The sequence below is a fragment of the Oceanobacillus sp. FSL K6-3682 genome, assembly GCF_037976165.1.
Taxonomy (GTDB): Bacteria; Bacillota; Bacilli; order Bacillales; family Amphibacillaceae; genus Oceanobacillus; species Oceanobacillus sojae.
Genome location: NZ_CP150263.1, coordinates 575,094 through 1,036,466 on the forward strand (window position 1 = coordinate 575,094; position 461,373 = coordinate 1,036,466).

444 protein-coding genes, 1 tRNA gene, 7 pseudogenes, 1 CRISPR repeat array, 7 riboswitches and 4 other annotated features (2 of these 464 running past the window's edge) are annotated in these 461,373 nt (G+C 38.2%); of the genes and pseudogenes, 281 read left to right on the plus strand and 171 right to left on the minus strand.

The window, feature by feature from the left end; translation table 11 throughout:
- From MHH51_RS03035 to MHH51_RS03065, 7 genes are all read left to right on the plus strand, one after another.
- Positions 1-804, plus strand: partial view of a helix-turn-helix transcriptional regulator gene (locus MHH51_RS03035; protein ID WP_186813558.1) — the 3' portion only. The gene continues 426 nt to the left of window position 1, outside the view; only the last 804 of its 1,230 coding nucleotides appear in the window; the start codon falls outside the window, past its left edge; the stop codon is at positions 802-804.
- Positions 804-932, plus strand: a complete 129-nt coding sequence (locus MHH51_RS03040) for a hypothetical protein (RefSeq protein ID WP_339284404.1) — start codon at positions 804-806, stop codon at positions 930-932. The genes MHH51_RS03035 and MHH51_RS03040 overlap by 1 nt, the downstream gene beginning before the upstream one ends.
- 253 nt (positions 933-1,185) lie before the next feature.
- A complete protein-coding gene (locus MHH51_RS03045; protein WP_147209171.1) occupies positions 1,186-1,545 on the plus strand; it encodes a hypothetical protein in 360 nt (119 codons plus the stop codon).
- Between the two features lie 159 nt (positions 1,546-1,704).
- Entirely contained in the window at positions 1,705-2,865 is a 1,161-nt protein-coding gene (locus tag MHH51_RS03050; protein ID WP_339284406.1) for an FAD/NAD(P)-binding protein, read from the plus strand.
- Between the two features lie 117 nt (positions 2,866-2,982).
- Positions 2,983-3,805: a CRISPR direct-repeat array (repeat unit 32 nt; unit sequence ATTTCAATCCACGCACCCACATAAGATGCGAA).
- A gap of 641 nt (positions 3,806-4,446) precedes the next feature.
- A complete protein-coding gene (locus tag MHH51_RS03055; RefSeq protein ID WP_339284408.1) occupies positions 4,447-5,115 on the plus strand; it encodes a response regulator transcription factor in 669 nt (222 codons plus the stop codon).
- Entirely contained in the window at positions 5,112-6,476 is a 1,365-nt protein-coding gene (locus tag MHH51_RS03060; protein ID WP_339284410.1) for a HAMP domain-containing sensor histidine kinase, read from the plus strand. Before MHH51_RS03055 ends, MHH51_RS03060 begins: the two co-directional genes overlap by 4 nt.
- A gap of 45 nt (positions 6,477-6,521) precedes the next feature.
- The gene (locus MHH51_RS03065) at positions 6,522-7,013 is read left to right on the plus strand and encodes an NUDIX domain-containing protein (protein WP_339284412.1); all 492 of its coding nucleotides are present in this window, start codon (positions 6,522-6,524) and stop codon (positions 7,011-7,013) included.
- A gap of 107 nt (positions 7,014-7,120) precedes the next feature.
- Here MHH51_RS03065 and MHH51_RS03070 read toward each other — a convergent pair whose 3' ends face one another.
- Both MHH51_RS03070 and MHH51_RS03075 read right to left on the minus strand, forming a co-directional pair.
- Positions 7,121-8,191 carry a DUF4179 domain-containing protein gene (locus tag MHH51_RS03070; RefSeq protein WP_147209181.1) on the minus strand — a complete coding sequence of 357 codons (1,071 nt, stop codon included), beginning with the start codon at positions 8,189-8,191 and terminating at the stop codon, positions 7,121-7,123.
- The gene (locus MHH51_RS03075; protein WP_246145050.1) at positions 8,175-8,717 is read right to left on the minus strand and encodes a sigma-70 family RNA polymerase sigma factor; all 543 of its coding nucleotides are present in this window, start codon (positions 8,715-8,717) and stop codon (positions 8,175-8,177) included. The genes MHH51_RS03070 and MHH51_RS03075 overlap by 17 nt, the downstream gene beginning before the upstream one ends.
- 177 nt (positions 8,718-8,894) lie before the next feature.
- Here MHH51_RS03075 and MHH51_RS03080 point away from each other — a divergent pair, with 177 nt between their 5' ends.
- The 15 genes from MHH51_RS03080 to MHH51_RS03150 all read left to right on the plus strand — a co-directional run bounded on the left by MHH51_RS03080 (position 8,895) and on the right by MHH51_RS03150 (position 23,461).
- Positions 8,895-9,806, plus strand: coding sequence for an ABC transporter ATP-binding protein (locus MHH51_RS03080; protein ID WP_147209185.1), 912 nt, complete (start codon positions 8,895-8,897; stop codon positions 9,804-9,806).
- On the plus strand, positions 9,803-10,513 hold the full coding sequence (locus MHH51_RS03085; protein WP_339284413.1) for an ABC transporter permease: 711 nt from the start codon (positions 9,803-9,805) through the stop codon (positions 10,511-10,513). The genes MHH51_RS03080 and MHH51_RS03085 overlap by 4 nt, the downstream gene beginning before the upstream one ends.
- Positions 10,514-11,242 (plus strand): ABC transporter permease, encoded by a 729-nt coding sequence (locus tag MHH51_RS03090; RefSeq protein WP_339284415.1) that lies wholly within the window; start codon positions 10,514-10,516, stop codon positions 11,240-11,242.
- A 108-nt stretch (positions 11,243-11,350) separates the two neighbouring features.
- Positions 11,351-12,331, plus strand: a complete 981-nt coding sequence (locus tag MHH51_RS03095; RefSeq protein ID WP_339284417.1) for a zinc-dependent alcohol dehydrogenase family protein — start codon at positions 11,351-11,353, stop codon at positions 12,329-12,331.
- Between the two features lie 91 nt (positions 12,332-12,422).
- Positions 12,423-13,316: an AraC family transcriptional regulator gene (locus MHH51_RS03100; protein WP_339284419.1), complete on the plus strand. Its 894-nt coding sequence runs from the start codon at positions 12,423-12,425 to the stop codon at positions 13,314-13,316.
- A 549-nt stretch (positions 13,317-13,865) separates the two neighbouring features.
- Positions 13,866-14,165 (plus strand): Dabb family protein, encoded by a 300-nt coding sequence (locus tag MHH51_RS03105; RefSeq protein WP_339284420.1) that lies wholly within the window; start codon positions 13,866-13,868, stop codon positions 14,163-14,165.
- Positions 14,166-14,267: 102 nt separating this feature from the next.
- The gene (locus MHH51_RS03110; protein WP_339284421.1) at positions 14,268-14,885 is read left to right on the plus strand and encodes an NUDIX hydrolase; all 618 of its coding nucleotides are present in this window, start codon (positions 14,268-14,270) and stop codon (positions 14,883-14,885) included.
- A gap of 206 nt (positions 14,886-15,091) precedes the next feature.
- Positions 15,092-15,862: a hypothetical protein gene (locus tag MHH51_RS03115; RefSeq protein ID WP_339284422.1), complete on the plus strand. Its 771-nt coding sequence runs from the start codon at positions 15,092-15,094 to the stop codon at positions 15,860-15,862.
- Between the two features lie 88 nt (positions 15,863-15,950).
- Positions 15,951-16,439, plus strand: a complete 489-nt coding sequence (locus MHH51_RS03120) for a nucleoside 2-deoxyribosyltransferase (RefSeq protein ID WP_147209201.1) — start codon at positions 15,951-15,953, stop codon at positions 16,437-16,439.
- Positions 16,440-16,615: 176 nt separating this feature from the next.
- Positions 16,616-17,095 carry a GNAT family N-acetyltransferase gene (locus MHH51_RS03125; protein WP_147209203.1) on the plus strand — a complete coding sequence of 160 codons (480 nt, stop codon included), beginning with the start codon at positions 16,616-16,618 and terminating at the stop codon, positions 17,093-17,095.
- A 16-nt stretch (positions 17,096-17,111) separates the two neighbouring features.
- Positions 17,112-17,564 carry a DinB family protein gene (locus tag MHH51_RS03130; protein ID WP_339284426.1) on the plus strand — a complete coding sequence of 151 codons (453 nt, stop codon included), beginning with the start codon at positions 17,112-17,114 and terminating at the stop codon, positions 17,562-17,564.
- Between the two features lie 156 nt (positions 17,565-17,720).
- Positions 17,721-18,713: a LacI family DNA-binding transcriptional regulator gene (locus tag MHH51_RS03135; RefSeq protein ID WP_339284427.1), complete on the plus strand. Its 993-nt coding sequence runs from the start codon at positions 17,721-17,723 to the stop codon at positions 18,711-18,713.
- 101 nt (positions 18,714-18,814) lie between these two features.
- Positions 18,815-20,470, plus strand: coding sequence for an alpha-glucosidase (locus MHH51_RS03140; protein ID WP_339284429.1), 1,656 nt, complete (start codon positions 18,815-18,817; stop codon positions 20,468-20,470).
- A gap of 16 nt (positions 20,471-20,486) precedes the next feature.
- Positions 20,487-21,932, plus strand: coding sequence for a PTS transporter subunit EIIC (locus MHH51_RS03145; RefSeq protein ID WP_147209209.1), 1,446 nt, complete (start codon positions 20,487-20,489; stop codon positions 21,930-21,932).
- 53 nt (positions 21,933-21,985) lie between these two features.
- The gene (locus MHH51_RS03150) at positions 21,986-23,461 is read left to right on the plus strand and encodes a sucrose-6-phosphate hydrolase (protein ID WP_339284431.1); all 1,476 of its coding nucleotides are present in this window, start codon (positions 21,986-21,988) and stop codon (positions 23,459-23,461) included.
- An 89-nt stretch (positions 23,462-23,550) separates the two neighbouring features.
- Here MHH51_RS03150 and MHH51_RS03155 read toward each other — a convergent pair whose 3' ends face one another.
- The 3 genes from MHH51_RS03155 to MHH51_RS03165 all read right to left on the minus strand — a co-directional run bounded on the left by MHH51_RS03155 (position 23,551) and on the right by MHH51_RS03165 (position 25,881).
- Positions 23,551-23,904 carry an NIPSNAP family protein gene (locus MHH51_RS03155; protein WP_339284433.1) on the minus strand — a complete coding sequence of 118 codons (354 nt, stop codon included), beginning with the start codon at positions 23,902-23,904 and terminating at the stop codon, positions 23,551-23,553.
- Between the two features lie 92 nt (positions 23,905-23,996).
- The gene (locus MHH51_RS03160; RefSeq protein ID WP_339284435.1) at positions 23,997-24,800 is read right to left on the minus strand and encodes a GNAT family N-acetyltransferase; all 804 of its coding nucleotides are present in this window, start codon (positions 24,798-24,800) and stop codon (positions 23,997-23,999) included.
- 106 nt (positions 24,801-24,906) lie between these two features.
- A complete protein-coding gene (locus MHH51_RS03165) occupies positions 24,907-25,881 on the minus strand; it encodes a glycine betaine ABC transporter substrate-binding protein (protein ID WP_339284436.1) in 975 nt (324 codons plus the stop codon).
- Positions 25,882-26,233: 352 nt separating this feature from the next.
- Between MHH51_RS03165 and copZ the strand changes: the two genes are divergently transcribed.
- The 3 genes from copZ to MHH51_RS03180 all read left to right on the plus strand — a co-directional run bounded on the left by copZ (position 26,234) and on the right by MHH51_RS03180 (position 29,161).
- A complete protein-coding gene (copZ, locus tag MHH51_RS03170; RefSeq protein ID WP_147209215.1) occupies positions 26,234-26,440 on the plus strand; it encodes a copper chaperone CopZ in 207 nt (68 codons plus the stop codon).
- Between the two features lie 123 nt (positions 26,441-26,563).
- Positions 26,564-28,990, plus strand: a complete 2,427-nt coding sequence (locus tag MHH51_RS03175; RefSeq protein ID WP_147209217.1) for a heavy metal translocating P-type ATPase — start codon at positions 26,564-26,566, stop codon at positions 28,988-28,990.
- 3 nt (positions 28,991-28,993) lie between these two features.
- Positions 28,994-29,161, plus strand: coding sequence for a hypothetical protein (locus MHH51_RS03180; RefSeq protein ID WP_186813561.1), 168 nt, complete (start codon positions 28,994-28,996; stop codon positions 29,159-29,161).
- A 56-nt stretch (positions 29,162-29,217) separates the two neighbouring features.
- Here MHH51_RS03180 and MHH51_RS03185 read toward each other — a convergent pair whose 3' ends face one another.
- Complete coding sequence (locus MHH51_RS03185; RefSeq protein ID WP_156985824.1) at positions 29,218-30,084, minus strand: SDR family oxidoreductase; 867 nt, start codon at positions 30,082-30,084, stop codon at positions 29,218-29,220.
- A gap of 273 nt (positions 30,085-30,357) precedes the next feature.
- Between MHH51_RS03185 and MHH51_RS03190 the strand changes: the two genes are divergently transcribed.
- The 3 genes from MHH51_RS03190 to MHH51_RS03200 all read left to right on the plus strand — a co-directional run bounded on the left by MHH51_RS03190 (position 30,358) and on the right by MHH51_RS03200 (position 33,374).
- The gene (locus MHH51_RS03190) at positions 30,358-30,798 is read left to right on the plus strand and encodes a hypothetical protein (RefSeq protein ID WP_339284439.1); all 441 of its coding nucleotides are present in this window, start codon (positions 30,358-30,360) and stop codon (positions 30,796-30,798) included.
- Positions 30,799-31,087: 289 nt separating this feature from the next.
- Positions 31,088-32,131 (plus strand): metalloregulator ArsR/SmtB family transcription factor, encoded by a 1,044-nt coding sequence (locus MHH51_RS03195; protein WP_147209222.1) that lies wholly within the window; start codon positions 31,088-31,090, stop codon positions 32,129-32,131.
- A gap of 13 nt (positions 32,132-32,144) precedes the next feature.
- Entirely contained in the window at positions 32,145-33,374 is a 1,230-nt protein-coding gene (locus MHH51_RS03200; RefSeq protein WP_339284441.1) for an MFS transporter, read from the plus strand.
- 106 nt (positions 33,375-33,480) lie between these two features.
- Here MHH51_RS03200 and MHH51_RS03205 read toward each other — a convergent pair whose 3' ends face one another.
- Positions 33,481-34,632: an acyl-CoA dehydrogenase family protein gene (locus MHH51_RS03205; protein WP_147209226.1), complete on the minus strand. Its 1,152-nt coding sequence runs from the start codon at positions 34,630-34,632 to the stop codon at positions 33,481-33,483.
- 177 nt (positions 34,633-34,809) lie between these two features.
- Here MHH51_RS03205 and MHH51_RS03210 point away from each other — a divergent pair, with 177 nt between their 5' ends.
- The 7 genes from MHH51_RS03210 to glnA all read left to right on the plus strand — a co-directional run bounded on the left by MHH51_RS03210 (position 34,810) and on the right by glnA (position 45,276).
- Positions 34,810-35,406 carry a DNA-3-methyladenine glycosylase gene (locus MHH51_RS03210; protein ID WP_147209228.1) on the plus strand — a complete coding sequence of 199 codons (597 nt, stop codon included), beginning with the start codon at positions 34,810-34,812 and terminating at the stop codon, positions 35,404-35,406.
- Positions 35,407-35,627: 221 nt separating this feature from the next.
- A complete protein-coding gene (locus MHH51_RS03215) occupies positions 35,628-36,893 on the plus strand; it encodes a beta-ketoacyl-[acyl-carrier-protein] synthase family protein (RefSeq protein WP_339284443.1) in 1,266 nt (421 codons plus the stop codon).
- A gap of 48 nt (positions 36,894-36,941) precedes the next feature.
- Entirely contained in the window at positions 36,942-38,666 is a 1,725-nt protein-coding gene (locus MHH51_RS03220; protein WP_339284445.1) for a class I adenylate-forming enzyme family protein, read from the plus strand.
- A gap of 359 nt (positions 38,667-39,025) precedes the next feature.
- Entirely contained in the window at positions 39,026-40,570 is a 1,545-nt protein-coding gene (gene gntK / locus MHH51_RS03225) for a gluconokinase (RefSeq protein WP_339286241.1), read from the plus strand.
- A gap of 18 nt (positions 40,571-40,588) precedes the next feature.
- Positions 40,589-41,947 carry a gluconate:H+ symporter gene (locus MHH51_RS03230; RefSeq protein WP_339284447.1) on the plus strand — a complete coding sequence of 453 codons (1,359 nt, stop codon included), beginning with the start codon at positions 40,589-40,591 and terminating at the stop codon, positions 41,945-41,947.
- Between the two features lie 179 nt (positions 41,948-42,126).
- Positions 42,127-43,524 (plus strand): decarboxylating NADP(+)-dependent phosphogluconate dehydrogenase, encoded by a 1,398-nt coding sequence (gene gnd / locus MHH51_RS03235; protein WP_339284449.1) that lies wholly within the window; start codon positions 42,127-42,129, stop codon positions 43,522-43,524.
- A 414-nt stretch (positions 43,525-43,938) separates the two neighbouring features.
- Complete coding sequence (gene glnA, locus MHH51_RS03240; RefSeq protein WP_339284451.1) at positions 43,939-45,276, plus strand: type I glutamate--ammonia ligase; 1,338 nt, start codon at positions 43,939-43,941, stop codon at positions 45,274-45,276.
- Between the two features lie 69 nt (positions 45,277-45,345).
- Here glnA and MHH51_RS03245 read toward each other — a convergent pair.
- Positions 45,346-45,537 (minus strand): annotated as a pseudogene (locus tag MHH51_RS03245) (PLP-dependent transferase); the annotation flags it as partial.
- Between the two features lie 48 nt (positions 45,538-45,585).
- Here MHH51_RS03245 and MHH51_RS03250 point away from each other — a divergent pair.
- A pseudogene (locus MHH51_RS03250) lies at positions 45,586-45,955 on the plus strand (AAA family ATPase); the annotation flags it as partial.
- Between the two features lie 63 nt (positions 45,956-46,018).
- On the opposite strand, the gene MHH51_RS03255 reads toward MHH51_RS03250, so the two are convergent.
- The gene (locus MHH51_RS03255; protein WP_339284453.1) at positions 46,019-47,176 is read right to left on the minus strand and encodes a CapA family protein; all 1,158 of its coding nucleotides are present in this window, start codon (positions 47,174-47,176) and stop codon (positions 46,019-46,021) included.
- 288 nt (positions 47,177-47,464) lie between these two features.
- Here MHH51_RS03255 and MHH51_RS03260 point away from each other — a divergent pair, with 288 nt between their 5' ends.
- Positions 47,465-48,505 carry a YdcF family protein gene (locus MHH51_RS03260; RefSeq protein ID WP_339284455.1) on the plus strand — a complete coding sequence of 347 codons (1,041 nt, stop codon included), beginning with the start codon at positions 47,465-47,467 and terminating at the stop codon, positions 48,503-48,505.
- Between the two features lie 78 nt (positions 48,506-48,583).
- On the opposite strand, the gene chbG is transcribed toward MHH51_RS03260, so the two are convergent.
- Both chbG and MHH51_RS03270 read right to left on the minus strand, forming a co-directional pair.
- Complete coding sequence (gene chbG / locus MHH51_RS03265; RefSeq protein WP_339284457.1) at positions 48,584-49,276, minus strand: chitin disaccharide deacetylase; 693 nt, start codon at positions 49,274-49,276, stop codon at positions 48,584-48,586.
- Positions 49,277-49,432: 156 nt separating this feature from the next.
- Positions 49,433-50,170: a GntR family transcriptional regulator gene (locus MHH51_RS03270; RefSeq protein ID WP_147209244.1), complete on the minus strand. Its 738-nt coding sequence runs from the start codon at positions 50,168-50,170 to the stop codon at positions 49,433-49,435.
- Positions 50,171-50,481: 311 nt separating this feature from the next.
- Here MHH51_RS03270 and MHH51_RS03275 point away from each other — a divergent pair, with 311 nt between their 5' ends.
- The 6 genes from MHH51_RS03275 (at position 50,482) to MHH51_RS03300 (ending at position 56,293) form a co-directional block, all read left to right on the plus strand.
- Complete coding sequence (locus tag MHH51_RS03275; RefSeq protein ID WP_339284459.1) at positions 50,482-51,792, plus strand: 6-phospho-beta-glucosidase; 1,311 nt, start codon at positions 50,482-50,484, stop codon at positions 51,790-51,792.
- Between the two features lie 11 nt (positions 51,793-51,803).
- Positions 51,804-53,093, plus strand: a complete 1,290-nt coding sequence (locus tag MHH51_RS03280) for a PTS sugar transporter subunit IIC (protein ID WP_339284461.1) — start codon at positions 51,804-51,806, stop codon at positions 53,091-53,093.
- A gap of 2 nt (positions 53,094-53,095) precedes the next feature.
- Entirely contained in the window at positions 53,096-53,431 is a 336-nt protein-coding gene (locus MHH51_RS03285) for a PTS lactose/cellobiose transporter subunit IIA (RefSeq protein WP_147209248.1), read from the plus strand.
- Position 53,432: 1 nt separating this feature from the next.
- Complete coding sequence (locus MHH51_RS03290; RefSeq protein WP_147209250.1) at positions 53,433-53,741, plus strand: PTS sugar transporter subunit IIB; 309 nt, start codon at positions 53,433-53,435, stop codon at positions 53,739-53,741.
- A gap of 312 nt (positions 53,742-54,053) precedes the next feature.
- Entirely contained in the window at positions 54,054-55,106 is a 1,053-nt protein-coding gene (locus MHH51_RS03295; RefSeq protein WP_339284463.1) for a 2,3-butanediol dehydrogenase, read from the plus strand.
- Positions 55,107-55,273: 167 nt separating this feature from the next.
- On the plus strand, positions 55,274-56,293 hold the full coding sequence (locus MHH51_RS03300; RefSeq protein ID WP_339284464.1) for an N-acetylmuramoyl-L-alanine amidase: 1,020 nt from the start codon (positions 55,274-55,276) through the stop codon (positions 56,291-56,293).
- 52 nt (positions 56,294-56,345) lie between these two features.
- On the opposite strand, the gene gpmA is transcribed toward MHH51_RS03300, so the two are convergent.
- Both gpmA and MHH51_RS03310 read right to left on the minus strand, forming a co-directional pair.
- Entirely contained in the window at positions 56,346-57,041 is a 696-nt protein-coding gene (gene gpmA, locus MHH51_RS03305) for a 2,3-diphosphoglycerate-dependent phosphoglycerate mutase (protein ID WP_147209255.1), read from the minus strand.
- 103 nt (positions 57,042-57,144) lie between these two features.
- The gene (locus MHH51_RS03310; RefSeq protein WP_339284466.1) at positions 57,145-57,288 is read right to left on the minus strand and encodes a hypothetical protein; all 144 of its coding nucleotides are present in this window, start codon (positions 57,286-57,288) and stop codon (positions 57,145-57,147) included.
- A 157-nt stretch (positions 57,289-57,445) separates the two neighbouring features.
- Between MHH51_RS03310 and mmuM the strand changes: the two genes are divergently transcribed.
- The 6 genes from mmuM to MHH51_RS03340 all read left to right on the plus strand — a co-directional run bounded on the left by mmuM (position 57,446) and on the right by MHH51_RS03340 (position 65,064).
- Complete coding sequence (mmuM, locus tag MHH51_RS03315) at positions 57,446-58,402, plus strand: homocysteine S-methyltransferase (RefSeq protein WP_339286242.1); 957 nt, start codon at positions 57,446-57,448, stop codon at positions 58,400-58,402.
- A gap of 255 nt (positions 58,403-58,657) precedes the next feature.
- Positions 58,658-59,683 carry an extracellular solute-binding protein gene (locus MHH51_RS03320; RefSeq protein ID WP_339284468.1) on the plus strand — a complete coding sequence of 342 codons (1,026 nt, stop codon included), beginning with the start codon at positions 58,658-58,660 and terminating at the stop codon, positions 59,681-59,683.
- A gap of 88 nt (positions 59,684-59,771) precedes the next feature.
- Positions 59,772-60,884 carry an ABC transporter ATP-binding protein gene (locus MHH51_RS03325; protein WP_339284470.1) on the plus strand — a complete coding sequence of 371 codons (1,113 nt, stop codon included), beginning with the start codon at positions 59,772-59,774 and terminating at the stop codon, positions 60,882-60,884.
- On the plus strand, positions 60,871-62,526 hold the full coding sequence (locus MHH51_RS03330; protein ID WP_339284472.1) for an iron ABC transporter permease: 1,656 nt from the start codon (positions 60,871-60,873) through the stop codon (positions 62,524-62,526). The genes MHH51_RS03325 and MHH51_RS03330 overlap by 14 nt, the downstream gene beginning before the upstream one ends.
- Positions 62,527-62,609: 83 nt before the next feature.
- Complete coding sequence (locus tag MHH51_RS03335; protein WP_339284474.1) at positions 62,610-64,301, plus strand: histidine kinase; 1,692 nt, start codon at positions 62,610-62,612, stop codon at positions 64,299-64,301.
- 4 nt (positions 64,302-64,305) lie between these two features.
- The gene (locus tag MHH51_RS03340; RefSeq protein ID WP_339286244.1) at positions 64,306-65,064 is read left to right on the plus strand and encodes a response regulator; all 759 of its coding nucleotides are present in this window, start codon (positions 64,306-64,308) and stop codon (positions 65,062-65,064) included.
- Between the two features lie 97 nt (positions 65,065-65,161).
- On the opposite strand, the gene MHH51_RS03345 is transcribed toward MHH51_RS03340, so the two are convergent.
- Complete coding sequence (locus MHH51_RS03345) at positions 65,162-66,382, minus strand: amidohydrolase (RefSeq protein WP_339284476.1); 1,221 nt, start codon at positions 66,380-66,382, stop codon at positions 65,162-65,164.
- Between the two features lie 29 nt (positions 66,383-66,411).
- Positions 66,412-67,641, minus strand: coding sequence for an amidohydrolase (locus MHH51_RS03350; protein ID WP_339284478.1), 1,230 nt, complete (start codon positions 67,639-67,641; stop codon positions 66,412-66,414).
- Positions 67,642-67,846: 205 nt separating this feature from the next.
- Between MHH51_RS03350 and MHH51_RS03355 the strand changes: the two genes are divergently transcribed.
- Positions 67,847-68,251, plus strand: coding sequence for a MarR family transcriptional regulator (locus tag MHH51_RS03355; protein WP_147209268.1), 405 nt, complete (start codon positions 67,847-67,849; stop codon positions 68,249-68,251).
- A 19-nt stretch (positions 68,252-68,270) separates the two neighbouring features.
- A complete protein-coding gene (locus MHH51_RS03360) occupies positions 68,271-69,479 on the plus strand; it encodes an MFS transporter (RefSeq protein WP_339284480.1) in 1,209 nt (402 codons plus the stop codon).
- Positions 69,480-69,550: 71 nt separating this feature from the next.
- Here MHH51_RS03360 and MHH51_RS03365 read toward each other — a convergent pair whose 3' ends face one another.
- Positions 69,551-70,099: a hypothetical protein gene (locus MHH51_RS03365; protein ID WP_147209272.1), complete on the minus strand. Its 549-nt coding sequence runs from the start codon at positions 70,097-70,099 to the stop codon at positions 69,551-69,553.
- A 573-nt stretch (positions 70,100-70,672) separates the two neighbouring features.
- Between MHH51_RS03365 and MHH51_RS03370 the strand changes: the two genes are divergently transcribed.
- The 7 genes from MHH51_RS03370 (at position 70,673) to MHH51_RS03400 (ending at position 82,691) form a co-directional block, all read left to right on the plus strand.
- A complete protein-coding gene (locus MHH51_RS03370) occupies positions 70,673-72,406 on the plus strand; it encodes a phospho-sugar mutase (protein ID WP_339284482.1) in 1,734 nt (577 codons plus the stop codon).
- 44 nt (positions 72,407-72,450) lie between these two features.
- Positions 72,451-74,379 carry a 1,4-alpha-glucan branching protein GlgB gene (gene glgB, locus MHH51_RS03375; protein ID WP_339284483.1) on the plus strand — a complete coding sequence of 643 codons (1,929 nt, stop codon included), beginning with the start codon at positions 72,451-72,453 and terminating at the stop codon, positions 74,377-74,379.
- Positions 74,380-74,481: 102 nt separating this feature from the next.
- Entirely contained in the window at positions 74,482-75,624 is a 1,143-nt protein-coding gene (locus tag MHH51_RS03380) for a glucose-1-phosphate adenylyltransferase (RefSeq protein ID WP_147209278.1), read from the plus strand.
- Positions 75,614-76,786, plus strand: coding sequence for a glucose-1-phosphate adenylyltransferase subunit GlgD (gene glgD / locus MHH51_RS03385; RefSeq protein ID WP_147209280.1), 1,173 nt, complete (start codon positions 75,614-75,616; stop codon positions 76,784-76,786). The genes MHH51_RS03380 and glgD overlap by 11 nt, the downstream gene beginning before the upstream one ends.
- Before the next feature lie 14 nt (positions 76,787-76,800).
- The gene (gene glgA, locus MHH51_RS03390; RefSeq protein ID WP_147209282.1) at positions 76,801-78,234 is read left to right on the plus strand and encodes a glycogen synthase GlgA; all 1,434 of its coding nucleotides are present in this window, start codon (positions 76,801-76,803) and stop codon (positions 78,232-78,234) included.
- Between the two features lie 202 nt (positions 78,235-78,436).
- Positions 78,437-80,857: a glycogen/starch/alpha-glucan phosphorylase gene (locus MHH51_RS03395; protein WP_339284486.1), complete on the plus strand. Its 2,421-nt coding sequence runs from the start codon at positions 78,437-78,439 to the stop codon at positions 80,855-80,857.
- 4 nt (positions 80,858-80,861) lie between these two features.
- Positions 80,862-82,691: a glycoside hydrolase family 13 protein gene (locus tag MHH51_RS03400; protein WP_339284487.1), complete on the plus strand. Its 1,830-nt coding sequence runs from the start codon at positions 80,862-80,864 to the stop codon at positions 82,689-82,691.
- Positions 82,692-82,745: 54 nt separating this feature from the next.
- Here MHH51_RS03400 and MHH51_RS03405 read toward each other — a convergent pair whose 3' ends face one another.
- Both MHH51_RS03405 and MHH51_RS03410 read right to left on the minus strand, forming a co-directional pair.
- On the minus strand, positions 82,746-83,210 hold the full coding sequence (locus tag MHH51_RS03405; protein ID WP_147209288.1) for a DUF1307 domain-containing protein: 465 nt from the start codon (positions 83,208-83,210) through the stop codon (positions 82,746-82,748).
- A 197-nt stretch (positions 83,211-83,407) separates the two neighbouring features.
- Entirely contained in the window at positions 83,408-83,881 is a 474-nt protein-coding gene (locus tag MHH51_RS03410; RefSeq protein WP_339284489.1) for a DUF1307 domain-containing protein, read from the minus strand.
- A 385-nt stretch (positions 83,882-84,266) separates the two neighbouring features.
- On the opposite strand from MHH51_RS03410, the gene MHH51_RS03415 reads away from it, so the two are divergent.
- The 7 genes from MHH51_RS03415 to MHH51_RS03445 all read left to right on the plus strand — a co-directional run bounded on the left by MHH51_RS03415 (position 84,267) and on the right by MHH51_RS03445 (position 90,900).
- Positions 84,267-84,659, plus strand: a complete 393-nt coding sequence (locus MHH51_RS03415) for a hypothetical protein (protein WP_147209291.1) — start codon at positions 84,267-84,269, stop codon at positions 84,657-84,659.
- A 243-nt stretch (positions 84,660-84,902) separates the two neighbouring features.
- Complete coding sequence (locus tag MHH51_RS03420) at positions 84,903-86,018, plus strand: ABC transporter ATP-binding protein (RefSeq protein WP_147209293.1); 1,116 nt, start codon at positions 84,903-84,905, stop codon at positions 86,016-86,018.
- The gene (locus MHH51_RS03425; protein WP_147209294.1) at positions 86,015-86,953 is read left to right on the plus strand and encodes a sugar ABC transporter permease; all 939 of its coding nucleotides are present in this window, start codon (positions 86,015-86,017) and stop codon (positions 86,951-86,953) included. Before MHH51_RS03420 ends, MHH51_RS03425 begins: the two co-directional genes overlap by 4 nt.
- Complete coding sequence (locus tag MHH51_RS03430; protein ID WP_339284493.1) at positions 86,950-87,765, plus strand: carbohydrate ABC transporter permease; 816 nt, start codon at positions 86,950-86,952, stop codon at positions 87,763-87,765. Before MHH51_RS03425 ends, MHH51_RS03430 begins: the two co-directional genes overlap by 4 nt.
- Entirely contained in the window at positions 87,766-89,130 is a 1,365-nt protein-coding gene (locus MHH51_RS03435) for an ABC transporter substrate-binding protein (RefSeq protein WP_339284495.1), read from the plus strand.
- A 137-nt stretch (positions 89,131-89,267) separates the two neighbouring features.
- The gene (locus tag MHH51_RS03440; protein WP_246145055.1) at positions 89,268-90,029 is read left to right on the plus strand and encodes a glycerophosphodiester phosphodiesterase family protein; all 762 of its coding nucleotides are present in this window, start codon (positions 89,268-89,270) and stop codon (positions 90,027-90,029) included.
- Positions 90,016-90,900 carry a glycerophosphodiester phosphodiesterase family protein gene (locus MHH51_RS03445; protein ID WP_147209296.1) on the plus strand — a complete coding sequence of 295 codons (885 nt, stop codon included), beginning with the start codon at positions 90,016-90,018 and terminating at the stop codon, positions 90,898-90,900. Before MHH51_RS03440 ends, MHH51_RS03445 begins: the two co-directional genes overlap by 14 nt.
- Before the next feature lie 167 nt (positions 90,901-91,067).
- Here MHH51_RS03445 and MHH51_RS03450 read toward each other — a convergent pair whose 3' ends face one another.
- Both MHH51_RS03450 and MHH51_RS03455 read right to left on the minus strand, forming a co-directional pair.
- Positions 91,068-91,919, minus strand: coding sequence for an AraC family transcriptional regulator (locus tag MHH51_RS03450; RefSeq protein ID WP_339284498.1), 852 nt, complete (start codon positions 91,917-91,919; stop codon positions 91,068-91,070).
- Positions 91,920-92,016: 97 nt separating this feature from the next.
- Positions 92,017-92,550, minus strand: a complete 534-nt coding sequence (locus MHH51_RS03455) for an N-acetyltransferase (RefSeq protein WP_339284500.1) — start codon at positions 92,548-92,550, stop codon at positions 92,017-92,019.
- A gap of 103 nt (positions 92,551-92,653) precedes the next feature.
- On the opposite strand from MHH51_RS03455, the gene MHH51_RS03460 reads away from it, so the two are divergent.
- The gene (locus MHH51_RS03460) at positions 92,654-93,439 is read left to right on the plus strand and encodes an aminoglycoside adenylyltransferase domain-containing protein (RefSeq protein ID WP_198048605.1); all 786 of its coding nucleotides are present in this window, start codon (positions 92,654-92,656) and stop codon (positions 93,437-93,439) included.
- Between the two features lie 117 nt (positions 93,440-93,556).
- Positions 93,557-94,288: an alpha/beta fold hydrolase gene (locus MHH51_RS03465; RefSeq protein WP_156985808.1), complete on the plus strand. Its 732-nt coding sequence runs from the start codon at positions 93,557-93,559 to the stop codon at positions 94,286-94,288.
- A 172-nt stretch (positions 94,289-94,460) separates the two neighbouring features.
- On the opposite strand, the gene MHH51_RS03470 is transcribed toward MHH51_RS03465, so the two are convergent.
- Positions 94,461-94,709 carry a hypothetical protein gene (locus MHH51_RS03470; RefSeq protein ID WP_156985807.1) on the minus strand — a complete coding sequence of 83 codons (249 nt, stop codon included), beginning with the start codon at positions 94,707-94,709 and terminating at the stop codon, positions 94,461-94,463.
- 262 nt (positions 94,710-94,971) lie between these two features.
- Here MHH51_RS03470 and MHH51_RS03475 point away from each other — a divergent pair.
- Positions 94,972-95,484: pseudogene (locus MHH51_RS03475) on the plus strand (Rpn family recombination-promoting nuclease/putative transposase).
- A gap of 48 nt (positions 95,485-95,532) precedes the next feature.
- Positions 95,533-96,006 (plus strand): hypothetical protein, encoded by a 474-nt coding sequence (locus MHH51_RS03480; protein ID WP_339284503.1) that lies wholly within the window; start codon positions 95,533-95,535, stop codon positions 96,004-96,006.
- Positions 96,007-96,189: 183 nt separating this feature from the next.
- On the opposite strand, the gene MHH51_RS03485 is transcribed toward MHH51_RS03480, so the two are convergent.
- Entirely contained in the window at positions 96,190-97,437 is a 1,248-nt protein-coding gene (locus tag MHH51_RS03485) for a YeeE/YedE family protein (RefSeq protein ID WP_156985803.1), read from the minus strand.
- A 614-nt stretch (positions 97,438-98,051) separates the two neighbouring features.
- Here MHH51_RS03485 and MHH51_RS03490 point away from each other — a divergent pair.
- Complete coding sequence (locus tag MHH51_RS03490) at positions 98,052-98,777, plus strand: alpha/beta fold hydrolase (RefSeq protein ID WP_339284504.1); 726 nt, start codon at positions 98,052-98,054, stop codon at positions 98,775-98,777.
- Between the two features lie 149 nt (positions 98,778-98,926).
- Here the strand turns inward: MHH51_RS03490 and MHH51_RS03495 are convergent, their stop codons facing one another.
- Complete coding sequence (locus MHH51_RS03495) at positions 98,927-99,577, minus strand: hypothetical protein (protein ID WP_156985801.1); 651 nt, start codon at positions 99,575-99,577, stop codon at positions 98,927-98,929.
- A 420-nt stretch (positions 99,578-99,997) separates the two neighbouring features.
- Here MHH51_RS03495 and MHH51_RS03500 point away from each other — a divergent pair, with 420 nt between their 5' ends.
- From MHH51_RS03500 to MHH51_RS03535, 8 genes are all read left to right on the plus strand, one after another.
- A complete protein-coding gene (locus tag MHH51_RS03500) occupies positions 99,998-102,055 on the plus strand; it encodes a BglG family transcription antiterminator (RefSeq protein ID WP_339284506.1) in 2,058 nt (685 codons plus the stop codon).
- 1 nt (position 102,056) lies between these two features.
- Positions 102,057-102,524, plus strand: a complete 468-nt coding sequence (locus tag MHH51_RS03505) for a PTS sugar transporter subunit IIA (RefSeq protein WP_156985799.1) — start codon at positions 102,057-102,059, stop codon at positions 102,522-102,524.
- A gap of 17 nt (positions 102,525-102,541) precedes the next feature.
- Positions 102,542-102,823, plus strand: a complete 282-nt coding sequence (locus MHH51_RS03510) for a PTS sugar transporter subunit IIB (protein ID WP_147209328.1) — start codon at positions 102,542-102,544, stop codon at positions 102,821-102,823.
- A gap of 187 nt (positions 102,824-103,010) precedes the next feature.
- A complete protein-coding gene (locus MHH51_RS03515) occupies positions 103,011-104,378 on the plus strand; it encodes a PTS transporter subunit IIC (RefSeq protein ID WP_147209330.1) in 1,368 nt (455 codons plus the stop codon).
- 49 nt (positions 104,379-104,427) lie between these two features.
- A complete protein-coding gene (locus tag MHH51_RS03520) occupies positions 104,428-105,456 on the plus strand; it encodes an alcohol dehydrogenase catalytic domain-containing protein (RefSeq protein ID WP_156985797.1) in 1,029 nt (342 codons plus the stop codon).
- A 14-nt stretch (positions 105,457-105,470) separates the two neighbouring features.
- A complete protein-coding gene (locus tag MHH51_RS03525; RefSeq protein WP_246145056.1) occupies positions 105,471-106,304 on the plus strand; it encodes a class II aldolase in 834 nt (277 codons plus the stop codon).
- Positions 106,305-106,306: 2 nt separating this feature from the next.
- A complete protein-coding gene (locus tag MHH51_RS03530; protein WP_339284513.1) occupies positions 106,307-107,803 on the plus strand; it encodes an FGGY family carbohydrate kinase in 1,497 nt (498 codons plus the stop codon).
- 4 nt (positions 107,804-107,807) lie between these two features.
- Complete coding sequence (locus MHH51_RS03535; RefSeq protein ID WP_147209336.1) at positions 107,808-108,860, plus strand: galactitol-1-phosphate 5-dehydrogenase; 1,053 nt, start codon at positions 107,808-107,810, stop codon at positions 108,858-108,860.
- Positions 108,861-109,211: 351 nt separating this feature from the next.
- On the opposite strand, the gene MHH51_RS03540 is transcribed toward MHH51_RS03535, so the two are convergent.
- The 6 genes from MHH51_RS03540 to MHH51_RS03565 form a co-directional block, all read right to left on the minus strand.
- Complete coding sequence (locus MHH51_RS03540) at positions 109,212-110,036, minus strand: Cof-type HAD-IIB family hydrolase (RefSeq protein ID WP_339284515.1); 825 nt, start codon at positions 110,034-110,036, stop codon at positions 109,212-109,214.
- Between the two features lie 324 nt (positions 110,037-110,360).
- Positions 110,361-111,953: a bifunctional UDP-sugar hydrolase/5'-nucleotidase gene (locus MHH51_RS03545; protein WP_339284517.1), complete on the minus strand. Its 1,593-nt coding sequence runs from the start codon at positions 111,951-111,953 to the stop codon at positions 110,361-110,363.
- A gap of 104 nt (positions 111,954-112,057) precedes the next feature.
- Complete coding sequence (phnE, locus tag MHH51_RS03550; RefSeq protein WP_147209339.1) at positions 112,058-112,861, minus strand: phosphonate ABC transporter, permease protein PhnE; 804 nt, start codon at positions 112,859-112,861, stop codon at positions 112,058-112,060.
- Complete coding sequence (gene phnE / locus MHH51_RS03555; protein ID WP_139344923.1) at positions 112,858-113,649, minus strand: phosphonate ABC transporter, permease protein PhnE; 792 nt, start codon at positions 113,647-113,649, stop codon at positions 112,858-112,860. The genes phnE (MHH51_RS03550) and phnE (MHH51_RS03555) overlap by 4 nt, the downstream gene beginning before the upstream one ends.
- Complete coding sequence (gene phnC / locus MHH51_RS03560) at positions 113,649-114,422, minus strand: phosphonate ABC transporter ATP-binding protein (RefSeq protein ID WP_077604718.1); 774 nt, start codon at positions 114,420-114,422, stop codon at positions 113,649-113,651. The genes phnE (MHH51_RS03555) and phnC overlap by 1 nt, the downstream gene beginning before the upstream one ends.
- Positions 114,423-114,711: 289 nt before the next feature.
- Entirely contained in the window at positions 114,712-115,650 is a 939-nt protein-coding gene (locus MHH51_RS03565; protein ID WP_339284519.1) for a phosphate/phosphite/phosphonate ABC transporter substrate-binding protein, read from the minus strand.
- A 254-nt stretch (positions 115,651-115,904) separates the two neighbouring features.
- Here MHH51_RS03565 and MHH51_RS03570 point away from each other — a divergent pair, with 254 nt between their 5' ends.
- Together MHH51_RS03570 and MHH51_RS03575 are read left to right on the plus strand one after the other, a co-directional pair.
- Positions 115,905-117,497, plus strand: a complete 1,593-nt coding sequence (locus MHH51_RS03570) for a DNA-binding protein (RefSeq protein ID WP_339284521.1) — start codon at positions 115,905-115,907, stop codon at positions 117,495-117,497.
- 267 nt (positions 117,498-117,764) lie between these two features.
- Positions 117,765-118,571, plus strand: coding sequence for a histidinol-phosphatase (locus MHH51_RS03575; RefSeq protein ID WP_339286246.1), 807 nt, complete (start codon positions 117,765-117,767; stop codon positions 118,569-118,571).
- 117 nt (positions 118,572-118,688) lie between these two features.
- Here MHH51_RS03575 and galT read toward each other — a convergent pair whose 3' ends face one another.
- Genes galT through MHH51_RS03590 form a run of 3 tightly spaced genes read right to left on the minus strand, consistent with a single transcriptional unit; the run spans position 118,689 to position 122,349 of the window.
- Positions 118,689-120,173, minus strand: coding sequence for a UDP-glucose--hexose-1-phosphate uridylyltransferase (gene galT, locus MHH51_RS03580; protein WP_339284522.1), 1,485 nt, complete (start codon positions 120,171-120,173; stop codon positions 118,689-118,691).
- The gene (galE, locus tag MHH51_RS03585) at positions 120,170-121,174 is read right to left on the minus strand and encodes a UDP-glucose 4-epimerase GalE (RefSeq protein WP_147209345.1); all 1,005 of its coding nucleotides are present in this window, start codon (positions 121,172-121,174) and stop codon (positions 120,170-120,172) included. Before galE ends, galT begins: the two co-directional genes overlap by 4 nt.
- The gene (locus tag MHH51_RS03590; RefSeq protein ID WP_339284523.1) at positions 121,171-122,349 is read right to left on the minus strand and encodes a galactokinase; all 1,179 of its coding nucleotides are present in this window, start codon (positions 122,347-122,349) and stop codon (positions 121,171-121,173) included. The genes galE and MHH51_RS03590 overlap by 4 nt, the downstream gene beginning before the upstream one ends.
- A 379-nt stretch (positions 122,350-122,728) precedes the next feature.
- Here MHH51_RS03590 and MHH51_RS03595 point away from each other — a divergent pair, with 379 nt between their 5' ends.
- From MHH51_RS03595 to mdh, 20 genes and pseudogenes are all read left to right on the plus strand, one after another.
- Positions 122,729-123,610 (plus strand): aldose 1-epimerase family protein, encoded by an 882-nt coding sequence (locus MHH51_RS03595; protein WP_339284524.1) that lies wholly within the window; start codon positions 122,729-122,731, stop codon positions 123,608-123,610.
- A 100-nt stretch (positions 123,611-123,710) separates the two neighbouring features.
- Positions 123,711-125,642: a fructose-1,6-bisphosphatase gene (locus MHH51_RS03600; RefSeq protein ID WP_147209349.1), complete on the plus strand. Its 1,932-nt coding sequence runs from the start codon at positions 123,711-123,713 to the stop codon at positions 125,640-125,642.
- A 109-nt stretch (positions 125,643-125,751) separates the two neighbouring features.
- Positions 125,752-125,938, plus strand: a riboswitch (cobalamin riboswitch).
- A gap of 492 nt (positions 125,939-126,430) precedes the next feature.
- Complete coding sequence (locus tag MHH51_RS03605) at positions 126,431-127,561, plus strand: 1-propanol dehydrogenase PduQ (protein ID WP_147209351.1); 1,131 nt, start codon at positions 126,431-126,433, stop codon at positions 127,559-127,561.
- A 251-nt stretch (positions 127,562-127,812) separates the two neighbouring features.
- Complete coding sequence (locus MHH51_RS03610) at positions 127,813-128,385, plus strand: response regulator (protein ID WP_147209352.1); 573 nt, start codon at positions 127,813-127,815, stop codon at positions 128,383-128,385.
- Positions 128,378-129,763, plus strand: coding sequence for a histidine kinase N-terminal domain-containing protein (locus MHH51_RS03615; RefSeq protein ID WP_147209354.1), 1,386 nt, complete (start codon positions 128,378-128,380; stop codon positions 129,761-129,763). Before MHH51_RS03610 ends, MHH51_RS03615 begins: the two co-directional genes overlap by 8 nt.
- A 121-nt stretch (positions 129,764-129,884) precedes the next feature.
- On the plus strand, positions 129,885-131,312 hold the full coding sequence (eutA, locus tag MHH51_RS03620) for an ethanolamine ammonia-lyase reactivating factor EutA (protein WP_156985786.1): 1,428 nt from the start codon (positions 129,885-129,887) through the stop codon (positions 131,310-131,312).
- 32 nt (positions 131,313-131,344) lie between these two features.
- Positions 131,345-132,712, plus strand: a complete 1,368-nt coding sequence (locus MHH51_RS03625) for an ethanolamine ammonia-lyase subunit EutB (RefSeq protein WP_147209357.1) — start codon at positions 131,345-131,347, stop codon at positions 132,710-132,712.
- Positions 132,713-132,724: 12 nt separating this feature from the next.
- A complete protein-coding gene (eutC, locus tag MHH51_RS03630; protein ID WP_339284529.1) occupies positions 132,725-133,618 on the plus strand; it encodes an ethanolamine ammonia-lyase subunit EutC in 894 nt (297 codons plus the stop codon).
- A gap of 63 nt (positions 133,619-133,681) precedes the next feature.
- Positions 133,682-134,335: an ethanolamine utilization microcompartment protein EutL gene (eutL, locus tag MHH51_RS03635; protein ID WP_339284531.1), complete on the plus strand. Its 654-nt coding sequence runs from the start codon at positions 133,682-133,684 to the stop codon at positions 134,333-134,335.
- A gap of 9 nt (positions 134,336-134,344) precedes the next feature.
- On the plus strand, positions 134,345-134,887 hold the full coding sequence (locus MHH51_RS03640) for a BMC domain-containing protein (RefSeq protein WP_339284533.1): 543 nt from the start codon (positions 134,345-134,347) through the stop codon (positions 134,885-134,887).
- A 27-nt stretch (positions 134,888-134,914) separates the two neighbouring features.
- Positions 134,915-135,205 (plus strand): propanediol utilization microcompartment protein PduA, encoded by a 291-nt coding sequence (gene pduA / locus MHH51_RS03645; RefSeq protein WP_077604702.1) that lies wholly within the window; start codon positions 134,915-134,917, stop codon positions 135,203-135,205.
- Between the two features lie 40 nt (positions 135,206-135,245).
- A pseudogene (eutD, locus tag MHH51_RS03650) lies at positions 135,246-135,884 on the plus strand (ethanolamine utilization phosphate acetyltransferase EutD); the annotation flags it as partial.
- Between the two features lie 230 nt (positions 135,885-136,114).
- Complete coding sequence (locus MHH51_RS03655; RefSeq protein ID WP_077604700.1) at positions 136,115-136,384, plus strand: EutN/CcmL family microcompartment protein; 270 nt, start codon at positions 136,115-136,117, stop codon at positions 136,382-136,384.
- A gap of 29 nt (positions 136,385-136,413) precedes the next feature.
- Positions 136,414-137,532, plus strand: a complete 1,119-nt coding sequence (gene eutH, locus MHH51_RS03660; protein WP_339284534.1) for an ethanolamine utilization protein EutH — start codon at positions 136,414-136,416, stop codon at positions 137,530-137,532.
- Between the two features lie 65 nt (positions 137,533-137,597).
- Positions 137,598-137,936: a BMC domain-containing protein gene (locus tag MHH51_RS03665; protein WP_077605184.1), complete on the plus strand. Its 339-nt coding sequence runs from the start codon at positions 137,598-137,600 to the stop codon at positions 137,934-137,936.
- 16 nt (positions 137,937-137,952) lie between these two features.
- Positions 137,953-138,501 (plus strand): EutP/PduV family microcompartment system protein, encoded by a 549-nt coding sequence (locus tag MHH51_RS03670; RefSeq protein WP_156985782.1) that lies wholly within the window; start codon positions 137,953-137,955, stop codon positions 138,499-138,501.
- A gap of 1 nt (position 138,502) precedes the next feature.
- Positions 138,503-138,709 carry a hypothetical protein gene (locus MHH51_RS03675; protein WP_339284537.1) on the plus strand — a complete coding sequence of 69 codons (207 nt, stop codon included), beginning with the start codon at positions 138,503-138,505 and terminating at the stop codon, positions 138,707-138,709.
- A gap of 20 nt (positions 138,710-138,729) precedes the next feature.
- A complete protein-coding gene (locus tag MHH51_RS03680; RefSeq protein WP_339284539.1) occupies positions 138,730-140,250 on the plus strand; it encodes an acetaldehyde dehydrogenase (acetylating) in 1,521 nt (506 codons plus the stop codon).
- A 308-nt stretch (positions 140,251-140,558) separates the two neighbouring features.
- Complete coding sequence (locus tag MHH51_RS03685; RefSeq protein WP_077604696.1) at positions 140,559-140,837, plus strand: BMC domain-containing protein; 279 nt, start codon at positions 140,559-140,561, stop codon at positions 140,835-140,837.
- A gap of 135 nt (positions 140,838-140,972) precedes the next feature.
- Positions 140,973-141,920, plus strand: coding sequence for a malate dehydrogenase (gene mdh, locus MHH51_RS03690; protein WP_339284541.1), 948 nt, complete (start codon positions 140,973-140,975; stop codon positions 141,918-141,920).
- Positions 141,921-141,952: 32 nt separating this feature from the next.
- On the opposite strand, the gene MHH51_RS03695 is transcribed toward mdh, so the two are convergent.
- Positions 141,953-143,221, minus strand: a complete 1,269-nt coding sequence (locus MHH51_RS03695) for an MFS transporter (RefSeq protein ID WP_339284543.1) — start codon at positions 143,219-143,221, stop codon at positions 141,953-141,955.
- 98 nt (positions 143,222-143,319) lie between these two features.
- Positions 143,320-143,796 (minus strand): DinB family protein, encoded by a 477-nt coding sequence (locus MHH51_RS03700; protein ID WP_339284545.1) that lies wholly within the window; start codon positions 143,794-143,796, stop codon positions 143,320-143,322.
- 233 nt (positions 143,797-144,029) lie between these two features.
- On the opposite strand from MHH51_RS03700, the gene aac(6') reads away from it, so the two are divergent.
- Together aac(6') and MHH51_RS03710 are read left to right on the plus strand one after the other, a co-directional pair.
- Positions 144,030-144,464 (plus strand): aminoglycoside 6'-N-acetyltransferase, encoded by a 435-nt coding sequence (gene aac(6') / locus MHH51_RS03705; protein ID WP_339284547.1) that lies wholly within the window; start codon positions 144,030-144,032, stop codon positions 144,462-144,464.
- 349 nt (positions 144,465-144,813) lie between these two features.
- Entirely contained in the window at positions 144,814-145,335 is a 522-nt protein-coding gene (locus MHH51_RS03710; protein WP_198048598.1) for a GNAT family N-acetyltransferase, read from the plus strand.
- Positions 145,336-145,543: 208 nt separating this feature from the next.
- Here the strand turns inward: MHH51_RS03710 and MHH51_RS03715 are convergent, their stop codons facing one another.
- From MHH51_RS03715 to MHH51_RS03745, 7 genes are read right to left on the minus strand one after another with little or no spacing between them, the layout of a single operon-like run.
- Complete coding sequence (locus MHH51_RS03715) at positions 145,544-146,383, minus strand: class II fructose-bisphosphate aldolase (protein ID WP_339284549.1); 840 nt, start codon at positions 146,381-146,383, stop codon at positions 145,544-145,546.
- A gap of 14 nt (positions 146,384-146,397) precedes the next feature.
- The gene (locus MHH51_RS03720; RefSeq protein ID WP_339284551.1) at positions 146,398-146,781 is read right to left on the minus strand and encodes a hypothetical protein; all 384 of its coding nucleotides are present in this window, start codon (positions 146,779-146,781) and stop codon (positions 146,398-146,400) included.
- A gap of 15 nt (positions 146,782-146,796) precedes the next feature.
- On the minus strand, positions 146,797-148,080 hold the full coding sequence (locus MHH51_RS03725) for a PTS sugar transporter subunit IIC (protein ID WP_339284552.1): 1,284 nt from the start codon (positions 148,078-148,080) through the stop codon (positions 146,797-146,799).
- Between the two features lie 16 nt (positions 148,081-148,096).
- Entirely contained in the window at positions 148,097-148,387 is a 291-nt protein-coding gene (locus MHH51_RS03730) for a PTS sugar transporter subunit IIB (RefSeq protein ID WP_156985772.1), read from the minus strand.
- 13 nt (positions 148,388-148,400) lie between these two features.
- Complete coding sequence (locus tag MHH51_RS03735; protein ID WP_156985771.1) at positions 148,401-149,393, minus strand: 6-phosphofructokinase; 993 nt, start codon at positions 149,391-149,393, stop codon at positions 148,401-148,403.
- Positions 149,393-149,833, minus strand: coding sequence for a PTS sugar transporter subunit IIA (locus tag MHH51_RS03740; RefSeq protein ID WP_339284555.1), 441 nt, complete (start codon positions 149,831-149,833; stop codon positions 149,393-149,395). Before MHH51_RS03740 ends, MHH51_RS03735 begins: the two co-directional genes overlap by 1 nt.
- Positions 149,830-151,782 carry a BglG family transcription antiterminator gene (locus MHH51_RS03745; RefSeq protein ID WP_339284556.1) on the minus strand — a complete coding sequence of 651 codons (1,953 nt, stop codon included), beginning with the start codon at positions 151,780-151,782 and terminating at the stop codon, positions 149,830-149,832. Before MHH51_RS03745 ends, MHH51_RS03740 begins: the two co-directional genes overlap by 4 nt.
- 135 nt (positions 151,783-151,917) lie before the next feature.
- Between MHH51_RS03745 and MHH51_RS03750 the strand changes: the two genes are divergently transcribed.
- From MHH51_RS03750 to MHH51_RS03760, 3 genes are all read left to right on the plus strand, one after another.
- Complete coding sequence (locus MHH51_RS03750; RefSeq protein ID WP_339284557.1) at positions 151,918-152,565, plus strand: AAA family ATPase; 648 nt, start codon at positions 151,918-151,920, stop codon at positions 152,563-152,565.
- Between the two features lie 35 nt (positions 152,566-152,600).
- Positions 152,601-153,026: a GNAT family N-acetyltransferase gene (locus MHH51_RS03755; protein ID WP_339284558.1), complete on the plus strand. Its 426-nt coding sequence runs from the start codon at positions 152,601-152,603 to the stop codon at positions 153,024-153,026.
- A gap of 480 nt (positions 153,027-153,506) precedes the next feature.
- Positions 153,507-154,367, plus strand: coding sequence for a YitT family protein (locus tag MHH51_RS03760; RefSeq protein ID WP_147212754.1), 861 nt, complete (start codon positions 153,507-153,509; stop codon positions 154,365-154,367).
- A gap of 44 nt (positions 154,368-154,411) precedes the next feature.
- Here the strand turns inward: MHH51_RS03760 and MHH51_RS03765 are convergent.
- Together MHH51_RS03765 and MHH51_RS03770 are read right to left on the minus strand one after the other, a co-directional pair.
- Positions 154,412-156,014 (minus strand): annotated as a pseudogene (locus tag MHH51_RS03765) (IS1182 family transposase).
- A gap of 381 nt (positions 156,015-156,395) precedes the next feature.
- Complete coding sequence (locus tag MHH51_RS03770; RefSeq protein ID WP_156985767.1) at positions 156,396-156,701, minus strand: hypothetical protein; 306 nt, start codon at positions 156,699-156,701, stop codon at positions 156,396-156,398.
- Between the two features lie 401 nt (positions 156,702-157,102).
- Positions 157,103-157,204: riboswitch (SAM riboswitch) on the plus strand.
- A gap of 121 nt (positions 157,205-157,325) precedes the next feature.
- Here MHH51_RS03770 and MHH51_RS03775 point away from each other — a divergent pair.
- The 5 genes from MHH51_RS03775 (at position 157,326) to MHH51_RS03795 (ending at position 161,503) form a co-directional block, all read left to right on the plus strand.
- Complete coding sequence (locus MHH51_RS03775) at positions 157,326-158,378, plus strand: homocysteine S-methyltransferase family protein (RefSeq protein ID WP_339284560.1); 1,053 nt, start codon at positions 157,326-157,328, stop codon at positions 158,376-158,378.
- 22 nt (positions 158,379-158,400) lie between these two features.
- Positions 158,401-159,153: a cyclase family protein gene (locus MHH51_RS03780; RefSeq protein ID WP_147212763.1), complete on the plus strand. Its 753-nt coding sequence runs from the start codon at positions 158,401-158,403 to the stop codon at positions 159,151-159,153.
- 43 nt (positions 159,154-159,196) lie between these two features.
- The gene (locus MHH51_RS03785; RefSeq protein WP_339284562.1) at positions 159,197-160,303 is read left to right on the plus strand and encodes a 5-methyltetrahydropteroyltriglutamate--homocysteine S-methyltransferase; all 1,107 of its coding nucleotides are present in this window, start codon (positions 159,197-159,199) and stop codon (positions 160,301-160,303) included.
- 209 nt (positions 160,304-160,512) lie between these two features.
- Complete coding sequence (locus MHH51_RS03790) at positions 160,513-161,103, plus strand: histidine phosphatase family protein (protein ID WP_339284564.1); 591 nt, start codon at positions 160,513-160,515, stop codon at positions 161,101-161,103.
- Positions 161,104-161,179: 76 nt separating this feature from the next.
- Complete coding sequence (locus MHH51_RS03795; RefSeq protein ID WP_156985763.1) at positions 161,180-161,503, plus strand: cytochrome C biogenesis protein; 324 nt, start codon at positions 161,180-161,182, stop codon at positions 161,501-161,503.
- A 64-nt stretch (positions 161,504-161,567) separates the two neighbouring features.
- Here the strand turns inward: MHH51_RS03795 and rsgA are convergent, their stop codons facing one another.
- Together rsgA and MHH51_RS03805 are read right to left on the minus strand one after the other, a co-directional pair.
- On the minus strand, positions 161,568-162,614 hold the full coding sequence (rsgA, locus tag MHH51_RS03800) for a ribosome small subunit-dependent GTPase A (RefSeq protein ID WP_339284565.1): 1,047 nt from the start codon (positions 162,612-162,614) through the stop codon (positions 161,568-161,570).
- Positions 162,615-162,940: 326 nt separating this feature from the next.
- Entirely contained in the window at positions 162,941-163,714 is a 774-nt protein-coding gene (locus tag MHH51_RS03805; protein WP_147212761.1) for an acetoin reductase, read from the minus strand.
- A 342-nt stretch (positions 163,715-164,056) separates the two neighbouring features.
- Between MHH51_RS03805 and MHH51_RS03810 the strand changes: the two genes are divergently transcribed.
- A complete protein-coding gene (locus MHH51_RS03810; protein ID WP_339284567.1) occupies positions 164,057-164,827 on the plus strand; it encodes an SDR family NAD(P)-dependent oxidoreductase in 771 nt (256 codons plus the stop codon).
- Between the two features lie 173 nt (positions 164,828-165,000).
- Here MHH51_RS03810 and MHH51_RS03815 read toward each other — a convergent pair whose 3' ends face one another.
- Entirely contained in the window at positions 165,001-165,912 is a 912-nt protein-coding gene (locus MHH51_RS03815) for an Rpn family recombination-promoting nuclease/putative transposase (protein ID WP_339284569.1), read from the minus strand.
- 655 nt (positions 165,913-166,567) lie between these two features.
- Here MHH51_RS03815 and MHH51_RS03820 point away from each other — a divergent pair.
- Positions 166,568-166,777, plus strand: a complete 210-nt coding sequence (locus MHH51_RS03820) for a hypothetical protein (protein WP_147210720.1) — start codon at positions 166,568-166,570, stop codon at positions 166,775-166,777.
- A gap of 237 nt (positions 166,778-167,014) precedes the next feature.
- Here MHH51_RS03820 and MHH51_RS03825 read toward each other — a convergent pair whose 3' ends face one another.
- A complete protein-coding gene (locus tag MHH51_RS03825; RefSeq protein WP_339284571.1) occupies positions 167,015-167,569 on the minus strand; it encodes a TetR-like C-terminal domain-containing protein in 555 nt (184 codons plus the stop codon).
- Positions 167,570-167,739: 170 nt separating this feature from the next.
- Here MHH51_RS03825 and MHH51_RS03830 point away from each other — a divergent pair, with 170 nt between their 5' ends.
- The 5 genes and pseudogenes from MHH51_RS03830 (at position 167,740) to MHH51_RS03850 (ending at position 173,904) form a co-directional block, all read left to right on the plus strand.
- Positions 167,740-169,815 (plus strand): MMPL family transporter, encoded by a 2,076-nt coding sequence (locus MHH51_RS03830; protein WP_339284573.1) that lies wholly within the window; start codon positions 167,740-167,742, stop codon positions 169,813-169,815.
- Positions 169,799-171,604, plus strand: a complete 1,806-nt coding sequence (locus MHH51_RS03835) for a YhgE/Pip domain-containing protein (protein ID WP_339284575.1) — start codon at positions 169,799-169,801, stop codon at positions 171,602-171,604. Before MHH51_RS03830 ends, MHH51_RS03835 begins: the two co-directional genes overlap by 17 nt.
- A 149-nt stretch (positions 171,605-171,753) precedes the next feature.
- Positions 171,754-172,218, plus strand: coding sequence for a hypothetical protein (locus tag MHH51_RS03840; protein WP_147210724.1), 465 nt, complete (start codon positions 171,754-171,756; stop codon positions 172,216-172,218).
- Positions 172,190-173,203, plus strand: a pseudogene (locus MHH51_RS03845) (LutB/LldF family L-lactate oxidation iron-sulfur protein); the annotation flags it as partial. The gene MHH51_RS03840 and the pseudogene MHH51_RS03845, both read left to right, overlap by 29 nt.
- Entirely contained in the window at positions 173,203-173,904 is a 702-nt protein-coding gene (locus MHH51_RS03850) for a lactate utilization protein C (protein WP_339284577.1), read from the plus strand. The pseudogene MHH51_RS03845 and the gene MHH51_RS03850, both read left to right, overlap by 1 nt.
- A 66-nt stretch (positions 173,905-173,970) precedes the next feature.
- Here the strand turns inward: MHH51_RS03850 and MHH51_RS03855 are convergent, their stop codons facing one another.
- Positions 173,971-174,750, minus strand: a complete 780-nt coding sequence (locus MHH51_RS03855) for a ChbG/HpnK family deacetylase (protein WP_147210896.1) — start codon at positions 174,748-174,750, stop codon at positions 173,971-173,973.
- 367 nt (positions 174,751-175,117) lie between these two features.
- Here MHH51_RS03855 and MHH51_RS03860 point away from each other — a divergent pair, with 367 nt between their 5' ends.
- The 14 genes from MHH51_RS03860 (at position 175,118) to MHH51_RS03925 (ending at position 187,551) form a co-directional block, all read left to right on the plus strand.
- Positions 175,118-175,780 carry a PilZ domain-containing protein gene (locus MHH51_RS03860; RefSeq protein WP_339284579.1) on the plus strand — a complete coding sequence of 221 codons (663 nt, stop codon included), beginning with the start codon at positions 175,118-175,120 and terminating at the stop codon, positions 175,778-175,780.
- Positions 175,781-175,902: 122 nt separating this feature from the next.
- A complete protein-coding gene (locus tag MHH51_RS03865) occupies positions 175,903-176,421 on the plus strand; it encodes a GNAT family N-acetyltransferase (protein ID WP_147210727.1) in 519 nt (172 codons plus the stop codon).
- A 259-nt stretch (positions 176,422-176,680) separates the two neighbouring features.
- Complete coding sequence (locus MHH51_RS03870) at positions 176,681-177,427, plus strand: class I SAM-dependent methyltransferase (protein ID WP_339284581.1); 747 nt, start codon at positions 176,681-176,683, stop codon at positions 177,425-177,427.
- Positions 177,428-177,775: 348 nt separating this feature from the next.
- Positions 177,776-177,879: riboswitch (SAM riboswitch) on the plus strand.
- Positions 177,880-178,071: 192 nt separating this feature from the next.
- Positions 178,072-178,227, plus strand: a complete 156-nt coding sequence (locus MHH51_RS03875) for a YezD family protein (RefSeq protein ID WP_246145154.1) — start codon at positions 178,072-178,074, stop codon at positions 178,225-178,227.
- Positions 178,228-178,422: 195 nt separating this feature from the next.
- Positions 178,423-178,971 (plus strand): NADPH-dependent FMN reductase, encoded by a 549-nt coding sequence (gene ssuE / locus MHH51_RS03880; protein WP_147210729.1) that lies wholly within the window; start codon positions 178,423-178,425, stop codon positions 178,969-178,971.
- 55 nt (positions 178,972-179,026) lie between these two features.
- Complete coding sequence (locus MHH51_RS03885; protein WP_147210730.1) at positions 179,027-180,355, plus strand: O-acetylhomoserine aminocarboxypropyltransferase/cysteine synthase family protein; 1,329 nt, start codon at positions 179,027-179,029, stop codon at positions 180,353-180,355.
- A gap of 16 nt (positions 180,356-180,371) precedes the next feature.
- On the plus strand, positions 180,372-180,734 hold the full coding sequence (locus MHH51_RS03890) for a hypothetical protein (RefSeq protein WP_147210731.1): 363 nt from the start codon (positions 180,372-180,374) through the stop codon (positions 180,732-180,734).
- 27 nt (positions 180,735-180,761) lie between these two features.
- Entirely contained in the window at positions 180,762-181,541 is a 780-nt protein-coding gene (locus MHH51_RS03895; RefSeq protein ID WP_147210732.1) for an ATP-binding cassette domain-containing protein, read from the plus strand.
- A 56-nt stretch (positions 181,542-181,597) separates the two neighbouring features.
- Complete coding sequence (locus tag MHH51_RS03900) at positions 181,598-182,722, plus strand: LLM class flavin-dependent oxidoreductase (RefSeq protein WP_147210733.1); 1,125 nt, start codon at positions 181,598-181,600, stop codon at positions 182,720-182,722.
- 17 nt (positions 182,723-182,739) lie between these two features.
- A complete protein-coding gene (locus MHH51_RS03905; protein WP_339284586.1) occupies positions 182,740-183,702 on the plus strand; it encodes an aliphatic sulfonate ABC transporter substrate-binding protein in 963 nt (320 codons plus the stop codon).
- Between the two features lie 38 nt (positions 183,703-183,740).
- Positions 183,741-184,529 carry an ABC transporter permease subunit gene (locus tag MHH51_RS03910; protein ID WP_147210734.1) on the plus strand — a complete coding sequence of 263 codons (789 nt, stop codon included), beginning with the start codon at positions 183,741-183,743 and terminating at the stop codon, positions 184,527-184,529.
- A gap of 18 nt (positions 184,530-184,547) precedes the next feature.
- The gene (locus tag MHH51_RS03915) at positions 184,548-185,876 is read left to right on the plus strand and encodes an LLM class flavin-dependent oxidoreductase (RefSeq protein WP_339284588.1); all 1,329 of its coding nucleotides are present in this window, start codon (positions 184,548-184,550) and stop codon (positions 185,874-185,876) included.
- A 211-nt stretch (positions 185,877-186,087) separates the two neighbouring features.
- Complete coding sequence (locus MHH51_RS03920) at positions 186,088-186,978, plus strand: cupin domain-containing protein (protein ID WP_339284590.1); 891 nt, start codon at positions 186,088-186,090, stop codon at positions 186,976-186,978.
- Between the two features lie 204 nt (positions 186,979-187,182).
- Entirely contained in the window at positions 187,183-187,551 is a 369-nt protein-coding gene (locus tag MHH51_RS03925) for a hypothetical protein (RefSeq protein WP_147210736.1), read from the plus strand.
- A gap of 63 nt (positions 187,552-187,614) precedes the next feature.
- Here MHH51_RS03925 and MHH51_RS03930 read toward each other — a convergent pair whose 3' ends face one another.
- A complete protein-coding gene (locus MHH51_RS03930) occupies positions 187,615-188,553 on the minus strand; it encodes an AEC family transporter (protein WP_339284592.1) in 939 nt (312 codons plus the stop codon).
- A 116-nt stretch (positions 188,554-188,669) separates the two neighbouring features.
- Between MHH51_RS03930 and MHH51_RS03935 the strand changes: the two genes are divergently transcribed.
- Positions 188,670-189,122 carry a GNAT family N-acetyltransferase gene (locus MHH51_RS03935; RefSeq protein WP_147210738.1) on the plus strand — a complete coding sequence of 151 codons (453 nt, stop codon included), beginning with the start codon at positions 188,670-188,672 and terminating at the stop codon, positions 189,120-189,122.
- Positions 189,123-189,172: 50 nt separating this feature from the next.
- Here the strand turns inward: MHH51_RS03935 and MHH51_RS03940 are convergent, their stop codons facing one another.
- Positions 189,173-190,486 (minus strand): SidA/IucD/PvdA family monooxygenase, encoded by a 1,314-nt coding sequence (locus tag MHH51_RS03940; protein WP_339284594.1) that lies wholly within the window; start codon positions 190,484-190,486, stop codon positions 189,173-189,175.
- A 249-nt stretch (positions 190,487-190,735) separates the two neighbouring features.
- Between MHH51_RS03940 and MHH51_RS03945 the strand changes: the two genes are divergently transcribed.
- The 5 genes from MHH51_RS03945 to nadE all read left to right on the plus strand — a co-directional run bounded on the left by MHH51_RS03945 (position 190,736) and on the right by nadE (position 195,365).
- Complete coding sequence (locus MHH51_RS03945) at positions 190,736-191,074, plus strand: hypothetical protein (protein ID WP_339284596.1); 339 nt, start codon at positions 190,736-190,738, stop codon at positions 191,072-191,074.
- A 121-nt stretch (positions 191,075-191,195) separates the two neighbouring features.
- Positions 191,196-191,957, plus strand: coding sequence for a MerR family transcriptional regulator (locus MHH51_RS03950; protein WP_339284598.1), 762 nt, complete (start codon positions 191,196-191,198; stop codon positions 191,955-191,957).
- Positions 191,958-192,099: 142 nt separating this feature from the next.
- The gene (locus MHH51_RS03955; RefSeq protein WP_147210742.1) at positions 192,100-192,876 is read left to right on the plus strand and encodes an NUDIX domain-containing protein; all 777 of its coding nucleotides are present in this window, start codon (positions 192,100-192,102) and stop codon (positions 192,874-192,876) included.
- A gap of 40 nt (positions 192,877-192,916) precedes the next feature.
- A complete protein-coding gene (locus MHH51_RS03960) occupies positions 192,917-194,377 on the plus strand; it encodes a nicotinate phosphoribosyltransferase (protein WP_147210743.1) in 1,461 nt (486 codons plus the stop codon).
- Between the two features lie 160 nt (positions 194,378-194,537).
- Positions 194,538-195,365 carry an ammonia-dependent NAD(+) synthetase gene (gene nadE / locus MHH51_RS03965; protein ID WP_147210744.1) on the plus strand — a complete coding sequence of 276 codons (828 nt, stop codon included), beginning with the start codon at positions 194,538-194,540 and terminating at the stop codon, positions 195,363-195,365.
- 89 nt (positions 195,366-195,454) lie between these two features.
- Here nadE and MHH51_RS03970 read toward each other — a convergent pair whose 3' ends face one another.
- From MHH51_RS03970 to MHH51_RS03980, 3 genes are all read right to left on the minus strand, one after another.
- Positions 195,455-196,396 carry an AEC family transporter gene (locus MHH51_RS03970; protein ID WP_147210745.1) on the minus strand — a complete coding sequence of 314 codons (942 nt, stop codon included), beginning with the start codon at positions 196,394-196,396 and terminating at the stop codon, positions 195,455-195,457.
- A 69-nt stretch (positions 196,397-196,465) separates the two neighbouring features.
- Positions 196,466-197,977, minus strand: coding sequence for a xylulokinase (xylB, locus tag MHH51_RS03975; protein ID WP_339284602.1), 1,512 nt, complete (start codon positions 197,975-197,977; stop codon positions 196,466-196,468).
- Positions 197,978-198,234: 257 nt separating this feature from the next.
- The gene (locus MHH51_RS03980) at positions 198,235-199,440 is read right to left on the minus strand and encodes an ROK family transcriptional regulator (protein WP_339284603.1); all 1,206 of its coding nucleotides are present in this window, start codon (positions 199,438-199,440) and stop codon (positions 198,235-198,237) included.
- 565 nt (positions 199,441-200,005) lie between these two features.
- Between MHH51_RS03980 and MHH51_RS03985 the strand changes: the two genes are divergently transcribed.
- The 4 genes from MHH51_RS03985 (at position 200,006) to MHH51_RS04000 (ending at position 203,934) form a co-directional block, all read left to right on the plus strand.
- On the plus strand, positions 200,006-200,836 hold the full coding sequence (locus tag MHH51_RS03985; RefSeq protein ID WP_339284605.1) for a TIM barrel protein: 831 nt from the start codon (positions 200,006-200,008) through the stop codon (positions 200,834-200,836).
- Positions 200,833-201,735, plus strand: a complete 903-nt coding sequence (locus MHH51_RS03990; RefSeq protein ID WP_147210749.1) for a sugar phosphate isomerase/epimerase family protein — start codon at positions 200,833-200,835, stop codon at positions 201,733-201,735. Before MHH51_RS03985 ends, MHH51_RS03990 begins: the two co-directional genes overlap by 4 nt.
- A 71-nt stretch (positions 201,736-201,806) precedes the next feature.
- Positions 201,807-202,814: a 2-keto-3-deoxygluconate permease gene (locus MHH51_RS03995; RefSeq protein ID WP_339284607.1), complete on the plus strand. Its 1,008-nt coding sequence runs from the start codon at positions 201,807-201,809 to the stop codon at positions 202,812-202,814.
- A gap of 73 nt (positions 202,815-202,887) precedes the next feature.
- Positions 202,888-203,934, plus strand: a complete 1,047-nt coding sequence (locus MHH51_RS04000) for an Ldh family oxidoreductase (protein WP_339284609.1) — start codon at positions 202,888-202,890, stop codon at positions 203,932-203,934.
- Positions 203,935-204,205: 271 nt separating this feature from the next.
- On the opposite strand, the gene MHH51_RS04005 is transcribed toward MHH51_RS04000, so the two are convergent.
- From MHH51_RS04005 to MHH51_RS04025, 5 genes are all read right to left on the minus strand, one after another.
- A complete protein-coding gene (locus MHH51_RS04005; protein ID WP_147210752.1) occupies positions 204,206-205,048 on the minus strand; it encodes an aldo/keto reductase in 843 nt (280 codons plus the stop codon).
- A gap of 381 nt (positions 205,049-205,429) precedes the next feature.
- Complete coding sequence (locus tag MHH51_RS04010; protein ID WP_339284611.1) at positions 205,430-205,561, minus strand: hypothetical protein; 132 nt, start codon at positions 205,559-205,561, stop codon at positions 205,430-205,432.
- A gap of 258 nt (positions 205,562-205,819) precedes the next feature.
- On the minus strand, positions 205,820-206,251 hold the full coding sequence (locus MHH51_RS04015; RefSeq protein WP_147210753.1) for a VOC family protein: 432 nt from the start codon (positions 206,249-206,251) through the stop codon (positions 205,820-205,822).
- Positions 206,252-206,264: 13 nt separating this feature from the next.
- On the minus strand, positions 206,265-206,621 hold the full coding sequence (locus MHH51_RS04020) for a nuclear transport factor 2 family protein (RefSeq protein ID WP_147210754.1): 357 nt from the start codon (positions 206,619-206,621) through the stop codon (positions 206,265-206,267).
- A gap of 83 nt (positions 206,622-206,704) precedes the next feature.
- Positions 206,705-207,490 carry a helix-turn-helix transcriptional regulator gene (locus tag MHH51_RS04025; protein WP_339284614.1) on the minus strand — a complete coding sequence of 262 codons (786 nt, stop codon included), beginning with the start codon at positions 207,488-207,490 and terminating at the stop codon, positions 206,705-206,707.
- A 212-nt stretch (positions 207,491-207,702) separates the two neighbouring features.
- On the opposite strand from MHH51_RS04025, the gene MHH51_RS04030 reads away from it, so the two are divergent.
- The 12 genes from MHH51_RS04030 to MHH51_RS04085 all read left to right on the plus strand — a co-directional run bounded on the left by MHH51_RS04030 (position 207,703) and on the right by MHH51_RS04085 (position 221,498).
- A complete protein-coding gene (locus MHH51_RS04030; RefSeq protein WP_156985745.1) occupies positions 207,703-207,858 on the plus strand; it encodes an RAxF-45 family protein in 156 nt (51 codons plus the stop codon).
- Between the two features lie 115 nt (positions 207,859-207,973).
- Entirely contained in the window at positions 207,974-209,875 is a 1,902-nt protein-coding gene (abc-f, locus tag MHH51_RS04035) for an ABC-F type ribosomal protection protein (protein WP_339284615.1), read from the plus strand.
- A gap of 213 nt (positions 209,876-210,088) precedes the next feature.
- Complete coding sequence (locus MHH51_RS04040) at positions 210,089-211,261, plus strand: AI-2E family transporter (RefSeq protein ID WP_147210757.1); 1,173 nt, start codon at positions 210,089-210,091, stop codon at positions 211,259-211,261.
- A 356-nt stretch (positions 211,262-211,617) separates the two neighbouring features.
- Positions 211,618-212,427 carry an MIP/aquaporin family protein gene (locus MHH51_RS04045; RefSeq protein ID WP_339284617.1) on the plus strand — a complete coding sequence of 270 codons (810 nt, stop codon included), beginning with the start codon at positions 211,618-211,620 and terminating at the stop codon, positions 212,425-212,427.
- A 312-nt stretch (positions 212,428-212,739) separates the two neighbouring features.
- Entirely contained in the window at positions 212,740-214,242 is a 1,503-nt protein-coding gene (gene glpK, locus MHH51_RS04050; protein ID WP_147210759.1) for a glycerol kinase GlpK, read from the plus strand.
- Positions 214,243-214,338: 96 nt separating this feature from the next.
- Positions 214,339-214,606: a binding site (T-box leader), on the plus strand.
- Positions 214,607-214,862: 256 nt separating this feature from the next.
- Positions 214,863-216,509 (plus strand): methionine--tRNA ligase, encoded by a 1,647-nt coding sequence (metG, locus tag MHH51_RS04055; RefSeq protein WP_339284619.1) that lies wholly within the window; start codon positions 214,863-214,865, stop codon positions 216,507-216,509.
- 755 nt (positions 216,510-217,264) lie between these two features.
- Positions 217,265-217,636: a GntR family transcriptional regulator gene (locus tag MHH51_RS04060; RefSeq protein WP_339284621.1), complete on the plus strand. Its 372-nt coding sequence runs from the start codon at positions 217,265-217,267 to the stop codon at positions 217,634-217,636.
- A 5-nt stretch (positions 217,637-217,641) separates the two neighbouring features.
- Complete coding sequence (locus MHH51_RS04065; RefSeq protein WP_147210762.1) at positions 217,642-218,511, plus strand: ABC transporter ATP-binding protein; 870 nt, start codon at positions 217,642-217,644, stop codon at positions 218,509-218,511.
- Complete coding sequence (locus MHH51_RS04070) at positions 218,504-219,115, plus strand: ABC-2 transporter permease (protein ID WP_147210763.1); 612 nt, start codon at positions 218,504-218,506, stop codon at positions 219,113-219,115. The genes MHH51_RS04065 and MHH51_RS04070 overlap by 8 nt, the downstream gene beginning before the upstream one ends.
- 195 nt (positions 219,116-219,310) lie before the next feature.
- The gene (locus MHH51_RS04075) at positions 219,311-220,180 is read left to right on the plus strand and encodes an ABC transporter ATP-binding protein (RefSeq protein ID WP_147210764.1); all 870 of its coding nucleotides are present in this window, start codon (positions 219,311-219,313) and stop codon (positions 220,178-220,180) included.
- The gene (locus MHH51_RS04080; RefSeq protein WP_147210765.1) at positions 220,173-220,784 is read left to right on the plus strand and encodes an ABC-2 transporter permease; all 612 of its coding nucleotides are present in this window, start codon (positions 220,173-220,175) and stop codon (positions 220,782-220,784) included. Before MHH51_RS04075 ends, MHH51_RS04080 begins: the two co-directional genes overlap by 8 nt.
- Positions 220,785-220,826: 42 nt before the next feature.
- On the plus strand, positions 220,827-221,498 hold the full coding sequence (locus MHH51_RS04085) for a GPP34 family phosphoprotein (RefSeq protein ID WP_339284623.1): 672 nt from the start codon (positions 220,827-220,829) through the stop codon (positions 221,496-221,498).
- 60 nt (positions 221,499-221,558) lie between these two features.
- On the opposite strand, the gene MHH51_RS04090 is transcribed toward MHH51_RS04085, so the two are convergent.
- The 3 genes from MHH51_RS04090 to MHH51_RS04100 all read right to left on the minus strand — a co-directional run bounded on the left by MHH51_RS04090 (position 221,559) and on the right by MHH51_RS04100 (position 223,691).
- A complete protein-coding gene (locus MHH51_RS04090) occupies positions 221,559-222,209 on the minus strand; it encodes a PepSY domain-containing protein (protein ID WP_339284625.1) in 651 nt (216 codons plus the stop codon).
- Between the two features lie 242 nt (positions 222,210-222,451).
- Complete coding sequence (locus MHH51_RS04095) at positions 222,452-223,348, minus strand: permease prefix domain 1-containing protein (protein ID WP_147210768.1); 897 nt, start codon at positions 223,346-223,348, stop codon at positions 222,452-222,454.
- Position 223,349: 1 nt separating this feature from the next.
- On the minus strand, positions 223,350-223,691 hold the full coding sequence (locus tag MHH51_RS04100) for a PadR family transcriptional regulator (protein WP_147210769.1): 342 nt from the start codon (positions 223,689-223,691) through the stop codon (positions 223,350-223,352).
- Positions 223,692-224,069: 378 nt separating this feature from the next.
- Between MHH51_RS04100 and MHH51_RS04105 the strand changes: the two genes are divergently transcribed.
- From MHH51_RS04105 to MHH51_RS04140, 8 genes are all read left to right on the plus strand, one after another.
- Positions 224,070-225,104, plus strand: a complete 1,035-nt coding sequence (locus MHH51_RS04105) for an AbrB family transcriptional regulator (RefSeq protein ID WP_339284626.1) — start codon at positions 224,070-224,072, stop codon at positions 225,102-225,104.
- A 20-nt stretch (positions 225,105-225,124) separates the two neighbouring features.
- On the plus strand, positions 225,125-225,976 hold the full coding sequence (locus tag MHH51_RS04110) for a DUF72 domain-containing protein (protein WP_339284628.1): 852 nt from the start codon (positions 225,125-225,127) through the stop codon (positions 225,974-225,976).
- Between the two features lie 652 nt (positions 225,977-226,628).
- Positions 226,629-228,647 (plus strand): BglG family transcription antiterminator, encoded by a 2,019-nt coding sequence (locus MHH51_RS04115; protein ID WP_339284630.1) that lies wholly within the window; start codon positions 226,629-226,631, stop codon positions 228,645-228,647.
- A gap of 23 nt (positions 228,648-228,670) precedes the next feature.
- Entirely contained in the window at positions 228,671-230,122 is a 1,452-nt protein-coding gene (locus MHH51_RS04120) for a fructose-specific PTS transporter subunit EIIC (protein WP_147210773.1), read from the plus strand.
- Positions 230,112-230,573: a PTS sugar transporter subunit IIA gene (locus MHH51_RS04125; RefSeq protein WP_339284632.1), complete on the plus strand. Its 462-nt coding sequence runs from the start codon at positions 230,112-230,114 to the stop codon at positions 230,571-230,573. The genes MHH51_RS04120 and MHH51_RS04125 overlap by 11 nt, the downstream gene beginning before the upstream one ends.
- A gap of 378 nt (positions 230,574-230,951) precedes the next feature.
- A complete protein-coding gene (locus MHH51_RS04130; RefSeq protein WP_147210775.1) occupies positions 230,952-231,734 on the plus strand; it encodes a hypothetical protein in 783 nt (260 codons plus the stop codon).
- Positions 231,735-231,752: 18 nt separating this feature from the next.
- Positions 231,753-232,667, plus strand: coding sequence for a cupin domain-containing protein (locus MHH51_RS04135; protein ID WP_339284634.1), 915 nt, complete (start codon positions 231,753-231,755; stop codon positions 232,665-232,667).
- A gap of 260 nt (positions 232,668-232,927) precedes the next feature.
- On the plus strand, positions 232,928-233,950 hold the full coding sequence (locus MHH51_RS04140; RefSeq protein WP_339284636.1) for a serine hydrolase: 1,023 nt from the start codon (positions 232,928-232,930) through the stop codon (positions 233,948-233,950).
- A gap of 24 nt (positions 233,951-233,974) precedes the next feature.
- Here the strand turns inward: MHH51_RS04140 and MHH51_RS04145 are convergent, their stop codons facing one another.
- The 3 genes from MHH51_RS04145 to MHH51_RS04155 form a co-directional block, all read right to left on the minus strand.
- A complete protein-coding gene (locus tag MHH51_RS04145) occupies positions 233,975-235,636 on the minus strand; it encodes an IS1182 family transposase (RefSeq protein WP_339282580.1) in 1,662 nt (553 codons plus the stop codon).
- Positions 235,637-235,806: 170 nt separating this feature from the next.
- Positions 235,807-236,163 (minus strand): DUF1992 domain-containing protein, encoded by a 357-nt coding sequence (locus MHH51_RS04150; RefSeq protein WP_339284638.1) that lies wholly within the window; start codon positions 236,161-236,163, stop codon positions 235,807-235,809.
- A gap of 70 nt (positions 236,164-236,233) precedes the next feature.
- Positions 236,234-236,581, minus strand: coding sequence for a YugN family protein (locus tag MHH51_RS04155; RefSeq protein WP_339284640.1), 348 nt, complete (start codon positions 236,579-236,581; stop codon positions 236,234-236,236).
- 213 nt (positions 236,582-236,794) lie between these two features.
- Between MHH51_RS04155 and MHH51_RS04160 the strand changes: the two genes are divergently transcribed.
- A complete protein-coding gene (locus MHH51_RS04160; RefSeq protein WP_339284641.1) occupies positions 236,795-237,097 on the plus strand; it encodes a PD-(D/E)XK nuclease family transposase in 303 nt (100 codons plus the stop codon).
- Positions 237,075-238,004 (plus strand): annotated as a pseudogene (locus tag MHH51_RS04165) (Rpn family recombination-promoting nuclease/putative transposase). Before MHH51_RS04160 ends, MHH51_RS04165 begins: the two are co-directional and overlap by 23 nt.
- A 74-nt stretch (positions 238,005-238,078) precedes the next feature.
- Here the strand turns inward: MHH51_RS04165 and MHH51_RS04170 are convergent.
- The 7 genes from MHH51_RS04170 to MHH51_RS04200 all read right to left on the minus strand — a co-directional run bounded on the left by MHH51_RS04170 (position 238,079) and on the right by MHH51_RS04200 (position 244,938).
- Positions 238,079-238,738: a DUF6320 domain-containing protein gene (locus MHH51_RS04170; protein WP_339284642.1), complete on the minus strand. Its 660-nt coding sequence runs from the start codon at positions 238,736-238,738 to the stop codon at positions 238,079-238,081.
- 5 nt (positions 238,739-238,743) lie between these two features.
- Positions 238,744-240,000, minus strand: coding sequence for an acyltransferase (locus tag MHH51_RS04175; protein ID WP_156985731.1), 1,257 nt, complete (start codon positions 239,998-240,000; stop codon positions 238,744-238,746).
- Positions 240,001-240,254: 254 nt separating this feature from the next.
- Positions 240,255-240,470: a hypothetical protein gene (locus MHH51_RS04180; protein ID WP_339284644.1), complete on the minus strand. Its 216-nt coding sequence runs from the start codon at positions 240,468-240,470 to the stop codon at positions 240,255-240,257.
- Between the two features lie 77 nt (positions 240,471-240,547).
- Complete coding sequence (locus MHH51_RS04185; protein WP_339284645.1) at positions 240,548-241,690, minus strand: alpha-hydroxy-acid oxidizing protein; 1,143 nt, start codon at positions 241,688-241,690, stop codon at positions 240,548-240,550.
- 15 nt (positions 241,691-241,705) lie between these two features.
- Entirely contained in the window at positions 241,706-242,368 is a 663-nt protein-coding gene (locus MHH51_RS04190; RefSeq protein WP_339284647.1) for a methionine ABC transporter permease, read from the minus strand.
- Between the two features lies 1 nt (position 242,369).
- The gene (locus MHH51_RS04195; RefSeq protein ID WP_147210786.1) at positions 242,370-243,389 is read right to left on the minus strand and encodes an ATP-binding cassette domain-containing protein; all 1,020 of its coding nucleotides are present in this window, start codon (positions 243,387-243,389) and stop codon (positions 242,370-242,372) included.
- Between the two features lie 134 nt (positions 243,390-243,523).
- Positions 243,524-243,619: riboswitch (SAM riboswitch) on the minus strand.
- A 143-nt stretch (positions 243,620-243,762) separates the two neighbouring features.
- Complete coding sequence (locus MHH51_RS04200) at positions 243,763-244,938, minus strand: pyridoxal phosphate-dependent aminotransferase (protein ID WP_339284649.1); 1,176 nt, start codon at positions 244,936-244,938, stop codon at positions 243,763-243,765.
- 305 nt (positions 244,939-245,243) lie between these two features.
- Between MHH51_RS04200 and brnQ the strand changes: the two genes are divergently transcribed.
- Positions 245,244-246,581, plus strand: a complete 1,338-nt coding sequence (brnQ, locus tag MHH51_RS04205) for a branched-chain amino acid transport system II carrier protein (protein WP_156985727.1) — start codon at positions 245,244-245,246, stop codon at positions 246,579-246,581.
- 36 nt (positions 246,582-246,617) lie between these two features.
- Here brnQ and MHH51_RS04210 read toward each other — a convergent pair whose 3' ends face one another.
- Positions 246,618-247,217 carry a TetR/AcrR family transcriptional regulator gene (locus MHH51_RS04210; protein ID WP_339284651.1) on the minus strand — a complete coding sequence of 200 codons (600 nt, stop codon included), beginning with the start codon at positions 247,215-247,217 and terminating at the stop codon, positions 246,618-246,620.
- A gap of 148 nt (positions 247,218-247,365) precedes the next feature.
- Here MHH51_RS04210 and MHH51_RS04215 point away from each other — a divergent pair, with 148 nt between their 5' ends.
- The 9 genes from MHH51_RS04215 to MHH51_RS04255 all read left to right on the plus strand — a co-directional run bounded on the left by MHH51_RS04215 (position 247,366) and on the right by MHH51_RS04255 (position 259,413).
- Positions 247,366-248,265, plus strand: a complete 900-nt coding sequence (locus MHH51_RS04215) for an ABC transporter ATP-binding protein (RefSeq protein WP_339284652.1) — start codon at positions 247,366-247,368, stop codon at positions 248,263-248,265.
- Positions 248,265-249,857, plus strand: a complete 1,593-nt coding sequence (locus tag MHH51_RS04220) for an ABC transporter permease (RefSeq protein ID WP_339284653.1) — start codon at positions 248,265-248,267, stop codon at positions 249,855-249,857. The genes MHH51_RS04215 and MHH51_RS04220 overlap by 1 nt, the downstream gene beginning before the upstream one ends.
- Positions 249,858-250,366: 509 nt before the next feature.
- On the plus strand, positions 250,367-252,022 hold the full coding sequence (locus MHH51_RS04225) for a sensor histidine kinase (protein ID WP_339284655.1): 1,656 nt from the start codon (positions 250,367-250,369) through the stop codon (positions 252,020-252,022).
- Complete coding sequence (locus tag MHH51_RS04230; protein WP_147210792.1) at positions 252,015-252,743, plus strand: response regulator; 729 nt, start codon at positions 252,015-252,017, stop codon at positions 252,741-252,743. Before MHH51_RS04225 ends, MHH51_RS04230 begins: the two co-directional genes overlap by 8 nt.
- A 158-nt stretch (positions 252,744-252,901) precedes the next feature.
- Positions 252,902-254,239 carry a CitMHS family transporter gene (locus tag MHH51_RS04235; protein ID WP_147210793.1) on the plus strand — a complete coding sequence of 446 codons (1,338 nt, stop codon included), beginning with the start codon at positions 252,902-252,904 and terminating at the stop codon, positions 254,237-254,239.
- A 367-nt stretch (positions 254,240-254,606) separates the two neighbouring features.
- On the plus strand, positions 254,607-256,292 hold the full coding sequence (gene ilvD, locus MHH51_RS04240) for a dihydroxy-acid dehydratase (RefSeq protein WP_281289845.1): 1,686 nt from the start codon (positions 254,607-254,609) through the stop codon (positions 256,290-256,292).
- A 133-nt stretch (positions 256,293-256,425) separates the two neighbouring features.
- On the plus strand, positions 256,426-256,674 hold the full coding sequence (locus MHH51_RS04245; RefSeq protein WP_147210794.1) for a hypothetical protein: 249 nt from the start codon (positions 256,426-256,428) through the stop codon (positions 256,672-256,674).
- A 384-nt stretch (positions 256,675-257,058) separates the two neighbouring features.
- Entirely contained in the window at positions 257,059-257,988 is a 930-nt protein-coding gene (locus MHH51_RS04250) for a prenyltransferase (RefSeq protein ID WP_147210795.1), read from the plus strand.
- A 213-nt stretch (positions 257,989-258,201) separates the two neighbouring features.
- Positions 258,202-259,413 (plus strand): MFS transporter, encoded by a 1,212-nt coding sequence (locus MHH51_RS04255; protein ID WP_339284658.1) that lies wholly within the window; start codon positions 258,202-258,204, stop codon positions 259,411-259,413.
- Positions 259,414-259,537: 124 nt separating this feature from the next.
- Here the strand turns inward: MHH51_RS04255 and MHH51_RS04260 are convergent, their stop codons facing one another.
- The 4 genes from MHH51_RS04260 to MHH51_RS04275 form a co-directional block, all read right to left on the minus strand.
- Positions 259,538-261,199, minus strand: a complete 1,662-nt coding sequence (locus MHH51_RS04260; protein ID WP_156985725.1) for an SLC13 family permease — start codon at positions 261,197-261,199, stop codon at positions 259,538-259,540.
- A gap of 295 nt (positions 261,200-261,494) precedes the next feature.
- A complete protein-coding gene (locus MHH51_RS04265; RefSeq protein ID WP_147210798.1) occupies positions 261,495-262,280 on the minus strand; it encodes a hypothetical protein in 786 nt (261 codons plus the stop codon).
- On the minus strand, positions 262,280-263,197 hold the full coding sequence (locus MHH51_RS04270) for an ATP-binding cassette domain-containing protein (protein ID WP_147210799.1): 918 nt from the start codon (positions 263,195-263,197) through the stop codon (positions 262,280-262,282). Before MHH51_RS04270 ends, MHH51_RS04265 begins: the two co-directional genes overlap by 1 nt.
- Positions 263,194-263,400: a hypothetical protein gene (locus MHH51_RS04275; protein ID WP_339284660.1), complete on the minus strand. Its 207-nt coding sequence runs from the start codon at positions 263,398-263,400 to the stop codon at positions 263,194-263,196. Before MHH51_RS04275 ends, MHH51_RS04270 begins: the two co-directional genes overlap by 4 nt.
- A gap of 249 nt (positions 263,401-263,649) precedes the next feature.
- Here MHH51_RS04275 and MHH51_RS04280 point away from each other — a divergent pair, with 249 nt between their 5' ends.
- Positions 263,650-265,170, plus strand: a complete 1,521-nt coding sequence (locus MHH51_RS04280) for an ABC transporter ATP-binding protein (protein ID WP_339284661.1) — start codon at positions 263,650-263,652, stop codon at positions 265,168-265,170.
- Positions 265,171-265,221: 51 nt separating this feature from the next.
- Here the strand turns inward: MHH51_RS04280 and MHH51_RS04285 are convergent, their stop codons facing one another.
- The 5 genes from MHH51_RS04285 to MHH51_RS04305 are packed head-to-tail and all read right to left on the minus strand — an operon-like array spanning position 265,222 to position 268,782.
- Positions 265,222-265,929 carry a hypothetical protein gene (locus MHH51_RS04285; protein WP_339284663.1) on the minus strand — a complete coding sequence of 236 codons (708 nt, stop codon included), beginning with the start codon at positions 265,927-265,929 and terminating at the stop codon, positions 265,222-265,224.
- A complete protein-coding gene (locus MHH51_RS04290) occupies positions 265,926-266,807 on the minus strand; it encodes an ABC transporter ATP-binding protein (RefSeq protein ID WP_339284665.1) in 882 nt (293 codons plus the stop codon). Before MHH51_RS04290 ends, MHH51_RS04285 begins: the two co-directional genes overlap by 4 nt.
- Complete coding sequence (locus tag MHH51_RS04295) at positions 266,804-267,181, minus strand: GntR family transcriptional regulator (RefSeq protein ID WP_339284666.1); 378 nt, start codon at positions 267,179-267,181, stop codon at positions 266,804-266,806. Before MHH51_RS04295 ends, MHH51_RS04290 begins: the two co-directional genes overlap by 4 nt.
- Before the next feature lie 30 nt (positions 267,182-267,211).
- On the minus strand, positions 267,212-267,907 hold the full coding sequence (locus MHH51_RS04300; RefSeq protein WP_339284667.1) for a hypothetical protein: 696 nt from the start codon (positions 267,905-267,907) through the stop codon (positions 267,212-267,214).
- Positions 267,904-268,782, minus strand: a complete 879-nt coding sequence (locus tag MHH51_RS04305; protein WP_147210807.1) for an ABC transporter ATP-binding protein — start codon at positions 268,780-268,782, stop codon at positions 267,904-267,906. The genes MHH51_RS04300 and MHH51_RS04305 overlap by 4 nt, the downstream gene beginning before the upstream one ends.
- A gap of 351 nt (positions 268,783-269,133) precedes the next feature.
- Between MHH51_RS04305 and MHH51_RS04310 the strand changes: the two genes are divergently transcribed.
- The 3 genes from MHH51_RS04310 to MHH51_RS04320 all read left to right on the plus strand — a co-directional run bounded on the left by MHH51_RS04310 (position 269,134) and on the right by MHH51_RS04320 (position 271,539).
- Positions 269,134-270,357, plus strand: coding sequence for an MFS transporter (locus MHH51_RS04310; RefSeq protein ID WP_339284668.1), 1,224 nt, complete (start codon positions 269,134-269,136; stop codon positions 270,355-270,357).
- Between the two features lie 53 nt (positions 270,358-270,410).
- On the plus strand, positions 270,411-271,181 hold the full coding sequence (gene aroD, locus MHH51_RS04315) for a type I 3-dehydroquinate dehydratase (protein WP_339284669.1): 771 nt from the start codon (positions 270,411-270,413) through the stop codon (positions 271,179-271,181).
- A gap of 208 nt (positions 271,182-271,389) precedes the next feature.
- Positions 271,390-271,539 carry a hypothetical protein gene (locus tag MHH51_RS04320; RefSeq protein WP_339284671.1) on the plus strand — a complete coding sequence of 50 codons (150 nt, stop codon included), beginning with the start codon at positions 271,390-271,392 and terminating at the stop codon, positions 271,537-271,539.
- Positions 271,540-271,764: 225 nt separating this feature from the next.
- Here MHH51_RS04320 and MHH51_RS04325 read toward each other — a convergent pair whose 3' ends face one another.
- Positions 271,765-273,471 carry an FAD-dependent oxidoreductase gene (locus MHH51_RS04325; RefSeq protein WP_339284673.1) on the minus strand — a complete coding sequence of 569 codons (1,707 nt, stop codon included), beginning with the start codon at positions 273,469-273,471 and terminating at the stop codon, positions 271,765-271,767.
- Between the two features lie 170 nt (positions 273,472-273,641).
- Here MHH51_RS04325 and MHH51_RS04330 point away from each other — a divergent pair, with 170 nt between their 5' ends.
- Positions 273,642-274,247, plus strand: a complete 606-nt coding sequence (locus MHH51_RS04330; RefSeq protein ID WP_339284675.1) for a TetR/AcrR family transcriptional regulator — start codon at positions 273,642-273,644, stop codon at positions 274,245-274,247.
- A gap of 107 nt (positions 274,248-274,354) precedes the next feature.
- Entirely contained in the window at positions 274,355-274,849 is a 495-nt protein-coding gene (locus tag MHH51_RS04335) for an SRPBCC family protein (RefSeq protein WP_339284676.1), read from the plus strand.
- A 46-nt stretch (positions 274,850-274,895) separates the two neighbouring features.
- Here the strand turns inward: MHH51_RS04335 and MHH51_RS04340 are convergent, their stop codons facing one another.
- Together MHH51_RS04340 and MHH51_RS04345 are read right to left on the minus strand one after the other, a co-directional pair.
- Positions 274,896-276,494 carry a catalase gene (locus tag MHH51_RS04340; protein ID WP_147210814.1) on the minus strand — a complete coding sequence of 533 codons (1,599 nt, stop codon included), beginning with the start codon at positions 276,492-276,494 and terminating at the stop codon, positions 274,896-274,898.
- Between the two features lie 261 nt (positions 276,495-276,755).
- Complete coding sequence (locus MHH51_RS04345; protein ID WP_339284677.1) at positions 276,756-277,517, minus strand: SDR family oxidoreductase; 762 nt, start codon at positions 277,515-277,517, stop codon at positions 276,756-276,758.
- A 152-nt stretch (positions 277,518-277,669) separates the two neighbouring features.
- Between MHH51_RS04345 and MHH51_RS04350 the strand changes: the two genes are divergently transcribed.
- A complete protein-coding gene (locus tag MHH51_RS04350; RefSeq protein WP_339284679.1) occupies positions 277,670-278,269 on the plus strand; it encodes a TetR/AcrR family transcriptional regulator in 600 nt (199 codons plus the stop codon).
- Between the two features lie 149 nt (positions 278,270-278,418).
- On the plus strand, positions 278,419-279,330 hold the full coding sequence (gene metA / locus MHH51_RS04355; RefSeq protein ID WP_147210817.1) for a homoserine O-succinyltransferase: 912 nt from the start codon (positions 278,419-278,421) through the stop codon (positions 279,328-279,330).
- Between the two features lie 107 nt (positions 279,331-279,437).
- Here metA and MHH51_RS04360 read toward each other — a convergent pair whose 3' ends face one another.
- Together MHH51_RS04360 and MHH51_RS04365 are read right to left on the minus strand one after the other, a co-directional pair.
- On the minus strand, positions 279,438-280,205 hold the full coding sequence (locus MHH51_RS04360) for a DUF3891 family protein (protein ID WP_339284682.1): 768 nt from the start codon (positions 280,203-280,205) through the stop codon (positions 279,438-279,440).
- A gap of 148 nt (positions 280,206-280,353) precedes the next feature.
- Positions 280,354-280,836 carry a QueT transporter family protein gene (locus tag MHH51_RS04365; RefSeq protein ID WP_147210819.1) on the minus strand — a complete coding sequence of 161 codons (483 nt, stop codon included), beginning with the start codon at positions 280,834-280,836 and terminating at the stop codon, positions 280,354-280,356.
- A gap of 8 nt (positions 280,837-280,844) precedes the next feature.
- A riboswitch (PreQ1 riboswitch) is annotated at positions 280,845-280,889 on the minus strand.
- Between the two features lie 392 nt (positions 280,890-281,281).
- On the opposite strand from MHH51_RS04365, the gene MHH51_RS04370 reads away from it, so the two are divergent.
- Together MHH51_RS04370 and MHH51_RS04375 are read left to right on the plus strand one after the other, a co-directional pair.
- A complete protein-coding gene (locus MHH51_RS04370; protein WP_339284684.1) occupies positions 281,282-282,139 on the plus strand; it encodes a VOC family protein in 858 nt (285 codons plus the stop codon).
- Between the two features lie 88 nt (positions 282,140-282,227).
- Positions 282,228-283,178 (plus strand): calcium/sodium antiporter, encoded by a 951-nt coding sequence (locus tag MHH51_RS04375; RefSeq protein ID WP_339284685.1) that lies wholly within the window; start codon positions 282,228-282,230, stop codon positions 283,176-283,178.
- A 28-nt stretch (positions 283,179-283,206) separates the two neighbouring features.
- On the opposite strand, the gene MHH51_RS04380 is transcribed toward MHH51_RS04375, so the two are convergent.
- The 6 genes from MHH51_RS04380 to MHH51_RS04405 all read right to left on the minus strand — a co-directional run bounded on the left by MHH51_RS04380 (position 283,207) and on the right by MHH51_RS04405 (position 289,165).
- Complete coding sequence (locus MHH51_RS04380; protein WP_339284687.1) at positions 283,207-283,806, minus strand: alpha/beta hydrolase; 600 nt, start codon at positions 283,804-283,806, stop codon at positions 283,207-283,209.
- A 23-nt stretch (positions 283,807-283,829) separates the two neighbouring features.
- Positions 283,830-284,264 carry a MarR family transcriptional regulator gene (locus MHH51_RS04385; RefSeq protein WP_339284688.1) on the minus strand — a complete coding sequence of 145 codons (435 nt, stop codon included), beginning with the start codon at positions 284,262-284,264 and terminating at the stop codon, positions 283,830-283,832.
- A gap of 402 nt (positions 284,265-284,666) precedes the next feature.
- A complete protein-coding gene (gene fetB, locus MHH51_RS04390) occupies positions 284,667-285,434 on the minus strand; it encodes an iron export ABC transporter permease subunit FetB (RefSeq protein WP_339284690.1) in 768 nt (255 codons plus the stop codon).
- Positions 285,431-286,174, minus strand: a complete 744-nt coding sequence (locus tag MHH51_RS04395) for a phosphate ABC transporter ATP-binding protein (protein ID WP_339284691.1) — start codon at positions 286,172-286,174, stop codon at positions 285,431-285,433. Before MHH51_RS04395 ends, fetB begins: the two co-directional genes overlap by 4 nt.
- Before the next feature lie 138 nt (positions 286,175-286,312).
- Positions 286,313-287,905 (minus strand): ABC-F type ribosomal protection protein, encoded by a 1,593-nt coding sequence (abc-f, locus tag MHH51_RS04400; protein ID WP_339284693.1) that lies wholly within the window; start codon positions 287,903-287,905, stop codon positions 286,313-286,315.
- Positions 287,906-288,319: 414 nt separating this feature from the next.
- Positions 288,320-289,165: an ABC transporter ATP-binding protein gene (locus MHH51_RS04405; RefSeq protein WP_147210827.1), complete on the minus strand. Its 846-nt coding sequence runs from the start codon at positions 289,163-289,165 to the stop codon at positions 288,320-288,322.
- Positions 289,166-289,492: 327 nt separating this feature from the next.
- On the opposite strand from MHH51_RS04405, the gene MHH51_RS04410 reads away from it, so the two are divergent.
- On the plus strand, positions 289,493-289,933 hold the full coding sequence (locus tag MHH51_RS04410) for a hypothetical protein (RefSeq protein WP_339284694.1): 441 nt from the start codon (positions 289,493-289,495) through the stop codon (positions 289,931-289,933).
- Positions 289,934-290,024: 91 nt separating this feature from the next.
- Here MHH51_RS04410 and MHH51_RS04415 read toward each other — a convergent pair whose 3' ends face one another.
- A complete protein-coding gene (locus MHH51_RS04415; RefSeq protein ID WP_339284695.1) occupies positions 290,025-290,987 on the minus strand; it encodes an iron-hydroxamate ABC transporter substrate-binding protein in 963 nt (320 codons plus the stop codon).
- Between the two features lie 169 nt (positions 290,988-291,156).
- Between MHH51_RS04415 and MHH51_RS04420 the strand changes: the two genes are divergently transcribed.
- From MHH51_RS04420 to MHH51_RS04430, 3 genes are read left to right on the plus strand one after another with little or no spacing between them, the layout of a single operon-like run.
- On the plus strand, positions 291,157-292,173 hold the full coding sequence (locus MHH51_RS04420; RefSeq protein ID WP_339284696.1) for an iron ABC transporter permease: 1,017 nt from the start codon (positions 291,157-291,159) through the stop codon (positions 292,171-292,173).
- On the plus strand, positions 292,170-293,192 hold the full coding sequence (locus MHH51_RS04425) for an iron ABC transporter permease (RefSeq protein ID WP_339284697.1): 1,023 nt from the start codon (positions 292,170-292,172) through the stop codon (positions 293,190-293,192). Before MHH51_RS04420 ends, MHH51_RS04425 begins: the two co-directional genes overlap by 4 nt.
- A 24-nt stretch (positions 293,193-293,216) precedes the next feature.
- Positions 293,217-294,227 (plus strand): NAD(P)/FAD-dependent oxidoreductase, encoded by a 1,011-nt coding sequence (locus MHH51_RS04430; RefSeq protein WP_339284699.1) that lies wholly within the window; start codon positions 293,217-293,219, stop codon positions 294,225-294,227.
- Between the two features lie 73 nt (positions 294,228-294,300).
- Here MHH51_RS04430 and MHH51_RS04435 read toward each other — a convergent pair whose 3' ends face one another.
- Positions 294,301-294,747, minus strand: a complete 447-nt coding sequence (locus MHH51_RS04435; RefSeq protein WP_339284700.1) for a YaiI/YqxD family protein — start codon at positions 294,745-294,747, stop codon at positions 294,301-294,303.
- Between the two features lie 138 nt (positions 294,748-294,885).
- Here MHH51_RS04435 and MHH51_RS04440 point away from each other — a divergent pair, with 138 nt between their 5' ends.
- From MHH51_RS04440 to argF, 5 genes are all read left to right on the plus strand, one after another.
- Positions 294,886-295,395 (plus strand): GNAT family N-acetyltransferase, encoded by a 510-nt coding sequence (locus tag MHH51_RS04440; protein ID WP_147210834.1) that lies wholly within the window; start codon positions 294,886-294,888, stop codon positions 295,393-295,395.
- 14 nt (positions 295,396-295,409) lie between these two features.
- A complete protein-coding gene (locus MHH51_RS04445) occupies positions 295,410-295,682 on the plus strand; it encodes a DUF3219 family protein (protein WP_147210835.1) in 273 nt (90 codons plus the stop codon).
- A 31-nt stretch (positions 295,683-295,713) separates the two neighbouring features.
- Positions 295,714-296,286 carry a GNAT family protein gene (locus MHH51_RS04450; RefSeq protein ID WP_147210836.1) on the plus strand — a complete coding sequence of 191 codons (573 nt, stop codon included), beginning with the start codon at positions 295,714-295,716 and terminating at the stop codon, positions 296,284-296,286.
- Positions 296,287-296,302: 16 nt separating this feature from the next.
- Positions 296,303-297,487, plus strand: a complete 1,185-nt coding sequence (locus MHH51_RS04455; protein ID WP_186813665.1) for a class I SAM-dependent rRNA methyltransferase — start codon at positions 296,303-296,305, stop codon at positions 297,485-297,487.
- A 392-nt stretch (positions 297,488-297,879) separates the two neighbouring features.
- Complete coding sequence (gene argF, locus MHH51_RS04460; RefSeq protein WP_147210838.1) at positions 297,880-298,839, plus strand: ornithine carbamoyltransferase; 960 nt, start codon at positions 297,880-297,882, stop codon at positions 298,837-298,839.
- Between the two features lie 66 nt (positions 298,840-298,905).
- Here the strand turns inward: argF and MHH51_RS04465 are convergent, their stop codons facing one another.
- Positions 298,906-300,033: an amidohydrolase gene (locus MHH51_RS04465; RefSeq protein WP_147210839.1), complete on the minus strand. Its 1,128-nt coding sequence runs from the start codon at positions 300,031-300,033 to the stop codon at positions 298,906-298,908.
- A gap of 172 nt (positions 300,034-300,205) precedes the next feature.
- Here MHH51_RS04465 and MHH51_RS04470 point away from each other — a divergent pair, with 172 nt between their 5' ends.
- From MHH51_RS04470 to MHH51_RS04485, 4 genes are all read left to right on the plus strand, one after another.
- Positions 300,206-301,996 carry a S9 family peptidase gene (locus MHH51_RS04470; RefSeq protein WP_339284701.1) on the plus strand — a complete coding sequence of 597 codons (1,791 nt, stop codon included), beginning with the start codon at positions 300,206-300,208 and terminating at the stop codon, positions 301,994-301,996.
- Positions 301,997-302,088: 92 nt separating this feature from the next.
- Entirely contained in the window at positions 302,089-303,681 is a 1,593-nt protein-coding gene (locus tag MHH51_RS04475) for a glutathione ABC transporter substrate-binding protein (protein ID WP_339284702.1), read from the plus strand.
- Between the two features lie 127 nt (positions 303,682-303,808).
- Positions 303,809-305,404, plus strand: coding sequence for a glutathione ABC transporter substrate-binding protein (locus MHH51_RS04480; RefSeq protein WP_147210842.1), 1,596 nt, complete (start codon positions 303,809-303,811; stop codon positions 305,402-305,404).
- A gap of 177 nt (positions 305,405-305,581) precedes the next feature.
- The gene (locus MHH51_RS04485) at positions 305,582-305,989 is read left to right on the plus strand and encodes a hypothetical protein (protein ID WP_339284704.1); all 408 of its coding nucleotides are present in this window, start codon (positions 305,582-305,584) and stop codon (positions 305,987-305,989) included.
- A gap of 54 nt (positions 305,990-306,043) precedes the next feature.
- Here MHH51_RS04485 and thrB read toward each other — a convergent pair whose 3' ends face one another.
- The 3 genes from thrB to MHH51_RS04500 are packed head-to-tail and all read right to left on the minus strand — an operon-like array spanning position 306,044 to position 309,274.
- Positions 306,044-306,919 (minus strand): homoserine kinase, encoded by an 876-nt coding sequence (gene thrB, locus MHH51_RS04490; RefSeq protein ID WP_147210844.1) that lies wholly within the window; start codon positions 306,917-306,919, stop codon positions 306,044-306,046.
- Positions 306,916-307,977, minus strand: coding sequence for a threonine synthase (thrC, locus tag MHH51_RS04495; protein ID WP_339284706.1), 1,062 nt, complete (start codon positions 307,975-307,977; stop codon positions 306,916-306,918). The genes thrB and thrC overlap by 4 nt, the downstream gene beginning before the upstream one ends.
- A 1-nt stretch (position 307,978) precedes the next feature.
- Positions 307,979-309,274, minus strand: coding sequence for a homoserine dehydrogenase (locus MHH51_RS04500; RefSeq protein ID WP_147210846.1), 1,296 nt, complete (start codon positions 309,272-309,274; stop codon positions 307,979-307,981).
- A 261-nt stretch (positions 309,275-309,535) separates the two neighbouring features.
- On the opposite strand from MHH51_RS04500, the gene MHH51_RS04505 reads away from it, so the two are divergent.
- Positions 309,536-309,736 carry a hypothetical protein gene (locus MHH51_RS04505; protein WP_339284708.1) on the plus strand — a complete coding sequence of 67 codons (201 nt, stop codon included), beginning with the start codon at positions 309,536-309,538 and terminating at the stop codon, positions 309,734-309,736.
- A gap of 73 nt (positions 309,737-309,809) precedes the next feature.
- Here MHH51_RS04505 and MHH51_RS04510 read toward each other — a convergent pair whose 3' ends face one another.
- A complete protein-coding gene (locus MHH51_RS04510; RefSeq protein ID WP_147210848.1) occupies positions 309,810-310,973 on the minus strand; it encodes an MFS transporter in 1,164 nt (387 codons plus the stop codon).
- A 198-nt stretch (positions 310,974-311,171) separates the two neighbouring features.
- On the opposite strand from MHH51_RS04510, the gene MHH51_RS04515 reads away from it, so the two are divergent.
- Both MHH51_RS04515 and MHH51_RS04520 read left to right on the plus strand, forming a co-directional pair.
- On the plus strand, positions 311,172-311,993 hold the full coding sequence (locus tag MHH51_RS04515; protein WP_147210849.1) for a phytoene/squalene synthase family protein: 822 nt from the start codon (positions 311,172-311,174) through the stop codon (positions 311,991-311,993).
- Positions 311,994-312,316: 323 nt separating this feature from the next.
- Entirely contained in the window at positions 312,317-313,873 is a 1,557-nt protein-coding gene (locus tag MHH51_RS04520) for a BCCT family transporter (protein WP_147210850.1), read from the plus strand.
- Positions 313,874-313,954: 81 nt separating this feature from the next.
- On the opposite strand, the gene MHH51_RS04525 is transcribed toward MHH51_RS04520, so the two are convergent.
- From MHH51_RS04525 to thiW, 5 genes are all read right to left on the minus strand, one after another.
- Positions 313,955-314,695 (minus strand): hypothetical protein, encoded by a 741-nt coding sequence (locus MHH51_RS04525; RefSeq protein ID WP_147210851.1) that lies wholly within the window; start codon positions 314,693-314,695, stop codon positions 313,955-313,957.
- Between the two features lie 129 nt (positions 314,696-314,824).
- Positions 314,825-315,445 carry a thiamine phosphate synthase gene (gene thiE, locus MHH51_RS04530; protein WP_339284711.1) on the minus strand — a complete coding sequence of 207 codons (621 nt, stop codon included), beginning with the start codon at positions 315,443-315,445 and terminating at the stop codon, positions 314,825-314,827.
- The gene (gene thiM / locus MHH51_RS04535) at positions 315,435-316,220 is read right to left on the minus strand and encodes a hydroxyethylthiazole kinase (RefSeq protein ID WP_147210853.1); all 786 of its coding nucleotides are present in this window, start codon (positions 316,218-316,220) and stop codon (positions 315,435-315,437) included. The genes thiE and thiM overlap by 11 nt, the downstream gene beginning before the upstream one ends.
- Positions 316,210-317,031, minus strand: coding sequence for a bifunctional hydroxymethylpyrimidine kinase/phosphomethylpyrimidine kinase (thiD, locus tag MHH51_RS04540; protein WP_339284713.1), 822 nt, complete (start codon positions 317,029-317,031; stop codon positions 316,210-316,212). Before thiD ends, thiM begins: the two co-directional genes overlap by 11 nt.
- Before the next feature lie 31 nt (positions 317,032-317,062).
- Positions 317,063-317,554, minus strand: a complete 492-nt coding sequence (gene thiW, locus MHH51_RS04545) for an energy coupling factor transporter S component ThiW (RefSeq protein WP_339284715.1) — start codon at positions 317,552-317,554, stop codon at positions 317,063-317,065.
- 413 nt (positions 317,555-317,967) lie between these two features.
- Positions 317,968-318,081: riboswitch (TPP riboswitch) on the minus strand.
- Between the two features lie 124 nt (positions 318,082-318,205).
- Between thiW and MHH51_RS04550 the strand changes: the two genes are divergently transcribed.
- The 11 genes from MHH51_RS04550 to MHH51_RS04600 all read left to right on the plus strand — a co-directional run bounded on the left by MHH51_RS04550 (position 318,206) and on the right by MHH51_RS04600 (position 327,083).
- On the plus strand, positions 318,206-319,258 hold the full coding sequence (locus tag MHH51_RS04550; RefSeq protein ID WP_147210855.1) for a LytTR family transcriptional regulator DNA-binding domain-containing protein: 1,053 nt from the start codon (positions 318,206-318,208) through the stop codon (positions 319,256-319,258).
- 110 nt (positions 319,259-319,368) lie between these two features.
- Positions 319,369-320,217: an ABC transporter ATP-binding protein gene (locus MHH51_RS04555; RefSeq protein ID WP_339284717.1), complete on the plus strand. Its 849-nt coding sequence runs from the start codon at positions 319,369-319,371 to the stop codon at positions 320,215-320,217.
- The gene (locus MHH51_RS04560) at positions 320,214-320,921 is read left to right on the plus strand and encodes an ABC transporter permease (RefSeq protein WP_156985709.1); all 708 of its coding nucleotides are present in this window, start codon (positions 320,214-320,216) and stop codon (positions 320,919-320,921) included. The genes MHH51_RS04555 and MHH51_RS04560 overlap by 4 nt, the downstream gene beginning before the upstream one ends.
- A gap of 297 nt (positions 320,922-321,218) precedes the next feature.
- Positions 321,219-321,416: a helix-turn-helix transcriptional regulator gene (locus tag MHH51_RS04565; RefSeq protein WP_156985708.1), complete on the plus strand. Its 198-nt coding sequence runs from the start codon at positions 321,219-321,221 to the stop codon at positions 321,414-321,416.
- Positions 321,416-321,868, plus strand: coding sequence for a hypothetical protein (locus MHH51_RS04570; RefSeq protein ID WP_339284721.1), 453 nt, complete (start codon positions 321,416-321,418; stop codon positions 321,866-321,868). Before MHH51_RS04565 ends, MHH51_RS04570 begins: the two co-directional genes overlap by 1 nt.
- Positions 321,869-322,057: 189 nt before the next feature.
- Positions 322,058-322,186: a hypothetical protein gene (locus MHH51_RS04575; protein ID WP_281289848.1), complete on the plus strand. Its 129-nt coding sequence runs from the start codon at positions 322,058-322,060 to the stop codon at positions 322,184-322,186.
- Between the two features lie 803 nt (positions 322,187-322,989).
- The gene (locus MHH51_RS04580) at positions 322,990-323,643 is read left to right on the plus strand and encodes an ABC transporter permease (RefSeq protein WP_147210859.1); all 654 of its coding nucleotides are present in this window, start codon (positions 322,990-322,992) and stop codon (positions 323,641-323,643) included.
- Positions 323,644-323,664: 21 nt separating this feature from the next.
- Positions 323,665-324,672 (plus strand): ABC transporter ATP-binding protein, encoded by a 1,008-nt coding sequence (locus tag MHH51_RS04585; protein WP_156985706.1) that lies wholly within the window; start codon positions 323,665-323,667, stop codon positions 324,670-324,672.
- The gene (locus MHH51_RS04590) at positions 324,669-325,418 is read left to right on the plus strand and encodes an ABC transporter permease (protein WP_147210861.1); all 750 of its coding nucleotides are present in this window, start codon (positions 324,669-324,671) and stop codon (positions 325,416-325,418) included. Before MHH51_RS04585 ends, MHH51_RS04590 begins: the two co-directional genes overlap by 4 nt.
- A 15-nt stretch (positions 325,419-325,433) precedes the next feature.
- Positions 325,434-326,339, plus strand: coding sequence for a glycine betaine ABC transporter substrate-binding protein (locus tag MHH51_RS04595; RefSeq protein ID WP_339284723.1), 906 nt, complete (start codon positions 325,434-325,436; stop codon positions 326,337-326,339).
- 225 nt (positions 326,340-326,564) lie between these two features.
- Positions 326,565-327,083, plus strand: coding sequence for a GNAT family protein (locus MHH51_RS04600; protein ID WP_339284724.1), 519 nt, complete (start codon positions 326,565-326,567; stop codon positions 327,081-327,083).
- 102 nt (positions 327,084-327,185) lie between these two features.
- Here the strand turns inward: MHH51_RS04600 and MHH51_RS04605 are convergent, their stop codons facing one another.
- Positions 327,186-328,916 (minus strand): ABC transporter substrate-binding protein, encoded by a 1,731-nt coding sequence (locus MHH51_RS04605; protein ID WP_339284726.1) that lies wholly within the window; start codon positions 328,914-328,916, stop codon positions 327,186-327,188.
- A 122-nt stretch (positions 328,917-329,038) separates the two neighbouring features.
- Between MHH51_RS04605 and MHH51_RS04610 the strand changes: the two genes are divergently transcribed.
- The 5 genes from MHH51_RS04610 (at position 329,039) to MHH51_RS04630 (ending at position 333,112) form a co-directional block, all read left to right on the plus strand.
- The gene (locus tag MHH51_RS04610) at positions 329,039-330,274 is read left to right on the plus strand and encodes an MFS transporter (protein ID WP_339284728.1); all 1,236 of its coding nucleotides are present in this window, start codon (positions 329,039-329,041) and stop codon (positions 330,272-330,274) included.
- 201 nt (positions 330,275-330,475) lie between these two features.
- Entirely contained in the window at positions 330,476-330,733 is a 258-nt protein-coding gene (locus tag MHH51_RS04615; RefSeq protein WP_339284730.1) for a hypothetical protein, read from the plus strand.
- Complete coding sequence (locus MHH51_RS04620) at positions 330,733-330,882, plus strand: DUF2569 family protein (RefSeq protein WP_339286249.1); 150 nt, start codon at positions 330,733-330,735, stop codon at positions 330,880-330,882. Before MHH51_RS04615 ends, MHH51_RS04620 begins: the two co-directional genes overlap by 1 nt.
- Before the next feature lie 73 nt (positions 330,883-330,955).
- Positions 330,956-331,876, plus strand: a complete 921-nt coding sequence (locus MHH51_RS04625) for a LysR family transcriptional regulator (protein ID WP_077604529.1) — start codon at positions 330,956-330,958, stop codon at positions 331,874-331,876.
- A 99-nt stretch (positions 331,877-331,975) separates the two neighbouring features.
- On the plus strand, positions 331,976-333,112 hold the full coding sequence (locus tag MHH51_RS04630; protein ID WP_339284732.1) for a 5-methyltetrahydropteroyltriglutamate--homocysteine S-methyltransferase: 1,137 nt from the start codon (positions 331,976-331,978) through the stop codon (positions 333,110-333,112).
- Positions 333,113-333,280: 168 nt separating this feature from the next.
- On the opposite strand, the gene MHH51_RS04635 is transcribed toward MHH51_RS04630, so the two are convergent.
- Positions 333,281-333,478 (minus strand): DUF2188 domain-containing protein, encoded by a 198-nt coding sequence (locus tag MHH51_RS04635; protein ID WP_147210868.1) that lies wholly within the window; start codon positions 333,476-333,478, stop codon positions 333,281-333,283.
- A 720-nt stretch (positions 333,479-334,198) separates the two neighbouring features.
- On the opposite strand from MHH51_RS04635, the gene MHH51_RS04640 reads away from it, so the two are divergent.
- The 4 genes from MHH51_RS04640 to MHH51_RS04655 all read left to right on the plus strand — a co-directional run bounded on the left by MHH51_RS04640 (position 334,199) and on the right by MHH51_RS04655 (position 337,667).
- Positions 334,199-335,620 (plus strand): DHA2 family efflux MFS transporter permease subunit, encoded by a 1,422-nt coding sequence (locus tag MHH51_RS04640; protein ID WP_156985699.1) that lies wholly within the window; start codon positions 334,199-334,201, stop codon positions 335,618-335,620.
- A gap of 68 nt (positions 335,621-335,688) precedes the next feature.
- Positions 335,689-336,606 (plus strand): aminoglycoside phosphotransferase family protein, encoded by a 918-nt coding sequence (locus tag MHH51_RS04645; RefSeq protein ID WP_339284735.1) that lies wholly within the window; start codon positions 335,689-335,691, stop codon positions 336,604-336,606.
- 33 nt (positions 336,607-336,639) lie between these two features.
- Positions 336,640-337,062 (plus strand): NUDIX hydrolase, encoded by a 423-nt coding sequence (locus MHH51_RS04650; RefSeq protein WP_339284736.1) that lies wholly within the window; start codon positions 336,640-336,642, stop codon positions 337,060-337,062.
- Positions 337,063-337,223: 161 nt separating this feature from the next.
- On the plus strand, positions 337,224-337,667 hold the full coding sequence (locus MHH51_RS04655; protein WP_339284738.1) for an NUDIX hydrolase: 444 nt from the start codon (positions 337,224-337,226) through the stop codon (positions 337,665-337,667).
- Positions 337,668-338,509: 842 nt separating this feature from the next.
- On the opposite strand, the gene MHH51_RS04660 is transcribed toward MHH51_RS04655, so the two are convergent.
- The 4 genes from MHH51_RS04660 to MHH51_RS04675 form a co-directional block, all read right to left on the minus strand.
- Positions 338,510-339,451 (minus strand): FAD:protein FMN transferase, encoded by a 942-nt coding sequence (locus MHH51_RS04660; protein ID WP_339284739.1) that lies wholly within the window; start codon positions 339,449-339,451, stop codon positions 338,510-338,512.
- A 126-nt stretch (positions 339,452-339,577) separates the two neighbouring features.
- Positions 339,578-340,765: an NAD(P)H-dependent oxidoreductase gene (locus MHH51_RS04665; RefSeq protein WP_156985696.1), complete on the minus strand. Its 1,188-nt coding sequence runs from the start codon at positions 340,763-340,765 to the stop codon at positions 339,578-339,580.
- An 18-nt stretch (positions 340,766-340,783) separates the two neighbouring features.
- On the minus strand, positions 340,784-341,392 hold the full coding sequence (locus MHH51_RS04670) for an NADPH-dependent FMN reductase (protein WP_156985695.1): 609 nt from the start codon (positions 341,390-341,392) through the stop codon (positions 340,784-340,786).
- A 614-nt stretch (positions 341,393-342,006) separates the two neighbouring features.
- Complete coding sequence (locus tag MHH51_RS04675) at positions 342,007-342,924, minus strand: AEC family transporter (RefSeq protein WP_339284743.1); 918 nt, start codon at positions 342,922-342,924, stop codon at positions 342,007-342,009.
- 310 nt (positions 342,925-343,234) lie between these two features.
- On the opposite strand from MHH51_RS04675, the gene MHH51_RS04680 reads away from it, so the two are divergent.
- Both MHH51_RS04680 and MHH51_RS04685 read left to right on the plus strand, forming a co-directional pair.
- Positions 343,235-343,408, plus strand: a complete 174-nt coding sequence (locus tag MHH51_RS04680) for a DUF6440 family protein (RefSeq protein WP_339284745.1) — start codon at positions 343,235-343,237, stop codon at positions 343,406-343,408.
- A gap of 207 nt (positions 343,409-343,615) precedes the next feature.
- The gene (locus MHH51_RS04685) at positions 343,616-344,086 is read left to right on the plus strand and encodes a peptide-methionine (S)-S-oxide reductase (protein ID WP_147210876.1); all 471 of its coding nucleotides are present in this window, start codon (positions 343,616-343,618) and stop codon (positions 344,084-344,086) included.
- Positions 344,087-344,529: 443 nt separating this feature from the next.
- Here the strand turns inward: MHH51_RS04685 and MHH51_RS04690 are convergent.
- Positions 344,530-344,600: transfer RNA gene (locus MHH51_RS04690), tRNA-Ala, on the minus strand.
- A gap of 365 nt (positions 344,601-344,965) precedes the next feature.
- On the opposite strand from MHH51_RS04690, the gene MHH51_RS04695 reads away from it, so the two are divergent.
- The 5 genes from MHH51_RS04695 to MHH51_RS04715 all read left to right on the plus strand — a co-directional run bounded on the left by MHH51_RS04695 (position 344,966) and on the right by MHH51_RS04715 (position 349,210).
- The gene (locus MHH51_RS04695; protein ID WP_147210877.1) at positions 344,966-346,153 is read left to right on the plus strand and encodes a DUF4317 domain-containing protein; all 1,188 of its coding nucleotides are present in this window, start codon (positions 344,966-344,968) and stop codon (positions 346,151-346,153) included.
- 176 nt (positions 346,154-346,329) lie between these two features.
- Positions 346,330-346,764 (plus strand): GNAT family N-acetyltransferase, encoded by a 435-nt coding sequence (locus MHH51_RS04700; protein WP_339284747.1) that lies wholly within the window; start codon positions 346,330-346,332, stop codon positions 346,762-346,764.
- A 42-nt stretch (positions 346,765-346,806) separates the two neighbouring features.
- The gene (locus MHH51_RS04705) at positions 346,807-348,183 is read left to right on the plus strand and encodes an MFS transporter (protein ID WP_339284749.1); all 1,377 of its coding nucleotides are present in this window, start codon (positions 346,807-346,809) and stop codon (positions 348,181-348,183) included.
- A 63-nt stretch (positions 348,184-348,246) separates the two neighbouring features.
- On the plus strand, positions 348,247-348,438 hold the full coding sequence (locus MHH51_RS04710) for an FMN-binding protein (protein WP_147210880.1): 192 nt from the start codon (positions 348,247-348,249) through the stop codon (positions 348,436-348,438).
- A gap of 322 nt (positions 348,439-348,760) precedes the next feature.
- Positions 348,761-349,210 carry a hypothetical protein gene (locus tag MHH51_RS04715; protein ID WP_339284751.1) on the plus strand — a complete coding sequence of 150 codons (450 nt, stop codon included), beginning with the start codon at positions 348,761-348,763 and terminating at the stop codon, positions 349,208-349,210.
- 99 nt (positions 349,211-349,309) lie between these two features.
- On the opposite strand, the gene MHH51_RS04720 is transcribed toward MHH51_RS04715, so the two are convergent.
- The 3 genes from MHH51_RS04720 to MHH51_RS04730 all read right to left on the minus strand — a co-directional run bounded on the left by MHH51_RS04720 (position 349,310) and on the right by MHH51_RS04730 (position 351,081).
- Positions 349,310-350,218, minus strand: coding sequence for a hypothetical protein (locus tag MHH51_RS04720; RefSeq protein ID WP_156985690.1), 909 nt, complete (start codon positions 350,216-350,218; stop codon positions 349,310-349,312).
- A 12-nt stretch (positions 350,219-350,230) separates the two neighbouring features.
- Complete coding sequence (locus MHH51_RS04725; RefSeq protein WP_156985689.1) at positions 350,231-350,587, minus strand: hypothetical protein; 357 nt, start codon at positions 350,585-350,587, stop codon at positions 350,231-350,233.
- A gap of 299 nt (positions 350,588-350,886) precedes the next feature.
- Entirely contained in the window at positions 350,887-351,081 is a 195-nt protein-coding gene (locus MHH51_RS04730; protein ID WP_147210883.1) for a hypothetical protein, read from the minus strand.
- Positions 351,082-351,342: 261 nt separating this feature from the next.
- Between MHH51_RS04730 and MHH51_RS04735 the strand changes: the two genes are divergently transcribed.
- The 7 genes from MHH51_RS04735 (at position 351,343) to MHH51_RS04765 (ending at position 356,497) form a co-directional block, all read left to right on the plus strand.
- On the plus strand, positions 351,343-352,191 hold the full coding sequence (locus tag MHH51_RS04735; protein WP_339286251.1) for a helix-turn-helix domain-containing protein: 849 nt from the start codon (positions 351,343-351,345) through the stop codon (positions 352,189-352,191).
- 102 nt (positions 352,192-352,293) lie between these two features.
- Entirely contained in the window at positions 352,294-352,884 is a 591-nt protein-coding gene (locus MHH51_RS04740) for a hypothetical protein (protein ID WP_339284753.1), read from the plus strand.
- A 135-nt stretch (positions 352,885-353,019) separates the two neighbouring features.
- Positions 353,020-353,289 carry a YhdT family protein gene (locus MHH51_RS04745; RefSeq protein ID WP_147210885.1) on the plus strand — a complete coding sequence of 90 codons (270 nt, stop codon included), beginning with the start codon at positions 353,020-353,022 and terminating at the stop codon, positions 353,287-353,289.
- A gap of 41 nt (positions 353,290-353,330) precedes the next feature.
- On the plus strand, positions 353,331-354,764 hold the full coding sequence (gene panF / locus MHH51_RS04750; protein WP_339284754.1) for a sodium/pantothenate symporter: 1,434 nt from the start codon (positions 353,331-353,333) through the stop codon (positions 354,762-354,764).
- Between the two features lie 102 nt (positions 354,765-354,866).
- Positions 354,867-355,331 (plus strand): hemerythrin domain-containing protein, encoded by a 465-nt coding sequence (locus MHH51_RS04755; RefSeq protein WP_339284756.1) that lies wholly within the window; start codon positions 354,867-354,869, stop codon positions 355,329-355,331.
- A gap of 217 nt (positions 355,332-355,548) precedes the next feature.
- Positions 355,549-355,884 (plus strand): DUF5362 family protein, encoded by a 336-nt coding sequence (locus MHH51_RS04760; RefSeq protein ID WP_147210887.1) that lies wholly within the window; start codon positions 355,549-355,551, stop codon positions 355,882-355,884.
- Between the two features lie 124 nt (positions 355,885-356,008).
- Positions 356,009-356,497, plus strand: a complete 489-nt coding sequence (locus MHH51_RS04765) for a GNAT family N-acetyltransferase (RefSeq protein WP_339284758.1) — start codon at positions 356,009-356,011, stop codon at positions 356,495-356,497.
- Between the two features lie 20 nt (positions 356,498-356,517).
- Here the strand turns inward: MHH51_RS04765 and MHH51_RS04770 are convergent, their stop codons facing one another.
- From MHH51_RS04770 to MHH51_RS04790, 5 genes are all read right to left on the minus strand, one after another.
- Positions 356,518-358,491, minus strand: a complete 1,974-nt coding sequence (locus MHH51_RS04770; protein WP_339284760.1) for an acetoacetate--CoA ligase — start codon at positions 358,489-358,491, stop codon at positions 356,518-356,520.
- A gap of 296 nt (positions 358,492-358,787) precedes the next feature.
- Positions 358,788-359,954, minus strand: coding sequence for a conserved virulence factor C family protein (locus MHH51_RS04775; protein ID WP_339284762.1), 1,167 nt, complete (start codon positions 359,952-359,954; stop codon positions 358,788-358,790).
- Positions 359,955-360,194: 240 nt separating this feature from the next.
- Positions 360,195-360,725, minus strand: a complete 531-nt coding sequence (locus MHH51_RS04780; RefSeq protein WP_156985684.1) for a type 1 glutamine amidotransferase domain-containing protein — start codon at positions 360,723-360,725, stop codon at positions 360,195-360,197.
- A 156-nt stretch (positions 360,726-360,881) separates the two neighbouring features.
- Positions 360,882-361,994: an alanine dehydrogenase gene (ald, locus tag MHH51_RS04785; protein WP_339284764.1), complete on the minus strand. Its 1,113-nt coding sequence runs from the start codon at positions 361,992-361,994 to the stop codon at positions 360,882-360,884.
- A 121-nt stretch (positions 361,995-362,115) separates the two neighbouring features.
- Positions 362,116-363,363, minus strand: a complete 1,248-nt coding sequence (locus tag MHH51_RS04790; protein ID WP_339284765.1) for a PucR family transcriptional regulator — start codon at positions 363,361-363,363, stop codon at positions 362,116-362,118.
- 234 nt (positions 363,364-363,597) lie between these two features.
- Here MHH51_RS04790 and MHH51_RS04795 point away from each other — a divergent pair, with 234 nt between their 5' ends.
- Entirely contained in the window at positions 363,598-364,701 is a 1,104-nt protein-coding gene (locus tag MHH51_RS04795; protein ID WP_147210893.1) for a hypothetical protein, read from the plus strand.
- A gap of 148 nt (positions 364,702-364,849) precedes the next feature.
- Here the strand turns inward: MHH51_RS04795 and MHH51_RS04800 are convergent, their stop codons facing one another.
- Positions 364,850-365,314 carry a YueI family protein gene (locus tag MHH51_RS04800; protein ID WP_147210894.1) on the minus strand — a complete coding sequence of 155 codons (465 nt, stop codon included), beginning with the start codon at positions 365,312-365,314 and terminating at the stop codon, positions 364,850-364,852.
- A gap of 693 nt (positions 365,315-366,007) precedes the next feature.
- Between MHH51_RS04800 and MHH51_RS04805 the strand changes: the two genes are divergently transcribed.
- Positions 366,008-366,949: an MBL fold metallo-hydrolase gene (locus tag MHH51_RS04805; protein WP_339286253.1), complete on the plus strand. Its 942-nt coding sequence runs from the start codon at positions 366,008-366,010 to the stop codon at positions 366,947-366,949.
- 276 nt (positions 366,950-367,225) lie between these two features.
- On the opposite strand, the gene MHH51_RS04810 is transcribed toward MHH51_RS04805, so the two are convergent.
- On the minus strand, positions 367,226-367,990 hold the full coding sequence (locus tag MHH51_RS04810; protein ID WP_156985681.1) for an exodeoxyribonuclease III: 765 nt from the start codon (positions 367,988-367,990) through the stop codon (positions 367,226-367,228).
- A 1,188-nt stretch (positions 367,991-369,178) separates the two neighbouring features.
- On the opposite strand from MHH51_RS04810, the gene MHH51_RS04815 reads away from it, so the two are divergent.
- The 5 genes from MHH51_RS04815 to MHH51_RS04835 all read left to right on the plus strand — a co-directional run bounded on the left by MHH51_RS04815 (position 369,179) and on the right by MHH51_RS04835 (position 372,937).
- A complete protein-coding gene (locus tag MHH51_RS04815) occupies positions 369,179-369,571 on the plus strand; it encodes a GntR family transcriptional regulator (protein WP_147211278.1) in 393 nt (130 codons plus the stop codon).
- Positions 369,564-370,253, plus strand: coding sequence for an ABC transporter ATP-binding protein (locus tag MHH51_RS04820; protein ID WP_339284767.1), 690 nt, complete (start codon positions 369,564-369,566; stop codon positions 370,251-370,253). The genes MHH51_RS04815 and MHH51_RS04820 overlap by 8 nt, the downstream gene beginning before the upstream one ends.
- A complete protein-coding gene (locus MHH51_RS04825; RefSeq protein ID WP_156985679.1) occupies positions 370,250-371,080 on the plus strand; it encodes a hypothetical protein in 831 nt (276 codons plus the stop codon). The genes MHH51_RS04820 and MHH51_RS04825 overlap by 4 nt, the downstream gene beginning before the upstream one ends.
- A gap of 5 nt (positions 371,081-371,085) precedes the next feature.
- Entirely contained in the window at positions 371,086-372,333 is a 1,248-nt protein-coding gene (locus tag MHH51_RS04830) for a hypothetical protein (protein WP_339284769.1), read from the plus strand.
- A 217-nt stretch (positions 372,334-372,550) separates the two neighbouring features.
- A complete protein-coding gene (locus MHH51_RS04835) occupies positions 372,551-372,937 on the plus strand; it encodes a VanZ family protein (RefSeq protein ID WP_339286255.1) in 387 nt (128 codons plus the stop codon).
- 75 nt (positions 372,938-373,012) lie between these two features.
- Here the strand turns inward: MHH51_RS04835 and MHH51_RS04840 are convergent, their stop codons facing one another.
- From MHH51_RS04840 to MHH51_RS04900, 13 genes are all read right to left on the minus strand, one after another.
- On the minus strand, positions 373,013-373,138 hold the full coding sequence (locus tag MHH51_RS04840) for a hypothetical protein (RefSeq protein ID WP_255473818.1): 126 nt from the start codon (positions 373,136-373,138) through the stop codon (positions 373,013-373,015).
- Between the two features lie 76 nt (positions 373,139-373,214).
- On the minus strand, positions 373,215-373,817 hold the full coding sequence (locus tag MHH51_RS04845; RefSeq protein WP_339284771.1) for a TetR/AcrR family transcriptional regulator: 603 nt from the start codon (positions 373,815-373,817) through the stop codon (positions 373,215-373,217).
- Between the two features lie 410 nt (positions 373,818-374,227).
- Positions 374,228-375,004 (minus strand): tryptophan synthase subunit alpha, encoded by a 777-nt coding sequence (gene trpA, locus MHH51_RS04850; protein WP_156985675.1) that lies wholly within the window; start codon positions 375,002-375,004, stop codon positions 374,228-374,230.
- Positions 374,991-376,202, minus strand: coding sequence for a tryptophan synthase subunit beta (gene trpB / locus MHH51_RS04855; protein WP_339284773.1), 1,212 nt, complete (start codon positions 376,200-376,202; stop codon positions 374,991-374,993). Before trpB ends, trpA begins: the two co-directional genes overlap by 14 nt.
- A gap of 1 nt (position 376,203) precedes the next feature.
- On the minus strand, positions 376,204-376,824 hold the full coding sequence (locus tag MHH51_RS04860; protein ID WP_339284775.1) for a phosphoribosylanthranilate isomerase: 621 nt from the start codon (positions 376,822-376,824) through the stop codon (positions 376,204-376,206).
- A 1-nt stretch (position 376,825) separates the two neighbouring features.
- Entirely contained in the window at positions 376,826-377,617 is a 792-nt protein-coding gene (gene trpC / locus MHH51_RS04865) for an indole-3-glycerol phosphate synthase TrpC (RefSeq protein WP_339284777.1), read from the minus strand.
- A complete protein-coding gene (gene trpD / locus MHH51_RS04870) occupies positions 377,618-378,643 on the minus strand; it encodes an anthranilate phosphoribosyltransferase (RefSeq protein WP_156985671.1) in 1,026 nt (341 codons plus the stop codon).
- Positions 378,640-379,236, minus strand: a complete 597-nt coding sequence (locus MHH51_RS04875) for an aminodeoxychorismate/anthranilate synthase component II (protein ID WP_339284779.1) — start codon at positions 379,234-379,236, stop codon at positions 378,640-378,642. The genes trpD and MHH51_RS04875 overlap by 4 nt, the downstream gene beginning before the upstream one ends.
- Entirely contained in the window at positions 379,220-380,620 is a 1,401-nt protein-coding gene (trpE, locus tag MHH51_RS04880) for an anthranilate synthase component I (RefSeq protein WP_339284781.1), read from the minus strand. The genes MHH51_RS04875 and trpE overlap by 17 nt, the downstream gene beginning before the upstream one ends.
- A gap of 83 nt (positions 380,621-380,703) precedes the next feature.
- Positions 380,704-380,961: a binding site (T-box leader), on the minus strand.
- A 259-nt stretch (positions 380,962-381,220) separates the two neighbouring features.
- Positions 381,221-381,458 (minus strand) — a binding site (T-box leader).
- 227 nt (positions 381,459-381,685) lie between these two features.
- A complete protein-coding gene (locus MHH51_RS04885) occupies positions 381,686-382,252 on the minus strand; it encodes a nitroreductase (protein WP_147211265.1) in 567 nt (188 codons plus the stop codon).
- 419 nt (positions 382,253-382,671) lie between these two features.
- Entirely contained in the window at positions 382,672-383,763 is a 1,092-nt protein-coding gene (locus tag MHH51_RS04890) for an endospore germination permease (protein WP_339284784.1), read from the minus strand.
- 18 nt (positions 383,764-383,781) lie between these two features.
- Entirely contained in the window at positions 383,782-385,008 is a 1,227-nt protein-coding gene (locus MHH51_RS04895) for a Ger(x)C family spore germination protein (protein WP_147211263.1), read from the minus strand.
- A complete protein-coding gene (locus MHH51_RS04900) occupies positions 384,998-386,611 on the minus strand; it encodes a spore germination protein (protein ID WP_339284786.1) in 1,614 nt (537 codons plus the stop codon). The genes MHH51_RS04895 and MHH51_RS04900 overlap by 11 nt, the downstream gene beginning before the upstream one ends.
- 301 nt (positions 386,612-386,912) lie before the next feature.
- On the opposite strand from MHH51_RS04900, the gene MHH51_RS04905 reads away from it, so the two are divergent.
- Positions 386,913-387,416 (plus strand): LURP-one-related family protein, encoded by a 504-nt coding sequence (locus MHH51_RS04905; RefSeq protein WP_147211261.1) that lies wholly within the window; start codon positions 386,913-386,915, stop codon positions 387,414-387,416.
- A gap of 84 nt (positions 387,417-387,500) precedes the next feature.
- Here MHH51_RS04905 and mnmH read toward each other — a convergent pair whose 3' ends face one another.
- The 6 genes from mnmH to MHH51_RS04935 all read right to left on the minus strand — a co-directional run bounded on the left by mnmH (position 387,501) and on the right by MHH51_RS04935 (position 393,129).
- A complete protein-coding gene (gene mnmH / locus MHH51_RS04910) occupies positions 387,501-388,553 on the minus strand; it encodes a tRNA 2-selenouridine(34) synthase MnmH (protein WP_339284789.1) in 1,053 nt (350 codons plus the stop codon).
- A gap of 23 nt (positions 388,554-388,576) precedes the next feature.
- Positions 388,577-389,629 (minus strand): selenide, water dikinase SelD, encoded by a 1,053-nt coding sequence (gene selD / locus MHH51_RS04915; protein WP_147211259.1) that lies wholly within the window; start codon positions 389,627-389,629, stop codon positions 388,577-388,579.
- Positions 389,630-389,776: 147 nt separating this feature from the next.
- A complete protein-coding gene (locus MHH51_RS04920; protein WP_156985668.1) occupies positions 389,777-390,805 on the minus strand; it encodes a D-alanyl-D-alanine carboxypeptidase family protein in 1,029 nt (342 codons plus the stop codon).
- A 249-nt stretch (positions 390,806-391,054) separates the two neighbouring features.
- Positions 391,055-392,284, minus strand: a complete 1,230-nt coding sequence (gene pepT / locus MHH51_RS04925) for a peptidase T (protein WP_147211257.1) — start codon at positions 392,282-392,284, stop codon at positions 391,055-391,057.
- Positions 392,285-392,440: 156 nt separating this feature from the next.
- Entirely contained in the window at positions 392,441-392,773 is a 333-nt protein-coding gene (locus tag MHH51_RS04930; RefSeq protein ID WP_339286256.1) for a Fic family protein, read from the minus strand.
- 44 nt (positions 392,774-392,817) lie between these two features.
- Complete coding sequence (locus MHH51_RS04935) at positions 392,818-393,129, minus strand: hypothetical protein (RefSeq protein ID WP_339284793.1); 312 nt, start codon at positions 393,127-393,129, stop codon at positions 392,818-392,820.
- Positions 393,130-393,352: 223 nt separating this feature from the next.
- Here MHH51_RS04935 and MHH51_RS04940 point away from each other — a divergent pair, with 223 nt between their 5' ends.
- The 3 genes from MHH51_RS04940 (at position 393,353) to MHH51_RS04950 (ending at position 395,750) form a co-directional block, all read left to right on the plus strand.
- Positions 393,353-394,195: a sulfurtransferase gene (locus tag MHH51_RS04940; protein ID WP_339284795.1), complete on the plus strand. Its 843-nt coding sequence runs from the start codon at positions 393,353-393,355 to the stop codon at positions 394,193-394,195.
- Positions 394,188-394,754: a DNA-3-methyladenine glycosylase I gene (locus MHH51_RS04945; RefSeq protein ID WP_339284797.1), complete on the plus strand. Its 567-nt coding sequence runs from the start codon at positions 394,188-394,190 to the stop codon at positions 394,752-394,754. Before MHH51_RS04940 ends, MHH51_RS04945 begins: the two co-directional genes overlap by 8 nt.
- Before the next feature lie 171 nt (positions 394,755-394,925).
- Positions 394,926-395,750, plus strand: a complete 825-nt coding sequence (locus MHH51_RS04950; protein WP_339284799.1) for an aldo/keto reductase — start codon at positions 394,926-394,928, stop codon at positions 395,748-395,750.
- A 258-nt stretch (positions 395,751-396,008) separates the two neighbouring features.
- Here MHH51_RS04950 and MHH51_RS04955 read toward each other — a convergent pair whose 3' ends face one another.
- On the minus strand, positions 396,009-396,551 hold the full coding sequence (locus MHH51_RS04955; RefSeq protein ID WP_147211251.1) for an HD domain-containing protein: 543 nt from the start codon (positions 396,549-396,551) through the stop codon (positions 396,009-396,011).
- Between the two features lie 216 nt (positions 396,552-396,767).
- Here MHH51_RS04955 and fni point away from each other — a divergent pair, with 216 nt between their 5' ends.
- From fni to MHH51_RS04995, 8 genes are all read left to right on the plus strand, one after another.
- Complete coding sequence (gene fni / locus MHH51_RS04960; protein ID WP_339284801.1) at positions 396,768-397,817, plus strand: type 2 isopentenyl-diphosphate Delta-isomerase; 1,050 nt, start codon at positions 396,768-396,770, stop codon at positions 397,815-397,817.
- A gap of 454 nt (positions 397,818-398,271) precedes the next feature.
- The gene (locus tag MHH51_RS04965; RefSeq protein ID WP_339284803.1) at positions 398,272-398,721 is read left to right on the plus strand and encodes a DUF2188 domain-containing protein; all 450 of its coding nucleotides are present in this window, start codon (positions 398,272-398,274) and stop codon (positions 398,719-398,721) included.
- A gap of 124 nt (positions 398,722-398,845) precedes the next feature.
- On the plus strand, positions 398,846-399,562 hold the full coding sequence (locus MHH51_RS04970) for a DsbA family oxidoreductase (protein ID WP_339284804.1): 717 nt from the start codon (positions 398,846-398,848) through the stop codon (positions 399,560-399,562).
- A gap of 417 nt (positions 399,563-399,979) precedes the next feature.
- Entirely contained in the window at positions 399,980-400,750 is a 771-nt protein-coding gene (locus MHH51_RS04975; RefSeq protein ID WP_147211247.1) for an ATP-binding cassette domain-containing protein, read from the plus strand.
- Between the two features lie 480 nt (positions 400,751-401,230).
- Positions 401,231-402,286, plus strand: a complete 1,056-nt coding sequence (locus MHH51_RS04980) for a siderophore ABC transporter substrate-binding protein (protein ID WP_339284807.1) — start codon at positions 401,231-401,233, stop codon at positions 402,284-402,286.
- Positions 402,287-402,330: 44 nt separating this feature from the next.
- On the plus strand, positions 402,331-403,320 hold the full coding sequence (locus MHH51_RS04985) for an iron chelate uptake ABC transporter family permease subunit (protein WP_147211288.1): 990 nt from the start codon (positions 402,331-402,333) through the stop codon (positions 403,318-403,320).
- 34 nt (positions 403,321-403,354) lie between these two features.
- A complete protein-coding gene (locus MHH51_RS04990; protein WP_147211287.1) occupies positions 403,355-404,380 on the plus strand; it encodes an iron chelate uptake ABC transporter family permease subunit in 1,026 nt (341 codons plus the stop codon).
- A gap of 359 nt (positions 404,381-404,739) precedes the next feature.
- Positions 404,740-405,486, plus strand: coding sequence for a SurA N-terminal domain-containing protein (locus tag MHH51_RS04995; protein ID WP_147211244.1), 747 nt, complete (start codon positions 404,740-404,742; stop codon positions 405,484-405,486).
- A 65-nt stretch (positions 405,487-405,551) separates the two neighbouring features.
- On the opposite strand, the gene MHH51_RS05000 is transcribed toward MHH51_RS04995, so the two are convergent.
- The 11 genes from MHH51_RS05000 to hisZ all read right to left on the minus strand — a co-directional run bounded on the left by MHH51_RS05000 (position 405,552) and on the right by hisZ (position 415,935).
- Positions 405,552-406,772, minus strand: coding sequence for an Nramp family divalent metal transporter (locus MHH51_RS05000; protein ID WP_339284808.1), 1,221 nt, complete (start codon positions 406,770-406,772; stop codon positions 405,552-405,554).
- Positions 406,773-406,942: 170 nt separating this feature from the next.
- Complete coding sequence (locus MHH51_RS05005; RefSeq protein WP_147211241.1) at positions 406,943-407,881, minus strand: agmatinase family protein; 939 nt, start codon at positions 407,879-407,881, stop codon at positions 406,943-406,945.
- A 538-nt stretch (positions 407,882-408,419) separates the two neighbouring features.
- Positions 408,420-409,478 (minus strand): histidinol-phosphate transaminase, encoded by a 1,059-nt coding sequence (gene hisC / locus MHH51_RS05010; RefSeq protein WP_339284809.1) that lies wholly within the window; start codon positions 409,476-409,478, stop codon positions 408,420-408,422.
- Positions 409,471-410,103, minus strand: a complete 633-nt coding sequence (gene hisIE, locus MHH51_RS05015; protein ID WP_246145178.1) for a bifunctional phosphoribosyl-AMP cyclohydrolase/phosphoribosyl-ATP diphosphatase HisIE — start codon at positions 410,101-410,103, stop codon at positions 409,471-409,473. Before hisIE ends, hisC begins: the two co-directional genes overlap by 8 nt.
- Positions 410,103-410,864, minus strand: coding sequence for an imidazole glycerol phosphate synthase subunit HisF (gene hisF / locus MHH51_RS05020; protein ID WP_339284811.1), 762 nt, complete (start codon positions 410,862-410,864; stop codon positions 410,103-410,105). Before hisF ends, hisIE begins: the two co-directional genes overlap by 1 nt.
- Entirely contained in the window at positions 410,854-411,576 is a 723-nt protein-coding gene (gene hisA, locus MHH51_RS05025; RefSeq protein ID WP_147211234.1) for a 1-(5-phosphoribosyl)-5-[(5-phosphoribosylamino)methylideneamino]imidazole-4-carboxamide isomerase, read from the minus strand. Before hisA ends, hisF begins: the two co-directional genes overlap by 11 nt.
- The gene (gene hisH / locus MHH51_RS05030) at positions 411,573-412,181 is read right to left on the minus strand and encodes an imidazole glycerol phosphate synthase subunit HisH (RefSeq protein ID WP_147211231.1); all 609 of its coding nucleotides are present in this window, start codon (positions 412,179-412,181) and stop codon (positions 411,573-411,575) included. The genes hisA and hisH overlap by 4 nt, the downstream gene beginning before the upstream one ends.
- A 36-nt stretch (positions 412,182-412,217) precedes the next feature.
- The gene (hisB, locus tag MHH51_RS05035) at positions 412,218-412,802 is read right to left on the minus strand and encodes an imidazoleglycerol-phosphate dehydratase HisB (protein WP_339284814.1); all 585 of its coding nucleotides are present in this window, start codon (positions 412,800-412,802) and stop codon (positions 412,218-412,220) included.
- Positions 412,789-414,093: a histidinol dehydrogenase gene (hisD, locus tag MHH51_RS05040; RefSeq protein ID WP_339284816.1), complete on the minus strand. Its 1,305-nt coding sequence runs from the start codon at positions 414,091-414,093 to the stop codon at positions 412,789-412,791. Before hisD ends, hisB begins: the two co-directional genes overlap by 14 nt.
- Positions 414,074-414,727 (minus strand): ATP phosphoribosyltransferase, encoded by a 654-nt coding sequence (hisG, locus tag MHH51_RS05045; protein WP_339284818.1) that lies wholly within the window; start codon positions 414,725-414,727, stop codon positions 414,074-414,076. Before hisG ends, hisD begins: the two co-directional genes overlap by 20 nt.
- The gene (hisZ, locus tag MHH51_RS05050; RefSeq protein ID WP_339284820.1) at positions 414,724-415,935 is read right to left on the minus strand and encodes an ATP phosphoribosyltransferase regulatory subunit; all 1,212 of its coding nucleotides are present in this window, start codon (positions 415,933-415,935) and stop codon (positions 414,724-414,726) included. The genes hisG and hisZ overlap by 4 nt, the downstream gene beginning before the upstream one ends.
- 275 nt (positions 415,936-416,210) lie before the next feature.
- Between hisZ and MHH51_RS05055 the strand changes: the two genes are divergently transcribed.
- Together MHH51_RS05055 and MHH51_RS05060 are read left to right on the plus strand one after the other, a co-directional pair.
- On the plus strand, positions 416,211-416,999 hold the full coding sequence (locus tag MHH51_RS05055; RefSeq protein WP_147211226.1) for a histidinol-phosphatase HisJ family protein: 789 nt from the start codon (positions 416,211-416,213) through the stop codon (positions 416,997-416,999).
- A gap of 95 nt (positions 417,000-417,094) precedes the next feature.
- A complete protein-coding gene (locus tag MHH51_RS05060) occupies positions 417,095-417,529 on the plus strand; it encodes a universal stress protein (protein WP_339284821.1) in 435 nt (144 codons plus the stop codon).
- A gap of 79 nt (positions 417,530-417,608) precedes the next feature.
- Here MHH51_RS05060 and MHH51_RS05065 read toward each other — a convergent pair whose 3' ends face one another.
- Genes MHH51_RS05065 through MHH51_RS05075 form a run of 3 tightly spaced genes read right to left on the minus strand, consistent with a single transcriptional unit; the run spans position 417,609 to position 420,095 of the window.
- Positions 417,609-418,379 (minus strand): ABC transporter permease, encoded by a 771-nt coding sequence (locus MHH51_RS05065; protein WP_339284823.1) that lies wholly within the window; start codon positions 418,377-418,379, stop codon positions 417,609-417,611.
- Complete coding sequence (locus MHH51_RS05070) at positions 418,376-419,311, minus strand: ATP-binding cassette domain-containing protein (RefSeq protein ID WP_339284825.1); 936 nt, start codon at positions 419,309-419,311, stop codon at positions 418,376-418,378. The genes MHH51_RS05065 and MHH51_RS05070 overlap by 4 nt, the downstream gene beginning before the upstream one ends.
- Positions 419,304-420,095 (minus strand): MerR family transcriptional regulator, encoded by a 792-nt coding sequence (locus MHH51_RS05075; RefSeq protein ID WP_186813671.1) that lies wholly within the window; start codon positions 420,093-420,095, stop codon positions 419,304-419,306. Before MHH51_RS05075 ends, MHH51_RS05070 begins: the two co-directional genes overlap by 8 nt.
- A gap of 239 nt (positions 420,096-420,334) precedes the next feature.
- Between MHH51_RS05075 and MHH51_RS05080 the strand changes: the two genes are divergently transcribed.
- The 5 genes from MHH51_RS05080 (at position 420,335) to MHH51_RS05100 (ending at position 424,966) form a co-directional block, all read left to right on the plus strand.
- Positions 420,335-421,384: a metal-binding protein ZinT gene (locus MHH51_RS05080; RefSeq protein WP_339284828.1), complete on the plus strand. Its 1,050-nt coding sequence runs from the start codon at positions 420,335-420,337 to the stop codon at positions 421,382-421,384.
- 266 nt (positions 421,385-421,650) lie between these two features.
- Entirely contained in the window at positions 421,651-422,457 is an 807-nt protein-coding gene (locus MHH51_RS05085; RefSeq protein WP_147211216.1) for an alpha/beta fold hydrolase, read from the plus strand.
- Between the two features lie 166 nt (positions 422,458-422,623).
- Positions 422,624-423,547, plus strand: coding sequence for a UDP-N-acetylmuramate dehydrogenase (murB, locus tag MHH51_RS05090; RefSeq protein ID WP_339284831.1), 924 nt, complete (start codon positions 422,624-422,626; stop codon positions 423,545-423,547).
- A 114-nt stretch (positions 423,548-423,661) separates the two neighbouring features.
- Positions 423,662-423,708, plus strand: a riboswitch (PreQ1 riboswitch).
- A gap of 77 nt (positions 423,709-423,785) precedes the next feature.
- Positions 423,786-424,283, plus strand: coding sequence for a preQ(1) synthase (queF, locus tag MHH51_RS05095; RefSeq protein ID WP_339284833.1), 498 nt, complete (start codon positions 423,786-423,788; stop codon positions 424,281-424,283).
- Between the two features lie 47 nt (positions 424,284-424,330).
- A complete protein-coding gene (locus MHH51_RS05100; protein WP_147211211.1) occupies positions 424,331-424,966 on the plus strand; it encodes a queuosine precursor transporter in 636 nt (211 codons plus the stop codon).
- A 121-nt stretch (positions 424,967-425,087) separates the two neighbouring features.
- Here the strand turns inward: MHH51_RS05100 and ehuA are convergent, their stop codons facing one another.
- The 4 genes from ehuA to ehuB all read right to left on the minus strand — a co-directional run bounded on the left by ehuA (position 425,088) and on the right by ehuB (position 428,229).
- Positions 425,088-425,858: an ectoine/hydroxyectoine ABC transporter ATP-binding protein EhuA gene (ehuA, locus tag MHH51_RS05105; protein WP_147211210.1), complete on the minus strand. Its 771-nt coding sequence runs from the start codon at positions 425,856-425,858 to the stop codon at positions 425,088-425,090.
- Positions 425,858-426,571 (minus strand): ectoine/hydroxyectoine ABC transporter permease subunit EhuD, encoded by a 714-nt coding sequence (gene ehuD, locus MHH51_RS05110; protein ID WP_147211208.1) that lies wholly within the window; start codon positions 426,569-426,571, stop codon positions 425,858-425,860. The genes ehuA and ehuD overlap by 1 nt, the downstream gene beginning before the upstream one ends.
- A complete protein-coding gene (locus tag MHH51_RS05115) occupies positions 426,571-427,230 on the minus strand; it encodes an amino acid ABC transporter permease (RefSeq protein WP_147211206.1) in 660 nt (219 codons plus the stop codon). Before MHH51_RS05115 ends, ehuD begins: the two co-directional genes overlap by 1 nt.
- A 138-nt stretch (positions 427,231-427,368) precedes the next feature.
- On the minus strand, positions 427,369-428,229 hold the full coding sequence (gene ehuB, locus MHH51_RS05120; RefSeq protein WP_147211205.1) for an ectoine/hydroxyectoine ABC transporter substrate-binding protein EhuB: 861 nt from the start codon (positions 428,227-428,229) through the stop codon (positions 427,369-427,371).
- Positions 428,230-428,572: 343 nt separating this feature from the next.
- Here ehuB and ytzI point away from each other — a divergent pair, with 343 nt between their 5' ends.
- The 4 genes from ytzI (at position 428,573) to MHH51_RS05140 (ending at position 431,215) form a co-directional block, all read left to right on the plus strand.
- On the plus strand, positions 428,573-428,737 hold the full coding sequence (gene ytzI / locus MHH51_RS05125) for a YtzI protein (protein ID WP_147211203.1): 165 nt from the start codon (positions 428,573-428,575) through the stop codon (positions 428,735-428,737).
- Positions 428,738-428,774: 37 nt separating this feature from the next.
- Positions 428,775-430,112 carry a right-handed parallel beta-helix repeat-containing protein gene (locus tag MHH51_RS05130; protein WP_339284837.1) on the plus strand — a complete coding sequence of 446 codons (1,338 nt, stop codon included), beginning with the start codon at positions 428,775-428,777 and terminating at the stop codon, positions 430,110-430,112.
- Between the two features lie 69 nt (positions 430,113-430,181).
- Positions 430,182-430,637 (plus strand): hypothetical protein, encoded by a 456-nt coding sequence (locus tag MHH51_RS05135; RefSeq protein ID WP_339284839.1) that lies wholly within the window; start codon positions 430,182-430,184, stop codon positions 430,635-430,637.
- 269 nt (positions 430,638-430,906) lie between these two features.
- Positions 430,907-431,215, plus strand: a complete 309-nt coding sequence (locus tag MHH51_RS05140; RefSeq protein WP_339284841.1) for a hypothetical protein — start codon at positions 430,907-430,909, stop codon at positions 431,213-431,215.
- A 108-nt stretch (positions 431,216-431,323) separates the two neighbouring features.
- Here the strand turns inward: MHH51_RS05140 and MHH51_RS05145 are convergent, their stop codons facing one another.
- The gene (locus MHH51_RS05145) at positions 431,324-431,881 is read right to left on the minus strand and encodes a M15 family metallopeptidase (RefSeq protein WP_339284843.1); all 558 of its coding nucleotides are present in this window, start codon (positions 431,879-431,881) and stop codon (positions 431,324-431,326) included.
- Positions 431,882-432,050: 169 nt separating this feature from the next.
- Here MHH51_RS05145 and MHH51_RS05150 point away from each other — a divergent pair, with 169 nt between their 5' ends.
- The 8 genes from MHH51_RS05150 (at position 432,051) to MHH51_RS05185 (ending at position 438,858) form a co-directional block, all read left to right on the plus strand.
- A complete protein-coding gene (locus tag MHH51_RS05150; RefSeq protein WP_156985653.1) occupies positions 432,051-432,671 on the plus strand; it encodes a glycerol-3-phosphate acyltransferase in 621 nt (206 codons plus the stop codon).
- Between the two features lie 73 nt (positions 432,672-432,744).
- Positions 432,745-433,227 (plus strand): DUF456 domain-containing protein, encoded by a 483-nt coding sequence (locus tag MHH51_RS05155; protein WP_339284846.1) that lies wholly within the window; start codon positions 432,745-432,747, stop codon positions 433,225-433,227.
- A gap of 93 nt (positions 433,228-433,320) precedes the next feature.
- Positions 433,321-433,576: a binding site (T-box leader), on the plus strand.
- A gap of 78 nt (positions 433,577-433,654) precedes the next feature.
- Positions 433,655-435,091 carry a proline--tRNA ligase gene (gene proS, locus MHH51_RS05160; RefSeq protein WP_339284848.1) on the plus strand — a complete coding sequence of 479 codons (1,437 nt, stop codon included), beginning with the start codon at positions 433,655-433,657 and terminating at the stop codon, positions 435,089-435,091.
- Positions 435,092-435,216: 125 nt separating this feature from the next.
- Positions 435,217-435,324, plus strand: a complete 108-nt coding sequence (locus tag MHH51_RS05165) for a DUF3916 domain-containing protein (protein ID WP_339286258.1) — start codon at positions 435,217-435,219, stop codon at positions 435,322-435,324.
- Positions 435,325-435,503: 179 nt separating this feature from the next.
- Positions 435,504-436,679, plus strand: a complete 1,176-nt coding sequence (locus MHH51_RS05170) for a M20 family metallopeptidase (RefSeq protein WP_339284850.1) — start codon at positions 435,504-435,506, stop codon at positions 436,677-436,679.
- The gene (locus MHH51_RS05175) at positions 436,679-437,452 is read left to right on the plus strand and encodes a transporter substrate-binding domain-containing protein (RefSeq protein ID WP_147211193.1); all 774 of its coding nucleotides are present in this window, start codon (positions 436,679-436,681) and stop codon (positions 437,450-437,452) included. Before MHH51_RS05170 ends, MHH51_RS05175 begins: the two co-directional genes overlap by 1 nt.
- Before the next feature lie 31 nt (positions 437,453-437,483).
- The gene (locus MHH51_RS05180) at positions 437,484-438,143 is read left to right on the plus strand and encodes an amino acid ABC transporter permease (RefSeq protein ID WP_147211191.1); all 660 of its coding nucleotides are present in this window, start codon (positions 437,484-437,486) and stop codon (positions 438,141-438,143) included.
- Positions 438,136-438,858 carry an amino acid ABC transporter ATP-binding protein gene (locus MHH51_RS05185; protein ID WP_339284852.1) on the plus strand — a complete coding sequence of 241 codons (723 nt, stop codon included), beginning with the start codon at positions 438,136-438,138 and terminating at the stop codon, positions 438,856-438,858. The genes MHH51_RS05180 and MHH51_RS05185 overlap by 8 nt, the downstream gene beginning before the upstream one ends.
- A gap of 78 nt (positions 438,859-438,936) precedes the next feature.
- Here the strand turns inward: MHH51_RS05185 and MHH51_RS05190 are convergent, their stop codons facing one another.
- Complete coding sequence (locus MHH51_RS05190) at positions 438,937-439,419, minus strand: glutathione peroxidase (RefSeq protein WP_147211187.1); 483 nt, start codon at positions 439,417-439,419, stop codon at positions 438,937-438,939.
- Between the two features lie 196 nt (positions 439,420-439,615).
- Between MHH51_RS05190 and MHH51_RS05195 the strand changes: the two genes are divergently transcribed.
- A complete protein-coding gene (locus MHH51_RS05195; protein WP_339284854.1) occupies positions 439,616-440,305 on the plus strand; it encodes a hypothetical protein in 690 nt (229 codons plus the stop codon).
- 46 nt (positions 440,306-440,351) lie between these two features.
- On the opposite strand, the gene MHH51_RS05200 is transcribed toward MHH51_RS05195, so the two are convergent.
- Complete coding sequence (locus tag MHH51_RS05200; protein ID WP_156985650.1) at positions 440,352-441,329, minus strand: rhodanese-related sulfurtransferase; 978 nt, start codon at positions 441,327-441,329, stop codon at positions 440,352-440,354.
- Positions 441,330-441,559: 230 nt separating this feature from the next.
- Here MHH51_RS05200 and MHH51_RS05205 point away from each other — a divergent pair, with 230 nt between their 5' ends.
- From MHH51_RS05205 to MHH51_RS05220, 4 genes are all read left to right on the plus strand, one after another.
- Positions 441,560-441,772 (plus strand): spore coat protein, encoded by a 213-nt coding sequence (locus MHH51_RS05205; protein WP_147211184.1) that lies wholly within the window; start codon positions 441,560-441,562, stop codon positions 441,770-441,772.
- Positions 441,773-442,029: 257 nt separating this feature from the next.
- On the plus strand, positions 442,030-442,563 hold the full coding sequence (locus MHH51_RS05210) for a spore coat protein (protein ID WP_147211183.1): 534 nt from the start codon (positions 442,030-442,032) through the stop codon (positions 442,561-442,563).
- A gap of 34 nt (positions 442,564-442,597) precedes the next feature.
- Positions 442,598-443,029 (plus strand): spore coat protein, encoded by a 432-nt coding sequence (locus MHH51_RS05215; RefSeq protein WP_147211182.1) that lies wholly within the window; start codon positions 442,598-442,600, stop codon positions 443,027-443,029.
- A 447-nt stretch (positions 443,030-443,476) separates the two neighbouring features.
- Complete coding sequence (locus tag MHH51_RS05220) at positions 443,477-443,677, plus strand: cold-shock protein (protein WP_198048619.1); 201 nt, start codon at positions 443,477-443,479, stop codon at positions 443,675-443,677.
- A 100-nt stretch (positions 443,678-443,777) separates the two neighbouring features.
- On the opposite strand, the gene MHH51_RS05225 is transcribed toward MHH51_RS05220, so the two are convergent.
- Positions 443,778-444,674 (minus strand): NAD(P)-dependent oxidoreductase, encoded by an 897-nt coding sequence (locus tag MHH51_RS05225; RefSeq protein WP_339284857.1) that lies wholly within the window; start codon positions 444,672-444,674, stop codon positions 443,778-443,780.
- A 224-nt stretch (positions 444,675-444,898) separates the two neighbouring features.
- On the opposite strand from MHH51_RS05225, the gene MHH51_RS05230 reads away from it, so the two are divergent.
- Positions 444,899-445,510, plus strand: a complete 612-nt coding sequence (locus MHH51_RS05230) for a TraR/DksA C4-type zinc finger protein (protein WP_147211179.1) — start codon at positions 444,899-444,901, stop codon at positions 445,508-445,510.
- A gap of 131 nt (positions 445,511-445,641) precedes the next feature.
- On the opposite strand, the gene MHH51_RS05235 is transcribed toward MHH51_RS05230, so the two are convergent.
- Positions 445,642-446,517 carry a hypothetical protein gene (locus MHH51_RS05235; RefSeq protein ID WP_339284859.1) on the minus strand — a complete coding sequence of 292 codons (876 nt, stop codon included), beginning with the start codon at positions 446,515-446,517 and terminating at the stop codon, positions 445,642-445,644.
- A gap of 627 nt (positions 446,518-447,144) precedes the next feature.
- Positions 447,145-448,497, minus strand: a complete 1,353-nt coding sequence (locus tag MHH51_RS05240; protein ID WP_147211176.1) for a trypsin-like peptidase domain-containing protein — start codon at positions 448,495-448,497, stop codon at positions 447,145-447,147.
- A 260-nt stretch (positions 448,498-448,757) separates the two neighbouring features.
- Here MHH51_RS05240 and MHH51_RS05245 point away from each other — a divergent pair, with 260 nt between their 5' ends.
- Together MHH51_RS05245 and MHH51_RS05250 are read left to right on the plus strand one after the other, a co-directional pair.
- The gene (locus MHH51_RS05245) at positions 448,758-449,447 is read left to right on the plus strand and encodes a response regulator transcription factor (protein WP_147211175.1); all 690 of its coding nucleotides are present in this window, start codon (positions 448,758-448,760) and stop codon (positions 449,445-449,447) included.
- 2 nt (positions 449,448-449,449) lie between these two features.
- Positions 449,450-450,817, plus strand: coding sequence for a HAMP domain-containing sensor histidine kinase (locus MHH51_RS05250; RefSeq protein ID WP_147211173.1), 1,368 nt, complete (start codon positions 449,450-449,452; stop codon positions 450,815-450,817).
- 84 nt (positions 450,818-450,901) lie between these two features.
- Here MHH51_RS05250 and MHH51_RS05255 read toward each other — a convergent pair whose 3' ends face one another.
- Positions 450,902-451,213, minus strand: coding sequence for a hypothetical protein (locus MHH51_RS05255; RefSeq protein WP_339284862.1), 312 nt, complete (start codon positions 451,211-451,213; stop codon positions 450,902-450,904).
- Between the two features lie 172 nt (positions 451,214-451,385).
- Between MHH51_RS05255 and typA the strand changes: the two genes are divergently transcribed.
- Positions 451,386-453,206: a translational GTPase TypA gene (typA, locus tag MHH51_RS05260; protein WP_147211171.1), complete on the plus strand. Its 1,821-nt coding sequence runs from the start codon at positions 451,386-451,388 to the stop codon at positions 453,204-453,206.
- Between the two features lie 93 nt (positions 453,207-453,299).
- On the opposite strand, the gene MHH51_RS05265 is transcribed toward typA, so the two are convergent.
- The 3 genes from MHH51_RS05265 to MHH51_RS05275 form a co-directional block, all read right to left on the minus strand.
- Positions 453,300-453,986 (minus strand): LrgB family protein, encoded by a 687-nt coding sequence (locus tag MHH51_RS05265; RefSeq protein WP_147211169.1) that lies wholly within the window; start codon positions 453,984-453,986, stop codon positions 453,300-453,302.
- Positions 453,979-454,347, minus strand: a complete 369-nt coding sequence (locus tag MHH51_RS05270) for a CidA/LrgA family holin-like protein (RefSeq protein ID WP_147211168.1) — start codon at positions 454,345-454,347, stop codon at positions 453,979-453,981. The genes MHH51_RS05265 and MHH51_RS05270 overlap by 8 nt, the downstream gene beginning before the upstream one ends.
- Positions 454,348-454,532: 185 nt before the next feature.
- Positions 454,533-457,742, minus strand: a complete 3,210-nt coding sequence (locus MHH51_RS05275) for a YhgE/Pip domain-containing protein (RefSeq protein ID WP_339284865.1) — start codon at positions 457,740-457,742, stop codon at positions 454,533-454,535.
- A 400-nt stretch (positions 457,743-458,142) separates the two neighbouring features.
- On the opposite strand from MHH51_RS05275, the gene MHH51_RS05280 reads away from it, so the two are divergent.
- Positions 458,143-458,739, plus strand: a complete 597-nt coding sequence (locus MHH51_RS05280) for a TetR family transcriptional regulator (RefSeq protein WP_186813670.1) — start codon at positions 458,143-458,145, stop codon at positions 458,737-458,739.
- Positions 458,740-458,816: 77 nt separating this feature from the next.
- On the opposite strand, the gene mqo is transcribed toward MHH51_RS05280, so the two are convergent.
- Positions 458,817-460,322 carry a malate dehydrogenase (quinone) gene (mqo, locus tag MHH51_RS05285; RefSeq protein ID WP_147211283.1) on the minus strand — a complete coding sequence of 502 codons (1,506 nt, stop codon included), beginning with the start codon at positions 460,320-460,322 and terminating at the stop codon, positions 458,817-458,819.
- A gap of 288 nt (positions 460,323-460,610) precedes the next feature.
- Positions 460,611-461,373: the 3' portion of an arginine deiminase family protein gene (locus MHH51_RS05290; RefSeq protein WP_246145174.1), read on the minus strand. It continues 98 nt past the right edge of the window; 763 of the gene's 861 nt are visible here — the last part of the coding sequence; its start codon lies beyond the right edge, outside the window; its stop codon occupies positions 460,611-460,613.

Sequence of the window (461,373 nt, forward strand, 5' to 3'; positions counted from 1 at the left end):
GGTAATCTGAAAATCATGCCGTTATTTAATAGAGTTTGTGGCTTATACCATTATGTATCCGGCAATTATGACGTAGCGCTTGAGCTATATCTGGGATTGGCAAATTCGCTGAATTATCCTTATAAAGCAGATATTCATTATGAACTCTCCCTGGTTTACAACAGGAAGGGCAACATATACAAATCGATTCAGCATTTAGAAACCGCTTTAAATAAATACTTACAGGAAATGAACTATAACCAATGTACAGTTTGTTATTTTTTGTTAGGTATTAACTACTATCAAATGAAAAATTTTGATGAAGCAATCGACTATTATTACCGTATAGAGAAGGTCGTAAAAGATGATACAAACCTGCTTCGCAAAGTTTATCATAATATGGGACTTGCATTTGAAGATAAGAAGGATATCGAAAAAGCAATTGTTTACTATCAGAGAAGTCTCTCTGTCTCTAAAGATGAGCAATATAATATAAATACGATAGAGGCATTAGCCGATTTATATCTAAATATAAAGGATAAAGAAAAAGCAGCACAGTATATTTCCAAAGGAGAAACGATTGCCGATAAGTCTGATTTGAAGGAGCATGTTATTAAGTTTCAAGTGCTTCGATTACAATTGGAAGAAGAGGATATAAAAGAATATTTGGAAACTGTTGCTATTCCATTTTTTGAGAAGAGAAATGATACAGAAATTCTCATTCGATATAATGTATTACTATCAAATTATTATTCTCAAAATAAGCAGTATAAACAAGCTTATTTTAAGATAAAAAACGCTCTGGATATGAAAGGAGGGATTTGATGAAGAAATTATTAATTGCTGTATTAGTAGTTTTCTCACTTTTCAGCGTAACAATGACTGTAAGTGCAGGCGGTAGTGTTGAGTATCCTGATTCAACGCATAGTTTTAATCCTAATGATGATTTTTAAGTTCTGTTTATTGTAAATGAAGAAAAAGCTATCTGGGGCTATTAAATTAGCGTATGATAGCTTTTTTGTATTGTAAAATAAAATTTGATTCATTTTATGGAAGTAGGATAAAATAAAAATGTTTAAAGTTCATAACTAATTATAAAAGAATATGTTGTCTTTATTTATATTTCGTGGTAAAGTAATAATATTTCCGTTACAAATCGTAATTATTACGTTTTGTAACGAGTTGGTTTTCAGTGAGGTGCTTAAAATGGATAATTACTTAGATAAAAAGCTTTTGGAAAAGGTGATTAGCCGCTTCCTCTCAAAAGAGGAACGATTATTATATGGGAAAGTTATAAATATGGAAAATGTAATTTCTGAGAGAGCTTTGACACCGGAACATTTTGTTGATTTACTCCGGGCTGAAACGCCACACAAGCAAGTAGCTGTAGAATTTAACTTATCCTTACCTGAACTTTTAGAAGTATTAAAAGAGATTGAAGAGAAAATAGAGAACAGAATAGAAAAGGTAAACACAGAAACGCGTTGGATTGACTGTACAAACGCTGTTTCAGATGCTTTTGAGACAAATGAAAACAGGAAATATTTTTATACAGAAGGATTGTAAACAAAAAGAGACAGTGAAATGAGAGCTTAGAAAGAAAAATAGACATTTAGCGGCTGACAGAATAATTGATTAAGTATGTATGCCATACTAAAAAATTTTAATTATCAAATCGTAATGATTACGTTTATGGTTAGTGTGAAAAGGAAGAGAGGGATAGGCATGTATAAATGGGTAGTAATTGGTGGAGGAATTCAAGGAAGCTGCGTAGCTTCCCGTCTGCTTGAGGAGAAAAAAGCAGAGAGAAAAGATTTATTAATTATCGATTCTCATAAACAGCCGCTGGAAAGATGGAGAACAGTTACAGATAAGATTGAAATGGAATATTTACGCTCCCCTTTAGTTCATCATTTACATACCGATCCATACAGTTTAAAAAAATATTCTTCCGTAAACAATTATGCCTCGGGCTTTAAGGGGCGGTATCAGCGGCCGCGTTTAGACATGTTTAATCAGCATTGCCTAGATTTACTGGAAGAAACAGGTGTGATGGAATGTTGGCTGCAGGGAGAGGTAAATGGACTTAAATGGACAGAGCAGGGGTGGAAAGTTGGTATTAAGGATGGACGTTGTTTCTTTAGTGAGAGGGTGGTGCTCGCTATAGGTGTTAACCATACGCCGCATTATCCATCATGGGCTGAGAAGTATAGAGATAATAAAGCGCTGGAGCATATATTTGAAATGAACAGCAGGCTCCCGGATACAGGAGATGTAATTGTTATTGGCGGCGGCATGACTGCAGGACACCTTGCTTATGCACTTACTCAAAAAGAATCCATTCATTCTGTTACCATGGTGAAACGGCATCCGTTACGTATTCATCATTTTGACAGCGATCCTGGCTGGCTTGGACCTAAATATTTGAATAAGTACCATAAACTGACCAGCTATAAAGAAAGACGGAAAACTATACAAAAAGCAAGGAACAGTGGTTCTATCACCAGGGATTTATATTTAAAACTGTTGAAGCAGGAGAGATTGGGAAGACTAGATATTCATACAGGCTGTATTGAGGACATAAGAGAAGATACTGACGGGAAAATGCAGCTTTTTATGGAAAATCAAGAAAAGCTGAAGGGAAGCTCTATTATGCTGGCAACGGGTCCAGAAATCGCAATGCCAGGCAAGGAATGGCTAGATCCAATAATTAAGCAAATGGGATTGCCTTGCGCGCCATGCGGATTTCCGGTTGTTCCTAAGTCACTTGAATGGAAAAATGGACTTTTTGTAGCTGGAGCATTAGCCGAGCTGGAGATTGGGCCGGTTTCTAGAAATATTGCTGGTGCAAGAAAGGCTGCAGAGCGGATATTGCGTTATGGTTAGGAAAAAAGAATAAAAATATTAAGTCCATCCTCATTATTAGTTTATTGTATGAGGATGGTTTTTTAATGGAATTATTTTATCTTGAGTTGGAAGTTTTGATTGTGTTATATAGGGTGTATTTCAATTTATGCACTTACACAAAGTGCTAAGAAATATTCTCTATCTCTATGTCATGCGCTTTTATTTCAATCCACGCACCCACATAAGATGCGAATTACTATAATCATCTTCATTATCAAACCATGGTGATTTCAATCCACGCACCCACATAAGATGCGAACCACAGCTTTAAAAGCAAATATGATCGCTTTTATATTTCAATCCACGCACCCACATAAGATGCGAAATAGCTCGTTATTATCCCAACGAAATAAATTAAAATTTCAATCCACGCACCCACATAAGATGCGAAAAGGAAGAGTGATGGAATGGAAACAAGCAAAGTAATTTCAATCCACGCACCCACATAAGATGCGAAAAGTTTGTAGGTCCTGTATATCACGATGTATCAGATTTCAATCCACGCACCCACATAAGATGCGAAGTGTTCGGTTTCTTCATCAAAAACATTATGATAAATTTCAATCCACGCACCCACATAAGATGCGAATCCTCTTGAGAAAACATCATAGATTGCCATTTTTATTTCAATCCACGCACCCACATAAGATGCGAACCGCAGCAAACGAGCTAACAGATGGTGTTAAATCAATTTCAATCCACGCACCCACATAAGATGCGAAAAGACGAACGAAACCAACTAATCGATCAATATATATTTCAATCCACGCACCCACATAAGATGCGAAAATGATTCCGTTGTATTCGGGTCAAAACATGATATTTCAATCCACGCACCCACATAAGATGCGAAGTGTATTTTCTAGTTGTTATATATTTTTTCTCAAATTTCAATCCACGCACCCACATAAGATGCGAAAGCGTACATAATAAAGCTATGTACAGCAAGTCTTTATAAACAATAAAGTGCTAACCAGAATCTAACTTCCCGCCTTTTGATTCATTTTTATTTGAAACCTCATGAAATCCTTATAAATTAAGAGGTGCTAACCTCCCTAGTAATTCATGTTTGCTTCAGGTTAGCACCTCTTAAAGAATAATTTGCTTAAAATATATTCATAAAATGTTTTTCTCTATTTTGATAAGTTCTGCATAACCAATTAATATAATTCTACTTTATCATAAATACAAATGATAATCATAACTAATTACCCCACATACATACCTTGAACGACTTACCAATTTTATTTCCATCTACGCATCTATGTAGAATTTGAAAGCATATTAACTGCTTAAAAAATAAGATACCATCATACATTTTTGTCCATTTAAAGTAAGAAAGGTCATTGCAGAGAAAGAAGAATAAAGTATAGACAAGCTAAGTGTATTATTTAAATTTTGTTTAAAAATGAAGGATTTTCGTCCGCTTCCTAATAACTCTTGTTATGATTATTAAATAGGGATTACAACACTTTATGAAATTCTTTTAAAATAATCCAGCAAACAAATGAAATAGAAGCAATAATACTAATAAAAATTAGAGGCCAATGGGGTGGGAAAATGGCAAAAATCCTATACATCGAAGACGAAAAAGAAATCGGACAATGGGTGACAGAAGATTTAACAGGAAGAGGTCATGATGTAACTTGGCTAACATCCGGAAACCAATTAGAACAATATTTAAATAATATAGACCTTGCTATTTTAGATATTATGCTGCCGGGACTTGATGGTTTCTCAATCGGAAAACGGATCAAAAAAGCAAACCAGGATACGCCAATAGTGATGTTATCCGCACGCTCTGCAGTGGAGGACAAACTGGAGGGGTTAAGCTTTGCGGATGATTATGTTACAAAACCATTCCATCCCGACGAATTGGCTGCACGTGTGGATGCCTTGCTCCGCCGTTTTCAAAAAGAAGAAGGTATTCTCGAAATTAGACATCTGCAAATAGATACGAAATCGTTGATTATTATCAATAAGCAGACAGAGAAAGAAATTTTACTGACCGGGAAGCAGTATCAGCTATTTCAATACTTCCTTCGTCATCTGAATCAGATTTTAACGAAGGAACAGCTTTATGAAGGTGTATGGGGAGAGCGTTTTATGGAAGGGGATAAAACATTGATGGTGCATATCCGCTATTTGCGTGAGAAAATTGAAGGAAATCCAGCGAAACCGACTATTATTGAAACCATTCGCGGGATTGGTTATCGGGTGAAAAAATGAAACGGTTTTTGAAGTCCTTATTAGCGAAATATATATTGATTATTCTCATTGCACTTTTTTTATTTCAAGCCGCCTATATTACTATTGTTATTGTTTTCTTTAATCTGATGGGAGATCCGGATTCGCCCGGAAATGGCCAGGAGTCGTATGACGAAATAGAAGAAAACTGGCATCAGGAAGCCAGTCAAATAATATCAGAAGATACCATTGCTCATGTATTTGAGGAATGGCAGGAAGTGTATCCGAATGCTTCTATGTTTTGGGTAGATGGAGACGGAGTTTTGAATCTACAAAGCAATCTTCAGGAAAATTTACCGGATGAATGGAACGTTACCTATACCGCACAATTTTTAAAAAATCATTATGATGAAGATCCATTTACTGTCGTTGCTTTTGTAGGAGGCCATGAGGAAGAGGGGTTTATTGTTTTCCAGCTGCCTCGGGACATGCTTAAGTCCGAGGGGCAACGACTGAACGAAGAATATGGATGGACAATTGTTATATTGACAATTGGCGTTGTATTTTTATTTATATTTCTTTCCTTATGGTTTTTCAGAGGGATCCGTAAACGTCTTGTCCATCTGCAAGAAGCAATGGAAATTCGGGATACGGATGGACTGCCGATTCTTATTGAAGAGAAGCAGGATGAGATTGGTGATTTGGAGAAGTCCTTTAATCGAATGGTGCAGGAATTAAGAGAAAGCAGGGAGCGCGAACAGGAGGAGGAGCAGCTGCGTAAAGAGCTGATAGCCAACTTATCGCATGATTTACGTACACCTTTAACCAAAATAAACGCACAGGCCTACACATTGCAGAAAATGGATTTACCAACAGAAGCAAAGCGTTCTCTTAAGCTGACGTCCACATCTATTGAAGACGTGGATAGATTAATCGAAAATCTAATGTCTTATACATTGCTGATGGCGAGTAAGTATAGGAAGGATTTAAAAGAAATAAATATTATCCGATTTCTCCGTCAATACCTGGCAGCCTGGTATCCAGTTTTTGAAAAGGAAGAATTTGAAGTTGATATTGACATAGAAGCCTTTGAACAGAATAAATGGGAAATTGATCCATTATGGTTCAGCCGGATTTTGGATAATCTCCTGCAAAATGTTCTTCGTCATGCAACAGATGGAAAATATATTGCTGTGTGGACAGAATCAACAGAACATTATGATGCCATTGTGATTACAGATAAAGGGAAGGGTATGCAGGTGGATACAGAGCAAAAAGGAGCAGGAATCGGTCTTTCCATTGTTGATATGATGGTAAAGGGTATGCATCTGGATTGGGAAATTGATTCGACAGAAAAAGGAACAACGATAAAGATTATCAGGATGAAAAGAGCAGGCAATTAGTCTTTTTATTTTCAGCTAAAAAAATTAAGGAAGGGAGGAATCTCGGTGACAAGTATTTACACCTATTGGGGAGATGGTGAAGTAAAACTAACCTGGATACAAGATAACAATATGCCTGAAAGTAAGCTTATAACAAGTGTACATGGTTTATGCTTCAAAAACGATAAGCTGCTCCTTGTAAATTTAAATGATAGAGGCTGGGATATACCCGGGGGACATAGTGAAAAGAGAGAGGCACCTGAAGCGTGTTTTAAACGTGAAGCATATGAAGAAGGCTATATTACAGGGAGTTGTTCTCTCTTAGGATATATCGAAGTAAATCATACCGAAAATATCGAATGGAATTCGGATAGACCATATCCGAAAGTCGGTTATCAGGTGTTTTACTGTATGGATGTTCAGCGAGTTTATGAGTTTAAGGGTGCTTATGAATCAGGAAAAAGAATCTGGATAGATCCGGGAGAAGTAGAAAATTACAATAATAATTGGAGTACGTTGCATCAAAATATTTTAGATAAAGCCACACAAAGTAATTAATATACGATTCTTTTACAATAGAATAGTAAAAAGCAGTGAAATCCTTACAAGGTGGAGGTCACCGCTTTTTACTGTTTAAAGTATTCAGATATATTTCCAATAATAGTCTATTTTGGTATTTCAATTATAATAGGTTCAAATTCAACATCTTTAAAAGAATCTTTTTTTTCTATTTTAATCTCTTCCCCGTTTTTATCAAACTCCACGCCTCTAAATAAGTAAGGAATAATTGTCAACTCTGTAACATTGGAATCAATTGGACCAAACAGTTCAATATTTTTAAATCCCGGATTATTATCAAAAAACCAGCTTTCTCCACTTCCGGAAAAGGACGTAATTTCATTGCCATCCTGATCAAACAAATTTATTCCAATACGACCTACCCGGTTAATACCAAAATTTGTTTTTTCATCAAGGCTTTCATAAGATATGCTGACGCCTAGTTCGCTGAGAGACAGATCTGTAATAGTAAGGTTAATTCCGTCAGCACTTTGGGAATGCTGGACAGGAATGGTTTGAATGTTCTCCATTTTTTCTACAGGAGTTGAAAAATTCCAAGCTTCTTCATTCTCCCCATGTAAAATCACTCCCAGTTCAAATTTATCCGGCATTTCTTCTGTTACCTTTATTTCCTGAACTGCTGTCCGGGTTGTTGCTGATTGACTAGATTCCATATACATTAATGAACCCATACTTGGTGATTCTCCATTAATGGTAAACTCCATACCAGCACTAGTATAATTCTCTTCAAGTGGTTTTTTTGATTCAATAATATAACTAACGCTAATATTATTCTGGTCATACAAGACTTCATCGAGTGTTACAGAGATTCCGTTAACGGTCTGGGTTTCGCCAATTTGGCTGGTTAATCCCTGCTTATGGGCTTTTTCGAGGTTAGCTAGGTTCGAATTTTCAAATACAGAACCGATAATAGGAATCTGAGACAGGCTGCTTGCCAGCGCTGGTGAATAGTATGATGAACCAACTAATATGACAAAAATAACTGCCACACTGCCAAAAGCATAGAATATTTTTCGTTTAATCTTGTTTCTTCGGCGCTGCTGAGGATTCACTGTCCCTTTCCTGCGTTGTTTTTCTGCTTGTTCTATACCCATTTGAATAGCTGAACGTACTTGCTCTTTAGGGAAAGGTTCTAATTGCTTATGTCGATTGTTCATTTAACTTATAACTCCTTTCTATTTCGATTCTTAATTTTTTCTTTGCTCTGCGTAAATATGTTTTTATTGTTCCTGCAGGCTTCTCCATAACCTCTGCAATATCCTGAATCGACAGGTTGTGGTAATAAAATAAGATAATAGAAGTCTGATAGGATGCTTTCAGCTTGGATAACGCTTCACTCAGATGAAATGATTCTATTTCTTGCTCCTGCTTGCTCTCTAATCGAAATAACAATTCATTTTCTTCAAAAGGAATAATTTGATTCCGTTCTTTTAAAAGCTGGTAACACTCGCGTATCAGGATGCGGAATAGCCATGTTGAAAAATATTCCGGATTTCGTAATTGACCAATGGATAGAAATGCTTTACAGGATGTTTCCTGAATAGCGTCCAAAGCATCCTGTTTATTGTTAACGTAAGAGAGCGCTTTGTAATACAGCATTTGTTCTTCCAGGAAGAGCAGTTCTTCAAAAGCCGCAGCATCTCCATTAATAGCTTTTTTCACGGTATGTATATTGTGCTTCACTGTATAATTCCTCCCCTCATTCATTAGAGTCATTTAGGGATATAAAAAGTTTCACTTTCTTTATTTTCTTGAAATATTTTTTGTCTTATAGTACCCGGCTTTTTAACCAAACTTTAAACAAAGTCCATACTTCATTTTAACCTTGCACCCCTATCCTTGAAAGTAGAGGTGATAAGGATGGAATATATCGTAGAAACGAAGCATTTAACAAAATCATTTGGAAAAGAAAAAGCAGTATCAAATTTGGAAATGAAGATACCTAAGGGAGAGATATATGGATTTCTTGGTCCAAATGGAGCTGGAAAAACAACAACCATCCGCATGCTGTTGGGACTAATGCGTCCGACTTCCGGATCTGTACAGCTATTTGGAAAAGATATGAAAAACAATCGGATAGAAATTTTGAAAAATGTCGGCTCGCTGGTAGAAAATCCTTCCTACTACCCGCATTTAACTGCCAAGGAAAATTTAGAAGCAAGCAGAAAAATTCTTAACGTGCCAAAGAAGAGAATTGATGAAGTACTTCAACAGGTTCGCCTGCATGAGGTTGCCAATAAAAAAGTAAAAGGATTTTCGCTTGGAATGAAGCAGCGACTCGGGATTGCCGCTGCCATGCTGCACCAGCCGGAGCTGTTGATTTTGGATGAACCTACAAATGGTTTAGACCCGTCTGGCATTATTGAAATGAGGCAGCTGATTCAGAGTCTTCCGGAAGAATATGGTATGACAGTGCTGATATCCAGTCATCTACTGTCTGAGATTGATCAGATGGCTACCAGAGTAGGTGTTGTATCTAAGGGGAAAATGATCTTTCAGGACTCGATCGAGACCATGCGTAAATTTGCTCAAGCTTCTATCCAGGTGAAGGTGAATGATAACGAAGCAGCGTGGCGTTCTTTGCTTGCCAATGGACAAAAAGCGGATTTAGAGAAAGAAAGTGTGACCTTGCAGGCGGAAGATGATGAGCAGGTAGCAGCTTCCATTCGCTATCTTGTTCAGCTGGGGTTCTCTATTTATAGGGTACAGGAGGAAAAAAGGTCTCTGGAGAATATATTCTTAGAGATGACAAAGGAGGAGCAGGCAGGATGATCCTTTCACTGGTAAAGGCGGATTTTTTAAAGATAAAGCGTAAAGGAATGTGGCTGTTGTGTCTGATTGGTCCTTTTGGTGTTGTAGCTTTACAGATGGTCAATTACGGCGTGAGAAAGGATTATTTGTTTGATCAGATGGATGATCGCTGGCTGTATTATATTTTGAACATCAATTCATTTACGCCGCTTGCAATTGTTTTAGGAATTGTGATTTTGACATCCTTTATGGCAAGCATTGAAGATGAAACAAACGCCTGGAAGCAGTTAGTTGCTTTACCTGTTTCCAAACGGGAGGTGTATTTATCTAAATTTACGGTAGTCAGCTGTGTCTTATTTTTATCCTCTGTTCTCTTATTCCTTTTTATGTCCGGTTATGGACTGACGCTGGGGCTAGGGGCTGATATACCATACTTGCGGTTAATGGAGTATAGCTTCTTGCCTTTCTTTGCTGCATTTCCCGTATTGGGACTGCAGCTTTGGGTGGCTACTGTCAGTAAGAATCAGGCTATCCCTGTCACACTAGGGGTAGCAGGAGTGATTTTAGCATATTCTGCCCCGTTGTTACCTGATTGGGTGATTTGGAAATGGCCGGCACTATCTAATGATTGGGATCATTCATATATCAATGCCCTGTTAGGAACCGGCTTTGGATTGGTACTGTATTTGCTGGGGATGATTGATTTTAAAAGAAGGGACGTTAAATAAATGTTTTCCGTGATAAATTCTGAGTGGTATAAGCTGCGAAAATCAAAAGTACTATTTCTTCTATTAGTCGCTCCGCTGATTGGATTATTTATTGGGTTAGCCAATTCCTCCATCGAAATAGAAGAAATCAATGCTTGGCATGAAAAGCTGGTTATGATGAATTTTACTTATGCTATCTTATTCCTGCCCTTGATTTCAGGTGTCTTAGCCAGTGTGATTTGCAAGTACGAGCATCAGGAAGGAGGCTGGAAACAGCTGATGGCGCTGCCGGTAACGAGGGGGAAGGTCTTTCTTTCTAAATACCTGTTGCTGATTCTTCTGATGCTTGCTATGCAATTAATGTACTTGGTTTCTATTTATTTAGTGGGTGTGATAGAAGGGATTACAGATCCTTTTCCAATGGATATTGTTTGGAAGTCTATTTTCGGAGGCTGGGTGGCAACCTTGCCGTTAATTGCTTTACAGTTATGGGTTTCGATTGCATTCAAAAGCTTTGCCGCACCATTTGCGATAAATGTTATTTTTACATTACCAACGATTTTAGTCATTAATTCGGAGCGGTTTGGGCCATATTATCCATGGGGACAGCCATTTTTAATGATGAATATTGGCGGAAGTACAGAGGATGTATTTTTTGTACCTTGGGATCAGATTCTAACCGTTGTTGGCAGCAGTTTTCTAATATTTTTTATTGGAGGCTATCTATACTTCCAGAAAAAGGCTATTTGATAGTGAAATATTTAATAATTGTATTTGAAAAAAGGAATGGCACTCACGCTGTTATTCCTTTTTTCGTTATAATAAAAGAAAAAGTCATACAGGAGAGGACATTTTAAAGTGCGAAACAGGTATATTTATTGTGATAAATTTGGTAATCCTAATGAAGTATTAGAGATGGGAGAAAAAGAAATTTGCCCGCCAAAAGGAGATGAAGTGCTGGTTAGGATGTTAGCCAGACCAATTAATCCATCCGATTTAATCCCGGTAAGAGGAAGCTATTCACACAGAATTTCTCTTCCATATATACCTGGTTATGAAGGTGTTGGAATTGTAGAGGATGTTGGAGCTTCAGTAAGTACAGATCTCACTGGAAAACGAGTTCTGTCGTTACGAGGCGAGGGGACATGGCAGGATTTTGTCATAGCTCCGGCAAGGTTTGTTGTATCTGTGCCAGAATCTATGGATAATATAATTGCTGCACAGCTGTATATTAACCCTGTTACCGCATGGGTTACACTGACAGAAATATTGAAATTACAGCCTGATAGTGTACTGCTCGTTAATGCTTGCGGATCAGCGATAGGGCACTTGTATGCGCAGTTTGCCAGAATTTTAGATTTACATTTGATTGCAGTTACGAGAAATAATAAACATACACGGAGACTTTTAAATCTTGGTGCTTTTGAAGTGGTGGATACATCCAGTCAATCGCTTTATGAGGCTGTGATGAAAAAAACAAATGGAAAAGGAGCAGATGCAGCGATTGATTCGCTGGGCGGAAAAGCAGGAACGGATTTAGCCGGCTGTTTGCGGAGTCAGGGACAATTCTTAAGTATCGGCTTGTTGTCTGGGGAGCAAATGAATTGGGGAGCTTTTGCAGATAAGGTGAAAATGAATATTTTTCATTTAAGGCACTGGAACAAGAAGGCAGGTCACGATGAATGGCAGAGAACCTTCCAGCAAATCATAAACCTTGTGGAGAAGCAAGAGCTGTTGCTTAGCTTTGAAAAAGCAAAATATGAATTAGCAGATATAAAACAGGCTGTTGATGCAGCTGCTGATGGCAGAAAAGGAAAAGTGATTTTATCCGGAAGCTGATGCTTCGTAACCGATAAAACTCGTTCCTTTTTTATCGAGTGATTTATGCAAGCAGCCTCTATACTTGAATTAATGGAAGGAGGAGAAGGAAATGCAAAGCAGAATGAATGAGGCGTTACAGTATATTGAGGAGAACCTGGATGTGGAAATCGACGAGAAAGAAATTGAGAAAATTACCGGTACATCGATTTACCACTTCCGGCGAATGTTTTCTTTTTTAGCAGGGATGACATTGACTGCTTATATCCGTAACCGAAAGCTTTCCAATGCAATGTTTGATTTGTTACGGGATGATGTTAATGTGACAGATACTGCTTTTAAATATGGATATAATTCTGTTGACGGTTTTTCTAGGGCATTTCGCGAATGGGCTGGATTTAACCCTTCTGAAGTGAAAAATCAGCAAAAAAAGCGTCTTAAAGCCTTTCCGAAGCTCACCTTTCAATTAACGATTCAAGGAGGAGCAGAAATGAATTATCGAATTGTTGAAAAAGAAGCATTTAAAATTATTGGTATAAGTAAAAAGGTGCCCATGCAGTTTGAAGGAGTTAATCCGGAAATTGAAAAACTGGCGAATAGTATTACAAATCAGCAGAAAGAAAAGATGCATCAATACGCTAATATAGAGCCTAAGCAAGTAATTAATGCTTCTTATAATTATGATGAAGGCAGCAGATTACGTGAGGGCAAAGAAGTGCATGAGAAAGGCTATTTAGAGCATATGATTGGCGTATTGACAGATGAAGAAGGACCCTTTGAAGGGCTGGATGTGCTGGAAGTGCCTAATCATATTTGGGTCATTTTCTCATCACAAGGGCCATTCCCTGAAACAATGCAGCAAACATGGGCGAAAATTGCTTCAGAATGGCTTCCTTCCTCGGATTATCAGTTAGTTGATGCGCCGGGAATTTCTTTTGTAGAAGATTATAGCGATCTAGAGAATGTATATAGTGAGATTTGGATGGCTGTGCAGAAAAAAGGTTAGCAGCGCCTCTAACATGAAAAGACGAGATACCTTGGCACCTCATCATTTTATGTTGGAGGTGCTGGGTCATGAGCATCTATATAAGATGCGACTACATGGTGTACCTATTTTATAAGCACTACGAAATTTCAATCCACGCATCCATATAAGATGCGACATCGCCGTCAGCATTATTTTCGCGTACATTTTCAATTTCAATCCACGCATCCATATAAGATGCGACAGCACACATAAAACACCTTAATACAGCAAGGCCTAAAGACGAAAAAAATGCTAACCTAATCAAAGTTTGAAATTATTTCCTTTTATTATTAGGGTATTTCTCTAAACCCCTTGCTATAAAAAGGGTGCTAACCTCCTTAGTAAGCTATGTTCGCTTAAGGTTAGCAACCAATGTTAATTTTAAATTCCTTACTTATACCTTATCATTCTAAAAAAATCATATCAAATGATTTTAAAAATTAGAGAAATATATAAATAAGTTATCTATGTGAAGGAAGCAAGACTATGATAAACTTTAACTATAAAATGAACAGGGAGCTGTAAGCCATGATAAAACATATTGTACAATGGAATCATCGTGACAATTTCAGTGAAGCAGAGAAAAAAGTAAATGCAGAGAAAATCAAAAATGAATTAGAAAGTTTAAAAGATAAGATAGATGGTGTTGCTTCTATCAACGTCATTATTAATCCTTTGGCGACAAGCGATCGTGATATTATTCTGGATAGCGAGTTTGAGACGGAGGAGGCATTACAACAATATCAAATACATCCAGAGCATGTGCGTGTGTCAAGCTTTGTGAAAGAGTGTGTGAAGGATCGTGTCTGTGTTGATTACCAGCTATAATCATAGATAAAAGCAGTATAGAAAGTTGTTCTATACTGTTTTTTTACATAGAAATATAGTGTTATTTACAATCAATTAATTAAAAGAAAGGATGCATTTCAAATGAGTGATAAGTGGTTAGAATGGACGAAGCAAATCCAGGCTATTTCTCAGGCGGGATTGACTTTTACAAATGATATGTATGACAGAGAACGGTATGAACAGCTGCGTACGTTAAGCATTGAAATTATGAATGAATATACGGGATTAGATTTCGAGTCCATTCGTGATTTATTTGCTAATGAGGTAGGCTATCAGACTCCTAAAGTCGATGTGCGGGGTGTTGTTTTTAAAGATAATCGTATTTTAATGGTCCGTGAAAAGCATGATAGTGCCTGGGCGTTACCGGGTGGCTTTTGTGATATTGGTGAATCTCCAAAAGAAAATGTTACCAAAGAAATTCAGGAAGAAGCAGGCTTTCACGTACAGCCAATGAAGCTGCTGGCAGTTTTTGATACAAATAAACATCCACACCCGCCACAGCCTTATCAGTATTATAAATTGTTTATCCAATGCGAGATTATGAGCGGGGAAGCCAAATTGGGAATGGAAACAAAAGGAATTGATTTTTTTGCTGAGGATAACCTGCCTGATCTCTCGTTAAATCGGAATACAGAAACACAAATCAAATGTTTGTTTGAATTTTTGAGAGATCCGGAGAAGCCGACCTTGTTTGATTAATATCGTACTGTCTTAAAAATTACTTCTTCAAGTGAGGAGTAATTTTTTTCTGTCCGAATTTCTTGTAAAACAAGGTGAAGTCCTTTAAAATGAGGATGTTTTGTAGGAGATATCTGCTTAGCCAGAGGAAAATAATACAATTTAAAATCTAAATAAGTGATTTTAAAATATCAATGCGTTGATAGATCATAGAAGGGGGCATTGAAATGGACCGGACGAAATTAAGCTCGGAAAGTAATCGATTTATAGAAAAGCTGCGGCTGTATTTATTTTCTCAGGGCATAGAACAATCTGATATTGAGGAAGCTGCAGATAATTTAGCGCAGAAGCTTTATGAGATGGAACAAAATAATGAGTCTATTAAACAAATTACCGACAAATCCCCGCAGGAATATTTAGATGAGCTGAAAGAAGAAGTGAATAAAAAGAAGAACACATCTGTATCCTGGCTGATTCCATATATCCTTATAGGTGCGATTATTTTTATGGTATTTGGTGACGTTTTACGAGGTGTATTATACGGAGAAATTGTAGCATACAGCCTTTTTAGAATCCTAAGTACAATTGTAATTGGACTTTTATTTATTATTGGCTCTGTTTTTGCGGTAAGATACACCTCTAAAACGCAGTTATCTGTATCTAAAGAATATATAATTCTGGCGATTCCAGCAGTTATTGGTATGCTTTTATTTGTAGCAGCTTATTTTATGGATGGTTATGTGGAAACCTCCCTTGTTACAATTCAATTCTTAGGAAATATGATTTTATTGGGGATAGTGACAGCTGCAGCAGTACTAATGTCTGTTTGGGCGAAAACATGGATATTACCTGTTATCTTAATTGCCTGGAATTTTCCGCCGATGATTTTGGAGAATACGCCGCTTGGAGTTGATATGCAGGCTTTCCTGAGTATTATCCTGACCTTTTTAATTGTTGGAGTTTATATCTATTTGGAGTTTCAGAAAGAGCAGCAGTGATAACCAGGCAAGGATAATTCTGTTAAAATATGAAGGAATGAACGTAAGAAATAAGTAAAAGAACTAGACTGGATAAGAGGTGCTTGAAATGAAAGGTTATTTAGCAAATGGATTATTTTCAATAGGTGACCGTTATGTAAATGAACAGCTGGCAAAAGCGATTCGTGAGGCTGTTCCGGAAATAGACTTATATGTACCGCAGGAAAATGCGGCAATTAATGATAAGACTGCATATGCAAATAGTGAGATCATTGCAGAAGCAGATTTATCTAAGCTGGAAGAAAGTGATTTTTTAATTGCAGTACTGGATGGCGTAGAAGTAGATTCTGGTGTAGCGGCTGAAATTGGAGCTTTTTCAATGCTTAAACGCCCAATTGTCGGGGTATTTACCGATACCCGCCAGCAGGGAAGAGATAATCAGAAAAAGATTGACGCGCTTATAGAAGATGGTTTAGAAAATCAATTTGTGTATCGTAATTTATTTTTGGTAGGGTTAATAAAAAGAAATGGCGAGATTACCTCTTCCTTGGAGGAAGCAGTGGAAGCTGTTTTAGAGATAAAGAATAAACGTATATAATGATTGTAAGAGAAAATCTAAATTGTCATTCAGAGCTTTATATGGAGTATGGTAGGTTTTCTCTTTTTTTATATACACATCATGAAAATATTTCAAAAATTCTAAATTGCATAGACCTAAAATAACAAAAAGATGTTAAACTGAAAACTAAGTTACATTTAATAAGGAGAATACATATGGAAAAGACAGAAGCAATAACGTTAAAGCTCCTAACAAAAACGTACATAGATGATTTGAATCAATTCGAGCTTCCGGAAGAGCAGCATCAATTTACTGCACTGCCTCACGAGATTTCAGACCTGACGGAAGGTCAATATGGTGTCATGATTATGAATGGAGAAGAACCGGTAGGTTTTTTCCTGCTGCATCAGACGGATCGTGTAAAAGAATATTCTGCGAATCATAAAGCTATTCTTTTAACTGCTTTATCTATCAATCAGGTTCATCAGCGGAAGGGTTATGCCAGAAAAGGAATGACATTACTTAAGGATTTTATACAAGATGTATTTCCTGAATGTGATGAGATTATATTAGCTGTCAATCATAAAAATATACCAGCACAAAAGCTTTATCATAATGTCGGTTTTGCAGATACGGGTAAGCGGAAGGAAGGTCCAAAGGGCGAGCAATTTATTATGGCTTTACAAGTATTCTAATTTAAGGAGAGGTTCTATGAGCAAAGTATTTACGGAGTACAGGAAGACAATTGATGAGGTTTCCAAGCTAAAAGAAGCGGATGAACAAATACTGATCACACCGATTAAAGAAAATGCCTGGTCGATAAGAGAAATTATTGGTCATATGTATTATTGGGATGATTACAATCTTCAAAACATGGTATCTCAGATGCATCATAGAGCAAATCTGCCGGCATTTCCGGATCATGATGCTCAGAATGAAAAGGCTATTCAATCTCTCGAAGGCCAATCTGTTTACCAAATAGTAGATTTATTTATAAAGCGGAGAGAAGAATTTTTAGATGCAGTAAAAAAAGTAGATAAGCAGGACAGGTTTACTATTGGAACCGGGAAAAGAGCTTTTTCGGCTGAAAGCTTTGTGAAAATATTTGTGAAGCATGATGCACATCACTTAAAGCAAATAGAGAATTTTTTAGCTGTTGGTTGATAGAACATATGAGGAACTTTCTGGAGATGGAGAGTTCTTTTTTACGAAAAAGTATAAGAAGTACTGGTTACAGAACAATTCGTGAAAATAATATGGCAATGGAGTATAATATCTTTATAATAGATGATTATTCAAGGTTGAAAGGACAGACATTCAATGGCTACAATTCGTGATATTTCTGAAAAAGCTGGAGTGGCAAAAAGTACGGTATCCAGATATTTAAATAATGGTTATGTCAGTCAAGCGACAAGAGAAAAAATTGAAAAAACAATTGAAGAATTGGAATACGTTCCGAATTCATACGCACAAAATTTGCGTTTAGAGAGTAATCCGACAATTGGTGTGATTATTCCCAGATTTGACTCTTATTCGGTAATAACGACACTGCAGGGAATTGATAAGGAATTAAAGCAGCTGCAGTATAATATTTTAATTGAAAATACAGACAGAAGTCCTGAAAGAGAAATTGAATATTTAAAGCGTCTGGCAAAGATGAAAGTTTCAGGAATTATATTTCTGGCGACAAAATTAACAGAGGAGCATATTCATACGATTGAATCCATTGAAGTACCTGTTATTGTGATTGGTCAAGAGGATAGACGTCTGAATTGTATTGTTTATAAGGACTATGAGGCAGCTTTTGAGCTGGCAGAGTATTTAACTGCTTACGATTTTAATAAAATTGCTTACCTTGGAGTAGATGAAGAAGATGAAGCAGTTGGTGTTTTAAGGAAAAAGGGATTTGTCGAATGTTTTATGAAAGAGGGGCAGGAAAGGCTCTCTATTTATTATACTGACTTTTCCATCGAGAAATCAGTTCATAAAACAAGGGAGTTATTAAACGAAATCAAGCCGGATTTATTGATTTGCGCAACGGATAATATTGCGATCGGCGCAATGAAATCCATTTATGAAAAAAAACTTCGTATTCCTGAAGATATTTCTGTGACTGGTTTTGGAGATTATCAGATCTCCAGTTATTTAACGCCTGCATTAACAACGGTTCATTATGATTATAATAAAGCCGGACATATCGCTGCAAAAAGTATTGTCAGAATGAAAGGACAGAAATTTCATCCCACAACAACATACGTGGATTATCAGGTATTGCCAAAAAACAGTATTGACAAAGCGAAAAGAAAGCGATAAACTTTCTCCATAACATATATTAAATTTAATCAATGTGGAACCGATTCCCTATAAAGCATGTGGAACCGGTTCCATAAATGAAAATAAGGAGGACTTTCCTCATGGAAACAAAATGGTGGCAGGATGAGGTAGTTTATCAAATTTATCCAAAGGGCTTTTATGATTCTAATGGCGATGGTATCGGAGATTTGAAAGGGATTACAGAAAAATTGGATTACTTGAAAGAGTTAGGGATTACAATGATTTGGATATGTCCGATTTTTTCATCTCCTATGGTTGATAACGGATATGATATCTCTGATTTTGAGGGGATTAACCCAGAGTTTGGAACAATGGATGATTTCAATCAGCTCTTAGAAGAAGCGAAGAAACGCAATATTAAAATTATATTGGATCTTGTAATTAATCATACTTCGGATGAGCACCCATGGTTCCAGGAAGCACTAAAAAATCCAGCCAGCAAGTATAGAGATTACTATATTTTTAAAACAGGTGCAGAAGGCAGCCCGCCGAACAACTGGCGTTCTATTTTCGGAGGATCGGTTTGGGAGAAGCTCCCTGAAGAAGATCTCTATTACTTGCATGTTTTTGATAAAAAACAGCCAGATCTTAATTGGGAAAACAAAGAAATGCGTGAAGAATTATATGGGATGATTAATCGCTGGCTCGATAAAGGTGTAGCAGGATTCCGAATTGATTCTATCACTTTTATTAAAAAGGACAGTGACTATGCAAGTCTTCCGGCAGACGGAGCGGACGGTCTTGTTTCCTGCAAGCATAAAACAAGAAATCGTCCAGGGATCGAAAACTTTCTAAACGAATTGAAAGCGAATACGTTTGAAAAGTATGATGCTGTTACTGTTGGTGAAGCTCCAGGAGTGAAGTATGAAGATTTTAATCAGTTTATAGGGGAAGATGGTTACTTCTCCATGATTTTTGATTTCCATTATGCCGATATTGATGTGGAATCAGGATCAGATTGGTTTAAGCGTACAAATTGGACTGTTCCAGAATTTAAAGAGCTATTATTCAGATCTCAATCCGCACTCCAGGAAGCTGGATGGGGAGCAAACTTCCTGGAAAATCATGATCAGCCGCGTGTGCTGTCCAAGATGGTAAGAGAAGAAGAATGGCAAACACCTGAAACCGCAAAAACATTTGGAATGCTATATTTCTTTTTGCGGGGAACACCATTTATCTACCAGGGACAGGAGCTTGGAATGAAAAACTTTCACCGTTCAACGATAAAGGCTTTTAATGATATTTCCAGCATTGATAATTATCACCGTTCTATGCAGGAGGGATTTTCAGAAGAGGAAGCACTTCAATTTGTTAACCTGCGGAGCCGTGATAATACAAGGACACCATTTCCTTGGAACAACGAGGTGTATGGCGGATTTACTACTGGAAAACCGTGGCTGGACATGACAGAAGAATACCCGGAAATTAATGCAGTAAATAATTCTGTTTATACATTTTATCAGCAGATGATTCAGTTAAGACAGGATAGTGAATTAAGCGGTATATTAACTTTTGGGAATATTAAAGAAGTAAAGGATGTACCGGAGGAAGTAATTGCCTATGAGCGTGTCCATAAAGATAAAAGATTGACGGTACTGGTTAATCTAAGCACAGAGAAGAAAAAAGTTCTATTAGACCGTCCAATGGTGGATATCATTTTATATAGCCAGACGAAGCCTTCGATAACGGGGAATGAAGTTGTTTTAGAACCTTATCAGGGAATCGCCGTCAGCTGAGAAGGAGTGAAATAGCATGTCTAATGATAAATATAAACAAACAGGCGAAAAAATTATAGAGATTATTGGTAAAGATAATATTGAATCCATGACGCATTGTGCAACGAGATTGCGCTTTAGCGTCAAAGATAAGGATTCTATCGATAAAGAAGCAATTGAAGACATTGAAATGGTAAAGGGTGTTTTCTATAATTCAGGACAATTTCAAGTCATTCTTGGGACAGGAATTGTTAATAAAGTGTATAAAGCCGTTGCTGGTGACTCTAATGAAGAAGAAAAACAGTCAGATAGTCAAAATGCGGAAGGTCAGAAACCAAAAAAAGGAAAAATACAGCGTGGAGTAAGAACTCTGGCGGATGTATTTATTCCAATTATTCCGGGGATTGTGGCAACAGGACTATTTCTTGGATTAAAAGGTGTATTGTTGAATGAATCTGTTTTAGGATTCTTTGGAACAACACCGGATGCTATTCCGGAATCAGTATTAGCGCTGATTACTGTGCTGACAGATACTGTATTTGCTTTTCTGCCGGCATTAATCTGCTGGTCGGCCTTTAAGAAGTTTGGCGGAACCCCGATCATAGGATTTGTTATTGGTCTGATGCTTGTTTCGCCTGCTTTGCCGAATGCTTATGCAGTGGCAGATGCAACATCCAATGTAGAGCCCTTGATGGCATTCGGGTTTATTCCGATTGTCGGTTATCAGGGGAGTGTTCTGACCGCACTTGTTGTCGGTATTGTAGCTTCAAAAGTAGAAATAAAACTTAGAGCAAAAATGCCAGATTCACTGGACTTAATGTTTACACCATTCTTCGTTATTATCGTTGGCGTTTTAGGTGGACTATTGGTACTTGGGCCAGTACTTCACATTGTAGAAAATGGTCTTGTTTATGTGGTAACTGGATTAATTCACGTACCATTTGGAATTGGCGGATTTATTATTGGATTAATTTATCCGTTAGCCGTTATTACAGGAATGCACCATCTGTTCTTAATGATTGAAACAACTTTACTTGCTTCTACCGGCTTTAATCCGCTTATTACATTATGTGCAATGTATGGGTTTGCCAATGCAGCGGTTTGTTTTGCTATCAGTTTCAGAAGTAAGAAAAAGAATATGAAAGTAATGGGCACCAGTGCGGGGATTACCCAGCTCTTAGGCGTCAGCGAGCCGGCTCTTTTCGGGGTCATCATCCGCTACGGAACCCGGCCGTTAACAATTATGCTGCTCTCTTCCGCATTAGGGGGAATGGTATTATCCATCCTGGGTGTACAGGCTAATGCATATGGTTTGGCTGTTATTCTGTCACCATTAATGTATATTTACAGCGGGTATCAATTTGTAACGTATATTATTGTCGGGATAGCTACCTTTATTTTAGCGTTTGTCCTTGCTTATCTATTTGCTGTTCCAAAAGAGCTGTTAAAGCCGGATGAAAATACAGCAATAAATCATTCATGAGAGATTTAAAACAGCCTGGATAAAGGATTTGGAAGGGAGCATTTGAGAATAATATGGATTGGACAAGAGAAATGAGGTATCGTCATTACCGTGAAATGACGGATGCAGAGGAAAAAGAATTACTGGAAAAAGTGAACAGCAGCATCTGGAGGCAGCAGTTTCATGTACAGCCTCCTTATGGGCTGTTAAATGATCCGAATGGCTTTGCTTACTATCAGGGAAAGTATCACTTATTCTATCAATGGTTTCCATTTGGGCCTGTTCATGGCATGAAGCATTGGTATCATGTAGAATCAGATGATTTGGTCAATTGGAAAGATAATGGGCTGGCGCTGGCTCCAGAATATGATTATGAGAGTCATGGAATCTTTTCAGGTACAGGTATTGTTAAGGATGAACTATTATATTTATTCTATACAGCGAACAAACGTGATGAGAACTGGAATCGAGAATCTTCCCAAGGCCTAGCTGTTATGGACAAGAATGGCAGGATTGTAAAAAAGGAGAAGCCGGTAATTTCGGCACAGCCGGCAGGATATACAGCTAATTTTCGGGATCCAAAGGTATGGCAGGACAAAGATAGCGGTAAATTTAATATGATTGTCGGTGCAGAAAGAGAGAATCATACAGGCTGCGCGCTGCTCTATAAATCGGATAATTTGTTGAACTGGAGCTTTCAAGGAGAATTAAAAATGGATTTTGAACAGTTTGGTTATATGTGGGAATGTCCGGATATCTTTCAGATTGAAGGAAATGATGTGCTGATACTATCTCCTCAAGGGCTTGAACCAGAAGGAGATTCCTATCATAATGTGCATAATTCCGGATGCTTTATTGGTTATTTTGATAAAGAAAAAGATTATTTTCAAAGTGATGCTTTTCAGGAACTGGATGCAGGATTTGATTTTTATGCGCCACAGACAACGCAGATACAGGATGGACGTCAGATTTTAATTGGCTGGATGGGACTTCCTGATACAGCTTATCCTTCTGATAAAGATATGTGGGCCAATTGCTTAACGATTCCGAGAGAACTGCAAATAAAAAATAATAAAATCTATCAGGTTCCAGTGAGGGAAATGATTAAAAAAAGAGGTTCTCTGACAGCATGGCAGGGAAATCTGATTGACGAAGAAATAACGATGGATGACTTTTCAGGCACTGTTTACGAGTTGAACTGTGATATGAGAACAGAAGACGGTAATGCAGGATTAAAGCTGCGTACTGGAAAAGAAGAAGAAACCTTGCTTTATCTGGATACAAAGCGTCAAAAAATAGTACTTGATCGTACAGCTGCAGGAGTTCCGGCAGCTGTGGATTATGGTACTGTTCGTCAGACTTCCTGTACAGATAATAAAATTTCTTTACGTATTTTTATGGATACGTCTTCCATCGAGGTGTTCGTTAATGAAGGTGAAGTTGTATTTACCGCAAGAATTTTTCCACAGGAAGAAAGCAATGGGATCAAGCTGTTTGCTGAGGATACGACAGCCTCTTTTGATTTGAAAAAATGGGGTTATACTTCTTAATTATAAGTGCAAAGGTTACAGGAGAATAAACTGAAAGAGCTTCAGTGAGCATGCCGGGCCGGTATTGCTCACTGGAGCTTTTTTATAAGCTATGACTGCTTTTGTTCATCAAGCGTAGATTGCAGCATTTCATTTTTAACTTCTAAAATATAATTCTTCAAAACATAATCCTTTCCACCATACTGGTCATACCACTCCCGGACTCGTATTACATGCTCCTTGTCTGCCCGGATAGCCGTTTCAATTCGTAAATAGTCATCGTAGCTGTCATATTCCCAGATAGCAAAAATTTCTGAGATATTGTCTTCATTTTCTATCATCCAGCGTCCAATCAGACGGGATCCATGCTTTAACTGGTTAGGGAGATTTGTTTTCTTGAAATGTGCATTTAGTATTTCTGCGAATTCAGATTTTACCAGGTAGTATTTTCGTCTGTAAAACATTGCTTCAGCTCCTTTGAATCTGTCCTTATGAAAATAAACTTTTGAATGAAGTATACCATCTTGAAAAATCCTAAATCATCTTTTTACCTGGCCTATTCAAAGTTCACAAATACCTTCAACATATCAATCGTATTAAATCCAAGTTTCCGGTAGATATTTTCAGCTTCAGGAGATGCTTGTAAAGTGCAGTACGCTGCACCTTCTTCCTTTGCTGTGCTTAGCAGATGATTCGTTAATTTTGTTCCAAGGCCATTACCTCTTTCACTCTCTAAGGTGGCAATATCGTATAAGCCTGCAATACCGTCTGAAAAGAGTATGGAGCCTATCGCTGCAGGTCTGCCTTGATGATAGCCGATAATATGCTGGAAATTATTAACCTCTAAAAGAGAAGAATGAGCAGCTTTTTCAAAATAGGTTTGAAGTTGTTTTTCTTCATTGGTGCCTGTATATAAACTGGAGAGAATATTACCGAAAGTAACGAATTGTTCAGGACTTGCGGCTTTTTCAAAATGAAAGTCTGCAACTGCATTGGAAACAACGGGCTGGAAGTCTTCAAGATCTGCAATCATACCTAAATAATCTGTTCCATAGTCGTTTAAGCCCGCTTCTCTAAATAAAGAAATAACATCTGTCTGCTGCTCCCAGCACCATACGTTTATGGGGTATTTTCTGCTGTTAAAATAATCAATGATTTCTTTAAAAGTACTATGATTTAGGGGATAACCGGTTTCCGGGAGTGTGACGACATTGAAATTATAGGATGAAAGATGCGCGTCTGTATAAGTAAAACCGTCTTCTGTTTCATGGATTTTTGCTTCCTTTAGGATAGCTGCTCTTGCTTTTATTTTTGCATTCAGGTTGTTGATCATAACTTGCTTTTGTTCAGATTGATTCATGCTTTCTGCTCCCTTATCTTGGAATAAAATGCCACAGTCTTGGATGAATTTCATCTCAACTACTGTGGCATCGGCCAAACTTATTTTTATTAAAATGATGTGATGTTTACTCTAAAGCTTCTTTTACTTTTTCCTCTGCTTCATCTGTCACCCATTCTGTCCAAAGATCTTCATGCTCTCTCAGGAATCTTTCAGCAGCTTCTTCTGCATTCGCATCTTCCTCCTGAATATATTGCAGTGCATCACTGGCAATTTCACTGGAGGTTTCGTAGTGACTTAAAAACTCTACAACTTCTGGTGCCCAATCCTCTAAATCATTGCTTACAGTAATATCAATATCTTGCGCGCCCATTTCAGAAAATGGTCCTTCCGGGTCTTCTTCCAAAATTGGTGTCATATCGTACATGCCCATGACCCAATTGGGTTCATAGTTATACCCAATCCATGGATCTCCACTTTCATAAGCATCTAACAAAGAAATATTAATTGCTGATTCTGAACCAGGGCGGAAGTAGTTATAATATTCATCTAAACCGTATTCATCAATTCCATCTGAGAGCATTTTATCGACTTCCCAGCCGGATATAGCACCGACAATTCGTCCTTTACTGCTATCATCAGGATCTTGGAAAACCTCCCAATATTCTGCTAAATCCGTAACGTATTCCAAGTCTGGTGTCATCGGTTCAATGCCGCGTTCCGGATCACCTTCAATCATATAAGTAGGAACATACAGACCTTGAAAGTTATCGTCAAAATTGACAGAAACCTTTTGATAATCACCATTTTCCAACCCTTCAGCGTAAGATTCTCCAAGATTTTGAGTCCATACTTCCATATGTATATTAATTTCCTGATCCTTCATGCCGGTCATTAATGCAGCTGCTGATCCCGTCATTGTTTCTGTATCATAACCATATCCATTGGAAATAATAAAGCCGGCGACTTCATTATGGAATCTTAAACTGTCCCAGCCTTCGTCGGCTAAAACAATTGCCCCTCCTTCATTTGTCTTTTCCCCACATGCGGCAAGCAGAATGAAGGAAAATCCGATGAGCAAATAGCTTAATTTCTTTTTCATAATAAAATTTCTCCTCACTTCTCTATAACTATAATAAAAAATCTTGCGGTAAATAGACCTATCTTTAAGAATAACGGGAACATAGAGGAGGAGCAACCGGACAAGGACCTTTATATAGGTTATAAAATGCCGTTAAGCTGCGAATAAACGAGATTTCTTTTAGATAATCATATAATACAGGTATATTTGTCGGAATATCGTGAATTATAAGGGATTTATGTATTCATCAAAGGATTCGCTTGGTACATCATCTTCAAATCAGGTATAGGATAATTTAAAAAATAAAATTTCTTGACAATACCTATGAGGGGTATGTTAAGATAGATATATAAGTTAAGAGGAGGTTAATAAAATGACTAATGAAACAATTCAAGTTCAAGGTATGTCATGTGGTCACTGTGTCAGCTCTGTTGAAGGAGCAGTTGGTGGATTAGATGGTGTAGATACAGTAAATGTTCATCTTCAGGAAGGAAAAGTGGATGTTTCCTTTGATGAAGGGAAAGTAAAGCTGGACGAAATTACAGAAGCAATTGAAGATCAGGGATATGACGTTGTATAAATAATAAAATATCTCGTTTCGAAAGCTTTTTAGATAAACAATAAAGGATCGTGCAATATATTTTTTGCACGATCTCCTTTTTAAATGATTACATACCCTGTATAGGTATGGGAGGTGGTTCGAATGGAAGCTAAAAAAGAAGTCACATTGCCTATTGAAGGGATGACATGTGCAGCCTGTGCAACCCGGATTGAAAAAGGTTTAAAACGGGTAAAAGGGGTTGAAGATGCTAATGTCAATTTCGCGATTGAAAAATCAACAATTCACTATAATCCGGAACAAACATCAGTAGAAGCGTTTGAGAAGAAAATTGAGCAGCTGGGCTATCATGTTCAGCATGAAAAACAGACCTTTGATGTAGCAGGAATGACATGTGCAGCCTGTGCCAACCGGATTGAGAAACGTTTAAATAAAATGGATGGTGTAAGTGAAGCCAATGTCAATTTCGCATTGGAGAACGTTGCAGTTGAATATAATGAAAATCAAGTAACTGTGCAGGATATGATGGAGGTTGTCAAAAAGCTTGGCTATGCGCTTAAACCTCAAGTATCCAAGGAAGAGACAACAAACCGGAAGGAAGAGGAGATTCGTCATCAGACCGGAAAATTTATCTTCTCTGCTATTTTAACACTTCCATTATTATGGACGATGGTGACGCATTTTTCCTTTACCTCATTTATTTATTCACCGGATATGCTGATGAATCCATGGGTACAGCTAGCACTGGCAACACCTGTGCAGTTTATCGCAGGGAAGCAGTTCTATGTAGGAGCTTATAAGGCGCTGAGAAATAAAAGTGCAAATATGGATGTTCTCGTCGCATTGGGAACCTCAGTAGCCTATCTCTATAGTATTTTTCTCGGAATAGAATGGCAAATAAACGGTGCGGTTGGTATGCCTGAGCTTTACTTTGAGGCTGCTGCGGTGATTATTACGTTAGTCCTGCTTGGCAAATTATTTGAAGTTCGTGCGAAAGGCCGTACTGGTCAGGCGATAAAAAAATTGCTGGATATGCAGGCAAAAACTGCCCGTGTTATCCGTGACGGCGAAGAGTTGGAAATAGCTATTGAAGAAGTAGCTGTCGGCGATCATATTATTGTTCGACCAGGAGAAAAAATACCCGTTGATGGAGCAATTATAAAAGGAAAATCAGCTGTTGATGAATCAATGATTACCGGAGAAAGTATTCCCGTTGATAAAAATATCGGAGATACAGCAATTGGCTCAACCATCAATAAAAATGGCATGCTGACCATCGAAGCAACCAAGATTGGAAAAGATACAGCGCTTGCCCAGATTGTGAAGGTAGTGGAAGAAGCACAGGGGAGCAAGGCTGATATTCAGCGTGTAGCAGACCGAGTATCTGGAATCTTTGTTCCTGTTGTTGTCGGGCTGGCTGTCATAACATTCCTTGCCTGGTATATCTTTGTTGCACCGGGTGATTTACGTGCAGCTTTAGTTCCTGCCATTACCGTTTTGGTTATTGCCTGTCCTTGTGCGCTTGGCTTAGCAACACCGACCTCTGTAATGGCCGGTTCAGGCAGAGCTGCAGAATTAGGCGTCTTGTTTAAAGGTGGGGAGTATTTAGAAAATACACGATTAATTGAAACAATTGTATTAGATAAAACGGGAACAGTAACGAAAGGTGAGCCTGGACTGACTGATGTCGTTCCTCAAGGCGATGTTACAGAGGAAGACTTATTAAGAATGGCAGCCTCCGCTGAGAAGCATTCAGAGCATCCGCTTGCTGAAGCAATTGTTAAAGGTGCAGAAGAACAAAATATTTCATTAATCGAAACAACAGATTTTCAATCTATACCCGGCGCTGGTATTCAAGTGACCTGGGAGGGAGAACCTCTCTTTATCGGAACAAGAAAATTAATGAAACAGCAAAATATTGATATCAGTATTATGGAAGAAAAAATGATAGAAATGGAAGCTGACGGAAAGACAGCAATGCTCGTTGGTTTTCAAGGAATGCTTATAGGAATGATTGCTGTTGCTGATACTGTAAAAGAAACTTCGAAGGCAGCTATTGAGCGTTTGCATGAACAAGGACTGGAAGTGATTTTGCTTACGGGAGATAATGAACGGACAGCGCAGGCGATTGCGAAAGAAGTCGGAGTAGATCGTGTTATTGCAGAAGTCTTACCAGAGCAAAAAGCAGATGAAATCAAACGGCTCCAGCAGGAAGGTAAAAAAGTTGCTATGGTAGGTGACGGCATTAATGATGCTCCTGCCTTAGCCATTGCAGATATTGGAATGGCGATTGGTACAGGAACAGATGTAGCGATAGAGGCAGCCGATGTAACGCTGATGCGCGGCGATTTACACAGTGTAGCTGACAGTATTGAGCTGAGTGCTAAAACGATGCGGAACATTAAACAAAATCTATTTTTCGCCTTTGCCTATAATTCTGCCTCCATTCCAATTGCTGCGATTGGATTATTGGCTCCTTGGGTTGCCGGCGCAGCGATGGCATGCAGCTCTGTATCTGTTGTTCTTAACGCTTTAAGACTGCAACGCTTGAAGCTGAAAAGGGAGGTATAATCCATGTCGATAAAAAAATGGGCGAGTATCGGGATTATCTATGTATGTGTTGTTGTTATTGCATACGGGACGATTGCAGGAAAGAATCCATTTGAAAGTAAGGATATAGAGCCTCATGATCATGCGGCAGTGCAAATCTTAGAAGTGAACCAGGGTGATTATTTCATATAGAAATAGGAAATAGCCGGTATTCTCTCGTCAGAATACCGGCTATTTTTGCAGGATGCTTAAGACGATGTCCAGCTTCCTCCATTAATATGGATAGCTTGTCCAGTCATATAAGAAGCTTCTTTGGAGGCAAGCATCACATAAGGCCAGGCATGCTCTGAAGGCTGTCCAGGCCGTCCCATTAAGGAATCCTGTCCAAATTTCTCAACCTCAGCTTCATCAAATGAAGATGGGATTAACGGAGTCCAGACAGGTCCAGGAGCAACCGTGTTTGCCCGGATGCCTTTTTTAGCAAGGCTTTGCGCGATACTTCTTGTGAATGAGGTAATCGCCCCTTTTGTTGCAGAATAATCCATTAATGTGGCATGCCCCTTATACGAATTAATAGAAGAAGTACTAATGATGGAATCTCCCTCACTCATATGGGGAACAGCTGCTTTTGTCAGATAGAACTGTGAAAAGAAATTCACACGGAATACTTCTTCAAACTGTTCAGAAGGAATATCCTCTACATTCTCCTGAACAAATTGGATAGCAGCATTATTAACCAGAATATTGATACCGCCAAATGCTTGTACGGTTTTTTCGACTAAATCAATACAATGGGATTCTTTTTTTATATCTCCAGGGAGAAGAAGGCATTGAACTCCTTCAGCTTCCACAGATTTCTTCGTATCCTCCGCATCTTCATGCTCGTCCAAATAGGAGATTGCTACGTTTGCTCCTTCTTTTGCGTATAAAATGGCTACAGCCCGGCCAATACCGCTGTCACCGCCAGTAATCAACGCATTTTTCCCTCGTAATTTATCCGTTCCTTGATAATCATATGGCTGATGCGGGAGCGGATTCATTTTTGATTCGAGTCCCGGCTGTTTGTCTTGTTTCTGTCTAGGAGTACCATTCTTCTGCATCTCTGTTGGTTCCATTAATGTGTTCCTCCTTTTATTCATTTTCTCATGTACTTAGCAACATTTTTCCACGTATTGGTGTTTTATAAACATTTTTATTGGAAAAGAAGTGAAAGCAAATGCTTCGAATTCGAACCATGCGGATAAAAAAGATGAACTTTTCCCTCTATTTGTATGCTTCTTGTTTTTTCAGTGCAATTTAGGGAAAGGATTTTTAAGAGCCACACTGATAGATACTCAGACAATAAGATTATTCTCCTCATAACAAGGTTAAGGAGTTGAACGAAGGATATGAAATCATCTTGGAAGAAAATAAAAAGACAGTTAACACTACCTTTTTTTACACCGACAATTGACAGCTTTATCACATTAGGGTTTGCGATTGCCGGTGCTATTGCGGGGAGTTTTATGCGGGGGATTATCCCTTTGTGGCAGCTGTTGCTGTATGCTGTTATTTTCTTAATCATTATCACGCCGATTCTTAGAAATATAGGAAATAAATGGAGGGAGAAAAAAGGAATTGAAGAAAAGGATTTGAAGCCTAATAAGCTGGTAGATCGCGTCGTGCTCAATGTTCTTCTTGGTTTTTCGATTGTTTGTTTTGTGATCGCGCTGATTATAAATTTATTAGTGGAATCTTTTAACTGGGCATGGTTAGGTTTTCATGTGGTTGTTATTTTAGTTGTTTATTTTGCCCGCTTTATACATTTCAAACGGCTGGAAAAGAGCTGATTATCAATTATTGTTATAGGTTCGTGTTGATGGGTGCTTATTTTCGCACTTTCAGGGACTACTGTCTTATAATAAGTACTTTCTTTTCTGTTAAGAGAGTGCTTTTTTATAAATTAAATACTCTTTATAAGAGGATATCCCGTATTAATAATGTATGTCCTGTAAAGTGCTGCAAAATGAGACGTAAGAAAGAATCAGGCAAAATAATTCTATAAATGTGAAATGTTATGTTCTATATTTGTAGAATAAATGATACGATAAAGTTAATAAAATACAAAGGAGTGATAACATGGATGTTTTGCAATTAACAAGCAGAGAAAGGGAGAGCTATGGGATCCAATTGACTTATTCTATATTATGGGAGTGTGCTTTAGGAATCGCAGCAATAACAAACATAAGATTGCTGGATACGTTGGAGAAGCCAAAAGAATATTGGATACAGACAAGAGAATCTGTTTCAGCAGAGTTATCGGAGGAATTGGAGTATGTTGAACAAAATAATACATGGAAGGCATTGCTCCAAATACTCCACCAGCAGGAATTTTCCAGTCTGGATGCATTTCAGCAATATGTACAGCATTTAACAGATATAGAATTGAAATTTATTTGTCTGCCATTTGTTGGAAATCAGCATCAGGCAGATCGTGAGCAGGCTGCGCAAGGGGAGAAAAAAGCAATCAAAGAGCTGATGCGCATTACGAATAATAATCCCTTTTTTCCTGCCTATATTGAATTTATCAGCAGTTGTGAAGCAGAGTCTTTAAAAAAGCATCTGATAAAGGTCATGAACAGCTGGTACCAAGAAATAGTGAGAAAGAGTGAGCAGGAAACAAAGGTCATTTTGGAAAAGGATTATCAGTCAAAGAAAGAGAAGCAGCAGAAAGTATCTTCGGAGGAATTAGTGCAATGGGCTACCGGCGGAGTTACCTACACACCTGAACCAAGTGTACATACCGTCTTATTAATCCCTCAATATATTTATCGTCCGTGGAATATTGAGGCTGATATTGAGGGAACAAAAGTATTTTATTATCCTGTTTCCAATGAAAGTGTGTCTCCAAGTGACCGTTATATGCCAGATTATTTTTTGGTTCAAAAATATAAGGCATTGGGTGATGAGGTGCGTCTGAAAATGGTTAAAATGCTGTTTGAGCATCCCAGGACATTACAGGATATGACGGAAAAACTGGATATAGGGAAGTCAACCATCCATCATCATTTGAAAATATTAAGAGCAGCGAAATTAGTAGAGATAATTGATTCAAAGTATTGCTTAAAAAATAATGTATTTACTCTGTTAGCAAAGGAATTTGACTGGTATCTGGAAAAATGAAAGGAGGAAGCGGATGGACACACCGATTTTCAGAAATAGATCTTTTCTTTCCATATGGATTGGCAATGGGATTTCAGAACTGGGCGGTGCTTTCGGAACCTTTTGCAATTCCATTTTAATCTATCAATTAACAGGCTCGAAACTAGCATTAGGCAGCATGTGGCTGTTATATTTTATTCCCTCTTTAGTGCTCCAGTTATTTATCGGTCCCTTTATTGACCGGTGGAGCCGAAAATGGATATTGATTTTCTGCCAGATAGCAAGAGGTTTTATCTTTCTTGTACCGCTGTTTGCCTTATTGACAGAAACGCTTTTGCCATGGCACATCTACCTGGTGCAGATAATTGTTGGATTAATTACCCCGCTCTATGTTCCGGCAAATCAGGCAATAACTCCTTCCATCGTGGCAAAGGGGCAATTGGAAGAAGCAAATGCTTATTTGGAAGGTACAGCGCGGTTAATGACTTTTACTGCTCCTTTTTTAGGCGGAGTTGTGATTGAGTATGTCGGTGTTATGCCCACAATGGCTTTAGTAAGTACACTGCTTTTATTAAGCGGTTTCACATTATTTTTTATCCAGGAGACCAGAATCCCGCAAAATAAGAGAGCGTCATGGTTAAAGGAATTTACAGAAGGAATGACTTACTTTTTAAAAAAGCGTGTCATTGTCTGGCTGGGGATATTTCTGGGATTTGTCCAGTTTGGTGTTGGTGTGACAATGGTTACCACACTTCCTTACATTACAGAAGAATTATCGGGAAGCTATGCTGAATACGGCTATTTTATGGCAGGTTTTCCGGTCGGGTTTATTTTAGGTTCAATCCTGGTCGGTAAAATAAAATATAAAAGTCGCAGAAGATTAATGCTGGGGGCCTTATTTATTGGCGGACTTACCTTTGTTTTCTTATTTATCAACACAAGTGTTATATTAGGAATTTTGGCAGAAGCAGCAGGAGGAATTGCCATGGCAGTTTTTGGGATACATAATACGACAATCTGTCAAAAAATCATACCTCACCACTTAATGGGAAAAATATTCTCTGTCCGGTTGTTAATTATCCGGTGTATGATGCCATTAGGTGTATTGGCGGGCGGATTTTTAAGCGAAATATGGGGAGTCCGGCCATTGTATTTATTGATAGGAATGGTGATAAGTACAACCTCTTTATTGGGAATACTGCTTCCGTATTTTAAGTTTATGGATGAGGAGATAGAAAAGAAAAAAGAACAGAAGATGGCTTGAAAAAATAAGCTATATGAAATCAGATTTTCATATAGCTTATTTTCATTAAAAGTGCTTCATTTATTATCATTCGTTTAATACCTTCAAAAACGCGAAATCAAAGGCCTTACAGCTCCCGTATCGACTTATCGGCTAACTGCATGATCGTCATATCATCCATTGGCGGATTATGCAGACCGGCCCGGACATCGCGGTAATAGCGTTCAAAATTATTTCTCAGCTTAAGGCTTTGTGCGCCGACAACACGCATGGCAAGATCTACACCTTGCACGGCTTTATTGGTGACAGACAGCTTCACAGCTCCTAATTCAGGGCCCATGCTATTTCTAATTTCTTCATCACTATTATCCCACTTTTCAGCAACTGCATGAAGAAAGTATTGTGATTCCAGCAAAAGAAGCTCCAGGTCACCAAGTTTTTGTTTCACATTAGGCAGTTCCGAAATAGTTCCCTTGATGCTGTTAGGTGAATAGCTTGTTGCAAAGGCAACTGCATCCTTCTGGGCAGCCTGCGCGATACCGAGATAGCATGCTGGAATATGCAATAACCAGCCTGTTGTTTTTCTTTTCTGATTCGATGTAATTTCAACAAGATCCTCTTTATCTAAACGAACCTCTTCTAAAACGAGATCATGACTGCCAGAACCGCGCATTGCGATAGAATCCCATGTTTCTTCCACATTGACACCTTCCAAATCATGCTTTACAAGGAAATTACCAACATCATCCGTTCCGTCAATAGACGCACTGACCACAAAATAAGTTAAGATTGGTGACAATGTCGTAAAGGTTTTCCGTCCGGTAATTATCCAGCCGCCATCTGTTTTTACTGCTGTTGTTTCCGGCTTCCCGCCGCGGGTTGGACTACCTGTTGCCGGTTCGGTTGCGGCATTGTTTAATAATGCACCATTTTCGATAACGTCCTTGATAACCTTTGTATAAACATTTTCGCTCCAAGGCCTGCTTTCGCCTAAATGCTTCATAATCCCCATATGCCAGCCGATAGACAATGCAGTTGAGCCGTCTGCCTGAGCGATGATCTGCTGATAGGTAAGCAATTCATCAAGTGAAATACCAGCGCCGCCATCCTCTTTTGGCACAGTGAGTGCAGGGTAGCCGATTTCTTGCAGGTCTTTAAAGTTTTCATAAGGAAAAGCACCGTCTGGAAGCTGACGGACACGTTCTCCAAAGGGTTTAATTGTTTTGGATAAAAGTTGGATTCGCTCTTCTTTTGTTTGTAAGTCTACTAAACTACTCATACTGTATTCCTCCTTGTAAAAGACAAAGTATGTTAATCAGATTTGTTTTATTTATATTATTTCATTGTTGGAGAAATAGTTCAATTAACATGTAACGCATTTTTTTGTATAATCTAATGATCGATATACTATAAAATAGGGTAGACTAGAGTAGAGAGAATGTAAGGAGTGTATACATTGAATCAGGACCTGAATTTAACCCCTTTACCAGAAACTTTTTACCAATATCCCACTTTACAATTAGCAGAAGAACTGCTTGGGTGCGTTTTAGTAAAGCAAACGGAGGAGGGGACGAGCTCTGGATTTATTGTGGAAACAGAAGCATATCTGGGAAGTGCTGACAGAGCAGCACATGGATTTGGAAACCGGCGGACAAAAAGAACGGAGATTTTATATGCTAAGGCGGGGATGACATATACCCATCTCATCCATAATCATTGTTTGATTAATGTCGTCAGCGCGGAGAAGGAAGTACCGGAAAGTGTATTAATCCGGGCAGTAGAGCCTTATACAGGCGTTGATCAGATGCTTGCCCGCCGTCCGGTGAAAAAATTTCAAAACCTGACAAGCGGCCCAGGCAAACTGTCGCAGGCTTTGGATATTAATATGGGTGATTATGGACGGTCTCTTATGGAGCCGCCGTTATTTATTGCTGAAGGAAAGAAGCCTGAGAAAATCAGCAGCGGTCCACGGATTGGTATTGATAATTCTGGTGAGGCAAGGGATTATCCATATCGGTTTTGGGTTGCCGGTAATAAGTTTGTTTCTAAATAAGACCTGAGATCCTCGTTATCATTTGTTGGATAACGAGGATTTTTTCATCTGGAAATGCGAATATTGATTTGGATAGTTTGAGGAAAATATACACTTACTTTATAATGATACTGAGAATTAAAAACTATATGACAGCTTTGAAATTATAGCTGATTATGTTCATAATAAAGACAGAATGCAGGGGAAGATATTGTCTAAAAATATGCAGAGGAGCATGAATGATGAAGCAGATAGAGATTGCAGTAACAGGGATGGGAGCTGTCTCTCCATTCGGTATGGGGGTATCAACTTTTTGGGATAATTTAATTGCGAATCGTTCTGCAGTAAGGGAAATAACAGATGATAATGTAAGCAAATGGACAAAGGTGGGTGCGCGCGTGCCTGAATTTGCGGCTGTCGATTTTCTTCCTAAAAAGATAATCAGAAATACTGATTATTTTACCCAACTGGCACTAATTGCAGCAGATGAAGCATTAAAGGACGCCGGATTGTTCAAAAGTGATGGAGAAACCTTTAGAGATGGTATAGACCGGAATCGCTTTGGAACAGCAATCGGAACAGCATTTGGGGGCATTCAATCCTTGGAACAGGCTTCTGAAAAATTGACGACGGGACGGGCAAAAAGAGTAGGTCCGCGAATGATCTCCAAATCAATTCCGAATGCAGCAGCAAGTACCATTTCTATACAGTACGGATTCCGTGGGCCATCTAATACATATGTAACAGCTTGTGCAGCTTCGGCGAATGCTATTGGTGAATCAGCTTACTGGTTTTTCCGCGATGATGTTGATTATATTCTTGCTGGGGGTGTAGACAGCCTGTGGTCTAATGTTTTTTTATCTGGGTTAGGAGATGCGGGTGCATTGGCAGCAAAAGGACCGGAGGATTTTTCAACGTGGTCCCGTCCGTTTGATGCTGCCCGGACAGGGATGGTAATGGGAGAAGGAGCAGGTTTATTTGTTCTTGAGCCGCTAGAGCGTGCCAAAGCAAGGGGGGCACATATCTATGCAACCTTAAAAGGATACGGAGCCTCCAATGATGCTTATCATGATACATCACCGGACCCAGAAGGAACAAGTGCTGCATTGGCAATCGAGCGGGCGCTCCGTTCAGCACAGCTGGACCCGGCAGATATTGATTATATTAATGCGCATGCAACATCTACACCGGCTGGTGATATTGCTGAAACTAAGGCATTAAAAATGATATTTAGAGAGAGGCTGGATGATATGCCGGTCAGCTCGATCAAAGGCAGTGTCGGACATCTATTGGGAGCTGCCGGAGCGATCGAAAGTATTGCATGCATTAAGGCTATAGAGACAGGAATTTTACCAGCAACACTTCATTCGGAAACACGGGATGAAGAGGCTCCAAAGGATATTGTTCCAAATACAAGCCGGAAGCAGCAAATTAAGACAGCGATGAGTAACTCCTTTGGCTTCGGTGGTCAAAACGGAATTGTGATTTGGCAGGCACCGGAGGCTTAATTTCACGAAGAAAAAAGATGGAATGAATAATGAAATGGAGAGATAACAATGCTTGGAGAACAACAAGCTCATATAAGTGTGGCAGATAGACAAGCTGTACTGGAAAAGATGTATCCGAGTTGGGAAAAGCGGACAATTGCGGCACATTTTTATAAGCAATGTCAGCAATATGGCGAATCCCCATTGATTATGATGCCGGATAAGGTCGTGACCTATGGAGAAATGTGGGAAATGGCATATGATTATGCAAAAGCGATGCTTCATTTAGGGGTTGCGCCGGGGGAGCATATAGCTATCTTAATGGAAAATGAACCAGAATATGTTGCTTTATTTATTGCTTCCTCAATAGTTGGAGCAATTGTGGTTCCTTTGAATACACAGCTTCAAAAAGAAGAGTTAACCTACATGCTTCGTCAATCCGATACAAATTGGCTGATTACCCATCAATTTGCCAGTAAACAGAATCATGCCGAAGCTTTAAAAGATGTTGTTTATGAACTTCAGGAGGATGCAAAGAGTCCTTTTAAAAAGGCAGTTTGTATACCGAATAAAGATACAGAGATTCCGTCTGTTTATATGCAATGGGACGTATTTTTACAGGGGGCGGAAGCAGTAGAAGAATCCAGTTTAAACAATCGCTGGAAGGAAACCGATGCCCCGGATACTTGTGCGGCAATTATTTATACATCTGGATCAACCGGCTTGCCAAAAGGAGTTATGCTGACAGATGATATGCTGCTCCGTTCTGGTTTTGCGACATGTCTGACTAGAGGATATGAAGCGGGAAGGCGGATTTATGCACCGTTGCCAATGTACCATGTTTATTTTCTGCAGGAAGGATTATTTGCTGCTTCCTTTGTAGGAGGAGGTATGGTGACATGTCACGCTTTTCAGCCGCTGCAATCGCTGCAGCTGATGGAAAAATACCATGTACATGATTTTCTTGCTGTACCATCGATGCTTGTTGCCTTATTGAATCGCCCGGAGGTTAAAAGTATAAACTTAGATCATCTTTATGCGCTATTATGCTGTGCAGCACCCTCTCCAGTCCCGCTATGGAAAAGAGCAGTAGACGAGCTGGGAGTGACGGAGATTGGAACGGGCTGTGGAGCAACAGAAGCAGGCTCTACGACAATGCTTACTGAAATTGGTGACCCTTTGGAAATTATCTCGACAACAGTAGGGAAGGTGAAAACGGCAGGTATTGCGGGCTATCCTGAATTTGGAGATAAAAGCGTCACCTACAAAATTATTGATCCAGATACGAGGGAAACATTGCCCGACGGGTCTGTCGGTGAGCTTGCAGTACGGGGAAATGTTGTCACGGAGGGCTATTATAAAAAGCCGGAGGAAACAGCTTTTGCAAAGGATAAGGAAGGCTATATCCGCAGCGGAGACTTAGGAATGATTGATGAGCAAGGATATATCCGATTATTAGGCAGAAGTAAAGACCTTTATAAAGTATCTGGAGAAACAGTAGCTCCGAAAGAAGTGGAGGATGTTATTTCCATACATCCGGCAGTGAATCAGGTCTATATTGTCGGTGTACCGGATCAATTAACAACAGAAACAGGTGCCGCATTTATCGAATTAAAACAAGGTGAAACCTGTACAAAACAGGAAATTAGACAACTGTGCCGTGAGCATGTGGCGCGTTTCAAAATACCGCGTTATATCTGGTTTGTGGAAGCGAAGGATTGGCCGCTTACAGGAACAGGTAAGATTCAGAAATTTAAACTGCAGGATATAGCACGGGAAAAATTGAAGAAGTAATAGATGAACCCCTCCTGTCGAGTGAGATAAATCTTGCTTGGCAGGAGGGTTTTTACTCAGGTGGAATAAGGATATATTTGTAAGTTTGGGATAGATTGAAATATTTCATTTAGCTTGTTAAAAGCTCCCAATTGGATTTTTTATGAAAAAATATAATAAAAGCGTTTACAAAGAAAAAAATACATGATAGTATACCTGTATACAAGTATTCATAAAAAACATATATGTCTTGAAAGCCCTTTATTATAATAAAATAGAGAAATGCAAGTACATTCGATAACTGATAGAAATATATCTTCAAGGAACAAACAGGTTCCGAAAAAAGATTGTGAGGGATAAAAGTGAATCAAAATAAATTTATGCTCGGCGTGGATATTGGTACAACAAGCACAAAAGCAGTACTTTACCGGGAAACTGGCGAAATAATTGCGCAGAGCAACCAGGGCTATGATCTAAATACACCAGATGTTCGAACAGCTGAGCAGAATCCGGAAGAAATTTATCAGGCAGTACTTTATGTCATCCGGCAAACAATCAAGGACTCAGAGATAGATAAAGAGGATCTTTCCTTTATTTCCTTTAGCAGCGCCATGCACAGCTTAATTGCAATGGACGAAAATAATAAAGCAATTACACCCTGTATCACCTGGGCAGATAACCGCAGCTTAAATTGGGCAAATAAAATCAAGGATGAATGGAACGGTAATGACGTTTACATGCGGACAGGTACACCGATTCATCCTATGTCTCCACTTAGTAAAATTACATGGCTGGAGCAGGAGCATCCGGAATTAGCTGGAAAGACAAAGAAATACATTGGCATTAAAGAATACGTTTTCAATCAATTATTCGGTGAGTATGTGATGGATTATTCTCTTGGCTCAGCTACAGGGATGATGAATCTGGAAGAGCTTGCCTGGGATAAAGGAGCTCTTGAGATTACAGGTATTTCAGAGAGTAAACTGCCAAGGCTGGTTCCTACTACAGAAATTTTTTCTGATTGCCGCTCTGAAATTGCGGCGGATTTAGGGATTGCTCCAGATACTAAATTTGTTATTGGAGCAAGTGACGGGGTGCTTTCTAATATTGGAGTGAATGCAATTAAAGAAGGAGACGTTGCAATTACAATCGGTACAAGCGGGGCAATCCGCACCGTTATTCCCAAACCCCGCACGGATCAAAAAGGACGTATCTTTTGTTATGCGTTAACAGAAGATCATTGGGTAATTGGCGGACCGGTAAATAACGGCGGCATGGTGCTGCGCTGGATTCGTGATGAGCTTGCTGCAAGTGAAGTAGAAACAGCGAAACGCTTAAATATTGATGCTTATGAAGTATTAACTGCTATTGCGAAACAGGTAGAGCCGGGGTCAAATGGATTGTTATTCCATCCATTTTTAGCCGGTGAACGTGCTCCACTTTGGAATGCCAATGTCCGCGGGTCATTTATTGGCTTAACTTTAAATCATAAAAAAGAACATATGGTTCGCTCTGCTTTAGAAGGAGTTATTTTTAACCTATACACAGTGTTCTTAGCATTGGTAGAGGTAATGGATGTTCCAGTGAGGTCTATCAAGGCAACAGGAGGTTTCTCAAAATCAGAGCTTTGGCGTCAAATGATGGCTGATATTTTTGATCAGAATGTTATTGTTCCAAAAAGCTATGAATCTTCTTGCCTGGGAGCTTGTTTACTCGGACTGTACGCAGAAGGAAAAATTGATTCCTTCGATGTTGTGGAAGAATTGATTGGGTTTACGCATCAGCACGAACCAAATCCAGAGCATATTCAGGCTTATCGGGAATTAATGCCAATCTTTATTAATATTTCACGTTCACTCGAACAGGAATATGAACAGATTGCAGCTTATCAAGAAAGAAAATCATTAGAAAATAAAAAGAAATAGAACGGGAGATGAAGAAAGATGGAAAATATTTTTCCGCTTATCATTGTTGCGTTAGCAGTAACTGCATTGCTGCTGCTTATCATGAAGTGGAACCTGAATACGTTCATTTCATTGATTGTCGTTGCTTTTCTGACTGCATTAGCATTAGGAATGTCTCTTGGAGAAATAGTTGATACGGTTAAATCGGGATTAGGGGGAACATTAGGCGATATTGCACTCATTTTCGTTTTTGGTGCAATGTTAGGTAAATTAGTTGCTGATGCCGGGGGAGCACAGCGTATCGCTTTAACGCTGATTAATGCATTCGGTAAAAAACGTATCCAATGGGCGGTAGTAATTGCTTCCTTTATTATTGGTGTTGCGTTGTTCTTTGAGGTAGGACTGGTACTATTAATTCCGATTGTTTATCAGATTGCGAAAGAAATTAAATTGCCATTATTATACCTTGGTTTACCAATGACAGCTGCATTATCTGTAACGCACGGATTCTTGCCGCCTCATCCGGGACCAACAGTTATTGCAGAGCAATATGGGGCAAATATTGGTGTAGTACTGCTAATTGGTATCGTTATTGCGGTTCCGACAGTTATTCTTGCAGGGCCGTTGTTTACAAAGGTTGCTCAAAAATTAGTGCCGGACGCTTTTTCAAGAATCGGCAATATTGGATCTCTTGGTAACACTAAAACATTTAAAGAAGAAGAAACACCTGGATTTGGTATCAGTGCCTTGACTGCGCTTTCTCCAGTGATTTTGATGGCGGTTACAACGATAGTGCAGCTGTTTCAGGAAATTGGCGGTATTGCGGATAATCTGTTCTTTGAAATAGTGCGTACGATTGGTGATCCAACCACGGCTCTCCTGCTTTCTCTGTTATTTGCTATTTACACAATGGGAATAGCGCGCAAGATTCCAGTGAAGACATTAATGAGTTCAGCAGAGGAATCAGTTCGCGGGATTAGTATTATTCTGCTGGTTACTGCGGGCGGTGGTGCTTTGAAGCAGGTATTAATCGACGGTGGTGTCGGTGATGCAGTAGCTAATATTTTTTCCGGCACGAGTATGTCTCCCATTTTTCTTGCCTGGTTAATCGCAGCTATTCTCAGAGTTGCATTAGGATCGGCAACAGTAGCGGCATTGACAACTGCCGGAATGGTTATCCCATTAGTAGAAGGATCTGATGTGAATTTGGCATTGATGGTATTAGCTACAGGTGCCGGAAGTCTGATTGCTTCACACGTAAACGATACAGGATTTTGGATTTTTAAGGAATATTTTAATTTATCTATGAAAGAAACATTTGCAACATGGACGTTGCTGGAAACAATAATTTCTGTATCGGGTCTTGTATTTACTCTATTATTCAGCTTATTTATTTAAAGAAACAATCTGTGAAAAATTGTAAGATTATCAGACAGGTACCGAATTTATTTGTCAGAGCGAAAAAAGCTGCTAAAATCTTATATTTTCATATAGTGTACAGTATGTGTTCAAATTCCTGCAATGTAATTTTTACAGTGAGAATTTGAACACCTTTTTAAAGGAAGGGAATGAAGAAAATGAATTCAATTGGTGTCTTTGGACTAGGTGTTATGGGAGCAAACCTTGCTATGAATATGGCGAACAAGAATGGAAAAGTAGCTATTTATAATTATACATCTGATTTAACAGATTCATTTCAAGCAAAGCATCAAAATAAGAATATTGAAGCGCATTATCAGTTGGACAGTTTTATAAATTCTTTGGAAAAACCAAGAAAAATCTTTCTTATGGTTACAGCGGGACAAGTTGTGGATTCGGTTATAGCCAGTCTCCTGCCATTATTAGATCAAGGCGATATTATAATGGATGGAGGAAACTCTAATTTTCTGGATTCTAACAGGAGGTATGGATACTTAAAGAAAAAAGGACTCCATTTTATTAGTGTTGGTGTTTCAGGTGGAGAAAAAGGTGCTTTGAATGGGCCAGCGTTAATGCCAAGCGGAGATAAAGAGGCCTATCAGCAGGTCGCTCCAATTTTAGAAAAAATTGCCGCGCAGGTAGATGGCAAGCCATGCTGTTCGTATCTTGGCAAAGAAGGCTCGGGACACTATGTGAAAATGGTGCATAATGGAATTGAATATGCAGATATGCAGCTTATAACAGAAGCCTATCAATTCTTACGGGAGAGATTAGAGCTTGATGTCAATCAGATTGCTGCTATTTTTGAAGAATGGAATAATGGGGAGCTGGAAAGCTATTTGATGGAAATCACGTCTGCTATATTAACCCATGTTGATGAGGAGACAAATCTTCCTATGGTTGATGTGATTTTAGACAAATCAGCTCAAAAGGGAACCGGTAAATGGACAAGCCAAAATGCATTGGATATCGGTGTATCCTTATCTATTATTACAGAATCCGTATTTATGCGCTTTTTATCAACTGTAAAGGAAGAGCGTATGATTGCGGAACAAGAGCTGAACGGCCCTAATCCATTTATGGGGGCGGTTAATAAAAAAGAGTGGATTGAACTGGTGCGTGAGGCATTATTTATGGGAAAAATCTGTACCTACGCGCAAGGATTCTACCAATATAAACAGGCTTCTGAGCAATATAACTGGGAACTGCAGCTGGATGAAATTGCTTTGATTTTCCGTGGAGGATGTATTATTCGCGCAGGTATCCTAAATGAAATCAGTAATGCATTTAAGGAAAATAAGGAGCTGCCAAATCTTTTTCTTTCTCCATACTTCAAAGACAAGCTTAATAATTATCAAGAGGCTATTCGTAAAGTAGTGATAAAAGGGATGGAGACAGGGCTGGCGCTGCCATGCTTCAACGCTTCATTGATATATTATGATGGCTATCGTTCTGCAAAAAGCGGTGCAAATATGATTCAGGCACAGCGCGATTATTTTGGAGCTCATACGTATCAGCGTGTGGACAAAGAAGGCGATTTTCATACAATCTGGTAAAACAAGTTTTGACTTTAGTTAATTCAGGTAATACAGTAGCGGTTTCCTTTTTGTATAATTTTATCATTTCCCCATCTAAAAATAACATAATAAAAAATACCCTTTCAATTAGGTGGTTACCTTAATCGGAAAGGGTATTTTTATTGTCAATAAAAGGTATAAATTTTATTTGTAATAAAACCTAACATTTTATTGACAATAAACCTAACACTAGTGTAATATAAAAAAAATCAAAGAAAACATTAAAAGCTAATCTATCTATAAAAGTTTAAAGAAAGCAAGTATAAGATAAGGGAATTTAGTATGTTTCTTTGCGAACACTGATTTCAGGTTAAAAAAGAGTTATCGCTGTAAAAAAATGCAGTGGAAGCTTTCTTTTCATAATTATCAAAGATATTTTTAGGAGGGGAACAAATGGCAGAAAAATTAACAAAAGAAAAAATTTTAAAGCAGATTAAAGAAGAGAATGTGCGTTTTATCCGTCTTCAGTTTACTGATATGCTGGGCACAATTAAAAACGTTGAAATTCCTTTAAGTCAATTAGATAAGGCGCTGGATAATAAAATGGCTTTTGATGGTTCCAGTATAGAGGGGTTTGTACGTATTGAAGAATCAGATATGCTTCTATATCCTGATTTAGATACATTCGTTATTTTCCCATGGACCTCTGAAAAAGGTAAGGTGGCACGTTTTATCTGTGATATTTATAGCCCTGATGGTACTCCTTTCGAAGGCTGTCCGCGTTATAATCTGAAGCGTAATCTGAAAAAAATGGAGGAATTAGGTTTTGATGCCTTTAATATTGGTACAGAGCCGGAGTTCTTCTTATTCAAATTAGATGAAAAAGGAGCGCCGACATTAGAATTAAACGACCAGGGCGGATATTTTGATTTAGCACCGACAGATTTAGGTGAAAATTGCCGTCGTGATATTGTGCTGGAGCTTGAAGAAATGGGCTTTGAAATTGAAGCATCACATCACGAGGTGGCGCCGGGACAGCATGAAATTGATTTTAAATACTCCGATGCATTAAAGCATGCGGATGATATTCAAACATTTAAATTGGTAGTAAAAACAATCGCCAGAAAGCATAACCTGCACGCTACATTTATGCCGAAGCCTTTATTTGGCGTAAATGGTTCCGGGATGCATACAAATATGTCTCTGTTTAAAGGGAAGGAAAATGTGTTTTTTGATGAGAGTGCAGAGCTGCAATTAAGTAAAATTGCATATCAATTTACTGCTGGTATTCTTGACCATGCCACAAACTTCACAGCGGTAACAAACCCGACAGTAAATTCTTATAAGCGTCTCGTTCCCGGCTATGAAGCACCTTGTTATGTAGCTTGGTCTGCTTCAAACCGCAGTCCTTTAGTTCGTGTTCCATCTTCCCGCGGACTAAGTACACGTATTGAGGTGCGCAGTGTTGACCCGTCTGCTAATCCGTACATGGCTTTAACAGTTCTATTAGCTGCAGGCTTAGATGGTATCAAAAGAGAATTGAAAATACCAGAATCGGTCGATCGTAATATTTATGTGATGAATAAAAAAGAACGGGAAGAAAATGGGGTAAAAGACCTTCCAGCTACTCTGAAAGAAGCGATGAGCAAATTTGAAGAAGATGAAGTGCTCGTAGAATCTTTGGGTGAGCATTTATTTGAACATTTTATGGAAGCGAAGGATATTGAATGGGATATGTTCCGCACTTCTGTTCATCCTTGGGAACGGGAGCAATATCTGACAAATTATTAAAGCTGGTTTATATAAAAAAAGGTATTGCGGCGCTTATTAGTCAACTGCAATACCTTTCCTTTTATACTATTATAATGCTCTGTCTAAATCCTCAATTAAATTATCTGCATCCTCTATTCCAACTGAAATTCGAAGTAATGCTTTGGATATCCCCAATTCCTGCTGCCTGTCTTCCGGGATAGTTGCATGTGTCATTTTTGCTGGCACGGATATAAGGCTTTCGACCGCTCCTAAGCTGACAGCTAATTGGAAAATCTGAAGCCAGTAAAAAAGATGCCAAAGAAAGAAGCGTTAAGCATTGGTGAACGGCTGCTGGACAGAGTGGGGTTACTTGCTCATAAAAATCATTATCCAGTACAGCTTTCAGGAGGGCAGGAGCATTACCTTTGGATCCATCGCCCGTTCATTGGCGATGGATCCAAAGGTAATGCTCTTCGACGAACCGACCTCAGCACTTGATCCGGAGCTTGTCAGTGAAGTTTTAAAAGTTATGCGTGATTTGGCAAATGAAGGAATGACAATGGTTGTTGTTACGCATGAAATGAAATTTGCCGAGGAAGTGGCAGACGAGGTTATTTTTATTGATGATGGGTTTATTGTTGAAAAGGGAGAACCGGCACAAATCTTCAGGGAACCTGCCAAAGAAAGAACACAACGATTCTTAAGCCTGATTCGATAGGTTTGATTTAGTGTATATAAAAGGGAGGATTTCTTGTAAAAAGAACCCTCCCTTTTATGTTAGTCAGCCGGATAATCCGATCCATTCCAGCTCAGGCATCCTTTGTGTCATATGGGATTTTATTTCAGACATAACTTCATCCAAATCCTCAATTTGTTCCTCAGATGCTTTTTCTAATGGAACTACTTGGATATTTGACATTGTATCTCCATCTTCCTCAAACTCTACAAAGGTTGGCAGAAAACGTGGGGCCTTGACACGCACCTTATCTTCCTCCTTTACCAAATCAAATTCAAAAATCCCGCCAATACGATTGTAAAATTGATATTGACCTGACAGGAAGTTTCCTAAAGAATAAGCTACTAATGTTTTATTTCCTTCTTTTCCTTCCAGCCATTCGACTGGCTGAAGAACATGTGGATGATTACCGATCACGACGTCAACGCCAAGATCAGCAGCGTATTGCGCTAAATCCGCCTGATCCTGATTAGGCGTTCTCTCTTCTTCTACGCCAAAATGTAAGCTGACAATGGTTACATCGGCAAGCTCATTTGCTTTTTCGACTTCTTCTTTTATCTGCTCACGGTCAATCAAATTAACGAGATAAGGTTTGCCATCAGGTATGGGCATGCCGTTTGTTCCGTATGTGTAGCTCAAAAAAGCAACAGAAATATCCTGGTCTGTTTCTAATACTCTAATTTCAGACTGGTCCTCTTTACTTTGGAAGCTCCCAGTGTAAGGCATGCCGATTTCTTTATAATAGGCAATAGCATTTTGAATTGCTTCTTCTCCTCTATCTAAAGTATGGTTATTTGCCATTGTTACGATATCAACACCTGCATCCTGCAGGTCAACTCCAATTTCAAAGGGACTGTTAAAATTAGGATATCCAGATAAACCGATAGATTCGCCGCCCATAATGGTTTCCTGGTTGGCAACAGTGATTTCGGGTTCTTTTAAATAATCTGCAACCTTAGCAAGCATCGGTTTGAAATCATATTTTTCTCCATCCCACGCATCGTCATAGACACGGTCATGAATTAATATATCTCCAATTGCGGCAACAGTAACTTTAGGGTCAATCTCATCCGTTTCTTTAATTGTCTGGGAGTTCTCTCTCATGGAATGAGAGGTGCCTGTATTATTATCGGGAGATGGAGTGCAGGCTGTTAAAAGAAAGAAAAACATTAAAAAAGATATGAAAAATTTAAATTTATACATGAAAAATCCTCCGGTACGTATTTGTTTCGGCTGAGCATGCCCGTTTATTCTAACAGATAGGAAGGATGCTCCAGCTGTAATGGAGCATCTACTTTTGTTACTCTGAAAAAATTGTTTAATTAACTTGGAATAATAACATTGATTTTAGAATGTCTTTTAGATATCCTACCATAAAAAACACATTAGACAAATAGTGATTTCATCAGCATAAAAGCTTATAATGAAAGAATCTTCTTCATTTCAGATGAGAGGGCTAACCAACCTGGAGATTAAAAGAGGTGAATTGATTTGTTATACTTTATTGCTTCGATACCCCTGTTATTTTTAATTCTTTTTCTAATCAGTTATTTGCAGGATCCCCGTAAACTGATTAATGGACTTTTGTTTAATGGATTTTTAATCACATTCTTTTTCTTCTGTGCATTCTTTTATATATACATCGATGGTCCTTATCAATATCTGGTATTAGCTTTTCCGTTAATACTATTAATTGTTCTGATACCGTTTGGTGTGCTCGCATTAATTGCCGGCTTATTTTATAATGCAAAAGTGCTGAGAGAGAAGGAAGGAAAAAGATTCAGGAATTCTTTAACCTTAATGATGGCCATCGTCATACTTACTTTAATTATTATTAATATCGTTAATCCGGAACAGTTTTTCCCGGAGTATTTACAGCCGCTTTTTGGGGGAGCTGGGTTGGTCGTTGTTTATGTGTTATTACATATGTTTAATTTTTTGACAGCCTATGGATTGAATCAATGGAATCGGCCGAAACGGGATCAGGATTTCATTATTGTATTAGGAAGCGGATTAATCAATGATCGCGTTCCGCCATTATTGGCAAGCAGAATTGATAAAGCGATTGATTTTTATCATCGGCAGAAAGAAGTCTCAGCTCCTCCTAAAATTATTTTTTCCGGAGGACAGGGGCCTGATGAGGGTATTTCTGAGGCAGAAGCAATGCAAAGCTATGCAGTGGAAAAAGGGATACCAATCGAAGACACTATTCAGGAGAACAAATCTGTCAGCACATATGAAAATATGAGATTTTCCAAAAAAATAATGGATAACATGAATGGAGAAGGAAATTATCATAGCATTTTTGCGACAAATAATTTTCATCTGTTCCGTGCCGGGATTTATGCAAGAAAAGCAGGTTTAGACAGTCAGGGAATTGGTTCAAAAACAGCATTTTATTATTGGCCGAACGCAATGGTCAGAGAATATATTGCTGTGGTTGTCATGGGGCGCCGGCGCCATTTTCTGATCGTAAGCTGTATCATGGGCTTTTCTTTGCTACTGGCAATCATCAGCTATTTGTTCACATAAGAAATCATCCAAATAAAAAAGAAATCCAAACACGTCAAATTCTAATGGAAGAATGCTGATAAATGTTTGGATTTCTTTTTAATTTACCCAATCAGGAATTTCTATTCTGTTAAGAATTTCTATTTCCTTCTCGCGGTCATCTGTATACGAGCTGACCTTTCTTAAATCGTCATCCGCCCGTCCCGGGTGCGTCATCACTTCGATTGATTGTACATTTTCTTTTTGAAGAACGTCGAATAAATTATCGGTGACACCTTCTTTGTAAAAGCCTGTCCACAATGTATCCGTCCAGCATATTTCCGGGTGGTCTGATAAAGAATCAACATATCGTACAGGGACATTATATTCTTTAGCAAGCTTGATAACTAGATTTTTTAAAGGAGGCCAGCCATGAACATGATGGTGGCTGTCGATATGATTCAGTGCTAAACCTGTAGCTGTATAAGCATCCAATTGTGCACGCCATTCCGATTCAATCTCGGAAAGGTTCGGAGTCTCCATATTACGAAAACTGCTGGTGAATTTAAAGGTTCCATCTGATTTCACAAGATTTGGAACAGAGGGATGAAGGGGAAATCCCCAAGTTAACACAAGATGAATCCCAACTTTTAAATTAGGATTTTCTTTTGCTTTTTCTACAGCATAGCCGGTGGCAAGTCCATTCATCATTAATGTTGTTGATGTGACACAGCCGTTTTGATGTGCTTGGATGATTCCATCTGTAACACCTTTTGTCAGTCCAAAATCATCTGCATTAATTTCTATTCTCATATTAAAAACACTCCTGATAGATTTGTAGTTAAATAAGAAAAATAGTTTTATGATTAAATTCTTATTCAGAGATAACTATGTCCACCTTTAAACGCCGAACGTTACACCACTCCCAAATAGCGTGAATTCAGGAATATACATCTCGAAACGGGTTTATTACGCTTTTGGTTCTTCCTTGTTATAGGAACGTTCAATAGAAAAGTTAGTCTTATCTCCCCGAAAGAAGGATCTGGAAAATTCGACTTTATTCCCTTGTTCATCCTCAGCCGATGTTTCAATATAAAAGCAGGGAAGCCCTTGTTCACATTCTAAAAATTTGCATATCTGCTCATCTGCAAAGACTATTTCAATATTTTCTGAGGTTTTTGCAATCCACACATCAAAGAACTCATCTAATGATTTGTATAAAGAATTACCAGCATGTTCTATTGTAATTCCAGGAGCAACAGACCAGGGAACATAAGCTACTTCGTACTGTGTCGGCTCTCCATTGGCTTTGCGGACACGTTCGATACGCTGAATTGGATCCTGCAGATTTACGTTTAGTTGATTAGATAATAATTCATTTGCGGCAACGACAGAAATGTCTGATACCTCAATTTCCGGATGTTTACCCTGATCGGCTAATTGATCACTATACCGTCTGATGGTTTGTGATAATGCCTGGTTTACTTTCTTGTCAGCCACAAAAGTACCCCGTCCTTGCTGACGTAATAAATATCCCTCTAATGTAAGCTGATTTAATGCAGTACGAACGGTGGTACGGCTTACATTAAAACTTTTACATAATTCCAATTCAGGAGGAATTTTTTCACCAGGCTGGTATTGGTTTGTTTTAATACGATGTAACAATTCTTCCTTGATATATGTGTGTAATGATTGGTTTCTCTCCATAGGTTCCGTACTCCTTTAACGACACTTTTAAAAAATCATACCCTTTTAAGTGTAAAAGTACAAGGGATAAAACATTGAATAGGAATAAAGGCTCATTAAAGATGCCATGTCCTTCTGGTTATTGGTTAAAACAGTAAATAATAGTTTCTGTTATAAAGATAGTTTACAAGATAATAAATAAAAAAACAATTGTTATAACAAATTTATTTTATTTTGTGTAGACAAATAAAAATTTGTATGATACATTTAAATCGAATTAATTCAAAAACAATTAAAGCGATTACAAAATAGCAATAAAGGAGTAATAAATCATGTCTTTAAAAGTAGTAATTATCGGTGGAGGATCCAGTTATACTCCAGAAATTTTAGAAGGACTTATTCAAAGGCAACCTACATTTCCAGTCTCAGAAATTGTTCTGGTTGATGTTGAAGAAGGAGTGGAAAAGGTAGAGACAATTTGCCAACTGGGAAACAGAATGATTAAAGAAGCCAAAGTAAATATTAAATTAACCTGGACTTTGGATAGGAGAGCAGCTTTACAAGGAGCGGATTTTGTTTCCACACAGATTCGGGTTGGCGGATTAGCTGCTAGAGCTCAAGATGAACGCATTCCTCTGAAACATGGTTTGATTGGTCAGGAGACAAATGGTGCTGGCGGGATAATGAAAGCGTTTCGAACGATTCCGGTCTTAATGGAGGTGGCTGAGGAAGTACATGAAATCTGTCCGGATGCCTGGATGATTAACTTTACAAATCCGGCAGGTATGGTTACAGAAGCACTGCTAAACCACTCAGCACATAAAAAGGTTATTGGTGTCTGTAATATACCATTTAATATGCGTCATTCTACAGCGGAGTTATTACAAGTGCCTCCAGAGGATGTATTAATTCGATTTATCGGGTTAAATCATTTTGTATTTGGAGATCGTGTCTATGTCGGCGGAGAGGATCGAACAGAGGATGTATTCCAGAAGCTGATTCAAAAAGAGTTTGATTACAGCCCGGCGAATATTATGCCATTAGATTGGTCAGAAACATTTATTAAATCCACCAAGCTGTTGCCAAATCCATATCATCAATACTATTTCCAATCAGAAACCGTATTGGAGAAGGATTTAAAAGCTTATGAAGAAAATGGTACACGTGCTGAAATTGTTCAAGAATTAGAAGCATCCCTTTTCGAACTGTACAAGCAGGAGAGTCTTCGGAAAAAACCGGAAGAATTAGAAAAGCGGGGCGGTGCTTTTTACAGTCAGGTTGCCTGCAGTTTGATGGATTCCATATATAATAATAAAGAAGATATCCAAACGGTAAATACATGGAATCACGGCACCATCCCTGAATTACCTTATGATGCAGTAATTGAAGCAAATTGTGTCATTACAAAGAATGGTCCAAAACCAATCACAATTGGTGAAATTCCTGCACCGATGCGAGGAATGATCCAGAATATGAAAGCAATGGAAGAACTGGTTATTAAAGCGAGTATTTCAGGGGAGTATGAGGATGCTTATAATGCATTTTTAGTAAATCCGTTGATTCAGGATGAGAAAAAAGCAAAAATTGTTTTAGATGAACTTATAGAAGCACATAAAGATTATTTACCACAATTTAACCGGTAGGGGGAAGAAAGATGAATAATAAATTTATGCAAAAATTTATTGAAATTGCTGGTCGTATTGGTTCACAACGTCATTTAGTCGCTATTCGTGATGGTTTTGTAGCAACAATGCCTTTAATTATTATTGGGTCATTAGCTGTTTTAATTAATAATTTTCCTGCGTTTGGCAGCTTTAGTATTGTGGATATTTTAAACAATATTTTTGGAGAAGGGAACTGGCAGACAGTTGGGGGAAGCATTTGGAATGCCACGTTCGCAGTTATTGGACTACTCATTTCGTTTACGATAGCTTATAATTTAGCTAAGTCCTATGAAGTAGATGGATTATCTGCCGGTTTAATATCGATAGCTTCATATATTATGCTCGTACCGGTTACAGAGGATTTTGGTCTAAATATGAACTGGCTGGGAACACAAGGGCTTTTTGTAGCAATTATTGTGGCGCTTATTGTAACAGAATTATTTCGTCTGCTTATTCAGGCAAACATTACAATTAAAATGCCTGAAGGAGTACCTGAGGGTGTAACCCGCTCGTTTGCTGCGTTAATTCCAGCGATGATTATTCTTGCATTTGTAGGTTTATTCCAGGCAATTGTAAGCGCATTTGTAGAAATAAGTGTTTTTGAAGTTATTTTTAACCTTATTCAAGAGCCATTACAGGGGCTTGGAAATACACTGCCGGCAGCGTTAGTTGTTGCATTCTTAAATCATTTACTATGGTTCTTTGGTCTGCATGGTACAAATATTATCGGATCTGTTATTGAGCCGGTTTATCTGCCGCTTATTGAACAAAATGCAAATCTGTTCCAGCAGGGGATGTCCGCATTCGATGTCCCGAATGTTGTTACAAAACCATTCTTGGATTCCTTTGTCTTCATGGGTGGATCAGGAACTACACTGGCATTATTAATAGCAATATTTATTGTGATTCGCCGGGAAAAGAATCATCCGTATCGTGAGGTAGCGAAATTATCTGCACCTGCAGGGATATTTAACATCAATGAGCCAGTAATTTTTGGTTTACCAATTGTACTAAATCCAGTATTCTTAATCCCGTTTATTATCGTTCCTGTTACCCTTACTATTATTTCGTACTTTGCCTTATCTTGGGGACTCGTACCAAAAACAGTAGCAATTGTTCCATGGAATATCCCGCCGATATTGAGTGGCTACTTAGTAACTGGCGGAAGTGTTAAAGGAATTATCCTTCAGCTGGTCAACTTAACAGTCGCCATACTGCTATACGTTCCATTTGTAATGGCAGGTGTACGTGCGATGAAAGAAAAAATGGGAGGGCAATAAGTATGACAATGACAAAAGAAGAAGTACAAATGCTTTCGTTTCAAATTATCTTACATGCCGGGAATGCGAAATCAGACGCAATGGAGGCTTTGATTCTGGCTAAAAAAGGAAAATATGAAGAAGCAGCTAAAAAGATGGAATCAGCAGATGAGGCATTTGCAGAGGCTCATCATATGCAAACAGATCTTTTACATGATGAGGCAAATGGAAAAACAACGGAGCTTTCCGTGATTCTGATTCATGCGCAGGATCACTTAATGAATGCTTTAACGGTAAAAGATTTAGCCGTTGAAATGATAGATATGCATAAAAAAATAAATCGTCTGGAGGAGAAGTAATATGAAGATACGTTTAGTTTGTTCAGCGGGAATGTCTACGTCAATGCTTGTGAAAAAGATGAAGGAAGCTGCAGAAAAACAGGACTTTGAAGCAGATATTGAAGCAGTTGCAGAGTCACAGCTGAAGAATCATCTCGAATCCTTACAGGTTGTTCTTATTGGCCCGCAAGTCCGTTATCTGGAAGGTAAAATCAAAGAAAGCCTGGAGCCGCAGGGTGTAAAGGTTGCTGTAATTGATCAGATGGCTTATGGAATGATGCAGGGTGATAAAGTTCTGAAGCAGGCAATTGATTTAAATGAAGGAAACTAAAATAAACATGAAAAACTCGTATCTGCGGATACGAGTTTTTTAGTCTAAAGATATTTTCTGTAGAAATCTTTCAGCTTCTCAACTGCTTTTTTTGCTGGTTCGTTCTGATCATATAAATCATAATGAGATACTATTCTATAGGGGATGGTGCTTTTTAAATGCATCCATACTGGCCGGGTAGTATAATAGAATCGTAGACAGAGTATATTCGCCAGAAGGATCAGGTAAATAAGGACTAGTAAGACCCTTCCGTTTAGAGAAAGCAAACTCTGCCTTTCATAATTTAATTGTAGAATGGGAGAGATATTTTTTATGAAAGCAGCAAGAATTTACGCTGAAAAAGATGTCCGGGTGGAGGATGTCGAAGTAAAAGAAGTCGGGGCAAAAGATGTGAAAGTAGAAGTAGCCTGGACAGGAATTTGTGGTTCAGACTTACATGCTTATTCTCATTTTATTGGTATTCCAACAGAAGAGCATCCAATATCAAAAAGACAAGCTCCGCTGACACTGGGCCATGAGTTCAGTGGAACAGTAACGGAAGTAGGCAGCGATGTAACAGCATTAAAACCGGGTGACCGTGTTTGTATCGAACCGAATCTTCGCTGTGGAGAATGTAAGGAATGTCGTGAAGGAAATTATCATTTATGCAGAAACAGCAATGCAGCCTTTATCGGGCTTGCCGATGATGGTGGATTTGCAGAATACTGCGTCATGGATGAACAGTATTGTCACCAAATCCCGGATAACATGACATTAGAGCAGGCAGCACTTGTCGAACCGACGGCTGTAACCTATCATGGTGTAGATTTAGCAGGTGTGAAAGCCGGTGATGCTGTACTGGTTACCGGTGCAGGCCCAATTGGTCTATTAACAGTTCTCTCAGCTCGTGCAGCTGGAGCAAGTAAAGTATTCGTCAGTGATGTTTCGAAAGAACGTTTAGCGTTAGCAGAGTCTTTTGGATTTGTAAAAGCATTAAATCCAATGGAAGATGATGTGATTGGTACCATTATGGAAGATACAAATGGTGATGGTGTTGACGTGGCATTAGAATGTGCAGGCGTTCAGCCGACATTTGATACATGTTTGGAAGCTATCAAACGTACAGGTACCGTTTGTGTGGTTGCCATTTTTGGACAAAATCCAGAAATCAATGCATTTGCTTCTACAGTTAAAGAAGCAAACATTAAATTCTCTCTGGCCTATTCTAATATTTATGATCGTGTGATCAATCTGATTGCCAGTGGACAAATCCCTGCTGAAAAAGTAGTGACTAATAAAATTAAATTAGATAATGTTGTAGAAGAAGGATTTGAATTATTGCTTAGTGACAAGAGCCAATCTAAAATTCTTGTCAGTGCGAAATAAAGATTATTATCCAATTTTTGAAAGCCTGCAGACAGTTCTGCAGGCTTTTTCTATAAAAATAGAGGTAAAACGCCTTTATTATTAAAAAATCAGCAAATATCGTAAGGAGCATGTCTATACGGGCAAGCTCTTTTTTCAATATTTTAAAATAGAGAGGGTGTGTTTTTATGGTGAAGATTTATTTGGATCCCGGACATGGAGGAAGTGATACAGGAGCTGTAGGACAAGGATTGCAGGAAAAGCATGTAACACTAGCGTTTGCTTTAAAAATACGAAATATCTTGAACAATCGTTATCAAGGGCATCAAATTCGGATGAGCCGTTCGACAGATAGTACTGTATCGCTGGCAGCGCGAACGAATGATGCGAACCAGTGGGGCGCAGATTATTTTATTTCTATTCACATTAACGCCGGAGGAGGAGCAGGCTACGAGGATTATATTCATTCGAACCTTTCTAATCAAGGAACCACAGGAAAATACCGGAAAATCATGCATGAAGAAATAATAAAGCAGGCGAACCTTCAAAATCGCGGCAGAAAGCAAGCTAATTCTCACGTGCTGCGGGAATCATCCATGCCAGCTATTTTAACAGAAAATGGTTTTATTGATCATGCAGCAGATGCGGCAAAACTGAAATCAGATACAATTCTGGAGCAAATTGCTTTAGGACATGCAAGAGGGATTGCGAGAGTATTTCAATTATCTGCTAAAAGCAGCCCGGGGTCTTCGAGCAGCCTCAATAGCTCTAACAATCAAGGAAAAACATCTATATCTAAAAAACAAATCCATTCCGTTGTGGACTATTTGAAATCAATTGGAGAAGATTCCAGCTTTACGAATCGTGCCAGATTAGCAAGATCTTATGGTATTTCAAATTATACAGGGACAGCTGCACAAAATACACGTCTGCTAAAAGCAGTCAAATCTGGAAACCCTTCGAATAATTCCTCTAAACTAGCAGCAAGGCGTATTCATTTGCCAGCATCTGCGTCTACATGGCGCACATATCCATTAAACGTTACACCAGTAAAGAAAAATAGCGATTGGAGTCTTACTCCTGCAGCTTTTGGCGGCTTAACCTATGATATTTTAGCAGAGCCATACCCGAATGTCGTGACAATCCAAACAGGGAGAGGAAGACGTAATATCTATGTTGGACCAGATACCAGCGCACGCAGATTGTAATTAAAAACTTCATTCAGCAGAGATACCTCTACTGCTGAATGAAGTTTTTAATTTATTCTTCCTGATCTATAAAATATTTTGAAACAGGCACTAAATTATCATCTAATTCATAAACAAGCGGAACTCCAGTAGGAATGGATACATTTACAATATCCTCATCACTAATATCTTCAAGGTATTTCATTAAGCCTCTTAAACTGTTTCCGTGTGCTGCAATAATTACACTTTTTCCTGCTTTCACAGCCGGTTTAATTTCTTCCTCCCAATAAGGAATAACGCGTTCAATGGTTGTTTCCAGGCTTTCACCAAGAGGAATTTTCTCCTCAGGTATTTCCTTATACTTTTCTTCATGTCCGGGATAACGTTCATCTTCTTTTTCTAAAAAGGGTGGAGCTACATCGAAGCTGCGGCGCCAGATATGTACCTGGTCGGCTCCGTATTTTTCAGCAACTTCCTGTTTATTCAATCCCTGTAATGCACCATAATGTCTTTCGTTCAGCTTCCAGGATTTATGTACAGGAACCCATAAACTGTCTGTCTCCTCCAATACATAATTGAGTGTTTTAATGGCTCTTTTTAAATAAGATGTATAAGCTACATCGAAATGGAATCCATGCTGCTTCAATGCCTGTCCTGCATGCTTTGCATCCGCAGCACCATGGTCTGTTAAGTCTACATCTGTCCATCCGGTAAAAAGATTGGCCAGATTCCATTCACTCTGACCATGTCTAATCAGTACAAGCTTCATATATAATCCCTCACTATCTTTTTATTTATAACATACCACTCTGAGGAATGATTTACACGTAATGCGCAGTTGTATTTTCTAAAAAGACAGGAAGGGAGGGAATTTATTTTATAAACTTCCGTAATAATTTTTTCGCCGTTCTGCTGGTCGCATGCTTACTGACTTGCTTTTTAAGCTTTTGTTTCTGATGAGGTTCCATGTCATTCCATTTTTTTAATCCTTTATCAATAAATGATTTAATTTTCATCCACTTCTCCTCCTTTTAGATATTTTATCAGAAAGCTGATGCAACGTATCATTTAAAGTATTTAAAAAATAACCCGCTGGCCGAATAAATTTGCAGGAGTAATAAAATACGGTAAGCTAGTATATAAAATGAACGGAGGCTGCAGAGAATGACAAAAATAAATCCAATTGAGTCATTGCTGAATCAATTTGAAACGTTGATTTTAGACGGAGCATTGGCAACAGAATTAGAAAAACTTGATTGTAATCTGGATGATCCTTTATGGTCTGCCCGTGTTTTGCTGGATGAGGCTGAAAAAATTAAAAAGGTCCATTATGCTTATTTTGCTGCTGGTGCGGATATTGCTATCACAGCAAGCTATCAGGCCAGTATAGATGGATTTAGAAAGCATGGTCTAAACGAAGCGGAAGCAAAAGCATTAATCAGGAAAACAGTAGAGCTGGCACAGCAGGCGAGGAAGGATTATTGGCAGGAAAAAATGGAATCAGTACGACCTTATCCATTAGTTGCCGGATCTGTTGGACCATATGGAGCTTATCTGGCTGACGGTTCAGAGTATGTCGGTAATTATGGCGTAAGTGATCAGCTTTTACATGATTTTCACAAGCCTCGTATAGAAGCCTTGGTTGAAGCAGGAGCAGATTTATTAGCAATTGAGACGATTCCATCTCTTCAGGAAGCCAAAGTTATCTGCGATTTACTAAAAGAATTCCCAAATATATCAGCATGGATGACATTTACGCTGAAGGATGCTGTACATATCAGTGAAGGAACAGCATTAAGAGAGTGTGCAGAGTTTTTAAATACATGCAATAAGATTGCTGCTATTGGCGTAAATTGTGTAACAACAGAATTTGTCAGTGATGCTGTCCAGGAATTAAAGACCTGCACGAACAAGTCTATTATCATTTATCCGAATTCTGGTGAAAATTACGATCCAGAGACAAAAACATGGTATGGAGATAATCATATGCATGTAGACAAGGCTGCTGCAGACTGGGCTGAAAAAGGAGCAAGAATTATCGGAGGCTGCTGCCGGACGGGACCTGAGGATATCAGAGGAATCAGCAGGGTATTGAGAGGAGTAAATGATAACCATATATCTGATAAATGAAAGTAGTTTAGAAGCCATGTTTTTATCTTAAGCAAATGTTTATATGGAGAACAAGATGAATATTTCAGAATGATGTTTTCTATTTTTACCACAGCTCTTTAGCAGCTGTGGTATTTTAGGTGGAATCATTTTCCTTATAAAAGTACGGTTTTTATAAGGAATAAATTTTAGGATGTTTTTTAGTTTTTTTAGGATTCAATTATAAAATAACATCGCTTAAGATAAAGTTGAAAATACATTACAGGAGGTAAATTAATGAAAGCGCTTAAAACGATGACTTTATTTACAGTTATAAGTTTTTTATTATTAGGTTGTTCAAATAATAGCTCGGGAAATGGAGAGGAATTAGTTGTTTATACAGCAAGAAGCGAAAGCTTAAATGAATTAGTTATCCCAAGTTTTGAAAATGAAACAGGTATTAAAGTAAAAACCGTTACAGCAGGTACCGGGGAGCTGGTGACAAGAGTCGAATCTGAAAGAAACAATCCCCAAGGAGATATCTTATGGGCTGCAGATGTAACAATGCTACATGATAAAACAGACTTATTTGCAGAATATGTGTCTCCTGAAGATGAGAATATGATGGAGGAATTCAGAAATGAAACAGGGCACTTTTCTCCGGCTTTTGCAGATCCAACTGTTTTTATAGTCAATACAGATTTAACTGGAGGGGAAGGGCAGATTACTAGCTTTGAAGATTTGCTGGATCCTGAATTAAAAGGAAAAATAGCATTTGGAGATCCCGTTAATTCCAGCTCTGCTTTTCAATCTTTAATGGCGATGCTATATGCAGCAGGTGACGGAGATCCTTTATCTGATGAAGCATGGGATTTCGTTGAAAAATTTATAGCCAATTTGGATGGGAAAATTCAAGGAAGCTCTGGTCAGGTTCATAAAGGTGTTGCAGATGGAGAATACGTTGTTGGATTAACATGGGAAGATCCAGTAGTCCATTATATTAGAAATGGAGAATCAGTTGAGGTTGTTTTCCCGGAAGAAGGGGCTATTTTCCCTGGGCAGGCAGTCCAGATTATAGAAGGAGCAGAAAACATGGAGAATGCCCAAAAATTTGTAGATTATCTTCTCTCTGAAGAAATTCAGACGCAGGCAGGTCAGGAATTAACGGTAAGACCTTTAAGGGAAGATATTGAACTGGCGGATTATATGGTACCTCAGGATGAAATCAACTTATTTGAAGAATATGATGAAATGTGGGTTATCGAGAATACAGATGAGATAACTGCAAGATATGTTGATTTACTTGAAAAATCACTAGACTAGGCTAAACAAACATATTTAGGGAGTAACTTGTGGTGTCGGCAGATTATCACAAGTTACCGTTCATGCTTTTAAGGGAGGTAATTATGAAGTGAGTGTTTCCGTTAATATAGATAAAGTCGTAAAAAAATTTGGAGAGGATAAAGTTATTGATAAGCTTTCTTTGGATATTCAAAAAGGGGAGCTTTTTACTTTACTGGGGCCATCTGGCTGCGGAAAGACAACTTTATTACGAATGATCATAGGGTTTCATTCTATTGATGATGGTCAAATTAAAATTGATGACAAAGTAATTAACCACATTCCAGTGAATAAAAGAAAAATGGGAATGGTTTTTCAGAACTATGCTATCTTTCCACATATGACGGTAGAAGAAAATATTGCTTTTGGGTTAAAAGTCAATAAAATTGGGAAAGGGGAAATGGCTGAAAGAATTAATGATATTTTAAAAACAGTTCGAATCGAGGAGCATAAAACGAAAAAACCTGAAAACTTATCAGGTGGTCAACAGCAAAGGATTGCATTAGCAAGAGCGCTTGTTATCCATCCTAAAGTATTGTTAATGGATGAGCCATTATCTAATTTAGATGCAAAATTAAGAATTGAAATGCGGAATGCTATTAAAAATATACAACAAGAGGTTGGAATAACGACTGTGTATGTTACACATGATCAAGAAGAAGCGCTGGCTATTTCTGATAGAATCGCAGTAATGAATAAAGGCATTATTCAGCAAATAGGAAAACCTGAAGAAATCTACAGCCGCCCTGCTAACGTATTTGTGTCTCAATTTATAGGTACTTCTAATATAATAAAAGGTATAATTAAGAAGAAAGAGGATGGTTTATACGTCCATTTAAATGATATGTATGCAGTAAAAATGAATAACTTGAAGCAGGATGAAATAGTGGACAAACAAGAGGTATTAGTATCTGTAAGACCTCAGGAGTTTATCATTGCCAATGAAGAAAGCGGTATCAAAGGTAAAATTGACAGTACCATGTTTCTTGGACTAAATACGCATTACTTTGTAAATCTTGATTCAGGAGAGCGGGTTGAGGTTATTCAAGATAGTGAAGAAGAAGAAATTTTACCAGAAGGAAAAGATATTAACTTAAACATAAAAAGTAAAAAAATTAATATCTACCATGCCGATACGAAGGAAACGTTAATCAAGGCAGGTGGTCATGATGAACAAAAATAAATTTAATTTATGGAATATCAGCTCTGTTATTATCCTTCTGCTAATGTTAACCTTTATCATTTATCCTCTTTTTTTAATATTAGGTAAAGGTATATTTAATAGTGAAACAGGAGCGTTTACGCTTAGTCATTTTATCCATTTCTTTGAGAGGAAATTTTATTATATAACGATTTTAAACAGTTTTAAAGTTACGATTGTAAGTACCATACTGGCAGTTATAATTGGACTGCCATTAGCCTATATGTTAAGAAAGATAAAAATATTCGGCAGTAAATTTATTCAGATTATCGTTATTGTATCTTATATATCACCGCCGTTTATTGGAGCCTACGCTTGGATTCAACTGTTGGGAAGAAGTGGGGTTATCACCAAGTTTATCAATGATACATTTCAGTTGAATTTTGATGGGATTTATGGTTTTGCAGGAATTGTTCTTGTACTGACATTACAATCATTTCCTCTTGTGTTTATTTATATCATGGGAGCATTAAAAAATCTTGACAATTCTTTAGTTGAAGCAGCAGAAAGTCTTGGGTATTCAAATTTTCAAAGAATGACAAAAATTATAATTCCATTAATTATGCCAACAATTTTAGCAAGTTCATTACTTGTATTTATGCGTGTTATCGCAGATTTTGGAACACCAATGTTAATTGGTGAAGGGTACCGGACCATGCCAGTATTAATTTATCAGCAATTCTTAAGTGAGGTTGGCGGTGATGCTGGTTTTGCTGCTGCAATTGCAACTATTTTTGTAATAATTACAGTCACTTTATTTTTATTACAAAGGATTCTGTCCAGACAGTATTCGTATTCTATGTCAGCACTAAAGCCGATGCAGGCAGAACCTCTTTCGGGAACCAAAAATATTTTAAGCCATATCGTTGTTTATTTTATTACCTTTATCGGGATATTACCTCAGCTGGTGGTCATCTTTACATCATTTTTAGAGACATCGGGTGGTCAGGTCTATACAGGCAGGCTCTCAATTGAAAACTATAAAAATATTCTTTTTGACAGGGACTTAAATGCGATTATAAATACTTACAAAATGGGTCTTTATGCGATTATAATCATTATTGTTATCGGGATTTTTATTTCTTATTTAACAGTTCGAAAGCGGAATTTAATGAATTCTGTTATAGATACATTATCAATGTTCCCGTTTGTCATTCCGGGATCTGTACTAGGTATAGCTTTAGTTTTTGCATTTAGTGATGAACCGATATTTATTACGGGAACAATTTTAATTATGGTTATTGCATTTGTCATTAGAAGAATGCCGTACACGATTCGTTCCAGTACTGCTATCATCAGCCAAATTAGCCCCAGCATTGAAGAAGCAGCTGTCAGTCTCGGAGCATCTGAAACAAAAACATTTTATCGAATAATTGTTCCAATGATGCTGCCAGGGGTACTGGCCGGTGCAATTATGAGCTGGGTTACCATACTTGGAGAATTGAGTGCCTCTATTATTTTATATTCAACGGAGACACAAACTTTGGCTGTGTCTATTTATACAGAAGTAATAAGAGGGAATTTTGGCAATGCTTCTGCATATTCGGCTGTTTTAACCGTTACTTCTATTTTATCTCTGTTAATATTCTTTAAGCTCACTGGAAAAAAGGAAGTAGATTTATAGAAATGATATATAAGGGTTGTTCCAATTTTCCAATTATTGGAGCAATCTTTATATCTAATCATGATTAGCAGGAGTTATTAACCATGAAACAGAGTAAATCGATAAAGGACTATTTGAAAAAAACATTTTTAAAATATACAGTGATTATTATTCTCTTATTATTATTCGTATTTTTAATCTCGCTGTATGTTGTCTTTAATTATTCGGTTATGAAGGTTAACAGAGAAGCAGGAAAAGCGTTAAAGAATGAATTAATAGAGGAATTTGAAGGATATAGGGAAGGTATTAAAGAACTGTCGTTAAATAAGAAGATTGTTAAAGCGCTGGAAAACAACGAGGTAGATTCGCATGTGAATAAATTGTTATATGAATTTAAAAACAGCCGAAATATCTCATCGAATTTTGTTTTGATAAATGGTAATGAAGAAATCGTGTCAACAAGCTTTCATCAGGATGATGAAGAAATTCTTTCCGGTCATGTATTTCTTAGATTACTGGCGAATGAATTAAATCAAATACATTATAAGGAGCAGACGATTCATAACCGGATTTTCGGCGAATCAAGAAGCTATTCCTATTATTTTTCAACTGCTATATCAAACGGCAGTGAGAATATAGGCTATATTATCTTTTTCATAGATGATTTTATTGATAGCAGTGTTGATAATCAACTGGTTTATATAACAGACCAATACGATAATGTTATTGCTAAAACGAACAATTATCATATTGATTCGCTCGGCAAATTCTTTGTGGATAATAATCAAAGACTGGTAAAAATAGATGAAAATTACTTCTATATGAATAAACAGCCTGCAATGAATAATCAGCTAAATATCATCACCTTATCTATTATCAATGTATATAGAAATATCTTGATATTTGGTATGGCAACCATGTTAATTAGCAGCTTTATTATCTTTTTGATAGCCAGAGTGATTATACCTAAAATATTTAAAAAGACTTTACAGCCATTGAATGCCTTAATCACTATTATTTCTAACGGAAATCATAAAGATATATTTAATAAATCAACTGAGGTAGTCGAGTTAAATGTGATTTATAAGGAGTATACAAGCAAAATAGAGAAAATAAGAGATCTCATTCAAAAAAATGAAGAAATAACCGAAAAGAAAAGGATATTGGAAATTAAACATTTAGAAGCTAAGTTTAATCCGCATTTTTTATATAACGCATTGGAAATGATTAAATATGAAATTACATTAAATCCTGAGAATGCATCGGATATTGTTGTTAAAATAGCCAAGCTTATGAGATATAATACAAATTTCGGGAATACGTTAGTCCCGTTAAAGGTAGATCTAGAATATCTTATAAATTATTGTGAAATACAAAAGCTGCGTTATGGAAATAGATTAGAGTTTGAGATTAATATTCATGACGATTTATTAGACATACCTATTCCCAAGCTTATTTTACAGCCTTTAATAGAGAATGCGATAAAACATAATATCGATTATAAAAACAGTTTGAAAATATCATTAACTGCCCAGAAGTTAAGTGATCATCTAGTTATAAATGTGATTGATAATGGCTTAGGTATCAAAGAAATGGAATTAGAAAATCTAAAAAAGAAAATTTATGATAAAGCCGAAGATGTAGAAGAAGTCAGGCAAATTGGTTTGAAAAGTACTCAGAGTATACTTCGACTGCTGTATGGAGAAAATTATGGACTAAAAATTGAAAGCTCCTACAATAAAGGCAGTGTATTTTCTTTAGACATTCCATTAAAAGGGGTGAATAATTTTGAATAGGGTATTGTTAGTTGAAGATGAACCTATTATTCAAAAGGGTCTCCAATATAAAATGAACTGGTTACAATTAAATTGTGTAGTAGTGGGATGTGCAGATAATGGAGAAATAGGAAAGGAAATGATAGATAAATTAAAACCAGATATAGTCATAACCGATATAAGAATGCCTTTTAAAGATGGTATAGAAATGTTGAAGGAAACAGTAGAAAATAATAAATTTGAAGCTATTATATTGACTGGTTATGATGAATTTAATTATGCGAAGCAGGCAATCAGACTGGGTGTCCATGATTATTTATTAAAACCGGTAGATATGGAGGAACTGGGAGAGGTAATTAAAAATCTTATTTTTAAAATTGAGGAGAAAAAAGCGAAGGATAATTATAAAGTTAATTCATTATTATATAAAGAACTGCTGAATATTAATCTTAATGTTGCTGAAACCTCAAGTTATGTGATAGACACAATTGATTTTATTAAAAAAAATTATGCAACTAAGATAAACTTTAAAGATTTATGTGATAATTTAGGGGTTTCAAATGTATTTTTAAGCGCCAAATTTAAAAGTGAAACAAACTATAGTCTAAATGATTTTTTAAATAGATACAGGCTGCTGAAAGCTGTTGAATTGCTTCAAAATGATAAGGTTTTAGTTTATGAGGTAGCAGAAGAGGTAGGCTTTAGTGAATATAAATACTTCAGTCAGGTATTCAAAAAGTATATTGGAATGCCGCCAAAGCAGTTTTTACATCAAGAGTTTTAGAAAAGGTATTTAAAAAAGAGACATTACATTAGGAGAGATACCCACCCCCCCTTTGATGTTATGTCTCTTTTAAAATGTTATTTATCCAGTTCCATGATCACAATTCACCAGCAGCAATATTTCCCTTAAACATCGTTGCTACACGCTCGGAACGTCGTGCAACAGCTTCTGCTGAACAGGAAGCCTTAATAAATACAATATTTGCTTCATCACCGACTTTTGGCCAGGATTTCTTTCCATCTTCCGTTAATGTTGTTATTCCACCGGCAATGTAGCCTAATGACTGAGTCAGTGAAGGCTGATCAACCCAACGGTATATTTCTGCTAACTGGCCTAAACGTTCTAAAATATCTCCATTTCCAAAAGGAGACCAGACATCAAAGATATTGTCACAGCCGACTGCTGTCTCAACTCCTTTATTTTTTAACAGTTCGAGCGGAGGAAACTTTCGGTTGTTTGGAACACTGCTGATAATGCCGACACCGGCATCAGCAAGAATCTCTGCTAACTCCTCTGCCTGATTCAGAGAAACATCACCAAGGCCGAATGCATGGCTGATGAATACTTTTCCTTGTAATCCAGCTTCCATGGTCAACTCTGCCAATCGTTTCATGGTAAAGGTTCCTAAATGATCTGCATCATGTAAATGTAAGTCAATGCCGGCCCCTGCTTCCACAGCCAGTTCAATCATTGTTTGCAAGGAAGCTTCAATATCTCCGTCTACATTTGCGGGGTCAACACCACCGACATAGCCGGCTCCTTGCCTGAGAGCTTCTTTTACAAGATGCTTAGAATCGGAACGCAGTAATCCATGCTGTGGAAAAGCGACTATTTCTGAAGCCAGCCTGTTTTCAAAGCTGTGCAGAGCTTTTTTTACCTCTTCCAAGTTCTTCAATCCTACTTCTGGATACAGATCGACATGTGTCCGGACTTTTGTTACACCGGCGTGAGAATAAATATTCAGCAATTTTTCCGCTCTTTCCCGAGTTGTTGTTGCCAATGTAGGCAGTACTTTTTTCTCTACTTCGAAACGTTCGAAAATATTTTTGGTTGGAATCACAGGCCGCCATTCATCACCTAATAAAGTTTTATCTAAATGGCAATGCTTTTCGGTGAAAGAAGGGAGAGCCAATAGCCCTTTTGCGTTTATTTGCGGGATATTGTCGGTAATTACTTGATCAGCAGAAATAAACTGCTCAATTTTCCCGTTCTTTATGAGAAGATGGGTTAATTCTGTTTCTGTTCCAGTAATATATCCATCTTCTTCTTTATAGTTTTTTTCTATTTTTACATTTTTTATCCATTGGCTTGTTTGCATTCGATTCATTTCCTCCCATGATAAGTTTTTTATGGGTGCAAATTCCCTGTAACCTGCTTTCCTTGATAAAACACTGATTTTCTTTGTGCTCTTCTGGCTACGGCTTCTGCAGAGCAGCTTGCATCTGCCAAAACAAAGTTTGCAGCATCTCCTGGTTTCGGCCACAACTGATCACCGTCTTTGCCAAGAGGTGTAATACCGCCAGTAATATATTGAAGGGTTTGTCCAAGAGAGCGTTCATCGCTTAAGCCAAAACGTTCTGCAAGCAGACCCGTCTTTTCTAAGCTGTCACCTTTCCCAAATGGCGACCAATGATCGATAATACTATCATCACCTAAGAACACCTCGACACCTTTTTGATGTAAGAAAGGGATAGGAATCGTTTTTGATAATGAAACAGAAGAAGCAATAGAGATGCCTTGCTGTGCAAGGATTTCTGCCATTTCATCAAGTTCATTTCCGTGAATATCGGCCAGTGCAAATGCGTGACTGAGTGTTACTCGTCCCTGCCAGCCGGCCTCCTCTGTCAGCGCCGCTAATCGTTTCATTGTAAAAATACCTAATTGTCCAGCTTCATGCAGATGAATATCAATTTTCGCGTTTCCTTCTACAGCAAGTTCCATAACTGTTTGTAAGGATTTTTCTACATCACCGTCAATGCTGGCAGGATCAACGCCTCCTACATAACCGGCACCGTTTCGTAATGCGTCCCGGATCAAGCTGGCTGCATTGCTTCTGAGCATGCCTTGTTGCGGGAAAGCGACAATTTCTACAAAAGCTTTATCTTGATAGTCCTCTGAGGCGCACAGAAGGGTTTCTAAATTATGCAGTCCTTCGATTGGCCCGACATTACAGTGAGAACGAATATGTGTTGTGCCCGCAGATAGAAGTAAATCTATTAATTTCTTTGCTCTGTCAGCAGCTTGAGACTGTAATTCCGGGATCAGCTTCTCCTCCTCCTGCAGCCTTGTCCAAATACCATTTTCAGGAATAGTGGGAGCCTTCCACTTCCCGCCATAATAGGTTTTATCCAGATGGATATGCATATCCCTGAATGATGGGAGCATCAGATATTGCTTTGCATCATATTTAGGCAGATCAGATGTAATTGATACTTTAGCTGGTAAAATTTCTTTTATTTTCCCATTCTCAATCTGGATATGAAATGTATCTGTCTGTGTACCGGAAATTACTCCATGCTGCAGCTGATATCCTGTTTCCAGTGTAGCATTTGTTAACCAATAAGCTTTAGCACTCAATAGGAAACCCTCCTTTATTCTTTAAAAGAAGAAATTATTCTCTTTCTTACCTTATGCTATCATAGGCATCTGTAAAGAAGAAGAAAATAGGTGTTTTCAATGTGTGCGTTTACATAAAAAGAAGGTCTTGACAAACAAAAAAATAAGTTGTATAGTTACCTAGGTTAATAGTTACCCTAGTTAATTATTTTTCGGAGGGAAGTAAATGGAAGGCTTATTCCGGCAATATATAAGAATTTACCGGCCGTTAATGAAAAGTCTGAACGAGCTGCTGGAAAAATATCAGCTCTCTTATTCATTATGGCAGGTTATTGTGTACTTAAAAGATGAAGGAACCTCCACACTGGTTGATATCTCTAATTATTACCAAGTAGAAAAGCCAAGTATTACAAGACGTGTTCACCGATTACAGGAGCTGGGTTTGATTGACGAAGTGCCGAGTGCCAATCGGAGAGAGAAAATCATGGAATTGACTACTGAAGGAAAACGGATTTATCAAATATGCAGAGAAGAGATTACAGCTTTGGAGCATCATATTTCTAAGGGGCTATCGGAAGAAGAGCAGCAGACTGCTTTTCAATTTTTAATGAAGATTCAAGATAATATATAAAGTAAAGAAGGGTTTTGTAGTGAGTAACAAATCGAAGTTATGGACAAAAGATTTTATTATTGTGTCTGCAGTTAATTTTTTATTGACACTTGTTTTTTATCTTCTTGTTGTTGTGATGGGAGTTTACGCAGCAGAGGAATTTAATGCATCCGCAAGTGAGTCTGGATTAGTGGTTGGTATATTTATTGTCGGCGCACTGATTGGGCGTCTTTTTATTGGCCGTTATATTGAAAAATTTGGTCAGAAAACAACATTGTTTATCGGGGTTATTATATTTATTTTGGCTACTGCTTTATATTTCTTTAATTTTGGTATCGGCTTTTTACTTCTTAACCGGTTTATCCATGGTATTGGGCTTGGTTTTGCAAGCACAGCGACTGGTACTATTGTAGCTCAAATCATTCCGGCTGAACGGAAGGGAGAGGGGATTGGCTACTACAGTATGAGTGCCACCCTGTCCACTGCTTTAGGACCGTTCGTAGGTTTATATATGAGCCAGCACACCAGTATGCAAGGAATATTTGGTCTTTGCTTAACAATAGGTGTTATCAGTTTCTTAACAGTCTTTTTTGTGAGAATACCAGTTATTAAGGAAACAGAGGAGGAAAAAGCGATAGAAAAAGAGGAAGAAGGGCATTTTATTGCTCAATTTGTAGAGCCAAGAGCTGTGCCGATTGCAATCATCACACTTATTTTAGCGCTTTGCTATTCCAGTGTGCTATCCTTCCTTAATTCCTATGCGATAGAACTGGATCTTGTAAGTACAGCAAGTGTATTTTTCCTTGTTTATTCCATTGCTGTATTACTTTCACGTCCATTTACCGGGCGTTTAATAGATTTAAAAGGATCAAACATTGTTATGTATCCTGCATTTGTTCTGTTTACAATCGGTATGATTGTACTAGGCTCTGCACATAGCGGATTTACACTATTACTGGCGGGTGTATTAATTGGGCTTGGCTTTGGTAATATGCAATCCTGTACACAGGCTATTGCAGTCAAACTGACACCGCCGCATCGTATGGGGCTGGCAACATCCACCTTCTTTATCTTCTTAGACGGAGGATTGGGCTTTGGACCATATTTGCTTGGGTTTATTGCACCAGTCATTGGGTACAGCACGCTTTATATCGTGTTAGGTATCGTTGTTCTGGCAACAGCAGGATTATACACTGTTTTGCACGGCAAAAAAGCTACCTCCGCACAATCACAAGCGTTGGCACAGTAAAAGAAGAAACCTGTATTTTCTGTATTTCGCACAGAGAATGCAGGTTTCTTTTATTTAAATTTTTAACTATCTTATAACGATAGATAATAATGTATTTTATTTTTCACTGGTCCCGGTAAAGGTTGTTTCAATGCTTTCATTAGCAAATCAGGATGGGCAATTCTTTTTTCATTAAAGTGCTGTTCAATGAGATCGACCTTTTCTTTTCTGTTTGGCATTAAACTATATAGTACATACCAGTCTTCTAAGGATGACAAGTATATGGTTTTCCCATTAAAGCTTGTGCTATCTACAATATTATTTTTCTCAAACTCAAGTTTATAAATTCCTTCCTCATGTATGATAGAAAAACCGCCCATTAAATCAACAGAAGTATTTCCTATCGTATACTTAGCAAAGAACGCTGTTTTAAAAGGTGCAGAACGAACAGCTTCTTTTCTTTCCCCCAGATTATCCAGCACTTTGCCGGCAAGAGTAGCATGATTTTCCGAAACTAAGAGATCAATATCATTTGGATTATCTATTATTCCGTGCATATGAAGCATTAATGAGCCGCCAAGTCCCCAGACTATATTATTATCGTTTAATATATCGGCTGTCTTTGCTAGAGAAGATAACAATATGTTAATCTCCTTTCTTTCTGTTATTTATTTTCATCATAACATTCATTAGAGAAGATTTAATGAAATAATAATGGAGATTATCTGCATTCTATTTAAATAGTAAACCATTTTAAAATAAGCTAATTGAAATTGATATGAATAAATTATGAAATTAATCTCTTTTTCTTAAATTCAATGTATAAATCTGTAAGGATTTATAGTATAATGAACTCAAATAACCTTCTTGCTGTTATATAGAAATGAGTACTATCTGGCTAGGCAGGAAATTTGTCTATATCTTCAGATTTTAGAATATTTTGTTATTTAAACTGGATTCTTTTAGAAAGTTTAAACACCGGCCGGAGAGCAAAATAGAATATATTTCAAGGGAATATTTTTAAACAAAACGTAAACATCGCAGTCATGTTATCATGTATAACATAGAACCATTCCATATATTAACAATATATAATAATGGGGGAAAGCGATGTTTTTTTGTACCAATTTCTAGTATTTTCTGGAAAATATAAAGCTATTTCTAAATAGCAGTGAGAGAAGTGCATTGTTTTTAATGTTGAAGGGGGAATGTTTATGTCATATCAAAGCACCTATGAACAATGGAAGAATGAAGAAGCTCTTGATAGAGAGCTCAAAACAGAGTTAGAAAGTCTCTTAAAAAATGAAACAGAATTAGAAGATGCTTTCTCACATCCCTTAGAATTTGGTACTGCCGGCATGCGTGGAATATTAGGCCCGGGAATTAATCGAATGAACATTTATACGGTGAGACAGGCGACAGAAGGTCTGGCCCGATTTATGGAAAGTCAGACAGAAGAGAATAAATCCAGAGGAGTAGCGATTGCCTACGATTCCAGACATAAATCTCCTGAATTTGCTCTGGAAGCCGCAAGGACACTTGCGCGTCATGGAATTCCGTCCTATGTATTTGAATCACTGCGCCCAACTCCTGAATTATCCTTTGCTGTAAGGCATTTAAATACATTTACTGGAATTATGATTACTGCATCACATAATCCTGCAAATTATAATGGTTATAAAATCTATGGGGAAAGCGGAGGACAAATGCCTCCAAAAGATGCAGATGCGCTAACAGAATATGTCCGCTCTGTAGAGAATCCTCTGCAAATAGAAGTGTTATCTGAAGAAGAGGCAAAAGAGAAAGGCCTTCTGAAAATAATTGGTAAAGAGGTGGATAATGCTTATTTGCAGGAAGTAGATACGGTAACAATTGACAGAGAATTGGTATCAAGAGAAGGGAAGGATTTAAAGCTTGTCTTTACACCGCTGCATGGCGCAGGGAAAATGCTTGGAGAAAAAGCATTAGAGCAAGCTGGATTTAAAGGGTTTTCGCTTGTTCCTGAACAAAGTGTCGCTGATCCTGACTTTACTACTGTCAAATCACCTAATCCGGAGGAGCATTCAGCGTTCGAATATGCTATTTCTTTAGGTGAAAAAGAAGGTGCAGATTTGCTGGTGGCAACCGATCCGGATGCCGACCGTCTGGGTGTCGCTGTTAAGCTTCCGGACGAAACGTATAAAGTGTTAAGCGGTAACCAAATTGGAGCGCTGATGCTGGATTATATTTTGAAAGCACGGAAAGAGGCAAATACACTTCCGGAAAATGCTGTGGTATTAAAATCGATTGTTTCGAGTGAGCTCTCTACAGCAATTGCTGAAAAATATCAAACTAAAATGGTCAATGTGCTTACAGGCTTTAAATTTATCGCTGAAAAAATTCAGCAATATCAGGAGGATGGATCGCAGACATTTATGTTTGGGTTCGAAGAGAGCTACGGCTATCTGGTAAAACCATTTGTCAGGGATAAAGATGCCATTCAGGCGCTTGTATTGATTGCTGAAGTTGCTACCTACTACAAGCAGAAAGATGAAAACTTATACGATGCATTGCAGGAAATCTTTGCTGAGTATGGCTGCTATCAGGAAAAAACAATTTCTATTACAATGAGCGGTTTAGAAGGATCAGCGAAAATAGCTTCTTTAATGAGGCAGCTACGGGAAGAATCTCCGGAATCTTTCGGAGGAATAAAGGTTGTCAGTACAGAAGATTATAAAACACAGGAAAAAGTACACGCTGATGGTTCAGTAACCTCATTGAACACACCGGCTTCAGATGTATTGAAATACTTTTTGGAGGATGAGAGCTGGATAGCGGCACGGCCTTCCGGGACAGAGCCTAAAATCAAGTTCTATATCGGTGTGAAAGCAGGAAGTGAAGAGGCTGCAGAGGAAAAAATAAAAGCTTTTTCAGCAGCTATTTCGGAAGTAACCAATGTAACCAGCTGAAAGTCTCCTCAAGAATAAGCTTTAATGAGTGGCGGGGTGAAGAAATGCATACAAATGAGTGTTTGGAATTGGAAACAGAAGATGCAATAAAAAGGTTTCACACTGGCGAAAATTTTTATAGTCAGCATGTTTTCGGTTATCACCAGGAAGAGCGGGACGGGGAGACAGGCTTTGTTTTCCGTGTCTGGGCTCCTAACGCACAACAGATATGGCTGGTAGGAACATTTAATAATTGGGATGAGTCCTTGCCGATGCAGAAAAATGAAGAATATGGTTATTGGGAGGTATTCACTACAAAGCCTGCAGAAAATGATTTATATAAATATAAGGTGCGCCAGGAAGATGGCAGAGAGGTTTATAAAATTGATCCATTTGCCTTTGTTTTTGAGAAACGTCCGGACAATGCTGCTGTCATTCATCATGTTCCGCAGAAAAAATGGAAGGACGGCTTATGGTATGGCAGAAAGAAGCGTTCTAATTTCTTTAGACGGCCCATAAATATCTATGAGGTACATGCCAGCTCCTGGAAGCATCATGAAGATGGCACCCCTTATTCTTTTGCAGATTTAAAGGAAGAATTAATTCCTTATGCAAAAGAAATGGGGTATACCCATATTGAATTCATGCCATTAATGGAGCATCCATTAGGTGCATCATGGGGATACCAGCTGATAGGCTACTTTGCTTTAAGCTCTTATTATGGTAAACCTGAGGAGTTTCAGGATTTTGTAGAGGAGTGCCATCGGAATAATATAGGCGTTTTTGTGGATTGGGTACCTGGTCATTTCTGTGTCAATGATGATGCTCTTGCTAAGTATGACGGCACCCCTCAATTTGAATATCAGGACCCGGACCGGGCAGCGAATGTCCGCTGGGGCTCTATCAATTTTGATTTAGGCAGGCCGGAGGTACAGTCATTCCTTATTTCAAGTGCGCTATTTTGGCTGGAAATGTACCATATTGACGGGATTCGTGTTGATGCAGTTTCCAGTATGCTTTATTTAGATTATGATGATGGACCATGGAAGACAAATCATGAAGGTGGAAATAGAAACTTCGAAGGGTATTATTTCCTGCAAAAGCTCAACGCAGTTGTTAAACTTGCGCATCCGGAAGTTATTATGGTTGCGGAGGAAAGTTCATCTGATACGCAAGTTACAGGGTTAATTGAGACGGGAGCACTCGGCTTTGATTATAAATGGAATATGGGCTGGATGAACGATGTGCTTAAATTTTATAAGATGGATCCTGCCTTTAGAAAGGACCATTTTAACTTAATCACCTTTTCCTTTATGTATATGATGCAGGAAAACTATATTCTGCCGCTTTCTCATGACGAGGTTGTTCATGGAAAGAAGAGTCTGATGCATAAAATGTGGGGAGATAGATATAAACAATTTGCTCAATTACGTAATATGTATACGTATATGATGACCCATCCTGGAAAAAAACTCTTATTTATGGGAAGTGAATGGGGACAATTTTTAGAGTGGAAGTATGATGAAGGATTGGAATGGCAGGATTTAAATGATGCTTTCAACAAAAATATGCAGTATTTTACTTCCAGTCTGAACCAATTCTATAAAGAACAGCCGGCACTTTGGGAGCTGGAAGAGAGCTACGATACAATTTCAATTATCGATGCAGATAATCATAACGATTCTGTGCTTAGTTTTATTCGGAAAAGTAAGAAGAAAAAAGATTTTCTGATTATTGTTTTAAATATGACCCCTGTAGAGCGTCAGGATTTTCATATCGGCGTTCCCTATCAAGGAAGCTACAAAGAAATATGGAATACGGAAATGAAAGAATTTGGCGGTACATGGGAAGAGCATAACCCTGATCAATTGACAGAGGACGTTCCTTTTAAGGAGTACCCTTACCGCATAAAAACTGTTGTACCCGCGCTGGGAGCGTTAATTCTGCGTCCTGAGAGTATTAAAGTATCAAGAAAACCACCAGCGGCTAAGTGATTTTCCAATATATATAAGCTGAGTTACATGCTTCATTTTTTACAACAAATTTAGAAAAGTAGTTGAAAGGGGGACAGGTGAAAGGCTGCTTTCACCGCGTATATGAAAAATGAGATGCTAGCAATGATTCTTGCAGGAGGAAAAGGGTCACGATTGGGGAAATTAACAAAAAATATTGCTAAACCTGCTGTTCCGTTTGGAGGAAGGTATCGTATAATTGATTTCACTCTAAGTAATTGCGCTAATTCTGGGATAAAAAATGTAGGTGTTGTGACACAGTACCAGCCGTTGGCATTAAATAACCACGTAGATAATGGGACAAGCTGGGGACTTGATGGAATTAATTCCGGTGTGACAATTCTTCAGCCTTACGCCGGTTCAGAGGGCGGTAAATGGTTTGAAGGTACAGCTCATGCTATTTATCAGAATATTGCTTATATCGATGAGATGAATCCTGAATATCTGCTTGTGTTATCTGGAGATCATATTTATAAGATGGATTATGAAGAGATGCTGGAAACGCATAAAGCGAATGAGGCTTCATTAACTGTTGCAGTACTGGAAGTCCCTGAAAAAGAAGCTTCCCGTTTTGGAATCATGAACACAGATGAAAACGACCGTATTATTGAGTTTGAAGAAAAACCCGAGAATCCAAAAAGTAACCTCGCATCAATGGGAATCTATATTTTTGATTGGAGCAGATTAAGAGAAGTTCTATTAAGCAGTTATTCCAAAGACGATCACATGCTGGATTTTGGAAAGCATGTTATTCCTTCTTACTTGGAAAGTGGTGAGAACGTATTTGTTTACCGCTTTGATGGTTATTGGAAGGACGTTGGAACAATTGACTCCCTGTGGGAAGCAAATATGGAATTTATTAATCCTGAGATGAATCTTAATATCCGGGATAAATCATGGCGCGTATATTCTAGAAATACAATTTCACCTCCAAACTTTTTAACAGACACTGCGTCCGTGACAGATTCTTTAATTGTTGATGGGTGCTATGTTGCAGGAAGTATTAAAAATAGTATTCTATCAAATGATGTGCAGGTAAAAGAAGGATCGCAAATTACAGACAGCTTTATTATGCCGGGAGCAAGTATTGGCAGAAATGTAAGTATTCACCGGGCAATTATCGGAGAAGATGCAGTTGTCGGAGATAATACAGTAATCGATGGAACGGAAGATATAGGAGTAGTAGGTTATTCTGAAGTGATTGGAGTGACGATGGATGAGGACTAATAAAATTTGTGCTGTTTTAGGGAATATTCAACGCTATAACGCTTTACTTCCTTTAACCAATGAGAGACCGTTAGCAACATTACCATTTGCTTGTAAATACAGACTGATTGATTTCCCGCTTTCCAGTATTGTTAATGCAAATATAAATACAGTTTATATGATTTTTAATGAAGGTGAAACACAATCTGTATTCGATCATATCGGCGGGGGAAAAGAATGGAATTTAGATGGCGTGCATAACCGTTTCTTTATTCATCTTTACCAGGACTTCTTGAAATTAAAAGCACATAATCAAAGCTATTACCGTCCACTGATTGATTATCTGGAAAAATCTAAATCAGAGTATACCGTTTATATGAGCAGTAAAATGATTTGTAATATTGACCTGCGTGCCGTTTTAAAAATTCACCAGCAGCAAAACAATGAAATGACAGTTGTTTATAAAAAAGTTGAATCTGAAAAAATATGCCAGACAGATGCAGTATTATCCTTGACTGAAAATGGTCAGATTACCGAAGTGCGTCCGTATATGGAGCATTTGCAGACTGCAGATCAGGAGAATCTCTGCATGGATATTTATATTGTTCAGACAAATTGGCTGATCCGGCAATTGAAAGAAGGCCAACAGGAGGGAACTCCGGCCGACATCCAAGATTTTCTTCGCAAAAAAATTCATACTGTAAAAAGCTCAACTTATGAACACACGGGTTATCTAAGTAATATCTTTGACATCAACTCGTACTATAATGCATCGCTTGATATGCTTAACCAACAAAAATTCAGTTCTCTTCTCTACTCTAATCAAAAAATATATACCAAATTAAAAAATGAAGTTCCAACATATTATTCAGACTCATCAGAAGTAAATAACAGCCAGTTTGCAACAGGATGCATTATTGAAGGTAAGGTAGAAGGATCCTCCATATCCCGTGGAACAGTGTTGGATAAAGGAACGGAAGTCATCGACTCTATCATTATGCCGAGTGCAAAAATATGTGCTGGCGCCAGGGTCCAAAATGCCATTCTGGATAAAGAAGTGGTAGTGGACCCGGGGGTACAGATAATCGGAACGAGAGAAAATCCGGTTGTTATTGAAAAATATCAGCATGTAACCAATGATATCCTCGCAAATGGAGTAGCAGTCAGCGATATAGAGAGATAGGGGGAAAAATATATATGAAATTATTATTTGCTAGTGCGGAATGTGCACCGTTTTTCAAAACAGGCGGTCTCGGAGATGTAATTGGTGCGCTACCAAAGGAATTAGCAAAGAAAGATATAGAAGTGGCAGTTGTGCTGCCACTTCACAAAAAGATGCCGGCAGCATTCAGAGAACGCTGTGAGCATGTAGGCTCTTTATCCATAGATGTAGGCTGGAGAAATCAATATTGTGGTATTGAACGTTTAGACATGGACAATGTCACCTATTATTTTATTGATAACCTGTATTATTTTAACCGGGATGATTTATATGGTTTTTATGATGATGGAGAACGCTTTGCTTTCTTTCAGCTTGCACTGATTGAGATGATGGAAGCAGTCGATTATATTCCTGATATTATCCATGTAAATGACTTCCATACAGCCATGGTACCATTTCTCCTGAAAGAAAAATATCACTGGGTGGAAGCATATCAATCTATTCGAACAGTGTTGACGATTCATAATATAGAATTTCAGGGGCGATACAACCCGGAAGTGCTATCTGATTTGTTTGGAGTCGGTGACAGAAAGTATCATGATGGAACAATTCGTTTTGAAAATGACATTAACTTTTTGAAATCAGGTATTGTGTATGCAGATAAGGTGAATACTGTCAGCCATTCCTATGCAAGAGAAATCCAAACCTCTGAATTCGGTAATGGCTTAGAGGGAATTCTCAGGCAGGAGCAAGGAAAACTGTCCGGCATTGTGAATGGAATAGATTATGAGATTAATAATCCGGAAACAGATCCGGCGTTGAAATCTAACTATTCTTTAACCAGCTTACAAGGCAAAAAAGATTGCAAGAAAGAATTGCAGGAATTAATGGAGCTGCCTGTACGGGAAGATGTTCCGCTAATTGCAGTTGTCAGCCGTCTGACACATCAGAAAGGCTTTCATCTTGTTCTGGAAGAATTAGAGAATCTATTGCAATATGATGTTCAGTTTGTTCTGCTGGGAACAGGAGATCCGTCATTTGAACATCATTTTCGATTAATTTCGGAATGGTACCCGAATAAGTGTGCAGTAAATATTACATTTGATGTGACACTTGCGCAAAAGATTTATGCCGGATCTGATATGTTTCTGATGCCATCTAAATTTGAACCATGTGGATTATCACAGCTGATTTCTATGCGTTATGGAACCCTGCCGGTAGTCCATGAAATAGGTGGACTCAAGGATACAGTAGAACCATATAATCCTGTTGAAAAAACAGGCACAGGGTTTGGTTTTTCCTTATTTACACCATACTACATGATGGAAGCATTGAAAAAAGCAGTGCATGTTTATCAGGACGAGCAGGATGTATGGAAAAACCTTATGCATAGAGCAATGTCACAGGATTTCAGCTGGGAAACATCCAGTGGGCAGTATTACTCGCTTTACCAAGAAATATATGGATAGAGTGTATTCAAAAAGTTCAGTGTGTATTATATCTTGAGCTTTTTGAACACCTTCTTATAGATTAGGATGAACACATAACAGCATTAGTTTAAGTGGAATAAGCAGCTTTTTTAAGAAAAAAGTGAAATGCTGGTTTGAATTTTGATTTCTTAAAAGAAATGCTTGCAGCTGAACTTAGATATGCAGAAAAGAGGCTTAATACATGGCTTTAGATAAGGAAGTTTTCAAAGAAGAATTGAAGCAGAGGCTGAGAGAGAACTATGCAATGGAGCTGGAGGATGCAAGCAAGCAGGAAATTTTCTATGCATTGGGAGCGTTGGTAAAAGCACGTTACTCGGATGCTTGGAGAGATACATGGAAGTATTATGTGGATAAACATAAAAAGCAGGTATACTATTTTTCAATTGAATTTTTACCTGGCCGGATGTTGAAAAGTAATCTATTGAACTTGGGATTGCTGGATACAGCGAGAGAAGCTTTAACAGATCTCGGTATTGAATTAGACAGCCTGGCAGAAGTGGAAAAGGATATGGCTTTAGGAAACGGTGGTCTTGGACGATTAGCATCCTGTTTTATGGATTCGATTGCTTCTTGTGGTCTTCCGGGAAATGGGAATGGAATACGCTATGATTACGGACTTTTTAAGCAGCGTTTCGTGGACGGCTATCAGGTCGAGCTTCCGGATGAGTGGCTGCAAAGCGGGAATATATGGGAGATACGTAGAGAAAGTAAAGCTGTCGATGTTCGCGTCGGCGGGCGTGTGTACTTAGCAGAAACAATAGAAGGAAAATTAAAACCGGTATACGAGAATGAACGAATTCTTCGGGCAGTTCCTTATGATACAGGAATGGTGGGCTATGAGAATAATGTGGTGAATACACTGCGGCTATGGTCTGTGGAAATTCCTGATTCCGAAGAGGATAAATACCAAAGTATCCAGGGACGAAGAGAGTTGGAGGATTTAACAGCTGTTCTTTATCCGGATGATTCCAATGAACATGGGCGTTTAATCCGTCTTACACAGGAATATTTCTTTGTATCAGCAGGAATCCAGAGTATAATTCGCCACTATAAGAAACGGGTTCAAAAGCCAATTTCTAATCTCAGCGAATATATCTCTATTCATATTAATGATACCCATCCTGCACTATGTGTGCCGGAAATGATGCGTATCTTGGTTGATGAAGAAGATTTATCCTGGGAGCAGGCCTGGGATATTACAGGGAAAGTGATGAGTTATACAAATCATACGATTATGGCGGAAGCATTGGAAAAATGGTCGATTGATTTAATGCAGCGCACATTGCCGCGTATGTATCAAATTATTGAAGAGATTGATGCACGTTATGTACAGACGATGCGGGAGCTGCATCCGCATGATTTGGTAGAGCGCACCCGGATTATTCGTAATGGACAGGTTCATATGGCGCATTTGTCTATTATTGGCAGTCATAGCACTAATGGTGTGGCAAAATTGCACTCGGATTTATTAAAATCTGTTGTTTTGCATGATTTTTATATTATTTATCCAGACCGTTTTAATAATAAGACGAATGGAATTGCGCAGCGCAGATGGTCACAGATTGTGAATGAACCAATGTCAAACGTATTAGATGAGACGATTGGAAAGACATGGAGAAAGGATTCTGGAGATCTAAAGTTGCTGATGAACTATCAATCGGATCAAGCCGTTTTAGAAAAATTAGCTGAAGCAAAGAAAATAAACAAACAGGTGCTTGCTGATTATATTTTGGAAACAACGGAAATTGAAGTTTCTGCTGATGCTATTTTTGATGTGCAAATTAAAAGACTGCATGCATATAAACGCCAGCTGTTAAATCTATTGCATATTATCAAGCTTTATCAGGATATAAAAGAAAATCCGGATTTAGATATGCAAAAGCGTGTATTTATTTTTGGAGCAAAGGCAGCACCAAGCTATCATTATGCAAAAGTAATCATTAAGTGTATTAACGAAGCAGCTAATTTAATTAATAATGATTCTGATATCAAAGATCGTATTAAGATTGTTTTCTTACCAAATTACAATGTCAGCCTAGCGGAGAAGATTATCCCGGCAGCAGATGTCAGTGAACAAATTTCTCTTGCATCTAAAGAAGCTTCCGGCACAAGTAATATGAAGCTGATGCTGAATGGCGCTATTACACTTGCTACGCTGGATGGTGCCAATGTAGAAATCAGAGATGCAGTCGGTGATGATAATATTTATATCTTCGGTCTCACAGAGAAAGAGGTCTATGAATATTATGAGAATCAGGAGTATTCTGCGCATCAGCTGTATGATGAAAATCCAATTATCCGCCGTGTTTTAAATGCATTTATTGATGGAACCATACCAAATATCGTTTATGAAGGACGGGAAATTTTTGATTCACTCATTAAGTATAATGATGAATATTTCTTACTGCGTGATTTTGATTCCTATGTAAAGGCACAGGAGGAAATTGATAAAGCTTATGGAGATCAGACCTTCTGGCAGAAAATGAGCTTAATCAATATTGCTAATGGAGGCAGATTTTCGTCCGATGAGACAGTGCGCCGTTATGCTGAGGATATTTGGAAAATAGAACCGAAAGATTCATTTGTTACTGAGAAAGGATAGTATTATGCCGCATGTTTATTATAATTCGTGGATAAGTGATTATAAAAATCCATTTGGAGCTGTACAGCCCGAAGAAAAGGTTACGTTTCAGATGGATATCCATGAAAATCAAGTGATAGAAGCACAATTTATTATTCGAAAAGAAAATGGAAGTCAAGACGAAGAAAAATATCAGATGAAGGATACAGGAGACAATCGGTTCTCCTGTATCTACACACCTCATGAAGGAAAGGGTCTGTATTTTTATTATTTTTCTGTGAAGTGGAAGGATGATCATGGCGGAGAATTAACGGCATATTGGGGAGTGTCAGCTGTCAAGGGAGAGGGCCGGCTATACCAGGAACAGCACGAGGTTATCCCCTACCAATTAACCTGTTTTGAAAAGGAAGAACAGACGCCGGATTGGTATCGAGAAGCTGTATTTTATCAGATTTTCCCGGACCGTTTTTATAACGGAAATCAAGACGGGAAGGTAAATAAACCGAAGCGGAACAGTTTTATCTATGGTGATACGCGTGATACTCCGATGTATGTACGCGGGTCTAAGGGTGAAATTCTGCGCTGGGATTTTTATGGCGGGAATTTAGAAGGAATCAGACAGAAGATACCGTATCTGAAGGATTTAGGTATCAATGCAATTTATCTGAATCCGATTTTTCAGGCAGCAAGTAATCATCGCTATGATACAGCGGATTATATGAAGGTGGATCCGATGCTCGGTGATGAAGCGTTATTCCGGGAAATCATGGAAGATCTTCATGAAGAAGGTATCCATGTTATTTTAGATGGTGTATTCAGCCATGTTGGAAGAAACAGTATCTATTTCAACTATGACGGTACTTATGGAGAAGACAAGGGAGCATACCGGAATCTGGACAGTCCGTATTATCCATGGTTCAGCTTCAGTGAATATCCTGATAAGTATGCATCCTGGTGGGGAATTGATGATCTCCCGGAAGTAGATAAGTCAAACAAAGAATTTCAAAATTATATTTACCAGGATGACAACAGTGTCATTGATAAATGGAGTAAGCTGGGTGTAGATGGATGGCGTTTGGATGTTGCGGATGAGCTTCCGGATGAATTTATTTCAGGTATTCGTCATAAGCTGGACCAATATCCGGAAAAAGTACTTATCGGCGAAGTCTGGGAGGACGCTTCGAATAAAATTGCCTATGAAAAGCGGCGACAGTATATTTTAGGAAATCATCTGCATGGCGTGATGAATTATCCATTTCGGAATATAGTGTTAGACCTGCTGCAATTGGAAAAGTCTCCACAGGAGCTTTGCCAAAGGCTGACGCAGCTTCATGAAAATTATCCAAAGGATGTTCTTTTTAATAATCTAAATAATATTGGTACACATGATACGAAACGAATTTATACATTTCTGGGAGAAGATAAGGAAAGACTGAAGCTTGCATTGAGCTTTTTATTAATTGCCCCGGGGATTCCTTGTATTTATTATGGAGACGAAGCTGGTCTCACAGGAGAACAGGATCCAGATAATCGCAAATTCTTCCCTTGGGAGGATATGGATACAGATATTTTTAAGCATTGCCAAAAATGGATAGCTGAAAGAAAACAGAATAACACATTAAAATATGGTGATTTTGTTCTTTTCCATACGGATGATGTATTGGGAATGCTTCGTTTTACAGATGATGAATATACCATCTATATTATCAATCCCCATGATGCAGAAAAATCCTGCCATTTTGATAATCTGCAATTCTTGCGCGAGGTGCCATTAACGGATGAAGTAATAAAGGGTATTTTCAATAATTTAACAGTCCATGGCAAAAGTGATTTTTTTGTAACAGGAAAAATATAGATGAGCAAAAAAGCAGAGTGCATGGAGACGTATCGATGCATTCTGCTTTAAAGTTTATTCTTCTATCTTTTTAAAGCCCTGTTCTTCCAAGGATTCTATGGCATCTTCCAAATTTAAATTACCTTCTTCATTTTCCAAAAGCTCATTAAGTCCCGACAGCTCGGATGTGTCTACGGTAGAGAAATCAATTTTAATCGTTTCAATAAAATGATTATCCTGAAAATCGAGGTTATATTCCAAACCGTCAATTCCTTGTAAAGGTTCTGCGGTAGGGATAATTAGAGCTTCTGCATCTTCTTTTGTTTCTATGCCCCTGATACTTTCATAAGAGGTTTTGCTCATACTAGACTGCTCAACGATTTCTTCATCCTTGGTAACCAAAGTTACTTCAATAGAGTTAGCCCCTTCCTCTAATTTATACGTTACTGTTTCTTGATTTGATCCGCATGCAGCTAAAGTTATAAAGGAAATAAGCAAGAGAACAAATCCAGTCATTTTGAAGGTTTTTTTATTTCCCATTTTCGCTTCTCCTGTTCTTATGTAATTAAGCTAATCGTATCGGATTAAAACTGGAAAGTCAAAAGAGCTTTCTGTAGGTAATAGAAGGATGGTGTTAGAGCATTATTGGAAGAAAAATATAAAATATTTTTTATTGGAGTACAGAAAATAGATTGAAAGCAAAATAAAACCGTGCCACTAGGCACGGTTCAATTATATTATTCTTCTACTACTTCCAGTCCTGCATCTTCTAATTCTTTAACAGTTTCTTCTAAGCTGATATACTCATCATCTTCAATTGCTGGAAGGCTAGCACCAGGGACGCTGTTTAGCTCCTCCATATCAACAGTTGTCAAGTCAACAGAAATAGTTTGTGTAAGTTGATCTTCTCCATATTCAATCTTTATTTTGATGCCTTCTATATCTTCAAATGGCTCGAGTTCTGCACGAATTTCTTCATCCATCTTTTCAGCTTCTTCTTTTGATTCAAGCATCATAGTAGTATAAGGTATGTCTGTTTTGACAGTTTGATGTGTTACTTCATCATCTTTAGCATCGAGTGTAACTTCCATGCTCATTCCCATTTGATCCCCTTTAAGGGTAACTGTTTCTTCAGATCCACAAGCTGCCAATCCTAAAGTAGCAATCAATAAAAATAATAGTCCACTAATTCTAAAAGCTGTTTTTTTCATTATAGTCTTTTCTCCTATCCGTCTTTTACTATAGTTAGCTTATCGAATTAAACGAGCAAAGTCAAAGTGAAATTGAGAAAAAATAAAGAATTGGACTATTATCCTGCGTTGGAAGTAGCGGTTATTTGCTTTTTTTGGATGTTTGTTATGAAATTCGGGGTATTTTGAATATTATTTAGTGTAAGGTTTACAATATAGCTTATCCGTATGGCATTTAAGCATATTGGTAATCAATATGTTAAAATAGGGAAGAGTATTTCTCTATTATTCTGTTGTGAAACAGTGTGCTGCAGCACGAAGGTATTCATATTCATCAGGACGTAATTGCTGGAAATTGCAGCTACATCATATTTTGATTCTGCAAAAAAAGAAAAGAGGTACAATAATGGAAGCAAAAGAACGCAGAGAACAAATTAAGCAATATTGTCAGGAGTACGACAGCATTTATGCAAAGCTTGTGGAACCAATTAATGATATGTTAATGGACGTTGACGCTGGTATATCAGAGGAAACAACAAATAAAATACTAGAAAACTTAAAGCTTTCCAGTGAAGGTAAGAAAGAGGTCTTTGACTGTCATTTAGATGAAAGCAATAATTTCCTTAGAGACGGTATAGAGGATTTGAAAAATGGAAATCTTGGGGATGGTGCTTTACAGATATTCGGAGCAGGGCTTAATTTTGCCAGTTATGCGGCGAAGGCTTCTCAAACACAGGAAACTAATGCTCATGAAATGCTGGATGAACGGTTTAAGAAGTTAAAAACAACATTAAAATAGACAAATAATTTATTGGAATAGAGATTTTCAGGGCAGAGATAAATGCTCCCCTGAAAATCTCTATTTTTATTTTCCATTTATACAAAAATGATTTTTCTCCTTTCGATTTTTAATAAATGTGAATTTTATTAAGTTATTGTAAGTTATTTGAATGGTAGACGAAGTATCGGTGTGGATTTGGTAAATTTCTCAGTTTTACAAAAAATTTATGCTTTAATGAATTTGAATGAAGGGAGGAAGAGAATGAGCTATATCGAGTTAACAGATATTACAAAGTCTTATCATGCAGGGAAGAACATATTGGAGAAAATTAACTTCACCATAGAGAAGGGTGAATTCTTTGTCTTAGTTGGCCCTTCCGGATCAGGAAAAAGTACATTACTGCGGATGATTGCGGGACTGGAGAATGTGACAGATGGTATCTTAAAAATGAATCAAAAGATAGTCAATCATCTGCCGCCTAAAGACAGAAATCTTTCGATGGTATTTCAAAATTATGCGCTGTATCCGCATTTATCAGTGGAACAGAATATCCTGTTTGGTTTACAGGCAAAAAAGGTTTCCAAAAAAGAGCAGAAAAAAAGACTGAAAGAAACAGCTGAAATGATGGGACTATCAGACTTTTTAGATCGAAAGCCGCGCCAGCTTTCAGGCGGACAGCGTCAACGTGTTGCGTTAGCGAGAGCTGTTGTAAGTGAAGCACCGCTTTGCTTGATGGATGAGCCGTTATCCAATTTAGATGCAAAATTACGTGCGCAGATGCGTGTAGAGATTAGAAGGCTGCAAAAGCAGCTGGGATTAACACTTATTTATGTAACGCATGACCAAGTAGAGGCAATGACTATGGGGGATCGGATTATGGTCTTGAATGATGGGGAAATTCAACAAGTCGGGAAGCCTATCACGCTCTATAATGAGCCGGCAAATCTATTTGTAGCGTCCTTTATTGGCTCTCCTAAAATGAATATTGGCAAAGCAGAGGTAAAGAACACATCCTGTTTTCTTATAAATAATACATTGTCATTCCCCGTAGGACCGATACTCCAGGAGGCTTTGAAGGAGCATAAGGATATTGTAGTTGGAATCAGACCGGAGCATATTCAGCCGACAACGCATCATGAAGCAACACATTCTCTGGAAGTGGTCAATGTAGAGCAATTAGGAAATGAGACAACTCTTGCTTTTGATGTTGATGGGGAATTATGGACGGCGAAATGGCCAGGTCAGTGGGATATTATGGCAGGTCATCAGCTAAAGGTCTATATATCTGAGGAGCACCTCAGCTTCTTTGATGCACAAACGAAACAATTAGTCCGCCCGGCCAGCTTCAATAGTCAGGAGGAGGTTCAGGCTATATGACGGAGGCAGCTGCTACATTATCACAAGAGGATTATATTTTATTTGAGCAGACGAAACGGAAACATCGCTACAAGCAATTTATCAAGGGTATGCTTTTTCTCTTACCGTCTATCGTGCTCTTCTCTGTATTTTTATTCTATCCGTTACTTCGAACTATTTATTTGAGCTTCTTTCTAACAGACGCGAGCGGGGCCCCAACCGTATTTATTGGATGGGATAATTTTGTAACACTGTTTCAATCAAGTATTTTCCAGCAAAGTATAAAGTCTACATTTCTGTTTGTGCTTTATACTGTTCCGTTGACCATTGTTGTCAGTCTGTTTTTGGCAATTATTGCGAATGAGAAGCTGAGAGGAATTGGTTTTTTTCGGACGATATTTTCCTCTGGAATGGGAATCTCTGTAGCAGCGGCATCTGTATTTTGGCTGTACTTATTTCATCCGACAATCGGCTTTTTAAATATTATTCTGGATACATTTAGATTGGAGAAAATCAGCTGGCTGACAGATCCTTCCTGGGCATTGATTGCAATATCTGTGACAACGATATGGATGAATATTGGCTTTACCTTTTTGATATTGCTGGGAGGATTGCAGTCAATGGATAAATATCTATATGAAAGTGCAGATGTGGACGGTGCCGGGTATTTTTATAAATTAAGAAGAATTACCATTCCAATGCTTTCGCCTACCTTGTTTTTTGTTGTAACGGTAACGATTATTAATGCTTTTCAAACGTTTGGTCAGGTGGATATTTTAACACAGGGCGGTCCGCAAAATGCAACGAATTTTATTGTTTACTCTATTTATCGGGAGGCTTTTACAAATTATCAATTTGGTTCTGCCAGTGCGCAGGCGATTATTCTGTTCATTATTATCCTGATTATGACGATTATTCAATTTAAACTAGGAGAAAGGAAGGTTCATTACCAGTGAGAATTCCTTTAGGACGAAAAATCGTGACCTATTTTTTATTAAGTACGGCAGCTCTTCTTGTTTTTATGCCGACGCTGATGGCAGTGGTGATGAGCTTTATGACGAATCAGGATATTATGACAGGGAGCTTTCCCTCTGCTTTTTCACTTGATAATTATCGTCGGGCATTTGAACAGTTCTCGCTGATGCATTATGTAATAAACAGCTTATTTGTTTCAATTATTATCATGATTGGTCAGCTGGTTTTATCCAGCTTGGCAGCCTATGCTTTTGTCTTTTTAGAATTTAAAGGCCGGGACTTCCTGTTCTATCTTTTTATTGCAACCATGATGGTACCGTTTGAGGCTTCGATTATTCCAAACTTCCATACAATTCGCGACCTTGGCTGGATTGATCAATATACCGGACTGACGGTTCCGTTCTTTGCAATGGCTTTTGGAACATTCTTATTACGGCAGAATTTCAAACAGATTCCCAAGGAACTGCGTGAAGCTAGTCAGATTGCCGGAATGGGAGAGGTGAAGTTTTATTTAACAGTTGTCCTGCCGGTAGCGAAAACAAGCTTGATAACACTGGGAGTATATGGTTTCTTAACCTCCTGGAATATGTATTTATGGCCATTGTTAGCCACGACTAATGATAGTGTGAGAACCGTACAAATCGGTCTAAGGCAATTACAATCGCAAGAACAGATGAATGATTGGGGGATGATTATGGCAGGGGCTGTCATCGTTATTATTCCAACTCTGATTCTTTTATTTTCAGGTCAAAAAAAGCTCCAGCGTGGTTTAACAGAAGGAGCATTAAAATAGATGAATTTAATAAAGGAGTCGATTTTTTTGAAGAGAATTTTATTTTTTGTAATCCTTAGTTTGACGATGTTTATGGCTGCATGTGGTTCCAAAAATGCAGAGGGATCCGATCAAGAAACGAAAACGGAAGACGGCAAGCAGATCGTTACATTCTGGCATGCTATGAGCGGTGCATCACAAGAAGCTTTAGACAGGATTGTTGCTTCTTATAACGAATCCCAGGACGAAGTTGAGGTACGTGCTGAATTTCAAGGAACGTATGATGAAGCACTGACAAAGTTTCACAGCGTTGCAGGGACAGACAGCGCGCCGACAATGATTCAGGTCTTCGAAATAGGTACGATGTCGATGGTAAACAGTGGTCATATTGAACCGATTCAGAAATTTATTGATGAGGATGGCTATGATATGGGGCATTTAGAAGAGAATATTGTTAATTATTATAAGATAGATAACCAATTCTATTCGATGCCATTTAATTCATCTACACCAGTAATGTTCTTTAATAAAGATGCTTTTGAAGAAGCTGGGTTAGATCCAGAGAGTCCACCGCAAACATATGAAGAGGTGGAAGAAGCAAGTAAGGCTATTGTTGAGTCAAATCCTGATATGAAAGGCTTTGCGCTTCAGGCGTATGGCTGGTTATTTGAACAATTACTGGCAAGCCAAGGGGCATTATTATTGAATGAAAATAATGGACGTTCAGGAACAGCTACAGAAATTGGTTTTACAGAGGAACAGGGCAAATCTATTTTTGAATGGGTTGAGCGGATGAATGAAGACGGAACATTTGCGAACTATGGTATTAATGGCGATAATATGCTGGCCGGTTTTCTGGCAGAAGATGTATCTATGTTCCTGCAATCCTCTGCAAATTCCCGCGATTTAATTGATAATGCACCATTTGAGGTTGGTGTAGCGTTTTTACCACATCCGGAAAACACAGAGTGGGAGGGCGTTGTCATTGGCGGAGCAAGTCTTTGGATGAGTGCCGGCAAGGAGGAAGCAGAGCAAAATGCAGCATGGGATTTCATGAAGTATCTGCAATCTCCAGAAATTCAGGCGCAATGGCATACAGACACAGGGTATTTTGCTATTAACCCGGCTGCTTATGAGGAAGATTTAGTAGTAGAAATGCATGAAGAAAATCCGCAATTAAAGGTTACGGTAGAACAGCTTCAGGCAACGAAACCATCCTATGCGACACAAGGTGCTCTGATGGATATGATACCAGAAGAACGAAAAATTATTGAAATTGCATTGGAAACCGTATTTAATGGCGAAGATGTAGATAAAGCCTATAGTGCAGCGATGGAACAATTGAATAGAGCAATTGAAACAGCAAATAAAGCTCGTGGAGAATAAATGATAGAAAGTAAGATTACGTACAAAGAAAGAAGTTTTGTTTGGTGAGAGGCATTTAATTTAAATAGTTAGCAGCAGGAGTCCTGTTGAATGAATCTATATTCTATTATATCAACTCTATTTCAGGAGGGATAATTTTGACAAAAGTATATGGTCACCGAGGCATGATGGGTGTATACCCGGAAAATACATTGCTTAGTTTTGAAAAAGCACTCGAAGCTGGTGTGGATGGCTTAGAAATAGATGTACACATGACAGTGGACGGTGAATTTGCTGTGATGCATGATGCTACACTAAATCGGACAACGAATGGATTTGGAGCCATAACAGAGTATACCTTTTCAGAAATTCGGGAATTACAATGGAATCATCCCTATCTTTCATCGTTCCAGAGGTATGATAAGAGCTGGGAGGAAGAAAAAATTCCCTCATTAGCAGAAGTGCTTCAGCTGGTTAGTACGTATCCAGATGTTGCATTGAATATTGAATTAAAAACGTATGAAAATTTATATGAAAATATTGAAGAAAAATTGCTGGATTATGTTGCTAAATATCCTGATGTAAAGAATCGTGTCATCTACTCCAGCTTTCATCTGCCCACGCTGATTCGTTTACGTCATTATGATCGGGACGCCCGTCTGGCATGGATTATTAACCAGCCAATTTCTCACCCGGAGGATTATATTGATATTCTTGGGCTGGAAGCACTGCATATTGGAGTGGATACATTTTTACAGCATATTTATCATTGGAGCAAGTGGAGGAGACTACTGCGAGTATGGACTGTAAATGATAAAGATACATTAAAGCAATTACTGGATATAAAAGTAAAAGGAATCATTACAGATTATCCGGATCGTGCCATCTTTTACAGGTGTGAGCGCTATGCCATGGCGTAGAATATTACTCATTTTTGTAATTGCAATATTTATTATCTCCGGTTTTTTTGAAGCAACACCCGCTGTACCTCAGGCAACAGTCTCGTATAAGGGAGAGACATTGTATGCAAGTGCAGCGGTTAACCCTAAAGCACCTTCCGGAGAGTTAGAAATTATCGCTCACCGTGGAGCGAATAATATGTTCAATGAACATACGCTGACAGCTTATAAACTAGCTTCAGACGCTAATGCAGATTCGCTGGAGATAGACTTACGTATGACAAAGGATAATGAACTAATTGCACTTCATGATGCAACTTTAGACCGAACAACTACAGGATCAGGTGCTCCTGAAGAGTTGACGCTTAACGAAATCAAGCAATTGGACACTATAGCGGTGTTTGGACAGGAAACCTATAAGGAAGCTGTTCCCGCTTTTGAAGAAATACTGATGACATTTGAGCAGGATCAGCATTATTATATCGAAACCCGGCTGGTAGGTGGTGAGGCAAAAATGGAAGAGCCATTAATCGACTTGCTTCAGGAGTATGATTTATTAGATTCAAAATATGTCACCTTCCAATCATTCTCAAAGAAAAGTCTTCAAAAAATGCAGGGATTTGCACCAGAAATCCGTTCAACACTTTTATATGGAACAGATAAATTTGATTTAAAGGATGCATTGAAAGCAAATGTGGATGTTATTGGAATAGAATCAAGAAATGTTACGAGGGATATTGTTGATGAACTCCATCAGCAAGGAAAAGAAATTCATGTGTTTTTTACGGATGAGCGCACGCAGCTCATTGAACAGCAGCGTGTCATGATGTATGGAGTGGATGGCATCTTTACGGATGATATTGATTTTACAAAGCGGGTTATCATGCAGTAAAAGATGTCATTACTTATATATATATATCCTCACAGAGTTGCCCCCCTGACTTTGTGGGGATTTTTTAATAAATATATATGAGAAAAGATAAAAATTTGCTAAAACAGCCATAAGCCGCAGGATAGGAAAAAGCGGTTTTAATGGCTGTTTTATTCATATGAAATACATTATCTTTTTCGTACAGGAATCCAAATTTCTGTTTTTGTATCATCAATACTTTTTACAATTTCCGGAGCTTCTGTAAGTTCGTAACCTGAGGTTGGAAACCAGTCTGTGTAGATTCTGCTCCACGTATTCGTTAAAGCATCAGGCATTTTTCCTTCAGCATCAAATACAGCCCATAGATGTTTGGATATTTCTAATGCAGCAAGATCATTTGGAGCAGGTTGATTTGTGACAACAGCAATATAGTATTCCAGAGCTTCTTCGCTCTTCTCTGGACCATGGCATGTGTTGACAGTAATATTCAGCACACCGCTTAAGTCAGTATCCTCTCTTTCAAGTGTTTGAAGCTTTCTATAATCTGCATCAGTGAGCGTATTCCAAAGGGTTGGATTAAAATCTCCATTCTCTGGATGCATAATTTCCTTGTACCCTACAGCTTTGAAAGCATTTTTTTCCACAAAACGATATTTCATCTCAACATCTCCCTTAATCGAAAGTTGGAAGGTTATCCGTGGGTAGGCTTTGAGAGTAACTCTTGCATGCTTGACTGTACTAGGCAAGGTATGATGCAGCTCCTGAAAAGCTCTGGAGAAGGAGTCAGGGGACTGGTAACCATATTTTAAAGCTACATCAATAACCTTCTTGTTATGATCCCGTAATTCCAATGCAGCTAATGTTAACCTTCGCCTGCGTACATATTCAGATAAAGGAACGCCGGAAAGAAAGGAAAACATCCGTTTGAAATGATGTTCTGAAAAGCAGGCAATCTGGGCTGCCTGCTGATAATCCAATTCTTTATCTAAATGTTCCTCGATATAGTCGATAGCAGCATTCATTGAATCAAGCGTATCCATATCATAACCTCCCTGTATTATTAAGGATAGCAAGTAGGGGCGGCAGTTACCCGACAATATATGTTCTATTTTGTCGGAGAGTCTGTTAAGCCGGTTATTACTCAGAAAATGCTTCAGAGTATTGAACGACACCACTTACCTTTTTTAACGCATCTTTTTCTAATTCCAGCGCCATAAAAGCTTCATCCGGAACATCGAATGGAGCTTCGATTCCCCACAAGCTCGCTGGTTTAAAACCAAAACGGGGGTAGTAATCTGCATGTCCAAGTACAATGACAGAATGATATCCTGCTTCTTTTGCTTTCTCCAACCCCTTTTTCACGAGCATAGACCCGATGCCATGTTTTTGATAATCTGGATGTACAGATACTGGTGCAAGAGCAAGCGATTCTATTGCTTGTTCTTTATTTTCAATCCTTATTTTTGAAAAAAGGATTTGACCAATAATTTCATCCTGCTGGTTAACTGCAACAACAGATAACTCAGGAATGAAGGCATTAGAACTGCGGATACGCTGCACTAGAAAATGCTCTTGCTGGTCACTCATTTTTTCGTTTCGAAAAGACTGTTCAATAAGTGCTTCTGTTTTTAGGTAATCCTTTGGTTGTTCTTGACGATAGATTATATTCAAATAAACTCCTCTTTCTTATATGTCACATTTTTGCTGGCGGCTTTTGAATCTATTGTACTAAATAAGAGGAAAATAATAAATAATGGAAAGGAGCCAGCCTGAAGTGAAGAATGAAAATCCATTTAATGAGTCTGTTCAACCTTTTTTAGATAATCTCCTATATGAAATAAAGCAAATTACAGGTAATCAATTCGTCGGCTGCTACCTGCACGGCTCCTTAGCAATGGGAAGCTTTCAGCCTGCAAATAGTGATATTGATTTACTGGTGGTTTTGAATAAAACATTGCGCAAACAGCAAAAACAGGAGCTGGCTGTATTATTTCTATGTCAATCCAAACAACCTTATCCGATTGAAATCAGCTTTTTATTAGAAAGCCACTTAAAGAAATGGGAGCATCCCTTTCCATATATTTTCCACTATAGCGAATTCTGGAGAGAGCATATGGAAATGAGTAAAGAGCAAGTGATAGAGGAGAGTGGGGGGAAGGATGCAGATTTGGCTGCACATATTGCAGTTCTCTTGGATAGGGGAATTACTCTGGAAGGTTCACCAGCCGTTAGTGTATTTCCTGCAATTCCAAAAGCGGATTATATTTCATCAATACAGTCAGATTATGAAGAATGTCTTGCTGCTTATTTGGATAAACCTGTTTATGCGCTGCTAAATATGCTGCGTTTCTATTGGTATTTAAAAGAGGGCTGTATTTTATCGAAGGAGGAAGCAGGAGAAAGAGCGCTTGAGGATTGTCCGGAGAACATGCTTCCAATCATAAAAAAACTGCTGCATAATTATCAGGTGAAAGAGGCGGATAAGCAGACAATAAATAAACAGGAATTAACAGCTTTAAAAAATTTGATTGATAAAGAAATAACAGAGCTTTTGAAGTAATTCAAGCTTTTTTATTAAAAAGAAAGCGCTATCACTTGTGGAATTATCTAATTCGTTCTATTCTAAAAATATGTAACAGCAAGAATAAAAAATCAGTTTCAGGAGGAGGAAAAATAAATGAACGAGCAGTATCCGGTTTTAAAAGATGCAGAGCCATTTTACTTTGAAGGAAAGCGCATAGGAGTTCTCGTTTCCCATGGTTTTACAGGCACAACACAAAGTATGTATCCAATAGGAAAAGCCTTTGCGGATGCAGGTTATACTGTTTATGGTCCAAGATTACAAGGTCATGGAACAGCTCCTGAAGATATGGAAAAATGTACGTATCAAGATTGGGTAAACTCTATTGAAGAAGCATATTCCTGGCTTGAAGAAAGATGTGATACGATTTTTATGTGCGGTTTATCAATGGGTGGAACATTAACACTCAATACAGCTGCAAAATATCCTTTGTCAGGGATTATTTTAATCAACGCAGCTGTAGATATTCCATCGATGGAAGCAGATCAAAAAGTACGATTTATTGACGCAATCGGTTCAGATATTAAAAAAGCAGGTGTAGTGGAGTTAGCTTATGATAAAACACCGGTAAAATCAATTGGAGAGATAAAGAAACTGATGAAGGAAACCAAAGCAAACTTAGGGAAAGTAACCTGTCCTGCGCTTATTTTTGTCTCGGAGGAAGATCATGTTGTTCCTCCGGATAATGCTCAAATGATATTGGAAGGAATAGCTTCTGAGCAGAAAGAAATTATTTCTATGAAAGAGAGCTACCATGTAGCGACATTGGATAATGATCAAGGAATGATAATTGAAAAATCTCTAAGTACATTACAATCCTGGGTGTAACAGATAAATGAAGCCATACTGTTTCCTGGCACCTGAAGCTGGGTTGGCAGCTGTTGAATAAGTAAGAAATCATTACAAATTATATATTTTACTAACTATTAAAAAAGGGATGATTCCAAAGTGGACCATCCCTTTTTGGCATCATAAAAGCTAATGCTTCTGCATTCTCACTTTATGATGATTGTGTTTGATTCTGTCCTCCACTATTACCTTGATTCATTGCTTGATCACCGCCAGAAAGCATATCCTGGATTGGTTTTGCAATATCCTGCATTGTGGAGCTATTCATGGAATTGGAAAGCTTTTGTGACATGTTTTGAAATGATCCATTTTGCATACCCATGCTTATTCCATAGGCTGCAGCGCCTGCTACACCTGCAGCAATCAGTGACGTGGTCATTCCTTTTTTATTATTCATCATTAATTATCATCCCTATCCATTTAGAATGTGAATCAACAACGATACTTAGTTTGGGGTTAAATTTGAAAAATATACAGTGGATTTAATTATTTATCGAGATTTCTATTATAGTTTTTGTTAATAAAATGGAATTATAATGGTGAATGATATAGAAAAACATGAAATTAGAACATTTATTCCCTTTATGGGAATGTGATAATATAAAACAGAGCTACTATTCATATCAATCTTCACATTTAAATAGTGAAAGGACTTGATAAACTTGCAGATCCAAAATCCGCATGACAAAATTTTTAAAGAAACCTTTTCAAATGTGGATGTTGCGAAAGATTTTATCGAACATTTTTTATCGCCTTCTAATCGCGAAACCATTGATGTAACATCCATACAACCCCAAAAAGGCAGCTTTGTCAGTCATGACCTTCAAGAATATTTCTCCGATTTATTATTCCAGACAAAAATTCACCAAAAACCCGCTTACATATATTTTCTATTCGAGCATAAAAGCTATCATGATTACTATACCTATCTTCAATTACTGCGATATATGGTTGAGATATGAGAAACCAAACGAGATAATAAAGATGAGAAGAAGCTGCCACTCATTATGCCGATTGTTCTGTATCATGGCAATACGCATTGGTATGCTGGAGGTTCATTTAGTAATCTTTTGGAAGGGTATCAGGATTTCCCACAGGAACTGCAGAAATACGCCCCTGATTATGAATTCTTCTGTACGACGTATCTGATTACGAAGATGAGGATACGCAATTGAATGTGTTCCTGCGAATCATACTGATGGTGATTCGGGATATCCGTGAAAGTGATGTTCAAGTTTCAAGTCGTATTGAATATCATTTATCGAGCTGTTGATTATCTGCAGCAATTACAGGATCAAAAAACGGCAACAGAGTACCTTGAAACGTTGTTTTATTATATTTTCCGTGTCCATCGCCATCTAACCAAAAACCAATATTATGATATAATCAACCATATAGGAAATACTTATCAAGAAGGGAGCGAATTGGCAATGACTTTAGCAGAGATTTTTCGGAATGAAGGTAAAGCAGAAGGTAAAGCAGAAGGTAGAGCAGAGGGCAAAGAAGAAGGCAGAGTGGAAGGGCAAACAGATGCATTATCTAATACTGCCATTCGATTAATCACAAAATTTGCAGCTCCACTTTCAGAAGGTATAAAGACAAAAATATGCGAACAGGAAATAAGTACACTGGAAACCATAATGGATCATATAGATGAATTTGAAACAATAGAAGATTTCAAGCAATACTTGAAATAGAAAAACACGGGAATGGTGGTTACCTCTGAAAGTTAGATTTTCCACTTTAACTTTCAGAGGTGGTACCGATTCTCGTGTTTCTTATTTTATCTATAAAGAAGCAAGTTTCCTGCCACTCATGAAGTTTGCTGGTTTCACTTGTTGAAATCAGGAAAGGATTATGCCTGCATAATCCCAGTTCTATCAGCAAAATGAATCCCTGGGTCTCGGTACCGAAAGACCGAATAATGGACGCAAATATAAAGCGAGGAAGGTACCTGCAAGTGCCATCACGCCCCATATATAACCGTGGGCACTGAAGGAAGCAATACCGCTGAAATAAGCACCGACATTACAACCAAACGCAAGCCGTGCACCATAACCCATTAAAAGACCGCCAATAATGGAAGCAGCAGTATTTCCTTTCGTGATTTTCGTAAAACGGAATAGCCCTCCTGCTGCTGAAGCAATAAAAGCTCCCAAGATGACACCGAAATTAAGAGCAGTAGTTGTATCAGCGAAAATGGAAGCGTGAAGAGCTTCGGTATTTCCTGCCCAGTAGCCCCAGCTTTCTACATTAAAGCCGAGCCCCTCTGCCACTTTTGATCCCCATAGCGTAAATGCTGCCGTAACGCCCCATGGACTGTCACGAGTAAGCAGTGTAAGAGCGTTTAAAACAGCCAATGCTGCAGCGGCTGCGAAAAGAGGCCAGGAGCCCCTGAAAATTCGTTTCCATCCTTTTTCAGAAGGGAGGACTGCCATTTTAGGAGGCTTCCGCTTTTTCTCAATTAAAATAGTTATTCCAGCAACGATGGCAAAAATCATCAGGGAAACTGCCCACGCTCCACCGTAGCCAAGCCCCGTTGAGGTTGCAAGAGAAAAAGGTTCTGCCGCTGGTAAATCTTCCATCCAGAACGTGGAATGAGCAGCACCAATGGTCGAACCGACGATAAAAAACAACAGGGTAATAAACATAACGGTCCTACCGCCGCCCACTGCATAAAGTGTACCGGAAGCACAGCCGCCACCAAGCTGCATACCGATGCCAAACATAAATGCTCCAACAATCAGACTGATACCGATTGGCGAAATATTACCGGCAGGTGTTCCTCCGAAAAAGGAATAGCCAAAAGCCAGAATAGGTGCAAATAATGTACATGCAATCGCCAGCATAAACATATGTGCCCGGAGAGACTGGCCATTACCTACTGAAGCAAGTCTCCGGAAAGCAGAAGTGAAGCCGAATCGTGCATGAAATAATGTATATCCAAGCAGCACACCAATCAATAATAACATCGGCTGAACGATATGTTGTGTGGCCGCTAAATAAATAGTCAGAATAAATGTAGCAAGGATTCCGCCTGTAACCAGTTTTTTCTGAGGCGGATTCAGTTTTGGCGCTTCTTTTGCTGCTGCTGATTGTTTGGGAACTGATTGTGCCAATGTAGACATCTCTAACACCTCTAATTCCTATCAGTTTAGTTTGTTATGGTTTTTTAGTTTATGCTTATTTTGAAAAAATGTCAATTGTAAAAGGGGGGTTTGAATAAAAAAGATACATTAACAAAAATAATGATAGAAGTTAAATTTTTCCGAAAATGTGAGAATGTACTATTTTCTCTTTTTGAACTTTAAACAAAAAATAGCGAAGTATTATAATTAGTTTGGATATGTGAAGAGATTGAAGTGCTCTCATCTAGACGAATATTGAAGAAAGAATTCGCCCCTAGTAACCCAATTTAAATAAATAATAATATATCAATGTCAATAATATAGAGCAATAGTAAGTGTACCTAATAAAGAACTTTATGAGAAGTTAGTAACAGAACAAATAGAATAAGGACAGCATACACTACTACACTAGCCAGGAATACTGTAATAAAGTAGAAAATCTCACGTCATATATCAAGATTATAAGAATGAAACTTAGAAATAGCTGAATAATTAACAACAGATACATATGGAATAATATACGTAACGATAATGTGATATGATTTACAAGGAATTGTATTGAATTACAAATGTTAACTATTATAATACAAGAGTTAAAACGAAGGAGTTTTTCCATGAAAATGTTCAAAAGAACCGTGTTAATCGTTGGAGGGTTAGTTGCTCTAGCAGCTATATGTTTTCTTATCTGGTCACAAATCACATATAAGCCTACCAATGAACTTAAAGAGCTTGTTGATCTTTCCGAGGTAACTGATAATAAGGAAGGCTCTACATATGTTTTCACACCGGATGAATCATCCGAGGTTGGAATTATTTTATATCCCGGTGCTAAAGTAGAAACACTGGCATATAGCTATCTCGCTGAACAAATAGCAAACGAAGGCTATAATGTGTTCATTCCATCAATGCCATTAAATTTTGCTGTATTCGGGGTTAATAGAGCGGGTGATGTCATGCAACTTGATGAATCAATTACAACCTGGTATATTGGCGGACATTCATTAGGTGGATCAATGGCAGCGGCTTATACAAAAAAACATCCTGACAAAGTTGATGGATTATTTTTTCTGGGATCGTATACAACCGATAGCAATAATTTATCAGAGCTGACTATTCCTTCTCTTTCTATCTATGCAGAATTTGATGGTCTAAGTACCTTGGATAAAATCGAAAAGAATCGTATCTATAATCCGAAATCTACTAAATACGTTGAAATTAAAGGTGGAAATCATGCGCAATTTGGTATGTATGGTGAACAAAAAAATGATTTAGAGGCATCTATATCTCCAAAGAAACAGCAGGATTTGATTATTGAAGAAATTATTAATTGGCTGGAGTAGTTACGATTTTTAATTTGGCTTAATGAAGAAGAAGGCAGCACACCGTTTATTTGTAAAGAGTTGTTGCTGCCATCCTTCTTTAAAAATGCTTCCAATAATTTAAGAGCATGTTTATAAAACAGGCCTTAATAAAAGCTTTTCGCATTGATTTAAGTTTTCTTCTGAAAATAAGCTGTTCCAAGTAATGAAATGATTAATATCAGCTCAAAAAGATTGGTAATAGCAGCGCTCTTTACAGGCCATTGAATAACACTTCCAATTATCATTAATAAGGAGCCGATAAAAAACCAGACCCATTTCTGCTTAATCCATATGAAGATGGAAGCTGCAATTAATACGAGCGAGACAATCAATATCATGAATGGGGGACTGCTCGAAGGCTCCATGCTTTTATAACTTAACACTCCAAATTCCCATTTGGCTTCGATGTTAAGACTAAATACTTCAGTAAATAATTCAAAAAGTATGAGTAATACGGTTAAGCCTATAGCAGAAATCTGGACAGAAATCATTCTTGTCCATTTCATGTTTGCTTGCTCAAGTGTTTTCCATGCGAATAGTACAAGAAAAGGCGTAAAGAAAGCATGTATCCAATACTTTGCAATATTTAGTTTTTCTAAAAAATCTCCTTCTCCAATGAAACCGCCTATAGTAAGTAGGGTATTATCATAGAATAGACCTGCGATAACAGGTAATAAGTATATGGTACTTCGAGCATAAGGACTCCTCAATAACCTTATGGCTAATAGGAGCAATATGAAATAAACGATCGAAAAAATAGCAAAGAAAATAGTATCCATTGGGTTCTCCTTTTGTTCCTATGTTCTGTAGCCAGTATATCTTTTATTCATATTCACTATATCTCTTTATAGTAAACAAACTGACATATTTATTTTAATAGCATATGTAAAAATGATTAAAATAATTCTTTTATTATTATTATTTGTATTTCCCGCTTGATTGATGTGTGGGAATTATTGTGTATGGGAACCGGTAGTATAAGAACGTAAAAGGAACAAAGTAGGTGAAGCATAACTGCCCCAGCTTTCATAGTTATAAAAGAGGAACGCATATATTAGTCTATATACTTCAATGAATGGGCAATATAAAAACACTAAATCACCATGTGAAACAATGAGCATAATAAAGGTTGGGCTGAAATTGAATTTACTTTGAGGTTGGTGCAATCTAAAATGATATGTAACAGGAGGCGAGCAATAATGCATATCGATGAAAGAAGCAATCAATTGCTGCAGGAATTAATTAACAATCCGAATGCAACATTAAAGTCACTTGAAGCTAAGATGGGTATTAACCAACGGCAAATAAAATATAGTCTTGAAAAAATTAATAGTCATTTAATGGATATTCACCATGTGCAGATTGAGCGTACTCCTAAAGGGCAATTTATCATACCAGGGAAAATTACAGAAATGTTTTCAGAAACTAAAGGTGGTCATTCCTATGTTTTATCAGAAAACGAGAGGGTTGATATCCTATTAATTATCATTTTAAACCGATCACAGGATTTGTCACTTACCCATTTAACGGAGTTATTGGATTTCAGCAGAAACACAATAACAAAAGTTATCAAGCAAGCCAAAAAAAAGCTTAAGCCTTATCAAATTGAATTAAATTATTCGAGAATAGAGGGCTATCAACTTTTAGGAGGTGAGTATGAAAAAAGGAAGTTATTATTTGATATTATCCAACAGTACGTGAAAAACAGGAAAGACAGAGAACTGTTAGAGAAGTATGGAGATATAGAGTCGGAAGATTTGAAAGGATTTTACTACAAATTGGAACAATGTGAAAAAACACTTGGTTACACTTTTTCGGACAATATGATTACTACAGTAGCATATTGCTTAGCAGTTTGGCAAAATCGGGTAAGGCAAGGAAAGACAGTGGAAGAAAACGAAATGAGTAAGTTTGATTTGGCAGATAAAAAAGAATATTATACGGTAAAAAAAGTATTTCATGAACTTCGTTTTATTAACGAAAGTGAATTACATTACGTAACATTGCAGTTGATGATTATGAACGTATTTTCTACCAAGAATTTTTATACCAGTGAATCAATGAATAACATCAAAAAGGCATTGCAGGAAATGCTTGATAGATTTGAAAGAGTAAGTGTCATTGATATCCCTCAAAAGGAATTATTAGTAGAAAAATTATACATTCATATGAAGCCTGCGTATTACCGGATTAAATTTGACCTTATTGATAATTCATCATTAGCTTTAAAATTTGATCAAAAACTTACCAACCTTCATCGGGTAATTAAATTAATTGTAGAACCGATTGAAAACGCTTTAAATAAAAAAGTACCGGAAAGTGAACTAGTCTATATAACTATTATTATTGGTGGTTGGCTGAGACAGCATGGTATTGACTTTAACAAAAAGATACTGGCAGCAGTAGTGTGTCCGAACGGTCACTCTGTATCCGTTATGATTCATGTGACTTTAACATCGATATTTAAAGAGTTTTTATTTTTAAATCCTATGTCGATTCGAGAATTCTCTAATTATGAAGGGGAAGTAGATATTGTCTTTACAACGGATAAATTGGATACCGATGTAAAACAATTCCTGGTCGAACCAATTATGAGTGAGATTGATATTAGAAAATTACAATCAACTGTTTTTACTGAGCTGTATGGTTTTTCTTTTTCAAGTATTGATATGGATTCGATAATGAGCATTATTGAAGAACATGCGGATATAAAAAATCGAATGAAGCTGATGGACAGTTTAAATAAATATTTACTGGATCAAAATCCAGCTGCTGCCCGAAACAATCCATATGACATGGAAAGGACATTGAATGATTTTTTAACCAACGATACCATCCAATTGATGGACAGGGTGAAAAATTGGGAAGAAGCGATCAGAAGAGCTGCTCAGCCTCTGTTGGACAGGAGACATATAAAAGAATCCTATGTGGACGCAGTCATGGAGAACTGTAGAAGAAATTCAGATTATATTATGTTAGGAAACCGGATAGCAATCCCCCATGCAAAACCTGAAGAGGGGGTATTGAAGCTCGGAATGAGCCTGTTAAATCTGAAAGAGCCTGTAGAATTTCCCAATGGTCAGCGTATGAATTTGATTTGTTTTATTGCAGCAGAGGATAAGGAAAAACATATTAATCCATTACTTCAACTTAGAAGACTTGCAGAAGATGAAAGTACGGTTAATCAAATTAAAAAAGCAGGCTCTGAAGAAGATGTGGAAGGGATTATTAACCATTTTGTAAACGAGGTGATTTAGTTTGACAAAAAAAATAACGATATCAGAGAATGCTGTTTTTACAGAATTAGAAGCTTCCAACAAGGAAGAAGCCCTAAAAAAGATGTCTGAGGCTTTTTCAGAAAACGGATTTGTAAATGAGGGATACTATGAGAGTATTCTGGATAGAGAAAAGAAAGCTCCTACAGGGATAGAAGCCTATGATTACGGGATTGCAATTCCACATACAGACCCAAAATTTGTGAATAAGGATTCTTTAGGCATTGCTGTTTTAAAAGAACCTGTCATTTTTAATAACATGGTCAATGCAAAGGAAACAATTGAAGTCAAAGTAATATTTTTATTAGGGTTGTCAGAGAGTACGAAACATTTAAATATTCTGCGTCAAATCATGGAACTGATTAAAGAGCAGGGTGTACTGAAAAAAATGGTCGCAATGGATCAAAATGAGCTTTATTACTATTTACAAAAACATTTAAAATCAGAATAAAATTGGAGGAAATTAAAATGAAAAAAAATATTGTTTTTGCGTGTTCAAGTGGAATTGCAACATCTACGGTGGTAGCAGAAAAAGTAAGAGAACATTGTGAGCAGCATGGGATTAATGTTGACTCTCGGCAAGCGACAGTGGGTGAATTATCCGGATTAGATGATTCCGTTGATTTGTTTGTTGTTACTTCAGACGTTGGAGGCGGTTATAATACACCAGTTGTGAATGCTTTACCTATCCTTACTGGAATTGGGGAACAAGAGGTGTTAGATCAAATTGTTTCTCTTTTAAAAGGATAAAAGAGGGTTAACACTAAAAATCTATGGTTGGAATCAATACAAAAATACTGTTTTGTCAGTCATAGATTTTGGTGAGTACCTAAAATAAGCTTTTATTGATTATAGTTTTGTTGCTTTGATCTGAAAATTCAGTAATAAATAAAGGAATTATAAGTAAAACACAGTTTAAAAGAAGGAGATGAAAATAATGGGACAAACAATAGTAGATGCTTTTCAATACATTCTCAGCTTCGGGCCTGAAGTTATGCTGCCAATTATTATATTCATCATGGCTATCGCTTTTCGGGTAAGTTTCAGTAAAGCATTAAAGTCTGCTTTAACTATTGGATTTGGTTTTGTAGGTATATTTTTAGTACTCGATTTACTGACAGGAAGTCTTGGCCCTGCAATTGAAGCGATGATAGACAACTCAGGAGTAAACCTCCCTGTTATGGATACAGGCTGGCCGCCGCTTGCAGCAATTGCATTTGCGTCACCAATTGCTCCTATTGTAATCATACTGACTATCGTTATCAATATAGTCATGTTGGTATTTAAATGGACAAAAACAGTAGATGTTGATTTGTGGAACTATTGGCACTTTGCATTTGCCGGTTCGTTAGTCTATATAGCTACAGGAAGCATCATTTTTGGATTACTTGGTGCCGCAATTGCTACAGTTATAACTTTTAAACTAGCTGACTGGTCTGCTCCATATATTCATAAAAGAATGGGCTTACCTGGGATTTCTCTGCCGACATTATCATCAGTTATATATTTCCCTGTTGGAATTTTAGGAGATAAAATCATAAATTTAATTCCTGGCCTTAACAAATTGAATGCCGATCCAGAATCAATAAAAAAGCGTTTCGGTGTCTTTGGGGAACCGATGATGATTGGAGTAATTTTAGGTATTATTATTGGAATTATTGCCAGGTTTGAAATTAGAAATATTATTGAACTGGGAATTTCTTTAGGGGCAGTTATGTTTATTATGCCGCGGATGGTTAAAATTCTTATGGAAGGTTTAATTCCTTTATCCGATGCCATACGTAACTTTTTACAGAAAAGGTTCCCTGATCGTAAAGATTTAAATATTGGACTTGATATAGCAGTAATTATTGGTAATCCTGCTGTTGTTTCTACAGCACTTCTGCTTGTGCCGATTACGATATTATTAGCTGTTGTTCTTCCAGGTGTCATTATCATGCCATTAGGAGATTTACCATTCATTGTGGTTCCATTAGCAATGGTTCTGGTTGCTACCAACAAGAATATTGTGCGGTCAGCGATTATTGGCATCCCGATGATTATAGTGTCGCTATACCTGGCATCGAATTTAGCGCCACTTGTTACGAACGTAGCAGAAAGTATTCAATATGAATTTCCGGAGGGTGCAACATCAATGATAAACAGCTTTTTAGATGGAGGAAACCCAGTAAGATACTGGCTTGTTATGTTAGCACAAGGAAATTGGATTGCTATTACAGCTATTCCTGTTGTCTTAATTGCTGTTTGGTATATTTATAAACTTAGCAGAAGAGATTTTGATGAAAACGGCCAGCTAAAAGAATAAAAACTTATTATTATCATCAATATAATCAGATAAAAAGGAGTGTTATTCATTGAAAGCGTCTGTTTTTTATGGGAAAAATGATATCCGTTTTGAAGAAGTTGATAAACCGGATATAAGTGATAAAGAAATATTAATTCAGATGAAAGCATGTGGTCTTTGCGGAACAGATATTCATAAAATAACGGAAGAATTAGTCCCTGCGGGTTCTGTACTTGGCCATGAATATGCAGGAGAAGTTGTTGCAGTCGGAAAAGAAGTTTCGGAGTTCAGGCCAGGAGACAGGGTTACAGGCGGTATTCATGTTCCATGTTTCACATGTGAGCAGTGTTCAAGAGGGCATTATACCTTATGTCCAGAATTCAAAAAGACGAATATTCATCCAGGCGGGTTTGCAGAATATATTAAGCTCCCGGAAGAACATGTGAAGCATTTACTTTATAAGATTCCGGATGGAATGAGCTATTCCAAAGCTTCACTCGCAGAGCCTGTTGCCTGCTGCATCCATGGTCAGAAGGCAGTCGGTATTCATGCAGGAGATCGAGTGCTTGTGATGGGTGCCGGACCAATTGGCTTGATTCACTCTCAACTTCTAAAAAACAAATTAGTGAAAGAAGTTGTCATAACAGATGTGTCTGATCATCGCTTGAATCATGCACATGAGTTTGGCGCTGATGTAACCATTAATGCAGCAGAAAAAAATCTGGAAACATATTTAGAGGAGCAAAATCATCCAGGATTTAATGTCATCATTATTGCTGCAGGTGTATCGGCGCTACTGCCTCAGGCAATGAATGTTCTAAAAAGAGGCGGGACAGTGATTTGCTTCTCACCATTTACGATGAAACCATCCGTGGAAATTGATGCAAGTATGTTTTTCCATGATGAGAAATCTATCGTTGGAACATACAGTGTTTCTCCATACGAGTTTGAAGAAGCTATCCTGGCAATTCAAAAGGGTGTGATTAATACAGAAGCATTAATCACACATGAAATGCCTTTATCTAATTTAGGTAAAGCAATTGAATTAACACAAGAGAAAACAGAGAATGTCTTAAAAATTGTTTTGAAGAATGAATAGAAAGGGGAATTTATATGACATATAAAGCGATGGATGGCTTTTTAGAAGCATTAGAGGAAGGAAATTATGTTGCACCGGCAATGAACACGACCAATTTAGAGATGACAATCGCGATTGTAGAAGCAGCGGAAGAAACAGGCTTTCCGGTAATAGTTCAGATTGCCCCAACTAATGTAAAACTATCAGGTTATGACTATATTGCAGAAATTGTCAAAAAAGCTGCAGAGAAAGTATCGGTTCCAGTTACTTTACATCTGGATCATGGTATGAGTTTTGAGGATGTCAAGAAAGCTGTAGACGCTGGATTTGCTTCTGTCATGATCGATGCTTCTACTTTAGACTATGAAGAAAATATTAAACTGACAAAAGAAGTTGTGGAATATTGTCATCAACGGGGTGTTTTTGTAGAAGCTGAATTAGGAGAGCTGAGCGGGAAAGAAGACGACCATGTGGCAGAAGATGCAGCCCAAACAGATGCCTCATTATGTAAAGACTTTGTGAATCGAACCGGTATAGATTTATTGGCTGTTTCCATTGGAAATATTCATGGTATTGATCATGCTCCAGACCTGAATTTTGATCTTCTTCAAGAGATAAATGAAAAAGTAGATGTTCCATTGGTTATTCATGGCGGTTCGGGCATACCGGATGAAGCATTGGCAAAGCTGAAGGATTATGGAGTAAGAAAAGTCAATTTAGCAAGTGACTTAAGAAAAGCATTTATTACAGCTGTCGGAAAGCGTTATGAAAAGAATCCGAATGAATATAATCTGATTTCTGTATTATTAGAGGCGCAAACAGCAGTAAAGGAAACTGCTATAACTAAATTTGAGGCATTGAACCGTTAAAAATGTATATCATCAGCATCGATGCCGGTACTACAAATACAAAGGTATGCTTATATCAGCTGCCAGATTTTCAATTAGCAGAAGTAGTCAAATTTGCGACACCTCAATTGGTTAAGGGTACAGAAACAGATATAGATGCAGAGCGGCTTTGGGGGAATATTCTTAGAGCATTACAGAAATTAAGTGTTGCTGTAGAAGACACACAGCAAATAAAGCAGATTACTGTTTCAAGCTTTGGACAGGCGATTGTGCTCCAGGACAGTCAGGAGAAGGTTATTCCTCCGACCATTGCCTGGTTTGATCCAAGAACGAAAACAGAAGCTCAGGAAGCAAAAGAGATTTTAGGAGAAGAAAGACTATATGAGGTAACTGGAATCAACTCTCACTCAAATCATAGTTTAACAAAGCTGCTATGGCTGAAGCGGCATGAAAATACAGCATTTAATAGGATGCATACATGGACCTGTATGTCAGGCTTTATTGCTTCCCGCTTAACAGGTGTTTTTGCTACGGATTGGAGCTTAGCAGCCCGGACAATGTTATTTGATATAACAAAGAAAACATGGGATAACAAATTCATTGAGACCTTTGAACTGGATGTGGAAACATTTCCTCATGTTGTAGAATCAGGAGCGAGGATTGCCAATATCAAAGAATCTATTTCTAAGAAGACAGGGCTGCCCAATCATGTCACCGTCTCTATAGCAGGACACGATCATATGGCTGGCTCCATCAGTACAGGATTACAAAAGAAAACAGAGATATTAAACTCAACAGGAACAACAGAAGGGCTATTATTAATAGCAGATAATCCTAATTTATCAAATGAGTTCAGAAAATTCTTAATATCCAATGGCTGTTATGTCCTGGAATCGACGTACAGTATTTATGGGTCTATGCCGACAGCCGGGAAAAGCTTTAGCTGGATATCTAAAATATTTAATAAGGATATTACAGAGGTCGGGCGATTATGCGATGAAATCTATCAGGAATACACAGCTGATTTCCATCCTATCCTGGAAAGAATGCAAGTGTTTATTCCACATTTAAGAGGAAGCGGGCCGCCAATTCGCAGCACTTCTTCTAAAGTAATGATTTATGGGCTGACGGATCAATCAACGGATAATGATATTCTTGTTTCGATGATTGCAGGACTCTGCTTTGAATTAAAGCAGTTAAAAGGTGTCTATGAACAGTATCTGAATGCTAAAATCAACAGAATAAAAGTTATTGGTCCGGCAGTAAAAAATCCGCTTTGGCTGCAGTTGAAAGCAGATATTCTTCAAGCAGAAATCATAGCTTACGAGGAGGAAGAAGCGGTGGCCAAGGGAGCAGCTATGTTAAGTGGCTGGAAACAAGGCTTGGTGGAAACACTTCCAGAAGCGGAAATAAAAACATATACACCTAAAGCAGAAAGTGTAAAAATACTTCAGGATTTTTATCAAACATTTTATTTGCCTGTTTACAATTTAAAAAATCATTTGGAAGGTAAAGGATGATTAGATGGAAGCTTTAGCTTTTTATGGAATTGGTGATATTCGTTATGAACAAAAGGAAAGACCCAGGTTAGAAAAAGATGATGAAGTGATTATTAGGGTGAAGTATGCGGGAATCTGTGGTTCTGATTTATCCAGATATAAAAAACTCGGACCTCTGACACCAGGAAATATTTTTGGACACGAATGTTCAGGAGTTGTTGAAGAAGCAGGAAGCAGGGTGACAAATGTTCAAGTTGGTAACCGCATTGCAGTATGTCCGCAACTAAAATGCGGGGAGTGTGAAGCCTGTAAGTCTGGATTTTTTGCTGCATGTCCGAATTTATTAGTAATCGGAGCAAAAGAGCCAGGGGGGTTTGCTTCTTATACAAAGGTTCCAGCAGAAAATGTATTGAAATTACCAGACAATGTTAGTTTTCAGGAAGCAGCGTTAATAGAACCATCCTCTGTTGTCCTGCATGGACTTTTTCAGACAAAGCTTCAGCCGGGAAAAACAGTGGCAGTATATGGTTGTGGAACCATTGGTTTACTTGCTTGTCAGTGGGCTAAATTATTTGGAGCAGAAAAAGTTGTAGCTATTGATATTGATTCGGAAAAGCTCCAATTAGCCAAAGAGCTAGGAGCAGATGAAATAATAAAACCAGAAAAAAGTGTGTCCACCTATTCGAAATTAATGGAACTGACAGATGATAATGGAGTGGACTTAGCTATTGAAGCTGCTGGTTCCATTCAGACATCAGAGGAAGTATTTGCAGCTCCCAAAAAAGGTGGAGAGGTCTTATTTCTGGGAATTCCATATAGCGATATTACTTTAAAAAGATTTTATTTTGAGAGAATCGTCAGACAGGAATTAACTGTACGGGGATCATGGAATGCGGTATCTGCTCCATTCCCGGGCAGAGAGTTTACGACAACACTGCAATTTCTTAAAGAAGGAAAGCTAAGAACGAAGCCGATGATCTCTCATTACTTACCTTTAAAAGAAGGTCCAAATATATTTCAAAAAATAACCAGTGGTAAAGAGAAAGCAATGAAGGTTTTGTTTGAAGTAGGGAAGTAAGTGAAAAAATTTTATAAAAGAAAAGTAGTGGGATAGAAAAGTTAAAATTAAATTTCCGTTTCACTACTTTTTTAATTTGTAGGAATCATATCTATTTTTCATACTTACCCCACTATTAAAAGCACTATCGAACATTTACAAATTCAGTTTCTTTAAAGCAAAAAAACATATCTTTAAACTGGATTTCTAAAGGAAAGGTGATTTGATGTTTGAAGGCCTTTGCTTCTCTATATGATTTTTAATATATTATCCATCTTATGAAAGAAAAATCTGTGCTGAAGCAGCTTCTTTTTTCACTTTAAATAGACAAATCATCTCTGTTCTCCATTAGTTCAACTTATCTAGCTTCATTTAAGGTTTTTCTATAGGTGAATCGTACTTATGATTTTCAAATGATGGCTCAATAAGTTCTAAGTGCTGTAATCCATATAAAATCCCATTTTGGTCACAATCTGTTGTGATATAAGAAGCTACGTCCTTTAATTCACTGACTGCATTTCCCATGGCAACCCCGTTCCTCACTAGTGACAACATTTCTATATCATTTTTGCCATCTCCAAAAGCATAAACGTGTTCAAGGTCTATACCTGCATACTCAATAAATTTTTGAATACCTAGAGCTTTTGAAGATCCTGAAGGCAGTACATCTGCCCCAAAGTCTCCCCAGCGAACAAACGTATAATCTGTGTATTTTTCTTTATAGATAACCTCCTCTTGCTCTGTACAGAATAAATTCAACTGGTTTACTATATGCTTTCTGTAATAATTGGGATCAACTGCAGGATAGTCTAATTTTAAATGCAAAAAATTATCTTTTACAAGTGGGTGATTAGCATGTGTAATCATAAAGCCTTTTTTGTTTCCAAAACCAATTGCATGATTATATTGATTAGCATATGCAGTAATATCATCTACAAATTCGGAATCTAATGTTTCCGAATGAACCTCGAAACCGTCACATACCACCAGCTGTCCATTGAAAGCTACATAAGAGGAAATATTTAATTCTTTTTGGATATGATGAAACATGCTGGGACCTCTTCCAGTAGCTATCACAGTATAATGGCCTTTCTCCTGCAGGTACTGGATGGATTTTTTTGTGCTTTCCGGAATAATCTTATCTTCTGTCACTAATGTCCCATCAATATCAAAAAAGATGATTTTTTTATTTTTCATTTTTTTATCGCTCCTTTTAACGTAAATCATAATGTATGAAATGCATTTCATGTCAACAATTGAATTTTGCTTTAAAAGGAGAAAAACTAAATATGCTAAGGATACTATCATGTAAACTCATATAATATGGTTTATCGTCGTGTGATTGGCTGGGACTGGGGCTGAGACTGCGATTACTCTCCCCATCGAAAACCATTGCGATTACTTGCCTCATTGAAGGGCTTTTGTAAGGCTTTTACTTCAAGAAATGGAGGAAATATAGTATTAAAAATGCCGGTTGTTTCTGCAAATAGAAACAACCGGCATTTTTAATACAAAACTACTTTACTTCAATACCTTCCAATTTTGATTGGTTGTCGGAATAAACTCCTCTGTATTTTCCAGTTCCTCAATCAGCATTTCCGTTACGCCAAATGGAAATTCTTTAATAATTTTATCCTCGCCAAACATATCATAGCCGCCTGTACCACTTGCACGGTAACTGCTTGTCGCTACGCGGTATTTTTTGTTTGGATCCAGTGCTTCTCCGTTAAATGTAAGAGAAGTAATCCGTTCACCTTTTGGCTTACGTAGATTAACAGTATACTGAATTCCTTCCCACATATCATAGTTATAGCTGAGTAAACGCGGATATTTCCAAGACTCACTTATCGCAGGAAGGCCGTCTGCGTCCAATGTTAGAAAGGATGCGCTGAACTCAAGAGAGGACCGGATTTCTTCTCCGGCTGCCTCCATCACGACTAATGTATTGGCAAACGGATAGAATGCATGTATATCTCTTCTGGTAAGTGTATTGCTGAATGTCATACCCTGTGTGAGGAAAAAGGCTGTTGAGGCCATTTCCGCTCCAGTGATTTTCAAAAAGGTTTTATTGACCCATTCAATCATAGGATGTTCCTTGACCCATACATCCTTCAGCGGATCCTCAATTTGCATCGTAGACGGGTCAGATATAGTTGTTAATGTTTCATCGAGCCAATCGTCTACTTCATTTTCGATCTCTTTAATATCTGATAAAATCTTCTCATCTGCTGCGGCATCTTCAACTGGAATAAGCGATGTTTCCTGGTCTGCTATTGTATAAGGCTCTTCTTGCTGTTTCTTTTCAAGGTCCAGATCGATGCGGCCGACGAATTCTCCCTTTGTTCCAGATTGAACAACTGCTATGCCAGATTCTGTGACGGCTTGATAAATCAAATGCTGATGGCCGGTAATTAATACATCCAGATCAGGAAGGCATGCCAGTAACTCATTCCCTTGATTTTCACCATTGCTGACAGCAAGATATTGTCCGGTTACAGGATCATGCTCAAAACCGCCGTGGTAGGCAATAACGACAACATCTGCCTGCTCCTCATCCTTTAAATAGCTTATCCATTTTTTTGCAGTTTCCACCGGATCCAAAAAATCAAAACAATCAATATGGCGGTCCGGTTCCCAAACAGGAATATTCTTGGTTGTTAATCCAAGGATACCAACAGTCAGATCATCGAATTTTTTAATCATATATGGTGTACCAAAATAAGGATCTGTTGTTCCTTTTTTTACAATATTAGCGGATAACCATGGGAAGCTCGAATCGTTCACGGCTTTTTCCAGCTTCTCCCGGCCATAATTGAATTCATGATTACCGATAACAGCCGCATCATATTGAATGGTATTACAGGCAGAAATTACCGGATGAATTTGACTGTTATCCTCTTTCTCTGCAAGCATGTAATGCGAAAGCGGCGTGCCCTGCAGCATATCTCCATTATCAATGACAATTACATTTTCTTCTTCTTTTCTTACAGTATTTATGACAGAGGATACTTTGGCATAACCTTTGCCATCATAGCTTTTGTCCTGGCTGTTATATGGTGAAATTTTGCCGTGGACATCACTTGTAAATAAAATAACGATTTTTTTCTTTTTCAAAAAAATACACGCTCCTTTCGTCCTTGAATAAGGCTGGTATAAGAAGTCTCCTCCCATAAATCTACTTACGTATGATCTATGGGAGGAGGTTAATTAAATCGTTCTTAAGTAATTCTCTTTCTCAATGCACTGGAAAGCAGGTCGACGATTAATACGACTACAACAATTCCGATGAGAATGATACCAACACGGTCCCAGCTCCTGCCCTGGATGGCAAAAATTAATGCTGTACCGACTCCACCGGCACCAATGAGCCCTAATGTAGCTGCAGAACGCATATTGATTTCAAAACGATAGAGTGTTGCGGAAATAAAACCTGGCAATACTTGAGGAATGACTCCAAAAGCAAGCTGCTGCAATTTATTCCCTCCAACAGCCGCAATCGATTCAACAGGTCCCGGATCCATAGCTTCTACTTCCTCTGCATATAATTTACCCAGCATCCCCATCGCTCCAATACCAAGTGCCAGCATCCCTGCAAATGCACCAGGTCCGACTACCTTGATAAAAAGAAGGGCGAGAATGATATCCGGAAGTGTACGGAAAAAGCTCAATACCCCTTTTCCACTTTGGGAAGTGATAAAGCTTTTACTTAAATTTTTGGCTGCCCAAAGCCCGACAGGAACCGCAAGAATAATAGACAGGAAAATACCGGCAATGGCAATAGCCAAGGTTTCCAGCAGTCCCCGGATTAAATCTTCACCGTCAGGACTATATACATAGCTCCAATCCGGAGAAATAAAGCCTTTTAATATATTTTTCGTAACAGGTCCCGCTGTTTCTTGAATACCTCTGAACTCAATTCCGGAGATTGCCCAGACGTATATAGCAATCAGGCCGATAAGAATAATTGCGATTTTTCCTCTTTTCCTGGCGCGTGCTTTTTTTAGTTGATCACGTTGACTCATAGCAGTTTCTCCCTTATCTTCAAACTAATTAAATCAATGATAATAACAACGACTAAGGTGTACAGAATCAGCGCCAGAACCTGATCGTAGGCGAAAAAACCAAGTGCGCGGTCATAGAAGACCCCAATACCGCCAGCTCCGACCAAACCAAGAATTGCTGCAGCACGGATATTAATTTCAAACGTATAAAGCACATAGGAAACAAAATGCGGCAGTATTTGCGGGACAACGCCGAAAGCAATCCATTGCAGTTTATTTGCGCCTACCGCAGTCATTGATTCCAATGGTCCGTTATCAATATTTTCAATTGCTTCAAAGGATAGCTTTGCAATAATACCAATCGAAAAAATAGATAACGCGACAATCCCTGCGAGAGGAGAGAACCCGAGAATTGCTGCAAAAATAGCAGCTAAAAGCAGATCAGGAATGGTACGTAAAATGTTTAAACCAATTCGTGATAATTCCACCAGCCAACGAAGCCCAAAAATATTACGTGCACACAGGAACATAATAGGAATGGAAAAAATCATCCCGATAGTTGTTCCTAAGAGAGCCATACGGATTGTCTCCAGCATGGCTGGCGTTGTTGTTGCTATATACGACCAGGCAGGCGGAAACATTCTGACAAATAAATCAACCATATTGTCGCTGTTCTGGATAAAAGTAAGCGGATTTGCTCCAATATAAATGGCACTAATTAACACAATTGCAAACAGACCAATGAGAAAAAAGTAAAATGGCCACCTTGATGGCTTTGCTGGGAGGGGTCCATTCAGTTTTGTGTCCATCATAGGTTTTCCTCCCCGAGCAATTCATCCTCTTTCAGTGAGCGGCCGTAAATTTCTTCAAAAACCTCTGGAGTAGCTTCTTCCGGCGTGCCATCGAAGACAACCTTTCCTGCCTGAAGGCCAACTATCCTTGTGGAATATTCTTTTGCCAGGTCGACAAAATGCAGGTTGATAATTACTGTAACATCATCTTCTGTATTGATTTTCTTCAGATCATCCATTACCTGTTTGGTGGTTACTGGATCAAGTGATGCTGTCGGCTCGTCAGCCAGAATTATTTTTGCTTCCTGAGCCAGCGTACGGGCAATGGAAACACGCTGCTGCTGTCCACCGGATAGTTCACTGGATCTTGTATAGGCTTTATCCAATATATTTACTCTTTCTAACGCTTTCAGGGCCAGGTCAACATCCTTTTGCGGGAATAGATTTAAAAGTGTCCGCAAAGTATTATTGTAAGCAACACGTCCGGAGAGAACATTGCGCAGCACACTGGAACGCTTTACAAGATTGAAGCTTTGAAAAATCATTCCGATGTCTCTGCGGATCAGGCGCAGCTGCTTTTCCGATGCAGATGTGATAGATTTTTCATCTATTTTTATATCACCGGAAGAAATATCAATGAGACGGTTTATCGAGCGGAGCAGTGTAGATTTACCCGCGCCTGATAAACCGACAATCGATACAAATTCACCTTTATTAATTTTTAGATTAACGTCGTCTAATCCTTTTACACCATTCGAGTAGACTTTTGAAACGTCATTTAATTCAATCATATTTACCCAACTTTCTTATCAGAGATAGCCGCCATAGGCTGACTGTGTGCAGATTCCCATATACACAAGATGCGGGAAAATGTTAAAAAATGCTGACAAATTTTAAAAAGGATGAATAAAAAGGATTTACCCTTTTAGACATCCTTTCAGGAATGATACTATAAAGCTTTAATCAGCTTGATAATCAATTACGTTATAACTGCATGTAGAAGTTACGTCTGTTAATCATATCTTACATGAAGCTTTTTTTATAAAGCTAAAGGTTTTCTATAGGAACAGTAAGTTGTTTCTACTGTTCTTGAATACGCTCTGAATATTCACGGACGATATCAAAATTGGAATCCTGAGATTCAACATAGCCTTCGTGTGTGTAAATGTCACGAACAATTTCCCGGCCTTCTTCGGACTCACCGACGTTGATAAATGCCTGCTTGATTTTTTCTTTCCATTCCTCATCCATGTTTGTTTGGACAGCAATTGTATCGTTTGGAATAAGTTCTGTATGAGCAATAACTTTTGTATCTTCAAATACATCAGGGAAATCAGATAAAACAACATTACGCGCATCCTGGAAAATGGCCGCAGCATCTGCTTCTCCATTAAGTACTGCCGTAACAGCGGCATCGTGACCCTGAAGAGTTAGCGGTTTCACATCTGTTAAAGGATCAATTCCTTCATCCATCAAAGCAGCAGCAGGCCAAACATAACCAGCTGAAGAAGTGATGTCCTGGAACGCAATGGTTTTACCTTTCAAGTCAGCTATGCTGTCAATATCGGAATCAGATTTTGCAATAAACATAGAGTAATAAGAGTCTACAAGTTCATCTGTGTTTGTACCGTCGTCATTTACACCGTAACGCTGAGACTGCAGTATTACATCTGCTGCACCGTATTCGTCATGTGCCTGCACATATGCATTCGGCGGCAGGAATCCTACATCAATTTGCTCGGAAGCCAATGCTTCGACAACAGAGTTATAATTTGTTGAAACACTTACAGTAACATCAATATCCAGCTCATTCTCCAGTAAATCTTCTAAAGGTTTTGCTTTTGCCTCTAAAGTTTCCGCATTTTGAGAAGGAACAAATTGTACTGTCAGTGAATCGGGTACGTATGTATCGCCATCTGATGAGTTATCGCCGTCAGCCGAATCATCTGAACTACCGCATGCAGCTAAAAATAATAAGGATACGACAAACAGAAAAATGCCTGTTTTCTTCCACGTCATTGATAAAACCTCCTAGTAAAAAATATGGGTAATAGATTCGATTACCTATTATTTCGAAATTCTACATAATTATAACATGGAATATGTCAAATAATACATATAATTTTGCTAAAAAAAAGTAAATTATGACATAATGTTTGTTTTAAATGTAAAATATTAAAGTTTTGTAAAAGTAATGTTATTTTTTGACTATTTTGTTATAATAGAACATTATAGAAAGCGTTTTCAAAAATTAATTGGGAGGTATGTGTAGAATGAAGTATGCCTTGAGATGGACGATGTCAGCCTTGTCTTTTGTGTTGTTATTAACATTTGGAAGTATTGCTGCGGCAGAAGGTCCCAATGATCCAGCTCCTGTACTGAATCCTGAAGAGCCGAATGGGATGAAAGTTCTGTTTGACAATAGTCATGGTCAAACTGCAGGGCAATCTGACTGGGTAATTGATGGAGCATTTTCTGATTTTGCTGACGCATTGGTTGAAGAAGGATACGTTGTTCAGGAGCATCGAAGTACAGAACCTTTATCACTGGAAAATTTGGAAGATTTCAATGTACTTGTTATTCCAGAAGCACAAATTCCTTTTAAGACGTCTGAACAAGATGCGATTGCAGCATTTGCTGATAATGGTGGAGGTGTCTTCTTTATAGCCGATCATTATAATGCTGATCGAAATTTCAATCGCTGGGACTCGAATGAAATCATGAATGGCTGGCGGCGAGGAGCATATGAAGATCCGACAAAGGGAATGAACATCGGAGAGCAGGAAGCAATGAATGGAGTGGAGAGCACCGATTGGCTGAGTGAAGAATTCGGAGTCCGCTTCCGGTTTAATGCAATTGATAATACGATAGGAGACGACATCGTTCCTTCATCGGAGGCTTTTGGCATAACAGAAGGTATCGGTGAAGTAACTATTCATGCAGGGTCTACGCTGGCTGTAACGAATCCTGAAATTGCCAAAGGTATTGTGTATTTGCCTGAAGGTTTAACAGAAGGTGAAAATAAATGGAACAATGCTGTCGATCAGGGTGTTTATTTTGGCGGTGGAACAGATGAAGGTCCGTTTACAGCTATAGGAAAAAAAGGAGATGGAAAGTCTGCGTTTATTGGAGATTCTTCTCCAGTAGAGGACAGTACACCGAAGTATCGGAACGAAGAGCATGGAGAGACGAAGCGTACCTATGATGGATTTACGGATGCAGATAATGGTCTGTTACTGGTCAATATCGTGAATTGGCTGGCGGATCAAGAGGATTATCAGGCTTTTTCTGAGGTGGATATTCCTTTAGATGAGCCGTCTCCAATTTTAGATATGGAGACACCAGAAAATTCTTCGGAGCCTGAAAATGAACCATGGAGAAAGCCTGCGGAGGGCTACTTATGGTATGAACCGTCGACATTTGCTGATGGTGCTTTTGGATCTGAAGTGAGTCCGCCGAAAGATATCATATATAATATTGAGACACAGGAGGAAGTTCCTGTTGATGGTACGCCATTTGAAGCAACGATAACATTAACGGATATGGAACCTGGTCAAGTTATCGAAAATGCGGAAATGCAAATTTATCTTGACGGCGGGAAAGCTGTTTCACAAATACAGAATGAAGATGGAAGCTGGCCGGGCAACAGCTATGGCTACCAAAGCATTGGTATTTTAGAAGCGGATGAATCGGGAGAAGCTGAGGTCACAGTGACTATGCGGGTCGGTAATGGTGCATCAGAAGGTAACGCAAATATCCGTCTTCGTCTGGGGGCTGGAAATAATGTTTATACGAAGACAATTATGCTTGGCGCTCAGAGTGTTTCTTTAGAATACAGCGAGGTAATCTATCCGATTGCAGGTTAGTCAGACAGATAAACGGATCAGATATTCCGATTCAATAAAGAGGTAGACAGAAAATCATATAACTTACAGTTTGAAAAACGGTAATTTACGAAGAACTATCATCTGTTATGCGGATGGTAGTTTTTTGTTGTGAAATTTTTTTGAAGGCGAAGAAAAAAAGATAAAGCACACTAGTAGCTTAATTGAAATGAATATAACAAAGGAAAGTATTAATAGGATATAATTAAATGAAAAGTATGGAAAGGGAGAGCAAACTATATGACAAATATTATCTTTGATTTACATTCACATCATGACCGCTGTGGACATGCAGAAGGAAAAATAGAAGATTATATTCAAGCAGCTATCGATCGAGGGCTTCATTACATAGGCATTTCTGATCATTCTCCATATTTTTATGCAGATGAAGATCAGCTTCATCCCGGAATAGCTATGGCCAAGAGTGAACTGAACAACTATGTAAAGGAAATATTGTCACTAAAGGAAAAATATCAGGATAAAATTCATGTGCTATTAGGAATGGAAAGTGATTATTTTCCGGAGTATGAAGCGTTGTATAAAGAAAAATATAAGCAGTATCCTTTTGACTATATTATTGGCTCTGTACATTTTGTTCATGGTAAAAGTATTTTTCAAAGAGGCAGATGGGATAATTTATCGAAACAAGAACGTCTGGAGGAAAAAGAATCTTACTACCGTTTGATACAGCAATCTGCAAAGAGCGGTATGTTTCAGGTTCTGGGTCATATTGATGCAATGAAGGGATTTCTATTAGATTTTCATGATGAAAAGACACCAATTATAGATGAGACATTGAAGGTGATTGCTGATGAAGGAGTTGCCATTGAAGTAAATACATCTGGTAAAAATAAAGATTGTGGCGGCTGGTACCCATCTCATGAAATATTGGAAAGAGCCCATCATTATGGAGTAGATATTTCCTTTGGCTCAGACTCACATGTTCCTTCCAGGATTGGCGATGATTATAAAGAGGTACAAGAAACATTAAGACAAATTGGCTTTAAGGAAATGGTTTATTTCGTAAATAAGAAAAGACATACTGTATTATTATAATTTTGAAGGCAGGAATGATTAGCTTTCATGGTGAAAAGTGGACGACGCATATAAGCTTCGTCCACTTTTTACAATATTATCCCTCTTTCAACATTTCCCGGGAAATAACGACAGTATTCAACTAGGGGTATTTAATACTTTAATAAACCTTTTAAATGCTTCTTTCTCTTTAAAAACTCCTGCGTCTTCCAATACCTTTGTAAATTTCTGGCCGAGTTCCCTTTGTATAATCATACCTGCCTGTTCAAAATTTGAGCAGATACCATAATTCTGTCTAATCTGCTCTGCCCATTCTTGATGATAGGCCTCTATATTAGATGCCTCTCCACATAAAAAATGCTGGATTTCGATAAGCTCATCTTTTAAACGCGGAGGTAATACGGCAAGACCCATCACTTCAATTAAACCTATATTTTCCTTCTTAATATGATGAACATCTTTATGAGGATGAAAAATGCCCAGAGGGTGCTCGTCTGAAGTCCGGTTATTACGCAGAACAAGATCAAGCTCATAGCTGTTATCCCGCATTCTTGCAATTGGTGTAATGGTGTTATGAGGTATGTCCTCAGAAAAAGCTCGAATGCCGGCTTGTTTATCATCATAATATTTCCATGTTTGCAGGATGTGATTTGCCAGAGACAGCAGAGCTTTTTTATTTTTGCTATGCAGACGGATAACGGACAATGGCCAGTTTAAAATGGATGCAGTTACATCAGAATAACGCTGCAGATCAATAGAAAAGGCAGTCTCGGCATTTGTCATGGTAAATTCATAATTTCCCGCCTGATAATGATCATGGCTTAGAATCGAACCGCCAACAATCGGTAAATCAGCATTGGAGCCAATAAAATAATGTGGGAACTTTTCTGTGAAAGTAACAAGCCTTTCAAATGTATCCTGATTAATTTTCATATCCCGGTGCTTTTCAGATAATACGATACTATGCTCATTGTAATAAACATAGGGGGAGTATTGAAAATACCAGTTTTCATCGCCTAAAGGAACCTTCACTAAACGGTGATTAGCCCGGGCAGGATAACCGACTCTGCCCTTGTAGCCTTCATTTTCCACACATAATAAACATTTTGGATAAGAAATGGATTGCTTCATTTGCCTTTCCCGTTTTAATTGTTCAGGGTCTTTTTCCGGTTTGGACAAATTAATGGTTATATCGAGCTTGCCGTAAGCTGTTTCTGCTTTAAAGTGGATATTTTTCTTAATCCGGTTCATCTGTATATAATTACTGTTCTTACTTAAGTTGTAAAAATAATCGGTTGCTGCTTTCGGAGATGCTTCATATTTTTTATAAAAGGCTGCTTGTATTTCAGAAGGACGGGCAACGAAGCAATTCATTATATTTGCAGCAAATATCTCTTTTTCATCAAAAATGTCTTCAATCAGCTGCTGTTCTACAGCGTAGGCTAGGACTTCTTCTAATAGATTAGGGATAGTATCCTGTAACGCTTCTGGCATTTCTTCGGGTATGGATTCTAGATTTAATAAAGCAATAACCTGATTACGCACATAAATTTGATCAGCGGATTCGATTAACCCATTTTTTGTGGATTGCTGGATAAGCCCTTCGATGATGGAGTAAATCATTTTATATTTCCTCTTCCACTGTATCCATGTGGATTTGCACTATGCCAATTCCATGCATCCCGTATCATTTTTTCAATAGATGTGCGGGATGGATTCCATTCGAGTATGCTTTTTGCTTTTTCAGAGCTGGCAATAAGCATGGCAGGATCACCTGCCCGGCGTCCACTCATTTTTTCAGTGATATCGATCCCTGTGACAGATCTTGCTGCGGCAATCACTTCTTTTACTGAAAATCCTTGACTGCTCCCTAAGTTAAAGATATCGCTCTTTTCATGATTGTCTAAGTACTCCAAGGCTAGCAAATGCGCCTCGATAAGGTCCTCCACATGGATATAATCTCGGATACATGTACCATCCGCTGTTTCATAATCATCACCAAAAATAGAAATATGTTCTCTCTGCCCCAGAGCCGTTTGTAAAATAATAGGTATCAAATGTGTCTCTGGAGTATGGTCCTCACCAATCTCAGCTGTTTCTCTGGCGCCGGCAACATTAAAATAGCGAAGAGAAATATAATTTAAATCATGCGCCTGTGCTGTCCACTTCATGAGCTTCTCCATGATGAGCTTAGTTTCACCGTAGGTATTTGCAGGAAGACAGTCCATTTCTTCTGTAATTGGCATGGATGCTGCTTCACCGTAGGTTGCAGCACTGGAAGAGAAGACGATTTTTTTCACGTTATGCTCTATCATCACCTTCAATAAGATTTGTGTACCGTACACATTATTATCAAAATACTTTAGCGGATTTTCCATCGATTCTCCAACTAAGGAGTTTGCAGCAAAATGAAGGACAGCATCAATCGATTCCTTGGTAAATACTTCACGAAGAAAAGAGATATTACGTATATCTCCCTGATAAAAGATAGCCTTTGGGTGAATAGCTTCTGGATGACCGGTTTCCAAGTTATCGACAACAACAACCTGTTGTCCTTGGTCAATTAACTGATACACCGCATGAGAACCAATATAACCAGCTCCGCCTAAAACTAAAATACTCATAGGATTTCTCCTTCCATAATTTCTTTCGCTCCATCTGCAATGGAAGCTAGATAGAATGTAGCGTCATAGCCAATGATATTTTGATAGATTTGATTAACATTCAGCTTAAAATTATCAACAAAGTCCTGATGGATAATAGCAATAGCACAGCCGCCAAAACCTGCCCCTGTCATACGGGCACCGATAACACCTTCCTGCTCCCAGGCAGCATGCAAAATTGTATCCAGTTCAAGACCAGTCACTTCATAATCATTCTGCAGAGAACGATGTGATTCATTCATCAAAGCTCCAAAAGCGGTCAAATTACCTTTATGCAGCTCTTCGAAAGCCCGCAGTGTACGTGCGTTTTCATAGACAGCATGCCTGGCGCGTTTTTGATGGATTTTATTCGTAATAGCGTGTTTGTTATCTTCAAACTGTTTTGTTGATAATTCACCGAGACTCTGGATAGGGAGACTTTTTTGAAGCTCTGCTAATGCTTCTTTGCACTCAGTGAATCGTTCATTATATTTAGAACCTGCCAGGGTCCGCTGTTTATTCGTATTAATAATGATAATAATATGGTCCTGTAACGCGATAGGCGCGTACTGATAATTCAGTGTCTGACAGTCTAACAATATTGCGTTATCTTTTTTTCCCATTCCAATAGCAAATTGATCCATGATTCCGCTGTTGACACCAATGTATTTATTTTCGACTTTCTGGCCGATTTGAATCATTTCTATGCGGTTAATCTCTAAATGAAAAAGTCCTTCTAATAAAACACCGGTTGCTAATTCAATAGATGCTGAAGAGGAGAGGCCTGCACCATTGGGGATATTGCCATAAAATAAAATATCCGCACCAGAGTCTAACGCATACCCTTGATCCACTATATATTGAATCATCCCCTTAGGATAATTAGCCCAAGCATGCTTCTGTTGAAAAGAAAGCTCATCCAGTGTACATTCAATGATACCATTTTCAGAGAAATTTAATGAATAAAATCGAAATGTATTATCTGTACGTTTTCTCCCGAGAGCATACGTACCAAGTGAGATAGATGCTGGAAAAACATGCCCGCCATTGTAATCAGTATGCTCACCAATAAGATTGATACGTCCTGGAGCAAAGAATTTTCTCGGTACATCCGATGTATTAAAAGTTTTTTGGAATAGTTTTGTTAAATTTACCATCGGGACCTCCTTATTATTTAAAGTAAGCAGTTTATATCCATACATATTTTTGACGTTGTGCAATTATCAAACTTTTGCTATAAACATTCGCATTTTACGGATTTGAACACAATGGATATAAATAGCTACAAAATTCTAAAAATAAATTATGTTATTTTATTAATTTAATTAATTAAGTTTTATTTTACAATTGATTGATTAAATCTGCAAGAGGATTTTGTTAAAACAGGCTGGTGATAACTATAATGATGGAAATAAGAAATATACTCAATCAAATAATAACGTAAAGTCAGACTAGACAGCCTATATTCCGCAGATTAAGATGAAGGATAGAGATACTTTTCTATCAAGTCTTTATAATTAGAAGGGATGAAGTAAAGTGAAGCAAATAATCGAAAATGATTGGTTAAAAGTTGAAATAGACAGTAATGGCGCGGAAATACAGGCTGTAGAGCATAAGAAAAATAAAATTAATTATATGTGGACAGGAGACAGCGCATATTGGGGACGCGTGTCACCAGTACTATTTCCGATCGTCGGCCGTTTGAAAGAGGATCAATATCAGCTTGAAGGGAAAACATATGAGATGTCGCAGCACGGATTTTTAAGAGATATTGATTTTGAGCTGAGCACACACTCTGGGGAGAATGCTTCATTTGAAATGGCTTCTAATGGGCGTTTTAAAGATATCTATCCATATGAATTTAAAGCGGTTATCACCTATACGCTGAATCAGAATTCTCTTTCCGTTGATTGGAAAATTGAAAACCAAAATAGTGGAGAGATGTATTTTTCAATTGGCGCACATCCTGCTTTCCGAATTCCGCTTATAGAAAATGAAGGGTTAGAGGACTACCACTTAAAATTTACACCTGCTCCAAATAAAGAAGTCATGGAATATGAATTGGAAAATGCACTGATTCAAGAGAAAGGAGTCCGTACTAATTTGTCGGATACCCGGGTGCAACCGGAGCTGTTTGCAAAGGATGCGATGATATACAGTCATATAGATCAAATTGAACTTGTTTCTGCAAAATCAAATCATGGTATAGAGGTAGGGTTTACTGACTTTCCTTTTGTTGGAATCTGGTCTAAATATAATAAAGAAAAAAATAGCATAGCTCCATTTCTATGTATTGAACCATGGTACGGTGTTGCAGATACACATGATACAACAGGAGATTTAAAAGAAAAGTTTGGAATTAATCAATTAGAAGCAGGCGGTGTTTTTCAGAAGGCGTATACAATGATATTTAAATGATTATGATGGAGGGCGCTCTTCTGATAATTACTGCAATTCTCGTTCGAAAGTGTTATACTATTTAGAAATAATATGGCATAATTAAAGGGGGATTTGGGAATTGAATACAAAATACCTTGATTTATTAGCGGAGAAATATGATAGCGAAGAGAAGGTAGTTACAGAGATTATCAATTTAGAGTCAATTTTAGATTTGCCAAAGGGGACGGAGCATTTTGTAAGTGATTTACACGGGGAATATCAAGCTTTTCAACATGTGCTCCGGAACGGTTCCGGTAAAGTAAGAGAGAAGATAAATGATATTTTTAAAGATACCTTATCAGAGGAAGATATTAATGATTTTGCTGCGCTGGTTTATTACCCGGAAGATAAACTGAAGCTTATTAAACATCAATTTAATTCAAAGCAGGCGTTAGACGAATGGTATGCAGAGAAAATTCATCATATGATTCATTTAATTTCCTATGCTTCCTCCAAATATACACGTTCAAAGCTGCGTAAGGCATTGCCGGAGCAATTTGTCTATATTATTGAAGAGCTTTTGTATAAGACGGATGAATATACAAATAAGAAGCCATATTATGAGAAGATTGTTCAAAAAATTATCTCGCTTGGTCAGGCAGAGAAGCTGATTATTGGCTTATCCTATACAACGCAGCGTCTTGTCGTAGATCACCTGCATGTTGTTGGAGATATCTATGATCGTGGACCAGAGCCCGATAAAATTATGGAAACACTGATTGGATACCATTCGATTGATATCCAATGGGGCAATCATGATGTGCTTTGGATTGGCGCATATGCAGGCTCTAAGGTTTGTCTGGCCAATATTATTCGAATCTGTGCCCGTTATGATAATTTAGATATCATAGAGGATGCTTATGGTATTAACTTACGCCCATTACTTAACCTGGCGGAAAAGTATTATGGAGATAATCCAGCTTTCCGTCCTAAAAAACATTCAGATCAGAATATTACGGATCAGGAAAAATTACAGATTACGAAGATTCACCAAGCAATTGCCATGATCCAGTTTAAGCTGGAAAGCCCGATTATTAAACGTCGTTCTTTCTTTAATATGGAAGAAAGGCTGGTATTAGAAAAAACGGATTACGAGAAACAGGAAATCACGGTATATGGGAAGACTTATCCGCTGGAAAACACATGTTTTTCTACCATTGACCCGTCTGATCCTGCCAAGCTGTTACCAGAGGAAGAGGAAGTCATTGATAAGCTTCTGCTCTCGGTACAGCAATCAGAGAAGCTGAAAAGGCATATGAACTTCCTGATGAAAAAAGGAAGTCTGTATCTGAAATATAATGGAAACCTATTAATTCATGGCTGTATTCCTGTTGATGAAAATGGAAATATGGAGCAGATGGAGATTGAGGGAAAAGCATACAAGGGAAGAGAATTGCTGGATAAATTTGAGTCTTATTTGCGCCATGCTTTTGCACATAAAGAATTGACAGATGATTTAGCGACGGATATGGTGTGGTATTTATGGACAGGAGAATATTCTTCACTCTTCGGTAAACGGGCTATGACCACTTTTGAACGTTACTTTATTTCGGATAAGGTATCTCATAAAGAAGAAAAAAATCCATACTATTATTTACGTGAGAATGTGGAAATGTGCCGTAAGATGCTGGAAGAATTTGAACTGGACCCAAGTCAGGGGCATATTATTAATGGACATACACCAGTAAAAGAAATAGATGGCGAGAATCCAATTAAAGCAAACGGGAAAATGATTGTTATCGACGGCGGGTTCTCAAAAGCCTATCAATCTACGACAGGTATCGCCGGCTATACTTTACTATATAATTCATTTGGAATGCAGCTCGTTGCCCATCAGCATTTTAATTCAAAAGAAGATGTTGTATTAAATGGTGCTGATGTTTTATCTGTCCGGCGGGTGGTAGACAAAGAGCTGGAACGGAAAAAGGTCAGGGAAACCAATATCGGAGCTAAGCTGCAAGAAGAAATTGAAATGCTGAATCAGCTGATGGCATATCGTTATATTAATTAAATAGGGTTAAGACCAGGCATTTAGAATGCCTGGTCTTTGTGTTGAAAAGAGCCGGGATAACTTTTCCTTTGAAAAAGTATGAAACTGATATATAATAAATCTAACAAACTTATATGGAATTTATTTTGGTTCATTTACAATGCTGTAAATGATTAAAAAGGAATCAGGTGAAAATCCTGAACGGTCCGGCCACTGTAAATGGTAGGTTCACTCTATATTGCCACTGGATACTTCCGGGAAGGCGGAGTGGATGACAGCCATGAGTCAGGAGACTTGCCAAAGTAATATGCACAGCTGCCTTCTGGGAAAAGGAGATGCATACTGGTAATTCAATGAATACAAATTGAATTCTATTTGCTGCTCTCAACTTAAGACAGGTGAGGGTTTTTTTAATGTGTATAGAGCGAGAAGTGCTATGTACAGCATTTATTGCCGCTACTTACTTTGGTTTGTGCGAAACCAAAAGTTTGTTAAGCATTCGGGAGCCTTGCAATGCAGCAGGCTGAAAAAGCCTTACATGGATCGTGGGGCTGCATCGTTACGCAGAAGTAACCAGCTCGGACAGAGGTAATTACAAAGAGGTAATACCTTCCATGCTGGAAGATTCGCTCCAAAGAAGTGGTGAACCTTCCAGCTTCTAAATTAAAATTGACAAGGTTAACAGATTAATAGTACACTACAGGTAACACAAAGACGTGTAGTTTTAAAAGCAGAGGAGCTTTGCAGAATGATAAATTCTGTAGAGCTCCTCTGCCTTTTTTTATGCCAAAAAATGAGGAGGAGTTTTCTTGAAAAAGGTGGCTTTTCAAACGGATATTTACTACGGGAAGAACGCTTTGGATTATTTGAAAACAGTTAGTGCTAAACGGATTTTCATTGTTGTGGATCCCTTTTTAAAAGAAACAGAGATTTTGGAGAAAATAGAAGGGTATCTTTCAGAAGGAGATAATGTGTGGCGGTTATTTACGGATGTTGTGCCTGATCCGCCGATAGAGAATGTTGCTGCCGGTGTAGAGGCAATGAAGGATTTTGAGCCTGATTTTGTCATTGCCATTGGCGGAGGATCGGCAATGGATGCGGCAAAAGCGATGAAGGATATCGCCAGGAAGGTATATTCTATTGACCAGCTCCCGCTTCTTGCTATTCCAACAACAAGCGGCACAGGGTCGGAAGTAACCTCCTATTCTGTTATAACGGATCAAAATAAAGGAGTAAAGTACCCGTTAACAGCAGATTCTCTTATTCCGGAGACGACTATTTTAGATGTAGAGCTTGTGAAAACTGTCCCTAAACCGATTGTGGCTGATACAGGGATGGATGCCTTAACACATGCTGTAGAGGCTTATGTTGCGAAAAATGCCAATGATTTTTCAGATGCCATGGCGGAGAAGGCCATTCGTCTGTTGTTTGATTATTTGCCAAAATCCTATCAAAATGAACAGGACGAAGAAGCAAAGGAAAAAGTTCATCATGCTTCTACATTGGCTGGTTTTGCATTTAATACGGCCGGTTTAGGGATCAATCATAGTATTGCTCATGCCAGCGGGGCAAGGTTTCATGTTCCACATGGCCGTCTGAATGCTATTTTACTCCCGCACGTCATTGCTTTTAATGCAGGTATCCATCAAAATCACCATCAGTATATAACTCCGGCAGCAGAAAGATATGCAATGCTTGCCCGGTTATTGAATCTTCCTGCAGCAAATCATGCCAGCGGAGTAAGAAGCCTTATTAAAGAAATAGAGAAGCTCCGGAAAAAGTTAGACATTGCTGCCAATTTAAAAGAATATCAATTGGAATACAATGATGAGATAGAAAGAGAAATTGCAGAGGCTTCATTAAACGACAGCTGCACAAATATGAACCCTGTTAAACCGGCCCCTCAGGATATCACAGCTATTTTAAAAAAGATAAGATAATTATGCGGATTGACTTCAGTGTAAAAGAGGCTTGCAAGAAAGTGCTTTCAAATATATAATGGTTGTAGAAGCACAATGGCGTGCATAAGTAATCAAATGAATGCAGTTAGTTGATGATAAAAGCAAAGGGGCTTTGGAAAAGAATGTATCTTTTTCATGCCCCTTTTTTGCATTTTTTACGGCTGAAGTCTTATTAAATTCTTCAATAATCAATAATCAACAATGAATTATACTGTTTAAGGAGTATGGATATGAATGAAAAAATTGTGATAGTCGATGATGAACCTATTACAAAGATGGATTTGCAGGAGCTTTTGGAAGAAGCCGGGTACAATGTAGTAGGACAGGCTTCCGACGGATTTGAAGCAATTGATGTTTGTCAGGAACAACGTCCAGATCTCGTTATCATGGATATAAAAATGCCTGTACTGGATGGACTCAAGGCCAGTAAGAAGATCATGTATGACAAGATTGCCGGAGGTATATTGCTGCTTACTGCTTTTTACGATGAAGCATTTGTGAAAAAAGCAAGAGAAATTGGGGCTCTTGGATATTTAGTGAAGCCGCTGGATGAAAAATCATTTATTCCGACAGTGGAAATGTGCTTATCACGGGCAGAAAAGATCCAGTCCCTGGAAAAGCAGGTGCAGGAAGTATCTCAAAAGCTGGAAGACCGGAAGATTATTGATATAGCTAAGGGTTTATTAATGAAAGAGAGAAATCTGGATGAGCAGGAGGCTTATAAGCTTCTCCGGAAAATGAGTATGGATGGAAGGAAGTCCATCAGTGAAGTTGCAAGGACGATAGCTATTGTTTATGAATAAACAAATAGATAAAATTATGGAATTATGCAAGAAGTATACAGAAATGACAGATAAAGAGATTGAAATTATTTATCAGAAAGCGCATGCTCTGGATGAACTGGCAACTATTTTTGATTGTGATATTTTTATAGATGTTCCTCTGAAGAACAGTACTGCCTCCATCGTTATTTATCATGTTCTTCCTGTATCGAAGGAATCACTCTATGAGCAATCTCCTGTAGGCCAGCCGGCAATGAAGATGAATGAACCGGGGGTCTGGAAGGTTTCACGGGCTGGTGGAAAGCTGAAAGGATATAAAGCGTTCACACAGGAAAATGTGTTTATCCGGCAAAATATATATGCCATTGAATATCAGGACAAGATTCTTGGAACATATATTATGGAAACGCCTTTTCATGAAGTGCAGAAGGATGGAACAGAAGAACAAAATGATTATATGGTTATGACTGCCCGATTAAACAACTATATTGATGATGCTATCTATTTTTTTGACTCATCCAGCAGGCTGATTTTTCAAAATGAGAAAGCAGATAGTATTTTAAAAGACAGTTTACAGGAGGAAGTTTATTATAATCAATTGTTTGGCAATCAAATTCCTTATAGTGATCTGGTCTTAAATGATAAAAAAGCATTTATGAAGGAAATTGAGCTCGATGATAAATTTTATATGATGAAGCGGATTATTCTCGAGGATGATAAGCTGGAATTTGCGATTATTCTAAGGGATATTACGCAATTGAAAAACAAAGAAGCTGAAATTATTTCCAAGACAGAGGCAATTCGGGAAACGCATCACCGCATAAAAAATAATTTGCAGACAATGGCTTCTCTTTTGCGGATGGAGAAAAGAAGAAGTGAGAATGAAGAAATTAAGCATATTTTATCAGACAATATGAATCGGGTAATGTCGATTGCTGCTACGCACGATATTTTAGCAAGACAGCTCGGTGATAAAGTAGAGTTAAGCGAAGTAATTAAATTTATTGTGAATAATATGCATCGGAGCTATATGCTTTTAAACAACCTTGAATTAAGTCTTGATGCAGAGGAATCTATTATTGTCAGAAGTGAAATCGCCACATCTGTTTCTCTTATTGTGAATGAACTCGTACAAAACAGTTATAACCATGCTTTCATAGGGAAAAGCAATGGGAAGCTGAAGGTTTCTTTGAAAAAACAAGATGACACAGTATTTATCACCGTTGCAGATAATGGTATAGGCTTTTCAATCGATGAAATTAAAAAGAATAGCCTGGGGTTAGTTATCGTTCAAAATTATGTGAAAGACAAGTTGAAAGGAACGATTCAATTTAATCGCCAGAAAAAGGGTATGGAAGTTACCTTTCAATTTAAACAGACACTGTACAATGATGTATAAGTGAATCCGAAAGCAAAGAAGCTTAAGGTATAAATGGGATTGCTATGTGCAATTTTTTATACTTTAAGCTTCTTTGCTTTTTTATATCCTTTAAAAGCTTAACAGAAGGGAGGAGGAGAAAATGGCTGAAAATGTTTTAAGTGTCGGGATTGATATTGGGACTTCGACCACACAGCTTGTATTCTCGCATCTGAAGATTGAGAACACAGCTTCTGCTTTTAATGTCCCGCGCATTGTGATTGTTGATAAGAAGGTTGTATATAAGAGTGACATTATCGATACCCCGCTTTTGGAAGGAAAGCGGATTGATCAATCCCGCATCGAGCAGTTTGTAGCGAGTGAGTATCAAAAAGCAGGTATTGCCAAAGAAAGCATTCAAACGGGCGCTGTCATTATTACTGGAGAGACTGCCAGAAAAGAAAATGCAGAAGAGGTTTTACAGGGCTTGAGCGGATATGCTGGAGATTTTGTTGTTGCAACTGCCGGGCCGGACTTAGAAAGTGTTATTGCAGCGAAAGGAGCCGGACTTCACCGGTATTCCAAAGAACACGCCGGGAAGCTCGTCAATCTGGATGTTGGCGGCGGAACAAGCAATATGGCTGTGATGCAACGGGGAGAAATAGTAGAAACCGGCTGCTTAGATATCGGTGGCAGACTTGTCAAGGTAAATAAGGAAACAAAAAAAATTGAATATATTTCAGAAAAAATCCAGGCCTTAATTAAAGAAAATGGATGGCCCATTTATGTAGGAGAAAAAGCAACAGAAAATTTATTTAAACCGCTGATTGAGCGTATGGTACATCTGTTGGAGGAGAGCGTAGGCATCCGGCCGCAGACAGAGGCCTTTAGCAAAATAGTGACACATAGAGGAATTCAATACAAAGAGGATATTTCACATATTTCATTTACGGGAGGTGTTGCAGAGGCAATCTATTGGCCGGTTGAAGGCGATGTGTTCAAGTTTGGGGATATTGGCATTTTACTGGGAGCAGCAATCAGTGAATCTGCATTAACGAAGCGCTTAACGCTGGTAGAACCAAAAGAATTAATTCGGGCAACAGTTGTTGGAGCTGGATCACATACGACAGAAATTAGCGGAAGCACTATTCATTATTCTCAAAACCAATTTCCGATTAAAAATATCCCGGTTGTAAAAATTCCTGATAAAGAGATGGCCCAATTTCATTCCATCGCAGCTTATACAGATGAAAACTTAAGCAGATTCCAATTGGAGGAAGAGAAACAGCGTGTGGCAATATCTTTTTCAGGCAGGGAAATATCGAGTTTTAAAAATATCACAAGAGTGGCAGAAGAAATTATAAAGGGTTCCAGAAGTTATCTGAATTTAGGACTTCCGCTCATTGTTATTGTAGAGAAGGATATTGGAAAAGTGCTTGGCCAGACGCTCTATACAATGCTTGGGCAAGATATTGAAATCATTTGTATTGATAGTGTTTTTGTAGAAGATGGCGATTATATTGACATTGGCCATCCGCTTGCAGAAGGGAGTGTATTGCCGGTAGTAATTAAAACACTCGTATTTAATTAAGCTATTTTGCAAATTTCGAGAGGAGGATATGCATGATTTTGAGTACAGTATTATTCGGAAGAACCTATCAATTTAAATCAATCAACGAAGTAATGGCGAAAGCAAACGAAGAAAAATCAGGGGATGTGATGGCCGGGATTGCAGCAGAATCCGCAGAAGAGCGTGTCGCTGCCAAAGTCGTTTTAGCAAATTTAACATTGGAGGATTTGCGGAACAACCCTGCTATCCCTTATGAGCAGGATGAGGTTACAAGGATTATTCAAGATAGTTTGAATGAGAAAATCTATGATTCTATTAAGCGTTGGACTGTACAGGAGCTCCGTGAGAAAATTCTTGATTATAATACATCAGGAAATGATATCAGGAGAATTTCAAGAGGGCTGACCTCAGAAATGGTGGCAGCAGTAACCAAGCTGATGTCCAATTTAGATTTGATTACAGCAGGAAATAAAATAACTGTTACAGCACATTGTAATACGACAATTGGATTAGAAGGAACCTTATCAGCGAGATTACAGCCAAACCATCCATCTGATAATGAAGACGGAATTGTCGCATCCATTTTAGAAGGTCTTGCATATGGATCTGGCGACGCTGTGGTTGGATTGAATCCGGTCGATGATACGCTTGAAAGTGTGAAGCGGATGTTCCATCGTCTGGAAGAAGTGAAAAATAAGTATGCAATTCCTACTCAGAATAGTGTGCTTGCCCATGTAACAACACAGATGCAGGCTATTCGGGAGGGCGCACCTGCTGATTTAATCTTCCAATCTATTGCCGGCTCTGAAAAAGGAAATACAGCTTTTGGAATAAGCGGCGAACTAATTGCGGAGGCAAGAGAGCTTGCTTTGCGTGAAGGAACAGCAGCCGGACCAAATGTCATGTATTTTGAAACTGGACAGGGAGCTGAACTATCCTCTAACGCCCACCATGGTGTGGACCAGCTCACTTTGGAAGCCAGATGCTATGGGTTTGGCAAAACCTATGAGCCTTTCCTGGTGAATACAGTTGTAGGATTCATTGGGCCGGAATATTTATACGATTCTAAGCAGGTTATCCGGGCTGGATTAGAGGACCATTTTATGGGTAAGCTTTCCGGGCTTCCGATGGGCGTGGATGTTTGTTATACCAACCATATGAAAGCAGATCAGGATGATATGGAGATTTTAAGTACACTGCTTGCCCAGGCTGGAGTTAATTTCTTAATCACTGCTCCTCATGGCGATGATGTCATGTTGAACTATCAAAGTCTTGGCTATCATGAAATTCAGACATTGCGGGAATTGCTGCAGCTGAAACCAATTAAGGAATTTGAAGAGTGGCTTCGAAAAATGGATGTTATTGATTTATCCGGCAGATTAACGAAGCAGGCAGGAGACGCATCATTATTCTTAGTGTAAGGAGGAGAAAGGATGGTTACAGATCCAGAATTAAAAACGCTGATTGAAAAGATTGTCCTGGAAATGGCGGGAGAAAGCAAAGCTTCTGAGGAGCATACACCAAAATCAAAGCAAACCGATATTACAAATCATGCTGTCAGTGAGGAAGTGCTGCCTGATATATCAGAAATACTGATTAAGAAAGAACTTCTTGTACCGAATCCGGCAGATGAAGAAGGATATTTGGATATGAAGGATAAAACGCCTGCACGATTGGGAGTATGGCGGAGCGGCGCACGCTATATGACCTCCAGCGCATTAAGATTTAAAGCAGATCACGCTGCTGCTCAGGATGCTGTGTTCTCTTATGTCAGTGAGGATTTTGTCAAAGAAAATAATCTATTTCCTGTTGCAACTGTCTGTCAGGATAAGGATGAGTACGTAACCCGGCCTGACTTAGGAAGGCAATTCTCTGATGAGGAGAAAGAAAAAATAAAAGCGCATTGCGGTAACCCTAAAGTACAAATTGTTGTAGGAGACGGCTTGAGCTCGGCTTCCATCGAAGCAAATCTGGAAAATACTTTGCCAGCTATCAAACAGGGCCTGAATCTGCATGGTATTGACGCCACGAATGATTTATTTATAAAGCATTGCCGTGTGCCGGCGATGGATGTCATTGGTGAATTAACAGGAGCTGACGTTGTCTGTCTGCTTGTCGGTGAGCGTCCCGGTCTGGTTACAGCAGAATCAATGAGTGCTTACATCGCATATAAACCGACTGTCGACATGCCGGAAGCAAGACGTACTGTTATATCGAATATCCACGAGGGCGGTACACCTCCAGTTGAAGCGGGAGCACATATCGCGGAATTAATTAAAAAAATGATTGATAAAAAGGCTTCAGGTCTTGATTTGAATAAGGTCTAAGAGATTTTAAAGAAATAATGAATATGTTGCTGGACGATAAAGCTTAGAAAGGGAGGGTTTACCATGAAGGATGATGCAATTTATGCACAGGTTCTGGGCGTGAAGCTGATTTCAAATGTGGATGCGCATTTAGCAGAAGAATTAAAACTACTGCCCAACCAGCGGAGCATCGGGATTCTGACAGGAGATATTGATGATGTTGTCTACACAGCATTAGATGAAGCGACAAAGAAAGCAGATGTAGAGGTGGTTTATGCAGAATCAATGTATGCCGGTGCGGACAATGCAACCACAAAATTAACCGGAGAGGTTATTGGTATTCTGGCAGGCTATAATCCGGAAGAAGTAAGAAGCGGATTAGATGCAGCAATTTCCTATATTGAGAATGATGCCTATTTTGTCAGCGCCAATGAGGATGATTCTATTCCTTATTTTGCGCACTTAGTATCAAGGACTGGAACATTTCTTTCCAAGCAGGCAAATATAACGGAAGGGGAAGCAATCGCTTATTTAATTGCTCCGCCATTGGAAGCTGTTTATGCGTTGGATATGGCGTTGAAGTCAGCAGATGTGAGGCTGGCTGCATTCTTTGGTCCACCATCTGAAACAAACTTTGGAGGGGCCTTACTAACCGGAAGTCAATCTGCCTGTCATGCTGCCTGTGAAGCATTTGCACGCGCAGTAAATGATGTGGCAGATAATCCAAAAGGATATTAGGTGAGATAAATGGAAGCATTAGGATTAATTGAAACGAGAGGATTATTGAGCTCTATTGTAGCAGCAGACGCAGCGGTAAAGGCGGCAAATGTGAAGCTCCTGGATGCAGAAATTATCAAGGGCGGGCTTGTTACAGTTCAGCTGCTTGGAGATGTTGCGGCTGTTCAGGCGGCAGTGGAAGCTGGTGAAAATGCAATTACATCACTTCAAACATTGATTTCCGTCCATGTTATTCCGAGAATGCATCATGAAACCAGCGCTTTGCTAAAAAAGCTTCCATTACAGGAAGCAGCCCCTGCCAAGCTGGAAGTTGAGATACAGCCCAGCCCTGAAGCTGAAAACAAACCAGGTATAGATACAAAACCTGATTATTCCACCCCGGGATGGAAACTGGAAAATCTGGAAAAAATGACAGTGCTTCAATTAAGACAGCTGGCCAGAGCAAATGATATCACCCTGCTGGATCAAGCAAAAAATATAAAATATGCAAGAAAGAGTGAGTTAGTCCAGGCAATACTTGCAAAAGACAGTAATGAAAAGAAAGAAAAATAGGTTAATTACTTAAAGGAGGAATTTATAATGCAAAATGCAAATGCGTTAGGAATGGTAGAAACAAAAGGATTAGTCGGGGCTATTGAAGCAGCTGATGCAATGGTAAAGGCAGCAAATGTTACGTTAGTTGGCAAAGAACAGATTGGTGCAGGGCTGGTAACTGTACTTGTCAGAGGAGATGTGGGAGCAGTAAAAGCAGCAACAGATGCTGGAGCAGCAGCTGCTGACCGTGTAGGGGAGTTATTATCCGTCCATGTTATTCCACGTCCGCATACTGAGGTTAGTGCAATCCTTCCAAAGCAATTTGATGAAGCTTAAAATCTGGAAGTAGCGGAGCTTTAGAATTGAGGTGATTGATTTGGACGAGCTACTTGTAAAAACGATCGAAGAAGCAGTAAAGAAGGAAATGCTGAACCAGTCTTTAGTTGAAATAGAAGCCTCTGGCAGGCATGTACATTTAAGCAGAGAAGCTGTCGATTATTTATTTGGTGCAGACTATCAATTAACAAAGGCTAAAGAATTATCACAGCCGGGTCAGTACGCATGTAAGGAAAGAATTACAATCAAAGGACCTAAGGGAAATCTTGAAAATGTAGTGATTTTAGGACCTGAAAGAAGCTCCTCCCAGGTTGAAGTGTCTAAAACAGATGCAGTTGTTTTAGGAGGGAATATCCCGGTGAGAGAAAGCGGGGATATTGACGGAACACCAGGGGTAACACTTGTCTATGGAGATAAGGAATTGCAGCTGGATAAAGGACTTATCGTCGCTAAACGGCATATTCATGTAGCTTTGCATGATGCTGCGAAACTCCAGGTAGAGCATAAAGAAATCGTACAGGTAAAGGTGTTTGGGGAACGGTCACTTATATTTGATGATGTTGTTATACGTGTTCATCCCAACTATCAGACTTATATGCATATTGATTTTGATGAAGCAAATTCCTGTGGGTTCCAGCAGGGAGCACTCGGCAAGATTATTAAAAAGAATGCGGAGGAAGCATCTTCAAATATAGAAAAGGCTGATAAACCTCTAGAAAGCTGTCATGCATCTGGAAATGACACGGAATTTATAGAGAAGCGGGTCATTACAGAAAGAGATTTACAAAAGCTGCTGATGCAGAAAAAGAAGAAGGTTCTGATTCCGCAAAATAGTATTGCTACGCCGCTGGCTATGGACTACGCAAAAAAGCATAAATTAGAAATTCAACGATGTGAGGAGAATGAGGAATGATCATCGGCGATGTGATGGGCTCTGTATGGGCAACACGAAAAGATGAAAAGCTGAACGGGCTGAAGCTGTTAATTGTCAAACCAACATATAATGATGATTTATCCTCTACCTTTGTTGCTGCGGATTTAGCGGGTGCTGGTGTTGGAGATACCGTATTAGTAACGAGAGGAAGCAGTGCGAGGTCTGCTTTTGGAAAAGAAAGACTGCCCATCGATTCCGTAATTGTAGGCGTGGTTGATTCAATTGATATGGTTCAAAAAGAATAGAAAATCACATGAGTTGAGGGGGAAGAGGTATGGGCATAAATGAGATTGTAATTTATATTATGGTCATTTTCATGGTAGTCGGTGCCATAGATAAGATATTTAAAAATAAACTCGGACTCGGAGATAAATTTGATGAGGGTATTATGGCAATGGGTGCCTTGGCACTTGCGATGGTCGGTATTATTGTCATGGCTCCTGTCCTTGCGAATGTGCTGAGCCCTGTTATTGTTCCAATTTATACGGCGCTTGGTGCAGATCCGGCTATGTTTGCCGGAAGTTTATTAGCTATTGATATGGGAGGCCTGCAGTTGGCTCAAGAGCTGGGACAGAGTCAGGATGCAGCTATGTTCTCTGGTATTATTCTTGGAGCAATGATGGGGGCGACAATTGTATTCTCTATCCCTGTATCCTTAGGAATTATTAAAAAGGAAGATCAGCGTTATCTTGCTACCGGTATGCTGGCAGGCTTTATTGCAATTCCTTTTGGAGCAATTGTTGGTGGATTAGTAGCAGGGTATTCCTTTTCCATGGTTATTATGAATTTAATTCCTATCTTTATCCTGGCAGCCCTCGTTATTTTGGGACTTTGGAAAATACCAAATCAGATGATTAAAGGCTTTACGATTTTTGGTTATGGCGTGGTAGTAGTTGCAACAGCAGGCTTGGCAATCGGTATTATTGATGTTCTGACAGGTTTTACCGTTATACCTGGAATTGCTCCTTTAGGAGAAGGGATAGAGGTAGTTGGAAGTATTGCGATTGTGCTGGCCGGAGCCTTTGTTATGGTAGAAGTAATCACCCGTGTGTTTAAGAAGCCGCTGATGAACATGGGAAAAATGCTCGGTATGAATGATGTTGCTGCAGCTGGTATGGTTGCAACACTGGCTAATAATATTGCCATGTTTAATTTGATGAAGGATATGGATAATCGTGGAAAAGTAATTAACGTAGCATTCTCTGTACCAGCAGCCTTCGTACTCGGAGACCATCTGGGATTTGCTGCAGGAGTAGCACGAGAAATGATTTTTCCAATGATTATTGGAAAGTTCGCCGGAGGGATTATCGCAATTGTAATCGCAATTGTGATTGCAAATGCTATTTTAGGAAAAAGCGAAGAGAAAGAAACCAAGCTTACAAAAGCTACCTGAGAAATATGAAAAGCAGCTTTCCTATTCCGGGAAATGTAAAAAAGGGAAGGAAAGAAGGAGTGCATATGGAAGAGAAAAAAAGGTTTATTCAAGAATTTGTACCTGGAAAACAAGTAACTCTGAGCCATTTAATAGCTAATCCTGTTGAGGATATGTTCGATAAATTAGGCGTGCAGCAGGCTGGAGCATTAGGGATACTAACGCTGACACCGAGCGAGACAGTTATTATAGCCGGCGATCGTGCCACGAAAGCTGCAAATGTGGATATCGGGTTTCTTGACCGGTTTACTGGGAGCCTAGTGATTGTAGGCAGTGTTTCCGAGGTGGAGACAGCACTGCATGATGTAAATCAATTTTTGGCAGATATTTTAAGCTACACACCTGCAGAAATTACTAAATCTTAAAAAGGGAGGGGGGTAAATGCCATTGAAAAATCGAGCCATGATTCTTGGCGGAATAGATGCTGGAAAGACGACGTTAAAGGAAGTGCTTTTTGGTAGAGAGAGACAGCCGAAAAAAATAAAAACACAGTCTTTGATTTATGAGGATTGGATTGTCGATACTCCCGGGGAATATACAGAAAACCCCTTGCATTACCGGAGTATTATGGCAACCTCCCTTGAGATTACACATGTGTTATTTGTGCAGGATGCAACCAATGAAAAAACAATTTTTGCACCCGGGTTCAGTCTAGGAATTAATAAACTGCCGATCGGTGTTGTTACAAAAGCAGATGCAAGTGAAGCCAATATAGAACAAGCAATCAGCTTATTAAAAAAGGCAATTGTCAAAGGGCCGATTGTTATCACATCTGCCTATACAGGGGAAGGTATAGATATCATTCCTGCTCTTGTCAGATGTCAGTCATTGGACGAAATGAAAGCATATGCTGCCAGCCATCAATCTGAGAATCTTATCTTCCATGAAAATGCTAAAGTCCGGAGACAGCAGAGCAGGAAGGAGGAATGAGATGGATAGAGAGCTTGTAGAAAGAGTAACGAAAATGGTTATCACCGTTTTAGAAGAAATGAAGGAAGAGGATGTCAGCAAGAATACAACTATTAAAATATGGCCTCATGAAAGTCCGCTTCCAGATCCTGTTGAACAGCAGGCTGAGGTGGTGGATCAAAAGATAGGTGAGGTAATTACTCTCAAACCATATACAAAAGGAAATTAGGCAGGGAAGGAGTGTTACTGTTGACACTAGATAAGGATTTATCCTCTATTCAAGAAATGCGGGATGCAGTAAAGAAGGCCAAAAAAGCACAGCAGGAATTTATGCAATTCTCGCAGTGGAAAATTGATTCCATTGTAAAAGCAATCGCTGCAGCAGCCTTCAACCAATCAAAAGAATTAGCACGAATGGCTGTAGAAGAAACAGGAATGGGTGTTGTAGAGCATAAACTTATAAAAAACCAAGTAGGTTCAAGAGATGTCTATGAATCTATTAAAGATGAGAAAACCATCGGGGTTATTCATGAAGATACAGAAAATAAAGTAACAGAAATTGCTTATCCATATGGTGTGATAGCTGCCATTATCCCGACAACCAATCCTACTTCTACAGCAATGTTTAAAACAATAGCAGCTCTGAAGTCAGGAAACGCGATTGTAGTCAGCCCACATCCGCGAGCTAAAAAATGCACCGTAGAAACACTGAAAATCTGCATGGAGGCTGCGCTGGAAGAAGGGGCACCAGAAGGATTAATTGGCTGGATTTCGGAGCCCGGTATGGAAGCAACCAATCAATTAATGACTCACCCAGACGTGAATTTAATTCTTTCCACTGGCGGTGGAGGCCTTGTTAAAGCGGCCTATAGTTCAGGAAAGCCTGCGTATGGGGTAGGCCCTGGAAACGTGCCGGTGTATATTGAAAAATCAGCCGATATTGAGAAAAGTGTAAAAATGATTGTTGATAGTAAAACCTTTGATAACGGTACAATTTGCGCTACAGAGCAAGCGATTGTTGTAGATAAGGCTATTCAAGAACAAGTGAAAAGAGAGCTCGAAAAAAACGGTTCTTACTTTTGTAACCCAGAAGAGAAAAAGAAAATGGAAGAAATTATATCGATTGGACCTGGTAAGGTCAATCCGGATATTGTCGGGAAGTCAGCTCTGAAAATTGCAGAATTAGCAGGTATAAACGTTCCAAGTAATACCAGACTTTTAATAGCAGAAGAAGATCAGGTAGGCAAGCATATTCCTTTTTCTCTGGAAAAGCTGGCTCCCGTGTTTGCATTATATACAGCAAAAAATTCTAATGAAGCAAAAGAAAGATGCTTAGAGCTGCTGAATTTAGGGGGAAGAGGTCATTCCTTCTCTATTCATACCATGGATGATCACCTGGTCCGCGAGTTTGGAAAGGCAATGCCGGTATCCAGAGTGCTGGTAAACACACTGTCATCCATAGGGGCAGTAGGAGCAACAACCGCACTAGCTCCTTCTCTAACTTTGGGATGTGGTGCATATGGCGGGAATATCAGCTCCGATAATATTACTGCACGTCACCTTTATAATGTAAAACGCATTGCTTACGGCTTGAAGGAAGCAGATATTCCACAGCCTGGAGAAAGTAAATCAGAAGCAGTATCAAGTAAACAAGTAGAGCACTTAATGAAGGAAGCAGTTGAAAAATCCAGTGCAGCAAGTGAAGAAATTGATAAAGTGAAAATAGAGGAGCTTGTGAGGCAGGTTTTAAAGGAATATCAAAATCAATAATATTTTAAGGAGGTTCAAAAAGGCCAATAAAAATGACACGGCGATGAGAGGATCTTCTGCTAAGAACGCCCACGTCGTGTGGGCAACGTAGAAGCCACCGCATCCTGCGGAAGTACGTTGACGAGCTTTTTACGATACTCACGTATTATAAAGTATAGAGGAACTTCTGTTAAAGTCGTCCACGTCCTGTGGACAACACAGAAGTCATCACATCCTGTGAAAGTCCGTTCGTAAAAAGCTAGTCGCCTTGAACTTCTTGGTCCTATTTATCGGCCTTTTTGAACACATATTTTAAGGAGGAATTTAAAATGGGTAAAGTAAATGGAGCTTTAGGAATGGTGGAAACAAAAGGATTAGTAGGGGCAATTGAAGCGGCGGACGCAATGGTAAAGGCAGCAAATGTACATTTAATCGGGAAAGAACAAATCGGCGCGGGCTTAGTAACTGTACTTGTAAGCGGAGACGTAGGGGCTGTAAAAGCAGCTACAGATGCAGGGAGCGAAGCAGCAAGCCGTGTTGGAGAATTATTATCTGTTCATGTAATCCCTCGTCCGCATAACGAGTTATCTGATATTCTTCCAGATTAATAGAGAAAATAGGTGCTCTTATTTTGGAGCACCTATCTCTTTTAATACATAAAAGAGATATTCTTTGAAAATGCTGGAAGACTGGATGAAACTTATTAGAAATAGTGATGTTAAGCAATAAAGGAGTGATTTACATTGACATTTAAACGAAGGAAATTTGCAGTGATCGGAGCTGGGTTTACTGGAGCAACAACCGCTTTTTTACTTGCTCAAAAGGAGCTTGGAGATGTTGTTTTAGTAGATATTCCTGATCAGGAGAATCCGACAAAAGGAAAAGCTCTGGATATGCTGGAATCGGGACCTGTAGAAAAGTTTAATGGAAAAGTAACCGGTACATCAGATTATGAACAAATTAAAGATGCAGATATGGTTATTATTACTGCAGGAATTGCAAGAAAACCGGGGATGAGCCGGGATGATCTTGTTGCGATCAACGCAGATATTATGATTGACATCTCAAAGAAAATTGCTCACTATGCACCAGAAAGCTACATTCTTGTTTTAAGCAATCCAGTAGATGCTATGACCTACACCTGCTTTAAAACAACCGGTTTTTCAAAGAATCGGGTAATCGGTCAATCTGGAGTTTTAGATACCGCACGTTTTAATACTTTTGTTGCGGAAGCACTGGAACTTTCTGTGGAGGATGTGACTGGATTTGTACTTGGCGGCCATGGAGACAGCATGGTTCCATTAATACGCTACTCCAATGTAGGAGGTATACCAATCAGTAATCTGCTTCCAAAAGACAAGCTGGAGGCAATTGTAGAGCGGACAAGAAAAGGCGGAGGAGAAATTGTAAATCTTCTTGGCAATGGCAGTGCCTATTACGCACCTGCTGCATCCCTTGTTGAAATGGCAGAAGCAATTGTGAAGGATAAAAAACGTATATTACCATCGATTGCATACCTTGAGGGAGAGTACGGCTATCATGATATTTATTTAGGGGTACCGACAGTTCTGGGAGGAAAAGGAATTGAAAGTGTTATCGAACTGCCGTTGACAAAAGAAGAAAAACAGCAGCTAAATCAGTCTGCAGATGATGTGAAGAAGGTTATTTCTTCACTGCCGTTAGATAAATAAAAATAAGGCTGGGAAACTCTCCGGCCTTATTTTTATTTTGCTGCTGATTCTTCTGTCGATTCAAAGGAAATCTTTTGATTTTTACCCGCAATTGTCCCGAGGAAGGCAATACATAATGCTACAGCCATTAAAATAATAAATGGAACGGTCCAGCCTCCTGCCATTTCTGAGATTGTTCCAAGAAAAAGAGGACCGGTAGAAGCAACGATATACCCAATCGATTGAGCCATGCTGGATAATTGCGCTGATTCTATAACCGTATTGGTACGGAGAACAAAGAACATCATCGCTAAACTGAATGCAGTTCCTGCTCCAACACCGGTTAATATAAGAAAGATAATAATCAAATGCGATGAAGTAAAAGCAACTCCCAACAGACCGAGGAAAAATAATAATCCTGAGCTGCAGCCGATCAGACGCTGGCTTTTCATTCTTCCCGCAAGGATTGGAGCGATAAATGTTGTTGGAATAAGCCCGAGTTGATAAATGGCAATTAACCATCCGGCTTCACTTTCATCAAATCCTTTTGTGATTAAAATATCAGGCAGCCAAGTAAATAAACTGTAGGGTATAAGTGATTGCAGCCCCATAAAAAATGTAACAGCCCAGGCAATTTTTGATTTGAAGATAGCTCTGGATGGCTGGCTTTTTACATTCATAAACACTTTTTTTCCGCCTGAACGCGTAACTGGAAGTCGCAGTAATAAAACAATGACAGCTGCTAAAGAGATTATGCTCCAAATTTGCATAGCATTCCGCCAATCGAACGCATCTATGGAAGCAATCGGTACGGAAATACCGGAGGCAATCGCGCCGAATAAATTCATCGAGACAGAATAAAGCCCTGTCATCAGCCCAATCCGATAAGGAAAGGTTGATTTAATTAATCCCGGCATCAGGATATTACCGACAGCAATAGCCATTCCAGTCAGGAGTGTACCGAATAATAACAGCTCTATTCCTCCGCTCGCCCGGATAAATACACCAATAGATAGAAAAACCATAGCAATCAGCAGAGTAAATTCCATTCCAAATTTGCTGGATAGTCTCGGTACAAACGGAGAGAATAAGCCGAAAGCAAGCAATGGAAGTGTGTTGACTAATCCAATCATAGCATTGGAGGCTTCTAATTCTCCCCGAAAAAAAGGAATAAGCGGCCCGACAGATGAAATTGGAGAACGGAGTGTTGCTGCAATAAGTAAAATAGCTAAAAGTAATAGAACGATATAATATCTATTTAAAAAATCTTTCTTTGAGAAGTACATAAAAACAATTCCTTTACAACGTATTTTTAAATACACAAGAAATCATTCTATCAAAGAAGACATGGGAATGTAAAGCTATTTTTAATATCAAAGTAAATCAAGCAGTTCTAATGCGGGATTTAAATTTGATAGTTTTAAGTAAACTGTTTTTTCATTTTTCTTATATAAACAATTTGTCCAATATGATAGGCATTATGTGTTGCTGCATTACTGATTAAATTCCACCATTCAGCTTCTACGGGAAATCCGGGAACGATGGAGTCCAACTTTTGATTACTATTAATAAGCTTTTGCCAATTTAAAATGGTGTTTAATAAGTCGTTTTTTAAATCAGAAAATGACCGTCCACTAGAGACTTGGAAGGTATCTGCGTTATCTTCTATTGCTTTAACAGCTTGAACATCAGATTGTTCATATCTGGTTTGCCATACTCTATTCCAATAAATGAGATGGTATGTAATTTCGGCAATACAGTGGCTGTCTTTATCAGGTTTCCAAAATGCTTCTTTCTCTGTAACTCCTTCAACAGCCTGCTCAAAAGAAAGATACCAGCTTTGGTCATTCGCATTTGCTAACAACTGGTCCAGTAAAACACTTTTAGCATGAGTCATTGATATCAAATCCCTTCGTTTGTATTAAATAACATTTCTATATATACATTCAAAGCCTTTAAATCTGACACTATATTTTATACAAAGTAATAGATAAAGATAAATAAAATTCCACATAAAAAATTTAGAAATATTTGTTATAATTATATATTAACTTAGAATGACTTAATAATAAATGTGTGTTATTTATGATGTTGAATTGAATGAAACCATTTTAAATAAGGAGTGAAAAAATGCTGAGAGAAGCGAACAGAGAAGATATAGATCATGTTGCCTGTTTAGCAAAAATGTTATGGTCAAAAAATGAGCTTGGCACATTAAAAGAGGAATTCAAGAGTCATTTAGACGATAAACATGCATGTATTTTGTTAGCTTTTGATAAGGAGAAGGCTATCGGGTTCGCGCAATGCCAGCTGAGATTTGATTATGTCGAAGGAACAAAAACATCACCAGTCGGCTATTTAGAAGGAATTTTCGTCAAGGAATCACATAGAAATAATGGATATGCAAGAGAATTAGTAAAGGCTTGTGAGCGCTGGGCAGAAGAGCAGGGCTGCATTGAATTTGCAAGTGATTGTTCCATAGATAATGAAGAAAGCCTCGCCATGCACCTCCGTCTTGGTTTTATGGAAGCCGGGAGAATAATTTGTTTTAAGAAATCATTATAAAGTGAAACTTGATTTAACGGGCGATTTTTCCCGTTAAATCGTAGTTGAACCAATCAGGAGATGAAGCCTCCGTTTTTCTCCATGCTACACTCTAATTACTCCCCAATTTCAGCAGGAGAAATTACGGAGGGTCATGCTGTGATAAAGTGAAACTTGATTTAACGGGCGATTTTTCCCGTTAAATCGTAGTTGAACCAATCAGGAGATGAAGCCTCCGTTTTTCTCCATGTTACATGCTAATTACTCCCCAATTTCAGCAGGAGAAATTACGGAGGGTCATGCTGTGATAAAGTGAAGCTTGATTTAACGGGCGATTTTTCCCGATAAATCTTGAAAGGAGCAGATGCAGATGGTTTTAATTAGAGAAGCGAGAACCTCCGATGCCGGTGGAATGGGGAAAGTGAATGTGGAAAGCTGGCAAACCAGTTACCAGGGGATTATAGATAATCGATTTTTACAGCAGCTTTCTGTAGAAGATAAAAAGCAGAAATGGAAAAACATTATTCAAGCTGGTGATAGTATTATATTAGTTGCTGTGGATACGGATGATAAAGTTGTTGGGTATATAACTATTTCTACTAAGGAATCCGAAGCTTCTGCCGGAACTGATCAAGTAACAGCTCTTTATCTATTGGAAGACTGGCAGGGAAAGGGCATAGGCAAGGCTTTGTTGTTGGAAGGTTTTAAACGTTTTTTAGACCTATCCGTTCACACTGTTCAAGTAGAAGTTTTGGCGGAAAACCGCAGCCGTTTGTTTTATGAACGGTTAGGAGCGGAGCTTGTTGAAAAGAAGGAAATTCAGATTGCTGGTGATGTGCTGGATCTGCTTGTGTATGAATGGAAGGATATCAGCAAAATTGTTTCAGTTTAAAATGAAAAGACCTCTTTTTTGACAGAAGCTTGTGCGAAAATTAATTTTAAGAAGAAAGAATGGAAAGTTTCACAAAAATAATCGTCCAAACGATTTACGCTTCATCGTTTGGACGAAAGAATTTAACTTGATTCAAGCTTTAAGTAGAATGAGTAACCACAGTCTTGCTGTAGAGAAGGGTGATAACTCCTGTGAAATGAATCTCTTTTTATACTAATTGAAAAAGCTCACTTTTCTCTTTAACAATTTCTTTAATATGCTGATTTGCAGGAATAAATAGCTTACGAAGTGATGTTAAAGGTGTTGCTTGAGAAAAAGCACTATTTATATTATCTATATAAGATTTGTTTAACTCTGTCCCTACATTTACCTTCTTCATGCCAAGAGCTACACATTTTCTCATATCCGGCTCGGACACTCCTGTACCGCCATGCAATACCAAGCCTGCACTGGTCAGATTCTTTGCCAGTTCCCCCAGTAGCTCAAAATTCAACTTAGCTTTTGATTTATACAACCCATGTGTTGTACCAATAGCTACTGCGATAGCATCAACATTCGTTTCCTGGACAAATTGATAAGCGTCCTTGGGATCTGTATAAATAGCATCTTCTTCACTGACAACAACACCGTCTTCAGCGCCTCCTATGGAACCGACTTCTCCTTCAACAGAGACATTTCTTTCTTTGGCATAAGCAACTACTTCTTTTGTGTTCTTGATGTTTTCTTCTAATGGCAGACTTGACCCGTCATACATTACGGAAGTATAACCGGTATCAATAGCCTGTTTGATTACATCAATATCCGTGCAATGGTCCATGTGCAGACAAACATCTACGTTATTTCTCTCACTCAACGTCTGGATAGAAGAAACAAGTAAGTCTAATCCAATATATTCCGCTGTTCCGGGTGATGTTTGAATAATAATAGGTACATTTAATTCTTTTGCACCTTCAATCATTGCCGGAAGCATCTCCAAACAATGGACATTAAAGGAGCCGATCGCTCTTTTTCCTTCATTCTCTTTAAATAATTCCGTCAGGTTTTTCATTATAAATCTCCTCCTTACATATTTCCCCGAATAGTATCTTTGGTCAGTTGCATTAATTCATCTGATTTGGCAAGGTAATACTGTACTTTTTCTTTATCATTTTGTTCAGAAGCCTCTTTGCGTTTAATATTGTAAAGCTTTGTCAGGTCAGTAAATGCTTTTCCCATTTCCTGTTTTTCAGAAATACTGGTTTCGTAATAAGTGATTGCTTGGTCATAATCTTCTATTTCTAAATAAAGACTTCCAATTTGATTTAAATATGAAATTTTATCTTCAGCGTCAGCTTCTTCAAGCCCTTGCTTTGCCTGCTCAATTTTTGTAAGAATTTCTTCCTTATTTATCATTCTTTCTTCTTTTTGGGGAGCAGCTTTCTTCTTTTTTCTTTTGAAGAACGCCATTGTATTTCCTCCTTTCTAGTTGAATATATTTATAATTGGTTCAACAAACCATTTAATAAGTAAACCGGCAGAAACGGTATCAACATCAGTTGCAGTTGCATTGATGAAGCCTAGATCATTAAAATACGGTACGAGCAGTGCAGGCAACAGAGTAATGAATATCCCGTGAGCAATACCGCCTATGAGTACACCTCTCCGGCCGCCGACTGCGTTCATAAATATTCCTGCTGTACCACCTGCGAAGAAGTTAGTCAGCATTCCTGGAAGAATCATAGCTAACCCGAACAGCGGCAGTATGAACATGGCGATTACTGTACCGATAGTGGTAGTAACAAAACCAGCTGTGACAGCATTAGGTGCATATGGGAATAGTACTGGGCAATCTAATGCCGGTTTTGCATTTGGAACAATTTTTAATGCAATTCCCCGGAAAGCTGGAACAATTTCTGCCAGCAGTAAACGGACTCCGGAAAGCAGTACATAAACACCAACAACAAACTGAACCGCTTGCAAAAATGCATGAACAATAAAGTTGACATCACCAGATAATTGAGAAGCAAATTCTGCTCCCGCAAAAGCTGCAGTAATAACGTAAAGTGGGACCATTACAAAAGCAACAGACAGATACGTGTCAGATAGAAAACTCAGTCCTTTAGGGAATTTGATATCTTCTATAGACTTAGAGCCTTTTCCTATTAATTTTGCAACTCCTGCTCCAAAAAGGTAACCTATAGTACAAAAGTGACCTAATGCAATATCGTCTGATCCAGTAATTTTACGGACAATCGGCTGAGCAATAGCAGGCATCGCTACTGCGAAGATACCACCAATCAATCCCCCGAATAAAATGAGTGTAATTCCGGAGAACCCGGCGGCACTCCCGAAAATAATCGTCATCGTAGCCATCCATAAAATGGCTTGTCCTGTCAGGAATATATATTTCCATTTTGTAATCCTTGCAATAATAATATTGAAGATAAAAATCGCCAGGAACGTTAATGCTATTTGGTTCCCGAGCCCAAGATTACTCATGGCCTGCCCATTAATTGCTTCGATGGAAGGTACAATTCCCTGCATACCGAATGCTTCCGTGAAAATTTCACCAAAATAGGACAGAGAATCTACAATAATGGCAGATCCGGCTGATAGAACCATAAATCCAAGCATTGTTTTAAAGCTGCCAGACATTACTTCGCCAAACTGTTTGCGTTGCAGCAATAGTCCGATAAATGCAATTAATCCTATTGTGATAGCTGCTTGTGTGAGAATACTTTCGATTATAAAGTTAAGAACGGACATCTTAGCTCATCCCTTTCTATAATTCTCCTTTTTCTTGTAAAACTGGTGTTAATTTCGCTTTAATTTCTTCTTTATCTACTAATCTTTCAAGAAAAATAAGGTCCTGTGTTAAATCATATCTGGAGAATTGCTCCTCAAAATTTTTCCCTGAAATAATAATATCTGCACTTGTACCGGCTGCGGAGGCAATGTCGGAATGATCCACCTTAGCCTCGACATTTAAATCCTTCAATACAGTCTCTACACTCATCTGACAGGCAAAGCTGCTTCCTAATCCAGCGCCGCATACGACTAAAATTTGTAACATAACATAACACTCCTTATGAATTTAATAAGTTTAAATTTTTTGCTATTGTTAAAAGCTCTTGTTTCGTTGTGCTGGCTGAGAAATCCAAATCATTATAATCAACTGTAGTTACAGCGCCGTTATTCATAGCTATCATTTTTCCGAAGTCTTCATTTAAAATAGCAGCTGCAGTAAAATAACCAAACTTGGAAGCAATTATTGCGTCCTGATTAGAGGGATGCCCAGCGCGGATGTAAAAACCAACCACCGTTTTTCGTACGCGGACACCAGTTAACTGTTCAATGGACTCTGCTATAGAAAAGGAAACTCCCTGATCTCCTGCTTTGTAGTTTTTACTGTCATAAGCTGATTCCGAGCAGGTGATAATTAAAGATTGTTTTTCAGCCAGCTTGGCTTGTACTTTTTTGGCAATTTCCTCTCTGTCTGTGGAATATTCAGGTATGATAGCTAAATCACATCCTCCTGCTAATGCACTTTCTAAAGCGAGATTCCCTACATTTCCACCCAAAACCTCTATCATAAACATCCTTCCAGGCATATTTGCAGCTGTACTTTGAGTATTTGCGATGATATTTAATATTTGATTGAGTGCTGTATCATAGCCGATTGTATAGTCTGTTCCAATCACATCGTTATCGACGGTCATAGGAATAAACAGTGTATTCATCCCTTCTTCATGAATTTGTTTTGCGGCAATTTGAGATCCGCTACCGCCGCATATGACAAGACATTCAAAATCCTGCTCAAGGAGGGTTTGAATAATTTGTTGTCTGCCATTTTTTGTGTAGGGCAGCTTACTGCGTGCAGTTCTTAGAAAATGTGTGCCGTCTAAGGAATGATTTTCACAATTTGCCTGTGTTAAATGAATAGGCTGATTTGCCAGAATACCGTCATAGCCATCATGAAAACCGTATAAATCAATTTCTTTGTTTCTGGAAAGCATTTCAATCATAGAATTAATACCTGCACCATCACCGCCGCTGGTAATTAAAGCAACTCGACGCATTATTTATCACCTCCGATTAAATCGTTCAATTTCTGAATAGATGATATATCAGCTATTTCTTGGATCAGCCCATCTTCAATAATTTTTACAATTAATTTAATGATATTTAGATGTTGATTATTATCTTGAGCAGAAAAACTGATAAGCACCCGTACCGGAGTTTCTACGTTATGAAAACGCACAGGCTGTTTTAATGTTATAATACTGACTCCAATACCAATGGCTCCGTCTTCCGGTCTGGCATGCGGAATAGCAATTCCTGGAGATATAACAATATAAGGTCCATATTCATCAATATTGCGGATAATATGGGACGCATATTTATCTGTAACCAGCCCATTGTGTTCAAGTAAGGCAACTCCCTGATGTATGGCATCCTTCCAATCATCTGCCTGAACATTTAAGCGGACATTTTCTTTTGTAAATTTGATTTCTTTCATAAATGAAACTCCTCATATTGATACAATTTTCTGATGAAATCGTCATAATTGTAATCAGAAATAAGTTTTGTAATCCCGTAATCTTCAATTAAAAAATGGTATAATTTTTTAAAAATAATTTCCCATTGCTCTTGCTGATGTTTAGGAATACATAGTATTACTACAACTTGAACCTGTTCTTTTCCCCATGAAATCGGTTTGGTAAGGATACCTACTGCAATGCATGCACGCCCATCCGTATAGACAAGGGGATGTGGAATAGCCAGCAGGTTACATAGCTCTGAGGAAGCCATTTTTTCTCTTTCAAAAATAGATTCAATTGTAGTGTTATTAATGTAATTGTTGTCTTTCATTTGTTTTGTTAAATAATGTAATACCTCGTCTTTTGTTTGTAAGTCCAGGTTCTTTATGAACAGGTCTTTTTTAAATAAATTTTGATATGTTTCTATACTAAAAGTTTGATTTGCTGTATTTATTTTTTTTCGTATAGTGAATAAATCTTGATTGTTAATGATAGGGTTTACTTTTAATAGCTTCTGTGAATCAATATTTGGAATATCTATTGTAGTGATAATGAGATCGACATTGTCTGCCTTGTCTTTTTTGAATTCAGATAAACTCATTGTATTAACGATATTTACCTGATCTCCGTAAGACCGTAATATTTTTTCTTTAATTAAAGCAGCGGTTGCCATTCCTGAACCACAAACAATAAGTATATTCTTCATCGTCGCCTGATTTAGCCCTTTTCTTTCCAGTGCCACTCCAAAGTGAATGGCGATATATCCAATTTCATCTTCATGAATATTTAATTTCATTGATTTGGTTAGATAATTACTCGTTTTCATAGCAAGCTGAAATGCTAAAGGGTAATTATTTTTTATGCTGTTTAATGCATCATTTCGAATATTCATTTGGTAGACAATGCGTTTGAATGCAACAATAAGATGCGTAATTAATCCGTTAATCAGCTGCTGGTCTTCTGTTAAATCAATCGCCGTAGCATCTTTTATTTCGTGCAGTGCTTCGATGAGTATTTGTTTTATCTGGTCGTAATCCTTTGTGTCAATATTCTGACTGGATAATCTGCTGCTGGCACTTAAATGCTGCGTCAGATAGTAAACCTCATCTTTTAGATTAATTCCCATTTTTTTATAAATGGTTTCAATGATATCAGCAGCTGCTGCAAATTCCTTTGTATGCTCCATTGCTGATTGCATCTCTTTACTTACAATAGATTCCTGATGGTTTTGTATTCTCCAGATTGTAATGACTATGTGAATGATGATATTTTTAATAGCATCATCTGTAAGACGTAATTGATGCTGCATTAGAAAGTCCAGGATGATATCTTTTAAATTGTCTACATCAAGAAATTTATTCGGAAATAAATCATCCAGCAATTCAAATTTTTCATTTTGAAATAGAAAGTCAGATATACAAAACCGGATTTTTTCCTCCTTTCCTTGAATGACAAATCCTTTCCGCTTGTCAGACACTAAGGTAAGATTGTATTCCTTGAAAGCAGAGCGAACGAGTGGAAGATATTTCTTTAGAGAAGTGGTACTGATAAATAGACTCTCAGCGAGTTCTTCCTGAAAAATAACTTCTCCGTGCAGACAGTTCATCAGTATTTTTCTAATAATTTCTTCAACATACTGTTTATTTTCTGAATCCCCAGCATGTCCACGGCTCACTGCATACTCAGATTTTGGTAACAGCTCCCGAAATTTATTTTCTTCCCTGATAATTAATTCGTATCCTCTTCCTTTTTGAGAAATAATTTCTGCACGGTATTTAGGCAATAATACATTTAAGTTTTTAATATCATTACGAACAGTTCTTGATGATACATTAAGAAGTAATGCTATTTCTTGACCTGTATGCATTTCCTTGCTATTCGAGAGAAGGTGAAGTATTTTTATTTCCCGTTTATTTAGTAATTCCACTGTTCAACGATCTCCTTTCTGATTCTATATTACGAAAACGCATTCATTGTATTAAGACAGGCTTTTTCCTCTCCGTAGGAAATAGACTTCTATTTTGTTACCCGGTTAAGATATAATAGTTGCGGAGGTGGTCCTATGGATAGTATCATACAGGATTTAAAAAAATGGATAAATGCACAAAAAAAGCATATTATTATTGGAATTACTGGACATGGTGGAGCCGGAAAAACAACATTTGCCAAACGTTTGAAGCAGGCTTTGAACCAAGAGGTAAATTTAATTTGTACCGATCCATATATCGTCAAATCTGCATTAAGGAACAACACGGAAATTACATATACTTATCAAAACGAACTCCGTACTGCTCAAATGACTGCTTGTCATCCTTTAGCTCATTATGTGGAAGCTTTGGAGCGTGATATTCAAATGACTCAAGTGGGTATGGCATGGAATACAATTGATACAGATTATTTACCAAGTGAAAGGGTAGAACCTGATAAAAAAATTACTATTGTGGAAGGAATGAGTGTTGCATTTATAAACCCCGATTATTTGGATTTACAAATTTATCTTTATACAGATGGTGAGACAGAATTAAATCGGCGTTCCAGTCGGGATACCGTTGAACGAAATCGGAATCTGGAAAATATACAGAGATCACACCATGAAAGAAGAATTCAATATAGACATTTTATGAGCCCGTATAAATGTAAGGCAGATATTATTCTTTTTACAGATGAGAAAGGACTGCATATTGAGAAATTGCAATTATGGAGAAATTAGGGCCAGTCTGTCTGTTCAGAAAGGAAGGATAATCCATGAAAATAAAAGAATTAACAACAGAAAAAGAGTGGCAGGAAGCTTATAAGGTAATGTGCCAGCTGCGCACACATCTTGACGAAGCTGCTTATATAGATTTGGTAAAAGAAGCGGTGAAGGTAGAGCGTTATCATTTAATCGCTATATATAAAGAGGGAGAAATTGTTGCTGTGGCAGGATTTAAGCCAATGATTACCTTGTACTATGGCAGATTTGTCTGGGTGTGTGATTTAGTGACTGATAAACAAAAACGCTCAAAGGGGTATGGAGAACATCTTTTATCTTATATCCATCAGTGGGCAGAGAGGTATCAGTTTGAATCTGTTGCATTATCATCAGGTTTGCAGCGCTATAGTGCTCATCGATTCTATGAAGAAAAAATGGATTACACTAAAGTAAGCTTTGTTTTTAGGAAAGAAATTTGATTTAGGATATATGTTGAGCAGAGTTATCCATTTTTTTACTTCAAATCATTTGTGTTTGAAGTGGAGAAGCGTATAATAAATAATGTCGAAAAATCAATTTATTTGGCAGTATAAGATAGTAAAAAGTATCTTGCTGCACAAATGGGGCGGTTTTATGGGATAGGTGGTAAACCTGGCGTAAGTAATTACAAAAGCTCTGCAGTGGGGCGAGTAATCACCACTCTAGTCCCTGCATAGGCTCCAATTCGGGCTAACATCTGAAAGTTTGATAACAACCAGGTTCTATAATGGTTATTTTGTGTGAAATAAGGAATCCTAAGCTAAGAAAGGATATTAATCAGAACATTTAATCGAAATATCAAGTTACGCAATTTTCTGTTTTATTCAAACAGTGGAATAAGGGCTAAACTGACACAAATTAAAAGCAGGGTATGTTGTTTCATGCGCCGTTAAGAATAAATATAAAGAAAGGAAAGTTGGATGAGCAAAGCACAAACGAAAAAATCAAGAAAAGCCATGTTTTTTGCAAGAGGATTAATTATTATTATTGGCGGATTTATTACAGCGTATGGATTGGAAGCAGTATTGATACCGAATAGTGTTTCTGATGGCGGGGTAACTGGGTTAAGTATCGTAGGGTCAGAGTGGACCGGTTTACCATTGGGACTTTTAATTGCTGTTATAAATATTCCGTTTATTTACTTAGGGTATAAACAAATCGGCAAGAATTTTGCAATCCTCTCTACTTTAGGAATTGCTTCACTTGCAATAAGTACAAGCCTGATGCATCATATTCCAACTATTATTGAAATTGAAGGAGATACATTGCTGGTCACCGCTGTCGGCGGGATAATTATTGGAACTGGCATGGGGCTGGCGCTTCGTAATGGGGGTGCGCTGGACGGGATTGACATGCTGGCTGTATTATTATCCCGTAAGCTGCCATTTGGAACAAGTGACTTAATTTTATTCTTGAATTTATTTGTATTTATCGTAGTATCCACTGTGTTTGGAATCAAAGGGGCGTTAATGTCTGGTATTGCTTATTACATTGCTTCAAAGGTCATTCACATTATTGAAGAAGGATTAAGCAGTACAAAAGCAGTTTATATTATTACGGAGCATGCTGATGAAATGATGAAAGAAATCAGCGACCGGCTTGAACGCGGCTGTACTTTGCAGCATGTTGAAGGCGGCTACTCTAAAAAGAAATTTAAGCAAATTAAATGTGTTATTACCCGTCTGGAAGAAAGTAAAATGAAAGAAACGATTCAAGATGTTGACCCAACGGCATTTGTAACTGTCTACGATGTAACAGAAGTACGTGGAGGGAATTTTTAATAAAGTATAAATAATTTAGATCAAAAAAAGAGGCTGGGACATAACTAGCCAAAAATAATGAAAAGATGGATTTCACATTGGGTTTTGATGTGAAATCCATCTTTTTTGAAATCATTTATAAGTAGATACATAAAAAAGCAGCTAGAGGCAGTGTATCTTCTCAGATTCACTGCCATTAAGGCGAATCCCAATTCATTATCCACTTTGGATTTTCCTCGTACAGAGAAACGAGTGAAACCCAAATTAGCCTTCAAAAATCCAAAGAAAGGCTCCACATCTATCTTACGTTTTCCGTAAAGCTTGCCCATTTCTTCATCTGAAAGCTGTTCTCGTATCATTTTCTTTTGTGCTTCCCATTTTTCATTATAAAATATTTTCCGATGGTTACCTTCCTTTGCCTTGGTACATTGCTCTCGCAAAGGACAGCCTGTACAATCTTCACATTCATAGACCTTAAATTGTCGCTGGTAACCATACTTGTCTGTGCGTTTGGAGTTATAGCGATAAGTAACAGCTTGACCATTTGGACAAGTAAAGGCATCTATTTCGGCATCATAATCCCAGTTAGCGGTGTTAAAGGGATTATTTTTATATTTTTTCTTCTTCTCTTTGCGGTACATACTATAGGTAATCAAGGCAGTTCGTAACCGGTTCAGGGTGACATCTTCTATATTCTGTTCACTTCCATAAGCCGCATCAGCTACGAGGACATCAGGCAACGCAAAATAATCCTTTTCAATACGATCTAAAAAAGGAATCAGCGTTCGTGTATCGGTAGGGTTCGGAAAAATATCATAGGCTAATGCGTAACGTCCTTCTGTTGCCAATTGCACATTATAAGCAGCTTTCAACTGTCCGTTCTTCATATGGTCATCTTTCAATCGCATAAAGGTTGCGTCGTGATCCGTCTTGGAATAGCTGTTACGTTCTTCTAAAATCTCCAAGGCTTCTTCATATTTTTCTTGACGACAGATGAAATCGTGCACCTGTTTTAAGGCTTGTTTTGGCTGCTTTCGTTCCGAACGCAGGGCTTTTCGGTCTTGTGCTTTTTCAATCGATTCGATTTGTTTCGTATACGTTTGGACTGACTTATCCAAATTCGCTGCCATCTGTTGAAGTTCTTGCGTCGATAGAGCTTCCGGGTTTTCCCGGTTGATTTCTGGAATAATTTCTTTTTCCACTAATTCTTCATAGAGGGCATGGGACTTCTCTACAAGTTTCGTTTGATAACGCTCGATCGATTTTCGCCAGACAAAGGTGAATTTATTGGCATTGGCTTCAATTTTGGTCCCGTCAATAAAGATAGCCTCCGCATCGATCAACTCTTTTTCCACCAGCTGACAACGAAATTGGACGGTAACTCGGCTCATATCCTTGCGCAAGCCACATCATTCGCACACTATCTTTTAATAATGCTTCGATTTTTCGGCCAGAGAACACCGACTGGGTATAAGCACATAAAATAATTTTCATCATCATACGCGGGTGATAGGCGGGACAGCCTGTTTGACGGGTAAAACCGGTGAAAGCTTCTTCTGGAATCTGTTCGATAAATTCATGGATGGTATAAGCAATATCATTTTCTTGTAATTTCATCTCGAAATCTAATGGCAAAACGACTTGATTTACGTTATAATATTTAAACATAAGGATACCTCGATTCTGTTTTTGTAGTGGTACTTTAACTTTATCAGAAGGTATCCTTTTTTTGTACGTTTATTTCATTTTTTAATCAAATTAAAAAAGTGACTTCCTACTTAAAATCATAGTAGAAAGTCACTTTTTCTATTTTTACTGGCTTTTGTCCCAGCCTCTTTTTTGTATCATGGGATGAAAAACCTTTACCGTATAAATGGTTACAATTTATGATCTTGCTCTGAATATATCGGCAACTGCATGAAACACCTCAACACCTTGATAAGTGAATACAGACAATGCAGTCAATGAAAAGAATCCGATAACGATTAATCTAAAAATCATCATTTTATTAGCCTCCTCTTTTGATTTTATATTTTGCTCAAAAGAGGATTAAACAACGAAATTGGATTGATAGAAAACAGGGTTCAGCAGCTGTTTTGTACGGACAGCTCTGACAACTGTTGTAAATAAACATTGACTGCCCAATAAGAATAAGGTAATGACTAAAGCTGGATTTGTTATAAATGATTTATCCGGCTGATCGCTTCCGCTGCCCAATCCTAAGTCATGTGAAGCCTGATGGTCAACCAGTATATCCTGTTCGGCGAGAACGTAGCTGTGATGTGCGTCTATGAATAAGTGTGTCATTGGCAAACTGACAATCATTAAAGCGATAATCAAATATCTATTCAACATCTACGCCCCCCTTCCATATATTATATTTATAGATTTGAATTTTTTGAAGTGAAAAATTTAATTATACCAATATTGATAAGAAAATTCAATATGATTTATAATTTTTTTAAGAACTAATGTGTATTATATGCTTATTTTCCAAACGTGTCTATACTTTTTGAACAATTTATGAATTTTTTTGTATAAAAATAATATACCCCTTTTATTAATAAGGTTAAACATATACTTTGATCTAAATAGAAAACCGAATGTGTATGAAATGTGTCTATCCAGTATATGAAGTATTCAATAGAATAATTCAACGCAAGGGTAAAACCTGCTGAAATATTTTAAAAATTTCTTATTGACATGGAATTCGAATACATATATAGTTATTTACAACAAATAAATAGCAATACATTTTCTTATCCAGAGAGGTGGAGGGACTGGCCCTTTGAAGCCTCGGCAACAGACTTATAAAAGAACTGTGCCAATTCCAGTAGCATTTAGCTAGCAGATAAGAGGAGACATTGATGACGTACTCAAAAACCTCTTCTTACTGATAAGAAGAGGTTTTTTTCGATTCAATAACAGCTTATCGGCAGTTAAATAATACAAGTAAATAAGTTTAGGAGGAATTTAAAGATGACGAAAAGAAGTTTGGAAGAACGTTTAAAGCAGGGAACAGTAATTGCAGGGGAGGGATATTTATTTGAATTAGAGCGTAGAGGATACCTGCAGGCTGGATCTTTTGTGCCGGAGGTAGCACTGGATAATCCAGAGACATTAAAAGCAGTCTACCGTGATTACATGAAAGCAGGATCTGATGTGGTGCTGGCATTTACATATAACGCGCATCGTGAAAAAATGCGTATCATTGGTAAAGAAGATCTGCTGGAGCCTTTAAACAGAAATGCGATTAAATTAGCGAAGGAAGTGGCAAAAGAGCATCCGGTTGAAGAAGCTCTGGTTGCTGGAAATATCTCTAATACAAATATCTTTAATCCAGAGGATCAGGAATCAAAGGATAAAGTGAGAGCGATGTTTAATGAAATGGTTTCATGGTGTAAGGATGAAGATGTTGACTATATTAACGGGGAGACCTTTTACTATCATGAAGAAGCACTGATTGCTTTAGAGGAAATAAAAAAATATGATTTACCGGCAGTAATTACACTAGGATTAATGGGTGAAAATATTTTACGTGACGGTTACACAGTTGAAGAGTCATGTAAAATTTTAGAAGATAACGGAGCACTGGTTGTCGGAATGAACTGTTTCCGCGGACCGGATACCATGCAGCCATATTTAGAGAAAATCCGTGAAAGTGTGGATGGATATGTAGGAGCACTGCCAATTCCTTATCGGACAACAGAAGAAAATCCTACTTTCTTTAACCTGCCGGACGGAGGATGCAGCTGCCATTTACCGACAGAAACAACATTCCCGACTTCTCTGGACCCGCTTTATCATAATCGTTATGAACTGGCAGAATGGGCAAAAAAAGCCCATAGCACCGGTGTTAGTTATATTGGATTATGCTGTGGAGCTTCCCCGGCAATGCTGCGTGCTGTTGCAGAGGCTGTAGGAATAGAAACTATTAATTCGAAATATTCTCCAGATATGCATAAGCATTTCTTATTTGGAGAAGACGAAACGTTGCAGGAGCATATTACAGAATATAAAACAAAAGCTTAAAATATGTTTTTGGGGGTTGGTTATAGTGACGGTGATAAAAGAAAATGAATTATTGCAGGCATTAGAAATACTTAAATCCAAAAAATGGGTGGATTTAACACATACATTTGGTCCTGAATCTCCTCATTTTTCAGCATTTAAAGATGCTGAGTTTGAAACATTATATACACACGATGATGGGTTTTTGGCACAACAGTTCAGTTTTTCAGGACAATATGGCACGCATATTGATGCACCAATTCATTTTGTCCGTGATCAGCGCTTTTTAGAGGAATTGGAACTGAAAGAGGTTGTTCTTTCGCTAGTTGTAATTGATAAGTCAGAAGCAGCTTTGGAAAACCATGATTATATTTTGACAGTGGAAGATATTTTAGAATTTGAAGAGCTCCATGGGAAAATTGAAGAAGGTACTTTTGTAGCATTGCGGACAGATTGGAGTAAACGCTGGCCCGACAAAAAGGCTTTCGAGAATAAGGATGAACACGGAAATAATCACTTGCCCGGATGGGGGCTGGATGCTTTAAAATTCTTATTTGAGGAAAGGAAGATTAAAGCAGTAGGTCATGAAACATTTGATACCGATGCGGCAATTGATGCCCAGAAAAATGGCTCTTTAATCGGTGAGTATTATGTGCTGGAGCAGGATACCTTTCAGGTCGAGCTGTTAACAAATCTGGATCAATTGCCTGCAAAGGGAGCGGTGATTTTTAATATTAGTCCGAAACCTGAAAAAGCAAGCGGTTTTCCAGTCCGCGCCTTTGCAATTTTGCCATAATAAATAATAATATATGAAAAAGTAAAAAAGGAGAAGAGATAAAATGACAAAAACAGCAGTAAAAGCACCATTTCGCGCAGATCATGTAGGAAGTTTATTACGCCCGGAGCGTATCCATCAGGCAAGAAAGAATTTTCAAGAAGGAACTGTTTCTAAAGAAGAGCTTCATCAAATTGAAACGGAAGAAATCAAGCGTATAGTTGATAAACAGATTGAAGTCGGTTTACAGGCTGTTACGGATGGGGAATTCAGACGCCGCTTCTGGCATACAGATTTCCAGGAGCATTTAAATGGGGTTGAAGGATATGTGCCAGAGACGGGATTTAAATTTGTTGGAGAGGAAACAGAACGCTATAATGTGCGTGTAACAGGAAAGGTTTCCTTTAACCCAGATCATCCACATGTGAAGGAATTTGTGGAATTTAAAGAAATCGTCGGTGATCGCTCTATTGCTAAACAAACGATTCCAAGCCCGAATCAATTATTTGGAAAAGGAATACTAAATCCAGAAGTTTATCCTAACTTGGCAGAATATGCAGAAGATGTGATTCAAACTTACCGTGATGCAATAAAAGCTTTTTATGATGCAGGCTGCCGCTATCTGCAGCTGGACGATGTTTATATTGCAGGATTAAATGTAGAGAACTTCCCGACAACGGAAGACGGGAAGGATCGTCAGTATTTTATTGATTTAGCTCTGTATGTATTAAACAGTGTACTGGAGGATAAACCGGAAGACTTAACAATTACAACACATTTATGCCGCGGAAACTATCGTTCGAAATGGGCGTTTGAAGGAAGCTATGCGAAAATAGCTCCAACCTTATTTGCAAAAGAAAAAGTAGATGGATTCTTCTTAGAATATGACGATGACCGTTCAGGCGGCTTTGAGCCGCTTGATTACATTCCAAATGGGGGACCTCGCGTAGTGCTGGGTGTGTTTACTTCCAAGCATGGTGAGCTGGAGAATAAAGAAAATATTAAAGCAAGAGTAGAAGAAGCATCCAAATATGTTCCGTTTAATCAATTATGCATCAGTCCTCAATGCGGATTTGCTTCGACCCATCATGGGAATCTTTTAACGGAGGAAGAGCAGTGGAACAAACTGAAATATATCGTGGATGTGGCAAAAGAGATTTGGGGAGAATAAACAAACGTATAGAAAATGAACAGCAGGAGTTATCACATTGTATGGAAAAATAGATGAAATTGGAAAAAGGCCGAGGGAGATTGGAACCCTTGAGCCTTTTTCTTTGTGAAGAAGAAAGACCTGTCTGAAGTGAATACATGTTAATAGATATAAAGATAGAAATAGTGCTAGAATAAGTACAAGAAGAAAAATAGTTCGAAAGTGGGGAAATGGATTTGACGGAGATTTGTATGATACGGCATGGAGAAACAAATTGGAATAAAGAGAAAAGAATTCAGGGAAAGACAGATATCCCTTTAAATGAAACTGGGAAATTACAAGCTGGAGTTTGCTGCACGGCTGCAAAACTATTTGAACCGACAGTATTAATTACCAGTCCTTTAGCGCGTGCAAAGGTAACAGCAGAAATCATTAATCAGGAATTGCAGCTTCCCCTGCATGAAATGAAGGCTTTTGTTGAGCGCGCTTATGGAGATGCCGAGGGCATGACAATAGAGGACAGAAACCGTTACTTCCCTAATCGTGATCATATTCCGAATGTCGAGTCTTTTGAACATTTAAAGGCCAGAGGAATGAAGGGATTAGAGGAGGTTTGCGAGAGCTATCCGGATGAGCGTGTTTTAATTGTTTCTCATGGTGCATTAATCAATAGCCTCTTAGCTGTGATTTCAGAAGGAAAGCTGGGCACAGGGATTACATTTCTGAAGAATACATCAGTCACAAAATTTTCCTGTGAAAACGGCAAATGGTGTGTTATTGACTATAATAATACAGACCATCTGGCCACAGTTAATGAGTAATTATATAAATGACGTGCAAGCTCCATATGAAACGTTTTAAAGATAAACAGAATTTGAACAAAGGGGGGTGTTATGGATGAAGCTTAATTATGTAAAGGTAGAGGTGTTGATTGCAGAGGAATATATCAGCAGTTTGCGGGAGCAGCTCCATGAGCATGGATTCCTGCACCACGGTAATCAGGATAATGTTCTTTCATATACAAAATGCAGACATTATTCCCGGCCATTGGAATTTGCTCCATTGGAAATGTCGCTACAGCCGGAAAATGTATTCCTGCAAACGGATTGTAAGGTGGAATTCCGATGTATGATTCACCAAATTGAGAAAGTGAAGAAAATCATCCATGATATCCACCCAAGTAATCATCCTGTCATGTATTTTATTCCTTTACTTGATTAAATAAAAGCAGCCGTGTTTCGTTGGACACGACTGCTTTTTAGCAGTATAGCATATAGACAATTATTTACTTCATACGATGCTGCATTGTAGCTTTTTTCCATTTCTTTTTCTCTTCTGCAGCAAGCCGTGCATTTTGTCTGCGTTCCAGGTAAGCGAGCTCCTTTTGCAATTTAACATAGCTGTCCCAGCGTTCTTTTTCTAATTCACCGGCTGCCAGTGCTTCTTTCACCGCACAATCTGGCTCGGTATCATGCAGGCAATCATTGAAGCGGCATTTCTCAATCAGCATTTGAATATCAGAAAAGGTATGCGATAAGCCGGATTCTTCCCCAGCCCAAAGCAAAAAACTTCGCATCCCGGGAGTATCAATAATCACACCGCCCTCCGGCAACCTGAACAGTTCCCGGTGCGTTGTTGTATGTCTGCCGCGTTTATCCGAATCGCGAACAGCTTGGGTTTTAAGCATTTCTTTGCCTAACAAATGGTTGATCAAGGTTGATTTTCCAACACCGGAGTTCCCTATTAATACAATCGTATCATCTACATGGATAGTATTCCTGATTTCTTCCTTTCCAATTTTATTAACAGCATCCCAAGCCAATACAGGGATACCGAGGGCAACCTGATCAATTTTTTGTTTGGTTGCTTCCAAATCTTCCACTAAATCAGCTTTTGAAAGAATAATAATTGGACTGGCGCCGCTTTCCCACACAGTTACTAAAAACCGCTCCAGCTTCCGCTCATTAATTTTTTCCTCCAGGCTCAGAACAATAAATACTTTGGTAACATTACTGGCGAGAATTTGTGCATTTGTTTCTAATTCATCTGCTTTACGGACAATACTGCTGAAACGGGGAAGCAGTTCGTCAATGATAAGAACATCATGAGGATTATTTTGTTTTAGAACGACCCAGTCCCCAACAGATGGAAAATCTTCTCTGGATGAAGCATCATGTCGGAGCTTGCCTTTTACAACTGCCGGGCGTGCCCCGTAGATGGTTTGAACGGTATATCTTTCCTTTTGTTCATTGATGACACGGGCTAACAGCTTGATAGAACCTCGATAATTTATTTCTGGACGATAAGCATAGGTTTTTTGAAATTCGTGCAAGTGGATTTCCTCCTAATATTTTTGAATAAAAAAAACGGATTGGTACAAACCAACCCGGACACGTCAAAAATATAGGAGCTCTTTTAGAAGTCCAAATAATTATATATCACGTATGGGAAGGTGAGTACCTGTGAAAAATAGCTGCCGACATGTTTACATATACTTTTTTCATAAGACATCACCTTCTCCCTTTTTTGTAATTGCTTACATCATAACGGATTATTGACAGAAAGTAAATAGGCAAAAAATAAATAAGCATCTAAACCTGATATTTAAGATCCAGATGCTTATATTGTTAAACAGGTGCTCCATCAGCCTTACCGCTATTATCTGTACACGATTCCGCCATCTGTGATGATAGCTTGTCCGGTAATATAATCAGAATCATCAGAAGCCAGGAAGGAGACTAGGTTTGCAACATCCTCAGGTTCTTGAGAACGACCCAGTGAGATACCTTCAACAAATTGTTTATAAGCATCTCCGCGTTCCATATCATCATAATATTTTACCATTTCTTCATCAATACGATCCCACATCGCTGTTCCTGCAACACCAGGGCAATATGCGTTAACACGGATTTTATATGGTGCCAGCTCCTTAGACGCAGAGTGGGTGAAAGAACGGACAGCATGTTTGGTAGCAGAGTAAGTACCCAGCATTTCAAAGGATTCATGCCCTGCGATACTGCAAGCATTAATGACCTTGCCTTTTGTATCCTGTTTAATAAATTGTTCAGCAGCTGCCTGTGTACCGAACACTGTACCATTTACGTTTACTGCAAATGTTTTATTTAATTGATTTTCATCAATATCAAGGAATGGGGAAACAACGTCGATTCCGGCGTTGTTTACAAATACATCTAATTGCCCAAAGGCATCAACCGCTTCTTTAACAAGATTAAACTGATCTTCACGTTTAGATACATCACCAACAACGGCAACGGAATCAACACCAGCATCTTTAAACTCTTTTAAGGTATTGTCCAGCATTTCTTTATTTATGTCGTGCAGTACGATTTTGAAGCCGTCTTTACCTAGACGTTTCGCAATACCTTTTCCTAAACCGCCTGCAGAACCTGTAATAATTGCTACTTTTGACATGAAAAAGACCTCCAAATATTTTAATGTAAATAATTAGATGTAGTATTTGCATCTCTTTTGTAATATTCCTCTTTTCAAGGAAAGCAAAACATCAATATTAGAAAAAGTTTATCAAGGTTTTTTCTTTCATTTTATAATCTAGGTCCTGAAAGCTGCCCATAATAAAAGTTTGTGCAATGTAAATACTTTGTATGCAGGTTTTCCATATTTTCGAGGATATGTTGTTCAGTAATTGCTCATCCTTATAAATATGGTACACATTGACTGTGAAGAGTTACAACTTTTGACATCGATAAAAATAAAAGCGTATGCTTTAGATAGTAGAAAAAGGAGGAAATAAAAATGGCAGCATTAGAAGGTAAAGTTGCAATTGTAACAGGAGGAGCTTCAGGGATTGGTTATGCTGTGGTACAGAATTTACTGGAAGCTGGAGCGAAAGTAGGCGTCGCAGATTTAAACGAAGAAAAATTGAAAGAGCTGGAACAGCAGCATAAAGGGAATTTGCTGGGTGTCGTAACAAATGTAACCAAAGAGGATGATATTAAAAATCTTGTTAAGAAAACGACAGAAGCATTTGGCGGATTAGATATTGCCTTTAATGTGGCTGGTGCATCTAAATCGGGAGCAATCATCGATCAGCCGGAAGAAGATTGGGACTTCACCGTTGATTTATGTTTAAAAGGAGTTTTCCTATCTTTAAAACATGAAGCCAAATACATGAAAGAGCATGGTGGAGGAGCAATTGTCAACGTTGCTTCCTTAAATGCGCATGTTCCAATGCATTACGGAGCAGCATATTCTTCAGCAAAAGCGGGGGTGGAGATGCTTACAAAAAATGCAGCGCTTGAAATGGCTAAGTATGATATTCGGGTCAATGCCATCTTGCCAGGACTTGTCTCAACACCGCTAACTTCCAGCTTAACAGATGTCGATGCCATTAATGATGCGTATCTGGAGCGTATTCCAATGGAGAGAGCCGGAGATCCAAAAGAGATAGCAGGACCGGCATTATTCCTTGTCAGCGATGAAGCGTCCTATGTTAATGGAGTCAGCCTGATTGTAGATGGTGGATGGGCAGTAACAGGTTATCCAGATTTAAGTAAGTTCATGTAACATTTTTTAATAAGGGATTATTTAAAAAAATTAGCTGGCGCTGGCCTTTAGTTAGGAATTCCAGATGACACCTGTGATGAGCCGGTATATTAAAACTGTTGCACTTATGCAGGAAGAAATTTGAATTTTCTTCCTGCATAAAAAACGGGAAGATTTACTCCTTGCTTCAGATATTAATTTTTAAATGATTTTCGAAGCATGCTTACTTCTTCAGGTTCGAAGCGGGTTAATCCAAATATTTCTTCGTCTGTATAATTCTTGTCTAAAAGCTTTTTCACAAAATTCCGTTCTGCTTCTTTCATTCCTTGCTCGATGCCTTTCTTTATCCCTTTCTCCATCCCTCTTTTGGTCGCTTCTTCCTCGATCTCTCTAAACAATCTTCCAAACGTCGGGGTGTCTCTTAACTTTTCCATTCCCATTATTTTTCCTTCCTCCTTTTCGTTTTGTGCGATTGGTAATGATTCATACAGTTTTTCCTGAAATTCCGGTGGTATCTGCAGAATATAATCGATAAAGTACAACAAGGCTGAAAGATAGGTCCCGCGATGTGAATATTTTTCGAATGCCAGCCTGATGAGTTTCTGCTTAAAGTGGAACTTTTCTTCATTATCTTTATCTGTCTTTCCATTGTTTTTACTGTTATAGATTCCCGCGAGAACAGCTAAAGCGAATGGGTTATCAGATCTTTTCAGCTCTTCCTCATCTTTTCCATAAAATCGATAGGTACTATAGGCATAGGTCAACTCTGTGCCGTAAAAAGAATAATGAAACGTATCTTCATGGTGCTGATGCCTGGCATCAGTCAAAAGGGCGATAGAATAAATCGGATGATTGTATTTATCATAGATGCGGTAAAAATATTTAAACATGCGTTCAACAAAGATTTCTTCTCCAATAGCCTGCACTTCGATATGGACGAAGACGTATTTTTCTTCTCCGTTCTTCAGCAGCACTTTGACTAATTTATCCGTATAGTTTCTCCCTTTTTTTGAATCAATAACAAACTGAAAAAGTTCCAGATTCAAGAAGTCTGCTCCTTTTTCAAAATCAATTTCCGGATATAAATCCTGTGCAAAATATTCCATAAATTCTTGAAATAACTCTTCAATTAAATTTTTCCAAAGCCCATCGTAATCCGTATTTTTTCACGATAAGTTTTTTTATTTTCTTTTACGGTTGTCAGCATTATTTTACCACATCCCCAAGTAATAATAAATTTGTTTTAATCGTATAGACTTTGTGGGGAAAAAGCAAAATGGCAAAATAGTATTTCTATTGTGAAATTACCAGTATAAATGAAAATTTAGCCCATTCTTTTAAGTTTTTTCAAACATAAAATTACATTTATATTTAAATTTTAAATGTTTTTTTAACAGAACAGAAATTAGGGGTTAGCTCATTTTTACTGGCATAAGAATGTGTCGTTCGGGGTTAACTATATAATGAAAGAAGCTTAATTGAAGCTTTTAAATCATCATTTTTCTTTGATTTTGTATCATGTGAAAATACTACAACATACGATTAAACCAGGTATCTGATTATTTGGCTGGTGAAAGACACATACAATAAAATATAAGCTGTATGTTGTAAATAGTAGAAAAATAAGGGATAATAGATTGATTTTTCAATCTATTTAATTAAATTTTATGTTATAATAACTATATAATTGTAAACATCAAAGAATGGGTAAGTGAAAATGCATTTTATAAAAGCGTAGAAAAGGTTCAGGGAGGTGCCATATTGAAGAAGGTTCAAGGAAGTACTATAGTAAATAAGAAAACTTTATCTGTTGTGGGCTTTTGGATGACTATAATTTTTTTCTGCGACTTACTGCGACTAATTGATGATGATATTCAGCTCCTGCCGACGGCTGTAATTTGGCCAGTTGGAATTATTGGTATCACTTTATCAATCTTTAGTAATTTTGTAAAAGAAAAAAAGCCAGACTAATAGTTTGAATTTGCTCTTGTAATAAAGAAAATGTCAGTAAAAAATACCTGCTCCACCTAAACATTAAACTGAAACTGCAAATGCTCTAAAATCAATGGATTCGGTAAAGCAGATAAGCTTCCCGGTTCCTTATTTTATTTCGTCAGCGCCCCTCAATAGTAATAAGATCAGCCACATTAATTCCTTCCATTCAAACATACTCGTCACATTTTGATAAATAATTTTCCTCAACTATTCTTAACATGGTTTACTTATTTCCGTAATAATCTTAGCCATTTCATCCGCCGATTCTTTCATCCCATTTTCCAGCCAGTATTCAATCACTGTAATACTTCCACTGACGGAATAAATCGTCAGATATTTTGCAGCTATTTCGCTCATTCTATGTTCAGGTTCATTGAAGTCATTCATAATATGCGTTTGTGCAGCATACATAACCTTGTGCGTAAATCTTTTATTACCATGTTCACTGAAAAGGATTCGGAAATGCTCGTGACGGCTGTAGACATATTCGAGCAGATATTTCAACATCGCAAGTGCTTCTTTTTCTTGTGTATAGTCGTATTGAAGCAGTGCTTGATTGAGCTCATCGATAATTTCGTCCTCAACATGGGTCAATAAATCATATTGATCCGCATAATGGCTGTAGAAGGTAGAGCGGTTGATATCGGCATGCTCACAAATTTCTTTAATAGTAATTGAAGAAACAGGTTTTTCTTTTAAAAGCTCCATCAGGCTATTTTTAAGAGCCATTCTTGTATAACGTTTTCTTCGGTCTAGTTTCTGCACCATAATATATGACCATCCTTTTATGAACAAATTATGAAATTATATCTGTTATCCAACAGATATTTGGTTTTTGTTGTGAAACGTACAAAATTTAAACAACTGTTTGTTGTCTAACTGACATTGTGTATTTATAATAATAAATTATATGAATGAAATCAGCAAGGTAATGGGGAATGATAGTGGCAAATTTAATTATTCGTTTTAAAAAGACAATTGTAACAATTTTTACGATACTCATGATTCTTTCTTTAGCAGGGATTTTGTTTGTTGATGTGAATTACAATATGCAGGATTATTTACCGGATAAAGCAGAGTCTACACAGGCTTTAGAAGTGATGGAGGAAGAGTTTGACAGTGGTATTCCAAATGCCAGAGTAATGGTAGGAGATGTCTCGATTCAGGAAGCGATGGAATATAAACATGCTCTGGAAGAAATAAATGGTGTTACAGAGGTTCTCTGGCTGGACGATGTTATGGATATCCGGACACCGGTTGAAGTTTCTGACACGAGTACAGTGGAGACGTACTATAAGAATGAAAATGCGCTTTTTTCTGTGACAATTGCTAATGAAAAAGAAGTAGAGGCGACCAATGCCATTTATGATTTGATTGGTGAGGATAATGCTATTTCCGGTGAGGCAGTTAATACGGCAACGGAGCAGGAAATGACAGGGAAAGAAAGCATGTACGCTGCAGCACTCCTTGTACCGATTATTGTAATTATTCTTATTCTTTCCACAAGCTCATGGGTAGAACCAGTATTTTTCCTGACTGCAATTGGCGTGTCTGTATTAATTAATCTGGGAACGAACATATTCATAGGAGAAATCTCGTTTGTTACACAAGCAGTTGCTCCGATATTACAGCTGGCGGTTTCGTTGGACTATGCTATCTTCCTTCTACATAGTTTTCAGGATTACCGGAATAAAAACTATAAACCGGAAGATGCAATGAAGTCAGCTATTAAAGAGTCGTGGCCAGTTATCAGTACAAGTGCTTTTACAACTATTTTCGGTTTTATGGCATTATTATTTATGCGTTTTGAAATTGGTTCTGATTTAGGATTAAACCTGGTAAAAGGAATTATTTTAAGCTTTATCAGCGTTATTATCTTCCTGCCTGCCTTTACATTGGTCTTTTATCGCTGGATTGACCGGACGCAGCACCGTGTATTTGTTCCGACCCGTTTTGAAGGAGTTGGGAAGAAGCTGTTAAAATTAAGGCTTCCGGTTCTTATCCTGGTTTTATTGCTCCTTGTTCCAAGCTTTCTGGCACAGAGCAGTACAACATTCACCTATGGAATGGGAGAACCTCCAGAGGATACCCGATTGGGAACGGACGTAAGGCAAATTGAAGAGAGCTTCGGAGATTCTACTTCTACTGTTCTGCTTGTTCCTAATAATGATATAGGGAAAGAACAGGAAATGGTTCAAGTCATTGAAAACACAGATTACGTTTCCTCCGTTATCAGCTATGCAACGATGGTTGGAAGTGTTATCCCGCAGGACTTTTTAGAGGAAGAGACAACAGAGCAATTTCTTTCCGAGCATTACAGTCGGATTATTATTAATACGGAAGCAGGAACAGAGGGAGACCTTCCCTTTACGATTGTAGAAGATATCAGGGAAATTGCTTCCTCGTATTATGGAGAAGATGCGCTGACATTAGGAGAAAGTGCATCATTATATGATATGAAGGAGATTGTTTCTCAGGATAATCAGCTTGTTAATATCTTAACGATTCTCGGCGTAGGAATTGTAATTTTAATTAATTTCCGGTCGATTTCCTTCCCGGTTATCTTATTATTAGTTATTCAGGCAGCGGTATGGATTAACTTGGCCATCCCTTATTTTACGGGGACACCACTGGTCTTTATCGGCTATTTAATTGTTAGTACTGTCCAACTGGCAGCAACAGTGGATTATGCAATATTATTGACGGAGACATATAAAAATTATAGAAGATATATGCCAAAATGGAAGGCAATGAAAATGACATTGGACGATAAGCTCTTCTCCATTGCCGTTTCTGCATCCATTTTATCCATAGTCGGATTTGTTTTATGGATGACTTCTTCTAACCCTGTTGTCGGATCAATCGGCCTGCTGTTAGGAAGAGGAGCACTGTTAGCATTTATTCTTGTTATCACCTTGCTGCCTGCATTACTTGTCTATGGTGATACATTACTTCAAAAAACATCGTTAGGGATGAAGTTTCAAAAGGAGGATGAATATGAGGAAGACAATTAAATGGGTCTGGCTCGCTCTGGCTTTATTCTTTATTCCTTTTACCAATACAGGCGTTTTGGCAGAGTCTTCAGAGGAGAAGGATGATACAGGAAAAGTTGAGGAGAAAAATGAGGTTGTTTATGCGAATTTAGAAGCGGGCGGCTCGTTGGAAAATATATATGTTGTAAATGCTTTTGAATTAAAGGAACCAGGAGTTATTGAGGATTTCGGTAATTATGAATCTGTTAAAAATTTAACAGATACCAGTAAAATCGAACAAGACGGAGATACTATCCGAATGGAGGCTGCGTCAGATACATTTTATTATCAGGGAAATCTCTCAAAAGAACTGCCATGGAAATTTACAATTAATTATTATTTAGACGGAGAAGAAGTAGATCCGAAAACGATTATTGGTGAATCTGGTCAAGTAGAGATAGAAATAAAGGTAGAAGAGAATGAAGAAGCAGAAACACCCTTCTTTGATAACTATATGCTGCAAATTTCGCAGTCATTGAATACCGATTACTTTTATAATATTGAAGCCGAGGATGCAACCATAGCGAATGCCGGAAAAAATAAACAGATTGCATTTACGGTGATGCCTGGTGAAGAAGAGACACTGATGCTTCAAGCGGATACAGATCAATTTGAATTAGCTGGAATGGAGATTTCAGCTTTACCATCATCTGTTTCTGTAGATAGTCCAGATACAGATGCACTCACAGAGGAGTTTCAAAGCTTAACAGATGCTATTGGTGAAATTAATCAGGGAGTAAGTGAGCTTGGAGACGGAATCAGAGGGCTTGGAGGAGGATTAACAGAATTAGAGAATGGCTCCTCCCAATTCCAAAATGGTTTAAACGAGTTAAGTAATTCCAGCGGCGAATTGACTGGTGCATCATCTGAGATTAACAATGCCTTTCAGAGTATCCAGGAAGAAGTTGGTCAGATTACTGGTATTGATGGGATAGACCAATTGGGCAGTATGACAGAAGCTGCTTCAGATATGGCTGCCGGAATGGAAGCATTAGCAGATGAGATAGATGCTTTGACTACAGGCTATGGAGATGCCAGGGAAGCATTGAAAACCGCTATGGATCAAATACCAGAAGCAACATTAACAGAAGAAGATTTCCAGGTTTTATATGATAGTGAGATAGATTCTGAGATTATCGACGAGCTGACAGGAACTTATGAAGCTGCACAAAGCGCATTAGCTGTCTATAATGAATCAATAGAATCATTTGAGGCTGTCGAGCCGGCACTATCTGAATTTCAAACCTCTGCCAGTGAAATTGCCGGTTCTATCCGCAGTTTCGCAGATGAGATAGAACAGTCCGTCGGGCAAATAGATATTGATGAAGGGTTGGATGAATTTATTACAAGCGTGAACACAATGGCAGACAATTATAATCAATTTCATGAAGGCCTGTTGAGCTATACAAATGGAGTGAATGAACTCAGCACTTCCTATGCAGATATTCATGGTGGAATTAGTGGAGCAGCAACAGGAGCAAATGAACTTGCTGCGGGAACGGATGAATTACAGGATGGAACCAGCCAGCTGTATGATGCAACACAAAATATTCCTGATGAAATGCAGGAGGAAATCGATAAAATGATTTCTCAATATGATAAATCAGATTTTGATCCAGTATCTTTCATATCTGAAGAAAATAATGATATGACAAACTCTGTTCAATTTGTTATTCAAACAGATAGTATTCAGCCGGAAGAAGATACTGCTGAAGTAGAAGAGGAAGAAGAAAGTGAAGGATTTTGGGAAAGGTTAATGAATTTATTTTAGTAGGGAACAAAAAATGATCCAGAGCGCAAACTCTATGTTTAAAACATAAAGTTTGCGCTCTTCTTATATGAAATAGTAGTGGTTAATAAATGAAAAAAGTAAAATAAATAGATAGATCTGGAGATTTTTCCGAGGAGGGGTAGTTTTAAATGATGCAGGTAGAAATCATAAATTTTGTACCAAAGTTTATTTCTTTTTATGAAGCAGTCAGGCACGAGAAAGAGGAGGAAGTTATTTGGCAGATCTGGAAGGAGAGGTATGGCTTTGCAGCAGTTCCTCCAGGTGAAGAAGGACAAATTATTGCCAGGGATATGCTAAGAAAAGCCTGGCCAAAGTATGAAGCAGATATAGAGCAAATAAAGCGATTTGATCCAGAGAAAATTCAAATGGAGAAAGCGTTAGAAGAAGTGAAAAGGCTATTGGGGTGCACTATCCTTGTACCATTCAATGTGTACTTATTTATAGGTTTTTTCGAGGGGAACCCATTTGCGGCACCATTAAAAGACGGAAAAGCAGCTCTTGCCTGGCCGGTTGAAGTGGAATTTTCAGAAATACTGCTCAGGCATGAGTTGACACATCTTGTTCATAACAAAATGGATTCTACAATTAGATGAAGATCCTCCATCACATATCGTAACTCCTGCTTTGCATAAAAATAGAGAGCAAATCAGAGATACCTTTCGAGATAAAAAAGGCTATGCTAAGTCAGATACACCGGAAGAATTAGCTTCATTTGCAAGAGAACAGCTGAGACAGGATTTCTTATCGGCAGATGTAGGTATCACTGGTTGTAACTTTGCGATTGCTGAATCTGGTTCTGTAACGTTAGTAACGAATGAAGGAAATGCAGAGATGATTACTTCCCTTCCGGATACACAAATCAGTGTAATGGGAATGGAGCGCCTTGTTCCAACCTGGGAGGATATGGAAGTATTAGTCAGTTTATTGACGAGAGCAGCAGTCGGGCAAAAGCTGACCAGCTATATTACAACAATCACAGGAACCCGCATAGAGGAAGAAATAGATGGGCCGGACGATTATCACCTGGTTATTGTTGATAATGGGCGCTCTAAAATTTTGGGAACAGAATTTCAATCCGCACTGCATTGTATTCGTTGTGCTGCTTGTATTAATGTCTGCCCAGTTTACCGCCATATCGGCGGACATGCTTATAACTCTATCTACCCAGGGCCGATTGGAGCTGTATTGACACCGCTGCTGGATGGCTATGAGGATCATAAAGAATTGCCATATGCTTCCTCCTTATGTGCAGCCTGTATAGAAGCCTGTCCGGTAAAAATCCCATTACACGAGCATTTAATCCGTCATCGCGAAATTATTGTAGAAGAAGAAAAGAAATCACCTGTTTCAGAAAAAATCATGATGAAGGGCTTTGCACAATGGGCATCGAATCCGGCTGCATATAAATTAAGCACAAAAGTAGCGAGAACAGCATTAAAGCCATGGACAAAGGACGAGTATGTTGAAAACGGTCCTGGTCCATTAAAAGGATGGACAGATGTCCGTGACTTCCCTGCACCTGCCAAGCAATCCTTCCGTAGCTGGTGGAATAAACGTCAAAAAGGAGGAGAAGCATAATGACTATTCAAAATCGTGACTCCTTTTTAAGTAATTTGGCTGCAAACCTTGGCCGTCCGCAAAAAAGAGAAGCTGTGATAAGACCGGAATATAGTGTTCAGCCACAGCGTGAGGTTTTTAAAGATTATTCTACAGAACAGCTTATCGAAGTGTTAAAAGAGCATTGTAAAGTCATTCATACAGATTTTGTACGTACAGATAAAAGTGATTTGCAGGCGGCTTTGGTAAAGGTTTTGGAAGGATACGAGGCAACTTCTATTATTGCATCGAATGATAAGCGTAATCAGGAATACGGGTTGGACAAGACTTATGAAGAACTCTCAAAAGAAATGGATATCCATTTGTGGGATCCGAGACTTGGTAAGGAAAACCAGGTTATTGCGGAAAGAACAGATGTAGGAATTTCTTTTAGCGATATTACCCTTGCAGAATCAGGAACTGTTGCATTAATGACAAATAAGGATAATGGCAGATCCATCAGTCTGATGCCGAAATGTTATATTGCTATTATACCTAAAGAAACCATTGTGCCTAGAATGACGCAGGCAGCAAGTAAGATTCACAAGGACAATGAAAATGGTACTATTCCTCCTTCCAGTATTTGTTTTGTTACAGGACCGAGTAATAGTGCTGATATTGAAATGAATCTGATTGTTGGTGTCCACGGACCGGTTAAAGTAACATATATTGTAGTAAATTAATAAGGTTGGATTTTCATAGACAAAAGCTTCCCCACGACTTGGCTGGAGAAGCTTTTTTCGTTCTAATTACAGCTCTTTATAAGAAATTAAATCAATATGCTTTTCGTTTAATTGTTCCTTGACACGAATATCCGTCAGCATAGCAGCCTCCTGTGTCCGGGGAATCAACAGTGAAGAATGATTTAAAATATAATCATCTAAATAACCAGGATGAAAAATGAGCATGTCCACGCCATCTTCATGCAGGTTATCCAGCATTTTTTGCAAAGAATGATAAGGGTTATAATCTGCCTGCATACTTTCCATCATCAGATATACCTTCGTATCATTTACCATAATAAAGGAATCATTACTAGTAAGATCATTTGGGTTGGATCCTGCCGGTAACCCAGAATAAGTTAATCCATGTACCTCCGCAAAATGCTCTAATGCTTTAAAAAAGTTATCGCTTGCAATAGCATGACCTTCAAAATAATCCGGTTTCTTGCCGAATAATTCGATGAACTTATCATATTGTGCTTCAATTTCAATCAGTGCTTCTTCGAATACCACAAAATCTTCTTTGGCAGTACGATATTCTTTAGAGGATCTAAAATAACCATTTTCCGATACTAAAGACGGAATTTTTTCCGGATCAGCCAAAGGTCTGCCGGCGCAGATATTTGTATGCTGGCCGAAAGCAACAGGCTCCGCCTGGATTAAAGCTACTCCATGCTGTGTGGCAGGCATATTCACCATGACACCGACACTGGAGATTAAGCCATCCTTGACAGATTTTTCAATACCGTAATTTACTGCTTCCGAATACCCTAAATCATCAGCTCTAAACAGTACTTTTTTCTTCATAATTATCACTACCAATCTTTTTATCAATTCTTTTATCTTTAGTATATACGTTACGATAGCCATGACAACAAATCCAATTAAACAGCTGATATTTTATATCTAAATTAATAATAAAAATTAGAATTATCATTACAAAAATTCTAAAAAAACGTTATAATTAGGAAAAAGTGGTCCTGTCTAAAGACCTAATTTGAAACATGGATCGTAGTATAAATTAACTTTTTATTTATTTTGAGAAATTTATTTTTTGCAGGTTCTATAAAAAATACAGAAATTGGGTTTTTTATGACTTGAAATTTTTCTCGGATAAATTACATAAAATGAATGGATGGACAGTTAAGCATATGAAGAAAAGGGGCTAATTCTTATGAATGAACAAATTTATACGGAATTTTGGGATGGTCAGATGCTGGAGATTTTAACATCAGATAAAAAAACTTATTTTACTCAGCTTATACGGCATGAAACTGAATTGCTGATTCAAAGACCTGCAAATAAACAGAATGTACCCATGCTTATTGAAAATGACATGGATGTTACCGTTTATTTTCATGATGATGAAAAAGGACTGTGCAGTTTTGGCTCAAGAATAAATCGTCACGATAATGGGAAAATAATAATGACGAAACCATCGAGGGATTCAATAAAAGTAGTACAAAGAAGGCAATTTTTCCGAGTGAAGGCAGCTGTAGAAATGACTTTGATATTACCTTCTGCTGAAGGTTCAGATGAAGAAGGCGATAAGCTGAATGTTACTACCCATGATATCAGCGGGGGCGGAGCAGCTTTTCTTTCCGATTCTAAAATATTGGAAGAAGGAGACGCGGTGAAAGGTGTATTATACTTGAAGACAGATACTGAACAGAATAAAGTAGAATTTAAAGGGAAAATTGTTAACGTTATGAAACAGCATAATCAATTTTACAAAACTGCTTTACAGTTTATCAATATGAGAGAAGGAGCAAGGTCAAAGATTGTAAAGTTTTGTATCGTTAAACAAATTGAATTTCGTAATAAAGTCAAGGAATAGTCAGCAGATTAATGAGAAATAAACAAAAAAATTAGAATAGAAATATTAAATTTTTATATGAAAAGAAGGAATTTCTTAATTTTATGTCGAATATATAGCAAAGGATATAAGGAGGTAGATTTATGTCAGAAAAAGTTGGATCAATTAACCAAGACTTGGATGTGTATGTTGCGCAAAAAGAAGATATGAAGTCCATACTCCGGCTGTTAAAGGGTGTCACCACATGGTTAAAGAAAAGCCGTTTAAAACAGTGGGAGTTCCTTGATCAGGACGAGGAAGATCCAGAAGTAAGACAGTCTATTGAAGACGGGTCTACCTTTGTTGTGAAAGAAGGAGACAATATTATTGCTACATTTACATTAAACGAAATGCAGACTCCTTGGGATAAGAATATTTGGGGGCAATCCAGTGAGGATGCATTTTATATGCATCGCCTGTCAGTAGATCATGATCATATTGGACGGGGGCTCGGAAAACCGATTGTCGAATGGATGGAAGCTTATACAAAAACGCAGGGAATGCGCCGGATTCGTTTAGACTGTGTGGAAAGCAATAAAAAACTTAATCAAATTTATAGGGGTTTTGGCTATGATTATAAAGGAACCAATCATGACCATTGCAGGTATGAAAAAATTTTATAATTTGTGATAGCTGCTCTTTATCCTCTATATAATCATCTTCAGTGATTCGATTTAAATTATCTTCAAAAGGATTTTTTCAAGATATTAATTCTGACGGTATACCTTATCATATTTTAAATTTGAATAAGGTTGCTGTCAGGAACTACATAGTTTTGCCAATAACAAGCATGTTTTCAATAGATATGCTTTTTTATGTTTTAAAGGGTCTATTTGAACATGAATTTAGAGTAGCACTATATGTTGGAGAGGAAGTAAAGCAATGAAACAAAATAAATACGATGATAATCATTTTTTTCAAGCATACTCAGAAATGGACCGGTCTAAGAAAGGGCTGGAAGCAGCCGGAGAGTGGCATATATTAAAAGAAATGCTGCCAGACTTCAAAGGGAAAAATGTTTTAGATTTAGGCTGCGGATTTGGCTGGCACAGCCGCTATGCCAGAGAACAGGGAGCAGAATCTGTAATAGGAACTGATATATCTGAACGAATGCTCACACATGCAAAAGAACTGACCAATGATCCCGGTATTACGTATCTGCATCAGGCTATCGAGGATGTGGATTTCCTTGAAGAATCTATGGATATTGTTATCAGTTCACTCGCGCTTCATTATATCGAATCATTTGATAGTGTTTGTGAAAAGGTATATGCGATTTTAAAGCCGGGTGGAAGCTTTGTCTTTTCTGTAGAGCATCCTATTTTTACCGCAAGAAAAGAACAGGACTGGATTTATGATAAAACGGGTAAGGAGCCTTTACATTGGCCAGTGGATAATTACCAGATAGAAGGGAAACGGGAAGCGTCCTTTTTAAATGAAACGGTGACAAAGTATCATCGTACTGTGTCTACATTTATGAATGGTTTATCGCAGGCTGGATTTGAGATCTTGCGAGTGGAAGAATCCGTGCCTTCTGAGGAGATGCTTAAGAAGATACCTGAAATGAAGCATGAATTGCGCCGGCCGATGTTTTTAATGATTGCAGCAGAGAAAAAGGAGAAAAGCTAGAAAGCACTTTTGGCTTTTACTTAATGGAAAATGACAGTAAAGAAGTTACGGTGAGGCTCTTTTGGAAAAGTTATTTTAAATCTATTAAATAATAATGAAAGACTGGTCTACTATAGGTCAATGCTTAGAATAATATCTTAGCATTGGCCTATTTTAATGCAGGGGAAATTAAATTAATCTTTAAGCAAGGACTTTTCTATCTATAAAGTGGGGAAGATATTGGTGCACTTCCTTAGCTGCACTGCAGGCAGCCATAACATTAAAAATTTCAAAAGTTTAAAAATAAGGATTGACATTCCCAAAAATAGTATGTAAACTAATAAACACAATTAAACCACTCGGAATAATATCTTATCTAGAGAGGCGGAGGGACTGGCCCGAAGAAGCCTCGGCAACAGACTTACGCAAGTACTGTGCCAATTCCTGCAAGTGTTTAGCTTGATAGATAAGAAGAGTAAGTGAACCATATTGTTTCAACCCTTTTCTTATTTAGAGGTGGGATTTTTGTTTTTTTAATTGCTGATTGGGCTACCAAAGGCATGTGTGTTTGAGCTCATGATTTGAGAGATTTCGCAATGTGGAAAACAGAAGTTTAATGAATTTATTTATTTTTCATGACATTTCTTAAATAGGGGGGAGCTGGCTTGGGAAAGATTGATGATGTAAAATTGAACCATATTTTAAAAGCATTGAAAGAACTGGAATATGGTTCAGTAGTTATTACCGTGCATGACGGAAAAATTACGCAAATAGATACGACCGAGAAGAAGCGTTTTTCCTTAGTGAAAAATCATTCTTAAAAAATTAATATTATGTATGCCCATTAGACAACTAAAGGCATCTTCCATTTTGATAATATATGTTATCGGATGAAAGATGCCTTTTTATTTTTATAAAACTGTTTAAGGGTGTTCCTGTAAAAGTACCATGAAGTTCAGGTTTCTAAAATTATACTAAATACGAATATACAAAAATGAATGGAAAGGATGAAATAGATGAGTGAGATTGTCGTACTATCAGGAAGTCCCTCTGAAGTATCCCGTTCAAATGCAGTTTTAAGGTATATCGGATCCACACTTGAGGAAAAGGGTTTTTCAGTAACACATATATCTGTCAGAGATGTACCCCAGGACGTATTATTTAATGGGGAATTTAACAGTCTTGTTATTCAAAGAATAACTTCTCTTATCAAAGAAGCAAAAGGAGTTATCGTTGGAACACCTGTTTATAAATCTTCTTATTCCGGGATTTTAAAGGCTTTAGTAGACTTATTGCCGCAGGATGTATTGGAGGATAAGACGGTCTTGCCATTAATGACAGGAGGGAGCTCCTCTCACTTACTGGCGATGGAATATACATTAAAACCGTTGCTGGCTTCTTTAAAGGGAATGAATTTAAAAGGTGTGTATTTTGTTGATAGTCAGATTGATAAAAGAAATACTGCTAATCCTATTGTACACACAAATGCGCTGGAGCGATTAACGAAGCAGGTAGAGTATTTTACAAAATCAATTAGTAAAAAACAGATGAAAATCTTACTATAAAAATATTTTTAAAAATTATGAATTATAGGATGTGTAAACAGAAAGGAGAAGAGCAATGAGTTTTGAAGAGCAAGATACACCGAATTTTAATACAGTTGCACAGCATGGAGGCCAGGAATCAGATTCATTAACGCATGCAAGGGCAGTGCCGATTTACCAGACAACATCTTATGAGTTTGAAAGTCCGGATCATGCTGCTTCTCTTTTTCAGATGCAGAAAGAAGGATATATCTATTCTCGTAACGCGAATCCAACCAATCGTGTTTTAGAAAAAAGATTAGCCGGTTTAGAAGGCGGGGTTGATGCCTTTGCTGTTTCTTCCGGACAATCCGCCATCACAATAGCTTTATTAACACTTGCCAAAGCAGGGGAGGAGATTGTAACAACAAATGCATTATACGGTGGAACATATAATCTTTTCTCAGAAACATTTTCACGCTTTGGAGTAAAGGCTCGTTTTGTAGATGGCACAGATATTGAGGAAGTAAGAGGTGCAATAAATGAAAAGACAAAAGCTGTTTTTACAGAGTCAATCGGTAATCCGGGCTTACAGATTGCTGATATAAAAGCACTTAGCAAGGCTGCTCATGACCATGGCATTCCACTAGTTGTTGATGCCACTTTCACTACGCCATACTTACAAAAGCCAATCGATTACGGAGCAGATATTGTCATTCATTCTGTCACGAAATTTATTGGCGGAAACGGAACAGCGATTGGCGGAATTATAATTGATGCCGGAAGCTTTGATTGGGGTAATGGAAACTTCCCTGAATTTACAACTCCAAACAGAGCTTTAAATAATCAATCGTATGTTGAACTGCCCAGCGCAAGTCCGTTTATTGCGAAGGCCCGCTTTGAACTCGGGCATAACCTTGGGACGGCGTTATCCCCTTTTCATGGCTGGTTATTTATTCAGGGATTACAGTCATTATCTGTTCGAATGAGACAGCATGTTGAAAATGCTCAGGAGGTTGCTGAATATTTAGCGAATCATCATCTCATTGCATGGGTGAATTATCCAACGTTAGAAGGGGATTCACAGTATGAACTTGCGAAAATCTATTTGCCAAAAGGGGCAGGATCTATTTTTACATTTGGAGTAATAGGTGGATATGAATCTGCGAAAATCTTTATCAACTCTGTGAAATTACTTTCTCATGTGGCGAACGTTGGTGATTCCAAAACACTTGTAATTCATCCGGCGAGTACAACACATGCAAGGTTATCACCTGAAGAAAAGCTCACAGCAGGAGTTGAAGAAGAACAAATTCGATTATCAATAGGGCTGGAAGATGTTGAGGATATCAAAGCGGATATCGACCAAGCATTACAGAAAAGCGTTGAAGCCAGTTTCGTAGAGGAAGTAAATCCATTTAATTAAACAAGGAGAGGAAAACATGCTTATTGCTGTTGTACTAAACGAAATAAAATTAATTGTACCCATTGTTGAAGGGGAAACGATCCGTATCTTTGACTCTGAGAAAAGCACATATAAAGATTTTGAAAATCCGGCAATTCATCTAAAAGAAGGAAGACGAGGGGCAGCTTTAAAATTTGCTGAAGAAAAAGGTGCAACAGCATTTGTCTCGCCTCCACAAACATTCTGTGAATTATCCTATGAGAAGGCGAAACATGATGGAATCCGATTTTTTCAATTGGAGCAAACCATTTCATATGAACAATTTGTAAAAAAGCTTACATCTAATCAATTGGGCAGTCAAACAGAATTACCGGAAAATGAGATTGCTCCAAGCTTTTAATAAGAGGGATACAAAGGAGGAAACGCAGTGGCTCAAAATGCAGGTGTTGAGTTACACATTAATCAACTGGAGAAATCATACGGTCACTTAGCGGTTTTACGAAAGATTGATTTAAATATCAAGTCTGGTGAATTTGTGGCCATTGTTGGAAAGAGCGGATGCGGCAAAAGTACATTGCTTAGACATATTTCTGGGCTTGAAAAGGCAACTGCGGGAGGAATTAAACAGAACCAGCATGCATTAAAAGGGTTAAATGACCAGGCACGTATCATGTTTCAGGATGCAAGATTACTGCCATGGCTGTCGGTTCTGGAAAATACAGGTGTAGGATTAGGGTTAGAAAAAGGCTGGAAGAATCGCGCATACTGGGCTCTACAGCAGGTTGGCCTGGAGCAAAGAGCACAGGATTGGCCGGCTATTTTATCAGGCGGACAAAAACAACGCATTGCTCTGGCGAGAGCGTTGGCATCAAATCCGAAGTTAATGCTTTTAGATGAACCATTAGGGGCACTCGATGCGCTGACAAGAATGGAAATGCAGTCGCTTATAGAAGACCTTTGGCTGGAGCAGCAATTTACGGCAATTCTTGTTACCCATGATATGAATGAAGCCATTACACTTGCAGATCGCGTTATTTTAATTGAGGAGGGCGCGGTAAAGCTGGATTTACTTGTGGATTTACAGCGGCCAAGAAATCGATTAAATCCGGCTTTTGCGGAATTGGAAGAAGAATTACTGGCGAATGTTCTTGGAAAAGAACGACTTCATCAGTATGAACCCAGATTAAGAAAAGTGGAGAGTAAGTAACTGTATTAGTAAGGAACAGGGCTACGTCCCTTAAAAATACAATTGGAGGGTTTAAAATGGTTGAATTTATCACAATGGCGCCTACTTCCGGTGATGGGGAATACGTAGGAGCGGTAAACAACAATTCATCACGGAGAAAAGTTGATGCATGGTCAGGAACGGATGAAGCTGCAGAACGGCAGCCGACATTTGAATATATTAGAGATATTGCTCAGGCGGCAGAGAAAGGCGGTTTTTCAACACTGTTATTGCCTACTGGAGGCTCCTGCTTAGATTCCTTAGCTGTTGCTGCAAACCTTATTGGACAAACGAATCGTTTGAAATTTCTTTTTGCAATCCGTCCGGGATCAATACAGCCAACCATATTTGCCAAGCAATTTGCAACGGTTGATTATTGGTCAGGAGGAAGAGCTTTGGTCAATGTAGTAACTGGAGGATCACCGACAGATTTAGCGGCAGATGGGGACTTTCTGGATCATGGAACTAGATATAAGAGAACCCGTGAATATATTCAAATACTAAAACGGCTATTTACGGAGGAACATTTTGATCATGATGGTGAATTTTATCAACTGAAGGGAGCATCCTTATTTCCAAGACCTAAAGAAATACCGAAAATATACTTTGGTGGTGCCTCAAATGTAGGAAAAGATGTGGCAGCAGCCGAATCGGATGTTTATATGCTTTGGGGAGAAACATTGGAAAATACCAAAGAACGAATTGAAGAAATGAAAAAACGTACTGCAGATTATAATCGTGAATTAAACTATAGTGTTTCATTTCAAGTTGTGCTGGGAGAGACAGAAGATGAAGCTTTTAATAATGCAGAAAAACTTCTGAGCAAAACAGAAGAAAATCTGCTGAATGAAAAAAATGCTGCCACGGCAAAGGGTGAATCCATTGGTGTGAAAAGACTTCATCAATTAATGGAGGATGGAAGGGAAAATAACTTTAAAATTGGTCCCAATTTATGGGCTGGATTAACCCAAGTATTATCGGGGAACTCCATTGCGCTTGTCGGCACCCCTGATCAGGTAGCAGAACGAATTGTAGAATATGCTGATTTAGGGTTTGATAAAGTGTTGTTACGAGGTTTTCCGCATTTGGAAACCATTCAGGAAATTGGAGAAAACGTTATTCCTAAAGTCCATGAAATTATTTCGTCCAGGCAGACTGTGTAAAGAAAGGGGAAAATCTATTGAATCATCATAAGAATAGACACATACTTGTTTTATTTTTAATAATCATGCTTTCACTCATTCTTGCAGCGTGCAGCAGTTCAGCCTCTGGAGCAAATGGTGAGATTAATATCGGCTACCAAAAAGGGGGGCCGACATTAACCTTAAAAAATAGCGGAGAATTTCAAGAGGAGCTGGAGGAGTTAGGCTATACGGTTACCTGGTCGGAATTTAATACGGGAAGCTCTATTTTGGAAGCATTAAACGCAGGAAGTATTGATTTAGCAAATGCAGGAGATATTCCGTCTATTTTTGCCCTCGATAAAGGGAGTGACTTTCAGTATATTGCCAGCGAGCCGTCTGCTCCAGAAACAGAAGGGATATTAGTCAGTGAAGATTCTTCCATTCAATCATTGGAGGATTTAAAAGGGAAAAGGGTTGCGTATAACAATGCTTCCATTGCCCAATACCTGTTAATCAAGCTCTTGGATTCAGCAAATTTATCCATTGATGATATTGAAACAGTTAATCTAAATCCTCCTGATGCCAGTCTGGCATTTGAAAAAGGTGAGGTGGATGCCTGGGTCGTCTGGGACCCGTATTTCGCAGATGCTGAGGCTAGAGGAAACAAAATCCTGCATACGGCAGAAGACGTTGTCCCATACAGATCCTTTTATTTTGCGACATCAGAATTAATTGATAAGGATCCGGAAGTAGTTGAATTATATGTTAAACATTTAGCGAAAGTTGGTAAGGAGATTAATGAAGACCCATCTGAAGCATCAAAATTGCTGGAAGGGGAGACACAAATTCCCGCGGCTACATGGGAAACGGTATTAAATAAAAAAGAGTCAGATGCTCAATTTATGGATGATCAGGCAATAGTGGATTTAGAAATCGAAGCAGCAGATTTATTGGATATCGGTTTAATTGAAAATGAAATCGACTTTTCTGATTATATTTGGAATCCAGACAGTGAATAGAATGCCAATAAATAAGGCTAAATTTAGTATATAAGGAAGTGAAACAGTTGAAAGAGACATCCAGCAATATTTATAACCGTTTAGCTCCGTGGATCATCCCTATACTTCTTTTAGCGGGATGGCAGCTATTTGCAATGAATGAATCTATTTCGGGGAACATTCTGCCGCCACCGCTGGAAGTGGTTCAAACAGGTATCTCTATGGCTGTTAGCGGAGATCTCTGGACACATATCTATATCAGCTTCAGTCGGGCTATTATAGGCTTTGTCATTGGTGGAGGGTTAGGCATCATCATTGGTATGTTAAATGGAGTTTATCCGTTTGCAGAAAAGCATTTGGATACAACCGTCCAAATGCTTCGTAATATTCCACATTTAGCTTTGATTCCGCTGATTATATTATGGTTTGGTGTCGGAGAAGAATCCAAAATTGTTTTAGTAGCCATCGGTGTATTTTTTCCTGTTTATATCAACACGTACCATGGAATTAGGTCAGTGGATAAAGGACTGATTGAAATGGGAAAAGTGTATCGATTATCGAGATGGCAGCTATTTTTCAAAATTATTTTACCTGGAGCACTTTCCTCTATATTGGTAGGTATTCGATATGCACTTGGAACCATGTGGGTGACATTAATCGTTGCGGAAACCATCGCAGCTTCATCCGGTATCGGCTATATGTCAAATAACGCCCGTGAATTTATGCAGCTTGATATTGTTGTTTTAGCAATACTTTTATATGCGATTTTGGGAAAGGTGGCAGATTCTTTAGCAAAACTATTAGAGAGCAGATTGCTTAAATGGAATCCGGTTTATCAAAAGAATTAATAAGGGGAGCTGAAAAAAATGTCTAAGAAGCAAATAAACTTAGGTGTCTTCCTGATGGGGACGGGGCACCATATGGCTTCATGGAGGCATCCTGAAGTGCCTGCTGATGGCTTTGAGGATTTTAAATATTATCAGGAAATTGCGGAAATAGCAGAAAAGGGAAAACTGGATATGCTTTTTTTAAGTGATGGATTGTCTTTTAACCGCTTATCACATCCGGCGGAAATCGTCCGGTTTGATCCACTTACGCTGCTCCCGGCTCTAGCTGCAGTCACATCCCAAATAGGGCTTGCTGCAACAGCATCTACGACCTATAATGAACCGTTCCATATTGCCAGAAAATTTTCTTCTATGGATCACTTAAGTAAAGGAAGATCAGCGTGGAATGTGGTAACGTCCTATTACGAGCATGAGGCGAATAACTTTACCAAAGAGAAGCATTTAGCGCATGATCTTCGTTATGAACGTGCGGATGAATTTGTAGAAGTGGTGAAGGGATTATGGGATAGCTGGGAATCAGATGCTTTTATCCGGGATAAAGATGCCGGGGTTTATTTTGATTCAGATAAATTGCATGCATTGAATCATGAAGGAAAGCATTTTTATGTAAAGGGACCATTGAACTCCTCGCGCTCCCCGCAGGGTCGCCCTGTGATTGTTCAGGCTGGCTCATCAGAAGCAGGTACAACACTGGCGGCAAAAACTGCCGATGTAATTTTTACTGCTCAGCAGACATTGGAGGATGCTCAGAGTTTTTATCAAAAAGTGAAAAGAAAGATTGTTGAATCCGGCAGAAATCCGGATGAAGTGAAAATAATGCCTGGCGTCTCCCCCTTCATTGGTAAAACAGAAGCAGAGGCAAGAGAGAAATATAAGCAATTACAGGATTTGATTGTACCTGAAGTCGGACTTGATTTTTTATCTGATTATCTTGGGGGAATGGATTTCTCTAATTATTCACTGGATGACCGGCTTCCTGCAGATATTCCAAAAACTAACGGAAACCAGAGTCGAAGAGAATTAATTATAGACTTGGCCAGAAGAGAAGATTTAACAATCAGACAGCTCTATAAACGGGTTGCCGGCTCAAGGGGACATTGGACAATTTTCGGTACTCCGGAACAAATCGCCGATCAGCTGGAGGAGTGGATTATAAAGGAAGGAGCAGACGGCTTTAATTTAATGTTTCAAACCTTGCCAGGGGGCTTAACGGAGTTTATAGATGAAGTTATTCCAGTGCTTCAGCAACGCGGATTATTTAGAGAGAAATACAATGGTGTTACATTGCGGGGGCATTTAGGTTTATCGATACCAGAATCTAGGTATGCTGAGGTTAAGGTGAAATAATCTGAAAGAGAAAGGTTTAGAAATATCTAAGTGCTTATAATAGGACGTACTGTATAAATAATATTTAAACAGAATAAAAAAGGAATGAGAAGATATTTGCAGATGTCTTCTTTTTTCTTGATGTCTTGATTATTCAATTTTTCTGGGTTCCATTTTTAATTTATAGTCATATGCTGATAAGAGATTAAGGAAAGGAAGGTAACAAACCAAAATGTATTATAATCCTTTGTATCAGCAGCAAATGAATCGAATGAATCCAAATTTAAATCAGGGAAATGCCTATGATGAACAGGCAGCTAATATGGTAGAGGAGACTTTACAGCGTGAAGCTTCGTTAATTCCTATGTATTTTCAAGTGCTGGACCAATTCAGGCAGGGAGCCTCCGGACAGGGAATCATGTATGCAGTGCAATCTAAAAATCAAATAGCAGCAGGCCTGGAGCAGGTTTATCAATATTTCACCGGACAACAGATAGATACACGACAGTCAGAGTATAAGCAAGCAGAAAATGGAAGTATTGAATCTGTTTATGAACATGCTCTGCAGGGCTATGAAGAAAATTATCGTAAAAGTGAACAAATAAATGAACCTCACTCCCGGCAGTTGCTTTATCAGCTTGCAATGACAGATTATCAAATTGCGAATTATTTAGCAGGGTATTTAGAACCTCATCAGGACGCCCAAATATATTCCCGGGTTACTGATTATGGTGGAAATCCGTTCATTATTGATATTGAAAATGCTGCAGAGGCAAATACAAATTACCGTACTGCTTTGTGGACAGGAGAGCATCTGCAGGTTACATTGATGAGTATCCCGGTGGGAAGTGATATTGGTTTAGAGGTACACCCGGATACAGACCAATTTTTACGCATTGAAGAAGGAGAAGGAACTGTACAAATGGGGAACCGGCAAGATAATCTGACCATTCAGCAGCATGTGGAAGAAGACAGTGCTATTATGGTTCCAGCTGGTATCTGGCATAATATAACAAATACAGGAGATGAAGCTTTAAAGCTGTATACAATTTATGCACCTCCTCATCATCCCTTTGGGACGGTTGAGCGTACGAAAGAAGAAGCGATGCAAAAAGAAGGCTAAGAGTTATATTTTGTGCAGATAAGTAATCACTGCAGCAGTTTGTTTTCTTTTCACATAACAGGAAGCTGTTCTTTGAGCTGGGCGGCTTTCTGTTTCTTGATAAAACGAAAAATCAGTTCAAATGTACCTGTTCTGCCAGCCCTTTCTGTGTTACCATACTTTGATATATTCTAGCTGAATAAAAATGATGGAAGGGGTACATAGATGGAGGTTCATGTTAACAGAAATACAGGTCCACTTGGTGGATTGTCCAGTATAAAGGTCAATGTTAATGGAGAAGCACAAGGGAAGCTGAAAAATAATGATGTATTTATTGCAGCTGCTCCTGAAGATACAGCTGAGATAACAGTTAATCAGAGCTTTTTCTACAGCAACTCTTTGACTGTTAACGACGGAGATCAGGTTGAAGTGACTCTAAATAAAAAATACTCCCCGCTTTTTGTGGTTGGTTTGTTAGGTATTATACTCGGTGGATTGACAAAAGCCATATTGTTTCACGCTGTTGGATTAATTTGTTTATTAATTGTTCTTACCATTGGTGCGAAAAATTGGTTTATCATTAAGAAACGATAGAATAAAAGCAGGCGCACATAAGTGAAATATGCGTCTGCTTTTATTACATTATTAGTCTATGACTTAGCCAATCCAAAAAGTAGACAGCCAGGCGATAAAAGGAATCGTCCCTAATGCAAGCAGGGTGGAAAATACAGATGTAACAACTGCATCTTGTTCTTTATCCGTATAACGGGAAAATAAAACAGCGGAGAGCATAAAGGTAGGCATACAGGTAAGAATCACCAATATATGCTTCAACATGGTCTCTATAGGCATAAAAGAAAGAATAATCATTACTATCACTGGAAGAATAAGTAATTTCCACACTAGTGGCATCCACAATTCACGGAAAAATAAAGGCTGCTTACTTCGGAAAAGGTCTGGCAGACTAAAACCGACATAAAGCATAGCCATCGGAGCAGCCAATGCGGAGAGCATGCTAGCTAAATCTTTCATTAAAACGGAAGCATCCCAGCCGCTGAATGCAAAAATCAGTCCAAAGCTGATAGCAATTAAAGGCATGTTTATAAGTGCTTTTAAATGTCTCCATTCAAAGCGGTCTTCACTTTGCAAAAGATAGATTCCCAGAGAGAAAACTACTACATCCAGCCCTGCATCAAAAATAGCGGCAAGCAAACCACCGATGGGGCCGAAGATAGCAGCACATAATGGAATGCCGATAAATCCAGAATTCCCTATAGCAGCAAGTAAAGCAAGCTGTTTTGATTTTGTTATAGAGAAGCCAATGATTTTTCCGAATAAAAAACAAATACCAACAGCTGAAATATTAAAACTGACACTGAAGATAAACATCAGAACAACTTGATGTAACACATCATCTGTTAACTCAGTATTGAACACACCATTTAAAATAATAAATGGAACGGCAACATTAATAATAACGCTCATAAACAGCTGTTTTGCTTCATATGTAATTGTATTTTTCAGGGCGACCAACGCACCGGTGAATAAAATAAACCCCATCATAATGACTGTTAGGGCGACAGTAATAACATCCATTTTAAACTCCTTTGAAGTTGAAAAAGTTGGTATACTATATTCAATATATAATTCCTAATGTTAGAAGAATTACAGTAAAGAAACAAGTCTATTTAATAAAAAAAGGAGCAGAAAATATGATTCGTCAGTTGCTTGCAGAAGAAACATTGCCTATGAATCTGTTATTACTCGCAGATCCATCAGAAAGATTAGTCCGTGATTATACTTCAAGAGGAACCTGCCATGTACTGGAGAAGGAAGAAAAGATTATCGGAGTATATGTCCTTCTGCCGACAAGACCGGATACAGTGGAGCTCGTAAATATTGCTGTTGATGAAGGTTATCAGGGACAAGGCTGGGGAAAACAGTTGGTATTACACGCTATTCAGGAGGCGAAGAAGCAAAATTACCGTACGATAGAAATTGGAACAGGTAATTCAGGAGTTACTCAGCTGGCACTGTATCAAAAATGCGGTTTTCGGATGGTTTCCATTGATCGTGACTTCTTTTTGCGTCATTATGATGAACCGATCTTTGAAAACGGAATACAGGTTGTAGATATGGTACGGTTGGAAATGGATTTGATGTAGAGAAAAGATGCTAAATGTGTATGAAACACATCTGGCATCTTTTTTTGTAATTATGATTTTTTCATTTCAAATTGCTGGAAGACTGCCTGATTTGGTATGGTATAGATTTCCTTGCCAGCAATGGAATTAATAATTTTTTGATTGCGTAATACTGACAATCCAAGGTTTGTGGCACTGGATCCATGAGAATGCTCAATATTTGTTAAGATATAAATCTGATTCTCGCGGGAGTCTTTAAAAACAAGCCGATAATCTGCTGTCACGCGGAATCTTTTTTCATCCTCCCATTCTATTTTCTCATGAAAATTATTCAGCCATTCTGGGAGATGCGGTTTATACCCGGTTGCAAGAATAACTTTGTCTGCAGGATAAGTAAATTTTTCTCCTTTTTGCCATTGCTTACATTGCAGGCTGTAGCTTTCTCTGTTTGAATTAGTCCTCGCTTCAATTGCATTTACCGCAGTATTGGTCTGGATAGTGATCTGGTCCAAAGGAGACTCAATGGAGCGGTTATAGAGCAGCTCATAAATTTTTTCCAGCAGCTTAGGATCTATCCCATTTCGGATAGTGCTTAAATTTTCAAGCGATTCCATCCGGTCTTCCATTGCCAGATTGTGAAAGTAATCAACATACTCGGGAGAAAATACTTCTCTGCCCAGTCCGGTATCCTCCTTCTGGAAAATCCCGCTGGAACGCGTAAACCAAGTTAAAGCATAGCCACGTTCTTTTTGATCCTTTAATAAATCATAAAATACCTCTGATGCACTTTGTCCTGAGCCAACGACAGTAATGGAGCTTCCTTGCTTTAAAGTATCCTGAAAATAAGTATAGCGGCTGGTGTGCGTAATATCCTCCTCTGGAAATCCTTGTAACGCTTCTGGAATGTTTGGGATGCTGCCTGTTCCTAAAATAATATGTTTCCCATAATATATTTCTTCACTGCCATCCTCTATGGAATGAACAGTAACTGCATAACAGGATTTACCCGATACCTCTTTCACATCTGTTACACATTGTCCAAACAGGCAATTATTTAATTTTGAAGCAACCCATTTACAATAAGCATTGTATTCCTCTCTGGGAATGGTGAAGCGGTTAAAAAAGAAAAAGGAATACATCCGATTATGCTTGTGAAGATAATTTAAATAAGAAAAACGATTTGTAGGATCTGCAAATGTTACAAGGTCTGCGATAAATGGTGTTTGCAGGTCCATGCCTTCTAACAGCATTCCCGGATGCCAATCAAAAGAAGCCTCCTGCTCAAAAAATAAAATTTCTGATTCCTGCAAATCATTTGTTAAAGCAGCAAGACTTAAATTAAAAGGGCCGATTCCAATACCGATAGCATCATATATTTTGTTCATTTTCGTTCCTCCGCCTGTGTTGGTAGTATGAATTGTTTACTGCATTTTTTAGTACGTAAATAATAAAGATTTGTGGAGCTTTATTTTGACAGAAGTTTTGTTAAAGAAAATAAGTATAGTATCTTTTTCCCTATCCCCGGGAAAATAAACGCCAGGCTTTCTCAGCAAATTCTCATTTTTCTCTAAGGACATTATAAGAAGCAGTCATGTAAACTGGTAATTGTTAATATATCAAGGAGGTTTTTACCAATGAAGACAATTTTACTATCGACAGCAGCAGGAGCATTATTACTAACAGGAATCTATGCCAACACAGGAGAAGCAGAAGAACTTACAGAAGATAATGAAGTAATGGCTTTTGAAGAAGAAACAGGAGAAAGTACACAGAAAGAAATGGAAGTTATTCAAAATCAAATTCCATCAGGAAATGATTCTGTTCAAGTTGTGGAGGATAATCCGCATAAACGAATTTTATTTATTGGTGATGAAGCTAACCAGAAAAAATACAAAACGATTTTTATTAAAGATACGAATCGTTTAAAGATTATTGATTTAAATGGTGGACAAATTTTTAATGGTATTATTTAAAATAAGGTAAGATAAACCCATCTTAGACTAATTTAAGATGGGTTTTATTATAAATTAAAAAAATCCTTGACCTTTACGCTGCGTAAATCTCTATATTAGGAATTGAAGGGAGGTAAAAGGAATGAAATATTCCATCAAACAAGTAGCTGATATGTCGGGTATCAGTACACGTACACTCCGGTATTATGACCAAATTGATTTATTAAAGCCTGCAGGGCTTTCCGATTCAGGATACCGTCTATATGAAGAGAAGGAATTAAATCGGCTGCAGCAAATTCTTCTCTATCGTTCTTTAGGAATGAAGCTGGAGCAGATTCATTCAGTACTGGATGATCCTGATTTTCATACGCTCACTGCATTAGAAGAGCATCAGCGAAAGCTCGAAGCAGAGAAAGAAAAGTTAAATCAATTGTTAGCCACTGTGAGAAAAACAATTCAATATACAAAGGGAGAGATTATAATGACAGCGGAAGAAAAATTTGAAGGATTTAAGAAAGAACGTCTGGAAGAGAACGAAAGACTGTATGGGGAAGAAATCAGAGAAAAATATGGTAAGGAAACAGTTGGAAAATCGAATGAAAAATTTATGAATCTTAGCGAAGCAGATTTTCAGGAAATGCAGAGAATAGAAGATGAATTATTTACGAAACTGGAGAAATTAACAAAGACAAAGAATTTAGACACACCAGAAGCAAAAGAAGTGTATGAGCTTCATAAAAAATGGCTGATGTATTCATGGCCAAATTATTCCGCAGAAGCGCATAAAGACTTGGTACAAATGTATTTAACGGATGAAAGATTTGCGAAATATTATAATGACCGTGCAGGAAGGGAAATTGTTTCTCTCTTACATGATGCAGTTATTAAATACGCTGAGGATTAATTACGATAAAACGGGAGGTAAAGGTGCTTCCCGTTTTTTATTCTTAATTGTTTGACATTCTGTTTCTTTTGATTATAATAATTAGTAATTATTAAATTACAAATTACTAATTATGGAATTCGGTGGAGGTGAAAAACACTAGATGAAGGATAAATCAAAATACGTTACACCAGATGGTTATACGAGTGATATTGCTGTATTTACCATTGTATCCGAAAATACTGAAGCAAAAGAACAGCGTAAAAAAGAACCACCGAAGAAAATATTGAAGCTTTTGTTGATTAAAAGGGCTAAAATAGATGCAGAAGGCAACCCTAATATGGAAGCTGGTAAGTGGGCTTTGCCTGGCGGGTTTGTTGACGCCAAAAGAAGGGAAACAGCTTTACAGGCAGCAGCAAGAGAGCTAAAAGAAGAAACGGGAATTGATCAAGTTTTTCTAAAGCATTTTGGAACATATGATGCATGGGGAAGAGACCCTCGCGGTTGGATTATATCAAATGCGCATTATGCAATTGTGCCGGAATTTCAGCTTGAGAAAAGAGAGGCGGCGGATGATGCAGAGGAAGTCGACTTGTTCTCATTGGAAGAAATAAAGCAGCTTTCTTTAGCATTCGACCATCAAAAAATAATTGCAGATGCTGTGTCATTGATTGAATGGGATATGCATCATTCAACGGTTGCAAGAAACTTTTTACCTGAAGAATTTACTTTATCTGAATTACAGCGTGTACTGATGACTGTATCTGATCATTCCAGAATTACAAATACATCTGTATTTTTTGGCAAAGCACCTAAGTTACCTTTTCTGGAAAAGGTTGCCGATACGAATGGGAACTTAAAGAAAACAGAACGGAATTCGTTCAGGCCGTCTCAGTTATATCGATTTAATGATAATATTGTTTTCTCATCTATTTGGTAATAGAATTGGAAACATATAAACCCACAGGAGGAAATCGGAAATGAATTATATAGATGACAGCTTAATGCTGCACACAGATCTTTATCAAATAAATATGGCTGAAACGTATTGGCATGATGGAATACATAATCGCAATGCAGTGTTTGATTTATATTTTCGCAAGCTGCCGTTTGGAAACGGCTATGGAGTATATGCGGGATTAGAACGAATTATTGAGTATTTACACAACTTTCGATTTAGTGAATCAGATTTAACCTATCTAAAGGACCTTGGCTATAAAGAAGATTTTATTGATCATTTACGCGATCTCCGGTTTACAGGTTCTTTGAAATCAATGCGTGAAGGGGAAATTGTTTTTGCAAATGAGCCGATTGTCCGGGTAGAAGCTCCTTTAGAAGAAGCGCAGCTGCTGGAAACAGCTTTATTAAACATTGTGAATTACCAAACACTTATTGCTACCAAAGCATCACGTATCAGACAACTGGTCAGAGATAACCCTGTAATGGAATTTGGTACAAGAAGAGCACAGGAAATGGACGCTGCAGTATGGGGGACAAGAGCGGCTTATATCGGCGGTTTCAGCGCAACAAGCAATGTCCGGGCTGGTAAATTGTTTGGGATTCCTGTATCTGGTACACATGCACATTCGATGGTTCAAGCATATCGTGATGAATATGTTGCATTTAAAAAATACGCAGAGCGTCATCGTGAGTGTGTCTTTTTAGTGGATACCTACGATACACTTTATTCTGGTGTTCCTAATGCTATTAAAGTAGCTAAAGAATTAGGAGATAAAATTGATTTTAAAGGTATTCGGATTGATAGCGGCGACCTGGCATATCTTTCGAAGGAAGCCAGAAGAATGATGGATGAAGCTGGATTTACCGATGCAAAAATTTATGTCTCTAATGATTTGGATGAATACACGATAGCAAGTCTTCAGGCCCAGCATGCGCAAATTGATGTTTGGGGAATCGGAACAAAGCTGATTACAGCATATGATCAGCCCGCACTTGGAGCAGTTTATAAGCTGGTATCTATTGAGGATGAACAGGGAGAAATGGTAGATACGATTAAATTATCTGGCAACCCTGAAAAAATGACAACACCAGGGAAGAAAAAAGTTTATCGGATTATTAATAAAGGGAATCATCATACGGAAGGTGATTATCTGACACTAGAGGATGAAGATCCTAATCAAGAAGCGGAAATTATGCTTTTCCATCCAATCCATACGTACTATAAGAAAATGGTTTCTAATTTTGATGCAGTTGATCTGCATCATGATATTGCAGTAAATGGTCAAATCGTCTACGAATGCCCAAGTTTGCTGCATGTACAAAATTATGCGAAAAACCAGCTTCAGCTGTTCTGGGATGAATATAAGCGGACAAACTATCCGGCTGAATATCCTGTTGATTTAAGTATAAAACTATGGAATAACAAAATGGAGCATATTGAAAATGTGAAGAAAAAAGTAAAGCAGGACCAAAATCTTTAGTTCCATGTTAGAAAAGTATCATTTGCAGCAGAAGTTCCCGGTTGTGCGAGTAAATCGTCACCAACTGCAAAACAGATAAAAATTCAGTAAGCCAAGTGAAAAAACTGCTGATTCGCTAAGACAGGTGAATAGGCAGTTTCTAATAAAGGAGTGTCTATAAATGAGTGAATTACAACAATCCGTTATTAAAGCATTACATGTAAAACCGGAAATTGATCCAAAAGAAGAAATCCGTAACCGTATTGATTTTATGAAGGACTATTTGCGGAAATTTAGTTTTGCAAAAGGCTTTGTTCTTGGAATATCAGGCGGCCAGGATTCTACACTACTTTCAAAATTAGCCCAGTTGGCGATTGACGAATTAAACGAAGAGCATGAAGAGGAATCTTATCAATTTATTGGCGTAAAGCTCCCATATGGAAAACAGGGTGATGCTGATGATGTAGAAGATGCAATTCAGTTTGTACAGCCTTCGAAGATATTCACAGTAAATATTAAAAAAGCTGTGGATGCCAGTGATAAAGCATTACATGAAGCAGGTATAACTATCAGTGACTTTCTAAAAGGAAATGAAAAAGCAAGAGAGCGCATGAAGGCACAATATAGTATTGCCGGTATGCATAATTGCTTTGTATTAGGTACAGACCATGCAGCAGAAGCAATTACCGGGTTCTTTACAAAGCATGGAGATGGAGCCTGCGATCTTGTGCCGCTCGAGGGTTTAAATAAACGACAGGGAAAGCAGTTATTAAAAGAGTTGGGCTGTCCTGAGCATCTTTATATGAAAAAGCCTACTGCTGATTTGGAAGATGAACGTCCAGCCTTAGCTGATGAAGAAGCATTAGGTGTGACCTATGAAGAAGTGGATGATTATTTAGAAGGTAAAGAAGTGTCTCAGGAAGCAAAAGAAGTTATTGAGGCTCACTATATCAAAACGATGCATAAGCGTGAGCCGATTGCGTCCATTTATAATGATTGGTGGAAATAAAAGCAGCAGAGGACGGGTGAATCATTCGTCCTTTTTTGCAAGCTCTTTTCGTTCTTAAATAATGGTCAAGAGGGTGTAACATACATCTTCTAAATAAAATATAAAAAAAGTAAATAAACCAGAGGAATGCTGATAGCCGAAAGAAGGGTGGAGAAAAAGACAACCACCGCAGAAAATTCCACGTCTCCCCCATATACTTGTGCATACATACTTATCGTGGCAGGACTTGGAGTCGCAGAAAGCAGACATGCTATCATAAACCACTCAAAAGGAAGATGAAATAACAGTAATGGCAGAAAAAAGAGGATTGGATAAATAAATAACCGGCTTATGACGGCGATATAAACAAAAATATCCTTCATATATGCAATAACATCAGAAAAAGTAATCGTTGAAATCATCATACCGATCATAATCATGGATAAAGGTACTGTCATCTGCCCGATGGTCGCTATCGGCTCCATAATAAAAGCAGGAATTTGAACAGGAAAGATAAATAAAATAAAACCGAACACTGTTGCTAAAAAGCCGGGATTTTTCAAGATAAACACAGCTTTGGAATCTGGAAGCATACCAGGGTTCATAATATAAATGGCATATGTCCACATCAAAACGTAATAAATCAGGTTAAATACAGAAGCAAGCAGAATTCCCTCCTGGCCGAACAGCTGCAGAATAATGACCATGCCGATAAACCCTTGATTACCAAATAAAATAACATTTTCAAATACCGCTTTACGTTCTCTCGGCAATGTCAGCCTTCTCGTAATAAACCGGCTTAAAAAAAGGGTCCCTCCCATAATATAGATGGAAAGGACAAACATAATGAAGGCGCCATAAGCTTGTTCGTACTGGAAAGGTATATGCATGGAGCTGATAATCAGACAGGGTAGAGCCACATATAATAATAAAGTTGTCATAGCACGCTGCCCTTGTTCAGAGATCAGCTTCTTCCGTCTGATGATCCAGCCAATTGCAACAATAATATATAGAGAACCAATCTGATATGCCAGTGTAAACAATGAATCCATGCTCCTCCACCTCTCGCTTTAGCGTACCACTACAGGTTATTCATAAGGTGAGAAACATGTGATACATGACTACACTTCATTCCCGTTTCGATATTTCATTAAATCCTTATTGATTTGCTTTGTTGATGCATAAACAGATTTATACAATGTAAAGAGTTCCTTGTATTTTTCTACATTTTCACGTATTGGCTCCACCGTTTGTGCATCCTCCAGGAAAACAGAAGCGCATTCCGGAAGCGTTTCAAACCAGCCTGATCCGTAAGCAGCCAGCATAGCAGCCCCCATTCCCGGACCTTGCTCACTGCCTGGTTTTATTATCGTGGCATTAAAAATATCTGCCTGCATTTGCAGCCACATTGTACTTTTTGCCCCGCCGCCAATAGATATAACGGTATCGACTGACTTTCCATTCTCCCTGAAAATTTCTAAAGATTCATTTAATGAAAAAGTGATTCCTTCCATAACTGCTCTTGTAAAATGCTTGCGTTTATGAGAGCTGTCCATGCCAATAAAGCTGCCCCGGATAGATGCATCAACGTGAGGGGTACGTTCTCCGGCAATATAAGGCGTAAACAGGAGACCATTTGCCCCGACAGGAACGTCTGCTGCTTCTTGTAAAAGATCATCGAATGTCATTTCTTTGGCAAAAGTATTTTTAAACCAGGATAAGCTATAACCTGCAGCAAGCGTAACTCCCATGGTGTAAAAAGCATCGGGAGCAGCATGGTTAAGGTAATGTACCTTTCCTGCAAATGATTTATTACCGGCATCCTCATAAGATAAAACAACCCCAGAAGTACCGATACTGGCCATCGTTCTTCCTTCCTCCAAAATACCTGCTCCAATCGCTCCGCAGGCATTATCAGCACCGCCGGCAAATACGCTGATTTTTTCAGAAAGTCCCGTTTTCTCCGCTATAATTTCATCGATATTTCCAACCATTTCATGAGAGGGAACAAGTGGCGGGCACAGCTCAGGATCAATATCTAACGCTGTGCAAATTTCATCGCTCCACGAACGCTTCTCTATATCTAACAAAAGTGTCCCTGCAGCATCCGAATAATCCATATGTAACCGGCCGGTTAATCGGAAGCGCAAATAATCCTTTGGTAATAAAAACAGCTTTGCTTTCGAATAATTTTCAGGTTCATATTTTTTTACCCATATTATTTTAGGCAGTGTAAAGCCTTCCAGTGCTATGTTTTTTGATATATGGAGAAGTTTCTCTCTGCCAACCTGTTCTGTAATTTCCTGACATTCTTCTGTAGTACGTGTATCATTCCATAGGATAGCCGGTCGAATAGCATCATGGTTCTCATCCAATAATACAAGACCATGCATTTGTCCGGAAAAGCTGATTCCTTCAATATCAGATACATCTCCAGGAAAGCTGTCTGTAAGCTCAGCCAGTCCAGCTATTGTCTGCTCTACCCAATCTTCCGGGTTTTGCTCGCTGTACCCGGCTTTTTCTTGCATTAAAGGGTATTCTTTTGATATTTCTTGAATCACTTTTCCATTCATGTTTACTAATAAAAGTTTGACTGCACTAGTCCCTAAGTCTATTCCAATGACATATTTCATCTCTTTTTATTTCCTTTCTGTTATTGTAATTTGGAGAATATTTTTTTTATCAATTTTTTGTCTAGAGAACGCTGTTAGCAGCGTATCTTCCAATTTTTGGTGCGAACCGATATAATGTGTTTGCATAGATGGTATACTATTCAAAGAATACTGTCTTAAACTCGAAGTGAAAGCAGTACCTGATATGAATGTAGTAAAATTAAAAGAGGTCCATGAAAAGCGTATCTTTTTTGAAATTACTATTAAGAAATAATTATTTATTCAGAGCTAACGTGATAATCATTTTCAAAAAAGTGTGTTAATGCAATAGCAATGGCGCCAATAATGGTTGAATCAGAACCTAATTCAGAAAATAAAATATCTAAGTTTTTATTGTGATCAGGTAATACATTTGAGCGAAGTGTTTCAATCAGAGAAGGTTCAACCCACTTTTTGAGTTTGGTAATATCTCCTCCTATTAAAACGTTTTTAGGGTTTAAAACATTTACAAGACTGATGAGACCTATACCTAGAAAACGCCCTATTTCTTCTATCTCTTTTATCACTAACGGATTATTTTGACCAGCCAGTGTTTCCAGGAATTCAACAGAAAGCTGTGAAAAAGGGCTGGCATCTAAATGTTCTGCTACCTTGGGTACACTCGAAAGTTTCTTTAGCAGGGTATTCGTGGAAGCATACATTTGCCAGCAGCCTTTACTTCCACAAGAGCATCTTTTACCATTGTATTTAACGATAAGATGCCCTGCTTCTCCAGATAATCCATTATAGCCGCGAAATAATTCATTTTTTATAGTAGCGGCACTTCCTATGACGTTGCCGACACTTATATACAAGGTATCGGTTAAAAGGTTATTCTTATCAAATTGCTTTTCTCCAATCAAACCAACCCGTGCCTGATTATCTACAACGCAAGGAATTCGAAATGTATCGACAATAGTTTGTCTTAAGTCCACAGAGTTCCATTTTAAAGATGGTGCTTTTAAAACTGTACCGTTCTCATCAATCATACCTGGAAAACCAATACCAATACACGTAATTTGAAAGAGGCTTTCTTTAGCATGATCCTGCATTTCTTTAATGGATTCAATGATATTTTTTATAACAAACTTTGGTGTGTTACTTCTTAACTCCTTTGTAAAACGCTTGACTATTTGTCCATTTAGATCAGCTAAGGCAACTTCTAATAGTTTGGACTTAACAGTAATCCCAATAACAAACCCGGAATCCCCATTTATGGAATACATAGTTGGTTTTCTGCCTCCTGAGGATACCCCTTCGCCTAATTGTTTAATAATCGAATCTGATTCAAGCTCATTAACTAATCGAGATACTGTTCCACGATTAAGCCCGGATTTAGTGACAATTTCAGGCTTTGAAAGAGGAGAGTGGTCTCTTATTATACTTAAAATTAATGCTTTATTAATTTTTTTGACCAAGTACTGGTCTGCAGTAATCGTTTCCACTTTAAATATCATTCCTTCCGCTATGTTTAGAGCATAAAAATGTAATGAAAGTAATTAAAGAGAACTTTGCATTTCCTAAGAACAAACAAAGGTATTAAGGAGTAAAAATTTTAACCTTTGGCTTAAACTTTTTGCCCTGCGGCAAATGTCTGTATATCACTATGAGGATATAAGGTTAAGATCTATTCAAACTATATTTTGTAGCTTTACTTTATAGAAAAAATGCTTATTATCTCATTTTATATAATAATTATATGCATTTTTAAACCATATTTACAGTGATATACTTCATTTGCTTTGAAAAAACGATTTATTTAAGTATATTTTAACACCTTAAAACATTATTATATAAGCATTTTTGGAAAATAATAAAAAAAAATTTATATAAATTTAGTTCTTCCTATGGAAAAACAAAGTTTGGTGTGTTAATATAAATCCACTGAACAATTTTGTTCCATAATGAAAGCCCTTTCTTTTGCTAGCAATAAAAGGAAATAAGGCAATTACGTCGTGTTGAAGAAAATGAAAACGCTATCGGATTCTAATAGAAACAGGAGGATTGCAAATGCGTATTAAATTTGGGTGTCATACTTCTACTTGGGAATTGGACTACGATAAAGAAACGGATTACCTTGATGAAGTAATGGATACGGTAAGTAATGCAGGTTTTAAAGGGGTAGATGTTCAGGTTGCCATGCTGGGAAGGTATCAAAATGACCCTGAAAAGTTAAAACGGTCATTAGATGAAAGAGGAATTTCGCTGGCTTCATTAACAGTACCATTTACATGGGAGAACGATGAAGAAACAAAAGGCGAAAGAGAACGTGCAGATTATTACATTGATTATTTAACAAATTTTCCTGGAGCATTAATGAATCTTCCGTCACGAGTAGGAGCTAATAGAGACAATTTGCTGAAACGCCAAAAGCAAATTATTGGTTGTGCAAACGCCGTTGGAAAACGAGCATATGAAAAAGGCGTGCAAGCTTCTTTTCACCCGGCTTCTCCAGAAACATCCTATTTTAGAACGAAAGAGGATTACGATGTTTTATTTGACCTTTTAGATATATCCTATATGAGCTATACACCGGATGCAGGTCATATAAAAGCTGGAGGGATGCGTCCAGAAGAAATTATTAAAGATAATCTTTCTATTATTAAACATGTTCATTTTAAAGATTGCTCTAACAATAATGAATGGAGAGAAATGGGGACAGGAGATATTGATTTCCCTTATATCGTACAGACGCTCAAAGATAGTGGTTATCAAGGGTGGATCATGATTGAAGAAGAAACAGAAGAAGCTGGGGCAGATCCAGATAAAGTTATTTTAAATGTTGGAAAATATGTTGAAAAGAACTTGAAAACGATTGTAAATAAGGAGAGAAGAAAATGACAAATCGATTTATACCTTCCTTATTAGTGCCAGAAATTTTCTTTCCAGTAAAAGATAAAGATAACATTACAGCAAATATTATCGAACAATTATCGGAAGAAGGATTTTATCGCTCTTATGAGATTGGAGATATCTCTCAATCTTCTGAGAGAAAGAGAATTTTAAACCTAGCAAAAGAAAATAATTATGAGCTGACACAATGGTTGACTTTTATCATCGATAGGAATGGACTGGATGTTTCATCACTTGATTCAAAATTAAGAAAAGAAACAGTAAAACAATTGAAAGAAAGCCTTTATGGTGCAGCGGAGTGTGGTGTATCCAATATCGCATTTGTAACTGGGGCGGATCCAGGTGGTGCAAGACGTATGGATGCTATAGAAGGATTATATGAAAGTATATGTGAACTTTGTGAAGAAGCCGCTACTTATAATATGGATGTTTTAGTTGAACCATTAGATCGGGAAGCGCATAAAAAACGGATAATTGGTCCGACAAAAGATGCTGTTGAATTGATTCGTCGAGTAAAAAAACAATTTAGTAATATTGGCTTAGCTTTTGATACGGCACATGCAGCGTTAAATGGAGAAGATATTAACGAAGCTTTAGAAAAAGCAAAATGTGAGACGCATCAAATTCATTTTTCTAACGCAGTTCTGAACGATAAAGATAGTTTATATGGTGATAATCATATGCCGATTGGAGAGCCGGGATTTCTAACAGTGGATAAAATGGCATCTATTTTAAGGAAAGCGGATGAACTTGGTATAAGAAAAGAGAACGGCTTACGTGTAGCAGCAGAAGTAAGAGGAAGAGATGCGGAGAACTATCTAAATAATGAAAAAGAAACCAGGAATATATTGGAAAAAACTCTTGATATCGTCAGTAATCAAATATAATAAATAAGATTTTTAACATTTCTATTTAAGAGTAATTTCCTAAGAAAACTAGTATAAAAGAGGTGAAATATATGGAGATTAAAAGATTTTTAGAGAGAATTCCTGGCGGGATGATGGTAGTCCCTCTTTTACTGGGGGCAATAGTTAATACTGTGGCTCCAAATGCATTAAGAATTGACGGGTTTACCCAAGCGTTATTTGTAGATGCTGTTCCAGTTTTAGCTGCATTATATCTTGTCTGTGCCGGAGCCCAGTTAAATCTTCGAAGCTTTGGTACAAGTGTTGCAAAAGGGGTAACACTTTTAACAGTAAAATGGTTTGTAGCGGTAATATTTACATTACTGGCTATTTGGTTCGGTGGAGAGTCTGGTCTCTGGTTAGGACTTGCACCTTTAGCTATTATGGCTGCGATGTCGAATAGTAACGGTGCTATGTATATGGCTGTAGCATCACAATATGGTAAACAGGATGATAAGGCAGCTTACTCTATACTGGTTTTAAATGATGGCCCTTTATTAACAATGCTGGCTTTTACAATATTGGGATTCATGGGATTTGTAGAAGGCATGTTCTCTATCATGCCATTCATATCTGTATTAATACCATTGCTAGTCGGTGTTGTCCTGGGGAATTTAGATGGGAAAATGAGAGACTTTTTTGTTAGTGGCAGCGATATGATTATACCATTTTTGGCTTTTGCTTTAGGAATGGGAATCGATTTAACAGCAATACTGGAAGGAGGATTAAGTGGAGTACTTTTAGGTGTATTTACTTTAATATTTACTGGGGGCGCTGCATTTTTCGTATTTAAATTATTTAAATGGAATCCAATTGTCGGTGCTGCTGAGGGAACAACAGCAGGTAATGCAGTCATGGTTCCAGCTGTAATAGCTGCGGCTAATCCTGCTTTCGCATCTGTTGAAGCTGTATCAACTGTGCAAGTAGCAGCATCAGCTGTGACCACAGCGATATTATTACCAATTGCTTTATCTTTATTAGTTAAGCTGACTGGTGCTCAAAAGAATCCATTAACAGAGAATGCAGCATCAAATGATGTTACTTCTGAAAAGGCTAATTAGTTAACAGAAGAAAACTAATTAAATATTAAGGACAAAAGGCTCTTAAAATATATAAGACGAGGGAGAAATATAAATGTATACAATGAAATTATCCAACGTAGAAACTTTTACTTTAGACGCTTTACAAGCTGTAGGTGTAGATAAAAAAGAAGCTGAAATTTGTGCAAAGAATATCAGTTTTGCAGATAAGCAAGGAACAGATACACATGGTATTATGCGAGTTCCTGTTTATATTGAGCGGTTACAGTCTGGAGCATTTAATGCAAAACCAAATACAAAATGGGTGAAAGAAACTGACACAATGGCCGTTTTAGATGCAGATGATGGAATGGGGCACTATCCAGCCCAGTTAGCAATGGAAAAAGCGATCGAAAAAGCAAGGGAAAAAGGTATTGGTTTTGCCACTTTATATAACGGCAATCATATAGGTGCCGGGGCCTGTTATGCTCAAATGGCTGCTGAACAAGGTATGATTGGGTTTTTAACTACGAATGCAGGTTCGTTGATGGCACCTTCGGGAGGAAAAGAAAGAGTTTTAGGAAATAATCCTTTATGCTTCTCTATTCCAAGAAAAGGTAAAGATCCTATTACATTAGATATCGCAAACAGTGTCGTTGCCGGCGGGAAGCTTCAGTTGGCAAGCTCAAAGGGTGAAGAGATTCCATTGGGCTGGGCATTAGATACAGAAGGGAATCCAACAACAGATCCAGATAAAGGGCTGGAAGGAACATTAGTACCTATCGGCGGTCATAAAGGATATGGATTGACTCTGATTATGGATATTTTAGCAGGGGTATTATCAGGTGCAAATTATAGCAAAAATATATCCTTATTAGACTATGATAAGCCTAATAAAGTAGGCTGCACGATGATTGTAATAGATATTGATAAAATTATGCCTTTAGACAGATTTTATGATAGGTTAGATGATTTTACAGATATTATTGTAAACTCTGAAAAAATTGATGAAAATGGACATATTTATCTGCCAGGTGAGATTGAAGCTCAAACAAAACAAAAAAGGTTAGAAACGGGAGTGGATATTGCGGATAGCCTTCATGAAGAATTAGTTGAGCTTTGTAAAGAGCTGAACTTAGATAAAGAAAAGTACGGGTTATAAGCTGATTAAACGAGTCCTTCATTCATGCTTTCATAGAAAGCATGAATGAAGGACTTAACTTGTAGCTATTGCAAGAGGTATGCTTAATGATCCCTGTTGGAGTTTGCGCGCAGAGAAGAGACTGGCTCATAAGATAAACCTTCCATTTCAATATGTAAGAGGAATAAGAAATAAAAGAGCTGATGTACAACTAAACGATTGTGCATCAGCTTTTTCCATATAAATGTTTTCTGAAATGAAAGGTGGAGACTTTTCTTTTTTTTCATATCTATTAAAACTCTTCATAAACAGCCGGATCCTGATCTTTCAAACGTCCATCAGCTTTTGTAAGACTGTTGATTATTGTCATCTCTTCATTGCTTAATTCAAAGTCAAAGATAGAGATATTTTCCTTCTGGCGGACTGGTGATGCTGATTTTGGAATAGCAATCGCTCCCAGCTGATAATGCCAGCGGAGAATAATCTGTGAAATAGTTCTGTTGTGCTGATCAGCAACCTTTTGTAATGTTTCATCCTGGAGTAAATCACTTGCTCTTGATAAAGGACTCCATGATTCTGTTGCGATATGATGCTCTTCATGGAATTTCAATTGTTCTTCCTGATTAAACAACGGATGTAATTCAATCTGGTTCACCGTCGGCAAAATACCTGTTTCTTTTTTGAGACGTTCTAAATGTTCTGGTAAGAAGTTGCATACACCGATGGAACGAATATAACCAAATTTTTTGGCATCGATTAATGCCTGCCAGGCTTCGACGTAGTTATCTTGAATAGGATTTGGCCAGTGAATCAGGTATAGATCGTAATAATCTAAGTTTGCCCGAAGCAATGATTCTTGAATGGTAACAATCGCATCATCATAATGATGGTAACGTCCAGGAAGCTTAGATGTTACAAGCAATTCTTCACGTGGCACAGAGGATCTGCGTATTGCTTCTCCGACAGTAGCTTCATTTTCATAATTGTATGCGGAATCCAGCAGACGATAGCCATTCGTAATAGCGTGATTAATTGCCTGCGCACCGCTTTCTCCTTTCAGCTTGTACGTACCAAAGCCGACAGAAGGAATTTGAAGTCCATCATGTAATGTGATTTCTGGAATTTGATTTGTCATCTGTATATACTCTCCCTTCGCTTATATTTAAAATCCTACCTTTCCAATGAGGAAAATTCAAACAATTTGTTTATGGTGTCTGTTTGACAGGTTCTGTAGATGTATTTACCATTAGTTGTTTTGAATAATCAGAGCTATATCAATGACAATTGTTAAAGCTCCTGCTCAAAATAAAAAGAAAGCAAGTCATTCCGTTTTATGAAAACCTTTCAGGGTTACTCTTTTATCCGGATAATCTGAGTTGAAGTAGACCTTACAATACATTCCTAAATTTTTATTTGGTACTACTTCGTTCGAAGTAGTGAATCCATCCATTGACGTTACATAATAAATCTCATCATTTTATTCTAATAAGAGTCTGTAATTATACCCGACTATTCCCTAGTGGCCTTTTGCTCCGCGCACATAGCCTATGATTTTTCCTTCTACTACTTCGCCGGTTAAAACAATCTTTAGCTTTAAAATAAAAATAGCGATAGCAATAATATAAAATAATAAACCAATAAAAGTCAACGTTTTCTCCCTCCCTTCTGTTAGCGATTTTATGGAAATATTTATCTTATATTATTGCATTTTTTTACTCGTTTTGATAATGAAGGGGTATAGAGCTTATACCATTCGTCAGCCATTTCACGGAATCATTACTTACTTTAAACCATGGAATTCATTCTACTTTTTGAGTTGAAAGCAGGATTTAAAACAAAAACTCTCACCAGGCCTGGTAAGAGTAGAATAAAACATATTTGCTTTCATCTATATAGGAAAATGAACTTACATGCATTCTTGAAGATTCGTTGAGATTTGCCAGGTGATGCCGAATTTATCCTTCACCTGTCCATAAGACGGGCTCCAGTGTGTTTCCTGGAGCGGCATAAGTACTTTACCGTCCACTTTCAGCTTTTCAAATACCGATTCGGATTTCTCGACGTTCTCTAAAGTCACACAGACGTTCACTTGTGAACCTGTGTCTAGAGGCTGGTCCGGAAATGTATCGGACAGCATAAAATACGTATTTCCTACTTGTACCTGGGCATGCAGTACGCGATTCTTTGCTTCATCCGGGAGAGCAAACTCCGGATTCTCAGGTAAATCGCCAAAAGTCTGAACTCCTGACACCTCAGCATCTAGTGCATTTTTATAAAAATCAATCGCTTCTTTCCCTGTGCCATCCATTGTGATATATGCATATACTCCTGTCGACATCGCATTTCTCCTCCTATTTCTCCTGCGTTTGTTTAATCAAGTATGCAGTCAGATTTGTTATTTTCTCATTCTTAAAAGTATACCAATCATTGAAATAGTAGGTTGCTAAGCCGTCTTCATCTGTAAACTGCATTTCACCTTCTACCACAGCAGTATCACCATCAATTAACGTCCGGTAAACTTTATAGACATCTGCCTTATAATTACGCATAGGCTCCATTTTTTCAATAAATGCAGCTTTCCCTTCAGTGATACCGTGACCAATCTCGTTCATGACAATATCTTCTGCAGCTGCTTCAAAGATAAAATCAACATCACCATTGGCAAAAGCGATATTAAACTTCTCCATAAGCTCTCTTGAAACCGTCAACTTATCTCACTCCTTTTCTTCTTTTTTACAGTATAGCAGCAGCTGTTTTCGCAGATTTCTTCTCGATTGCTCTAATCTAAAATTTAATGAGAAATAGGCGAACGCTGCAGGAAATGCTTCATTAATAAAGGTAAGGAAATAAGGATGGGCGGGTCTGTAATTTCAGGTTTTCTCATGATAAGATGTGTCTCAGGTAAAGGGCGTTTTCCATCAATGCAAATTGGATAGGGGTGACGTGCCCGTAATGTTTCATGCGGGATAAGAATTGATTTAGAATCCATTCCCCACGATACAGCTGTTGCCATCAGAAAGTAGGTGCCAACAGGGATATTCGTTATATGGAAAGAATCTGAATGCATTAATAAGGTTCCACGGACGGGTAATCCTTCTGGAATCGGTTTAGGAAACAGCCCGGCAAAAATAATACCATTAAAGGGTTCTTCTGTATGAATAGACCCAGATAATTGTTGAAAAGAAGAAGAATTCATTACTGTATTTTGTAAGCTGCTTTGTTTCAAATGTGTCATATATTCTTCGGAATGTTTACGGGTAGCACGAAATGAGGCAGGTGTCATTCCGATGCTGTTTGTAAAACGTGTAGTAAAAGTTCCCAGACTCTGCTGCCCAATTTCAAGACCAATGTCCCGGATTGGAAATGCAGTTTCAAGCAACAATTTCTTAGCAAGCTGCAGCCGTAAACTAGAAATAAAGTACATTGGAGACACACCAACCTGACGTTTGAACAGGCGGGAAAAGTGGTACGGACTGTAAGCTGCTTCATCAGCAAGCGCGCTGAGCGAAAGATCTTTATCCAAATTTTGTTGAATAAATAAAATAGAATCTTGAACTGTTTTGTCTTGTGTCAGCATTATTTTAGCCTCCTTGTTATGAGTATAACGCAAAATAAAAGAATATCTATTATAATATTAGAATTTTAAGTTATTTTCAGAGGGGATTAGTTTTTTAGTCAATAAAAGAATAATAAATATCAGGTGATTAGGAAGCAGACTAGGAAATGTTGCATACAGAACAAAATTTTTATATAATGAATATAATTTACTAATAGAATGGAGGTGTAGAGATGTTTTTACAAGCCGAGAAATCGTGCGGAGACTGGATGGAATTCTTATATTACTGCCGTGCGAAATTTGCGCTATTTGCTGCTGACGGGACACGTCTGTCCTTTTTTAGTAATTTAATAGCAAATACGAAAGCAAAAAAGCATCTCTGCATCTGATATAGTACGGTTTATTAACGAAATGAAATAACCATACAAGCACACAGGGAGGATAGCTCTTTGTGTGTTTTTTTGTTGCCTTATCTTCATGCAGAGAGGATAAAGGAGAATAAAAATGATTTGTCAAATGAATCAAGTAAAGAAAATGTACGGCGGGAATATTATATTTGAAAATTTATCCTTAGAGGTAAAAGAGAAAGAACGTATCGGTATTGTCGGAAGAAACGGTGGCGGCAAGAGTACCCTGCTACGATTAATGGCGGGCATCACGAAACAGGATGAAGGAAATATTCATTGGAAAAAAGCGATAAGCATCGGCTTTTTAGAACAAATCCCTAATCCAGACGAAGGTGTATGTGTATTTGATATCTTAAAACAATCAAGCGGAGAAATTACAGCATTGGAAAAACAAATGAAAAAAATGGAGCAGGCTATGCAGAACCCTGGCTCAGAACAGGAGCTGGCTGCAAATATCAGCGCATACGGAGAAGCTCAGGAGCGTTTTACGGTACTGGGCGGATATGAATTAGAAGCAAATATTGACCGAATTTCGGCAGGTTTACAAATTCATGATCTGTTGCAGAAGCCTTTTGACCAAATTAGTGGCGGAGAAAAAACAAAAGTCGGTTTAGCAAAAATACTCCTCCAGGTCCCGGATTTACTTTTATTAGACGAACCGACAAACCATCTGGATCTGCAGGCTGTTGAATGGCTTGGTGAATTTCTGAATAATTATGGGGGAACAGTTGTCGTTATCTCGCATGATCGCTATTTTTTGGATGAGGTAGCAGGAAGAATTTTAGATTTAGAAGATGGAGAGCTTGCTGTTTATCATACGAATTTCTCTGGATACGTGAAAGAAAAGGAAGAAAGGCTGATCCGGGAGTTCCAGGATTATGAAGAGCAGCAGAAGAAAATAAAGAAGATGAAAGAAGCAATTAAACGTTTGAGAGAGTGGGCAAATCGGGCTAATCCGCCAAACGAGGGACTGCATAAGCGTGCAAAAAATATGGAGCGCGCATTGGAGCGGATGAACAAGCTGGATAAACCGCAGTTAAACCGGAAAAAGATGCAAATGGAATTGGATAGTTCAGGAAGGAGCGGCAAGGACGTTATTATGATGACAGATGTACGAAAGCAATTTGGAGAAAAATTGCTTTTTGAAAATGCAGAGATGCATATCCGTTATCAGGATCGCGTTGCTATTATCGGAGAGAATGGAACAGGCAAATCAACCCTTATCCAGCTCATGCTCGGTAATTTAGAGCCGGATCAAGGAGAGGTTATTATTGGCAGTAATGTAAAGTATGGATACCTGTCTCAGCATGTGTTTCATGATATTGCTCCTGATCAGACAGTGCTTGAAACCTTTCGTGAAGCCATTTCAGTGACAGAAGGTAAGGCGAGGCATATTCTGGCAAAGTTTCTCTTTTACGGGGAACATGTTTTTCAGAAAGTAACACAATTAAGCGGCGGAGAAAAAATGCGTCTCCGATTAGCGCAGCTGATGCATCAGGATATCAATACACTTATACTGGATGAACCGACAAACCATTTAGATATTGATTCAAGAGAAGTATTGGAAGAAACCTTGGAAGGGTTTGAAGGAAGTCTGATTGCCGTGAGCCATGATCGTTACTTTTTAGATAAACAGTTTGACTATTTATATTGGATAGAAGATAAACGAATAACGAAATATCTGGGGAACTATTCGTGGGCAAAGGAAAAACGGAAAGAGCAGCTGTCAGAAAAACAGGCAGCACAATCTTCTGCTGTTAAAATATCAAGCAAAAATATGAAAAAATCGTATAAAAGCATAGAGAATTCGTCAATAATGATAGAGAAGCTGGAGAAGCACATTGAAGAGTTGGAAGCAGAAATTTATGTGATAGAGCTGAGAATGGCGGAGACGAAAGAAGTAGAAGAGCTGCAAAAGCTGCAGGAGCAAAAGGAAATTCATGATAAAAAAAGACAAAATGCCTATGAAAAGCTGCTAGTTTTAGAAAATGAAATATAGAAAATGAAGGCATTCATCGAGCTGTCAGGTGAATGTCTTTCATAAGACTTAGGCTGAGATTGGGATTACGATTACTCGCCCCACCGAAAATATTTCCTGAAATCTTTAACATTTTTAATGTGCAAAAATTGATGAGCTGGATAGAGATTCCTGTCGTTTTTTGCGATATAATAGTAGTAACATAGAAATACGAGGAGAAGAGAAGGTGCTGCATTGAAATCCGTTAACGATAAAATAGATTTATTTAAACGTTTTTTCTTAAATAACCGCTTTGTTGTATTTTTAGTCATCTTATTGTTAATTGGCTTAAACATACTTATTTTTACGCATATTTCATTTGTGTTCACACCATTTGTTGTGCTTTTGAAAACAGTATTGCTGCCAATTATTCTATCTGCGATTCTATATTATTTATTGAATCCAATTGTGAATTACCTGGAAAAGAAAAAGGTGAAGCGGATCTATTCTATCTTTGGATTGTACCTGGTTATTATCGGAATTTTAACTATTTTAATCAGCTCTGTTTTTCCTTTTTTAAGAGATCAGATTACGAGTTTCATAACCAGTCTGCCGCCGTTTATTTCAGATATTGAGAAAATGGTAAATGATTTTATCGGCGGGAATTTCATTAATCAGTTTCAATTAGTAGAATATATTGACCTGCAGGGATTTGCTACGCAATTATCTGATCGTTCGCTTGATATAGTGAATAGTGCCTTTTCCAATATTGGCAATGTTATTGGAGCAGTGACAGAGATTGTTCTGGCAATTATAACGCTGCCTTTTATCTTATTCTATTTATTGAAGGATGGAGAAAAGCTGCCAGGATACTTCATTAAATTTCTGCCAGTAACTATGAGGAAGCCAACCCTTGATATTTTGAAGGAAATGAATCATCAGATCAGCAGCTTTATTCGCGGGCAAATTATTGTTGCATTCTGTATAGGTGTGCTGATGTATATCGGCTTTACCATCATTGGGCTGGAATATGCTCCAGTATTAGCACTGATTGCTGCTTTTACAAATGTTGTTCCTTATCTTGGACCGGCGATTGCGATTACCCCTGCTCTAATCGTTGCAATTGTTACTTCTCCATTTATGGTTATCAAGCTGATTATTGTCTGGACAATTGTACAGCTAATTGAAGGAAAGTTTATTTCTCCACAGATTATGGGAAGAAACCTTCGCGTGCATCCAATTACGATTATCTTTATTATCCTGACATCCGGAAATTTATTTGGAGTTGTCGGTATCTTATTAGCAGTCCCGGGTTACGCTCTATTGAAAGTATTTGTGACACACGCCTTCGAGTTCTTTAAAATTCGCAGTAATTTATATGAAGATGATTTGGAAGAAGAAAATGGCAATACTGGTCAAAAAAAGTAATTTACAAAAGTTGAATGACTTGCTGGAAATTGTATTTGTAAATAGCTGGATAGTGAGAATATAAAAAGTTCCAAACCTCCCTTTTGGCAGGAGATTTGGAACTTTTTTATTCAAAGGCATAAGTTTCAAATTATAAAAAATGCTTGCATAGCTGTAAAATTGAAATTATTGACAGCGTTTTAATTCTGGTGTAAGGTGTTAAAAGACAAGTTAAGGATTGTGTAGGAGATGAAGTTCACACAGTAGGCCGCCTTCTCAGCAAGGAGAATGCGGTTACATCTGTGTGAGCTTTTTTCCTATTTCCCGATCTTGTAAAGTTCAAGTAGAACTATCTATTTAGCAAAGGGGAGATAAACATGTCTGAATTTATGGCAGAGTTAATCGGGACAATGATTCTGATTATATTAGGGGCAGGCGTTGTCGCTGGTGTAGAGTTAAAAAAATCAAAAGCAGCTGGCGCCGGCTGGGTACTGGTTACACTAGGCTGGGGGTTAGGTGTAACGATGGGGGTCTATGCAGTAGGTAATATATCTGATGCTCATCTAAATCCTGCCGTAACATTAGGCTTTGCAGCGATTGGAGAATTTCCTTGGGCAAAAGTGCCGGCATATATATCTGGTCAATTAATTGGCGCTATCATCGGCGCAATTATTGTTTACTTTCAGTATCTCCCGCATTGGAGAGAAACAAAGGATAAAGGAGCAAAACTGGGAGTATTTGCAACAGGTCCGGCTGTGAGGAGCTATCCGGCCAATTTAGTAAGTGAGATAATCGGAACTTTTGTATTGGTTATGGGCTTATTATTTATTGGTGCAAACGAATTCACAGAGGGGTTAAATCCAGCTATCGTTGGTTTATTAATTGTTGCGATTGGTATGTCCTTGGGTGGACCGACGGGCTATGCGATTAATCCGGCCCGGGATTTAGGCCCAAGAATTGCACATGCTATTTTACCAATTATAGGTAAGGGCGGTTCGGATTGGAGCTATGCGCCGATACCTGTTATTGGCACAATAATCGGCGGTGTATACGGTGCCTTTTTCTACCATGCATTTTTTGATGGAAGTATGGGTGCAGGATTTTGGATTATGACTATTGTGGTAGTTGCCATATTTGCAACAGCTTTTGTAAATGAACAAAAGCGGACGCAGCATTCTGTTTCATAAAATGAAACTTCAATCGGCGGGGGGCTTTCCTTCCCCCGCTGTCTAAAGGACAAAGGCTAAGTTTGCGACGTCGTGTTACATCCTGTAGGCCCGAACCAATCGGGCTGTTACTGGCTGTTTGATCTCCTAATTAGAATTTTCGAACTTCCTCTATTCTCGAAGCGGGAGTTTTATAGCCAGTTACACTGCGAAAGACAGGAATAGAAAAAAGAATTAAGGGAATGCAATATAAGAGGGCGTACTAAACGTGATAAGTAAATCTGAGCTTTTAAATCAGGTAACTTTCTAAATTTAAAAATGGAGGAATCAGGGATGGCAGAGAAATATATTCTTTCAATCGATCAAGGAACAACCAGTTCACGGGCGATTGTATTTGATAATAAAGGGGAAATTATTGATACAGCTCAAAAGGAATTTAAGCAATATTTTGAGAAACCGGGCTGGGTAGAGCATGATGCAAATGAAATTTGGACATCTGTGCTTGGCTGTATCGCAGAAGTGTTAAATAAAACTGGAATTGAAGCGAGTCAGATAGAGGGGATTGGAATTACCAATCAGCGCGAAACGGCAATTGTATGGGACAAGAATACTGGCAGACCAATTTATAAGGCAATTGTCTGGCAGTCCCGTCAAACAGAGCCTATTTGTAAGGAGTTAAGAGAACAAGGATACGAGGATACATTCCGTAGTAAAACAGGTCTCTTAATTGACCCGTATTTCTCAGGAACTAAGGTGAAATGGGTTCTGGATAATGTAGAGGGAGCAAGAGAGAAAGCAGAAGCTGGTGACCTGTTATTCGGTACAGTTGATTCATGGCTTATTTATAAGTTTTCAGGCGGGAAAACCCATATTACTGATTATTCTAATGCTGCCAGAACATTGATGTTTAATATTTACGACTTAGAATGGGATGAAGAGCTGTTAGACATTTTGGGCGTACCGAAGTCGATGCTTCCAGAGGTTCGTCCGTCTTCTGAAGAATATACAAAAACGGTATCTTACCATTTCTTTGGTGAGGAAGTTCCGATTGCAGGTATTGCAGGTGACCAGCAGGCTGCTTTATTTGGGCAGGCATGCTTTGAGCAGGGAATGGCGAAAAACACATATGGCACAGGCGGCTTCTTATTAATGAATACAGGAGAAAAACCTGTAGAATCCAAGAGCGGGTTATTAACTACAATCGCATGGGGAGTTGATGGAAAAGTAACCTATGCACTCGAAGGAAGTATTTTTGTAGCCGGTTCTGCTATTCAGTGGCTGCGCGACGGTTTAAGAATGATTGAATCCAGTCCGGAAAGTGAAGATTTTGCGACACGTGTAGATTCAACAGATGGTGTGTACGTAGTACCAGCTTTTGTCGGTTTAGGAACGCCATATTGGGATAGTGATGCACGAGGTTCTGTATTTGGACTGACAAGAGGAACTAAAAAAGAGCACTTTATCCGTGCGACATTAGAATCACTGGCATATCAGACCAGAGATGTAATCGAATCAATGGCAACAGACTCTGATATGGAATTAAAAACGCTTCGTGTTGATGGTGGAGCAGTGAAAAATGATTTCCTAATGCAGTTCCAAAGTGACATTATGGATGTAACCGTTGAACGTCCTGTGATTCAGGAGACAACAGCACTTGGATCTGCATACCTGGCCGGATTGGCTATCGGCTTCTGGGAGAGCCAGGAGGAAATAGCTAAGCAATGGAAGGTAGAGAAAACATTCGAGGACAAAATGGATAATGAAGAAAGTGAAAAATTATATAAAGGCTGGCAAAAAGCTGTTGAGGCAACTCGTGTGTTTAAGCTGGAAGAATAATATTGCTTTATCATGTATATGACTTGGTCAGGTTACTCAATTTTAAATAATAAGTTGATAATATTGTCCAATAAGAGTAAACTGAAACAAATAGTTAAACAGGCAATGAGAAGGAAAAGTAAATTGGGAAGCGCTAAAAGAGAGTCTCTGCTGGTGGAAATGAGGCAGCAAACCCCCAATTGAACAATGACCTTTGAGCTGCGCACTGAACTCCAAAACGGATAGTAGGCTGCGACGAGAGGCACTCGTTACAATAGCAACTGTATAATCTGCTGAAATTAACTCACCAGACGTACAGAAGGAGGCAGACTGTGTGAACAGTCTGTGAAAATTAGGTGGTAACACGGGAATACTCGTCCTAAGCTTTCTTTGACATAAGAAGCTTAGGGCGTTTTTTATTGCTTAAAGTGCGTGTTCAAAAAATCCGATAAATAGGACCAAGAAGTTCAAGGCGACAAATTTTTACGGACGGAGCGTATGCTTCATAATACGTGAGTATCGGAAAAATTGTCAACGCAGAAATTCGCCGTGTCATTTTTATTGGACTTTTTGAACATCCTCTTAATATCCTTATCTCATAACTGTATCTATTGAATTAATAAAAATGAGGAGTGTTGGAAATGGCTGTATTTATTGGCGGCGCATGGCCGTATGCAAATGGTTCCCTTCATTTAGGGCATATTGCCAGCTTATTGCCGGGGGATATTTTAGCAAGGTATTATCGTTTAAAGGGAGAAGAGGTTCTGTATGTTTCTGGTAGTGATTGTAATGGAACACCAATTTCTATCCGTGCATCACAGGAAGGGACGACAACTGAGATCATTGCTGAAAAATACCATCAGGAGTTTGTGGACATCTTTGAAAAACTAGGCTTCTCCTACGATTATTACACGAGAACAGATAGCACATTCCACCATCAGGCAGTACAGAAAATCTTTTTAGACCTGCTTGATAAAGGGTATTTAGAGGAGAAAACAACAGAACAGGCATATTGTGAAAAGGATAAGCGCTTTTTACCAGATCGTTTTGTAGAAGGACGATGTCCAGTCTGTGGAGAAAATGCACGGGGAGATCAGTGTGATCATTGCTCTGCTGTTCTTGATCCGCTCGAATTGAAGGACAAAAAATGTAAGCTTTGCGGTGAAGAACCGGCTATACGCGAGACAGTACATTACTACTTTTCTTTTGATGATTTTTCAAATGAGCTTACTTCCTTTGTCAATCAAGCGGAGGAGGAAGAGCGGTGGCGTGATAATGCCATTCAATTTTCAAAGCGTTATTTACGGGAAGGATTGAGAGAAAGAGCCATTTCAAGAGATCTGCCTAATGGGATTGATGTTCCTGTAGAAGGATTCGAAGGGAAGAAAATTTATGTATGGCTGGAGGCTGTTGCGGGTTATTTAACTGCGAGTCAGGCATGGGGAGAAGAGCATCAGCAAGATATAGATAAATGGTGGCAACCTGATAATTCCACAAAAGCTTACTATGTACATGGAAAGGATAATATTCCGTTTCATACCATTATCTGGCCAGCTCTATTATTGGCACTTGGGGAGAAACAGCTTCCTACCCATATTGTTTCCAATGAATATGTTACTTTGGAAAAAAGAAAGATTTCTACCAGCAATAACTGGGCTGTCTGGATAAAGGATGTGTTGGATACCTACCATCCAGATTCATTACGTTATTTTTTAACTATTAATGCTCCTGAAAACCGCGATGCTGATTTTTCCTGGCAGGAATTTATCCATAGTCATAACGGCGAATTATTAGGAGCGTATGGAAACTTTATCAATCGTACACTGAAGTTTATTGAGAAAAATAATGATTCGAATATTCCCCAGGCAGATCCAGAAGCAGAGATAGTGGATAAAATAAAAAGCCTTTATCCAGCTGTTGGAGAGCTTGTGGAAACAGGGAAATTGAAGCAGGCATTGAGCGAGGTATTTGATTTTATACGGGAAGCAAATAAGTATTTTGATGTGCAGGCACCCTGGAAGCAGGTGAAAGAAAATCCCGAGGAAGCTGATAAAACATTAGCAACCTGTGTATATATTATTGTAAATACGACGCAGCTGTTGTATCCATTTCTGCCTTATTCTACAAAAAAGGTTCAAGAAATGCTGTCGATCAAAGAGCTGGGCTGGGAAGAAATAAATCATCTTTCGCAGCAGGTGAACAAGGTTGTACCGCTTTTTGAAAGAATAGATAAAGGAAAGATTGAAGAGGAGAAACAGAAGCTGGTGCAGCAATCTGCTTTAAATTGAATGCCTCAACAACTGTTAAAAGATCTTGGAATTTATTCAAGGACTTTTTTCGATTTTATAATTTATGGTTGAAAAAAATACTTTATTTTGTATATACTGTTAATATGGTATATATACAATAATTTAAGTGAAGAGAATGCAAATGAAAGCATGGTTAATTCAGATTGGTTTTTTTTATAAGTCTCAATTTAATATTGATGATTGTTGATGGCACACCTTTAGTTACGGATTTTGAATTTGGTAAGTTTGGGAATGAAATGCTGCAGAAAGATATTTTTACAAGATGGTTTAATTTTTACGAAATACCATTTTTTAATGTGATTTTACTGTTTGCCACCATTCATATAATATTATTTCCTTTTTATCAAATTATCTTTAAAGTACGTGCCAGGAAATAAGTTTCTGATTGAGAATTTTTATAAGCAGATTGACTATGTAAGAGGAAAGAATATATATGAATGAATTTTGCTCCAGTCAATATTTCAGAATGGACAAAACGGGATGATGCATGATGAATGTCTGAAACAATTGAGAACGTTACTGGATACAAAATTTACGAAGTCTGTTCATTTTCTTAAATCTACTTTATTTGTCTTCTTAATTTTAATAGTCCTAATTTTTTATTACGCAGACGATAGTTACTCTTTTTTTACTTCTCGAATTGGATCAAATATTTTCATTATAGCTGGATGAGTTTATTCAATACTTCATACTGTGTATAATGTAGATATACAATCAGAAAAAGAGGTATGGACATGCAAATTATCATATCAAACAGCTCCAAAGAGCCAATTTATGAGCAGATCTTAAAACAAATTCAAACAGCAATTCTTTCAGGCGAGCTGACGGAAGGAGATGCACTGCCTTCCATCAGACAGCTGGCAAAGGATTTGAAAATAAGTGTGATCACAACAAAACGGGCCTATGAAGAATTGGAGAAAGCGGGATTTATCTATTCCATTGTCGGAAAAGGCTCGTTTATAGCGGAACAAAATTTAGATGTGATTCGGGAGAAGAAATTAAGAGTAATTGAAGAGCAGCTGAGCGCGGTTATTTCTAATAGTAAAGAAATCGGTCTGCCTTATGAAGAACTGCAGGAATTATTAAAGCTGTTGTACGAGGAGTGATGGGAATGGAAAATGTGATAGAACTCCGTGGTGTATCGAAAGCATTGAAGGCATTCACGATAGATAATATGGATTTACAAATAAAACAGGGCTTTGTAACTGGATTTATTGGAGCAAATGGTGCCGGCAAGTCGACGACAATGAAGCTTATTATGAATCTGCTGCAGCCGGATAATGGAGAAGTAAGTGTATTCGGGCTGGATTATGCCAGTCATGAAAAAGAAATTAAAGATCGTATCGGCTTTGTTTATGACAGTAATATATTTTATGAATCTTTGAATCTGAAGGATATCAGCAGGATTGTGGCGCCTGCTTATAAACGTTGGAATCATCAGCAATTCAAAGCTTATGTGAACCAATTTGAGCTGCCTTTAAATAAGCCGATTAAGAAATTCTCTAAGGGGATGCAGATGAAAGCTTCTATTGCAATTGCTCTTTCCCATGATGCGGAGTTAATTATTATGGATGAACCCACTGCAGGCCTGGATCCGACATCTCGCAGGGAGCTTTTAGATATTTTTCAGGAAGTAATGGTAGACGGAAAAAGAACGATTCTCTTCTCCACACATATAACAAGCGATCTCGACCGGATTGCCGATTATATTGTACTGATTGACGAAGGGAAAATCCTCTTTGATAAACCTATTTATGAGCTGCAGGAGCAGTATGCATTAGTAAAAGGAAGTACGGAATTACTTGATCCTGACACGGAAGCTTATTTTATAAAAATAGATCGTTCTCCAAATGGTTTTCAGGCTTTAACAAAGGATGCGACGAAAGTGAAAGAAGTCTTCGGAAATCATGTTGTGATTGAAGAAGCCAGTTTAGAAGAGATTATGTTCTATATGAAAGGAGCAGATAGTCATTATGATTAATTTAATCAGGAGAGATTTGATTATACAGAAATTTCAGTTGTATTTATTCATTCCATGTATTCTTTTCTTTATTATCTTTGGTTCACATCTTTCTGCCTTTTTTATTATTGTGTTTGCTGGATTTTTTATTCCAATAAATGCATATTCGTATGATGAAAAGGCAGAAACAAATATTTTATTGAATTCTTTGCCTTATACACGTACGCAAATTATTGCTTCTAGATATATTGGCGCTATTTTTTATATGGCGGTATCTATCGGTATCACCATTGTTCTTTTTTCTTTGTTTAATAGAGCTTTCACTTGGACAGATATAGCAATTGGAGCAGGAATTACGCTTGCGATGTTTGCGTTTGCTTTTCCGTTGTTCTATCTATTGAAGCCGGGATATATTGGAACAGCAATTGTGATAGGATTTATTCTGTTAGTTATCTTAAGTCAGCCGGCAATAACATTTTTGGGCGAGTATCTGACCCCAATCGTTCAGTTTTTCGCAAGTGCATCCACTACTATACTTTATTTAAGCAGTGCAGGTATTCTCATTGTGTTGTATGCAGCTTCCTGGCTGATTAGCCAAATGATTTATCAAAGGAAAGCCTTTTAAAAGATATGAATATTTCATATTTGAATAAATATTTGTCAGAGATCTTGAGCATAAAGCCAGGGTCTTTTTTTTACGAAAAAATCATTTTTGTAGTTGCAAAGAAAATAAAAAGATGTTTTAATAATGTGTATAGTGTTAATATAGCATATATACAATAGTCAGTTTAGATGCAAAATAATGAGGGGAGTAATACGTATGAAAAATATAGTTGAATTTAAAAATGTAACCAAATGTTTTAAAGATTTTTCCTTGGAAAATATCAATTTACAAATAAAACAAGGGTATGTAACAGGCTTTGTCGGTGCTAATGGAGCCGGTAAATCAACGACAATGAAGCTGATGATGAATCTTTTACAGGCTGATACAGGGGAAGTAAAAATCTTTGGGATGGATTATGCCGGTAATGAGAAAGAAATCAAGGAGCGTATGGGCTTTGTCTACGACAGCAATGTGTTTTATGAAAGTTTAAATTTAAAAGATATACGGCGAATTATAGCGCCAGCTTATAAAAATTGGGATGATAAGACATTCTATAACTATATCAAGATATTTGAATTACCTTTAAATAAAGCAATTAAAACTTTTTCAAAAGGGATGCAGATGAAAGCTTCCTTGGCAATGGCTTTATCCCATGATGCAGAATTTATTATGATGGATGAGCCGACTGCGGGATTAGACCCGGTTTTTCGGAGAGAACTTTTAGACATCCTGCAGGAAATTATGGAGGATGGCAGAAGAACGCTATTCTTTTCCACGCATATTACCAGCGATTTAGAGCGGATTGCAGATTATATTACGTTTATTCAAAAGGGAAAAATTCTTTTTAATGACTCAATGCAGAATGTACAGGATCGTTATGCTTTGGTAAAAGGAAGTATTGATTTACTTAATCAAGATACAGAAAAATTGTTTATAAAGACAGAGCGTTCTTCTTATGGATTCCAAGCTTTAACAAATGATGCGGCTGAGGTAAAGATTTTGTTGGGAGATCGTGTTGTGGTTGAGGAAGCTACATTAGAGGATATTATGTTTTATGCGAAAGGAGCGAAACACCAAAATGTTTAATTTGATAAAAAAAGATTTAATTATACAAAAGACACAGATTATCCTATTTATTCCATTAATTATTTTTCTTATCCTCTTTGCAAGAGATATTAGCCCGATTTTTATTTTTCTGGTAGCCGGTGCTTATATATCGGCAAATGCTTATGTATATGATGGCATGGTAGAATCAAATATTCTTCTTAATTCTTTGCCATATACACGCAAGCTGATTGTTACTTCCAGATATATTGGAGCTATGGTATATATGGTTTTATCGATGGCGATGGCTGGGGCTGTTCTCTATTTATTTGATTATAGTTATGACATGATGGATATGGCTATAGCGGCTGGATTGTTCTTCATTTTCGCAGCTATCGCGTTCCCGTTATTTTATATTTTAAAGCCTGCTTATATCGGAGTAGTGATGTTTATCGGGATGATTGCTTTAGCAATAGGTTTTCAGCCCGCTGCCCGTTTCTTGGAGCGAAACCTTATAACAATTACTGATTTTATTACAAGCTTATCAACAACAATGCTCTATCTTAGCGGAGCAGCTATAGCAATTGGTTTATATCTCATATCCTGGATAATCAGCCAATTTATTTATCAACGTAAAGTTTTTTAACGCTGCAATATTAAAAATAGAAACTGAAAAGGAGGGGAAAACATGCTTTTATTAGCTGAGCAACTTTTCTTATTATCCATTAGTCCCAAAACCAATCAACCTTATGGGCGTGCTTCCTCCGCATTGCCCTATTGTTTAAGCGGCGCTTTACTGGCAGAGCTTATGCTGGAAGATAAAGTTAAGCTGCGTCAATCTAAGATGGAAGTCGTTCATACAGAAGTGGAAGATCCGCTGCTGAAAGAAGCAATAGAGATTATGCGGCTTAAAAATAAGAAAACACCAAAGTATTGGGTTTCTGCTTTGAAACGTTCATACAAAAATCTTCCGCGCAAAATTGCTGATAAATTAGAGCAGGCTGGTGTAGGTAACATGGAAGAAAAGCGGATTCTAGGTATGTTTCCATCTTATACGTACACCTTTAATCAAGCAGATTTTAACAGAACGATGATAAAAAACTTTCGGACGGTTTTAGGAAAAAGTAAAAAACAAGATCTCTTAGAAAAAGAAGAAGAACGAATCGTTGTATTGATGTCACTTGTTCATATCAGCAGTTTACTTCGCATCGTATTCCCGGAACGGAAAGAAGCTAAGTGGGCAGAAAAACAAATCAAGCAGATGAGTAAGAATCTTCCTGTTTCCAAAGCTGTCAAAGCAACACTTGATTCGATTAATGCAGCTATTTTTGCAGCGTCTTCCTCTGCTTCAAGATCTTAAAAATAGACTGACCTAAATAAAGCAGGCTTAAGCTCAAGGCTTAGCCTGCTTTATTTAAATTTAATCGTCTACTTCCACATGCAGCTGTTCTCCAGGCTCTGCATCAATATAAACATCTACTTCCTGAGATCCCATATCTTCAAAATTAATTTCATATATTGGGCTGCCATTTTCAAATTCTAATGACCAGCCTCTAGCGGTAATGCCATCTGTTTCAGGAGCTTCAGAAGCTGTGGACAGTGCTTCTTCTGCAGAAATATAATCTGCCAATACCAATTCATCATATTGTTCATCTGATTCTTTTTGTTCTTTTTCCTCAGATATAACGTCACCAGACTGATTAATCTCAGCGGAGTATTCCATCGTATCATCATAGCCGTCTATATCATAGACAAGCTCCCCTTTTTCTTCATCCAGCTGTATGGAAGAAAGGCTCGAACCCGGGAAGTGATCGTGGAAAGCTTCCATGGCATCCTCCACAGTTAAGGATACATTTGTTAAGTCTAGATCGTCATTACCCTCTGTTGAGCCATTATTGCCATTAGTGTTATCTGCTACATTTGAATCATCATTATTATTATCGTTTGTGTTTTCACTTGTATTTGAATCATTTGCTGCGTCATTTCCTGTGTCGCTGTCATCGCTTGTCCCGCAAGCTGCTAAAGTAATGGAAAGAAGCAGTGTCAGACATAGAAGCAAAAATTTTTTCATGATTGTTCTTCCTTTCCAATCTCTGTTTAAAAGAGGTATTTAAACTCATAATACCCAATAAAAAAAGAATCAAACCAAAAAATAAATATTTATATTTTCGAAAATAGTTTTATTGGACTTTTTGAATATCTTTATAAATTAAACTGTTCTGGGATAACTATTTTATACATAAAGAACACCCAATTCTTTTCAGAATTTGGGTGCAGAAAAACAGATAAAAATATAGTAATGAAGCATGGATATTATTTTGTTGCTGAATTGCGTTTATGCTTTGATATCATACGGTACTCAATTAAGAGCTCTCCCATAATGGCAAACAGAAAGACAGGAAGAGCGTAAAGGATATTAGTCAATATCCAGATAAGAAGAAAGACCCCAATTGCTCCAATCCATAAAGCTCCGGACAGCATTCCACGTTTTGTTACTTCTTCTGTATCTTTATAATAGCCTGCGTAGGCTTCATGATATCGTTCATGCTCCTGCATTAGCCATGGCTTGAATCGCTTCTTTTCTGTAAGGATTAAGAAGGCGATAACCAGAATGCCTGGTAATACAAAAGGAACCAGCACCCCCAGGATAGCAGCTGGATTACTGTTTTCCATAAAATAGTGTGAACTGGAGATGGAAATTCCGAATAAAATGACACCAACAGCAAGCGCATAAATAAGTGCCCTTTTCCAGTCCATCGGATATTTGGCAGTTGTTTCTGTTGTTAAACCTAAATAGGTTAATGCTGCTCCTGCAGGTACAACAAATGGCAGGAAGGAGGAAATAGCAATGAATAAATTATTTCCCGCAGAAAAATAAGTGATTAGACTCGTAATAATTCCAAACAATAAAACTCCTGCAGCAAGTGTATACCCAATTGCATATCCTGCAGAAAGTTTAGGCTTTGGATCCACATACATTTTTCCAATAATCTCCTTTCGTTTTTCTCTGCTTAAATCATCGGCAATTGCTGTAATATCACCTAATTCTGAGACAGCTTCTGCAAATGCCTCATCAGATGATTTCCCTGTTTTTTCTAAATCCTGCACGCGGTCTTTTAAATTTATTATGATTTCTTCTTTGAAGTCCTCCAGTTCAGCTGTTGACTTATACCCGTGAAATAAATCATCGACATATTTTTTTATCATCATATTAGTCGTCTTCCTCCTTCAATAATCGGTTCAAAATCCGTTGCGTAAATTCCCAATCGGCGATATTCTGTTTGTATTGTACGCGGCCTTTATCAGTAATCCGGTAATACTTTCTCCGGCCGCCCTGACTTTCATCTCCCCAATAGGCGACGATACATGTTTCTTTTTCCAATCGTTTATAGCTGGAATAAAGTGTGGCTTCCTTTAATTGATATAGCCCATCTGTTCGATCCATAATAGATTTGTAAATTTGGTACCCATAGGCATCGTTTTTTAATAGTATTCCCAACACTATCGTATCTGTATGACCGCGCAATAAATCCGCTGAAATTCTTCCTTCCAACAAAACCCCTCCTTGCCTTGCAATGACTCTTCTTATCTATAACAAATAAAATACTGTGACAGACAAAGTAATTGTTTGTATAAGTATATTACTATGTCTGTCATAGTATGTCAATGCAGATATTTAACATGGCTGATATATATTACAAATTACTAATCAGAAAAGGACAGTAGGTAGAAAAAGAAGGAGTAAGAACAAGTTTTGACGTAGTTCTTCTTTGTTTGATAGGGATGATTCATTTTTGTTGGAGAGCAATTAGATTTATAAAACCTTCTTCTTCGCATTTTCTTTTTCAAATATTTTACTTACAGATACGAAATAATGGATTTTAGAATTTGCATGAACACGTTATAATAGGGAGAGAAGGAAGGGAATTATATGCTATTTTTATTCCTGAGAACATTTGCAATTGGTCTCTTAGGAGCTGTTATCTTTTCACTCATCGGCTTGCCGATTCCCTGGCTGCTTGGATCGATGCTGATGACATTGCTGTTCCAATTAAAGTCGCCTTGGAAAATGGTATGGAATCCAATCTTTCGTAATATTGGCTTAGTTTTTGCCGGGTATACGATTGGTTTTGCATTTACGTTAGATGCACTTCAGGAGATGGTGCGCTATTTTCCGATGATGTTTTTGATTAACATTATCTTTTTTATTTTATTTATTGGTGTCAGTTACGCAGTTTCGAAATGGGCCCGCCTGGATATTGGAACAGCGATGACATGCTGTGCTCCTGGAGGATTACAACAGGTGGTAGTCTTTGCGGAGGAGCAAAAAAATTTAAATATTACAGTCGTGACGTTTTATCATGTTATGCGGCTGCTGGCGATTATTACGATGGTTCCCTTTATTGTTTCCAGTAACAGCGGCGGAGCTACTCCTGATAAATCAACAGAAAGCTATTCCCTGATTTTATTAGGTTTATTGATACTATGTTACATAGCAGGAATTCTTTTTAAATTTATTAAGGTTCCTACGGCTTATTTATTAGGACCTGTATTCCTTATTATGGTATGCAATCTATCGTCCATTCAAGTCCCGGTTATGCCGGATAATTTATTACATATTGCACAGCTTTTTATTGGAATTTATATGGGCTTATTATTAGAACGGGATAAATTAAAGAAAATGAAATCTCATATTGTTTATGCTGTTGGCTCCTGTGTTATTTTAATTGGTGTAGCATTTCTGATCAGCGAATGGATGGCACATTATTTTATGGATTTTGCCACTAGCTTTTTAAGTGTTGTTCCAGGTGGTGTCGATCAAATGGGGATTATTGCTGCATCTATCCAGGCGGATGTCACTGTTGTTACATCATTTCAGCTGTTCCGAATTTTATTTTTATCTATTATAATTATTCCATTCGTAAAATATATGGTACGGAGGGAACAAAGAAGAGGAAGAGAATAAACAGGGGAGGAGTGTGAAAAATGATTCAAATTGGATTGACAGGATGGGGAGATCATGATTCTATTTATGCTGCTGATACCAGAACACACGAGAAGCTGCAGGAATACAGCAGTCATTTTCCGGTTGTGGAATTAGACTCCTCTTTCTATGCGGTACAGCCTATCCGCAATATGGAAAAATGGGTAAAGGAAACACCGGAAAATTTTCAATTTATCGTGAAAGCCTATCAGGGTATGACAGGGCATGATCGAGAAGAAAAGGAAAATCCGTTTGAAACCAAAGAGGAGATGTTCCAGGCTTTCAGGGAATCCGTTGAGCCGCTTCAAAAAGCAGGGAAGCTGGGAGCTGTGCTTTTTCAATTTCCGCCATGGTTCGATTGCAGGCAGGAGCATGTACAATATATTCGTTATTGTAAGCAGCAGATGAAGGGGATTCCTGTTGCCTTAGAGTTCAGACAGCAAACCTGGTATGAGGAAAGGTTTCAACAGCAAACCCTGGATTTTATGAAGCAGGAAGGCTGGATTCATACGATTGCGGATGAGCCTCAGGCTGGTGTAAAATCGGTCCCGTTTGTGCCTGTGGTAACCGTAAAGGAAAAAGCCATTATCCGGCTGCATGGCAGGAATGTTCATGGCTGGAACTATTCAGGGAATGCAAATTGGCGGAAGGTCCGCTATTTATATGAATATAGTGAAAAGGAATTAACTGCTATAGCGAAAGAAGTAAAAAGGCTGGAAAAGCAATGCAAAGAAGTTATCGTTTTGTTTAATAATAACTCCGGCGGACATGCAGCTGGAAATGCTAAGCAGCTGCAGCAGATGTTGGGGATTGAATTTGATGGGCTGGCTTCGCAGCAGCTGGGGTTGTTTTAATACAAATGTGTACGTACCGGCTGTAATGAAAGATAGAGAACTAGTTAGAAAGAATGGGAAATAATATAATAGATTACGAAATCACTTCTAAAAGAAGTGTAATAGAGCTGTAGATATTGTACGCATAAAAAGGATCTTATTAACAAATTGGTTAATAAGGTTCTTTTTAATTAGAGAAAAAAGATTATCCTATTCAGTTTGGATGTCATTTATAAAATAACTTAGAGAAATAAGGGGGGTGTTTATTAAAAAAGAACTTAAAAGCACAGCAGAACGCCAGACGGAATAATCATTTTAATTTAAGTCAACTCAAGGGACAGAGCTGTGAAGTCATCGAAGGTTAAAAAGTTTTACTGTAGACAGCTGGATAAAGGAAAGAATAGCTGCTGCAGTATGGAAAGGAAGTGAAGAAGGGGAATTAAGAACGTATCGTAAGTAAAGAACGGCAGAAGCCTGTTTAAAGATAATGAAGTATTCCGATAGTTATAGCGTCTCCATCATATAAAGGTATTGGTTCTAACAATTTACTTTATTATTCGTTTCAATATTGCTTGAATAAAGCTGCAACAACTTGGTATATTGCTGCGCTATGTTCAGTGATATATTTTAAATTAAGAACATAACTAAATTCTTTAAAGAGGGGAATAAGCCAATGGTTAACTTAACTACGAGGCAAAAAAAATTACTCAGTCTGATGTTAAGCGAAAAAGAATTTAAAACTATAAAAAGTTATGCTTCCGTGATGCGTATTTCCGAGAGAACAATCTATAATGACCTGGAAATAATGAGAAATTTTTTAGAAGAAAATAATGCAAAGCTCCTAAAAAAGCCAGGTACAGGTGTGAAAATTCAAATTAATCATAAAGAAAAGTTCAGAATACTGCATCATATAAATGTATTTAAAGATAAAATAGTGCCCCTTTCTACCAATGAGAGAAAAATAGACATACTTAAACAACTGTTATTATCAGAAAAAACGACGTCTTTACAAAAGTTGTCTGAAAAGTATTTAGTAAGTAAAAGTTCCATAGTGAATGATTTAGATGAAATAGAAGTATGGGTTCGAAAGTATAGTATTAAGTTAATTCGAGATAGGAAAGGTACTAAAATTATAGGAGATGAAAAAAATAAGAGAAAAGCAATTGCTGAAATAATCATAAGAAGCTTAAATTGCGATTTTACAGATGATGAAGAATTCCCCCAGACCAGGATAGAAATTGGCATATTTAAAGGATTGTCAAGTATGTTTAATACTTCTGAAGTGATTATTGTAGAGGAAATTATCGGTGAAGCAGAAAAGAAATTAAATTACTATATTACGGAACCTTATTATACCAATTTAATAACGCATGTATTAATATCTATCAGTCGTATTAAGAGCGGTTATAAAATAGACAAAATATTAAGTTATGGTAAATGCAGCAATAAAAGCAAAACTTATTTAGCTGCACGCTTTATTGCAAAGAAAACAACGGAAAAACTTTTTATAGATATCCCTGAAAATGAGATTATTTATATCCACCAGTTTATCCTTAGTTGCGGGATAAATAAAGATATGAAACATGCAGACCTTAGTGAATTAATAAGTACGATAGATAAAGATACCCATTTTGTAGTCAAAGAAATGATAGCGCTATCATCAAAGATTGTGAATATAGATTTATCTTCTGATAAAGAATTGTATCTGGGTCTGCTGATGCACGTAAAGCCTATGTTAAATCGGCTCCATTACTCTATTCATATAAGAAATCCATTGTTAAGCGATATTAAAGAACAGTATTCGGGGACTTTTGCAATGACTCTTCTTGCAAGCTCGGCCATTGAAAATAATTTGGGATTAAGAGTGAATGAAGATGAAATAGGATATTTAACTGCTTATTTCCAGGCTGCAATAGAACGGAGAATGACGGTTAAAAATGTCATCGTTGTTTGTCCTGATGGTATAGGCACATCCGAACTGATTGCTAATCGAATAAAAAGATATTTACCTCAATTTAATGTGAAAGCGACAATGTCATTAGCTGCATTAGAAAATTTGGAGAATGGTAATGAAAATATAGATTTTATTATATCTACAGTACCTATTAAATTTGAATCTATACCGGTAATCGTTATATCTGCTTTAGTAAACGAGATAGATTTGAAAAATATTTCAAGCTTTACCGCAAATTTATCTATTTCTCACATGATAAAAGAAAATTCTTCTTACAGTGAATTGTTGGGATTTTTAGAGAAAGATCTTATATTTTGTGATTTAGCTTTTCAAGATAAAAATACTGTTATTAATTTCATGAGTAAACAGCTTAATAGTAAAGGATATGTTAACCAAAATTTTGGAGCATCAATTATTGAACGTGAAGATATTACGCCAACATCTATAGGGAAAATGGTTGCGATGCCACATGGAAATTCGCTTCACGTTAACGAGTCTAAAGTTTCGATAGCTATTTTAAGAAATGCAATAGATTGGGGGGAAGGCGAGAAGATAAAAATGATTTTTATGATTGCAGTCAGAATAGATAAAATAAGTTCAAAAAAAATCATCCGGGATTTTTATCGTCTATTTGAATCAGATAGTATTTTGAAAGAAATTATTTCTTGTAACGCTCCTGAAGAAGTACTCCAGGTTTTAGAAGGAACCAGCAAATATCTTGAAAGTAAAAATTGCTAAGCAAGCAGAGAGGGGTAATTACATTGAGTAAAGTGAAAATTGTTGCCGCAACCGGCTGTCCAACAGGTATAGCACATACTTTTATGGCTGCTGAAGCTTTAATAAGTGCAGCTGAAAAATTAGGAGCAGAGATAAAAGTAGAGACACATGGACAAGTAGGAATAGAGAATCAGCTGACAAAAGAAGAAATTCAGCAGGCAGATGGTGTGATTATAGCGGCTGATAAAGATGTTTTGGCAGATAGATTCTCTGGAAAACCGACTATAGATGTTTCTGTCTCAAAAGCAATAAAAGATCCTGAAACTTTAATACAAGCGATTATAAATGGTGAAGCAAAAATCTATCGGTCTAGTAATCAGGTTAATCGAAATGATGAGGATAATGAAGAGTATGAAAAGAAATCCATAGGCAGAATAATTTATCAGCATTTAATGAACGGTATTTCCCACATGCTTCCTTTTGTAGTTGGAGGAGGAGTACTAATCGCATTGTCTTTCTTATTTGGAATTAACTCTGCTGATCAGAATGATCCGTCATATTCCGCTTTTGCAGCATTTCTTAATAACTCTGGAAGTATAGCGTTCAGCTTAATGCTTCCAATGCTAGCAGGCTATATTGCGTCATCCATTTCACAAAGATCCGGGCTGGTCGCGGGATTTATAGGAGGTATGATAGCTGACCAGGGTGGAGCAGGTTTTTTAGGTGCTCTAATAGCAGGATTTTTGGCTGGATATCTTATGTTGTATTTGTCGAGATTTTTGAAAGGGCTTCCGGAATCATTAAATGGATTAAAAGCAATTTTTATTTTGCCTTTAGTAGGGATCTTTGCGGTTGCTGGAATAATGACTGTACTGGTGGTTCCTATGTCTTCGATTAATACCTGGATGCAAGAATTTGTAACTGGTTTTCAAGGAGCCAGTCCAATCCTTTTAGGGATTATTGTAGGCTGTATGGGGGCATCTGATTTAGGAGGACCGATTAACAAGGCAGCATATGTAACAGCATTGGCATTGCTGGCGGATGGAAACTATTATTTTATGGCTGGAGTTTTCTCGGCAAGTATGACACCACCATTGATTACTGCTTTCGCTGTAATATTTTTTAAAAGATATTTTAATCAATCTGACCGGAGTGCAGGAATTGTAAATTTTGTATTAGGATCTACACAAATTACAGAAGGAGCAATTCCATTTGCCGCAAAAAATCCTGTCGTTATGATTCCTATTTTCATGATAGGCTCTTCTATTTCTACTGCTCTGACTTATTTAATGGCAGTCCAGATACCAGCTCCCCATGGCGGATTTCTGATACTACCTGTTGCAACAAATGGCTTATTATGGATAGCATGCGTTTTAATCGGATCAATCATTGGCTCGATACTATATGGTTTTTACCAAAAAAGAACATTCAATAAAAGAGCAAAAATAAATATATCAGATCAAACAGAAAGGACGGAGGTAAAACATGTCGGATAAAGATCTATTAAAATCAGCATATATTTCTTTACATGAAAACCTTGCATCAAAACAAGCCGTATTTGAGCGAATAGCGGAGATAGCAGTAAATAATCATATAACTGGTTGTAAAAATGAAATAATTAATGGTTTATTTCAAAGAGAAAATCAATCAACAACAGGATTTTTAGATGGGTTTGCTATTCCGCATGTTATATCTGAAACAGTGAATCATGCGAGTGTGTTTATATTAAAAAATGAAGAAGGTATTGATTGGGCGTCATTGGATGGACAAGAGACCATATTTTTTATTGCTTTATTAATACCAGAAAAGAGTCAAAGCCATCACTTAAAATTACTTTCTGCTATTGCTAGATTGCTGATGGATGAGGAGATTAGGCAAAAGCTGCTCCAAGCTACAGACAAGGAAGAAATATCTAATTTATTAACACCGGCAGTATGCAACAGGTAATACTAACAGAAACCTTGTTATAAGTTTGCTGGAAGGATGCTGTAATAAGCTGGTATATTGCTTTTTCAAAGTCTGTGATACGGTCTAAATAAGAAAATTAAGGATGCTATATATAAGCACAAAGGATATTTATGGGATTTTTGTTGCGGTAAATATGTTTAAAAAACACTTGTATTCCACTGTTTGCAGATTATTACTTGTTCTGAAAAAAGCAATAGGTATTTGAAAATAGAAATCTCATTATTTATAATTTTATATCTTTATTAAAAGTTTTTGTGTTCTATGAAAGGAGGTGAACGTAATGAACTAAAAAGTATTCCACTGTCCTCTTTAGGAGTTTCATTGAAATAAAAATATAATTATAAGGAGATTAAAAAAATGAGTATTGAATTGCGCATGTCAAAAATCTTCAGACCAGAAACAGGAAATACATTTATATTGCCAGTGGATCATGGACTTTCTTTGGGTTACGTAGAAGGACTTGAGAACCCAGCTCAAGTTTTAAAAAATTTAAAAAGTGATGATGTGGATACAGTTTTAATTGCTGACGGACTGGCAAATCAATGTGACGAAGTTTTTTTTGGAAGGAATGCACCATCAAAAATGTTATGTGCAGATATTTTCTATGAAGAAGATGGGGAATTATTTCAAAAGCTTGTGTTCACTCCTGAGACTGCTCTGAAAAAAGGATATGATTGTTTAAAACTCATCCTGTTTTGGGATAGACCTGCAAAAGAAAGAATTCAGTTTGTCGATCTGATTGCCCAATGCATTGAAGAGGCTCATAAATTGGAATTGCCTGTATTAGTAGAACCACTGACAAGAAATCCGATAGCTGACCAAGAAGAATATGTACAAATTTTATCTGATGGTGTCAGAACAGCTTTTGAATTAGGGGCAGATATTTTGAAAGTTCCTCACCCGGGAGATGCAGGGGTCCTGAAGAATTGGGTAGACTATTATAATGTACCTTTTATTTTATTAGGTGGAGGAAAAAGTGGAACGATTGAAGACTTGAAAACAACTGTCCAAGAAGCTATTGATGTTGGGGTAAGAGGAGTTGCAATTGGCAGAAATATCTGGCAAAGATCACCTGAAGAAGCTAAAGAATTAATGACAAGTTTCTCTGACATTGTACACAAAAGATTAAGTACTTATTAATATGGAAAGGGAGATATAATGGCTAAATTATTAGATATATTAGAAAACTTTCCGTTTAACAAGGATGAAAAGAGGCCATTGCTGATTCGTAAACAAGATTACTCTACAGCATTGTACCCGCCGGATAATGCATTCACTTCTGATAATACTTTTACAATGGTTTCAACAGATACGTTTATGTTGGGAATCTACGAATTAGGACCGGGCGGAGCTTTTGCACCCCTGGATATTCATCCGGGGGATGAGACTTATTATATATTGGACGGGCCTGTCGTTCAACGGAGTGGGAATGGACAGTTTGCTTATTTAGAAACTGGAGAAGGTTTATATATGCCGGAGGGCGCCTGGCACTGTGGTCATAACTTTTCTGGAGGAAAAGCGAGAATCCTTTACTTTATAACGCCAAAAGCCTGGAGCGAAGCAATTCCTCCTGCTGTAATTCCATCAGAAAGTGAAACAAAATTCTACAAAGGGCCTAATAATAATCAGTTACCTGATATGAAAAGAAAAATTAAAGATATATCCAGACAAGGATGTACAGATGATATAGGTGCTTGGCCGGTAGATGCAGAAGAAGCAAGGAAGACTGGCTCTATATATGCAGTCCGTGAAAATGAAAAATTAAATAATATCCATGGAACAGAACATCCCATGCTTTTAAGGTTTATTACAAGCAATAATTACGGACATATGGGTGAAATGATTCTGCCGGCAGGCGGGTATGGACCGCGTTGTTCGGACCCTGACAGCCATGAAGGGGACGGGGCTTTATATTGTGTGGACGGACCTGTGACCATAAATCTTGTAGATATGGAGGAGAGTTTTGTCTTAGAACCTGAGGATACTTTTTTCTTGCCGGCAGAAACTAAGTACCAATTAGTAAATTTCGAAAGTAATCCTGTAAAGGTCATTTTTTCAATTACAAAACTGTAGTTACTACTTTAACAGGAAGTTTGGCGGTTGATATAAAAATCCTCTATTGAAGTTTATAACCAATAGAGGATTTTTTTGATTATAATGAACAACAACAGCTTGATGAAATATTGTAATTTTCAGTATTTAAATATATAATAATATTAACCTTAAATCAGAACGGAGGAAAATCATATGATTCGTTATATGGTATGAACATCTTAACTGATATCCTTTTTTAAATCATAAAAAAATACTAAAGGATTTCAGGAGGGACAAAAATGAATACAGAAAAGAAGCGGAACAAGCTGATGGAAGTGCAAAAGGAACTCTCTTTTTCAGGTGCTTTCTATGCAAAAAAGCAGGATGAAATAATAACAGAAAGCAGTGGATTCAGAAATCGTGCTGAAAAGCTTGAAAATCAGGTGGATACACGATTTGGCATTGCTTCAGGGTGTAAGTTATTTACCGCAATTGCTATTGCCCAGCTTGTAGAAATTGGGAAACTCTCTTTTGAAACAAAGCTGCAAGATTGTGTGGCAGAGAAATTTCCTTACTTCGACAAGGATATTACTATTCATCATTTACTGACGCATACTTCAGGTGTGCCTGATTATTTTGATGAGGAAGTGATGGATGACTTCGAGCTGCTGTGGGAGAAATTCCCGATGTACGGTGTCAGAGCACCAAAAGATTTTCTGCCGCTTTTTCAGCATAGAGAAATGCAGGATGAACCAGGCAGTTCCTTTCAATATAATAATTCCGGCTATATTTTATTAGGTTTGATTGTGGAACAGGCTACCAACCGCAGTTTTCCTTCATTTGTAGAAGAAAATATTTTTAAAGCAGCGGGGATGAATGATTCAGGATATTTTGAAATGGATTGTTTACCGGAACGGACAGCCTTAGGCTATGTAGAAGAGCCTAAGGGAAAATGGAAGACAAATATTTATTCTATTCCTGCTAGAGGCGGTTCAGATGGCGGTGCGTATGTTACCGTACGTGATATGGCTAAATTTTGGGATGCTTTGATGGATTACCAGCTGTTATCTGAGGAAATGACCCGGGAGGTACTGCAAGCACGTGAATGTGTAGATGAGGAAGATAATATCTTTTACGGCTACTCCGGTTATATGGAATTAGATGACAATCAAGAAGTAATAAAGTATATTCAGATGGGATATGATCCGGGAGTTAATTATCGTGCAGTTCATTATCCGCACGATAAGAAGACGATGATTGTGTGCTCTAATGAAACTGAAGGTGCTTATGAGCTGTTAAAAGAGATGGAACGTATAATATAAATAAAAAAAGAGGCTGGGACATAACTAGCCAAAAATAATGAAAAGATGGATTTCACATTGGGTTTTGATGTGAAATCCATCTTTTTTGAAATCATTTATAAGTAGATACATAAAAAAGCAGCTAGAGGCAGTGTATCTTCTCAGATTCACTGCCATTAAGGCGAATCCCAATTCATTATCCACTTTGGATTTTCCTCGTACAGAGAAACGAGTGAAACCCAAATTAGCCTTCAAAAATCCAAAGAAAGGCTCCACATCTATCTTACGTTTTCCGTAAAGCTTGCCCATTTCTTCATCTGAAAGCTGTTCTCGTATCATTTTCTTTTGTGCTTCCCATTTTTCATTATAAAATATTTTCCGATGGTTACCTTCCTTTGCCTTGGTACATTGCTCTCGCAAAGGACAGCCTGTACAATCTTCACATTCATAGACCTTAAATTGTCGCTGGTAACCATACTTGTCTGTGCGTTTGGAGTCATAGCGATAAGTAACAGCTTGACCATTTGGACAAGTAAAGGCATCTATTTCGGCATCATAATCCCAGTTAGCGGTGTTAAAGGGATTATTTTTATATTTTTTCTTCTTCTCTTTGCGGTACATACTATAGGTAATCAAGGCAGTTCGTAACCGGTTCAGGGTGACATCTTCTATATTCTGTTCACTTCCATAAGCCGCATCAGCTACGAGGACATCAGGCAACGCAAAATAATCCTTTTCAATACGATCTAAAAAAGGAATCAGCGTTCGTGTATCGGTAGGGTTCGGAAAAATATCATAGGCTAATGCGTAACGTCCTTCTGTTGCCAATTGCACATTATAAGCAGCTTTCAACTGTCCGTTCTTCATATGGTCATCTTTCAATCGCATAAAGGTTGCGTCGTGATCCGTCTTGGAATAGCTGTTACGTTCTTCTAAAATCTCCAAGGCTTCTTCATATTTTTCTTGACGACAGATGAAATCGTGCACCTGTTTTAAGGCTTGTTTTGGCTGCTTTCGTTCCGAACGCAGGGCTTTTCGGTCTTGTGCTTTTTCAATCGATTCGATTTGTTTCGTATACGTTTGGACTGACTTATCCAAATTCGCTGCCATCTGTTGAAGTTCTTGCGTCGATAGAGCTTCCGGGTTTTCCCGGTTGATTTCTGGAATAATTTCTTTTTCCACTAATTCTTCATAGAGGGCATGGGACTTCTCTACAAGTTTCGTTTGATAACGCTCGATCGATTTTCGCCAGACAAAGGTGAATTTATTGGCATTGGCTTCAATTTTGGTCCCGTCAATAAAGATAGCCTCCGCATCGATCAACTCTTTTTCCACCAGCTGACAACGAAATTGGACGAAGCACTGACGCAATAGTTCTTTTACTTCTGGATTCACACGAAAACGGTTGATAGTACGGTAACTCGGCTCATATCCTTGCGCAAGCCACATCATTCGCACACTATCTTTTAATAATGCTTCGATTTTTCGGCCAGAGAACACCGACTGGGTATAAGCACATAAAATAATTTTCATCATCATACGCGGGTGATAGGCGGGACAGCCTGTTTGACGGGTAAAACCGGTGAAAGCTTCTTCTGGAATCTGTTCGATAAATTCATGGATGGTATAAGCAATATCATTTTCTTGTAATTTCATCTCGAAATCTAATGGCAAAACGACTTGATTTACGTTATAATATTTAAACATAAGGATACCTCGATTCTGTTTTTGTAGTGGTACTTTAACTTTATCAGAAGGTATCCTTTTTTTGTACGTTTATTTCATTTTTTAATCAAATTAAAAAAGTGACTTCCTACTTAAAATCATAGTAGAAAGTCACTTTTTCTATTTTTACTGGCTTTTGTCCCAGCCTCTTTTTATCGAAACAATTTATGCCTAATCCTGCTAGCATATTTACGAAAAACACTGCTTTTATCAAGCTTCCGTTCTTTAGTCAATTTTTGAAAAGCCACTTGTTTTTCTGATAGATCGGCTTGCTTTTCTCCATTCGTTGCAATTTGCATTAAGTCGCGGTGCGATATATATTGCTTTTGATTTTCCTGCTCATCTGAAAGGTAGCCTGCCCGTTTTAAAATACGAAAAGATTGTTTAACCTCTTCAGGCAGTCCTGCAAATTCATCACGCAGATCCAAACGCTGTCCTTTACCAGGCAAATTATCAAATTCACCATCGTCCACTGCCTTTTTAATTTGCTCTTCCACAAAGTGATACATAACGCCCCCTCCTTATGAAATCTGAATATAATTCTTATTTTAGTATGCTAGAACGGAGAAGGAAATTCAACTAGAGATTATTATCAATATGATTGATAATCTGCTGTACTGCTTGTTCTCCTGCCAGCTTCCAATCGTTTTGCTGAAAAGAATTTAAATCTGAATGAACAGCATGTTTAATAATAAGAGGTCTTCCAAATTCAATTTGAACAGATGGCTGGTCGTGTTCTTCTTGTATTACTTGGTAAGGAAGAGATAAATAGAGTCTTTTCCCACCCTGACTGGTAAGAATCCCATCAAAACAGCCTTCCCTCTTATTATTTTTTCCTGCTATATGAAATCCAAGTCCTTCTAGGTGAGGCTTCAATTTTTGAAAAAAACCTCTTTTTCCTGGTAAATGAGTTTCTAATACAATCATTTATAATTTCTCCTTTACATTCTTCTATATAAGTTCAACTTATATAGAACTAGTTTTACCTTCAGTTAAGTAAAACATACGGAAATACAGAGGGATAATCTGTGCAGATTATTTTATAAAAACTTCTTGTTTTAAGAACGTTTGTTCTGTATAATGTGTTTAGATAATCTCTCCTCAGAAAAAAGCCTCACTATCATAAAAGGATGTGTTATTATGCCTCAAATTTGCCTCCGTAAAGTATATTCCTCATCAGAAACAGCGACTCTGTGCATACAGGAAGATTACAAATCATACAACAAGTACCAAAAAAGAAAAGGACGAACCAAGAAAGCATTACTTCAAATACCAAATCATCAATTAATGGATTTGAAGGTGGATTATGCTTTCAAGCAATTGTTTGGAAATGAGAAAAATAAGGATATCACTGTCGTTTTTCTCAATGCGATTCTAGCGAAATCAGGAAGAAATCCAAATATTGAAATTGGCGGCGAATATGAAGGAGATAAAAAAATCTAGATTAGATATCTTCGTTGAGACAGAGAATAAAGAACGGGTCAACATAGAAATTCAAATCAATAATAAGTATAATATGATTAATAGAGCACTGTATTACTGGTCGAGGCTTTTTTCAGAGCAGCTAAAAGAAGGGTAAAGCTATAAAGAACTGTATCCTGTTATCAGCATTAACATTATGCATTTTAACCTGTTGCATGATACAGATTCCTACCATAATATCTTCCGCTTGCATGAGATTCACCAAAAATATCCATTAACTGATATGATCGAATTTCATTTTGTGGAAATCCCTAAATTAATCACCGCATGGAAAAAGAATCAGCTGAATCCATGGGAAGATGTATTAACCTGTTGGTTGCTGTTATTAGGAGTCGTGGACAGAAGAATGAATCATTTCTATGACGATATCTTTCAAGAATTGGAGGAGATTGCGATGGAGGATAAATCTTTAAATATTGCAATGCGTGTCTGGGAAGATTTAAGCCGTACAAAGGAAGAGCGCCGGGAATATGAAATACGCCTGAAGCAAATTTTAGATGAACAATCCATGAATCGGGATAGAGAGTTATTGGAGCAGGAAATGCAAGAACTGAAAACTCAGAAGGATGAACTGGAGATACAAAAAGATGAGCTGGAAACCCAGAAAGATGAGCTGAAAACTCAGAAAGATGAATTGAAGGCGGAGAAAGAAGAAGCGGAAATTAAAAGAAAAAAGGAAGAGACAAAAAGAAGAGAAGAGGGGGGCAGAAGAATTGAAGCTGAGTCAGCATTGGAAGAGTCCACGAAACAGATGGCACTAAAAATGTTAGAACGGGAGATAGATTATATCACAATTACGCAAGTGACTGGGCTTACTTCAGAGCAGTTAGAAATTATTCAGCAAGAAGCGGAGAAAAATGATAAATAGTCTGTAAAATCCCATGATGAAATACGAAACAATAAGGCACATGCTTATAATTGAAAAAAAGCATGTGCCTTTATTTAGAAATGAAATCTCCGTACAATTTCATTCTTCATTGTTTTTTCTGAAAATAGTATCATGCCGATTAATGTCAGCAGAGCATATAAAGCAGTTGCTGCACTCGGCCATAGAACAGTGGACCAGGAGCTTAAGAATAGGATAACGGGTAGAAAGCCGAGAATGACCATCGTTGACATATATCCAATGTATTCCCGCCATTTCATTGGCTTCCGCAGCACAATAATCGTTACAAAAAAGGTTGCCAATGTGACAAGAAACGGGATCACATAATGAATGGACCATTTTGAGCTTCCGGATGCTGCATCTAAAATAAACAGCATGACAGAGAGTGAGATCACTTGAAGGACTACTTTTGATCCGGTATGAGCTCTGGAAAGGAAGGTGTGATTTATAGTCAGTACACCATACAGCACAGGTCCCAATACATATAAAAACCATAGCCTTTCCGGGTTCGTCAGTAAATTAATCAACAAGCTTGTACTAATGCCAAAAATCGCAATAAATAAGACAAGACGCTGAGCAAATCGGCGCCGTTTGACCTTAGTCTCATAAACAGGGTAATATTCATTATCTCCTGTTTTATCAGAAAGCTTACGTTTGCATAACGGGCAATATTTCTGTTTTGTATAGACACTGCAATTTGTGCAATAATGCTGCATTGTTTTCACCTGCTGTCATTGGAGTATACTTCTATCTCCAAATTAAATGTCTTAGAAAGCTCTCTGAAAAAAGTACGAATAATATCCGCTTCTTTAATCATTCTCGAAAATGAAATCACAAGCTCATCTCCAACTGCAATCATCGCTCCATTAATAGGGCTTTTTTTACTAGGATATAAAATAATCTCCATGTGTGAGATATGTGACTTCATTGCTTCTGGCAGCTGTACCTTCCCTACATTCGTCATTGTCATCGCTTTGGTACGTTCACTAAAACTCCTATAACCATAGCGGATTGCATGATATTTAAGAGGAAGCGGAATGAACCTGGCTGTTAGTCTTGTCTGCCATTTTACCCGGTCATTAATACTTTGCTGTAGGCTTTCTTTCCGCACTTTTTCCCGCAGCTGCTTTGATACCTCAGAAATAATTTCTTCTAATGTTGTTGTTTCCGTAACCGCCATGCCAATATTGACAACTCCAAAAAAATTGCGCAGCGTATTTGAAGGGAAAAGATTTCTCAAATTAACAGGAATGGCGATTTTTATTTCCTCCTGGTAAGCTCGGAATTTCAATCTTTCTTTATAAATAGCTGCAATAATAAGTGCTGAAATAAAGGCGGTAATTGTTGTTCCATGCTTTTTAGCAAGCTTGTGTACCTTCTCTGCGCTCATTTTTCCATGGATGACAATTGTCTGATCTATTAACCCGCCGCGGATTTGGTAAGAAGATGCTTCTTTGAATTTTTGCGGTTTTTCATCTGTTACGTAATTTTGGTAACTGTCATCCCGCTCATAATAGCTTGGTTCATCATGAATGTTAATTAGTGTGCTTTCATAACTTACGTCTTCGCCCAGATGAAGGAGATAATGATAAATAAGTGCCTTTATAAATTCTAAAGCGCCTGTACCATCTGTTACAGAGTGAAAAAATTCCACAGCTATTCTTTTCTTATAATAGGTAACACGCATCAAGAAGCCGTTTGTTTCTATAGGATCAATGGGTGCGCATGGATATTGGTTTTCATACTGAACAAAAAGCTTTTCATTATTTTCAACAAGGAAATCCCAAAATAAACCTTTGCTGAGCTTTACTGCAAACATTGGCAGACGCTTGATAACGTCATCAAGTGCAAGCTGTAGCTTATCAGGCTGCACAGTTTCCTTCATTACTGCTGCGAGCCGGAAAACTGAAGAATTTGTCTGTTCAGATACAGCATGAAACATTTTGCCTGCATTATCAAGTTTATACCATTCATCCATCTTTCGAACACCTCTTAAACGTTCTGATTTTGCTTGTGCAATATCTATCTGGATAGAACCAGTTTCAATTATAAGCTTTAACTTTTACTTTAACAGATGGTGCCCTTTTTTTGTACTATAACAAGTATCAAATTAAAAAAAGGTTTATATTTTAAAAGTGGAATGGTATTTCGTGTCTATCATAGAAATTATACACCATCATTTCTGTATAAAAAAAGAGTAACCACACGTATTACCGTAAAGTTACTCCTTATCTAAATAAAGAAAATGATATAAACAGAAAATGCTCCAAACACAATAATATAAAAAAGAATTTTAGCAATCGTCGGCTTCTTCAATATATCGTAAACAGCGGTAGCAGCAATAATAAGCAGTGCAATAATCATGGTTACTGTATTCAGGAAAAAAGTAATTAAAATACCTGAAATCAAAAACAATATACCTATTACTATATTTTCTTTTCTTTTCATAAGTCTCCTCCAAATTATTGAAACCTGAGCTGCTTCATAAAAGAAAAGAGCAGACAGGAACCCGCTCTTTATAACAATTAATAATCAGAGCCTTTTAAAGTAAGCTGCTTCACTTCTTCAACTGTCTTTGCTCCAGATAAAGCCATTGATACAGAAACCTCTTGTGCAAGGTTGGCAAATATCTTTTGAACACCTGATTCACCCTGCAGAGCCAGTGCATATGCATAAGGGCGTCCAAGTAAAATTGCGTCAGCGCCCAGTGCCAGAGCTTTAATTACGTCTGCTCCCCGGCGGATGCCGCTGTCAAAGAGCAGTGGGAAATCTGGACCGACAGCTTTACGGATAGCCGGTAATGCTTCCAGACTTGGAATAATCCCGTCCATTTGTCTGCCACCATGATTAGAAACAATAATCCCGTCAATCCCGGCCTCTATAGCCTGTTTTGCATCTCCCGGATGAAGAATACCTTTTAAAAAGATTGGCAGATTTGTACGCTGATGTAACTCTGCTATGTTGTCCCAGTGAAGATGTGGATGATGCAGATTCTCGATAATTGAATCAATTTCATTCTGGCCTTCTTTCAGTCCTTTTTGAAAAGCTGGATCCTGTACATAGTTGGCTTTTCCATACCCTTTTTTCAAGGGAGAATATTGATAGCGCATATCATCTTCCCGCCATCCAAGCATTACTGTATCCACAGTTACTACAATCGCTTCATAGCCTGCTTTTTCTGCCCGTTCTGCCATGCTGTAGGAAATAGCATCATTACTTGACCAATATAATTGAAACCATTTTGGTCCTTCAGGCACAGCCTCTGAGACCTCTTCGATAGACCTGGCAGTAACGGTGCTTTGAATATATGGAATATTCATAGAGGCAGCCACATTTGCAATGGCAAAGTCGGGCTCCTCATGGACCATTTTTAAATGGCCGATGGGAGCCACCATAAATGGAAAAGCATATTCTTTTCCAAGAATACGAATAGATGTGTCCACCTGAGATACATTACTTAAACATCTTGGAATAATGGAATATTGCTCAAAGGCCGCTCTATTTTTTCTTAATGTTTCCTCACCGCCGGCGCCGGAGCGGATGTGACCAAACACTTCTTCAGGTAAGGTATGCTTTGCTGCAGCTTCAAGCTGTTCGGGTCCGATAGGAAAGGAATCCTGTATAGTTATATGCTCTAGAAAAGAGCCTTTTTGCGATGATACTGACATATTTTTTACCTCCGTTTAATCTTTTTTCATCCGCGCCGCAAGCCGGTTTCCGATAGATTGGATACCTTGGACGATAATAATCAGGAGAATAACAGTGACATACATCACATCTGTTTCATAACGCAGATGTCCAAATCTGTATGCAAGGTCACCTAAGCCCCCGGCACCAACAAGGCCTGCCATAGCTGTTGCCCCGATAAGACTGATTGTTGCAATGGTTAAAGCCAGTACAATTGCCGGTCTGGCTTCACGAAGCATAACATTCCAAATGATGTGATGTGTTTTTACCCCCATTGCACGGTATGCTTCAATAACACCTTGGTTTACCTCCAGCAAGGAAGATTCAATAAGTCTGGCTATATATGGAGCAGCATTAACAACGAGTGGTACAATAGCTCCTTCCACACCAATAGAGGTGCCTACTACGAATTTGGTGAATGGAAGCATAAAAAATAAAAGAATAATAAACGGAATCGAACGAATGACATTTATTAGTAAATTAAAAAACTGATAGACAAATTTATTTTGCAAGGGTTGCCCGGGACGTGTCAAAATTAAGATGATGGCTAAAATGATACCTATAAGTACTGAGAAAGCAAGAGAAATAGCAACCATTAGAAATGTATCTTTTATTGCTTCGTAAAATATTGGCAGCCATTGATCAATAAATGATTGCATATTAGTTTACCCCCAATTCTTCTATCTCTACGCCTTGTTCCTGCAAGAAAGAGAGTGATTGTTCTACTTGATGATCATTACCAATCAAATGAACGACGATATTACCGACAATTCCATTTTTTAATTCGATAATATTTGCTGTCAGAATATTTGGCTCTACATAAAATTGCTGTGTAACCTTGGATAACAGCGGCTGTCCTGTATTTTCGCCCAGGAAGGTCAGACGAACAACTTTTCCTTCCAGCTTCAATTCATTAACCAGACGGTCAGATAATTTCCGCTGTGAAATTGTATTGAGGAATTTTTTTGTTGTCGGTTGTTTTGGCTTTGTAAATAATTCAATCGTAGACCCTTGTTCAATAAGATTTCCATTTTCAATAACATATACATAATCACATATTTTTTGAATAACGTTCATTTCATGCGTGATTAATAGAATTGTAATCCCGAGCTCTGCATTAATTTTTAGTAATAGCTCGAGAATGGAATTGGTTGTTTCGGGGTCTAATGCGCTGGTTGCTTCATCACTCAGGAGCACCTGTGGTTCCTGAGAAAGTGCTCTTGCAATAGCTACACGCTGCTTCTGACCACCGGAAAGCTGAGCAGGGTAAGAATCTTTTTTCTCAACTAAATCAACAATTTCAAGGTATTTAACAACTCGTTCAGCAATCTTTGATTTCGGTACGCCGAGTAATTTTAAAGGGATTGCAATATTGTCGTAGACGGTAGCTGTTTTTAATAAATTAAAATGCTGAAAAATCATGCCGACTTTTTGTCTTGTTTGCCGAAGCTTTTCTTTTGATAGTTTTGTTAAATCAATTCCGTCAATCCATACCTTTCCCTTAGATGGCGTTTCCAGTAAATTGACACAGCGTATTAATGTACTTTTTCCTGCACCACTATAGCCGATCACGCCATGGATTTCTCCTTTATTGACAGAAATCGTTACATTGTCTAATGCAGTAACATCTTTTCCTTTTTTGGACGGAAAAATTTTTGTGACATTCTCTAACTTAATCATTGATGTTCTTCCTGCCTTTCTATTTTTAAGCGGGGGGATGTTATCATCTGTGCGCTTTAATATAATATCTGCACAATTCATAAAAAGAGCCTCTCTGTTGAAAGAGAGGCCCGAAAATATGGTCTTATTTTCTGCTCTCATCTTTCAAGACGAATGTCTTGCTGGAATTAGCACCTTTTTAAGGTTGCCGAGCTTCAACGGGCCAGTCCCTCAGCTACTCTGGATAAGAGATATATTATTTATAGAGGATGTTCAAGAAGTCCCTGAGGTAAAGCGGTCAATCTCATCTGTGACATAGCTTTTTCAGTGGCATTTTTTGAACTCGCAATTATAGAATTGTATTATTTAAAAATAGCCTATTTTATATGTTTCGTCAATGCTTATTTTGAAATAAGTCAAGTTTTTCAATACGGCAAATTGCTTCACGAATACGCTCGTCCTCGACAAGTAATCCGACACGTATATAACCTTCCCCGGTTTTCCCAAAACCATTACCTGCTGCAACGGCTACATTTGCTTCCTTTAATAAATAATCCGCAAATTCTTCACTTGTAAATGCTGCCGGCACTGGAAGCCAGGCAAAGAAGGAGCCTTTTGGAGCTGTTACATCCCAGCCGATGCGTTTGCATTCTTCCAGTAAAACATTTCTGCGCTGTTCATAAAGCTTTACAAGAGAGGTAACGCAGCTTTGGTCACCTGATAATGCTTCGGCAGCAGCCTTTTGGATAGCTGGAAAAAGGCTGACAAATAAATGATCCTGCAGAATATTGATAGCTTCAATCATATCTTTATTTCCGGCAGCAAACCCGACGCGCCAGCCTGCCATATTATATGTTTTGGAGAGGGTATATAGCTCAACGCCAACATCTTTTGCGCCTTCTGTTTGCAGGAAGCTCACCGGCTGATAATCGTCAAACCCGATTGCGCCATATGCAAAATCATGGATGATTCCAATATCATTTTTCTGCGCTAATGCAATGGTATCTTCAAAAAATTCCTTTGTTGCAACTGCTCCGGTCGGGTTATTCGGATAGTTGAGATATAATAGCTTAGCAAGTTTTTTCTGTTCATCTGTTAAGGCAGTATAGTCCGGTAAAAAATCGTTTTCTTCTAATAACGGAAAGGTGTCATAAGTAACATCTGCTAATGGTACACTGGACAGATAATCCGGGTATCCTGGATCAGGTAAGAGCATTAATTCACCCTGATCCATTAGAGCTAAAGGAAGTTCTACTAAGCCGATTTTACTGCCAAATAAAATAGCAATTTCTGAAGCGGGATCTAGATCAACATCATATTCTCTTTTATAAAACTGTGCTGCAGCCAGCTTTAATTCATCTGTACCACGGAAAGGAGAGTATTTATGTGTAACAGGATTTTCAACACTTTCCTGAAGGGCGCGGATAATATGCGGTGGCGTAGGCTGATCTGGATTTCCTTGACCTAAGTTAATAATATCTCTTCCTTCTGCTATTGCAGCAGCTACTTTACCTGCAAGTGCAGCAAAGAATTGGGAAGGAAGCTGTTCTACACGACGGGATAATTTCATAATCTATCGACCTCTTTATACTATAATTTGTAAATGTTTTCTCAGTCTACCTGGCAGAGGATTTCCTGACTGAATGAATTTTCACTTTATAATTATATATAATAGTATAAGTTTGCAGAGAGATTGTCTATCAAAAAAAGATAAGGTGCTGGTAGATGTTTTTGGGATTTTTTTCCAAATAAACTATTTCACCCTGCTTTCCATTGCATTTCATATTTGAAAGTAGTAACATAGAAATCGTGTCAAATTATGTTAAATAATTAGATAATTCCAAGAATTATAGGTTTGGAAATAGGAGGAATAAAATGAATACCAAACTGCGTATAGGAAATTATTTAGCAATTGCATTTATGTTATTTGCTTTATTTTTTGGAGCGGGGAACTTGATTTTCCCGGCACAGCTGGGACAACTGTCAGGTGGTAACCTCACGCCAGCTATAATAGGATTTTTAGCAACCGGAGTAGGGCTGCCTTTTCTCGGTATTATGGCAATGGGCTTCTCTGGAAAAAATAATCTGCAAGAGCTTGCGAGCCGTGTTCATCCTATCTATGGACTTGCGTTTACAGCATTACTTTACTTAACCATTGGCCCATTCTTCGCAGCGCCAAGAACAGGAACAGTTGCTTACGAGGTAGGCATTGCTCCATATGTAAGTGATGGAGCGCATTCTACAGTTTTATTAATTTTTACTGGAGTATTTTTCTTGATTACACTGCTTTTTTCATTATTTCCATCGAAAATTGTTGATAATATTGGGAAATTCCTGGCGCCGGCTCTTGTTATTTTACTGCTTGTTCTATTAGCAGTTGCATTCTTCAATCCGATGGGCTCTATCCAGTCTCCAGACGAAACGTATCAATCTGCAGCCTTTTTTACCGGGTTTATTGAAGGATATAATACTATGGATGCCTTAGCTGCTCTGGTATTTGGGATCATTATTATTAATGTTATTAAAGGTTTTGGAATTACGAATAATAATCAAATCTTATCTGCTGTTACTAAGATTGGTTTAACATCAACAGCATTACTCGCAATTATCTATGTAGGGATATCCTACTTAGGGGCAACCAGTGTAACAGAGTTAGGTGTATTTGATAATGGAGGGCCTGTGTTAAGTGGTGCAGCATCGCATTACTTTGGCACATTTGGAGCCATTTTGCTCGCAGCTATTATTATATTGGCATGTCTGACAACAGCAATTGGATTGGTTACAGCAAATGCGGAATATTTTCATTCCTTAATCCCTGCTATTGGCTATAAGCCGTTTGTCTTTTTCTTTTCCATCTTAACATTTGTAGTAGCTAATTTTGGTCTGGAAAATATTATTTCTTACTCTGTACCTGTGCTGATGTTTCTATACCCACTAGCTATGGTATTAGTTTTATTAACATTTGTGTCACCAATTTTCAATCATTCACGCCTTGTTTACATCCCGACCATTGCGGTCACTTTCCTTTTTAGTATCATAGATGGTCTTGTAGCACTTTACGGATCATTAGAATTGGAGCTGCCTGAATGGCTGGATGTTCTTGTTGAAACACTAGGTGATGTTCTTCCGCTTTATGCAGAAGGACTGGGCTGGCTTATCCCGGCAGCTGTTGTAGCGGTGATTATGATTATTATTGCGAAAGTGAAAGATTAAATAGAAATAAAACCTGACTGTCAGATGAAAAACCTTTCAGTCAGGTTTTTTAATTTCTCCACTGCCTGCAATACCATAGAAGAACAGCTTCATTAATTCTTCCGTTAATGGAACAAGCTGTTCGATAGCGTCACCTTTTTGCAAATAATCGGTAAACATTTGCAAATAGACGAAGATAGCGGTATCGCTGATAGCAGGATCAATGAAGCCTTCATCTCTGCCTTGCTGAACGAGCTGCATCATTGCAGGCAGTGCTTTTTCTTGATAAAGGTGCTCAATAAAATTGCCAGGTATTTTGTATTGGTCCATCATATAGTTGGAAAATTCCTCGTGTAAATCATTTACAGTTTGTGCCTCAGAAAATATAAACTGCTTCATCTTCTCTTCGTATGATATCGGCTCTTCAATCAGTTTATGGTATTTTTCCCATGTTTGATTCACAAAGTAAATAAGTGCTTCATACAATAACTTTTCTTTGCTCTCAAAATAATTATAAATAGTTACCTGTGAAACATTTGCTTCCTTCGCTATCTTTGAGATGGAAACCTTTTTGATACCCTCTTTTTGAAAAAGTGCTGCACTTGTATTTAAAATTTTTTCTTTTTTAACCAATGTTCTTCTTTCAAAACCGTCCATAGCTTGCCACCTCCATTTTTATCATATCATATTTGGAAATGAAATATAAACATAAAAATATTTCAAAACTTATTGACCTAAGATGATTTTATCTATATTATGAAATATATAAGGTATAATATTTCAAAACTTTCGGGGAGGGTTTCTTATGACTGTGCTTCAGCTGGATAGGGTAACGAAAAAATTTGGTGATTTTCAAGCGCTGGATCAAGTGTCGATGGAATTAAATAAAGGGGAAATTTACGGATTTATTGGACCAAATGGAGCGGGAAAGTCAACAACGATACGTATTTTATTGGGAATGTTAAAGGCAACAGACGGACGTGCAACCATATTTGGAAAGGATGCCTGGAAGGATGCTGCAGAGATTCATAAGCGCTGTGCTTATGTTCCAGGAGATGTTTATGTATGGCCAAATTTAACGGGCGGTGAAGTAATTGATGTTTTATTGAAAATGAATGGCAGTTATTCGGAAAAGAAGCGCGATGAATGGGTGGAACGATTTCAGTTCGATCCGACTAAGAAAGCAAGATCTTACTCAAAAGGAAACCGGCAAAAGATTGCTTTGATTGCTGCATTTGCTTCAGAAGCTGATTTATTTATTTTGGATGAGCCGACATCAGGCCTTGATCCACTAATGGAGCATACCTTTCAGCAGGGAGTAAGGGAAGTGAAAGAAGCAGGAAAGACGGTTCTTTTATCAAGTCATATTTTATCGGAGGTCGAGAAGCTTTGTGATCGTGTTGCGATTATTCGTAAAGGGAAAATCATTGAAAGAGGTACACTGAATGATTTGCGTCATTTAACAAGGATGCAGATGCAGGTGGAAACCAGAGAATCTCCAGAAGGGTTAGCAAAGCTTTCCGGCGTGCATCAGCTGGAAGAAGAAAGAGGCCATTTTACTTTTCAGGCAGATACAGACCATATGGAAGAGATTATCGACTATTTAAACAAATATGGTGTGCGGAAAATGGAGAGTACACCGCCAACATTAGAAGATTTATTTATGCGTCATTATGAGGAAAGAAGCAGTGAGGAGAATGCGTAATGAGAAAGCAAATCAAAGGAACTAGGATTCTTTTTCCTATTTTACTTCGGCAGCATCGGCTTCGATTGCTTCTGTGGCTGGCAGGTCTTGTTTCGGTGACTTGTTTCGTAGCTTATGCTTATCCAGAAATGTATCCGGATCAGGCGTCCAGAGAAGCGTATTCTATCACCATGGAAAACCCGGCAATGATTGCGATGCTTGGAATAGGGTATGAGCATTATCAGGAAATCGGCAGCCTGTTTGCACTGGAGATGCTGTTGTTCTCTGCGATTGCAGTGGCTGTTATGAATATTTTACTCATGTCTAAGCTGACAAGAGATGATGAGGAGAATGGCAACTTAGAGCTTGTCCAATCAAGATCTGTCGGGCGTTTAAGTTATTTGACGGCTTCCTTTATGGTTATGCTGTCTGTGAATATTTTATTTGTTATTCTGCTTGCGGCAGCAATGGGGTCTATGCAAATAGAAGGGTTTGGATTTACAGGAGTTGTTCTTTATAGTGGTCTTTTGGGCAGCTTTGGACTGCTGTTTGGCACCATGACCGCATTTTTTGCTCATTTCGTTACCTCCTCAAGGGGAACGAGTGTATTAAGCTTTGCTGCGTTATTTTTCTTCTATCTTTTACGTGCTGTCGGGGATGTGAATGTGGTGTTTTTATCTTGGATCAGTCCGCTTGGCTGGCTGTCAAGAGCATACGTTTTTGTTGAAAATAATGTATTTCCAATTGGTTTATTGCTAGTAAGCAGTCTTGGACTTGGAATCTTGGCATTTATCCTTCAGTCAAAACGTGATATTGGAGATGGATTATTACCTGAACGGGCAGGCTCTGTCCATGCTTCTGCCTTTTTGAAAACAAAGGTCGGGCTGGTCATGCGTTTACAAAAAACAATGATTTTCATGTGGACGATTGGCATTTTGCTGCTTAATATTGTTTTTGCACTTATATTAGGTGATTTAGAAGCCTTCTTTTTAGAAAATGAAGCAATGCAGGCCTTTTTAACGGGGGAAGGCAGTGTAATGGAGCAGTTTATTATTTTATTGATGGGCATTATGGCATTATTTATCACAGCGCCGGTCATCATCAGTTTTTTGAGGCTGCGCGGAGAAGAGAAAGCCAATCGGACAGAGCTTGTATTCAGCAGGGCAGTATCACGGATGCAGCTGCTGAAGGCTTATCTCATACCATCTATCCTGATTGCAGTTCTGCTGCCAATATTGCAGGCGATGGCATTATGGAGCGCGGGAGCGGCAGTCAGTGAGGATATGATGCCATTTTCAGATGTACTGGGGGCTTCTATGGTTTATATCCCTGCTCTTTTACTTGTATTGGGGATGGCTGTTTTATTCATCGGCTGGCTGCCGAGAGCTGCTTCACTTGTATGGCTATTTCTTGTCTACGGATTTATCGTAATCTATTTAGGAGATATTTTAGAGCTTCCGGATTGGGTACGAAGTCTATCAATCTATGAACATGTTCCGGTTTATCCAAGCGAGGAGCTATCTTATGCAGCATTACTGATTCTATGCGGAATAAGTGTATTCTTGTTATTTATTGGCGCAATGGGATATAAGCGGCGTGATATAGAAGGGTAACAGATGGAGAAAAATAACGTGACTGCAAAAATTTTAAACAAGGGATTTAACCTTTTGTTTGTAAGGAAGGATAGTATATAATTATAAACTAATTGAAAGTAATCTCTTTAACTAGTTTGTTGTAAGAGGTTACTTTTTATGTTCGTAATAATTAGCGTAGAGAGAAGTAGATCAGTATGCATCCGAATGGTGCATATTGTCACGAAAGTGAAAACAAATACCAATACCAATACCATGGCATATCTTCCCCGCCAGATTAGAAAAAGGCCTGGGACACTTTATGGAAGGAAATAGAGATAAAAATGTAAATGGATTTACGATCAATGGTTAGACAAATGCAGCTGGGATTATACAATGATAGTATATTCATAGAAAAGTGACATATTTATCTCTTTCCCTTTATAATAGAATCGTATAAAGATTGAAAAAACTTGAAACAGAAGGATTTGGATAAAGCTGTCGATACACAAGCTTTCTTACAAGTTTTACATAACGAGGAGATTAATAATATGTTTCAATCGTATAAGCCAAATAAAAAGGGGAATTTTGAACCTGAATCAACATGGAGTTTAAAAAGCAAGATGATACTCCTGATCACCTTGCTGATATTGGGTATTTTTATTCTTTTTACTTGGTTTCTCCATTCATTTATTTCTAACACCATTGAAGACCAGGTTGGGAAACGTGCACTAAGTGTTGCCAAAAGTGTTGCCAATATCCCAGAAATAAGATCAGCTTTCGAGTTAAAAGACCCTGCTTCGGTCATTCAGGAAACGGTAGCTCCTATATTGGAAGAAACTGGTGCGGAATTTATTGTTGTAGGCAACCAGGAGGGAATTCGCTATTCCCATCCAAACTCAGAAAGAATTGGAGAAAAAATGATAGGTGGAGACAATACCCGAGCTTTACAAAATGGAGAAGCTTATATATCTCAGAGCGAGGGGTCACTTGGTTTGTCTATTCGTGGAAAGGTGCCAGTAAGAAATAACGCAGGGAATATTATCGGTGTAGTGTCTGTAGGCTTTCTAAGCGAGGATGTCCAAAGCATTATAGCGAATCAGAGTAAGTCCCTATGGCTTACCATGATAGGAATTATCGTATTAGGAATTGCAGGTGCCATTTTAATTGCGTACCATATAAAAAAGTTATTGTTCAATATGGAACCAAAGGATATTTCTTATTTACTACTGCAAAAGGAAGCAATATTGCAGTCCACGCATGAAGGAATGATAGCAGTTAATCATAATGGAATGATAATCATGATGAACAAAGCAGCAAAACAGATCTTATTTCATGAGGACCAGCAGTTTGATCAATTTTCAGGAAAATCAATTAATCAACTGATTCCCAATACCGGTTTGTCTGAAGTACTGAAAAGCGGGAAGAGCCAGTACGATAAGGAAATGATATTAGGTAACTCTATTGTCATAGTAAATCAAGTACCTGTTTATATGGAAGGGAAAATAGCAGGGGCAGTTTCTACTTTTCGGAAAAAAACAGAAATAGAGCATGTGACGCGGGAACTCCAACAAATTAAACAGTATGCAAATGCCCAACGTGCTCAAACACATGAATTTTCCAATAGTTTATATACCATTCTTGGCTTGCTTCAGTTAGGAGAACACAAAGAAGCTATCGATTTTATTAAAAAGAAAAGAAATATTCAAGAGGAGCAATCGCAAATCTTAACACAACATGCAGCTGATCCAGTTGTTCAAGGACTTTTGCAAGGGAAAATTAATCAGGCGAATGAACTTGGAGTGACCATTTCTATTCACCCGGACAGTCAACTCAATCATGCTTACCATGGGAACAAGCAGGAGGCATTAATTACTGGAATTGGGAACATGCTTGAAAATGCGTTAGAATCCGTAAAAGATAATCAGGAGGGGGAGCAGCAAATCAGTCTATTTTTCACTGACATTGGGGATGATATCGTGGTAGAGGTGGATGATTCTGGCCAGGGTGTATCAGAAGAGGCGGCAGTCCATATCTTTGAACAGGGATACTCTACAAAAGGAGAAGAAAATCGAGGAATAGGGTTGGCCTTGACACAAAATATCGTCCAAAAACAAGGCGGTCAAATCATGTTGGAAGAAGGAGAAATGGGCGGTGCCTGTTTTGTAATGATTATACCTAAGAATGGGGGGGATTCGGATGAATGATAGCATACAGGTTCTTATTATCGAAGACGATTTTCGAATTGCTGAAATAAATCGAAGATATGTAGAGAAGGTAGAAGGCTATATGATTCAGGAAGTAGTAAAAACAGGAGAAGAGGCACTTACCTATCTTAAAAATTGCACTTCTCGTCCACAGCTGATTCTGTTAGATATTTACATCCCCGATGTAAAAGGTTTGGAGCTGCTTTGGCAAATACGCCATTTCTATCATGAAATCGACTTAATCCCCATTACTGCAGCTAACGAGACAGTAACCATTCAAGAAGCATTAAGGGGAGGAGCTTTTGATTATATCGTAAAACCTGTCGATGCTGATCGTTTTGCGCAGTCCCTGGAGCGATATAAGGAATACCGGAAAATTTTTTCTGCTAAAGAGACGTTAAGCCAAAGTGAAATTGACGTTTTCACAGGTATTACAAACGCCGGTTATCCATCTTACTCCAGTAGTACAAATATGAATTTGCCTAAAGGAATTGATCCGATTACATTGAATGATATCAGACAACTTTTAGAAGCGGATAAAGAGAACGGGATTACTGCTGTGGAGCTAAGTAAGAAAATTGGAACGAGCAGGTCAACGGCTCGTCGTTACTTAGAATACCTGGTGTCTGCGAAAGAGGTTCATACGACATTAAAATACGGAACTGTCGGTAGACCAGAACGAGAATATATGCATCGTGAAACTTATGAACAAAATGATTAATATGAGAAATAAACAACTTATGAAAAGAAGGTTCCGCCTTCTTTTTTTTCATGCTATTTTATTTATTAATCGAAAAAAATGTTACCGCTTTCAAAGTGGAATGGAATTATTAGCAATCACGAGGATTAATAAATAGTATGAAATGAGGGGAAATAGGGATGTTAAGTTTAATAGGATTTGCAACAATACTGGCAATTGTTATTTTATTGATTAGAGGTAAGGTTCAACCGATTATTGCCATGGTATTAATACCAATTTTAGGGGCTTTTCTTGCTGGTTTTGGATTGGGGGAAATTGGAACTTTTTTTAATGAAGGAATTGCTACTGTTATCAATGTTGCTGTTATGTTCATTTTTGCAATTCTTTTCTTCGGTGTAATGTCGGATGCCGGATTGTTTGATCCTTTTATCAATAAAATGGTTGCGCTTTCTCGGGGGAATGTTATTGCTGTAAGTGTAGCGACTGTGTTTATTGCAGCTATTGCACATTTGGATGGTTCTGGAGCGTCGACATTTCTTATTACGATTCCAGCACTGCTTCCGCTGTATAAACGTTTGAACATGAATCCATATTTGCTGCTTCTTTTGGTCGCAGGAAGTGCAGCTATCATGAATATGGTTCCGTGGGCTGGGCCTTTAGGACGTACTGCATCTGTTTTAGGTGAGGATGTTACACAATTATGGTACCCTCTCATTCCAATCCAAATCATTGGGATGGTATTGATGATCGGTATAGCGATATTTCTTGGATTTAAAGAAAAAAAGAAAATTGAACAACGCTACGGAAAACTGCAGGGTGCTGCTGCATTGGAGAATACAGCTAAAGATATAGATGGTGAAAGCAATTCTGGAGAGAAAGATTTCTCCAATAAAAATCAATATGCGCGTCCAAAATTACTTTGGGTAAATGCAATTATTGCAATAGGTGTTATAGTACTGTTAGTATCAGGAATCATTCCAGCTGGTCTTGCATTTATGATTGGGCTTAGTTTTGCACTGCCGATCAACTATCCGAAAATGAAAGACCAATCAGAAAGAATTAAAGCTCATGCATCAAGTGCATTGACGATGGCAACTATCATTTTGGCAGCTGGAACATTTTTAGGAATTTTAACAGGAACAGGGATGCTGGATGCAATAGCAGAAGATGGTGTGACAATCATGCCTGAAGCCGTTGGGCCATATTTACATCTTATTATTGGTTTCTTAGGAGTACCTCTTGACTTACTAACAAGTACAGACGCATATTACTTTGGATTGCTGCCTGTTGTGGAACAGATTGCTTCAGGTTTTGGCGTAGAGTCAGTATCTACTGCATATGCAATGGTTATTGGAAACATCGTAGGGACATTTGTTAGTCCGCTTGCACCAGCAGTTTGGCTGGCGCTTGGTCTATCAGGCTTAGAAATGGGGCGCCATATCAAATATTCTCTTCCTTGGTTATGGGGACTAAGTATTGTATTAGTAATCATTGCAGCATTAATTGGTGTTATTTAAGAAGGTTTTGTACGGCGCTGAGTATTGCTTGGCCTTCTCTCAATATGTGTAAAAGGAACAGTTGTTATTGTTAGCGACTGTTCCTTTTGTCGTTTTGTAGTACTTATTGTCGAAATATCTTAGGATTTTTCTCTAAATTTGTAATTTAGTATATAAATTTTTGAGTATAAGTAGTAAAATAATAAAATTAGAATGTTTTTTTATAATAAAATCATTTATAAATTTCTAATTCGAAATAGACTGAAAAATAAATCTGTTTTGAAGGTTTTTTAGATGAAATGCGTGTCTGATGCATTCCAGAACAAGCAGCACAGAGGTTTCTTCCTCTAAATGTTACACTTTTAGTAAAAATCTTAGAAAGAAGGTATTGAAATTGGCAGAACTACGCAGCGATATGATTAAAAAGGGTGTTGATCGTGCACCGCATCGAAGCCTGCTACATGCTGCAGGGGTAAAAACAAAGGATTTGGGGAAACCATTTATTCTGGTGGTCAACTCTTATATAGATATTGTTCCTGGACACATCCACTTACAAGAATTCGGAAAAATTGTAAAAGAAGCAATTCGTGAAGCTGGCGGCATACCGTTTGAGATGAATACAATCGGTGTAGATGATGGTATTGCAATGGGGCATATTGGAATGAGATATTCCCTGCCAAGCCGTGAGTTAATTGCCGATTCCGTGGAGACAGTAGCGAATGCGCACTGGTTTGACGGCATGGTTTGTATTCCGAACTGTGACAAAATTACACCGGGAATGCTGATGGGCTCTCTGCGTGTGAATATTCCATCTATTTTTGTCAGCGGCGGTCCAATGAAGGCTGGAACTGATAGTGCCGGCAACCCGCTTTCACTTACTTCTGTTTTTGAAGGCGTAGGAGCTTATCAATCTGGACAAATTGATGAAGCGAGATTACTGGAGTTGGAGCAAAATGCATGTCCGACATGTGGTTCATGCTCTGGGATGTTTACCGCTAACTCAATGAACTGTCTGGCTGAAGGTATTGGCCTGGCGCTCCCTGGAAATGGAACAATTCTTGCTGTTGCTGAAGAACGGAAAGAATTTGTAAGACGCTCTGCAAAACAATTAATGGAATTAATTGAAAAAGATATTAAACCGCGTGATATTGTAACAAAAGAAGCAATTGATAATGCTTTTGCTTTGGATATGGCTATGGGCGGTTCAACAAATACAGTATTGCATACACTTGCTTTAGCCCATGAAGCAGGAGTAGATTATCCGCTTGAACGTATCAATGAAATCGCAAACCGTGTTCCTCATTTAGCAAAAGTTGCACCGGCATCTAATTATCATATTGAAGATGTTGACAGAGCAGGCGGAATCAGTGCGATTATTAATGAATTACTTAAAAAGCCGGGTGCGTTTTATGGAGATAACCTCAGTGTGTCTGCGAAAACAATTCGGGAAAACGTGCAGGACTCGGAAATCCTGGATAAGGATGTTATCCATACGCTGGATAATCCGCATTCTGAACGGGGCGGACTTGCTGTATTGTTTGGAAACTTGGCACCAAATGGCTCTATTGTTAAAGTAGGCGCTATTGATCCAGAGGTTGGCGGGTATTTCAAAGGACCGGCTATCTGCTTTGATTCACAGGAAGAGGCATTAGAAGGAATTGAATCTGGAAAAGTAGAAGAAGGACATGTTGTTGTTATCCGTTATGAAGGACCTAAGGGTGGTCCTGGAATGCCGGAAATGCTTGCTCCGACTTCACAGATTGTAGGACGGGGATTGGGTGCAAAAGTTGGTTTAATCACAGACGGACGTTTCTCTGGTGCATCAAGAGGGATTTCCATTGGACATATTTCTCCAGAAGCTGCAGAAGGCGGTCCAATTGCCTTTGTAGAGGATGGAGATTTAATTGAATTAGATCTTGAAAACCGTGAAATGAATCTGCTCGTTTCTGATGAAGAATTCGAAAAACGCAAAGCAAATTGGAAAGGCTTTGAGCCAAAAGTGAAAAAAGGCTGGCTTGGCCGTTATTCCAAACTTGTAACTTCAGCGAACACTGGCGGAGTTATGGAAATATAAAAGAAAATAGTAATGAAAAAACGTCATAGTATAGTACTGTGGCGTTTTTTCTTCCATATTATATTAACGGCAAGCGTCTAATTTGAATACTATAAATCACGGAACATGATTTGAATCGAGAGGTTGAGGTCAAATGAATGAAAAAAATAATAATGATACTTCGAACCCAGAAGAAATCCAAATTGCTTACAGCTTAAAGCTGGCTTTAGTTGGCGGATTATTAGCTACTTTGGGAGATGCGATAAGCACCTATGCGGGAAGCTTGGCAATTGATGAATACGTACAAGAAGCGAGAGACACAACTGAAAAGGATCGACAATTGGAGGAAAGGCTTGCAGCAATAGAAAGAAAATTAGATTCTTTTCAGAACAAAATGGAATAAACGGAAACGAAACGTTATTCAAAGAACAATAATAAAATGGTTAGAGTTATAAGCTTTTTCTTGTTATAGTTAAAGAAAGGAGTGCAGAAGAGTATCCATGCACATGCTAAACGTTGAATAGACCTAGTGGAAAATATGGACAGCTAAGGTATCCGGCACCTCAAGTATTAGAGTGAATATCTATTATCAGAGGTGTTTTGTATTTTTATGGGTTTTAGATGTTTTATCAGAGGCTGCAATCAGCTACTCGCCCTTTCAAAAATATTTACAGTGAAGAAGAAAATAATGGTTATAATCATAATCTGTATAAAAGATGGGAAAAGCTAGTATGCTAATAAAAAAGAATTCAATGTAAAGGGATTTCTTATAAAAAGGATGATGACAATGCTTCCAGCACAACCAGCTATAACCCGAAAAAATATTATTACGCTATTACGTCTTGTTGCAGTTGTATTTTCCAGTGTGGCAACCATTCTATCGACGGTATTACCGCTTTTATTTTATACGGACTTGTCAGCAGGCACTGTGATGACAATTGCTTCTGTATTATTAATTGGCGCTGTATGTATTCATGGCATGTTGACACATACCCTGAATGATATTGCAGATTATCAATCAGGTACGGATCAACATAGTCCCGGGATTCTTTCGGGAGGCAGCGGTGTATTACAGAATGGTGCAATGTCTGTAGGAATGCTGAAACAATTAGGGACCTGGATGACTCTTTTCTTATTGATAATAGCGGTATTGTTTGCTTTTCTTGGCCTTACAGAATTTGCAGTATTAACCTTGATTGGGATCTGGGGGGCAGTGTCTTATTCATTAAGGCCTTTTCAATTTGCTTACTATCCATTCGCAGGGGAATGGCTCAGTTTATTTCCAACGATGCTGATGCTTGGAATTGCAGCACCTTGGATTTTACTGGAGCAGATTCCCATGTGGGCTTGGCAAAATGGTCTTATTAATGCAATCTGGTGTATGGCTTGGGTGATGGTCCATCATATTCCTGATAGACATGCGGATCGAAAATCAACTCCGCTAAAGCAGACCTCTGTTGTTTGGGCAGAGGATACTTTTGGAATAAGAGGCGCTAAATTACCAGCGATGCTTTATTTTGTTTCTGTCGGATTGCTGCTTTTCTGGACAGCCTTCACGCGCCCCATCGGAGCATTCGGAGCTGGTATTCTCTTAGGCTATGCCATCTACCTTGTTATCAAAATGGATATTGACGATGTTGAAAAAGTAACAAATGATGAGAAAAAGCTGCTTTTTCTTGCTTTTGCGACAGCTATATGGCTGGGGATCTTTGTTTGAAAATAAATTTAAAAGAAAGAGCTTTTACAACAGCTTTCAAAAGCTAGAAGGAGAACTAGCTTTTGAAAGCAGGTTTATTAATTTTGGAAGAGTTCTTTCCCAACATTTCAGAGTCATCCGTTCCCTTGCTGTAACGATATATGATAAACAATTTATTCATATCATAAATACTTATTTTACTAGTATAATGGTGTAAATAGGGAGTGGCATGATATGGAAACAAAAAAATATCATAAAACAGATTTTTATTTTTGGAAAATCACTTTATGCTTAGCGTCTGCTTCTTTTTTCGTGTTTGCGAGCCTTTATGTCGTTCAGCCGTTATTGCCTGTGTTTGTCAGGGATTTTGATATATCGGTATCAGAAGCTACTTTAACGTTATCTATAAATATTGTCGGTTTAATTATCGGCTTAATTGTTCTTGGATTTTTTTCGGATCGAATTGGCAGAGTTCCCTTTATCAAATATTCGTTACTGGCTTCGGTTATCCCGTTTCTGTTAATTCCAATGACAGACTCCTTTTATTTTTTTATTCTGATGCGATTTTTGCAAGGATTTGCACTGGCAGGATTACCGGCAGCCTCACTTGCTTATATTAATGAAGAAATCGACCGCTCGAGTATTGGAATTGCCACTGCTTTATACATAGCCAGTAATGCTTTTGGCGGCATGGTTGGAAGAGTGCTGGCAGGCTACTTAGCTGATGATTTTGCCTGGCAGACGATATTCTATATTTTCGCCGGGATAGGAGTAGTTATCGTTGCGATTGTAATGATATTTTTGCCAAAGTCTCGTTTTTTTGAAGCGAGTCATCTGCCGTTTCGGAAGGATATAGAGGGTATGGCCTTTCATGTGAAAAATCCATCAATGCTTTTAATTTTCGGTATGGGAATTATTTTTCAGCTTTCGTTTACATCGGTTTGGACTTATTTACCTTTCCATCTGGAAGGAGAGCCGTTTTTCCTTTCCGCCAAAGCTATTTCATATACATTTTTGGCGTATGGCTTTGGGGTAGTTGGAGCTCCTGTGGCCGGATGGATAGCAGGAATCTTAGGTCTAAACGTTGTCCGGATAGCAGGAATAATTATTCTATCTGCCGGCATCATTATGACGATGATACTTTCTTTACCCTGGATTATCGTCGGTTTATGTATTACCTGCCTCGGCTTTTTTACAGCACATTCTTTGACAGCAACCTTTGTGACCGAGCAGGCAGCACATCATAAAGGAAGCGCATCCAGTCTGTATTTAGTATCCTATTATATTGGTGTTACATTTGGAAGTACTGCTGTGGGTCCTATTTGGGACAAAGCAGGATGGGACGCAGTTGTCTGGATAGCAGGTATATTGCCAATAGGTTATTTAATATTTGTAACGATTATACAAAAGGGAGCAGGAAGGTCATCTTCAGGTTCTGATGGATAAATAAAAATAGATTAGCATACTACTGAAGCCTGAACATAGAAAATGCTAACCCGAAAAACCCGGACAATCAATTTATCCGGACTTTTCTTATGATGCTGATAGTATTTCCTCTGGCTAAAAACGATTATTTAAAACTCTCAGGGTAGCTCCCTAAATCAATACCTAAGAATAAAGGTACTAATACATAGACAGTGAAAGTAACTAAAACAATACCGACTAGATTTAGAACGAATCCGGCCTTTGCCATATCCGGAATCCGAAGATAACCTGATCCGAAAACAACAGCATTCGGAGGTGTTGCTACCGGAAGCATAAATGCACATGAAGCAGCCAGCCCTGCCGCGATCATTAATACGAATGGGTGCATATCCACCGCGATTGCTAATGCAGCCATTATAGGATACATCATTGTAGCCGTTGCAGTATTGGACGTAATCTCAGTTAAGAAGATAACCAGAGTAACTACAGCCAGAACAATTATTAATACGTGAACTCCCTGTAATGCAGTTAATTGTGTTCCAATCCATTCAGATAATCCAGAAGTGGTGAAGCCAGCTGCAATAGCAAGTCCACCGCCAAACAGAAGCAGAATCCCCCAGGGCAGTTTTACAGCACTATTCCAGTCAATTAAATAATCTCCTTTTCTATTTTTGGCAGGTATTAAAAATAGAATAAGGGCAGCAGCTATGGCGATAATGGCATCATCAATATAAGGATTAAATTTATTGAGCACGAATGTACGGGAAATCCATGCAACAGCTGCTAAAATAAAAATAATAAATACTGCTTTTTCTTCATAAGAAGCTTTTCCAAGTTTTCTTTTCTCTTCATCTAGAATCTTTTTGCCTCCGGGAAGAGTTTTCATTTTTAATGGAAAAGCAAATTTTGTTAAATAAAACCAGGCTACAAGAATAAATATCCATGCAAAAGGAACACCAAACATCATCCAGGACGCAAAGGATATCTCGACGTTGTATAATTCCTTGACCGTGCCGGCTAAAATAGCATTTGGAGGCGTACCGATAAGTGTAGCCATTCCACCGAGAGAAGCGGCATAAGCAATTCCAAGCATCAATGATTTTCCAAATGCAAAATTCTCTTTCGGCTGCTCTACACCAGATTCCTCTTTAAGAGCATCAGATACTTGATAAATAATAGCTAACCCGATTGGAACCATCATCATGGCGGTTGCCGTATTTGATATCCACATAGACAAAAATCCTGTCGCAACCATAAACCCAAGAACAATACGATCGATATTCGTCCCCATTACAGAGATAATATTAATGGCAATCCTCCGGTGTAAATTCCATTTCTCCATTGCTAATGCCAGTACAAATCCACCCATAAATAAAAAGATAGTATCATTCCCATAAGCGGAGGTGGTAGCTCCAAGATCCAAGCCATTGGTTAAAGGAAATAAAATAATAGGCAAAAGTGCTGTAGCCGGGATCGGTATCGCTTCGGTCATCCACCATACAGCAATCCAGATTGTACTTGCTAAAACTGCCTGGCCTTCATTAGACAAGCCTTCAGGAGATATAAATAATAAAGTAATTAAAAATAATAATGGGCCGGCAATAAGACCAGTGCGTTGTATAGGAGTATAAGAACGTTTCTCCTTATCTCCATTGTCATTTCCATTACTATTGTTTCCTCCAGCCCCATCATCCGGCTTATTCCACTTTTTTCGTTCAACCATCTCTCCAGGCTTGATGAAAAATCGAAACATGTCTTTCACCTGGTCATGTTTTTCCCATAGCCAATTCCAAGTAGCAGTTATCATCGTTTTCCTCCTTTTTTAGCATAGAGCACACCAGGCTTGTAAGTGCGCGTTTATACTAGAAATAACAATAGCTGAAAAAAGCTATCAATATTGCTTTTGATAACCTTTGTCCATTGTTATTTATTTTTATTCTTTGATACAAGTATTTATTCGGATAATACACTAATTTTGAAGATATGCAGGAGATCTTTCAGGGGGGTAGATTGAAAAAAAGAAAGAGATGCAGGCCGCGAAATCTTCCTCTTATAGATAGTATCTGTTTTGTGATTGAACTGCCGCTCTGTAGCTGGTGAGATTATTTCACCTCCGCTTTCCGGAAGATAAGTAAACTGGCCAGATAGAAAATGAAAATAAATAATAGGCTGATTATCATGCTTTTTACTATAAATTCACCACTCATACCCAGAGTTAATTGGGATAAATCAATCCCATAAGGAGTATAGGCCATCACAGAATGAACCTTGTCATTCAGGCTTGAGATTGGCCCAAGAATCAGACTGGTCATATACGTGGCAGCGATAACGAAAACTGCTTTTTTAAATAGAAACATATAAAAAACGCTGACCATCAGCTGGCTGAAGAAGATAAGCAATGAAAGCCCGCTGATTAATATGATTTTGCCGAGCAAGCCGGCTGTAGCTCCCTGTTCTGCTGCTCCGGCTAAAATGTTTAAGGTCGGTGTCGGGATAAAACCGCTGAATGCAGTATTTGTAAAAGCAAAAATAACTGTGATAATGATATAGGGCAGATATAACAATGCAATTAAAATAAAAAATGAAATAATCTTGTTTATAATAATTGTGTTTCTGCTGTACCCGCCTGAAACAGCATTTTCAATGATTTTATTTTCAAAATCGGCCGTAAGGCAAATGCCTGCAGCAATACTTCCCAGCAATGCCATCATCTGTGTTTCAGAAAACAGGGATAAGGTGCCGGAAGCAGCTTCTAAGCTGAGACTTCCAGTTGAAACATAATGAGAACTGGCAGCAAAAATAATAGCGCTGAGAATGGATAAAATAAATACTGTCCAGGGTGAAATTGACCTGCTTAATTTAAAGAAATCGGCTTTTAACAGCTGCATCAGCTCACACCTCCTATTAATTGAAGATAATAGCTTTCCAGGGTTTCTTCCTGCGTTGTAAAAGTAGTAACAATAATATCATGATTGATGAGGGCTTTTGATAATTCCTCTTTTTTATTAATAAAGTCATATAGTTTGATACTTTTATCAGGCTGTACAATAAAATTCTCTGTTTGAAGCGATTCTCTCAGTACCTTCTGCAGCTTTTCCGGCTCATTACAATCAATGAGAAGATGTTTATTGATTTGTTCCTCTAATTTGTCATGGCTGAGCGTTTTCAGGATTTTTCCCTCATTAACAATAATAAATTCATCAGCAGTTTGATGAAGCTCTGCTAAATGGTGACTGGATAAAAGAATGGTTATTTGATATTTAGCAGCCAGACTCTTTATTAGCTGTCTAATTTCAGCAATACCGCTCGGATCCAGCCCATTAACAGGTTCATCAAGCATCAGCATTTTCGGATTACCGAGTAAAGTAATAGCAATTCCCAGGCGCTGCCGCATACCTAAGGAGAAATCTTTTGCCTTCTTTTTACCTGTGGCCCCCAGTCCGACGATGTCGAGCACTTTCTGCTCCATATTCTTTTCTTTTATTCCTTTCATCGTTTTGTGGACACGGAGATTATCACGCGCACTCAAATACCCGAGAATACTAGGGTTCTCAATCATACTGCCCATTTGTTTCCGGCCAGCCTGCAATGCTTTTTGATTCGATTGGTTAAATAAATACAGCTCTCCGGAAGTAGGAAAGGATAAGCCGGCAATGATACGCATAAATGTGGTTTTACCGGCTCCGTTTTGACCAATTAGCCCATAAATTTTCCCCTTCTCCAAGGATATTGATACATTATCTAATGCTTGAAAATCATTATAGACTTTGGAAATATTTTTGGCTTCGAGAATATATTCTGTCATTTGTCAGAAACCTTTGTATGATTTAAAATTCCTTGCGTCATCGCCGTGAAAAATTCTACAGGAACTAAGGCAATACCAATACTTTCAGGATTCTCATCACCTAAAACAAGAAACTGATCACCTTCTTGCATATTAATCATATTCACAGCCTTTTCTGGTAATTTTACATAACCATCTTTCTCCAAAGGAGTAGTGTTAAACATATGCTTTCCCTTTGGAGGAATTGGAAAGCCGCTTTCTTTTTGATCATAATGAATTAAATTGTCTAAAGAGACATCAAATAAGGTGGCGAGTGCATCACAATTGATAATATCGGGTAAGGACTCTCCATTTTCCCATTTGGCAATCGATTGGCGGGTGACACCAATTTTTTCTGCTAATTCTTCCTGTATGGATTTTCCATCGCAGATTTAGATTGGCGGTTTATTGCTATTATTATTGGCGTATTTATTGTGCATGCATTGGTGGATGGTTTATCAGCTTATGCTCTTGCTTATGTCGGACAAAAGGTAGTAGCGAGGCTTCGGGAAATCTTATGGAAAAAGCTGATCCGCCTCCCGGTTCCTTATTTTCAGAAGCAGCCGAGCGGGGAGTCTGTCAGCCGTGTTATTAATGATACAGGAATAGTAAAGGATTTAGTGTCTCAGCATTTCCCACAGTTTATTTCTGGCTTGATTTCCATTATAGGAGCAGTTATTATCCTGCTGTTTATGGATTGGAAAATGACTTTAATTATGTTTATCGCTGTTCCGATTACATTGGCAGTAATGCTGCCGCTGGGAAATCGGATGGCAAAAGTATCTCGCAGTCTGCAGGATCAGACAGCTAATTTTCAAGGAGAGATTCAGCAGACAGTCAGTGAAATTAGATTAATGAAATCTTCTACAGCAGAACAGAAGGAAGAAAAACGGGGCTTACAGGGAATTTTCAAGCTATTGCAGACAGGCTTGAAAGAGGCAAAGATTTTCGCTGTGATTGCACCATTTATGTATATGATTGTGATGCTTGTTATCGTCATGATTATTGGCTATGGAGGTATCCGGGTAGAGCAGGGGACCATGACAACCGGATCGCTTGTCGCATTTCTCTTGTATCTATTCCAGATTGTCTTTCCTATTACAACATTTGCGATGTTCTTTACCGAATTACAAAAAGCAAAAGGAGCTACCGAGCGTATTTCAGAAATTTTACAGGAAGAAGAGGAAGAGGTATTACCCGGCTCTGAAAAACAGATTGGCGAGCTGTCGCTGCAATTTAAAGAAGTCAGTTTTTCTTATGAAGCAGGTGAGCAGGTACTGAATAAGGTATCATTTTCCGCATCTCCGGGAGAAATGGTGGCATTTGCCGGGCCAAGCGGTGGAGGGAAGACCACTGTATTCGGTTTAATTGAACGCTATTATGAGCCGGATGAAGGAGCAATTCTGCTTGATGGAGAATCGATTCAGGATATTTCTCTTGGCTCCTGGCGTTCCCAGCTCGGATATGTATCACAGGAGAGTTCCATGATGTCCGGAACCATTCGTGATAATTTAACCTACGGGTTGGAAAATGCAGAAAATATAGCTGATGAAAAACTTTGGGCAGTCGCGGAAATGGCCTATGCAGCACAGTTTATACAGGAACTGCCAAATGGAATGGATACACAGGTCGGTGAACGCGGTACAAAGTTGTCAGGCGGACAGCGGCAGCGGATCAATATTGCGAGAGCTTTCCTGCGTAATCCGAAAATTTTATTACTTGATGAAGCAACGGCAAGTCTCGATAGTCAATCGGAACAGGTTGTTCAAAAAGCATTACAGCGACTGATGGAAGGAAGAACAACATTTGTAATTGCCCATCGCTTAGCTACAATTATTGATGCGGATCAGATTATCTTTATTGAAAATGGCGAGGTTACTGGTAAAGGAACACATCAAGCTTTAATTGAATCGCATGAACTGTATCGTTCTTTTGCGGAGCAGCAGTTGAAGTAAAATAAAAAAGTAGAGCATTTCCATTGGGAAATGCTCTACTTTTTTATTAAATCAGATTTTTACCGTCACATCTTTAATCAGCCGATAGTTAACGCCAAAAAGGAGAACAATTAATACAAGGCTTAGTGGTGTGGCAATAAAATCTGGCAAATTGATAATGTTTGTAAAAAAAGAAAAATGTGTGACTTCTATCAGAATACCAGTTATTGCTAACAGAAGAATGCTGCATGCGATGGATAAAAGCCCATACAGCCAGCCTAAACGGTAGAAGGTCAAACCAATCATCCACCCGATTAAAAAGTAAATAAGGTGCATAATGGCAAGTCTGACAAAGGTATAAATAAATGCAGAGAAGCTGCTTGTGAAATCAAGCTCTTGTCCATGAATATTCCAGCCTGCCCAACCAGATATAAATTGGAGAATAAAAGTTAACAGTATCAGGATGACTGTTATTGCTATGGCTATCAGGGCGGATGATATTATCGTGCCAAGAAAAAAATTTTTTCTGGTAGCCCCCTGCTGCATGTAATAATAAAAGAAAGATGATGTTGTCAAAATACCAATAATTAACATGTAAATACCTGAAGATCCGTTTGAAAAGTTTGTCAAGTCTATAAAACTGGAATGCGGACCAGAAGCAAAGGTTACTACGACTATATAAATCACAAACATAAAGGAAAGAAACCATATCGTCCACTTTACTTGTTCCATAAATAAGAGTCTGGCTATTTTTTTTGATGATAAGATAATGGAACTCATTCATCTTCCTCCTTTGTCAAATGCACAAACAAATCATGGAGAGAGAGGACGCCAATCTCAATTCCGGCTTGATTTGCTGCATTTCTCTGTTGTTCAGAGAGTTCGCCATATACCATGACGGATTTTGTTCCGCCTAGTACCTGACTGTTTAAAATCTCTAAGTCCTTTGAAAAAGCATCTATTTGTTCCAGGGAGCCTGTAAGTGAGAACCCTTTGGAAATCACTTGCTCATTTGTGTCCTGCAATAAAACCTTTCCGTTATGAATCATCAGCACCTCATCGAATAGATAATCTGCTTCGGAAACGAGATGAGTGGAAAAGATAATCGTTCTCGGATGCTCTTCCTGATCATTTAAAATCTCTTTATAAAAAATTTCTCTTGTCGGTGCGTCCATTCCTAAATAAGCTTCATCAAAAATAGTTAAAGGAGCTCTGGATGCTAAACCGATAATAGCCTGAAATGCTGATTTCTTACCTTTGGATAGATGATTCACTTTTTTATTTAAAGGCAGCTTGAATTTCTTAGCCAATTCCAGGGCATATGTTTCGTCAAAATTTGGCCGGAAATAAGCCATTTCTTTTAACATGTCTCCAACTTTATCATAGGTGTACTCCAAATCCTTCTGCTGATCAAAAATAAAGATCGTATCCTGCATGATTCTTGGATTTTCAAAAGGATCTTCTCCATCAATGATAAGACTTCCGCCATCAGCTTTTCGGAAAGCTGACAGCACTGATAATAAGGTTGTTTTCCCGGCGCCGTTTCTTCCTAATAAGCCATGAATTTTTCCGGCCTCCAGCTGAAAACTGATCTGATCAATAGCCGTGAAATCCTTATATCGTACACTGACATCTATTGCTTCAACCGTGAAACTCATGCTTTATCCCCCTTTCTTGCCTTTTTTATCAGATCAATGATTTCGTTCTCTGTAATACGAAGCTTCTCTGCTTCCTGGACTAAACCGATGACATAATCATCCATAAACGCCTGCTTCCGTTTTTGAACGAGTTTTTGCTTTGCTCCTTCTGCGACAAACATACCAACACCTCGCTTCTTATATAGAATGCCTTCATCTACAAGCTGTGTAACACCTTTGGAGATGGTGGCGTGATTAATTTTATAAAATTGGATCAGCTGATTGGTAGAGGGAGCCTGCTCGCCTTCCTTTAACTGATTATTGACAATCTGGTCTTCAATCTGTTCCCGGACTTGAATGAAAATAGGTTTATCACTCCGAAATTGTGTGGACATGGTTCGTATAGCCTCCTTTCTGATATGATTTTATAATCGAATGGGTGCGTCTTTCGTTAAGCGGTAGTTACAGACGATTAAAATGGCTATCATGATAAAGAAAATAAGATAAGGCCCAATACTGATAATCTGCGGATTGACGGTGAAAAATTTAATGGTATGTGCAATATCAGCTTTGTCTTGTAATAATGCGGATATCCCGAAAAATGGAAAGGAAATAAGGATAAACAATAATCCAATCTTCCAGCGAAAACGATAAAAACCAAGCCCCATAAACCAGCCAAGTAAAAGATAAAAGAAATGGGCAACGGAATAATCAGCTATGCTTTGAATGAAGGATAATACCCCGCCGCCGATTAATGGATCTGTCCATGGGACAGCAAATCCTAATGCCGGGACGAGTGTCTCAAATAAAACAATCATGGTGATCATTGCCAAAGCTAATATAATAGAAAGCAAAGCAGATGCGAATAAAGCGGCTTTAAAAAACTTTTTCCTGGAAATTCCTAATTTATAATAGTAATCTAAGAACCCATAAGAATAAAGCAATCCGATAATTAACATAAATATAGTAGAAGTGGTATTGCTGATATCAAGGTTATCTAAAAACCCCCAATGGTTCGCGATAGTAGTTCCAATTGTCAAAACAATTATAATGCTATAGAACCAGGAAGCCCATTTAATCTGTTCAATGAAAAATGCCCAGCCTAAATGAAATTGTTTCATGTTCTTTCCTCCTCCTTCGTCAAATGTATAAACAGATTATTTATAGATAGTGAACCGATTTCTAAATCGAGTTCAACTGCTTCTCGCTGCTCTTGTTTCGGTAAAGTTCCGTAAACCATCACAGATTTTGTTCCACCAAGCATCTCTTCGTAAATGACCTCTAATGTTTTTGTGAATGCCTCAACATCTTCTTTAGCTCCTGTAATGGAGAAGCCTTTTTCAAGAAGTTGCTCGCTTGTTTCTTGTAATAGAACTTTTCCGTTATCGATTATAAGCACTTCATCAAAGAGGTACTCCATTTCTGAGACAAGATGTGTAGAAAATAAAATCGTACGCGGATGTCTTTCCTGCTCTAACAAGATTTCTTTGTAAAACAGTTCTCTTGCCGGTGCATCCATTCCCAGATATGCTTCATCAAAAATAGTGAGCGGGGTTCTGCTTGCTAAGCCAATGGCAACCTGCAAAGCGGAATATTGTCCTTTTGATAATTGATCAGCACTTTTATTCGTAGGAATTTTAAATCTTTTTACTAATTCTCTTGCATAAGCCTCATCAAAATATGGGCGGAAATAAAGCATTCCCTTTATAATCTTATCGATTTTATCGTAGTCGTAAGTATTATCTTTTTCATAAATAAAAGACGTCCCCTGCAAAATCCGTTCATTTTCAAAAGGATCTTCTCCGTCAATAACAATCGTTCCGTGCTTTGCTTTGTGAAAGGAAGCAAGGTATGTTAACAGGGTTGTTTTACCGGCACCATTCCTTCCTAATATGCCATGAATCTTGCCTGGAGACAGTTTGAAATTCAACTGATCTAATGCTTTAAAATTCTTATAATGTACCGTTAAACCATTTACTTCAATGGAATAAGACATGTGCATCCTCCTTTAAATATTTATATTTAATCTTATACTGTATTATGGTTATATACTTATGTGTATAACCATAACAGTGTTACAGTTTTTTGTCAATGTAATAAAAATATCTTGGAGAAAAGTGAAATAGAGCGATATGGCTCAAAGAAATATATTCGTTTATTTTTATGGAGCTCATTTATATATTGGAATTTCATATAAGAAATGAATTGAATTTGTGGTATATTGGGGAGTAAGTTGAAAATTAAGAAATAAACGGTAAGTAAGAAGATGGATTAGTTCAACAGATAGACAGGAGAGGTTGATAATGAGAAGAGATACTTATCATTCAAGCTTAAGAGAGTCAACTCCATGAGTGATAAAGGGAAGGTTGTCGGAATTGCGCTGATTACAGCAATAACTGTGATGGGAGATGCCATGCTTTTTATTGTACTCCCTTTATATTGGCAGGATTTCGGATTAACTGCTATTTGGCAGATTGGTGTGCTGTTATCCATTAATCGTTTTGTACGCTTGCCGATTACACCATTAGTAGGATTGTTTTACAGCAAATTCAATATCCGTACAGGTGTATTAATTTCTGTAGCCTGTGCTGCTTTAAGCACCTTATCCTATGGACTGCTTCAGGGCTTTTGGCTGTTACTGTTTGCGAGAATACTGTGGGGTATTGCCTGGTCATTTGTTAAGCTGGGAGGAATGCTCACAGTTGTAACATTCTCCACGGAAAAAACAAGAGGCCATTATATGGGATTGTATAATGGATTATGGGGGTTAGGTGGATTAGTAGGCATGCTGGCAGGGGGTTTTTTGGTCGATCAGTTATCAATACCATTTGTGACAACCCTGTTTGCATTGATAGCTGTTGCAGTCTTTCCTTTTATCGTCAGGCTGGTACCTAAAAATTATAAAGATGGTGGAAAAACAACTGCAAGCAATGATTTATCGGACAAAGGAAAACAAGCAATCCTCAATCCATATATTATTCTTGTTATTCTGACTGGAGGAACGATGGGCTTTATCACAATGGGCATTTTTGCTTCTACACTCAGCCCGCTGATCGAACAAACCTATCATGCTGATTGGTCATTTTTTGGTATTGTCATTGGTGCTGCGACACTGGCCGGAATAATTCAAGCAATCCGTTGGGCGTGGGATCCTGTATTTGCACCGATGATAGGCAGCTTTGTAGACAGGAGAAAGTATAAATATAATTGGATACTTGTCCCGTTAACATTGGGAAGCGTTGCTTTTCTGATTATAGGCCGTGTGGAATCTTTCGTTCTTTTATTAATAACTATTATGTTTTTCCAAATGGTTTCAACCGGACTTTTAACGATAACAGATACCTTGGCGGGCGATGCGGCAGCGAGAAGTAACCCTGTTAAGATGATGACACTGCACACAATAGCTGTAGATTTAGGAGCGGCTATCGGGCCCTTGCTATCATTTATTATTATAGATTTATATGGAATTTCCGCTGTTTTCTATCTATCGAGTCTGGTGATGCTGCTGGTTGCAGGAACATGGGTTGTTTTTCATTTTTCTCAAAGGGAAAGAGGCAGGTATAGTACGTGATGAAAGAGTTTTTAAAGGATAAGTTTCAGTAAAGAATGGAGGACGTATTGATTATGACAGAAGCATTAACAGTTAAAAATATAACTCTGGGAAACGGGAAGCCGAGTATTTGCATTCCTTTAACTTCTTCAAAAAAAGCAGACATCATTGAAGAAGCTAAACGTTATCAAAAAGAGGCGATAGATATTGTTGAATGGCGTGCGGATATATTTGAAGAAGTGGAAAATCATGCAGCAGTACTGGAGGTTCTAAACGATTTAGTGAATGTCTTAAAAGGAATTCCGCTGATTTTTACCTTCCGCAGTCATCAAGAGGGGGGGGAGAAAGAGCTTTCCAAAGAAGCTTATGTATCGTTGAATCAATTTGTCATTCAGACAGGTCTTGCAGATTTCGTGGACGTAGAATTGTATCAGGGAGAAGATACGGTTAAACATCTGACTTCTATTGCGCATTTGCAGCATACATACGTAATCATTTCCAATCATGATTTTCAAAAAACACCACCTAAATCAGAGATTATCAATCGATTAAAAAGGGCAGATGAGCTTGGCGGCGATGTATTAAAAATTGCTGTGATGCCAAATAAAACAGAGGATGTTTTAGAGCTATTAACAGCAACCAATGAAATGAAAAAACATACAAAGAAGCCAATGATTACAATGGCGATGGGCCCCCTTGGAGCTATCACCCGATTATCCGGGCAGGTTTTTGGTTCAGTACTAACCTTTGGAGCCGGAGAAAGAGCTTCGGCGCCGGGACAAATTCCAGTTCAGAATCTGCATCAAGTACTAGATGTTATTGAAAAGTCGATGGGGGAGAAATAAGCAGTTCAACTGGAACTTATTTTTGCAGTATATTCACTTTAAAATGAGGCAAGACGGAGATGATCTCAACCTTAAGCAGGAGGAACTCTTCCATCTGAAGCAGCGATAATTTCATGGGATAAATCAGTCACTGACCCGATGTGTGGGAAGAGATAAGCCGATACAATGAAAGTATCAAATAACTTATTCTCAGGAGCTGATTTACCCCATGTTTTCATCTTATGAAATGTTGAAAAGCCAAATTGATTATCAAATGGAGGATGTAAGGAAGACAATGAAGCAATGTAAAAGTAAACGGAAAAAAAATAAAGAAAAGAGCAGGAAAAAATCGGATTTTCGTTTAGAAGGAGAGGCTTGAATCTAATGGTATGGAATGACAAAAAGAGGATTTCGATTTAGCTGTTGTGACAGCAGCAGTGAATCGAAATCCTCTTTTTTATAGAAATGGAATATTTCATTTCTCTATGCAAATCTCTTTTGGCATTTGTTGCATAGAATTGTCTGCCAATCAAGAAGACAATATGCTTTCATTTTGTTCCTGCATATGAATGCTCTTTACTTATTTATATAAATATGGACGCACTTAAACTGTCATGGTTACCTTTGGACTACGACTGCTTTTCTTTCTGGCGTTTTCAGCGATATCCATTGCAGCTGCATAACCAAACACCATAGATGCTCCAATCGTTGCACCAGGCCCGGGGTATGTCTCTCCCATTACAGAGGCAGTACAATTTCCTGTAGCATATAGGCCTGTTATTGGAGCACCATCCTTTGTAATCACTCTTGCTGATTCATCGATGACCAGCCCGCCTTTTGTTCCAATATCACCTGGATAAATAGGAATCGCATAGTAAGGAGCCTTGTCCAGTGGTGCCAGATTGGGATTATTCAATGTCGGATCGCCATAATATCTATCATAAGCACTTTCTCCGCGCTGAAAATCCTCATCACTTCCTTTAGCTGCAAATGTATTAAACCTGGAAATAGTGGCAGCCAGTTTTTCTGGAGGTACATTGATTTTCCTGGCCAATTCTTCAATGGTATCTGCTTTTTTAGCATAATCAGTTTCAAACCATTCTTTTGGAAGCTGTTGTAATGGCATAATTCCAAATACAAGATAACGGCTCTTTACGCGTTTATCAAATATCATCCATGACGGTATCGTGGAGCTCTGTTCATTATTATTTTCATACATTTGATCTACAAATTCATGGTATGGAACAGATTCGTTGATATAGCGTTCACCATTACTATTTACGATAATTAAGCCGGGTGTAGCCCGCTCAGCGACAGGCATAAATGCGGGAGCTCCAGGTGGTGCTGAGGTAGGAGTTCCCCACACTTTGTCCATTAAATCCAATTGCCCGCCTAATTTTACACCGGCAGCAATTACATCACCTGTCTGCTTTTCCGCTGATAATGTCCACTCTGTATTAGTGGGCTTCGGTAAATATTTTTCCCGCAGCTCCTGATTATGGGAAAAGCCGCCGGAAGCAAAAATGACCCCATGACGGGCCTGAATATTGATTTCCATTCCATCTCTTTCGGCAATAACACCCGTCACTTGATTATTTTCATAAATTAAATCTTTAAATGGTGTCTGGAGCCAAACCTCTCCGCCAGCCTCCTTTAGTGAAGTGTATAGACGGGCAACAGCAGCCTCACCTAAAGTAGTGGGTTTATATCCAGAAATGAGCGTGCGGATCAGCCGCATACCTACTTTCACTGCTTTTGTTTTCCCGATCCATGTCCTCATAATCATGTTCACTTTGTGGAATTCACTTGATTTTAATACCATTCCTTTGGTCGGCAAACCTGAAGTACGTAAATGCTTGATATCATCTCCTAATTTTCTGAGGTCAAACAGCTGGGCTTCAACGGCTCTCCCCGAAGCCAGACCTCCTGGTGATTCAGGGTAATAATCGGAATATCTGGGAGTGTATTCCCATCTGAAATGTTCCGTGTTCTCGTGTAAATACTTTACCATTTCAGGTCCCTTTCTCAGGTAAGCCTTTTTTAAAGCATCTGGAACACGATCTCCCACGGTGGTGTCCAGGTAAGTTTTTGCATGCTCATACGTATCTTTAACCCCGGCTTCTTCTAAATAAAGGTTATTGGGAATCCAGATGGTTCCACCTGATTTTGATGTGGAACCGCCAAATAGAGCAGTCTTTTCAATGACAATTACTGATAAACCCTGTAAGCGTGCTGTTAAAGCAGCTGTTAATCCTCCGGCACCTGAACCTACGACTACCACGTCGTATTGTTCATTCCATTGTTTTTCCAATAGGATGACCCCTTTGATTTTTTGAATTATGTTAAACTATATATGTGAATTAATTTTAGTATAAATTTTAAATAAAACGCTTTCAATCAGTAATAGATTAAGGTCTGTGTACATAAACAACAGATGAATGCAATCTGTTTAAAAATGAAAAGAAGTTTGGGGTGATTTGAGTGGTTACCAAGAATATAATATTGGATAGACGGGTGAGGAGAACAAAAAAATTATTAAAATATGCGCTTCTTGAATTAATGCATAAAAAAGACTATGGGCAAATAACGGTTACGGATATTGTGGAGCACGCTGATTATAATCCCGCTACTTTTTACCGGCACTATAATCAAAAGGCGGATTTAGTCAAGGAAATTATTACGGATCAGACAAACGGACTGATTCAAGCCTTTAAAGTTCCTTATAAGAAGAATAATTATATCCATTTAAACGACTTAGCTCCTTCAGAAGTTGTTATTTTTAATTATATTATCGAAAATAAGCATTTTTATGCACTTTGGAGAGAATTCGAAGCCATACCGGGATTTTATGAAGTTTTTCTGCAATCCATTACCCAATTTTTTGAGAATGAAATTAACTTAATTACCCCATACCATGATGGATTGGATAACAATATGTATACCTCATTCTATGCCTATGGAATTCTAGGTATTATTCTGGATTGGATTAAAAAGGATTTTGAGCAATCTCCTGGTTATATGGCAAAACAGCTCTGCAAAATAATAAATTACTATCCAGCGGAATCATTTATAATTGGTAACTCTTGATAAAGCAGACTTAGAATGTCGTTATCGGCTTAGAAAAGTATATATTATTAATATATGATAAAGATAAATGGAATCAAACAATTCTTATTATTGGAGGAAAACAATATATGCTGGCAGCGGTAGAAAAAACAGAAAATGGCTATATAGCAACTTTTGCACGTAATTTTAATAGCTCTGTTGACGAAGTATGGGGCACATTAATAAAAAATGATAAACTGCAGCAATGGATGCCCAATTTAGAAGTGGTAGACCTGAGAAAAAGTAGGAAAATGAAATTTAATATGAATGATGGAACAGGAAATTCCTTTGAGATTGCTATTTTAGATTTTCAGCCGCAAACCTATTGGCAATTTGAATGGGGAGAAGGCTCTGTCCGGTTTGAACTGGAGCAGGCCGGGGATGCATGTGTTTTAGTATTAAAAGAATATATTCCAGTGCTCAATGACCATGTTCCTAAGGATTTAGCCGGCTGGCATATCTGTTTAGATATGTTTGAGGCAGCTCTGACAGGAAGACCAGTGGGTTTTCCAAAGGAATCATGGAAAATGAAGTATGAAGCATATAAGAAAATCGTTCATCCGTTTTTACAGGAAGATAAATAATTAAAATGGTGCCTCAAAGCTTAACCTTGAGGTACCATTTTTTATATTAATAAGGATCTGCGTCATGTCCAAGCTCTTCAGCGTGCTTTGGAGCCTGTTCCGCATCTGATGCACCTAATGGATTCTGACTGGTGCCATGTTTTTTCGCTTGCTTTAAACCTTCTCTCAGACGACGTCCATACTCTTCGTCAGCTTCTTCTGCAAGTGCAATCATTTTATCCTGAATCCGCTTGTCGCAGGTTGATAAATCTCCAATCATATTAGACAATAATTCATCTTTTTCCCAATCATCAAATTGACGGAAGGTTTCTCCTGCCTGCTTTGTATTATCATTGCGGTCAATGGATTCACGTACAAGGTTGCCCTCTACAAAAGGTGTATATTCCTTGCCAGTTTGTTTCGCTTCCTCCAGTCCGCCAAGCACGGACGGCTCGTAATTAACATGTGGATTTTGACCGGGAGCTTTGTCGTTTTGCTGACGTAACTGTCCACCTTCCTGATTGGTAGCAACCCGTTTTTTGGCTGCATTAATCGGAACCTGCAAATAGTTAGCTCCAACACGGTAGCGCTGTGTATCGGAGTAAGAAAAAGTACGCCCCTGAAGCATTTTGTCATCGGAAAAGTCCAGCCCGTCAACTAATACACCGGTTCCGAATGATGCCTGTTCAACTTCAGTGAAATAATTTTCCGGATTTTTATTAAGTACCATTTTTCCTACCGGAAGCCATGGGAATTTATCCTCCGGCCATAATTTTGTGTCATCTAACGGGTCGAAATCAAGCTCTGGATGATCGTCGTCTGACATAATTTGTACCAGCAGCTCCCATTCTGGATAATCGCCTTTTTCAATCGCATCATATAGATCCTGGGTAGCATGATTAAAATTCTCACCCTGGATTTCAGCAGCTTCTTTGGTGGTTAAATTTTTAATCCCCTGCTTTGGTTCCCAATGGTATTTCACGAGAACAGCTTCTCCATCCTGATTGACCCATTTATAGGTGTTTACGCCTGACCCCTGCATCATCCGATAGTTTGCAGGAATCCCCCATGGTGAGTAGATAAAGGTTACCATATGAAAGGACTCGGGAGAGCTGGAGCAAAAATCAAAGAAGCGCTCGGAATCTTGAATATTTGTTACTGGATCCGGACGGAAAGCATGAATCATATCAGGAAACTTCATTGCATCACGGATAAAGAAAATTTTGATGTTATTGCCGACCAGATCCCAGTTGCCATCCTCTGTGTAAAATTTAACAGCAAAACCGCGCGGGTCACGTACTGTCTCCGGAGAATGGTTTCCATGAACTACTGTTGAGAAACGGACAAATACAGGTGTCTGCTTCCCTTTATCCTGGAAAACCTTTGCTCTTGTGTACTTGGAAACAGGGTCATTACCAACTGTTCCATAGGTTTCAAAATAGCCATGTGCTCCGGCACCGCGTGCATGCACAATACGTTCTGGGATTTTCTCACGATCAAAATGACTTATTTTTTCAATAAAATCATAATTCTCCAATGTAGCAGGGCCACGGTTGCTGACGGTACGGATATTTTGGTTGTTAGTTACGGGATGACCTTGACGGGTGGTTAAAGTATTATCATTTTCAATATTTGTTTGACTGGTGGATTTTTCTTTTTCAGACATGTGTTGAGCCTCATTTCCTTCATAAATTTCTTCTTATTAGCATTGCCAATCCAGATGAAATTAACCGTATCAAAAAAGGATTTTTTATCAATTTCCGTCAGAATCATTCCGTCTTAAGAAATGAAAATGAGCAGGGAATTATCAATGGGGAGATGAGAGCAGTTTAACGGAAGCAGAGGGGTACTATTTGTAAGAAGGCTGTGTTTCTGATCAAAATAAAAACGGATGCAGAAAGGATATCTGAATCCGTAAAAGTACAAACTAAAAAGCTGCTGTCCAGCCGGCATCTGCAGTAATAACAGTTCCATTGACAAAGCTGGATTCATCTGAAGCTAAGAATAACGCTACCTGTGCAATTTCTTCTGGTTGTCCGACTCTAGGCATCATGGCCTGCGCTAACTGTGTCCGGCTCGCTCCAAATTGATTAAAATCGGATACAGAGGAAGTAATATTTGTTGCTACACCGCCTGGAGCAATTGCATTGCAGCGAATACCTTCCTTCGCATACATAAAGCCTGTATTTTTCGTTAAGCCTACAACAGCATGCTTTGATGCGACATATGCAGCACCAGCATGAGCCCCATTTAATCCTCCTGTAGAAGCGGTGTTAATAATGTTGCCTTTCCCTTTTTCAAGGAAAATAGGAATTGCTTTGCGAATGGCACGCATAACTCCTTTCGTATTTACATCAAAAATTAGATCCCATTTTTTATCATCAATATCGCCGGCTGCTTCCATACCATCCATAATACCAGCGTTGTTCACTAAGATATCAAGCGTTCCGAATTCAGAGACTGCTGCATCAATCATATTTTCGATGTCTTCCAGTTCAGCGATGTTTACTTTAATTGCTTTGGCTGTACCTCTATTATTTGTAATGGATTGAACGGTTTCTTCTGCCCCTTGCAGGTTCAAATCTGCAGCAATCACTTTACAGCCTTCCCTGCCATATAATTCTGCAATCGCTTTCCCCATACCGGAAGCTGCTCCGGTTACAATGGCTACTTTGTCTTTTAATTTCATTTTTACCCCTCCTGCAAAAAATTGTATCTGTTTCCTATCCATCTTATAATAGGGATATCTTGTTAACAATATACAAAAAATGATTAAAATGTATGTTTATCAACACTTCCATATGTATTTGTCTAATTACTAAATTTGGGGGTAATCTATCCATGTTAAATTCTGAAGATCGACGAATTAGCAAGTCAAAAAAAGCGATGCGAAATGCGCTTATTCAATTAATAGAGGAAAAGGAGTTTAATAAAATTACGGTAACAGATATCGTGGAACGTGCAGATTTGAATAGAGGAACTTTTTATAAGCATTATAAATCACAAACAGATATCTTATTAGAGTTAACAGAGGATATTATAGAAGATTTAATTCAATCCTATCGTATGCCTTATAAAGAGAAGCGTATATTCAATCTGGATAAACTTACCGCTTCCACGGTTAAAATTTTTGAACATGTGGAAAAATTTCAAGGCTTTTATGCATTAATGCTGCGGACAGATAAACTGACTTATTTTCAGACAAAGATTTTCAAGGTATTAAAGAACTTAACCATTCATGATTTAACGAAAATAAAAAAGGAAGCAAATCAGCCGAATCAGGCTTTGCAGGCTAGCTTCTTTGTGAATGCAATTATTGGTATGATATTTGAATGGGCGGAAAATAATTTTAGCTATAGTACGAATTACATGGCCGAGCAGCTGCTATTAATTTTAAAAAGTATGCGTCAGGTGCAGATTCTTCATCCAAGATTAGAATAAATATTTGCTTATTTTGCTGAAAAGAAGGGTTGAACTTTTTCAGCAAGCCTTTACAATAAGAAATAGACTAATAATTTGGGAGAAAAGCATATCTTTCAAAAAAGATCGTTTGAAATTAATAAAGCAGAAAAGTGGATGGAGGTCAGACAATGCCGATTAAAATTCCAAGAGAGCTGCCAGCAAAAGAGATTTTAGAAGAGGAAAATATCTTTGTGATGGATGAACAGCGCGCGGATTCACAGGAAATTCGTCCGCTGAGTATTCTTATCCTCAATTTGATGCCTGAAAAACAAAAGACTGAAACGCAATTGTTAAGATACCTTGGGAATACCCCATTACAAGTGCGTATTTCTTTTTTGCGAATGGCTTCACATGAATCAAAAACAACAAGTCAGAACCACCTGGATACATTTTATAAGACCTTTGAAGAGGTTCGGGATAAAACATTTGACGGTATGATTATTACAGGGTCCCCGGTAGAGCATCTTTCCTTTACAGATGTTGATTATTGGGAGGAACTGCAAGAAATTATGGAGTGGACGAATGATCATGTTACATCTACACTTCATATTTGCTGGGGAGCGCAGGCAGCTTTATATCATCATTATGGCATTGATAAGCATGCCCTCCCGCAAAAATGTTTTGGAGTTTTTGAACATGAGGTATTAGCACCGAAAGAACGTCTGGTAAGAGGATTTGATGAAATATTCTTAGCACCGCATTCGCGCTATACCACAGTATCTTTGGAAGAAATTGATAATCATCCTGACTTGCAACTATTAGCTGTGTCCGATGATGCAGGGGTGTTTTTACTTGCATCTAAGGATGGGAAGCATATTATGGCAACAGGTCATTTAGAATACACGGCGACAACGTTAAAAGAAGAATATGAAAGAGATCATGCCCGCGGTGTTGACACAGCATTACCAGAAAACTATTATCCAAATAATGATCCGGACAAACTTCCAAAGCATCGCTGGAAGAGTCATTGCAGCTTACTATTTTCCAATTGGTTGAATTATTATGTGTATCAGGAAACACCTTATGTTTGGGGAGAGTGAACTTACACTTAGGCTTGACTTTAAGGGGCCAGATGTGTCTGGTCCTTTTTGATTTGGCAGGAAATAAGGTCAGGAGCACTCCCGGCCTTATTTCCGTAAAAAAGTGATTAATTACGGGCATTTATCCAAATTGTTTCTGCTAAAATTGGAGCATGCTCATAAGCAGCAATTAATCCTTGCTGTTGAATTGCTGCTTTTTGAACACACTTGTATGTTAAAGTGACAGAGAAATCTGATGAAAACGGAAAAGGATCTATAGCAATGGCATCTCTGCCTGTCCAGCCAATGGAATAGTCAGATGGTAATTTAGAAGCACTGTTTGATAAGGATAACCCTTCTTTGAAAAAAGGATGCAGGTCTTTATCCTCTGCTCCGGCCTCGTTCATGCAAACAAACAGGGACAAGTTATCGGAAAACTGTAACAGTGTATAGTCAGCTTCAAAGCTTTGCTTATCAAAATCCTTCATGGTACTGATTAACCATTCCTGACGCTTTGCTTCCTGTTGAACAAATGCTTCCGCTTCAGGGAGAGAGGATTTTATCAGGAAACGTTTATAATGTTCACTGCAAAGTAAAGCAGCGTAGCTATCCTTCTCCTGAACCTGTTCAATACCCTGCGTGTATAATACGGTTTTTGGAATGGTTGGAAAATCAATAAATGAATAAGGCTGATTAGCCTGATCATTCCAAAAGGGCTGCTTGTCAAATGCTTTCCAGCCACAGTCGTGCTGATAAGCAGCATAAATAACAGAATCTTTGTAAGGAGCATGCTCCAAATAACTGGAGTCCAGATGTTTTAAAAATTCTCCTGATAAAAGAGCATGGTCTGGCTGTGCTATAAAAATAAAATGCTCGTCCTGATTTCTGATAATCATATTAATCCTTCCCTTCAAAATGATAATTTACAAAAAATGATATTTATAAAGAGGTGATCTGATTATACTCATTAGTATAGTTAAAAAGGGTTATCTGGATTTCAATTATTAAAAAGACGATGGATGATCCACCGTCTTATTCTCGATTCTATATTATTTTATCAAAATGTATCCGTTTATATAAAGTATAGAAAATCGGGATACCAATCAGCAATACAATTAATTCACTGGCTCCTGTTGTAAGCCATGTAAGCAGGAATGGTAAGTTTAAAGCAATCTTTAGCATAAAAGCGATAATAAACATATTAAAGCTGAAAATCAATGTATTCAGGAATAACAGTGTGAGTGTATTTTTAATATATTTCTTTAAGAAAATAATAATTCCTAACGATATAGCAGTATGTGCTGTCCCGAATAAGAGATCGAGCCCGCCTGCCATTGAAAATAAATTAGATGCAAATACACCAATTGTAATTCCGAAAAAGTAACGTTTATCAAAGATAATTAAATGGTTAAACATCTCTGATATTCGAAATTGAATCGCTCCGAATGCAACGGGAGAGACCAGCAAGGATAGAGCAACATATAGCGCTGCGATAATCCCGTTAACCACAAGTGTTTTTATATTCATATTTTGTTTTCCTCCTAGTTTTTTAGCGTGGGATGGTTACGAACCACGTCATGCAACGCTTATCATATCAGTATTTGAATTGGAAAACAATCGTTTTATACTATTTATAGTGTAAATAGTAGTCGTGTTTATTGTTTTTCTCGTCATTGGTCAAATCTCCACAATATGAATTGCTATTGCAGCAATTTCATCCAATTTTCATTTCAATAGAAGGATGATTTAACAACATGCAAGCAGGATAATGAAGAACATGTTCATAATGGAATAGGAAGGTATAGACGCTTATTCTCAGGTGCGAAAGTTGAGTTATTAATTTAAACAGAAGTTAAATAATCTGAACGAGAAAACATTTTTGACCGCTGGACTTCACTCATTTATAATTAGTTACATAAAGTAAGTTTATTATTTTTAGTGAAATATAAAACCGGAAAGGTGACTATTATAAATGGAAAAGAAATTTTTTGACGAACAGACAATATACGTATCAGATATAACTATACAGGTAACAGATTTACAACGTTCTATTCAATTTTATCAAGATTTTTTGGGCTTTAGAATAATGCGGAAAACAGATAATAAAGCAGTACTTTCGGCAGACAGCAAGAAGGCTTTAATTACTCTGGAGCAGCCTGAAGGAGTTGTGTCAAAACAAAGAAGAACAACAGGGCTCTATCATTTTGCTATTCTTTTGCCGGAACGAAAAGACCTGGCAGTATTTTTAAAATATCTTTTGCAGGAGGGGAGAAGATATACGCTGCAATTAGGTGCTTCTGATCACTTAGTCAGTGAAGCACTCTATTTCTCAGATCCGGATGGAAATGGGATTGAAGTAGCGAGAGACCGATTATCTGAAAGCTGGAGCTGGTCAGAAGAATCTGTACAAATGAGCACAGAACCGCTTGATGCAGATGGACTTCTCGAACTAGCAACAGAGGAGTGGAATGGCATGCCTGAAGAAACCCTTATTGGACATATTCATTTACATGTGAATGATTTGTCAAAAGCAAAGGAGTTCTATGTAGAAGGATTAGGCTTTCAAGAAGTAACCGTTTATCCTGGAGCTTCCTTTTTATCTGATAGCGGTTATCATCATCATATTGCAATAAATACGTGGAATGGAGAAGGGGCGCCGGTACCAGATCAAAATGAAGTCGGATTGAAGTTTTTTACAATAGTATATCCTGTTAAAGAAGAGGCAGACAAAGCAATGGAAAGACTGAAAGCTTTAGGCTATTCAGTTGATGAAGGAATGGTAAAGGACCCTGCAGGAAATCAAATTTTTATATTGGGTTCAGCAAAGTAAGAAATATCTACATGAAAATAGTGGATAGGAAAATACAATTACGGTAGAATAAAAAACACAAATGCAGGGAGAGATGGGGAGTAGACTCATGGAATATGTCTTATTAATTATCGGATTTTCATTGTTAGTGAAAGGAGCAGACTGGTTTGTGGATGGTTCCTCCAATATTGCACAGCTTTTGCGTGTTCCGCCGATTTTAATTGGATTAACGATTGTAGCCTTAGGGACAAGTGCGCCAGAAGCAACGGTGAGTATTATTGCGGCTGTCCAGGGAACAGCCGATGTAGCAGTAGGAAACGTAGTTGGAAGCAATATCTTTAATATTACACTGGTTGTTGGATTGGCAGCAGCTATTTACCCGCTTCAGGTTCAAAATGAAATGATTGTCAAACAGATTCCTTTTGCATTATTGGCGGCAGTAGCTTTGTTTGCACTAGGGAGTGATGTACTGCTTCAGGGATCGACAGAAAATATCCTCAGCAGAAGTGATGGAATCATTTTCTTTCTGTTTCTAGCGATTTTTATGTATTACATTATTGAGGTCGGTTTGAAAAGCAGAAAAGAAACCAAAGCCATTAAAGATTCAAATGTAAAGTGGGGAAAGAGTACCTTTATTACTCTGCTCGGATTGGCAGCAATTATTCTTGGGGGGCAATTTGTTGTGTCTAATGCTACGGAAATTGCTTTGTCATGGGGAATGAGTGAAGCTTTAGTTGGTTTGACTATTGTTGCAATAGGAACCTCATTACCTGAATTAGTTACCTCTATCTCAGCAGCACTAAAGAATGAAAGTGAAATTGCCTTAGGAAATGTTGTTGGCAGCGGGATTTTTAATATCTTATTTGTTCTTGGCGCAGCATCTCTGATTTCTCCTTTAGCCATCAATCCTGTGATCTTCACAGATATCTGGATAATGATAGTATTGACGATACTTTTGTTAATTTTTTCGCGGACAAGTTTCCGAATTGGGAGAAGAGAAGGAATTATATTAGCCCTCATCTATGTATTGTATACAATCTATATTATTATAAGAAATTAAAAAGAAGGAGAACAAACTCTCCTTCTTTTTAATTCGCGTACCAGCTTGCAGCTGCTTTAATCTCACTCATTGTCAGTTGATGACCGTTACTCTCCCAGTGAAGATCGACATCAGCCCCGCCGTTTGTCAACAATCGCTGTAATTCCTCTGCTTCTTCCGGAGGACACATCGGATCGTTATCACCAGCGGCAATAAATACTTTTGTTCCAGTTAAATCCGGAAGGTCAATCCCTTTTCTGGGAACCATCGGATGATGCAGGATTGCTTTTTGTAAGGAATCTTTATAATGGAATAAAAGACTCCCGGCAATATTAGCACCGTTTGAATAGCCGATTGCCGTAATCTGTTTCCGGTCAAAACTAAGTTTTTGGCTGGCTTCATTTAAAAATTCATGTAATTCCTCTGTGCGTTTAATTAAATCTTCTTCATCAAAAACGCCTTCCTCCAGCCGGCGGAAAAAACGGGGCATGCCATTTTCTAATACATTCCCGCGGGCACTCAGGACATTTGCATTCGGATCAATGATGCCTGCTAAAGGTAATAAATCACTTTCTGTACCGCCAGTTCCATGGAGGAGAAGCAGTGTAGGACCATTGGGACCCGCTTTTTCTTCATAAATGTATTTCATTGATTTTCATCCTTTCTTGTCTGTTACTCTTTATTACTTGCTTTATGTCCAACCTTCTTTAAGACCTCGATAACGGTCTCTTTATCGCTCTCCGAAATTCCGTCGAATAGTTCTTCAATTACCAGCTGATGTTTTGGAAAAATATCATCCATGGTTTGCTTTCCTCTATCTGTGATTTCTAAATAGACTGCTCTTCTGTCGTCGGGACAATTTGTCCGGATGAGAAGCTCCTTTTTTTCAAGCTTATCAATCACGTATGTTATCGAGCCTGTGCTGATTAATACTGATTCAGAAATTTCACGGATAGTTTGTCTGCCTTTATGGTATAGTGCTTCTAAAATAGCAAAGTCTGATGCACGCATACCATGTTTTTTTATATCCTGTTTGGTAACTTCTTCTAAAGCTTTGGATGCTTTCATGGTAATCACAAAGGTTTTTAGTGATAAATTCTCAGACATTTTTTTGCCTCCTTTTATAAATTAATAATATAAGTGTATATATTTTTAATTAAGATATATTTAATTAAATAATAATGAATTATAACTTATTTGTCAAATTGGCGGGAAGCAGTCAATGCTTGTAATAACTAAATCCAATGAATCGTTTCAATTGTTTTTATTAATTTCTCAGCATTTACTCTATGAAATAAATTGTCCGATAGAAAGTTTGTAGCTCCAATCATCAGACCTTCGTGAAAGTAATTATGTAGTAGACAAAGGAGTGCTGTATGCGATTGATTTTTTCGGATGTGGATTCAAAAAAGAATTCATTTTGATTATCCTTTTCAAAATGAATTCTTTTAAATTAGCCTAGAAGCAGGATTAGCTTGAAAGCCTGCAAAAATAGAGCTTCCTGTAAACCTATTCTTCTTCATTTATCTTAATCTTGAGCATTTGCATCCGTTCATTAAAAAGTGTTGGATAGGATAAAAAGCCGAGCATAATACTGGTTACGGCTGCTGTTGTCAGTAACAGAAAGAGAATTAACAGCTGGAACTGGACGGCCTGAATTGGGTCTGCTCCAGCAATAATCTGTCCGCTCATCATTCCTGGCAATTGAACAAGACCGATTGTTTTTTGGCTTTCAATTGTCGGAATCAAGCTGGCTTTAATAGAATGAATTAGCGGCAGGTGGATGGCCTGTTTCGGGGTGCCGCCTAAAGAAAGCAGAAGCTCCGTTTCTTTTTTCTGCGTCTGAATCTCTGCTGTGAATCGATTGAGAAAAAGAATGGAGAGCACCATCGAATTACCGACAACCATTCCGCTGATTGGAATAATATACTGTGCGGTTGGCGGTGTGATTTGAAATCCTAATAAAATACTTTGCGTCAGTATCTCAATAAATATAAATGTAAGAATCAGCTTCCAAATAATTCCTTTAATAGAAGCTCCTTTTTTCTGTGCATTATGCGTTGCTGCTCCAATCATTAGAGCAACCATCAGGATAATAAAAAGATAACTGCCTGATTCAAATACAAAAGTCAGGACATAGCCGACAGCTATGAGTTGAATAATGGAACGAATAGTCGCGATAAATGTATCTTTTTCTAATCCAAGATTTAATGTTTTGGAAAGGATTAAAGGAATAAGTACAAAAATAAGCGATAAGCTCAAGTTTAGAAGGCTCATTGCCATCCTCCCTTCACAAATTTCTGTACACGGGGATTAGCTGGATTTTTCAATAAATCTGTACTTCCTGATTCAATAAGCTCTCCATTCATCATGACCCATGTATAATCTCCAATATGCAAGGCCTGTTCTAAATTATGCGTAATCCAGGCAATGGTCACTGCAAATTCTTGATTGATATGCTGGATCAAATGCTCAATGTCTGATGTAGATACACGGTCAAGGGATGAGGTAATTTCGTCAAGAAGTAATACCTTCGGACGATTGACAAGTGTACGTGCAATTGATACCTTTTGGAGCTGACCTCCGGATAAATCTGATACATCCCGGTTGAGAAAGGAAGCATCCATTCCTACTTGTGTTAATAAGTGCTCTGCCTCTTCCTTTTCTAATTCCTGATTTTGCAATGTTTTAGGCATAGCCAGATTTTTATAAACAGAGCCGCGCAGCATAGTAGCATCCTGAAGTGCGATGCCAACTGTACGCCGTAATGTGGTCGGTTCTATGGTTTGAATATTTTCACCAAAAAGAAAAAGCTCTCCTTTAGTTGGAGAAATCAGCCCGTTCATCAACCGGAAAATAGTAGTTTTTCCGGCGCCGGAAGGTCCGACAAATGTGGTGATTTTTCCTTCAGGAAGAACCCCTGAAATATCTTTAATAATATCTAAGTTATCATCCGAATAGCTGATATGATTTAATTCTATCGCTGTTTTATCGGTTAAATCGTTTGCTAGCTGCATGTTTGGGTTCCTTTCTGCAATGACGATAATTAGCAACAGGAGGGAATACCTCCTGCTGAATCAAGCTTTATTCTATCAGAGAGGACTCCCAACCTCAAGGAATGCGCTAGGTTAAGTGCAATGAACAGGCGGGAGTATTCATCCTTTTTTCTGCTGGTTTAAAAGCATACGCTTTTGCTGGAGAAGCTTTTGAAATTCCTGGTCTAATTCATTAGAAGGCTCCAGACTGAGCTTGCTTAATATTTCTGTGATCTTCGTTTCAATAATCATTAGCTGCTGTTCCGTTGGATCTTCTTGCGATTCTTTTTGTGCTGGTTCTTCCTGGAACTGTTGAATGTTTCCCTCAAAAAAAGTAAGCTGCTGCTGATTAATTTCAATAACCTTTGTTGCAATATTTTCGATAAACTGCCGATCATGCGATACGAACAAAACAGTACCCTCATAAGCCTGAAGCAGACCTTCCAATGCTTCTACCGCTTCGATATCCAGGTAGTTTGTCGGTTCATCCAGAATAAGCATATTGATATCACTGACAAAAAGCTTAGCAAACACCACCTTGACCTGCTCTCCGCCGCTGAGAACGTGAACAGGCTTAAATACATCGTCCCGGTAGAAATGCAGTCTGGCTAAAACTGTCCGAATCAGTGTTTCATCCTGCTTGGAGGTTTCTTTGACATTTTCCAGAATTGACTTTTCTGAGTTCAGAGTTGATAAGTCTTGTTTAAAATAACCAATTTTAACAGATGGATTCAGGGTAATACCGGCATCTCCCTGCATTATTTTTTTAACAAAGGTTGTTTTTCCCGCTCCATTTGGGCCGATAATGCCGACCTTATCTCCTCCTTTTATATTTAAACTGGCTTTTTTCCATAATTGCTTTCCGGGAACAGCTCCTTCTAAATCCTCTATCCGTAAAATAATTTTCTGCTGCAATCTTGCTTGATTGGAAAGAGTCATTTTCAGTGGAGCAGCTTCTCTGACCTTTTCCACTTTTTCGAGATTATCTAATCTTGTTTCCAAAGCCTTTGATGTTTTTTGCAGCTTTTTCTGCTTTTTTGCAAAATAGGGTTTAGCCCCTTTTAAAGATTCTTCGGTAGAACCAATCTTACTTTTAGGTGTTTTTGTTGCCCGTTGTGCTTTTTGTTCTTTTTTCTCAATCGCGCGTTCAAGCTGTTGTCTTTTCTGCTGGTAATGTTCATAAGCCAGGCGCTGCTTTTCTATTTCTTTTTCTTTTTGCCGGCGGTAAGCTGTATAATTGCCGGAATAAATTTGAAGACTTTTTTCATCAATTTCCCAAATTACATTACATAGTTTATCTAAAAAGTTACGGTCATGAGAGACAATAATAAGCGCTCCCTGCCAATGAGACAGCTGTTTCTCAAGCCATTCAATATGAGCCGTATCCAGATTTGTTGTCGGTTCGTCTGCAAGGAGAAGGCCAGTCTGCTTTTTCAAAGCCTCAACGATATAAGCCTGTGTCACTTCACCGCCGCTTTTTTGATCACGTTTCTCTTTTAATTGTGGCAATAACTCTACAGAAGTATACATTTGAATTGTACCTTGTTCAGGCTGAATTTTGCCGGCAAGCAGATTGAGCAAGGTTGTTTTTCCTGAGCCGTTTTTACCGACTAAACCAATCCGGTCCTTGGAATGAACGGCTAAGTTTTCTATAGAGAACAATTCCCGGTCTTTAATACTTTGTTTAATATGATGTGCTTCTAAAATAGTCATAAAATCATCTCCGTATCTGTTAGAGTTACAGAGGGGAGAAGACGGTTAAATGCCAAAAACCCCTACTCTGCATTCAGCTCAGAACAGGGGTCGCCAAAAAAGGAAATGGGCATATTTCTCACTCATTCCATATGGGTACCACAAAGGATAAAGGCTAATCCTGTTCCGAAGTCATTCCATAAAAGCACGAAAAATAACACAGCAGGATGAGGACGATAGTTCTGCTGTTAACCATACTTTTATTTGAATTCATTCTTTAAAAAAACAGGATTAGTACTTCATGTTCCCTTTGTTCACCCTTTCGATATTTGTTGATTACAGTATAGCGGAAAAAGAGGTATTTGTCACCAAAAGAAAAAAACGGACAAGCCCCTATTCTGATATAAGAATATGAAATCATTGTCCGTGTAAATATTATAAAGCTTCAGGTGTTGTCTGGAGTATGGAATTTTCCTGCACAGCATCTTTGATTAAACAATTTCCCCGTCCGTGAGGAATGCACATTGGAGTCCCGAATATCGGATCACATGCGATATTACACCGCATCCGGAATACTGCAGATACAAGGTCAGCTGAAATCGTATCCTCCGGTTTTCCCTGCGCATATACTTTTTTATCTTTAATTGCAATAATATGATGGGCGTAACGGCTTGCTAGATTCAAGTCATGCAATACCATAACAATCGTCCGGCCGTCTTTTTCATTTAATTCAAAAAGAAGGTCAAGTACATCGATTTGGTGCGTTAAATCAAGATAAGTAGTCGGCTCATCTAATAAGATTATGTCTGTATCCTGTGCTAACGTTAAAGCTATCCATGCCCGCTGACGCTGCCCGCCTGACAGGGAATCGACAGACTGGTCTTTCAAATCTGACATATTTGTATCCTCTAACGCTTTTTGTACAGCTTCTTCATCCTCTTTGGACCATTGCTTCATAACTTTGCGGTAAGGGTGTCTGCCCTGCTTAACAAGCTCATATACTGTTAATCCTTCCGGACTCGTTGGCGCCTGTGGGAGAATAGCCATGTTTTGTGCTACTTCCCGGGTTCGCATTTTAGCAATATTTTGTCCGTTTAATATAACAGATCCCTGCTTTGGCTTTAATAAACGTGCCAAAGAACGTAGTAAAGTTGATTTTCCACAGCCATTTGGGCCGATAAAAACAGTGATTTCCCCTTTAGGGATGGAAATGTCCAATTCATCTATAATAATCCGGTCTCCGAACCCAAGTGTTAAGTTACTCGCTGTTAATGAGTTCAATGAAAACGCCTCCTGACCTAAAAAAGGTGCGTATTAGCTTCTAATTTCATTTTATTGCTTGGGAGACTAATAGTCAATGATAATAATTTTCAATTAGGTGACAAATAATATTTAATTTTTCTTAGGAACTACTATTTTTGCGTCAGGGTATTACAAACTGTGGCAGTGTAAGGAGTACATTTGCAGTATATATTTTTTTACAGCGCTTAGAATTATTTGGTTTATGGCAGATACGGTGAAATTCAAAATAATGTTGTTATTAGTTTAGTATCATAATATATTTAATAGTAAGATTATTACATTTATTTAAGGGAGGAGGATTACCTTATGAAGAAAGGCTTGATTATTTTTATAGCATTTTTATCTGTATTCTTCATTTCAGCCTGCAGTAATGACAGCAACAGTTTATCCGGGAAGACATTTAAAGTTGCTAATACGCCGGTATTTCAAGAGGATATTGATAAATATCCGGTTGTTGTAACATTAGAGTTTTTAGATGATAATGCAGTAAGGACGATCGACACAGAAGGAACTTATCATTTAAATGATGATGAACTTGTAATTAATTTTGAAAATGAAAATGAAAATCTGGAAATTACTTTTAGTGAATTTAAAGAAAGTGAGAAGGATTTTAGTACGTATTCTACGATAATCAGCAATCGGGAATTACAAGTGGAAGATCATAGCAAGTTGAGCCGACTAGAAGTATTAGCTAATAAATTATCTGAAGATATGCCGATTGAATTTATCGAAAAACAGGAGAGATAAGTTAATTTTATTGAGCTGAATCTAAAAAAGAACAAAAGCTGAAAAAAGAGGGGATCAGCTTTTGTTCTTTTGGGACACACTTTTTAAGAAATTACTTAAATAAATCAACAAACATATCAATTGTCTGTTCAGAAGCGACTAAACCACTGTTTGTCCAGTTACTTTCATCTTCAATGTAGTAAACCTGATCATTTTTGACAACATCAGTATTGTTCCATACATTACTGTTTTTCAACGCTTCGATTCCTTCATCGTCTTCGTAGCCTAAAATAATCAGATGATCAGCATCAATCTCAGAAAGCTTTTCTAAAGAAATCGGGTTCCAGGCTTCTTCACCTTGCCCAAGCTCCTTGACAAGCTCAGGAACTTCTACACCCAGTTCATTGTAAATCATGTTTGCAGAGTGACGATTTTCCTCAAATAAGAAGTATTTTCCGCCGACAACCCACATCATTGCTACAGATTCATCACCTAATGTATCATTCAGCTCTTCTTCCGCTGTTGCCACTTTTTCATCATAATCTGCTAAAGCCTGTTCAGCTTCTTCTTCTTTTCCAAGGATTTCTCCAATTTTCTGTAAACGTACTTTCCAGTCACTTACTTCTTCCTCGGATAATACATATGTTGGAGCAATCGCAGCATAGTCTTCATAAGAACCTTCATAGTTATCTAAAGTATGATCTAAAATAATAAGATCCGGCTCTATGCTAAGTACTTGCTCTAAAGGTAATGTCCATTCAATTGTTTCTACATCTGCTAAATCTTCTTCCAGATAGTCCTGAACACTTTCGCCAATTGCCCATTTTGCAACTGGTTTTTCACCTAGTGCAATTAATGTATCTTCATTGTAAGAGGCAAGAATTTTTTCCGGATTTGCAGGAACAGTAACTTCTCCCATTTCCGAATCGACGGTGATTTCGGATGCTTCCTCTGGATCGTCAGACGTATTTGAATCATCAGACTTATTGTCATTACTATTGCCGCAAGCAGCAAGAAGTAATAGAGTGGTAAGTATCAGCATAAATAAATAATTTTTTTGCATAAATTTGTTCATCTCTTTTTCTCCTTTTATGTTATAATGAACGTCTAACGATAATGATAATCAGTTTCAATTAGAAAGTCAATAAGTTATTTAAAAGCATGTTTTTATTGAATTTTAATTCTAAAAAACCAAATCATATTACAACCATATTTTATGATGAAATTATAGGAGTATACAAGAAATGAGATTGTTTTCACGTTCTTCTCAGTTGACGAAGGTATTAATTAATATCATAGGGATTTGCCTTGTTATTTTTTCAATTGGTGTGTCTATCTCTTATGGCGCAACAACGATTGATTTACATACTGTCTGGCAGGCTGTGTTCAAATTCAGTCAAGGAGAGCAGGCCCATCAGGTTATTTGGGAGCTGCGTATTCCGCGTGCCTTGGCAGCTGTGCTGGTAGGCGCGTTTTTAGCTATGTCTGGAGCTGTAATGCAGGGAATGACACGTAATCCGCTCGCATCTCCGTCTATTATGGGAGTAACAGATGGGGCTGCGTTTATGCTTGTGATTATCCTGGCCTTTTACCCGGCGGTTTCCAGTGTTGGCTTAATGTTTGCTTCTTTTCTTGGGGCGGGTATAGCTGTAACTCTGGTGTTTTTAGTGGGATCCTTTTCAAGCAGTGGATTGACACCTGTTAAGCTGGCACTGGCCGGAGTCGCAATAGGGACCTTACTGCGGTCAGTTTCCTCCATTCTTTCACTGCATTTTCAGTTGGAGAAGGATATCGGATTTTGGCTTGCTGGCGGATTAGATGGAGCAGGATGGAATGCGGTAATAATCCTTCTTATTGCTGGAGCAGCCGGGGTGATTTTAGCATTGTCGATTGCGAAGTCCATCACTGTTTTGAGCTTGGGAGACGATTTATCTACGGGATTGGGACAGAATAATACACTTATTAAGATTACCGGTATTGTAGTTGTATTAATATTAACCGGTGCAGCAGTTTCTGTTGCAGGTTCTGTCGGTTTTGTCGGTTTGATTATTCCACATATTACGCGTTTTATTATTGGAACAGATTACCGCTGGATTATTCCTACCTCAGCAGTGTTAGGTGCTTTATTACTTGTGAATGCGGACCTTATTGCACGAATGATTAACGCCCCGTTCGAAACACCGGTAGGAGCAATAACCTCCATTATCGGTGTGCCATTCTTCCTCTATTTGGCCAGAGGCAGCGGGGGTGACAAAAAATGAATATATTAGAAAAACAAAAACGGCTCCGGTTTTGGACGATTATCAGTATATTAGTTATCGGGATTATTGTTTTTTCCTTTCTTAGTTTAAATCTGGGGGCGATTACCATCTTGCCGAAAGAAGTGGTTCAAACACTGATGGGACAGGGATCAGACAGACAGGAGCTTGTGTTATTTAAATTCCGGATGCCGGGAATTATTTTGGCATTATTAATTGGAGCAGGCTTGGCAGTTTCAGGAACGATTATGCAGGGTATCACACAAAACGGACTTGCTGACCCGGGAATATTAGGAATTAATTCAGGAGCAGGCTTTGCGATTGTTTTATTTCTTTATTTCTTTCAAGGAGTCATCCCGGCAACCAGCGCACTAAGTACCTACATGCTTCCGTTTATTGCTTTAATTGGGGCCTTTACGGCAGCAATTTTAATTTACGCCATTGCCTGGAAAAAAGGGGTATCACCGATTCGTCTTGTTTTAGTGGGGATCGGAGTAAATGCGGCGTTTGGTGCCCTGCTGACAATTTTACAGCTGCGCATGGATCCACAAAATTATCGTCAGGTAACGATTTGGCTGTCTGGAGAGATTTGGAGTGCGAACTGGAATTTTGTATTTGCTTTATTGCCGTGGATGCTGATACTTATTCCAATTGCAATAAATAAAGCGAGAAACTTAAATGTCTTTCACTTAGGAGATGATGTTGCGTCTGGTCTTGGTACACATGTTGAAAGAGAGCGGGGAATCCTGCTTCTAATTGCTGTAGCATTAGCGGGAGCATCAGTTGCAGCTGGCGGAGCGATTGCCTTTTTAGGACTTGTTGTTCCGCATATTGTCCGCAAACTGGTCGGACCGCTGCATCATTATGTGATTCCGATTTCTGCCTTGCTGGGAGCATTTATTTTAATGGCAGCTGATATGATTGGAAGTAATATTTTAGCGCCGACAACGATACCTGTTGGTATTGTTGTATCGATTGTCAGTACACCTTATTTTGTTTATCTGCTGATGAAAACAAACTAAAAAAGGGAAGGGACTCAGGTAATTATGAACGAAGAAATATATGACGTAACGATAATTGGCGGTGGACCTGCAGGGTTATTTGCTGCCTTCTATAGTGGGATGCGTGAAATGAAGACAAAAATTATTGAATATCTACCCTATCTCGGCGGGAAGGTACCTTATTTTTACCCGGAAAAAGTAATTCGTGACATTGGTGGTATTGCCCATGCTACCGGAGAAGAAGTAACCGAGCAGCTGGTGGAGCAGGCTATGACCTTCGAGCCGGCGGTTATTCTGGGAGAACAGGTTGTTGATATGCATCGCATGGATGATGGGAACTTTGAACTTGTAAGCAGCAACGGAAATATCCATTATTCTAAAACAATTATGCTGGCAACTGGATTTGGAACATTGCATTCTGTGAAATTAGATCATCCAGAAGCGGTTTATTACGAAGAGAAAAGCTTGCATTATACGGTACGGAAGCTGGCGGATTATCATGATATGCATGTGCTTATTTCCGGCGGCGGCAACAGCGCTGTTGATTGGGCGCTGGAGCTTGAGAACATTGCAAAAAGTGTAACGCTTATCCATCGCCGTAATGAGTTCAAAGGATTGGAAAGCAGCGTGACGAAGCTGAAAAATTCACGTGTAAATGTAATGACGCCGTATGAATTAAAGGGATTGCATGGAACAGAGGGGCAGATTGAAAAGGTAATATTGGGACATTTAGAGGATGAAACGGATGAGAAAGAGATCCAGATTGACCGGCTAGTAGTCAATCATGGCTTTCAAATTAATCTGGAGCCGATTACTACATGGGGATTGGAAATGAAAGACGGTATGATTGCTGTAGATTCCGGTATGCAGACTTCTGTGGAGGGCGTATTTGCAATTGGTGATATTGCGTATTATCCGGATAAGCTTGGATTAATTGCCGGAGCTTTTAATGAAGGACCAATCGCAGTTAACCACGCGAAAAAAATCGCTGATCCAGGAGATCCTGTAAAGCATTTATTCTCCACAAATTTTGCGGCCTTTGAGGAAGATGAATAAAATAATCTTAAAAAGCACTCTAACGTTTTCAACCTGATAAAGAAAGGCTATAGAAAACAGTAAGAGTGCTTTTTTAATTTTTACCTGATAAATAGTTGCGGAAAAGCTCCGAAAACTTTTGCCGATCTTCTTCCGTTAATGCTTTAGGACCCTTTGAATGCTTTCCACTTCGCCGCTCCTTGGCGCTCAGGTAGCGGGATTGCAGAAGCTGGTCAATATTACCATTGGTATAGGCAAATCCTTTGTGATGAAGTACATAACAGCCCTTTGCAAGTGCGAGAGAAGCAAGTCCATAATCCTGAGTGACCACAATATCCTCTTTTTTGGCGAGCTTCATAATCCGGTAATCTGCCGCGTCCGCACCTGTGTCCACATAAATCGTTTCCACCCAATCAGGATATTCCTTTAAAGAAAAATGTGAGATACTGGTTACCAGAACTACAGGAATAGATTTCTTCCCTGCTTCCTCTATAATAATGTCTTTGACCGGACAGGCATCGGCATCTACATAAACTTTCATCGGTTCACTTCCTTTCCTTCACAGGTTTTCTCTATATTGTAGCAAATAATTAAGGAACTTGTCTTATTCACTAGAATTTCATATGAAAAACATGTAAGATATTAATCATTATCTATCGTGAAAAAGGAGCTTTAATGCATGGAAATTGTCATTGATCAGATGAAAGCGGAAGATTGGAAGCAGGTTTTGGAAATATATCATTATGGAATGGAAACTCGTAATGCGACCTTTGAAATGGATGAGCCTGATTGGAAATCATGGGAAGACTGGAATCAGGATCATTTACAAGCATGCCGGCTGGTTGTCCGCGAGGGAGAACGTATCCTTGGCTGGGCATCATTATTACCTATATCTGCCAGAGAGGCATATCAGGGAGTTGCAGAGGTAAGCATTTACCTGCATAAAGACAGTGTAGGGAAAGGCATTGGCACAAAGCTTATGCAGGCATTGATTGAGGCAAGTGAAGCAGCTGGGATATGGATGCTGCAATCGGAAATCTTCCCTGAAAACACAGGCAGTCTGAAGCTGCATGAAAAGATGGGCTTCCGCAAGGTCGGATACCGTGAGAAAATTGGACAGATGGAAGACGGCAGATGGCGGGATGTTGTGCTTGTGGAACGCCGCAGCCCACACGTAGGACTAGATTAAGGAGGAGATTATACATGGAAATCAAGATAAACGGACAAATATTTGAAGGAAAACAGGTTGAGCTGGATGAAATAGCTGGTAAGAAACAGATTGCATTTTCATTTGATGTAACCAGTGAAACCTATCATGACGTAACGACATTGCTGTATAAAAATGATTTTCAGGTTAACATTCCTGAAAAATCTTTGTCCTTCCCGGCAGTTATCCAAGAATATTCAACTTCAACGACAAATTTATATGAAAAAGGCAATACAAGTGAATTTTATCTGAAGGTGCGCGAAAAATAAATTCTTAGGTATAGAGAGGGAGTACGATACAATGGAGCCTATACTGTTAACATTTCCAGATCAATTTGAAACCGAAAGGCTGGTCATCCGGGCGCCGAAGCCGGAAGATTGGCAGCCGCTTTATAAGGCGATGCAGGACTCTATCAATGAGTTAAAGCCCTGGCTCCCATTTGCACGGCAGGAGCAGACGGAATCAGATGTAAAAAAGACAACAAAAGAGGCTTATTTGAACTTTTTAGCACGTGAGGATTTACGATTTCATGCTTTTGATAAAGAGAGCGGAGAATTTATTATTTCCAGCGGATTACATCGTATTAATTGGGAAGTACGAAAATTTGAAATTGGTTATTGGATTGATACAAAGCATAGTGGAAAAGGCTATGTTACAGAATTGGTAAAAGGACTGACTGCCTTTGCATTCCGGGAGCTGGATGCAAATCGTGTGGAAATCCGGTGTGATACGAAAAACGGGAAAAGTAAAGCAGTTGCTGAAAGAGCCGGGTATGAGCTGGAAGGGATTTTAAGAAATGATGATAGAGAAGACAATGGGGAACTCAGAGATACCTGTGTTTTTGCAGTGATTGAAGATCCTGAAACAAATTAGGAATAAGGGTGAAATGATGAAGCGAGTAACGGTAAAGCAATCCTATGTAAAAAATATCAAACAGCAAAACCCATTAATTTTGGAAGAAGCTATTGATGAGCCCCATAAGCTTAGCGAAGGAGAGATCATTGCACTGCATACATCCCAGGGCGAATTTTTAGGACAGGCATATGCAGGCCGCCAAAATAAAGGTATGGGCTGGGTATTAACTTTTAAACAGGAAGAAACCATTGATCAAAGTTTCTTTAAACGGAAGCTGCTCAGTGCTATGAATAAACGACGTTCTTATTATCAAGCCGAAGAAACAACAGCCTTTCGCATGTTCAATGGAGAAGGTGATGGTATTGGCGGATTAATTATTGACTATTTCGATGGCTATTACGTTATTCAGTGGTACAGTGAAGGAATCTATGCGTTTAAAGACTGGATTATACAAGTTTTTGACGAGCTGGATGACTATCAGGGGATTTACGAGAAGAAACGTTTTGATACAAAAGGACAGTATGTAGAAGATGATGATTTTGTAAAAGGAACAAGGGGCGAATTTCCACTGATGGTGAAAGAAAATGGAATGAACTATGCTGTTTACCTGAATGATGGGGCAATGGTCGGCATTTTCTTAGATCAGCGTGACGTCCGAAAAGCATTGCGTGACAGATATGCCAAGGGTAAGCATGTGTTGAATACCTTTTCCTATACCGGGGCTTTCTCTGTGGCAGCTGCATTAGGCGGTGCTGTGAAAACCACCAGTGTTGATTTAGCAAAAAGAAGTAAAAGTAAGACGGTTGAGCAGTTTAGTGTAAATGGCATTGATTTTGAGCAGCAGGATATTATTGTGATGGATGTATTTGATTATTTTAAATATGCCAAACGGAAGAATCTGCAATATGATGTTGTTGTTCTTGATCCGCCAAGCTTTGCGCGCTCTAAGAAAAGAACATTTCGGACAGCGAAGGATTACCCGGAGCTGATAGAGAATTCTATTGATCTGCTGGAAAAAAACGGAGTGATTATTGCTTCCACCAACACAGCCTCCTTCGGGATGAAGAAGTTCAAAGATATGATTCATCGAGGATTTCAGGCGAAACAAAAGAAATATACGATTTTGGAAGAGTTCTCATTGCCAGGTGATTTTGCAGTAGATAAGCATTTTAAGCAGGGGAATTATTTGAAGGTAGCAGTTATTCAAGTAAAAGGATAAGTTTTACTGAGGCATTTTTACAACACTACGAGGCTTGTTGTAAAAATGCTTTTTTTGTTGTCTAGGAAATTATAGAATTATTGCCTTGTGGATAACTATTTATAGAAAAGCAGCCGTATCCAGCTCCGAGCGCCAAACTTTAGAGATTTCACGTCGTGCCCTACAATAAGTCAACATCGGTTCGTTACCTCACCGTGTTTCCTTTATCTCAGTTGCGCCGCTACAATCTCTACGTTTTTAAGCAGGCGCTCTGCGCTTTTGTTCTTGAGGAAGAATGTATACGCTCACCAACAAATTCAATAAAAAGATAATAAAAATCTAAAAACCTATTGAATAAATATTCTTTTTATTGCATAATAATGCATAACAACATTTTGAAGAGGTGTACGTGAATGACAGCAAATCAAATCCAATTTCAGCAACAGGAGTTAAAAGGCAGAGACTTTCTAACACTTGCCGATTATACAAAAGATGAAATTGATTATTTAATCGAATTGGCAGACTATCAAAAGAAACAGCGTAAAGATGGTGTTATTTTTGAACCATTGAAGGGCAAAACACTAGGCATGATTTTTGAAAAAGCTTCGACAAGAACCCGTGTCTCCTTTGAAACAGGTATTTATCAGCTTGGCGGATTGGGAATTTTCTTAAGCTCCAAGGATATTCAAATCGGCAGAGGAGAGACAATCGCAGATACAGCACAGGTGCTGTCCGGCTATTTGGATGGAATCATGATTCGCACCTATAATCATTCTGATGTGGAGGAACTGGCAAAGTATGCAAGTATTCCTGTAATCAATGGACTGACTGATCTGTATCATCCTTGTCAGGTATTAGCAGATTTGCAGACAATCAAAGAGGTTAAAGGTGTGCTGCAGGGGCAAAAGATTGTTTATATTGGTGACGGAAATAATATGGCGCATTCTTTAATGATTGGCGCTGCAAAAATGGGTATGCATATTGTTACAGTAACACCGGATAATTATAAGCCAGAGGAGCAGGTTACGGAAAGAGCGAAACAATTCGCCGGAGAGCACGGTGCAACCATTGAATGGAGTAACGACCCGGCTGCAGCTGTTAAAGATGCTGATGTTATTTATACAGATGTATGGGCTAGCATGGGACAAGAGGCAGAACAGACACAGCGCGTGCAGGAATTTCAGCAGTATCAGGTAAATGAAGAGCTGCTTGCTGAAGCTAAACTAGATGTAACATTTATGCATTGTCTTCCAGCACATCGCGGGGAAGAGGTTTCAGCAGGAGTTATTGATGGGAAACACTCTGTTGTCTTTCAGCAATCTGAAAATCGTCTGCATGCTCAAAAGGCTTTGATGACAGCGTTAATGGGGTAAATAGGAGAAAAGAAAGAAGCAGAGAGTCGCAACATAAATTCTCCTGCTTCTTTTTGCTGTTTTGATTTAGTCTGTTATTTCTTCACCATTGATAAATACATGGCTCAAGCTAGATTGCGGATGAAACGGATTTCCTTCCCAAAGCAGAAAATCAGCGTCTTTTCCGATTTCAAGTGTTCCTACACGATCCTCGACCCCAAGGTGTTTGGCTGAGTTAGATGTAACTGCTTTTAAAGCCTGCTGTTCAGTCAGTCCATTTTTGATAGCGTGGATTGCACTGGTCAGCAGGTATTCGATTCCGACAACAGGATGATCTGTTGTAATAGAGCAGGATATACCGGCATCCATTAATGTTTTAATTGTACTCCAGCTTTTATCCTTCAGCTCTACTTTAGAGCGGGAAGACATTGTTGGACCAACGGAAACCATAACATCATGCTTTGCAATATAATCAGCGATAAAATGGCCTTCTGTACAGTGTTCAATCGTTATATCAATATCAAATTCTCTTTTTAAGCGGAGTACAGTGATAATATCATCTGCACGGTGAGCGTGAACACGTAAAGGTATTTCTTTATTTATCACTTTTGCTAATTGCTCTAAACCAAGATCGCATTTCGGATTCTCATTTTCCGCGTATGCTTTTGCTTCCAGCAGTTTTTTCCTTAATACTGCTGCAACTCCCATCCGGGTAGTCGGCATTTTTCCTTTCGAACCGTGAAATCTCTTAGGGTTTTCACCAGTTGCAGCCTTCATTCCTGATGTCTGACGAATTATCATCTCATCAACAATATGACCGGTTGTTTTTAAAACAGACATTTCTCCGCCAATCACATTGGCACTTCCCGGCATTACCTGAACAGTTGTAATTCCAGATTTTCTGGCTGTTTTCAGACCTTCTTCACGAGGGTTGATACCGTCTATTGCTCTTACTTCAGGTGTAACGGGGTCAGAGGTTTCATTAAAATCAGCGCCCTCCTGCCCGACTCCTTCCTCAGATACTCCCAAATGCGTGTGCACATCAATAAACCCCGGAGTAACAATGTAATTTTTCCCGTCAATTTTACGGTAAGCATCTGACGCATCTAATTCCTCAGAGATTTTTTCAATTTTTCCATCGCGGATAAAAAGGTTAGTATTCTCGAGTATTTCTTCCTTGCCATTCCAAATTGTTGCTCCTGTAATTACAAACATATGTACTCTCCTTTGACAAAATAATATTGATTTCTACAAATCTTTAATCTATAATCAACTTATTATAAGTCTATTAATTAAATTCAGATAATAGCCAAATTTAAGTAGACTTGTAATAGTTTTACTTTATCGTATAGTAAAATGATTAAATATTCAACATTGGAGGGATTACATGCAAGAGAAAGACGAGACAGCTCTGCTGGAATATTTGACTGCTAAGGGAGCATACAATCCCCAAAAAATTGGCGGGTCGGATGAATTTACTTTCCTGGCTAACCTTACAGGCAGACCTCAGGCCTGGACGCTGAATAAACAAAATGAAGTAGAAGCTTTTACAACGATGTCCGATCGTGTCCTGGAGGTATATCATTCTCCATCGGGGAAGAAATCTATTATCGCTTCTGATTTTGAGGGGAATGAGAAACAGCAGTTTTATATAACAAGGGATAGAGGACAAACGGTAGAAGATTTAGTGATTTCCAAAGATCATTTCCATGAATTTGGCGGATGGTCGCCTGATGAAAAGAAGATCGCCTTTGCAAGTAATCGCAGACATCCGGGTTATTTTGATATTTTTGTTTGTGATGTGGAAACAGGAGAAGAACAAACTGTATATGAAACGGATACGAATTGTACGGCGCTATGCTGGACGAAAAATGGAAATGGTCTCATTATCAGTGTGAAAGTCTCAAATATTGATAACCAATTACATATTTTAGACATAGAGTCAGGAGAGACAACACTAATTGGTAATGCAGACATACCTGCACGATATCATTCTGTCCAGCTTAAAAAGGATGGAACTGCAGGATATTTAGTTACAGACGAAGGTAGAAATACATTAGCCATAGCTTCTTTTTCACTTAATTCACCGCAGCAGATTGATTATCTTTTTAAGGATGATCAATGGGATATTGAAGAAATAAAACTTTCCCCGGATGAAACAAAGCTTGCTTACTCTTTGAACAAAGGAGGAAGTTCCCGATTAGCCGCTTATTATCTGGAAGATAACTCCGTGAAAATAATAGAGAGTATTCCATCAGGTGTTTATCAATCTCTCGGCTGGCTAAATGAGGATGCATTATTGACAGGCGTAACGAGTGCTGTCATTCCGGGTGACATATGGAAGGTCGAAATTACTGCAGATCAATCAACCCGGTTAACACATGTGACACCGGATTCAGAGATTGCCAAGCAATGGGTGGAACCAGAGCTCCATCAATTTACATCCTTTGACGGATTGGAAGTTCCTTATTTTCTATATGGCAAGAAGCATGCAAATCAGCCGGTGATGATTCATGTTCATGGCGGACCGGAAAGTCAAATAAGGAATGAATACAATCCGGTTATTCAATTTCTGGCTGCACAAGGCTATGCAGTTGCTACTCCAAATGTACGCGGCAGTATGGGATACGGTAGAGAATATGTACAATTAGATGATGTCCGTAAGCGTATGGATTCTGTTGCTGATTTGAATTACCTTGTTAAAGACCTGATAGAAAATCATCAGGCAGATAAAGACCATGTAGGGATTATGGGAAGAAGCTATGGAGGATTTATGGTGCTGGCAGCAATTACACACTATCCAAAGCTTTGGGCTGCCGCTGTTGATATTGTAGGTATCAGCCATTTCCGTACATTTTTGGAAAATACGGGTCCTTGGAGGAGAAGGCTGCGTGAACAAGAGTATGGTTCATTGGAAAATGATGTGGACTTCTTTGAAGAAATTGCACCATTAAATCATACAGATAAGATAGAAGTGCCGCTTCTTATTTTCCATGGAAGAAACGATACGCGTGTACCAGTATCTGAAGCAGAACAGCTGACAAGTGACTTAGAAAAACAAAATAAGGATGTTGAACTGATTATATTTGATGATGAAGGACATCAGACAGAAAAATTGGAAAATCACATTCTGATGAATACAAAAATTGTTGAGTTTATGAATCAGTATTTAAAATAATACATCGGGAAATTTTGTTAAAATGCTCATTCCGTGAGAGAAAAATCAGGAGTCTTACGGAATGAAGATTTAACATAACAGGAGGAGACAGCATGAAAAAGTTTTACTTAGCATTTTTTATGAGCATTATCATGGCAGCTTTAGTGTTGGCTGGTTGTGCAAGTGAACCAGATGAGTCAGGAGGAAACTCGGGAGATGGTGGACAAGCCCAGGAAGGTGGAGATTTGGTAATTGCCACAATTTCAGATGCAGTTTCTTTAGATCCGGGCGCAGTAAATGATGTACCTTCGTTTGACGTACAGTATAACATTTTTGAAAAGCTGGTAAAGCATGATGAAGACATGAATTTAATTCCGAGTCTGGCAACAGAGTGGAATCAGGTTGATGATACAACTTGGGAATTCAAGCTGCAGGAAGGTGTAACCTTCCATGATGGCGAGCCCTTTAATGCAGAAGCAGTAAAAGTAAATATTGAGAGAATGATGGATCCTGATGTAGGATATCCAACTGCTAACATGGTTGAAATGGTTGAAGATGTTGAGGTGGTTGATGACTATACAGTTCATATTAAAACAGAGTACCCATTCCCAGGTCTTCCGGCTAATTTAGGGCATCCTATGGGAGCTATAATTTCGCCGAAACAGATTGAAGAAGACTATGCGGCAATGGAGGATGGAGAAAATCCTGGATCTGTTATTAATGCACATCCAATTGGTACAGGTTATTTTACATTTGACGAGTGGGCATCTGGTCAATATATTCGCCTTGTAAAAAATGAAGACTATTGGGATGGAGCAGCAAAACTTGATTCTGTAACGTTTAAAGTGGTTCCTGAAGATTTAACAAGATTGGCAGAATTACAGACGGGAGATTCGCATGTTTCTAACCCGTTAAGCTCTTCAGACATCGGTCAGGTCGAACAATCTGAAGATTTGGAAATGTACCAGCAAAGCAGTGTGTCTCTAGACTATATCGGATTTAATACACAAAAAGAACCATTTGATGATAAACGTGTCCGTCAGGCAATATCGATGGCATTAGATAAAGGACAAATTCTTGATGGTGTTGTAAATGGATATGCGTTAGAGGCGGAAGGACCGCTTTCTCCTGGTGTATTTGGTTATGATGAAAGTATAAAAGGATTAGAATATGATGTTGATGCTGCAAAAGAGCTTTTAGCAGAAGCGGGATATCCTGATGGGTTCTCAACAACGCTTTGGACGAATGAAACGCGGGAGCGCGCAGATATTGCTACGAATGCTCAAGCGCAGTTAAAAGAAATCGGGATTGATGTCAGTATTGAAATGATGGAGTGGGGCGCGTATCTTGAACAGATTGGTAACGGCGATCACGATATGTTTATTTTGGGCTGGTCAAACAGTACAGCAGATGCTGATCTTGGTTTAGCACCGTTATTCCATTCGGATAATCTGGGACCTCCCGGCAACCGCACATTCTTACAAAATGACGACTTAGATGAACTATTGGATGCAGGACGCCAGGAAGTAGATGAAGAGAAGCGATTAGAAATCTATAAAGAAGCACAGGAATTACTAATTGATGAAGCACCTATGGTCTACATTATGCATAAGGATTACCTTCTTGCTGAAAGAACAGAGGTTCAAAACTTAAAAATGCTGCCTACAAAAATGCTATTGTTAAAAGATGTGTATTTAGAGCAATAAAGTATATTGAAGGCAACAGAAAATATTTGATTTTAAAATAAGAGCAGCTGCTGATTTATAGCAGCAGCTCTATCTTTTTTAGGTAAGATTTGAGCAAGAGAATTTATATTATAGAGAGGATGAGTATATGAAGAGAAAAAATAATTTGTGGAGCATGCTTATTATTGCACTAAGTATGCTGGTATTAGCTGCCTGTGCCAGTGAACCGGATGAGTCAGAAGGAAATACATCTGGCGATGGCGGAGAGCAGTCAGGAGGAGACCTTGTTATTGCTACAGTTTCTGATGCTGTTTCCTTAGATCCTGCCGGAGCAAATGATGTACCGTCGTTTGATGTGCAATATAATATTTTTGAAAAATTAGTTAAATATGATCAAGAGATGAATTTGCAGCCAAGTTTGGCAACAGAATGGGACACTGTTGATGACACGACGTGGGAGTTCAAGCTTCAGGAAGGTGTCACCTTCCATGATGGAGAGCCTTTCAATGCAGAAGCAGTGAAGGCAAATCTGGAGCGTTCCTTAGACCCTGAGGTTGGAGCTCCAGCTTCTTATTTAATTGAAATGATTGAAGAGATTGAACCGGTGGATGATTATACGGTGCAAATTAAAACTGAATATCCAATTCTTGGTTTACCAGCCCATTTGGCGCACTCCATAGGGGCAATGATCTCACCAAAGCAAATTGAGGAAGATTATGCTGCAATGGAGGATGGTGAGAGTCCAGGATCTGTTATTAATGCAAATCCGATAGGAACAGGTTATTTTAAATTTGATGAATGGCAGACGGGTCAATATATCCGAATAATAAAAAATGAAGACTATTGGGATGGAGAAGCTAAGTTAGATTCGGTGACCTTTAAGGTTGTACCGGAGGATCTGACAAGAATTGCTGAATTACATGCTGGAGAATCACATATTTCAAATCCGCTCAGCTCTTCAGATATTGATCAGATTGAGCAGGAAGAAAATTTAGAGGTATACCAGCAAAGCAGTGTTTCGTTAGACTTTTTAGGATTTAATATGAATAAGGAACCATTTAGTGATAAAAGAGTCCGGCAGGCTATTTCTATGGCTGTAGATAAAGGACAGATTATTGATGGTGTTGCAAATGGCTATGCCCAGGAAGCTGCAGGGCCATTAGCACCGGATGTTGTTGGCTCGGCAGAGGGATTAACAGGGCTGGAATATGATGTTGATGCCGCTAAAGAACTTCTGGAAGAATCTGGGTATCCGGATGGATTTTCAACAACGCTTTGGACCAATGAAACTCGTGAGCGTACTGATATTGCTACTAATATTCAAGCACAGTTAAAAGAAATCGGAATAGAAGTAAGCATTGAAATGTTTGAATGGGGTTCTTATCAGGAAAAAATTAATAACGGGGAGCATGAGATGTTTCTTATGGGCTGGTCAACAGGTACAGGAGATGCTGATGCAGGCTTAAGACCGCTGTTCCATTCAGATAATCATGGCTCTGCCGGCAACCGTTTCTTTATAGAAAATGAAGAACTAGATGAATTATTAGTTGCAGGACTTCAGGAGCTGGATGAGGAAGAACGGTTTAATATCTATGAGGAAGCGCAGGAATTACTTGTTGAGGAAGCGCCAATGCTTTATATAATGCATAAGGATTATTTAATGGCTGTGAATAATTCAGTGAAGAATTTAGAAATGCTTCCTACAAAATACTTGCTGTTAAAAGATGTCTATATAGAACAATAAAAAATTATGCAGAGACAGATGGGAAGCTTGTTTTATCTGTCTCTTTTTTATTTATCATTACATTGAAACCTTGACGTTTTGAATTTTCTCCTGTAGAATCACCTATGTTTATGGAATAAAGGTAATAGCAATATTTGTTATAATTCAGTATGTCGTGATGGAAAGGCAGGTAGGAAAATGAAAAACATTTTAAAAATAGCAGGGCTTCTGATTATTTTACTAATTATCAGTGCTTGTCAATCAGAAACAAATGATGTAGCAACAGAAGAACATCCTTCTAATAGATCTACGGAAGAAGTGCCTGAAGAGTCGCAGGATACTTCAGAGGAAGAGGAAAACAACGATTCAGATCTGGTGGCGGATGAAGATACCTATGAATATGAAGAACAGGAGGTTATCGAGCAGCAGATAGAGGAAGGCGATTATGATGTGCTTGTTGAAACAGACAACAAGGGAACCCGCGTGATGTTTTATGAAATTGATGGGGAAAAATATTATAAAACCATCTTTGTTAAAAATGATAACCGCTTGAAAATCATAGATATTCGAAATAATAATGGTCAAATCTATAATGAAATTATTTAAAAAATGTGCAAGAGTCTCCCATAAACTCTTGCACATTTTTGTCTTTTATATATCCTAGGAAATAGAAACTCCTTTTGTATCAATCTCTAAAAGCTTTACTTGATAACCCTCAAGCTGCTTTGTCATCTCATTCTTAACTTTTTCCCCATTTCCTTTCGGTAGAAAAGAAAGCATCGTTGGGCCCGCACCGCTTAGGGCTGTGCCATATGCTCCGGCTTCTTTTGCTTTTTTACGGATAATATTAAAATTGGGGATAAGTGATTTACGGAAAGGCTCGTGAAATAAATCATTCTCAAGCATCTTTCCAAACAAAGCATAGTCTTTGGAGTAGAGTGCAGCTACAACCAGATTGCTCATCGCACTGGCTCTTGCTGCGTAATTTCGTTCATATGTATCTGGCAGACAATCTCTGGCAATCTCGGTTTTCAGTTCGATTTCAGGGATATATGCAATTAAATCTAACTCGATGTCATTTAATCGGACAGATGGAATATCATCCTCAAGCATTGTGGAAATTGTTAATCCTCCAAATAAAGCAGGTGCAATATTATCTGGATGCCCTTCTATTTCCGTTCCAAACGCCAGTTTCTGTACATCTGTTAATTGCAAATTGCCAATCTGATTAGCGAGCTCAATTCCTGCGACGATTGCGGAGGCACTGCTTCCGAGTCCCCTGGCCAGTGGAATTTCACTAGTTTCCTGCACTTTACAAGGAGGTAAGCTTACCCCGTATCGTTCAGCCACCTGTTCCGTAATATTCCAGATAAAATGATTTTCCTCTGACTCCTCAGAACCATGTGCAAAAAATGCATGATGATCTGCACTCTCTACGTCTAAATGAATATACAAGCCTAATGCAAGGCCCATGGAATCGAAACCAGGGCCAAGATTAGCACTGCTTGCAGGTACAGAAATGCGGAACGGCATCATGATGTAATCATCTTCTCTAAATATTCAAGAATAGCATCTTCATCATTTGAAAGTGTGACAGGATCAATGGTTAATTGATCAATAGCAGTTTGCGGATCTTTTAATCCATTACCGGTTAACACGGCAACAACTTTGCTGCCTTCAGCGATTTTACCTGCTTTCACCTGCTGGATAACACCTGCAATAGAAGCAGCTGAGCCCGGCTCTGCAAAAACACCTTCTTTGCGTGGTAGGAGTTTGAAAGCAGAAATAATCTCGTCATCTGTGACAGAGCCAATCATTCCACCTGATTCTTCTCTGGCCTGGACAGCTAAATCCCAACTGGCAGGATTTCCGATTCGAATCGCCGTTGCTACTGTTTCCGGCTCTTCAACAACTTTATTTCTGACAATTGCTGCTGCACCTTCTGCTTCAAAACCAAACATTTTTGGAAGAGCTGTTCCTTTTGATGCATTGTATTCTTTAAAGCCTTTCCAGTAGGCACTGATGTTTCCCGCATTGCCAACAGGAATTGCCAGAATATCAGGAGCTTCTCCTAACTGATCACAAACCTCAAATGCTGCTGTTTTTTGACCTTCCAAACGATATGGGTTTACAGAGTTTACTAGAGTAATTGGTGATTTCTCACTGATTTTACGAACGAGCTGGAGCGCCTGATCAAAGTTACCTTCAATCTCAACGATTTCAGCTCCGTACATAACAGCCTGAGCAAGCTTCCCTAGTGCGACTTTTCCTTTTGGAATAACAATAATTGCTCGGATTCCAGCCCGGGCGGCATATGCTGCAGCTGCAGCAGAGGTATTTCCGGTGGACGCACAAATAACAGATCCTGATCCTTCTTCTATTGCTTTGGCAACAGCCATTACCATTCCACGATCTTTAAATGACCCGGTCGGGTTTAAGCCTTCAAACTTCCCATATAATTCAATTCCCAGTTCCTTTGATAGATTTGGAAAATGAAAAAGAGGAGTATTTCCTTCTAATAATGATAAAGCGGGTGTTTTATCTGTAACAGGAAGTAAGTCACGATATTCTTCAATTAACCCTTTCCAAGCCATCTTACGCATCTCCTTCTACTTTATAGTAACTCTTTATCTCATTCACTGCATCAAATGCTTCCAGCTGATTCAGCACTTGTTCAAATTGAGAGTAAGGTGTGTCGTGTGTAACTAATACAATTTCTGCAGAATCTTTCTCATCCACTGGTGTCTGCAGAATCCGCTGGAAACTGATGTCCTGTGAATGAAAAATCGATGAAATTTCTGAGAACACACCAGTCTTGTCTTCCACACATAGGCGGACATAATATTGACCATGCTGCTTATCTTTTGGAAGTAATGTTTTTGGAAATTGCATGTCATTTAACTGCTTTCCTGATACACCAAGACGCATGGCTTTAATTGCTGCAACAACATCGGATAAAATCGCTGTTGCTGTCGGGAGACTGCCGGCACCAGGGCCATAGAACATGGTTTCACCAACTGCTTCACCGTAAACATAAACGGCATTGTATTCATTTTTAACGCTTGCCAGCGGGTGGTTTTTTGCCAGTAAAGTTGGCTGCACACTTATTTCTAACTCCTGGTCAAAAAAGTTGGCGAACCCGATAAGCTTCATCGTATACCCCAGCTGCGAAGCATAACGGAGATCTTTTAATTCAATACCATGAATTCCTTTTACATCAACATCCTGTAAATCGACAGGAGTAGAGAATGCCAAGCGGCCAAGAATAGCCATTTTCCGGGCTGCATCCAAGCCTTCTACATCAGATGTCGGGTCTGCTTCGGCAAAACCAAGACGCTGTGCTTCCGCAAGAGCATCCTCGTAGCTTACACCTTCTTCATCCATTTTTGTTAAAATATAGTTGGTTGTCCCATTGACAATCCCCATTATTTTTTGAATGTGGTCGGAGGATAATCCTTCATTAATACCTCGTAGTATAGGAATACCGCCGGCAACACTTGCTTCATAATAAAAGTCGCATTTATTTTTTACTGCGGCTTCCTGTAACTCAGGACCATGAACCGCTACCAGATCTTTGTTAGCTGATACAACATGTTTTTTATTAGAAAAAGCTTTTAAAATATATTCTCTTGTATGATCAATCCCGCCCATTACTTCAATAACAAGATCAATAGCTGGATTTTCAAGAACATCATCGGGATTTGTTGTTAAAATTTCCTGGTTCACATCAATATTTCTTGCCTTTTCTATATCACGTACAAGCGCTTTAACAACTTTAACTTCACAGCCCAATTGGTGCGCTAATTTTTCCTGGTGATCTTCAATCAGATGAATAACACCTGACCCAACGACACCGAGGCCTAATAATCCTACAGAAACCTTCTCTTCCATCTAACCACCTCTACGCTTCCTAATGTATATTGAATTTATTTAAACATGAAAAGGGAAGTAAGGCAATAGCGAATTTTTAGAATACATCGGGATTCAGAGTTGTAACCGTTATCAAAAATGCAACAATAAAGTAATTATAAAAAATAGCGGAATTTTAAAAGATATTTATATGATGAAGGGAGAAATGGTAGTAAGCCTTTTAAATAGTTACGTACCTTTACATGTTTTCTTCATATAATAGGAAAAAAGGGGATAGAGGATATGCGAATCTATCATCTCGGAGCGTTATTTATTTTCTGTTTAGCATTGGGTATCATCATTGGCTATAGTGTTGACAGGGTAGAAGTTTTTGGTTTGGCAGGTTTCATTCTCGGGATGCTTCCTATTATGATTTACAGGAAATCCTTTACCAAAAAAGAGAAGGTCTCCACTGATAAGAAGAATAAAACGTCGTGTACGTGATTAGAGGACTTTTTGAATCAAGGAATGTTAAAACTGCATGGAAATAAGTAATTCCATGCAGTTTATTATTCAATCAATCAACTGTCACTTTCGGCCGTTTATATCCTTTTAATGCGATCAGGGCTGTAATTAACCCTAAAAAGACAATTGCTCCGCCTACATATGCATTTTTATCTACACTTGACTGCTCAATGACAATACTACCTGCAAATGAACCGACTGCTATACCTAAATGTAAAGCAGAGTTATTTAAGCTGACGAGGATACTTGAATTTTGCGGTGATGTCTCAATTAAATAGCTTTGAACAGGTGGCGAGACCGCCCAGCTGAGCATTCCCCATAGTATAAGTACAACAAGGAATAAGACAACATGGAACGACGAAACAGGAATAATTAATATGGTAGCCACAAACAAGATAATGGCACTGAGAATGGTTCGTTTCGGACCGAATAAATCGGACAATGTTCCGCCTGCCCCGCCTCCGCTTACAGCAGAAATACCAAAAATCAGATAAACTGCACTTAACCAAATGCCATCTAATTCCATAAAGTCTTTTACAAATGGATTCAGGTAGCCATATAATGTTGTGTGACCGGCCAGGACAAAGAAAGTAGTCAATAATATAAAAAGAATCTTTGGGTTCCGGATCATTTTTAACTGTGTTGTCAGTGGCAGAGGCTTTTCCGTAGAAGGAATGCGCTGCATAAAGTAATGAACAAATATAATTGAAGCAACCGTTAAGAAAGAAATAAGTACAAACGGGGCACGCCAGCCAAACGACTCTCCAAGGATTAAGCCAAATGGAATTCCGAAAACAAGAGATCCGCTTACTCCCATACTGACTATGCCGATAGCGCGTCCCCTGTAAGCAGGCTTAACAATGGAGGATGCCATCATTACACAAAGTACAATTAGTAAAGAAGCGCTTGCTGCAGAAATTATTCGACTAATAAAAATCATCGTATAGTTCAAACTAAAAACAGCAAGAATATTTCCAAGCAAAAAGAAGACTAAAGAAATAATGGTCAGTTTTTTTCGTTCAACAGATGCCGTTAAATAAAGCAGAATAGGAGAAGCAATAGCGAAAACAAGAGAGAAAATAGTAATTAATAAACCAGCTTTTCCTAGTGACACACCGAGGTCATCCGCAACTAAATCGAGAATACCGCCAATAATTAATTCAACCATTCCGACAACAAATGAAATGGTCATCAGTAAATATACACTTTTATTCATAAAACAACACGCCTTATCTATAGTTATCCTGTTATTAACATTTGAGTGATAAAAAACACTATCTACCATAGTAGCTTTAAAAAAAGGATAGCACAAGAACTTTATGTGAAAATTAATGAGAATTCAACACTTTTAAAGGAAAAAAAGGCACTTGTTTGTTATACTTGTAATAACGCATGAAATAAGGAGGAGTTTTGGGTGAGTAACAAAGCAACATTAGAAAAAGATGCAATGAAGGTTTTGAAACAGACGAGCAGAACATTTTATATCCCCATTAAACTGTTGAACAAAACGTTGCGGAAAACAGTTGGTTCAGCTTACCTCTGCATGCGCGCTGTTGATGAAATGGAAGACCATGAAGAAATGGATGCAGAAGTAAAACAGCATTTATTGAATGAGACAAGCCATTTATTAAAGGAAGATGTATTTAACCGCGAGGCTTATCATCAGCTCGTAGCACCGTATGAAAAGGAACTTCCGGAAGTGACATTGCGCTTAGCTGACTGGATTGAATTTTGCCCGGAGGATATTCAGCAAAAAGTAAAGGACTCTACAAGTGAAATGGCAGAAGGAATGGCTAAATGGGTTGGGAAAGATTGGGAAGTAAAGACGAAAGAGGATTTAGATGAGTATACATATTATGTAGCAGGTCTCGTCGGTGTAATGCTGTCTGATATTTGGAACTGGTATGATGGCACCGAAACAGACCGCGATCTGGCTATCGGCTATGGACGGGGTTTACAGGCTGTGAATATATTACGAAATATTGACGAAGATGCTGAAAGAGGTGTCGGCTTCTTTCCGAATGACTGGTCTAAGAAGGAAATGTTTGCTTATGCAGAGGCGAATTTGCAAAAAGCTGATGAATATATGACACAAATCTCTACCAAAAATATTCTGCTTTTCTGCCGGATACCGTTAGCACTGGCACATAAAACATTAAATGCTTTGAAGAGCGGTAAGGAAAAAATGTCCAGAGATGAAGTAGAAGAAACAGTTGATAAAATTATTAATTCTTAAGCTTTGAAAAGGTGAATAACATAGACTGAGAAAAAATCTTGCTAAATTGGGCGAGATTTTTTTATTTTCGGGGATGAGAAGGGTTTAGGAATATTTAATAAGGGAAATACTTCTATATTCAAAGCTATTCGTTGAATACATCTCTAAATTATAAGTTGTATTGTATGAAGCATATAACTATAATAAATAAACATGTGCAAATAAAACAAGTGAGAGGATGAAAGTTTGTCAAGCATTTATCTGAAAAATGCTTTCATCCAAAAAAGGTCTGTAAATAACGTTTTATGATATTTTGGACGCTTACATTAATCAGGAGGTAAAGTGTGAAGTCAAAAAAAGGAAAAGGTTTAGATTGGCCAGTTTTTTATATCAGTGGAGGATTTTTAGTTTTATTTATTATCCTGTCGCTGATTAACAGTGATATGGTGGATAATGCAGTAAACACCTTATTTAATTATTCTGCTGATTGGTTTGGAGCTTATTGGCAAATACTCTTATTCCTTAATTTTGCCATCGGCTTAGGTCTGGCATTTTCAAAGTATGGAAAAGTAAAATTAGGAAACCAGGATAAACCAAAATATAGCTATTTTGGCTGGGTATGTATGATATTAGTAACTTTATTGGCTAGTGGGGGAGTCTTCTGGGCTGCAGCAGAGCCAATGTACCATTTTATGTCTACACCGCCTCTTTTTGGTGGAGGAGAATTTAATAATATAGAGGGAGCATTTGCTCAAGCCTTTATGCATTGGGGATTCCTTGCATGGGCAATTCTTGGTACACTTGCAGTTGTTGTAATGATGTATGTGCATTATCAAAAGGGCTATCCTTTAAAGCCGCGGGGATTGTTATATCCTATTTTTGGAGATAAAATATTTGAAAAAAGTGCAATTGGAACGTTGGCTGATTCCTTTTCCATTATTGCAACAGCAGCAGGAACATTGGGTCCGCTTGGGTTTTTAGGTTTGCAGATATCTTATGGATTAAACCATTTGTTTGGCATACCGGATACGTTAACAATAAGCATTATCGTTGTTATTGTTCTGGTTACTGTAGCAGCAATTTCAGCAGCTACCGGAGTGGATAGAGGAATCTACCATTTAAGTAACTGGAATGTTCAATTTACAATTCTTTTAGCTATTATTGTATTTATTATTGGACCTACCGCATTTATTATTGATGGGTTTGTCGGTGGTACAGGAGTCCATATTCAAAATATGTTTGAAATGATGTTCTATCGTGGAGATGGAGAATGGCTGGCAGGATGGACGATTTTCTTTTGGGCTTGGTTTATCGGCTATGCACCGATGCTTATCGTATTTATCAGCCGTATCTCCAGAGGAAGAACCATTCGTGAGCTTGTTATTGCAGTTTCCGTAGTAGCACCGCTTGTAACAAATTTCTGGTTCTCCATTGTCGGTGGAACAGGTGTTTTCTTTGAAATAGAAAAACCGGGCTCTGTTTCTGACGCATTAACTGATGGCGGAATGCCAGCTGCAGTTATGGCAATTACGGATCAGCTTCCTTTAGGCACAGTAATGGGAGTTGCTTTCCTGCTTGTATCTATTATCTTTGTTGCAACAACAGCAGATACAATGTCTTATACAGTGGCGGCAACATTAACAGGGCATGATAATCCCACACGCTGGCTGCGTGTAGTATGGGCCGTCCTTTTTGGAGCTTTCACAGCAGTTATTCTTACAATCGGGGAAGATAGTATTACATCGATTCAAAATTCCATTGTTATTACGGCAGTCCCAGTATCGTTATTGATTTTACCGCCGTTATGGAATGCACCGAAGATTGCCAAGAAAATGGCGCTGGAACAAGGGCTTATTTGGCAGCGTGAGATGCGTAAAAAAGAAGATAAGAAATATAATTAATGAAGAAATTTCAAATAAGACGAGCTGCTGAAAAGATTTTGCTTTCAGCAGCTCGTTTTTAATTTCATTTACTTTTTATAGCTACATACATTGGAAGGATTCAATACTATTTAAATCCATTCCAAAATAAACCCAACGAAAACCATTCCAGCGGAATCCGGCAATAGAATTTCTGCCTAGGAATGTCGGAAAGGCCCAAAAACCGTTGCCGCGATTTGGCCAAATATAAGTGAAGCGGAACATGCAATGTCTGATCCCGCCAGGGTCGACAGCAAATGCCTGCACCTGTTGTTTTTGTGGTACAAAGTTTGGCGGCGGTCCCATTGGAGGCTGGCTGTTCATACCGCCCATTTCTGCAGGGCCTGATTGCTGTCCAGGATCTCCTCCACTGCCGCCGCTTCCTGGAAAGTTTGGAAAAGACGGAGCTGGCGGCCAATTTGGAGGAGCACCTCCATTTCCGCCCCCGGCGTTGTTCGGGGGACCAGGGAAAATATTATCTATAAATTGATCTGTATTAAACTCTGGAAAAGGCGATTCATTCCCGCCTCCACCTGGAAAGCCAGGGGGGAAGTTGCCAATTCGCTCCTGGGATGGAAAGTTTTGCTGTTCATGTTGATGTTGGTACGGTATATTATCAGCAGGCTGCTGTTCCTGATAATAGCCCCCTGGGCCGCCAGTTTCACCTTCTGGACCCCCTGCAAAGAATCCATTGGAATAATTATGCTGTGGGGCCGGCTGAAAATAATTATTCAGCATCTTTCCGGGCAGGTTATTCTGTTTGTTTTCCTCGCCGTTTGGATGCGGTGGTTGAAAATAATTCATAATTTTCCTCCTCTATTAGGCTAATGTTCCCTAATAGCATATGAGGCATCTGCATTATTTGCGCTTCATAACAAACAGATTGGGCGGAATAACTAGTCTGACGAAGTTCTTTCATTAATTCTAGCTAGACTAAAGCTTATCTACAGCTTCTTTAATATTATCTGCTTCTGTAACAGCAGTAATAAAAGAAACGCCATCAGCACCTGCTTCTATAACAGAGCTTGCGTTATCTGTCTGGATACCGCCTATTGCCACAACAGGTATGTCTGGAAACTGCGAGCGGATAGTATGAATCCATTCTAAGCCTACAGCCTGTTTTGCATCTTCTTTTGTAGCAGTTGCAAAAATTGGTCCAACGCCAATATAATCCACTAAATCGAGCGGACTTTGGTCAAGCTCCTGTGGTGTAGATATCGACAGGCCAATGATTTTATCCGGGAACTTAGCCCGGACTTCCTTGACAGGCATATCATCCTGCCCTACATGTATACCGTCTGCATCCAATTCCTCGGCCAGCTCAATATTATCATTAATAAAAAATGGAATATCATGTTTTCGGCATTGCTCTCGCAAGCTTTTACCCAGCTTAATCTTTTCCTCACCATTTAACGAGCCGGTGCCTTTTTCCCGAAATTGAAATGAAGTAATACCTGCAGTGAGTGCTTCCTCTAAAACAGTGTGAGGATCCCTGTGACAATTTTGGCTTCCCATAATAAAATATTTTCTTAATTGTTCTCTATTAAATTCCATCTTCAGTGCCTCCATTTAGTTGCTTGGGTGTAAAGGATAAAGCATCCATAAAGCTTGGCAAAAAGGTTCCCGGTCCTTGCACATGAGACTGCTCTGCTGCATGCTCTGCGGCCAGTCCGTAGAAACTGAGTGCAGTACGGAGCTGTTCCCCGACTGGATAAGAAGTAGTCAGACATGCTGCTACAACAGATCCTAATAAACATCCCGCCCCGGTAATACTGGAGAGAAGCGGATGCCCAGTCTGGTTATAAATTAATTTCTGATCGGCATAGATAACATCTGTTTTTCCGGTTACTACAATCGCAGTATCAAATTGTTTCCTGGCTTTTTCTGCAATATCATCTATATTTCCTTCCCCAATAGAATCCACTCCCCGTGTTTGAATATCTGCATTAACCAAGGAAGCAATTTCACCTGCATTCCCTTTAATAACTGTTGGGCGTACATCTTGTAAAATTCTTTCTATTACTTCTTTCCGAAAAGAAGTAGCAGCTGCGCCAACAGGATCAAGAACTACAGGAATTCCCTTTTCATTGGCAGCTTTCCCTGCTGCAATCATTGCTTCAATTTCATTTTCTAAAATGGTACCAATATTTAAAACAAGTGCATCTGCAATTTTGGCCATATCTGCTGCTTCTCTTAATTCCTTTGCCATAACAGGACTGCCACCAAAGGCAAGCAGTCCGTTAGCACTAAAGTTCATGACAACCTGATTGGTTAAATGATGAATGAGAGGCGTGTTGTTTCTGACTTGCTGGATAATATCAGGATTCATGTGTAATCTCCCTTCCTGCATTTTCCCGGATTGCCCAGTGGTTCGTCGGGCCATTCCCTTTTCCAAGCTCAAATGATTTGGAAATAGCTGCAGTCACAAAAGCTTTTGAGTGTTTTACCGCCTCTGAAAGTGGATAACCTTTACCTAAATAAGCAGCAATGGCAGCAGCATAGGTACAGCCGGTTCCATGCGTATTCTTTGTATCAATACGATCAGCAGCGTAGCTATGCATCTGTTTGCCGTCATAAAGAAAATCAACAGCCTGTCCTTTTAGATGTCCACCTTTAACTAAGGCAGCATCAACATCATACTCGTGAACGAGATATTCTGCAGCATTTTTCATATCTTCTGTAGACGCAATAGATAAGCCGGTCAGAAATTCTGCTTCTGGAATATTTGGTGTAACAACCGTCGTTAAAGGAAGAAGATACTGCCGCAAAAAGCTGCGGGCCTCTTCATTAATTAAAGCGTCACCGCTGGTCGCAACCATAACAGGGTCCATCACATATGGCGCATCAATCTTTCTTAATTTTTGAGCGATTAATTCCATCATTGGCTTACTTGCAATCATTCCTGTTTTCACTGCATGAATTGGCATGTCCTCAATGACTGCATCCAGTTGATCCTCAATCATAGAAAGAGGCATATGCTCAACAGAACGGACTCCTGTTGTATTTTGGGCCACAACAGAAGTAATTACAGACATACCATAGGTTTTTAACTCTTGAAATGTTTTTAAATCCGCCTGAATACCAGCACCACCGCTCGGGTCTGTGCCGGCAATTGTTAATGCACAACGAACCTGACTCATCATAAAATCCTCCTTAGGATTGTAAAATAATTTATTTTGTTAAAGAAAACTGCCGTGCCGGTAAACGGCTGACCAGCAGCCAGCCAATTAAAGCACCAGAGACGCTGCTGACAATAAACGGCGGGATAAATGCAAGTGCTCCTACTGAGCTTCCCATCAGGAGATTCGCAATAGGAACAGCAAAGAATGAACCAATAATCCCTGTTCCAATTATTTCTCCAAAAGCCGCCATTAAATATTTTTGCGTTTTCTTATACAATACCCCGGCGACAAATGCTCCAATCATTGCTCCGGGGAAAGCAACGAGTGTTCCCAGACCTAAAAGGTTTCTGAGCAGGCTGATCATTAATGCGACAATGACTGCCGGCCCCGGTCCAAGTATGATTGCAGCAATGACATTAATGGCATGCTGTACTGGATAAGCTCTGGCAACCCCTGCGGGAAACCAGAGCAATTGAGAGCCAATTGTTCCAATAGCTATAAAAACAGCCATCAGCGTTAATAAGCGTGTACGGTTTTTCAATCCAATCATCTCCTCTATATGTCTAGCTCCATGCGCCAAACTTTAGAGATTTCACGTCACGCCCTACGATAAAGAAGACTTACTGATTGGCAAGCCGTCAGGCGCAGACAGAAGTATAGTCGCGCTTATGCCCTGCGGGTGAAAGTCAACATCGGTTTAAAGTAAAGGAAGGTCGACTAAAAGCAGGCTGAAGCCTAACGTCGGCATACCCCTAAAGGGGCATGTTTCCTTTATCTCAAGGGTGAAGGAAGTTCGACTAAAGTCGAACCACCCCCAAAGATCGGGAGCGCAATCTCTACGTTTTTAAACAGGCGCTTTTCGCTTTTCTTTTTGGAATGAAAAGTAAACTACTTTGTAAAAATAAAAAATCAGGCTTTATAGAGAAGCCTGATTTGGTATACTGAGAGTAATCATAAGTTGATTGACTACTTCCCTACGCTGGTATTAGCCAGATCAGGTTTGTAAGAGTCGGAAAGTAAGCATGCTTCCCTCTCAGCCCGCAGTTTTGGGCTCCCCTAGTAGTTGCTTTTCATTATTTTCTTTGAATCTACTGTATCAAAGATTTAACTGTTTGTCATGAAATAATAATCAGGCTTAAAAGCTATCAAAATAGAATGGAATGAATTCTTTATGGATAGAGAGGTATAAAGCATGTTAAGAATGAACGAAATTGAATATCGTCAAGGAGATCAAACATTATTTCCGAGGATAGATATAGAAATAAAATCTGGAGAAATCAAAGCAATTCAGTCCACTGTTAATGTGCGTGCAGTCTTACTGCAAATGATTTCCGGAGAAGAAAGTGTACGAAAGGGTTTTATTCAGATACACCATAAAACACTGGAGGAGGATAAGCAGAAATACTTTTCCTCTTTAGGAATTTGCTGGTATGAAGAAGGTATTTATGAACGGTTACAGGTAAAGGAATATTTGACATTTATCGGGTCCTTATATCAAAGCAAGGCTTCTATAAAAGAAGTTCTACAGCTGGTTCAACTGGAGGAAAAAGCAAGATGGAAAATGCATCAGTTGAATCGATCTGAAAAACGCCGGGTCCAATTTGGCAGAATATTAATGCAGGAATCAGAAGTTGTTATTTTTGAAGAGCCTGAGGTAAATGTAGACTTAGAAACGAAACGTGTACTTCATCAATTTGTCGAGATTTTGCAGGAAAAGCAAAAAGCGGTATTGATTTTAACAACAAGTACGGAGAGTGCCATTACAATTGCAGATACGGTCTATCGTTTAGATGAACAGGGCCTGCATCAAATCGAAGTTGAAACGGAGGAGAAAGACAGAGTAAAGTCTTTAGAAATAGATGGGATAGAAACAGCGGAAGAAGAGGCTCAAGTACAGCAAACTTTTCAGTTAAATAAAATTTCTGCCAAAGTAGAGGATAAAATTATTTTATTTGACCCACAGGAAATCGACTATATTGAAAGCCAGAATGGTCAAACATATCTGTATACGCGTGGAGAAGGATTTCCAACAGGTTTTACCTTAAAAGAATTAGAACAGCGTTTATCTCATCAAGGCTTCTTTCGCTGCCATCGCTCCTATATTGTGAATCTTCAAAAAATAAGAGAGGTTATTACATGGACCAGGAACAGTTACAGCTTGTCTCTTATTGATAAAAAAAGCTCTCAGGTTCCATTATCGAAATCAAAGTTGAACGAGCTGAAGGAATTATTGGGGGTAGAATAAGCACAATTCAGCTTGAAATATACTCCATTCATTGAAGATATACTGCACTATTCCTTAAATAGCGATATTCTGTGATCACAAACAAATAACTGACGCAGGAGGTTTTTGGAGTGGAGAATATGATAGAAGTGAAATCTTTAGAGAAGATTTTTGGTGATAAACAGGCATTACATGATGTATCTTTCCAGGTTAAAAAAGGAGAAACATTTGGTTTTCTGGGGCCAAGTGGTTCTGGAAAGACAACAACAATAAAGATTTTAACAGGTCAAATGAGGCAGAGTTCAGGTACAGCAAATGTATTTGGTGTACCAGTTTCAAAGTTAAACGCACCTGAATATCGAAAACGTTTTGGTGTGGTAACAGATAATAGTGGTTTATACGCAAGACTAACCATTTATGATAACTTAAAGCTTTACGCAGATTTATATGGTACATCTTTACAACGAATTGACGAGGCGCTTGAATCAGTTAACTTAGGTTCTGAGAAAAAAACACAAGTCGCCAAGCTGTCTAAAGGAATGACACAGCGGGTATTATTAGCAAGAACGCTTTTGCATAAGCCTGAGCTATTATTTTTAGATGAACCGACATCTGCATTGGATCCTGCTAACTCCAAGCATATCCATAATGGTTTAAAGGAACTGAATCGACAGGGAACGACCATTTTTCTGACAACACATGATATGGAGGAGGCAGATCATCTGTGCAGCCAGGTAGCCTTTTTAAATAAAGGGGTCGTCCAGCTTTTAGATGAGCCGAAACAGCTGAAAAAACAGTATCGGGAAGAAATTATTGGTATTGAATTAAAGAATGGAAGAGAATTAGAGCTTCCCTTGAAAGCATCAAGTGCTGAGGAAATTCAACAATATATTTCCCGGGAAATGGTGGAGCGTATTTATACAAAAGAACCGACATTAGGAGATATCTTTGTTGAAGTGACTGGGAGGGAGTTAGTATGACATTTTCTGTAAAACGGTTTATGGCTATTTTTCAAAAAGACTTAAAAGATTTATATCGAAATTTGTATGTTTCATCAACAGCACTGATGCCACTTGTATTTGCTGTCATATATAGTCGGGTAGGGGAAGTGCCATTGGCGATGTACTTGTTTGTAATTACTTTATCCCTTGCTTTGGTTGGTACCTTTCTGCAATGTGCGATAATAGCAGAAGAAAAGGAGAAAAATACGTTGCGTGGTCTGATGCTTTCTCCAGCAACATTGACAGAAATTTTAGCTGGGAAAAGTGCTGTTACTATTGTAATTACGGTTATTGTAACTGCTGTTAGTATGTTTATCATGGGTTTTTCATTTGACGGAAGAGGCTGGTTAATTGCTGGAATTCTTCTATCTCTGATTTTCTTTATCGCTTTAGGAACTTGGATGGGATTAATCACAAGAAGTGTTTTAGAAGCATCTGTCTATATTCTTCCTGTAATGTTTATATTTGGAATGGCTAATATGTTTATCGGGCTAGCCGATCAGTTCAGCTTCTTACAAGTATTAGAGTATACACCGGGAATTCAGCTGGAAGAAATTGCGAATTTGGGTGAATCAGGGGCAGGTTTTGATGAACTTTGGAAGCCTTTTGCAATTATTGGAGCCTGGGTTGCAGCAACTTTAGTATTAGCTGCTGTTACATTTAAGAAGCGTATGATGGATTAAATAAGGAATAGATTGTTGATTAGAATTAATAGAAGCGAGTTTAATTAAAAGCAAAGCCATTTGAAGAGCAAAAGGAACTCTTCAAATGGCTTTTTTTCTTTTGCAGTAAAGCAATGGTGGTTATTTTCTCTACAGTATAAGTTAATTAAGTGCCTGTTTCCAAGACTGATAAATGCTAACTTTGTTAAGATTACTACAATTATTATCCAAATAATAATTTGATTTTATTAATAAAGCGATGTAACATATAATTAACAAAAGTAATTTATATATTGCATTTATGAGGCGGAGTGAATAATGAGAAATAATGTGAAAATAACACGTGTCAAAACGTCAATGACCCAGCAGCAGTTGGCAAAGAATGTTGGCGTGACGAGACAGACAATTGGATTGATTGAAAAAGGGGAATACAACCCCACACTCTCACTCTGTATTGCAATAGCAAAAGAGCTAGATAAAACATTAGATGAATTATTTTGGGAGGTAGAAGATTAATGAAATCATGGATATCTTTTTTTATGCCGGATGATGAATATAAAGAAAAAAAGATGCTATATTTTTTAGCTGAAGGAGGAGTTCTGCTTTTTCTTTTTCTGGTAATCATGATTATTAGCGGTAATTTTATAAGCTTAGATACAGCTGTCATTTTGTTAGCAGGTATAGCAATTTTCCTTTTTTATAATTTAGGAAGATATACACTGTCGGGAATCGAACATACTGATATTGCAACGGAAAAGGAATATAAAGGAGCGTTAAGAGCTCTTAAAGCCAGAACTGCTTCCTTTGTTGTTGTGTTTGGAATAGGCTATCTGATATATAAAATAACATCTGATCAAGCAAGCTGGTATGATTTTTTTGGAATGGTAATAAGTGTGGGAGCACTATCGTTTTTATTGGAATTCATTTCATTAAAAAAATCTTATAAGAAGAATAAAGAGTTATTATAAAGGTTTTTTGATGATATGTAGAAATATATGACTAGGATTATGCTTAGGTAATTTATTCTATCTGTGTATAAGATGGCGATAAAATGGAAAATACACCTGTCTCAATAAAAAGAATTATTATAATCTATCTGGTGGCTGTCGCTATTTTTTTGTCTGAATGAATGGGTGAGCAAAAAAGGGGATACGAAGGTGGATATAACTATTCCGGAAGATGCTTTCGTTATTGAAGGATATGTAGTATCAAAGCGCTGGAATGAGATGTGGATTGGATCAATCAGTAAGCTTCTGGCAGGGACTGTCTGGCTTGATTACTTCTGATTATGGGGATAACGTAATTATTCTATCCCCACATCGTGAGATGGAAGGAAGTTTTCTTTTTGGGCAACCTCAAGTAAATCAAAAAATAAGGGTGTACGGTGACTATCTTAGAGAATCTTTTCCGGGAAGAATTTCTGTTTACGCCATAGAAATTATCGAGTAAGATGAATAATATTATTTGAAATACTTGGAAGTGGAAATGTTTAGAAGATATAGCATTCTATTTTCTTTTATAAAAGGATTATATTATTTCACTATTTGCAAAAGCTATTTTTGAGCCATTATTGCCAGGCTTACTAAGTAGTTTTTTTATGAGGTTGAAATAAAACAAGGGTATTTACAGCTTTTGTGGTTTCAAAAAAATTTTTAGGGGAATATATTATAAAAATCATGAAGCTGTTAATCTCCATACAGCATTCGCAATCGTTTCAGCAAAGGTGTAGACGTCCATAACAAAATTATTTTCTCTATCTTCTGCTTTCTGTTTTTTTACAAAGCCATCGCATTTTATTCCTTCCTCTAATAATGGTGCTTTCTCCAGTTTTATAGACTTAATGATACAGGAGACTCATTCTTGATCTCTCTGTACATTGGGTAAGGTTTTTACAGACAAAATATCCGTCCACCAGTGCATACATCGCCTTGGATATGAACTTCATGTCTTTATGGTTATATACAGATTTTTTATTATGTCGTTTTTCTATTTTTTAAAAATTCAGTATTGTTGCAGGGGTTATATGGAGATGAGCGGCAGACTGATGCTAATAACAGCTCATTTCGTTATTGAAAAAGGGGGCACTAAAATGAATGAATATCTCGAATATCTGCGTATTAATGCTTCTTACATATGGGGCCTTACAGTTCAACATATAGAACTCGTAGGGATAGCGATAATAATTGCAATTATTATTGGGGTCTCGATTGGCATTTATTTAACAACCAATGAGGATTTGGCAGAAACAGTTTTAGCAGCAGCTTCTGTGCTATTAACCATCCCGAGTATTGCGTTGTTTGGAATAATGATTCCGTTCTTTTCGTTAATCAATCAGGGAATTGGATTTGTTCCGGCGTTAGTAGCATTGGTGCTGTATTCTCAGCTGCCAATTATCCGCAACACCTATTCAGCCATTAAGAATGTGAATCCAGCAGTCATAGATGCAGCGAATGGTATAGGGATGAAGAGAAGCCAAAGACTGGTTCGTGTTGAAATTCCAAACGCACTGCCTGTAATTATGGCAGGTATACGCACCGCGGTGGTTTTAAATATAGGAATTGGAGTTATTGCTGCATTTATTGGTGCGGGGGGTCTTGGGACTTTGATTGTGCAAGGTATTACCCGGACGGATATGTATTCTATTGTTACAGGTTCAATTGTGGTTTCTTTGCTTGCGATTATTGCAGATATGATTCTTCTGTTTATCCAGAAGAGGCTGACACCAAAAGGAATAGCAAACTAACACGGACGAAGGGGTGAACTTATGATTTCATTTAAGCATGTATCTAAATCATATACAGGAACTGAGAAAGCTGTTAACGATGTTAATTTTGAAGTGGAAAAAGGGGAAATTGTTATATTTCTTGGACCATCCGGTTGCGGGAAAACTACACTTCTTCGGATGGTGAACCGTTTGGAGACAATTAGTGAAGGGTCAATCTTGATTAATGGAGAAGATATTGGCAATCTGAATGAAATTGAACTCAGACGAAATATTGGTTATGTCATCCAAAGTAACGGTTTGTTTCCAAACATGGATATTGAAGAGAATGTAACGATTGTTCCTGATTTACTGGGATGGGACAAAAAGAAAAAACATAACCGCTATAAAGAATTGATGCAATTGATTGGTCTGGATCCAATGGAATACAGGAAACGATTTCCTAATGAGCTGTCTGGGGGGCAGCAACAGCGGATTGGTGTAATTAGAGCACTTGCCGCTGATCCACCGGTTATGCTGATGGATGAGCCGTTTGGCGCTCTGGATCCATTAATTCGTGAAAAAATACAGGATGAATTTTTACAGATTCAGCGCGAGGTCAAGAAAACGATATTGTTTGTCAGTCACGATATTGACGAAGCCATTAAAATGGCAGATAAAATTGTACTTATGCGTGATGGAGAGATTATGCAGTATGGAACACCATCAGATATATTAATCCATCCTAAAAATGAATATGTCTCTCAATTCATAGGAAGGGACCGCGCCATTAAGCATCTTAGTTTACGCACAATTGCTCAGCTGCAAGAAGAAATTGGTCTTGTAGAAATTGATCAGTCTATTGTCGATTCCAAACAGGTGAACATTCATGAGAATTTAAAAGATACGCTTGCGATGTTATTAAATCAAGAGGCGGATCAAGTGATCGTGCACGATGATAATGATGAGGTACAGGGAGCTATCACCATTGACCGTGTGCAAAGATATTTGCATTTGGAAATGCGCCAAAAACCGTCTCAGACCGTAGAAAAAGAGAAGGTGATGGAGTGAATCGGAAAAAGCTTATTGCTAATATTGTCCGTATTTTACTGTATGCTTTTGTCATTGGCTTCTTTATTTACGCAGGGGTAAATGGCTATTTTTCGCCGATTTTCGAACAGACGGATACATTTTGGGTATTGGTAGGGCAGCATCTCAATCTTGTCATGCTTTCTTCTATTTTGGCAGTTGTAATTGCTTTGCCTTTGGCGGTTTTATTTACACGCCCGCGTTTTCGTAAATATGAATGGATTGCTTCGAACGTTGCCAATCTGGCACAGACGGTTCCGAGTTTAGCCGTTTTAGCATTGGCAATTGGTATTTTAGGGGTCGGCTTTAAGCCGGCAGTATTTGCTTTATTTATTTACTCTGTTTTACCGATCTTTCGTAATGCGGTTGCAGGATTTAATTCGATAAATCCCGATCTCATTGATGCAGGGAAAGGGATGGGAATGAAAGCAAGCCAGATTTTTTGGAGAGTGGAAGTGCCGAATGCAGCATACGCAATTATCGGCGGACTCAGGACAGCTATTGTCTTAAACGTTGGAACGGCTGCCCTAGCTTATTATATTGGTGGCGGTGGTTTAGGTGTCTGGATTATGACAGGTATTGAACTTTTTGACAATGCTTATTTAATTTCAGGGGCGATTCCTGTTACACTGCTGGCAATTGGACTTGATTACTTATTAAGAGGAGCAGGTTACGTTATTTCGCCAAAATCAGCAAGCCAGACGGCTGATTCTGCCACTTCGACATAAAGGAGGATTACAAAAATGACTATTTTTAGACGTTTCACCATACTCGTCCTCCTCTGCATCTTTTTAAGCGGATGCTCGGTTTTCGGCGGTGGCGGGAAGTCAGTAACAATTGGCGGGAAAAATTTCACCGAGCAGTATTTACTTACACAAATGACATATTTCTTACTTGAGGAGGGAGGGTTCCAGGTGAAAATGATGGAGAATTTGGGAAGTACAGTTCTCCGGACAGCTCTTGAAAATGGACAGGTCACACTTGCTTGGGATTACACAGGAACAGCGATTGTAACTTATTTGGGGATGGATCCAATAACAGACCCGGATGAAGCATATGAAGAGTTGAAACGAGTTGATCAGAAAAATGGCATTGCCTGGGTGAACCCTTCGAAAGTAAACAATACGTATGCACTTGCTATGACTCGTGACAATGCTGAGGAATACGGGATTGAATCTTACTCGGATTTGGCGGATTATGTGAATGAACATCCAGAAGAATTAACAATGGGCACCGATGCTCAGTTCGCTAATCGTGAGGATGGACTTCCTGGGGTAGAGGAAACATACGGTTTTCAATTTGGAGCAGAAAATATTACGCAAATGGATTCAGGACTTATCTACGAAGCGTTGCAAAGCGGGAACCTCGATGTAGGTGTAGCATATGAAACAAATGCCCAAATTGATGCATTTGACTTGGTTTTATTAGAAGATGACGAAAAGTTTTTTGCTCCTTATAATGCAGCACTTGCTGTGAGTGAAGAATTTCTTGAGGAATATCCGGAAGTTGAGTCCATTCTTGCGCCTCTTGCAGAAAGTCTTGACAGTGAAGTAATGCGTCAGCTCAATTACCAGGTAGACATTGAAAGGCAGAGTGTCGCCATAGTTGCGCATAATTATCTGGTTGAGAATGGCTTTTTGGAGGAATAAAGGTAAAGCGGATTGTCAAGTAGACAGGAAATACTTAAAAGTAATGAATGGCATTACTCTTTATGGGTAATGTCATTTTAAATGTGGTATCCCACTTATTACTTGGGGCTTTATAAATACTGAAATTATATTTTAACCTCATTTAAATGAAGCTTATCCATTTTGTTTATTTAAAATTAGAAATATACTTAAGGAAGACATAAAATTTTAAAAGCAGGTGGTATGGTGAATATCGAAATAAGAAACGGAAATTCTGGTGATTTCCATGATATTATGCAAATCATTAATAAGGCGAGACTCAAACTGGCTGAATCCGGATCGCCACAATGGTCAGAAGAAGATTCTCCGAATGAGGAAGACATAAAAAGTGAGATAGAAAAAGGAAATAATTATCTTTTTACAATAAATAATGTGATTGTTGGTACTGCAATTGTTACGGATGAAGAGGAACAAGCTTATTCGACAATAAGCTGCGGGGATTGGGATGCGTCACAAGGGAGCTATGCGACAATTCATAAATTCGCAATTAATCCGGAGATAAACGGAAAAGGCTATGGAAAAACTTTTCTAAAGCTGCTGCTCTTTGTATGCAAAGAAAAAGGGATGTCTGAAGTGCGAATTGATACATATCCAAGAAATCGGGCAATGCAAAATGTTATTTTATCAGCGGGATTTGCGTTCAAAGGGATTATCCAGCTTCCTTTTGTGAATGGTGAGAGGTATGCGTATCAGTTGTTCTTATAGTAATATAGAGCTTGAAAATCAATGATAAAAAAGGAGATAGACTTAATATATGAATAATATAAGTCTATCCCTCATAGCTAACCATGCAAATTTGGTTTCTTTTTAAAAGGGTTTCCTCCAAACCTTCCGATAATTAATCCGGCCGTTGCTGTTAAGGTGTATATTTTCATAGAGGCTATCCTCTGCTTCATAGACTCCATGGCCCCGGTGATTTAAGAACACGATAAAATGCTGCTTCTTTAAATCCTTTTCCAATTGAAAATAAAGCTCCCATTGCTGTTGAGAATTCTCAGACTGCCGTATTTTAGTGAGCTTTTGTTGAACTTCTTTTTGGACACTGTCAGGAAGCAGAGGGTAAAGAGGCATAGACATACTTTCCATAAATGTCAGAGCAGAAAGTAAATAATCATCGGATAAGAAAACCCCTCCAACAAATAAGTCATAATCTAATATTTTATTTGGGTCCTTCAACTCTGCTATTGGAAATAACTCAATTTCTGAATGGATGCCTGCATCCTCTAATTGTTTTTGCAGAATAGCCGCCTCTCGGTAATGATCTGCATTTTTCCTTATTTGCTGCGCAGCAATTTTTAACGATGACTGGCAGGGGCTGCTGGAGGTCTGGTTTATTTTATTGGGAAAGGTCATTGATTTATCTACAATCAAACTATGTGCAATAATTTCTCCCCGTTTTGCCAGACAAAAATCAGCCGGACGAATCGCTTCAATTAAATCTTTTCGATAATTTTTATCCTGTAAAGATCCTGGCTTTCTACTATTCAGAATAATAAAATCTGCTCCTTGCTCATACGTAAACTTTTCTACCCATGAGCTGTCCGGTGCTTCTAGTAAAAGCGGATGTGTTTGCTTTGATAAAAACTCTTCGGAGGCTGTAATAACTTCAACCTTATCCAGCCAGGGAGCCAGTCCATAATAATTTTCAAATCGATCCAGTTGAATTTTTTCTTCGCTATATATCGTAAGCTGATAAGGTCCGCATCCTATCGGTTTTGAAGAAAACAGCTTTCCTTTTTCCTTAATAACATCTATAGGAACTATCGAAGCTCGGACATCTGCCAGTAATCTGGGAAACAAATAATCGGACTTATCCAATTGGAAGATAAGTGTTGTCTGATTGATTATTTGTATGTTAAGCAGATTTTTTCTGATGGCACTGTCCTCTGTGAAACGGAGAATTGTAGTCTTTACATCATTTGCATGTAATATTCTGCCATGATGAAACCGCACATTTTTTCGTAAATAAAAAATCCATTGCTTTCCGTCCTTGCTTTCCCAGCAGTGTGCAATTGCAGGTTCAAGAGTCTCCGTTTCTGGATTATATTCTACTAGCCGATCAAAGATTTGCTGAATCATATGACTGTCATGACGTGAGCTTGCATCGAGGGGGTCCATACATAAACGAACAGGATAAAATGGATAACGAAGCACATCTAAGGATGCGTTTTTATCCGCTGAAACTTGAGTAATCCCGATCTGCTGCTGAAACCAGACACGAAACTTTTCCTGATAGGCGGCACTCGCCTGCTGAACTACAGTAAACCCCTTCTGATAAATTTCCTTTTCTATTAATCCCTTCGCCTGCTCCAGCAGAATATCATCTTTTTCAAAATGCAATGTAATTACCGGTTTTTTTCCTCTCCCCTGAGAAACGTGCCATGTTATCCATTGTTTAGCAGCTAAATGATGGATAACCGTTTTAGTATGTCTTTCGGAGCATTGAAAGACACTAGCCAGATCCGCAATGGTTGTTTCCGCCTTATTTTCTGAAGTGAAATAATCCAGCAGCTTAGATGCATATTTGTGATGTTTCACCAGCCATTCTCCTTTCCATTTCAAAAAGGTGAACAATAATAATTTATAATCCTCACTTTTTATTCATCTTTTCACAACTTACACTAAAAGTAAATAGCAGACAGTGAGGGAGAGGTGATGGAATGGAAATAAATCAAGTAAAACTAGAGAAAGAAGTGCCGGTTTCTTTATGGAGAAATAAAAATTTCCTGTTTTTATGGGGAGGGTCAACCGTACAAAGTATTGGCTTGCAAATGTATATTCTAGCAGTTCCGCTATTGATTTACAGCATGACAGAGTCTGCTCTGGCAATGAGTACGATGAGGGCTATTGATTTCTTCCCAAATATTTTTCTTGGGATTATTGCCGGAGTGCTGGTTGACCGGGTGAATCGGAAAACGATGATGCGTTGGACAAGTCTGATTTCCATCATTGCTTCGCTGGGGATGATTCTTCTTCTTTTATCAAATACGATGCAGGTGTGGCATCTATATATTCTTGGCTTTATATTATCTTCAGCCGGTTATACATTTGGAAATGCACAACATTCTGCCATGCCGCAGATTGTTTCCAAGGAACAGCTTACTTCAGCAAACGCCAAGCTTTCCTTTGTAGGAACATTTATTCAAACAGTCGGTCCGGGACTTGCCGGAATGTTATTAAGCATACTGACGACTGCATCTGTGTTATCGATTTATTTGGTAAGCTTAATCATTTTATTTATTTGTGTGCAGTTTGTTCAGGTTCCGGAGAAGGAAAGACTGAAAACAAAACAAGCAGGAAGCTGGAGACTGGAAATTAAAGAAGGCTGGAACGAACTATTTCGAAATAAAACCTTGCTTACGCCTACAATTGCAATTATCTTTACTAATCTGGCGATGAGTCTTGTTATCGGCGTGCTTGTTTTTTATGCGGCTGAACAGCTGCATGCGTCGGAAAAAGAAATTGGTTTGATGTTTTCAATTTCTTCGCTGGGCGGTTTGCTGGGAGCGTTGGCCGTGAAACCGCTGCGCAGGAAATTTAACAGAGGGAGAATTTTTACGGGCTTTTTCTTAGTCGATGTTGTTGCAATGGTTCTTCTGTCTCTTGCAAATACATGGTGGTTATTAGGAATCAGCCTGGCTATCCGTACTTTTTCAACTGTTATATCCAATATTATTTATCTGGCTATCCGGCAGGAGGTAACTCCAAACCATATGCTTGGAAGAGTTGCCGGAACTGCTTCTATGTTTATGAAACTGATGCTGCCACTGGGGTTATTTATTGCTGGAATTTGGGCAGAATGGCTACCTGTTCCACCGCTATTTCTATTTTCAGCAGTTATTTTTCTTGCACTATTTATTTGGCTGTCCCGGCATCCTTTCCGGAAAGTAGAGTAGATCAGGCAAAATTCTGTTTGGATAAAAGTGTTATCAAATGAGAAGATTAAAAGTTCTATTCTGATTTAGCCATCGATTATAAAAAATAAGGAAATGCTGATAATCAGGATTGGAAATGGTTCTGTCAGACTAAAAACAGTTGAAGGAACATCCTGAATTTGCTATATTGAGTCTACATTAAGTAGAAAAGAGGACGTGTCATTGGAAGAAAAAAATGCAGAAAATCAGCCTGAATTTAGAACAGATTCTTCCTATGCAATTGTAGCTGGATGGCTTATTCTCCCGGCAATTATGATGATTCTTAATATAGTTGCGGCGGTATATATTGTTATAGCTGTCAATCCGGCTTATTTAGATACTTACGATTTAATTATCTACATAACAAACATTATTTTGATATTCTTCTATTTTTTATTATATATTCATGGATCAAAAGGAAACGAATATTGCCAAAGCTGATGATAACAGCTTATACTATTAATATTTTATCCCATCTGCCTGTCCTGTTTATGGAAGGAGAAACAGGCGGGGGTTCTATTCTGCCCAGTGTCCTTTGGATTTTATATTTCATCAGGTCCCGGCGTGTCAAGGCGACTTTCACCAATTGATGTAGTTTAGATGGGAAAGAATGAAGAAATTGCAGTTATTTTTTTATTGATCTTTTTATAAGGGAGGAAAGAGATGACCTTACAACAATTAAAATATGTCATAGAAGTAGCAAGAAGCCGTTCCATTTCCAAAGCAGCCCAAGTTTTATTTATCAGCCAACCAAGCTTGTCCAATGCATTGAAGGAACTGGAAAAAGAAATTGGCATTAAAATATTTTCACGTACCAATAAGGGAATTCATGTAACCAAGGAAGGATCCGAGTTTCTAGGCTATGCCAGACAGGTTCTGGAGCAGGCAGAGCTGCTGGAAAACCGCTATTCCAACAATGCAGCGCCGCAGCATCATTTTGCTGTCTCTGCCCAGCATTATGCCTTTGCTGTCAGCGCCTTTGTCCGCCTGTTAAAGGATTATGACCGGGATGAGTATGATTTTACATTTCGGGAAACAAGGACCTATGAAATAATTGAAGATGTCAAAAATTTAAACAGCGAAATCGGGATTATGTATATCAATGATTTCAATGAGCAGGTGATTCGGAAATTTTTAAGGGAAGGGAATTTAGCCTTTCACCGCTTATTTGAGGCAACACCGCATGTGTTTATCAGCGGGGATAATCCATTAGCGGAAAAGGATTACGTTACTCTGGAGGATTTAGAGCCCTACCCCTATCTGCTGTATGAACAGGGAGATTATAATTCATTTTATTTTTCAGAAGAGATATTGAGCACGCTGACCCGCCCGAAAAATATCCATGTCCGGGACCGGGCGACAATGTTTAATCTGCTGATTGGTCTTAATGGCTATACGATATCTACAGGGGTTATCAGCCAAAAGCTGAATGGCGATAATATTATAGCAGTGCCTTTGAAGGTCGATGAAATCATTAATGTCGGCTATATTGTTCATAAGGATATTGAGCTTAGCCCAATGGCGGAAACGTATATTGCATATTTGCAGACCAGTATTGAGGAAGAACGTCAAAGTTTATTATAGCTTAAAGCTATAACAAACGATAGATTTTAGGTGTTATCTGATAATGAATTTACTGTGATAGACTAATCTACAACCAATGAAACGAGGGAGAGATCAGTGATGACAGTAGCAAGTAAAGAAGGCATACGCGCAGAAACACCATTCCGATTTGATAACGTGGGAAGCTTTCTGAGACCGGAAAAATTAAAGGAAGCACGCAAAGCTTTTGCAAAGGGGAATATTTCGGAACAGGATTTAAAAGCTGTAGAGGATGAAGCAATTAAAGATTTAATCCAAAAGCAAAAAGAAGTCGGTTTAAAAGCAATTACAGACGGAGAATTTCGCCGTTCCTGGTGGCATCTTGATTTTATGTGGGGGCTGCAAGGTGCAAAAAAGCAGGATATTGCTCAAGGTTATAAATTTCAAGGGGAAGAAACAAGACCAGAAACGGCTGGTTTAACTGGAAAAATCAGTGGAGAAAACCACCCGTTTGTCGAGCACTTCCAATTTGTGCAGCAGTTTGCTGACGAGGAGGTAGTTGCCAGACAAACGATTCCTGCACCGGCGCAATTTTTAGCAGAATTACAACGCCCGGAAAATGTGGAAGTAACGAATAAGATTTATCCGAATCAGGATGAATTAATAGAAGATATTGCAGCAGCATATCGAACAGTTATCAAAGATTTATATGAAGCAGGGTGCAGAAACCTGCAGGTGGATGATTGCACATGGGGAATGCTGGTCGATGAAAAATATTGGGCCAGCCGTCATGATGGTGCGAATGTTGAAGATATCGGTACACTTTATGTAAATTTAAATAATAAAGCAATCGAAAATCATCCAGAGGATCTTATCATTACAACCCATGTGTGTCGTGGGAACTATCATTCAACATGGGCTTCATCAGGTGCTTATGATACTATTGCCAAAATTTTATTTGCACAAGAGAAGGTTAGAGCTTACTACTTAGAGTTTGATACAGAGCGTGCAGGAGGATTTGAATCACTGGTCAATGTAAGTGACAACAAGCTTGTCGTATTAGGGTTATTTTCTTCTAAGCTTCCAGAGCTGGAGGATAAAGATCAGATCAAGGAGCGCATTGAAGAAGCCGCAAAGTATGTTCCGATTGATCGCTTATGTATCAGTCCGCAATGCGGTTTTGCATCAACAGAAGAGGGAAATATTCTTACGGAAGAACAGCAATGGGATAAATTGCGTCTAGTAAGAGAAGTTGCTGAGGAAGTTTGGGGAGAATAGCATCGTAGGTTTTAACACTCTATTTACCTCCATTTTTACAGCTCTAATTTTTAATAAAAGCATTCATTCAACGGAAATGTAGAAAAAGGAAGCACTACTCCCAGCGCTTCCTTTTTCTAGATTTATTGAGTTAATAGGATAGTAACTTTACAATCGAAACGTAGAATGCTAGAAGTTCTTTTCTTCTTGGATATTGTCGTCCTTATCCCTGATTTCCACCTTGCTTGGTGTATTCTCTTTCGCCATTTGCTCTGCAGCAGAAATTGCATCATCTTTTGAGCCATAAACTTCTTCCGGTGCGACGTCCTCCAGTTTTACAATCCAGCTCGTTTCATCTGCATTTGGTACTACACTGAATGTTTTCATTTTGTCCAACTCCTTTATAGCGATGTTAAAGAAAGTTTTCCCTTTGTTTGAGTGAGTAAAACATGATATAAGAAGAAACTTCACGATTCTTAGCGGTGAAGAGCAATTGTGGGATATATGTTGTATTCAAATATTTTATCGGAATATTGATATAGAAACAAAGGTGTCAGGTACCTGTTCATTTCAAATAGTTTTCTAATTTACATCTCCTTGGCATGTAGCAACCAACAAAAGTCAAAAGAAAAATTCCTCTTTATTTGTCAGTTTTAATACAGCAGGAAAGAGACTAAGAACAGCAATACCTCCAAGAATAAGCCAACTGAAAATAAACCATATGGGTATATTAAATAAATTTAAAAGAAGAGCTATCAAAGGAATAAAAGTCAAGAAATAAAATTTTGTTCTTGATTTTTTGGTAGCATATTGCTTCTCCTCACAATAAGGGCAAATATATGCGGTGTCTATGGTTGTGGTTGATTTCATTGTTTGCTTCCAAGTCCATTTATGTTGACAATGCTGACAGGTTGGCATAATAATCACACCTCTCATCAGATAGTTATATGGGGATTGTAACATACAGGAAATTGATATTTCATTTCTTGCATAGAGCAGAAGTAAAAAAAGGCTGGCATCTTTTCAGCTTTTCCTTTAATCTATAGTAAGCCGATTACTATTTCGAAAACAAAAATAAAATTTAACTGCAAGAGGAGACATAGATAGATGAATCAAATACATAGACCGACTGTTGTCGCATTGTTGCTGGCGGGGGCTTTTATTTCTATTTTAAACCAGACATTGATGATTACTGCTATACCGCCAATTATCAATGAAATGGGTGTGACGCCGAACAGCGCACAGTGGCTGACAACCGTATTTATGCTGGTCAATGGGATTATGATCCCTGTCAGTGCTTTTTTAATTGAACGTTTTACAACGAGGCAGCTTTTTTTAACTGCAATGAGTGTATTTGCTGTTGGAACATTCATTGGCGGAATTGCGCCGAATTTTGAGTTTTTAATTATGGCCAGAGTGATCCAATCCCTGGGAGCTGGAGTTATGATGCCATTAATGACGACTGTATTTTTATTAATATTTCCTATTAATAAAAGAGGCTCTGTCATGGGGCTGATTGGACTGGTAATTTCCTTTGCTCCGGCAATTGGACCGGTTATCTCGGGCTGGGTAACAGAGCATTATACATGGCGTGTATTATTCTATATTATTTTGCCGATAGCTATTATTGACATTATTATCGCATTCTTCGCTTTACGCAATGTAACTGAAGTGAAGAAAACCAAGTTTGATGTTCTTTCTGTTATTCTATCTTCATTTGGTTTTGGAGGAATTCTTTATGGTGTTACCAACGCAGGTAACTTCGGCTGGGGAGCGCCAATCACACTGGTTACATTGGCTGTCGGTATTCTTTCTCTGATTCTATTTATTTTGCGTCAGCTTAAATTAAGGCATCCAATGCTTGAATTTAGAGTATTTAAGTATGCTATATTCCCATTCAGTGTATTTATTGGTTCGATTACGTTTATGGGATTGATTGGAACGGAGACATTAATTCCGCTTTTCATGCAAAATATGCGGGACTTTACTGCATTTGAAGCGGGGTTATCCATGCTTCCGGGAGCTTTAATCACAGGTCTATTGGGACCATTTGTCGGCCGGCTGTTTGATAGAATCGGCGGAAAATGGATTGTACTGCCTGGATTAATTATTATTACTTTGGCAACTGTTCCATTTATGTTTCTTGATGTTAACACAACCTTTACCTTTGTCATCGTCATGTATACAGTGAGGATGCTAGGGTTGGCAATGATTATGATGCCTATCCAGACAGCAGCATTGAATCAATTACCGAAAGAGCTTATTCCGCACGGTGCTGCATTAGATGGAACGATGCGTATGGTAGCTGCTTCAGTCGGTACAGCCATCCTTGTAACGATTATGACATCTGTTGCTACGATGACAGAGGGCAGTGAAACAGTTGCCCGTCCTGATATTTTTGGTGTGAATGTAGCCTTTGCAGTGATTGCTGTGTTGGCGTTATGTACATTAATCGCTTATTTCTTTATTAAATTTGACCCGTCTCCGGCTGAACAGGCAAAGTTGGAAAAGGGAAATCGTGTATCATAAAAACATTAAAAATCCTCGTTTGCTTTTTTAGTAAGACGAGGATTTTTGTATAAAGAAGGAGAGGTTGTATGGCTTATATTTCTGAAAAACTAAAGCACTGGATCGTTTCTCATTTTTCAAACAAGTCAGTTATTCACCATGTTCATCCGTTAGAAGGCAGTACGACCGCCGTTATGTATATAATCGGTTTGTATTTATCTTCCGGTGAAAGCAGGGAATTGGTACTGCGTCAATATGAAAAGAGCAGCTTTACAGCGAAAGATATTAAACAGGAGGTAGACAGTCTGAAGGCGGCAGCATTATTAGCTGTTGAAACACCGCAATATATTGCTGCTGATCCTGATGGAGAAATTATCGGCAAACCGCTTCTTTTAATGAGCAAAATAGAAGGTAAGATAAATATTTTGCCCGAAAATCAGGTGGTATGGTTAAGCAAGCTGGCAGAAACATTAGCTCAGATTCACGATAATTCAATCATTGATTTCCCATGGCAGCATGAGCGTTATCAAAAAGCGGATGAAATCGAAATTCCAGCCTGGTCTGGTAAACAGGAAGTATGGGAGGCTTTAAAGGAGATAGTGCTGCAGCCGGAGCCAAGCTATACACCAAAATTTATTCATCGGGATTTTCATCCGGTAAATGTACTTTGGAAGAATAATGAGGTGAGTGGTGTTGTAGATTGGGCAAATGGCTGCTTAGGTCATGCCGGTATTGATATAGGACACTGCCGCTGGAACCTTGCTATGCTGTATAGTGTGGAAGCTGCGGATGCTTTTTTATCAGCTTATCAAAAGAAAACTAAGGATGATTTTTCCTATGATGTTTATTGGGATATTGTTTCATTAATGGATGTTTTGGAAGGACAGCCGGATATTTATCCTGGATGGGGAGTCTTTGGAAAAAAGGATATTACTGTGGAAATGATGAAAGAGAGAATGGATTGCTATGCCGTTTCATTGTTGAAGAAAGCAAAGGAAAAATTATAAGAAATAGAAAATATATTATAAGGGGATGCTTAAATGGAGAGAGTAGATGTGGTTTATGCTTTGATTTTAGATGAAAATGAAGAAAAAATTTTAATGGTGAAAAATATAAAGCACGATGATTGGACGATGCCTGGCGGGGCAGTGGAAAAGGGAGAAATCTTATCTGAAGCAGTTGTCCGGGAAGCGAAAGAAGAAACTGGTTTGACGATAGAAGCTGGAGATATACTTTCGGTGAATGAAGCATTTATGGAAAAATATAATCATCATGCAATCTTTTTTACGTTTATGGCAAAGGTCATCAGTGGAGAAATTTCGATACAGGATACAGAAACGATTGCGGATACAGCATGGGTGAGCATAGAAGAAGCGGATAAAAGAATGCCGTATCATAAAGAGGGAATTAGAGGCCTGTTGGAAAAGGCAGTTCCTTATGTGTTTCAGGGAAGGGAAAGGTAGAAAAGTTGTAGAGTGGGCTTATTCTCGGGCTTCTTTACTGCCATAATAAAATGAGATTTTACGCTCTCTTTTATTATAAAACTATCGGGAAGTATTTTATGGAATTATGTTATTAGATTAACGAGCAGATAAGTAGAAAATATATTTATAAAGGAGGAAATATGGCTGAATATGTTAAGGAAATAAGAGAACTTATAGGCAACAGACCTTTTATTTTGGCGGGTTCAACGATTGTAGTCAAAAATGAGAGAGACGAGATTTTGTTCCAACATCGTTCTGATACGAAAGAATGGGGACTGCCCGGTGGAGCAATGGAAATGGGAGAAACCCTGGAGCAAACTGCGGAACGGGAGCTTTATGAAGAAACAGGTTTGAAAGCAGAAACTTTAAAATTTGTAGATATCCTATCGGGTAAAGATTTTTATTTTAAATATCCGAACGGAGATGAAGTTTATAATATTATTGCTGTTTATTTGGCAGAAGGTATAAGCGGTGAACTGCAAATGAACGATGGAGAAAGTATAGAATTAAGATATTTTGCAATACCTGATCGGCCATCCAATTTAGATGGCCGAGCAAAAAATATTATTGAAAAATATTTTTAACAGATACTTTCTAGTGTCTAGCTTAAGTAATAATTTTAAATGCTATTTTCGGGATGGGAGGCGGTAAACCTAATGATTAGAGTATATTGCTGAAAACGTGTTTACGGCAGTTGAATGGCTGCTGAAGGATATAAACTAATGATGAAAAGGGCAGATGCTTTTACTGATTAGCATTTTCTAGTGGCTATCAAACTTTTTATTGTAATGAAGACGGGCATGTATAATAGTTTATTAAGAAATTGGAATCGATTGCATTGAATTTAGTCACTATTTGAACAAAACAGATAGTTGAAAATAATATTGTAAGGAATACAGGGGAGAGATGTGCTTTGATAAAGAAGAGTAAGGTAATTATATTTGGAAGTTTCATCTTGGGAATTATACTTGGGATATTCGGACAAGACTTTGCTTATTTTTTGAATAGTATTTTCCCGGAATCATACCCGATATATAATTTAACTATTTTAACATTAATAAGTATATTCTTAATATTAAATTCTCTAATTATGATCTATTTTCAGTATAAGATACAAAGAATAAATAAAGAAAAGCTTGGCATATATATTACGTTGTTTGTAATTGCCGGATTACTCACCTCTTGGTGGTCTCTATTTGTTTTAGCTATGTGGTGGGGCTGACTGGTATAAATAGTTTCAAACATTATTTTTTACTTAAAAACACTCCTCTGATTTTCAATATAAGAAGAGTGTTTTATGTTGTGCAAAAGTGAAATGGAAGAGGCTCAGTTAAAATATTTGCGGATATATGATTTTTCTGCTTTTTTGGGTTGGGATGAAAGAGCTGTGTCCCTGCTTTTTTTCATCCACCGTTAAGACTCAAAACTATAAAATAACTTCACTGATATACGGTTTAAGAGCTTCCGTATAACAAATCTCACTATCCGTCGTAACGACAATCCCTTCAATATCTTCCAGTTGATTCAACGTATCAATAATTTGCCGGGGTGTCTTTCCAAATAAACGGCTGGTCCATATTTCCCCATCAACGGACTTTTTTGAAACTACTGTTAAACCGGCGATTTCTGATTTAATCGGATATCCGGTTTGAGGGTTCAAAATATGGTGATATGTTTTGTTATTTTTAGTAAAACTTCTTTCGTAAATCCCGGATGTAACAACGGATTGATTGAATGCTCTTAAAACAGCGATATACTTTCCACGTGGGAGAAAAGGATGTTGAATCCCTATCCGCCAATAACCATCCTCGTGTTTGGAAGAAGCACCATGTGTTATGACATTCCCGCCTAAATTAATTAAAGCTTCCGATACATTCATCGATTCCAAATCATGAATAAGCAGATCAGCAATAAACCCTTTTGCCAGAGCGCCTAAATCAATAAACATGTCAGCATGCTTTAGAAATACGGTTCGTTCCTTGTCATCCAGTATGATGTCACAGGCATTAGTTTTGCTGAGTAAGGATTCAATGGATGTCTGGGAGGGAACATCAGCATCCTCAAATCCAATACGCCAGGCTTGAACAAGGGGACCAATGGCAATGTTCAAGGAACTGTCTGCTGGAGTACTGTGTTTTTTGCCGATTTTGATTAATTTGTATAGGCTTGGCTTTACTTTTACCGGTTTAATCCCGGCATTTTTGTTTACTTCCATTAATTCAGAAGCTGGATCATGCGCACTAAAGCGTTTCTCATATTCTTTCAATCGGAGAATCAGCTCCTCCAAGACAAAATTTGCATAGTCATGCTGAACCGATAATTGAATTACCGTTCCCATCATATGTATTTCACGAGTCTGCATTGCCATATTATCACCCTTTTGTATTCCAATACTTTGAACATCCTCTAATAAATTATTATTCACCTTAACAATTAAATGCTGGAATGAAAGCCGAAAAAGAGGCCATGATGACCTCTTTTTGATTAACTGTTTTTAAGCCTTGGCCGTCGCTCCAGATACAGTGTCGACCTTTGAAGTCGCTCCAGATACAGCATCTACGCCGCCTCCAGTTAACTGTTGACCTGTCTGTTCTAAATACCAGTCAATCACCGGTTGAATATCTTGTACATATTCATTGATTCCAAGATAATTCCCATTGTCATCACGTACAGCCTGGTAGCTGTGGACTACAAATTTATCTGGACCATGTGTTGGCACCTGCGTCCGTACCACATCTTGTTTCCCGCTGCGTAATTGTTGAATAACCCAGGAAACGCCGCTGAACACTCTTTCCGGGTGGCATTCTGCCAGCGGGCTTCCTACTTGTTCCGGTCTGCGTCCTGCCAGCATATCTTCCTTCTCCATATGGTGGTTATAGTATAAGAATTGGTTATTGCTGTCTGCATAAGTCAATTCCGCCGGCATGGAATTCAAGAAATAATTGAGCTGATTGACCGTTAAAAGCCCACGATTTAATTTAACGTAAGTATTACCTTCCACTGCCTGCGTTGCTTCTGCTGCCTGTTCGAGCCAGTCATCGGCTGACATGTCGATACCTTCAACTGTTGTATCAATAGCTCCGGTAGCATATAAATCCTCTGCATCGGATAGATCCTTCATTCCTTCAGGTGATTGCAGAACATTGACAACGTTGATAAAACGGATAAATTTCTTTATACAAGTTTCTAAGAATTGGGCTGTTTGCGCATCCTTCAGGTTTTCATTTTCATCAAATGCATCATAAACTTCACCCAATAAAAATTCATTTCCGGGCATAACAACAGCGTTTACACCAGGTGCATCTAATATTTGCCGCAGATGCAATTGAGATCGTGAAGATCCTTGAACATCATAAGAAGCCCCCACAACCATTACTGGTTTTCCATCAAGAGGATGTATTTTAAACGATAGCCATTCCAAGACACTTTGTAATGCGGACGGGATGGAGTGGTTATATTCCGGCGTAGCAATAATAACACCATCTGCTTCCACAATTTTTTTATTTAAATTTTGGATTACTTCACTATTTGTTTGATCATCCGATTGATTGAACATTGGTACATCTTTAATATCCAGAACTTCAACGTCAATTAATTTCTTGAAGTTTTTTGCAATAAAATTTAATAACAAACGGTTATAAGAAAATTCAGCATTTGATCCTACAATTCCGACAAGTTTCATCTGTATACCTCCTAATAATTATTTGGCTTCCCATGAGTAGCTTGGTGCTTGTTTTTGATGAGATTCATTCGCATTAACTAACTGATTGGTAATATCAACAAAATGTACAAAGTCATTAAAAATCCGCTCAAGAGCTTCTATTTTACGTTGATCCGTTAAATTGCCATTATCATCAAAGGCCTGTAAGGAATAACCGATTAAAAATTCAGAACTTGGCATAATACGTGCCTTCAATTCAGGTGCATCAAGCATCTGCCGTAAATGACTCTGCGCACGGGAAGAGCCTAATTTTCCATAGGAAGCTCCAGTCAGCATAACCGGCTTATCAATTAATGCCTGATTCGTATAGGATAACCATTCTAATGCACTTTTTAATGCCGCCGGTACGGAGTGATTATACTCCGGAGAACTGATGATTACTCCATCTGCTTCCCTTATTTTGTCCGCGAGTTCCTGTACTTCATGAGGTGCTTTCCTGTCTTCCGGCTTATTAAAAGCAGGTAAGTTTTTAATTTCAAAAATTTCAATGTTAGCCTGATCTTTAAAATGCTTTTGAATAAATTGCAGCAAGAGACGATTGGTTGAATAATCTGAATTTGACCCTAGTATACTTATAAAGTTCTTCATTTTATTGCTCCTCTCTTATAATGAAATAGAAAAAGTTTGTGAAGTTTATCACAATTTAATTGTAATACGTTTAGGTGAAAAATACAAGGGTGCTGTGTAAAATAATTTTAAATTGTAAGATTTTTTTTAGAAGGATTATAGTAACTGCCATGACAAAATACTGATACCGTTCAGAATTGTCCAGTTTTCTGTTATAAAGTGAAAAAAATGATTTTTCAGTAAGGAATTATTGCTAATTTTTCCGTCATATGTATATAGCAACTCTCTTTATTTTTGATATACCCCTTCCTTCTGTTTTAAAACGTACGGCATTGTTCAATATTAACCTTCATAAATTCAACATTAAATTAACTAATCAAGAGAGAGGTTTGTAAAAGTAAACAGAAAGAAGATAATTTTTAAGAAAGCTACAATTTAAAGAAAGTGATTACGCGTGAAGAGGCTGAGTTATATTCACAGTTGGCAGCCTTTCGAATTAGATTGAAATAGAAGTTATTCAGGATAAAATAAGGTAATCAGGCCTGCAGACCATCAGAAATAACTACAATTGTCATAACTAAAAAAGTGCCAAAAATCTATTATATCAAAGATTCTTGGCACTCAATCAAACTGGCTCAAAACAAAATATATGAAAAATAAATAACGACAGTTACGGTGATGATGCTTAAAAGTGTTGAAAACAAAACAACTTGTGCATGCAGTTCAGGCTTTATTTGATATTCCATAGCAATCGTTGATGTATTTCTGGAGGTGGGAAAAGAGCTTGCAATAAATAATGATTGTGCAACAACGCCATCGATGTTCAGCAGATATATAACAGCAAGCGCTAATAACGGTCCAACGAACAGCCTTCCAATTAAAGACCATGTGATAACTCTATGGAAAAAGTGAAGTTTAATGTTAGATAATTGTGCTCCCAGTAATAAGAGCGCTATGGCAACAAAACCATCCGCAAGCTGGTCAAGAGGTATCATGATAGAATTAGGAATTGGAATGGTAAAAGCTTGAAAGAGAATACCTAATATAAGCGCATGAAATACAGGCAGTCTTAAAAATGATTGAATAATACCTCCGATTGATTTGGTTGCTGATAATAAGTTATAGATTCCATAAGAATACGTTAAAAGATTCTGGAAAATTAAAATAAAAACCTGAATAGAAAAACCTAAGGGATTGTGGCTGAAAACTAATTGACTTATCGGCAAGCCGTAATTACCGGAATTCATTAACGAAATACTATTCTTTAGGGCTGCACTTTCGCCTTTATCTAATTTTAATATTTTTGAAATAATATTACTGACGACAATAAGGGCTAAACTATAAAGTATCAGATAGTATATTATTTGGAAAAACAAATTTATTTGAATGCTAATATTATAGATGTTCACAAATACAGCAGCCGGCATCAAGCAATAAGTAATCAGTGTAGACAGCTGCTTCAGACTAAATTGGAATTTTCTTTGTAATACTGCGCCGGTCAAGGTTAATATCAATATTGGAAATATCACGTCTAATAGAATATAAATAAACATATCAAACCTCAATCTAAATTTTTCATTGCTGGATTATAAAATTTACTAAATATGGAGATATGTAATTTAAAGATGATTTTATCTTATCATAGCAAGAAAAATAAGGAAAATATCAAAAAGTTATCTTTTTAAATAAGAAAAACTTATATAAGTGAATAGAATTGCGAGATAAATAAAATAATCATTACAAGCTTCCTTATAATGATTATTCAAACATTCTAAGGAAGGGAAATAATTTTTGTATGTTAAAATAAGATTAAAGTAAAGCCGTTTCAAAATTTAATCAGAAAAACTAATGAGGGATGTAACAATGGCAGACAATCGTTTTGAAGAAGTTTATACTCAGGGAAAGATGAAGGTTACCAAGGTGATTCGGGATAATGAGACGGGTGTACTGTACATGCTGCATCAAGAAGGTTATGGAGCAGGGCTGACTGTTATGGTTGACCAGGATGGAAAGCCTTTAGTGGACAAGAATTTTTAAAGATTCAATTTGAAATACAACCGGGAGAGGTTATGAAAAAAAACAGGGTAGCATGCAGAGTTTTAAAATGCTATCCTGTTTTTATTAGTAATTAGGATAAGTGAGAAGGTATCATTCGTTGAATATGAATCAATTTAGTAACTACAGCTTTATAATTACTTAGAATTTAATTTTGAGTGTTGTTTAAACGCAAAGAGGAGAGTCAATATGGAAGTAGTCTACTTTGCAGGTGGATGTTTATGGGGAGTGCAGGCTTTTATAAAAACGTTACCTGGAGTTACATTTACAGAAGCGGGAAGAGCTAATGGAACAAGTCATACGCTTGAAGGTGAGTATGATGGGTACGTCGAATGTGTAAAAACAGAATTTGATCCGACGGTTGTAACGATGAAGGAATTCATGGAATATTTATTTGAAATCATTGACCCGTACAGTTTGAATAAACAAGGGCAGGATGTTGGTGAAAAATATAGAACAGGTGTATATAGTGAAAATCCGGAGCATTTAAAAGAAGCAAAGGAGTTCCTTGAGAATAGAGATGATTATGAGCGTATTATGGTTGAAGTATTGCCGCTTACCAATTATGTAAGAAGCGCTGAGGAGCATCAAGACAGGTTAGCCAGATATCCTAATGATTATTGTCATATTCCAGAGGGAATATTAAATAAATATAAATAAGGGAGACATTAAATATTTCCTGCATTAGAGAAAGATAAATTAGTATTGCGCAAATTAACCGGAAAGGAACCACTGGCATTATTGAGACAATTGGCTTCAATGCCTGGCCTACAAAATATAAACGAACTGGAAGCTAAAGAAGTCTAATTGTTTGAAAGGGGGATATCATGAAGCCTTCGATAAAATCGCTAAAAAGATATTTGACCGGTAACATAGTAGTCTTTACGATTTTAACAATAGTGTACTACATTAATTACCAAAGTAATGGTTCCTCTATATTTTCTGTAGTAAATTTTACTCTAGTAATTGGAATTACTATATTGATTGCTTCCATCATTTCATATATTTCAATAAAAATATATGAAAAAAAAGAAGTTCATTAAAAAACACGCTTCTCATTCTAAATTAGAATAAGCAAGCGTGTTTTTATGTATTACCGGTAGTGGAGCCTACGGGAATCGAACCCGTATTATTTGACTGCCAGTCAAACGTAATCCCATTATACCAAGGCCCCGAAATATTTTAATGGTGTATTAGAAATCAAGCGAACAATAATATTATATACTTTTCGCAGAATTGTATCAAGATTTTTGTTATGAAATCTGAGACTAAAATGGAGCACTAAATGATAAAAAGAGATGCCAGACTACCAAAATAGTAAGTTATAATATTAAATGTTTGTTAACAAAAAAACGAATTAAAAGGGATTCAATCATCGGAATCTATATTAATCCAGTTTTCTTTTGCTTAAAAATCTCACTTAAGTAAAAGTACATCTTCCACTGAACCCAGCATTGTTTTATGATAAAATGGATAGATACTGCTGAGAATCTAACAGCAAAAGTGATAAGCCGATTAAGAATCAGAGGAGAATCCATTTTGAATAAAAAAGATATTGCAGATATAAAAAAACAATTCAAAGTAAATAATGATTTATTAAAAATCCAGGATATTTTTAATGTATATATTATGAAGGAATCAAGTGAAATCTATCATTACGAAAGTACACCGTTTGAACTGCTGGAGGATGAGCAGAAGGACTTGTTTATGGCGAATTTTAAAAAGGTGCTGACAGGCCAGTTAGATCAGAAATTATTCGAGCTTAAGTTTCAGCGTGATGTGGAAGATAGCAGTCAGCTCATACTTCATAAGGCAATGCTCTCAGGAGATACAGAGGAATGGAAGGAGCAGATGCTGGAGCTGGTAGCGAAAATGCTGAAGGATAAGCAATATGAGATGGATATTGTAGTTACATTTATCCACGGGGAATACGCAAAGCCTGCGAAACGGAGTAATGAAGAATCGGAAGAAAGCAGCCGGGACAGAGTTTATTCAAGTCCTTTTATTTTATGCAGCATCAACAAAACGATGGACCCGAAAAAAGAGCTGCTTTTCGATTATGTGGAGAAGGAGTTTAAATACCATTTTGTCGTGGATCCGGTAATTAATTTAAAAGCGCCGATTGGCGGTTTCTTATTCCCATCCTTTACTGGCGGTGCGGCAGATGTGAATCATGTGCTTTATTCCGCCTCTAAACCATATGAGCTGGATTATCATCTTATCGAAGAAGTTCTGAATGCTGAGGAAGCAATGACAGCAGAGGATGATAAGATTGTATTCGAAGAGATTGTAAAGGATGTTGCAGGGGATCAAATTAATACGACAACACTGGCGAATGTATATGATGAGATTCAGCGTGTTGTGGAAGAAAATGAAGAGCCTGATACACCAAAACTGGATTATCGGGATGTAGAAAAGGTATTAACTAGCAGCGGTGTGCAGGATATTGATCCAGAAAAAGTAGAGTCCGCTTTTAAAAAAGTAATTGACGATGAAAAATATGAGCTCAAGGCAACGAGTGTGGTACCGAAATACACCTCGAAGTCCATTAAAATTAAAACAAAAGTTGCTGATATTAAAGTATGTCCGCAGGATTTACGCTATGTGCGCCAGACAACGCTTGACGGCAAGCTCTGTTTAATGATTGAAGTGGAAGAAAACACAGTGATTGAAGGTTTTGAAATGATTCCAGAAGCAATATTCAATAGAGTAGAAGATAAAGAATAAAAAATGTTCTTATTATAAAAAGAAAGTGGTCTCTTGGTCAAAATTAGACTGAGAGGCTTTTTCAAAGCTTTTAAATCAAATAATCTATTATTGTTGCATTTACAACAATAATAGATTACCTTATAATGATAGCTACTATATTATTTAATAAAAATGAATCTGGAAAGGGGCACAGTATGACATATAAAATAGTAACAGAAGAGCAGGATTTACAGAAAGTTTTTGAAATTAGAAAAGAAATCTTTGTGAAGGAGCAGGAAGTGGCAGAGGAAGAGGAGTTTGATGAATTTGACTCGCTGGATGCTGACTGCGATCATATTTTAGTATATTACGACAATAAGCCTGTAGGAGTAGGAAGAATTAGAGCAGTAGAGGGAGTAGGGAAGTTAGAGCGGATCTGTATTTTGAAGCCCTATCGTAAATATGGTCTTGGGAAGACTGTCGTAAAGTCCTTAGAGGAAATCGCTTTAGAAAAAGGTCTGACTCAGGCAAAGCTGCATGGACAGTCGCATGCGGAAGCATTTTACCATAAGCTCGGGTATGAAACTGCTTCGGATGAATTTATGGAAGACGGGATTCCACATTATTTGATGATAAAACAATTCAACTGAATTTCACCTGGAATACAAGGTCAGAAGAAATGAGGAGGAGAAATGCAAAATAAATTAGAAAATAAAGGCGTCATTATTGTAACACTGGCTACTGCATTTTTGTTAACGTTTTGTCAGTTTCTATTAATTACGTCTTATCCGACAATTATGAGAGAATTTCAGGTTAATGCTACCGAGGTTCAATGGCTGACGACTATTTACTTATTAACAACGATTGTATTTATTCCGCTGACCGGGTATTTGTCCAATCGGTTCTCAACGAAGGCGCTTTTAATCTTTGCACTCATTTGTATGGCAGCTGGTCTTGTTGTAGGGGCGCTCTCACAAAGCTTCATACAATTAATTCTTGCGAGGGCAATGCAGGCAGTTGGAACAGGTGTTATATTACCTGTTATCCAAACGATTTTAATTACTGTGTTTCCTAAAAATAGACGAGGATTTGCTCTGGGGTTATTAGGTGGAGTAGTCAATGTAGCACCAGCAAGCGCGCCATCATTGACGGGAATGATTATTGATGTCTTCCAATGGCGTATACTTCATTGGTTTATGCTGCCATTAGTTCTGGTTCTATTAATCATGGCAATTTTCTATATGAAAGATGTTTTGAAAAAGCATGAAGCACGGCTGGACATCCTTTCTGTAATTCTATCAGCAGGGGCTTTTTCTTTGTTTATTTTTAGTATTAGTAATATTAGTATCGCCGGGCTGAATCTGATGTTAGTTATCTTACCATTTTTAATCAGTGTCATTCTTTTATATCTTTTTGTCAGACGGCAATTGGCGATTCAAATCCCGGTACTCAATGTCCGCTTATTTCAAAACAGGACTTTCTTGTTAACGGTAGTGCTTATTTTTATGAATATGATGCTGTTACTTTCAGCAGAAACGATATTGCCGATGTTTGCTCAAAATGTATTAGAAACAAGTGCCTTTTTATCCGGCTTTTTATTAGTTCCAGGTACGGTTCTTCTTTGTATTGTATCTGTTATTTCAGGAAATTTATATGATCGGTTTGGTGGAAGAATGCTATCTATTATTGGTTTTTCCTCTACATTACTTTCCTTAGTTCTAATGATAAGCCTGCATATCGACAGTTCTCCATTCCTGATAATGATTTATTTTTGCTTCTTTATGACAGGCTTTGGACTGACGCTGATGCCTTTAGTTTCTGTCAGTGTAGATGTATTGGATGAGAAGGAGATGGCGCATAATTCGGCCATTATTAACACAGTGCGCCAATTGGGGATGGCTTTTGGTGTTGTTGTATTAACCACTGTTATCAGTGTGACCACTTCTATGATGGATGTCTCGGAGCAAGTAGGAACATATTGGGGCACAACATATGCATTTATTATTATGGCTGTGCTGGCCTTGCTTGGAGTTTTGTTGTCGATGCGCATTAAGGAGAAAACAGAATAGTGGAGTGTTGTTTAAGAAGCATCAATTAGGAGCTTGCGATTACATAGGATAAATGGTTATTGAATGTGGGCAATTGCATTATTGGGAAAGCAGAGTGAGATTCTTGATAAGCCGGACGATCTGGATACCGTTTTAAAAGAAAAAGTCAATGATCTGGAGAAGAATCCGGGTGCTGTTTCTCCTGCCTGGACACAGTACCGGGTCGTTGCCAAGGAAGCAGAATTCTGGCAGGCAGCAGAAAGCATGCCAGGTTAAAATATCAATTAATAAATGGAGTATGGGAAAAATATTTATTATGGCCTTGAAATTTGGTGAAAAGAAGCGCTAAACAACAGTGTTTCTTTTTTTTGGTTAAATGTTACCCTTACCCGAAAAAATAATACAAGATTTAAGAGAATTTATTTTACCTAAAGTAATTAAAAGAATATAAAAAACACTGACCGGCACTGTAGTTCGTTACAGTAAGTCTGAAAAGATCGAATCCGCATATATCGTGGTGGAAAAATATGGATATTACGATTTAAAAATCTCTATAAGAAATCATCCAATTTACACTACTGTAGATAAGGTTTTTTATATGACAGATTATACTGGATTTACGAACTTAGAGGAATCCATTATAGATTATGTAACTACTTTTGATTGGGAAACGAAAAAACAAAAATATCAATTACGAAAGTCTTCTTCAAAAAATTTAGATGCTACAGAGAATAATTTAAAAAGCTACAAAAAAGAAAATCAGTATGAAGTTGATATGCTAATCAATATTATTAAAAAGAGGTCCAATATAGATGGAAAGCAAGTTGAATTAAACAGTATTAATACTTTATTGTTGTCTGTTACTCATTTATCGAAAAAAGAAAAATTGAGACTCATAAAAGACAGTTTAACAATGCAAATTAATAAACCGGTACATATTATACCTATCAAGCAACATAAAGGGGTTTTTATAACTAAAATAGAAGATTATAAGGATGTTGTACTTTTTGTAAATAATGGTAAAGCATTTCTAACGGAAATTAATTAAAAGATAAGGGAAGTACTTCCCTTATCTAAATTTAAATAAAAAAAGAAGCAGACTAACCCCGTGAACAAGAGGGAAAATCTGCTTAATATTTTTTCTTATCTAATTTAATGTAAAATTGGCTCTCCAAGTCCATTCATCATATTGACTTGGCAGCCCTGATACAGATACACCGCCTAAAGCAACACTAAGCGAAAGGTTATTTGGTAGATGAGGATGAATATGATGAGCAGAAATGGTTAATTGTTCTCCTGGCTTATATTGATTTTTAGATATATTTATTTGTTCATGCATAGATCCAAATCTACCTTGTACCCTACAAGTTTGATCTGGACAAGGAAACCGATACTCGCCTGTGAATCCATAATTACTGCTTAAATCCATAGGCATTGAAAAGTAAATAGTATCTCCAACAGGGTCAATTGCAGAACCCTCACCATAGGCAGTACCACTAACGGGTTGGCCAAATGCTCCCCAATGAACTCCTATCTTATCTTTAAATGTAAAAAACGGAGTCTGTTCCCAATGAACTCTATATTGAACTATGTATTGATACTGTGAGCTAGTCTCTCCGATTTTAAATAAATTAACACTGCCATTCCAATCACCATCTGAACAATTACCGTTAGTATCACTTGGTTTACAAGAGGCTAACGTGCCAACTTCTTCAGATTCTTCATCATCAATTATAAGTTTATGATCTACTTCTTCACTGTCAGGTTCTACTTTCATGCCGCCTAATTCTACAAATTCTTGTTTTAAATCAATAGGATAATGATTAATATCTTCCATCGAGTGACCTATTTCAATAAGTATTTGATTGAGTTCTTCTTCGTTTAGATTTTTTGCGTTTTCTGCAGGAGCTACTCTACCATCTTCCAAACTCTCAATATTTAATGAGTCATTTGAATCTTTTTCTTTTGCATCAACACTAGAAGAATCAGTATGAGTAAAAAACAAAAATATAATTGAACTTACAAAAACTACTATAGATAATAATGATTTTTTCATTTGTATCCCCTTTCAATTGTTTTCTAATAGGTACATATTTTTCAGGGTATATTTCTCGCCATTCAGACTTTTCAAACCATTTTCCTTAATAACATCTACGTGGTAATATTCGTTCACTTTAATAGAATCCCATCCTCTATTAAAAGATACACGATTGGAATTTTCATCAATAAATTCAAAATTACTATCAATTTCTACAGTAACTGTTTCTCCCCAATCAATAATTTGAAAAGTAAGAAAATAGCTTGCGTCAGTATTTTGCACCTCTAAAATTTCAACTAGACCGATATATTCCTTTTTCACACTATAAAATAGTAAAAAGCTTACTATAACAAGTAAAATACTTATTACTAAAATTATCTTTTTCATAGTGTCCCACCTTAACAATCAATTTTATTACATTTAATGACTTTAAAATATACTATAGTACCCTCTCCTTTCCAATTTGGAACCAATTCTACCATAAATAACTATTAAAACAACCCCCACACTAAAAAATATTCAAAAAAGTTTATTTTTACAAACGCAATAATAAACTATTAATCTTAAAGAACAGGGGAAGGAACAATTCAATTGAAAATAAAATAAGATAAGGTTTCACCTTTATCTCAATAAACTTCCACGACGGAATTGTCTTCTTTTATTTGGAAGTACCTTACTTCGCCGTCTCAATGTTCGAATACAATTTCACCGGAAAAATGAGCTACTAAAAAGTAGTAAAATACCTGTTCATCTTCTTCACCAGGATCTAGTAAAAAATAACCTTGTGAAAAATCTTGCTCTGGATTAATACTTCTTTCGTCAAAAATCCATTCCCAATTGCCACCGTCAGGTCTAATATCATCATGCACTATTTCTACCATCGGAGCCTGTCTAGGTATGGCTGCAATGCCATGGAAATGATGAAGTCCCCGGACTACACCATTGATGAATTTAAATAATAGGAATGAAGTTGAATTTCATTGTATGGATTGTAATAACACAGTGTTTGAATGATATCAGGAAGAAAAAAACAATCATTTCGCAAGATATATCAAAAAGTTGATAGAGGGTTTTGATATTCTATAAATAAAGGAGGGGAGCTTACGTTGAATAACTATGAATTCGTTATAAAACAAACCATTATGTATATTGAGGAGCATCTGCATGAGCCTCTTACATTGGAGTATATTGCTTGGCAATCAAGCTTTTCGAAATTCCACTTCCATCGAATATTTCAATCATCGGTAGGAATGACGATTACTGAATACATTCGGATGCGGAGGTTAGCAAATGCTTCTGTCGCCTTACTCTATTCAAACGAACGAATTCTTGACATTGCATTATACTATCAATTTGAATCACAAGAATCCTTTACAAGAGCATTTAAAAAAATATACAAGTTACCCCCCGGTCAATATCGCAGGCTGATGTCTGACGTGATAAAAAATAAGGAGGAATCGTACATGGAAACAAAAATAAAAGGTTGGTTTCTGAGTGGGTCAGATCCGTTTAGTTATGAAATGGGAGTTGATCATGAGATTGTTCACCAAGGAAAGGCATCTGGTTATTTGAAATCCAAAACAGTACTTGATTCAACGAATTTTGCAACGATGATGCAGGCTTTTAAGGCCAATCAGTTTGTCGACAAACGTATTCGGCTTTCATGTTTTATCCGTACAAAAGATGTAGAAACATATGCTGGGATGTGGATGCGGGTGGATGACACAATGGAAGATGTTGTTCAATTTGATAATATGAGTAATCGCCCTATTAAGGGCACTACAAACTGGAATCGTTATTCTATTGTTTTAGATGTACCTGAAAAAAGCGCTGTTATTTCGTTTGGTATCATTTTATCTGGCCAAGGAACGGTGTGGTCAGATCAATTTACCTTTGAAGAAGTAGATGAAAGTACTCCGGCAACGAATCTGGAGATACAGGGTGAGCTGCAGGATAAACCAGTAAACCTGTCGTTTGAAGATGAAATATGATGGAAGCCTGAATTTAATACAGCTTCATTTGAGTTTTAGTAAGGAGTATTACAGCATCTCGAGAAGGGATGATCGATGTAATAAAAAGTGGAGGTGAATGAAATGTTAGGTGAGTTATTGAACGTTATTAAATTCTTGCTCGAAATATTTAAAGGGAATATACCAATAATGCAGTTATACGTAATAGCAGGGATTTTATTGCTGGCAGTTGTTTGTGAAATTATATATGAAATGAAAAATGGGAAACATCGTTTATGGTATCTAATAATAGAACGCACCTTTCTAAATATAGTAGGTCTGTTATTCTATATAAGCTTTTATATGTTTGGTTTAAAAACTTTACTAAATATTTGGCCTTCCTTGATTTTAAATAATTCTATCGAAGCAGTAAGCTGGCTGGCAATAAACTCCTACATGAGTTTTGTTCTATTGATTCCTCTTGGGTTATATACAGTTAAGAGCAGAAACTTCAAATTTAAAGTATTTGGAGTCAGCTCTCATTTAATTCTTACCGGAGTTATTATTACGCTGGTTAATCGCTATTTTGCATTCAATATTGATTTTCCGGTACTATTAGGGATTTTGAATACCCTTGTTAATTCAGGGTTAACATTTTTTCTTATTAAATTTGGATACAATAATGAAGAAAGGCAGAATAATACACGAAAATTATACAAGGCGACTTCTTCTTGATAGAAAGTCGTCTTTCTTCTTAAGGGGTATAAAGAAAATTTCCTTCATTCCTATTTACTGTTAATTAGTTTACAGTGAATAGAAAGTTGATTATAGTAAAAAAGAAAATAATCTATTCTGGATAGGAGCTTCTTTATGGAAAGAAAAGAATGGACGGATAAACGCTACAAAACTGCTAACCGTGAAGCTTGGCTGGGCGTAGGTCTTGTTATTTTTAATTTTATCTGGTGGTTTGGTTTTGCCTATGGGCTCGGGAATAAATCCCCGGAATCCTATAATTATATATTAGGCTTCCCAGCTTGGTTTTTCTTTAGCTGTATTCTTGGATTTATTGTGATGATGATTTTAACAATCCTTGTTGTTAAGTTCTTTTTTAAAGATATATCCTTAGAAGAGGAAGAGTAGATAAAAGACATTATATCTTATATACCAAAAGGAGTTCACTCATGAATTGGGAAGCAGTTTTACCATTATTTATCTTTATTAGCCTTGTTTTTATAGTGGGTATTTGGGCAGGTAAATTTGTCAGCCGCTCTGACTCGTTTTTACAGGAATATTTTCTTGGCGGAAGAAGTCTCGGCGGATTTATTTTGGCAATGACACTGGTAACTACATATGGAAGTGCGAGCAGCTTCCTGAGCGGGCCGGGAACAGCTTATAATGAAGGGCTTGGCTGGGTATTGTTATCCATGACACAGCTGGCCACAGGATATTTTGTACTGATGGTGCTAGGGAAACGGTTCGCTATCGTTACAAGGAAGTACAAGGCGGTTACGATTGTTGATTTTTTAAAGGAAAGATATCAGTCAAAATGGGTTGTACTTCTTTCGGCAGCCAGTATTTTGATTTTCCTGTTCTCAGCGATGTCTGCACAATGGATTGGCGGTGCACGCCTGGTTCAATCATTGACCGGAATACCTTATTTTACAGCTTTATGTATTTTTTCGTTTGCTGTTTTAGTATATGTTGTCGTTGGCGGATTTCGGGCAGTAGCTATTACAGATGGAATTCAGGGGATTATTATGTTTCTGGGCACGCTTGTTTTACTAGTTGCAGTTATTATTGCAGGTGGCGGCGTATCTCAGATTATGAGTGATCTGGCTGCAGAGAACCCCAATCTTCTTACGCCATTTGGTTCAGATGGAAGCCTGACGCCTGCTTATGTCTCTTCCTTTTGGGTATTAGTCGGAGTCGGAGTCGTTGCTCTGCCGCAGATTGCTGTCCGTGCCATGTCCTATAAAAATGCAAAGGCGCTGCATCGCGGTATTATTATCAGTACCTTTGTTGTCGGTTTTATTATGCTGAATATGCATTTAATCGGTGTGTTTGGCAGGACAGTACTTCCAGGGATTGAAATAGGCGATACAGTTATGCCAGAGCTAGCGCAGGCCGTTTTACCAGGCTGGGCAGCAGGAATTGTTTTGGCTGCTCCGATGGCAGCGATTATGACAACAGTTAACTCGCTGCTGTTAATGGTAAGTTCCACAATTGTAAAAGATGTCTATTTAAATTATGTCCGTCCAGATGCAGGTGATAAAACCATTCGCAGATGGAGTATGGGTGCTACCGCGTTAATAGGAATCATTGTTGTTTTCATGTCGCTGCAGCCGCCAGATTTAATTATCTGGCTGAATTTATTCTCCATGGGCGGTCTGGAGGCTGCTTTTATCTGGCCGATTATTCTCGGGCTTTATTGGAGGAGAGGTACAAAGCACGGAGCCATTGCTTCGATGCTCACCGGTGTCATCAGCTATATTATCTTTGAAACTTTTTATCCGCAGCCATTTGGAATGTATTCTGTTGTAACATCTATGCTTTTGGCTTTAGCTGCATATATTTCAGGAAGCGTATTATCTGAAAAAGAAATCATAAAAAAGTAAAATAGTATAAAAGCAGATAGTCTTTGGTTTATACTAAAAAAAAGGACTTTTCTCTATTTTAACCGGGAGAAGCTGATCAGAAAGTGTCGGAGGTGTTTTATTGTGAAAAAGCAGAGGCATGATGGTTTGAAACCATTATCACATCACCATCATCATGCGTTAGTACAAGCGTTGGAATTAAAGCAGGCCGGTACAGAAAAGACAGATAAATCATTAGGACAATTTATTCGGGGTCTTATTGATTATTGGGAAAAGGATGCTGTTCATCATTTTCGGGATGAAGAAGAAGTTTTGCTGCCCCTTTATGAAGTATTTGCTGAAAAACCAGATACTGAATTAATGAAAGAAATGCTTTATCAGCATCTACAAATTCGCGGACTCATTTATGCTATACGAGAAAACAAGGAAGATCCATATGAAAAGATGAATCGTCTTGGTGAGCTTTTAGAGAACAATGTTCGTTTTGAGGAAAGAGAGATATTTCCAATAATAGAGGAAGCTGTTCCGGATAAATATCTGCATCAAGTATACGGAAAATTCCATCGTGATTCTTATAGCGGTTTTTAAATAATTGAAGAAATGCTGATTGTGGGAAGTTTATCCCTTAATCAGCATTTTTATCTGATGGTTCCCTTTTTATCCTGTCGGGCAGAACAGGAATCACAAATTTTAATCTTTAGAACGTGATAAGTGGTAAATAAATCAAATAATGAACTGGAAAATGTTTAACTAATCGATAGAAGGTGAATATAGTACTAAAGTCGTTAACAGGAGAGGAATTTTTATGGAGTATTTAGAAAGGGACAATTTAAAAAGAATAGCAAAATGGGGGAAATTAGTTGGTGTGACATCCATTATATTCAGCTCATTATCTATTATTGTAAGTTTCTTTGGGAGCCTCGGCGGAATTATCGGTGGTGTGACGGGAATTATAACGGGTTATCTCTTTTATCAGACAGGTGTGGAAGCTTCCAATATTATATCTTCAGATGATTTAACAGCAGGTAACGTGAATGAGCTGTTAAATAAGTACGGGAATTTATTATTAATCATGGGGATTTTAACAATTATTTCATTAGTATTGATTATCCCGTCAATTATTATATTACTATCCATGTGATAAAAAAGAGAATAAGGTATTTCGCTGACTCGATTAAAAATGCTGATGGAAGGGCAGACCGCCCTCCATCAGCTGTAATTCTATATGAGTCAGCAATATAGTTGCGGGTGAGGGAGAGGTTTTTGTGAGTGAAATACATATAACGACTTTTCCGCAAGAAGATACAGCGGAGATTGTTGACTTGTTTTACGCTACAGTAGAGAAAGTAAATCGAGCAGATTACAGTGAGGAGGAAATTGCCGCCTGGGCTCCTGCAGAAGAGAAAGAGAATATATTAAAGGAATGGGGAGCTTCTCTATTGAAAAATCAAACCTTCGTCGCAAAAATAAAGGAGCAAATTGTCGGTTTTGCTGACATTCGAGCTGACGGTTATTTAGACCGCCTGTATGTACATAAGGATAAACAGCGTTTAGGAATTGCTTCCGTTTTATTAATAGAGACAGAGAAGTGGGCAAGGAAGAAAGAAATTCCGCTTATTTGGACTTTCTCAAGCATTACAGCAAGGGGATTTTTTGAAAGGTATGGCTTTGAATTAATTGAAGAAGAAAATGTAGAGAGAAAGGGCGTTTTATTAACCCGGTTTAAAATGAAAAAAATGCTGATTGAAGAGTAAGTCTCCTCAATCAGCATTTTTTATATTTTCTTAGCTAAGTCGATAAAATAATCCAGGCTGTCAGGGTTAATCAGAGAGCCTTTATTAATAACTGTCGCAGCATCCTGTCCCATCAGGATTTTTTTAACGGGAATTTCAACTTTCTTTCCATTCAGGGTTTGCGGAAGCTCTTCTACCCTGTAAATATGTGTAGGAACATGTCTTGGCGAGCAATGTGTACGCAGCTGCTGCTTAATTTCCTGTTCCAAATTTTCGGTAAGCTCTTCTCCATCTTTGAGAACAACAAATAATGGAGTAATGGAATCACCATTTCCTTGAGGAAGGTCAACCATTAAACTGTCCTCAACTGCTGTAACTTGGTCTGCAGCACGGTAAATTTCACTCGTTCCAATTCGGATGCCGCCACGGTTAATAGTAGCATCAGATCTTCCGTAAATAATAGCGGTATTTCTATCTGTTAATTTTATATAGTCTCCATGACACCAAACTCCCGGAAAAGTATCAAAGTAACTATGGTACATTCGAAATCCGGATTCATCATTCCAGAAATAAATTGGCATACTTGGAAATGGAGCAGTCAGAACAAGCTCACCAATCTCATTTGTTAAAGCATTGCCATCCTCATCAAAGCTTTCAATTTTCGCTCCCAGACCTGCACATTGAATTTCACCGGCATATACTGGAAGAATCGGAGAGCCAAGTAAAAAGGCTGTACATACATCTGTACCTCCACTTACGGAAGATAGCCAAATATCATTCTTTACATGTGTATAGCACCACTCGAATCCTTCTGGGGAAAGCGGAGAGCCTGTTGAACTGATATTTCTCAAATGGGATAAATCAAAATTATTCTTCGGCATCATATTTTCATTCATACAAGCAGTTATAAAGCTGGCGCTGGTACCAAATACATTCATTTTTGTCTGTTCTGCAAGCCGCCATAAAACCTGTTTATCCGGATAAGCCGGGCTCCCGTCATAAAGAATAATGGAAGCTCCGGTTAATAATCCGCCAACAAGAAAATTCCACATCATCCAGCCAGTTGTTGTAAACCAGAAGAAGCGTGAACCCGCGCTTAAATCCATATGCAGATGGACCGCCTTTAAATGCTCCAATAAAATTCCGCCCTGGCTATGTACAATGGGTTTCGGTTTACCTGTTGTTCCAGAAGAATATAATATCCAAAGCGGATCATTAAAGGCAACAGGTGTATAAGTCATTTCCAACTTTTCTTGACAGCCTGTTGCATCCTCCCAGGAAATTGGATGGACACAGGTGCTGAAATCGGCCTGATTATTTAGATAAGGAATAGTTATCGTCGTTTTTAAGGAAGGAAGTGCAGATTGCAGCTTTCTGACAACATCTAATCTATTAAACTTCCTGCCATTATAAGAATAACCGTCGACAGTAATCATTGCTTTTGGCTCAATTTGCTGGAAGCGCTCCATCACACTTTGTGTCCCAAAGTCAGGAGAGGCGCTGGACCAAACAGCACCCAGGCTTGCAGTTGCCAGGAAAGCAACGACAGTTTCATAGATATTTGGTGCATAGCAGGCAACACGATCTCCTTTTTGAATCCCTTGTTTTTCCAGTGTATTTTGAAGCGCAGCAGTATCCTGGTAAAGTTTTTCCCAGGAAACTTCCTGCCGCTGCCGTTTTTCTGATGTATGAATAATAGCCGGGCTATCTAGCGATTTATTTCGGAATACATGCTCTGTATAGTTGATGGTTGCTTCAGGAAACCATTTTGTGCCGATGATCTGCTTGCTTGAACGAACGTTTTGATACGACTCGTGCGACTGGATTTTAAAATATTCCCAAATGGATTCCCAAAATGTATCAAAGTCCTCCACAGACCATTTCCATAAAGTATGGTAATCTTTCGTTTGAATTTGTTTATATTCTTGTAACCAAGTACGATAAGAAGTGATATTTGCCTGCTCCACTTGTGTTTTACTTGGTTCAAAAAGCAAAGTACCCTCTTTTGTATCCATTTATAAAGTCCCCCTTCAAGTACTTCGATACTCTTATTATAAGAAAACGCTTTCTGTACGTAAAGAAATTGGAAAGGAAAATATATGTTTTCAGAGGTCACACCAAGGTACAAAATGGTATTTTCTTCATTTACAGTAACTACTGAAAGAGTTGGAATGAAGTACAACGCGTGTGAGAATATATATTAATAATATGTATGGCTGATGTGATGTATTTCTAGATTTATTCATTTTAACTTTTCAATCCAACGATAGAAAAAGCTAATTCAGAAGCAGTTGCTCTGAATTAGCTTCCATCAGTCTTTGAAAATGTCTGTTTTTGATCTTGTTGCCTGTGTCATTTGATGCCAAACAGAGCCTTTTACCTGTTTGCCGCCTTCAATACGCTCCAGGGCTAATTTTATCTGCATACGGACCTCAAATTCGGGTTCATCATCAGCAGCTTCTTGAAGAGCAGGGACGGCAGATGCATCTCCGACTTCATATAAAAACATTGCTCCACGCCAACGGACAATTCGGCTCTTATCTTTTAATGTTTCCTTCATATTTGGAATAGCCTCTGTAAAACCTAAGTCAGAAATACAATCTCCGGCAGTTCTCCGGACATTGACGGCTTTATCAGCTAATGCTTTATATAGTAATGGCAACGCAGCTTTATCCTCCAGCATTCCTAAATAAGCTGTTGCCAGTCTGCGGATAGATGCTTTTTCATCGTGGACAGCTTTTTCCAAAAGGGCAAGATCGTCCAATGTCGGGTCTAAACGGTCCAGCGCAGCATAGCGTTCACGCCAATCAGGATTATCCAGTTTTTCAATCGGAACATGCTGATAATAGTTTGTTGTGTTGCCTGCACTTTCATCATTTTGCAAAGCCATTTGTACAAGGGTATCCAAGCGGTCCTGGTCATAGCTTGCTTTTAGCTCCTCTACAACATCATATCCTATTTCTTCCAGACTTCCATAGCGTGGATGCTGTTCTTCCCATTTCCGATCCAGAATGATATTGTCAGAGGCAGTGGAAGCCTCCATTACTGCATTGGAAAAGCGCTCTGGCAGCCCGAAGCGTTCTTCTCTATCTCCTTCTTCCAGCTTTACCTGCATAGGAATTCCTAAAAACATCTGAATGAAAACATGAACTTCTCCAAATGCTTCAGAAGGAGCCTGCGGAGCATTAGATAGTTCATCCTGCTGATCGAACGCTTCCTCTGTTCCCAATACGTTTCGGACTTGAGGCAGTAGTTCTTCCCAGGGTGTTTTTGGATTCCTTGCTAAAGCAATAAAATCAATAACACGATAGATATTTTTAACCCCTTCCAGAGCAAAAAGCTCCTGCACATATTCCGGTGCATGAGCTAAATCGTCCTTGTCACTGTAATTATACGTTTCGTCAGGGGGTAAAGTCTCATTCACATTGATTTTCATAGAATGTGGGCTGGGTGTTGGTTCTATAGAAACAATTCTCATATAAAAACTCCCTTAAGTGGATTTTTACAAAGTCTAATAAAAATGACACTGCGAATTTCTTCGTTAGCTTGCTTTTCCGCTGGGGTTGCGATTACTCACCCCAGGAAAACCGCTGCTCATGTATCTAAAAGCATACATTCCACTGGGGACTGCGATTACTCGCCCCATGAAAAGAGCTGCTCAAAGCTGCGCTGCCTCAAACTTCTTGATCCTTTTTATCAAACTTTATAAACACTTATTTTAACGGCTGTATTCTTCCATCACTTTGATTAATTCACGTAAATAATCTGGTAGATCAGGCGGTCTTCTGCTTGAAACAAGGTGCCCATCAGAAACAACCGGCTCATTAACCCAGGTTGCACCAGCATTGGTCATATCGTCTTTAATTCCCGGTGTACTGGTTACAGTTTTGCCTTCTAAAATATTTGCAGAGATTAATACCCATCCGGCATGACAAATTTGTCCGATAGGCTTTTTATTATCATTCATATGCTTAACGAAGCTGATAACTTCAGGGAAACGGCGAAGTTTATCTGGAGCCCATCCTCCAGGAACCAGAATTGCATCATAATCTTCTGGATTCACTTCTGAAAAAGCATAATTAGATTCAGCAGGAACACCATATTTTCCTATATATTTTTGATTAGCAGCCTGTCCGACTAAATCTACCCTGGCGCCTTCTTCACGTAGACGGTGAACGGGATACCATAGTTCTAAATCTTCAAAATCATGATCGACAAGTGCAATAACTTTTTGATTCTGTAAACGCAAAATAATCCCTCCATTCTGTATAAAGTAAGTGTAACAGAATGGTATGAAAATGACGATTAGAAAGGCTTCTATACTATAATCCAGTACATATTGGAATGCTAAAAAGCCATCAGCTCTTTTGTAAGGAGTGATGACTTTTTAGATTTATTGTATTTTTTATAAAATATCTTTTACTGCAACATATTCATAATTTAAATCATTTGCAACAGCTTCATTTGTTACATGACCATTCATTACATTCACACCGCTGGCGATAGGTGCGCTGTTTTGAATGGCGTTCTCTACACCCTGTTTCGCAATATTAACAGCATAAGGTACAGTTACATTTGTCAGGCCGACTGTTGCAGTACGCGGAACGGCTCCTGGAATATTTGCAACGGCATAATGCAGGACATCATGCTTCACATAGATTGGGTCTTCATGGGTTGTCGGATGGTCAACTGTTTCAAAGTTACCTCCCTGGTCAATTGCCACATCGACAATGACACTGCCTGGCTGCATGGATTGAATCATTTCTTCTGTTACAAGCTTCGGTGCTCTTCTGCCTGGAATTAGTACTGAGCCAATAACGAGATCAGAATCTTTCACAGCTTCCCCGATATTTAATGGATTTGACATTAATGTTTGAATGCTTGAGCCGAAAATCTCTTCTAATTCGCGAAGACGCTGCGGATTTAAATCAATAATCGTTACATCAGCTCCAAGGCCGATAGCTACCCGTGCTGCATTTGTACCAACGACACCACCGCCAATAACCGTTACTTTTCCTCGTTTTACTCCAGGAATTCCACCAAGTAAAATGCCTTTTCCGCCTTCTGATTTCTCTAAATACTGTGCGCCGATTTGTGTAGCCATACGTCCGGCTACCTCACTCATTGGTGTCAGAAGTGGAAGTGACCTGCCTACAACGATGGTTTCATAGGCAATAGCTGTTACTTCTTTTTCTACCAGCTCTTCTGTTAGTCTCTTGTCAGCAGCTAGATGAAGATAGGTGAACAATACTAATCCTTTCCGGAAATAGCGATATTCTGATTCAAGCGGTTCTTTTACCTTCATAATCATATCAGAACGATCCCAGACGTCCCTGGCCTCTGCAATAATTTCTGCTCCAGCCTGCTTATATTCATCATCTGTAAAGCCGCTCCCTAAGCCGGCTTCTTTTTCAATAAGGATGGTTTGCCCGGATTGTACAAGGTTAACCACTCCAGCTGGTGTCATAGCAACACGGTTTTCATTATTTTTTATCTCTTTAGGAACCCCGATAATCATGTTTACTCGCCCCTTTGTTTATTGTTTATGCTTATTATGTTAACGCTTTCTTTGTGGGAAAACATTATGAAAATAAATGAATTGGGCCAATACCGTTTGTGTATTTACACAAACGGTACTGTTATTCTAGTTTATCAGCTAATAATTCTAAATAAACCGCTATTTTTTGATGCGGATTTTTTAAATCAAGCTTACTAATCTCATGAATCCTTTTTAAACGGTAATTCATAGTGTTTGGGTGGATAAACAAAGCTTTTGCTGTCTGAAGTACGTTAGAATCATACTCTAAATATGCTTCTAAAGTGTATAATAAGTTACTTTGCTGGCGCTCATCATACTTACGGAGCCGTTGAATGTATTTATTAGTATGATGCCGTTTTTGGCGATGTTCCTTTAATATGTCCACCCACTGAAATATGCCTAAATCTTCGTACAGAAAACAAGAAGACAGCTTATCCGGGAATTGCTTTTGTAAGGAAAGAGTCTGGAGTGCTTCTTCATAGGCCTGTGTCATATCTTTAGCTGAATGATAAATTTGACTTGCTGCGCCGTGCATGGAGGTCAGCTTCAGCTGTATACTTATTTTTTCCTGAAGCTGACTAATAAATTGATAAATCTTATCTGATGTATCGTCATCTTTCCATAAGCGAACTAATAGAATAAAATCCTGATCATCAAACAAACGAAAAATCGTATTGACCTGCATGACTGTTTCTGAAAGGTAGTAAGCATGTTTTTCAATTTGCGGTGTAATCTCATCTTCAAAACGGAAGACAACAATAGCCAAGCCGTCCTGCAATTTTATATTGAATTGTTTTTCATAGGATTGAATGGTGCTTGCGCTGACAAAGTCTGCTGTTAACAGCTGCCAGAAAAAATCTTTATAGGCTTGTTCTGTATTTCTCCTGCCAGGCAGCTTTTGCAGTATAAATTTTTTCACTTGACGGACAGCTTCTTTTAAGATTTCCAAATCATCTGCAGAATATTCCTTTTCTCCTGTGTGCGCCCAAATAAATCCTAATATTTCGTTCTGCTTCCAGATGGAAATGGCTATCCGGTTTCCCAGTCCAATTTCTTTAATTTCAGGTATAATGACAGGCTGATTACTGTCAATAAGCTTAGGCATTGCTCCGTTTTTCCATAATCCATTGATTACCTTATCGGGAACTTTCCGATTCATAATGGTACTTATTCTCGCTTCATCAATATTTTCAGTATGCTTACTATATGCTAGAACATGATGATTGGCATCCTCAATCGTAATTGGACATGCCAACACTTCGCTAATCATATCGGCGAGTGCATCTAAATCAGAAAAAGGCTGTCGAAGAGTTAATAGTTTATTAGTGTTTATGTTAGAATAATCCATAAAACGCACTCCTTTATAAGAGAAGCATTAATATTGATATGAAAAGCCTGCTTACATTATTTTTAATTAATTGAATAATTTGTATACTTGCTTTTTATTGTTAAAAAAACTATCATTTTTCATAAGCAGTCTTTTTGTATACTAAAAAATATATCTATCTCTATTTTAGTATATACATAGAAAGATTTCATCAAATACTTGTGTGACGAAAAAAGGAACAATAGGAGGAAGAACATGAAAAGAATAATGAAAATCTTTGTAATTGCAAGCGCATTCATAGGTGTGATTGTAGGGGCAGGTTTTGCTTCCGGACAGGAGGTGCTGCAGTATTTTACCAGCTTTGGAACATTAGGTATTCTGGCTGCCTTTGTTTCAACCGTGCTTTTTGCATATGTTGGTATGATGCTCGTCTGGCTGGGAAGCAGATCCCAGACATCCTCCTATAATGAAGTAATTTATAAGATCAGTCATTTTAAGTTTATCGAAAAGCTCACCCGTTTTAACCTTATTGGTGTGATTGTAGATGCTGTGCTTGTATTTACTTTATTTGGCGTAGGCGTCGTAATGATTGCAGGAGCTGGAGCAAATCTTAACCAGCAATTTGGATTGCCTCATGTTGTTGGCGCTGTCCTGATGGCAGTATTGGTGCTGCTGACGGGGATGTTAAAAGTAGATAAAGTTGTTGCTGTAATCAGCAGTATTACACCTTTCTTAATTTTATTTGTTATTTTTATTTCCATTTACAGCTTTTTTACGATGGATGGGTCGCTTGCAGAGTTAAATAGTACTGCAAAAAGTCATGGACCGAATTTTCCGAATTGGTTTGTAGCAGGCTTGAACTATGCTACCTTTAATACATCAGTTGGTGCAGCTATGTCTATTGTTATGGGAAGTGCAGAAAAGGATAGAAAAACAGCTGCAATTGGCGGATTAGTAGGGGGACTAGGATTAGGTGTCTTAATTCTGCTTAGTTATTTCGCGATTTTTGCTAAAATTGAAGAGGTTGGTAATTTCGAAATGCCGATGTTGGGCATTGTAAATAATGTCTCACCATTTTTAGGCATTATCATGGCGATTGTTCTATTTGGAATGATTTTTAATACTGCAATTAGTATGTTCTTTGCCTTTGTTGCCAGGTTTGCAGAAGTAGAAACGAAGAAATTTAACATTATTTTAGTTATAACTCTTGTAGCAGGATTTATCCTCAGTTTTGTCGGCTTTACAGATTTAGTTTCTAAATTTTATTCACTGATCGGCTACATGGGACTGGCATTGATTGTGGTATTGATTATCACACCGTTCCGAATGAAAAATATTGATTTTGATAACAAAAAATGAATCATATAATTTGAAATAGTAAGGAATATAAAGTGAAGATAAGTGCCGGCCATCTGGGAATTAGTTTAAATAATCTAAATTCCGATGACTGGCACTTTTTAGCATTTGTTTTATCCATACTGTTTTTATAATAGACCTAAAAATAGTACTAATGGAATAAATTTTTGAGCTTTGAAACGAATCCTTTTGGTGGATTACTGTTTTTTTCTTCTTCTTCTTTTTCATTTGGAGCTGATATGTCTTCTATATCCTTGAGGTAAATATGCTCTATATCTACAGCATAAGAGTATGTGAGTACTAAACCAATCTCTGTATCATTTTCCTGATTACTTACAGTTGTATGAGAAATGGAAAAACGGTCGGCGAGTGACTTTTCTTCTTTTAAAAATTGGTATGAAATATTCCCATTCAACAGCAGCTTTGCCTTTGGATGCTGCTTTAATTGACGCTCTAATTCCACAAGGCCTTTATTAGACATAACCTCTCCAATTGTTAAAACAAAAGCGATACGCTCACGCAATGTTCCAAGATATTTTTTCCGTTCACTTTCATTGGGCAGGCGTGTTCCATACATTCCTTCTTGAAGGTAATCATCCACATTCTTTTTACTCATTTTGTTTCATCCTTTTTATCCATTTTCAATTTACTGTTATATTTTGTACCAGTAAATATTATATTATCTATTCTCCATCTAATGTACCCTATTGTTGAATATCAAGCAAAGAAAATCATTCAAATTTCCTATTTTGGTTTTAACTCAAAATCAAGTGCAAGAAATAATTACTCAATTTTCGCACCTGAGAATTAGCATCTATACCTTCCTATTCCAGGATGAACATGTAGCCTGCTTGCATTTTGTTAAATCATCCTTCTATTTGAAATGGAGATTGTGTATAGCTCCTGTAACCAACCACTACAAATTCTGACGGGGTAAGTAATCCTCAGAACGCCTGAAATTTTAGTCTGCCATGAGGACGGCTTCAGCTAACTTGAAAAGAAAACCGCTTTTCAAGTGGATATTCAGATCGCCCTGTTCCCATAAGAGTCTAACTGGTTGGTCTACGCTCAGTTAAGCTTTTACAGCGAATGAAAGGAATCGTGGCGGGACATTTTTATATGCACCATGAAAAATATGTTCTTTACTGGTCTAATTTCTATTTGCTCCATTGTATTAAACAGTATAGAATCCGCCGCAGCGGTGGCATTGCTCCGTTATCTTATTTCTAGATAGAGTTTCTGAAAAGATGTTAAAATAAGTTTATATTATAGTAGAAAAATTTTGTAGAAATGGGGGATTACTATGAATCTGCATTCCAGAAAGCCAATAAAACTTCATCATGGTATTTCACTTATCGATGGATTTGATTTTGGTGTAAGCGGCAGAACTGGTTCGTATATCATTGAAGGGGACGAACTTACCATTGTTGAAACAGGTCCAAGCCCTGCTGTACCATATATTAAGAAAGGGCTAGAAGAGCTGGGGTATTCATTAGCTGATGTGAAGCATATTATTGTGACACATGTTCATTTAGACCATGCAGGCGGAGCGGGACGTTTATTAGCTTTATGTCCTAACGCTGTTTTATACGTTCATCCGAGAGGGAAAAGGCATCTGGTTGATCCTAAGAAATTAGCAGCTGGAGCACGGGCGATTTATGGAGAGCGTTTTTCCGAGCTATACGATCCGATTGTCCCGGCCGAGGAAGAAAGAATTGTGGAGAAAACAGAAGGAGATAGTTTACAAATTGGGGAAGAGCGGGTATTAGAATTCTGGGACACGCCGGGGCATGCCAAACATCATCTGAGCATCTATGATCCATTAAGTAATGGCATGTTTACGGGAGACACAGCAGGAATCCAATATGAACAATTATTTCCGCATGGAGTGAACTTCTTTTTACCATCTACTTCGCCAAACCACTTTGATCCGGCAGCAATGAAGCAATCTTTGCAGAAATTCCGTGAAAAACAATTGGATTATATCTATTTTGGACATTTTGGAGAAACTGATTTAGTAGAAGAAGCCTTGAAGCAGGCAGAGGCATGGCTGGATGTATTTGTTAAGGAAGCAAAAGCTGCGGTTGCTGAAGGACAGGGCTATGATGAGATTGCTAAACGTTTGTTGAAATATGTGCAATCCGAGCTCAGTGAGCAGGGGATTCAGGATGAGCATGAAGTTTATCAGATGATTAATGTAGATTTACAATTAAGTGCGCTTGGCATGGTTGATTATTTGCAAAAAAAATAAAAGAAATATGGAGGATCTACTTCCATATATGCTTACATACCAGCTGAAAATGGACGAATATATCTTCTGAATAAAAAAGAAGAAGAGGAGGCAGCTAAGGTACTTCCTTTTCTTCTTTTATGAAAGAGAGGCCGCCGGGGAATGCGAAAAAAAATAAGAATTATTACTATATTTTTGTTTGGTTTAATTATTGGGCTTTTTTTTATCCCCGAATTATTTCGGGCGTTTGACATCCAGTTTTTTAAATTCTTTGATTAAACCAATGTCTGTATAGATTTAATTTTCCTCCAGATTCATTTCCAAGCATACTGGACAATGATCGCTGCCAAGGGTATATCGATAAACCTCTAAGTTTTTCAGATATTTTTCTAATTGACTGGAAACAATAAAATAATCAATACGCCATCCAATATTTCTTTCGCGGATTGTTTTCATATAAGACCACCAAGTGAAAATATCATCGCGCTCTGGATAGAAATAGCGTAACGTATCTGTGAATCCATTGGCTAAGATGCGTGTCATTTTATCACGCTCCTCCTGAGTAAAGCCTGAATTACCATGATTTGTTTTATCATTTTTTAAATCGATTTCCTGATGCGCTACATTTAAATCCCCGCAATAAATTACAGGCTTTTCAGCGTCAAGCTCCTTCAAATAATCAAATATCCTGTCTTCCCATTCCAGACGTTCTTCAAGCCTGGTTAAATCCCGTTTTGAGTTTGGTGTATAGACATTGACAAGATAAAATTCTGGGTATTCTAATGTAATTATCCTTCCCTCTGGCTCTGTCTCTCCCTCTTGAAAACCGTAGGAAACACGCAGCGGTTTATGCTTGGTGAAAATAGCCGTCCCAGAGTAACCTTTTCGTTGTGCGTAATTCCAATATTGATAATAACCTTCTAAATCTAATTCAATTTGGCCTGTTTGCACCTTTGTTTCCTGTAAACAGAAAAAATCTGCATCTATTTCATGAAAGAAATCCAAGAAACCTTTGCGGACACAGGCGCGGATTCCATTGACATTCCATGTAACTAGCTTCATCTAAAATACTTCCTTCCTGCTTAATATCATACTGTTAGTAATTCTATCATATCCGCTTGAAAAAGGAATTTCTTTTGTATCAGCTGTTTTTGCAAGAGATGTATTATTAACTCAACTTTCACACCTTAAAAAATAACAAGCTTATCATAGAGACTGGAGTTGATCATTCTTTCCATCTATCCCTTGACAAAGCATAAATTCTATATAGAAAAAAGGTAATGCGTAAGGCACCGCTGCGGCGGACCGTTTTGCTTTCCTAGGGGCATGCTCTTCAGCTAACTTTTGCCAAGAAGAGCACTTGGCAAAAGTGGATCTTCAGATGATGCTAATCCCTCAGGAGTCAAAACGGTCCGCCTCCGCTAGAAGGGGGTTCTATACTGTTTAATACAACGGAGCCAATAGAAATTAGACCAGTAAAGAACATATTTTTCGTGGTGCATATAAAAATGTCCCGTCACGATTTCTTTCTGTTCATAAAAGCTATTCCCGATATTTACTATTCATGCTGTGTGGTGTGTCATAGTTTCAATTGCCACCTTAACCATTTGAAACACTAAAATGATCTTTTCATCAAGTAAAAACAATTATTTCATCCAACTCCATCTGGATATGATTCCTTTCATACGCTGTGGAAGCCTAACTTAGCGCAGATCAACCACGGAGACTCCTAAGTGGTTCGCAGGCTAAACCCGTGACTCCTGTCACAACGCCTGCACTTGCACGTCCTGGGACTGCGATTACTCGCCCATCGAAAACATTTGTGCATCGCAGGGCGAGCTGAAGATCCACTTGAAAAGCGGTTTTCTTTTCAAGTTAGCTGAAGCCGTCCCCATGGAAAGCGTAGTGGTTGGTTACAGGAGCTATACACAACCTTCATTTCAATAGTAAGATGATTTAACAATATGCAGGCAGGATAATGAAGAACATGTTCATCCTGGAGTAGGAAGGTATAGATGCTTATTCTCAGGTGCGAAAGTGGAGTTATTAATAAATAGTAATTTCTCCATTTTAAAAACCTGCTTAGCTTTAAAATATAAAAGATAATCTAATGTGAATTAAGAAATTTAAATTTTAATAAAGAAAATAGTTGTCTTTCTTGTGTATTATACATATAATACACTTACGAGATGTATCAATGTATTAATACAGCAGATATGTATGCACTAGAAGAATGAGGTGAGAAATTGGATGGCTATCCACTTTGATAAGCGAGAGGCTGTGTATATTCAGGTGATTAGGTATTTTAAAGAGCAGATTGCAATTGGAGAATTGAAATCTGGTCAAGAAATCCCTTCACGCAGAGAATTAGCACAGCAATTAAAAATTAATCCGAATACCGTACAGCGAGCTTATAAAGAAATGGAGGAGGAAGGCTTGATTTATACGGATGGAAATAAACCAAGTATCATCACAAAAGAAACGAAGCGTATTAAAGAAATTCGTGAAACTTTAATAACAGAAGCGATTGATCAATTTGTAGATCGTATCACCTCTTTGCAAATTCCAAAGGAACAGGTTTTTGAGCTTGTACAGTCAAAATTAAATGAACTGGGCGGAGAGGGTGAAATAAAGCATGATTAAATTAACCGGTATAGAAAAAAGGTATGGAAGAAAGTCAATTTTAAACGGGATTACTTTTGAAGCAGATAAAGGTCAGATTACTTGTCTTATCGGAATTAATGGTGCCGGCAAAACGACCATTCTTCAATCTATTATGGGTCTGACACCTTATCAAAATGGCGAGATTACGATTGATGGTGAAAAATTATCCCCCGCAGTAATGGAGAAGGTAACATATATTCCGGATGCGATGACGCTTCTGCCTAAAATGCGGATAAAGGATGCTTTTCAATTTATGAGGGATTTCTATCAAAATTGGAATGATGAACGGGCAAAGGAAATATTAAAATTTTTTAAGCTCAAAGAAGAAGAACGTATTTCACAATTGTCTAAAGGAAATACAGCGAAGGTGAATTTATTAATGGGGCTGGCGATGGATGCAGATTACATATTAATGGATGAGCCATTCTCCGGGATAGATATCTTCAGCCGGGAGCAGATTGCAGACGTATTTTCCAGTCATTTGGTAGAGGACCGCGGTGTGATTATAACAACACACGAAATCAGTGATATTGAGCATTTAATTGATAAGGCTGTTTTATTAGCTGATGGAGTTGTGAGAAAAGAATTTATGACGGAGCAAATAAGAGAAGAAGAGGGCAAATCCGTTATCGATGTGATGAGGGAGGTATATCAGGGATGAAGCTTTTTGGAAAGCTGGTAAACTTTGAATTTATGCGTTTTTTACCGATTTATATTACTTTGTTAGTGGTGGTATTTTTGATAGAGGCTGCCAGTGTAATATTTTATGCTTTTATGGTGAAATCTGAAATTACGGAAAGCATCGTTAAACACGGGTTATCCAAAGAGCAGTTCCTTCAAGACAATGGGTATGCTTCGATGATAAATATATTGTCCAGCTTTATATTTAGCTTGCCTGTTGTCATTGCAGCAGTGACTATATTTATTTATATTTTATTTATCTGGTATCGGGATTGGTTGGGAAAGAATACCTTCATTTACCGTCTGCTGATGCTGCCGGTAAAACGTATTCAGTTGTTTTTCTCAAAAGGAGCAGTTATTCTGATGCTAGTATTTGGGCTAGTTGCTTTTCAAGTAGCTATCCTGCCTGTATTGCAAGTCATATTAAAGCTGATTATCCCGGTGGATTACCGGTTAGATTTAACCACCCAGGGCATGGTTAGAAGCTTATATTATTTAAGATTCCTGCTTCCAGAGAATTTTATTGATTTTATTATTAATTACGGTTTCGGTATAGCCTTCGTTATCGTACTGTTTACCATGATTTTAATTGAACGCAGTTACCGTTTCCGTGGTGTATTTATAGCAGTTTTTTATGGAATTGGGACGTTAATTCTGGTGTTCTCACCATATATTTTGCAAATAATCATGAAGGACTATTTTTTTGATAATGAGCTCTTGTGGATGCAATTTGCAATAGCAATTGTCCTTTCCATCATATCGATTTTCCTTAGTAATCATTTATTAAATAGAAAGATAAGGGTGTGATAGAGATGAAACATGTAAAACGTTATTTAACCATATATATTGCATTAATTTTCATCTCCGTTATCATCATCGGCTTTTACTTAATAGATAAGGAAGAGGTTGATTTTAATTGGAAAACAGTATCAGGGGATGAAGAGGCTGTAAAAGATGTTTTAATCTATGGTGATGCACAACGCAGCTACTACTCACCATATTATAATGTAGTACCAGATCCCTTTCGTTTATCTTTAGAAGAATCAAAGCGGATTGAACTTGGAAGAGGAATGCATTATGGCTGGTACTATCAGGATTTGCAGATGGAAAAGTATGTTAAAGAATATAAAAGCTTTATGCGCGGGAAAAACACTTGGAGTGAGAACTTTATAGAAACAGAAAACCAGCTTATTTATGTAGATGTAGACAATTTAGGCTGGGGAATCGATGAATCGAATGATATTCATATAGAAATACTTGATAAAGAAACAGATGAGGTAAACGAATTTGAACTTTCTGTCGAAGAAAATCAACGGATCTATGGTGTGAATTCTATAAGTGTCAATGATAATAAATTATATGCCCAGGTATATATGGAAGGGCAGTATGATGAGATGACTGATATTTATCAGGATGAGGATGCGATTCTTGTCATTGATTTAAATAATCAAACTTTAGAGGATATCAAGTTCCCGGCAAAAGATATTGAGCAAAAAGAAGGGATATATACTACTTTAATCTATCAAGACAGCGGTTTGATTAACGGAGAAATGAATTATCTCTATATCTATGATGAATATAAAGTAGATCAGAACGGCGGTTATATAGGAGATTCTCCGCTCAAATATGAGTTGCGACTATATAATGTAGGGGAGGATAGTTTCAAATCCGTTGACCTTCTTGGAGACTCATTATATGAAGGAGAATTTCTTCGCATCTATGATGGAGCTGTTTATGTGGGGTTGCTGCAAAGAGATAATTACATTTTAACAAGATTTGATGAGAATTTAGAGGAAAAGGACGTTGTTTTTGAAGAAAATGTGTTAAATGGCGACTTAGAAATCAATCCAGAGGATGTTTATCCATTAACTGCTATCCGGAATGGGTACTTCTATATTGCATTTCCTGCATTTTCTACACTAACTGCGACTGACGTTTCCATAAACGTGTTTGATTTGGGGACAGGGGAAAACGTTTATCAAGGCATCATTCAAGCGGCAGATTCTATGAAGCAATATCAGTATTTTGAATTAAATCAGATGGAATTTGAGGATGAATAAAAATAAAATGCAGAATAGAGGGAGAACCTTTATTCTGCATTTTACTAGTAAAGCTAGGTGGTGAATTTTTGCTATTAAGTATTGTATAGCTCAGTTTTATTTTTATATCAATCCTTATCTTTTACATAGTTTATAAATTAATCAGGAAGAAATTTGATTATCTGTCTACAGAAATTATTCATATGGTATTTCTATTTTATATATTTATATTAGTTACATCGTATGGTTTTATTTGCCCATAGCATTAGGATATATAACTATAAATGCAATTCCTTTTTATACAATCGGTGGATATGTGAAAGCTATTTTTGCTGGTGATATTTCTATTCGGATTGCCGGGGCTAATTTGTTAGGGAACATCTTGCTTACAATACTGATTGGAGCTTATTTGTGCTTTAATCGAATTTCTTTAAAAAAGACAATAACTGCAGCAATTTTGATTCCAGTCGTTATTGAGCTTGGAAAGCTTTTACTCCATTATATAGGATTTGCCACAAGGTCAGTGGATATAGATGATATTATTCTAAACTTTATTGGGGTTCTTCTGGGTTATTATCTGGCAAAGAAATGCGGGTTTGTAAAAAAGTCAAAGTATATAGATTAGGTGCTTACTATGGGGATAGATAAAAAAATAACGCCTCAGTGCTTCCGGATGGAGTGCTGAGGCGTTATTTATAAATTATCTGATGCCAGCGCGAATTGTATCGTATTCAACAGCTAAGCGTTCACGTAGTAAATGCTCTTCATTTTGCATATAAATATCCTGTTGTGCTTTACGCTTACGTCCAAAAAGTTTCTTTAACATATATTTCACCTTCCTTTTTAAAAATGACCGGTCAGTTTCTTAATGTATGTGAAGCAAAAGGAAAAGATGTGTACTTTTATTGAATATATGCCATAAACACGTTTTCCATCTCTCTGATATGAGATTCCAGCTTTTTAACATCATAGCCGATTACTGCATGCAGCCATATTCCATCATGTAAAGACCAAAACATGGCAGTTGCCTGTTCCACATCTAAATCCTGTCTAAGCTCGCCTCTTTTTTTACCATCAGTGATGATGGCTATTGTCATATCAACCATTGCGTCAAAGCGTTTTGACAGAATTTCCTTCAGCTTAGGTGAATCAGCGGAGTAGAGCCAAAATTCAATGTGAACACGCATAAATTTCTTTTTATCCAGGCTGTAAGGAATATCTTCATGAATCCAGTGCTGTAATTTTTTCGTCGGACTATCTATTTTATCCAGCTTTTCTTTTAAATGCTCCATAGACTCTGTGCGTTTCTTTTCAAGTAAATGGATAAAGATATCTTCTTTACTCTCAAAGTAGTTATAAACAGAGCCTTTGCTCAGATTAGCGTAACGAACTATATCATCAACAGTTGATGCATAATATCCTTTGGAGGAGAAACATTCGAGTGCTGCTTCCAGCAAATGATCTCTCCTTGCTTTTTTCGCTTCCTCAGAAATTCGCGGCGCCATCTTCTTCACCTTCTTTTCCGCATAGATAATAGACAGCTTTTTATCTGCAAGGAAATTTCCGGGAAGATAAACTGTCTATCCAATACGTCAGATTAGTTAATGAATATTTTATAACCTAAACTTGGTCGGGTTAAAAGTCTGTTTATTAAAACTGACTGGTTAGTCTTTTTAGATGATATAGTATTTTATGCTGAATGACAAGTATTTTGCTTGAAAATATATGAAGGAATTGTAACGGTACAATTTTGAACGGGAAGAAAAAAAAACAGGAGCTGTGTATGGCATACAGCTCCCTCAAGGCATGGGTTGTTGTGATGGTTTGAATCAATGACAACGTTGTCTAGATTCTAATATAGTTTATGCAATAAAAAAATGGTTGTCTCGTCACTTATATCAATGCAAACATACATTTATTTAATCGTCTCGCCAATTAATTCCCTAATTTCCGTTTGTTTTCCTTCTGCAAACAAGTGTACAATCTTACTGCCTACAATAACACCATCACAATAAGCGGATAAGTATTTTGCCTGATCCGGATTAGAAATTCCGAAGCCGGCCAGGACAGGTACAGAGCTCAGTTCAGTTAATTTTTCTAAATAGTGAAGTGTGCTTTCTTCATGCTGTGCACGCTCGCCGGTAGTGCCGCTGACAGAGACGGCGTATAAAAAGCCTTCTGACATTCCTGCGATTTTCTTCAGGCGTTCATCTGGACTTGTCATCGCAGCTAACCGGATAAAGGCGATACCATTAGCGGAAAGCTGTGCTGCAATATCTTCTTCCTCTTCCATTGGGATATCCGGGATAATAATGCCGTCTACTCCTGCAGCATCACAGTCTTTAGCAAATTGTTCATAGCCATAGTTCCAAATAGGATTAATATAGGTCATTAAAATAATTGGGATGCTCCGAGATTCTTTTTGCTTACGTACCTCATCCAGGACAAGCTTTAATGTCGTTCCATTCTGTAATGCACGCAGCCCGGCATCTTGAATGACAGGGCCATCTGCCACTGGATCGGAAAAAGGAATGCCCAGTTCAATCGCAGATGCACCACATTCTGCTAGGAAGTTAATGCGTTCATTGATTTGATCAATGCCGCCGTCACCTGCCATCATATATGGAATGAAAAGAGGCTTTCCGGTTGCTTTTATCTGATTTAATGTATTTTCTAATTTATGCTTTCCCATTGGAATCCTCCTCCAGTTTTGCTTTGACTTGTTCTACATCCTTATCTCCGCGTCCGGACAGACAGATAACCAATGACTGATCAGAGGACATTTCTCCTGCCAGCTTGCAGGCATAGGCAACTGCATGCGCACTCTCTAGTGCAGGGATAATTCCTTCTAATTTGGCAAGCAGCTGAAAGGCTTCTAATGCTTCTTCATCTGTAATGGAAGGATAGGTAACACGGCCGGTATCATACAGGTGGCTGTGTTCCGGCCCAATACCAGGATAATCTAATCCGGCAGATATAGAGGCTGCTTCCTGAATCTGACCGGCTTCATCCTGCAGCAAATAAGTAAATGTACCGTGCAGCATCCCGGGAGACCCGCCAGTTAACGTGGCTGCATGTTCATTGGTGTCAACGCCTTTCCCTGCTGCTTCGACACCATATAAAGCAACTTCTTTATCCTCCACAAAAGGATAGAACATCCCCATTGCATTGCTCCCGCCGCCAACACAGGCTACGATAGCATCTGGCAGCTTCCCTTGCTTTTCCAGACTTTGCTGCTTTGTTTCGGAACCAATAACCGATTGAAAATCCCGGACAATGCGGGGGAAGGGATGAGGCCCGACAACAGAGCCGATGATATAATGGGTGTCGTGAACATTATTAACCCAATAGCGTAGAGCCTCGTTCACGGCGTCCTTTAATGTTGCACTTCCTTGAGAGACACCAACAACCTTTGCTCCTAAAAGCTCCATTCGAAAGACGTTGAGCTTCTGCCTTCTAATATCCTCGTTGCCCATAAAAACGATACACTCTAAACCAAGCAGAGCGCAAACGGTTGCTGTAGCTACACCGTGCTGACCGGCTCCTGTTTCAGCGACAACTTTCTTTTTGCCCATCCGCAAAGTCAGAAGCGCCTGTCCGATGGTGTTATTAATTTTATGAGCCCCGGTATGATTGAGATCCTCCCGTTTTAAATAAATTTTTGGTCCGCCTAAATGCTTGCTTAATTGCTCTGCCTCATACAACGGAGTCGTTCTGCCAATGTATTCTGTCAGATAGTTATTTAATTCCTCCTGAAAAGAAGGGTCTTTTTTTGCTGCTTCATATGCTTCTTCAAGCTCTAAGACAGCTGGCATAAGTAATTCGGGTATATATCTGCCGCCGAATTTGCCGTATTTTCCTGATTCATCTGGGAATGTGTATGTTTGCATATTATTGATTCCTTTCTACAGTTCTTTTTGCTGCGTGGATAAATGATTTTATTTTATCCAGATCTTTTTTTCCGTTTGTTTCTACACCGCTGGAAACATCCACACCAATCGGGTTCACCTGTTTAATGGCTTCAGCAACATTTTCCGGTGTCAGTCCTCCTGCTAAAATCAGTTTGTCAGAAAAGTCAATTCCATTTAAGATGGACCAGTTGAATGTAGTCCCGTTCCCTCCGTGTGCATGGGGCAGGGGAGGACTATCCATCAGCAGATAAGAAACAGCATCATATTGAGCCGTCTTCTTTAATCCTTCCTCTGTACCGGGAAGTGATTTAATGACCGGATATGTGAGCTGGGAGACGACTTGAGCAGATTCTTCTCCATGCAGCTGTATAAAATCAAGTCCTGCTTCCTGAGCGATTTCTTCTATTTCCTGTACATCTTTATTTACAAAAACACCAACGCTTTTTACATGGTCAGGCAACGTTGCAATAATTTCTCGTGCTTGATCTATAGAGACTTCACGCTTGCTTTTCGCAAAAACAAATCCTAAAAAATCTGCTCCAGCATGGACTGAGACCTGTGCAATTTCAGGAGATGTGATCCCGCAGATTTTAACAAGCATATCAGGAAGCCCCTTTCGCAGAGGAGAGTGGTACCTGCAGTGCCTGCATATCTTTTTCCACATTATCTGAACGCATCAGCGTTTCACCGACCAGAATGGTATTAGCACCGGCGTCTCTTGCCAGCTCTGCATCTTCTTTCGTGCGCATACCGCTTTCAGATATAATGGTAAGTCCCTTTTCATCTATTTGCTGAACAAGCTCTGTGGTTGTTTGTAAATCCACTTCAAATGTTTTTAAATTGCGGTTATTAATACCGACGATTTTTGGACTGACTGATAGTGCATCTTTTAATTCATCCGCATTATGGACCTCACATAATACCTCGAGGCCCTGCTCTATCGCATAGCTGTATAGACGCTGAAATCGTTCAAGCGGAAATGCAGCGAGGATTAACAGAATAATGGATGCCCCTGCATTTTTTGCATCATCGATTTGAATCTCATCAATAATAAAATCTTTGCACAGAACTGGCACGGAAACAGCTTCACTGACAGCCCTGAGATCTTCTAAGGAACCGTGAAAAAAGCTTTCATCCGTCAAAACAGAAATCGCAGCTGCGCCGGATTGTTCATATTGTTTTGCTTGCTCCAGTATATCCATGTCCATTTGAATCGGCCCTTTGGAAGGGGAGGCCCGTTTGATTTCTGAAATAATGGATATATGATCGGCTGCCTGGACTTTTTCATGCAATGAATAAATTGGATTTGTTCGAGTATATTTCCCGTCTGCCTGTAATTTCCGCTGGGCGATCTCCTGTTTTTTCTTATCAATTATTTTTTCTAAAAAAGTCATTTAAACCACCTCACGTTTTATTTCCTGACTGTATTGAACTAATGCATTCAATCTTGCTTTTGCATTTCCGGAGAATACACTGTCTTTAGCAACTTCGACTCCATCTTTAATTGAATCGACATTCCCGGTGGCAAATAAAGCGATTGCTGCATTAAACAGAACTGTATCCAGGTATGCTCCAGGCTCCCCATTTAATACAGAGAGCAGAATTTTTGCATTGACCTTGGCATCGCCGCCTTCAATTTTCTGATTGTCATATACGGATAAACCAACTTCTTCTGGATGGATAGATCCATCTTTTAATTCGTTGTCTTCCAGTAAAATAAATTTATTCTCACCCTGGAGAGAGGCTTCATCCATACCGCCTGCACCATGAATGACCAGTGCCCGTTTTCTGCCAAGCGTTTTTAAAGATTTTGCCACAATTGGCAATGCTTCATTGGAATAAACGCCTATCAGCTGTGAGCTTAAAGCAACAGGATTAGTTAAAGGACCCACTAAATTGAAAATGGTCGGTGTACGAAGCTTCTGACGTACGCCGGCAATTTGTTTCAGGGTTGGATGAACATGCTGTGCGAATAAAAAGGCAATTTGATTCTCCTTCAGCATATATTTGAGCTGTGATTTTGTCAGATTCAGAGAGACTCCCAGTTCTTCTAATACATCTGCACTCCCGGTCTGGCTGGAAATACGGCGGTTTCCATGCTTAGCAACAGTAATACCGGCACCTGCTAAAACAAATGCTGAACAAGTACTGATATTAAAGCTGTTAGAACGATCTCCGCCTGTTCCGCAGTTATCCATTGCTGGAATTCCCAATTCAAATTGGAAAGGGGAGCTGGTATGAATCACTTCCGCCAGACCGGCCAGCTCTTCAGCTGTCGGCTGCTTCATTTTTAAAGCAACTAAGATGGCAGCAAGCTCAGTATCTGAAACATCCTCCTGGAAACAGGCATTAAATAATGCCTTTGTTTCTTCAAATGATAAGTTATTTCCTTCGAGTAATTGACTGAAATGCGGTTTCATTGGGTTACTTCCTCCTTCTGCTTTATCACTTTCTCAACAAAATGAGAAATAATTCGTTTTCCATCCAGTGTTCCGATTGACTCAGGATGGAATTGCAATCCATAAACTGGGTACACTTGATGTGTTACACCCATAATTTCATCATCATCTAAAGCAGTTGCTGTAATACGTAGTTCAGATGGTACCGAGATTTGCTCCGCGGCAAGAGAGTGATAACGCATCACCTCAACTGGATTAGAGAGATCTTGGAACAGTCCAGAGCCATCATGCTGAATCAGCGATGTTTTTCCGTGCTTAATGGTAGAGGCCTGAATAACTCTTCCGCCCAGAGCTTCCATGATCACTTGATGGCCTAAGCAGATTCCAAGTATCGGCAGCTGTTTATAAAAGGACTGCACGATATCAATACAGTTTCCGGCATCCTTTGGAGAACCTGGTCCAGGTGAAATAATAATAGCTTCGGGCTCTAATGATTGGATGGTTTCCAGAGTGACTTCATTATTACGGATTACTTCAACGTGTACGCCACATTCGGAAACATATTGATACAGGTTATATGTGAAAGAATCATAATTATCAATTAATAGAATCAAGTTCAGGCACCTCCATAAAAGATCTTCCTTTGTTAATGGTTTCCATATATTCATTGAACGGAACGGAGTCATATACGATACCGGCTCCAGATTGAAAATAAGCTTTGTTCCCCTTCATAACGATGGAGCGGATGGCAAGTGCAATATGCACATCATGTTCAAAGTTGATAAAGCCGATTCCACCGCCGTAAGGACCGCGTTTTATTGTTTCCAGTTCATTAATGATTTGCATCGCCCGAATTTTCGGTGCTCCTGATACTGTTCCAGCGGGGAGACAAGAGATAAGAGCATCAATCCCTGAATAATCGGAACGTAATTCCCCTGTAACCTCTGAAACAATATGCATCACATGCTGATAACGCTCAATTGTCATATAGACTGGAATTTCGATACTGCCTACCTCGCAGACGCGGCCTAAATCATTTCTGCTTAAATCAACAAGCATCCGATGCTCTGCCCGTTCTTTTTCATCGGCAAGCAGCTCTTCAGCGAGTGCCTGATCTTCCAGTTCGTTCTGTCCCCGTTTTCTTGTTCCTGCAATAGGATTGGTGACAACACGGCTTCCATTTGTTTCTATCAAACTTTCCGGGGAAGCACCGAGTACGGTATAGTCCAGAAAGTCAATATAGAACATATATGGGGAAGCGTTATATCTCCGTAATTGCTCGTAGAAGGAAAGTCCGAACTCTCTTTCATTTTCAATCTCTCTTGAAAAACGCTGGGATAAAACAACCTGAAAAATTTCACCTTTTTGTAAGTAATCCTTGGCAATCTGTACGTTCTCTTCGAATTTTCTCTGGTCGGTTTCCGGAGTGAAAGCATATTTTTGTGGTTCAGGAAGTACAGTATATTTGGCCCGCTCCACATATTGCTTCAGTTTTTGAATACGCTGCGCACGTTTTTCTTCTGCATCGCCGTTCCAGTCGATAGCGATAAAATGCAATTTATTTTCTTCATGGTCGAAAATAATCGTATCCTCAAAAAGCATCAAATGAATATCCGGCATATCCCGATCATCAAATGGAGATGGACCAATATCTTCAAAAGATTGAATGGTATCATAGCCGATATACCCGACTGCTCCGCCATAGAAGGGGAGGGGAAGAGATAATTTAATTTTCGGCATAATCTCCTGTAAGAAATGCAGCGCGTGCTGGTGTACAACAAGCGGTTCTACATGAGAATCGCTGATAAGCATAGTTTCTTTTCCACGCCCGATAATTTCCTGGTAAGGGTGAAGACCGATAAAGGAATAGCGCCCTTTTTCTTCATGCGGAAAGCTGCTTTCCAACAGGTATTTTTTTGCTTTTGGCAAGATTTGAAAAACTTGAATGGGAATTAATCCATCTATAGAACAGGTTTGATGTGTTATATGTGCAGTCATGATTATCTCTCCTTTATATTTGAAGATTCTGTGATTAATATTATGAAATAAAAAAAGTCCTCTATAAACACAGCTATGTGCTTATAGAGGACGATGGGGCCGCGGTGCCACCTCTGTTTAGAAAGAATACTCTTTCTATCTTTATCAGGTACTGAAAAAATTCAGATACCCTATCCGTATAACGTCGGAAATACGTTTTTTCCTACTCAGGTACAGATGCACCATTTAAGAAAAACACTCTGAAGTCCATTCAATAATCCCTGCATACTGATATTCCACCCAGTTATCAGCTCTCTGTTATGCAGTGCAGATTATTTACTACTCTTCATCATCGCTTATCATATAGGAGGTTCAAAAAGTCCAATAAAAATGACGCTGCTAGAAAAGAATCTTCTACTAAGAACGCCCACGTCGTGTGGGCAACGTAGAAGTTATCACATCCTGTGAAAGCTCGTTAGCTTGCTTTTCCGTGGCGCCATGTATCTAAAAATATACATTCCGCTACTCAAAACGGCGCTTCCTCGAACTTCTCGGTCTTTTTCATCGTACTTTTTGAACATTTATTTTTCCTGAAATCAAAAAGGCCCCTCATCCATATATAAAAAGGACGAGGGACCGTGGTACCACCTTTATTAGCTGACATGCAGCTCACTCTAAAAGAAGACTACTATCTTCTAAGTTTCCATAACGGGAAACCATTCCGCCAAAGCCTACTCCGATTATGTTTCGGTTTGGAGCTCCGAAGTCCATTCATTACAAGGATACTCACTGATTCACAGCGGCCATCAGCTCTCTTGAGAGTTCACCTGTAATTACTATTCTTCATCAACGCCACATCATTTAATTATTGAAATTAATACTAAACGAAGAGACGGGCACTTGTCAATAGATTTATAGAAAAAAATAAAATTATCTGATTTTATTATCTTTAAGTGTGTGTTCAAAAAGTCCGATAAATAGGATCAAGAAGTTCAAGGCGACGAGCTTTTTCCAAACGGAGCGTATGCTTTATAATACGTGAGTATTGGAAAAAGCTCGTCAACGTAGAAATTCGCCGTGTCATTTTTATTGGACTTTTTGAACATCCTCTTCAAATACTTCAAATTTATCTGCCAAAGGAATACGTTCTTTCTCCTCAGGTGTTTCATCAAAATAACCCATATGAATAAAAGCGGCGATTTTCTCATTGTCCTTCACATGGAGAATCTCTTTTACTTTCTCATCATAGATATGTGGATTCGTTTTCCAAACGATACCAAGCTTCTCTTCCCATGCCAATAGCCAAAAATTCTGAATCATGGCGGAGACAGCACCAAAGTTTTCATCCCATTGCTTTGGTATATCGGAAGTCTCCATGATGACAACAAGAATGGCATTTGGCTCATTTAAGTAATTTTCACGATTTTCTTGTCTTTCTTCAGGATATGTAGCAGCAACTTTTTTAGCAAAACCGGGAAGGTGATCTTTATCAACAAATACAAAGCGCCATGGCTGCCTCATCCCATGGGTGGGAGCCCAGATGGATTCCTCCAATAATTGCATCACAGTTTCTCTCGTTACTTTCTTATCATTGTATCCTTTTTTGATGGCGCGACGTTCACGAATTAATTTTGCAAGCTCTGTTCGACTCATAAAATAAACCCCTATACAATTTAATTGATAACAGTTATCAATTAAATTGTAACGAATTTATAAAATCTTTGCAAATGTATTTTAAAATTAAAATGACAAATCATAAAATATTATCTCGAAGGCAGGAGAATGTATTTTCTAATCTCCTTTTTTTCGATTTCGCCGTTTTTGTAAAAAAGAAAGTAAAGGGTCAACAAATAAGAAGAGAAGAAGCATATACATGATTGCTAATTCAGGAATTTCCATTACATATAAAGGATTCAGAGATCTAAAAGTGGGCATTTCATATCTATTCAAATAATCAATCCCTAAGGAAACGCCAGTTAGAATGATGAACATGAACAAACAAATACCAATGATTTTCACTTTATTACACTCTCCAATCAATATTTAAATATCTTTCCGTTAATATAGGCACTCTATTCTTTTTTTCTGTTTTTGATAAAGGCGATGATAAGCAGCAAAACAGGAAGAATAATTTGAAAAGGGAGCTGTGCATAGAGCGGAAATATCTTTAACCCTTCTTCAATATGCTCAGAGTAATTACTCGCAATAACCATGGATAAAAATAAAACTGTCATCCCCATCGGATAAGCCAGCTTAGAGGGTTTTTTAATATCAAACAAACTGGAAGCACCGATGACAGCACAGTATGTATATACTGTAACTTTAAAGAATCCCCCAATTACCAGAGCAAGAATAAAGATAACGTCCAGACGTTGTAAAAATCCGCCGACTTGAATAGACTGAATGGTTGTTAATAATGGAAAAAGGGAGCGTTCAATAAGAGGTACACCGAGAACACTTATATTCAAAACCGTGGTGAAAGCGAGAGCGGCGCCGGTTATACTGATTGCCGCTACACCTGTTTTTCCCATTTTTTTTGCTTGATTTAAATAGGGGAAAATCATTGTAAATACGATGATTTCGCCAAAGGGAACATACAGAGTTTCTGTAAAGACAGTATTTAATACTTTTGATGAATCTTCAAAGGCCGGTCTTAAATTTGAGACATCAATCAAACCTGAGATAGCAATAAGGAGAAACAGAAAGAATGCAAGCATAATCATGATGACAAAAAGCAGTTCCCCTGTTCTGGCAACTACTTCAATGCCTTTAAACACAGTGTAAATAACCACAAGGATCATCATAGCGCACGCAACGAATAGAGGGGTTTCCGGAAAGGCAAAAGACAGCAGCATAACACCAAATTCCCGCAATACTCTCGCAGCACAGTATAAAAAGAAGAGAATATATAAGAATGCCAGGATTCTTCCTAAAAACTTCCCAATCAGTTTCTCTGTATAGTCCGTCAGCAAGAGTGAAGGATAATACAGGTAAAGCGCCCGATAAATAAAAAATAAGAAGATGCTTACCACCGCCGCAATCAGAATTACTAACCAGCTGTCACGCCCCGCTTTCATTCCAAGAGGAATCAGCAGCGAATTGCTTAGCTGAAATAAAATCATAAGGATAAACAATTGACTTGTGCTGATTTTTGCCTTTTCCATACACGAATTCCCTCCTTTTTAGTCGCTTTTCTTGTTCAAATCAAAAAGATACGGGTTGTTTCTCATCCCTGTACGGCGAATAAAGGCTTCCACTGTCACATCGACATCCAATGCAGGAAAATAAACATCCTGCCATTCCTGCTCAAGTTTCTTCCAATTATCTGGTTCAGATTGATGCAGCTTTTCTCCGAAGCCAAAGATATCGGTTTTGGTTTTCTGTGCTTCCTGGATTGTTGCTTCTGCTTCATCCTTAATTTTCTCCTGCAATACTTTCTCAATCCGTAACAATACATGCGGGTCGGTCACATTAACTGGCACCTCTATCGCGCGAAGATCTCCTTCTGCACGAATTTTCACTGAAATTACTGGCTTACCGCCTTTTGTTTTTGCTTCTACATTTGTTTTTTGGCGTATGACTTTATAGGAGATGGCTTCTTTTTGTCCCTCCCAATCAATATCTACAGGTGCCTGCTGGATTTGGTCTAATACCCATAACGTTCCTTCACTCTTTTCGCCCTCAATCCAGTTTACCAGCTTCCCTTCTTTAAAAACGCCAATACCATTTACTTCAATTGTTGCTGCCCCTTCCGATGATTGAAGCTGTTCCATGGTTTTTGCTTTCTCGATATCTCCTGATACAATGAATCCGCTTACTAGCGGCTCTTTTCCTGTTGAAACAGCAGCCTTGATGAATTTCTGCAGATTGGTAGCTATATTTTCTCCGTACAGTTTTTCAGTGAAGTCTAAAGACTTAATTGCTTTTTCTGCAGGGACCTGATCAATAGCCGTTAAAACCTGAACGAAATCACCTGCTTTGATATCCCGGCTGATCACTATATTTGTCGTTGTCCGAAATTCAAGGCCGCGCTCCATTGCATCTAAAATAGAGGAAAGTCCCTCTTCCCTGGCAAGCTCTTCACTGATAACCAACAGGCTGGTATGTGCAAAATAGAGATCTCTTGAAACCTTTGTGGATGCATTATCAGCTACTTCCAGCGGATTTCCTCCTGTTGCAGTATAAGTGGCAATGCTTGGCTTTTGCCCGGATGCTCCCCCTTGAAGCGCCCCGGGCACGTTCATTGGATTGATTAATTGAAAAGTGCCGACATACGTACCGTCTTCCTTTTTATCAAGCGCATAGGCTGAGACAATTGCTAATTCTTTTAATTCGATACTGCTCCAGCACCCGGAAAGGAAAGGGAGACAGACTGCCACGAAAAAAGAAATTATCCATTTACGATTCATTTTTATCTCCTTCTTTCGTATCCGCTCTGACCATTCGCCGTTTTAAAGGCGGCAGAGGTTTTTGGTTCTTACCTTGGCGAACTGGATTTTGGGGATGAAGGGATTCTGGTCTTTCATTGAATGACCAGATTGGACCGCGAATAATGGTATCCTTTAAGCTTTTCCATTCCAATGGTGCCAATGGGGTCAGATAAGGAATCCCAAATGAACGCAAGCTGGCGAGATGGACAATCAGCATAATTAAGCCAAGGATGATACCGTAAAATCCGGCAATCGCTGCGCTTAGCATAAAAGCAAAGCGTAGCAGACGGGCAGAAATAGCGATGTCATAATTGGGAGTGGCCAGACTGGCAATCGCTGTAGTTGCAACGACAATAACCATTGCCGGAGAGACAATCCCGGCCTGAATAACCCCTTGCCCAATGACAAGCGCCCCAACAATCGAGATGGTCGCGCTGATTTTATTCGGCATCCTTAAACCGGCTTCCCGCAAAATCTCAAAAGTGACTTCCATAATCAGCGCTTCTACAATCGCTGGAAAAGGTACGGATTCGGTCTGTGAAGCAATAATAATGAGCAGGTCTGTTGGGATCATTTCCTGATGAAAGGTTGTAACTGCCACGTAAAAAGCAGGACCAATCAAAGAAATCAAAAACATGAAAACGCGCAGCATCCGAATCAAAGTACTAATCGGGAAGCGCACGTAATAGTCTTCCGGCGTTTGGAAGAATTGAATCATGACAGCAGGAACAATTAACACATGAGGAGTTCCGCTGACAAAAATAGCCACCCTGCCTTCCAGTAAATTGCCGGCAACCGCATCAGGCCGTTCAGTATGAGTGATTGTTGGAAACAGCCCGGAACTCTCATCTTCAATTACCTGTTCAATATAACCTGAATCCAGAATGGCATCGAGATTCACCCGTGCCAAGCGTTGGCGGACTTCTTTCACTATGTCGGTATCGACTATGCCATTGATATACATAATGGAAAGGTCTGTGTTCGTCTGTTTTCCGAGATTCATGGATTCTACCCATAAATTCGGATTTTTAATAATTCGGCGCACGAGTGCAGTATTAGTGTTAATGGATTCGGTAAACCCTTCTTTAGATCCGCGTAATGTTATTTCAGAATCAGACTGTTCAACGAGGCGTCTTTCTCCGCCTCGGGTACTTGCAATCAGTGCTTCATTTTTTCCATCTGCGAGAATAACGGTGTCCCCGGAAAGCAGAGCCAAGAATAAGGAATCCCAATCTTTCAGGGTTTCCAAGCTGCTGACGGCAACAACTTTTTCGGAAAAAACCTTGAAAAGATCTTTTTCCTCCAGTTTTTCTTGAACACTATCCTCCATGGATTGCACCAAAAATTCATTAATCGTTGGATTGTCTACCAGCCCGTCTACATGAACAATAGCAGTAGACACCTCGGGATCATGACTAAAAGTAAGCATGCGGATAATGATATCTGGACTATTTCCAGTTTTTTGTTTGATGATATTCAGATTTTCGGTAATCGAAGTGCCAATGCTTTTTTGTTCAACTTTTTCTAAATCTTTCCTTTGCTCTTTAGGTTTCATTTTTTTTAGAAATTTACGATAGGACATAACATCGGACACCTCGTTGTTTTGATTATCCCTAATTTGTTCAGAAAATAACTTTTTATGCACAATCTGGACTTTGTGATGTGGAAGAAAGTTACTTTTTTAGTTGGCTTGTTGAAAAGCCGAAAATACTTTGGAAGCTGTAATAAGTTTCAGCCAGACAGTATAATTTGATAAAATCCCTATAAGAGTGAAACCTTATAGGGAGAATTTTAGTATTAAATAATACCTTATCATTTGAATCTGTATGTAAGACAAACGTATTTAGATTTAAATAAAAGCAGTATATCAAAGGAGGTAAATCATGAAACAATTATATATAAAGCAAAAGGTATTCAGCTTCAATGAAAAGTTTACAGTGAAGGATCAACAGGAAAAAGATGTCTACTTTGTGGCAGGCAGCTTTATGCGAATTCCAAAGACGTTCTCTATTAAGGACGCAAGAGAGGAGGAAGTAGCACACATAACGAAAAAAACATTCAGCTTTTTGCCGAAGTTTTTTGTGGAGGTAAATGGGCAGGAAGTGTTAGCGATTAAGAAGGGAATTTCCTTCTTTAAAGCACGCTATTCAATTGATGCGGCAGGTATTGAGGTACGTGGTAACTGGTGGGATATGCGCTTTCAGGTGTATCAGCATGGCGAACTCGTCGGAGAAGTAAGTAAGGAGTGGTTTACCTGGGGAGACAGCTACAAGGTGCAGGTAGTGAATGAAGAGATGGAAACCACCATTATTGCACTTGTTGTCGCTATTGATTGTGTGAAGGCTGACGAGAAAGGGGCGGCTTCAGCAACAACGTTCACGAATTAAGCTGTGGATTTAATTCAATACATGAAATAAGCTCTCATCCGACTGATGATTATCATAGGGGATGGGAGCTTATAAAATATCCACTTATAGCTTAATATTTGTATGTTCTTCCTGCCTGATAAAGCTGACAACCGCATTTAGTGCTTCATCAAGATCATTGGCATGGATATGAATTTGTTTATCCCCCGGATAATGATGGAGAGTGTGCTCATATCTTGGATCGTAATAATATTCCAGTAAAAGTGCTATAGCGGACGAGAAATTACCCTGCTCTATGTCATCGGCAATTTGTTTAGCTACAGGTGTGTGAATATGCTTTTGAATTCTTTGAAAAGCTTCTATTACTTGCGCTTGATGTTCTTCAGGATTGTATTCACGCAATATATTTTGAATTCTTTTTTCCAAAGGCAAATGGATAAACAGCTGCATACTTGCTTCTTTTTCTTCATGTAAAAATAAAGGCAGTGTTGCCTTGCCAATACGCTTACTTTCTCCTTCGAGCAGAATAAAAGGCATTTGATTATAGCGTTCCATTTCCTGAACCAGTAAAGATTCAAAGGTTTTTTGATTATTCGGATTCAATCCGATTTGACCGAATATAGAGCCCCGATGCTTTGCCATCCCTTCTAAATCAAGGACAGGATAACCCAGTTGTTTTAACCGGTGTAACAAAATAGTTTTACCAGAGCCTGTATAGCCATTTAGCACGTACATTTTTGGAGAGAACTGCTTCTGCTCTAATTTGTTTACCACCCATTTTCTGTATGAGCGGATACCCCCATTCAATCTGGAAATCTGCTGTCCCATTAAATCGACTACTGTTGCCGCAGTTTTACTCCGCATCCCGCCGCGCCAGCAGTAGACAACCTTTTCTTTTCCAAGTGATTGAAACTCGGCAATAAACTGCGGCAGCTTTGCAGAAAAAATCTCTAGCCCTTTCTCCTTCGCCGCTTCTGGACTGATTTGTTTATAAATGGTGCCTACCTCTGCACGCTCTTCATTATTAAAGACAGGAATGTTTATGCTTCCCGGAATATGGAATTCAGCAAATTCCTGTGGAGAACGCACATCAACTAATGCAATGGAGCCTTCCTTTTGCCTCTTCAATAAATCATGTAACTCAATATCCTGAAACATATCTTCACGTCCTAACAAACGAATTATTCTTCCACAGTTATATGACCATTATTCCCATCTGCGACGCTGCCAATAATTGCAGCTTCAATGTTTTTATCACGAAGATCTGCAAGTAATTTTTCAGCATCTGCTTGTTTTACAGCTGCTAATAAACCTCCTGAGGTTACCGCATCACATAATATCCATTGATCAATTTGATTCAGCGGTTCCGCAAAAGTAACATCTTCTTTTAAGTAATTAAAATTATTCTTCGTACCGCCTGGTACAGCTCCGTTTTCAGCAAGCTCCTTCACTCTTGGCAAAACAGGCACCTGTTGATTCGAAATCCGGATTTCGGCATTGCTTCCTTTTGCCATTTCAGAGGCATGTCCAAGTAAACCAAATCCGGTAACATCCGTACAGGCATGTACTTCATAGTTATCCATCGTTTCTGCAGCCGTTTTATTCAGCGTCGCCATTACCTGTGTGACACGTTCTATTTCTGCTTCGTTTACCAGGCCTCTTTTAATAGATGTGGTCAGAATTCCAACGCCGATTGGTTTGGTTAAAATAAGAACATCACCTGGCTGTGCACCACTGTTTGTGCGAATTTTATCTGGATGGATTGTTCCGGTAACAGACAATCCAAATTTGGGTTCTTTATCATCGATGGAATGACCGCCGACCAAGGCTACGCCAGCTTCTTTCAGCTTGCTGTCTGCACCTTCTAAGATGCGGGAAAGAATCTGTTTATCTAAATCAGCAATTGGAAAAGCGACAATATTTAAAGCTGTAATCGGCTTTCCTCCCATTGCGTAGACATCACTGATTGCATTGGCAGCAGCAATTTGCCCAAAGGAGTAAGGGTCATCTACAATCGGTGTGAAGAAGTCGAGTGTCTGAACAATCGCCGTGTCATCATTTAATTTATAGACACCTGCATCATCACTGGTATCCAGACCAACTAATAAATTAGGGTTATCTGTTGCAGGAGAAAGGGACTGTAAAACCTGTCGTAAATCTGCCGGCCCGATTTTACAGCCGCATCCACCTTTGGAGGATAAAGCGGTTAGTTTAATAGACTCATTATTATTCATATGATCAACCCTTCTTAATTTAATTTTCAATATCAATTTTAACATATCTCCCGGAGAGGAAAGCCTTGTGGAGATTCTATATAAGTTTTACAGTATAAGAAAATACGCTGGAATGTACAAATATTCCACCGCATTTTCTCCATAAATCTATTTATCAAATTGCTCTATATACTCTTCGAAAGTAATGCCTTTTTCAGTTACATATTTTGCCGTTTTTTCGCCTACATAACGAACATGCCAAGGCTCATATTGATACCCGGTGATATCTTCTTTGCCTTCAGGGAATCGGATAATAAAACCAAATTCCGGTGCATTTTCAGCAAGCCATTTACCTTCCTCTGTTTCACCAAACTCTGTTACTAATTCTAAATTTACTTCTGCACTGGTTACATCCATAGCAAGCCCGGTCTGATGCTCGCTTTCCCCGGGACGTGCGCTGAATGTGTTTGCGTAATCCTCACCATGCTGCGAGGCATTGGCTGAAAATACCTCCACTTGCCGGTCATAAGAACGGTATCCGGATTGGGCAAACAATTCCAGCCCGGCATCTTCAGCAGCATCAAATAAATCTTCAAGTGCATGTGCTGCATTTTCGCGCATGTATTTTTTAGGTAAGTCCTCTGTGAAAGGGAATGGCACATCTGGCACCATCAAGTCTTCCGGGATATAATTCTCAGGAAGTGCAAAGCTTTTGTTTACCAATGCTAATTCATCATATGGGTTGCCGACAACTTCTGTCCCAGCTTCTGTAACTTCCGGTTCCTCAGGGGGATGAGCTAAACCCTCTCCAGGTTCAATATTTTTATCTTCCTTAAAATAAGACAGTAATTCTTCTTTCGTTGCTTCATCATAAATGCCTGAAATAGAAGCATTTTCAGATTGTATCTGGAAGTCTGTAACAGCCCAGGTAAGCTCTTCATCGTAAAAATCAGATAGCTCTAAATCATAGCCGATTTGGTTTAAAGCCGCTTTTAACAGCTGTACATTCTCGTCCTGGTCAAACTTCTGCAGATAGGCATCAGGAGGAGTTGTCTCTTCTTTGACATATGATTCTGCTTGCGTGATAAGCTGTTTAAAAGCTTTCGAATCTGTATTTTCTTTAAGGGATTCATGAGATGGACAGGTGATAAGCATTAAGCAGACGGCCGGGAAGATAATCCAGCTAAGTAATTGCATTGAGAAATCTCCTTACTTTAAATAAAGTTTTATAAACTGATAATTTATGTTTTTAACAGTGTTTTGTAGAATAAATTTACCACAGTATGAGTGTTCGTAAACCTCCAGCCAATAGAAGTTTTATTTTATATTTAGTATATGTAATTTTAGCGTAGAAAGAAAGTGAGAAAGAGATAATTTTTAATGGAAAAACCTGATAAAATCAACGAGCTGATTTTATCAGGTTTCTTTGGCAGGGAAAAGTGCATATTATTTTTCAGCTGCAAACAAACGGCTGATTTCCACAATTACTTTCGCTGCTTTTTCCATATTATTTATAGAAATATATTCAAACTTGCCATGGAAGTTCTCGCCTCCAGTAAACAGGTTTGGAGTCGGCAGTCCCATAAACGAGATTTGTGAGCCGTCAGTACCTCCGCGGACAGGCTGGATAACTGGTTCGATATCAAGATTTTTCATCGCTTGACCGGCAATATCCACAATATGCTTTACAGGCTCAATTTTTTCACGCATATTGTAATATTGATCATTCATTTCTAATTGAACTGACTCCTCGCCATATCCGCTTTTTATCTCTTCCACATACTGTGTAAGTGTTTGTTTACGGGCTTCGAACTTATCCCGGTCATGGTCCCGGATGATATAGTATACGGTTGTTTTTTCCACATCTCCTTCTACAGAGATCAGGTGATAGAAGCCTTCGTATTCTTCTGTGTGCTCCGGGGATTCTTCATCAGGAAATTTGCAAATAAATTGTGCAGCCATTTTGCCGGCGTTTACCATTTTATTTTTTGCTGTTCCCGGGTGTACGCTATTTCCATAAAAAGTTACTCTGGCAGCTGCCGCGTTAAAGCTTTCAAACTGCAGCTCGCCTAATGGTCCGCCGTCTACGGTATAGGCATAGTCACAGCCAAAGCGTTCTACATCAAATTTATGCGGACCGCGGCCGATTTCTTCATCTGGTGTAAAAGCAACACGAATTTTTCCATGCTTGATTTCCGGATGATTTATCAAGTATTCCACTGCAGTCATAATTTCAGCAATACCCGCCTTGTCATCTGCACCAAGCAAAGTTGTTCCATCCGTAACCATCAATTGATGTCCTAGATAATTTGAAAGCTCTGGAAATTTATCCGGGGAAAGAATTACTTGTAAAGCTTCATTCAATACAATGTCCCCGCCTTCATAATTGATTACTTTTGGCGATACGCCTTTTCCGGTAAAGTCTGTTGCGGTATCGACATGTGCCAGGAATCCGATCGCTGGAATATCCTTATCTGTGTTAGCCGGAAGCGTAGCCATTAAATAACCATTTTCATCATAGGATACTTCTTCCAGTCCAACCTCCTTCAGTTCCTTTTCCAACAGTTTAATTAAATCCCATTGTCCCGGTGTAGAAGGCGTTGTTTCCGAGTTCATGTCCGATTGGGTATCTATTTTTGCATAGGTTTCCAGACGTTTGATTAGTTTTTCCTTCATTAAAAAGACTCCTTCTAAGTAAATTTTATTTCGTTAAAGTAGTTTTGACGTGAAAATGAATGCAATGCTCATTCCACGTTTCTTTGTATAGTTTACCATAGTCTAAATAAAAATCTGTATTGGAATATTTTTTAATGATTTCAAAAATTCCCTTATTTATAGATCATTGGATTGCCTGTTTTCAAAAGCTTTAATTCTTTCCTTTTCTTTTGTCACCTTCTCCTCTGCAAAACCACTAAATTCTTTTATATCCTGGTTTGCTAAGAATCTTGTATAGACTGCTTTTTCTTTTCCTTTGATAATAAGAGGCGGTAAATTATTTTTTAAAAGCAAATAAGTCATCATTAATCGGTCTATCCGCCCATTTCCATCAGCAAAGGGATGAATACGTTCGAATTCAATATGACTCTCACAAATCACTGTAATCATTTCTTTTTGCGTCTTGGCTAATTCAAGCCTGAAATTTGTATTATCGACCCATTGCTTCATCAATAAAGGAGTATCAGCAGGGGAAGCTGTATCAAAATCAACGGCTAAAATAGCATTATATTGTGATTTAAACTTCCCTTTTCATGATGAAGTTTATCCATCAATATTTCATGCATCTTTAGCAATGTATTAATTGAAAATTTTTCTTCAAGTATATTGGCAGACAGTACATATTCCATAGCATATTGGTGGTTATCAATTTCATAAAATTCTCTTAATGAAACATTATTAGGGATAACGCTGTGTACAATGATAGATACTGTTTCTGGTAATGTAATGGTGTTATTTTCTATTGCATTGGAATAATGAGACATTCTTACAAGCAGATCTGCTATATATTTGTCAGGTAACATCAATGGAATAGCCCCTTCGTATATCAAATAAAGCATATTTTCAAAAACAGCTAAAGCATAACTCAACTTATAAAGGAAATTTAAAAAATCCTCACATGATAAGTGTCGAAGTAATGAGATTCTTACTTTTAACTTGGCTTTCTTTGAATACGTACTTATCCGATTTCTGTTAAAATAAACAAGAAATGATATGATTAGTAAAAATAGAATTTGGGAGGGTATGATTTTGAAAAACATCATTAGCGTAGAAAGATTGAAGCATCGCTTAACGCAAAATAATATTGTTATTGTTGATGTGCGGTTTGATTTAATGGATGATGATGCTGGACGGAAGGCTTATTTACGAGGCCATTTACCCGGTGCTGTCTATATGGATCTAAATAGAGATTTGTCTGGCAAGGCGGGGAAGCATGGCGGAAATCACCCTTTACCCGAATGGGAGCTGTTTGCACATAAACTTGGGAAACTAGGTATCTCAAACGATACAACGGTTGTGATATATGACCAGGGAAACGATATGTTTGCACCGCGTTTTTGGTGGCTGCTTGACTACTTAGGTCACGAGAAGGTGTATATTCTGGACGGCGGTTTAGACCGCTGGGTAGAAGAGGGGGGAGAGCTTACCACAGAAGTTCCGAATCTTCAGCCTAAAACCTTTCAGAGAAATGAGAAGAAAAATCGCTATGTTGATATGGAAGAAGTAAAGGAGAAGCTGACCTCTCCTGGGACAACAGTTATTGATTCGAGGGCAAGCGCCAGATATTTAGGAGATGAAGAGCCGATGTATTCCCGTGCGGGTCATATTCCAGGAGCAGTGAACTATTTTTGGAAGGGTGTTTTAAAAGAAGATGGCACCTGGAAAAATGAGAAGCAGCTGCAGGAGCATTTTTCTCAGTTGAATAAAGACGATGAGATTATTGTTTCCTGCGGGTCTGGTGTTTCGGCATGTCCGAATATCCTTGCGCTGGATAGTGTCGGATTTACTAATGTGAAGCTGTATCCAGGCAGCTTCAGTGACTGGATTTCTTATGAAAAAAATGAAGTAACTGTTGGTGAAGAGGATGAGTAAGGAACGCTGTGCCTGGGTGAGTGAGGAGCCTATTTATATTGCTTATCATGATGAAGAATGGGGAACTCCGGTCTTCGGCGACGACCGCTATCTATTTGAAATGCTGACCCTGGAAGGTGCGCAGGCGGGATTAAGCTGGATTACAATTCTAAAACGCCGGGAAAATTACCGCCGGGCTTTTGATAACTTTGAAGTAGATGTGATCGCTGCTTATTCAGATGAGAAAGTAGAAGCATTGATGCAGGATGAGGGAATTATCCGCAACAGACGAAAAATTGAATCTGTAATAAAAAATGCGAAGGCGTTCCAACAGGTTCAGGAAGAGTACGGCTCGTTCGATCAATATATATGGGGATTCGTCGATAGAAAGCCTATTGTAAATCAGTGGAAAAAGCATGAAGATGTGCCTGCTCAGACAGACTTGTCAAAGCAAATAAGCAAGGATTTGAAAAAGAGAGGGTTTTCCTTTGTCGGGCCGGTAATCTGTTACTCATTTATGCAGGCAACCGGCATGGTAAATGACCATACGACAAATTGTTTTTTAAGTGGTAAAAAATAATTTCACAGCTTGCGGATTTTCCATGCAATGAGGATATTCTTTAATAGTACTAAGCACTTTTCTTTGTTTTGTCTGTCTATTATTGTAAAATCAAAATGAATTACTTGAAAAAGACACAATCTAATAGTACCAAACAGAAATAAAATTACTTGCAGGAGGAGATTTGAGAATATGAAATACGTGACACTTAATAATGGATTGGAAATGCCGCAGCTTGGTTTTGGAGTCTGGAAAGTAGAAAATCAAGAAGCGATTCCTGCTGTGGAGCATGCGTTAAAGTCTGGATACCGTTCGATCGATACAGCGAAGGTTTATGGAAATGAAGAAGGCGTTGGACAAGCAATTGCAAATAGCGGTGTAGCACGTGAAGAAATCTTCCTTACAACCAAAGTATGGAATGCAGACCATGGTTATGATGAAACCTTAAAAGCATTTGATGCAAGCTTAAAAAGACTTGGAACTGATTATGTAGATTTATATCTGATTCACTGGCCGACTCCGGAATATGACCAGTATATTGATACGTACAAAGCTTTGGAGAAAATATACAAGGATGGCAAGGCAAAAGCTATAGGTGTATGCAACTTTGAAGTGGAGCATTTACAACGCTTATTAGATGAATGTGAAGTTGTTCCTGCTGTGAACCAGGTGGAATGCCACCCATATCTTCAGCAAAAAGAATTGCGTGCATTTTGTAAAGAAAAAGGCATTCATGTAGAAGCTTACAGCCCGCTTATGAACGGCAGAGATGTTTTGGAGGATGAAGCTCTTAAGCAAATTGCTGAAGCAAAAGGGAAAACAATTGCGCAAGTGATTCTTCGCTGGCACCTGCAATCGGATTTGATTGTGATACCAAAATCAGTAACACCTTCTCGGATTGAAGAAAATCTGGACGTATTTGATTTTGAGTTAAGTGAAGAAGAACTGAAAACAATTGACGGTCTGGATCGCAATGTCCGAAGCGGAACACATCCAAATGAAATGAACAAACGCTAATCTCGAACGTTATATCTTAAAGAGTAAGAAAGTATAAAATGCTGAGGATAGCCGCTCCAACGGTTTTCATGGGGTGAGTAATCTTAGGCCCCAGAAATACACTACGCTTCCCGTGGGCCCCGAGCTTATCTCCTCGAAAAAAAGTGCTCTTCTTTCGAGGAGGCTGAGGCGTTGCCCGCGGAAAGCGACTTCCCGTAGCGGACATCTCCTTGGCAAGAACACCTTCTCGCTAAGTAAAAGCGAGAAGGTGTTTTCTAATCATTTGAAAAAACGCTTTACAGCCTGTTCAAACTCTTTAAAATAAGGAGGAATTTCATGAGGGGATAAGTGAGCATACATTTGTTTAGCGATTTCTTCATTATACCATTTTTGCTGACTATATCCGGCATTGAAGTTCTTCCAAATGTCATCACCAATCTCTTTATGCTCTTTCTCCAGTTCTAAGAGGTTATCCAGTTTATCCGCAATAATCAGATATTTCACTTCTTTTGGAGCATTCTTCAAATGGTCCACAGTTGCCTTTTTCCTCTCCCACCAGGATTTTGATTTATCCTCTGTATGTGAAGCAACAAGGTCCGCGACCTCTTTCCCAAATTGCTGTTCAATATCTTCAATACTGACTTTGGTATCCTCTACAACATCATGTAAATATCCTGCGCTGATTAAAGCATCTGAACAGCCTTCCTTTTCTAAGCGTTCTCCAACACGAATAGGGTGGGTGATGTATGGCTCACTTGAATTTTTACGTACTTGCCCTTGATGAGCTTTTGTGGCAAAAGCTTTTGCGTGGTTTCTTTTCATTATTTCCTCCCAAAAACATAAATAAGTAGTATTATTATAACAGAAAACACGTGTATAATCTGAATATTATATGATAAAGTGCCTGAAATAAGAGCTGTTTAGAAATCTTTATATTTATTTTGTCAATATGCTGGACTAACGTCATTTATCTTTCATTTATTTCACGAAACAAGTACACTAGATATAGTACTAAATTGAGATAAGCGAGGGACATTTATGGAAAAAGGAATTAACCAACGTAAAACAGAACATATCCGTCTTTGCCTTGAGGGAGAGGTAGAAGGTGTTAATAAATCAACTGGGCTGGAAGGAATTCATTTTCTCCATAATGCTTTGCCGGAGATTGACTTTGCCGAAATTTCACTTGCAACGTCATTCTTAAACAAAGCTTTACAGGCGCCATTTCTTGTCAGTTCCATGACAGGCGGTTCAGAGCTGGCGACAACCATCAATCAAAATTTAGCTTTGGCTGCGGAACAAAAAGGATGGGCTTTAGCAGTCGGTTCAACAAGGGCGTTTCTAGAAAGTGATCAGCATAAAGAATCCTTCCTTATCCGTCAACAGGCTCCAACTGTGCCGTTAATTGTGAATATTGGAGCTGTTCAATTAAATTATGGCTACGGAGCAGAAGAATGTCAGCGTATTATAGATAAAACGGAGGCTGATTCTATTGTACTGCATTTAAATTCATTGCAGGAAGCAGTACAGGATGGCGGCGATTTAAATTTTAAAGATTTACTGCCAAAGATTGAACAGGTCTGTAAGCAGGTAAATGCACCGGTCGGCGTGAAAGAAGTTGGCTTTGGAATTGATGGAGAGGCAGCGGAAAGGCTTTATGATGCAGGAATATCCTATATCGATGTTGCCGGAGCCGGAGGAACATCTTGGAGTCAGGTTGAGAAGTTACGTTCTAAGGACCCATTGAAGAAAGCAGCTGCAGAAGCATTTAATAACTGGGGGAATCCAACGAAGGATTGTCTGGTGTCTGTACGCAGCCAGCTTCCTGATGCTCCGCTTGTTGCTAGCGGCGGTATGAAAACAGGGGTAGATGCTGCAAAGGCAATTACAATTGGTGCAGATGTCATCGGTTATGCAAGACATCTGCTTCAGGCAGCGACAGAATCAGCAGAAGCCGTTGTTCAAACAATGGAGCAATTGGAGTTAGAGCTGAAGATGACTATGTTCGGCATTGGAGCTGTCAATATTGATGAATTGAAAAATACGAAGCGTGTCTCCATTAATGGAAGATCGCTATTAGATACGTAAAGAAGCGTGGGAGTAATCCCGCGTTTTTTTTATAATAGGAAAGTATATAGAAATTGCTTAAGAGTAACCGCTCCAACGGGTTTCATGGGGTGAGTAACCGCAACCCTAGAAATACACTACGCTTTCTGTGGGTCCCGAGCTCATCTCCTCGAAAAAAAGAAGAGCACTTTTTACCTGCGGAGGCATATAGGACGTATGTCAGTTCGGTGCCTGAGACAGGACGTCGCGAACTTAACCGAACTTCCTTTCGTGTTGCGCATTCCCACAGGAGTCTCCGTGTATTTCTTTTGGGACTGCGATTACTCGTCCCATCGAAAACCGTCGCAGTGGACATCTTCTTGGAAAGAACACCAGTATTTTAAAGGCCAAGTGATTTTCTTGGTTTTTCTCATGAGTAAAGATGTTTTATGTAATTAGAAACGGGAAAACTCCATATAAAAAGGAGGAGTTCTTAATGGTCTGGACAATGAATGATTATCCAAGCTCCATGAAAAAACTTGAAAAACCTGTTCGTAAAAAAGCAATTGATATTGCTAATTCTATGCTTGATGACGGCTATCAGGAAGGAAGGGCTATTCCAATAGCTATTGAGCAGGCAAAAGAATGGTATGAAAATGCTGATAAAGAAGAGGTTCGCAGCTATGAAAAAAGCGGAAAGCCAACACAGCGCTCTAAAGAGGGGAAAGAAAAAACAAATAACCCGGAACGTCTGGAAGAGGGAGAAGTGGTCTATAGCCATGATGAAGGATGGGCTATAGCGTCTACAGGCTCCAGTCAGGCAAGTCAAATATTTAATACCAAAGATGAGGCTGTGAAAAGAGCTGCGGAAATCGCCAAAAACAAAGGGACATCCTTGACCATTTACCGGGCAGATGGGGCGATAGAAGATAAAAGAAATTATTGATGTTCTTTCATTATTACCCTGCTGTTTTGAGTGTGAATATACTCATTGACGAGAATGAATGCAGATTACTTTGTTCCCAGGTTTCCTTGTGCTAAAATAAGTGAGGAAATTGAGGTGAACATAAATGAAAGTTGAAATTTGGTCTGACTTTGTATGCCCATTTTGTTATATTGGAAAACGCCGGTTTGAACATGCTTTGAAGAAATTTTTACATCGTGATCAAGTAGCAGTGCAGTTTAGAAGCTATCAGCTTGACCCGACTGCGCAGCATATCCCGGATAAAAACTTTACTGAGACATTTTCTGAGCTGAAGGGTATTCCTTTAGAGCAGGTATCTGTAATGAATAAACAGGTAGCCGATCAAGCTGAAGAAGTTGGTTTAACTTACCATTTTGATACGATGAAGTATAGTAATACCTTTGACGCGCATCGAATTGCTAAGCTGGCTGCTGAAAATAATAAAGAAGCTGAACTGACAGAGCGTTTATTTCAGGCTTATTTCACAGATTCTGAGCTGCTGAGTGATAAAAATACACTGGTCCGCTTAGCAGAAGAAACTGGTTTGAATAAAGAGAATGCAGAAAATGTATTAGACAGCTGTAAATTTCGTAATAAAGTTAATGAAGATATAGATTTAGCAAAACAGCTTGGTGTCCAGGGAGTTCCGTTCTTCGTATTTAATGAAAAATACGCTGTTTCCGGTGCACAGCCGGAAGAGACTTTTACACAAGTACTTGAAAAAGTTTGGCAAGAGGAGCAGGAAAAGCCTGTTTTGCAATCATTAAACCCAAATGAGAATAAAACATCCTATTGTACTGGTGATGGATGTGAGAATAAATAAAGAAGAAACTATTATAAACACCCTTGTAAATTAAAGGGAACTTTCCTTTAATTAGTACCAACGACTATGAATATGACAAAAAATTGAACGAAGATCAGAAAAAACTGCCAATAGGGGCAGTTTTTTTGTTATTCTCTAATTAATATTAATCTTCCATTGACGATGGCTGAAAATTTGATATACTAGGTATTGGTATCTAATTGATAATGAATATCATTATTATTTAGAATGATTGGAATTTGATAATGATTATTATCTGGATGAAGTTTGAATGAATTTTAAAAATAAGGAAGTTTGTTGAATTCATGCAGAGAAAGGCTTTGCATATATGGAAGATTTGGCATCTGGTTACATACTAATGCTTTTTCACTTACTTCTATTTTTTAGTTAATACTTAAAGAAAGCAGGGGCTGCGAGATGATCGAAATTAAAGGATTGACAAAGAGGTTTGGAAGTAAACCTATTATAAAAGATGTATCGGTTCAAATTAAGCCTAACAAAATTACGTCGTTTATTGGACCAAATGGTGCAGGGAAATCAACGTTGCTTTCCATGGTAAGCCGACTGCTTGATGCAGATACTGGAGATGTATTACTTGATAAAAATAATATAAAGAATATGAAATCTAATGAATTTGCCAAGCGTATTGCCATTTTAAGACAATCCAACTTTTTTAACGTAAAATTAACGATTCGGCAATTGGTATCGTTTGGTCGTTATCCTTACTCAAAAGGCCGTCTAAATGCTGAGGATAATCGGATTGTCGATCAGGCAATTGAATATCTGAACTTAACAGATATCCAGCATAAGTTCTTAGATGAGCTGTCCGGAGGTCAAAAGCAACGGGCATTTATTTCTATGGTTATTGCCCAAGACACAGAATATATATTACTGGATGAGCCATTAAATAATCTGGATATGAAGCATTCTGTACAAATCATGAAAATATTACGCAAGCTTGTTGATGAGTTGGGTAAAACAGTTGTAATTGTATTGCATGATATTAACTTTGCTTCTGTTTATTCGGATTACATTGTAGCTTTAAAAGATGGACAGCTAATAAAAGATGGTCCAACACACGAAATTATTAATTCAGAGGCTTTAAACGAAGTCTATGATATGCATATTCCAGTCCATATGCAAAACGGCTGCCGTTTTTGTGTATACTTTGATTCGCATATAAGTTAAATACAGCCAATCGTTCGGGGCATCTAAACGCCAACAAGTCGAGCAGGTAGTTGTTTTCTTATAAATGCGCAGACTGACATGGTTTCTCAATAAACACCTGGGAACTCATCTTCTTTGTGGCAGTTAACTGGCATTGATTAATCTAACTCATGCGTGCTTCTTTCATAAGGAGCACGCATGTCTATGATGTGGGACACGTATTTTCCTGGTCTGTTCATGATAAGACAAGAATAAGAAACGTTTGAATTGGTGATTATTGTATAATATATAAATTTCAAAATACTGTTGACAACGCTTCTTAATTTGATATACTTTAAGCAGACTAATTGAGATTGATTATCATTATCAAAAAAGTTATATGTTTGCAAAAATAGAAATAATAATTAGTATTTAAATCATGCGCTAAAATATAACGCAGATATTAATTTGATCAATTCAATAGTCTAATCATTAATAATACATAAAGGAAGAGGTAGGAGAATGAGAAAAACAAAATTTTTTAAGTCAACATTTATTATAGCAATCTTCGCAATCTTCGCATTGACACTGGCAGCTTGTTCAAATTCAAGTGATGAAAATGAAAATGCTGATGATCAGACAAGCGATTCTGCTGAAACAGATGAAGGAGCAGAGGATTCTGCCGAAGATGCAACTGTAGAAATTACGGATGCTCATGGAACTGTTACAGTACCGGTAAACCCGGAGAATGTAGTTTCTTTAGATAGTAGAACTTTTCAAACGTTATCTGACTGGGGCATTGAATTATCTGCTGCTCCAAGGGATTTAATACCTGAAAATATACCGTATGCAACTGATGAATCAATTGAAAACATAGGAAACCACCGTGAACCAAACCTTGAAATTATCGCAGCGGTAGACCCTGAGCTTGTCATTGTCGGTCAAAGATTTGGTAATTATTATGAAGATATAAAAGAATTAGTGCCAAATGCAGCTGTTATTGATCTTAACTTTGATGTTTCCGAAGAAGCTGACACACCTGGAGAAAATTTAGAAAATGGATTTAAGGACGTTACTAACTCTCTTGGACAAATTTTTGATAAAAATGAGGAAGCTGAACAATTGACAGCTGATTTTGATCAAGCGATTGAAGATGCTAAATCAGCTTATAATGGAACAGATACAATAATGAGTGTTATCGTATCTGGTGGAGACATTAATTTTGCAGCTCCTCATTCCGGTCGTGTTTGGGGCCCACTGTATGATATCTTTGATTGGACGCCGTCATTAGAAATTGATCAGTCTTCTTCAGACCACCAGGGTGATGATATTTCTGTTGAAGCTATTGCAGAAACGGATCCGGATTGGATTTTCGTAATGGATCGTGATGCTGCTGTATCATCTGAAGAGGAGGCAACCCCTGCTCAAGATGTAATTGATAATGCACCTGCTCTTCAAAACACAACTGCTGTTACTGAAGGACAGATAGTTTATGCACCAGCAGACACCTATACAAATGAATCCATACAAACATTTACTAAATTATTTGAAGACCTTGCAAATACTTTAGCTGAATAGTATAGAGGAGTATAACTATAGTGCTAAAAAATACAATACAAAAAATGTTCGGGGCTGGGAGTTCTCAGCCCCTGCATTCTAATCATCAAAAAATATGGACAAAGCCTTTTATATTAGCAGTCATCATTGTTATTATTCTAGGTGTTATTTCCATGCTTGTAGGAGTTTACGACATACGTGGACGAGAAGATGGAATGGATATGTTTTTCATTACTCGTATTCCAAGGACAGCTGCACTAATGCTTACCGGAGCCGCAATGGCGATGTCCGGGCTCGTCATGCAGCTTATTACACAGAATCGTTTAGTTGAACCTACCACAACAGGAACGATTGAATGGGCAGGCTTGGGATTAGTTGTTGTTTATTTATTATCTCCTGCGCCAACTTTATTCCAAAGAATGACCGGAGCAATCATTTTTTCCTTTATAGGAACGATGGTTTTCTTTTTGTTTTTAAGAAGAGTGAAGCTTCGATCGTCTTTAATTGTCCCGATTATCGGGATCATGCTTGGAGCGGTTATTTCTGCAGTTTCCACGTTTGTTGGGCTTGTTTTTCAAATGTCGCAAAGTGTTGAAACTTGGTTTGTAGGCTCTTTTGCATCGATTCAGGTCGGAAGATATGAATATCTATGGCTGATTGTTGCCATTACTTTTCTCATTTTTATCTACGCTAATAGACTGACATTAGCTGGACTAGGGGAGGAAGTTACAAAAAGTCTTGGCGTGAGTTATAATCAGATCGTTCTTATTGGTACTGCGCTTATTGCTGTCGCAGTTGGTATTGTTGCGGCTGTGATTGGAAACTTGCCGTTTTTAGGTTTGATTGTCCCAAATATTGTTTCCATGTTTAGAGGAGATGATCTCAGGAGTAATCTGCCTTGGGTTTGTGTGTCCGGAATGGCTGCCTTGACCGCTGCTGATATCATATCCCGGACAGTTATTATGCCATTTGAGGTACCTGTTTCTTTAATACTTGGAACAGTGGGGGCAGTCGTATTTATTGTTATTTTGTTAAGAAGAAGGAGGCTAGGATAACAAATTGGAATATACTAATGAAAAAAAAGTCAAAATGGATTCCAGCCTTCCTAATAAAGATAAACCTTCTAAAGCTTTCCGTTCCAAAAAGGAGGAAAGACGTTATTGGATATTATTGATAACGCTGATTGGTTTGGGTATTCTTTCTTCATATGGACTTTTAGTTTATAATAATCCAGTTCCAGTAGACTCCCCATCCTTTATCCCAGTTGCTAAAAGAAGAATGGTGGCTATTGTTTCCATGATTATTGCCGCAGTATGTCAAAGCTTGGCGACGGTTGCTTTCCAATCGGTTACAAATAATCGGGTTATAACTCCTTCGCTTTTAGGGTTTGAAGCACTTTATTCCACGATTCATACGAGCACCATGTTTTTCTTTGGTGCCACTGCGTTTATAGGTTATATGGGTACTGGATCATTTTTATTTCAAGTGGCTATTATGGTCGCGATGTGTTTAATCCTTTATGGATGGTTACTTTCTGGAAAGTATGGAAATTTACAGCTTATGCTTTTAGTTGGAATCATTATCGGAACGGGACTAAGATCTTTGTCAACTTTTATGAGAAAACTGCTTGCACCTTCTGAGTTTGATATTTTACAGGCAAAGCTGTTTGGATCTGTCAATAATGCAGATGTAGAATATTTTCCTATTGCAATTCCAATAGTAATCGTTGTAGCATTCCTCCTCTTTGCTTATGCGAAGAAATTAAATGTATTGTCACTCGGGAAAGAGATTTCCAGTTCTTTAGGGGTTAATCATAAGTTTAGTATCATTTATGTTCTTGTATTAGTTTCTATTTTGATGTCAATATCAACAGCTTTAGTTGGTCCGCTGACTTTCTTTGGCTTTTTGGTTGCAACGTTGAGTTATCAGCTGGCGCGAACCTATGATCACAGATATATTTTTCCAATGGCTCTTGCTATCGGATTCTTGATACTAACGGGTGCATATTTTATTATGAACCATATTTTTAACGCTCAAGGCGTCGTTTCAATTATTATTGAAATCGTTGGTGGAGTAACATTCTTAATTATAATCTTAAAGAGGAAGACTTTATGATAATTCAAGTTTATCAATATTTTTATATCCTCAAAACTGTTAAAAGTCATGTGTGATTGCTTTCAACAGTTTTGAGGATATTTTTTGTTTTCTGTCTTATGAAATTAACAACATGGAGCCCTTATCTCCCTAAAGTAAAAGAAAATACCTCGAAAGAACCGTTTAAATAATTAATGGAGCTTCAAAGGATGTATTTCATAATTTAATTTTAAGTCATGAGTTTTTTGTTTATGAAAGTGGGGAAGGATATATGGAAGGTCATGTTATCTGTTAAAAATAAATTGCTCGAAAACTTGAAACAAGATAACCATGTATGATTGAATGGAACATGACAAATTTTTAAAGTGAGGGATGTTTAAATGAAGAAATTTACATTAACGATAATGATGATTATAACCATGCTATTAGCAGCATGTGGAAACGATGATAACAATGCAGAAAAAAAGGAAGGAGATCAGCAGCAAGAAAACGCTGGAGAACAACAAGAAGGCGCCCCAGAGCAACAAGAGCAGGCAACACCGGAATTTGAAGATGATGAGTTTCTTGACGAAAAAGAACCTGTTGTTTCTGTAAATGGAGAAGAAGTTCAAGGGGATGCTTATAATAGAGCCTATCCTTTGGTTAAATCAGTAATGTTCCAATCAGGACAAGATGTAGAAGATACAGAGGCATTGCAGGATGAGACAATTCAATTCCTGGTAGAGCAGGAGCTTATTATGCAGGAAGCAACTGAAGCTGGTGTGGAAGTGACAGATGAAGAAGTTCAAACAGAGTTAGATGCAATGAAAGAAGCGGGTGAAGAACAATTTCAAACCACGCTCGATCAATTACATTTAAGCGAAGAACAGTATGCAGAACAATTAGAGTTTGACCTTGCAACCGCAAAATATATGGAAAATGAATTTGATATGGAAGTGACAGATGAAGAAGTTGAAGAGATGTATGATCAAATGGCAGAGCAGGCTGGTGATCAAGAGATAGGAGAGCTGAATGACGAAACCAGAGCTCAGCTTGAAGGAATGATTGTACAGAATAAACAACGGGAGCAATATGCAGAAAAAGTAAATGAACTGAAAGAATCTGCAGAAATTGAAGAGTTAATTTAATTAGAAGATGCAAAAAATCCAGTCATGCTAGCATGACTGGATTTTTTTAGCATCATTTTAATGGTTTATAAAAAGCTGTTAATTGCATCTACTAAGCTGTAAATACCAAGAAATGCTACTACAGCAGTAACCAACCATCCGATAATATTTAACCAGAGGGCATTAACGTACTTACCCATTGTATTTTTCTTATTAACAACAACCATAATCAAAATTGCAATAAGCGGCAGGATTAAACCATTTAATGCTTGTGCGATAAGCAGCACTTCCAGTGGTTCAAATCCAAGTCCTGAAGTGATGATACCGAAAATAATGACTAAAGCAAAGACGATTTTATATTTTTTATTGGAGAAGCCGCCTTCCCATCTCATAAAGCTGCTGACAGTAACAGCTGCTCCCATTGGGGAGGCGATAGCTGAAGAAAAACCGGCAGCGAATAAACCAACACTGACAAATATTGGGGCTAAATCTCCCATTAAAGGCTGTAATGGAGCTGCAAGCTCAACGATACTTGTCACCTCAGTGCCATGAATTAATGCACCAGCTGTGATTAGAATCGCAGCTGTAATAATACCACCGACAGTAATGGAAACAATAGTATCCCAACGCACTGCTTTTAAGTCATTAACGCTGTTCCATTTTTCTCCAACTGTTGAAGCGTGAATGAAGAAGTTATAAGGAACAACAGTAGTCCCGATTAAAGCAATAACGACTAGTATGGAGCCTTGTGGGATTGTCGGAATAAAAGCTCCTTTTAATACACCAAGAACGTCTGAAGTAGCCACAAACATCGTTGTGATAAAGGTAAGACTCATAATACCGATAAAGACAATCATCAGTTTTTCCATGAATTTGTAGCCGCCGGCGATACCGAGAATCAGGATAATTACACCAACAATTGGTGCTACATAGTTTTCAGGAATTCCAGTTAAATACGAAACACCTAGGGACGTCCCGATTAAATCACCACTTATGTATGCAGCACATCCTACACAGACAGCTATTAAAACAATCCATACTGTTGCAAATTTCAGAATTTGATTTTGAAATAGTTCCCTGATATTTTCTCCTAATCCCTGCTTTGTTACTATTCCTATTCTTGCAACCATCTCCTGTAGGATAATCGTGGCTACAATGGCAAAGATAACGGACCATAATAAAGCAAACCCAAATCCTGCTCCCGCCCGTGTTGCAGTTGTTACAGTACCTGGTCCGATAAAAGAAGCGGTAATGATTGCACCCGGTCCGATGGCTTTAAACTTTTCAACAAATTTTGACTGAGCCAAGTAAACTCCTCCTTTGTTTGTAATTAATAAGGAGAGTTCCCTTATTATTTATTCAGTAAACCGGAAAGTATAAAGCTTTCCGGTTTACTGAAATCCAACGTTTTTCGAGGGCAAGTAATTGCAGCCCCGGTTAAAGTATGTCTTTAAAAGCATAGAAAACGCCAAGTTTTCTATGCATGTCCGCCATGAACATGTCCTGCCAGCACATACAACACTGCTGTGGATACAAAGTGTGATGAATTTTGATTGAAATCCTGCTGAGGATACACTTCCACAAAATCCATTCCACAGAGTCCTCGTTTACCGAATTCATAAATCATTGTAAGAAGCTCATAGGAAGTCAATCCATTGCCGTCAACCGGTCCGCCTGGATTGAATGCAAAATCAAGTACATCACTGCAAATAGTCAGATAGACAACATCTACATCTTTAGAAGCCATTTCGTATATTTCATTAGCATATTTCTTTAAATCTTTTTGCTCCCGGATGTCATTAATCGTTATTGTTACAGCACCGGCATCTTTAGCATGCTTTCCTGTTTCCGGCTTGTTTCTCGGACCTTTAATACCAGTGTGAATTAAGCTTTCATTACGTACTCCTTCTGTTTCATATAAGCGCATAAAAGGAGTACTTCTTGCAAACTTATCTCCATCATGATGCGGCATATTGTCATAGTGAGAATCAAGATGAATAATACCGACTTTCTTACCGATATTAGTCAGACCTTTGACAATAGGGTAAGTCACACCATGGTCTCCGCCAAGTCCTACAAGAAATTTCCCGCTCTTCCACAAGTTTTCTGCAAACTCTTCAATTCGGTTCATTGTTTCCGGAACATCATGAGGGACGATGCTGACATCACCGACATCACCTAAGCTTAAATGATCCTCTACATTAATATGGTTTAATTCCGGCAGATATGTGCTGTATCTGGCAGAAGCCAGTCTAATTTGTTTCGGACCAAGCTCGCAGCCTGTATAATCCCCCCATGTACAAGCACCTTCCCATGGCACGCCATAAATTAATACATCTGTATCATAGTCCTTTGTACTTGTCAGATTTTTTGCGCCAAGTAGCGGCGGTGTATTACCGTAAATATTTGAGTTCATTATGATCCTCCTCATCTAGTATGTTTACGAACTCTTCCTAGTGGAATTCTCAGATAAATAATCTTCTTTATGATTCATTCATTATCCACCATGAAATCTTGTTTATTTCTGCTTTCCTGTAAGAGAATCTATTCTATAATTCAATTACATAAAAATCAGAAAAAAGATAATTCTGTTTTTGACAGAAAAATCTTCTATAGCTAACTCCTAAATAATAATTGAAATAATAGATTCATGTCAAGAAATCTAACATAATAAATCGGCTGATTTTAAATTATATGAGATAGAGTAGTTACAGAGTGAAAATGTAGATATGTTCTAATTTTATACTGCTAAAACCGGGACTTTTTCATTGATTTAGTAGTATGACCGTATTCAAAAAAGTGAGTATGGTCATAGTTTTATTATAGTTATTGCGAAAATTTATACAACTTTTTTATGAATTTTTTCTATATAAAAGTAGTGTTTCGTATAGAAAGCTGTTAGAAAATTAATATCTAACAGCTTTCTGCTAATCTATTTAGTTGGATCAGATAAATTACTTTTTAATAATTCTATCGATTGCATCTAGAAGCTTACTCATCTGTTCTTGCGTTCCAATTGAAATCCGCACATAGTTTTCCAGCTTTGGCTGGTTAAAATAACGGATAAGGAAGCCTTCCTGCTTCAATTGAGTAAAGAGTTTCTCTGCCTCCATATCAGAGGGAGAAGCAAGGACAAAATTGGTTTGAGAAGGGAGAACATAGAAATTCCTTTTCTCCAATTCCTGACGAAAATACTCTCTTACTGCAATAATTTCCTGCTTTGTTTTTTCAAAATAAGCTGTATCCTTAAACGCCTCTATTGCTCCAACGATAGCTAACCGATCCATCGTATAGGAGTTAAAGGAATCCTTTGCCCGGTTTAACCCTTCAATCAGATCTGGATGACCCAAGGCTAATCCGACACGTAATCCGGCAAGGGAACGGGATTTGGATAAGGTTTGTACAACAAGCAGATTTGGATAGCTGTCAATCAGCGAAACAGCGGAAGCTTCTGCAAAATCGACATAAGCTTCATCAATAATAACCACTTGATCCGGATTATTTTTTAAGATTTCTTCAATTGCCTCTATCTTTACATAAAGGCTGCTCGGGGCGTTTGGGTTAGGAAAAATAACTCCGCCTTCAGATTGAAAGAAGGCTTCGACAGGCAGACTGAAATCGTCCTCTAAAGCAACTTCTTCCACATCCAGCTGATAAAGCTTTGCAAAAGCCGGGTAGAAGCTATAGGTGATATCTGGATATTTTATTGTTTTTCCAGGTTCAAAAAATGTCATAAAACTGAAGGCAAGCACTTCATCAGATCCGTTACCGACAAAGACCTGCTCCTTTTTCAAGCTAAAGCAGCTGCCGATTTCCTCTCTAAGCTCATCCACGGTAGGGGAAGGGTAAAGCTGTAATTTTACAGACTCTTCTTGAATAGCTTTCAGCACTTTAGGAGATGGCGGAAAGGGATTCTCATTTGTATTTAATTTGATAATGGCAGGGTCATCTAATTGTTCTCCAGGAACATAAGGCTCCAGCTGTTTAATTAATGGATTCCAGAATTTACTCACGATGCTGTCCCTCTTTTTCAATATGACGCTCATTTAGTATTTGTTTAATGTCTTTGGTAGTAACACCTTGGTTTTCCATTAAGACAAGCGAGTGATATAATAAATCAGCTAATTCATTTGTTAATTCCTCTTTATCATTGTTTTTTGCGCCGATAACTACCTCTGTTGATTCTTCCCCGATTTTTTTCAGGATTTTATCCAGCCCTTTATTGAACAGGTAAGTAGTATAAGCACCTTCCTGCGGATTTTCTTTGCGGTCTTTAATCTTGCCGGTAAGCTCATGAATCATAGAGAATAAAGGCTTCTCGTTTTCTAATAATGTATTTTCGAAGCAGGTGGTTGTACCTTTATGGCAGGCTGGACCTAATGGCTGAACCTGGACTACTAAAGCATCCTGATCACAATCAACCTTTATTTTTTTTACCAGCTGTTTATTACCGGAGGTTTCTCCTTTATTCCACAGTTCCTTGCGGCTGCGGGAATAAAACCATGTTTCACCGGTTTCTAATGTTTTTACTAAAGAAACCTCATTCATGTAGGCTAAGGTCAGCACTTCTCCAGTTGTATAGTCTTGAATGATAGCCGGGATCAGTCCATTTTCATCATACTTTATTGAAATTTCCATTATGCTCTCCTCCTCATTGGAATTCCTTGTGAGGATAAATATTCTTTTAATTCCGGAATTGGAATCTCCTCGTAATGAAAGACGGATGCGGCGAGTGCTGCATCAATTCCTTCTGTGAAAACTTTTGAAAAATGTTCATATTTACCTGCACCACCGCTGGCGATAACAGGGATATTTACTACATCTGCAATTTTCTTTGTCAATTCAATTTGATAGCCGTTTTTCTCACCATCAGAATCCATGGCATTTACAACAAGCTCGCCCGCTCCAAGTGCTTCTCCTTGTTTTGCCCATTCAATTGCATCCATTCCGGTGTCTTTTCTTCCGCCATTAATAAATACATGAAAGTCACCATCTGCTGTTTTTTTTGCATCAATCGAAAGAACAATGCATTGACTCCCGAACTTGTCGGAGGATTCTTTAATTAATTCTGGACGCTGTACGGCAGCACTATTCACGGATACTTTATCGGCGCCTGCGTGAAGAACACTGTGAATATCTTCTATTGTGCGAATACCGCCGCCGACCATAAATGGTATTGCGATTTCACGGGCAACCTGTTCTACGACATCTAAGAAGATATTCCGTTCTTCATTGGAGGCTGTAATATCATAAAATACAAGCTCATCTGCACCTTCCCGGTTATAGCGTGCAGCCAATTCGACCGGATTAGCAACATCTTTGATATCTTGAAATTTCTTTCCTTTTACAACACGTCCCTTATCCACATCAAGGCAGGGGATAATTCGTTTAGCGAGCATGATTATCCTCCTTTACAACATCCTCCAGCTGGATGGTTCCGTCATACAGCGCTTTTCCAATAATAGCTCCATAAAGGCCGAGCGACTGAAGATTAACAACATCCTCTTTACGGGAAACACCGCCAGAGGCAATAATATTCATACTGGTAGCTTTCTGCATTGCTTTTAATTCTTCGAGATTTGGTCCGCGCAGCATGCCATCCTTTAAAATATCTGTATATACAATCGTTTCTAAACCGGCTTCCTCTAATTTCTTAGCAAGGTCAGCTGCTTTTGTATCGCTGTTTTTTGTCCAGCCATCGGTTGCAACATAGCCATTACGCGCATCGAGAGACACAGCAATCTTATCACCGTATAACCTGATTGCTTCTGTAAGCATATCCCAATCTGTGATGGCTGAGGTACCGAGGATAACCCTTGCAGCACCGCCTTTTACATATTCTTTAATAATATCCAAAGAACGGATGCCGCCACCGACTTCTACAGGGATTGATAAAGCTTGAATGGTTTCTAAAATGACTTCTTTATTTTTGGCATCACCAGTTTTAGCACCGTCTAAATCAACCATATGAAGGAAAGCCCCGCCAGCCTCCTGCCATTTTTTTGCTGTTTCTACAGGGGAGTTGTTATAAGTAGTCTGCTGATTATAATCCCCTTGTTTTAAACGTACACAGTTTCCGTCCTTTACATCAATTGCTGGAAAAATAATCATGAAATCGACTCCTCATAATTTTTCAATAATGCAATCCCGACATCACCGCTTTTTTCCGGATGAAATTGCATGCCTGTTATATTTTTATTCTGTACAATAGCTGGTACGCGTCCACCATAATCTGCGCTTGCAACAAGTGTATTCTCCTCCAGACCATCCACTGCATAGGAGTGGACAAAATAAACATATGGTTCATCACCAAGATTATTTAACAAGGCACGGGCCTGATCTGCCTGCTGGAGAATATTCCAGCCCATATGTGGGACCTTTACTTTGTCAGAAATACGTTTAGCAGAACCGGACAGGAGACCAAGGCCATGGCAGCCTCCATTTTCTTCACTGTATTCATAGAAAAGCTGCATGCCGAGACAGATTCCTAAAATCGGTTTGCCATTTGCAGCTTCATCTTTCAGAATAGTATCCAGCTGATAGCGTTGTAATGCTTCCATCGCATCCTTGAAGGCGCCGACACCGGGAAGAATAATGGAATCGGCCTGATTAATTTCTTCCGGATCCATTGTCAGCTTGGAGGTTTTCCCTAATTTATCTAATGCAAACTGCAGGCTTTTGATATTTCCTGCACCGTAATCAATAATGGCAATCATATGCTAGGCTCCTTAAAAAAAGATAGATAAGCGTTATTACAGACTCCCTTTGGTAGAAGGTACGCCTTTCATTGTTGGATCGATGGATACTGCCTCGCGGATTGCACGTCCCAATCCTTTGAACATCGATTCAATCATATGATGTGTATTTGACCCATACAAAACCTCGACGTGAAGTGTTACCTTTGCATGGCTGGTAAAACCGATCAGAAATTCTTCAACTAATTCCGTATCAAAACTCCCTACTTTATCCTTCAGACCGTCTACCCGGTAAACTAAAAAGGAACGGCCGCTGATATCGATAGAAACAGAAGAGAGAGACTCATCCATCGGTGTTGTTGCTGTAGCATAGCGTTTAATGCTTTCTTTTGTTCCTAATGCTTCATTAAATGCCTGGCCAAGCACAATACCGATATCCTCAACAGTATGGTGCTGATCCACCTCTAAATCTCCATCACATTCAACTTGCAAATCCAGTCCACCATGTTTGGAGAAGAGAGTAAGCATATGGTCTAAAAAGCCGACCCCTGTTTTTAATTCAGATTTTCCTTCTCCATCTAAGTTAAGAACAAGAGATATGCTCGTTTCTTTCGTTTGCCGTTTTTTTTCAGCTTGACGCATAGTTATTCTCCTTTCGAATTCGAATAGCATTCGCGTGAGCTGTAAGACCTTCCGCGTCTGCAATGGTAATAATCGTATCTGCATAATCAAGCAGCCGTTCTTTTGAATAATGAATAGTGCTTGATTTTTTCATGAAATCATATACACCAAGCGGGGAAGAAAAACGTGCTGTCCCGTTTGTTGGCAAGGTATGGTTAGGGCCTGCAAAATAGTCTCCCAAAGGCTCACTGGAATATGGTCCGATAAAAATAGCTCCAGCATGCTTTACTTTTTGAACCTGCTCCTCGGCTCCTTCTCCCATTAATTGCAGATGCTCCGGAGCAATGGAGTTAATTAGCTCAATAGCCTGTTCCTCGTCATCACAGATAATAATTTTTCCATTTGCCTGAATGGATTCACGGATGATTTCCTCACGCTCCAGTAATGGAATTTGCCGCTCAATCTCTTTTTGCACTTCTTCTGCATAATCAGCATCTGTAGTCACACATATCGAAGTGGCATCTTCAGCATGCTCTGCCTGTGATAATAAATCAGCGGCAACATAGGAAGAAGGGACGGTGTTATCAGCGAAGGCACAGATTTCACTCGGACCAGCAATCATATCAATTGCTACATCGCCGAACACCCATTTCTTCGCACGGGCGACAAAGGCATTCCCTGGTCCGACAATCTTATCCACTTTAGGCAGGCTCTCTGTTCCATAGGCTAAAGCAGCCACAGCTTGGGCCCCGCCGATTTTGTAAACACCGGCAGCGCCTGCAATTTTTGCGGCTGTAAGAACGACGGGGTCCAGGCTTCCATCCGGACGGGGAGGGGTTGTAATGACAACCTGGTCTACACCGGCAACCACAGCTGGAATAACATCCATTAATACAGTTGAAGGATAGCTGGCTTTTCCTCCAGGTACATAGACACCGACACGATCGAGCGGTGTAATTTTTTGTCCCAGCTGAATACCTGGCTGCGGGCTGAATTGAAAGCCTTCTTCTTTTGTTTTTTTCTGATATTGCCGAATATTCTCAGCTGCAGCTGTTAATGCTTTAAAAAGTTTCGGTTGTCCTGTTTTTATACTATTAAAGGCATTATTCCATTCTTCCTCTGAAACAGAGAGAGAGATAATAGCAGCCTTATCAAATTTTTTAGTATACGCAAGTGCTGCTTCATCGCCACGCTCCTGTACAGCACGGATAATTTCCAAAACCTGTTCATCTAAATTTTGCTGCATCAGCTGTGTTGCTTTTTCTGTATTTGCTACATTTTGTTTATATGTTTCATAACGGAGAATTTGCATTTTCCTCACTCACAACCTGTTCCAATTTTTTTAGTACATCCTGAATTTCTTTTGAACGTGTTACAAAGCTTGCTTTGTTCACAATGAATTTTGTACTGATCGTCTCGATATCTGCTAATATTTCCAATCCATTTTCGTGCAGCGTATTTCCTGTCTCGACAATATCAACGATATAATCTGCGAGACCAATCAATGGCGCCAGCTCAACGGAGCCATTGAGATGCACGGTTTCAATCGTCTGATTGCGTTTATCAAAAAAGTTTTTAGCGATATTCGGATATTTGGTGCCAATCGTCAAAGATTGATTATCAGGAAGAGAGACACCTTTTTTTCCAGCGACAGAGAATTTACATTTTCCAATCCCTAAATCAAGAATTTCGTAAACGTCCGCCTCTGTTTCTATTATATTATCTCTGCCGACAATACCGATATCGGCAGCACCTTTTTCTACATAAATAGGGACATCCATCCCTTTTAAAAATATTAATCGCAGAGTCTTGTCTTTATTGAAAAAAACAAGTTTACGTGTTTTTTCATGAAAATCTTCGAAATGGATTCCTGCTGCTTCTAATAAATCAATGGATTGCTTAGCAGGACGTCCTTTTGCTAAAGCGATCGTTACGGGCTGCATCATTCAACGTCCTTTCTTAAATACCAATCTAGTAATTCCTGTTCGGTTTTAAATTCTCTTTGTTCTTTTTGTTTACTATATACTAATTTTTCAGTATTTACGAATATTCCCGGTGAATCAGAGAGTTGCTCATCCTCTTTAGCAGTTCTGACAATGACCGTATAATTTGCCGTTCTTAACGCTTCTGCAAGCTGAAATGCTCGCTGGCGTTCAGAAGCTTCATAATGAAGCTCAATAATCTCTTCTTCTGTAAAAACACCGGAGAGTAAGTCAACCAGTAAATTCACCTCAAAGGCAAATCCGATGGCAGGCATTTCCCGGTAAAAGGATCGGCTTAAATAATCATAGCGTCCTCCCATCATAATTGGCTGTCCCAAACCTTCTGCGAATCCCTGAAATATAATCCCTGAATAATAATTCATATGGTTAATCAGCCCAAGGTTAATTGAAATGTAGGAATCAACCTGATAGTCTTTAAGAAGCTGATAAACTTTAGACAAATAGTCCAGCTCTTCACGCATGCGTTCTGTTGAGATAATATTCTCTGCTTCATCGATAACAAGACTTGCATCGCCGTAGAGCATAGGAATTTTTCGAAGCTTTTCGATTAAAGAAGCGTCCAAGTCCAAGTCTTTTAAAAAAGGAACAATTTCAGAGATATTTTTGGATTGAATATATTGATCCAGCTGTTTTTGCTGCATAGCGTTAAGATTGGCTTCACGTAATAATTCTTTATAAAAGGTTGCATGGCCGATTTCTATTTTAAAGGAAGGAATGGCTAATTCTTTTAAACTTGTAACAGCTAATGCAATCAGTTCCGCATCTGCTTCAGGTGTGCGCTCTCCGAACAGCTCGACACCTGCCTGAGTACGGGAACGTTCTTCTAAAGTAGAACGAAAAATATCGAGCACATAAGACAGACGGCCGGATGCCACCTTTTCCTGCAAGTGGGTATAGTGCCTGGCGATTGGAATGGTTGCATCTGGACGCAGAACAAGCACTTTTCCAGAGGGATCAATCAGCTTTAGCATGTCAGCTGTATTAACGGTTCCCTGGACATCATTATATAAATCATAATCTTCAAAAACAGGTGTCTCTACCTGCTGATAGCCGAATTTTGTGAACCGATTGGTTAATTTATGGATAACATGACGTTTTTTAGCGTATTGTTTCGGGTAGAACATGGAATGAAGCAATTGTTTATTTCTCATAAAATTCTCCTTCTATTTTTAGAGGATGTTCAAAAAGTCCAATAAAGATGACTCAGCGAATTTCTGCGTTGACGTGCTTTTTCCGATACTCACGTATTATAAAGCATACGCTCCGTTCGTAAAAAGCACGTCGCCTTGAACTTCTTGGTCCTATTTATCGGCCTTTTTGAACACATACTTTTAACGCTTTATTAATTTAGTGCTTTATCTAATTAAAGTTATCTAGTATTATAATAATGTTCAGAAAAAAAGTCAATGAAAGGAGTTTAACTTTTATGTATGATTTTCATATGCACTCAAGCTTCTCGGCAGATTGTGAAGCACCAATGGAGGATATGATTCAGGAAGCGATTAAAAAAGGGCTTAAAGAAATTGCATTTACCGAGCATTTAGATGTAGACTATCCGGATGAGGAATGGGATTTCAGTTTTGATCCGGAAGCTTATCAAAAAAAATTAGAAGGTTTACGGGAGAAATATCAAGATAAAATTGAAATACGCAAAGGGATTGAAGTTGGCGTGCAGCCGCATGTGCTTAAGGAGACATCCGAATTTATTGACCGGGTAAAGCCGGAATTTATCATTTGTTCTATGCATGCAACGAATGGACAGGATTTACATTCTGGTGAATTTTTTGAGGATAGAACCATAGATGAAGCATACCGTGTTTATTTTGAAGAATACTATGCGTGCTTAAAGAATTTTAAAAATTATCATATTCTTGGGCATCTTGATTTAGTCAGCAGATACGCGTCTGGAGGACTGGAGCATTTGCCAACGGATATTATAGAAGAAATATTAAAATTAGTTATCTCGGAAGGCAAAGGAATTGAGTTAAATACATCCGGCTATAAATACGGCATGGATGCTCCGTTGCCAAGTAAAAATATATTGCGCTTATATCGTGAACTTGGCGGAGAGATAATCACGCTTGGTTCTGACGCGCACCGTCCGGGAGAAATTGCTGCTCATTTTAAGGAAGCAAAAGATATATTAACAGAGTGCGGTTTTTCTTATATATGCAGTATGAATGGAGAAGAGATTCATCATCATTCCATTAAATAATGCCTCTTCTTCAGCATAGTTCTATTTTATAAAAGTTTTTTGCAGATGTGTTACGATAATATTAGGAAGAAAATATGAATTAGGGAGGAATAGTAATGAGTTTTAATATTTTAGTAGCTTATGACGGATCCGACCTTAGCAGAAAAGCAGTAGAAGAAGCAAAAAAACAGGTTAAGCTTGCGGAGGACGCCGTCCTGCATATTGTAACCGTTATTTCGAATGGCGGGCCAACTGTAAATGTAGCTCTTGCCCGCAGTTTTATGAACGATTTGGCCGAAGAGGCCCGCCCTGCTGTTGAAAGCATTCGTGAGGAGTTAAAGGAAGCAGGGGTTGCGTGTAAAGCAGATATTCTGATGGATTATACCTTCCGTAATCCAGCTTCACAATTAATTGATTATGCGAAAGAAAATGAAATAGAATTGATTGTTCTGGGCAGCCGGGGGCTGGGAGGAGTAGGAAGATTCTTCCTTGGAAGTGTCAGCAGTCAAATTGTTCATCAGGCAGAGTGTAAAGTGCTGGTTGTTAAATAATAGGAGGAAAAAGAAAATCTAAAGCTGACTTTGATAGTTGACCAGGGCTGCTTTAGATTTTCTTTTTCTATATAATAAATTAAAAATCCCTTTTTTGAAATGAAATAATGGCTATAAGAGATGTAATTACTAACCAAAGTAATAATAGACCGATACTTGTGAAAGTTCCCAATGCTTCAAAGGATCCCTCAGCAGCAGTCCCGGATAAACTGTGTATTGCTGACTGAGGCATGATAGGCAGCAGTACTTTTTGAACGGTATCTGAAAACATATTGATAAGCGCCGGAAATGCTATAACAATGATGGAGAAAGCAATGCCTCCCCCGCTGCTCTTGAAAAAAATAGTCGCAGCAACGGTAAGCAGGCAATAAAACACCGGCATCACCATGATGCCCAGAACAAATTGTCTGATATCAGTATTTGCAAGATTTGCAGCATCCATATTATTTATCATTAGAATGACTTGGCTGCTTAAATAAATGAGAGCAATAAGAAGGACACTCAGTACAATAGACAGGAAGAAAAAGGTTATATATTTTCCCATAAAAAACTTTTTTCGATCTGGACAGACAGCCAAAGAGGAATAAATCGTTTCTGCAGTAAATTCTCTGGATATAGACAATCCTGTAAAAATAATCAGCAGAATACTGGCTAAATCAATTCCCAACATATTTGCTGAAACTACCTCAAGGACCGATAAATCTGTGATGGCTCTACCTTGTGTAACATGTGTAGTTACGGAAAAGATAAATCCTGCTACCAAACTGATTCCAATTGTAAAAAGTAAATATACTCTTGAAAAGCGGAGAAAGAAAATTTTTTTATGTTCTGCTTGAATAACATTTTTCATTTTAATTCCCTTCCTTCCACAGGAGTAGTGCCGGTCGATACGTAATCCATTTTACCTTCTGTTAATTCTACAAATAATTCTTCTAAGGAAGGCTGTACTTTGGTTAATTCGTATAAAGCCAAATTCTTTTCCTTTGCCAGCAACCCGATTTGTTTCATCTCCAAATGATGAACATGCAATTCTTTATTTTTATTTTGTTTAATATCCGCACCTTTTTCTGTTAGCAGGGATATTAATTCTTCATTATTTTCACATCTTACTTTGACATAAGCGCCGAGGCTTGTTTCTGCCAGTTCAGCTACTGTCATATCTGCAATTAAATTTCCTTGAGCAAGAATAATCATTCTGTCTGCTATCATTTGCATCTCACTCATCAGATGACTGGATATCAGTACTGCTTTTCCATTCTGTGCCAGCTTTTTTGTTAATTCACGTAACCAATGAATGCCATCTACGTCCAATCCATTAAAAGGTTCGTCAAGGATAACTGTTTCCGGATTGCCTAAAAGAGCAGTTGCTATACCTAAGCGTTGTTTCATTCCTAAGGAGAAAGTGTTGACCTGCTTGTGCTTTACATTTTCCAATCCTGTTTCGATTAGCATTTTTTCTGTTTGTTTTTCAGGAATACCACTTGCTGCGGCGATTAATTCTAAATGCTGTTTCGCCGTTAATTTTGGATTTACAGCATCCCCGTTGATTAAGGCCCCTACTTTGGAAATAGGCTGCTTTAGATCTTTATAGCTCTGTCCATCAATTGTTACACTGCCCTCACTCGGATTCGTTAATCCTAAAATCATTTTCATCGTTGTTGATTTGCCTGCGCCATTAGGACCTAAAAAGCCTGTTACAACACCGGGGTGAATAACGAGCGATAATTGATTTACAGAGATTTTATCCTTGAAGGTTTTCGTTAAGTTTTTTATTTCAATCATTTTTATTCCTCCAAACATCAGATTTGCCAGAGGATAAATAGTAGTCTACAGACTTATCGATAAAGGAATCTGTAAATTCCATCAGCCGATAATCCTCCTCCGGCCATTGTTCCCGGTTTTTATAGGAATTCTTATGAGCTGAGAGTAAATCCTGGTTTCCTTCTGAAATACTTACAACCATCTCTATCCATTTTTTTGCAAAAGCTTGCCCTTGCTTACTATCCGGTTCAATATCGTTTAGTATGTGAGCAACAGCTTCTAATATAAGTGCTTTCCAATCCCAATATATTTCTAAAACCTCTTCCCAATTCTGATAATGCTCCATAAAGGTATTTTCTGCTTTTTTATCAAATGCAACATCTTTATATTGATAAATAGTATCCTTGTTTAAAGAGATAATTAATTGCACGAGGTTCCCTAAAGGAAGTGAATCATTTTCATTCATTCCAGCGAGGCTTGTTTCAATCAAAGCAATATTACTTTTGATATCATGCAGCTTATAGTAGAATATCTCCCTTTGTTTTTCCAATACGTTAATAAGCTGCTTTGCTGTTGTGGTTTCTTCCAGCAGCTTGGAAATATCTTTAATTTTTAACCCTAAAGACTTGTAAAACAAAACCTGCTGCAGTCTTGTTAAGTCTGACTCCTTGAAATATCTTCTTCCATTTTCTTCATCTTTTTCCAGTGGAACTAAATTGATATTATCGTAATATTGTAACGTCCGGACGGTGACACCGGTAAGCTTGGAGATTTCACCGATTGAAAACCTGCTTTCTTTTTCCACGATAGCACCTCCTTATTATCATTAAATCACATTACGTTACGTCGTCATCAATACCTTGAATAAAATTCTTAAAAAATAAATCCTCCTTAGCATGTAATAAAGCTTATAAATCTATTAGAAACAAATTTGTATTTTTAAAAAGGTAAAAAATCTCTTGACCATTAATAGGCACCTATGTATAATTTAAATCGTAATCATTACGAAACGTAATCATTACGTATAATGAAAGGAGCATCTATATGAAGAAGTTTTGGCAATTAGGAATTATTTTAGGTTTAATTAGTTTTCTATTTATAGCCGGCTGTCAATCGGGAAATGACGAAGCAGCCAGCCAGGAGGAAGGAACAGATAGCCAAGAAGAGGCAGAAGGGAATCATGAAGAAGAAGAGCATGATCACGATCATGGTGATGAAGCTGTTTCCTTTGATGATGTACCAGAAAATATACAAATTGAAGGTTTATCCGACCATTACCATACAGGCGATGTCTTTAAGTTAGAAGCAGTAACGGAAGAGGACTTGGATCATTGGCATTGGTACATACGTGATTCTTCTGAAGAGGAATGGACTGTGGTAGAAGATCAATTTGAGGACTCTTATATTGGTGACGCAGAAGTAGATGGGCAGGAGGTTATAGCAATTCTTTACAGTGATGATCACGAGGCTGTTGCTAAGTCTCCTGTAACAGAAATTACAATCGATGACCATGAGCATGGTCATCATCACCATCATGGAGATGATGAGGAGAGCCAGCAAATCTATGAAGGATATTTTGAAGACGAACAGGTAGAAGATCGTCCATTGGCTGATTGGGAAGGTGATTGGCAATCCATCTATCCATATTTAGAAGATGGTTCTTTAGATGAAGTATTCGAGCATAAAGCAGAAGAAAGTGATGATATGACAGCGGATGAATATAAAGATTACTATACAACTGGCTATGAAACAGATATAGAGCGTATCGTCATTGATGGAGACGAAATTACTTTTTACCAAAATGGCGAAGAGCATACAGGAACGTATGCTTATGACAGCTATGAAATTCTTGAATATGAAGCTGGAAACCGCGGTGTCCGTTATATTTTCGAATTAGAAGGAGAAGCGGATGAAAATCTGCCGGGATATATTCAATTTAGTGACCATGGAATTGCTCCTGGTGAATCATGGCATTTCCATTTGTATATGGGAGATGATAATGACGCCTTATTAGAAGAAATGGATAACTGGCCGACATATTATCCATCTGATTTAGATACCGATGAGATTGTTCATGAACTAATTGCTCATTAATGATTAATAGCAAATAGAATGCTGTTTATAAAAGCAGATTCTATTTGCTTTTTTATTGCACTATAAAAAAGAAGTGAAATTGCAGCGTGAGTTTTGGTGAAAAGAGGGGTTCCAGCTCTGGTAAATCTGTATCTTTTAAGGCTTGACCTGCCAATTTTTCTTCATCGGAAAAGATGTCTTAACAGGATAAGGATGTTATAATAGCTATGTATTTTTGTTAATAATGCAAACATAGATTTACAAAAGAAATTGAGGGAAGTAAATACATGAGAAAGAAGATAGCAGGTATTGTTTTGAGTATAGTAATTGTGATTGGTGCTGCTTCAGGTTTTTATTTCTATCAGCAGAATCAAACGCAGGCAGAAGAATATACTGGGGCACCGACTATTTTTATACATGGCTATAAAGGAACGGAAAATTCGTTTGGATATATGCTTGACCGCTTTGAAAATACGTACCAGTGGGGTAATAAAGGTTTTATTTACTATGTTCAAAAAGATGGGAATATAATTGATTATAATTTAAATAAGGGAAGATACGCACCGACGTTTGTACAGATTGTTCTGGAAGACAACCGTGCAAGCTTTCAGAACAGTACAGAATGGATTGCAAATGTGCTCCTGCACTTAAAGGAAAACTATCGTGTAGAGGAGGTTAATCTGGTTGGCCATTCTATGGGCGGCATTCTGGCAGTGAAATATACGATGGAGTATCCGCTGAATGGTTATCCAACAGTAAATAAGCTTGTTGCAATTGGCAGTCCGTTTGATGGTATTTATAATGAAGGTTATTTTGAATTACATCAGGATGAAGCTGCAGACGATTTAAAACCCGATTCCCGCGCTTTAAATGTACTGCGGGAGAATATGTTTCCGGCAGATGTTAATGTGTACAGCATAGCCAGTACAGGAGATACTGTTGCAGTGCCGGAAAGTGTAAAGACTTTAAGGAATATAATACCGGAACAAAATTATAAAGAGACAATCATTGATGATCCGCAGCTGACACACAGTGCTATGCATGAAAGCCCGCAAATTGATAAATTGATTTATAGCTTTTTGTGGCAAGATTAATTGGATTCAACTACAATAGTATAGGATTCATCAAAAATAGATTACTCCAGCCTTATTGAAAGTTAAAGCTGGAGAGACTGGGATGTCTGCTTTTAAACAGTGGCAGAAAAAAGAATAACAATGCCAAATGTATATATATCATTTGGCAAATTAAAGGAATGATAGCATGAATAAATACCATCATCTCTACGATCAATTAATTCAACATACAAATAAAGATAATGTATTAATCAATGAGCCGATAAGAGAACATACGTATACAAAATTAGGCGGGGCTGCAGATTTTTATATCACGCCATCGTCTTATGAAGAAGTACAGGCAATTATCCGCTTTGCCAACCAGGAAAATGTACCATTTACAATGCTTGGAAATGGTTCTAATTTAATCGTGAAGGATGGCGGAATCCGGGGAATTGTTATGAACCTTCAACAGCTGGCGTCCATTTGGCGAGAAGGGGATAAGGTCATCTCTCAAAGTGGTGCAAGAATTATTGATGCTTCCCGTTTTGCTTTGAAGGAAGAACTTACGGGGCTGGAGTTTGCATGCGGGATTCCGGGTTCTGTCGGGGGAGCTCTGTATATGAATGCAGGCGCATACGGCGGAGAAATTAAAGATGCGCTGGAAAGCACAGTAGTTGTAACGAAAGATGGAGAGCTGCTGTCATTAACTGCGGATCAGCTGGATCTCAGCTATCGCACAAGTAATATCCCGGACAACGGCTATATTGTTTTAGAAGCAACCTTTGCTCTAAAATCCGGAAGCAAGGAAGAAATTAAAGAAGTAATGGATGATCTTACATATAAGAGAGAATCCAAGCAGCCATTGGAATATCCATCTTGCGGCAGTGTATTTAAGAGGCCGCCCGGTTTTTTTGCCGGCAAGCTGATTCAAGACAGTAATCTTCAAGGACAGCAAATTGGTGGAGCGGAAGTTTCTACAAAACATGCTGGTTTTATTGTCAATAAAAATAATGCAACAGCGTCAGAATATATTTCATTAATTCAATTTGTCCAGGCGACAGTGAAAGAGAAATTTGATGTACAGTTAGAACGTGAAGTGCGCATTATTGGCGAGGATATGGAGAAATAAAATTGTAGAGCAGGCTCCGGGCATGAAAGGTAAGATACGGAACTTTGTAATATAAAAGAAAGATTGACATTCAGAGTCTACATTCTTATAATATGAAGTGTTAATTTTAACCAATAGGCAGAGGTTCTTAGCGTTAACCCTCTATAAAAAACTAAGGACAACTTGTAATTATCAAGCTGTGTTCCTTGGGAGCATGGCTTTTTTGTTTATCTTAAAATATCAAAAGGAGGTGAGCAGCATGGCAGGAAGAAGTGAAAAGGATCTGCAAGGAATTGAATTGCTGGGAAATAAAGAAACGAAATATGCGTTTGATTATACACCAGAGATTTTAGAGGTGTTTGATAATCAGCATCCGAACCGGGATTATTTTGTGAAATTAAACTGTCCGGAATTTACAACACTTTGTCCAATGACAAATCAGCCTGATTTTGGAACAATTTATATCAGCTATATTCCAGATATTAAAATGGTAGAGAGTAAATCTTTAAAATTATATTTATTCAGTTTCCGAAACCATGGTGATTTCCATGAGGACTGTGTCAATATCATTATGAATGATTTAATTGAACTGATGGATCCCCGTTATATTGAAGTGAGAGGAAAATTTACGCCACGCGGAGGAATCTCCATTGATCCATATTGTAATTATGGAAAAACGGGAACGAAATTTGAAAAGATGGCAGAAGACCGGTTAATGCAGCATGATATGTATCCGGAAACTGTAGATAATCGATAGAGGGAAACGTTAGGTCCTTGAACCTTTGGAGAGAAGGGAACAGGATAATGTATATTTACTTAAATGCTGTCTTTGTTGGGCTGTTATTGTTGTCCAATGTTTTGTCGGTCAAATTATTTCAAATGGGAAGCTTTGTGTTGCCGGCTGCAGCGATTGTTTATGTGATTACGTATTTAATGATGGATGTTATTGGCGAGGTTTATGGAAAAAAGGCTGCGAGAAAAACGATTCAAGCCGGATTTTTCACACAGATTATTGCTATGATATTTATTTATATTGCGATTCAGCTTCCACCGGCAGCGGATTTTCAATCACAGGCTGCTTTTGAAGAAATTTTTAATGGGAGTTTCCGCGTGATTTTAGCCAGTCTGGTTTCTTATTTTGTCAGCCAGAACTTAGGTGTTACAATTTTTCATGGATTAAAGCATCGTCATGGCAGGAAAAAGCTATGGCTGCGTAATAGTTTATCAACGATGACCAGCCAGCTCATTGATACGATATTATTTATTACAATTGCTTTTTGGGGGATTGTCCCGACAACAGTTTTACTTGGAATGATTGTATCACAATATATATGGAAGTTTATTGTTGCAGTGATGGACACACCATTTGCGTATCTGCTGGTCCGCTTAGCTAGAAAGCATGAGGAGAAAAACCAGGCGGAGTTATTGGAGGCTTCTTAAACAGGAGAATCTGATAGATTAATTCTTGTATTGATTATAAATACATTGAAAAGACCAGCCAGAGCAAAAAATATCTGGCTGGTCTTTTATAAGCAATGTTCAGCAGTATAATTCTCTTCATTTATCCTCTAAAACGCTGCAGGAACGATTGTACGCGAGGATTCTCGGAATGCTCAATAACTTCACTTGCAGTTCCCTGCTCCGCGATAACCCCTTCATCTAAGAAGAGTACTTTATCTGCTATATCCAGGGCAAAGTCCATTTCATGTGTGACAAGAATCATTGCCATATCATCGTTTTCTGCAATATCACGAATGACATTTAAAACTTCCCCCACAAGCTCAGGGTCAAGTGCTGAGGTAACCTCATCAAACAGCATAATTTTTGGGCGCATAACAAGCGCACGGGCCATAGCTACACGCTGCTTCTGTCCTCCTGAGAGCTGGCTGGGATAGTTATCCAGCTTATCTCCAAGTCCTACACGTTCAAGCATTTCTATGGAACGTTTTTTCACATCACTTTTTTCTTCATTTTTCACATGAACAGGCGCTGTCATACAATTTTCTAAAATAGTCATATGTGGAAACAGATTGAAATGCTGAAATACCATTCCAATATCTCCGCGAATAGAGCGTAAATGATTTTCATTTGCGTGAATCCATTTCCCGTTCTTCTCCATTTTCCACAGATTACGGCCATCCACGATAATATCGCCCGCTGTTGGCTGCTCCAATGTCATCAGCAGACGGATAATGGTTGTTTTTCCAGAACCGCTTGGGCCAATGACAGCTACTTTTTCAGCCGGGTATATATCTAAATCAATTCCTTTCAGCACTTCTACATCGCCGAAGGATTTATGAACATCTTTATAGGTAACGATTGGTTCAGCCATTATTGCATTGCTCCTTTGTCTTTCATGATTTGATTTTTATCGAATCTTTTGTTGAAACGATTCTCTAACTTCTTAATCAGCACTGCAGAAGGGTAGCTTAGTACTAAGAAAATGATTCCTACAATGGTTAACGGTTCAAGGTAGGACCAGTTTTCCGCACCATATGATCTGGCAAGCAGCATAATACCTGCTACCCCGATGGTAGATGCCAGAGGAACCTCTTTAAACATAATAATAAAGTAATTTCCAAGCATTGGAATGGTCGGCGGGATTGCTTGCGGAAGAATAATCCTTCGCCATTTATCCCATGTAGAAATATTCAGTGCAGTAGAAGCCTCCCATTGTCCCTTATCCACATTTTCAATTCCAGAGCGATAAATTTCACCAATATACGTACTAAAGTGTATACCAAGTCCCAACACGGCACAAGCGAATGGGTGAAGTGATATTCCAATATAAGGTATCACCGGTAAGGCGTAATAGATAAAAAATAATTGAACAAGTGGAGGCGTAGAGCGTATAAATTCCATGGTCCAAGTGACAATGAAATGAATAAAACGATTTGGGACGCGGCGTAAGAATGTCCACAAAAAACCAAAAATTAAGGCAAAAAGGTAGCTGGCAAACGTCAGTCCAATCGTAATCCCAAGCCCTTGTAATACCACTGGTAACGCATCGAAAAATGTATCCCAGCTCCAATAATTCAGGTTCATCAGCTAGCTACCCCCTTTTTAGCAATTTTTTCAGCCTTCCTGGTAAGGAAAATTAACGGAAGGGCTAATATGAAATAGAATATAAGTGCAGTTAGATAAATCAATGGTGATAAAGATAAGCTGGTGCTTCGCATTACATCTCCATAATATAAAATATCCGTTAATCCAATTAAAGAGACAAGAGAGGTCCCTTTTAAAATTTGAATGGTATAGTTACCGAATTCAGGAAGCATCATACGTACTGCCTGTGGGAAAATAATAAGGCGCATCCTTTGAAAAGAAGACATATTTAACGCAGTTGCAGCTTCATACTGTCCTTGAGATACAGATAAAATGGAGCTGCGGACGACTTCTGAAAGATATGCGCCATAGTTTAGGCCAATTGCAATGACACCAATCCACCAATTTGAACCCAGATTAATCCCAAATAGCATCGGAACTGCATAATACAGCCAGAATAGCTGAACAATCAACGATGTCCCCCGAAATACCTCTACATAAAATCCAGTCAATTTTCGTAATATAAAATTATTGGAAAGTCGGCATAGTCCTGCTATAAATGACATAGCATATGCAAACAGTGCAGAAGCAAATAAAATAGATACAGTTATTTGAATACCACGCCATAATTGCGGGGCAACCTCTAATATTGCACTAATGGTAAATACCTCCTTAATAATTATTGTGTGTGCATTTTTACTGGGATTTTATTACTCGCCAAAACAAAGATAGGGCGCTCCTTAGTGAAGGAACCGCCCTATGGAGTCTGAAAATATCTGTTTCATCTACTTTCAAGATTAATATTCACCCTGACATACTTGCTCCGTTGTTACAGAGCCGGCTTCAACAAAATTGCTTTCTGGATGAAATCCGTTTTGTTCCAATAATTCAGCAACAGTACCGTCTTCTTTTAACTCTTCTAATTTTTCGTTATATGCATCACGAAGCTCTTCATTTTCCAGGCTGAATGCAGCTGCACCATAGCTTGGTACACCGTCTATTTCTGGCTGTTCAAAACTTTCAACAATTTCTAAATCCTCTGTGTCAGCAGATTCAAAAGCCATTCGAACGGTCATTTCCGTACCAGTTGTTGCATCAGCACGTCCTGCTTGTATAGCAGAGAAGGTTGCAGGAATATCAGATGCAGTGATGATTTGGTCATCGGCAACTCCTTCTGATTTTAAAAATTCAATTTCTGTAGCTCCTTCCATAACAACTACTGTTATATCCGGATTATCTGCAATATCTTTGTAGCTTTCAATAGATAATGGATTACCTGCTTCCACAACAAGCCCTTCGCCATATACCATTTCCGGCTCACCGAAAAGTGCATTTTCACAGCGGTCCGGTTGGATAGCCATACCAGCAGTAACAACATCAAACTGTCCTGCCTGTACTCCTGGAATCAGCTCACTGAAGTCAGATAATTTACCTTCTACATTATCAACACCAAGCTCAGCAAAAACTGCTGTGGCAATATCGACGGCCGCTCCTTTTAATTCACCATCTTCTTCATAAGCATAAGGTGATTCATTTGCAAAACCGACTTCGACCGTACCAGAATCCTGAATGCTTTCTAAACTATTATCTGAACCGCCGCAAGCAGCCAGCAGCAATAGAAATAAAGCAAGACCAATAAGTATTATTTTGTTTCTCAACTAAATGCTCCCCCTTAAAAAATAATAGATAATAAAAAATGTTGATTAACATTGTCGCTATTCTCTAAAAAAAGAATATTACATGAAATCAACATGAGTTAACAAATATGTTACAGAGAAAGAAAAATATTCTCAAACTGTATATTTCAGCAAAAATATGCTTTATATGCTGTTTAATGGAATGATTGGGAAATAACTTAAAAATACCAATATATCCGGTAGTATAGTTGCTTATTCTCTATATAACTCAGGAACAACATTTTTGAGGAAGGATAGAAATTTATTGAAAAGGTATGTATAGTTTAATAGGATAGAAGATAAGAAGGGATAATGGAGGTATATCATGGGTTCTTATATCGCAGTAATTGCTGTTTCAGTCATTGTGGTTGCAATGGTTATTATTTTATCTTTAGTTACTTTATCAAAAGGATACGGCTATAAGCATAAAATAGATCCGCTTCCTGATGAAGAGGAGGAAAAGGATAACGACAGGGATAATGAGAATTAGAAAGAAGAAAAGAAATAAATTTGTTTAGGAGAAAATCATGAAGAAAATCGGATTATTTATAGTATTAGGATGTGCTGCTGGTGTGTTATTTGCTTTCTGCACGCATCTTCCTGCCAATCAGGTAATTTATGTAGCAATGGATGGAGACGATCAAAATGAAGGCACACTGGAAAACCCATTTCGAACAATTGCTAAAGCAAGTTCTGAAGCAGAGGCAGGAACAACAGTATTTATTCGTGAAGGAACGTACGAGGAGCCGCTGATTGTTCAGCACACCGGTACGAAGCAGAAGCCAATCACTTTTCAGTCGTATGAAGAGGAAGAAGTTACCCTTGATGGCGGCAATATGGATTCTGCAGATGGAGACCGAGCGCTTGTTGTTCTGGAGGATAAGAATTATATAAACATAGAAGGATTAACGATAGAAAATGTAACGACGGATTTGATGGATGAAACAGTAATGGGTATTTTTATTACTGGCTCCAGCAGTCATATTACAGTGGAGGACAATACTGTTAAAGGAATAAAAACCTTGCATGAGGAAGGGAACGGTCATGGAATTGCCGTATATGGAACAGGTTCCATGAAGGATATAAATATCGTACATAACCTTGTTGAGGATTTAAAGCTGGGTGCCAGTGAATCGATTGTATTAAATGGCGATATTGATGGATTTACAGTAGAAGAAAATATGGTACGGTTCAGTGATAATATCGGAATTGATCTGATAGGATACGAAGGAATTGCCGATAATCCTGACGCTGATTATGCCCGGAATGGTAAGGTGCAAAATAATACGGTGCACCATATATCCTCCTTTGCTAATCCGGCGTATGGCGAGGAGTATAATGCAGCGGCTATTTATGTAGATGGAGGGAAAGATATTCTTATTGATAAGAATGAGTTGTATGAGAATGATATTGGAATTGAAGCTACATCAGAACATGCCGGGAAATATGCTGAGGATATTCAAATAACAGATAACCTGGTTTCACATAATTATTATACCGGAATATCTATCGGCGGATATGATGAAGAAAGAGGCGGTACCCGTGATACGTTGATTTCGGGAAATACTCTCTTTCGAAATGACACAAAAGAGTTAGATGGCGGACAGCTTCTGCTGCAGTATAATGTGTATGATAATGAGATAAAAGAAAATAAATTTACTGCCAGTGCATCACGCATTTTTATTGCCAATTTCTTTCAAGAAAATAAGAACAACCTTCTGACTGAGAATATCTATTATAAAGAACATGAACAAGAGGGAATCTGGATTTGGAAGGATGAGTGGTATACTTCTTTTTCTGTGTTTATTGAGGCTTCCGGAAGTGATGAAACTTCGCAATATATTTATGAGGATGAAGAAGAATAGAGTAAGGAAATTTCAAAAAGAATTACTGTTTTTAATGGATGTAATTGAGATTCAGTAAAGGACGTTGTTATGTTAAAAAATATTTTTTCAAAAAGTAAGCTATTGGCAGCATGTATTACTTCTTTCAATATGGGATTTGTATTTACTATGATAACTGAATCTGCAAGCAAGGAATTTAATACAGCATTCTTTACAGTTGCTTCGGAAGTTTTATTATTTTCTTTTTGGTTTTCTCTCTGGTATATAGCTCCAATTGTTTTTCTTGCAGGGATTCCAGCTTCTGCCGGAATTGATAAAATAACATCCGGGATTATGAATACAGAAGCTGGGAATACTTTGAGAGCCGTCCTGCATGTTTTAGCGGGAATAGTAATTGCTTTATTGGCATATTTCGTATTAGGTGGAGGTTTCCCTGATTTTAATAACAGAGAAATGATAATTAATTTTATATTCTTGTCTGTTTATCCGAGTGTCTTTTTTTGGCTGATAGACACATTGGCAAATAAAAAGAATACGAAAGCATAAAGGATAAACGTTGTTGGATGGAATGTTAATCTATTACGTTCAAGAAATGAAAAGCGAGATCATCAAATGATGGTCTTTTTTCTTTGTAATTAATTTTAGAGTACTTATGGTTGGCGGATATTGAACAAGTATAATAATTAAAACTAGGGTTCTAAACGATTTTTTAAGAAATATTACAATTCGGGTATCATTTTCTTATAATCTAAAAGAGAAGTTTTAGCTCGGCTAAAAAGGGAAAAAGCTTTATAAGAAAGGGGAGGTTTCCAATAATGGTACGAAATAAATATTTTGTAACAGTTGATACGGAAGAAATTAGCGAGGTTTCGCTGCCTGACAACGGTATTGAGTATGAGATATATGCAACACCAGAAGAGGTAAAAGAAATCGAAGTTCTGTTTGCGAGAAAAGAAAAAAATGCAAAAGATGCAGTTAAATTCGTGGGGAAACCATTTGATGAACGGCCAGTCGATGAAAAACGGGATAACTATGAGGAGGATTTGATTACTGTTTATCATAAACTATACGAACTCGGAACGGATGAAACAAAGAAAGAAATAAAAGAACTTAAATTGTTTTAATAGCTGCTGGATACTTTGGTAAATAAAAAGAAATTCAGACAATAAAAGCCTCTGCCTGAATTTCTTTTTATGAAAAATATTTGCGTGGAGTATATGTTAATTACCATCCTATTCTTCTTCAACGGAGGGACGATATCCCTGTTGCAGTTCAGAAATGCTCAATCCGAATGTCATCTGCAAATGCGGATAATCTGTAAAGCCATTGAAATCTCCGCCCCATTCAAACTCTAAATCTTTTGCGATTTCTGCAACTTCAAACCAGTCCGGCTCTCCATTGTTATTCCCGTCATAATGAATATCCCAGATAATTTCTCCGTCGTTGTTCCGAATCGCATAATCCACAGCCAAACCATAATTATGATAGCTTTCACCTGCTCTGGCGTGGGTAACAATATCTTCTTCGTTTTCTCTGCCTCTTGCATACAGCGTTTCCTGTTCTTCCTCTGTACGCAGGCCATCTGTAATAACAACCTCTATATCAATATCATCAGCACGATCAATCAACGTATCGACAGCTTCCTGGACAGCGGGATGAAGTTCTGATATCGTTTCTTCTCCATCCACTCTTTCATAAGAAGAATTTGTCTGCTGGTAAAGCCAGAACAGCAAACCTATAAAAAGAATAATAGCAATCCAGGAAAGCGTAAAATGCTTTAAAGCTTTCATTCGTTATTTCTGACTCCTTTAAAAAATTTCTCTCTATTAGTAATCATAACATGAACAAGTTCCTGATGATGCATTGAACAACTAGATAAATATGGTTGTTTTACAAATTGATTTCTTAAGCATTCTGGACATATAATAAGAGAAACTTAACAGAAATGGAGGGAAATCAATGTATTACTTCATTAGCTGTTTAATAGGCTATATTTTTGGCTGTATTCATGGATCGCAAATTATCGGGAAAATAAAGAAGCGGGATATTAAGAGTGAAGGTGTCAAAAATGCCGGAGCATCTAATACAACAATTCTGTTAGGCTGGAAATATGGTATTGTGGTTGCGCTGATTGATATTTTTAAGGCTACACTTGCCATTTTACTCGTCTTATTTATTTTAGGAGAAGCAGGAATCCCGGCTGGAGAGGCTTCCTTATATATTTATTTGACTGCTTTATTTGTTATTATTGGGCATAATTATCCTATAACGATGAACTTCAGCGGCGGGAAAGGTACCGCGTCCCTGGTTGGTGCATTAATTGCCATTGACTGGCGGGTTGCTTTAATTGGAATTGCTATTTTATTGTTCTTTACTTTTGCAACAGACTATCTTGTTATCGGCGTCCTGTTTATGTATGTATCTTTTCTTATTACAACCTACTATTTCTTTGGAAATGGGCCTGCGCTGGTGGTTATATTTTTAACACTGCTTTGTATATACAAGCATATGGAGAATTATCGCCGGATTATATTAAAGGAAGAGACAAGGTTATCCAGTATGTTTAAAAAGAGTGCCTAGATAAGGGTTTTTTTGAACTTATATTATAGGGGATACTGAAAAAGTAAGCTTTTTATTAAGGAGTGTGCAAGAATTGGATATTTTATTATGGATAATCATTATCCTGTTATTTATCGCAAGTTTTCTGGGAATTATCTTTCCGATGATCCCGTCTGTTATTGCTATTTGGGGAGGATTTCTAATCTATTACTTCTTTATAAATAGTGAGACCCTGAACTGGTGGTTCTGGGCAGGAATGATTGTGATCACAGTTATTCTCTTTGTTGCGGACATTATTGCCAACAGTTATTTTGTGAAAAAATTTGGAGGCAGTAAAGCAGGAGAAAGAGGCGCTGCGGTAGCTGTTATTATCGGTTCCTTTATTACTCCGCCATTTGGAATTATTTATGTTCCATTTTTAACAGTGCTCGCTATCGAAATGATGCAACGGAGAACAGTGAAAGAAGCAATCCGGGCTTCCATTGGTTCTTTTTTAGGATTTTTAGGAGGTTCTGTTGCAAAAGTTGTCCTGCAGTTGATTATGATTGTCTGGTTCTTTATCGCGGTCTGGTTATAAGCAGGCAGCAAATGCCTTATTCCCATTTTCTTAACTGTAAAAAATCGTCTGCTTCTTGACTTTCATCAGTGAGAACTATATATTAAAAGCATAGTTGAAATATTGACGGAGAATAGTACGTTGTTACTGTCTAATACAGAGAGAAAAAGGATGCTGAGACTTTTTCATAGACATACAAGGGAACCTGCCTCCCGAGTTCGCCATATAAGGAGATACAACTCTGAAATTGGCGCGGTTTTGGCCGTTATCAAATGAAGTGTATATATTTGCCGGGCATGTCTGTAAAATAACAGACAGCAGCTTATATATAAACAAGGGTGGTACCACCTGTTTAACCTCGGTCCCTTTTCATAAGGATGGAGGATTTTTTGCGTTTATATGGAATTTCAAATAATAGAAGAGTTAAATAAGAAAGAGGTGCTTACAATTGGGTAAGAAAAATAAACAATTTGTAGAAAAAATTACAGCGATGGAGGACGATTTCGCACAGTGGTATACAGACGTAGTTAAACAGGCAGAGCTTGTTGACTATGGTCAAGTGCGCGGAACGATGATTATCAAGCCCTATGGCTATGCAATCTGGGAAAATATTAAAGACGAATTAGATCGTATGTTTAAGGAAACAGGTCATACGAACGTTGCTTTTCCACTGTTTATTCCGGAAAGCCTGCTGCAAAAGGAAAAAGATCACGTAGAAGGCTTTGCTCCTGAGGTTGCCTGGGTAACGCACGGCGGAGATGAGGAATTAACAGAACGTATCGCGGTGCGCCCAACTTCTGAGGTGCTTTTCTGTGATTATTACTCAAATAATATTCACTCTTACCGTGATCTGCCAAAGCTCTATAACCAATGGTCCAACGTAGTCCGCTGGGAAAAAACAACACGTCCATTCCTGCGTTCCTCTGAATTCCATTGGCAGGAAGGGCATACAGCACATGCAACAGATGAAGAAGCAACCGAAGAAACAAATCGTATGCTTGGAATTTATGCCAAGCTGGTGGAAGAATATTTAGCCATCCCTGTGTTAAAAGGAAAGAAAACAGATAAAGAAAAATTTGCAGGGGCGGAATTTACCTTAACGATTGAAGCATTGATGCATGACGGGAAAGCATTGCAATCTGCTACATCGCATCATTTTGGTTCTGGATTTGCAGAAGCATTTGATATTACCTATCTGGATGAAAATGGGGAAAGCCAGTTTGTTCATCAAACTTCATGGGGCTTGTCTACCCGGATTATGGGAGCTTTAATTATGGTGCACGGCGATAATCGCGGACTAGTAGTGCCTCCAAAGATTGCTCCGACACAGGCAATGATTGTTCCAATCGCCCAGCATAAAGAAGGCGTACTGGATAAAGCTTATGCTCTACGTGATAAATTAGCAAAAGTTGCCCGTGTCGATATTGACGGCAGTGATAAAATGCCAGGCTGGAAATTTAATGAATATGAAATGAAAGGTATCCCGGTCCGAGTTGAGATGGGGCCAAAGGATATTGAAAAAGAGCAGGTCGTTCTTGTCCGCCGTGATACCGGCGAGAAGGAATTTGTTGCTCTGGCAGATGTGGAAGAGCGTCTTGCTGCATTGCTGGATGAAGTACAGGCAAATCTATATAATCGTGCATTAGAGCATCGTGAAGAGATGACCCATACAGCTAAAAATATGGATGAATTTAAAACAGAAATTGAAAAGGGCGGCTTTGTCAAAGCAATGTGGTGTGGAGATGTAGCCTGTGAAGAAAAGATTAAAGAAGAAACAACAGCAACCTCCCGCTGTATTCCGTTTGAACCGGAAAGCGTATCTGATACATGCGTATGCTGCGGGAAGCAGGCAAAGGAATTAGTTTACTGGGCAAAAGCGTATTAATAACTGAAAAATGGAAGCAGACTGGGTTTTGCAGCTCAGTCTGCTTTTATGTATTAAAGATAATATATAAAGTGCTTAAAGGATTGCCTCTTTCTGATAGTAGAAAAATTTAGACTGAATGGGGTATATCCATTCCAAATGATATGCAAGAATCAGGCTTTAAAGAAATAATTACAGATGAAGATGGATACCGCTATGAAGGTGAAATTTGGTTTATTGGGGAATTAAAGTAACCTTTCTTAGTAAAAATATGATCCTGGGTTGAGGGATATACTTCTTGTAAATATCAATATATAAGCTTAAATAATTATCTGAAAATATAATTATTATTTTGCCTATTGCATAAGCATGCAAAATCGTGTTATAAATATACATATTAATTAATAATTATACATTAAATGAGGGAATAAATATGAAGTCAAATTTAAAAAACAAACTAGATAAAGTAATTAATGATTTAACGAACTTGAGCGACACTATTTTTGATAATCCAGAGCTTGGAGATCAAGAATATGAATCTATGAAGCTATTAACAGATTATTTAACGTCACATCAATTTAAAGTAGAAAAAGGGATTGTTGGTCGTGATACGGCCTTTAAAGCAACCTACTCAAGCGGAAAGCCTGGTCCTCAAATTGCATATCTGGCCGAATATGATGCACTTCCAGGTGTAGGTCACGGCTGCGGGCATAATTTAATTGGAACGATGAGTGTCGGTGCAGGAGTTGTATTAAGTAAAGTTATTGATGAAATTGGCGGCACTGTTTATGTATTCGGTACTCCTGCAGAGGAAACAAACGGAGCTAAAGTACCGATGAGTGAGCAGGGAGTGTTTGACGGTATTGATGCTGCGATGATTTTACATCCAAGTGATACATCACAGGTAAGCGGTGAATCACTGGCTATGGATGCAATCCAATTTGAGTATCATGGAAAAACAGCACATGCTGCAGCAGCTCCGGAAAAAGGGATTAATGCCTTAGATGGTGTGCTTCAATTGTTTAACGGTATTAATGCATTGAGACAGCATGTGAAATCAGATGTCCGTATTCATGGAGTTATTCCTGATGGAGGACAAGCTGCGAACGTGGTTCCTGATAAAGCAGTTGCACAGTTCTATGTCCGGGCAAATAATCGTCCTTACCTTAATGAAGTAGTAGAAAAGGTAAAGCATATTGCTGAAGGAGCAGCTTTAATGACTGGAGCAACATTAAATATATCCAACTATGAATTAAGCTATGACGATATGACAACGAATCAGGTTTTATCTGATTTGTTTACTGCAAATTTAAAAGAGACAAGCCGCCTGCCTGTTTATGGAGCAAAAGAATCTTATGGTTCGATTGATATGGGAAATGTCAGCCAGGTAGTTCCGGCTATTCATCCGTATATCGGCTTAAACAAAGAAGGCTTAATTGCTCATACGAAAGAATTTGCTAATCAGACTATTACTGAGGATGGGCATCTGGCATTGTATGAAGGGGCTCTTTCTTTAGCGAAAACAGGCTATGATTTATTGACAAATGAAGAAGCGGTTCAGGCAATGAAGGAAGAATTTAATAAAAACAAAGAAGAGGTAAACGTCTAATGAAAAAAAAGCTCATTTTACTTTTCAGCACATTACTATTTACAGCTTTACTGGCTGCTTGCGGATCAGATGATAATGAATCTGAATCATCTGGCGGGGATAAAAATGTATTAAAAATGGGAACATCAGCTGATTTCCCTCCATATGAATCACGAAATCCTCAAGGTGAGTTTGAAGGATTTGATATTGAATTAGGAAAGCTTATCGCTGAAGAACTGGATATGGAATTAGAAATTGAAGATATGAAATTTGAAGGTCTGATTGGTTCCTTGCAAGCAAATCGTGTGGACATGGTCATATCAGGAATGAATGCAAGCGAAGACCGTAAAAAGAATGTAGACTTCTCTAATGTTTATAATGATACTGGACAAATGTTTGTTACCAAAGATAAAGCAATGGAATCTTTAGATGAGCTTGAAGGAAAAACACTTGGTGTACAACTGGGCTCCATTCAAGAAAATGGCGCAGATGCTTTAGCGGAAGAGTATAATATTGAGGTGAAAAAGGTAGATGATGCCGGGATTTTAGCTCAGGAATTGAATGCGAACCGTATCGATGTTGTCTATCTGTCTAAGGAAGTTGCTCTGGGATATATGGATTCCCAAGGATTCTTTGGATTTGATGATCCCAATTCTTCAACTGAGGGTATGGCAATCGCATTCCCTAAAGACAGTGATTTAGTGGATGATGTAAATGCCGTTTTAGAAAAATTAGAAGAAGATGGCACTTTAAAGAGCTTAAAAGAAGAATGGATACCAGGCTCTGTTGAATAAAATACAGCATAAAGAAACGAGGTGATAGGGCATGAATTTGGATTTTTCCCAAATCGTGCCTTATATTCCTTTTATACTAGAAGGAATAGGTGCAACATTAAAGTTTGTTAGTGTATCCATTTTGGCAGGGTTTATATTGGGTACTATTTTGGCAATTTTTAAAATAACGGGCTTTTGGCCGTTGAAGGCAATTGCAGATGTATATACATCTATTTTTCGCGGTACACCGCTTATTTTGCAATTAATGATTATATACTTAGCAATCCCCCAATTAACTGGCTATGATATATCGGCATTTTTATCCGCTGTATTAGCATTCGGCTTGAACTCAGCCGCGTATGTATCTGAAATTATCCGTGCCGGTATTATGGCAGTGGATAAAGGACAGACCGAAGCAGCCAAAGCGTTAGGTGTTCCTTATCGTTCCATGATGCTAAATATTATTTTACCGCAGGCATTTAAAAATATTCTTCCTGCACTCATGAATGAATTTATTACATTAACAAAAGAGTCGGCATTAGTTTCTACTATTGGCTATCTGGATTTAATGCGCCGTGCACAAATTGCCGGAGCCGATTTATATAGAAACTTCGAACCGCTCTTTTTCGCAGGAGTAATTTATTGGGTGATGGTTACCATACTAACTTTGGCTGGAAGGTATGTTGAACGGAGGATGAGACAGAGTGATTAAAGCAGATAATATAACAAAGGTATTTGGTAAGAATGAAGTGTTAAAAGGTATCAGTACAACAGTTGGAAAAGGTGAGGTTGTGACAATTATCGGCCCTTCCGGATCTGGAAAATCAACCTTTCTGCGCTGTCTTAATCTATTGGAAGAGCCAACCTCTGGACAAATTTATATAAATGATGAGGAAATTATTTCTCCAAGGGTTAACAAAATGGAAATAAGAAAAAATATTGGAATGGTATTCCAGCATTTTCATCTTTTTCCCCATATGACTGCTTTGGAGAACGTAATGTATGCACCACAAAAAGTAAAGGGTTTATCGAAAAAAGAAGCGGAGCAGATTGGGAAAAACCTGCTGGCAAGGGTAGGTATGACCGATAAAGAAAAAGCATACCCCAATCGACTGTCTGGCGGACAGAAGCAGCGTGTTGCCATCGCCAGAGCACTCGCAATGGAACCGGAAATTATGCTTTTTGATGAACCAACTTCCGCACTTGATCCGGAAATGGTAAAAGAGGTACTCGACGTTATGAAAGGCTTGACGGAGACAGGCATGACGATGGTAATTGTTACGCATGAAATGAATTTTGCAAAGGAAGTTGCAGATAAGGTACTCTTTTTAGATGATGGTGTATTGCTGGAAGAAACGGAGCCAAATACATTCTTCACTAATCCAAGCACCGAACGGGCCCAAAGCTTTTTGGAAAAAGTACTCTAAAGATAAAAGGGCGGAAGATAGATTGAACATGGTTTAAACTAAGTCATGTTCTTAATATATCCTCTGCGCTTTTATTGCTTATCCATCTAGAAGTGCTTCCACATCCTTCTCTATTATATCCGGGTTCTTTTGCGGACCAAATCGTTTTACAACTTGTCCATCTTTATCAATAAGAAACTTTGTAAAATTCCATTTAATTTGTTCGCCAAGTATACCTTTTTGCTCGCTTGTTAAAAAAGCAAAAAGAGGATGTGCATTTTTTCCTTTTACATTCACTTTAGAAAACATTTGAAAGGAAACCCCATAATTCTGTTTGCAAAACTGGTTAATCTCTTCATCCGCTCCAGGATCCTGATGTCCAAATTGATTGCATGGAAAGCCAAGCACTTCAAAGCTCTGATCTTTATATTGGTCATACAATTTCTGCAGTCCGTTAAATTGAGGAGTAAAGCCGCATTTACTGGCTGTGTTTACGATGAGCAGCACATCCCCCTTATAATCTGACAGCGGCTTCTCTTCACCCTCAATTGTTTTTGCTGAAAAATCGTATATACTTGTCATATTACTCCTCCTTAAAAAAATGATAAGATGTAAATGCATCTAAAAGTGTGTGTTCAAAAAGTCCGATGAATAGGACCAAGAAACTCCCGTCAACGCAGAAACTCGCCGTGTCATTTTTATTAGACTTTTTGAACATCCTCTAAAAGAATAGCTCTATCTGATTTAATTGTATCATAGCAAGAAAGGACGTTTACCTGTGACAGAAATTGTAAAATATCTCCCATTAAATGGGGAAGATAAAAATACTTATTTACGCTACCTCACTACTACTGATTTACCCGAAATTATAGAGCTGCAAACGGCAGTTTATGAAGCATTGGAGGATAAAAACAGACTTGAGCCCTTAGACGAGGACGAGTTCCTTACAATATTAGAGGGAGATTCGCTGATGGTCGGCATTTTTCATCAGGAGAAGCTGGTTGCATTTCGGGCTTTTCTAAATCCGGCTGCAGATGAAGAGGGGCTGGGAAAAGATATCGGGCTGACAGAAGAAGATTATGCACAAATTATCTATTCGGAGATTTCTAATGTACATCCTGATTTTCGGGGGAATCGATTGCAGACAAGAATGGGAAAATTTATTATGGAGCAGTTGGATTCAACTGCATATCGCTATGTTTTAGCTACAGTTGCCCCGGGAAATATTCCGAGTATGAAAGATAAATTTGCTCTGGGAATGCGGATTTATAAAATGAAGGAAAAGTATGGCGGGAAGCTGCGTTATATTTATTGTAATGATTTACAATTGCACAACGTTGGTGATGGAGAACATAGAGAAATAAAAATGAACGATATTACTGGTCAAGCAAATCTTATGAAGGAAGGGTATATCGGTACTGGAATGAAAAACAAGGATAATGAATGGCTGATTATTTATCAAAAATAATAAACAGGCTGGAGAATCTCCAGCCTGTTTTCGATTATATATTTATTTAAACAGTTGTTGTTTCCGGAAGTGTTTCGCCAATAGCTGCTAAACGCTCTTTAACTTCTTCTGTAGATAAATTATGCTCTTTTACATAAAGATTACGTGGGCTGATACGGCATTCATGTGTGCATCCGCGTAAATATTTATGTTCATTCTCTTCAGAAGCGAGAATTTGATTATTACATTCGGGATTTGCACAGTTTATATAACGTTCACAAGGTTCCCCGTCAAAGTAATCTTTTCCGACAATAACATGCTCTTTGCGGTTAACAGGAACGCTGATACGTTCATCAAATACATATAGCTGTCCATCCCATAATTCGCCCTGAACTTCAGGATCTTTTCCATAGGTAACGATACCGCCATGTAATTGGCTTACGTCCTCAAAGCCTTCATCCTTGAGCCAGCCGCTAAATTTCTCACAGCGAATGCCTCCTGTGCAATACGTTACAATTTTTTTATCTTCAAGCATTTCTTTATTTTCCTGTACCCAATCCGGCAATTCACGGAAGGTTTGAATGTCTGGACGGATTGCTCCGCGGAAATGGCCCAAATCAAATTCGTAATCATTGCGGGCATCCAATACCACTGTATTTTCGTCCTTTAATGCTTCATAGAATTCTTTTGGCTCTAAGTACTTACCAGTAGTTTCCAATGGGTTAATATCATCCTCTAAACGAAGCGTAACTAATTCACCTCTTGGGCGTACATGCATTTTTTTGAAAGCATGTTTATCATGAGCGTCCACCTTGAATACCATATCTTCAAAGCGGGGATCAGCATGCATATGCTCCATATAGGCATTTGTCTGCTCAATAGTACCTGAAACTGTTCCGTTAATACCTTCCTCAGCTACCAGAATACGCCCCTTCAGCCCAAGTTCTTTACAGTACTTAAGGTGCTCTGCAGCGAATGTTTCAGGATCCTCAATGTGTACATAATTGTAATAAAGTAAAACCTGATAATCTTGTTTTGTTTCCATTTGGTATACCACCTGTTCATTTTGTATTTGCAAGATACACAAATGAGTCTGGTTTTGTTTATTCATTTTTCGTCTTGCAATTTTTTATTTTAGCATGTTTCTCTGCTTGATTCCAGTCCATAACAATGAAATATGTCCACCATTATTTAGAAGCCCTTGGACTCGAGCATAGTCAATCCAGTCCTGCCCTCCATAAAATGAAGTATCTATGATGGAAGGAGGAAAAAACAATGAGTGAATCATCTAAAAAAGCAACGATGCCGGATAAACTGGTTGAGGTAATGGTGGACAGTGTTTTTCGTAAAAATGGTATAAAGCCGGAAGAGGTCAAAAATAACCTTTCTGAAAAGCAGCGCGAAATGCTGAAGGAAATGGTTACGGATTTAAAACAGCAAGTGGAGGAGTTTCAGCAAAAAAGGAATGAATCTAAAACGGAAGAGTAGTGATTTTGAAAATGTGGAGAAAATCAATTATTTCTTCACATTTTTATGTGGCAGTAAAAACACCATGATGCTATTCCTATTCTTATAGATTAGAGATGAAAAGAAATTTTCTCTTTACAAGGCTTCTTTTATTGCATATTCCCTAAATTTGGACTAGGTGATTTTGTTATTTTCCGTGTTCTTTGTGCGGGTGTACAGGAAGTATAGTTATCAATACCATAAATTATTTTAGTACTTTTAGAAAGGAGTGTTAATTGATGTCTGTCTACAGAAGTAAAACAGAAGGAACAAATCGTTTTCATGAAGATTTATATGGAGACGATTATGCGTGTCAGCCTAAAGAAACAGACTGCGATACAAATAATTACCAATCTGCACCGACTTATTTTGAAAATTCCTTTAGCCCGAATTTTGGTGAGGCAAGTGTTGTTCAAACTGGAGATGAATATTCGTATATGGAGCAGGAGTCTGCGGAGGTTATCTGGGTAAAAGAATCATGCAATATCACAGTGAGCTCAACAGACACTCAGATCAGTGCTTCTCTGCAAGCTGCTTTGCAATTAGCTATTTCCATTGTTATTCGTTTATCTATTGCTGGCTCTGCAGATGAAGAAGCAGTCGAACAAGAATTAATGCAAACAATCAGTTCCAGTCAAGTAAATAAACAAAAAATATTTATCTATAATACAAAAGATGCAACTGTTACAACAACGGACACTGATATTTCGGTAAATATTCAGCTGCTTTTACAAATACTCATTGCTTTGGTAATCATGATTGATATTCTGTAATCTCAATATGGTATAGAAAGGAGTGTAAGATAAAATGATGCACAAAAAAGAGTGGAGAGCCTTAGACTACTGTGATGACGACCGTAATAATCAAGCAGATGTAGAGCAGGATGCGAAACAAAAGAACGTAACGAAGCAGTCCTCCGAGGAATGGATTATTATTAAAGATTCCGAGGGAGTTACAGTAACAACGACTGATACACAAGCAGCCATCAGCTTACAGGTAGGTATTGAAGTAGCTATTGCTCTAGTCCTCAGTATTTCATTAGGTGATTCGGATAAGGCAAAGGCTGTATTCCAGGATTTAGAACAAGTGATGAAAACGAAACAAAGCAACCGTCAAAAAACTATTGTCGAAAAATCGAAAAATGTTAATATAACAACAACAGATACAGATATTGCAATTAATATTCAGCTATTAATTCAATTGCTTGTAGCGATTGTAGTAAGTCTGGATATTTTATAAGAATTCTTGGAGTAATCACAATAGAAAAAATTATATTACTTTACCTGGACTCCCTTTATATATATAAAGGGAGTTTAATTTGCCATAATGGAAATGGCTATAAGACTCCCGCTGAATAAAGCTTCCCTTTAACTTATAATTACGTATTTTTCCCCTTTATAAACAGGTGAATAATATCTTATTACTATTTATGGTAATTATAAAAAATTATGGATTTTATTAAAGCAGTAGCTGCAGTTTTATGAAAACGCTTCTTCCATTGAAAAACGTCGAATTTTGTTTGATAATACTCACCGATATTGACTTGCATTTTTTTATGAAAGGGGTTAAAATAATACTTGCAAAAGGTAATTGGAGTTACAAGAATACTTTACGATCTCTTTTCCAAGACGGTGTAAAAGTATTTAGGTTTCAATGACTTTGCATATCTTGTATAAGGAGGTCATGATAATGACTGGTAAAGTAAAATGGTTTAATGCAGAAAAAGGTTTTGGTTTCATCGAGCGTGAAGACGGAGACGACGTATTTGTACACTTCTCTGCAATTCAAGCTGAAGGATTCAAAACTCTTGAAGAAGGTCAAGATGTTGAATTCGAAATCGTTGAAGGCAACCGTGGCCCACAAGCTGCTAACGTTGTTCGTCTGTAATTCGAATATGAGTAATATAAAAAGCTAGGGTGACCTGGTTAAAAAACCCCGAATGTCTTGAGAGGCATTCGGGGTTTTTTAATGTTGAAAATAAGCTTGCTTATAATGTCAGCTCTGCTTCATGCGCAAGCAATTTAATCAAGGCCTGTGTTCCGCTGTCAGCTTCACCCATATCAGCTAATTCTTTATAGAGCTTTAATGATAGTTCCAGCCCGGGCGCAGGCATTCCCATAGTATGGGCAGATTCTAAGGCGATTTCCATATCCTTGATAAAATGCTTCACATAAAATCCGGGCTCATAATCCTGTTCCAGCATTCTTTTACCCAGATTAGACAGAGAAAAGCTGGCGGCAGCTCCCGAGGAAATAGTTGCTAGTACTTCTTCCGCATTTAATCCTGCTTTCTTTGCATATATAATTGATTCACAAACTCCGATCATATTGGTAGCAATAGCAATTTGATTTGCCATTTTCGTATGCTGACCTGCTCCGGCAGGTCCGAGTAAATGAATTCTTTCACCTAAAACGCGAAATATCGGAGCAATTTCATCATAAGCTTTTTTATCTCCACCGGCCATGATTGCCAATGTACCATTTTTTGCACCGATATCTCCGCCGGAGACTGGCGCGTCTAAAGCAGCCAGCCCTTCTTTTTTTGCTGCTTCATAAATTTCAATTGCCAAGCTGGGCTTAGAGGTTGTCATATCAATAACATAAGTATTTTTTTTCGCATTTTTTAAAATGCCGTTATCACCAAAATAGACTTTTTCTACATCTGCAGGATAACCAACCATCGTAATAATTACATTACTTGCTTTTGCTAAGCTTGCTGGATCATCGTGCCAGTTTGCACCAATTTCTAACAGTTCTTCCGCTTTCGATTTCGTCCTTGTGTAAACATTCAGGCTATAGCCGGCATCCATTAAATTTTTTACCATGCTTTTCCCCATAACACCTAAACCAATAAAGCCAATTGTTGCAGTTGATGCAGTGATCATTATATCCATCTCCTTTATATAGATGCTTTACCTTGAGTTTGTCACGAAAATTTGCGAAACGCAACTATTTTCAGTTAATATGATTTCAGAATTTTACATAAAAATATTCTCGTTTAACTTGGCAACGATTGCCTTGCATTGAATCATGCAGGATACATATAGTATAAAATGATTTCACAATAAAACAGTAGTTGCTTATGAATGTATAAAGGGGGAGGAGAACAATGACGATTAATATAAATCAGCTGAAGAAGCGTATTCTTGCAAGGCAGGAAGAATTAATCGAAAAAATAAATCAAGAGACAGAGGCAATATATGAATTCAGTCAAGAAGTATCAGGTGAATTATCTAATTACGATAATCATCCCGCTGATACTGGGACTGAGCTCTTTGACAAAGAGAGGGACAGTGCTTTACGAAGGCTTGCAGAATCAGAGCTGGAAGAGATAAACAATTCTCTGCACGCTATGGAGGAAGGAACGTATGGTATCTGTAAGATGTGTGGAGGAAATATTGATCCAGAGCGCTTAGAAGCTTTGCCGACTGCTGATTGCTGTGCGGAGCATGCGGAGAAACCAGCATATCATGGAGATACACCACCCAAAGAGGTATTTAAAGGCAGGGATGATGGTGGAGAAAATAGCTGGGAAGACGTCAAGCAGTATGGAACATCCAGTTCTTCGATAGAGTATGCAGGGAATTTCAATGAATTTGGAGATGAAGAAGAAAGGGAAATTGATGTAGAGGACTTTCTAGCGGCAGATATTGAGGGGAAGTATACAGGTGTGATGCCTAATCATGAGGCATATGAACAGAGAATTGACGATGAAGAATAAGGCAAAAAGTGCTGGAAAACCAACTGGGTTAGATAGCGAACCAAAAACTGCTCCTCAATTTGTATAGTAGAGGAGCAGTTTTTGGTTCACAAAAGATAAAAAAATAAATGATTGCTACTAATAAAAGCAATTTAGAAAAATGGGAAGGAGCTCATCACACCATCAAATATAGCAAAAAATAACGTTTGCAGTAGGAGATAATAGCCTGAAATAAGCTGTATTAAGTAAACAACCATAAGTGCGTATATCTTATCAATTTCTCTTGGAAGAGACTCCATTAATACATAAGCCGGTATAATTAAAATTGGTGCAAGCATAGCCAAAAGCATGACATAAACCATGAAGTCCAGTCCGATAACAGCGAAAAAATACCCTGCAAGAAAAAGCACTGAATAAGGAAAAAGATAGCCGCCTGTTTTTGCAGTTGTACTAAAGAAATTGTCCTGGCTCCCCATAAGCTTTCCTGTGCCGAAAATTACTGCGACAGATATAATAAAGAATAGTAAGAATTTAAGAAAAGGCACCAAAAAAGATTCCACAAACGGTGGTGATGAGGAAGAAATTTCATTAAGTGTAATGTACAATATGATAGTATATAAAAGGGCTGTTAATACAATTGTTATTGCTCCGGAAATCCAGCTTTGTTCTGTAAGGCTTCTTGCTTGCCCGGGGGACTTCAGCTGATTAAGCGCGAACCGGCCAAATCCGCCTGATGCCTTTTTAACTGCTTCTCCAAAGTCATTCATTGTGTAAGGCGTTGTTTCTGGCTGCTGCTGTTGAGCAGTTTGACCAGCTGTTTCTGCAGTTGGCGCTGCCTGTTCTTGACTGGGCTGTGCGTTTGCAGCTTCATATGTCTGTTGTGCCTGAACAGGCTCATTCGCCGGTTTGACAGCTTCTACAGGTTCAGCGGGTTCACTTGGCGTGGTTTCCTGCTGGCTTAAAGGCTGCCCGCATTTCGTACAAAACTTTCCTTCCTCCGTTTCTTGATTACATGATGGACAAATCAAAAAATCACTTCCTTTCAAAATAATTCGACAAGATAAGATAAATCCTGCTTTAATTGTTAATTATATATGAACTTTAGGAGGAAAGGTAGGGGTTATTGGATTGATTTTCTTATTAAAGACGATGTTAAAATAGACTTTTTTGAAGAATAAGAAAGAATATAAAAATGCTGAAGAATAGCCACTCCAACGGTTTTCATGGGATAAATAATCGCAAACTCAGAAATATACTACGCTTTCCGTAGGCCCCGAGCTTATCTCCTCGAAAAAAAAGAAGAGCACTTTTTTCTGTGGAGGCATGCAGGACGTATGTCAGTTCGGTGCCTGAGACAGGACGTCGCGAACTTAACCGAACTTTCTTTTCTGTGTTCTGCGCTTACTCGTCCCATCAGAAAGCGACTTCCCGTAGCGGACATCTCCTTGGTAAGAACACCATCGTTTTAAAGACCAAGTGACTTTCTAGGCTTTTCTTACATAATTCTCTATTCAGCGTATCCTATGCGCGGAAACCAATATTATTCTGAAAAAATGATGCTTTAAAAAAGCGGCATGCAGAGCTCTGATTTGCTCCTGCATGCCGCTTCTAATATTTCTTTAAATATCTGTTACGCTTCTTATTCTAACTTTGCATTAAGATTCATTTGTTTGAAGCTCATCCATTTTTAACGTAATGGAATGTACTTCACCATCACGTATAAATTCGATTTCTACATGCTCACCAGCCTGTCCTTGAGCATAAAGCTCTTTTCTGAGATCAATTATAGATTTGACAGGATTTCCATTGATTTTGGTAATGACGTCAAATTGTTGCAGATTAGCATTATCTGCTGGAGAATTTGGCTGTACATTAGCAACAACCATGCCGCCTTCTACATCTTCAGGAAGCTGAATTTCCTGCTGATATTCTGCCGGTACTTGACTTAATGGTGCAGTAGAAATACCAATCAACGGACGGGAAACCTCACCATCTGTTTCGAGTTTTTCAATGATTGGGAGAGCTTCGTCAATTGGAATGGCAAAGCCAATACCTTCTACTTGACTTTGAGCAATTTTCATAGAGTTTATTCCAATAACATCACCGTTTGAATTAACTAATGCTCCACCGCTGTTACCCGGGTTAATTGCTGCGTCTGTTTGCAGAACTTCAGTTACCCAGTCAGCAGCACCGTCTCCATTTGTATCTACCTCTACAGAACGATTTAATCCACTGATTATACCTTTTGTTACACTATTATTAAAGTCCATTCCAAGAGGGTTTCCAATAGCAAGTACTGTTTCTCCCACTTGTGCATCTTCACTGGATCCTAAATTGGCTACCGTATCTACATATTCACCATCAATTTCAAGAACTGCTAAGTCTGTTAAAGCATCAGTTCCTAGCACTGTTGCATCAACCTGATGCTCTTCATCCAGAGCCACTTGGACTTGCTCAGCACCTTCTACAACGTGGTTATTCGTGATAACGTAAGCTTTTCCATCCTCTTTTTTATAAATGATTCCAGAGCCGGTTCCAGCTTCCTGGCTGCCTTCCCACAGGTTTTGCTGCTGCATATTGATGACTCCAACCACTGCTTTTGATACCTCAGAGACATCAGCGGATACATCAGCATCATCAGAAGCCAGGGTAGGGATGACTGAATCCGATGACTGTTCGGATGCTGCGCTTTGTTCTCCTGTCGGGTTTATCGTATCACCAGAAGCTGACAACAATTGATTTCCCAGGAGCATGATAACAAGTATGGCAGAAACAATTCCTCCAAGTGCTCCGCTAAAAAAACCGCGGACCCAACCTTTAGAAGTTTTTGGTCTTTTTGATTTTTTTTCTGATGAAGCAATATATGTTGTTTGCTGTTCATTTGTCGAATCTTGCTCTGATCTATTTTCTTCAATTGTCGATGCTTCATCATCCGGATGAGTATCTTTATTTTCTATCCCACCCGGTACGTGTTCATTTTTTTCATTTTGATAATCATTATTACTCATTGTAAAGCACCTCCAAGTTATTTGATTTATCTTTATTATAGTGGGTATCGTGGGAAATCCTTTGGTATAATTGTGTAAAAACTGTGTAATCTTGAACTTGATTTGTCATTGGAAGTATATTCATGTAAAAATAGATAGTGTAAAATGAAATTTTATGAAATTTATGCGTTTTTTCAAACTATAACTATATCCAGTATGCAGGCCTTATTTGCAGGAAAAGAACTTCCAGTTTATATTGTATTTGAAGAGGTGAAGAACATATGTCATACCATATCGGTTTGATAGAAGATGATAAAAACATACAAGATATTGTCGTTGCTTATTTGAAAAAAGAAGGATACCAGGTAACCGTATTAGATAATGCAGAAGATGGCTGGACATTATGGGAAAACAACCCTCCTGATATGTGGGTATTAGATATTATGCTCCCGGGGATGGATGGTTATGAATTTTGCAAAAAGATCAGGAATGAAAGTGATGTTCCAATTATTATTATTTCAGCTAAAGATGAAGAAATTGATAAAATCCTGGGCTTAGAGCTCGGAGGCGATGACTATTTAACAAAGCCGTTTAGCCCTAGAGAATTAATTGCCCGTATTAAAAGGCTGTTCAAACGGGTCCAGCCAAAGTCTATCATGGATAAGGAAGCTGATGACCGTGTCAAGGTGGACCAGCTCCTTGTTTATAAGAATGAGCGCAGGGTATTTTTTGAAGGGATAGAGTATGAAACAACTGCTAAGGAATATGATATGCTGCTTCTTTTAGCAGAGAATCCCAACCGTGCTTTTTCCCGTGAGGAATTACTGGTAAAGGTATGGGGTGATGATTATTTTGGCAGTGACCGGGCTGTGGATGATCTAATGAAACGAATCCGTAAAAAGATGGAGAATATTCCTCTTGAGACAGTATGGGGATTCGGCTATCGTCTGAGAAAAGATGAGGAAGCATAGCAATGAAATTACAATCACAATTAAATGCTGCTTTTACAGCATTGCTTCTTGTAATCATGACAGCTGCAGGCTTAGTTATTTATTCGCTTGTTTTAGATGTATTAATTCAAGATGAGCAGCGCCAGCTTGCAGAGACGGGAGAATTATTGATTAATTTTCTTTCAGAATATGATGATGCAAGTGAGTACCGGAATATCAATGACTTTTTACAGGATCAGGATTTACAGCTGTTCTTGTATGACCGGAATTTAGATACGGTTTTATTTTCTACCATGTCAATTTCTGTAGTAAATGAATTTTTCGATGAAAATAACTTTGAAGATAATGAAGAAACATTGTGGCAGCATGGAAATGACCGTTTCGTAACACAAAGAATTATATTTTCCCCGGAGCAATCGGGGCTGGAATTAATCTTATTAACGCCGATCAATGATTTAAGAGCTGTACAGCAAAACTTTTTCTTCCGGCTAGCATGGGTATTTTTAATCGGAGCATTAGCCGCAGTTATTTTAAGCTATTTTATGACGAATAAACTGGTTACGCCATTGTCCCTGCTGAAAAAAGAGCTGAAAAAGGTGGAAAATCGGCAATTTGATCAAATGAAACGAATTCGGGCAAGCGGTGAGATAAAAGAAGTAGAGCAGACTGTCTACGATATGGCACAGACACTGGAGCAATATATGAAATCACAGCAAACCTTCTTCCAAAATGCGAGTCATGAGCTGAAAACCCCCTTGATGACGATTCAAGGCTATGCAGAAGGAATTCGTGACGGTATTTTTGATGAGGAGGATGCAGAAAAAGGCTTAGATGTTATGGTAACGGAGGTCAGTCGGCTGAAGAAAATTATTAATGAGATGATTCTGCTTGCTAAATTAGATTCTCAGCCTGATGTATACGAAGAAACAGAAATTGACGTGCAGACTTTCGTTGATGGAATTTTGAGTAAAGCATTGCCAATCGTCAATGAAAATAAACTGAAGCTTCAGCAGAAGGTGGACGGTTCGATTACGGTCTATGCTGACGAAGAAAAACTTTTGCGAGCTGTTACAAATGTGGTATTTAATGCTATTAGATATGCTCATGAAGAGGTATCTATCCATGTGTATAAGAAAAAGAATTACATCTTCTTTGATATTGAGGACGACGGAAAAGGAGTTTCCGAAGAAGATATGGATAAAATCTTCCATCGATTTATCAAAGGAAAAGGCGGAGAGACTGGATTGGGTCTTGCTATTGCCCGGGCAATTATTGAACAGTCAAATGGAAAAATATACGCTGGAAAATCCAAAAAATTAGGCGGGGCAAAATTTACTATGTGCCTCCCTGTACCTAATAAAACTAAAGGAAATAAAAAATTAAAGTCGTAAAGAATTAAGAAAAGACTTCTTTCTATGCCTAATCACCAGGCGGGAAAGAAGTCTTTTCTATAAAATTATTCAACAGGGAAAAGTTCAAGAATTTGCTTTTTCTTTTTGCCATTTCCTCAAATTATAAAGAATTTCAATAGCAAAAAGAATAATGAAAAAAGCTATAATCATTGTACTATACATTGTTGAAAAGCTTGATAGGAAAAAGATAATGAGTAGTCCAATAACTATAACAGGAATAGACCATAAATTTCTTTTTAATCTGCGTCGATAGCTTAGCCGGTAATAGTTAAATACAAATCCATGGTCTTTTTTTTCTAAGTTTTTACTGGAAAGAAACATGATAAAAGAGACAACTGCTGCAGCAGCTCCGGGTATCAGTATATCTTTCCACATAGAAACCACCCTTTAGTATTTATTATTTGAATTATAACACAGGGTAATGCTGTCATAATAATTAATAGGAAACGGACACATATTAAAATAAAAAAATAATTTTACATTATTCTTCAAAATATGATATAATAAATTGGTTTTACATTCGATATGTTAGAGGAGCGTACTATTTATGCAATTAAGAAATGATATTCGTAATATCGCAATTATTGCACACGTTGACCACGGGAAAACAACATTAGTGGATCAGCTATTAAAATATTCTGGGACTTTTCGGGAAAATGAGCACGTAGATGAGCGTGCGATGGACTCTGGAGATATAGAACGTGAGCGCGGGATTACAATCCTGGCTAAAAATACAGCTGTGAAATATGGAGATTCGACAATTAATATCCTTGATACACCGGGTCACGCCGACTTTGGCGGTGAGGTTGAGCGTATTATGAAAATGGTTGACGGTGTTGCCTTAGTCGTTGATGCTTATGAAGGAACTATGCCGCAGACGCGTTTTGTATTGAAAAAAGCTTTAGAACAAAAATTAACGCCAATTGTGGTATTAAATAAAGTAGACAGACCTAATGCACGGCCAGAAGAAGTTATTGATGAAGTATTGGATTTATTTATTGAACTGGGAGCGGATGATAACCAATTAGAATTCCCGGTTGTATATGCTTCTGCATTAAACGGAACGTCTGGTTTAGAGCCGGAAGATCAGCAGGAAACAATGGATCCAGTGTTTAAAACTATTTTGGACCATATCCCGGCTCCAATTGATACTAGAGAAGAACCATTACAATTTCAAGTAACTTTATTGGACTATAATGATTATGTGGGACGTATCGGTGTTGGCCGTGTTGTCCGTGGAACTATTAAAGTAGGACAGCAGGTTGTCGTTTTAAAAGAAGACGGATCACAGAAATCCTTCCGTGTTTCCAAACTATTTGGTTTTATCGGGTTAAAACGGATTGAAATTCAAGAAGCAGTAGCAGGAGATATCGTGGCACTTTCAGGTATGGAAGACTTGAATGTCGGTGAAACAGTTTGTCCGGCAGATCATCCAGATCCACTTCCTTGGCTGCGTATTGATGAGCCGACACTGCAAATGACATTTGTCGTAAACAACAGTCCGTTTGCAGGAAAAGAAGGAAAATATATTACTTCCCGCAGAATTGAAGAGCGTTTGTTAAAACAATTAGAAACCGATGTAAGCTTACGTGTTGATCCAACAAGCTCACCAGATGCCTGGACTGTATCAGGACGCGGAGAACTGCATCTATCTATTCTTATTGAAAACATGCGTCGCGAGGGCTATGAGCTCCAATTGTCTAAACCGGAAGTAATTATTAAAGAGATTGACGGTGTTAAGTGTGAGCCGATGGAGCGTGTGCAAGTGGATGTTCCGGAAGAATACACAGGAGCCGTGATGGAATCTCTGGGAGAACGTAAAGGCGAAATGCTTGATATGTCTAACCAGGGTAATGGACAGGTTCGTATCGAGTTCAAAGTGCCGTCTCGCGGACTTTTAGGATATACAACAGAATTTATGTCACAAACACGCGGTTATGGAATCATTAACCATACGTTTGAAGCATTTGAGCCTGTTATTAAAGGACAGGTTGGCGGACGCCGCGAGGGTGTGCTTGTAGCACTTGAAAATGGAAAAGCTTCTACTTATGGAATTATGAATTTAGAAGATCGTGGGGTTATCTTTATCACTCCAGGTACGGAAGTTTATGCCGGTATGATTGTCGGAGAACACAACCGTGAAAATGACTTAACCGTTAATATCACGAAAGAAAAGCACTTAACTAACGTGCGGTCAGCAACGAAAGACCAGACATCAACAATCCGTAAAACAAGAGATATGTCTCTTGAAGAAGCATTACAATATTTAAGTGATGACGAGTATTGTGAAGTTACACCAGAATCTATTCGTCTTCGCAAAAAAATCTTAAATAAAAATGAACGTGAAAAAGCAGCTAAGAAAAAATAAGCAAAAAGCCGTGCAAATCTCTAACATAAGATTTGCACGGCTTTTTTTATGGATAAAAAACTAGATAGGTTTTCAAAGCATGCTGAATGTGCGTTACATAATAGCTAAGAAAATAGGGACGAGAAAAGAAACAAACACTGCGCTGATCGTCATCGATAAAACACTGATAGCACCCTCTATTTTTCCGTTTTCTAGTGCTTTTGCGGTACCAATGGCGTGGGAAGCAGTTCCGAAACTGAGTCCTCTGGCAATGGGATGCTGGATACGGCAAATTTTCAAAATAACAGGTCCAAACATTGCCCCGCTGACACCAGCTATCATGACGAAAACTGCTGCCAGTGAAACATTCCCTCCTGCTGTATCTGTAATACTGATGGCAATCGGAGCAGTTACAGATTTAGCTGCAACAGATTGGATCAGCCAGCTTTCAAATCCAAAGAGCTTTGCTCCCGCTATTCCGGTAAGAACGCCGGTCAGAGAACCGGCAAATATACCGATACTTATTGCCCCTGCGTATTTTTTTATTAAATGAATCTCCCTATATAAAGGAACTGCCAGAGAAACAACGATTGGACCAAGAAAAATATCTATCCACTGACCGCCAATCATAAAGGTTTCATAAGGAATTCCTGTTAAAATTAAAAAGATGACAATACTGGCTGTTGACAGAAAAATCGGCATCGTAAACGGACTGGGCTTCATACTGTACATCTTCTTTGAAAATTGATAAAGGATAAACGCACCTGCAATAGTAGCTATCCCGGTAAAGAAGCTACTCATAGGATTTCACCTCTTTTTTTAATAGGAAGTTCGTTATTGTTCCACTGACACCGATAACAAAGAAGGTACTTATGACAACTAATAAAATTATAAGACTGCCTTTTCCATAGAAAAAGCTTAAGTATTGAACAACTCCAACCGTAACCGGGATAAAGAAAAAGGGAATATCTTTTAAAAGAAAATCAACTCCAGTTTGAACCCACACTAAAGGAAGGATTTTTAAAAACAGCAGACAAAAAAGCAGCAGCATGCCAATCAGGCTGCCGGGAATGCTGAGAGAGAAGTATCCTTGAATAAGCTGACCAATAAAATTAAAAAGAAATAATACACTAATTTGCAAAATCATTATGAAATACTTCACAATAAACCTCCGTTGTTATTTTACATTTTCAAACCGGCAAAATAAAGCTGCTTAAAAAAGAAACGATACTAATCATTTTATTATAAAACCTGGTATTGTAAAAGAGAGTAAGTCATTTCATTGCATAAAAAACAGCTCGACATTTAAAAAAACTTGTCGAGCTTGTTTTAATTTATTTTTAAAGATTAATCAACCATATTACTTTTCTTAGTTTTTACATATGCTTTATGAACACGAGGTGCAATCCATGGCCGGAATGTATATCCTAACAGAATGAAGATAGCCGGGAAGATGGCGAGTATCAGGAATCTGTTAAATACAACAGACCATACAATTCCTCCGGTTGCTTCCCTGAGAATGTCGATAGCATACGTGAAAGGAAGGAACGGGTGAATTGCCTGGAAAAACTCCGGCGCTACCTGAATAGGAAACATTCCTCCACCTCCTGATAATTGCAGAATCATAAAGATTATCGCAATCGCCTTTCCGACGTTTCCAAATAAGGAAACCATCGTGTAGACAATAATCATAAATGCCAGCGCAATCAGAACACTAAAGAGTGTAAAGAAAGCTGGGTGTGCCATATAAGCATCCAGTATAAAGATATTACCAAGTGAAACAATCACTGCCTGTAAAACAGCCACTATTAAGAATAGAGCCATCCTGCCGAGATAAATATCTCTTAAGCTGAATTCCTCTCTATTTTTATCCTTCAGTTCTGTTGTAACCAGGTTACAAAGTAATAATGCACCAACCCAGAGTGCAAGTACGGTATAAAATGGTGTATTGGCAGAACCATAGTTTGGAATGGGGAAGAGTTTTTCTTCATCCAGCTGTACCGGACGTGAGAAATACTCTGTTTCATCGCTTAAATCATTTTGCAGTGCAGAAATCAATTCTTCAATAATTTGATCATCTTCCATCTGCTTGATCCGGTCATAGGCATTTTGAATATCTTCTTTGTAGCCCGGCCAATCATTGCGGATGAAATCTGCCATTTCAGCAATTGCTTCCTGAGCCTCTGGTAAATTATCTTGAACAAGTGAATTTAAATTTTTATACTGCTCAATTAAATCATCCATATCATTGGTAACAAATCCAGCTAGATTATTTACTTCATCCTCTAAATGCGGCATATCATTTTGGAAAAATGAACTTGCCATATCCACGCCATTTTTAAAGTCGGGGAAGTATTGATTTACGGTATCAGATACATCGCTGAACTGCTCTTCATAGTATGGTAAATTTTCATTTAAAAGATTTAAATAATACTGTGAATCATTAATTATGGTTGAAGCCTGAGATAAATAATCAGAAGCTAAGGCTGTATAATTCAAAGCAGCATCTAATTTTGAATCTGCATCATTTAATTTGTTTTCCAAAGTAGTGAACGCATTGTTCATAAAGGGATTCAATGTATCCTCGTTAAAGGATTGCAATGATTCTAAATTAGTTATCGCATTGTCTTTCATATCTTCTAATTGATTAAGGTCAAAATCATTATTACCCAGAAAATCAATTAACTCATTTAAGTTGGAACCTTTATTTTCAAGCGCATCTTGAATCTTTTCTAATTCCTCTTTGTTTTCAGGAGCCTCGAGTAATGCAAGTGAGTCCTGTGTACTTGTAACGGAAGATTGAAGACCTTTGATACTTTCTTGAACAGCTTTAATCTGTTCATTTGCATATTCCTCCGTCTCCGGATTTTCCTTCATGGCAATTAATGTAGGCAATGCACGGATATTACTTATTGCCAGGTCGATATTTTGATCTAACACGGTTGAAATTTCATCAAAGGCTTTGACAGTATCTTCATGAAGATCATTGATTACATTATCAATTTCCTCATCACGCTGCTGTGTATCCTCTGCAGTATCTTCCGTCTCTTCACCATCCTGCTGCATATCTTCTCCAGAATTGTCATTGCCTTCTTCATTGTTTGATGTGCCTGGGACAAACTCAGCATTTGCTAAATCTTCTTTAGTATTATTGAATGAAGCCTGATAATTGGCTATTGCCTCATTTAAATTATTTATATCCTCCTCTGTAAAATTATCTTCTTCTAATTTTGTAAGCATGTCATCTAGACCGGCAGATAGTTCGCTTCCCTGCTCTCTTGCAGCATCTGCAGAGCTGCCTAATTTTTCAATAGATTCATTTGGCTCTATAGAATTAGAATCACGAAGCTCCTCTAGAATATTCTCAATTGTATTTTGAGAATCACCGACGGAATCCTTTACGTTATTTACAAAGTCTGGTGTAACAGATCCTTCTGTACCAAAATCAAAAGAAGGAAGATCATTAATTATCTTTTCAGCGTCGTTTATTTGATTGTTAATAAGCTCTGCAACATCGTCTTTTGCCTGCTCTGCTTCATCTAATGTATCCTGAGCCTGGTCCACCTGATCCTGATAGTCGTGAATCTGATTATTAATTTCTGGAATACGTGCTTGCACGTTCGATAACGTATCACCGGCAGTAATACTCGCTGCATAGGCATCCTGCAGTCCCTGATTAATTTCAGGGAAGTATTGCTGAATAGAGCTGATTCGAGTTAGCGCATTTTCGATATCAGGCATTGCTTGATTTAACTCAACAACAGCACTTCCCATCCGATTTATATCATCCAAGTGGGATTGAGCAGTCAGAATTTGATCTCCGCCTTCTCTAATGTTTGACTCATACTCTCCAAGACTCTCCAGTTTATCAGCATAGCCCTGAATATTATCATGGTCATCGTCTAACTCGACAATAAGATCGCCGGCTTTATCAATATCTTCAATATGGTCATGAAGATTATACACAGCGTTTTTAATTTTTTGCAGCGTAGGCAGATTTTGTTCAAGCTCAATTCCTGCATTATTAAATTCTTCCAGCAATGTTTTTGCCGTAGTCTGCACAAATTCATCATTAATGGTTTCTGTGATTTGCGTTGCTCCGGCACTGGTCATTTTAGGAGCGATTGCATTGACTTTTTCATTCACCTTATATTGAACGATCGCACTCCGTGGTTCGTCATTAAGTATACTGACTACATCTTCGGAGAAGCTCTCAGGGATATGGATGGTTGCAAAATATTCCCCTTTATAAACCTTTTCGTCTGCTTCTTCAATGGAATCACCGAATTGCCATCCTAATGAATCATTCTCTTTTAAGTTTTCTACCAGTTCGTCTCCCATATTTATAGATCGGCCCTCTACTTCTGTGCCGGCATCGTCACTGACTACGCCAATTTTGATTCCTTGTGTATTGGAGTATGGATCCCAGGATGCTTTTATATTAAACCAAGCATAAAAAGAAGGGAGGATCGCTAATCCGATAATCAAAATAAGAACAGAAGGTACACGAATGATGTTTTTCATATCTTGTTTTGTAATTTTAAAAGCTTTTTTCAAAAAAATTCTCCTCTTTTCTCAAACAAAAATATAGCAACGTTTTTAATAGACCGAGTAATCGCAGGTCTCAACGTTTTTAATAGACCGAGTAATCGCAGGTCTCAACGTTTTTAATAGACCGAGTAATCGCAGGTCTCAACGTTTTTAATAGACCGAGTAATCGCAGGTCTCAACGTTTTTAATAGACCGAGTAATCGCAGGTCTCAACGTTTTTAATAGACCGAGTAATCGCAGGTCTCATTATTTAATGATTAATCAAGAAATAGCTGTGTACAGTTCAGGGTGCCCGAAAACTGTCGCAATTTATTTTTTATGTTCAACTTTTCCTAAAAGTATGGTATCATAAATATAAATGAATGACAATCAGTCAGTTTTAATTTTTTTAAAAGGTGGCGTCGAAATGGCTAAAACGGCGAATAAAAAAGAACTTATTCTGGAAAGTGCTTATGATATTTTTAAAGAAAAAGGCCTGGAGGATACTCGTGTATCTCAGATTGTTAAGAATGCAGGAATTGCTCAAGGTACTTTCTATCTATACTATAATAGTAAAATGGATGTCCTTCCTGATCTAGCCCAGCAAATCATTTCTAATTATACACAATACCTTACAGAGCATGGAGATGTAAAGGCGGGGTTGGATATTAATTTACGATTAGCTATAGATCGTATTTTTGAAGTGAATCAAGAGGATAGAACGATTCCTTCTATTGTTTATGCAGGTATTACAAGAAGCGGAGATGTAGATAAATGGAAGGTTATCTATCGTCCTTTATACGATCTCATTGCTGACTATCTTGAAGCTGCGAAAGAAAATGGGGAGATTCGGGAAGATATCAATTCCAGCTATTACAGTGAATTTGTTATTTCGTTAATTGAATCTACAGCAAGAGGCTTAATTTTATTCCAGCATACTTCAGAGGAAGTGGAAAAATATAAAGAAGAATTATCATCCTTTATATTAAATGCTGTATCCTGGGCGCCGGTGAAAGTAGTTTGAAAGAAAAGACTTCGATTCTATGAGATTAGAATCGAAGTCTTTTTAATAATTATTGAAATATATAGGTGATTGAATTATCAGCTTAATAATACTTCCTTTTCCGCTTCCAACTGAAGTATCTTATTTATTTTCTTATTTAAATCAGCAAATAAGTCAGGATGCTCTGATAAAGAAATACCATAGGATGGAATCATTTCTTTAATTTTCGGCTCCCATTTTTTAAAGTGATGCGGGAAGCAGCGCTGCAGAACATCAAGCATTACATCAACAGAAACAGAAGCACCAGGTGAGGCTCCAAGTAAAGCTGCGATGGATCCGTCTTCTGCAGTAATTACCTCCGTACCGAATTGAAGCGTTCCTTTTCCGCTTGTTTCTGTATCTTTAATGACCTGTACACGCTGGCCGGCTACAATAATATCCCATTCTCCCTGTTTAGCATTAGGGATGAACTCACGCAAATCCTCCATACGTTTTTCATCAGAGAGAAGTACTTGCTGAATAAGATATTTTGTAAGTGCCATCTCTTTTGCTCCAGCTGCAAGCATAGTTGTTACATTGTTAGGCTTAATTGATCCAAACAAATCAAAGTTTGAGCCGGTTTTTAAAAACTTAGGAGAAAAGCCTGCGAAAGGTCCAAATAATAAGGAACGCTTGCCGTTGATAAATCGTGTATCTAAATGGGGCACTGACATTGGCGGAGCTCCAACCTTAGCTTTGCCATAAACCTTAGCGTGATGCTGCTCTGCAACCTCCGGATTATTACAAACCATAAATAATCCGCTCACCGGGAAGCCGCCAATATGCTTCGATTCCGGAATATTTGTTTTTTGCAATAATGGAAGGCTGCCGCCGCCTGCTCCAATAAATACAAATTTTGCTTTGTGATAAGAAACTTTCCCATTGAATAGATTTTTAACCTTTACTTTCCACAAATTATCCTTTGTGCGTCCGATGGATTCTACTTCATGTTTAAAGTAAAGCCGTGTACCCTGTTCTTCTAATTGATTAAACAGCTTACGTGTCAGGCTTCCAAAGTTAATATCTGTCCCCGACTCAATTTTTGAAGCAGCGATAGGTTCACTTTTACTGCGGCCCTCCATCATAAGAGGAATCCATTCTTTTAAGGTTTCTTCATTATCCGTTATTTCCATACCCTCAAATAACGGGTTTTCTACAAGGGCTTCCACACGTTTCTTTAGAAATTCCACATCTTTTTCACCTTCTACAAAGCTTAAATGTGGCACGTTTTGGATGAAATCACTTGGATTATCTAAAATACCCTGCTTAACCAGATAAGACCAGTATTGCTTTGATAATTGGAACTGTTCATTTATTTTTACTGCTTTTGTAATATCGAGTGACCCGTCTGCCTGTTCAGGTGTATAGTTCATCTCGCATAGAGCGGAATGACCCGTCCCGGCATTATTCCATGCATCAGAACTTTCCTGTGCTGTCTGGCCAAGCTTTTCAAAAACATTAATCTGCCATTCAGGCTGTAGTGTTTTTAATAAGGAACCAATCGTGGCACTCATGATTCCACCGCCGATTAAAATGACATCTGTTTGATTCGTATCTTTCCTCATCATTGTCACAAACCTTCCTAATCTAAAATTCTTGTATGTATACTCTTACAAAATAGAATTCTCTAAAAATAATACTTCAGTTATCATTGAATAAATATTTACCCACATTAATTCATTATACTCCTTTTTGATAAAAGAAAAAAGATGTTTGAAGTAATCGAATGGTTATAAGTATAAGAGGAGGGTTAAAAAGCTGCTGTCTCTGCGTGTGTATATTGTGTTTATTTAAAGAGAGCCGGACCTGAATTATCTATCTTGCATCAGGTCCGGCTCTCTTTAAGTTATTTTCTACGAGTGTTTCCGATAAAGAGGGAGTGTACAGCATCTGAAGGATCCACCAGATTTGATAATTTCAGAGAAAGGAACTTCTATAATGTGGTAACCAAGCTTTTTCAATTTATTATTAACCCGTTTATTTTCAGGAAGGCTAATCACTTTTTTGTCACCAATAGATAGTATGTTGGGCGCCATGCTGAATTGCTCCTCTTTCGTTACTTCAACCAATGTATATTGTTCTGTTAATATCTGGTAGGCACTCTCGCTCATTCCATCTGGGTAAATCAGCGCGTGTTTATCCTCCAGAATATTAAATACACAATCCAAATGAAGAATATCTGCCCGTAATGGAACAGCTGTAATCTGTAGATGAGGAAACTGCTCACGGAGATAGTCAATAGCTGTTTGCTTTGTACGTTGACTTAAACCGACCCAAATCTGATTGTTATCAATAATCACATCTCCGCCTTCTATACTTGTGTTTATAAAAGAAGTATAGTCTAATTGCTCTTCATACAGCCAATTTTTAAGAAGTTTTGATTCCTCCTTACGAATATCCCGATCCATGTTAGCTGCGAATAATCTATCATGGAGTGTAAAACCAATATCTCTTGTAAAGACTTGCTCATTTAAGTCAGGCTTTGTTGGGAGGGGGATCACTTCTGCCCCGTGATTCTCCAATGTTTCTATAAAAAATTGATGCTGCTTCGTTGCTCTTTTTATATTAATATTTTCTTTTGCATAATAGGATTGTGTTTCATTAATAACTGTAGTG

What these genes read in the sequence shown, in the direction of transcription:
- MHH51_RS03040 (WP_339284404.1), top strand. Translation starts at nt 804, where the DNA reads ATGAAGAAATTATTAATTGCTGTATTAGTAGTTTTCTCACTTTTCAGC.
- MHH51_RS03045 (WP_147209171.1), top strand. Translation starts at nt 1,186, where the DNA reads ATGGATAATTACTTAGATAAAAAGCTTTTGGAAAAGGTGATTAGCCGC.
- MHH51_RS03050 (WP_339284406.1), top strand. Translation starts at nt 1,705, where the DNA reads ATGTATAAATGGGTAGTAATTGGTGGAGGAATTCAAGGAAGCTGCGTA.
- MHH51_RS03055 (WP_339284408.1), top strand. Translation starts at nt 4,447, where the DNA reads ATGGCAAAAATCCTATACATCGAAGACGAAAAAGAAATCGGACAATGG.
- MHH51_RS03060 (WP_339284410.1), top strand. Translation starts at nt 5,112, where the DNA reads ATGAAACGGTTTTTGAAGTCCTTATTAGCGAAATATATATTGATTATT.
- MHH51_RS03070 (WP_147209181.1), bottom strand. Translation starts at nt 8,191, where the DNA reads ATGAACAATCGACATAAGCAATTAGAACCTTTCCCTAAAGAGCAAGTA.
- MHH51_RS03080 (WP_147209185.1), top strand. Translation starts at nt 8,895, where the DNA reads ATGGAATATATCGTAGAAACGAAGCATTTAACAAAATCATTTGGAAAA.
- MHH51_RS03085 (WP_339284413.1), top strand. Translation starts at nt 9,803, where the DNA reads ATGATCCTTTCACTGGTAAAGGCGGATTTTTTAAAGATAAAGCGTAAA.
- MHH51_RS03090 (WP_339284415.1), top strand. Translation starts at nt 10,514, where the DNA reads ATGTTTTCCGTGATAAATTCTGAGTGGTATAAGCTGCGAAAATCAAAA.
- MHH51_RS03100 (WP_339284419.1), top strand. Translation starts at nt 12,423, where the DNA reads ATGCAAAGCAGAATGAATGAGGCGTTACAGTATATTGAGGAGAACCTG.
- MHH51_RS03105 (WP_339284420.1), top strand. Translation starts at nt 13,866, where the DNA reads ATGATAAAACATATTGTACAATGGAATCATCGTGACAATTTCAGTGAA.
- MHH51_RS03110 (WP_339284421.1), top strand. Translation starts at nt 14,268, where the DNA reads ATGAGTGATAAGTGGTTAGAATGGACGAAGCAAATCCAGGCTATTTCT.
- MHH51_RS03115 (WP_339284422.1), top strand. Translation starts at nt 15,092, where the DNA reads ATGGACCGGACGAAATTAAGCTCGGAAAGTAATCGATTTATAGAAAAG.
- MHH51_RS03120 (WP_147209201.1), top strand. Translation starts at nt 15,951, where the DNA reads ATGAAAGGTTATTTAGCAAATGGATTATTTTCAATAGGTGACCGTTAT.
- MHH51_RS03125 (WP_147209203.1), top strand. Translation starts at nt 16,616, where the DNA reads ATGGAAAAGACAGAAGCAATAACGTTAAAGCTCCTAACAAAAACGTAC.
- MHH51_RS03130 (WP_339284426.1), top strand. Translation starts at nt 17,112, where the DNA reads ATGAGCAAAGTATTTACGGAGTACAGGAAGACAATTGATGAGGTTTCC.
- MHH51_RS03135 (WP_339284427.1), top strand. Translation starts at nt 17,721, where the DNA reads ATGGCTACAATTCGTGATATTTCTGAAAAAGCTGGAGTGGCAAAAAGT.
- MHH51_RS03140 (WP_339284429.1), top strand. Translation starts at nt 18,815, where the DNA reads ATGGAAACAAAATGGTGGCAGGATGAGGTAGTTTATCAAATTTATCCA.
- MHH51_RS03145 (WP_147209209.1), top strand. Translation starts at nt 20,487, where the DNA reads ATGTCTAATGATAAATATAAACAAACAGGCGAAAAAATTATAGAGATT.
- MHH51_RS03150 (WP_339284431.1), top strand. Translation starts at nt 21,986, where the DNA reads ATGGATTGGACAAGAGAAATGAGGTATCGTCATTACCGTGAAATGACG.
- MHH51_RS03155 (WP_339284433.1), bottom strand. Translation starts at nt 23,904, where the DNA reads ATGTTTTACAGACGAAAATACTACCTGGTAAAATCTGAATTCGCAGAA.
- MHH51_RS03160 (WP_339284435.1), bottom strand. Translation starts at nt 24,800, where the DNA reads ATGAATCAATCTGAACAAAAGCAAGTTATGATCAACAACCTGAATGCA.
- MHH51_RS03165 (WP_339284436.1), bottom strand. Translation starts at nt 25,881, where the DNA reads ATGAAAAAGAAATTAAGCTATTTGCTCATCGGATTTTCCTTCATTCTG.
- copZ (WP_147209215.1), top strand. Translation starts at nt 26,234, where the DNA reads ATGACTAATGAAACAATTCAAGTTCAAGGTATGTCATGTGGTCACTGT.
- MHH51_RS03175 (WP_147209217.1), top strand. Translation starts at nt 26,564, where the DNA reads ATGGAAGCTAAAAAAGAAGTCACATTGCCTATTGAAGGGATGACATGT.
- MHH51_RS03180 (WP_186813561.1), top strand. Translation starts at nt 28,994, where the DNA reads ATGTCGATAAAAAAATGGGCGAGTATCGGGATTATCTATGTATGTGTT.
- MHH51_RS03185 (WP_156985824.1), bottom strand. Translation starts at nt 30,084, where the DNA reads ATGGAACCAACAGAGATGCAGAAGAATGGTACTCCTAGACAGAAACAA.
- MHH51_RS03190 (WP_339284439.1), top strand. Translation starts at nt 30,358, where the DNA reads ATGAAATCATCTTGGAAGAAAATAAAAAGACAGTTAACACTACCTTTT.
- MHH51_RS03195 (WP_147209222.1), top strand. Translation starts at nt 31,088, where the DNA reads ATGGATGTTTTGCAATTAACAAGCAGAGAAAGGGAGAGCTATGGGATC.
- MHH51_RS03200 (WP_339284441.1), top strand. Translation starts at nt 32,145, where the DNA reads ATGGACACACCGATTTTCAGAAATAGATCTTTTCTTTCCATATGGATT.
- MHH51_RS03205 (WP_147209226.1), bottom strand. Translation starts at nt 34,632, where the DNA reads ATGAGTAGTTTAGTAGACTTACAAACAAAAGAAGAGCGAATCCAACTT.
- MHH51_RS03215 (WP_339284443.1), top strand. Translation starts at nt 35,628, where the DNA reads ATGAAGCAGATAGAGATTGCAGTAACAGGGATGGGAGCTGTCTCTCCA.
- MHH51_RS03220 (WP_339284445.1), top strand. Translation starts at nt 36,942, where the DNA reads ATGCTTGGAGAACAACAAGCTCATATAAGTGTGGCAGATAGACAAGCT.
- gntK (WP_339286241.1), top strand. Translation starts at nt 39,026, where the DNA reads ATGCTCGGCGTGGATATTGGTACAACAAGCACAAAAGCAGTACTTTAC.
- MHH51_RS03230 (WP_339284447.1), top strand. Translation starts at nt 40,589, where the DNA reads ATGGAAAATATTTTTCCGCTTATCATTGTTGCGTTAGCAGTAACTGCA.
- gnd (WP_339284449.1), top strand. Translation starts at nt 42,127, where the DNA reads ATGAATTCAATTGGTGTCTTTGGACTAGGTGTTATGGGAGCAAACCTT.
- glnA (WP_339284451.1), top strand. Translation starts at nt 43,939, where the DNA reads ATGGCAGAAAAATTAACAAAAGAAAAAATTTTAAAGCAGATTAAAGAA.
- MHH51_RS03255 (WP_339284453.1), bottom strand. Translation starts at nt 47,176, where the DNA reads ATGTATAAATTTAAATTTTTCATATCTTTTTTAATGTTTTTCTTTCTT.
- chbG (WP_339284457.1), bottom strand. Translation starts at nt 49,276, where the DNA reads ATGAGAATAGAAATTAATGCAGATGATTTTGGACTGACAAAAGGTGTT.
- MHH51_RS03270 (WP_147209244.1), bottom strand. Translation starts at nt 50,170, where the DNA reads ATGGAGAGAAACCAATCATTACACACATATATCAAGGAAGAATTGTTA.
- MHH51_RS03275 (WP_339284459.1), top strand. Translation starts at nt 50,482, where the DNA reads ATGTCTTTAAAAGTAGTAATTATCGGTGGAGGATCCAGTTATACTCCA.
- MHH51_RS03280 (WP_339284461.1), top strand. Translation starts at nt 51,804, where the DNA reads ATGAATAATAAATTTATGCAAAAATTTATTGAAATTGCTGGTCGTATT.
- MHH51_RS03285 (WP_147209248.1), top strand. Translation starts at nt 53,096, where the DNA reads ATGACAATGACAAAAGAAGAAGTACAAATGCTTTCGTTTCAAATTATC.
- MHH51_RS03290 (WP_147209250.1), top strand. Translation starts at nt 53,433, where the DNA reads ATGAAGATACGTTTAGTTTGTTCAGCGGGAATGTCTACGTCAATGCTT.
- MHH51_RS03295 (WP_339284463.1), top strand. Translation starts at nt 54,054, where the DNA reads ATGAAAGCAGCAAGAATTTACGCTGAAAAAGATGTCCGGGTGGAGGAT.
- MHH51_RS03300 (WP_339284464.1), top strand. Translation starts at nt 55,274, where the DNA reads ATGGTGAAGATTTATTTGGATCCCGGACATGGAGGAAGTGATACAGGA.
- gpmA (WP_147209255.1), bottom strand. Translation starts at nt 57,041, where the DNA reads ATGAAGCTTGTACTGATTAGACATGGTCAGAGTGAATGGAATCTGGCC.
- MHH51_RS03310 (WP_339284466.1), bottom strand. Translation starts at nt 57,288, where the DNA reads ATGAAAATTAAATCATTTATTGATAAAGGATTAAAAAAATGGAATGAC.
- MHH51_RS03320 (WP_339284468.1), top strand. Translation starts at nt 58,658, where the DNA reads ATGAAAGCGCTTAAAACGATGACTTTATTTACAGTTATAAGTTTTTTA.
- MHH51_RS03330 (WP_339284472.1), top strand. Translation starts at nt 60,871, where the DNA reads ATGAACAAAAATAAATTTAATTTATGGAATATCAGCTCTGTTATTATC.
- MHH51_RS03335 (WP_339284474.1), top strand. Translation starts at nt 62,610, where the DNA reads ATGAAACAGAGTAAATCGATAAAGGACTATTTGAAAAAAACATTTTTA.
- MHH51_RS03345 (WP_339284476.1), bottom strand. Translation starts at nt 66,382, where the DNA reads ATGCAAACAAGCCAATGGATAAAAAATGTAAAAATAGAAAAAAACTAT.
- MHH51_RS03355 (WP_147209268.1), top strand. Translation starts at nt 67,847, where the DNA reads ATGGAAGGCTTATTCCGGCAATATATAAGAATTTACCGGCCGTTAATG.
- MHH51_RS03370 (WP_339284482.1), top strand. Translation starts at nt 70,673, where the DNA reads ATGTCATATCAAAGCACCTATGAACAATGGAAGAATGAAGAAGCTCTT.
- glgB (WP_339284483.1), top strand. Translation starts at nt 72,451, where the DNA reads ATGCATACAAATGAGTGTTTGGAATTGGAAACAGAAGATGCAATAAAA.
- MHH51_RS03380 (WP_147209278.1), top strand. Translation starts at nt 74,482, where the DNA reads ATGAAAAATGAGATGCTAGCAATGATTCTTGCAGGAGGAAAAGGGTCA.
- glgD (WP_147209280.1), top strand. Translation starts at nt 75,614, where the DNA reads ATGAGGACTAATAAAATTTGTGCTGTTTTAGGGAATATTCAACGCTAT.
- glgA (WP_147209282.1), top strand. Translation starts at nt 76,801, where the DNA reads ATGAAATTATTATTTGCTAGTGCGGAATGTGCACCGTTTTTCAAAACA.
- MHH51_RS03395 (WP_339284486.1), top strand. Translation starts at nt 78,437, where the DNA reads ATGGCTTTAGATAAGGAAGTTTTCAAAGAAGAATTGAAGCAGAGGCTG.
- MHH51_RS03400 (WP_339284487.1), top strand. Translation starts at nt 80,862, where the DNA reads ATGCCGCATGTTTATTATAATTCGTGGATAAGTGATTATAAAAATCCA.
- MHH51_RS03405 (WP_147209288.1), bottom strand. Translation starts at nt 83,210, where the DNA reads ATGGGAAATAAAAAAACCTTCAAAATGACTGGATTTGTTCTCTTGCTT.
- MHH51_RS03410 (WP_339284489.1), bottom strand. Translation starts at nt 83,881, where the DNA reads ATGAAAAAAACAGCTTTTAGAATTAGTGGACTATTATTTTTATTGATT.
- MHH51_RS03415 (WP_147209291.1), top strand. Translation starts at nt 84,267, where the DNA reads ATGGAAGCAAAAGAACGCAGAGAACAAATTAAGCAATATTGTCAGGAG.
- MHH51_RS03420 (WP_147209293.1), top strand. Translation starts at nt 84,903, where the DNA reads ATGAGCTATATCGAGTTAACAGATATTACAAAGTCTTATCATGCAGGG.
- MHH51_RS03425 (WP_147209294.1), top strand. Translation starts at nt 86,015, where the DNA reads ATGACGGAGGCAGCTGCTACATTATCACAAGAGGATTATATTTTATTT.
- MHH51_RS03435 (WP_339284495.1), top strand. Translation starts at nt 87,766, where the DNA reads ATGAATTTAATAAAGGAGTCGATTTTTTTGAAGAGAATTTTATTTTTT.
- MHH51_RS03445 (WP_147209296.1), top strand. Translation starts at nt 90,016, where the DNA reads ATGCCATGGCGTAGAATATTACTCATTTTTGTAATTGCAATATTTATT.
- MHH51_RS03450 (WP_339284498.1), bottom strand. Translation starts at nt 91,919, where the DNA reads ATGGATACGCTTGATTCAATGAATGCTGCTATCGACTATATCGAGGAA.
- MHH51_RS03465 (WP_156985808.1), top strand. Translation starts at nt 93,557, where the DNA reads ATGAACGAGCAGTATCCGGTTTTAAAAGATGCAGAGCCATTTTACTTT.
- MHH51_RS03470 (WP_156985807.1), bottom strand. Translation starts at nt 94,709, where the DNA reads ATGATGAATAATAAAAAAGGAATGACCACGTCACTGATTGCTGCAGGT.
- MHH51_RS03485 (WP_156985803.1), bottom strand. Translation starts at nt 97,437, where the DNA reads ATGTCTACATTGGCACAATCAGTTCCCAAACAATCAGCAGCAGCAAAA.
- MHH51_RS03490 (WP_339284504.1), top strand. Translation starts at nt 98,052, where the DNA reads ATGAAAATGTTCAAAAGAACCGTGTTAATCGTTGGAGGGTTAGTTGCT.
- MHH51_RS03495 (WP_156985801.1), bottom strand. Translation starts at nt 99,577, where the DNA reads ATGGATACTATTTTCTTTGCTATTTTTTCGATCGTTTATTTCATATTG.
- MHH51_RS03500 (WP_339284506.1), top strand. Translation starts at nt 99,998, where the DNA reads ATGCATATCGATGAAAGAAGCAATCAATTGCTGCAGGAATTAATTAAC.
- MHH51_RS03510 (WP_147209328.1), top strand. Translation starts at nt 102,542, where the DNA reads ATGAAAAAAAATATTGTTTTTGCGTGTTCAAGTGGAATTGCAACATCT.
- MHH51_RS03515 (WP_147209330.1), top strand. Translation starts at nt 103,011, where the DNA reads ATGGGACAAACAATAGTAGATGCTTTTCAATACATTCTCAGCTTCGGG.
- MHH51_RS03525 (WP_246145056.1), top strand. Translation starts at nt 105,471, where the DNA reads ATGACATATAAAGCGATGGATGGCTTTTTAGAAGCATTAGAGGAAGGA.
- MHH51_RS03530 (WP_339284513.1), top strand. Translation starts at nt 106,307, where the DNA reads ATGTATATCATCAGCATCGATGCCGGTACTACAAATACAAAGGTATGC.
- MHH51_RS03535 (WP_147209336.1), top strand. Translation starts at nt 107,808, where the DNA reads ATGGAAGCTTTAGCTTTTTATGGAATTGGTGATATTCGTTATGAACAA.
- MHH51_RS03540 (WP_339284515.1), bottom strand. Translation starts at nt 110,036, where the DNA reads ATGAAAAATAAAAAAATCATCTTTTTTGATATTGATGGGACATTAGTG.
- phnE (WP_147209339.1), bottom strand. Translation starts at nt 112,861, where the DNA reads ATGAGTCAACGTGATCAACTAAAAAAAGCACGCGCCAGGAAAAGAGGA.
- phnE (WP_139344923.1), bottom strand. Translation starts at nt 113,649, where the DNA reads ATGGACACAAAACTGAATGGACCCCTCCCAGCAAAGCCATCAAGGTGG.
- phnC (WP_077604718.1), bottom strand. Translation starts at nt 114,422, where the DNA reads ATGATTGAATTAAATGACGTTTCAAAAGTCTACTCGAATGGTGTAAAA.
- MHH51_RS03565 (WP_339284519.1), bottom strand. Translation starts at nt 115,650, where the DNA reads ATGACGTGGAAGAAAACAGGCATTTTTCTGTTTGTCGTATCCTTATTA.
- MHH51_RS03570 (WP_339284521.1), top strand. Translation starts at nt 115,905, where the DNA reads ATGAAGTATGCCTTGAGATGGACGATGTCAGCCTTGTCTTTTGTGTTG.
- galT (WP_339284522.1), bottom strand. Translation starts at nt 120,173, where the DNA reads ATGATTTACTCCATCATCGAAGGGCTTATCCAGCAATCCACAAAAAAT.
- galE (WP_147209345.1), bottom strand. Translation starts at nt 121,174, where the DNA reads ATGAGTATTTTAGTTTTAGGCGGAGCTGGTTATATTGGTTCTCATGCG.
- MHH51_RS03590 (WP_339284523.1), bottom strand. Translation starts at nt 122,349, where the DNA reads ATGGTAAATTTAACAAAACTATTCCAAAAAACTTTTAATACATCGGAT.
- MHH51_RS03610 (WP_147209352.1), top strand. Translation starts at nt 127,813, where the DNA reads ATGAATGAAAAAATTGTGATAGTCGATGATGAACCTATTACAAAGATG.
- MHH51_RS03615 (WP_147209354.1), top strand. Translation starts at nt 128,378, where the DNA reads ATGAATAAACAAATAGATAAAATTATGGAATTATGCAAGAAGTATACA.
- eutA (WP_156985786.1), top strand. Translation starts at nt 129,885, where the DNA reads ATGGCTGAAAATGTTTTAAGTGTCGGGATTGATATTGGGACTTCGACC.
- MHH51_RS03625 (WP_147209357.1), top strand. Translation starts at nt 131,345, where the DNA reads ATGATTTTGAGTACAGTATTATTCGGAAGAACCTATCAATTTAAATCA.
- eutC (WP_339284529.1), top strand. Translation starts at nt 132,725, where the DNA reads ATGGTTACAGATCCAGAATTAAAAACGCTGATTGAAAAGATTGTCCTG.
- eutL (WP_339284531.1), top strand. Translation starts at nt 133,682, where the DNA reads ATGAAGGATGATGCAATTTATGCACAGGTTCTGGGCGTGAAGCTGATT.
- MHH51_RS03640 (WP_339284533.1), top strand. Translation starts at nt 134,345, where the DNA reads ATGGAAGCATTAGGATTAATTGAAACGAGAGGATTATTGAGCTCTATT.
- pduA (WP_077604702.1), top strand. Translation starts at nt 134,915, where the DNA reads ATGCAAAATGCAAATGCGTTAGGAATGGTAGAAACAAAAGGATTAGTC.
- MHH51_RS03655 (WP_077604700.1), top strand. Translation starts at nt 136,115, where the DNA reads ATGATCATCGGCGATGTGATGGGCTCTGTATGGGCAACACGAAAAGAT.
- eutH (WP_339284534.1), top strand. Translation starts at nt 136,414, where the DNA reads ATGGGCATAAATGAGATTGTAATTTATATTATGGTCATTTTCATGGTA.
- MHH51_RS03665 (WP_077605184.1), top strand. Translation starts at nt 137,598, where the DNA reads ATGGAAGAGAAAAAAAGGTTTATTCAAGAATTTGTACCTGGAAAACAA.
- MHH51_RS03670 (WP_156985782.1), top strand. Translation starts at nt 137,953, where the DNA reads ATGCCATTGAAAAATCGAGCCATGATTCTTGGCGGAATAGATGCTGGA.
- MHH51_RS03675 (WP_339284537.1), top strand. Translation starts at nt 138,503, where the DNA reads ATGGATAGAGAGCTTGTAGAAAGAGTAACGAAAATGGTTATCACCGTT.
- MHH51_RS03685 (WP_077604696.1), top strand. Translation starts at nt 140,559, where the DNA reads ATGGGTAAAGTAAATGGAGCTTTAGGAATGGTGGAAACAAAAGGATTA.
- MHH51_RS03700 (WP_339284545.1), bottom strand. Translation starts at nt 143,796, where the DNA reads ATGACTCATGCTAAAAGTGTTTTACTGGACCAGTTGTTAGCAAATGCG.
- MHH51_RS03710 (WP_198048598.1), top strand. Translation starts at nt 144,814, where the DNA reads ATGGTTTTAATTAGAGAAGCGAGAACCTCCGATGCCGGTGGAATGGGG.
- MHH51_RS03715 (WP_339284549.1), bottom strand. Translation starts at nt 146,383, where the DNA reads ATGAAAAACCTGACGGAATTATTTAAAGAGAATGAAGGAAAAAGAGCG.
- MHH51_RS03720 (WP_339284551.1), bottom strand. Translation starts at nt 146,781, where the DNA reads ATGGCGTTCTTCAAAAGAAAAAAGAAGAAAGCTGCTCCCCAAAAAGAA.
- MHH51_RS03725 (WP_339284552.1), bottom strand. Translation starts at nt 148,080, where the DNA reads ATGTCCGTTCTTAACTTTATAATCGAAAGTATTCTCACACAAGCAGCT.
- MHH51_RS03730 (WP_156985772.1), bottom strand. Translation starts at nt 148,387, where the DNA reads ATGTTACAAATTTTAGTCGTATGCGGCGCTGGATTAGGAAGCAGCTTT.
- MHH51_RS03735 (WP_156985771.1), bottom strand. Translation starts at nt 149,393, where the DNA reads ATGCGTCGAGTTGCTTTAATTACCAGCGGCGGTGATGGTGCAGGTATT.
- MHH51_RS03740 (WP_339284555.1), bottom strand. Translation starts at nt 149,833, where the DNA reads ATGAAAGAAATCAAATTTACAAAAGAAAATGTCCGCTTAAATGTTCAG.
- MHH51_RS03750 (WP_339284557.1), top strand. Translation starts at nt 151,918, where the DNA reads ATGGATAGTATCATACAGGATTTAAAAAAATGGATAAATGCACAAAAA.
- MHH51_RS03755 (WP_339284558.1), top strand. Translation starts at nt 152,601, where the DNA reads ATGAAAATAAAAGAATTAACAACAGAAAAAGAGTGGCAGGAAGCTTAT.
- MHH51_RS03760 (WP_147212754.1), top strand. Translation starts at nt 153,507, where the DNA reads ATGAGCAAAGCACAAACGAAAAAATCAAGAAAAGCCATGTTTTTTGCA.
- MHH51_RS03770 (WP_156985767.1), bottom strand. Translation starts at nt 156,701, where the DNA reads ATGTTGAATAGATATTTGATTATCGCTTTAATGATTGTCAGTTTGCCA.
- MHH51_RS03775 (WP_339284560.1), top strand. Translation starts at nt 157,326, where the DNA reads ATGACGAAAAGAAGTTTGGAAGAACGTTTAAAGCAGGGAACAGTAATT.
- MHH51_RS03785 (WP_339284562.1), top strand. Translation starts at nt 159,197, where the DNA reads ATGACAAAAACAGCAGTAAAAGCACCATTTCGCGCAGATCATGTAGGA.
- MHH51_RS03790 (WP_339284564.1), top strand. Translation starts at nt 160,513, where the DNA reads ATGGATTTGACGGAGATTTGTATGATACGGCATGGAGAAACAAATTGG.
- MHH51_RS03795 (WP_156985763.1), top strand. Translation starts at nt 161,180, where the DNA reads ATGAAGCTTAATTATGTAAAGGTAGAGGTGTTGATTGCAGAGGAATAT.
- MHH51_RS03805 (WP_147212761.1), bottom strand. Translation starts at nt 163,714, where the DNA reads ATGTCAAAAGTAGCAATTATTACAGGTTCTGCAGGCGGTTTAGGAAAA.
- MHH51_RS03810 (WP_339284567.1), top strand. Translation starts at nt 164,057, where the DNA reads ATGGCAGCATTAGAAGGTAAAGTTGCAATTGTAACAGGAGGAGCTTCA.
- MHH51_RS03815 (WP_339284569.1), bottom strand. Translation starts at nt 165,912, where the DNA reads ATGGAATATTTTGCACAGGATTTATATCCGGAAATTGATTTTGAAAAA.
- MHH51_RS03825 (WP_339284571.1), bottom strand. Translation starts at nt 167,569, where the DNA reads ATGGTGCAGAAACTAGACCGAAGAAAACGTTATACAAGAATGGCTCTT.
- MHH51_RS03830 (WP_339284573.1), top strand. Translation starts at nt 167,740, where the DNA reads ATGATAGTGGCAAATTTAATTATTCGTTTTAAAAAGACAATTGTAACA.
- MHH51_RS03835 (WP_339284575.1), top strand. Translation starts at nt 169,799, where the DNA reads ATGAGGAAGACAATTAAATGGGTCTGGCTCGCTCTGGCTTTATTCTTT.
- MHH51_RS03840 (WP_147210724.1), top strand. Translation starts at nt 171,754, where the DNA reads ATGATGCAGGTAGAAATCATAAATTTTGTACCAAAGTTTATTTCTTTT.
- MHH51_RS03850 (WP_339284577.1), top strand. Translation starts at nt 173,203, where the DNA reads ATGACTATTCAAAATCGTGACTCCTTTTTAAGTAATTTGGCTGCAAAC.
- MHH51_RS03855 (WP_147210896.1), bottom strand. Translation starts at nt 174,750, where the DNA reads ATGAAGAAAAAAGTACTGTTTAGAGCTGATGATTTAGGGTATTCGGAA.
- MHH51_RS03860 (WP_339284579.1), top strand. Translation starts at nt 175,118, where the DNA reads ATGAATGAACAAATTTATACGGAATTTTGGGATGGTCAGATGCTGGAG.
- MHH51_RS03865 (WP_147210727.1), top strand. Translation starts at nt 175,903, where the DNA reads ATGTCAGAAAAAGTTGGATCAATTAACCAAGACTTGGATGTGTATGTT.
- MHH51_RS03870 (WP_339284581.1), top strand. Translation starts at nt 176,681, where the DNA reads ATGAAACAAAATAAATACGATGATAATCATTTTTTTCAAGCATACTCA.
- ssuE (WP_147210729.1), top strand. Translation starts at nt 178,423, where the DNA reads ATGAGTGAGATTGTCGTACTATCAGGAAGTCCCTCTGAAGTATCCCGT.
- MHH51_RS03885 (WP_147210730.1), top strand. Translation starts at nt 179,027, where the DNA reads ATGAGTTTTGAAGAGCAAGATACACCGAATTTTAATACAGTTGCACAG.
- MHH51_RS03890 (WP_147210731.1), top strand. Translation starts at nt 180,372, where the DNA reads ATGCTTATTGCTGTTGTACTAAACGAAATAAAATTAATTGTACCCATT.
- MHH51_RS03900 (WP_147210733.1), top strand. Translation starts at nt 181,598, where the DNA reads ATGGTTGAATTTATCACAATGGCGCCTACTTCCGGTGATGGGGAATAC.
- MHH51_RS03915 (WP_339284588.1), top strand. Translation starts at nt 184,548, where the DNA reads ATGTCTAAGAAGCAAATAAACTTAGGTGTCTTCCTGATGGGGACGGGG.
- MHH51_RS03920 (WP_339284590.1), top strand. Translation starts at nt 186,088, where the DNA reads ATGTATTATAATCCTTTGTATCAGCAGCAAATGAATCGAATGAATCCA.
- MHH51_RS03925 (WP_147210736.1), top strand. Translation starts at nt 187,183, where the DNA reads ATGGAGGTTCATGTTAACAGAAATACAGGTCCACTTGGTGGATTGTCC.
- MHH51_RS03930 (WP_339284592.1), bottom strand. Translation starts at nt 188,553, where the DNA reads ATGGATGTTATTACTGTCGCCCTAACAGTCATTATGATGGGGTTTATT.
- MHH51_RS03935 (WP_147210738.1), top strand. Translation starts at nt 188,670, where the DNA reads ATGATTCGTCAGTTGCTTGCAGAAGAAACATTGCCTATGAATCTGTTA.
- MHH51_RS03940 (WP_339284594.1), bottom strand. Translation starts at nt 190,486, where the DNA reads ATGAACAAAATATATGATGCTATCGGTATTGGAATCGGCCCTTTTAAT.
- MHH51_RS03945 (WP_339284596.1), top strand. Translation starts at nt 190,736, where the DNA reads ATGAAGACAATTTTACTATCGACAGCAGCAGGAGCATTATTACTAACA.
- MHH51_RS03950 (WP_339284598.1), top strand. Translation starts at nt 191,196, where the DNA reads ATGAAATATTCCATCAAACAAGTAGCTGATATGTCGGGTATCAGTACA.
- MHH51_RS03955 (WP_147210742.1), top strand. Translation starts at nt 192,100, where the DNA reads ATGAAGGATAAATCAAAATACGTTACACCAGATGGTTATACGAGTGAT.
- MHH51_RS03960 (WP_147210743.1), top strand. Translation starts at nt 192,917, where the DNA reads ATGAATTATATAGATGACAGCTTAATGCTGCACACAGATCTTTATCAA.
- nadE (WP_147210744.1), top strand. Translation starts at nt 194,538, where the DNA reads ATGAGTGAATTACAACAATCCGTTATTAAAGCATTACATGTAAAACCG.
- MHH51_RS03970 (WP_147210745.1), bottom strand. Translation starts at nt 196,396, where the DNA reads ATGGATTCATTGTTTACACTGGCATATCAGATTGGTTCTCTATATATT.
- xylB (WP_339284602.1), bottom strand. Translation starts at nt 197,977, where the DNA reads ATGAAATATGTCATTGGAATAGACTTAGGGACTAGTGCAGTCAAACTT.
- MHH51_RS03985 (WP_339284605.1), top strand. Translation starts at nt 200,006, where the DNA reads ATGCGTATTAAATTTGGGTGTCATACTTCTACTTGGGAATTGGACTAC.
- MHH51_RS03990 (WP_147210749.1), top strand. Translation starts at nt 200,833, where the DNA reads ATGACAAATCGATTTATACCTTCCTTATTAGTGCCAGAAATTTTCTTT.
- MHH51_RS03995 (WP_339284607.1), top strand. Translation starts at nt 201,807, where the DNA reads ATGGAGATTAAAAGATTTTTAGAGAGAATTCCTGGCGGGATGATGGTA.
- MHH51_RS04000 (WP_339284609.1), top strand. Translation starts at nt 202,888, where the DNA reads ATGTATACAATGAAATTATCCAACGTAGAAACTTTTACTTTAGACGCT.
- MHH51_RS04005 (WP_147210752.1), bottom strand. Translation starts at nt 205,048, where the DNA reads ATGACAAATCAAATTCCAGAAATCACATTACATGATGGACTTCAAATT.
- MHH51_RS04015 (WP_147210753.1), bottom strand. Translation starts at nt 206,251, where the DNA reads ATGTCGACAGGAGTATATGCATATATCACAATGGATGGCACAGGGAAA.
- MHH51_RS04025 (WP_339284614.1), bottom strand. Translation starts at nt 207,490, where the DNA reads ATGCTGACACAAGACAAAACAGTTCAAGATTCTATTTTATTTATTCAA.
- MHH51_RS04030 (WP_156985745.1), top strand. Translation starts at nt 207,703, where the DNA reads ATGTTTTTACAAGCCGAGAAATCGTGCGGAGACTGGATGGAATTCTTA.
- abc-f (WP_339284615.1), top strand. Translation starts at nt 207,974, where the DNA reads ATGATTTGTCAAATGAATCAAGTAAAGAAAATGTACGGCGGGAATATT.
- MHH51_RS04045 (WP_339284617.1), top strand. Translation starts at nt 211,618, where the DNA reads ATGTCTGAATTTATGGCAGAGTTAATCGGGACAATGATTCTGATTATA.
- glpK (WP_147210759.1), top strand. Translation starts at nt 212,740, where the DNA reads ATGGCAGAGAAATATATTCTTTCAATCGATCAAGGAACAACCAGTTCA.
- metG (WP_339284619.1), top strand. Translation starts at nt 214,863, where the DNA reads ATGGCTGTATTTATTGGCGGCGCATGGCCGTATGCAAATGGTTCCCTT.
- MHH51_RS04060 (WP_339284621.1), top strand. Translation starts at nt 217,265, where the DNA reads ATGCAAATTATCATATCAAACAGCTCCAAAGAGCCAATTTATGAGCAG.
- MHH51_RS04065 (WP_147210762.1), top strand. Translation starts at nt 217,642, where the DNA reads ATGGAAAATGTGATAGAACTCCGTGGTGTATCGAAAGCATTGAAGGCA.
- MHH51_RS04070 (WP_147210763.1), top strand. Translation starts at nt 218,504, where the DNA reads ATGATTAATTTAATCAGGAGAGATTTGATTATACAGAAATTTCAGTTG.
- MHH51_RS04075 (WP_147210764.1), top strand. Translation starts at nt 219,311, where the DNA reads ATGAAAAATATAGTTGAATTTAAAAATGTAACCAAATGTTTTAAAGAT.
- MHH51_RS04080 (WP_147210765.1), top strand. Translation starts at nt 220,173, where the DNA reads ATGTTTAATTTGATAAAAAAAGATTTAATTATACAAAAGACACAGATT.
- MHH51_RS04085 (WP_339284623.1), top strand. Translation starts at nt 220,827, where the DNA reads ATGCTTTTATTAGCTGAGCAACTTTTCTTATTATCCATTAGTCCCAAA.
- MHH51_RS04090 (WP_339284625.1), bottom strand. Translation starts at nt 222,209, where the DNA reads ATGAAAAAATTTTTGCTTCTATGTCTGACACTGCTTCTTTCCATTACT.
- MHH51_RS04095 (WP_147210768.1), bottom strand. Translation starts at nt 223,348, where the DNA reads ATGATGATAAAAAAATATGTCGATGATTTATTTCACGGGTATAAGTCA.
- MHH51_RS04105 (WP_339284626.1), top strand. Translation starts at nt 224,070, where the DNA reads ATGCTATTTTTATTCCTGAGAACATTTGCAATTGGTCTCTTAGGAGCT.
- MHH51_RS04110 (WP_339284628.1), top strand. Translation starts at nt 225,125, where the DNA reads ATGATTCAAATTGGATTGACAGGATGGGGAGATCATGATTCTATTTAT.
- MHH51_RS04115 (WP_339284630.1), top strand. Translation starts at nt 226,629, where the DNA reads ATGGTTAACTTAACTACGAGGCAAAAAAAATTACTCAGTCTGATGTTA.
- MHH51_RS04125 (WP_339284632.1), top strand. Translation starts at nt 230,112, where the DNA reads ATGTCGGATAAAGATCTATTAAAATCAGCATATATTTCTTTACATGAA.
- MHH51_RS04130 (WP_147210775.1), top strand. Translation starts at nt 230,952, where the DNA reads ATGAGTATTGAATTGCGCATGTCAAAAATCTTCAGACCAGAAACAGGA.
- MHH51_RS04135 (WP_339284634.1), top strand. Translation starts at nt 231,753, where the DNA reads ATGGCTAAATTATTAGATATATTAGAAAACTTTCCGTTTAACAAGGAT.
- MHH51_RS04140 (WP_339284636.1), top strand. Translation starts at nt 232,928, where the DNA reads ATGAATACAGAAAAGAAGCGGAACAAGCTGATGGAAGTGCAAAAGGAA.
- MHH51_RS04145 (WP_339282580.1), bottom strand. Translation starts at nt 235,636, where the DNA reads ATGTTTAAATATTATAACGTAAATCAAGTCGTTTTGCCATTAGATTTC.
- MHH51_RS04150 (WP_339284638.1), bottom strand. Translation starts at nt 236,163, where the DNA reads ATGTATCACTTTGTGGAAGAGCAAATTAAAAAGGCAGTGGACGATGGT.
- MHH51_RS04155 (WP_339284640.1), bottom strand. Translation starts at nt 236,581, where the DNA reads ATGATTGTATTAGAAACTCATTTACCAGGAAAAAGAGGTTTTTTTCAA.
- MHH51_RS04160 (WP_339284641.1), top strand. Translation starts at nt 236,795, where the DNA reads ATGCCTCAAATTTGCCTCCGTAAAGTATATTCCTCATCAGAAACAGCG.
- MHH51_RS04170 (WP_339284642.1), bottom strand. Translation starts at nt 238,738, where the DNA reads ATGCAGCATTATTGCACAAATTGCAGTGTCTATACAAAACAGAAATAT.
- MHH51_RS04175 (WP_156985731.1), bottom strand. Translation starts at nt 240,000, where the DNA reads ATGGATGAATGGTATAAACTTGATAATGCAGGCAAAATGTTTCATGCT.
- MHH51_RS04180 (WP_339284644.1), bottom strand. Translation starts at nt 240,470, where the DNA reads ATGAAAAGAAAAGAAAATATAGTAATAGGTATATTGTTTTTGATTTCA.
- MHH51_RS04185 (WP_339284645.1), bottom strand. Translation starts at nt 241,690, where the DNA reads ATGTCAGTATCATCGCAAAAAGGCTCTTTTCTAGAGCATATAACTATA.
- MHH51_RS04190 (WP_339284647.1), bottom strand. Translation starts at nt 242,368, where the DNA reads ATGCAATCATTTATTGATCAATGGCTGCCAATATTTTACGAAGCAATA.
- MHH51_RS04195 (WP_147210786.1), bottom strand. Translation starts at nt 243,389, where the DNA reads ATGATTAAGTTAGAGAATGTCACAAAAATTTTTCCGTCCAAAAAAGGA.
- MHH51_RS04200 (WP_339284649.1), bottom strand. Translation starts at nt 244,938, where the DNA reads ATGAAATTATCCCGTCGTGTAGAACAGCTTCCTTCCCAATTCTTTGCT.
- brnQ (WP_156985727.1), top strand. Translation starts at nt 245,244, where the DNA reads ATGAATACCAAACTGCGTATAGGAAATTATTTAGCAATTGCATTTATG.
- MHH51_RS04210 (WP_339284651.1), bottom strand. Translation starts at nt 247,217, where the DNA reads ATGGACGGTTTTGAAAGAAGAACATTGGTTAAAAAAGAAAAAATTTTA.
- MHH51_RS04215 (WP_339284652.1), top strand. Translation starts at nt 247,366, where the DNA reads ATGACTGTGCTTCAGCTGGATAGGGTAACGAAAAAATTTGGTGATTTT.
- MHH51_RS04220 (WP_339284653.1), top strand. Translation starts at nt 248,265, where the DNA reads ATGAGAAAGCAAATCAAAGGAACTAGGATTCTTTTTCCTATTTTACTT.
- MHH51_RS04225 (WP_339284655.1), top strand. Translation starts at nt 250,367, where the DNA reads ATGTTTCAATCGTATAAGCCAAATAAAAAGGGGAATTTTGAACCTGAA.
- MHH51_RS04230 (WP_147210792.1), top strand. Translation starts at nt 252,015, where the DNA reads ATGAATGATAGCATACAGGTTCTTATTATCGAAGACGATTTTCGAATT.
- MHH51_RS04235 (WP_147210793.1), top strand. Translation starts at nt 252,902, where the DNA reads ATGTTAAGTTTAATAGGATTTGCAACAATACTGGCAATTGTTATTTTA.
- MHH51_RS04245 (WP_147210794.1), top strand. Translation starts at nt 256,426, where the DNA reads ATGAATGAAAAAAATAATAATGATACTTCGAACCCAGAAGAAATCCAA.
- MHH51_RS04250 (WP_147210795.1), top strand. Translation starts at nt 257,059, where the DNA reads ATGCTTCCAGCACAACCAGCTATAACCCGAAAAAATATTATTACGCTA.
- MHH51_RS04255 (WP_339284658.1), top strand. Translation starts at nt 258,202, where the DNA reads ATGGAAACAAAAAAATATCATAAAACAGATTTTTATTTTTGGAAAATC.
- MHH51_RS04260 (WP_156985725.1), bottom strand. Translation starts at nt 261,199, where the DNA reads ATGATAACTGCTACTTGGAATTGGCTATGGGAAAAACATGACCAGGTG.
- MHH51_RS04265 (WP_147210798.1), bottom strand. Translation starts at nt 262,280, where the DNA reads ATGCAGCTGTTAAAAGCCGATTTCTTTAAATTAAGCAGGTCAATTTCA.
- MHH51_RS04270 (WP_147210799.1), bottom strand. Translation starts at nt 263,197, where the DNA reads ATGACAGAATATATTCTCGAAGCCAAAAATATTTCCAAAGTCTATAAT.
- MHH51_RS04275 (WP_339284660.1), bottom strand. Translation starts at nt 263,400, where the DNA reads ATGTTTAACACTACTCCTTTGGAGAAAGATGGTTATGTAAAATTACCA.
- MHH51_RS04285 (WP_339284663.1), bottom strand. Translation starts at nt 265,929, where the DNA reads ATGAGTTCCATTATCTTATCATCAAAAAAAATAGCCAGACTCTTATTT.
- MHH51_RS04290 (WP_339284665.1), bottom strand. Translation starts at nt 266,807, where the DNA reads ATGAGTTTCACGGTTGAAGCAATAGATGTCAGTGTACGATATAAGGAT.
- MHH51_RS04295 (WP_339284666.1), bottom strand. Translation starts at nt 267,181, where the DNA reads ATGTCCACACAATTTCGGAGTGATAAACCTATTTTCATTCAAGTCCGG.
- MHH51_RS04300 (WP_339284667.1), bottom strand. Translation starts at nt 267,907, where the DNA reads ATGAAACAATTTCATTTAGGCTGGGCATTTTTCATTGAACAGATTAAA.
- MHH51_RS04305 (WP_147210807.1), bottom strand. Translation starts at nt 268,782, where the DNA reads ATGTCTTATTCCATTGAAGTAAATGGTTTAACGGTACATTATAAGAAT.
- MHH51_RS04310 (WP_339284668.1), top strand. Translation starts at nt 269,134, where the DNA reads ATGAGTGATAAAGGGAAGGTTGTCGGAATTGCGCTGATTACAGCAATA.
- aroD (WP_339284669.1), top strand. Translation starts at nt 270,411, where the DNA reads ATGACAGAAGCATTAACAGTTAAAAATATAACTCTGGGAAACGGGAAG.
- MHH51_RS04320 (WP_339284671.1), top strand. Translation starts at nt 271,390, where the DNA reads ATGTTTTCATCTTATGAAATGTTGAAAAGCCAAATTGATTATCAAATG.
- MHH51_RS04335 (WP_339284676.1), top strand. Translation starts at nt 274,355, where the DNA reads ATGCTGGCAGCGGTAGAAAAAACAGAAAATGGCTATATAGCAACTTTT.
- MHH51_RS04340 (WP_147210814.1), bottom strand. Translation starts at nt 276,494, where the DNA reads ATGTCTGAAAAAGAAAAATCCACCAGTCAAACAAATATTGAAAATGAT.
- MHH51_RS04345 (WP_339284677.1), bottom strand. Translation starts at nt 277,517, where the DNA reads ATGAAATTAAAAGACAAAGTAGCCATTGTAACCGGAGCAGCTTCCGGT.
- MHH51_RS04350 (WP_339284679.1), top strand. Translation starts at nt 277,670, where the DNA reads ATGTTAAATTCTGAAGATCGACGAATTAGCAAGTCAAAAAAAGCGATG.
- metA (WP_147210817.1), top strand. Translation starts at nt 278,419, where the DNA reads ATGCCGATTAAAATTCCAAGAGAGCTGCCAGCAAAAGAGATTTTAGAA.
- MHH51_RS04360 (WP_339284682.1), bottom strand. Translation starts at nt 280,205, where the DNA reads ATGATTATCAGAAATCAGGACGAGCATTTTATTTTTATAGCACAGCCA.
- MHH51_RS04365 (WP_147210819.1), bottom strand. Translation starts at nt 280,836, where the DNA reads ATGAATATAAAAACACTTGTGGTTAACGGGATTATCGCAGCGCTATAT.
- MHH51_RS04370 (WP_339284684.1), top strand. Translation starts at nt 281,282, where the DNA reads ATGGAAAAGAAATTTTTTGACGAACAGACAATATACGTATCAGATATA.
- MHH51_RS04375 (WP_339284685.1), top strand. Translation starts at nt 282,228, where the DNA reads ATGGAATATGTCTTATTAATTATCGGATTTTCATTGTTAGTGAAAGGA.
- MHH51_RS04380 (WP_339284687.1), bottom strand. Translation starts at nt 283,806, where the DNA reads ATGAAATACATTTATGAAGAAAAAGCGGGTCCCAATGGTCCTACACTG.
- MHH51_RS04385 (WP_339284688.1), bottom strand. Translation starts at nt 284,264, where the DNA reads ATGTCTGAGAATTTATCACTAAAAACCTTTGTGATTACCATGAAAGCA.
- fetB (WP_339284690.1), bottom strand. Translation starts at nt 285,434, where the DNA reads ATGAGCCTTCTAAACTTGAGCTTATCGCTTATTTTTGTACTTATTCCT.
- MHH51_RS04395 (WP_339284691.1), bottom strand. Translation starts at nt 286,174, where the DNA reads ATGCAGCTAGCAAACGATTTAACCGATAAAACAGCGATAGAATTAAAT.
- abc-f (WP_339284693.1), bottom strand. Translation starts at nt 287,905, where the DNA reads ATGACTATTTTAGAAGCACATCATATTAAACAAAGTATTAAAGACCGG.
- MHH51_RS04410 (WP_339284694.1), top strand. Translation starts at nt 289,493, where the DNA reads ATGAAGAAAGGCTTGATTATTTTTATAGCATTTTTATCTGTATTCTTC.
- MHH51_RS04415 (WP_339284695.1), bottom strand. Translation starts at nt 290,987, where the DNA reads ATGAACAAATTTATGCAAAAAAATTATTTATTTATGCTGATACTTACC.
- MHH51_RS04420 (WP_339284696.1), top strand. Translation starts at nt 291,157, where the DNA reads ATGAGATTGTTTTCACGTTCTTCTCAGTTGACGAAGGTATTAATTAAT.
- MHH51_RS04425 (WP_339284697.1), top strand. Translation starts at nt 292,170, where the DNA reads ATGAATATATTAGAAAAACAAAAACGGCTCCGGTTTTGGACGATTATC.
- MHH51_RS04430 (WP_339284699.1), top strand. Translation starts at nt 293,217, where the DNA reads ATGAACGAAGAAATATATGACGTAACGATAATTGGCGGTGGACCTGCA.
- MHH51_RS04435 (WP_339284700.1), bottom strand. Translation starts at nt 294,747, where the DNA reads ATGAAAGTTTATGTAGATGCCGATGCCTGTCCGGTCAAAGACATTATT.
- MHH51_RS04440 (WP_147210834.1), top strand. Translation starts at nt 294,886, where the DNA reads ATGGAAATTGTCATTGATCAGATGAAAGCGGAAGATTGGAAGCAGGTT.
- MHH51_RS04445 (WP_147210835.1), top strand. Translation starts at nt 295,410, where the DNA reads ATGGAAATCAAGATAAACGGACAAATATTTGAAGGAAAACAGGTTGAG.
- MHH51_RS04450 (WP_147210836.1), top strand. Translation starts at nt 295,714, where the DNA reads ATGGAGCCTATACTGTTAACATTTCCAGATCAATTTGAAACCGAAAGG.
- MHH51_RS04455 (WP_186813665.1), top strand. Translation starts at nt 296,303, where the DNA reads ATGAAGCGAGTAACGGTAAAGCAATCCTATGTAAAAAATATCAAACAG.
- argF (WP_147210838.1), top strand. Translation starts at nt 297,880, where the DNA reads ATGACAGCAAATCAAATCCAATTTCAGCAACAGGAGTTAAAAGGCAGA.
- MHH51_RS04465 (WP_147210839.1), bottom strand. Translation starts at nt 300,033, where the DNA reads ATGTTTGTAATTACAGGAGCAACAATTTGGAATGGCAAGGAAGAAATA.
- MHH51_RS04470 (WP_339284701.1), top strand. Translation starts at nt 300,206, where the DNA reads ATGCAAGAGAAAGACGAGACAGCTCTGCTGGAATATTTGACTGCTAAG.
- MHH51_RS04475 (WP_339284702.1), top strand. Translation starts at nt 302,089, where the DNA reads ATGAAAAAGTTTTACTTAGCATTTTTTATGAGCATTATCATGGCAGCT.
- MHH51_RS04480 (WP_147210842.1), top strand. Translation starts at nt 303,809, where the DNA reads ATGAAGAGAAAAAATAATTTGTGGAGCATGCTTATTATTGCACTAAGT.
- MHH51_RS04485 (WP_339284704.1), top strand. Translation starts at nt 305,582, where the DNA reads ATGAAAAACATTTTAAAAATAGCAGGGCTTCTGATTATTTTACTAATT.
- thrB (WP_147210844.1), bottom strand. Translation starts at nt 306,919, where the DNA reads ATGATGCCGTTCCGCATTTCTGTACCTGCAAGCAGTGCTAATCTTGGC.
- thrC (WP_339284706.1), bottom strand. Translation starts at nt 307,977, where the DNA reads ATGGCTTGGAAAGGGTTAATTGAAGAATATCGTGACTTACTTCCTGTT.
- MHH51_RS04500 (WP_147210846.1), bottom strand. Translation starts at nt 309,274, where the DNA reads ATGGAAGAGAAGGTTTCTGTAGGATTATTAGGCCTCGGTGTCGTTGGG.
- MHH51_RS04505 (WP_339284708.1), top strand. Translation starts at nt 309,536, where the DNA reads ATGCGAATCTATCATCTCGGAGCGTTATTTATTTTCTGTTTAGCATTG.
- MHH51_RS04510 (WP_147210848.1), bottom strand. Translation starts at nt 310,973, where the DNA reads ATGAATAAAAGTGTATATTTACTGATGACCATTTCATTTGTTGTCGGA.
- MHH51_RS04525 (WP_147210851.1), bottom strand. Translation starts at nt 314,695, where the DNA reads ATGAATTATTTTCAACCACCGCATCCAAACGGCGAGGAAAACAAACAG.
- thiE (WP_339284711.1), bottom strand. Translation starts at nt 315,445, where the DNA reads ATGGAATTTAATAGAGAACAATTAAGAAAATATTTTATTATGGGAAGC.
- thiM (WP_147210853.1), bottom strand. Translation starts at nt 316,220, where the DNA reads ATGAATCCTGATATTATCCAGCAAGTCAGAAACAACACGCCTCTCATT.
- thiD (WP_339284713.1), bottom strand. Translation starts at nt 317,031, where the DNA reads ATGAGTCAGGTTCGTTGTGCATTAACAATTGCCGGCACAGACCCGAGC.
- MHH51_RS04550 (WP_147210855.1), top strand. Translation starts at nt 318,206, where the DNA reads ATGTTAAGAATGAACGAAATTGAATATCGTCAAGGAGATCAAACATTA.
- MHH51_RS04560 (WP_156985709.1), top strand. Translation starts at nt 320,214, where the DNA reads ATGACATTTTCTGTAAAACGGTTTATGGCTATTTTTCAAAAAGACTTA.
- MHH51_RS04565 (WP_156985708.1), top strand. Translation starts at nt 321,219, where the DNA reads ATGAGAAATAATGTGAAAATAACACGTGTCAAAACGTCAATGACCCAG.
- MHH51_RS04570 (WP_339284721.1), top strand. Translation starts at nt 321,416, where the DNA reads ATGAAATCATGGATATCTTTTTTTATGCCGGATGATGAATATAAAGAA.
- MHH51_RS04580 (WP_147210859.1), top strand. Translation starts at nt 322,990, where the DNA reads ATGAATGAATATCTCGAATATCTGCGTATTAATGCTTCTTACATATGG.
- MHH51_RS04585 (WP_156985706.1), top strand. Translation starts at nt 323,665, where the DNA reads ATGATTTCATTTAAGCATGTATCTAAATCATATACAGGAACTGAGAAA.
- MHH51_RS04595 (WP_339284723.1), top strand. Translation starts at nt 325,434, where the DNA reads ATGACTATTTTTAGACGTTTCACCATACTCGTCCTCCTCTGCATCTTT.
- MHH51_RS04610 (WP_339284728.1), top strand. Translation starts at nt 329,039, where the DNA reads ATGGAAATAAATCAAGTAAAACTAGAGAAAGAAGTGCCGGTTTCTTTA.
- MHH51_RS04620 (WP_339286249.1), top strand. Translation starts at nt 330,733, where the DNA reads ATGATAACAGCTTATACTATTAATATTTTATCCCATCTGCCTGTCCTG.
- MHH51_RS04625 (WP_077604529.1), top strand. Translation starts at nt 330,956, where the DNA reads ATGACCTTACAACAATTAAAATATGTCATAGAAGTAGCAAGAAGCCGT.
- MHH51_RS04630 (WP_339284732.1), top strand. Translation starts at nt 331,976, where the DNA reads ATGACAGTAGCAAGTAAAGAAGGCATACGCGCAGAAACACCATTCCGA.
- MHH51_RS04635 (WP_147210868.1), bottom strand. Translation starts at nt 333,478, where the DNA reads ATGAAAACATTCAGTGTAGTACCAAATGCAGATGAAACGAGCTGGATT.
- MHH51_RS04640 (WP_156985699.1), top strand. Translation starts at nt 334,199, where the DNA reads ATGAATCAAATACATAGACCGACTGTTGTCGCATTGTTGCTGGCGGGG.
- MHH51_RS04645 (WP_339284735.1), top strand. Translation starts at nt 335,689, where the DNA reads ATGGCTTATATTTCTGAAAAACTAAAGCACTGGATCGTTTCTCATTTT.
- MHH51_RS04650 (WP_339284736.1), top strand. Translation starts at nt 336,640, where the DNA reads ATGGAGAGAGTAGATGTGGTTTATGCTTTGATTTTAGATGAAAATGAA.
- MHH51_RS04655 (WP_339284738.1), top strand. Translation starts at nt 337,224, where the DNA reads ATGGCTGAATATGTTAAGGAAATAAGAGAACTTATAGGCAACAGACCT.
- MHH51_RS04660 (WP_339284739.1), bottom strand. Translation starts at nt 339,451, where the DNA reads ATGGCAATGCAGACTCGTGAAATACATATGATGGGAACGGTAATTCAA.
- MHH51_RS04665 (WP_156985696.1), bottom strand. Translation starts at nt 340,765, where the DNA reads ATGAAACTTGTCGGAATTGTAGGATCAAATGCTGAATTTTCTTATAAC.
- MHH51_RS04670 (WP_156985695.1), bottom strand. Translation starts at nt 341,392, where the DNA reads ATGAAGAACTTTATAAGTATACTAGGGTCAAATTCAGATTATTCAACC.
- MHH51_RS04675 (WP_339284743.1), bottom strand. Translation starts at nt 342,924, where the DNA reads ATGTTTATTTATATTCTATTAGACGTGATATTTCCAATATTGATATTA.
- MHH51_RS04680 (WP_339284745.1), top strand. Translation starts at nt 343,235, where the DNA reads ATGGCAGACAATCGTTTTGAAGAAGTTTATACTCAGGGAAAGATGAAG.
- MHH51_RS04685 (WP_147210876.1), top strand. Translation starts at nt 343,616, where the DNA reads ATGGAAGTAGTCTACTTTGCAGGTGGATGTTTATGGGGAGTGCAGGCT.
- MHH51_RS04700 (WP_339284747.1), top strand. Translation starts at nt 346,330, where the DNA reads ATGACATATAAAATAGTAACAGAAGAGCAGGATTTACAGAAAGTTTTT.
- MHH51_RS04705 (WP_339284749.1), top strand. Translation starts at nt 346,807, where the DNA reads ATGCAAAATAAATTAGAAAATAAAGGCGTCATTATTGTAACACTGGCT.
- MHH51_RS04710 (WP_147210880.1), top strand. Translation starts at nt 348,247, where the DNA reads ATGTGGGCAATTGCATTATTGGGAAAGCAGAGTGAGATTCTTGATAAG.
- MHH51_RS04715 (WP_339284751.1), top strand. Translation starts at nt 348,761, where the DNA reads ATGACAGATTATACTGGATTTACGAACTTAGAGGAATCCATTATAGAT.
- MHH51_RS04720 (WP_156985690.1), bottom strand. Translation starts at nt 350,218, where the DNA reads ATGAAAAAATCATTATTATCTATAGTAGTTTTTGTAAGTTCAATTATA.
- MHH51_RS04725 (WP_156985689.1), bottom strand. Translation starts at nt 350,587, where the DNA reads ATGAAAAAGATAATTTTAGTAATAAGTATTTTACTTGTTATAGTAAGC.
- MHH51_RS04730 (WP_147210883.1), bottom strand. Translation starts at nt 351,081, where the DNA reads ATGGTAGAAATAGTGCATGATGATATTAGACCTGACGGTGGCAATTGG.
- MHH51_RS04735 (WP_339286251.1), top strand. Translation starts at nt 351,343, where the DNA reads ATGTATATTGAGGAGCATCTGCATGAGCCTCTTACATTGGAGTATATT.
- MHH51_RS04740 (WP_339284753.1), top strand. Translation starts at nt 352,294, where the DNA reads ATGTTAGGTGAGTTATTGAACGTTATTAAATTCTTGCTCGAAATATTT.
- MHH51_RS04745 (WP_147210885.1), top strand. Translation starts at nt 353,020, where the DNA reads ATGGAAAGAAAAGAATGGACGGATAAACGCTACAAAACTGCTAACCGT.
- panF (WP_339284754.1), top strand. Translation starts at nt 353,331, where the DNA reads ATGAATTGGGAAGCAGTTTTACCATTATTTATCTTTATTAGCCTTGTT.
- MHH51_RS04760 (WP_147210887.1), top strand. Translation starts at nt 355,549, where the DNA reads ATGGAGTATTTAGAAAGGGACAATTTAAAAAGAATAGCAAAATGGGGG.
- MHH51_RS04770 (WP_339284760.1), bottom strand. Translation starts at nt 358,491, where the DNA reads ATGGATACAAAAGAGGGTACTTTGCTTTTTGAACCAAGTAAAACACAA.
- MHH51_RS04775 (WP_339284762.1), bottom strand. Translation starts at nt 359,954, where the DNA reads ATGAGAATTGTTTCTATAGAACCAACACCCAGCCCACATTCTATGAAA.
- ald (WP_339284764.1), bottom strand. Translation starts at nt 361,994, where the DNA reads ATGATTATCGGGGTTCCTAAAGAGATAAAAAATAATGAAAACCGTGTT.
- MHH51_RS04790 (WP_339284765.1), bottom strand. Translation starts at nt 363,363, where the DNA reads ATGGATTATTCTAACATAAACACTAATAAACTATTAACTCTTCGACAG.
- MHH51_RS04795 (WP_147210893.1), top strand. Translation starts at nt 363,598, where the DNA reads ATGAAAAGAATAATGAAAATCTTTGTAATTGCAAGCGCATTCATAGGT.
- MHH51_RS04800 (WP_147210894.1), bottom strand. Translation starts at nt 365,314, where the DNA reads ATGAGTAAAAAGAATGTGGATGATTACCTTCAAGAAGGAATGTATGGA.
- MHH51_RS04810 (WP_156985681.1), bottom strand. Translation starts at nt 367,990, where the DNA reads ATGAAGCTAGTTACATGGAATGTCAATGGAATCCGCGCCTGTGTCCGC.
- MHH51_RS04815 (WP_147211278.1), top strand. Translation starts at nt 369,179, where the DNA reads ATGGCTATCCACTTTGATAAGCGAGAGGCTGTGTATATTCAGGTGATT.
- MHH51_RS04820 (WP_339284767.1), top strand. Translation starts at nt 369,564, where the DNA reads ATGATTAAATTAACCGGTATAGAAAAAAGGTATGGAAGAAAGTCAATT.
- MHH51_RS04825 (WP_156985679.1), top strand. Translation starts at nt 370,250, where the DNA reads ATGAAGCTTTTTGGAAAGCTGGTAAACTTTGAATTTATGCGTTTTTTA.
- MHH51_RS04830 (WP_339284769.1), top strand. Translation starts at nt 371,086, where the DNA reads ATGAAACATGTAAAACGTTATTTAACCATATATATTGCATTAATTTTC.
- MHH51_RS04840 (WP_255473818.1), bottom strand. Translation starts at nt 373,138, where the DNA reads ATGTTAAAGAAACTTTTTGGACGTAAGCGTAAAGCACAACAGGATATT.
- MHH51_RS04845 (WP_339284771.1), bottom strand. Translation starts at nt 373,817, where the DNA reads ATGGCGCCGCGAATTTCTGAGGAAGCGAAAAAAGCAAGGAGAGATCAT.
- trpA (WP_156985675.1), bottom strand. Translation starts at nt 375,004, where the DNA reads ATGGGAAAGCATAAATTAGAAAATACATTAAATCAGATAAAAGCAACC.
- trpB (WP_339284773.1), bottom strand. Translation starts at nt 376,202, where the DNA reads ATGCAAACATACACATTCCCAGATGAATCAGGAAAATACGGCAAATTC.
- MHH51_RS04860 (WP_339284775.1), bottom strand. Translation starts at nt 376,824, where the DNA reads ATGCTTGTTAAAATCTGCGGGATCACATCTCCTGAAATTGCACAGGTC.
- trpC (WP_339284777.1), bottom strand. Translation starts at nt 377,617, where the DNA reads ATGACTTTTTTAGAAAAAATAATTGATAAGAAAAAACAGGAGATCGCC.
- trpD (WP_156985671.1), bottom strand. Translation starts at nt 378,643, where the DNA reads ATGAAACCGCATTTCAGTCAATTACTCGAAGGAAATAACTTATCATTT.
- trpE (WP_339284781.1), bottom strand. Translation starts at nt 380,620, where the DNA reads ATGACTGCACATATAACACATCAAACCTGTTCTATAGATGGATTAATT.
- MHH51_RS04885 (WP_147211265.1), bottom strand. Translation starts at nt 382,252, where the DNA reads ATGAGTCGAACAGAGCTTGCAAAATTAATTCGTGAACGTCGCGCCATC.
- MHH51_RS04890 (WP_339284784.1), bottom strand. Translation starts at nt 383,763, where the DNA reads ATGGAAAAGGCAAAAATCAGCACAAGTCAATTGTTTATCCTTATGATT.
- MHH51_RS04895 (WP_147211263.1), bottom strand. Translation starts at nt 385,008, where the DNA reads ATGAATCGTAAATGGATAATTTCTTTTTTCGTGGCAGTCTGTCTCCCT.
- MHH51_RS04900 (WP_339284786.1), bottom strand. Translation starts at nt 386,611, where the DNA reads ATGTCCTATCGTAAATTTCTAAAAAAAATGAAACCTAAAGAGCAAAGG.
- MHH51_RS04905 (WP_147211261.1), top strand. Translation starts at nt 386,913, where the DNA reads ATGAAACAATTATATATAAAGCAAAAGGTATTCAGCTTCAATGAAAAG.
- mnmH (WP_339284789.1), bottom strand. Translation starts at nt 388,553, where the DNA reads ATGTTTCAGGATATTGAGTTACATGATTTATTGAAGAGGCAAAAGGAA.
- selD (WP_147211259.1), bottom strand. Translation starts at nt 389,629, where the DNA reads ATGAATAATAATGAGTCTATTAAACTAACCGCTTTATCCTCCAAAGGT.
- MHH51_RS04920 (WP_156985668.1), bottom strand. Translation starts at nt 390,805, where the DNA reads ATGCAATTACTTAGCTGGATTATCTTCCCGGCCGTCTGCTTAATGCTT.
- pepT (WP_147211257.1), bottom strand. Translation starts at nt 392,284, where the DNA reads ATGAAGGAAAAACTAATCAAACGTCTGGAAACCTATGCAAAAATAGAT.
- MHH51_RS04930 (WP_339286256.1), bottom strand. Translation starts at nt 392,773, where the DNA reads ATGAAGCAATGGGTCGATAATACAAATTTCAGGCTTGAATTAGCCAAG.
- MHH51_RS04945 (WP_339284797.1), top strand. Translation starts at nt 394,188, where the DNA reads ATGAGTAAGGAACGCTGTGCCTGGGTGAGTGAGGAGCCTATTTATATT.
- MHH51_RS04950 (WP_339284799.1), top strand. Translation starts at nt 394,926, where the DNA reads ATGAAATACGTGACACTTAATAATGGATTGGAAATGCCGCAGCTTGGT.
- MHH51_RS04955 (WP_147211251.1), bottom strand. Translation starts at nt 396,551, where the DNA reads ATGAAAAGAAACCACGCAAAAGCTTTTGCCACAAAAGCTCATCAAGGG.
- fni (WP_339284801.1), top strand. Translation starts at nt 396,768, where the DNA reads ATGGAAAAAGGAATTAACCAACGTAAAACAGAACATATCCGTCTTTGC.
- MHH51_RS04965 (WP_339284803.1), top strand. Translation starts at nt 398,272, where the DNA reads ATGGTCTGGACAATGAATGATTATCCAAGCTCCATGAAAAAACTTGAA.
- MHH51_RS04970 (WP_339284804.1), top strand. Translation starts at nt 398,846, where the DNA reads ATGAAAGTTGAAATTTGGTCTGACTTTGTATGCCCATTTTGTTATATT.
- MHH51_RS04975 (WP_147211247.1), top strand. Translation starts at nt 399,980, where the DNA reads ATGATCGAAATTAAAGGATTGACAAAGAGGTTTGGAAGTAAACCTATT.
- MHH51_RS04980 (WP_339284807.1), top strand. Translation starts at nt 401,231, where the DNA reads ATGAGAAAAACAAAATTTTTTAAGTCAACATTTATTATAGCAATCTTC.
- MHH51_RS04985 (WP_147211288.1), top strand. Translation starts at nt 402,331, where the DNA reads ATGTTCGGGGCTGGGAGTTCTCAGCCCCTGCATTCTAATCATCAAAAA.
- MHH51_RS04990 (WP_147211287.1), top strand. Translation starts at nt 403,355, where the DNA reads ATGGATTCCAGCCTTCCTAATAAAGATAAACCTTCTAAAGCTTTCCGT.
- MHH51_RS04995 (WP_147211244.1), top strand. Translation starts at nt 404,740, where the DNA reads ATGAAGAAATTTACATTAACGATAATGATGATTATAACCATGCTATTA.
- MHH51_RS05005 (WP_147211241.1), bottom strand. Translation starts at nt 407,881, where the DNA reads ATGAACTCAAATATTTACGGTAATACACCGCCGCTACTTGGCGCAAAA.
- hisIE (WP_246145178.1), bottom strand. Translation starts at nt 410,103, where the DNA reads ATGGAAATTTCAATAAAGTATGATGAAAATGGACTGATCCCGGCTATC.
- hisF (WP_339284811.1), bottom strand. Translation starts at nt 410,864, where the DNA reads ATGCTCGCTAAACGAATTATCCCCTGCCTTGATGTGGATAAGGGACGT.
- hisA (WP_147211234.1), bottom strand. Translation starts at nt 411,576, where the DNA reads ATGATTATTTTTCCAGCAATTGATGTAAAGGACGGAAACTGTGTACGT.
- hisH (WP_147211231.1), bottom strand. Translation starts at nt 412,181, where the DNA reads ATGATTGCCATTATTGATTACGGTGCAGGAAATATCAAAAGCCTGCAG.
- hisB (WP_339284814.1), bottom strand. Translation starts at nt 412,802, where the DNA reads ATGCGTCAAGCTGAAAAAAAACGGCAAACGAAAGAAACGAGCATATCT.
- hisD (WP_339284816.1), bottom strand. Translation starts at nt 414,093, where the DNA reads ATGCAAATTCTCCGTTATGAAACATATAAACAAAATGTAGCAAATACA.
- hisG (WP_339284818.1), bottom strand. Translation starts at nt 414,727, where the DNA reads ATGATGCAGCCCGTAACGATCGCTTTAGCAAAAGGACGTCCTGCTAAG.
- hisZ (WP_339284820.1), bottom strand. Translation starts at nt 415,935, where the DNA reads ATGAGAAATAAACAATTGCTTCATTCCATGTTCTACCCGAAACAATAC.
- MHH51_RS05055 (WP_147211226.1), top strand. Translation starts at nt 416,211, where the DNA reads ATGTATGATTTTCATATGCACTCAAGCTTCTCGGCAGATTGTGAAGCA.
- MHH51_RS05060 (WP_339284821.1), top strand. Translation starts at nt 417,095, where the DNA reads ATGAGTTTTAATATTTTAGTAGCTTATGACGGATCCGACCTTAGCAGA.
- MHH51_RS05065 (WP_339284823.1), bottom strand. Translation starts at nt 418,379, where the DNA reads ATGAAAAATGTTATTCAAGCAGAACATAAAAAAATTTTCTTTCTCCGC.
- MHH51_RS05070 (WP_339284825.1), bottom strand. Translation starts at nt 419,311, where the DNA reads ATGATTGAAATAAAAAACTTAACGAAAACCTTCAAGGATAAAATCTCT.
- MHH51_RS05080 (WP_339284828.1), top strand. Translation starts at nt 420,335, where the DNA reads ATGAAGAAGTTTTGGCAATTAGGAATTATTTTAGGTTTAATTAGTTTT.
- MHH51_RS05085 (WP_147211216.1), top strand. Translation starts at nt 421,651, where the DNA reads ATGAGAAAGAAGATAGCAGGTATTGTTTTGAGTATAGTAATTGTGATT.
- murB (WP_339284831.1), top strand. Translation starts at nt 422,624, where the DNA reads ATGAATAAATACCATCATCTCTACGATCAATTAATTCAACATACAAAT.
- queF (WP_339284833.1), top strand. Translation starts at nt 423,786, where the DNA reads ATGGCAGGAAGAAGTGAAAAGGATCTGCAAGGAATTGAATTGCTGGGA.
- MHH51_RS05100 (WP_147211211.1), top strand. Translation starts at nt 424,331, where the DNA reads ATGTATATTTACTTAAATGCTGTCTTTGTTGGGCTGTTATTGTTGTCC.
- ehuA (WP_147211210.1), bottom strand. Translation starts at nt 425,858, where the DNA reads ATGGCTGAACCAATCGTTACCTATAAAGATGTTCATAAATCCTTCGGC.
- ehuD (WP_147211208.1), bottom strand. Translation starts at nt 426,571, where the DNA reads ATGAACCTGAATTATTGGAGCTGGGATACATTTTTCGATGCGTTACCA.
- ytzI (WP_147211203.1), top strand. Translation starts at nt 428,573, where the DNA reads ATGGGTTCTTATATCGCAGTAATTGCTGTTTCAGTCATTGTGGTTGCA.
- MHH51_RS05130 (WP_339284837.1), top strand. Translation starts at nt 428,775, where the DNA reads ATGAAGAAAATCGGATTATTTATAGTATTAGGATGTGCTGCTGGTGTG.
- MHH51_RS05135 (WP_339284839.1), top strand. Translation starts at nt 430,182, where the DNA reads ATGTTAAAAAATATTTTTTCAAAAAGTAAGCTATTGGCAGCATGTATT.
- MHH51_RS05140 (WP_339284841.1), top strand. Translation starts at nt 430,907, where the DNA reads ATGGTACGAAATAAATATTTTGTAACAGTTGATACGGAAGAAATTAGC.
- MHH51_RS05145 (WP_339284843.1), bottom strand. Translation starts at nt 431,881, where the DNA reads ATGAAAGCTTTAAAGCATTTTACGCTTTCCTGGATTGCTATTATTCTT.
- MHH51_RS05150 (WP_156985653.1), top strand. Translation starts at nt 432,051, where the DNA reads ATGTATTACTTCATTAGCTGTTTAATAGGCTATATTTTTGGCTGTATT.
- MHH51_RS05170 (WP_339284850.1), top strand. Translation starts at nt 435,504, where the DNA reads ATGAAGTCAAATTTAAAAAACAAACTAGATAAAGTAATTAATGATTTA.
- MHH51_RS05175 (WP_147211193.1), top strand. Translation starts at nt 436,679, where the DNA reads ATGAAAAAAAAGCTCATTTTACTTTTCAGCACATTACTATTTACAGCT.
- MHH51_RS05180 (WP_147211191.1), top strand. Translation starts at nt 437,484, where the DNA reads ATGAATTTGGATTTTTCCCAAATCGTGCCTTATATTCCTTTTATACTA.
- MHH51_RS05190 (WP_147211187.1), bottom strand. Translation starts at nt 439,419, where the DNA reads ATGACAAGTATATACGATTTTTCAGCAAAAACAATTGAGGGTGAAGAG.
- MHH51_RS05200 (WP_156985650.1), bottom strand. Translation starts at nt 441,329, where the DNA reads ATGGAAACAAAACAAGATTATCAGGTTTTACTTTATTACAATTATGTA.
- MHH51_RS05205 (WP_147211184.1), top strand. Translation starts at nt 441,560, where the DNA reads ATGAGTGAATCATCTAAAAAAGCAACGATGCCGGATAAACTGGTTGAG.
- MHH51_RS05210 (WP_147211183.1), top strand. Translation starts at nt 442,030, where the DNA reads ATGTCTGTCTACAGAAGTAAAACAGAAGGAACAAATCGTTTTCATGAA.
- MHH51_RS05215 (WP_147211182.1), top strand. Translation starts at nt 442,598, where the DNA reads ATGATGCACAAAAAAGAGTGGAGAGCCTTAGACTACTGTGATGACGAC.
- MHH51_RS05225 (WP_339284857.1), bottom strand. Translation starts at nt 444,674, where the DNA reads ATGATCACTGCATCAACTGCAACAATTGGCTTTATTGGTTTAGGTGTT.
- MHH51_RS05230 (WP_147211179.1), top strand. Translation starts at nt 444,899, where the DNA reads ATGACGATTAATATAAATCAGCTGAAGAAGCGTATTCTTGCAAGGCAG.
- MHH51_RS05240 (WP_147211176.1), bottom strand. Translation starts at nt 448,497, where the DNA reads ATGAGTAATAATGATTATCAAAATGAAAAAAATGAACACGTACCGGGT.
- MHH51_RS05245 (WP_147211175.1), top strand. Translation starts at nt 448,758, where the DNA reads ATGTCATACCATATCGGTTTGATAGAAGATGATAAAAACATACAAGAT.
- MHH51_RS05250 (WP_147211173.1), top strand. Translation starts at nt 449,450, where the DNA reads ATGAAATTACAATCACAATTAAATGCTGCTTTTACAGCATTGCTTCTT.
- MHH51_RS05255 (WP_339284862.1), bottom strand. Translation starts at nt 451,213, where the DNA reads ATGTGGAAAGATATACTGATACCCGGAGCTGCTGCAGCAGTTGTCTCT.
- typA (WP_147211171.1), top strand. Translation starts at nt 451,386, where the DNA reads ATGCAATTAAGAAATGATATTCGTAATATCGCAATTATTGCACACGTT.
- MHH51_RS05265 (WP_147211169.1), bottom strand. Translation starts at nt 453,986, where the DNA reads ATGAGTAGCTTCTTTACCGGGATAGCTACTATTGCAGGTGCGTTTATC.
- MHH51_RS05280 (WP_186813670.1), top strand. Translation starts at nt 458,143, where the DNA reads ATGGCTAAAACGGCGAATAAAAAAGAACTTATTCTGGAAAGTGCTTAT.
- mqo (WP_147211283.1), bottom strand. Translation starts at nt 460,322, where the DNA reads ATGAGGAAAGATACGAATCAAACAGATGTCATTTTAATCGGCGGTGGA.